Origin of the sequence: Zobellia barbeyronii, from assembly GCF_018603515.1 — a bacterium.
Lineage (GTDB): Bacteria > Bacteroidota > Bacteroidia > Flavobacteriales > Flavobacteriaceae > Zobellia > Zobellia barbeyronii.
The window spans coordinates 346,028-807,400 of sequence record NZ_JACATN010000001.1 but is presented as its reverse complement, the minus strand read 5'-3'; the positions used below and the strand labels follow the sequence as shown (position 1 = coordinate 807,400).

The 461,373-nt window shown below is 37.3% G+C and carries 366 protein-coding genes and 3 tRNA genes (2 of these 369 only partly in view); 195 read left to right on the top strand and 174 right to left on the bottom strand.

What is annotated here, in order from left to right; all coding sequences use genetic code 11:
* On the top strand, positions 1–617 hold the 3' portion of the coding sequence (gene dusB, locus HW347_RS03250; protein WP_214610500.1) for a tRNA dihydrouridine synthase DusB. Its footprint begins 388 nt before the window's first position; the window shows 617 of its 1,005 coding nt (coding positions 389–1,005); its start codon lies beyond the left edge, outside the window; the stop codon is at positions 615–617.
* A 3-nt stretch (positions 618–620) separates the two neighbouring features.
* Here dusB and HW347_RS03245 read toward each other — a convergent pair whose 3' ends face one another.
* Complete coding sequence (locus tag HW347_RS03245; protein ID WP_214610499.1) at positions 621–1,814, bottom strand: ABC transporter permease; 1,194 nt, start codon at positions 1,812–1,814, stop codon at positions 621–623.
* 2 nt (positions 1,815–1,816) lie between these two features.
* Positions 1,817–2,209 carry a 30S ribosome-binding factor RbfA gene (gene rbfA, locus HW347_RS03240; RefSeq protein WP_155595361.1) on the bottom strand — a complete coding sequence of 131 codons (393 nt, stop codon included), beginning with the start codon at positions 2,207–2,209 and terminating at the stop codon, positions 1,817–1,819.
* 71 nt (positions 2,210–2,280) lie between these two features.
* Between rbfA and mce the strand changes: the two genes are divergently transcribed.
* From mce to HW347_RS03220, 4 genes are all read left to right on the top strand, one after another.
* Positions 2,281–2,685 carry a methylmalonyl-CoA epimerase gene (mce, locus tag HW347_RS03235; protein ID WP_214610498.1) on the top strand — a complete coding sequence of 135 codons (405 nt, stop codon included), beginning with the start codon at positions 2,281–2,283 and terminating at the stop codon, positions 2,683–2,685.
* 243 nt (positions 2,686–2,928) lie between these two features.
* Positions 2,929–3,002 (top strand) — tRNA-Ile (locus HW347_RS03230).
* A 223-nt stretch (positions 3,003–3,225) separates the two neighbouring features.
* Positions 3,226–3,753, top strand: a complete 528-nt coding sequence (locus HW347_RS03225) for a leucine-rich repeat domain-containing protein (protein ID WP_214610497.1) — start codon at positions 3,226–3,228, stop codon at positions 3,751–3,753.
* A gap of 40 nt (positions 3,754–3,793) precedes the next feature.
* The gene (locus tag HW347_RS03220) at positions 3,794–4,390 is read left to right on the top strand and encodes a hypothetical protein (protein ID WP_214610496.1); all 597 of its coding nucleotides are present in this window, start codon (positions 3,794–3,796) and stop codon (positions 4,388–4,390) included.
* 207 nt (positions 4,391–4,597) lie between these two features.
* Here HW347_RS03220 and HW347_RS03215 read toward each other — a convergent pair whose 3' ends face one another.
* Together HW347_RS03215 and HW347_RS03210 are read right to left on the bottom strand one after the other, a co-directional pair.
* On the bottom strand, positions 4,598–5,167 hold the full coding sequence (locus tag HW347_RS03215) for a uracil-DNA glycosylase family protein (RefSeq protein ID WP_214610495.1): 570 nt from the start codon (positions 5,165–5,167) through the stop codon (positions 4,598–4,600).
* Positions 5,160–5,876, bottom strand: coding sequence for a hypothetical protein (locus HW347_RS03210; protein WP_214610494.1), 717 nt, complete (start codon positions 5,874–5,876; stop codon positions 5,160–5,162). Before HW347_RS03210 ends, HW347_RS03215 begins: the two co-directional genes overlap by 8 nt.
* Positions 5,877–6,181: 305 nt before the next feature.
* Here HW347_RS03210 and HW347_RS03205 point away from each other — a divergent pair, with 305 nt between their 5' ends.
* The 16 genes from HW347_RS03205 (at position 6,182) to HW347_RS03130 (ending at position 27,579) form a co-directional block, all read left to right on the top strand.
* Positions 6,182–6,322, top strand: a complete 141-nt coding sequence (locus HW347_RS03205) for a hypothetical protein (protein ID WP_214610493.1) — start codon at positions 6,182–6,184, stop codon at positions 6,320–6,322.
* Between the two features lie 128 nt (positions 6,323–6,450).
* A complete protein-coding gene (locus HW347_RS03200; protein WP_214610492.1) occupies positions 6,451–6,867 on the top strand; it encodes an HYC_CC_PP family protein in 417 nt (138 codons plus the stop codon).
* 122 nt (positions 6,868–6,989) lie between these two features.
* Positions 6,990–10,742 (top strand): efflux RND transporter permease subunit, encoded by a 3,753-nt coding sequence (locus HW347_RS03195; protein ID WP_214610491.1) that lies wholly within the window; start codon positions 6,990–6,992, stop codon positions 10,740–10,742.
* A complete protein-coding gene (locus tag HW347_RS03190; protein WP_214610490.1) occupies positions 10,739–11,980 on the top strand; it encodes a TolC family protein in 1,242 nt (413 codons plus the stop codon). Before HW347_RS03195 ends, HW347_RS03190 begins: the two co-directional genes overlap by 4 nt.
* Before the next feature lie 69 nt (positions 11,981–12,049).
* On the top strand, positions 12,050–14,377 hold the full coding sequence (locus HW347_RS03185) for a multicopper oxidase domain-containing protein (protein WP_214610489.1): 2,328 nt from the start codon (positions 12,050–12,052) through the stop codon (positions 14,375–14,377).
* A gap of 43 nt (positions 14,378–14,420) precedes the next feature.
* Positions 14,421–15,029, top strand: a complete 609-nt coding sequence (locus HW347_RS03180) for a DUF3347 domain-containing protein (RefSeq protein WP_214610488.1) — start codon at positions 14,421–14,423, stop codon at positions 15,027–15,029.
* 12 nt (positions 15,030–15,041) lie between these two features.
* Positions 15,042–15,599, top strand: a complete 558-nt coding sequence (locus HW347_RS03175) for a helix-turn-helix domain-containing protein (protein WP_214610487.1) — start codon at positions 15,042–15,044, stop codon at positions 15,597–15,599.
* Between the two features lie 70 nt (positions 15,600–15,669).
* Positions 15,670–18,171 (top strand): heavy metal translocating P-type ATPase, encoded by a 2,502-nt coding sequence (locus HW347_RS03170; RefSeq protein WP_214610486.1) that lies wholly within the window; start codon positions 15,670–15,672, stop codon positions 18,169–18,171.
* 48 nt (positions 18,172–18,219) lie between these two features.
* Positions 18,220–19,488: an efflux RND transporter periplasmic adaptor subunit gene (locus tag HW347_RS03165; protein WP_214610485.1), complete on the top strand. Its 1,269-nt coding sequence runs from the start codon at positions 18,220–18,222 to the stop codon at positions 19,486–19,488.
* 96 nt (positions 19,489–19,584) lie between these two features.
* Positions 19,585–20,607 (top strand): LacI family DNA-binding transcriptional regulator, encoded by a 1,023-nt coding sequence (locus HW347_RS03160; RefSeq protein WP_214610484.1) that lies wholly within the window; start codon positions 19,585–19,587, stop codon positions 20,605–20,607.
* 344 nt (positions 20,608–20,951) lie between these two features.
* Entirely contained in the window at positions 20,952–22,031 is a 1,080-nt protein-coding gene (locus HW347_RS03155) for an isocitrate/isopropylmalate dehydrogenase family protein (RefSeq protein ID WP_214610483.1), read from the top strand.
* A 6-nt stretch (positions 22,032–22,037) separates the two neighbouring features.
* Complete coding sequence (locus tag HW347_RS03150; protein WP_214610482.1) at positions 22,038–22,676, top strand: cyclase family protein; 639 nt, start codon at positions 22,038–22,040, stop codon at positions 22,674–22,676.
* 6 nt (positions 22,677–22,682) lie between these two features.
* Complete coding sequence (locus tag HW347_RS03145; protein ID WP_214610481.1) at positions 22,683–24,068, top strand: four-carbon acid sugar kinase family protein; 1,386 nt, start codon at positions 22,683–22,685, stop codon at positions 24,066–24,068.
* 6 nt (positions 24,069–24,074) lie between these two features.
* The gene (locus HW347_RS03140) at positions 24,075–25,343 is read left to right on the top strand and encodes an MFS transporter (protein WP_214610480.1); all 1,269 of its coding nucleotides are present in this window, start codon (positions 24,075–24,077) and stop codon (positions 25,341–25,343) included.
* 10 nt (positions 25,344–25,353) lie between these two features.
* The gene (locus tag HW347_RS03135) at positions 25,354–26,379 is read left to right on the top strand and encodes a Gfo/Idh/MocA family protein (RefSeq protein ID WP_214610479.1); all 1,026 of its coding nucleotides are present in this window, start codon (positions 25,354–25,356) and stop codon (positions 26,377–26,379) included.
* 189 nt (positions 26,380–26,568) lie between these two features.
* Complete coding sequence (locus HW347_RS03130; protein ID WP_214610478.1) at positions 26,569–27,579, top strand: LLM class flavin-dependent oxidoreductase; 1,011 nt, start codon at positions 26,569–26,571, stop codon at positions 27,577–27,579.
* Between the two features lie 33 nt (positions 27,580–27,612).
* Here HW347_RS03130 and HW347_RS03125 read toward each other — a convergent pair whose 3' ends face one another.
* The 5 genes from HW347_RS03125 to nirB all read right to left on the bottom strand — a co-directional run bounded on the left by HW347_RS03125 (position 27,613) and on the right by nirB (position 33,750).
* A complete protein-coding gene (locus tag HW347_RS03125) occupies positions 27,613–28,200 on the bottom strand; it encodes a precorrin-2 dehydrogenase/sirohydrochlorin ferrochelatase family protein (protein ID WP_214610477.1) in 588 nt (195 codons plus the stop codon).
* Entirely contained in the window at positions 28,187–30,040 is a 1,854-nt protein-coding gene (locus tag HW347_RS03120) for a PAS domain-containing sensor histidine kinase (RefSeq protein WP_214610476.1), read from the bottom strand. Before HW347_RS03120 ends, HW347_RS03125 begins: the two co-directional genes overlap by 14 nt.
* 29 nt (positions 30,041–30,069) lie before the next feature.
* The gene (locus HW347_RS03115; RefSeq protein ID WP_155595374.1) at positions 30,070–30,663 is read right to left on the bottom strand and encodes a DUF4202 domain-containing protein; all 594 of its coding nucleotides are present in this window, start codon (positions 30,661–30,663) and stop codon (positions 30,070–30,072) included.
* A gap of 101 nt (positions 30,664–30,764) precedes the next feature.
* Positions 30,765–31,142: a nitrite reductase small subunit NirD gene (gene nirD, locus HW347_RS03110; protein ID WP_214610475.1), complete on the bottom strand. Its 378-nt coding sequence runs from the start codon at positions 31,140–31,142 to the stop codon at positions 30,765–30,767.
* Between the two features lie 91 nt (positions 31,143–31,233).
* Positions 31,234–33,750, bottom strand: coding sequence for a nitrite reductase large subunit NirB (gene nirB / locus HW347_RS03105; RefSeq protein ID WP_214610474.1), 2,517 nt, complete (start codon positions 33,748–33,750; stop codon positions 31,234–31,236).
* A gap of 124 nt (positions 33,751–33,874) precedes the next feature.
* On the opposite strand from nirB, the gene cobA reads away from it, so the two are divergent.
* The 16 genes from cobA to HW347_RS03025 all read left to right on the top strand — a co-directional run bounded on the left by cobA (position 33,875) and on the right by HW347_RS03025 (position 54,721).
* Complete coding sequence (gene cobA, locus HW347_RS03100) at positions 33,875–34,648, top strand: uroporphyrinogen-III C-methyltransferase (protein WP_214610473.1); 774 nt, start codon at positions 33,875–33,877, stop codon at positions 34,646–34,648.
* A gap of 267 nt (positions 34,649–34,915) precedes the next feature.
* A complete protein-coding gene (locus tag HW347_RS03095; protein ID WP_214610472.1) occupies positions 34,916–36,331 on the top strand; it encodes an MFS transporter in 1,416 nt (471 codons plus the stop codon).
* 14 nt (positions 36,332–36,345) lie between these two features.
* Positions 36,346–37,101: a Crp/Fnr family transcriptional regulator gene (locus HW347_RS03090; RefSeq protein WP_225901797.1), complete on the top strand. Its 756-nt coding sequence runs from the start codon at positions 36,346–36,348 to the stop codon at positions 37,099–37,101.
* Between the two features lie 249 nt (positions 37,102–37,350).
* Positions 37,351–38,736, top strand: a complete 1,386-nt coding sequence (locus HW347_RS03085) for a CmpA/NrtA family ABC transporter substrate-binding protein (RefSeq protein ID WP_214610471.1) — start codon at positions 37,351–37,353, stop codon at positions 38,734–38,736.
* A 39-nt stretch (positions 38,737–38,775) separates the two neighbouring features.
* Positions 38,776–39,876, top strand: a complete 1,101-nt coding sequence (locus HW347_RS03080; protein ID WP_214610470.1) for an ABC transporter permease — start codon at positions 38,776–38,778, stop codon at positions 39,874–39,876.
* 21 nt (positions 39,877–39,897) lie between these two features.
* Complete coding sequence (locus tag HW347_RS03075; RefSeq protein WP_013992993.1) at positions 39,898–40,737, top strand: ABC transporter ATP-binding protein; 840 nt, start codon at positions 39,898–39,900, stop codon at positions 40,735–40,737.
* Positions 40,738–40,751: 14 nt separating this feature from the next.
* Positions 40,752–41,576: an ABC transporter ATP-binding protein gene (locus HW347_RS03070; protein WP_194533212.1), complete on the top strand. Its 825-nt coding sequence runs from the start codon at positions 40,752–40,754 to the stop codon at positions 41,574–41,576.
* Between the two features lie 35 nt (positions 41,577–41,611).
* Complete coding sequence (locus HW347_RS03065; RefSeq protein WP_214610469.1) at positions 41,612–42,916, top strand: alginate export family protein; 1,305 nt, start codon at positions 41,612–41,614, stop codon at positions 42,914–42,916.
* Positions 42,917–43,149: 233 nt separating this feature from the next.
* On the top strand, positions 43,150–43,821 hold the full coding sequence (locus tag HW347_RS03060) for a response regulator transcription factor (RefSeq protein ID WP_214610468.1): 672 nt from the start codon (positions 43,150–43,152) through the stop codon (positions 43,819–43,821).
* 55 nt (positions 43,822–43,876) lie between these two features.
* A complete protein-coding gene (locus tag HW347_RS03055; RefSeq protein WP_214610467.1) occupies positions 43,877–45,220 on the top strand; it encodes an alpha-amylase family glycosyl hydrolase in 1,344 nt (447 codons plus the stop codon).
* A 142-nt stretch (positions 45,221–45,362) separates the two neighbouring features.
* Complete coding sequence (locus HW347_RS03050) at positions 45,363–48,893, top strand: nitrate reductase (RefSeq protein ID WP_214610466.1); 3,531 nt, start codon at positions 45,363–45,365, stop codon at positions 48,891–48,893.
* 12 nt (positions 48,894–48,905) lie between these two features.
* Positions 48,906–50,345: a rubredoxin gene (locus tag HW347_RS03045; RefSeq protein WP_214610465.1), complete on the top strand. Its 1,440-nt coding sequence runs from the start codon at positions 48,906–48,908 to the stop codon at positions 50,343–50,345.
* 39 nt (positions 50,346–50,384) lie between these two features.
* Positions 50,385–51,425: a Kelch repeat-containing protein gene (locus tag HW347_RS03040; RefSeq protein ID WP_214610464.1), complete on the top strand. Its 1,041-nt coding sequence runs from the start codon at positions 50,385–50,387 to the stop codon at positions 51,423–51,425.
* Positions 51,426–51,517: 92 nt separating this feature from the next.
* The gene (locus HW347_RS03035; protein WP_214610463.1) at positions 51,518–52,579 is read left to right on the top strand and encodes a pyridoxal-phosphate dependent enzyme; all 1,062 of its coding nucleotides are present in this window, start codon (positions 51,518–51,520) and stop codon (positions 52,577–52,579) included.
* A 10-nt stretch (positions 52,580–52,589) separates the two neighbouring features.
* Positions 52,590–53,663, top strand: coding sequence for a DUF1611 domain-containing protein (locus HW347_RS03030; protein WP_214610462.1), 1,074 nt, complete (start codon positions 52,590–52,592; stop codon positions 53,661–53,663).
* On the top strand, positions 53,660–54,721 hold the full coding sequence (locus HW347_RS03025) for a mandelate racemase/muconate lactonizing enzyme family protein (protein ID WP_214610461.1): 1,062 nt from the start codon (positions 53,660–53,662) through the stop codon (positions 54,719–54,721). Before HW347_RS03030 ends, HW347_RS03025 begins: the two co-directional genes overlap by 4 nt.
* A gap of 4 nt (positions 54,722–54,725) precedes the next feature.
* On the opposite strand, the gene HW347_RS03020 is transcribed toward HW347_RS03025, so the two are convergent.
* Positions 54,726–57,290, bottom strand: coding sequence for a zinc-dependent metalloprotease (locus HW347_RS03020; RefSeq protein WP_214610460.1), 2,565 nt, complete (start codon positions 57,288–57,290; stop codon positions 54,726–54,728).
* Between the two features lie 330 nt (positions 57,291–57,620).
* Positions 57,621–58,376, bottom strand: coding sequence for a sulfite exporter TauE/SafE family protein (locus HW347_RS03015; protein ID WP_214610459.1), 756 nt, complete (start codon positions 58,374–58,376; stop codon positions 57,621–57,623).
* Positions 58,377–58,459: 83 nt separating this feature from the next.
* On the opposite strand from HW347_RS03015, the gene HW347_RS03010 reads away from it, so the two are divergent.
* Positions 58,460–60,271, top strand: coding sequence for a sodium:solute symporter family protein (locus tag HW347_RS03010; RefSeq protein WP_214610458.1), 1,812 nt, complete (start codon positions 58,460–58,462; stop codon positions 60,269–60,271).
* 24 nt (positions 60,272–60,295) lie between these two features.
* On the opposite strand, the gene HW347_RS03005 is transcribed toward HW347_RS03010, so the two are convergent.
* Entirely contained in the window at positions 60,296–60,712 is a 417-nt protein-coding gene (locus HW347_RS03005; RefSeq protein WP_214610457.1) for a hypothetical protein, read from the bottom strand.
* Positions 60,713–60,950: 238 nt separating this feature from the next.
* On the opposite strand from HW347_RS03005, the gene HW347_RS03000 reads away from it, so the two are divergent.
* A complete protein-coding gene (locus HW347_RS03000; protein WP_214610456.1) occupies positions 60,951–64,751 on the top strand; it encodes a transglutaminase domain-containing protein in 3,801 nt (1,266 codons plus the stop codon).
* A 1-nt stretch (position 64,752) separates the two neighbouring features.
* Here the strand turns inward: HW347_RS03000 and HW347_RS02995 are convergent, their stop codons facing one another.
* Positions 64,753–65,349: a riboflavin synthase gene (locus tag HW347_RS02995; RefSeq protein ID WP_214610455.1), complete on the bottom strand. Its 597-nt coding sequence runs from the start codon at positions 65,347–65,349 to the stop codon at positions 64,753–64,755.
* Between the two features lie 59 nt (positions 65,350–65,408).
* Between HW347_RS02995 and pdxA the strand changes: the two genes are divergently transcribed.
* The 8 genes from pdxA to HW347_RS02955 all read left to right on the top strand — a co-directional run bounded on the left by pdxA (position 65,409) and on the right by HW347_RS02955 (position 72,251).
* Positions 65,409–66,455, top strand: a complete 1,047-nt coding sequence (gene pdxA / locus HW347_RS02990; protein ID WP_214610454.1) for a 4-hydroxythreonine-4-phosphate dehydrogenase PdxA — start codon at positions 65,409–65,411, stop codon at positions 66,453–66,455.
* A 159-nt stretch (positions 66,456–66,614) separates the two neighbouring features.
* The gene (locus tag HW347_RS02985) at positions 66,615–67,139 is read left to right on the top strand and encodes a YceD family protein (RefSeq protein WP_201799394.1); all 525 of its coding nucleotides are present in this window, start codon (positions 66,615–66,617) and stop codon (positions 67,137–67,139) included.
* 7 nt (positions 67,140–67,146) lie between these two features.
* Positions 67,147–67,344, top strand: a complete 198-nt coding sequence (gene rpmF / locus HW347_RS02980) for a 50S ribosomal protein L32 (protein WP_155595399.1) — start codon at positions 67,147–67,149, stop codon at positions 67,342–67,344.
* Between the two features lie 180 nt (positions 67,345–67,524).
* Complete coding sequence (locus HW347_RS02975) at positions 67,525–68,517, top strand: beta-ketoacyl-ACP synthase III (protein ID WP_214610453.1); 993 nt, start codon at positions 67,525–67,527, stop codon at positions 68,515–68,517.
* Positions 68,518–68,550: 33 nt separating this feature from the next.
* Positions 68,551–69,042 carry an acetyl-CoA carboxylase biotin carboxyl carrier protein gene (accB, locus tag HW347_RS02970; RefSeq protein ID WP_214610452.1) on the top strand — a complete coding sequence of 164 codons (492 nt, stop codon included), beginning with the start codon at positions 68,551–68,553 and terminating at the stop codon, positions 69,040–69,042.
* A gap of 84 nt (positions 69,043–69,126) precedes the next feature.
* Positions 69,127–70,479, top strand: a complete 1,353-nt coding sequence (accC, locus tag HW347_RS02965) for an acetyl-CoA carboxylase biotin carboxylase subunit (protein ID WP_214610451.1) — start codon at positions 69,127–69,129, stop codon at positions 70,477–70,479.
* 45 nt (positions 70,480–70,524) lie between these two features.
* Positions 70,525–71,640 (top strand): NAD(P)/FAD-dependent oxidoreductase, encoded by a 1,116-nt coding sequence (locus HW347_RS02960; protein WP_214610450.1) that lies wholly within the window; start codon positions 70,525–70,527, stop codon positions 71,638–71,640.
* Positions 71,641–71,801: 161 nt separating this feature from the next.
* Positions 71,802–72,251, top strand: coding sequence for a GreA/GreB family elongation factor (locus HW347_RS02955; protein ID WP_214610449.1), 450 nt, complete (start codon positions 71,802–71,804; stop codon positions 72,249–72,251).
* A 15-nt stretch (positions 72,252–72,266) separates the two neighbouring features.
* On the opposite strand, the gene HW347_RS02950 is transcribed toward HW347_RS02955, so the two are convergent.
* A complete protein-coding gene (locus HW347_RS02950) occupies positions 72,267–72,725 on the bottom strand; it encodes a COG2426 family protein (RefSeq protein WP_194551758.1) in 459 nt (152 codons plus the stop codon).
* A 203-nt stretch (positions 72,726–72,928) separates the two neighbouring features.
* Between HW347_RS02950 and HW347_RS02945 the strand changes: the two genes are divergently transcribed.
* Complete coding sequence (locus HW347_RS02945) at positions 72,929–73,087, top strand: hypothetical protein (protein WP_194551757.1); 159 nt, start codon at positions 72,929–72,931, stop codon at positions 73,085–73,087.
* Positions 73,088–73,177: 90 nt separating this feature from the next.
* Here HW347_RS02945 and HW347_RS02940 read toward each other — a convergent pair whose 3' ends face one another.
* From HW347_RS02940 to HW347_RS02925, 4 genes are all read right to left on the bottom strand, one after another.
* Positions 73,178–73,567, bottom strand: a complete 390-nt coding sequence (locus HW347_RS02940) for a cupredoxin domain-containing protein (RefSeq protein WP_214610448.1) — start codon at positions 73,565–73,567, stop codon at positions 73,178–73,180.
* A 109-nt stretch (positions 73,568–73,676) separates the two neighbouring features.
* Entirely contained in the window at positions 73,677–74,225 is a 549-nt protein-coding gene (locus HW347_RS02935; protein ID WP_214610447.1) for a carboxymuconolactone decarboxylase family protein, read from the bottom strand.
* Between the two features lie 80 nt (positions 74,226–74,305).
* On the bottom strand, positions 74,306–74,458 hold the full coding sequence (locus tag HW347_RS02930) for a hypothetical protein (RefSeq protein ID WP_214610446.1): 153 nt from the start codon (positions 74,456–74,458) through the stop codon (positions 74,306–74,308).
* Positions 74,459–74,552: 94 nt separating this feature from the next.
* Positions 74,553–75,398, bottom strand: a complete 846-nt coding sequence (locus tag HW347_RS02925) for a helix-turn-helix domain-containing protein (protein ID WP_214610445.1) — start codon at positions 75,396–75,398, stop codon at positions 74,553–74,555.
* A 178-nt stretch (positions 75,399–75,576) separates the two neighbouring features.
* Between HW347_RS02925 and HW347_RS02920 the strand changes: the two genes are divergently transcribed.
* Entirely contained in the window at positions 75,577–76,089 is a 513-nt protein-coding gene (locus HW347_RS02920; RefSeq protein WP_214610444.1) for a PAS domain-containing protein, read from the top strand.
* 37 nt (positions 76,090–76,126) lie between these two features.
* On the opposite strand, the gene pyk is transcribed toward HW347_RS02920, so the two are convergent.
* From pyk to HW347_RS02895, 5 genes are all read right to left on the bottom strand, one after another.
* Positions 76,127–77,554: a pyruvate kinase gene (pyk, locus tag HW347_RS02915; protein WP_214610443.1), complete on the bottom strand. Its 1,428-nt coding sequence runs from the start codon at positions 77,552–77,554 to the stop codon at positions 76,127–76,129.
* Between the two features lie 3 nt (positions 77,555–77,557).
* On the bottom strand, positions 77,558–78,022 hold the full coding sequence (locus tag HW347_RS02910) for an IPExxxVDY family protein (RefSeq protein WP_155595412.1): 465 nt from the start codon (positions 78,020–78,022) through the stop codon (positions 77,558–77,560).
* A gap of 110 nt (positions 78,023–78,132) precedes the next feature.
* On the bottom strand, positions 78,133–78,870 hold the full coding sequence (gene rnc, locus HW347_RS02905; RefSeq protein WP_214610442.1) for a ribonuclease III: 738 nt from the start codon (positions 78,868–78,870) through the stop codon (positions 78,133–78,135).
* A 6-nt stretch (positions 78,871–78,876) separates the two neighbouring features.
* Positions 78,877–80,130 carry a beta-ketoacyl-ACP synthase II gene (gene fabF, locus HW347_RS02900; protein WP_155595414.1) on the bottom strand — a complete coding sequence of 418 codons (1,254 nt, stop codon included), beginning with the start codon at positions 80,128–80,130 and terminating at the stop codon, positions 78,877–78,879.
* A 113-nt stretch (positions 80,131–80,243) separates the two neighbouring features.
* Complete coding sequence (locus HW347_RS02895; protein WP_008269813.1) at positions 80,244–80,477, bottom strand: acyl carrier protein; 234 nt, start codon at positions 80,475–80,477, stop codon at positions 80,244–80,246.
* Positions 80,478–80,636: 159 nt separating this feature from the next.
* On the opposite strand from HW347_RS02895, the gene purN reads away from it, so the two are divergent.
* From purN to HW347_RS02875, 4 genes are all read left to right on the top strand, one after another.
* Complete coding sequence (gene purN, locus HW347_RS02890) at positions 80,637–81,206, top strand: phosphoribosylglycinamide formyltransferase (RefSeq protein WP_214610441.1); 570 nt, start codon at positions 80,637–80,639, stop codon at positions 81,204–81,206.
* Complete coding sequence (locus HW347_RS02885) at positions 81,206–81,841, top strand: ribonuclease H1 domain-containing protein (RefSeq protein ID WP_214610440.1); 636 nt, start codon at positions 81,206–81,208, stop codon at positions 81,839–81,841. Before purN ends, HW347_RS02885 begins: the two co-directional genes overlap by 1 nt.
* A 201-nt stretch (positions 81,842–82,042) precedes the next feature.
* The gene (locus tag HW347_RS02880) at positions 82,043–82,969 is read left to right on the top strand and encodes a PfkB family carbohydrate kinase (RefSeq protein WP_214610439.1); all 927 of its coding nucleotides are present in this window, start codon (positions 82,043–82,045) and stop codon (positions 82,967–82,969) included.
* 45 nt (positions 82,970–83,014) lie between these two features.
* Positions 83,015–84,913 (top strand): amidophosphoribosyltransferase, encoded by a 1,899-nt coding sequence (locus HW347_RS02875; RefSeq protein ID WP_214610438.1) that lies wholly within the window; start codon positions 83,015–83,017, stop codon positions 84,911–84,913.
* A 1,214-nt stretch (positions 84,914–86,127) separates the two neighbouring features.
* On the opposite strand, the gene HW347_RS02870 is transcribed toward HW347_RS02875, so the two are convergent.
* Entirely contained in the window at positions 86,128–86,736 is a 609-nt protein-coding gene (locus HW347_RS02870) for a superoxide dismutase (protein ID WP_214610437.1), read from the bottom strand.
* A gap of 119 nt (positions 86,737–86,855) precedes the next feature.
* Between HW347_RS02870 and HW347_RS02865 the strand changes: the two genes are divergently transcribed.
* The 4 genes from HW347_RS02865 to HW347_RS02850 all read left to right on the top strand — a co-directional run bounded on the left by HW347_RS02865 (position 86,856) and on the right by HW347_RS02850 (position 95,451).
* Positions 86,856–89,963 (top strand): UvrD-helicase domain-containing protein, encoded by a 3,108-nt coding sequence (locus HW347_RS02865; RefSeq protein ID WP_214610436.1) that lies wholly within the window; start codon positions 86,856–86,858, stop codon positions 89,961–89,963.
* Between the two features lie 4 nt (positions 89,964–89,967).
* Complete coding sequence (gene kbl, locus HW347_RS02860) at positions 89,968–91,161, top strand: glycine C-acetyltransferase (protein WP_214610435.1); 1,194 nt, start codon at positions 89,968–89,970, stop codon at positions 91,159–91,161.
* 113 nt (positions 91,162–91,274) lie between these two features.
* A complete protein-coding gene (locus tag HW347_RS02855) occupies positions 91,275–92,633 on the top strand; it encodes an OmpA family protein (RefSeq protein ID WP_214610434.1) in 1,359 nt (452 codons plus the stop codon).
* Positions 92,634–92,694: 61 nt separating this feature from the next.
* Complete coding sequence (locus tag HW347_RS02850) at positions 92,695–95,451, top strand: PD-(D/E)XK nuclease family protein (RefSeq protein WP_214610433.1); 2,757 nt, start codon at positions 92,695–92,697, stop codon at positions 95,449–95,451.
* Between the two features lie 20 nt (positions 95,452–95,471).
* On the opposite strand, the gene HW347_RS02845 is transcribed toward HW347_RS02850, so the two are convergent.
* Positions 95,472–96,182: an SDR family oxidoreductase gene (locus HW347_RS02845; protein WP_214610432.1), complete on the bottom strand. Its 711-nt coding sequence runs from the start codon at positions 96,180–96,182 to the stop codon at positions 95,472–95,474.
* 305 nt (positions 96,183–96,487) lie between these two features.
* Here HW347_RS02845 and uxaC point away from each other — a divergent pair, with 305 nt between their 5' ends.
* From uxaC to HW347_RS02825, 4 genes are read left to right on the top strand one after another with little or no spacing between them, the layout of a single operon-like run.
* Positions 96,488–97,885, top strand: coding sequence for a glucuronate isomerase (gene uxaC / locus HW347_RS02840; protein ID WP_214610431.1), 1,398 nt, complete (start codon positions 96,488–96,490; stop codon positions 97,883–97,885).
* A gap of 12 nt (positions 97,886–97,897) precedes the next feature.
* On the top strand, positions 97,898–98,878 hold the full coding sequence (locus tag HW347_RS02835) for a TRAP transporter substrate-binding protein (protein WP_214610430.1): 981 nt from the start codon (positions 97,898–97,900) through the stop codon (positions 98,876–98,878).
* 1 nt (position 98,879) lies between these two features.
* Positions 98,880–99,338: a TRAP transporter small permease gene (locus tag HW347_RS02830; RefSeq protein WP_214610429.1), complete on the top strand. Its 459-nt coding sequence runs from the start codon at positions 98,880–98,882 to the stop codon at positions 99,336–99,338.
* 5 nt (positions 99,339–99,343) lie between these two features.
* Positions 99,344–100,639 (top strand): TRAP transporter large permease, encoded by a 1,296-nt coding sequence (locus tag HW347_RS02825; protein WP_214610428.1) that lies wholly within the window; start codon positions 99,344–99,346, stop codon positions 100,637–100,639.
* A 216-nt stretch (positions 100,640–100,855) separates the two neighbouring features.
* Here the strand turns inward: HW347_RS02825 and HW347_RS02820 are convergent, their stop codons facing one another.
* The 4 genes from HW347_RS02820 to HW347_RS02805 form a co-directional block, all read right to left on the bottom strand.
* Complete coding sequence (locus tag HW347_RS02820; protein ID WP_214610427.1) at positions 100,856–102,271, bottom strand: GH1 family beta-glucosidase; 1,416 nt, start codon at positions 102,269–102,271, stop codon at positions 100,856–100,858.
* On the bottom strand, positions 102,272–103,285 hold the full coding sequence (locus HW347_RS02815) for a glycosyltransferase family protein (RefSeq protein ID WP_214610426.1): 1,014 nt from the start codon (positions 103,283–103,285) through the stop codon (positions 102,272–102,274).
* Positions 103,286–104,170, bottom strand: a complete 885-nt coding sequence (locus HW347_RS02810) for a UDP-2,3-diacylglucosamine diphosphatase (RefSeq protein ID WP_214610425.1) — start codon at positions 104,168–104,170, stop codon at positions 103,286–103,288. It lies immediately after the preceding gene.
* A 517-nt stretch (positions 104,171–104,687) separates the two neighbouring features.
* Entirely contained in the window at positions 104,688–105,917 is a 1,230-nt protein-coding gene (locus HW347_RS02805) for a hypothetical protein (protein WP_214610424.1), read from the bottom strand.
* Between the two features lie 119 nt (positions 105,918–106,036).
* Here HW347_RS02805 and HW347_RS02800 point away from each other — a divergent pair, with 119 nt between their 5' ends.
* The 6 genes from HW347_RS02800 to HW347_RS02775 all read left to right on the top strand — a co-directional run bounded on the left by HW347_RS02800 (position 106,037) and on the right by HW347_RS02775 (position 115,392).
* Entirely contained in the window at positions 106,037–108,394 is a 2,358-nt protein-coding gene (locus HW347_RS02800; RefSeq protein ID WP_214610423.1) for a TonB-dependent receptor, read from the top strand.
* 70 nt (positions 108,395–108,464) lie between these two features.
* A complete protein-coding gene (locus tag HW347_RS02795) occupies positions 108,465–109,517 on the top strand; it encodes a M29 family metallopeptidase (RefSeq protein ID WP_214610422.1) in 1,053 nt (350 codons plus the stop codon).
* A gap of 2 nt (positions 109,518–109,519) precedes the next feature.
* The gene (locus tag HW347_RS02790; RefSeq protein WP_214610421.1) at positions 109,520–110,788 is read left to right on the top strand and encodes a cytosine permease; all 1,269 of its coding nucleotides are present in this window, start codon (positions 109,520–109,522) and stop codon (positions 110,786–110,788) included.
* Positions 110,789–112,231: an aminoacyl-histidine dipeptidase gene (locus HW347_RS02785; RefSeq protein ID WP_214610420.1), complete on the top strand. Its 1,443-nt coding sequence runs from the start codon at positions 110,789–110,791 to the stop codon at positions 112,229–112,231.
* 22 nt (positions 112,232–112,253) lie between these two features.
* Positions 112,254–113,513 (top strand): purine-cytosine permease family protein, encoded by a 1,260-nt coding sequence (locus tag HW347_RS02780; protein WP_214610419.1) that lies wholly within the window; start codon positions 112,254–112,256, stop codon positions 113,511–113,513.
* A 532-nt stretch (positions 113,514–114,045) separates the two neighbouring features.
* Entirely contained in the window at positions 114,046–115,392 is a 1,347-nt protein-coding gene (locus HW347_RS02775; RefSeq protein ID WP_214610418.1) for an exopolysaccharide biosynthesis polyprenyl glycosylphosphotransferase, read from the top strand.
* Between the two features lie 51 nt (positions 115,393–115,443).
* Here HW347_RS02775 and HW347_RS02770 read toward each other — a convergent pair.
* Positions 115,444–115,520, bottom strand: a tRNA-Ala gene (locus HW347_RS02770).
* 74 nt (positions 115,521–115,594) lie between these two features.
* Positions 115,595–116,395, bottom strand: a complete 801-nt coding sequence (locus HW347_RS02765; RefSeq protein ID WP_214610417.1) for a universal stress protein — start codon at positions 116,393–116,395, stop codon at positions 115,595–115,597.
* A gap of 50 nt (positions 116,396–116,445) precedes the next feature.
* Between HW347_RS02765 and HW347_RS02760 the strand changes: the two genes are divergently transcribed.
* Genes HW347_RS02760 through HW347_RS02750 form a run of 3 tightly spaced genes read left to right on the top strand, consistent with a single transcriptional unit; the run spans position 116,446 to position 119,097 of the window.
* Positions 116,446–116,946: a GNAT family N-acetyltransferase gene (locus tag HW347_RS02760; RefSeq protein WP_214610416.1), complete on the top strand. Its 501-nt coding sequence runs from the start codon at positions 116,446–116,448 to the stop codon at positions 116,944–116,946.
* A 10-nt stretch (positions 116,947–116,956) separates the two neighbouring features.
* Positions 116,957–118,291 carry an MATE family efflux transporter gene (locus HW347_RS02755; RefSeq protein ID WP_214610415.1) on the top strand — a complete coding sequence of 445 codons (1,335 nt, stop codon included), beginning with the start codon at positions 116,957–116,959 and terminating at the stop codon, positions 118,289–118,291.
* Between the two features lie 38 nt (positions 118,292–118,329).
* Complete coding sequence (locus HW347_RS02750; RefSeq protein ID WP_214610414.1) at positions 118,330–119,097, top strand: enoyl-CoA hydratase/isomerase family protein; 768 nt, start codon at positions 118,330–118,332, stop codon at positions 119,095–119,097.
* Between the two features lie 179 nt (positions 119,098–119,276).
* On the opposite strand, the gene HW347_RS02745 is transcribed toward HW347_RS02750, so the two are convergent.
* Positions 119,277–119,918 carry a 2OG-Fe(II) oxygenase gene (locus HW347_RS02745; protein WP_214610413.1) on the bottom strand — a complete coding sequence of 214 codons (642 nt, stop codon included), beginning with the start codon at positions 119,916–119,918 and terminating at the stop codon, positions 119,277–119,279.
* A gap of 87 nt (positions 119,919–120,005) precedes the next feature.
* Here HW347_RS02745 and HW347_RS02740 point away from each other — a divergent pair, with 87 nt between their 5' ends.
* Positions 120,006–120,458, top strand: coding sequence for a 6-pyruvoyl trahydropterin synthase family protein (locus HW347_RS02740; RefSeq protein WP_214610412.1), 453 nt, complete (start codon positions 120,006–120,008; stop codon positions 120,456–120,458).
* Between the two features lie 39 nt (positions 120,459–120,497).
* Positions 120,498–121,271 carry a UDP-2,3-diacylglucosamine diphosphatase gene (locus HW347_RS02735; RefSeq protein WP_214610411.1) on the top strand — a complete coding sequence of 258 codons (774 nt, stop codon included), beginning with the start codon at positions 120,498–120,500 and terminating at the stop codon, positions 121,269–121,271.
* Here HW347_RS02735 and HW347_RS02730 read toward each other — a convergent pair.
* The 4 genes from HW347_RS02730 to HW347_RS02715 all read right to left on the bottom strand — a co-directional run bounded on the left by HW347_RS02730 (position 121,261) and on the right by HW347_RS02715 (position 125,424).
* Entirely contained in the window at positions 121,261–122,520 is a 1,260-nt protein-coding gene (locus HW347_RS02730; protein WP_155595453.1) for an MFS transporter, read from the bottom strand. The genes HW347_RS02735 and HW347_RS02730 overlap by 11 nt on opposite strands.
* A gap of 331 nt (positions 122,521–122,851) precedes the next feature.
* Entirely contained in the window at positions 122,852–123,238 is a 387-nt protein-coding gene (locus tag HW347_RS02725) for a VOC family protein (RefSeq protein ID WP_214610410.1), read from the bottom strand.
* Positions 123,235–124,923: a single-stranded-DNA-specific exonuclease RecJ gene (gene recJ / locus HW347_RS02720; protein ID WP_214610409.1), complete on the bottom strand. Its 1,689-nt coding sequence runs from the start codon at positions 124,921–124,923 to the stop codon at positions 123,235–123,237. Before recJ ends, HW347_RS02725 begins: the two co-directional genes overlap by 4 nt.
* Positions 124,924–124,995: 72 nt before the next feature.
* On the bottom strand, positions 124,996–125,424 hold the full coding sequence (locus HW347_RS02715; RefSeq protein ID WP_155595456.1) for an OsmC family protein: 429 nt from the start codon (positions 125,422–125,424) through the stop codon (positions 124,996–124,998).
* A 420-nt stretch (positions 125,425–125,844) separates the two neighbouring features.
* Here HW347_RS02715 and HW347_RS02710 point away from each other — a divergent pair, with 420 nt between their 5' ends.
* A complete protein-coding gene (locus tag HW347_RS02710) occupies positions 125,845–126,681 on the top strand; it encodes a class I SAM-dependent methyltransferase (RefSeq protein ID WP_214610408.1) in 837 nt (278 codons plus the stop codon).
* Position 126,682: 1 nt separating this feature from the next.
* Here the strand turns inward: HW347_RS02710 and HW347_RS02705 are convergent, their stop codons facing one another.
* The 5 genes from HW347_RS02705 to HW347_RS02685 form a co-directional block, all read right to left on the bottom strand.
* Positions 126,683–127,264, bottom strand: coding sequence for a uracil-DNA glycosylase family protein (locus tag HW347_RS02705; RefSeq protein ID WP_214610407.1), 582 nt, complete (start codon positions 127,262–127,264; stop codon positions 126,683–126,685).
* A 2-nt stretch (positions 127,265–127,266) separates the two neighbouring features.
* Positions 127,267–127,611, bottom strand: coding sequence for a HopJ type III effector protein (locus HW347_RS02700; protein WP_214610406.1), 345 nt, complete (start codon positions 127,609–127,611; stop codon positions 127,267–127,269).
* 5 nt (positions 127,612–127,616) lie between these two features.
* Positions 127,617–128,288, bottom strand: coding sequence for a 16S rRNA (cytidine(1402)-2'-O)-methyltransferase (gene rsmI, locus HW347_RS02695; RefSeq protein ID WP_214610405.1), 672 nt, complete (start codon positions 128,286–128,288; stop codon positions 127,617–127,619).
* A gap of 4 nt (positions 128,289–128,292) precedes the next feature.
* A complete protein-coding gene (locus HW347_RS02690) occupies positions 128,293–128,649 on the bottom strand; it encodes a DoxX family protein (RefSeq protein ID WP_155595460.1) in 357 nt (118 codons plus the stop codon).
* A gap of 118 nt (positions 128,650–128,767) precedes the next feature.
* On the bottom strand, positions 128,768–129,478 hold the full coding sequence (locus tag HW347_RS02685) for a hypothetical protein (protein ID WP_214610404.1): 711 nt from the start codon (positions 129,476–129,478) through the stop codon (positions 128,768–128,770).
* A gap of 167 nt (positions 129,479–129,645) precedes the next feature.
* On the opposite strand from HW347_RS02685, the gene HW347_RS02680 reads away from it, so the two are divergent.
* The 7 genes from HW347_RS02680 (at position 129,646) to arfB (ending at position 136,806) form a co-directional block, all read left to right on the top strand.
* Entirely contained in the window at positions 129,646–130,290 is a 645-nt protein-coding gene (locus HW347_RS02680; protein WP_194533294.1) for a thymidine kinase, read from the top strand.
* Complete coding sequence (alr, locus tag HW347_RS02675; protein ID WP_214610403.1) at positions 130,283–131,392, top strand: alanine racemase; 1,110 nt, start codon at positions 130,283–130,285, stop codon at positions 131,390–131,392. Before HW347_RS02680 ends, alr begins: the two co-directional genes overlap by 8 nt.
* A 98-nt stretch (positions 131,393–131,490) precedes the next feature.
* Positions 131,491–131,895: a large conductance mechanosensitive channel protein MscL gene (gene mscL / locus HW347_RS02670; protein ID WP_214610402.1), complete on the top strand. Its 405-nt coding sequence runs from the start codon at positions 131,491–131,493 to the stop codon at positions 131,893–131,895.
* A 210-nt stretch (positions 131,896–132,105) separates the two neighbouring features.
* Positions 132,106–133,095 (top strand): aspartate-semialdehyde dehydrogenase, encoded by a 990-nt coding sequence (locus HW347_RS02665; RefSeq protein ID WP_214610401.1) that lies wholly within the window; start codon positions 132,106–132,108, stop codon positions 133,093–133,095.
* Between the two features lie 98 nt (positions 133,096–133,193).
* The gene (locus tag HW347_RS02660) at positions 133,194–135,323 is read left to right on the top strand and encodes a prolyl oligopeptidase family serine peptidase (RefSeq protein WP_214610400.1); all 2,130 of its coding nucleotides are present in this window, start codon (positions 133,194–133,196) and stop codon (positions 135,321–135,323) included.
* Between the two features lie 94 nt (positions 135,324–135,417).
* Positions 135,418–136,398, top strand: coding sequence for an ABC transporter ATP-binding protein (locus tag HW347_RS02655; RefSeq protein WP_214610399.1), 981 nt, complete (start codon positions 135,418–135,420; stop codon positions 136,396–136,398).
* Between the two features lie 3 nt (positions 136,399–136,401).
* A complete protein-coding gene (gene arfB / locus HW347_RS02650; protein ID WP_214610398.1) occupies positions 136,402–136,806 on the top strand; it encodes an alternative ribosome rescue aminoacyl-tRNA hydrolase ArfB in 405 nt (134 codons plus the stop codon).
* A 63-nt stretch (positions 136,807–136,869) separates the two neighbouring features.
* On the opposite strand, the gene HW347_RS02645 is transcribed toward arfB, so the two are convergent.
* The 3 genes from HW347_RS02645 to dinB all read right to left on the bottom strand — a co-directional run bounded on the left by HW347_RS02645 (position 136,870) and on the right by dinB (position 141,576).
* Positions 136,870–139,344 carry a TonB-dependent receptor domain-containing protein gene (locus tag HW347_RS02645; RefSeq protein ID WP_214610397.1) on the bottom strand — a complete coding sequence of 825 codons (2,475 nt, stop codon included), beginning with the start codon at positions 139,342–139,344 and terminating at the stop codon, positions 136,870–136,872.
* A 75-nt stretch (positions 139,345–139,419) separates the two neighbouring features.
* Positions 139,420–140,319 (bottom strand): helix-turn-helix domain-containing protein, encoded by a 900-nt coding sequence (locus HW347_RS02640; protein WP_214610396.1) that lies wholly within the window; start codon positions 140,317–140,319, stop codon positions 139,420–139,422.
* A gap of 156 nt (positions 140,320–140,475) precedes the next feature.
* Positions 140,476–141,576, bottom strand: coding sequence for a DNA polymerase IV (gene dinB, locus HW347_RS02635; protein WP_214610395.1), 1,101 nt, complete (start codon positions 141,574–141,576; stop codon positions 140,476–140,478).
* Between the two features lie 28 nt (positions 141,577–141,604).
* On the opposite strand from dinB, the gene HW347_RS02630 reads away from it, so the two are divergent.
* Both HW347_RS02630 and HW347_RS02625 read left to right on the top strand, forming a co-directional pair.
* Entirely contained in the window at positions 141,605–142,279 is a 675-nt protein-coding gene (locus tag HW347_RS02630) for an NAD(P)H-binding protein (protein WP_214610394.1), read from the top strand.
* Entirely contained in the window at positions 142,272–142,739 is a 468-nt protein-coding gene (locus HW347_RS02625) for a CYTH domain-containing protein (RefSeq protein ID WP_214610393.1), read from the top strand. Before HW347_RS02630 ends, HW347_RS02625 begins: the two co-directional genes overlap by 8 nt.
* Positions 142,740–142,747: 8 nt before the next feature.
* On the opposite strand, the gene HW347_RS02620 is transcribed toward HW347_RS02625, so the two are convergent.
* The 21 genes from HW347_RS02620 to HW347_RS02520 all read right to left on the bottom strand — a co-directional run bounded on the left by HW347_RS02620 (position 142,748) and on the right by HW347_RS02520 (position 166,778).
* On the bottom strand, positions 142,748–143,353 hold the full coding sequence (locus tag HW347_RS02620) for a TetR/AcrR family transcriptional regulator (RefSeq protein ID WP_214610392.1): 606 nt from the start codon (positions 143,351–143,353) through the stop codon (positions 142,748–142,750).
* A gap of 18 nt (positions 143,354–143,371) precedes the next feature.
* Positions 143,372–144,775 (bottom strand): TolC family protein, encoded by a 1,404-nt coding sequence (locus HW347_RS02615; RefSeq protein ID WP_214610391.1) that lies wholly within the window; start codon positions 144,773–144,775, stop codon positions 143,372–143,374.
* A gap of 7 nt (positions 144,776–144,782) precedes the next feature.
* Entirely contained in the window at positions 144,783–147,929 is a 3,147-nt protein-coding gene (locus HW347_RS02610) for an efflux RND transporter permease subunit (protein ID WP_214610390.1), read from the bottom strand.
* Positions 147,930–147,966: 37 nt separating this feature from the next.
* Positions 147,967–149,052: an efflux RND transporter periplasmic adaptor subunit gene (locus tag HW347_RS02605; RefSeq protein ID WP_214610389.1), complete on the bottom strand. Its 1,086-nt coding sequence runs from the start codon at positions 149,050–149,052 to the stop codon at positions 147,967–147,969.
* A gap of 102 nt (positions 149,053–149,154) precedes the next feature.
* Positions 149,155–149,637, bottom strand: coding sequence for a GbsR/MarR family transcriptional regulator (locus tag HW347_RS02600; RefSeq protein WP_214610388.1), 483 nt, complete (start codon positions 149,635–149,637; stop codon positions 149,155–149,157).
* 254 nt (positions 149,638–149,891) lie between these two features.
* The gene (locus HW347_RS02595) at positions 149,892–150,287 is read right to left on the bottom strand and encodes a hypothetical protein (protein ID WP_214610387.1); all 396 of its coding nucleotides are present in this window, start codon (positions 150,285–150,287) and stop codon (positions 149,892–149,894) included.
* A 9-nt stretch (positions 150,288–150,296) separates the two neighbouring features.
* Positions 150,297–151,316, bottom strand: a complete 1,020-nt coding sequence (gene pheS / locus HW347_RS02590) for a phenylalanine--tRNA ligase subunit alpha (protein WP_214610386.1) — start codon at positions 151,314–151,316, stop codon at positions 150,297–150,299.
* Positions 151,317–151,394: 78 nt separating this feature from the next.
* Positions 151,395–153,275 (bottom strand): SulP family inorganic anion transporter, encoded by a 1,881-nt coding sequence (locus HW347_RS02585; RefSeq protein ID WP_214610385.1) that lies wholly within the window; start codon positions 153,273–153,275, stop codon positions 151,395–151,397.
* A 93-nt stretch (positions 153,276–153,368) separates the two neighbouring features.
* The gene (locus HW347_RS02580; protein WP_155595480.1) at positions 153,369–153,995 is read right to left on the bottom strand and encodes a carbonic anhydrase; all 627 of its coding nucleotides are present in this window, start codon (positions 153,993–153,995) and stop codon (positions 153,369–153,371) included.
* A 97-nt stretch (positions 153,996–154,092) separates the two neighbouring features.
* Entirely contained in the window at positions 154,093–154,719 is a 627-nt protein-coding gene (locus tag HW347_RS02575) for a carbonic anhydrase family protein (protein WP_214610384.1), read from the bottom strand.
* A 15-nt stretch (positions 154,720–154,734) separates the two neighbouring features.
* The gene (locus tag HW347_RS02570) at positions 154,735–155,580 is read right to left on the bottom strand and encodes a universal stress protein (RefSeq protein ID WP_214610383.1); all 846 of its coding nucleotides are present in this window, start codon (positions 155,578–155,580) and stop codon (positions 154,735–154,737) included.
* 5 nt (positions 155,581–155,585) lie between these two features.
* Positions 155,586–157,178, bottom strand: a complete 1,593-nt coding sequence (locus tag HW347_RS02565; protein WP_214610382.1) for a SulP family inorganic anion transporter — start codon at positions 157,176–157,178, stop codon at positions 155,586–155,588.
* Between the two features lie 74 nt (positions 157,179–157,252).
* A complete protein-coding gene (locus tag HW347_RS02560; protein WP_214610381.1) occupies positions 157,253–157,549 on the bottom strand; it encodes a hypothetical protein in 297 nt (98 codons plus the stop codon).
* Positions 157,550–157,608: 59 nt separating this feature from the next.
* Positions 157,609–158,367, bottom strand: coding sequence for a tetratricopeptide repeat protein (locus HW347_RS02555; protein ID WP_214610380.1), 759 nt, complete (start codon positions 158,365–158,367; stop codon positions 157,609–157,611).
* 38 nt (positions 158,368–158,405) lie between these two features.
* Positions 158,406–160,148: a BatD family protein gene (locus HW347_RS02550; protein WP_214610732.1), complete on the bottom strand. Its 1,743-nt coding sequence runs from the start codon at positions 160,146–160,148 to the stop codon at positions 158,406–158,408.
* A gap of 41 nt (positions 160,149–160,189) precedes the next feature.
* Entirely contained in the window at positions 160,190–161,047 is an 858-nt protein-coding gene (locus HW347_RS02545) for a tetratricopeptide repeat protein (RefSeq protein WP_155595485.1), read from the bottom strand.
* Positions 161,048–162,094: a VWA domain-containing protein gene (locus HW347_RS02540; RefSeq protein WP_214610379.1), complete on the bottom strand. Its 1,047-nt coding sequence runs from the start codon at positions 162,092–162,094 to the stop codon at positions 161,048–161,050. It lies immediately after the preceding gene.
* Positions 162,095–162,154: 60 nt separating this feature from the next.
* Complete coding sequence (locus HW347_RS02535) at positions 162,155–163,153, bottom strand: vWA domain-containing protein (protein WP_214610378.1); 999 nt, start codon at positions 163,151–163,153, stop codon at positions 162,155–162,157.
* Positions 163,154–164,821 carry a BatD family protein gene (locus HW347_RS02530; RefSeq protein WP_214610377.1) on the bottom strand — a complete coding sequence of 556 codons (1,668 nt, stop codon included), beginning with the start codon at positions 164,819–164,821 and terminating at the stop codon, positions 163,154–163,156.
* Positions 164,821–165,687 carry a DUF58 domain-containing protein gene (locus HW347_RS02525; protein WP_214610376.1) on the bottom strand — a complete coding sequence of 289 codons (867 nt, stop codon included), beginning with the start codon at positions 165,685–165,687 and terminating at the stop codon, positions 164,821–164,823. The genes HW347_RS02530 and HW347_RS02525 overlap by 1 nt, the downstream gene beginning before the upstream one ends.
* Before the next feature lie 89 nt (positions 165,688–165,776).
* Entirely contained in the window at positions 165,777–166,778 is a 1,002-nt protein-coding gene (locus HW347_RS02520; protein WP_194551693.1) for an AAA family ATPase, read from the bottom strand.
* Between the two features lie 157 nt (positions 166,779–166,935).
* On the opposite strand from HW347_RS02520, the gene HW347_RS02515 reads away from it, so the two are divergent.
* The 3 genes from HW347_RS02515 to HW347_RS02505 are packed head-to-tail and all read left to right on the top strand — an operon-like array spanning position 166,936 to position 169,710.
* Positions 166,936–167,811 carry an aldo/keto reductase gene (locus HW347_RS02515; RefSeq protein WP_214610375.1) on the top strand — a complete coding sequence of 292 codons (876 nt, stop codon included), beginning with the start codon at positions 166,936–166,938 and terminating at the stop codon, positions 167,809–167,811.
* A 10-nt stretch (positions 167,812–167,821) separates the two neighbouring features.
* On the top strand, positions 167,822–168,577 hold the full coding sequence (locus tag HW347_RS02510; protein WP_214610374.1) for an SDR family NAD(P)-dependent oxidoreductase: 756 nt from the start codon (positions 167,822–167,824) through the stop codon (positions 168,575–168,577).
* Positions 168,574–169,710: an ATP-binding protein gene (locus HW347_RS02505; RefSeq protein WP_214610373.1), complete on the top strand. Its 1,137-nt coding sequence runs from the start codon at positions 168,574–168,576 to the stop codon at positions 169,708–169,710. The genes HW347_RS02510 and HW347_RS02505 overlap by 4 nt, the downstream gene beginning before the upstream one ends.
* Positions 169,711–169,719: 9 nt before the next feature.
* Here the strand turns inward: HW347_RS02505 and HW347_RS02500 are convergent, their stop codons facing one another.
* Positions 169,720–170,667 (bottom strand): carbohydrate kinase family protein, encoded by a 948-nt coding sequence (locus HW347_RS02500; RefSeq protein ID WP_214610372.1) that lies wholly within the window; start codon positions 170,665–170,667, stop codon positions 169,720–169,722.
* A 173-nt stretch (positions 170,668–170,840) separates the two neighbouring features.
* Between HW347_RS02500 and HW347_RS02495 the strand changes: the two genes are divergently transcribed.
* From HW347_RS02495 to HW347_RS02480, 4 genes are all read left to right on the top strand, one after another.
* Positions 170,841–171,974, top strand: coding sequence for an SPFH domain-containing protein (locus tag HW347_RS02495; protein WP_214610371.1), 1,134 nt, complete (start codon positions 170,841–170,843; stop codon positions 171,972–171,974).
* A 63-nt stretch (positions 171,975–172,037) separates the two neighbouring features.
* Positions 172,038–173,123, top strand: coding sequence for a DNA helicase PriA (locus tag HW347_RS02490; protein ID WP_214610370.1), 1,086 nt, complete (start codon positions 172,038–172,040; stop codon positions 173,121–173,123).
* Complete coding sequence (locus HW347_RS02485) at positions 173,120–173,845, top strand: metallophosphoesterase family protein (RefSeq protein WP_214610369.1); 726 nt, start codon at positions 173,120–173,122, stop codon at positions 173,843–173,845. The genes HW347_RS02490 and HW347_RS02485 overlap by 4 nt, the downstream gene beginning before the upstream one ends.
* A gap of 63 nt (positions 173,846–173,908) precedes the next feature.
* Positions 173,909–174,907 (top strand): acyl-ACP desaturase, encoded by a 999-nt coding sequence (locus HW347_RS02480; protein ID WP_214610368.1) that lies wholly within the window; start codon positions 173,909–173,911, stop codon positions 174,905–174,907.
* A 343-nt stretch (positions 174,908–175,250) separates the two neighbouring features.
* On the opposite strand, the gene HW347_RS02475 is transcribed toward HW347_RS02480, so the two are convergent.
* Together HW347_RS02475 and HW347_RS02470 are read right to left on the bottom strand one after the other, a co-directional pair.
* Positions 175,251–175,838, bottom strand: coding sequence for a hypothetical protein (locus HW347_RS02475; protein ID WP_214610367.1), 588 nt, complete (start codon positions 175,836–175,838; stop codon positions 175,251–175,253).
* Positions 175,839–175,862: 24 nt separating this feature from the next.
* Entirely contained in the window at positions 175,863–176,780 is a 918-nt protein-coding gene (locus HW347_RS02470) for an OmpA family protein (RefSeq protein WP_214610366.1), read from the bottom strand.
* 423 nt (positions 176,781–177,203) lie between these two features.
* Here HW347_RS02470 and HW347_RS20735 point away from each other — a divergent pair, with 423 nt between their 5' ends.
* A complete protein-coding gene (locus tag HW347_RS20735; protein ID WP_262897676.1) occupies positions 177,204–177,332 on the top strand; it encodes a hypothetical protein in 129 nt (42 codons plus the stop codon).
* Positions 177,333–177,483: 151 nt separating this feature from the next.
* Here HW347_RS20735 and amaB read toward each other — a convergent pair whose 3' ends face one another.
* From amaB to HW347_RS02445, 5 genes are all read right to left on the bottom strand, one after another.
* Entirely contained in the window at positions 177,484–179,037 is a 1,554-nt protein-coding gene (gene amaB, locus HW347_RS02465; protein WP_214610365.1) for an L-piperidine-6-carboxylate dehydrogenase, read from the bottom strand.
* 133 nt (positions 179,038–179,170) lie between these two features.
* Positions 179,171–179,527, bottom strand: coding sequence for a DUF1304 domain-containing protein (locus HW347_RS02460; RefSeq protein WP_214610364.1), 357 nt, complete (start codon positions 179,525–179,527; stop codon positions 179,171–179,173).
* 47 nt (positions 179,528–179,574) lie between these two features.
* Complete coding sequence (locus HW347_RS02455) at positions 179,575–181,185, bottom strand: CHASE domain-containing protein (RefSeq protein ID WP_214610363.1); 1,611 nt, start codon at positions 181,183–181,185, stop codon at positions 179,575–179,577.
* A 91-nt stretch (positions 181,186–181,276) separates the two neighbouring features.
* The gene (locus tag HW347_RS02450; RefSeq protein ID WP_214610362.1) at positions 181,277–181,816 is read right to left on the bottom strand and encodes a 3-hydroxyanthranilate 3,4-dioxygenase; all 540 of its coding nucleotides are present in this window, start codon (positions 181,814–181,816) and stop codon (positions 181,277–181,279) included.
* 135 nt (positions 181,817–181,951) lie between these two features.
* The gene (locus tag HW347_RS02445) at positions 181,952–182,428 is read right to left on the bottom strand and encodes a CAP domain-containing protein (RefSeq protein ID WP_214610361.1); all 477 of its coding nucleotides are present in this window, start codon (positions 182,426–182,428) and stop codon (positions 181,952–181,954) included.
* A 341-nt stretch (positions 182,429–182,769) separates the two neighbouring features.
* Here HW347_RS02445 and HW347_RS02440 point away from each other — a divergent pair, with 341 nt between their 5' ends.
* A complete protein-coding gene (locus tag HW347_RS02440) occupies positions 182,770–188,289 on the top strand; it encodes an alpha-2-macroglobulin family protein (RefSeq protein ID WP_214610360.1) in 5,520 nt (1,839 codons plus the stop codon).
* A 73-nt stretch (positions 188,290–188,362) separates the two neighbouring features.
* Here the strand turns inward: HW347_RS02440 and HW347_RS02435 are convergent, their stop codons facing one another.
* From HW347_RS02435 to HW347_RS02425, 3 genes are all read right to left on the bottom strand, one after another.
* A complete protein-coding gene (locus HW347_RS02435) occupies positions 188,363–188,782 on the bottom strand; it encodes a lipocalin-like domain-containing protein (protein WP_214610359.1) in 420 nt (139 codons plus the stop codon).
* Between the two features lie 84 nt (positions 188,783–188,866).
* Positions 188,867–189,616 (bottom strand): glycosyltransferase domain-containing protein, encoded by a 750-nt coding sequence (locus tag HW347_RS02430; RefSeq protein WP_214610358.1) that lies wholly within the window; start codon positions 189,614–189,616, stop codon positions 188,867–188,869.
* 99 nt (positions 189,617–189,715) lie between these two features.
* Positions 189,716–190,249, bottom strand: coding sequence for a CvpA family protein (locus HW347_RS02425; RefSeq protein ID WP_214610357.1), 534 nt, complete (start codon positions 190,247–190,249; stop codon positions 189,716–189,718).
* Positions 190,250–190,333: 84 nt separating this feature from the next.
* On the opposite strand from HW347_RS02425, the gene HW347_RS02420 reads away from it, so the two are divergent.
* From HW347_RS02420 to HW347_RS02400, 5 genes are all read left to right on the top strand, one after another.
* A complete protein-coding gene (locus HW347_RS02420) occupies positions 190,334–190,687 on the top strand; it encodes a hypothetical protein (protein WP_155597820.1) in 354 nt (117 codons plus the stop codon).
* 40 nt (positions 190,688–190,727) lie between these two features.
* A complete protein-coding gene (locus tag HW347_RS02415) occupies positions 190,728–191,036 on the top strand; it encodes an antibiotic biosynthesis monooxygenase family protein (RefSeq protein WP_214610356.1) in 309 nt (102 codons plus the stop codon).
* Complete coding sequence (gene pbpC / locus HW347_RS02410) at positions 191,033–193,378, top strand: penicillin-binding protein 1C (protein ID WP_214610355.1); 2,346 nt, start codon at positions 191,033–191,035, stop codon at positions 193,376–193,378. The genes HW347_RS02415 and pbpC overlap by 4 nt, the downstream gene beginning before the upstream one ends.
* Positions 193,379–193,480: 102 nt before the next feature.
* The gene (glpK, locus tag HW347_RS02405) at positions 193,481–194,962 is read left to right on the top strand and encodes a glycerol kinase GlpK (protein ID WP_214610354.1); all 1,482 of its coding nucleotides are present in this window, start codon (positions 193,481–193,483) and stop codon (positions 194,960–194,962) included.
* Positions 194,963–195,002: 40 nt separating this feature from the next.
* Complete coding sequence (locus tag HW347_RS02400; protein WP_214610353.1) at positions 195,003–196,670, top strand: glycerol-3-phosphate dehydrogenase/oxidase; 1,668 nt, start codon at positions 195,003–195,005, stop codon at positions 196,668–196,670.
* 98 nt (positions 196,671–196,768) lie between these two features.
* On the opposite strand, the gene HW347_RS02395 is transcribed toward HW347_RS02400, so the two are convergent.
* Complete coding sequence (locus tag HW347_RS02395) at positions 196,769–197,764, bottom strand: NAD(P)H-dependent glycerol-3-phosphate dehydrogenase (protein ID WP_214610352.1); 996 nt, start codon at positions 197,762–197,764, stop codon at positions 196,769–196,771.
* Between the two features lie 180 nt (positions 197,765–197,944).
* Here HW347_RS02395 and HW347_RS02390 point away from each other — a divergent pair, with 180 nt between their 5' ends.
* Both HW347_RS02390 and HW347_RS02385 read left to right on the top strand, forming a co-directional pair.
* The gene (locus HW347_RS02390; protein WP_214610351.1) at positions 197,945–198,856 is read left to right on the top strand and encodes a nicotinic acid mononucleotide adenyltransferase; all 912 of its coding nucleotides are present in this window, start codon (positions 197,945–197,947) and stop codon (positions 198,854–198,856) included.
* Between the two features lie 260 nt (positions 198,857–199,116).
* Positions 199,117–200,694, top strand: coding sequence for a SulP family inorganic anion transporter (locus HW347_RS02385; RefSeq protein WP_214610350.1), 1,578 nt, complete (start codon positions 199,117–199,119; stop codon positions 200,692–200,694).
* Here the strand turns inward: HW347_RS02385 and HW347_RS02380 are convergent.
* The 4 genes from HW347_RS02380 to HW347_RS02365 form a co-directional block, all read right to left on the bottom strand.
* The gene (locus HW347_RS02380; RefSeq protein ID WP_214610349.1) at positions 200,691–201,404 is read right to left on the bottom strand and encodes an endonuclease/exonuclease/phosphatase family protein; all 714 of its coding nucleotides are present in this window, start codon (positions 201,402–201,404) and stop codon (positions 200,691–200,693) included. The two genes, HW347_RS02385 and HW347_RS02380, sit on opposite strands and share 4 nt — an antisense overlap.
* Before the next feature lie 27 nt (positions 201,405–201,431).
* The gene (locus HW347_RS02375) at positions 201,432–202,547 is read right to left on the bottom strand and encodes a glycoside hydrolase family 88/105 protein (protein ID WP_214610348.1); all 1,116 of its coding nucleotides are present in this window, start codon (positions 202,545–202,547) and stop codon (positions 201,432–201,434) included.
* 105 nt (positions 202,548–202,652) lie between these two features.
* Positions 202,653–203,138, bottom strand: a complete 486-nt coding sequence (locus HW347_RS02370; protein WP_214610347.1) for a c-type cytochrome — start codon at positions 203,136–203,138, stop codon at positions 202,653–202,655.
* Between the two features lie 75 nt (positions 203,139–203,213).
* Positions 203,214–204,176, bottom strand: a complete 963-nt coding sequence (locus HW347_RS02365) for a YheT family hydrolase (protein ID WP_214610346.1) — start codon at positions 204,174–204,176, stop codon at positions 203,214–203,216.
* A gap of 111 nt (positions 204,177–204,287) precedes the next feature.
* Here HW347_RS02365 and HW347_RS02360 point away from each other — a divergent pair, with 111 nt between their 5' ends.
* Both HW347_RS02360 and HW347_RS02355 read left to right on the top strand, forming a co-directional pair.
* Positions 204,288–204,563 carry a UBP-type zinc finger domain-containing protein gene (locus HW347_RS02360; RefSeq protein ID WP_214610345.1) on the top strand — a complete coding sequence of 92 codons (276 nt, stop codon included), beginning with the start codon at positions 204,288–204,290 and terminating at the stop codon, positions 204,561–204,563.
* Between the two features lie 3 nt (positions 204,564–204,566).
* Positions 204,567–206,225: an FAD-dependent oxidoreductase gene (locus tag HW347_RS02355; protein WP_214610344.1), complete on the top strand. Its 1,659-nt coding sequence runs from the start codon at positions 204,567–204,569 to the stop codon at positions 206,223–206,225.
* 81 nt (positions 206,226–206,306) lie between these two features.
* On the opposite strand, the gene HW347_RS02350 is transcribed toward HW347_RS02355, so the two are convergent.
* Positions 206,307–207,281 carry an NAD(P)H-dependent flavin oxidoreductase gene (locus tag HW347_RS02350; RefSeq protein ID WP_214610343.1) on the bottom strand — a complete coding sequence of 325 codons (975 nt, stop codon included), beginning with the start codon at positions 207,279–207,281 and terminating at the stop codon, positions 206,307–206,309.
* A 122-nt stretch (positions 207,282–207,403) separates the two neighbouring features.
* On the opposite strand from HW347_RS02350, the gene HW347_RS02345 reads away from it, so the two are divergent.
* Positions 207,404–207,880 (top strand): acyl-CoA thioesterase, encoded by a 477-nt coding sequence (locus HW347_RS02345; RefSeq protein ID WP_194533358.1) that lies wholly within the window; start codon positions 207,404–207,406, stop codon positions 207,878–207,880.
* Here HW347_RS02345 and HW347_RS02340 read toward each other — a convergent pair.
* Both HW347_RS02340 and HW347_RS02335 read right to left on the bottom strand, forming a co-directional pair.
* Positions 207,855–208,757: a DMT family transporter gene (locus HW347_RS02340; protein WP_214610342.1), complete on the bottom strand. Its 903-nt coding sequence runs from the start codon at positions 208,755–208,757 to the stop codon at positions 207,855–207,857. The genes HW347_RS02345 and HW347_RS02340 overlap by 26 nt on opposite strands.
* Complete coding sequence (locus tag HW347_RS02335) at positions 208,754–209,107, bottom strand: arsenate reductase family protein (RefSeq protein ID WP_214610341.1); 354 nt, start codon at positions 209,105–209,107, stop codon at positions 208,754–208,756. Before HW347_RS02335 ends, HW347_RS02340 begins: the two co-directional genes overlap by 4 nt.
* An 86-nt stretch (positions 209,108–209,193) precedes the next feature.
* Here HW347_RS02335 and HW347_RS02330 point away from each other — a divergent pair, with 86 nt between their 5' ends.
* Positions 209,194–209,655 (top strand): DinB family protein, encoded by a 462-nt coding sequence (locus tag HW347_RS02330; RefSeq protein ID WP_214610340.1) that lies wholly within the window; start codon positions 209,194–209,196, stop codon positions 209,653–209,655.
* Positions 209,656–209,658: 3 nt separating this feature from the next.
* Here the strand turns inward: HW347_RS02330 and HW347_RS02325 are convergent, their stop codons facing one another.
* Positions 209,659–210,399 carry a DUF3298 and DUF4163 domain-containing protein gene (locus tag HW347_RS02325; protein WP_214610339.1) on the bottom strand — a complete coding sequence of 247 codons (741 nt, stop codon included), beginning with the start codon at positions 210,397–210,399 and terminating at the stop codon, positions 209,659–209,661.
* Positions 210,400–210,485: 86 nt separating this feature from the next.
* On the opposite strand from HW347_RS02325, the gene HW347_RS02320 reads away from it, so the two are divergent.
* The 4 genes from HW347_RS02320 to HW347_RS02305 all read left to right on the top strand — a co-directional run bounded on the left by HW347_RS02320 (position 210,486) and on the right by HW347_RS02305 (position 216,352).
* Entirely contained in the window at positions 210,486–211,640 is a 1,155-nt protein-coding gene (locus HW347_RS02320; RefSeq protein WP_214610338.1) for a cystathionine gamma-synthase, read from the top strand.
* A gap of 89 nt (positions 211,641–211,729) precedes the next feature.
* Positions 211,730–213,073 carry an NADP-specific glutamate dehydrogenase gene (gene gdhA, locus HW347_RS02315; RefSeq protein WP_214610337.1) on the top strand — a complete coding sequence of 448 codons (1,344 nt, stop codon included), beginning with the start codon at positions 211,730–211,732 and terminating at the stop codon, positions 213,071–213,073.
* A gap of 146 nt (positions 213,074–213,219) precedes the next feature.
* On the top strand, positions 213,220–213,939 hold the full coding sequence (recO, locus tag HW347_RS02310) for a DNA repair protein RecO (protein ID WP_214610336.1): 720 nt from the start codon (positions 213,220–213,222) through the stop codon (positions 213,937–213,939).
* A gap of 1 nt (position 213,940) precedes the next feature.
* A complete protein-coding gene (locus tag HW347_RS02305) occupies positions 213,941–216,352 on the top strand; it encodes a TonB-dependent receptor plug domain-containing protein (protein WP_214610335.1) in 2,412 nt (803 codons plus the stop codon).
* A gap of 80 nt (positions 216,353–216,432) precedes the next feature.
* Here the strand turns inward: HW347_RS02305 and HW347_RS02300 are convergent, their stop codons facing one another.
* Positions 216,433–216,873 carry a hypothetical protein gene (locus tag HW347_RS02300; RefSeq protein ID WP_214610334.1) on the bottom strand — a complete coding sequence of 147 codons (441 nt, stop codon included), beginning with the start codon at positions 216,871–216,873 and terminating at the stop codon, positions 216,433–216,435.
* 190 nt (positions 216,874–217,063) lie between these two features.
* On the opposite strand from HW347_RS02300, the gene ileS reads away from it, so the two are divergent.
* From ileS to HW347_RS02280, 4 genes are all read left to right on the top strand, one after another.
* On the top strand, positions 217,064–220,462 hold the full coding sequence (ileS, locus tag HW347_RS02295; RefSeq protein WP_214610333.1) for an isoleucine--tRNA ligase: 3,399 nt from the start codon (positions 217,064–217,066) through the stop codon (positions 220,460–220,462).
* Positions 220,463–220,466: 4 nt separating this feature from the next.
* Positions 220,467–220,850 carry a TraR/DksA family transcriptional regulator gene (locus tag HW347_RS02290; RefSeq protein WP_038240120.1) on the top strand — a complete coding sequence of 128 codons (384 nt, stop codon included), beginning with the start codon at positions 220,467–220,469 and terminating at the stop codon, positions 220,848–220,850.
* 71 nt (positions 220,851–220,921) lie between these two features.
* A complete protein-coding gene (locus HW347_RS02285) occupies positions 220,922–221,536 on the top strand; it encodes a DUF4097 family beta strand repeat-containing protein (protein ID WP_214610332.1) in 615 nt (204 codons plus the stop codon).
* Between the two features lie 37 nt (positions 221,537–221,573).
* Positions 221,574–222,224 (top strand): lipoprotein signal peptidase, encoded by a 651-nt coding sequence (locus HW347_RS02280; RefSeq protein ID WP_214610331.1) that lies wholly within the window; start codon positions 221,574–221,576, stop codon positions 222,222–222,224.
* A gap of 4 nt (positions 222,225–222,228) precedes the next feature.
* Here the strand turns inward: HW347_RS02280 and HW347_RS02275 are convergent, their stop codons facing one another.
* Entirely contained in the window at positions 222,229–222,792 is a 564-nt protein-coding gene (locus HW347_RS02275; protein WP_214610330.1) for a 5-formyltetrahydrofolate cyclo-ligase, read from the bottom strand.
* Between the two features lie 430 nt (positions 222,793–223,222).
* On the opposite strand from HW347_RS02275, the gene uvrC reads away from it, so the two are divergent.
* The 10 genes from uvrC to HW347_RS02225 all read left to right on the top strand — a co-directional run bounded on the left by uvrC (position 223,223) and on the right by HW347_RS02225 (position 238,019).
* On the top strand, positions 223,223–225,010 hold the full coding sequence (gene uvrC / locus HW347_RS02270) for an excinuclease ABC subunit UvrC (RefSeq protein ID WP_214610329.1): 1,788 nt from the start codon (positions 223,223–223,225) through the stop codon (positions 225,008–225,010).
* Positions 224,994–227,300 carry a patatin-like phospholipase family protein gene (locus HW347_RS02265; RefSeq protein ID WP_394370267.1) on the top strand — a complete coding sequence of 769 codons (2,307 nt, stop codon included), beginning with the start codon at positions 224,994–224,996 and terminating at the stop codon, positions 227,298–227,300. Before uvrC ends, HW347_RS02265 begins: the two co-directional genes overlap by 17 nt.
* A 193-nt stretch (positions 227,301–227,493) precedes the next feature.
* Positions 227,494–228,636 (top strand): 4-hydroxyphenylpyruvate dioxygenase, encoded by a 1,143-nt coding sequence (hppD, locus tag HW347_RS02260; RefSeq protein ID WP_214610328.1) that lies wholly within the window; start codon positions 227,494–227,496, stop codon positions 228,634–228,636.
* Between the two features lie 479 nt (positions 228,637–229,115).
* On the top strand, positions 229,116–229,895 hold the full coding sequence (locus tag HW347_RS02255) for a DUF3108 domain-containing protein (RefSeq protein ID WP_214610327.1): 780 nt from the start codon (positions 229,116–229,118) through the stop codon (positions 229,893–229,895).
* Positions 229,896–229,902: 7 nt separating this feature from the next.
* Positions 229,903–230,874: a tryptophan 2,3-dioxygenase family protein gene (locus tag HW347_RS02250; RefSeq protein ID WP_214610326.1), complete on the top strand. Its 972-nt coding sequence runs from the start codon at positions 229,903–229,905 to the stop codon at positions 230,872–230,874.
* Position 230,875: 1 nt separating this feature from the next.
* The gene (locus HW347_RS02245) at positions 230,876–232,171 is read left to right on the top strand and encodes a M23 family metallopeptidase (protein ID WP_214610325.1); all 1,296 of its coding nucleotides are present in this window, start codon (positions 230,876–230,878) and stop codon (positions 232,169–232,171) included.
* A 78-nt stretch (positions 232,172–232,249) separates the two neighbouring features.
* Complete coding sequence (gene pgi, locus HW347_RS02240; RefSeq protein ID WP_214610324.1) at positions 232,250–233,887, top strand: glucose-6-phosphate isomerase; 1,638 nt, start codon at positions 232,250–232,252, stop codon at positions 233,885–233,887.
* A gap of 171 nt (positions 233,888–234,058) precedes the next feature.
* Positions 234,059–236,857, top strand: a complete 2,799-nt coding sequence (locus HW347_RS02235) for a TonB-dependent receptor (protein WP_214610323.1) — start codon at positions 234,059–234,061, stop codon at positions 236,855–236,857.
* A gap of 96 nt (positions 236,858–236,953) precedes the next feature.
* The gene (locus tag HW347_RS02230; protein ID WP_155597854.1) at positions 236,954–237,394 is read left to right on the top strand and encodes a hypothetical protein; all 441 of its coding nucleotides are present in this window, start codon (positions 236,954–236,956) and stop codon (positions 237,392–237,394) included.
* 22 nt (positions 237,395–237,416) lie between these two features.
* Complete coding sequence (locus tag HW347_RS02225; RefSeq protein WP_214610322.1) at positions 237,417–238,019, top strand: 3-keto-disaccharide hydrolase; 603 nt, start codon at positions 237,417–237,419, stop codon at positions 238,017–238,019.
* Positions 238,020–238,102: 83 nt separating this feature from the next.
* Here HW347_RS02225 and HW347_RS02220 read toward each other — a convergent pair whose 3' ends face one another.
* Positions 238,103–239,161, bottom strand: coding sequence for an endonuclease/exonuclease/phosphatase family protein (locus HW347_RS02220; protein ID WP_214610321.1), 1,059 nt, complete (start codon positions 239,159–239,161; stop codon positions 238,103–238,105).
* Positions 239,162–239,282: 121 nt separating this feature from the next.
* Between HW347_RS02220 and HW347_RS02215 the strand changes: the two genes are divergently transcribed.
* Together HW347_RS02215 and HW347_RS02210 are read left to right on the top strand one after the other, a co-directional pair.
* Complete coding sequence (locus tag HW347_RS02215) at positions 239,283–242,012, top strand: TonB-dependent receptor (RefSeq protein ID WP_214610320.1); 2,730 nt, start codon at positions 239,283–239,285, stop codon at positions 242,010–242,012.
* Between the two features lie 10 nt (positions 242,013–242,022).
* On the top strand, positions 242,023–243,402 hold the full coding sequence (locus HW347_RS02210; RefSeq protein WP_214610319.1) for a DUF5689 domain-containing protein: 1,380 nt from the start codon (positions 242,023–242,025) through the stop codon (positions 243,400–243,402).
* A gap of 9 nt (positions 243,403–243,411) precedes the next feature.
* Here the strand turns inward: HW347_RS02210 and HW347_RS02205 are convergent, their stop codons facing one another.
* The 3 genes from HW347_RS02205 to HW347_RS02195 all read right to left on the bottom strand — a co-directional run bounded on the left by HW347_RS02205 (position 243,412) and on the right by HW347_RS02195 (position 246,503).
* Positions 243,412–243,804 (bottom strand): response regulator, encoded by a 393-nt coding sequence (locus HW347_RS02205; protein ID WP_214610318.1) that lies wholly within the window; start codon positions 243,802–243,804, stop codon positions 243,412–243,414.
* 74 nt (positions 243,805–243,878) lie between these two features.
* Complete coding sequence (locus HW347_RS02200) at positions 243,879–244,289, bottom strand: response regulator (protein WP_214610317.1); 411 nt, start codon at positions 244,287–244,289, stop codon at positions 243,879–243,881.
* 9 nt (positions 244,290–244,298) lie between these two features.
* Positions 244,299–246,503, bottom strand: a complete 2,205-nt coding sequence (locus HW347_RS02195; protein WP_214610316.1) for a PAS domain-containing sensor histidine kinase — start codon at positions 246,501–246,503, stop codon at positions 244,299–244,301.
* Positions 246,504–246,902: 399 nt separating this feature from the next.
* Here HW347_RS02195 and HW347_RS02190 point away from each other — a divergent pair, with 399 nt between their 5' ends.
* Genes HW347_RS02190 through HW347_RS02180 form a run of 3 tightly spaced genes read left to right on the top strand, consistent with a single transcriptional unit; the run spans position 246,903 to position 248,786 of the window.
* The gene (locus tag HW347_RS02190) at positions 246,903–247,376 is read left to right on the top strand and encodes an ankyrin repeat domain-containing protein (RefSeq protein ID WP_214610315.1); all 474 of its coding nucleotides are present in this window, start codon (positions 246,903–246,905) and stop codon (positions 247,374–247,376) included.
* Between the two features lie 12 nt (positions 247,377–247,388).
* Positions 247,389–248,003, top strand: coding sequence for an NUDIX hydrolase N-terminal domain-containing protein (locus tag HW347_RS02185; protein ID WP_214610314.1), 615 nt, complete (start codon positions 247,389–247,391; stop codon positions 248,001–248,003).
* 9 nt (positions 248,004–248,012) lie between these two features.
* Positions 248,013–248,786: an amidohydrolase gene (locus HW347_RS02180; RefSeq protein ID WP_214610313.1), complete on the top strand. Its 774-nt coding sequence runs from the start codon at positions 248,013–248,015 to the stop codon at positions 248,784–248,786.
* Here the strand turns inward: HW347_RS02180 and HW347_RS02175 are convergent.
* Both HW347_RS02175 and HW347_RS02170 read right to left on the bottom strand, forming a co-directional pair.
* On the bottom strand, positions 248,773–250,347 hold the full coding sequence (locus tag HW347_RS02175) for an Ig-like domain-containing protein (protein ID WP_225901796.1): 1,575 nt from the start codon (positions 250,345–250,347) through the stop codon (positions 248,773–248,775). The genes HW347_RS02180 and HW347_RS02175 overlap by 14 nt on opposite strands.
* A gap of 86 nt (positions 250,348–250,433) precedes the next feature.
* Positions 250,434–251,129 (bottom strand): ComF family protein, encoded by a 696-nt coding sequence (locus HW347_RS02170; RefSeq protein ID WP_155597865.1) that lies wholly within the window; start codon positions 251,127–251,129, stop codon positions 250,434–250,436.
* Between the two features lie 57 nt (positions 251,130–251,186).
* On the opposite strand from HW347_RS02170, the gene HW347_RS02165 reads away from it, so the two are divergent.
* Together HW347_RS02165 and HW347_RS02160 are read left to right on the top strand one after the other, a co-directional pair.
* On the top strand, positions 251,187–252,083 hold the full coding sequence (locus HW347_RS02165; protein ID WP_155597866.1) for a hypothetical protein: 897 nt from the start codon (positions 251,187–251,189) through the stop codon (positions 252,081–252,083).
* A 37-nt stretch (positions 252,084–252,120) separates the two neighbouring features.
* Positions 252,121–253,671: a glycine--tRNA ligase gene (locus tag HW347_RS02160; protein WP_214610311.1), complete on the top strand. Its 1,551-nt coding sequence runs from the start codon at positions 252,121–252,123 to the stop codon at positions 253,669–253,671.
* Here the strand turns inward: HW347_RS02160 and HW347_RS02155 are convergent.
* Complete coding sequence (locus HW347_RS02155) at positions 253,668–255,749, bottom strand: TonB-dependent receptor family protein (RefSeq protein WP_214610310.1); 2,082 nt, start codon at positions 255,747–255,749, stop codon at positions 253,668–253,670. The two genes, HW347_RS02160 and HW347_RS02155, sit on opposite strands and share 4 nt — an antisense overlap.
* An 89-nt stretch (positions 255,750–255,838) precedes the next feature.
* On the opposite strand from HW347_RS02155, the gene HW347_RS02150 reads away from it, so the two are divergent.
* Positions 255,839–256,606, top strand: coding sequence for an exodeoxyribonuclease III (locus tag HW347_RS02150; protein WP_162524574.1), 768 nt, complete (start codon positions 255,839–255,841; stop codon positions 256,604–256,606).
* 146 nt (positions 256,607–256,752) lie between these two features.
* Entirely contained in the window at positions 256,753–257,793 is a 1,041-nt protein-coding gene (locus HW347_RS02145; protein WP_155597870.1) for an NADP(H)-dependent aldo-keto reductase, read from the top strand.
* A gap of 140 nt (positions 257,794–257,933) precedes the next feature.
* Here HW347_RS02145 and radA read toward each other — a convergent pair whose 3' ends face one another.
* The 5 genes from radA to panC all read right to left on the bottom strand — a co-directional run bounded on the left by radA (position 257,934) and on the right by panC (position 262,712).
* On the bottom strand, positions 257,934–259,295 hold the full coding sequence (gene radA, locus HW347_RS02140; protein ID WP_214610309.1) for a DNA repair protein RadA: 1,362 nt from the start codon (positions 259,293–259,295) through the stop codon (positions 257,934–257,936).
* 68 nt (positions 259,296–259,363) lie between these two features.
* Positions 259,364–260,506: an alpha/beta hydrolase gene (locus tag HW347_RS02135; protein ID WP_214610308.1), complete on the bottom strand. Its 1,143-nt coding sequence runs from the start codon at positions 260,504–260,506 to the stop codon at positions 259,364–259,366.
* A 27-nt stretch (positions 260,507–260,533) separates the two neighbouring features.
* Positions 260,534–261,499, bottom strand: a complete 966-nt coding sequence (locus tag HW347_RS02130; protein ID WP_214610307.1) for a lysylphosphatidylglycerol synthase transmembrane domain-containing protein — start codon at positions 261,497–261,499, stop codon at positions 260,534–260,536.
* Between the two features lie 2 nt (positions 261,500–261,501).
* Positions 261,502–261,852: an aspartate 1-decarboxylase gene (panD, locus tag HW347_RS02125; protein ID WP_194533401.1), complete on the bottom strand. Its 351-nt coding sequence runs from the start codon at positions 261,850–261,852 to the stop codon at positions 261,502–261,504.
* Positions 261,853–261,869: 17 nt separating this feature from the next.
* Positions 261,870–262,712, bottom strand: a complete 843-nt coding sequence (panC, locus tag HW347_RS02120) for a pantoate--beta-alanine ligase (protein ID WP_214610306.1) — start codon at positions 262,710–262,712, stop codon at positions 261,870–261,872.
* A gap of 107 nt (positions 262,713–262,819) precedes the next feature.
* Here panC and HW347_RS02115 point away from each other — a divergent pair, with 107 nt between their 5' ends.
* The 7 genes from HW347_RS02115 to HW347_RS02085 all read left to right on the top strand — a co-directional run bounded on the left by HW347_RS02115 (position 262,820) and on the right by HW347_RS02085 (position 274,132).
* Positions 262,820–263,629, top strand: a complete 810-nt coding sequence (locus HW347_RS02115; RefSeq protein ID WP_214610305.1) for a glycogen/starch synthase — start codon at positions 262,820–262,822, stop codon at positions 263,627–263,629.
* Positions 263,630–263,634: 5 nt separating this feature from the next.
* Positions 263,635–265,467 carry a DUF4270 family protein gene (locus tag HW347_RS02110; RefSeq protein ID WP_214610304.1) on the top strand — a complete coding sequence of 611 codons (1,833 nt, stop codon included), beginning with the start codon at positions 263,635–263,637 and terminating at the stop codon, positions 265,465–265,467.
* Positions 265,468–265,654: 187 nt separating this feature from the next.
* A complete protein-coding gene (glmS, locus tag HW347_RS02105) occupies positions 265,655–267,502 on the top strand; it encodes a glutamine--fructose-6-phosphate transaminase (isomerizing) (RefSeq protein ID WP_214610303.1) in 1,848 nt (615 codons plus the stop codon).
* Between the two features lie 199 nt (positions 267,503–267,701).
* Positions 267,702–270,467 carry a TonB-dependent receptor gene (locus HW347_RS02100; RefSeq protein ID WP_214610302.1) on the top strand — a complete coding sequence of 922 codons (2,766 nt, stop codon included), beginning with the start codon at positions 267,702–267,704 and terminating at the stop codon, positions 270,465–270,467.
* A 10-nt stretch (positions 270,468–270,477) separates the two neighbouring features.
* The gene (locus HW347_RS02095) at positions 270,478–272,094 is read left to right on the top strand and encodes a G-D-S-L family lipolytic protein (protein ID WP_214610301.1); all 1,617 of its coding nucleotides are present in this window, start codon (positions 270,478–270,480) and stop codon (positions 272,092–272,094) included.
* Positions 272,095–272,275: 181 nt separating this feature from the next.
* Positions 272,276–273,784, top strand: coding sequence for a F0F1 ATP synthase subunit beta (atpD, locus tag HW347_RS02090; protein ID WP_214610300.1), 1,509 nt, complete (start codon positions 272,276–272,278; stop codon positions 273,782–273,784).
* Between the two features lie 69 nt (positions 273,785–273,853).
* The gene (locus HW347_RS02085; protein WP_214610299.1) at positions 273,854–274,132 is read left to right on the top strand and encodes a F0F1 ATP synthase subunit epsilon; all 279 of its coding nucleotides are present in this window, start codon (positions 273,854–273,856) and stop codon (positions 274,130–274,132) included.
* A gap of 77 nt (positions 274,133–274,209) precedes the next feature.
* Here the strand turns inward: HW347_RS02085 and HW347_RS02080 are convergent, their stop codons facing one another.
* The 9 genes from HW347_RS02080 to HW347_RS02040 form a co-directional block, all read right to left on the bottom strand.
* On the bottom strand, positions 274,210–280,434 hold the full coding sequence (locus tag HW347_RS02080) for a T9SS type A sorting domain-containing protein (protein ID WP_214610298.1): 6,225 nt from the start codon (positions 280,432–280,434) through the stop codon (positions 274,210–274,212).
* A 9-nt stretch (positions 280,435–280,443) separates the two neighbouring features.
* Positions 280,444–282,528: a fibronectin type III domain-containing protein gene (locus tag HW347_RS02075; protein ID WP_214610297.1), complete on the bottom strand. Its 2,085-nt coding sequence runs from the start codon at positions 282,526–282,528 to the stop codon at positions 280,444–280,446.
* A complete protein-coding gene (locus HW347_RS02070; protein WP_214610296.1) occupies positions 282,529–287,388 on the bottom strand; it encodes a hypothetical protein in 4,860 nt (1,619 codons plus the stop codon).
* Positions 287,389–287,398: 10 nt separating this feature from the next.
* A complete protein-coding gene (locus HW347_RS02065) occupies positions 287,399–287,935 on the bottom strand; it encodes a hypothetical protein (RefSeq protein ID WP_214610295.1) in 537 nt (178 codons plus the stop codon).
* Entirely contained in the window at positions 287,932–288,438 is a 507-nt protein-coding gene (locus HW347_RS02060) for a hypothetical protein (protein ID WP_214610294.1), read from the bottom strand. The genes HW347_RS02065 and HW347_RS02060 overlap by 4 nt, the downstream gene beginning before the upstream one ends.
* Complete coding sequence (locus HW347_RS02055) at positions 288,439–294,075, bottom strand: fibronectin type III domain-containing protein (protein ID WP_214610293.1); 5,637 nt, start codon at positions 294,073–294,075, stop codon at positions 288,439–288,441.
* A gap of 102 nt (positions 294,076–294,177) precedes the next feature.
* Positions 294,178–296,613 carry an outer membrane beta-barrel family protein gene (locus HW347_RS02050; protein ID WP_214610292.1) on the bottom strand — a complete coding sequence of 812 codons (2,436 nt, stop codon included), beginning with the start codon at positions 296,611–296,613 and terminating at the stop codon, positions 294,178–294,180.
* Between the two features lie 243 nt (positions 296,614–296,856).
* Positions 296,857–297,384 (bottom strand): GNAT family N-acetyltransferase, encoded by a 528-nt coding sequence (locus HW347_RS02045; protein ID WP_214610291.1) that lies wholly within the window; start codon positions 297,382–297,384, stop codon positions 296,857–296,859.
* Positions 297,384–299,195 carry a M61 family metallopeptidase gene (locus HW347_RS02040; RefSeq protein WP_214610290.1) on the bottom strand — a complete coding sequence of 604 codons (1,812 nt, stop codon included), beginning with the start codon at positions 299,193–299,195 and terminating at the stop codon, positions 297,384–297,386. Before HW347_RS02040 ends, HW347_RS02045 begins: the two co-directional genes overlap by 1 nt.
* 139 nt (positions 299,196–299,334) lie before the next feature.
* On the opposite strand from HW347_RS02040, the gene HW347_RS02035 reads away from it, so the two are divergent.
* The 12 genes from HW347_RS02035 (at position 299,335) to HW347_RS01980 (ending at position 310,174) form a co-directional block, all read left to right on the top strand.
* Positions 299,335–299,922 carry a DUF3575 domain-containing protein gene (locus HW347_RS02035; protein ID WP_214610289.1) on the top strand — a complete coding sequence of 196 codons (588 nt, stop codon included), beginning with the start codon at positions 299,335–299,337 and terminating at the stop codon, positions 299,920–299,922.
* Between the two features lie 11 nt (positions 299,923–299,933).
* Positions 299,934–300,524: a hypothetical protein gene (locus tag HW347_RS02030; RefSeq protein ID WP_214610288.1), complete on the top strand. Its 591-nt coding sequence runs from the start codon at positions 299,934–299,936 to the stop codon at positions 300,522–300,524.
* Positions 300,525–300,584: 60 nt separating this feature from the next.
* The gene (locus tag HW347_RS02025; RefSeq protein WP_214610287.1) at positions 300,585–301,736 is read left to right on the top strand and encodes an aminotransferase class I/II-fold pyridoxal phosphate-dependent enzyme; all 1,152 of its coding nucleotides are present in this window, start codon (positions 300,585–300,587) and stop codon (positions 301,734–301,736) included.
* A gap of 1 nt (position 301,737) precedes the next feature.
* Entirely contained in the window at positions 301,738–302,121 is a 384-nt protein-coding gene (locus HW347_RS02020) for a putative signal transducing protein (RefSeq protein WP_194533422.1), read from the top strand.
* A gap of 1 nt (position 302,122) precedes the next feature.
* Entirely contained in the window at positions 302,123–302,746 is a 624-nt protein-coding gene (gene bioD, locus HW347_RS02015) for a dethiobiotin synthase (protein WP_214610286.1), read from the top strand.
* Between the two features lie 146 nt (positions 302,747–302,892).
* The gene (bioA, locus tag HW347_RS02010) at positions 302,893–304,194 is read left to right on the top strand and encodes an adenosylmethionine--8-amino-7-oxononanoate transaminase (RefSeq protein ID WP_214610285.1); all 1,302 of its coding nucleotides are present in this window, start codon (positions 302,893–302,895) and stop codon (positions 304,192–304,194) included.
* 9 nt (positions 304,195–304,203) lie between these two features.
* The gene (locus tag HW347_RS02005) at positions 304,204–305,388 is read left to right on the top strand and encodes a beta-ketoacyl synthase N-terminal-like domain-containing protein (protein WP_214610284.1); all 1,185 of its coding nucleotides are present in this window, start codon (positions 304,204–304,206) and stop codon (positions 305,386–305,388) included.
* A gap of 67 nt (positions 305,389–305,455) precedes the next feature.
* On the top strand, positions 305,456–306,034 hold the full coding sequence (locus HW347_RS02000; protein WP_214610283.1) for a hypothetical protein: 579 nt from the start codon (positions 305,456–305,458) through the stop codon (positions 306,032–306,034).
* A gap of 5 nt (positions 306,035–306,039) precedes the next feature.
* The gene (locus HW347_RS01995; protein WP_214610282.1) at positions 306,040–307,476 is read left to right on the top strand and encodes a flotillin family protein; all 1,437 of its coding nucleotides are present in this window, start codon (positions 306,040–306,042) and stop codon (positions 307,474–307,476) included.
* Between the two features lie 141 nt (positions 307,477–307,617).
* Entirely contained in the window at positions 307,618–308,712 is a 1,095-nt protein-coding gene (gene bioB, locus HW347_RS01990) for a biotin synthase BioB (RefSeq protein WP_194533426.1), read from the top strand.
* A 68-nt stretch (positions 308,713–308,780) separates the two neighbouring features.
* Complete coding sequence (locus HW347_RS01985) at positions 308,781–309,641, top strand: cupin-like domain-containing protein (RefSeq protein ID WP_214610281.1); 861 nt, start codon at positions 308,781–308,783, stop codon at positions 309,639–309,641.
* A gap of 35 nt (positions 309,642–309,676) precedes the next feature.
* Positions 309,677–310,174, top strand: coding sequence for a DUF6646 family protein (locus HW347_RS01980; protein WP_214610280.1), 498 nt, complete (start codon positions 309,677–309,679; stop codon positions 310,172–310,174).
* A gap of 13 nt (positions 310,175–310,187) precedes the next feature.
* Here the strand turns inward: HW347_RS01980 and HW347_RS01975 are convergent, their stop codons facing one another.
* From HW347_RS01975 to HW347_RS01965, 3 genes are all read right to left on the bottom strand, one after another.
* Complete coding sequence (locus HW347_RS01975) at positions 310,188–310,661, bottom strand: regulatory protein RecX (protein ID WP_214610279.1); 474 nt, start codon at positions 310,659–310,661, stop codon at positions 310,188–310,190.
* 125 nt (positions 310,662–310,786) lie between these two features.
* Positions 310,787–312,334: an Rne/Rng family ribonuclease gene (locus HW347_RS01970; RefSeq protein WP_214610278.1), complete on the bottom strand. Its 1,548-nt coding sequence runs from the start codon at positions 312,332–312,334 to the stop codon at positions 310,787–310,789.
* Between the two features lie 288 nt (positions 312,335–312,622).
* A complete protein-coding gene (locus HW347_RS01965; protein ID WP_038236075.1) occupies positions 312,623–312,913 on the bottom strand; it encodes an HU family DNA-binding protein in 291 nt (96 codons plus the stop codon).
* A 178-nt stretch (positions 312,914–313,091) separates the two neighbouring features.
* Between HW347_RS01965 and mutY the strand changes: the two genes are divergently transcribed.
* From mutY to HW347_RS01900, 13 genes are all read left to right on the top strand, one after another.
* Complete coding sequence (gene mutY / locus HW347_RS01960) at positions 313,092–314,138, top strand: A/G-specific adenine glycosylase (protein ID WP_214610277.1); 1,047 nt, start codon at positions 313,092–313,094, stop codon at positions 314,136–314,138.
* Between the two features lie 130 nt (positions 314,139–314,268).
* Positions 314,269–314,733: a single-stranded DNA-binding protein gene (locus HW347_RS01955; RefSeq protein ID WP_214610276.1), complete on the top strand. Its 465-nt coding sequence runs from the start codon at positions 314,269–314,271 to the stop codon at positions 314,731–314,733.
* Positions 314,734–314,909: 176 nt separating this feature from the next.
* The gene (locus tag HW347_RS01950) at positions 314,910–316,229 is read left to right on the top strand and encodes a gliding motility-associated protein GldE (RefSeq protein WP_214610275.1); all 1,320 of its coding nucleotides are present in this window, start codon (positions 314,910–314,912) and stop codon (positions 316,227–316,229) included.
* Positions 316,216–316,770 carry a gliding motility lipoprotein GldD gene (gene gldD / locus HW347_RS01945; protein WP_214610274.1) on the top strand — a complete coding sequence of 185 codons (555 nt, stop codon included), beginning with the start codon at positions 316,216–316,218 and terminating at the stop codon, positions 316,768–316,770. The genes HW347_RS01950 and gldD overlap by 14 nt, the downstream gene beginning before the upstream one ends.
* Before the next feature lie 267 nt (positions 316,771–317,037).
* On the top strand, positions 317,038–318,051 hold the full coding sequence (locus tag HW347_RS01940; protein WP_214610273.1) for a GntR family transcriptional regulator: 1,014 nt from the start codon (positions 317,038–317,040) through the stop codon (positions 318,049–318,051).
* Between the two features lie 380 nt (positions 318,052–318,431).
* The gene (locus HW347_RS01935) at positions 318,432–321,533 is read left to right on the top strand and encodes a SusC/RagA family TonB-linked outer membrane protein (protein ID WP_214610272.1); all 3,102 of its coding nucleotides are present in this window, start codon (positions 318,432–318,434) and stop codon (positions 321,531–321,533) included.
* A gap of 43 nt (positions 321,534–321,576) precedes the next feature.
* Entirely contained in the window at positions 321,577–323,115 is a 1,539-nt protein-coding gene (locus tag HW347_RS01930) for a RagB/SusD family nutrient uptake outer membrane protein (RefSeq protein WP_214610271.1), read from the top strand.
* 105 nt (positions 323,116–323,220) lie between these two features.
* Positions 323,221–326,733 carry a VCBS repeat-containing protein gene (locus HW347_RS01925; protein ID WP_214610270.1) on the top strand — a complete coding sequence of 1,171 codons (3,513 nt, stop codon included), beginning with the start codon at positions 323,221–323,223 and terminating at the stop codon, positions 326,731–326,733.
* On the top strand, positions 326,730–330,260 hold the full coding sequence (locus HW347_RS01920; protein WP_214610269.1) for a VCBS repeat-containing protein: 3,531 nt from the start codon (positions 326,730–326,732) through the stop codon (positions 330,258–330,260). Before HW347_RS01925 ends, HW347_RS01920 begins: the two co-directional genes overlap by 4 nt.
* The gene (locus tag HW347_RS01915; protein WP_214610268.1) at positions 330,247–331,569 is read left to right on the top strand and encodes a vanadium-dependent haloperoxidase; all 1,323 of its coding nucleotides are present in this window, start codon (positions 330,247–330,249) and stop codon (positions 331,567–331,569) included. Before HW347_RS01920 ends, HW347_RS01915 begins: the two co-directional genes overlap by 14 nt.
* Before the next feature lie 474 nt (positions 331,570–332,043).
* Positions 332,044–333,813 carry a glycoside hydrolase family 36 protein gene (locus tag HW347_RS01910; protein ID WP_214610267.1) on the top strand — a complete coding sequence of 590 codons (1,770 nt, stop codon included), beginning with the start codon at positions 332,044–332,046 and terminating at the stop codon, positions 333,811–333,813.
* Between the two features lie 10 nt (positions 333,814–333,823).
* A complete protein-coding gene (locus HW347_RS01905) occupies positions 333,824–334,381 on the top strand; it encodes a sugar O-acetyltransferase (protein WP_214610266.1) in 558 nt (185 codons plus the stop codon).
* Positions 334,382–334,429: 48 nt separating this feature from the next.
* Positions 334,430–336,079: a solute:sodium symporter family transporter gene (locus HW347_RS01900; RefSeq protein ID WP_214610265.1), complete on the top strand. Its 1,650-nt coding sequence runs from the start codon at positions 334,430–334,432 to the stop codon at positions 336,077–336,079.
* Between the two features lie 12 nt (positions 336,080–336,091).
* On the opposite strand, the gene HW347_RS01895 is transcribed toward HW347_RS01900, so the two are convergent.
* From HW347_RS01895 to metG, 4 genes are all read right to left on the bottom strand, one after another.
* Positions 336,092–336,925 carry a phosphatase PAP2 family protein gene (locus tag HW347_RS01895; protein WP_214610264.1) on the bottom strand — a complete coding sequence of 278 codons (834 nt, stop codon included), beginning with the start codon at positions 336,923–336,925 and terminating at the stop codon, positions 336,092–336,094.
* 168 nt (positions 336,926–337,093) lie between these two features.
* Positions 337,094–337,996, bottom strand: coding sequence for a histone deacetylase family protein (locus HW347_RS01890; protein WP_214610263.1), 903 nt, complete (start codon positions 337,994–337,996; stop codon positions 337,094–337,096).
* A gap of 474 nt (positions 337,997–338,470) precedes the next feature.
* On the bottom strand, positions 338,471–340,597 hold the full coding sequence (locus HW347_RS01885) for a Tex family protein (protein WP_214610262.1): 2,127 nt from the start codon (positions 340,595–340,597) through the stop codon (positions 338,471–338,473).
* A gap of 70 nt (positions 340,598–340,667) precedes the next feature.
* On the bottom strand, positions 340,668–342,746 hold the full coding sequence (gene metG / locus HW347_RS01880; protein WP_214610261.1) for a methionine--tRNA ligase: 2,079 nt from the start codon (positions 342,744–342,746) through the stop codon (positions 340,668–340,670).
* Between the two features lie 204 nt (positions 342,747–342,950).
* On the opposite strand from metG, the gene HW347_RS01875 reads away from it, so the two are divergent.
* On the top strand, positions 342,951–343,127 hold the full coding sequence (locus tag HW347_RS01875) for a hypothetical protein (protein WP_155597922.1): 177 nt from the start codon (positions 342,951–342,953) through the stop codon (positions 343,125–343,127).
* Positions 343,128–343,232: 105 nt separating this feature from the next.
* Here the strand turns inward: HW347_RS01875 and HW347_RS01870 are convergent, their stop codons facing one another.
* Together HW347_RS01870 and HW347_RS01865 are read right to left on the bottom strand one after the other, a co-directional pair.
* Positions 343,233–344,945: a DUF1501 domain-containing protein gene (locus HW347_RS01870; RefSeq protein ID WP_155597923.1), complete on the bottom strand. Its 1,713-nt coding sequence runs from the start codon at positions 344,943–344,945 to the stop codon at positions 343,233–343,235.
* Between the two features lie 10 nt (positions 344,946–344,955).
* Positions 344,956–346,449, bottom strand: a complete 1,494-nt coding sequence (locus tag HW347_RS01865; RefSeq protein ID WP_214610260.1) for a DUF1800 domain-containing protein — start codon at positions 346,447–346,449, stop codon at positions 344,956–344,958.
* A 195-nt stretch (positions 346,450–346,644) separates the two neighbouring features.
* Between HW347_RS01865 and HW347_RS01860 the strand changes: the two genes are divergently transcribed.
* Entirely contained in the window at positions 346,645–347,004 is a 360-nt protein-coding gene (locus HW347_RS01860) for a YraN family protein (RefSeq protein ID WP_214610259.1), read from the top strand.
* Positions 347,005–347,154: 150 nt separating this feature from the next.
* Positions 347,155–347,814, top strand: coding sequence for an aspartate kinase (locus HW347_RS01855; protein WP_214610258.1), 660 nt, complete (start codon positions 347,155–347,157; stop codon positions 347,812–347,814).
* A gap of 4 nt (positions 347,815–347,818) precedes the next feature.
* Here HW347_RS01855 and HW347_RS01850 read toward each other — a convergent pair whose 3' ends face one another.
* The 4 genes from HW347_RS01850 to mfd form a co-directional block, all read right to left on the bottom strand.
* Positions 347,819–349,138 carry a TlpA disulfide reductase family protein gene (locus HW347_RS01850; RefSeq protein WP_214610257.1) on the bottom strand — a complete coding sequence of 440 codons (1,320 nt, stop codon included), beginning with the start codon at positions 349,136–349,138 and terminating at the stop codon, positions 347,819–347,821.
* 54 nt (positions 349,139–349,192) lie between these two features.
* Positions 349,193–351,118 (bottom strand): CocE/NonD family hydrolase, encoded by a 1,926-nt coding sequence (locus tag HW347_RS01845; RefSeq protein WP_214610256.1) that lies wholly within the window; start codon positions 351,116–351,118, stop codon positions 349,193–349,195.
* A gap of 50 nt (positions 351,119–351,168) precedes the next feature.
* The gene (locus HW347_RS01840; protein ID WP_214610255.1) at positions 351,169–352,461 is read right to left on the bottom strand and encodes an acetylxylan esterase; all 1,293 of its coding nucleotides are present in this window, start codon (positions 352,459–352,461) and stop codon (positions 351,169–351,171) included.
* A gap of 88 nt (positions 352,462–352,549) precedes the next feature.
* Entirely contained in the window at positions 352,550–355,954 is a 3,405-nt protein-coding gene (mfd, locus tag HW347_RS01835; protein ID WP_214610254.1) for a transcription-repair coupling factor, read from the bottom strand.
* 301 nt (positions 355,955–356,255) lie between these two features.
* Between mfd and HW347_RS01830 the strand changes: the two genes are divergently transcribed.
* Positions 356,256–357,605 carry a dihydrolipoyl dehydrogenase family protein gene (locus HW347_RS01830; RefSeq protein ID WP_214610253.1) on the top strand — a complete coding sequence of 450 codons (1,350 nt, stop codon included), beginning with the start codon at positions 356,256–356,258 and terminating at the stop codon, positions 357,603–357,605.
* Between the two features lie 15 nt (positions 357,606–357,620).
* Here HW347_RS01830 and HW347_RS01825 read toward each other — a convergent pair whose 3' ends face one another.
* Both HW347_RS01825 and pdeM read right to left on the bottom strand, forming a co-directional pair.
* A complete protein-coding gene (locus tag HW347_RS01825) occupies positions 357,621–358,421 on the bottom strand; it encodes a tryptophan-rich sensory protein (protein ID WP_214610252.1) in 801 nt (266 codons plus the stop codon).
* 72 nt (positions 358,422–358,493) lie between these two features.
* Complete coding sequence (pdeM, locus tag HW347_RS01820) at positions 358,494–359,159, bottom strand: ligase-associated DNA damage response endonuclease PdeM (protein WP_214610251.1); 666 nt, start codon at positions 359,157–359,159, stop codon at positions 358,494–358,496.
* Between the two features lie 76 nt (positions 359,160–359,235).
* On the opposite strand from pdeM, the gene HW347_RS01815 reads away from it, so the two are divergent.
* Positions 359,236–359,670, top strand: a complete 435-nt coding sequence (locus tag HW347_RS01815; protein ID WP_214610250.1) for a lipocalin-like domain-containing protein — start codon at positions 359,236–359,238, stop codon at positions 359,668–359,670.
* Positions 359,671–359,746: 76 nt separating this feature from the next.
* Here HW347_RS01815 and HW347_RS01810 read toward each other — a convergent pair whose 3' ends face one another.
* The 3 genes from HW347_RS01810 to HW347_RS01800 form a co-directional block, all read right to left on the bottom strand.
* Positions 359,747–362,215, bottom strand: a complete 2,469-nt coding sequence (locus tag HW347_RS01810) for a ligase-associated DNA damage response DEXH box helicase (RefSeq protein ID WP_214610249.1) — start codon at positions 362,213–362,215, stop codon at positions 359,747–359,749.
* A 7-nt stretch (positions 362,216–362,222) separates the two neighbouring features.
* Positions 362,223–363,824 carry an ATP-dependent DNA ligase gene (locus tag HW347_RS01805; protein WP_214610730.1) on the bottom strand — a complete coding sequence of 534 codons (1,602 nt, stop codon included), beginning with the start codon at positions 363,822–363,824 and terminating at the stop codon, positions 362,223–362,225.
* Positions 363,825–363,886: 62 nt separating this feature from the next.
* A complete protein-coding gene (locus tag HW347_RS01800; protein ID WP_214610248.1) occupies positions 363,887–364,921 on the bottom strand; it encodes a ligase-associated DNA damage response exonuclease in 1,035 nt (344 codons plus the stop codon).
* A gap of 148 nt (positions 364,922–365,069) precedes the next feature.
* On the opposite strand from HW347_RS01800, the gene HW347_RS01795 reads away from it, so the two are divergent.
* Positions 365,070–365,492, top strand: coding sequence for a tellurite resistance TerB family protein (locus tag HW347_RS01795; protein ID WP_214610247.1), 423 nt, complete (start codon positions 365,070–365,072; stop codon positions 365,490–365,492).
* 141 nt (positions 365,493–365,633) lie between these two features.
* Here HW347_RS01795 and fbp read toward each other — a convergent pair whose 3' ends face one another.
* Positions 365,634–366,644, bottom strand: coding sequence for a class 1 fructose-bisphosphatase (gene fbp, locus HW347_RS01790; RefSeq protein WP_214610246.1), 1,011 nt, complete (start codon positions 366,642–366,644; stop codon positions 365,634–365,636).
* Positions 366,645–366,754: 110 nt separating this feature from the next.
* On the opposite strand from fbp, the gene HW347_RS01785 reads away from it, so the two are divergent.
* From HW347_RS01785 to HW347_RS01770, 4 genes are all read left to right on the top strand, one after another.
* Positions 366,755–367,231 carry a GNAT family N-acetyltransferase gene (locus HW347_RS01785; RefSeq protein WP_214610245.1) on the top strand — a complete coding sequence of 159 codons (477 nt, stop codon included), beginning with the start codon at positions 366,755–366,757 and terminating at the stop codon, positions 367,229–367,231.
* Between the two features lie 14 nt (positions 367,232–367,245).
* On the top strand, positions 367,246–367,581 hold the full coding sequence (locus HW347_RS01780) for a n-acetylglutamate synthase (RefSeq protein WP_214610244.1): 336 nt from the start codon (positions 367,246–367,248) through the stop codon (positions 367,579–367,581).
* Positions 367,582–367,656: 75 nt separating this feature from the next.
* On the top strand, positions 367,657–368,907 hold the full coding sequence (locus HW347_RS01775; protein ID WP_214610243.1) for an aspartate kinase: 1,251 nt from the start codon (positions 367,657–367,659) through the stop codon (positions 368,905–368,907).
* An 89-nt stretch (positions 368,908–368,996) separates the two neighbouring features.
* Positions 368,997–370,820, top strand: coding sequence for a GNAT family N-acyltransferase (locus tag HW347_RS01770; protein WP_214610242.1), 1,824 nt, complete (start codon positions 368,997–368,999; stop codon positions 370,818–370,820).
* Between the two features lies 1 nt (position 370,821).
* On the opposite strand, the gene HW347_RS01765 is transcribed toward HW347_RS01770, so the two are convergent.
* The 10 genes from HW347_RS01765 to serS all read right to left on the bottom strand — a co-directional run bounded on the left by HW347_RS01765 (position 370,822) and on the right by serS (position 379,736).
* A complete protein-coding gene (locus HW347_RS01765) occupies positions 370,822–371,322 on the bottom strand; it encodes a GNAT family N-acetyltransferase (RefSeq protein ID WP_214610241.1) in 501 nt (166 codons plus the stop codon).
* Positions 371,323–371,345: 23 nt separating this feature from the next.
* Positions 371,346–371,744, bottom strand: coding sequence for a YtxH domain-containing protein (locus HW347_RS01760; RefSeq protein WP_214610240.1), 399 nt, complete (start codon positions 371,742–371,744; stop codon positions 371,346–371,348).
* Positions 371,745–371,865: 121 nt separating this feature from the next.
* Positions 371,866–372,237: a VOC family protein gene (locus HW347_RS01755; protein ID WP_214610239.1), complete on the bottom strand. Its 372-nt coding sequence runs from the start codon at positions 372,235–372,237 to the stop codon at positions 371,866–371,868.
* A gap of 83 nt (positions 372,238–372,320) precedes the next feature.
* Entirely contained in the window at positions 372,321–373,283 is a 963-nt protein-coding gene (locus tag HW347_RS01750; RefSeq protein WP_214610729.1) for a 2-hydroxyacid dehydrogenase, read from the bottom strand.
* Positions 373,284–373,479: 196 nt separating this feature from the next.
* Positions 373,480–374,832, bottom strand: a complete 1,353-nt coding sequence (gene mgtE, locus HW347_RS01745) for a magnesium transporter (RefSeq protein WP_214610238.1) — start codon at positions 374,830–374,832, stop codon at positions 373,480–373,482.
* Positions 374,833–374,980: 148 nt separating this feature from the next.
* Positions 374,981–375,844, bottom strand: coding sequence for a 16S rRNA (adenine(1518)-N(6)/adenine(1519)-N(6))-dimethyltransferase RsmA (gene rsmA / locus HW347_RS01740; protein ID WP_214610237.1), 864 nt, complete (start codon positions 375,842–375,844; stop codon positions 374,981–374,983).
* A 9-nt stretch (positions 375,845–375,853) separates the two neighbouring features.
* Complete coding sequence (locus tag HW347_RS01735) at positions 375,854–376,033, bottom strand: gamma-glutamylcyclotransferase (RefSeq protein WP_394370266.1); 180 nt, start codon at positions 376,031–376,033, stop codon at positions 375,854–375,856.
* 128 nt (positions 376,034–376,161) lie between these two features.
* Positions 376,162–376,473, bottom strand: a complete 312-nt coding sequence (locus tag HW347_RS01730) for a DUF4286 family protein (RefSeq protein WP_214610235.1) — start codon at positions 376,471–376,473, stop codon at positions 376,162–376,164.
* Positions 376,474–376,499: 26 nt separating this feature from the next.
* Positions 376,500–378,284, bottom strand: coding sequence for a tetratricopeptide repeat protein (locus tag HW347_RS01725; RefSeq protein WP_214610234.1), 1,785 nt, complete (start codon positions 378,282–378,284; stop codon positions 376,500–376,502).
* Between the two features lie 180 nt (positions 378,285–378,464).
* Positions 378,465–379,736 carry a serine--tRNA ligase gene (gene serS, locus HW347_RS01720; RefSeq protein ID WP_214610233.1) on the bottom strand — a complete coding sequence of 424 codons (1,272 nt, stop codon included), beginning with the start codon at positions 379,734–379,736 and terminating at the stop codon, positions 378,465–378,467.
* Positions 379,737–379,815: 79 nt separating this feature from the next.
* Here serS and HW347_RS01715 point away from each other — a divergent pair, with 79 nt between their 5' ends.
* Positions 379,816–380,196, top strand: a complete 381-nt coding sequence (locus HW347_RS01715; protein WP_214610232.1) for a VOC family protein — start codon at positions 379,816–379,818, stop codon at positions 380,194–380,196.
* Here HW347_RS01715 and HW347_RS01710 read toward each other — a convergent pair.
* Together HW347_RS01710 and HW347_RS01705 are read right to left on the bottom strand one after the other, a co-directional pair.
* Positions 380,193–381,524, bottom strand: a complete 1,332-nt coding sequence (locus tag HW347_RS01710) for an HTTM domain-containing protein (protein WP_214610231.1) — start codon at positions 381,522–381,524, stop codon at positions 380,193–380,195. The genes HW347_RS01715 and HW347_RS01710 overlap by 4 nt on opposite strands.
* Positions 381,525–382,451 (bottom strand): bifunctional riboflavin kinase/FAD synthetase, encoded by a 927-nt coding sequence (locus HW347_RS01705; RefSeq protein ID WP_214610230.1) that lies wholly within the window; start codon positions 382,449–382,451, stop codon positions 381,525–381,527. It abuts the gene before it with no gap.
* Between the two features lie 54 nt (positions 382,452–382,505).
* Here HW347_RS01705 and HW347_RS01700 point away from each other — a divergent pair, with 54 nt between their 5' ends.
* Positions 382,506–386,315, top strand: coding sequence for a reprolysin-like metallopeptidase (locus HW347_RS01700; protein ID WP_214610229.1), 3,810 nt, complete (start codon positions 382,506–382,508; stop codon positions 386,313–386,315).
* Positions 386,312–386,992 (top strand): hypothetical protein, encoded by a 681-nt coding sequence (locus tag HW347_RS01695; protein WP_214610228.1) that lies wholly within the window; start codon positions 386,312–386,314, stop codon positions 386,990–386,992. The genes HW347_RS01700 and HW347_RS01695 overlap by 4 nt, the downstream gene beginning before the upstream one ends.
* Here the strand turns inward: HW347_RS01695 and pth are convergent.
* From pth to HW347_RS01680, 3 genes are all read right to left on the bottom strand, one after another.
* Positions 386,979–387,608 carry an aminoacyl-tRNA hydrolase gene (gene pth, locus HW347_RS01690; protein ID WP_214610227.1) on the bottom strand — a complete coding sequence of 210 codons (630 nt, stop codon included), beginning with the start codon at positions 387,606–387,608 and terminating at the stop codon, positions 386,979–386,981. The genes HW347_RS01695 and pth overlap by 14 nt on opposite strands.
* Before the next feature lie 134 nt (positions 387,609–387,742).
* Entirely contained in the window at positions 387,743–388,381 is a 639-nt protein-coding gene (locus tag HW347_RS01685) for a 50S ribosomal protein L25/general stress protein Ctc (RefSeq protein WP_214610226.1), read from the bottom strand.
* Between the two features lie 53 nt (positions 388,382–388,434).
* A complete protein-coding gene (locus HW347_RS01680; protein WP_214610225.1) occupies positions 388,435–389,376 on the bottom strand; it encodes a ribose-phosphate pyrophosphokinase in 942 nt (313 codons plus the stop codon).
* Positions 389,377–389,523: 147 nt separating this feature from the next.
* Here HW347_RS01680 and HW347_RS01675 point away from each other — a divergent pair.
* The 14 genes from HW347_RS01675 to HW347_RS01610 all read left to right on the top strand — a co-directional run bounded on the left by HW347_RS01675 (position 389,524) and on the right by HW347_RS01610 (position 402,454).
* Positions 389,524–389,604, top strand: a tRNA-Leu gene (locus tag HW347_RS01675).
* Between the two features lie 181 nt (positions 389,605–389,785).
* Complete coding sequence (locus HW347_RS01670; protein WP_214610224.1) at positions 389,786–390,349, top strand: TetR/AcrR family transcriptional regulator; 564 nt, start codon at positions 389,786–389,788, stop codon at positions 390,347–390,349.
* 52 nt (positions 390,350–390,401) lie between these two features.
* Positions 390,402–391,373: an alpha/beta fold hydrolase gene (locus HW347_RS01665; RefSeq protein WP_214610223.1), complete on the top strand. Its 972-nt coding sequence runs from the start codon at positions 390,402–390,404 to the stop codon at positions 391,371–391,373.
* Positions 391,374–391,498: 125 nt separating this feature from the next.
* Positions 391,499–392,278, top strand: a complete 780-nt coding sequence (locus HW347_RS01660) for a HipA family kinase (RefSeq protein WP_214610222.1) — start codon at positions 391,499–391,501, stop codon at positions 392,276–392,278.
* Positions 392,268–392,651, top strand: coding sequence for a DUF3037 domain-containing protein (locus HW347_RS01655; RefSeq protein WP_214610221.1), 384 nt, complete (start codon positions 392,268–392,270; stop codon positions 392,649–392,651). The genes HW347_RS01660 and HW347_RS01655 overlap by 11 nt, the downstream gene beginning before the upstream one ends.
* Before the next feature lie 286 nt (positions 392,652–392,937).
* The gene (locus HW347_RS01650) at positions 392,938–394,089 is read left to right on the top strand and encodes a PAS domain-containing sensor histidine kinase (protein WP_225901793.1); all 1,152 of its coding nucleotides are present in this window, start codon (positions 392,938–392,940) and stop codon (positions 394,087–394,089) included.
* A gap of 66 nt (positions 394,090–394,155) precedes the next feature.
* On the top strand, positions 394,156–394,749 hold the full coding sequence (locus HW347_RS01645) for a Crp/Fnr family transcriptional regulator (RefSeq protein ID WP_214610219.1): 594 nt from the start codon (positions 394,156–394,158) through the stop codon (positions 394,747–394,749).
* A 68-nt stretch (positions 394,750–394,817) separates the two neighbouring features.
* Complete coding sequence (locus HW347_RS01640) at positions 394,818–395,696, top strand: pirin family protein (RefSeq protein WP_214610218.1); 879 nt, start codon at positions 394,818–394,820, stop codon at positions 395,694–395,696.
* 213 nt (positions 395,697–395,909) lie between these two features.
* Positions 395,910–396,320 carry an ACT domain-containing protein gene (locus tag HW347_RS01635; protein WP_214610217.1) on the top strand — a complete coding sequence of 137 codons (411 nt, stop codon included), beginning with the start codon at positions 395,910–395,912 and terminating at the stop codon, positions 396,318–396,320.
* 233 nt (positions 396,321–396,553) lie between these two features.
* The gene (locus HW347_RS01630; protein WP_214610216.1) at positions 396,554–397,609 is read left to right on the top strand and encodes a toxin-antitoxin system YwqK family antitoxin; all 1,056 of its coding nucleotides are present in this window, start codon (positions 396,554–396,556) and stop codon (positions 397,607–397,609) included.
* Positions 397,610–397,793: 184 nt separating this feature from the next.
* The gene (locus HW347_RS01625; RefSeq protein WP_214610215.1) at positions 397,794–399,110 is read left to right on the top strand and encodes a gluconate:H+ symporter; all 1,317 of its coding nucleotides are present in this window, start codon (positions 397,794–397,796) and stop codon (positions 399,108–399,110) included.
* 18 nt (positions 399,111–399,128) lie between these two features.
* Positions 399,129–399,869, top strand: a complete 741-nt coding sequence (locus HW347_RS01620) for a GDSL-type esterase/lipase family protein (protein WP_214610214.1) — start codon at positions 399,129–399,131, stop codon at positions 399,867–399,869.
* A gap of 58 nt (positions 399,870–399,927) precedes the next feature.
* Positions 399,928–400,590 (top strand): hypothetical protein, encoded by a 663-nt coding sequence (locus HW347_RS01615; protein WP_214610213.1) that lies wholly within the window; start codon positions 399,928–399,930, stop codon positions 400,588–400,590.
* 127 nt (positions 400,591–400,717) lie between these two features.
* Positions 400,718–402,454, top strand: a complete 1,737-nt coding sequence (locus HW347_RS01610; protein ID WP_214610212.1) for an ABC transporter ATP-binding protein — start codon at positions 400,718–400,720, stop codon at positions 402,452–402,454.
* Here HW347_RS01610 and HW347_RS01605 read toward each other — a convergent pair.
* The 9 genes from HW347_RS01605 to HW347_RS01565 form a co-directional block, all read right to left on the bottom strand.
* Entirely contained in the window at positions 402,451–402,780 is a 330-nt protein-coding gene (locus HW347_RS01605; RefSeq protein ID WP_214610211.1) for a 2Fe-2S iron-sulfur cluster-binding protein, read from the bottom strand. The two genes, HW347_RS01610 and HW347_RS01605, sit on opposite strands and share 4 nt — an antisense overlap.
* A 36-nt stretch (positions 402,781–402,816) precedes the next feature.
* The gene (locus tag HW347_RS01600; protein ID WP_214610210.1) at positions 402,817–403,875 is read right to left on the bottom strand and encodes an NAD(P)/FAD-dependent oxidoreductase; all 1,059 of its coding nucleotides are present in this window, start codon (positions 403,873–403,875) and stop codon (positions 402,817–402,819) included.
* A 70-nt stretch (positions 403,876–403,945) separates the two neighbouring features.
* A complete protein-coding gene (locus HW347_RS01595; RefSeq protein WP_214610209.1) occupies positions 403,946–404,188 on the bottom strand; it encodes a NifU family protein in 243 nt (80 codons plus the stop codon).
* Between the two features lies 1 nt (position 404,189).
* Positions 404,190–405,329, bottom strand: coding sequence for an Mrp/NBP35 family ATP-binding protein (locus HW347_RS01590; RefSeq protein ID WP_214610208.1), 1,140 nt, complete (start codon positions 405,327–405,329; stop codon positions 404,190–404,192).
* Positions 405,330–405,497: 168 nt separating this feature from the next.
* Positions 405,498–405,833 carry an MGMT family protein gene (locus HW347_RS01585; protein ID WP_155597978.1) on the bottom strand — a complete coding sequence of 112 codons (336 nt, stop codon included), beginning with the start codon at positions 405,831–405,833 and terminating at the stop codon, positions 405,498–405,500.
* The gene (locus tag HW347_RS01580; RefSeq protein ID WP_214610207.1) at positions 405,833–406,462 is read right to left on the bottom strand and encodes a LysE family transporter; all 630 of its coding nucleotides are present in this window, start codon (positions 406,460–406,462) and stop codon (positions 405,833–405,835) included. The genes HW347_RS01585 and HW347_RS01580 overlap by 1 nt, the downstream gene beginning before the upstream one ends.
* Positions 406,463–406,465: 3 nt before the next feature.
* Positions 406,466–407,134: a tRNA (guanosine(46)-N7)-methyltransferase TrmB gene (trmB, locus tag HW347_RS01575; protein ID WP_214610206.1), complete on the bottom strand. Its 669-nt coding sequence runs from the start codon at positions 407,132–407,134 to the stop codon at positions 406,466–406,468.
* A 29-nt stretch (positions 407,135–407,163) separates the two neighbouring features.
* Positions 407,164–408,102 (bottom strand): sensor histidine kinase, encoded by a 939-nt coding sequence (locus HW347_RS01570; protein WP_394370271.1) that lies wholly within the window; start codon positions 408,100–408,102, stop codon positions 407,164–407,166.
* Between the two features lie 234 nt (positions 408,103–408,336).
* Positions 408,337–409,023, bottom strand: a complete 687-nt coding sequence (locus tag HW347_RS01565) for a response regulator transcription factor (RefSeq protein WP_214610204.1) — start codon at positions 409,021–409,023, stop codon at positions 408,337–408,339.
* Between the two features lie 178 nt (positions 409,024–409,201).
* On the opposite strand from HW347_RS01565, the gene HW347_RS01560 reads away from it, so the two are divergent.
* Together HW347_RS01560 and HW347_RS01555 are read left to right on the top strand one after the other, a co-directional pair.
* Complete coding sequence (locus HW347_RS01560; RefSeq protein ID WP_214610203.1) at positions 409,202–412,030, top strand: TonB-dependent receptor; 2,829 nt, start codon at positions 409,202–409,204, stop codon at positions 412,028–412,030.
* A 50-nt stretch (positions 412,031–412,080) separates the two neighbouring features.
* Positions 412,081–414,129 (top strand): hypothetical protein, encoded by a 2,049-nt coding sequence (locus tag HW347_RS01555; protein ID WP_214610202.1) that lies wholly within the window; start codon positions 412,081–412,083, stop codon positions 414,127–414,129.
* A 126-nt stretch (positions 414,130–414,255) separates the two neighbouring features.
* Here the strand turns inward: HW347_RS01555 and HW347_RS01550 are convergent, their stop codons facing one another.
* From HW347_RS01550 to HW347_RS01530, 5 genes are all read right to left on the bottom strand, one after another.
* Complete coding sequence (locus HW347_RS01550; RefSeq protein ID WP_214610201.1) at positions 414,256–415,359, bottom strand: acyltransferase family protein; 1,104 nt, start codon at positions 415,357–415,359, stop codon at positions 414,256–414,258.
* 13 nt (positions 415,360–415,372) lie between these two features.
* Positions 415,373–417,181 (bottom strand): alkaline phosphatase, encoded by a 1,809-nt coding sequence (locus HW347_RS01545; protein ID WP_225901792.1) that lies wholly within the window; start codon positions 417,179–417,181, stop codon positions 415,373–415,375.
* A gap of 75 nt (positions 417,182–417,256) precedes the next feature.
* A complete protein-coding gene (locus HW347_RS01540) occupies positions 417,257–418,846 on the bottom strand; it encodes a RagB/SusD family nutrient uptake outer membrane protein (RefSeq protein ID WP_214610200.1) in 1,590 nt (529 codons plus the stop codon).
* A 19-nt stretch (positions 418,847–418,865) separates the two neighbouring features.
* Positions 418,866–421,931 carry a SusC/RagA family TonB-linked outer membrane protein gene (locus tag HW347_RS01535; protein WP_214610199.1) on the bottom strand — a complete coding sequence of 1,022 codons (3,066 nt, stop codon included), beginning with the start codon at positions 421,929–421,931 and terminating at the stop codon, positions 418,866–418,868.
* 178 nt (positions 421,932–422,109) lie between these two features.
* Complete coding sequence (locus tag HW347_RS01530; protein WP_214610198.1) at positions 422,110–425,796, bottom strand: AraC family transcriptional regulator; 3,687 nt, start codon at positions 425,794–425,796, stop codon at positions 422,110–422,112.
* A 262-nt stretch (positions 425,797–426,058) separates the two neighbouring features.
* Between HW347_RS01530 and HW347_RS01525 the strand changes: the two genes are divergently transcribed.
* Positions 426,059–427,273 (top strand): DNA polymerase Y family protein, encoded by a 1,215-nt coding sequence (locus tag HW347_RS01525; RefSeq protein ID WP_214610197.1) that lies wholly within the window; start codon positions 426,059–426,061, stop codon positions 427,271–427,273.
* Between the two features lie 78 nt (positions 427,274–427,351).
* Positions 427,352–430,378, top strand: coding sequence for a DNA polymerase III subunit alpha (locus HW347_RS01520; protein ID WP_214610196.1), 3,027 nt, complete (start codon positions 427,352–427,354; stop codon positions 430,376–430,378).
* 33 nt (positions 430,379–430,411) lie between these two features.
* Here HW347_RS01520 and HW347_RS01515 read toward each other — a convergent pair whose 3' ends face one another.
* The 11 genes from HW347_RS01515 to HW347_RS01465 all read right to left on the bottom strand — a co-directional run bounded on the left by HW347_RS01515 (position 430,412) and on the right by HW347_RS01465 (position 440,543).
* Complete coding sequence (locus HW347_RS01515; protein ID WP_214610195.1) at positions 430,412–431,254, bottom strand: endo alpha-1,4 polygalactosaminidase; 843 nt, start codon at positions 431,252–431,254, stop codon at positions 430,412–430,414.
* A gap of 68 nt (positions 431,255–431,322) precedes the next feature.
* Positions 431,323–431,727 (bottom strand): OsmC family protein, encoded by a 405-nt coding sequence (locus HW347_RS01510; RefSeq protein ID WP_214610194.1) that lies wholly within the window; start codon positions 431,725–431,727, stop codon positions 431,323–431,325.
* A 16-nt stretch (positions 431,728–431,743) separates the two neighbouring features.
* Positions 431,744–432,250 carry a GNAT family N-acetyltransferase gene (locus HW347_RS01505; RefSeq protein WP_214610193.1) on the bottom strand — a complete coding sequence of 169 codons (507 nt, stop codon included), beginning with the start codon at positions 432,248–432,250 and terminating at the stop codon, positions 431,744–431,746.
* 34 nt (positions 432,251–432,284) lie between these two features.
* Entirely contained in the window at positions 432,285–433,862 is a 1,578-nt protein-coding gene (locus tag HW347_RS01500) for an amidase (RefSeq protein WP_214610192.1), read from the bottom strand.
* Positions 433,863–434,049: 187 nt separating this feature from the next.
* Complete coding sequence (locus HW347_RS01495; protein ID WP_214610191.1) at positions 434,050–434,784, bottom strand: SDR family oxidoreductase; 735 nt, start codon at positions 434,782–434,784, stop codon at positions 434,050–434,052.
* Positions 434,785–434,806: 22 nt separating this feature from the next.
* Complete coding sequence (locus HW347_RS01490) at positions 434,807–435,607, bottom strand: haloacid dehalogenase type II (RefSeq protein WP_214610190.1); 801 nt, start codon at positions 435,605–435,607, stop codon at positions 434,807–434,809.
* A gap of 52 nt (positions 435,608–435,659) precedes the next feature.
* Positions 435,660–436,262: a TetR/AcrR family transcriptional regulator gene (locus tag HW347_RS01485; protein ID WP_214610189.1), complete on the bottom strand. Its 603-nt coding sequence runs from the start codon at positions 436,260–436,262 to the stop codon at positions 435,660–435,662.
* A 314-nt stretch (positions 436,263–436,576) separates the two neighbouring features.
* Positions 436,577–437,179 (bottom strand): DUF1684 domain-containing protein, encoded by a 603-nt coding sequence (locus tag HW347_RS01480; RefSeq protein WP_214610188.1) that lies wholly within the window; start codon positions 437,177–437,179, stop codon positions 436,577–436,579.
* Between the two features lie 124 nt (positions 437,180–437,303).
* Positions 437,304–438,755 (bottom strand): ATP-binding protein, encoded by a 1,452-nt coding sequence (locus HW347_RS01475; protein WP_214610187.1) that lies wholly within the window; start codon positions 438,753–438,755, stop codon positions 437,304–437,306.
* A gap of 189 nt (positions 438,756–438,944) precedes the next feature.
* Positions 438,945–439,595, bottom strand: a complete 651-nt coding sequence (locus HW347_RS01470; protein WP_155598002.1) for a hypothetical protein — start codon at positions 439,593–439,595, stop codon at positions 438,945–438,947.
* Between the two features lie 45 nt (positions 439,596–439,640).
* Positions 439,641–440,543 (bottom strand): metallophosphoesterase, encoded by a 903-nt coding sequence (locus tag HW347_RS01465; protein WP_214610186.1) that lies wholly within the window; start codon positions 440,541–440,543, stop codon positions 439,641–439,643.
* 115 nt (positions 440,544–440,658) lie between these two features.
* Here HW347_RS01465 and HW347_RS01460 point away from each other — a divergent pair, with 115 nt between their 5' ends.
* Positions 440,659–443,037 (top strand): GAF domain-containing protein, encoded by a 2,379-nt coding sequence (locus HW347_RS01460; RefSeq protein WP_214610185.1) that lies wholly within the window; start codon positions 440,659–440,661, stop codon positions 443,035–443,037.
* Here HW347_RS01460 and HW347_RS01455 read toward each other — a convergent pair.
* Complete coding sequence (locus HW347_RS01455) at positions 443,034–444,236, bottom strand: Pycsar system effector family protein (protein ID WP_214610184.1); 1,203 nt, start codon at positions 444,234–444,236, stop codon at positions 443,034–443,036. The two genes, HW347_RS01460 and HW347_RS01455, sit on opposite strands and share 4 nt — an antisense overlap.
* 12 nt (positions 444,237–444,248) lie before the next feature.
* Here HW347_RS01455 and HW347_RS01450 point away from each other — a divergent pair, with 12 nt between their 5' ends.
* Positions 444,249–448,001 (top strand): metallophosphoesterase, encoded by a 3,753-nt coding sequence (locus HW347_RS01450; RefSeq protein ID WP_214610183.1) that lies wholly within the window; start codon positions 444,249–444,251, stop codon positions 447,999–448,001.
* Between the two features lie 16 nt (positions 448,002–448,017).
* On the opposite strand, the gene HW347_RS01445 is transcribed toward HW347_RS01450, so the two are convergent.
* The 6 genes from HW347_RS01445 to HW347_RS01420 are packed head-to-tail and all read right to left on the bottom strand — an operon-like array spanning position 448,018 to position 461,180.
* Complete coding sequence (locus tag HW347_RS01445; protein ID WP_214610182.1) at positions 448,018–448,875, bottom strand: hypothetical protein; 858 nt, start codon at positions 448,873–448,875, stop codon at positions 448,018–448,020.
* A 42-nt stretch (positions 448,876–448,917) separates the two neighbouring features.
* A complete protein-coding gene (locus HW347_RS01440) occupies positions 448,918–449,823 on the bottom strand; it encodes a GyrI-like domain-containing protein (RefSeq protein WP_214610181.1) in 906 nt (301 codons plus the stop codon).
* A 24-nt stretch (positions 449,824–449,847) separates the two neighbouring features.
* Entirely contained in the window at positions 449,848–451,182 is a 1,335-nt protein-coding gene (locus HW347_RS01435; protein ID WP_214610180.1) for a vanadium-dependent haloperoxidase, read from the bottom strand.
* Positions 451,183–451,189: 7 nt separating this feature from the next.
* Positions 451,190–454,450 carry a VCBS repeat-containing protein gene (locus tag HW347_RS01430; protein WP_317195298.1) on the bottom strand — a complete coding sequence of 1,087 codons (3,261 nt, stop codon included), beginning with the start codon at positions 454,448–454,450 and terminating at the stop codon, positions 451,190–451,192.
* Positions 454,451–454,495: 45 nt separating this feature from the next.
* Positions 454,496–457,855, bottom strand: coding sequence for a VCBS repeat-containing protein (locus HW347_RS01425; protein ID WP_214610179.1), 3,360 nt, complete (start codon positions 457,853–457,855; stop codon positions 454,496–454,498).
* Between the two features lies 1 nt (position 457,856).
* On the bottom strand, positions 457,857–461,180 hold the full coding sequence (locus HW347_RS01420) for a VCBS repeat-containing protein (RefSeq protein ID WP_214610178.1): 3,324 nt from the start codon (positions 461,178–461,180) through the stop codon (positions 457,857–457,859).
* Between the two features lie 171 nt (positions 461,181–461,351).
* Between HW347_RS01420 and HW347_RS01415 the strand changes: the two genes are divergently transcribed.
* Positions 461,352–461,373: the start of a solute:sodium symporter family transporter gene (locus HW347_RS01415; RefSeq protein ID WP_214610177.1), read on the top strand. Its footprint extends 1,631 nt past the window's final position; only the first 22 of its 1,653 coding nucleotides appear in the window; the start codon lies at positions 461,352–461,354; its stop codon lies off the right edge, out of view.

Sequence of the window (461,373 nt, the reverse complement as noted above, 5' to 3'; positions counted from 1 at the left end):
TGGTGGAGCATACCAACTTACCAATTACGGTAAAGACCCGTTTGGGTTGGGACCATGATTCTATTAAAATTGTTGAGGTAGCGGAACGTTTGCAAGATGTAGGCTGTAAGGCAATTGCTATTCACGGTAGAACCCGTGCACAAATGTATAAGGGCGATGCAGATTGGAAACCTATTGCAGATGTTAAGAACAACCAACGCATGCATATACCCGTTTTTGGTAATGGCGATGTAAATACACCGGAAGCCGCCATAAAAATGCGTGATGAATACGGGTTGGACGGCGCTATGATCGGCCGTGCCAGTATTGGTTACCCATGGTTTTTCAATGAGGTAAAGCATTATTTTAAAACAGGAACACATAAAGCACCGCCAACAATGCAAGAGCGTGTAGATGCCGCCAGACGTCATTTACAAATGTCTATTGATTGGAAAGGCGAAAAATTAGGTGTTTTTGAGACCAGAAGGCATTATACCAACTACTTCAAAGGGATACCAAATTTTAAGGAGCACCGAATGAAAATGGTAACTAGTGATGATTCTGTAGACGTATTTTCAGCTTTTGATGAGGTTCTTGAGAAGTTTGGCGATTACGATTTCGCATCTTCTATCGACTAGTCTTTAAATCGAAATCATTTTTTTGGTAATTCTACTACTTGCAATTTTAGAAGCAATTACTCCCAAAATGAATATCGTACCAAAAACAATCAAGACATTTATAAATTGATATTCTACAGGATAGGGTAGGCTTGGTATGATTTTCAACCACCCGAAAGCTATTTGAGACCATATTAAAAGCGATGCCAATCCTACCCCAATAAGTCCGCCTAGGCCTGTAACCAATATACCTTGAACAAAATAAATACTTCGCAACTCTTTTAGTGTAGTACCTAAACTATAGAGGGTTTTTAGGTTTTGAAGCTTGTCCAGAATCATCATAATAATCGCACCCACCACATTAAAAAGAGCAATAATCAAAACCAAGGTAAAGACAAGGTAGGTGGCTAAATTTTCCGTGTTAAGCATACGGTGTAATGTACTATTAAGCTCTTGCCGATCTTTTATGATTACTTCATTCCCAAGAACGGCAGCAATTTTATTCTTAACATCTGCCAATTGTTTCTTATTCTTCACCTTAAAATTCACACCAGATACTTGGTTGGGCAGCTTTTCCAATAACTGTTGTACCGATGGCAATTCAGCAAAAACGTATTTTTTATCCAAGTTCTCTTCCACGGAATATACACCGCTAAGGACAAGGGATTTTGTTTTAAGCGATTTCTGGGTAAGCGAACCCTTTCCTGGTTTTAGAGCAAGAACCACCAAAGGATTCTGATATTGGTTGATAGTGAGTCCCAGAATGTTCGTTATGCCAATACCAGCTACAGCTTCTTGGCTATTTATTCGCCAAGTACCGTACAAGAGCATACTATCCATACCCATAACGTGGGTATAATTGGTATCTATGCCTTTTATGAAAGCAATATGTCCTTTTTCACGATGTTTTAGGTATACTTTTTCTTCAAGTTCTTTAGAGTAAAAAGCAAGGTCTTCAATTTGGGCAAGTTGTTCTTCTTGGTTGGGCGTAATGGAAAAGAATTTACCAGAAGCAGGTAAAGCCTTTAAATCAGGATCAAAAGTATTACTAAAGGAAAGACTAAAGGTTTTTAGTCCTGCAAAACCGGAAAGCACTACAAATAATGCCGCAGAGCCTATAACCGTTACCAAAAAGGTAATAAAGTTGATGACGTTCACCGCATTTTGGCTGCTTTTAGAACGGACATAGCGTTTGGCGATGTAGAACGGAAAATTCAACCTTATATCTTTTTTCTTTTGTCCAAAAGGTCTCTGTTCTCAATAGGGTTGTCTTCGCCTTTAAGCGATTTTTCAATATTTTCAATATAATCCAATGAATCATCTAAAAAGAACAACAATTCAGGTACCCTCCGCAATTGGTTTTTGGTACGCTGAGATAGTTCGTGCTTTATGAGCGGTTGGTTAGATTTAATCCCTTCCATCAGCTCTTTGGCATCTTTGTTAGGAAAAATACTAATATATACTTTGGCAATAGAGAGGTCAGTAGTTACCGAAACTTTCGAAACCGAAATCAACGTACCCTTCAACCCACCTTCAATAGCGGCACGTTGCAGAATATCTACGATATCTCCTTGTATGACCCCTGAAATCTTTTTCTGTCGTTGTGTTTCCATACCGCAAAAATACGTAGAAATAGCGTAATTTAGGGGGATAAACACCGATACGAACAAAATTCACCCTTCATTTGGAAAAAATAGAGCACATAGGCATTGCCGTAAACGATTTAGAGGCTGCAAACGAACGCTTTGGTAAGCTTTTAGGGCAACCACATTATAAGATTGAAGACGTACTCTCAGAGGGTGTCCGCACTTCGTTTTTTAAAACGGGAGAAAGTAAGATTGAACTTTTGGAATCTACGGATACTAATGGTCCCATTGCCAAGTTCTTGAGCAAAAACGGGGAGGGTATGCACCATATCGCTTTTGCAGTAGATGATATTGAAAAAGAAATGAAACGATTAAAGGCCGAAGGTTTTGTCTTAATCAACGAGAAACCTAAAAAAGGCGCTGATAATAAGTTAGTTGCTTTTCTTCATCCCAAGAGTAGTAATGGGGTATTGATAGAGTTGTGTCAAGAAATTAGAGAGTAAGTATGCGGTTTTAGAACCCAGTGTAACATTTAGCATAGTTTAAGGACATTATAGGTTAGAAAGTTTCTTTTGGGTATGACCCAATGTATTCCACAACTATCCATAAAATTCTTGTGTCAGTTAAAAATAAGTAGTAATATTGCATCCGCAATTCGCGAGTTCTGTAATAGCTGGTTTGAGCACCAGTCTTTATCGGTTTTAATCGAAAAAAGGATTTACAAAGCTAAATTTTGAATTGTAACCGGTCCTATAGCTCAGCTGGTTAGAGCACCTGACTCATAATCAGGTGGTCCCTGGTTCGAGTCCAGGTGGGACCACAGAAAACCTCTCAGAACATCTGTTCTTGAGAGGTTTTTTCTTTTTGAGTGATAATTATAGGCTCTTCTATTGTTAACCTTGGGTTTGGGACTAAGATTCCTTCTTCTATAATTTCAAAGGATTCCGAAAATAACAGTTAAACTAATGTAGAAAATGTATCAAATTATGGTAGTATTTTACTACAAATACCGATATTTATGATGGTATCCCCAAAATCATTAAATGAAGAGCTTTAGTTTTCTTACACTTTTAATATTTACGGTTTCCTGTGAATCTGATCACAAATTTAAAAGTCTTGTTGATAAAGAAAAGGTGTTTATTGCATTGGATTTGTATGGGCTAGACAGTGTACCCAAAGAAATAGGAACCCTTAAAAATGCCAAAGAGTTAGAAATTACCCGAACCGATGATTGGACAATTTATCCACCCCTTAGTGCTGCTGATCAATGGGTAGATATGCCACCGTTCAGAACTATTCCATCTGAATTATTAAGCCTTAAGAAACTCCAAAAGCTAACATTGATTGGTCTAGATTTACAAACCCTTCCAGCAGATTTGGAGAAACTAGAGAACTTACAACATCTAGATTTATCTCATAACAAACTGACTATTTCTAATGAACTTCCTAAGCTAAAAAAATTAAAGAAACTTCAGTTTTTATACCTTTCCGGAAATCATATCAATAATAGCGATATAGAAGCGTGGAGAAAAGAAAACCCAAATATTGAAATTGGGTATTTAACAGAATAGCAAGTAAAAAACACCATCTGAATAATTAATCAAAAAGCATATGGTAATAGAATCATTTTTTAGAAAATCCTTAACCATTATATTACTATTCTCTGTGGTTTACGGGTATTCTCAGCAACCTGAGGAGGAAGAGCAAAATTTTAAATTTAAGCGCATTACGATAGGGACACGTTTTTTGGCATTTATTAGCAATTATGGAGAAAAATCAGAATTAGAGGTAGACAATCCTTATGATTTTACTGACGGCACCAAGCTTACCGGTCTAAACCTTTCCGTTAATTACAACATCATAAACGGTCTTTCGGTAGGTGTTGGAAGTGGCATCGAAAAATTTACACAACCCAATTTTAGCTATGTGCCATTATACACCAGAATTGCTATAAATGGAGGTGTAGAAAGAAGTAGTTTTCATACGGAGTTTCAAATAGGAGGGCATTTTACAAATAGTAGTAAAAGAGGTGGTTTTCATAGATTTTTGTTCGGGTATAGGTTTCGGGTATATAAGACAGTCTTTTCGGATGTTTCAATAATTTATACCTATCAGAATTTAGAACAATCTTTTGACAACTCACAAAGGTTATATGATAATTATAATTTTGAAAGCGTAGGGCTTTCGGTGGGGATTGACATAAATTGAAACTATTACGCCTGCCCAAAACACCTCATATTTTAATAATGTTCTTATTTAGATATTCTGTCCAACTCGGTCAATTTTTACTAGTAGTCGCCTATAAGTTTTTTTTCTGAGAATATATTTAGGAGGCTGTTGTACTTCGCACGTTTGCAACCTCCGTTGAACCTTTTTACAAAACATTTTGACTGTCAACAATTAATTTTTTTAGGTTTAAAGATTAGTTGGAGCTATTTTTTGAGACCAATCATCCAACATATATTTAAATTTTTCAGTTCCTAATGGCACTCTTGCAGCCATACTTGGAGACACAAGCGGAATAATTTTTTTTAGTTTTTTTATTTCATCTGTCCAATTTGCAATTTGAGGACCTGCTCCCCAAGTAGAATAAACTTTTATATTTTTATTTTGACTAATAATATTTAGAATATTCTGGGTGTTATAATCTCTTTGAATTGAATTATTTATTAGTTTGCTATCAGAGTATCCATTGCCATTTATTGAGGTGATTCTTTCCTCTGGAACATTTGCGGATTTAATCATATCCATACAAGCAATTTTGTTTTTTTTAAGTTTGGCTAAAAAAAATTCGAATTCCTCAGGATTAAAATCGTCCTTAAATACTTCACTTATTAGCTTCCATGTTTTATTTTTACTCCGTCCATAAAAGTAATTTACTTTATCGCCTCCTTCGGGGTTAAAAGTCCCTAAAAACAAATGTGAAATTTCCCAGTCTGGCGTATAAAAAGGCATGTTTAAAAACTGATGTTCTACTCTAATCATTATTCTTTATTTTAATTATTAAACTCTCTAAAACCTCCTGGAATTGTCCACTCCAAAAGAACTGTTCACCATCTTCTTTTCGGTAAAGTGAAAAACCAATTAAGAGGTGTTTTTTATAAAAAAGCTTAGTCACCGTGAAATCTTTCATAGAGACTATTGTATTCCATTTTTTAGAATACTTGTTTTTAATTTGTTTAAAATATCTTGTGTGACAGATATGATATAACCGTAGTTTAGAAAAGTCAGAGCTATCAATGCAATAGATGTTGTTTGTAAAAGACATGTTACCCTGTTGAGGAAAAACTTCTTGCAAAATTTTGAGCTCTTTGGGGGCAATTAAGGAATCCTTTTCTTTTATAATTCGATTAATAATGACGCTTAAAGCATTTTTTATACTTGAGTATGTAGTTTCAATAGGTAATACGGTCTGTACTAATTCTGAATAAAACGTATCTATTTTTAGGTTTAGTATATGACTGCCATATAAATATCCGATGGCCTTTTTTTGATAAAGAATAACAGAGATATTTGTATTTTCATTACATTTTTCTTTTACTAGATAGTCACAAATGTCACTTAGGATTTTTTGAACGCTATTATCATTTTTGTAGTCATGGATATTGATATCCTTGACTTCAAATTCTTTTAAAGAATTGTATAGGAGATTCCACATTGGAAAAGATTTATTTTTTAAAATTTTTAATTGCATAAATGATTATGACGGGCCAGAGTAAGATGTAAATAATTTTATCAGTGTTGGTCAGTGTGTTCTCTGTATCGTCTTCAACATCCAATTTGTCAATTTCCGATGCAATGATTGAGAATGTAAGTCCGAAAAAAAAGTAATAAAAGTATAAAGGCATAAGAGGTGTTTTTATTGTGTTTTTAATTAAAAATGTTTGGGTTTCAAATTAAATATATTGGAAGATTCTGTATAAACCGCTACATTATTTAAAGCTTTGGAACAAAAATTTTTTTTGTTAAAAGTTTAGGTAGGTTATCGATTAGCAATAGATGAACTTCACCTTTTTCTCTTTTGTAACTCAATCAAAAGGGTTTGAAAAGGATATAGAAGTGAAACCAACACTAGACGGTATAAGAAATAAAAAAGATGAGCTGTTGGAAAAAGCAATTGAAATAATCCAGAAACAGTAATTACTCCTTTCTGTATCGATATATTAAATTGAACTTATTAAAATAGGGTCATTCACTTAGCCGGTCATTCTCTAAAAAATTGTTAATTACAAAAGCAGCTAGTTAAACTTAACTACCTTTGTTTCAATATGAAAAAGGTATTCCATAAAATTAGTGCTGTCTGTATGGCGTTCGTGGTGATGTTCACTGCAATGTCATTTACATTAGATGCGCATTATTGTGGAGATACTTTAGTAGACTTTTCGATTTTCCAAGAAACCGAGACTTGCGGTATGGAAAAAATGCAAATGCCTGAGTCTGATAAAGATTCGCTTTCGGAAAAATCATGTTGTTCAGATGAGCAACTGGTTGTGGAAGGTCAAGATGATTTAAAAACTTCATTTGAACAACTAACGCTTGAGCAACAAACTTTTGTTGCCAGTTTTGTTTATTCATATATCAATCTTTTTGAAGGACTGGACGAGAACATCGTTCCTTTTAAAGATTACTCCCCTCCCTATCTCATACAGGACGTGCAGATTCTGCACGAGAGCTATTTAATCTGATTTTTTAAACAGTCCCGCTAATACGGGAACCACAGCCCAATGGAAAATTCCATCTTGGGTTGCATGTGTTGTATTCCATGTTTTTATAACTGGTATTTCTAACTGTTTAATTATCAATTTATATGCTGAATAAGGCTATTAAATTTCTCATAGAGAATAAGCTTGTCGCGGTACTTTTACTGGCCCTTTTTGTGGGTTGGGGAACGGTAAATGCCCCTTTTGGGTGGGATACCGGACTTCTGCCGTCCAACCCCGTTGCGGTAGATGCTATCCCAGATATTGGTGAAAACCAGCAAATTGTCTACACCAAATGGCAAGGTCGTTCGCCGCAAGATATTGAGGACCAGATTACCTATCCTTTAACCACATCGCTTTTGGGGGTTCCTGGAGTAAAGACGGTTCGTAGTTCTTCCATGTTCGGTTTTTCTAGTATCTATATCATTTTTGAAGAAGATGTAGAGTTCTATTGGTCGCGCAGCCGTATTCTTGAAAAACTGAATTCGCTCCCAGCCGGACTTTTACCTGAAGGGGTAAATCCTTCATTAGGGCCGGATGCTACAGGTTTGGGGCAGATTTTCTGGTATACGTTAGAAGGGCGGGACCCAGAAGGCAATGTTACTGGTGGATGGGATTTGCAAGAGCTTCGCAGTATTCAAGATTACTATGTTAAGTACGCGTTATCATCTGCAAGTGGCGTTTCTGAAGTAGCATCTATTGGTGGTTTTGTTCAGGAATATCAGGTGGATGTAAACCCGGAATTGATGCGGCAATACAATATTGGACTGAGCGATATTGCAAAGGCGGTTAAGGATAGCAATAAAGAGATCGGTGCACAGACTTTAGAAATGAACCAGGCGGAATATCTCGTACGTGGCTTGGGGTATGTGAAATCTGTTGCGGATATTGAAAATGCCGTGGTAAGCTCAGAGAATTTTACTGCTATCCGTATTAAAGATGTGGCAACGGTAAAACTGGGGCCAGAAGCGCGTCGTGGTATTTTGGATAAGGAAGGTGCGGAAGTTGTTGGTGGCGTAATCGTTGCCCGGCATGGTGCCAACCCTATGGAGGTCATAAATAATGTAAAAGAACAAATTAATGAACTAAGTGGCGGACTACCTTCAAAAGTATTGTCTGATGGCACTTCTTCTCAACTGACCATCGTTCCTTTTTATGACCGTACAGAACTTATAAAAGAAACATTGGATACCCTAAGTGAAGCGCTCACCATGGAGATACTGATTACTATTTTGGTGATTATTATCATGGTTTTTAACCTGCGTGCGTCTATTTTAATTTCCGGACTTTTACCTGTTGCTGTGTTAATGGTGTTTGTGGCCATGAAGCTGTTTAATGTAGATGCTAATATTGTGGCGCTATCTGGTATTGCTATTGCTATTGGTACCATGGTAGATGTAGGAGTCATACTGGCAGAAAACATGATTAGGCATTTGGAGGACCCAGAACGCGACCCTAATTTGTCCGTTAATGAAGTGATTTATAATGCAACTTCGGAAGTTTCGGGAGCTATTCTAACTGCTGTTTTGACTACGATTATCAGCTTTGTGCCTGTTTTTACTATGATTGGAGCAGAGGGCAAACTTTTTAGGCCTTTAGCATTCACAAAAACCATGGCACTTACGGCTTCGTTAATTATTGCGTTGTTTTTAATTCCACCTTTTGCAGCGTTCCTTTTCAAGAAAAATAGCATTCAAAAAGTAAGTAAGACTATCATAAATGCTGCTTTAATTGTCTTTGGGGTAGTGGTAATGTTTTACGGATATGGAACAGGTTTGGTACTTGTTGCTTTTGGATTAGTAGGTATTGCGGTTACACGGAGTTATGTAGATGCAAAGCAGGCCAATTACTTGAATATTATCATTTCTGCAATTGCCATTGTATTTCTTTTGGCAGAACATTGGCGACCACTAGGGTTTGATAGAAGCATTGTTATGAATGTTCTGTTTGTAAGTATTATTTGCTTTGGATTACTAGGTGTGTTTATCGTTTTCAGAAAATTTTACACAAGTATTCTAACTTGGGCGCTTCATAACCGATTGCTATTTCTTAGCATTCCCACTACTATCGTCATTTTAGGCGCTTCCATTATGATGAATACCGGAAAGGAATTTATGCCATCATTGAACGAAGGTTCCTTTTTATTGATGCCTACCTCTTTACCACATGCCGGTGTGGAAGAAAATAGGCGTGTGTTGCAGCAGTTAGATATGGCCGTGGCTAGTATTCCAGAGATTGAAACCGTAGTAGGTAAAGCTGGACGAACAGAATCTGCTTTGGATCCGGCACCTTTATCAATGTATGAAAACATGATTCAGTATAAACCTGAATTTATGCGAAATGCTGATGGAGAACGTCAGCGATATAAGGTAAATGAAGAAGGTCTTTTTGTTTTAGCCGATGGAAAATTGTTTCATAATAAAAATACAGAAGTCAGTTCTAGCACAGTTGATAATGCGCGTAACAACGGAAGCTTGTCAACCATAAGCAATGTATCGAGGAAAGACCTAATTACGGATGAAGACGGAGAGTATTACAGAATCTGGCGACCTGAAATTAAAAGCCCAGATGACATTTGGAACAAAATTGTTGAGGTCACCAAATTACCAGGGGTTACTTCTGCACCCAAATTACAACCTATAGAAACGCGATTGGTTATGTTGCAAACGGGTATGCGCGCTCCTATGGGAATAAAAATAAAAGGGCAGGATTTACATGAGATTGAAGCTTTTGGGTTAAAATTGGAAGCCCTACTAAAACAGGCGGAAGGCGTAAAAGAACAGGCCGTTTTTGCGGACCGCATTGTTGGTAAGCCCTACTTGTTGATCGATATTAAACGAGACCAGCTTGCCCGTTACGGAATCTCTGTTGTAGATGTTCAAGAAATTCTACAAATTGCTGTTGGGGGAGTTCCACTAACGCAGACAGTAGAAGGGCGTGAGCGTTATGCAGTTAGAGTTCGTTATCCTCGCGAATTACGAGCAACACCAGACGACCTAAAGAAAATTTACGTACCCGTAGAAAAAGGAAGCCCAGTGCCTTTAGGTGAGTTAGTAGACATCCGCTATGAACAAGGTCCGCAGGTTATTAAAAGTGAAGACACCTTTTTAGTGGGCTATGTACTTTTTGATAAGCTAGATGGTTTTGCGGAGGTGAATGTGGTGGAAAATGCCCAGAAGCTGATTCAGGAACATATAGATTCTGGCGAATTGGTTGTTCCCAAAGGTATTAGCTATATGTTCACAGGAACATATGAAAACCAACTTCGGGCAGAAAAAACACTATCTGTAGTAGTGCCCTTGGCACTACTAATTATCTTTTTAATTCTCTACTTCCAGTTTAGGTCGGTAGCTACCTCTTTAATGGTCTTTACAGGAATTACGGTGGCATTTGCCGGTGGTTTTATCATGATATGGCTATATGGTCAAGATTGGTTCTTCAATTTTAGCTTCTTTGGAGAGAACATGAGGGAGCTTTTCAATATGAAGACCATCAATCTTAGTGTAGCCGTATGGGTTGGATTTATAGCCCTTTTTGGTATTGCAACAGATGACGGTGTTGTTATGGCTACATATCTCACACAAAGTTTTGACCGGGAAAAACCAACAGATAAGAAAGGCATACGACAGGCTGCTTTGGTAGCCGCAGAAAAACGGATTCGCCCCTGTTTAATGACCACGGTGACTACCATTCTTGCATTGTTGCCCGTATTGACGTCTACAGGAAAAGGTAGTGATATTATGATGCCTATGGCCATCCCGATCTTTGGAGGAATGATCATAGACGTTACCTCTTATTTTATAGTGCCTGTACTTTACAGTTGGAGAAAAGAAGTTCAACTTAAAAAAGCCATCCGATGAAAAATAAAATACTAATGTCAGGTCTATTGACAATTTTCTTGGTGTCGTCTACCTTTTGCCAAACAGCCGAGAAAGCGCAAACACTTTTGGAGTACATTCAAGAAGCAGAGGCAAACAATCCGGAAATCCAAGCTTTTGAAGTGCGGTATAGCATTGCCGAGGAAAAAAAGAACGAAGCCAATTCCTTACCTAATACGGAGTTTAGTGCGGGTTATTTTGTGGTTCCTACGGAAACAAGGACTGGTACGCAAATAGGGAAGTTTTCGGCAAAGCAAATGATGCCTTGGTTCGGTACGATAACGGCTCGTGAAAATTATGCAAGTTCTTTGGCGGAAGCAGAATTCGTATCCATTGTTATTGCAAAACGGAAGTTGGCATTGTCAGTTTCTCAGTCGTACTATCAGTTGTATGAAATCCGTGCTCAACAGGCAGTTTTAGAGGAGAATATTCAATTATTGAACACCTATGAACAATTGGCTTTAACCTCTATAGAAGTTGGGAACGCTTCTGCAGTAGATGTGTTGCGGTTACAAATTCGGCAGAATGAGATACAACAAGACAAGGAAGTGTTAGAAGAGGCTTTTTTATCTGAGCGGACTGCATTTAACAAACTGCTTAACCGAAATGAAGATAGTCCAATAGCGGTGGTACAGTCACTGGAACTAATTGAGGATGAGGCGGCATTTATAAAAGAAAATATGCAGTTGCACCCAGAAATATTAAAGTATGATAAGTTGTATGAATCTGTTGAGCAATCAGAATTGTTGAACCAATCAGAAGGAAAACCTTCTATAGGTTTTGGTTTTGATTATATAGCGCTTTCCGAACGTACCGATATAGAAATTAGTAAAAATGGCAAGGATATTTTTATGCCCATGCTTTCGGTTTCGGTCCCCATTTTTAATAAGCGCTATAAATCCATTTCAAAACAGAATGATTTGCGCCAACAAGAGCTACAGCTTCAGAAAGATGAAAGATTAAATGTTTTGCAGACCGCTTTTGCAAAAGCAAAAGGACTACGAAACCAAGCAAGAATAAAATATACCACGCAGGTTAAAAATTTGAAACAGGCAAAGGATGCAGAAGAAATCCTAATTAGTAGTTATGAAACGGGTACCATAGATTTTAACGACGTACTGGACATTCAAGAATTACAATTAAAATTCGCAATGAACCAGATTGATGCAGTACAGGTGTACTACTCGCAATCTGCTGTCGTGAATTATCTAATGAATTAATATTGAGATTGATAGATGTAATGTCTATCGATTTTTATGGCTTCATTTAGGATATTTAAAAAATTTGACATGAACTATTTAAAATACGTACTAGTATTCATAACACTCCAATTATCTTTTGGACAATCACAAGAGGGTAATATTGATAACCTTCCTGTACATGAATACACGATTAGTATTAAAGAAATCCAAGTAAATAAAGCAGGGAAAGAGGTTATGGGAATGGCGGTAAACGGAACAATTCCTGGACCAACACTAGAATTTACAGAAGGAGAGTATGCGGTTATTCACGTAAAAAATGAAATGAACGTAGAGACTTCCGTGCATTGGCACGGTATTTTACTTCCCAATTTCTATGATGGTGTGCCGTATTTAAATACACCGCCTATTAAGCCTGGCGCTACTTTTAAATATGAATTTGCATTAAAGCAATCGGGTACCTACTGGTATCATTCTCATACCATGTTACAAGAGCAAAGTGGGGTTTTTGGTTCTCTGGTGATTAAGCCAAAGAAAAAAACTCTGGATTATGATAAAGATTTGGTGTTGATGTTATCTGACTGGACGAACGAAAAGCCCATGAATGTTCTACGAAACCTAAAACGTGGTAACGAGTGGTACGGTATTAAGAAAGGAACTTCTACCCCGTTAAATAAAGTTATTAGTCGGGGAGCTTTTGGGGCCCAACTTAATTTTTGGAAACAGCGTATGGAAGGCGCGGACATTGCAGATGTGTATTATCCGGCTTTTTTAATAAACGGAGAACAAAGTGTTGCATATCCAGATTTTACACCTGGTGAAAAAATACGCCTTCGCATTATAGATGGGGCTGCCTCAACTTCATTTTGGATGACTTTTGGGGGAGGTACTCCTCTTCTGGTTTCTGCAGATGGATTGGATGTGGTTCCAGTTGAAAAAAACAAAACATTTATAGGAGTTGCCGAAACGTACGATTTTATTGTAACCGTTCCTGAAACGGGTAAAATGGAGTTTCGTATTACCGCGCAAGATGGTTCTGGTCAAGCATCTGCGTTTATTGGTAATGGAGAGGTGCTTCCGGCCATGGATATTCCCAAGCCAGATAAGATTGGAATGATGCAGGTAATGGCCAAAATGGATATGAAAATGGGTGCTCATGCCCTTAAATATCGCCCTAAAAAAGACGACCGTTTTAAGATGAAAGAGGAATATGGGATGCAAATGGATGGAATGAAAGATATGCAAATGGGCAAAAACCATGATATAAAGGACATGGAAATGAATATGCCCAAAGACACCATGATGGTAGACCACTCTAAGATGGACCATTCCAAAATGTCAGCGATGGATATGAACAAGACAGATTCTATGAAAAGTAAGAATGATTCCGGTATGAAAGGCATGGGGTTGTTTGCGGAATACAATTATGAGTATCTAAAATCTCCAGAAAAAACCACCTATGTAGACGGCGCGCCAGTAAATAAGATATTGTTGAACCTTACTGGAAACATGAACCGTTATATCTGGAGCATGAATGGGGTGCCCCTTTCGGAAACGGATAAAATCAAGATAAAAAGTGGAGGGGTAACCCGGATTACTTTTAATAATTTAACCATGATGCATCACCCAATGCACTTGCATGGCCATTTCTTTAGAGTCATTAATAACAATGATGAATATTCTCCTTTAAAGCATACGGTAAATGTGCCGCCCATGCAGCAGGTAACCATTGAATTCTATGGCAATGAGTATGGAGACTGGTTTTTTCATTGTCATATTTTATATCATATGATGAGTGGAATGACCCGTATTTTTAGTTATGATACGCCAAGGGATGTTCGGTTAAAGGAATACCCAGTTTCAAAATTGGTTCACGAGACAAATCAATACTATACCTGGGGTATGGTAGATGTTGCTTCGCATATGACCGGCTTAAATTTGGTCAGCTCCAACATTAGAAACCAGTTCAATACTTCTTTTGAGTACGGTTGGAACAAAAATTTAGAAGCAGAGTTTACCTATGAACGCTATCTACATGATTACTTACGTGTTTTTGGAGGTGTAAATATCGAAAATGAGACGAGCAAAAGTCTTGGTGAATTTAAGACCACTGCTGTATTAGGCGTACGTTATTTAACACCGTATTTGTTCAATTTAGATGTGCGTATAGATAATGAACTACGGCCAAGAATAGGAATAGGAAGGAGCATCATGGTATTCCCAAAATTTTCAATATTTGGGTATTACGAATATCAAATTGATTTAGGTTGGGTAAATGACCTGCCAATAGATGAAAATTTCACATCAGAAACGGTCTGGAGTGCTGGAGCCGAATACATGCTATCCAGAAACTTTTCTCTAATGGGAAGTTATGACAATAGATATGGTGCTGGCGGTGGGTTATCCGTTCGGTTCTAATGAATAATTTATAAATGAGTACTAACAACTAAATATTTTAAAAATGAAAAAGGTAAGTATGGCAAAAGGTATTTTGGCTATTGTCTTGATAGCTTTGACTGTAGCATCGTGTAAGGATACGAAAAAGGAACATAATGATGAAGATGGCAATCACTCTGGTAAAATGGAACAGGATGCGATGGGAGACGACAAAACGGATAGCTCCAAAAAAACAATGACTAGTAATGGGTCGGATATGAAAGCGGAAGTTGTTTTTGCTGAGTATTTTGAATTAAAAGATGCTTTAGTGGCAGACAACACTAAAGAAGCTGCTGAATATGGAAGTAATTTAGTTATTACACTTAAAGATTTCAATATTTCTAAGTATTCAGAAGAAGACCAATCTATGTTAAAGGACATTATTGAAAATGCAAAAGCACATGCAGAAGAAATTTCTAATAGTACTATCAAGAAACAACGCCGCTATTTTAAATTGCTAACGGAAGAAGTAACGAAGATAATTGCTATTACAGGGTCTACAAACAAGGTATATGAACAATTTTGTCCCATGTATGAAGGTGGTAGTACTTGGTTAAGTATGAGCGATGAAATCCAAAATCCGTATTATGGCAGTACGATGTTGCAATGTGGCAAGGTTCAAAGAGAAATATAATTTAAGAAAATAATGAACGAAACTTTCTACATAAAAAATATGGTCTGTAACCGCTGTATAGCTTCGGTTTTAGAAATATTTAATATCGAAAATTATACGGTAGAGTCCATTGAATTAGGGAAAGTGGTCGCTGTGGAAGGACAAGAAAGCCGCAAGGAAAACTTAGCCAACGCTTTGACTAAAATAGGGTTTGAGCTCATTGAAAACGAAACGGATACGGTTGTTGAACAGATAAAAGTGAAGCTGATTCATAAAATTGAAACGGGTGAAACAGAACACCTATTTCAATCTTTAGCAGAAGAGTTTAGCAAGACGGAGACGGCTTTAAGCAAAATGTTCAGTAAGTCAGAAGGGATGACCTTGGAAAAGTACACCATCAACTTAAAAATTGAAAAAGTAAAAGAATTTATACAATTGGGACAGCTTAATTTTTCTGAAATAGCATACGCCCTTAACTATAAAACTAGCAGCCATTTGGCAAGGCAGTTTAAAACAGTTACCGGAATGTCTATGAGCGATTATAAAAGTTTTAAAAACTGGAACAGAAAGACGTTGGACCAAATTGTATAAATAAGAATCGGAATTGTGAAAAGGATTGGCACTAGCTCTTTTTAATTTTACCGAACAAAATAAATCTAAAATGACACATACCTATCATATACACGGAATGACTTGCAACGGATGTCGCGGTCATGTAGAACAAACGCTTTCTAAGGTAGCTGGTGTAACCAGTGCTTCGGTAAATTTAGAGAAGGCAGAGGCTACTATTGAGATGGAGTCTCACATTCCTATCGAAACTTTCCAAAAAACGCTGTTAGATGATGGAGGTTCATACAGTATTCATAATGTGGGAGAACATCAACAGCACCCAGTAGAAAAAGCCGAAAAGCCAAAAGGTAAGGGAACTGGCATTTTCTATTGCCCAATGCATTGTGAGGATGATAAAACCTATGATGAGGCAGGTGATTGCCCCGTTTGTGGCATGGATCTGGTAGAGGAACAAAATCTAAGCGCAACCACTGCAGAACAATGGACATGCCCTATGCACCCGGAAATTATTCGTGATGAACCGGGTAGTTGTCCTATTTGTGGTATGGACTTGGTGCCTTTACAACCGGACCTTTCTGCGGAAGAGAAAACGTATAAAAAACTTTCAAAAAAATTCTGGATTGCAGGGGCTTTAACCTTGCCTATTTTTCTCATTGCCATGAGTGAGATGATTCCTAATAATCCGCTGTACGATGTTATGGAGCAGAAATGGTGGAACTGGATTCAGTTTGCACTTTCTATTCCAGTTGTTTTCTACGCCACATGGATGTTTTTTGAACGTGCTTATCGCAGTATAAAAACTTGGAACCTAAATATGTTCACCCTCATTGGTATTGGTGCCGGTGTGGCTTGGTTATTCAGTGTTTTTGGAATGTTGTTTCCGGACTTTTTTCCGCCACAATTTAAAACGGAATCTGGCGCGGTACATGTCTATTTTGAGGCGGCAACCGTCATTCTAACGTTGGTTTTAATGGGGCAAGTACTTGAAGCACGAGCACATAGTAAGACCAATTCTGCAGTAAAGGAATTGTTGAAACTTGCCCCTAATAAAGCAGTCCGTGTTGTAGATGGAGTTGAAGAAGAAGTTTCGATTGAAAAAATTCAAAAAGGAGATACACTACGTGTGAAACCAGGTGAAAAAATTCCTGTGGATGGTGTTATTACTGAAGGGCAGACCACTGTTGATGAATCTATGATTTCGGGTGAACCTATTCCGGTTAATAAAATAATAGACGATAAAGTAAGTAGTGGTACTATAAACGGGAATCAGACTTTCTTAATGAAGGCTGAAAAAGTAGGGAATGATACCTTGCTGTCTCAAATTGTACAAATGGTGAACGACGCTAGTCGTAGTCGTGCACCTATTCAGAAGTTGGCAGATACCGTTTCTAGTTATTTTGTGCCCGTTGTGGTAATTATTTCGGTAATCACATTTGCAGTTTGGGCTGTTTGGGGTCCAGAACCTGCGTATGTATTTGCCCTAGTGAATGCTATTGCTGTTTTAATTATTGCGTGTCCTTGTGCTTTAGGTCTTGCAACACCTATGTCTATTATGGTTGGGGTTGGTAAAGGAGCTCAAAACGGTGTATTGGTGAAGAATGCCGAAGCTCTAGAGAAAATGTACAAAGTAGATACGCTGATTGTTGATAAAACAGGAACCATCACCGAAGGAAAACCAACTGTGGAAGCTATTGGTACTTCAAAAGGAGATTATTCCGAAAACGAAGTATTGCAATTCATAGCTTCTCTGAATAGTTCTAGTGAACACCCACTTGCGGAGGCAACGGTTAAATACGGAAAAGAACAAGGTGTTGAAGTGTTGAAAACCGAAAATTTTAATGCTGTAACAGGTAAAGGGGTAGAAGGAAAAATTGATGGTAAAAAAGTGGCGTTGGGTAACATCAAAATGATGGAACATGTTAATGCGGCTTTAAGCACTGACTTCCAAAACGAGGCCAACGAGCATCAAAAGAAAGGCAAAACGGTATCCTATTTAGCTATTGATGAAGCGGTTGTTGGCTTTGTTGTTATTGGCGATAAAATAAAAGAAACAAGTGCCAAAGCTATTAAAGCACTTCAAGAAAAAGGAATAGTCGTTATAATGCTTACAGGAGATAATCATGATACTGCGCAAGCAGTGGCCAAAGAGCTGAACCTTCAAGATTTTAAAGCAGGAATGCTTCCTGAAGACAAACTAGCTGAGGTCAAAAAACTGCAAGAAGAGGGTCATGTAGTGGCTATGGCAGGAGATGGTATTAATGATGCACCTGCTTTAGCAAAAAGTGATGTAGGTATTGCTATGGGAACAGGAACAGACGTAGCTATTGAAAGTGCTATGATAACCCTCGTAAAAGGCGATTTGCACGGTATTGTAAAAGCTAGGAACCTTAGTGATGCCGTAATGAAGAACATTAAGCAAAATCTGTTTTTCGCATTAATCTATAATACCATTGGTATTCCAATTGCAGCAGGCGTATTGTATCCTGTTTTTGGACTCTTGTTATCACCAATGATTGCGGCGCTTGCTATGAGTTTTAGCTCGGTATCTGTCATTGCAAACGCACTTAGATTGAGGACAGTTAAAATTGGATAACAATTCAAAAACGCTTAATGAGGTTTAAGGAAATTTAAAATAAAAGCCATGAATAAAAATATCTTGTACATAAGCATTGCCGCAGTGGTAGGCCTCTTAGCGGGTTGGTTAATCTTTGGAGAAACCTCTAATAATACAGTGTCTAAAGAAGCAATACAGGTTTCTACGGGAGAACATAATCATTCGGGAGAAAGTGCGGATGAAATGTGGACATGTTCCATGCATCCTCAGATTATGCTTCCTGAAGCTGGCGCTTGTCCTATTTGTGGTATGGACTTGATTCCTGCAGAAGTGGGTGCTAATGGTTTGTTGGCAGAACAGTTTAAACTAACCGAAAACGCTATGGCCTTGGCTAATATTCAAACCGTTTTGGTGGGAGAAAATAGCGTCGCTTCGGAAGGTGGGGTTATGCTCTCTGGTAGAATAGCAATAAATGGAGATGAAACAGCCATACAGCCAGCACATTTTGACGGACGGATAGAGAAGTTATATGTTACCTCCTTAGGCCAAAAAGTAAACAAAGGGCAGGCAGTGGCTAAAGTGTATTCACCAGGGTTAGTTGCTGCACAACAAGAGTTGATTACAGCTTATAAATTAAGGGAATCTCAACCTCAATTGTACAAAGCGGTACAAGCTAAATTTAAGAATTGGAAAGTCCATGGTCCAGAATTAGACGAGGTTGTAAAGACAGGAAAAACAAAAGAGAGTTTTACCATTTATTCTCATGTCTCTGGTATCGTAACGGAAATAGCTGTGAGCGATGGAGCTCATATTATGGACGGAAAACCAATTTTTAAAGTGTCTAACCTAAATACGGTATGGGCAGATTTTGATGTGTATGAAAATCAGATTTCCCAGTTTAAAAAAGGGGAGCAGATACGGGTAACCACTAATGCGTATCCTAATAAAGTTTTTAAAGCTAAAGTGTCTTATATAGACCCTATTCTAAACGTCCAGACCAGAACTGTAACGCTTAGGGCGGTATTAAATAATAAGGATGAGGTCTTTAAACCTGGCATGTTCGTTCAGGGTAAAGTAAATTCTAATACTACGGTTAATGAAAGTGTAATTACTGTGCCAACATCAGCCGTGATGTGGACAGGAAAACGCTCGTTGGTGTATGTAAAGTCGGACTTTGAAGAACCTGTTTTTGAAATGAGAGAAGTGACTATTGGGAATAGTACCGGAGAGAATGTAACTATAATAGATGGACTAGAAAATGGCGAAGAAATTGTGGTGAACGGAACTTTTACAGTTGATGCTGCTGCACAGTTACAGGGTAAAAAATCTATGATGAATCAAAAAAGCAAGCATTAATATCGTTTGAAGTGTGGGTAGAGGTTTGCGAATCTTAGGGTGTGGCAATGGTCCAGAGAAATTTAAGTTATATTTGCTGCACTCATTATTAGTGATTTGGACAAAAAACAAACGACATTAAAGGATATTGCCGCGAAACTTAATGTTTCTATTTCTACAGTTTCCAGAGCATTACAAGGCAATCCTCGTATTAGCGCACAAACCAGAGAGAAAGTACTTGAGTTAGCAAAAGAGTACAATTATTTTCAGACTAAACACATAAACCCTTTTGCTAAAAAGAAAATACAGGCGGTTGGTGTTATTGTGCCCAGCATAAAGTATCACCTGTATGCTATGGCTATTTCTGGTATAGAAGAAATACTAGAAAAACACCAGATGCAAATCATTATCTGCCAATCTAACGAGTCCTACGAGAGGGAGAAAATATTGGTAAAAGAGCTATTGGATATTGGTGTATCAGGACTGATTGTGTCTTTAGCTAGTGAGACAAAAGAATTCGACCATTTTTTAGAAGCTAAAAAAAGAAAGATTCCATTAGTGTTTTTCAATCGTCTTTGTGATGAGGTAGAATCGGATAAGGTTATTATTGATAATTTCAAAGCGGCTTACGACGCTACTCAGCATCTAATTTCCGTGGGATGTAAGCGCATTGCATATATAGGTGGACCAAAGATTTTACAAATTAGTTCAACCCGACTTTTGGGATATAAGAAAGCCTTAGTGGACGCTAACTTACCGGTGGAGGAGAAGCTTATTGAAAACACCAACTTTACGCGGGAAGGAAACCTCAGCACAGCAAGAAAATTATTGTATTCTCCAGAGCATCCAGATGGCGTATTGGCTTTTAGTGATCAGGTGGCCATAGGAGTAATGCTAGCAGCCAAAGAACGAGGTCTGAAAATGGCGGAAGATTTAGCAATTATCGGCTTTAATAATGAGCCTATTGATGAGCTTTTAGAGCCTTCACTAACAAGTATTGACCAGCCCAGCTACCAAATGGGTGTGGAGTCTGCAAAGTTGATTATAGATCGGATTGAAAATTACGAGAAAGATGTATCTCGGGTGGTCTTAAAATCAGAATTGGTGATTCGTAATTCTACTAATAAAAATAAGTCTTAGAGCAAGCTAAAATTTTAGCTGCGGAGCTTAAAATTCTTTCATATAAACGGAAAAACGATATGTTCAATATGTTTTTTCAATCTAACAATTCTTCTCGAGAAGCACTCATTACTCTAATTTATCTTTAGGTATTCAAATGTATTTTTTGGATTGTTGAAACACGTATAATATATTTTATTTTAATGCAAAATATTGCGCATTTATATTTTAAAATACAAACATGTTTACTCGTTGTGATACTTTTAATAGATATTTATACTATATTCGTTGATATTATCAACTTAATATTATTTTGCGCAAATATTGTGCAAAATATAGTATAACGACAATTAGAAAGAATTAAAATGGGAAAAACGTACAAAATCGCTGTAGTTAATGGCGACGGAATAGGAGCTGAAATTGTTCCTGCTGGAGTTTCCGTGCTAGACGCGGTAGCCAATAAATATGGATTTAAACTAGATAAACAAGAGTTTCCTTTTGGAGCGGGATATTTTAAAGAGCATGGCAAATTCATGTCAGATGACGCTTTAGAAACCCTTAAAGAATTTGATGCTATATTTTTTGGTGCAGTAGGTTTACCAGAGGTAGATGATACGTTGCCTGCAAGAGATTATACATTTCGAGTAAGAACTTCCTTTGAGCAGTATGTAAATTATAGACCTGTAAAATTATTTCCAGGTGTAGAAAGTCCGCTTCGATATAAAACTGAAAAAGATATAGACTTTGTGGTTGTTCGGGAGAATAATGAAGGCGAGTTCGTTCAGAGCGGAAAAATAATGCATGGAGACAAGCCGGGAGGTATGGCCATGGATACCAGCATCTTTACTAGATTTGGTATTGAGAGAATTGCTCATTATTCTTTTAAATTGGCACGTAAACGAAACAGCAAAGTTACCAATGTAACTAAATCCAACACACTTATTAATAGTTTGGCCTATTGGGATAGGGTTATTGCAGAGGTGGCACAAGAGTACCCAGATGTAGAATATAGCAAAATGTATATTGATAATGCTTCGGCAAGTTTTGTATTGCGCCCAGAGATTTTTGATGTTATTTTGACAACCAACCTTTTTGGAGATATTTTATCCGATCTTGGTGGTGCCATTATGGGTAGTTTAGGTCTTGGAGGTAGTGGAAATATTAATCCTGAGAAAGATTTTCCTTCTATGTTTGAGCCTATTCATGGTTCTGCACCGGATATTGCGGGGCAGAACATTGCAAATCCAATTGGGCAAATTTGGTCTGCAGCAATTATGTTAGACCATTTAGGAGAAACCGAAGCGGCAAAAGAGATTATGGCAGGTATAGGTGCAACCACTTCCAAAGGTAACTTAACAAAGGACCTTCGCGGTACGGCCTCAACTTCTGAAGTTGCGGAAAGTGTAGTTCAGTTTATCAACGTAACAAAATTATCAACCATATAAAATAGAATGGTAAATAGAAAAATTATTGACCTCACTTTGCCTATTGAAGCAGGCGTTAAAGGAGTAGCTATAGACCAGACCAAAACTTTGGAAAAAGATGGTTGGAATGCTACCACCTTACACTTGTATTCTCATAGTGGTACCCATATGGATGCTCCTGTACATTTTGAGGTCAATGATCAGACTATAGACCAACTTCCTGTTGACCGCTTTGTTTCTGAAGCATGGGTTGTTAACCTTACGAATATCAAACCTAAAGAATCTATTACGGTTGCTCATTTGGGAGCTATTGCAGAAAAAGTAGAACAAGGACAAAGTTTGCTTTTACACACGGGTTGGAGTAAAAAATTGGGCACGGATGAATATCGTAATGCTTTACCTAGAATTAGTCCAGAGCTAGCCCATTGGCTAGGAGAAAAAAAGGTGAATATCCTTGGTGTTGAACCGCCCTCTGTAGCTGATGTTAATGTTATTGAAGAAGTAACGGAAGTGCATACGATTTTAATGAAAAACGACATCATTATAGTTGAAGGCCTTACCAATCTAGAAGCGCTTTCGCAGCCAAAAGTAACCTTGGTGGCTTTGCCATTAAAAGTTAAAAATGGCGACGGAGCTCCTGCGCGTATCATTGCAATAGAAAACTAGCCTTTTATGTCTCACTCAGCACTTTTAAAATCTATTGAAGAAGGAGACAAGCTTTTAGGGCATGAAGCAGAAATCCGTGCAGAGCTGGCCAAAAATCCAAAGTCCATTGTTATTTTAGATGATGACCCAACAGGCACCCAAACTGTGTGTAATGTTCCGGTAATTACAGAGTGGACGGAAGAAATTTTAGAGAAAGAATTACTAGCAAGTCCGGTATTTTTTATACTCACTAATTCTAGAAGTTTACAGGCAGAAGAAGCGAATGCTTTGGGTCAGTTGCTAGGAGAGCGATTGCAGAAATTAGCTGATAAACATCAAAAAAAATTAATTGTCATTAGCCGAAGCGATTCTACTTTAAGAGGGCATTACCCTAACGAAGTTGACGCTTTAGCAAAAGGAATGAATATAAATGAAGCAAGGCAAATATTGGCCCCTGCTTTTTTTGAAGGGGGACGCTATACTTTTGATGATATCCATTACGTAAAGGAGGGGAATAATTTCGTTCCTGCGGCAGAGACTCCGTTCGCAAAAGACAACACCTTTGGGTATACTTCATCTAATTTGAAAGATTGGATTGTTGAGAAATCGGAAGGCAAGGTAGATAAAAATAGTATTTCAAGCATTTCCGTTCAAGCCCTTAGAAATAGAATATCCGAAGAAATAAAATCGATAATAGAACAACCGGAGACAACCCATATTATAACGAACGCTACATCATATCCCGATTTGCAGGCAATGGCGCTTGCAATTTTAAAGAGTGATAGTTCTTTTGTTTTTAGAACTGCGGCTTCTTTTATCAATGCCATTTCGGGCATTGCTATTAAACCATGTTTAACAAAAGATCAAATTCTAAAAATCCCATCGCTAAATGGAGCACTTTTAGTGATTGGTTCCTATGTTCCCAAAACCACTGCTCAACTGGCGTATTTAAAAGAGCGAAGCAATGCGGTTTTCTTAGAATTGGATGTAACTAATGTGTTCGATATTGGAGTTTTCTGCAAAGAACTGGTCTTACTTGTCGAGAAAGTTGAAAGCAGTCTTAAAACAGGTAAAGACGTAGTCATTTTTACCAGTAGAGAAGTTAAAAAAGGAACCACAAAAAACGAGAGTCTTGATATCGTAAATAGGGTTTCTAATGCACTCATATCTGTAATTAAAAAAATTAGGGTGCAGCCTAAATATATTCTTGCAAAAGGAGGTATTACTTCTAGTGACATTGCTACAAAAGGCCTTAATGTGCGCCGTGCAAATGTTCTGGGACAAGTGCTTAAGGGAGTACCCGTTTGGCAGCTGGATAAGGATGCTAAATTTCCTAATATGGCGTATATTGTATTTCCTGGTAACGTTGGAGATGATATGGCCTTATATGAACTGATTTCCTTATTGAAATAAAAAATTATGAAGGAACAGGGCTATTTTCCGAAGCGGTATTTTATGGTTTTAGGGACTTTTCTATTGGCCTTGCTGCTTTATGTGGATCGTGTTTGCATTTCTGTAGCAAAGGAGCCAATTTCAGCAGCTTTGGATTTAAGCGATAAACAGATGGGATGGGTCTTGGCGGCCTTTTCGTTGGGGTATGCTCTTTTTCAAACTCCGGCCGGTATGCTTTCTGATTCTTTAGGTCCGCGAAAAGTACTTTCGGCTATTGTAGCTATTTGGTCCGTTTTTACTGCTTTAACCGGTGCTGCGTTTAATTTTATATCGCTATTAGTAGTACGTTTTCTTTTTGGTGCAGGTGAAGCTGGTGCTTTTCCAGGAATGTCAAGGGCTATTTATACGTGGATTCCCTTGCAAGAAAGAGGGCTTGTTACTGGTATTAATTTTTCTGGCTCTAGATTGGGGGCGGCATTCGCCCTTCCTGTAGTAGCTTGGATGATAGATGATTTTGGATGGCGGTCTTCTTTTATGATTTTAGGGGTCGTTGGTGTAGCTTGGGCAGTCGCTTGGTTTGTGTTTTTTAGAGATATGCCGGAAGAGCATCCCCATATTTCAAACGAAGAAAAAGAATTCATACTTGCCACAAGGCAGCCACAAGATACAGGGGTAAAAGCCAAAAAAATAAACATGGGCGACCTGTTGAAGTCCAAAAATATATGGTTGGCTATGGGGCAATACTTCTGTAGTAATTTTACTTTTTTCTTTGCTCTTACCTGGCTCTTCCCACACGTAAAAAGCGAGTATGGTCTAAACACTATGGAAGCCGGTTTATATACTGCAATTCCCTTAATTTTCGGTGCTTTTGGAAATTGGACATCAGGAGCACTTAGTGACCGTATCTATAAAAAAGGCAATTGGGACAGGTCTCGTATTCTTCCTGCTTCAATTGGGTTTTTTCTAGCTGCAGTAGGACTTATTGGAAGTATTTATATGGATTCAGTGGAAGGTGCCATTCTGTTTTTAAGTCTTGCTATTTTTGGTGCGGATATGACGTTGCCATCCTCATGGGCTTTCTGTGTAGATATTGGTAAAGAACATTCAGGAGCAGTATCAGGAACAATGAATATGGCAGGAAATATTGGTGCGTTTTTAACGGCATTGGCTTTTCCGTATTTACAGTCTTGGACAGAATCTACCACCCCATTCTTTGTAGTAGGGGCAGTTTTGAATAGTATTGCAATTCTAATGTGGTACAACATGAAACCTCAAAGGCATTTCTCTACCTATTAATAAAGGCGGTATGGTAAAATTAAAAGGAGTTTGTATAGGAGCGGGTTATTTTAGTCAGTTTCATTTTGAAGCATGGAAAAGAATCGATGCTGTTGAGATTGTTGGTGTTTGTGACTCGGTTAAAGAACGAGTAGAGGGCATAGTTGATACCTACGGTTTTAAGAAGGCTTACACTAGTGTTGAAGAAATGTTTCTTAATGAGAAGCCAGATTTTGTAGATATCATAACTCCTCCGGAAAGCCATTTGGAGCTTTGTAAATTAGCGGTAGCACATAACATTCAGATTATTTGTCAAAAACCTTTAGCACCTACTTTAGAGGAGGCTCAGGAGATTGAATCGCTTATTTCCAATTCCAGTGTTAGAATGATGGTGCACGAAAATTTCCGATTTCAACCCTGGCACCGGGAACTTAAAAAGCTTTTGGATACTCAGGTAATTGGTTCCAAATTACACACCATCAATTTGCGTATGCGAATGGGCGATGGTTGGCAGACCGATGCATATATGAACAGACAACCTTATTTTAGGGAAATGGAACGGTTGCTTATTTATGAAACTGGAATTCATTTTATAGATGTATTTAGATATCTGGGAGGAGAAATCACGGAGGTATACGCTAAACTTAGAACACTCAATACAAATATTAAAGGGGAAGATTTTGCTTGGGTCAACTTTGATTTTGCCAATGGCGGTCTTGGTTTTTTAGATGCAAATAGATATAATGAAAACACTTCCGAAGACCCAAGGTTAACCTTTGGTACCGTACTTATTGAAGGAGACAAGGGTAGTTTACGTCTTTATGATGACGGAAAGATTACCATTCAACTTTTGGGAAAAGAAGAGCAAGAACACAAGTATAGCTTTAAAAAACAAAATTTTGCAGGAGACTGTGTTTTTGCCACGCAGCAACATTTTGTCTCTAACCTTAGAGCGGGAACTCCCTTTGAAACCGACGTTGCCAGTTACATTCCGAATATTTTGGTATTGGAAAAAATCTACGAATCCAGCGCTAAAAAAATGCCTCTAAAGGTTTAAATTTATCCTCTACCAATTAAGTCTTAATTTCTAATTTTGCTTGTATTCATATGACCCTTTTGGTTGTAAGGTTTTGGCTTTTAGAACGACTTATATTTCCCTTTTAAAATGAATTTTTTGCAACGCACTGAGCTACATTAATTTAGTTCAAAAAAGGGGTTATTCTATAATTTTGATGATAGATTGATTATGAAAGAAATAAAAACAAATAAAATACCGTATTCCATATTAGAATTAGCAACCGTAGGAGCTGGTTTTACGCCAAAAGAAGTTTTTGATAATAGTTTAGAATTGGCCCAAAAAGCCGAAGAATTTGGATATAACCGTTTTTGGTTGGCGGAACACCATAATATGTTGAGTATTGCTAGTTCTGCTACTTCTGTGCTTATGGGGCACATTGCTGGCGGAACAAAAAAAATACGTGTAGGTTCAGGTGGTATAATGCTGCCAAACCACTCATCTCTGCTCATAGCGGAACAGTTTGGTACCTTGGCTTCATTGTACCCGGGGCGTATAGATTTAGGTCTAGGAAGGGCTCCGGGAACGGACCAGGTAACAGCGAACGCTATTAGGCCGGATAGAATGGAAGCGGTCTACCGTTTTCCTGAAGAAATGCATAACATTCAGAAGTATTTTTCAAAAGATAATAAGGATGCAAAAGTTAGGGCGCCTATTGCAGAGGGTGTAGACGTGCCTATCTATATTTTGGGTTCTAGTACCGATAGTGCTTATTTAGCGGCAAAAGAGGGGCTTCCTTATGTTTTTGCCAGCCATTTTGCACCTACACATCTCTTAGAAGCTTTAAATATTTATTACAATAATTTTCAGCCTTCAAAATATTTGCAAGAACCGTATTCGGTTGCCGCTATAAATGTGGTTGCTGCAGAAACTGATGAGGAAGCAGATACGATATCTACTTCTATGTTGCGTTTAATGTTGGGCGTTATGACCGGAAAGATTGATTATATGCAGCCAGCAATAAAAATGACGCCAGAATTAAAACAGGTTTCCGTAGACCCAGCATTTCAGCGTATGCTTAAATATTCTTTTGTTGGAAGCAAGGCCACAGTTAAAGAAAAAACGGAAGCTTTTATCAAACAGACAGGAGTAAATGAAGTAATTGCAGTTTCACATATTTACGACCAAAAAGATAGAATTAATTCGTTCCGTCTTTTCTCTGAGGTAATGAATGAAATGTAAAATTGATGAAGATTAGGCTATGATTTACGTAGCCTAATCTTCATCTTTCTTGTTGACCAACCCTTTTGTAAATTCGTTCAGGGTTTCTACTTTTTCCTCAAAATCACCCTTTATCGTCTTTCTGAACTCGTTGAGGTTCTTTACCAAATCATCTATGTTGTCTGGAATGACATCTTCAAAAAACTGACGTAATCGTTTGGCTGTAGTGGGAGATTTTCCATTGGTAGAAATAGCCACTTTTACATTTCCTTTGGTAACGATGCCACCCATATAGAAATCACAAAAAGGAGGGTTATCTGCTACGTTTACCAATATACTTTGCGCTCTACAATCATGATATACTTGCTCGTTTACCTTAACTATATCCGTTGTAGCAACTACCATGTGTTTTCCTTTTAAGAAGGTTTCATTGTACTCGTTTAAATGCATGGTAATTCCAAACTTATTGGCCAATGCAATTGTTTCTTCCCTAAACATGGGGGATACCATTTCTACTTGAGCATTAGGGCTTGACTTCAATAAAAAAGTCAATTTTTCTAAAGCTACATTTCCGCCGCCTACAATTAAAATATTTAAATTCGATACTTTAAGAAATACCGGGTACAGTTCATTCCGCTCCATGCTCTTCTTCTTGTTTTTCTGTTCTATAATTGATGGTAACACGCGTTCCTTCGCCTAGAATAGAATTAATAAACAGCCTTCCGTTTATATAATCTATTCGCTCTTTCATAAAAAAGAGTCCCATTCCGCCTTCGCTATTATTTTTAGGCACTTGACCTAAAATGGAATCGTCAAAACCTTTTCCATCATCATCAATTACAACACTTAAGATATCGTTTTTGTAATTAATGGTTACTAGTATATAACTTGCTTCGGCATATTTGATGGCATTATTGACTGCTTCCTGTACAACCCTATAAACGTTGGTTTCTGCTAGTGAATCAAATCTAATGTGTTCATCAGTCTTATTGTCAAAAAGAATTGTTTTCCCTGTCAGTTTAGACAGCTCTACCGTCATTTTTTGAAGTGCAGGAAAAATGCCATGATCACTAAGTTCTGGGGGAGTAAGGTTAAATGTGGCCGTACGCACACCCTTAATCAAATCTGAGGTCAGGGTCTTCAAGTAGGCAATCTTTTCTATTGTCTTATCCTTGTTCTCAGGATCAATAGATTCAATATTAAATTTTAAAGCGGTCAGCATTTGGCCAATTCCATCATGGATATCTTTGGCAATACGCTTCCGCTCCTCTTCTTGCCCCTCTACGATTTGGCTTGCTTGAACTTTTTTCTGAAGCATTCGTTCTTCAAAATTCTGTTTGGTAAGCTGCTCTACTTTAAGACTGTTTTCTTTACGCTCCGTAATGTCCGAACACAGAATAAGAATGCTTTGTTGCCTGCTAGATTGATGCATAGGCACTATGGACATGTCCAGCCAAAAATCCTTTCCTTCTAAAGTGGTGATTTTAATTTCCTCTGTACGGATTACATTTTTTCTATTACCCTTAAGCACCTCTCTAAGGTACTCTTGTTGGCCAGAGTCTGTTGTGAGAATTTCTGCTAAGGGCTTATTTAATTGGTTTTCGGTAATACCCAGCAAGCCTAGAAATTTTTTACTGATAAAAACAATGCTGCCATCTTTCCGTGCACTTGCAAACAGGGCTGCATTATCTATTACAAAATTCAGCTCTTGTAATTCTTGGAGGGATTTTTCTTTCTCTGAATACAGTTGCTGTACTTCTTTGGCGCGAGCATCTGAATTTACTTGGTTTTGCATTAGATTGCCAATAGTCTTACGAATTTGTAATGAAAGGGGTTTAAAGATAAACACAATCTCAAGTAACAATATGAGCAAGGAAATGCAAAGAAGGATATACTCTTTTTGCTTTAAGTTTTTTAGTTTGGTCTTACTGCGTTCGTCATATTGATTTACGATGTCATCCATCAGTTGTAGAAAACGATTTTCGTTTTGCAGTACAACAGCAACATTTTGTTCTAAACTAGCTTCAGTTAGACTATTATTATGATAAGAGGTAATTATTGTTTCTGCAGCTTGTACCATTGCCGAATGATGTGGCTCTAGCGTATTGAACAACTCTAAAATTTCAGTATCATCCTCATTGGGAAGGCCTTTATCTTTATCACCATTTTGTAAGGCAATATGAGAGTGTTTCCAAATAGAAATGGTCTTAGAGAGCTCTTTTATTTTTGGAGCAATTTCAGTTTTGAGAAAGTCGCTTTTAATGAGTAATAATTCCTTCGTCAACTTTTGACTGTAAGCTCTTTGGAACCCCGCTACATTAATAACACGAGAATCACTCAATTGCGAATTCAGGTGTAATTGAATCAAAATCTGTGAGATAATAATGGTGACAGCAATGCCTGCCAAAGCCCATAGATACCATTTTCTGATACTTAGAAAAGTCTCAGAATCTAAAGGTAATTGGGTTTTGTCATTTGGCATAGTACACGTATCAGGTAACTGCCCTTAAGTTAACCGGCTATGGCTTTAGACACCAACGCCAGTGAATTTTTAGAAAGGGGTAATTTTAATGCGGCCTTATGCCCTTCTTCAGACATTTTACGCCAGGTTTTTTGAAGAATATCAATAACCTTGGCATCTTCGTGTTCAGAAGCAAAAGGCTCAAAATAATGTTCTAAAAACACCAAACAGATAACATCTTCTAGGGTCTGGGTGTCTTCATTTTTTTTCAGTTGTTTTTTCTCCAACAAAAAAGCCACTTTATCAATAGTTGCTTGGTCATAACCAACCTCTTCTAAAATTGAAGTTGCTTTTTTTGCATGAAACTTTTTCAAGTCCTGACGCCATTTTAGATATCCCGCACGGTTCATTTCATAAGACTCCCGTGGAATCTCCCATCGGCAAATATGCTGAGACCTAGCTGTTAGCTTTAAAGCTTCAGGTGCTTTGGGTGCAAAATCGTTCAGCTTCTCCGTCATCCGAAGTGCATATAGCAACTCTTTTGGATATGTTTTTCCTGAAGGAGTTGTTTCTGTATGTGGATCTTGCCCATTTGCCTCATCGAACAATGTAAAGGCTTGCTGTAATTTATCAGAAATTGACATAGGTCTAAAATTTTGGTCTAAGATACAAATACCTTCAGACCTGTACGGAATCTATTCTATACCTATTGATGTCTTTTTCTAAAGATTTAGCTAAAAAGCAACTATTCTGAAAATCCAACAAATACAAATCCGTCTTCTACCTTAATGGGATAGGTGGCAATGGCGTCTAGAGTTCCGTTTAGGTTTTCTCCCGTTTTTAGCGAAAACGTGTTTTTATGAAGGGGACAAGCAACTTTTGGTTGCATGTTTTCTTCTCCGATCATACCACGTGAGAGTACCATTTCCATTTTATGTGGACATAAATTCTGACATGCGTACCATGTAGCTTGACGTGTAAAGTTGAAGACAGCAATTTGTTTGTCTTTATATTTTATACAGGCCCCACCATTTTTAGGAAATTTACTAGCTGGACCGGCTTTGAACCAGACCTTTACACTATCGGTTTTTACGCTTTCGTATGTACTTAAGTTTGCAATCATAATGTAATTTTTTTAGGATTGAGGTTATACCAAATCGGAAGTAGTTTCGTCAAGATTAAGTATAACCGTCACTTCGGTTTTTTAACTTCGATTAAGCCCACTCTTTAGGCATTTTTTGCTCTCGAAGTGATACAAATTCTATGTTATCATCTGTTTCTTCCGAGTTGATAAAGTGTGTATAACGCTCTCTTATCTCTGGAGTCTCTACAGCCTCTTTCCATTCACATTTGTATGTATTCACGAAGTTTTGCATGCCTGCGTCCAATTCTTCTACGATACCCAATGAGTCATTAATAACTACGTTTTTAAGGTATGTAATGCCACCTTCTAGTTTTTCTAACCAAGCAGATGTTCTAGTAAGTGGTGGTGCAGTTTTTATGTAGAACATCATAAAACGATCTACATATTTTATGGCTGTTTCCTTATCTACTTTTTCAGCAAGTAATTCAGCATGTCTTGGGGTTGCACCGCCATTTCCGCCTACGTATACGTTCCATCCGCCTTCAACGGCAATGAAACCAAAATCTTTAGAACGGGCTTCGGCACATTCTCGAATACAACCGGAAACACCGCCTTTAAATTTGTGTGGAGAGCGTATACCTTTGTATCTGTTTTCTATCTCAATAGCAAAACTTACACTTTCATCCATACCGTAACGGCACCATGTAGAACCAACGCAACTTTTCACGGTCCGAAGGGATTTTCCATAGGCTTGACCCGTTTCAAAACCTTCCGCTATAAGTTCTTCCCAAATAAGAGGAAGTTCGTGCAGTTTGGCGCCGAACATATCAATTCGCTGTCCTCCTGTTATCTTCGTGTATAAATCATATTTCTTAGCAATTCTACCCATAGCCATTAATTGTTTTGGAGAGATTTCCCCACCGGCTACTCTAGGTACTACGGAGTATGTTCCGTTTCGTTGTATGTTGGCCAAATAACGGTCATTACTATCTTGAATAGTTTCTTGACGGTTAGCCGTTTCATTATAAATACTTGCGAAAATAGAAGCAGCAAGAGGCTTACAGACTTCGCAGCCATCCCCTTTTCCAACTTCATCTAGCAATTGATCGTAATCTTGAACACCCTTGAGTTTTACAATATCATAGAGCTCCTGTCTAGAGTGGTCAAAATGTTCGCAAATACTTTCCTTGACCGTTTTCCCTAATGTCTTCAGACTTTCCTTCACTAAATCAGCAACCATTGGCTTACAACCTCCACAACCTGTGGTAGCTTTTGTAGCCTTTGCAACCTCTTTTACTGTTTCGTTGCCATCGTCTATTACGGAACAACAAACAGCTCCTTTAGTTACAGCTTCACAAGAACAGATTACTGCGGTATCAGGTAGGTCCATAGCACTTCCAAATGCTGAGCCACCTTCACCTCTTGAGCCCACTATGAGTTCTTCGGCATTATCTGGTAAAGGAAGGTTATTGAGGTACATTTGGTGTAGAATGCTATAATCTTCAGCATCACCAACCATAATCCCTCCTAACAAGGTTTTTCCGTCAAGGCTTACGTTTATTCTTTTATATAGTCCTTTAGTTTTGTTTTCGTAAATAATAGAAAGCCCCTTATCCGCAGGCATATAAGGAACCCCAAAACTAGCAACATCTACTCCTATCAGTTTCAGTTTGGTAGACATGTCTATTTCTGCGCTCATTACAACCTCTAAGCTTTCCATAATCTGATTTACGGCCACTTCTGCCATTTCATATCCTGGAGCCACAAGCCCATATATCATCTGATTGTAAAGTGCTACCTCTCCAATAGCAAATATATTAGGGTCAGAAGTTTGCATTCTATCATTAACTACGATACCACCGCGAACTCCCATTGCCAAATTACAGGTTTTACCAAGTTCATCACGAGGACGAATACCTGCTGAAATAACCAACATATCTACTTCTAGGGAATCGTCTTCACCAAAGTCCATTCCGGTTATGGCGCCATTTCCTAAAATACGATTGGTAGCTTTTCCTAAATGAATATTTATTCCTATGTTTTCTAAGGTAAGTTGAAGCACATTACTACTTCTGGAATCTAGCTGCCTTGGCATTAGTTTAGGTGCAAACTCCACTACATGTGGCTCTAGACCCATGTCCATTACTGCTTTACCCGCTTCTAAACCTAGAAGACCACCACCTAATATAGCGGCACGACCATCTGATTTTTTAGCCTTTATCTTTTCGGCATAATCTAGCATGGCTTCTAAATCTTCTATAGTACGGTATACGAATACACCTTCTTTTTCTACCCCGTTTATAGGAGGAACAAAAGGACTGGACCCTGTTGCGAGTACCAAATAATCATACGAGTATTCTTTGTCACTTCCGGTAGTTATTGTCTTTGTTTTACGGTGAATGTCCGTAACACGTTCGTTAACCACTAATTCTATGTTGTTTTCTGTATACCAACTAGCGGGAGCAAGTTCTAATGACTTAGCATCCCTGTTTCCAAAGAACTCACTAAGGTGCACACGGTCATAGGCTGCTCGGGGTTCTTCACCGAAAACGATGATTTTAAAATTTTTAGATTCTTCTCGGGCTGCGAGTTTTTCACAGAACTTGTATCCGACCATGCCGTTTCCGACAACAATAATAGTTTTCATAGGCTTCGATTTTAAACTACTTAGCAATATTACGTATAAATACGTACATGACATCTGTTTTTATGGAAATAATTACGTAGTTTTGTTGAGGAATTACCAAAACAATCCTATAAAATCACTAGGTATGAAAACAGTTAAGGAGCCAAAGGTTACATTAATAGGAGCAGGTCCAGGAAGCGCAGACCTTATCACAGTTAGGGGTTTGAAGGCTTTAAAGGCTGCTGATGTAGTGTTGTATGATGCTTTGATAGACGAAGACCTATTAATGCAGATTGATGAAAGTATTCCAAAATTATACGTAGGAAAACGTTGTGGAGTGCATTCCTTTAATCAGGATGATATTAATATATTGATAGTGGAAAGAGCATTTGAACATGGCCATGTGGTTCGTTTAAAAGGTGGTGATCCATTTGTCTTTGGAAGAGCTCATGAAGAGATAGCTTATGTAGAATCTTTTGGTATTCCGGTAACCGTAGTTCCTGGGGTTTCTAGTGCTATTGCCGTTCCATCTAGTCAAGGTATACCAATGACACGTAGAGGAGTTAGTAGTAGTTTCTGGGTAATGACGGCAACAAAAAGAGACGGCTCATTTTCTGAAGATTTAAAATTTGCATCTCAATCTTCTGCAACGATGGTTATACTAATGGGAGTTAGGAAGCTAGCTGAAATATCCGCCGAGGTAAGTAAATATAGAGGCTCTTCAACACCAATGGCAGTTATTCAGAATGGCACAATGCAAAATGAATCTTGTATAGTGGGCAATTTGGGAGGCATTGGTTCTGGTGCTTCTGATATAGATATTTCTAAACCCGGCATCATTGTAATAGGAGATGTGGTTGCTGAGCATCCTTCCTTTTTTGAAGAGGAGGTACAGCGTGTGCTTCATTCTAGCTTTTAAAGCGCCTACATATTACGGATACGTATTTTTCTATATAATCGCTCTATATCATGCTTGTAATAAGTCTTGTATAGAGCGATTTACTTTGGTAAAAATTCCATTTATTCAAAATTGACTTCACTTTTTCTGTAATTCTATATTTTTTGTTTGTTCTCTCTTTTAATATCGTAAAAATACTTAGAAATACATCAGTTTTTTAATATATACGTACTACTACGTATATAAATACGTAGTTTTGATTATCCTTAAACTTAAAACATCAGTATTATGGAAACACAATCTAAAAAATCGACTACTTTAAAACTGACCGATTTAAAAAGTATGCCAATCCGAACATTTTGGATTACTTCAATAGCATTCTTCATTTGCTTTTTTGCATGGTTTGGTATTGTACCTTTCATGCCAGACGTAGTTAAAGACTTAGGTCTTACTCCAGAGCAAAAATGGAACTCCATTATATTAGCAGTTACAGGAACCGTATTTGCTAGACTACTAATAGGTAAATTATGTGATAAGTATGGTCCTAGGTTATGTTATACGTACCTATTAATTATTGGTGCTATACCTGTTATCCTTTTAGGATTTGTACAAACCCCAACGCAATTTCTAGTTTGCCGCTTATTTATCGGTTTTATTGGGGCGTCTTTTGTTATTACTCAATTTCACACCTCTATAATGTTCGCGCCTAATATTGTTGGTACGGCTAACGCCACATCTGCAGGTTGGGGAAATTTAGGTGGTGGCGCTAACCGTTTAGGAATGCCTTTAATTGCAGCAGCCGTTGTTAGTTTTGGTGTTGCTGATGAAATAGCATGGCGTTATTCTATGGTAATAGCTGGTGTTATTGCCATGTTAATGGGTGTGGTGTATTACTTTTTTACACAAGATACTCCTGAAGGTAATTTTGCACAGTTGAAGGAAGAAGGTAGAATGCCTACTATAAAGAAAGATGAAGAAGGCTTTATGAGCGTTCTGAAAGATTATAGGGTATGGATTCTTTTTGTTGTTTACGGTGCTTCTTTTGGTATAGAACTAACTGTTTATGGAACAATGGATGATTACCTTCAGAACACCTTTGGTGTTTCACGGTCAATGGCCGGTAATTTAGTGCTTTCATTTGCTTTAATGAATATTTTCGCTCGTACGTTAGGTGGCTTTTTCGGAGATAGGTTCGGAAAATTAAAAGGCCTTCGTGGTAGGGTTCTTTTTCTGACGATGATTCTGGCCGTAGAAGGTGTTATGTTAACGATTTTTTCAACCACCACAAGCATTGCTTTCGGTATGATTTTCTTGATATTGTTCAGCCTTTCCGTACAAATGGCAGAAGGAGCAACTTTCTCTGTGGTTCCTTTTATAAATAAAAAAGCGATTGGTTCTATTTCCGGTATCGTAGGTGCAGGAGGAAACGTTGGAGCATTCATGGCTGCTATGTTTTTAAAATCAAAATCTTCAGTTGCTGAGACTGCGGCATTGGCTACTAATTCTAATTTGGGAGAAGAAGCTATGAAAGCTGCACAAGCTGCTGCAGCTTCTGGTGCAGTATCCAGTGGTTATTTTGTAATTGGTGGTTTCGTTGCTGTGACGGCATTAACTACCCTAGCCATTAAGTTCTCTACTGCCGATGAAAAAGCGGTAAAGGAAGAGCTAAAAGTTGAATTGGCATTCGCTGCCGCGGATAAATAAAATAGTAGTGAACTATGATTTCAATCTCAAATAAAACAAGTGGATTAACCAATGATATGAATTTGGTGAATACGGTTTGTATGGCTTGTTCCAACGAATACTGCTTGATAAAGAGAAACATGAAATCTTCAGTAGGTTCTACTTTTGTCAAACAGCGAAAGGAGATACGTTGTAAAAAAGGACAACAATTTATTATGGAAGGTGCCGCAGTAACTGGCCTTTTCTTTGTATTAAAAGGAAAGGTTAAAGTACTGCGCACAGGACTTCATGGTAAAGAACAAATTGTCCGTTTTGCTAAAGAAGGCGAAATTATTGGTCATAGGGGTTTTGGAACAGAAGAATCTTATACTATAAGTGCTGTTGCCCTTGAAGATTGCACGCTATGTTATTTTTCCAAAGAAAATCTACAAGAAGTATTACGAACAGAACCTACGTTTACTTATGACCTCATGTTATTCTATGCAAACGAACTGAATAAAAGCGAGGCAAAAGTAAAGACACTTTCACAGATGAGTGTCCGGGAAAGAGTTATTGATACCTTGTTGTATGTTCATAGAAAGTTCGGTCAGCAACATAATTTTATATCCATATTGTTAAGCCGAAGGGAGTATGCCGATTATGCCGGCACTACTGAGGAGCAAGTAATTCGTGTTTTTTCGGCTCTGAAAAAAGAAGAACTTATCGTAACCAAAGGCAAGCACATAGGTATTACCGATACCTCACTTTTGCAGCAGGAAATATCCGAACACAACTTCTATCTAGATAGCTAAGTCTCATTCCGCCTTACGCTTTACCACATTTTTTTAATAAGTAACAATACGTATCTATAAGTATATAGGTGCGTGTATTTTAATGTGCAGTAATTGTTTGTGTTACCTGAATAACCTGTTTTATAGCAGGTATTGGTATGGTGTAAAAAGAGGAAACAACCTATCATATCCCATATGTGAAAAAACTAATTACGTATATATTTGCCAAAAGTAAGTACTAATACGTAGTAAATAATTAAACCATACATTATGAAATCAATCTTTAAAAAAACAGCACTCTTTCTATCAGCAGCGATGCTCCTAGTAGCCTGCGGTGGAAAAGATGCTAAAAAAGCAACAACGGAAGAAGCAACAGAAGCAGTTACTTCAAAAACAAAACAATTAGATATTGAAAAGCCACAACTTACGTTTGGTTTTATCAAATTAACCGATATGGCACCTTTAGCTATCGCTAAAGAAAAAGGATTCTTTGAAGATGAAGGGCTTTTTGTTTCTGTAGAAGCACAATCCAACTGGAAAAACGTTTTAGACCGAGTTATTGATGGCCAATTAGATGGTTCGCATATGTTGGCAGGACAGCCTATTGCTGCTGGTGCAGGATTTGGAAGACAAGCTGAATTGGTGACTCCCTTTTCAATGGATTTAAATGGAAATGGGATTACGGTTTCTAACGATGTTTGGTCTAAAATGAAACCTAATGTACCCGTCGGTGCAGATGGCAAACCTGTGCATCCTATTAAAGCAGATGCTTTAAAGCCTGTAATTACTGAATACAAAAATAGCGGTAAGCCTTTTAAAATGGGAATGGTTTTTCCTGTTTCCACGCACAATTATGAAATACGTTATTGGTTAGCAGCTGCTGGTATTCACCCAGGTATGTATACTGCTGATAATGTTCAAGGTCAAATAGATGCTGAGGTATTACTATCTGTTACACCTCCGCCACAAATGCCAGCCACTTTAGAGTCAGGTACTATTTATGGCTACTGTGTAGGTGAGCCTTGGAATCAGCAAGCTGTTTTTAAAGGTATTGGTGTACCTGTAGTAACCAACTATGATATCTGGAAAAACAACCCTGAAAAGGTATTTGTAATGACAAAGAAATTCGTTAATGATAATCCAAATACTGCAGTTGCAGTTACCAAAGCAATGATTCGCGCAGGAAAATGGTTAGATGAACCATCAAATAGAGCAGAAGCTGTAAAAATTCTTTCCATGTCTCAGTACGTTGGTGCACCAGAAGAGGTATTAGCCAATTCTATGACGGGTACTTTCGAATTTGAAAAAGGCGATAAAAGAGATATGCCAGATTTCAATGTGTTCTATAAGTATAATGCTACCTATCCTTTCTACTCAGATGGTATTTGGTTCTTGACACAAATGCGCAGATGGGGACAAATCCCAGAAACAAAAACTACGGAATGGTATAGCGAAACGATTAAAGATATTTATCGTCCTGACATTTGGAAAAAAGCAGCAGACTTACTAGTTGCCGAAGGACAAATTCCTGCAACAGATGTTCCTGAAACCGATGGCTTTAAAGCAGCAACAACAGATTTTATTGACGGTACCTCTTATGATGCGAAAGACCCTATTGGTTACATCAATAGTTTCTCTATCGGAAACAAAGATTAAGGTTTACAGTACAATTTATCGAAGCAAAAGCATACAATCATGGAACAAGACATCACATTAAATAAAGAAGGACAAGGCCTAGCGTTTCTAAAACCTTTGGTGGCCAAATTTACTCCTAAGTTTCAAAAGGGAGATTTGGTACCATGGCTCAAAAAATCGGGCATTACCTTACTATCCATCCTACTATTTTTGGGACTCTGGCACATGGGTTCTAAGGCACTATATAATATAGAAGCGAATTACAAGATTGAAAAAGCATTGACTGAACAAGGTCAGGTTGCTGCTGATGCCGAGCGTGATTGTATCGCTTCCGGGGAAAGTAGTTGCCAGCCTAACACTTTGCCATCTCCTACTCAGGTATGGGCGTCATTGCAAACTTTAATTGCAGACCATAAAGTAATCAATGCAGACAAAGCGGCTTTTAATCAAAAGATGGCTGCAACAAATGCCAAATTAGTAGCAAAAGGTAAAAATGCTATTGTTTATACCGGTCGTGCCTCGTTTGTTGATATTGTGCTTACGAGTATAAAAACGGTGTTTGCGGGCTTCTTATTGGCGCTGCTAATTGCTGTACCTATTGGTGTCGTTATTGGTTTGAGTCCCTCGTTGCGGAGCGCTTTTAACTGGTTCATTCAAATTTTTAAACCGGTTTCTCCTGTAGTTTGGTACTTGCTTGTTTTTATGATTGTAAAAACCTTGTATATCGGAGATAGTTCTGATAATGCCTTTGTAATCTCTTTTATAAGTGTAGGCTTGTGCGCTATGTGGGCTACGTTGGTTAACACAGCAATGGGCGTCTCCTCCGTAGATAAAGATTATATCAATGTAGCAAAGGTTTTAAAACTAGGAACTTTTCAAAAAATATTTAAAGTGATTTTACCATCATCATTACCATTAATATTTACAGGATTACGAATTACGCTTTCGGTGGCTTGGATGGTATTGATTGCTATTGAACTATTAGCACAAAGTCAAGGTTTAGGCTTATTCGTTTGGGAGGAATTCCAAAATGGAGCTAACGATTCCAACGCGAAGATTATCGTTGCCATGTTTGTCATTGGTATTATTGGTTTTCTATTGGACAGAATTATGTTGAGTGTGCAGAATATGGTGTCTTTCAACAAAAACGAAGGAGTATAACCTCACCTAAAAAAATAGAAGATGGCATACCTAGAACTAAATAATGTTTATAAATCCTACGGAGAAGGAGATAACCGAACGGATGTATTATCCAATATTAACCTTTCCATTGAAGAAGGAGAGTTTGTTGCCATTGTAGGTTTTACAGGCAGTGGAAAAACAACCTTAGTAAACTTAATTAACGGACTCTTAAAACCCACAAGTGGTGAGGTTTTATTTAAAGGAGAACCGGTAGTTGATACCAGTCATGAACGAGGGGTGATTTTTCAAAACTATTCTTTGTTACCGTGGTTAACTGTAGGGCAGAATGTATATATGGCGGTAAAAGAGGCTTTTCCAAAAGAAAAGAAAGCTTTTCTAATGAAACGTGTAAAGGATTATGTGGGGATGGTAAGTTTAACACCGGCCATTAATAAAAGACCTAAAGAATTATCTGGAGGAATGCGCCAACGTGTTGCGGTTGCAAGAGCCTTAGCGATGAATCCGGAAATGATAATAATGGATGAGCCTTTAGGTGCTTTAGATGCTTTGACTAGAGGAAATTTACAAGATGAAATATTGAATATCTGGAGTCAAGATAAGCGTACCGCTTTATTGATTACTAATGATGTTGATGAGGGTATTTATATGGCAGATAGAATTATCCCTTTAAAACCAGGCCCCAATGCAACTTTAGGTCCGGAATTTAAAATTGATATTGAACGACCTCGCGACAAAACAGCTATGAATGATAATCCTAATTTCAAAAAGACCAGAAATGCCATCATAGAATATTTGATGGATATTGGCGAGGCACGTAAATCAGTTTCTAACGAAATCTATGAGCTTCCTGATATAGCACCTAAAAGTTTTGTGGCCTAATAAAAAAATAACCAATGAGCACAGAAACCATACTTAACAAAGGCACAACGCAGAACGGAATTGTATTTCCTTCAAAAGTGATGCTGGATTTATCTAACCTAAAGAAAGTGTATCCCACACCTAAAGGGGATTATGTGGTATTAGAAAATCTAAACCTTCAGATTATGAAGGAAGAATTTGTAACTATCATCGGGCATTCTGGTTGTGGAAAAACTACGATGCTTTCTATGATTGCAGGCTTGAACCCTATTTCTGGGGGAAATATTGCCGTTTTAGGAAATCCTGTCAAAGGGCCAGGACCAGATCGTGGCGTTATTTTTCAATCTCCCAGTTTAATGCCGTGGATGACCGCTTTAGAAAATGTGCTTTTGGGCGTGAACCAGGTATTTCCTCATGCTACCAAAGCACAACGCAAAGATATTGCCAAATACTACTTACATAAGGTAGGTCTTGATGGCGCTTTTGATAAAAAAGCTATTGAATTGTCACAAGGTATGCAGCAACGTGTAGGTATTGCAAGAGCTTTTGCAATCAAGCCTAAAGTATTGTTGTTAGATGAACCTTTTGGAATGCTAGATTCTTTAACTCGTGGTGAATTGCAAGACATCTTAATTGAAATATGGAACAAAGAAAAAATTACCGCGGTCATGATTACTCATGATGTGGACGAGGCCATTTTCCTGGCAGATCGCGTCGTGATGATGACTAGCGGACCAAGTGCAAAAATTGGTGATATCCTAGATATAGAGTTTGAAAGACCTCGTACAAGAAAATCAGTTTTAGAACATGACGATTACTACACCTACAGAAAACATTTAATTGACTTTTTAGAACATTAAACCATAACAACAAACTTTTTTAATATACCTAGATTATGAAAAGACAGTACACATTAATAATCCTACTAGTCCTATCGATTCAGTTTGCTTCTGCACAATTTGAACTCGATGGTGAGTTTAAACCTCGTACCGAATACCGAAATGGTTTTGGTAGTATTATTCCGGATGCAGCTGATGCAGGCTTTGGAATTGCTACTCGGTTACGTTTGAACGCGGGCTATCAAACGGAAGCGTTTAAATTCTATATGAGCCTTCAAGATGTAATGGTTTGGGGAGAAAATAGACAATTAAAACCTGAGGACAGTAATAATTCGTTTTCTGTTTTTCAAGCTTGGGCAGATATTAAATTAGGTGAAGGATTCTCTACAAAAATAGGTCGCCAAATGCTCGTGTATGATGACCAAAGAATTCTTGGTGGAGTTGATTGGGCCATGCAAGCTCGTAATCATGATGCAGCTTTATTAAAGTATGGTAAAGGAAAGTTCATGATAGACCTAGGTCTAGCTTTTAATCAAGATTTTACAGCTACCACCGCAAACCCAGGTGGATTTCAGTCTGCAGGTACGGCTTATAATACCACGGGATTCTTCTCTTATAAAAGCATGCAATACTTATATGCGAAACATAAGGGGGAAGCCTTTTCTGTTAGTGGGCTCATCTTGAACAATGGTTTCCAGAATTTTACTGGCGAAGCAGATGCACTTGTAGCAGATGGTGTTAGCAATTTAATTACTTTGGGTACGCACTTAGATTATAAAAAAGGAAATTTTGGAGCTGCATTTAATGGGTATCTACAAACTGGGGAGCGCCAAAATAGTGTAGATGTAAGCGGGGCATATCTTTTAGGATTAGACCTGAGCTACAAAGTATCAAAAGGTGTTTCTTTAGGGCTTGGAGCTGAGATTATTAGCGGAAATGATGCAAGTACTACGGATAAGACAGAAGCGTTTTTTCCACTCTATGGAACGAACCATAAATTCAATGGGTTTATGGATTATTTCTACGTAGGGAATCATGCCAATTCAATAGGACTTACAGATATTCATGCTAGTGCCAAATTTGCATTAGGTGAAACTTCTAGTTTATTGGTGAAAGTTTTGAATTTTAGTGGAGAACAAGAATTGGGAAGTGGTGAAAAATCACTGGGTACCGAAGTTGACTTGGTTTTTGCTAAAAACTTCAAAGGATACGGTCTGGCAATTGGTTACTCACAAATGTTTGCTAGTGATGGTATGTACGAATTAAAGGGAATTACGGAAGATGCTGCCGGTAGCGTTCAAAACTGGGCATGGGTACAGTTAACCATGAAACCTAAGTTTTTGAACACGGCAAAAGAATAGTCCACATTTATAAAGATGCTTCGATAGGGCCGTTACAACCTTTTTGTTGTAGCGGTTCTTTTTTTATATGTAATTCTACTTAAATGGTGTGTATTTCACATCTATAGATTGTCCTGAGTATAAATGGAGACATAATAATCAGGTTTTTATTCTTAGCCTAAGGATAGTCATAGGTTATTGTAAATCTACCTTTGTAAAAATCCACTATATTTGTACGTATAAATACGCATATTTTGAACCAGACAACAAGTATCATTTTAGCGGACGACCATTCATTGGTTCGTGACGGCATAAGGGCTTTATTAGAAAGCGAATCTGACTTAAAAGTTATTGGAGAAGCTTCTGACGGTGTTGAAGCGATTGAAATGGTGAACAAAAACTCACCTGATCTATTAATTATCGATATCAGAATGCCGCGTATGACCGGTATAGAGGCTGTTGAAAAACTCAATGCCCAAAATTCACCAGTTAAATGTATTATTCTTTCCATGCACGATTCGGAAGAGTATATTTTAAAGTCTGTGAAGGCCGGAGCTCTTGGTTACCTTTTAAAAGATACAGGGAAAACGGAATTTATTAAGGCTATTCATACCGTTAGAGACGGCGGTAAGTATTACAGTGGTGATATTTCTAATGTTTTGGTTAATAATTTATTGAGTTCATCTGCGAAAATAACAGAAGCACCTGTAAAAGCTGTTCCCACAAGTAATGAGTTTGATTTGACCAATAAAGAACTTCAGGTGCTGGAATTGGTTCTGTCTGGTTTGACGAATAAGCAAATCTCTGAAAAACTTCAGAATAGTAAGCGTACGGTAGAAACACACCGTTTTAACCTTATGCGTAAAATGGAGGTCAAGAATTTAATAGACCTTTCAAAAAAAGCACAGCAGTTTAATTTGGTTTAGTTTTCTGCATTTCATCTTTACTTTGTGATTTACTAATTCGGTACTATTCCTGTACATGAAACATGCTATCTTTTATCATATTTATCCTTTAGGCCTTTTGGGTGCGGAGAAAACCAATGATTTGGCTTCTATTCCGGTTGATAGATTTTCAGAGCTTAATGGTTGGTTGGAGCATATGGTAGACTTAGGGTGCAACGCACTCTATATAGGTCCAGTGTTTGAATCATCAACCCATGGCTACGATACTGCAGACTATTATGAAGTAGACAGAAGATTAGGTGATGATGCTTCCTTAATCGCTTTCATAGAGAAAGCCCAGGAGTTCGGAATAAAAGTGGTTTTAGATGGGGTTTTCAATCATGTGGGCAGGGATTTCTTCGCTTTCAAAGACCTTCAAGAATTTGGGAAGAATTCAAAATATACTGATTGGTTTTCAAATGTAAATTTTAAGAAGAAAAGCCCCTTAAAGGATGCTTTTACCTATGATACTTGGGCAGGCTACTATCAACTAGTAAAACTTAATCTTAAAAATAAGGAGGTCCGTGATTACCTTTTTGGTGCGGTTAAAAAGTGGATTGAAATTTATAAAATTGATGGCCTGCGTTTGGATACTGCAGATGTGTTAGATTTTGATTTTATGAAAGAACTTAGGCTCTTTTGTAAAAAAGAAAATCCGGAGTTTTGGTTAATGGGGGAAGTAGTTCATGGCGATTATAATAAGTGGGTAAATCCTGTTATGTTAGATTCCGTTACCAATTATGATTACCACACTCCTATTTATGAAAGCTTTAATCTAAAGGATTTTAGTAAAATTTCCGAAATGGTGGAACTAGATTTTGGCCCTAAAGGAGTTTATAAAAATCTGGAACTCTATTCTTTTGTGGATAATCATGACGTTAACCGTGCCGCTAGTACTTTGAAGAAGCCAGAGCATTTATTTCCATTATACCTTCTACTGTTTACGCTACCAGGAATACCTGCTATTTACTACGGAAGTGAGTGGGGTTTTGAAGGAAAGAAAACTGCACATAGCGATTATTTGTTGCGCCCACGGGTAAAGCTAAATGACTTAGGGGCGCAGGCAAAACATCCGAAGCTGTTAGAAGCCATAAAACAATTTATACTAGTTCATAAGAATTGCGAAACCCTTGTAAATGGTTCTTATGAGACATTGTTGGTTACCAATCAACAATACGCTTTCTCTAGAAAAAGTACGTATAAGACCATTGTTATAATTGTAAATGCTTCAAACAAATCAGTTAAAGTAAATGTTGATTTTAAAGGGTTGTCCTCAGGAGTTTATACGGATCTTTTGAACACCGGATATACTTCAACATCCAATAAAACAGGTCTTTCTGTAGAAGTTCCACCATGCTGGGGACGCATCTTGAGTCATTGATCGAAAAGTAGTGAAAAGGCTCTTTTTTTGTTGATGTACGATTAAAACCTCAAACTATTACGAAAAAAACACTACGTATATATACGTAATTTTATAACTTGCTGTATCTAATTTTGGTGTCTTGCATCAAAAAGGAAATGCAATGTTGAAAAAAAAAACACATAAGACCGTTTGTTCCTACTGCGGCGTAGGATGCGGTATACTGGTAGATGTAGACAGCAAAGGTAAGATAGAGGTAGACGGTGATCCGGAATACCCTTCCAATAAAGGCATGTTATGCTCTAAAGGAAGAAATCTTAATTACGTTGCGCAAGACACTAGTGACAGAATTATGCATCCAGAAATGAGATGGAGTAGAAACCATCCATTGCAAAAAGTAAGCTGGGACACCGCTTTTGAACGTGCTGCGGCCGTTTTTAAAAGTATCATTGACAAACACGGGCCGGATAGCGTTGGTTTCTATGTATCAGGTCAATGTCTTACTGAAGAATATTATTTGGTAAATAAAATTACCAAAGGTTTTATTGGCACCAACAATGTGGACACTAATAGTCGCCTTTGTATGAGTTCTGCTGTTGTGGGCTATAAAAAAGCTTTGGGTGAAGATTCTGTGCCCATTTCATATGAGGATATTGAATTGGCAGATTGTTTTTTGATTGCAGGAGCTAACCCTGCTTGGTGTCATCCTATTCTATACAGACGTCTGGAACAACATAAAGAAGATAATCCCAATGTAAAAATAATAGTTGTAGACCCTAGAGTAACACAGACCTGTGCTTCGGCAGATTTACATTTACAAATTCTTCCTGGAACAGATGTTATTCTGTTTAATGCCATAGCTAGGTGGCTTATTGAAAAGAAGAAAATAGATAAGAGTTTTATTAAAAAACATACTTCTAATTTTGATGCTTGCAAAGAGAGTGCTTTTACACTTTCTCTACGCCAAGCAGCTGAAAAATGTGGCGTGCCTGTTGCTGATATCCGTAAAGCAGCGCAGTACATTGGTGATGCCAACAAATTTATCAGCATGTGGACCATGGGACTCAATCAAAGTGTGATTGGGGTTTCTAAAAACGTGTCTTTACTAAACCTTTCATTGCTAACTGGGCAAATAGGTAAACCTGGTTGCGGTCCGTTTTCATTAACGGGTCAACCCAATGCTATGGGTGGTCGTGAAGTAGGTGGTATGGCAAACCTTTTGGCAGCACATAAAGATTTGGGTAACCCCCAACATAGAAAAGAAGTCTCTGATTTTTGGGGAGGAAAAGAAATTAATTCTGAACCGGGCTATACCGCAACAGAAATGTTCAATGCCTTGGAAAGCGGAAAATTGAAAGCCATATGGATTATCTGTACCAATCCTGTGGTGAGTATGCCAAATGCCAATAAGATTGAAAAAGCTTTAAAGAAGGCTGCGTTTGTAGTGGTTCAAGATATTAGCCATAATTCCGAAACTACCAAGTTTGCAGATTTGGTGCTTCCGGCTGCAGGATGGTTAGAGAAAGAGGGCACTATGACCAATTCTGAAAGAAGAATTAGTTATTTACCTAAAGTTATTGATGCTCCAGGAGAGGCTTTGCCAGATGCAGAAATTCTTTGGCGTTTTGCTCAAGCTATGGGGTATGAAGGCTTTGATTATAAAAACGCAGCTGAAGTTTATGATGAACATTGCCTTTTAACAAAGGGCACGAATATAGATATTACAGGTCTGTCTCACGAACGCTTAAAAAACGAGGGAAGTTTCCAATGGCCGGTTCCCCATAAAACCCATCCGGGTACACCGCGTTTGTTCACAGATTTAAACTTTCACACGAACGATAAAAAGGCACATTTTAATGCGCCACGAAGTCTTTATAATAAATCAGAAGCCACAGATATAGAATATCCTTTAGTATTAAATACGGGAAGGGTAAGAGATCAATGGCATACGCGAACAAAAACCGGAAAAGTAAAGCGTTTGCTTACCCATGTTCCGCAACCGTACCTAGAAATGAACAAAGTAGATGCTTTTCTACGGAAGTTAAAAGAAGGGGATATTGCGGTTATTAAAAGTAGAAGAGGAGAAGTACAGGTTAAGGTGAAAATCAATTTTGATATTCGCGAACGTGTAGTTTTTCTTCCCATGCACTGGGGTAAAGTCTTAAATAATGATTTTGGTAGGGCCAATAATCTTACCAATGATTTAGTAGATCCTATTTCTAAGGAGCCGGATTTTAAATACTGTGCCGTTCAGGTAGAAAAGTTTGTAAAACCAGCTCAGAAAATTATTGTTATTGGAGCAGGTGCGGCTGCTTATCGCTTTATTCAATCTTATAGAGAGAAAAATAAAAAGGATGAGCTGCATGTTTTTTCTAAAGAGAAAGATCCATTTTATAACCGTGTTCTGTTGCCTGAATATGTAAGTGATGAACTTTCATGGGAAGCGCTAGAGAAACTAAAATCAGGAGAATTACAAAAGCTGAATGTGAACTTGCACTCCGGAATCGGTATCAGTGATGTAAATACATCTATGAAGCAGGTTACCGATAGTGACGGATTAATACATTCGTATGATTTGCTAATAATGGCTACGGGTAGCCGTGCTTTTGTACCTAGTGAGGTGCAGATAGATTTACCTGGTCGTTTTACGATGCGTGAACGTGGAGATGCGGATAAGTTGAAACAGTACCTGCAAAAAACAGGGCTACCGGCAAACGAACAACATGTGGTTATCGTTGGTGGTGGTTTGTTAGGGCTAGAGTTGGCGGCTGCGCTTAAAAAGATAGACATCAATATTAGTATCGTTCAAAGGGCACCACGCCTTATGGAACGTCAGTTAGATAGTGTTGCAAGTCGTCTTTTGGCAGAAGATGTTCTCGAAAGAAACATCAACCTTTATTTTGATAGTGAGGTAAGTACGGTTTTTGAGGAAAAAGAGAATCCGTTTAGATTATTGGTTAACCTAAAAACAGGAAGAACCATTCAATGTAATGCCATTGTTTACGCTATAGGAACAAGACCGAATATTGAATTGGCGAAAAAAGCCGATTTGAATACTAGACGTGGCGTAATTGTCAATTCATATTTACAAACCAATGACCCATCTGTTTTCGCCTTGGGCGAAATTGCTGAGTTCAATAACTCCCTTTTCGGAATAACATCGGCGGCGGAACAACAGGCAGATATTGCTGCTAACTACATTTTAGGCGATTATAGCAGTATTTATAACGGCTCTGTTCTCATGAATATTCTGAAGTTCGAAAATCTAGATTTGTGTAGTATTGGGATGGTGAATGCACCTTCAGGAGATAGTAGTTACGAAGAGATTATTTTGATGGATGTTAGTAAACGCTTCTATAAAAAATGTATCGTTAAAAATGATACTTTAAAAGGAGCGATATTAATGGGTGATAAGAATGAGTTCGCCGAGTTCAAGCGTTTGATAGAAGAAGAAATAGAACTATCAGAAAAGCGAAACGAGCTGCTTAGAGGAGCATCAACTACTGTTCCTTTAAAAGGAAAACTGGTCTGTTCTTGCAGCCAAGTGGGCGAAGGCAATGTTATTGATGCTATTGCCGGTGGCTGCTCGGAATTTAACACATTGTGCTCAGAAACAGGAGCAGGATTAGGATGTGGCAGCTGTAAACCAGAAGTCAAGGCCATATTGAACAAACAACTACAATTAGCAAATTAAAAAATCGGGATTATGAACGATGATCTGCACCGTATATTAATAAAAGGAGGAGTTACTTCACCAGGGGAACTCAAGGATATTATAGGTTTATTGGAAGCTGCGGGATTGAGCGAAGTTTACTTCGGTTCAAGACAAGATTTACTTTTTCCACTAAAAGGGGTTGAAGAAAATCAGCTAGAGCATATATCAAAGTTCAATACTAATATCATTAATGAAAGACAGTATCAGAATATTGTAAGCTCTTACGTTACTGCAGATATTTTTGATATGACCCACTGGCTTAAAGGATCTACCTATCTCTATATCCTAGAGGGATTTGATTTTCTTCCGGAGCTAAAAATAAATATCACAGATCCTAAGCAAAGGTTGGTTCCTCTCTTTAGTGGAAACCTAAATTTTATAGCTTCTGAGAATGAAGATTATTGGTACTTGAATATTAAGCTACCACATTGGGAGAAAGCAGCATTCTATCCCGTTTTGATTTACAGTTGGGATATTACCACTATTTCCAAGGCCATTGAAGAGATTCATGAAGATATTCAAGATGTAGAAGAACTGTTTTTTATCTTGAACAAGAATCTCGATACCAATAACAAGACCATAGAAAAAGAGCTAAAAGTGCCTTATCTAACTTTTCCTTATTATGAGGGTATGAACCGTATGGGGCTTGATCAATATTGGTTAGGTCTATATTGGCGGAACAATAGGTATGACCTATCGTTCTTAAAAGAATTCTGTGGTTTTTGTTTAGATAACAGTATTGGTAAAATTTGTATCACCCCTTGGAAATCGTTTGTTGTAAAAGGTATTCAGAAGCAGAGCAGGCAGGCATTAGAGCGGTTTTTAGGACAGTGGGGTATAAATGTCAGGCATTCGCAATTAGAAATGAATTGGCATCTACCAGTAGATGATAACGAGGCTTTAGAACTTAAGAAATTTTTGGTTCGCAGTTTTGACCAAAATGATATTAGTACCTACGGACTTACATTTGGCATAAGCAACGATGTGGGCAAGAGATCTCATTTTGCTTCGGTGGTTATAGAAAAAAATAGTTCGCCTACAATCGTAAAAGATTTTGATGTGCGCCCTACATATAACGTACTTCACTTTCAGAATTTTGACCCTAACACCCAAAAATATTTGGCTTATGCTCAAGACGTAGATAAAATTGAGTTACCGGGTCTATTAATGGAACTCAGTAAAAAGTACTTTGATCAATTGGGTAGAGAAGTTGAAAAAACTGAAGCACCTAAGAAGGCTATAGAGCAAGAGATGAAAACTATTCATCAATGTCAATCTTGTTTTACCGTCTATGATCCGTTATATGGCGATTTAGTAGCTGATATTCCTGTGGGCACAGCGTTTGAAGATTTGCCGGATACGTATGTCTGTGCCGTTTGTGAAGCAACAAAATCACAATTCGAAAAAACTGAATTGAATTATTCGTGCTGATTTTTATTACATTTGGATAGTACCTAAATACCATTCCAAATGAACAAAAAGTATATTGCTCTGTTAAGTTGTATTTTACTATTCACGGCTTGCAAAAACAATCCTGACAAAAACAAGGAAGTAGAAAACCCTGTAGACGAGATAACCATTCAAAAGCCGACAATGAAATGGGAGTCGGTTGCGTCCGCAGATGGCAGTAAACCTGTGGCCCGTCACGAAGCTGCATTTGTTCGTGTAGATGATAAATTTTATTTATTAGGGGGAAGAGACATCCGCCCTGTGAGTATTTATGACACGAATACTAAAGTTTGGTCTAAAGGTGCTAAGCCACCTATTGAAATGCATCATTTTCAACCTGTAATTTATCAGAACAAAATATACCTTATTTCGGCGTTGACGGGGAAATACCCTGCTGAAACTCCAACGGAGCATATTTATATTTATGACCCTGCCAATGATGAGTGGTCAAAGGGTGATGAAATCCCCAAAGAAAGAAGACGTGGTTCTACAGGAAATGTACTGTACGAAGGTAAAGTCTATATTTCTTGTGGAATAAAAAATGGTCATATAGGAGACCATAAAAAATGGATGGACAGTTACGATCCAAGTACAGGTGAGTGGGAGGTTTTAGCAGATGCACCTCGTGCAAGAGACCATTTTCAAGCGGTTTTGGCAGATGGAAAGATTTACGCCCCAGCGGGCAGAAACTCGGGTCTTGATCCTGATTCTGTTTTTGGAGGGACCATAGGAGAGGTTGATGTGTATGATATAAAAAGTAATACTTGGGAGACTTTACCAGAAAATATTCCAACCCAACGCGCCGGAAATGCAGCCACACTTTACAATAATGAAGTTATAGTGGTTGGCGGTGAATCTACAGCGCAGGAAAAAGCACATGCTGAAGTTGAGGTCTTGGATTTAAATACGCATAAATGGCATAAGCTACCAGCCATGATAGAGGGCAGACACGGTAGTGGTCTGGTGCTTTTTGAAGACGATTTATACATTGCTTCCGGATGTGGAAATAGAGGAGGGTCTCCTGAACTAACCACTATGGAAAAATTTGGTGTAGAAGATTGATTTTCAGTAGAATAATTTTAAAATTATTTTTTAAATCGTGCCAAAAAACATATTACATTTGATAGGGAATTTCCCCAAATCAAATTATATAAATGGATTTAAGAGACGGTGTTAAAACCGCAGAAAATAAAGTGTCTTCCGAGACTAAAAAACTAAGCGAATTTGTAAAGGACAAAAGTAAATCTTTGGTGGACCGCTTGGAGTCGTATGAAGACATTATAAATCTTGAGGTGGGAGATACGGGTTTACACCGTGCCAAAACCATGGAGCGTGAGTTTGATATTCGCCAGCTTTATATAAAGTACGAGGGCGATAACCCTACTGGTACGCAAAAGGATCGTATTGCTTTTGCACAAATCTACGATGCACTCCGAAGGGAATTTAAAGTGGTTTCTTTGGCTACTTGTGGTAATTATGGAGTTGCGGTTGCTTTGGCGGCGAACTTGGCTGGTATTGCCTGTAGAATTTATATTCCCGAGAGTTTTCATACAGACCGTGTTGTTGAGATGCAATTACTTGGAGCCGAGATTATTCGGATGCCCGGTAGTTATGAAGATGTCGTAAAAGAAAGTAGCGAACTCGCAAAAAATAACGATTGGTATGATGCTAATCCTGGAGGAGCGAATACACCTTTACAGATTAGTGCGTACTCCCAGATTGCAACAGAGATTTTCGAAGATTTAGGAGATGCACCTAAGTATTGCGCAGTTCCGGTTTCCAACGGTACGCTTTTCGCGGGAATTTATCGTGGGTTTGTTAGTCTGTACAAGAGAGGGAAAACCTCTAGAATACCAAAAATGATTGCAGCGTCATCCTCTAGAAAAAATCCTATTATTCAATCGTTCTTGCAAGGTCTAGACCATTGTAAAGATTTGAATCCGGATACAATCAAAGAAACCAAGTACAATGAACCACTTATAAACTGGCACAGTTTTGATGGAGAAGAGGCTTTGTATGCATTAAAAGAGTCTGGTGGTGAGGCATACAATATCAGTGATAAAAAACTGAAAGACATGACAGCCTTATTAGCAAAGAAAGAAGGCTTTCGTATTTTACCGGCATCTACTGCAGGACTTATAGCATTGCTAGAACTTGATGAAAAAATGAATTTTGAACCAGACCGTTTTGTTGCGGTACTGACAGCAAAAAATTAATATTAAGAGAATGAAAAAATCAATTGATGGAAATGCTCTAGTCTATTGCGATGGAGCTTTCAATACGCCGAATGGAAAAACTGCGCACGGTCTAGTTCGTTTTACAGAACGCTACGATGTTGTAGGAGTGATAGATATTAATTACGCAGGAAGGGATGCAGGTGAAGTTCTTGATGGGAAACCTAGCGGAATCCCGGTTTTTGCAACTATAGATCAAGCTGTTGAAACTTTAAAAGCTTCTGGTAACATACCTGAATCACTTGTTATTGGTTTAGCACCTGATGGTGGCCGGTTACCGCATGAAGCAAAAACTACTATTTCTAAAGCTTTGGAAATGGGTTGGAATGTAGATAGCGGACTGCACGACTTTTTGACCAACGATGCAGCATTGATGGCAATTGCTACCAAAAATAACTGTCGCATTCGTGATGTACGTAAAACACCGGACAGGGATAAACTCCATTTTTTTACAGGAGATATAGAAAAAGTAGATTGCCTTAAATTGGCTGTTTTGGGTACAGATTCTGCACTTGGCAAACGTACAACAGCATGGCTTTTAGTTCATGGTTTGAGAGATGCAGGTCAAAAAGCGGAGATGATCGGAACTGGCCAGACTGCTTGGATGCAAGGTGCAAAATATAGTATGGTAATGGATAGTTGCATCAACGATTTTGTTTCGGGTGAGATTGAGCATGCCGTTGTAAGTGCGTATAAAAATGAAAACCCTGATGTTATCGTTATTGAAGGTCAGGGCAGTCTTATGAACCCTGCTTACCCAGGGGGATTTGAGATTTTGGCAGCCGGAAGACCTGATTATGTCATATTGCAACATGCCCCAAAACGATTGGAATATGATGGGTTTCCAGGCTATAAAATGCATTCTCTAGCAGAGCAGATAAATGCTATTGAAGTTATTTCTGGTAAAAAGGTAATAGCCATTACTGTAAACCATGAAGATATGGAAGAAGATGAGATTCTAGAGGCGTGCAAACAAATTACCCTAGAAACAAAACTCCCTGCTTTTGATGTTTTAAAGTATGGAGCAAAAGAACTAGTGGCATTATTAAAGGAAAAAATTCAATGAAAATAACAAATGTGTCTTATGAGAGGCTTGATCTAAAACTCTCAGAACCTTATACTATCGCTTATGAAACGATAGATAATACGGTAAATTTTATACTTAAAATTGAGACAGATAGTGCTATTGTAGGATACGGTTGCGGGGCTCCTGATAAGAGTGTAACAGGAGAACACCCCAAAGAAGTAGAGATGGCTCTAAAAGAGCTTATCATTCCCTACCTAAAAGGCAAGGACCCTTTTACCTATGCCTTTCTCTTAATGGAGCTTAAAAAGCTTTTAGGAAGAAAATCATCTTCCTTGGCCATGGTAGATATGGCACTTTATGACTTAATGTCTAAAAAGGCAGATGTACCACTTTATAAGTTTTTAGGCGGTTACCGCCAGAGCATTGCCACAAGTATAACGATTGGTATTTTATCTTTAGATGACACTCTGGCGCAAGCAAAGGATTTTGTACAGCAGGGTTTTTCTATCCTGAAAGTTAAAGGGGGACATAGCCTTGCGGATGACATTGAAAAAATGACGTTGTTACATGAGAAATTTCCTGAGGTTACTTTCCGATTTGATGGAAATCAAGGATATACGGTGGTTGATTCTGTTGCATTCGTAAAGGCAACAAGTCAAATTGGAATCGAAATTTTTGAACAGCCTACGAAACAGGAAAAGGAAGAGCGCTTGGGCCAGGTTATGGATCAGATAGACATACCGTTAATGGCCGATGAAAGTTTAAAAACCCTTACTGATGTTTTCAGACTTGCCCAAAATGAACGGGTAGATATGGTGAATATTAAGCTGATGAAGGTTGGAGGCATTTTTGAGGGAATGCATATTAATTCCGTAGCAAAATCAGCTGGTATTGAAACCATGGTGGGTTGCAATGATGAATGTGCTTTAGGTATATCCGCAGGACTTCATTTTGCACTTTCCAGACCCAATATCCGGTATGCCGATTTAGATGGGCATTTAGATGTGGTGGATGACCCTTTTAAAGGTTTGTTCAGATTAGAAAAAGGCGTCCTATACCCATCGGATGCTCCAGGATTAGGAAAAATAAGTTTGTAATTGACTAGTTTTCTTTACTCTCCTGAATAGAGATATCCCTTCGGAATGGAATGAATAAAGGATCAACATCTTTTGTCTCACCCACAACCGATTCTATTTCTCTTTTCAAGTAATTTAAATGGGCAATGGTTAGCCTGTCCGTCATTACAGGAATGGTTCTCTTAATTTTACCTTGAAGATTTATAAGGTTATCTAATGCTAAAGAGCGAACATCCGTATTGGACGTATAGCCTTCAGAAAGTTTAGCTAAAATACCTTCTACCATCCCTTCTGCTTCATCGGGTTTGTAGAGGGTAATTAAGTTAGAGACATATGATTTCTGTAATTTTCTTCGGTAGGCGTTGGTTTGGTAGAAAACATTCATATCTCCCCAAACCAACTGGTTCAAATCATCCATATAATCTTGCGGAAGATAAGGGTCTTCGTCTTCGTAACGTTCGGCAATAAATGTCATTCTACTTAATCGACTTCCGCCTAAAAGATTGAGCATAATACTTTCCATAGTCTTCGTAACGGATTCTTTTGATTGCGGAGATTGTATGGCATTTAGTATATCGTTTCTTAACAACCATTTAGGCTCTTTGAAGATATAATTATTCAAGAAGACCAATGCCTGCTTTTGCTTTTGCTTTTCCACAGGACGGTACACTTCACCTTCTTCTCCCATGGTTTTTGGAGTAACATAAATACCCGCAATATTTTTGGATACATGAAAAATGTAATCGCTATACTGCCCAACAAGGTCCTTATAAATTTGATCTAGATTGGCATAGTCATCGCTACTTTTCTCTTGTGTCCATTTTTTCAAGAAAGGTGCAATACGTTGTAAGTTTAGAATACCGTACATACTAGCCTGCATGGCATCATCACCTAAATCTTCGGTCTGAGACCTAGGGTCAAAATCACGGCCTTCGCCACCAAACCAAAGCCTTGGATTGGATGAAACGCTATCCACTACCATTTGGCTTAAAAGGTCTTTCTCGTCTTTAATAGACAAGTCATCTGCGAATCTAGAATAGCCCCATTGAATGGCCCATTTGTCGTAATCGCCTATGCGAGGCATTAAATCTTCCGCAGGAATACTATCTTCTGGTTGCGCTACATAATTAAAACGAGCATAGTCCATTATTGAACTTGTGTGTCCGTTCTTTTTTAGAAATTCTGCATCACGTAATTTTTCCACAGGAGTTGCAGAGCTAGCCCCCATATTGTGTCTAAGTCCTAACGTATGACCAACTTCATGAGAGGCTACAAAACGGATGAGGTTCCCCATAAGTTCCGTATCATATTCCATTTTTCTAGCACGTTCATCAACAGCACCAGCTTGAACCATATACCAGCTATGCAATAGGCTCATAAGATTGTGATACCACCCAATATGACTTTCCAATATTTCGCCACTCCTAGGGTCTACAATATTGGGCCCGTATGCATTTTTTGAAGGCGAAGCAAAATAACGAAGAACTGAAAAACGAGAATCTTCAAGACTCATGCTTTTATCATTTTCTGGCCAAGGCTTTCCAACAATTGCATTTTTAAATCCGGCCTGTTCAAAAGCCACTTGCCAATCGTTTATTCCTTGTATAAGAAAAGGTCTCCACTTTTTAGGAGTAGCAGGATCAATATAATAGACAATAGGATTTTTTGGTTCTACCAACTCACCTTGCTTCCATTTTAAGGAATCTTCGGCTTTAGGTTCTAATCGCCATCTATGAATATAGGTGTTGCGATCTACCTGTTGTTGGTCATCGCCATATTCTAAATATGAGCTTGCAAAATAACCTACACGGTCATCGTACAGTCTTTTTCTCATAGGAACCTTTGGAAGCAGAATAAAGGAATTATTGATTTCTAAAGTAACTACTCCTGCAAGAATGGCTGCTGGAAGTTCTTTTCTTTTGTCTAACCCCGATTTGGCCTTATAGGTTTTAACGGTCTTTATTTCGGTATTTAATGGAAATGAATTTATTTCCTTTATATAGGATTTATCTTTTTCAAGGGAAGTCAGTTTGTAATCGTCCTTTTTGTCGCCACTAAGCGCTAAAAGGGGATTTTCGCCATTTATGAAATCCGTTACATCTATTATTTGAGATTGCTTGTCATCATTGGTAGCCTTAATAGTGAAAGCTTCAAGAATAGGGGTGATGTTAGAATTATTCACCGCTTTTGATATGGCATCGTCTTCGCTAGCTGCGCTAACCAATGTGGCAATGCGAAGAAAAATATTATTTGAAGGACCTTTTTCGAAGGTTATGGTGTTTTCTGAAATTTTCTCTCCACCGTAGTTTCCACCTCCAGAAGGTGTTTTTATAAATCTTGTTACCACAAGCATCTCACGATTGAAAAGGCTATCGGGTATTTCAAAATAATACTTATCTCCTACTTTGTGGACATCAAAGAGACCTGCTTTAGATACAGCTTCACTAGTAATTAAGCGGTCGTAAGCTTTAGCGCCCGTTGCCGCTAGGCTTTCTACTTTACCTTTTTTGTTTGATTTTCGAGCCACGCCAATGGTGCTGCAAGATACAGCCAACAGTAGCAACCCTATGTATGTAAAAAGTTGTTTCATTGATATAAAAATTCACCGCTCCTATAATTTAGGATTATAGGTTTTAGTCGGTATTTGCCCCTTAAAATGTGCCCGTGATGGGTCTTCGTATAAGTAGCGAACGTGTCAGTTTCTACTTTAGTATGGTTTTGGCTAAGTCTTATTCGCTTTTAACAGAAAATTGCATTGGCCTTAACAAGCTTGCCCCTGCAACCGTAGTTATATACGGCAATCCCAACAAAAAAGATGAGTTCAATATACAATTCTGTTAGGTGGATGTCAATTTTAAAATCGAAAAACAACAAAGCAAACGGTTTTGGTGATTGGGAGAAATGGCAATCTGTAAATTTTCTATCGTATTAGAATCATTACGGCACCCAGGGCCGTCAATACCAAAATCATTTTTCGATAAAAATCTTCTTTGATGATCTTCACTAGACGGATACCCAAGAAAACACCTAAAATAATGCCGGGTACCAACTTCAAGTCAAACAGAAGGGTTTCAACGGTTATGGTCTCCCAAACAAAAATGTGTAAGGGTAATTTGAGTACATTAATTATAAGGAATAACCAAGCGGCAGTACCTATAAATTCGTTTTTTGGAACGCGCATGGCCAAGAAGTAAATGTTACTGAATGCGCCACCTAAATTACCTATCATAGTAGTAATACCGGCAATAGTTCCTACTAAGCCTGCAAAAAGCCAATGCGTGGGTACGGCTTGTGATTTTCGTCTGTCCCACCAGTACATCATGACCACACTTACTAAGATTATAATGGCCATGGCAATTTTGAAAAGACCTTCATCCAAATCGTTTCCAATAAAGACACCACAGACAATACCTACCAAAATCCATGGTAGAAATTTCAAAATATGTGTCCAATTGGCGTGCCTATTATAATAGATTACTGCAAAAATATCGCCTACGACCAGTAGAGGAACTACTATGCCCGTGGAAGCTTTTGCAGTAAATGCAAGAGCCATTAGAGTCACATTAACAATTGCAATTCCTTTAATGCCAGCCTTTGAGAGTCCGATAACGGTTGCGGCTGTAAATGCAAGGGCCCAAGCGGTAAGTGTAATATCAAAAGTGGTAGTTAAAAGCACAAGAATAGGTTTGGTTTATAAAGGGCAAAAGTATCCTAAAAAAACAATATCTTTAACGATTCACCTAAAACCCTTTATTATTAATGGAGTTATCTACTTTAGACTACAGTTTCATCATTGTTTTTTTCTCTATTGTTTTAGGTATAGGGTTTTATGTTTCTAAAAAATCTGGGAAGAATTCATCTGAGTTTTTTCTTTCTGGCAGAACAATGCCTTGGTGGTTACTGGGGCTTTCAATGGTAGCTACTACGTTTTCTACGGATACACCCAATTTGGTTACGGATATTGTTAGAACAAACGGTGTATCCGGTAACTGGGTTTGGTGGGCTTTTTTAATTACGGGTCTTTTGACTGTTTTTGTATATGCTAAGCTTTGGCGTAAATCTAACGTAAATACGGATTTAGAGTTTTATGAAATGCGTTACGGAGGAGCTCCTGCAAGTTTCTTGAGAAAATTTCGCGCCATTTATTTAGGGGCGTTATTCAATATTATTACTATGGCTTCCGTAACCTTGGCAGCTATAAAGATTGGCGGTATCATGTTAGGTCTTGAGCCATGGGAAACTGTAGTTGGTGCCGGTTTAATTACCGTAACGTTTAGTGCTCTTGGAGGTTTTAAGGGTGTTGTTTATACTGATTTTGTTTTGTTCTTTGTTGCTATGGCAGGTGCTATTGGAGCTGCATATTATCTGGTGAATATTCCGGAAGTAGGAGGTATAGAGGCGTTGATGGCAAATGAAAATGTGACGGACAAATTGAATATTCTACCTGATTTTAGCAATAAGAAAGCGCTGATTACTCTCTTTATTATTCCGCTGGCAGTACAATGGTGGAGTTCTTGGTATCCAGGAGCGGAACCAGGTGGTGGAGGTTATATTGCACAAAGAATGTTGGCTGCAAAAGATGAAAACCATGCTATTGGCGCCACTTTCTTCTTTAATATTATGCACTACGCACTTAGACCTTGGCCATGGATTTTAGTGGCTTTGGCATCATTGGTAGTGTACCCAGATGTTGCAAGTATTCATGAAGCTTTTCCGCATATTGCTGAAGACAAATTAGGTCATGATTTGGCATATTCTGCCATGTTAACCAAATTACCAAGTGGGCTCTTAGGTGTAGTTCTTGCTTCTTTGATTGCTGCTTACATGAGTACCATTTCAACACAGTTAAACTGGGGGTCCTCATATATTGTTTTTGATTTTTATAAGCAGCAGGTAAATCCAAATGCTACAGAAAAACAAATGGTAGCCGTGGGTAGAATTTCTACGGTAGTGCTTATGATTTTAAGTGCGGGACTAGCTTTGGCGCTTGAAAATGCACTTCAGATATTTGATATATTACTAACCTTTGGAGCGGGTACTGGACTCATTTTTATATTGAGATGGTTTTGGTGGCGAATTAATGCGTGGAGTGAAATTACGGCCATGTTTGCATCAGGAATTATATCCATATTATTAAAAACAACCGATTTAGGCCCTTTTCTTTTTGCTGAAACAACAGGAGTTTTTCCAGATTGGATGGAGTATCCTTTTGTAGTATTGGTTACAACTGCCATATGGTTATCGGCTACATTTATGACGCAACCAGAATCTAAAGAGACCCTTCGCTCATTTTATACGCGAATTCAACCAGGTGGTCCAGGTTGGGCAAAAGTGGTAAAAGATGCTAATGCTGACGGAGAAAAAATAACCAAAGACAACGAAAAATGGAGTGTGCCGCAGGGTATAACCGCAATGCTTCTTGGGTGTGTTCTTATCTACACCATTATGTTCGCAACGGGTTATTGGATATACGGTAGAACCGAAGCTGCACTATTGCTTACGGGAGTAGCCGTAATATCTGGCTTCCTGCTAATAAGGGCATGGAATAAAATGAAAGAAAATATTCTATAGTACGGTCTGCAAAGAAGAGGTTAATTACTCTACATTTTCTAAAACAATTTGTAGAACTTCATTCGCTTTTATTTCGATAATTGAAGTTGATTTAACCTCATTTTTGCTGCCATCTTCATTGTAAGTAAACGATTTGAATGAAATTTGTTCACCGTCGTTAAATGCTTCTACTTGATAAATGGTGCGAGGTCCTTGTTCCAATAATGTTAAACTGTAGGTCTTTAGACTTTGACCGTATTCTTTTTCTGCTCCAGTACCGTGTCTAAGCTTAAAAGTTACGTAGTCTGCTGAAAATCCTGTTGAATTTGCAAAGGAAATTCCTGTGTCATTAGAAATTTTTGCTTCTCCGTTTACAAGACTAACTTCTTCGTTGTCTTTTGAACAGCTTGCTGATATTACCAGAACAACACTGCAAAGTAGGTATACAATGCGCTTTTTCATAATTCTATTTTTTTAGGAGGATTTGGGGTCTCCTGATTTAAGAAAGTGCTATTTACTAACACCTTATGAATCAACGCCTGTTGCTTTGGCTTATTGTATAAATTCGTTGTGTGGTATTTAATTTCAACAAAGGGAAGTATTGGATATACTTGATTTTTAATGTGACGTGAAATAAGGCATACCATTTGGAGAAAAGTTGCGTTATTATTTATCCAAACCTTAATTAACCTACCTACGCATGAGATTTTACCGTCTTCTACTAGTGGCCTTTGTCTTTTCGGCAACTTGTTCCCAAGCACAAGAAAGCAAGAAAATTGACTCTTATTGGCAACTACTCCTAAAGAATCAACGACAGGAAGCCCAAATCAAATTCCAGAAAAAGAATAAGGGTAGTTTATCAGATATATTAACCAATGAAATCATAGCCAACGAGAACGGTACATTTACCGCTGCAGATGGGTTTATAGAGAATGTAATTTCTCAACCAGATTTTGAATACTATCTGTATGCTTTATGGAACCAGAGTTTCTTTTTTGATTCTTATCTAAGTACGGGTTTCAATAGAAAAAATATTACTAATATAAATGGTATACCATTAGACCGTATTAAAAATGCGACCGTAAAGGAATCGCTTCGATATTTAAAATCTGCTGTAGCCCAGCATTCAGATGATTGGGGAACGTATGATCAACTGAATAATGCTATACCAGCTATTAAAGCATGGCAATTTTGTGGAAGTTTCGAGAATTTAAACGGTAGTGGTTTGGCTACGGAATATGCTCCTGAAAAGAATGTAACTTCTACAACGGACTTTAATGCCAACAGCAACGGATTCGTTAATTGGTATGACCAAAGAGGTCGTGAGAAAGATGCATATCAATATTATTCTAACCACTCGGAGTATGGTGGCGGCGTAAATTACGCCCAGACTTTTATTACAAACCCAACTGCTAAAAAAGCTGTAGTGCGCTTAGGAAGTTCATCTTTTGCCAGAGTGTGGTTAAATGATGTATTGATCTATGAAAATACTAATGATGGTATAACGGATATGGATGCCTATAATGTTTTGGTAAATCTTCCTTCTGGTAATAACCGTCTCTTGGTTAAAAGTGCCGATCAAAGTGGGATTGCTTATTTCATTGTTAGAATTACGGACGAAGAAGGTAATGCTTTCAACGATTTAAAATATAACGCAGCTCCAAGTGCCTATAAAAAAAGTTCAATAGAAGCTATTGCTCCCAAAGAACTTCCGCATTCGGTAGAAGAATTTTTTCAGAACAGGTTAAAGCAAGACCCGAACAATTTTTTCAATACGGTGTGTTTGGTAAGTGCCTATTTAAGGAATTCCAAATTTAATGAGGCCAAGGAAACATTGCAACCTTGGATAGATGCATATCCTGAAAGCTCGTTTTTAAGAAAATATCTTATTGAATGCTACACAAAAGAAAAGGACTATACTTCTGCTAAAGAACTTCAGAAAAATATAGAAAGCGATGACGAGCAATATTATTTGTCTTACATCTATCGCTTTGAAGATTCTAGAGAACTGTTTAAACTGCCTTTACCAGAATTTGAAGGTTTTGTAGAAGAATTTTCTGCTTCGACAGATATGGATATTTTGAAAAAATCTGCTCAATTATTACTGAATATCAGGCAAGAAGACAAGTCTGCGGTAAAAGAAACCTTAAAAAAAATTACTGAAAACTATAAGGATCAGCTTAGTATTTTAAAGGTTTATCTCAATATTTATTCGGCTTATTTGAATGAAGATGATAAGGCGATAAAAATACTTGAAGAGATTGATGATACCTATTTTGACTATGGCGCATTGCAGTCGCTTGCTGGTTTTTACAATAAACAAGATAGAAAAAAAGAAGCTTTGGCTCTTTTTGAAAAACGTTACAATTTGGTGGATCATGATAATATTTACTTATCAGATTACATAGCGTATCAGCATGAATACAAGAAGTATGAAGAGTCTCTGCCTTACATAGACCAGATGCTTAAAAACTTCCCGTACTCTTTTGTTGCCATGGAATTAAAAGGAACTGCTCTTGAGCAATCTGGAAAGAAAAAAGAAGCTTTGGGTTGGTATAAAAAGTCATTGAAACATAATGGGGCAAATACTTCGTTACGAAAGAAAATAGATGACCTCTCTAATGGTAAAAATTATTTTGAAGAAGTAGCGACGCCGGATATATATGAATTCATGGCCAAAAATAGAGATAAAGGTGTAATAGGTAACTATGGCTATAATTATTTGCTAGATGAAAGCTTGCTTCAGCTGTATCCAGAAGGTGGTGGAAAATCCCAGACGCGTTACGTGGTTGAAATTACTAGCGATAGTGGTATAGAATCTTTAAAGGAAGTAAATCTAGGTCTTAGTGGTAACTATCACATTACTAAATCTGAAATCGTTAAGCCGAACAAAAAAATAGTTCCGGCCTCAAAAAGTGGTTCTAGTATTGTTTTTAATAACTTAGAGATAGGAGATATCATTTATGTAGATTATGAAAGCAGCTATGCCAATAGCGGACGATTTTATAAAGACCATGTAGATTATTTTCAGTTTGATTCTTTTCACCCTATCCATAAAAATACTTTAAAGATTTTGGTGCCCAAGGATAAAAAGTTCACTACTAAAACCCTTAATGGTGAAGTAGCGTATCAAAAGCGAAATATAGATGATTATGTTTATCATGAGTGGGAAACCATTGACCAGAAAGAATTAACACCTGAGGAAAACTTCATGCCAAGTCTTAGTGATGTAGCTAGCTATGTACATGTAAGCACAATAGGCTCTTGGGATGATATTGCCAATTGGTATTCAGATTTAGTACGCCCCCAGATTGTTATGAATTCTGATGTTCAAGAAGCGTTTAAAACCATTTTCCCTTCAGGAAGCGATGGGTTATCAGAAGACGAAAAGGCTTCCAAGATCTACTATTATATTATGGAGAACTTTAGCTATAGCCATGTAGGTTTTAGACAAAGTGGTTTTGTTCCGCAAAGACCTTCAAAAACTATAAAATCTAAATTGGGTGATTGTAAAGATTTTTCAACGTTGTATGTTACGCTAGCTCAAATGGCGGGTTTAAAATCGCATTTAGTTTTAGTGCTTACTTCAGATTATGGAGAAAGTACAATGGTGTTGCCTAGTCAAGATTTTAATCACTGTATAGCTAAAGTGTTTATAGATGGTAAACCTCAGTATTTGGAGCTAACTGATAATAACATGCCTTATAAGTCAGTACCTACTAGTTTAGAAAGTGCTACGGCTTTGGATATCCCTAATAAATGGCTGAAAGATGTTAAGAAAGGTATTTATAAACTAAAGGATATTGATCATACGACTACAGTGCTGGAGAGTAATATGGAGTATGTTATAGGTGATGGTTCTCATCAGTTAAAAATAGAATCGGCTTTAAGAGGAAGCATCAATTCTCACTATGCCGCTATTTTTAAGGAAGACAATTACGAAGTGGTAAAAAAGAGTATTACGGATGATTTTAAAAGTAGAATAACAGAAGATTTTACTTTTGATAGCATACATCATATTAATTATGAGCTTAGGGCTCCTGTTCTGAAATATACATCAAATTTGACGGTAAACGAAAAGTTAGATGAAATTGGGAGTATGAAGGTGTTTCGTATTCCAGCGGTGAACAATGCTTATAATACTTCAATTATTCAAGATGATGAACGTGCTTTCCCTATTGACTATTTGCTTTACGAAAATGCAGATGTCTATAAGTCTAGCTATGTAATCAAACTAAAAGGTGATGAGCGTTTTGTTGAAATCCCTGAAAGTGCGGATTACAGTTTTCAAAAACATCATTTTAAAATCGATTATGAGTTAGCCAAAGAAAGCGAGCTGCATATTACTATTGAAGCTAAAACCTCAAAAGAGCGTATTGCCGCAAGTGATTACAAAGACTTTAAGGCCTACGTAAAGGCGGCTTTAGATGCTAAACAACAGCTTATTGGCTTTAAGAAAAACAAGAAGGAAACTAAAGTTAGTTTTTCAGGTAAAAAATAATTTAAGCGTTATTCTGATAAGACATCAACTTTGCTACATACTTACCAATAACATCAAACTCAAGGTTTACAACAGTACCTACCTTGTATGAGTTAAAGCGCGTGTGTTCGTAAGTGTAGGGGATGATGGCAACGCTAAAACTGTTCTTTCCTGAATTCACAACGGTAAGACTTGTGCCGTCAATAGTAATGGAGCCCTTCTCAATAGTAGGGTTCCCTGTTCCGGCATCATATTCAAAAGTAAAAAACCAACTGCCGTCTTTTTCTTCAACGGCTTTGCAGGTTCCAGTTTGGTCTACATGGCCTTGAACGATGTGGCCGTCTAGACGAGAACCAAGAATCATGGCGCGCTCCAAGTTTACCTTTTCACCTACTTTTAATTCATCTAGATTAGTTTTCTGCAAAGTTTCGTCAATAGCAGTTACGGTATAGGTGTTTTCATCTAAAGAAACAACGGTAAGGCATACACCATTGTGCGCAACGCTCTGATCAATTTTGAGTTCTGATGTCAGCGGAGACTTCACCGTAATATGAAGGTTACTGCCTTCTTTTTCTAATTGTTGTATTTCGCCTAAAGTTTCAATAATGCCCGTAAACATGTTCCGTTAAATTTAAGTAGTTTTGTACCCTATATTATTAGGCAAAGGTAAAGAATAAGATGCAGGAAGAAGGAAAAATTAAACTGGGTATTTCTATAGGTGATTTGAATGGAATAGGTTGTGAGGTAGTACTCAAGACTTTTGAAGATGCCCGTATGCTGGATTTTTGTACGCCGGTTATATTTGCATCAAACAAAACTATTTCTTTTCAGAAAAAAGAATTGAATCTTGATATTAATTATCACGGTATTGCTGATGCTTCAAAAGCAGTAGATGGTAAGATAAATGTGGTTAATGTATGGAAAGAAATTCCTAAAATCAATTTTGGCGAAGCTACCGAAGAAGGGGGTAAATATGCCATTCAGTCTTTACGAGCAGCAGTTGATGCATTAAAGAACGATACCATAGATGCGTTGGTTACAGCGCCTATTAATAAAAATAACATTCAAGCCGAGGATTTTAAATTTCCAGGGCATACAGATTTTTTAGCTCAAGAACTAGAAGGCGAAAGTTTGATGTTCATGGTAACGGACGAGCTTAAGGTAGGTTTGTTAACTGATCACGTTGCGGTGAAAGATGTTTCGGCAGCTATAAATGCAATATTGATTAGAGATAAAGTGCGCACCATAGAGAAGTCTTTACAGATGGATTTTGGCATACGCGCTCCAAAGGTGGCTATGTTAGGTATTAATCCACATAGCGGAGACAACGGTATTATCGGTAAAGAAGATGATGAGGTCTTAAAACCGGTCATTAAAGAGATGTCAGATGCAGGACATTTGGTTTTCGGTCCTTATTCTGCAGATAGTTTCTTTGGCTCTGATGCTTACAAAAACTTTGATGCCATTTTAGCGGCTTATCATGATCAAGGTCTTATACCGTTCAAAACATTGTCATTTGGTAAAGGAGTGAACTTTACGGCAGGTTTATCTAAAGTAAGAACATCTCCAGATCATGGAACAGCCTATGAAATTGCTGGTAAAGGCAAGGCAGATCCTAGCTCTTTTAAAGAGGCAGTTTTTACGGCATTGCAAATTTTTAAGAATAGAAAAGAGTATATGGAGCTTACTAAGAACCCTTTACAGAAGCAGCGAATTAGACGCTAAAGGCATGTTTTTCTATTAGCGAGCCCTTTTAATTTCAAGAAAAGGTCTATAAGATAGGCGAACTTATTGAATTCCAATTAAAAAAGGGTTGTAAGTTTATTAAATAATAGTATCTTTGCACCCGCCTTTAATCTGGCGGTGTATAAAAATAGTGTTGAAATGATGAAGCAAAAGGAGTTTAACATTCCTTTCTCTGGATTAGGACAAGGAAAACACGAATTTGAGTATACGATTGATAACCCGTTCTTTGAATCTTTTGGGTATGACGATTTTAATGCAGCAAGCATTAATTTAGTTGTAGTGTTGAATAAAACGAGCACAATGCTCGAGTTAGAGATGAAAGCCCAAGGCACGGTTAATGTAAATTGCGACCTGACCAACGAACCTTTTGATCAGCCTATTGAGGCAGATTTGGAACTCGTAGTCAAGTTTGGGGATGAGTTTAATGATGATGATGATGAGATTCTGATTATACCCCATAGAGAACATCAGGTCAATATTGCACAATACGTATACGAAATGTTAGTGTTGGCCGTACCGCAAAAAAGAATTCACCCAGGGGTATTAGATGGTACATTGCAATCGGAAGCATTAAAAAAGCTTGAAGAATTGCAGCCTAAGGAAAAGAAAAAAGAAAGTGATCCCAGATGGGACGAATTAAAGAAACTGTTAACGGATAAATAAGTTTTAAATGGCACATCCTAAGAGAAAAATATCGAGAACCAGAAGGGACAAAAGAAGAACACATTACAAAGCAGTAGCACCAACTTTGGCTACTGACCCAACTACTGGTGAAATCCACTTGTTCCACAGAGCACATTGGCATGAAGGAAAATTATATTATAAAGGTCAAATTTTGATCGATAAGACTGAGGAAGCCGAAGCATAAACGTTACGGTTATCTTATTAATGAATAAAACGACTCCCGTATTTAATGACGGGAGTTTTTTATTTCTAGTACTCAAATCTCAAAAACGCATAGTTTTACAGGAAAAATTGATGAAAATTGATTATTTTTCACCAATTTTGAGGCATTTTTGAGGCTTTCTGATATCAAATCGACTTTAAGATGAGTAAAACAACAGCAGCAATTACGGCTGTAGGAGGATATGTTCCGAAATTTGTCATGACCAACAATATGTTGGAAGAAATGGTGGATACCAATGATGAATGGATTGTTTCTAGAACAGGAATTAAAGAAAGAAGGGTATTAAAGCCCGAAGAAGGAGAAGGAACTTCATATTTGGCTATCAAGGCTGCAGAAGATCTTATTCAAAAGAAAAATATTGACCCAAAGGAAATTGATTTGGTAATCATTGCCACTGCAACTCCAGATAGCATGGTAGCGTCTACTGCTGCTTTTGTAGCATCGGAAATTGGAGCGGTAAATGCATTTGCCTATGATCTTTTAGCAGCGTGCTCCAGCTTTTTGTTCGGTATGTCTACTGCTGCGAGTTATATAGAATCTGGCAGGTATAAAAAAGTTTTATTGATAGGGGCAGATAAGATGTCCTCAATAATAGATTATACGGATCGTACTACATGTATTATATTTGGTGATGGTGCCGGTGCGGCATTGTTTGAGCCAAACGAAGAAGGTCTAGGATTGCAAGATGAATATCTAAGATCAGATGGTACAGGAAGACAATTCTTAGGTATGGATGCTGGAGGTTCATTAATGCCAGCCACAGAAGAAACGGTTAAAAATAGAAAACACTTTATTTACCAAGAAGGTAAAACAGTGTTCAAATTTGCAGTTTCTAATATGGCAGATGTAGCCGAAAGAATTATGCAGCGCAACAATCTAGAAGATACAGATGTTTCTTGGTTGGTTCCGCATCAAGCTAATAAAAGAATCATAGATGCGACTGCCAATAGAATGGGACTCGACAATTCTAAGGTTCTAATGAACATAGAAAGATACGGCAACACTACATCGGCTACCTTACCGTTGTTATTGGCCGATTTTGAAAGTAAATTTAAAAAAGGAGATAACCTTGTCTTTGCTGCTTTTGGCGGAGGTTTCACCTGGGGTTCCATTTACCTAAAATGGGCTTACTAAATAAATACCGATCACTTAAATAAACAACATTCCATGGATATTAAAGAAATTCAAAGCCTGATCAAGTTTGTAGCAAAATCAGGTGCCAGTGAAGTAAAGTTGGAAATGGAGGATTTAAAAATCACCATTAAAACAGGTACTGCAGATTCTGGAAACGAAACAACCTACGTGCAGCAAATCCCTATGCCGCAAGCTCAAATGATGCCTTCTCAACAAGCTCCCGTTCAAAATATTGAAGGAGCCTCAGGAGATGCAGCAAAAGCTGAAAAAGAAGAAGATTCCAAATATATTACTATCAAATCACCTATCATCGGTACTTTCTACAGAAAGCCATCACCGGATAAAAGCGTTTTTGTTGAGGTAGGTAGTACTATCGGAAAAGGAGATGTGCTTTGTGTTATTGAAGCTATGAAACTTTTTAATGATATTGAATCTGAAGTTTCTGGTAAAATCGTAAAGGTTTTGGTAGATGATTCTTCTCCTGTAGAGTTTGATCAGCCTTTATTTTTGGTAGATCCATCATAAATATAAATTCTGAATCCCAAATAAGTTTTCCCTAGCGGGAATAAATTGTTGGTACTTAGATTTTGGAATTTAAATTGAAAAAGTATGTTCAAGAAAATATTAATTGCAAATAGGGGAGAGATTGCGCTTCGTGTTATACGAACCTGTAAGGAAATGGGTATCAAAACCGTTGCGGTCTATTCTAAAGCAGATGAGGAGAGTTTGCATGTTCGTTTTGCTGACGAAGCTGTATGTATTGGTCCGGCTGCAAGTAGTGAGTCGTACCTAAAAATACCTAATATAATTGCAGCGGCAGAAATTACAAATGCTGACGCTATTCATCCAGGCTACGGATTTCTTTCAGAAAATTCTAAATTTTCTAAGATTTGTGCAGAGCACGATATTAAGTTTATTGGAGCTTCTGGCGAACATATAGATCGTATGGGGGATAAGTCTTCTGCTAAGAAAACTATGAAAGAGGCCGGTGTTCCTACGGTACCAGGTTCCGATGGTTTGTTGAAAGATGTTGCCGATGCTATTAAGGTTGCGAAGAAAATGGGTTATCCCGTTATGGTCAAAGCAACTGCAGGTGGTGGTGGTAAAGGTATGCGTGCTGTTTTTAAAGAAGAGGATATGCAAGATCTTTTCGAAAGCGCGGTTCAAGAAGCTACTGCTGCATTTGGAAATGGCGGCATGTACATGGAGAAATTAATTGAAGAGCCAAGACATATTGAGATTCAAATTGTTGGAGATCAATACGGCAAAGCTTGTCACCTTTCAGAAAGAGATTGCTCTATACAACGTAGACACCAAAAATTAACGGAAGAAACTCCATCACCGTTCATGACCGATAAACTTCGGGATGCAATGGGTGTAGCAGCGGTTAAAGCTGCTGAGTTTATAAAGTACGAAGGTGCAGGTACAATAGAATTTCTGGTAGATAAACACCGAAATTTCTATTTCATGGAAATGAACACCCGTATCCAAGTAGAGCACCCTATTACAGAACAAGTAATTGATTACGATTTAATTCGTGAGCAAATTCTAGTTGCTGCCGGTGTGCCTATTTCAGGTAAAAACTATTTACCTAAACTACATTCTATAGAGTGTAGAATTAATGCAGAAGACCCTTACAATAACTTTAGGCCTTCTCCGGGTAAAATAACGACTTTGCACATACCAGGTGGGCATGGTGTTCGTATGGATACTCACGTATACAGCGGTTACAGTATTCCCCCTAACTACGATTCTATGATAGCAAAATTGATAACCACTGCGCAGACGCGTGAAGAGGCTATCAATAAAATGAAAAGAGCATTAGATGAATTCGTTATAGAAGGTGTCAAAACAACTATTCCGTTTCACAGGCAGTTAATGGATCATCCAGATTATCTGGCAGGTAATTACACCACGGCATTTATGGATGACTTTAAAATGGATCCTCCGCCAGCGGACTAAGAATAAAACCTCAATATACATATTGAGGTTTTTTTATACAAAAAAATGAATTTAAGCTATTGGGAATATAAAACATGGTTGTCTAACATAGATTTCACTATCGTTGGTAGTGGTATCGTAGGACTTAATTGTGCTTTACAGCTTCATAAGCGTTTCCCTAAGGCGAAAATTCTGATTTTAGAAAAAGGCTTTCTGCCGCAAGGCGCGAGCACTAAAAATGCTGGTTTTGCTTGTTTTGGCAGTATTTCCGAGGTTTTATCAGACTTAGAGCGGCATAGTGAGGAAGAAATAGTCGCGTTGGTAGAGCAGCGTTGGAAGGGTATTCAATTACTTCGTAAGAATGTTGGTGATGACACTATGGATTTTCAGGTTCATGGTGGTCATGAATTATTTCTAAAATCATCAACTGAACTCTATCAGAAATGTGAAAATCGGCTTGCCGAAATCAACAGCCTTTTAAAATCGGTTTATGGTTCAGATGCATTTCATTTGGGGCCAAATGCCTTCGGTTTCAATAAGGTGAAAGAAAATTATATTACCAATATTTTTGAAGGACAATTGGATACGGGTAAAATGATGAACGCGTTATTACAATTGGTCCATCAGGCAGGTATCAAAATATTGAATTCAATTACAGTTGAAGGTTTTTCTGAAGAGGTAGCGGGAGTAGATGTTAAAACCAATCTATTTGAATTCAAAACCAAGAAATTACTGATTGCGACTAATGGCTTCGCAGCCAACTTGATAAATGAAGAAGTCAAACCAGCAAGAGCACAAGTGTTGATTACAGAGCCTATTGAAAACTTAGCTGTAAAAGGCACTTTCCATTTTGATGAAGGTTATTATTATTTTAGAAATGTAGGTAATCGTATTTTATTTGGAGGAGGAAGAAACCTAGACTTTAAAGGAGAAGAAACCGACCACTTTGGATGTTCTAAACAAATTCATGACCATTTAGATAAATTACTGAGAGAAGTCATTCTGCCAAACACCCCCCACCAAATAGACCGGAGATGGAGTGGTATAATGGGCACCGGTCATCAGAAGAAGCCTATTCTTAAACAAATTTCTAACCATGTGTATTGTGGAGTTCGCTTGGGAGGCATGGGTATCGCTATAGGAAGCGCCATAGGGAAAGATTTAGCAGATTTAACGGAATAGGTGGCGAAATGGAGGAAATACGCTTAGAGCTAAGCAAATGTCTTGTTGTTTGTCAAATGAACTATAATAGCTGCTTTAACTAATTTCCTTGTAATTTGTAAATCACAAGTAACGATGAATGCTTACTAGAAAAGATGAAATAGGTTTTGTATTAATTGAATATGACAGAAAAAGAGGAGCTACATCAATTTTGTGCCACTTTTGTGGCCGAACGAATTACTAGAATTCAAAAAAATATAGCGGATATCCAAACGTCTTTGACCTCAGAAACTAAAAGTAGTGCTGGAGACAAACATGAAACCGGACGTGCTATGTTGCAGTTGGAGCGCGAAAAGTTAGGTCAGCAATTGGCCGAAGCAGAAAAGATGAAACAAGTATTATCCAAAGTGCCCAAAGAGAGTAATACTGCCGTGGTTGGCTTGGGTAGTTGGGTGGTTACTTCAAAAACGGATTATTTTCTGGCCATTTCTGCAGGTGAGTATAAAGCACATAATAAAACCATGTATTGTATTTCTGCAGCTACCCCAATTGCTAAAATACTTTTTGGAAAACAAATAGGAGATACCGTGGTCTTCAACGGGCAAGAGATAAAAATTGTAGAAATAAAATAATATAAAAGAGATCTTCTAGCCCATGCCTTTCATAGAAGCCAAAGTAGCTGACCAAACAATTAGCGACGAAAGAAAAATACCAATAGTATTAGCCCAAAAAGCCTTTGTTTTTTCAATTTTGAAAAGATAAGAAGCTATACTGCCTGCATATACTCCTGTGCCAGGGAAAGGAATCATCACAAAAAAGATAAGGCCCCAAAATCCGTAACGTTTTATTTTATCGCCCGAGCCTACTTTTGCTTTTCGAGCAACATATATGGCAGATTTTTTATAAAAATCCCATTTCAAGAAATAACGATTTATCTTCTCAAGAAAGAACATCATTAAAGGAAAGACAAGTACGTTAGCTGCAAAACAAAAAATAAACACCAAATAGATATTAAGGCCATTGAGCAGACCATAAGGTATGCCTACCTTGGCTTCTCCGAAAGGAGAAATACTCCATAATATGGCAATAACAAAATCTATAATCACAACTATTTTTTTGAACGGGCAAAATTACTAATACGAGGGGTCTGAAGCACCATTTTAACTCACAAATAAATCCAAAAATTGTGCCGCGTAAAAGTAGACAACTCGTTTTAACAGTTTTTAACTTTTCGATGAGTGGTACAATATTCCCTATCTATCTGTGTTTTAGATTGTAGATATATTTAATAACCCAAACCTTTTGACCTATGAAACCTTTATTCGCTAAATTATTTTTACTTGCTTTTGTATCTATGACTGCCTTTTCATGTAGTGTAAAATCTGAATTGGAAGACATTGCCGATGAGCTAGAAGAGGAAAACAACGATGCACGAACTGAAGTGATCAAATTGGAAGATAACCAATAAGTTTGTTGCAACACAAATAGGAAAAAGGGAACCTGAAAAGGTTCCCTTTTTTTTATGCTCTAAAGTTTTCAGAATTTGGCTGTATGCCAATTACTGTACAAGAATAGTATTGTCAGTAGCAGTTGGGTTCATAGGACAGAAATATACATACTCTCCAGCTTCCAATACAGTAGGTTTAGACGATTGTGTTTTACCTGTTGCAACAACTTCTGTTACATAAGCAGTCTGAATATGGTTTTCAGGCTTGCTAATATCTTCACCCTTCTTTACAAGAACAAAACCAACATCGTGACCAACACCTTTGTTGGCAATTTCAAAAACATAAGTACCTGGAGTAACGGTAAGTTGCTTTTTGGTAAACTCACCTGGAGTTTGCTCTAAGGCAATTGTTTTGACATCTTTTTTGCTTATTTCGTTCTGGGCATTTGCTGAGAATGCTACTGTAAATACCAATACTACTGCTGCTATTATATTTTTCATAATTTTTAATTTTTGTCTTTTGTTTTGAAAAGACGGATTGTTAAATGGAATTCAATATTAAAATTTGATTAGTAACCCTGCGCAACTATATATTACACAGGATGTATATTTATGCTTCAACAACTTGTAATGGGGCTGCCTCTGGAAAATCTACGGGTACATCAGTAGTTTTGTGCAAATAGTTAGAGATAGTCTTGTCACCAACCAATACAATAGTATCTACTAGGTTTTCTTTTGTCCATCCTGCGCTTAAAAAGTTTTCAACCACTGCATCATCTGCTGCACCACGGTTTTCTGTTACATTTTTAGCAAAACTGGCAAGGGCGTCTAGTTTGTTGTCAAAAGAAGCTTTCCCTGCTCTAAGCTCAAGAATTTCTGAATCGCTAAAACCATTCATTTTACCAATTGCTGTGTGTGCTGCAAGACAGTAACTACATTCGTTCACCTGACTTACTGCTAGGTTAACTACTTCTTTTTGCTTGGCATTTAAAGATGTATTAGCATTGCTCAATGCTAAATAATTTGCCAATGCATTTTCTGAATAAGCGTAAGTAGCGTAAAGATTGGGTACAAATCCAACAGCTTTTTCTAAATTGTCAAAAATTGCTTGGTTGCTTTTACTTACTTCTTCTCTTGTGGGTACATTAAATTTGCTCATAATCTTTTAGATATTGCGTCATATACTAAGAGCGATTCCTTATCGCTTTGGTCAATGACAATTATTAGTTTGTTATTATTTTAAAATTTTGGGTGAGATTGTTGGGCATCACAATAAAAATCATGGTGATGTTTTTGTTCACAGTGCGTTTGCACGTCTACGGTTTGTAGTTGTCTAGTAGGACGTGAGAATATCTCAATAAGATTAAAAAGTGATATATGTTTTAGTTTCATCTTGCGTTGTTTTTAATTACACTGCAAAGATGAGAAGTAAGTGAAGTTGTTTGTTAGGCGGGATTGCCCGACCGCTTGTAGAAATTTCCCGTTACTAGGAAATTGGGGCTGTTTCTCTATATTGAGAAGGAGAAACACCCGTCATTTTCTTAAAGAACCTGCTAAAATGTGCCGGATCATTAAAACCCAGGTCATAGGCAATTTCTTGATTTTGCTTATCCGTAAAATTTATCAACCGTTTTGCCTCCAGAGCTAAACGGGTTAAAATAATCTGCTGTGGTGATTTTTGGTTGTAAATAGAAAAAAGGTTCGATAGCGTTTTTGGGCTTTTGAATAATAGCTCAGCATAATCGCTAACTTTTCTCTTGGTCTTATAGTGAGTATCTACAAGCACATTAAATTTTCGGATGATTTCAACTTGATCATTATCCAATTTTTTAACAATGAGTTGTTCTTTGGCTAAACGAGTGCAAATGATAATCAATCGTTTTAATAGCATTTGAAGCATATCTCCTTGAATACCGTCGGGAGTGGAAAATTCGTCCTGAAACACTTCGTATAATGTGTCAAACTTTCGTTTTTGTTCTTGAGGAATAGATATAATAGGAAGATCTTGGGTTCCGAAGAATAGGATGCCGTTACAAGATACTTCGTGATCATGATCATTAATGCAATAAAATTCTCTATTGAAATGAAAAGCGGTTAATGGCAATTCCGTTTTTTCATATGAAACGTGCTGCAGATAGGTGGTTGTGACCAATTGGTCTGGCAATAATTCTATAGCCATCCCATCAATATATAAATTAAGGGGTTGTTGGTTTCTATTCCATAACATGTAAATGTTTCCTGAGCTTACTGAAAATTGATTCTGGTACTTTTTAATATCATTGGTAAACCCTAAATGAGAGCCTAACTTAGTATCATTGAACTCAAATTTCATGTGCGGCAGGTTAGATTATTTAATCACTTTTGTCTCTTTTTTAAGAATAACCTTACCGAGCTTATCTTAATAATCAAAAAATTTTCGTGTTAAACAATTCCAAGTATTTGTTAAACAAAATCTCTTTTTGTACTATTGGGAAAGTAAATGAGCATAGTTAGTTAACTTAACTACCAACATGATGAAGGCGTACGATGAAGCAGCAGACAAGTTTTATAGTAAAATAAGTATTAGTCCCGTGCCATTGGCTTCATGGGATGTTCATAGTTTTAACTTTCATGAACTGTGTGAAAACGGAAAAGAGGCAATTTTCATACAGAATATAGCCGAGCGCAACAGATGGTCTTATCGCAAAATAGATAGCTTGTCTTTGCAAAGTGGAGAAGTGGTTGTTATTACAAATAGTAAACTAGCCATTGTACATGCCACAAGCAATATGGTTTCTATGTCAGGATACAAAACAGAAGAAATTATAGGCAAGACCCCTAAATTATTTCAGGGTAAAGAAACAAGCCAAGAAACTTTGGCTGAAATAAAAACGGCCATCGAAAGTAAATCACCTTTCGAGGCCGTTATTTTAAACTACAAAAAAGACGGAAGCACTTACAATTGTAGAATAAAGGCAGAGCCTATATTTAATAATCGCGGGAAGCTTGTCAACTATATTGCTTATGAAAGAGAAGTGGCTTAAAGACCACTTCTCTTTTATTTATAATAAATTACTTCTTTTATATCTCGGTAACACGTAAAGTGTTAACCATACCTTTTTCTTTCATAGGCATTGCCGCCAAACTAATTAACATATCTCCTGTTTCTAAAAGGCCTTTGTCACAAGCCATTTTATTAACGTCTTCTATAGTTTCATCAGTAGAAACATCTTTGTCATAAAAGAAAGCACGAACACCCCACAAAAGATTCAGTTGTGTAAGTATACGTTTATTAGATGTAAACACTAAAATGTGTGCGCTTGGTCTCCATGCAGAAATCTGAAAAGCAGTATATCCACTATTTGTTAAAGTAGAGATGGCTTTTGCTTTAATTTCATTAGCCATAATAGCAGCATGGTAACAAATAGATTTTGTAATATATCTTTTTGTACGAATGTGCGGTGGATCATGAGGAACTTGAATAAGATCAGAGTTTTCTACGCTTTGCAAAATACTTGTCATTTTTTCAATAACCTGAACAGGGTAGTTACCTACAGATGTTTCACCAGATAACATAACGGCATCAGCACCATCCATTACAGAGTTGGCAACATCGTTTACCTCTGCACGTGTTGGTGTAAGGCTAGTAATCATCGTTTCCATCATTTGAGTGGCGATAATTACAGGTATACGAGCTTTTTTAGCTCTAAGAACCAATTGTTTTTGAATTAATGGAACCTCTTGTGCAGGAACTTCAACACCTAAATCACCACGGGCAACCATTAGTCCGTCGCAATACGCAACAATCTTATCTATATTTTCAACAGCTTCCGGCTTCTCAATTTTAGCGATGATCGGAATTTTCTCGTCTGCATGTTCTTTAATAATCGCCTGTAGATCAATAAGATCTTGACTAAAACGTACGAATGAAAGTGCTATCCAGTCAACCTTTAATGAAATGGCAAAAATGGCATCTTTAATATCTTTTTCTGTCAAGGCAGGCAAAGAAATATTTGTGTTAGGTAGGTTAACTCCTTTTTTAGAGCGTAACGGACCACCTTGTATTACCTTAGTTTTTACTTCAGATTTTCCATCTGTAGTAACAACTTCAAACATTAGCTTTCCATCATCAAGTAAGATACGCTCACCAGGCTTAACATCTTGAGGAAAGGCGGCATAGTTCATGTATACCCTTTCGGCAGTACCTTCAAAAGGCTCACCGGTTACAAACGTAATTTCATCGCCAGGGGCAACTACAACTTCACTAGCCATAACACCTACCCTTAACTTAGGACCTTGTAAATCTCCAAGAATAGAGGTATTGCGACCAGTTTCTTCGTTTAGCTCACGAATCATTTTTACACGTTCGGTAACGTCATCATAATCGGCATGTGAAAAGTTGATGCGAAAGACATCCACACCAGCCTCCATCATATCTCTTAGTACTTCTTTTTTACTTGTGGCCGGCCCTAGGGTGGCTACAATTTTTGTCTTTTTGTTACTTGGCATTGATCAAAAAATTAAATTGTTCTTAGATTTGAGTTTGTCAGTTTCTATTGCGTAAGCCGTTATAATGTTGGGTATGTTTTGCAGTGTTCTTACAAGGTTTTCCATATTAATGAACCCATCTTGTTCTATTTTTAAAAAATAGTCTACATCTCGGTGTTCGGGTACCATGTGGAATGCTGTGAATGATGGTTCATCCTTAAACAACCCTTTTTGGTTTGCTGTGTCCTCTACTAAACCGTTATTGGTAAACAACGTCCAGTACCTATCGTTGATATCATCTTTCCATTCAAAAATTGGAACCGTAATATGACCGGAAAGATCAAGATCTTCATTAGACCTCTTAAAGCTCGATTTTAAATGAAGATTAAGAGCATAGGCTATGGAATAATCTTCAAGGCTACTATGCAATGCAACTAAATCGAATGAGTCTTCGTAAAAGTCGTTCGTAATTTTATGTACTGCTACCATAGGGGCACAAAGTGGTAAAGATAATATTAATACCGTACAACGCCTAGATTAGGCAAGGCTAATGCTATTTTTGAACAAAGTATAACATTTTGGTTACATAAAATTACGATTCAAGATTTATCCATCTTGTCTTGTAACGCATAATATGCTCTTTTTGATGCTCTTTCTTCTGCCTTCTTTTTAGAGGTGGCCCTTGCTTTTGCTACAACTGTATCTGCAATACTGAGTTTTACTGCAAAGTGTTTTAGGCTGTCATTTCCGGTATCATCATAAACGTCATAATCAAACGTTTTTTTCTGCTTTTGGCACCATTCTATAACAAGGCTCTTATAGCTTATTACCTTTCCTTCTAATTGCTCAATATCTACATAAGGTTCTATTACCTTTTGGCTAATAAATTTTTCGCAATACTTATAGCCTCGGTCTAGATAAATAGCACCAACTAGTGCTTCAAAAACATTACCGTGTATATTTTCTCCAAAGTGAGATTTTGGAATACGGCTTTTCACATGGTCAATAAGACCTAAATCTTTACCGAGTTCATTAAGATGTTTTCGGCTAACTATTTTTGAACGCATCTTAGTGAGATAGCCTTCATCTCCTTCAGGTACTTCGTCGTATAAATGTTTGGAAATTATAGTACCCAACATGGAGTCGCCTAAAAACTCAAGACGCTCATAGTTTAGTGGATTCCCTTCTTTGTCCTTTTCATTAGCTGAACGATGTACAAAGGCTTTTTTGTATATATCTAGATTTTTGGGTTTAAAACCCAAAATAGAAGAGATTCCTCCAAAAAAATCCCCATCCTCTTTAGGATGGGAATTGAATATATTGGAAGGAAAACCCATAATGTATTACTCGCTAAATTTTTTGAAAATAACGCAGGCATTATGACCACCAAAACCGAAAGTATTGCTTAAAGCGACTTTTACGTCACGTTTTTGAGCCTTGTTTAAGGTCAGGTTTAGTTTAGGATCTATATTTTCATCTACCGTAGTATGGTTTATAGTTGGCGGAACCAAACTATGTTGCATAGCTAAAATTGATGCAATAGCTTCAATAGCTCCGGCGGCACCCAATAGGTGACCGGTCATCGATTTTGTAGAATTTATATTGATGTTTGGGGCATGATCGCCAAAGACTTCACTAATGGCCTTTAGTTCTGCCACATCTCCAAGGGGTGTAGAGGTACCATGAGTGTTTATGGCGTCTACATCTTCCGGTTTTAGACCGGCATCCCTTAAGCAGTTTTTCATTACTTGTACCACTCCTATTCCGTCAGGATGTGGAGCAGTCATATGGTATGCATCGCTCGAAAGGCCACCACCGGCAACCTCGGCATATATTTTTGCACCACGCGCTTTGGCGTGTTCGTATTCTTCTAAAATTAAAGCACCAGCTCCTTCACCAAGAACAAATCCGTCTCTAGTAGCATCAAATGGTCTAGATGCTGTTTCGTAACTATCATTTCTCGTGGATAAAGCGTGCATGGCTCCAAAACCACCCATACCAGCTATAGTAACTGCAGCTTCACTACCTCCGGTAACTACTACGTCACAATGACCTAAACGAATATAGTTTAAGGCATCTATCATAGCATTTGCAGAAGAGGCACAGGCTGAAACAGTCGTATAATTTGGTCCCATAAAACCATGTTTAATAGAAATATGCCCAGGAGCAATATCTGCTATCATTTTAGGTATGAAAAAGGGGTTGAATCTTGGTGTACCATCGCCTTCGGCGAAGTTCATCACTTCGTTTTGGAAAGTTTCTAGGCCGCCAATACCGGCACCCCAAATAACTCCAACACGAAATTTGTCTACTACATCTAGGTTAAGCCCAGAATCTAGTATGGCCTCATCAGAAGAGACCAAGGCGTATTGCGCAAACTTATCTAATTTTCTTGCCTCTTTGCGATCAAAATGCTCAAGAGGGTCGAAATTTTTAAGCTCGCAAGCAAATTTCACCTTAAATTTTTCAGTATCGTAATAGGTCACGGGAGCAGAACCGCTCTTTCCGTTTTTAAGACCTTCCCAATATTCATCAATATTATTCCCGATGGGCGTCAACGCACCCAACCCGGTAACTACAACTCGCTTTAATTGCATTGAACCTAATTTTTGATTACTTAGTATAAGTCAAGCGTAAATTAAAAAAATTATCCATGCGATAATAGTTACCACATGGATAATTTTGAATCTTGTTCAAGAAATCATAAAGATTACTTCGCTTCCTCTATATAGCTAATGGCTTGGCCAACTGTTGCGATGTTCTCAGCTTGATCGTCTGGAATCTGGATGTCAAATTCTTTTTCGAATTCCATGATTAATTCCACGGTATCCAATGAATCTGCGCCTAAGTCGTTAGTAAAGCTAGCTTCCGTTACTACTTCGTTCTCATCCACACCTAATTTATCAACGATGATAGCTTTTACTCTTGATGCAATGTCTGACATAATAATATTGTTTTTAAAAAATTAAATTGGTTGCAAAAATAAAAAACTTTGGACTAAAATCACTATTTGTCGTTAAAATGTCTTGTAATTTATAAAATTTCAGGATAAGAGCGGTATTTTTGACCGAAATATTTTGCTATCAGTAACGTCAAAGGACACATGAAAAACATTGTATTATTTGCTTCCGGTTCAGGTTCTAACGTTGAAAATATTGTTCAATATTTTCAAGAAAATTCTGAAGTCAACATTTCTGTCGTGCTAACGAATAAAACACAAGCAAAAGTCTTGGACAGGTGTAATAGGCTTAATATTAATGGTTTATATTTCAACAGAAACTCTTTTTATAAGACAGATTGTGTACTTGATATTCTAAAAACCTTTAAGCCAGACTTAATAGTGTTGGCTGGTTTCCTCTGGAAAGTACCTGAAAATCTGATAGCTAATTTCCCAAATAAAATTGTAAATATACACCCAGCACTTTTGCCAAAATATGGAGGTAAGGGAATGTACGGAGATAATGTACATAAAGCCGTACGAGCCAATAATGAGACCGAAACTGGCATCACTATTCATTATGTAAACGAAAATTACGACGAGGGAGCGATAATTCGGCAGGTAAAAACGTCCGTTTCCGCAGATGATACTCCAGAAACTATCGCACATAAAGTTCATCAACTTGAATACGAATATTTTCCCAAGGTAATAGCCCAAATATTAGAGGTTGAATAATGGCGAAAAAAGGTAAATTCTATACGGTTTGGAGAGGTAAGAAACCTGGAATTTATGATTCTTGGTCAGCTTGTAAAGCCGCAATTAGTGGTTTCAAAGGAGCTCAATACAAATCTTTCGAGACATTTGATAAAGCAAAAAAAGCTTTCAATGGGAATTATGCGGACTTTACGGCAAAGAAAAAAGGAAAACCAGTAATAACGCCAGAGCAACTACAACGCTTTGGAACTCCCAATTATCATTCTATATCGGTAGATGCTGCCTCTAGTGGAAATCCTGGAATTATGGAGTACCAAGGAGTAGATACCAAAACAGGAAAAAAACTTTTTAGACAGGGGCCTTTTGCACAGGGTACTAATAATATAGGTGAGTTTTTAGCTATCGTACACGGTCTTGCTTTTTTGAAGAACAATAAAAGTGATCGAATAATCTATACAGATTCCCGCACCGCTATGAGTTGGGTACGTAAAAAAACCTGCAACACCAAATTACCTGAAACCCCAAAGAACAAAGAAGTTTTTGATTTAATTCGCAGAGCCATAGATTGGCTTAAGAACAATTCATACAGCACGCCAGTTGTAAAATGGGAAACAAAAGTTTGGGGTGAAATACCAGCAGATTTTGGCCGTAAGTAGCGGTAAACAGACTTCTCACTTTTTTTTAATATAAAAGCCTTTCTCTATTTTATTAGAGGATAGGTAACTTTATAAATAACTGTTTTTTAAAAGGGTGTAAAATCTAAAAAAGGTAATACTCGCAGGCTTTTTTTGTAAGGGTATATTTGCATGGAAAAAGCGTTACAAAAGCGTATATTTGCAGCTTAAACTTAAATTTACATGGGTAAACTTCTAATCGTAGGCACTGTTGCCTTTGACGAAATTGAAACTCCTTTCGGAAAAACCGATAAGATTTTGGGTGGCGCAGCTACCTTCATTGGTTTGGCGGCCTCTCAATACAATGTAGAATCTGGAATTGTTTCTGTTGTAGGCGAAGACTTTCCGCAGAGTTATATAAATATTTTAGAGGACAAGAATATTGACCTCAGTTCTTTGGAGGTTGTAAAAGGTGGAAAAACTTTTTACTGGAAAGGAAAGTATCATAACGACCTTAACTCTAGAGATACGTTAGTTACAGAGTTAAACACTTTAGCGGACTTTAACCCTGTAGTATCGGAAGCTTTTAAAGATGCAGATGTGGTTATGTTGGGCAATCTTCACCCAAGCACTCAGCTAAGTGTTATTAATCAGATGAAAAAACGACCAAAGTTAATAGTTTTAGATACTATGAACTTTTGGATGGATAATGCATTGCCAGAGTTAATGGAGGTTATTAAGCATATTGATGTTCTTACCATTAATGATGAAGAGGCTAGACAGTTAACCAATGAGTATTCTTTGGTTAAGGCTGCTAAAGCTATTCAGAAAATGGGTCCTAAATATTTGGTAATCAAAAAAGGGGAGCACGGGGCGCTTTTGTTTCATAAAGAAGAAATTTTCTTTGCACCCGCTTTACCATTAGAGGAAGTTTTTGATCCGACTGGCGCTGGAGATACATTTGCCGGAGGATTTACAGGGTATTTAGCCGCCACTGGCGATATTTCTTTTAATAACATGAAGAATGCTGTAATACATGGTTCAAATTTAGCATCGTTCTCTGTAGAACAATTTGGAACCGAACGTATGGAGAGCTTAAAAAAGGAAGAGGTCAATAAAAGGCTGCATCAGTTTAAGGCCTTGACCCAGTTTGATATAGAATTAAAATAATGACACGCCCCTATATTAGGGGCTTTTTTAATACATAGATTTACTATGAGTGACGCGATCAAACATGAATGTGGTATTTCGGTAATACGGTTACTTAAACCGTTAGAGTATTACAAAGAGAAGTACGGTACAGCCTTTTACGGGGTTAATAAAATGTACTTAATGATGGAAAAGCAGCACAATCGTGGTCAAGATGGTGCGGGCTTTGCTAGTATTAAATTAGATGTTGCTCCAGGTGAACGTTACATGAGCCGAGTGCGGTCAATCGCGCAGCAGCCTATACAGGATATCTTTGCGCAAATTAATGATCGCATAAACTCAACACTTCAGGAGCACCCAGAGTATGTTGATGATGTTGCTGCACAGAAAAAGAACATTCCTTATATAGGCGAGGTGCTTTTAGGACATGTGCGTTATGGTACTTTTGGAAAGAACAGTATTGAAAGTGTTCACCCATTTTTAAGACAGAACAATTGGATGCATCGTAACATTATTGTTGCAGGTAACTTTAACATGACCAATGTTCATGAGCTGTTTGATAATCTGATTCAAATAGGGCAGCACCCTAAAGAAATGGCGGATACAGTAACCGTAATGGAGAAAATAGGTCATTTTTTAGATGATGCTGTTGCTAAGCTGTACAAGCAAATCAAAAAAGAAGGATATACAAAACAAGAAGCTTCACCCATTATAGCAGAGCGTCTTAAACTTCATAAAATATTAAGAAGAGCTGCTAAAAACTGGGATGGTGGTTATGCTATGGCCGGTCTTTTAGGTCATGGAGATGCTTTTGTACTTAGAGATCCTGCTGGGATCAGACCAGCTTATTATTACCAAGATGATGAAGTGGTCGTTGTTGCTTCTGAACGTCCTGCTATACAGACTGTATTTAATGTGCCTTTTGAAGAGGTTAAAGAACTTGATCCAGGTCATGCCATTATTATTAAAAAGGATGGGTCTTCTGCTGTAACCGAAATATTAGAGCCTACCGAGCGTAAGGCATGTTCATTTGAACGAATCTATTTTTCTAGGGGAAGTGATAAAGAAATCTATGAAGAACGAAAGAAATTAGGAAGACTTCTCTTTCCACAAATATTGAAGTCTATTGATCACGATATAAAAAATACTGTCTTTTCATACATTCCTAATACTGCCGAAACCTCCTTTTTTGGAATGGTGAGGGAAGCGCAGAATTACATGAATAAAAGAAAGGAAGAACAAATACTTGCTATAGGTTCAAAAATTACAAGTGAAGAGCTTCATGAAATTTTAGAGGTTCGTCCGCGAATCGAAAAAGTAGCAATTAAAGATGCGAAGCTTCGTACTTTTATTACGCAAGATAGTAGCAGAGATGATCTTGTTGCACACGTATATGACATTTCTTACGGATCAGTAAAGAAAGGTGATAACCTAGTTATTATAGATGACAGTATCGTAAGAGGAACGACTTTAAAGAAAAGTATACTTCGGATTTTAGATAGGTTGTCTCCAAAAAAGATAATAGTTGTATCATCTGCTCCGCAGATTAGATACCCTGATTGCTACGGTATTGATATGGCCAAGTTGGAAGACTTTATTGCTTTTAAAGCGGCTCTAGCTTTACATGAAGAGCGACTCACTATGAATATAGTGGATGACATTTATGATAAGTGTTTAAAACAGGTTAATAATAAGGATACGGATGTAATTAATTACGTAAGAGAATTCTATGCGCCATTTACTGCGGAAGAAATATCAGCAAAAACAGGAGAGTTGTTAAGTCCAGAAGGTATTAACGCAGAAGTTGAGATTATCTACCAAACCGTAGAGGCACTGCATGAAGCTTGTCCAGACAATTTAGGAGATTGGTATTTTACCGGACACTACCCAACCCCGGGTGGTAACCGAGTAGTAAATAGAGCCTTTATTAACTTTTATGAAGGCAAGAGCGAACGCGCGTATTAATTAACCTTATCGATGAAATGCACTAATAAAGGTATTTCATCGATAATATTGGCTATTTGGCGTTTTTTTAGCCGCTTGGGCGGAGGTCAGATTACATTTGGTCTTGCCATAGCATAAGTAGGTTAAGTTCATGGTAAGATTTGGGGCAAAAAGGTGGAGATTTCTCCACCTTTTTATTTTCCGCTATTTTGTAAAGTTATTTCCACATTCGCTTTACGACCTCTCCATAAAATCTAGAATTCTCTTTGTTTATTTGTTTTTTGACCGTGTTGGTCATTCATCGTTCATTGATGAACTCTTTAACCGATTTTCGTACAGTTTGGCAAAGATGTTTTTGTATAGATCAATGCCACTGTATCTTTGGAGAACCATAGCATAAGTAGGTTAAGTTCATGGTAAGATTTGGGGAAAAAGGCGGAGTTTATACTCCGCCTTTTTATTTTCTATATTTTCCCTAAACAAGATTTCTCCACACAATATATTCCTCTTTTTCAACTTTCTATTTTTCTATTCAGAAAGCGTGTGATTTTAGTCGAAAATGTATTTCAACTAGAGTTTTGAACGTTTGTCCAAAACCTTTTTTAAATGACTTATGTAGCAGTACTTTTGGAGGACCATAGCATAAGTAGGTTAAGTTCATGGTAAGATTTGGGGAAAAGGCGGAGTTTATACTCCGCCTTTTTATTTTCTATACTTTCTTCAAACAAGCATTCTCCGCTTATATATTCCTCTTTTTTCAACTTTCATTTTTCTATACAAAAAGCGAGTGATTTTAGTCGAAAATGTATTTCAACTAGAGTTTTGAACGTTTGTCCAAAACCTTTTTTAAATGACTTATGTAGCAGTACTTTTGGAGGACCATAGCATAAGTAGGTTAAGTTCATGGTAAGATTTGGGGAAAAAGGTGGAGCTATGCTCCGCCTTTTTTATTGTCAAAATCCTCGTAAACATGCGGCCTTAAGGCATGTTCAATGTTTTTTATCAACAATTCAGTTGAAAAAAAACCCTGAATATTTCTTTTTTATTTCCCACAATACCAGTATTTTAGTATCGCCATAGCATAAGTAGGTTAAGTTTATGGTAAGATTTGGGACGAAAAGGGTGGAGTTTACTCCGCCCTTTTCTATTTTTAAAAGACAAAAAAACCCATCCTGAAGCAAATCAGGATGGGTTTTTTAATTCTTCTTTATTTAAAGAGAACGCTTACTCTGCTCTTATTTGTTGGCAGCGTATAGTTCAGCTACTTTATCCCAATTAATAACATTGAAAAAAGCATTGATGTAATCTGGTCTCTTATTTTGGTAGTTTAGGTAGTACGCATGTTCCCAAACATCAAGACCTAAAATAGGAAAACCGCTACAACCGGTTTCCGGCATTAATGGATTGTCTTGGTTAGGCGTAGAACATATTTCTAATTTACCTCCTTTGTGTACACAAAGCCAAGCCCAACCAGAACCAAAACGAGTACCTGCAGCACCGCTAAATTTTTCTTTAAAGCCTTCAAAAGAACCAAAAGCGCTGTCTATGGCAGAAGCAAGTTCGCCAGATGGGTTTCCACCTCCATTAGGAGACATAACTTCCCAGAAAAGAGAATGGTTGTAAAAACCACCACCATTGTTTCTAACTGCACCGTTAGACATATCTAAGTTCTCTAAGATATCTTCTATTGATTTGCCTTCTAACGGAGTACCTTCAATAGCACCGTTTAATTTGGTTGTGTAACCGTTGTGGTGTTTTGTATGGTGAATCTCCATTGTTCTAGCATCAATATGTGGTTCCAATGCATCATATGCATAAGGTAATTTAGGTAGTTCAAAAGCCATGTTATATATGTTTTTAGATTAAAATTTAGTGAATTCAAATTTACATTTTTTAACATACAAATTCACCAAATAATTTGTTAAGAACCTTTTTAGAATTAGTAATTTGCGTAAAAAAGCACTTGGAACACAGCACTTTTAAAATATACAATGCTTCCGCGGGCTCAGGAAAAACGCATACGTTAACCAAGGAGTACCTTAAAATCGTTCTTTCTACGGGTGATCGTTTTAGTAAAATCTTGGCAATTACGTTTACGAATAAAGCCGTGAACGAAATGAAACACCGAATATTAGACAGTTTGTTCAAATTTGGTAAAGTAGCCAGTGAAGCTGAAGCGCCTCCTCTTTTTTTAGATTTGATGAAAGAGTTGGGTGTGGATGCAGATACACTACATAAACGTTCCAAACAAACGCTAAAAGAGATTCTGCACAACTATGCTTTTTTTGATATTTCTACTATAGATAAGTTTACGCATAGGCTAATTAGAACCTTTGCAAAAGACTTGAAACTACCACAAAATTTTGAGGTTGTTTTAGATACAGATTTATTGTTGGACGAGGCAGTGGCCAAATTGGTTCATAGGGCCGGAACGGATAAGCAGCTGACAAAGGTTTTACTTGAGTTTGCCCTAGAAAAGATAGATGATGATAAAAGCTGGGATATTGCTTATGATCTTGGGAACATTGGCAAGTTGCTTTTTAGGGAAAACCATGCGGAGCACCTACAAAACCTAAAAGACAAGGATATTAAAGATTTTGTAGAGTTGAAAAAAACTTTACGTTCACGTATAAAGGCCGCTCAGGAAAGCCTTGTGGGTTTTGCTTCTCTAGCGTTGCAGCTAATGCATGAAAACGGCTTAGAGTACAAGGATTTTAAGGGAGCATATTTTCCAAAGTTTATGGACAAGATTGCTGCTGGGGATTTGACAATGGATTTTAATGCGGCTTGGAAACAAAATTTTGCTGATGCTGTTTTGTACAACAAGTCTACTGCAGACGCTACTAAAGCCACATTAGATGATTTGCATCCTCAATTTTCAGAAATTTTCAACAAGATAAAGCACACTTTTTATGAGCTTTCCTTTTTGAAAAATGCCTATTCCAATTTGGTACCCTTAACGGTTTTGAATGCTATACAAAAGGAAGTCAAAAATTTGCAGAATGAGCGTGACCAACTTTCTATTGCAGAATTCAATACTATAATATCAAAAGAGATAAAAAATCAGCCAGCGCCATTTATTTATGAACGTTTGGGCGAAAAATATCGCCATTATTTTGTTGACGAATTTCAAGATACATCAACATTACAATGGAATAACCTTATCCCTCTTATTGGTCATGCCTTAGAAGGTGAAGATTTGCAGGGAAACAAAGGCTCATTGTTTTTGGTGGGAGATGCTAAACAGGCAATATACCGCTGGCGTGGTGGCCGTGCCGAACAATTTTTGGATTTAGTGAATAAGACGGCGAGTCCTTTTGCAATACCTGCCCAAACGGAATCTCTACCAACAAACTGGCGGAGTTATGATGAGGTTATTAAGTTTAATAACGACTTTTTTACAGCTACCAGTCCTTTTTTGAACAACGGCATGTACAATACCATGTTTGTAGATGGAAACCAGCAAGGCTATAATTCTAAAAAAGGCGGAACGGTACAGCTTAATTTTATTGATAAGGACGAGGATAAAACTAAGGATGAGCAGTATTGCGAAGAGGTATTGAATACCATAGCAACTGTAATTGAAAAAAAATATGGATATGAAGACATTTGTATTCTAGTAAGGGGTAATCGGCAAGGCGTATTATTAGCAGATTTTCTTACGCAACAGCAAATTCCAACTATTTCGTCTGAAAGCCTACTGCTAAATAGCAGTGAAAAAGTACGTTTTCTGGCTGACCTTATAGCGTACATTGGTAATCCCAGTAATCTGGAGATAGCCTATAATCTACTGGCCTTTCTTTCAAAAAACGGGAAGAACAGACATCAATATATCTATGAAAACCTAAAAAACTTAGAATACCTTCTATTAAGTGAATATAGTCTTGATGTTAATGAACTAAAACAACTCTCAGTTTATGATGGCTTGGAGCGTGCTATACGCCAATGTAATTTGGTGGAAGGTTCAGATGCTTATATTACCTTTTTTATGGATTTTGTTCTTGAAACCGAACAAAAGGAAGGCACTGGTGTCCAGGTCTTTTTAAACCTTTGGGAAAAGAAGAAAGAGAAACTTAGTATTTCGGCACCGGATAATATTGATGCGGTACGGATTATGACCGTCCATAAATCTAAAGGATTAGAATTCCCAATTGTGATATTTCCTTTCGCCAATGAGCATATTTATAAGCGGATGGATAAAAAAATATGGCTTCCTCTTAATGCCGATGCTTTTGACGGGTTTGAAGAAATCCTTATAACTGAGAAAAAGGAAGTTGAAAATTACGGTGAAGAAGCTGCACGAATCTATTCTGAGGAAGAACATAAAATGGAGCTTGATGCCCTCAACCTATTATATGTGGCATTAACACGTGCAGAGAAAGCCCTTTATGTTATATCAGAAAAAGACCTGGCAAGAGGAGAACATAAAACTGATTATTATTCGGGCTTGTTTATTGATTACCTAAAAGGCAAGAACCTATGGTCCGATGAGGAATTGGTTTATTGCTTTGGTGATTTAGAGGAGGCTCCGGTTATTCATGAAACTAAGGAGCAACAGAAAATAGATTATAGTTATACTCATAAGGACAGGTCTAGCTTTAAAATATTGACACGTTCCGGAATGCTTTGGGATACGGATCGGGAGGCTGCGCTTTCAAAAGGTAATCTTATACATTATATACTAGGTTTTATAGAAACGGAAGATGATATTGAACCTGCATTACAGAAAGCGGTGCAACAGGGCGAAATAGAAAACCAAGAGGTAGATGAGGTTAGGAGCAAGCTACAACGTGTGGTAAAACATCCTGAGCTTAATACCTATTATAAAAAAGGAAGTATAATAAAGAATGAAAAAGATATTATTACTGCTGCTGGTCAGATGTTACGGCCAGATAGAATAGTAATAAAAGGAAAGCGGGCAACACTTATAGATTATAAAACGGGTAAATCAAATCCTAAATATAAAGAACAGCTATATTCTTATGCCGATGCCTTAGCAGATATGGGATATGTTGTAGAGAATAAAATTATTGTTTACATAAACGAAAAAGTAACACCAGAATTCATATAACAAGATGTACGGAAAAATAAAAGAACACCTAGAAAAAGAGCTTACCGGTATTAAGGAAGACGGCCTCTATAAAAGTGAAAGGATAATAACAACACCTCAAGGTGCTGTCATTAAAATTTCTACGGGAGAAGAGGTTATCAACTTTTGTGCAAATAACTATTTGGGTCTTTCATCTCACCCGGAAGTAATACAAGCAGCAAAAGATACATTGGACAGTCATGGTTTTGGTATGTCTTCAGTACGCTTTATTTGCGGCACTCAAGATATCCATAAGGAACTGGAAAAGAAAATAGCAGATTTCTATGGTACAGAAGATACCATATTATATGCAGCAGCCTTTGATGCCAATGGCGGAGTGTTTGAGCCATTACTATCTGCAGAAGATGCAATTATTTCAGATTCACTTAATCACGCCTCAATAATAGATGGGGTTAGATTATGTAAGGCGAAGCGCTACCGTTATGCGAATAGCGATATGCAGGATCTTGAAAAGCAATTGATACAAGCCAACGAAGATCAAGCACGATTTAAGATAATAGTAACTGACGGTGTGTTCTCTATGGATGGCCTTGTGGCTCCTTTGGATAAAATTTGCGATCTGGCAGATAAGTATGATGCCATGGTCATGATAGATGAATGTCATGCTACAGGCTTTATAGGGCCAACAGGAAAAGGTACGTTAGAAGAAAAAGACGTTATGGGCCGTATAGACATCATTACGGGAACTTTAGGTAAAGCCCTTGGTGGTGCTATGGGTGGTTATACTACAGGTAAAAAAGAAATCATTGAAATTTTACGCCAACGTTCAAGACCGTATTTATTCTCTAACTCTTTGGCCCCTGCTATCGTGGGAGCATCTATTAAGGTGTTTGAACTTCTAGAAAACGATACTTCATTACGTGATAAGGTTCAAGAAAATGCAGCCTATTTTAAGGCAGGAATGAAGAAAGCAGGCTTTGATATTATAGATGGTGAATCGGCAATTGTGCCCGTAATGCTATATGACGCTAAATTGGCGCAACAAATGGCTAGTCGTTTGTTGGAAAAAGGAATTTATGTAATAGGATTTTTCTTCCCAGTGGTGCCAAAAGGTAAGGCAAGAATACGTGTTCAGCTGTCTGCTGCCCATGATATCAAGCACTTAGACCTCGCAATAGAGGCTTTTATTGCCGTTGGTAAGGAGTTAAAAATCGTTTAAATGCATTATTTACGGTATTAAATGCGTTAAAAAAAATAAGAAATTGATTTTGTTAATAATATTTAACAACTTACATTTGCAGCTAATAAACACTTAAACTTAAAAATTAATACATGAAACATCTTAGCAAATTATTCGTTGTTGCTGTCCTTATTGTAGGCATCAACAACATGCAAGCGCAAGACGAGAATAATCCATGGCAAGTACAATTCGGAGTTAATGCCATAGATGTGTACCCGACTAGCGATGACAATTTCCCGACACAGACTAGTTCTTTCGGTAATGAGCTTTTCAACGCTACGGATCACTGGAACATTCTTCCTTCTATTTCCTATGTTGGTGTGTCTAGATCTGTAGGTGACGGTATTTCCGTTGGTGTAAGAGGATCTTTGAACAAAATCAGCAAATTAGGTGATATTGGTGTAGATGATCTTTCTCACTACGCTTTAGATGGTACAATCAAATATAACTTCCTTAAGGAAAAAGTTGTAGATCCATTCGTTGAAGTAGGTGGTGGTTACACTTGGGTTGATGAAATTGGTGCTGGTACTGTTAATGGTGGTGTTGGTGTAAACTTCTGGTTTACTGAAAACATTGGTCTTACTGTACAGACTACTTACAAGCACGCTTTTGAAGATTACGGTCGTAAGCACTGGCAACATTTAGCAGGTATCTCTGTTAAGTTTGGTGGTACTGATACTGACGGTGATGGTGTATATGACAAAGATGATGCTTGTCCAGAAGTTGCTGGTCTTGAAGCTTTCAACGGTTGTCCTGATGCTGATGGCGACGGAATCGAAGATAGCAAAGATGCTTGTCCTAACGAAGCTGGTTCTAAAGAAATGAACGGTTGTCCTGATGCTGATGGCGACGGAGTTGCTGATAAAGATGACAAATGTCCTAACGAAGCTGGATTGGCTAACCTAGCAGGTTGTCCTGATGCTGATGGTGACGGTGTTGCTGATGGTGACGATGAGTGTCCTAACGAAGCAGGTCCTGCTGAGAACAAGGGTTGTCCTTGGGCTGATGCTGACGGCGACGGTGTATTAGACAAAGATGATAAATGTCCTGAGGTTGCAGGTACAGTAGCTAACGCTGGTTGTCCTGAAGTAACTGAAGAAGTACAGAAGCAATTGAATGACTATGCTAGAACTATCTTGTTTGATACAGGAAAGTCTTCTATCAAAGCTGAGTCTACTTCTGTAATGGTTGACATCATCACTATCTTAAAAGAGTATCCTAATGCTAAATTTACAGTAGAAGGTCACACTGATAGCGTTGGTAGCTCTAAATTGAACCAAAGCCTTTCTGAGTCAAGAGCACTTTCTGTAAAAGAGTTCTTAGTAGAAAAAGGTATTGAAGAATTCAGATTGTCTGCTATCGGTTACGGTGAAGACAAGCCTATCGCTTCTAACAACACAAGAAGTGGAAGAAAAGAAAACAGAAGAGTTGAGATTAACTTAGTAAAGTAATTCTCTAACTAAATAAGTTTAAAAGCCCTGACATTTGTCAGGGCTTTTTTTATTTTTGACTATGGAGAGTTTTCTAGAAGAAGTAGTCAAAGAAGTATGGGAAAAATACAGTTCGCACGAGCATATCGTTTTTGTGCTTCCAAGTAAGCGGGCCGGTACTTTCCTTAAAAATGCCATTGCAAAATCTGCGGATAGTACTTTTTTTGCTCCTGAGATATATAGTATTGAAACCTTTATTGAACAGATTTCTGGTTTATCCTACGCTAGTAATACTCAGCAGCTTTTTATTCTCTACAACACTTACCTAAAAGAAACTTCACAAGAGAAGGACAGCTTTTACAGCTTTTCTAATTGGGCACAAACCCTTTTACAAGACTTTAATGAAATTGACCGTTACCTGGTTGATGCCAAAAAACTGTTTTCTAATTTAGCTGCAATACAGGAATTAACTCATTGGTCCCTGCAGAAGGAAAAGACCAAAATGATGGAGGACTACCTTCGTTTTTGGAATAATCTGGAATCATTGTATGGTAATTTCAATACAGCGTTATTGAGTGTAGGTCTAGGTCATCAAGGTTTGGTGTACCGTAAAGCCCATTCTGAGTTGGAAACTTACTTAGAAAAGAATCCAAATAAGTTTTTTGTATTCATAGGGTTCAATGCCTTGAATACAGCAGAAACCAAAATAATACAACATATTCTTGATCATGCCAATTCTGATATTTATTGGGATATAGATTCTTACTTTTTAGAGGATAAGGTTCATGATGCGGGTTTCTTTTTGAGACAACATTTAAAAACGTGGCCGTATCTTAAGGAGAATGCACTTAAAGGTGTAAGCTCATATTATCTAGGAGATAAGAAGATTAACGTGGTTGGAGTGCCTAAGAACGTCTCACAGGCAAAATATACAGCACATTTATTGGAGAGTATTCATAATGAAAAGGCTTCTGATTTAAAACGAACCGCCGTTGTATTGGGTGATGAATCTCTTTTAAACCCAATTTTAAATTCTATACCTGAATGTATTGAAAGGGTCAACGTAACCATGGGTTACCCCTTAAATAAGATTCCATTGGCCAGTTTGTTTGACCAGTTTTTAAACCTTTATATCAATAGGAACGAGCAAGGTTGGTTCTATCAGAACATATTATCCTTTTTAGCACACCCTTATGTGCATATACTTTTAGGACATGATGACGAAGATCACAAGGCAGAGTCTATTGAAGAAGTCATAAAAAATAAGAATTGGGTATATATTGGTACAGAGCAAATTAAACAAGTGGAAAAGTATGGTACCGTCGCTTCCACACTGCTATTTCATGAAAAGACTCCTAATCCAAAAGAAATTTTGGAACATTGCTTGCGTATAATCACAGCACTAAAAGATAAGCTGCACGATACAAAGGATGCACTGTCTTTAGAATATCTATATAGATATTTCAACTTGTTCAACCAATTGTCTGATTTGGTTGAGAAGTATGATTTTATAACCGACCTTAAATCTTTATTAGGCCTTTACCGAGAACTATTATCTTCTGAAACACTAGATTTCCAAGGGGAACCATTAGAGGGTCTACAGGTAATGGGAATGCTGGAAAGTCGTAACCTAGACTTTGAAACAGTTATTATTACTTCTGTGAACGAAGGGATACTACCTTCAGGTAAATCTAATAATTCCTTTATTCCATTCGATTTAAAAGTACAATTAGGACTTCCAACTTTTAAAGAAAAGGATGCTGTTTATACCTATCACTTTTACAGGTTATTGCAGCGCGCTAAAAATATCTATATTCTATATAACACGGAACCAGATGTATTAGAAGGAGGAGAGCGTAGCAGACTTATAAACCAATTGCTCACGGATGATAACAGAAGTTCTATTATTAATGAGAGTGTAGCATCGCCATCCATATCTCCTAAGCAATATGTTTTAGAATCCATTGAGAAAGATAGTAGCTTGCTAGAACTCATTAAGTCACATGCGTTAAAAGGTTTTTCGCCTACATCGCTTAGCAACTATGTTAGAAACCCTATTGATTTTTACAAAAGGAATTTACTTGGTATTGATGATGTGCTTGAGGTTGAGGAAACGATAGCGGCCAATACTTTTGGAACTATTGTTCATGATACTTTAGAAGATTTATATACTCCTTTTATTGGAAGTATTTTGACTGAAGAAAAACTGGTAGATGCCAAAACGAAAGTGGCAGAACTAGTAAAAAAACACTTTGCTAAGACCTATTTAGATGGTGATATCTCCAGAGGAAAAAATCTAATTGCCTTCAACGTAGTTTTGCGGTACATAGAGAACTTCATTAATTTAGAAATAGAAGATGTCAAAAAGCATCAAATAAAAATAGTAGGCTTAGAAGCTAATCTTAAGATATCGTTAGATATTCCTTCGGTAGACTTCCCTATTAACCTGAAGGGTAAATTAGATAGGATTGATGAAATAGATGGAACGTTACGGATTATAGATTATAAAACGGGAAGAGTTGAACGGAACCAATTGGAAATTGTAGATGGTACATCCATAACATCAGATTATAAATATAGTAAAGCTTTTCAACTGCTCTGTTATGCCACAATGTACGCTTCTGGAAATCCAGAAGTACTTATGGAAGCCGGTATTATATCCTTTAAAAAGTTGAGTTCTGGTGTAATGAATTTTGCTACAAAGGATAAGGCGGGCAATGGCGCAAAAAAAGAAACAAAAATAGGGAAAGAAACTCTTTCCCTATTTTATACAGAGCTCACCGCCCTAATTACTGAAATTTGTAATATTGAAGTTCCGTTTGAGGAGAAGGAAGTATAACTCCCAACCCGGTAGGAATTCTATTTTTTATCAGGCCTAGTAGGTCGCACCTCAATTTTACTTGGCAGGGTACGTGGGTTCATTTTTAATAAGTCTATTACAAGTTCGCCAATATCTTCAGGTTGTATTTTCCAAGCATCTTTTTCGTCTGGTTCGTTACCTGCAAAATGAGAGGAAACAGAACCTGGCATAATTGTAGAAACCTTAATGTCATACTTGCGCAAGTCTAACATGACCGCTTGCGTAAAACCTACTACTCCAAATTTAGTAGCATTGTAACCGGCTCCGGATGCGAAAAAGTTTGTGCCGGCCAAACTTGCTAGCGTAATATAATATCCCTTTGACTTTTTTAAAGCTTCAACCGAGGCTTTTAGCGTATGGAAAACACCACTAAGGTTAGTATCTATCATTTGGTGCCAAGCATCCTCTGTAAGCTCATCTACGGGAGCAAAATGACCTACACCTGCATTCGCAACGACAACATCTAACTGACCCCATTTGTCCAATATTTTTTGAACGGCAGCCTTTTCATCGCCGTGTTTTGAAACATCAGAAGCCAAAGCAAGAACGCGGTTCTCTGCGTTGAGTTGTTTTGCAGCTTCCTGAACTGTATTTAGGGTCCTTCCACTTATGGCCACTTTAGCTCCTTCTTCTAATAATTTTACAGCAACACCGTACCCTATCCCTTTTGAGCCTCCTGTTATATAAACTACTTTATCATTTAAATTCATATCGTTCTTTTTTATAAAATTAAATCTATAAAGATTGAAGAAGAAGTCTTGGACGTTATTCTTTTCTTAAATAAGAAGTTGTCCGTTCTAAAAAGGGGGTAAAATCATTCTATCGATACTATTTATGCAATTTTAACAACCAAAATTGTTAATATTTGCATCCACTTAGATGCCTGAGTGTTGATTCTATAATTTTTCTTGTCAATACCAGAATAGAAACCTATTTTAGAGGCTTGAGGTTGTTTGAAATATAATGCAGAATCGTATTTCAAAGAATAATATAACCCAAGTAAAAACTATAACAAGTGACGAAATTTTTAGACGATAATTTCTTACTAGAGAGTAAGCAAGCGCAGTCGCTCTATCATGAGTATGCTGTTAAAATGCCTATAATAGATTACCATAATCATCTTCCGCCAAAAGACTTAGCGGAGAATCGGGTTTTTGGAAATATTACCAAAGCTTGGATTGATGGGGATCATTATAAATGGAGGGCAATGAGAACTCTTGGTATTAATGAAAAGTATATTACAGGAGATGCTACCGATAAGGAAAAGTTTGTGAAGTGGGCGGAAGCTGTTCCGCATACCATGCGAAACCCGCTGTACCATTGGACGCACCTTGAGCTTTCAAGATATTTTGGGATAACTGATACATTAAGCGGAAAAAATGCATCTGCAGTTTACGATGCCACCACAGAAATGTTACAATCTTCAGAATTTACTTCTAGGGGGTTGATTAGTAAGATGAATGTAAATATGCTTTGTACTACTGAAGACCCAACGGATACCTTAGAGTATCACCAGCAGTTGGCAAAAAGCGACTTCACGACCAAAGTAAGTACGGCCTTTAGACCGGATAAAGCTATTCTAATTGAAAGTGAAACGTACAATGAATATATTGATAGCTTGGAGAAGGCTTCAAAGTCTGATATTACTACGTATGATCAGCTTTGTGATGCATTGCGGAATCGTATCGAATTTTTTAATTCTAACGGTTGTTTCGTGTGCGACCACGGACTTTCGCATCTATATGCAGAAGACTTTACGGAGTCAGAAGTAAAGTCAATTTTCAAGAAACGAAGAGATGGAGGCAAGATTACCCGAAAAGAAGCAACAAAGTTCCAGAGTGCCATCTTACTATATCTTTCGGAAACCTATCATGAATTTGGTTGGGTACAACAGTTCCACTTAGGTGCTTTGCGTAATAACAATTCAAGAATGTTATCTGAACTTGGTCCGGATACTGGCTGGGATTCTATTGGAGATTATACCCAAGCAGAAAGTCTATCTAAATTTCTTGATACGTTAGATAGCAAAGACAAACTTACTAAGACAATACTGTATAATTTGAATCCGCGTGATAATGCTCTAATGGCAACAATGGCGGGTAATTTTAATGATGGTAGTGTAAAAGGTAAAGTTCAATGGGGTTCCGGTTGGTGGTTTTTAGACCAAAAAGATGGTATGATAGAGCAAATCAATACCCTTTCTAACATGGGCCTAATAAGCAGTTTTGTGGGAATGTTGACGGATTCTAGAAGTTTCCTTTCCTTTCCTAGACATGAATATTTTAGACGTATTCTCTGTAATCTTTTTGGCAATGAAATGGCCAAAGGAGAATTGCCTAACGATATGGAATGGATTGGTAAAATGATACAGAATATCTGCTACAATAATGCTAAGGAGTACTTTGATCTCTAATTTGATTATTATATGAAATTGAATCTAAAATTTGTTTTTTTCTGTGTCGGCTTGCTTATGATGAACGGCTGTGGCCAGCTTGAAGGAAATCGTACTATTCGTTTGGCCCATGGGCTGGATGTTAATCATTCTGTGCATAAGGCCATGATGAAAATGGGTGAGGATCTAAAGGAACTTTCTGGCGGCAAAATGCTATTGGAAATTTATCCAAACCAACAATTGGGCACCGAGCGCCAATGTCTTGAATTGCTTCAAATAGGAAGTTTAGATATGACTAAAGTGTCCGTAGGTACACTTGAGAACTTTGCGCCAAAAATGAAAGTTTTAGGCTTGCCGTTCCTTTTCAGGGACAGACAACATTCGTTTGATGTGCTTGATGGACCTATTGGACAAGAGCTATTAAATGACGGAGAACAGTACTGGCTTAAAGGGCTAGGATATTATGATGCGGGAAGCCGTAGTTTTTACACCAAAGACAGACCCATTAACAACCCAGATGATCTTGCGGGATTAAAAATAAGGGTGATGGAGAGTGTTACTGCTATGGACATGGTTAAGGATCTTGGAGGTTCGCCAACACCTATTTCTTGGGGTGAATTGTACACCGCATTGCAACAGGGTGTGGTAGATGGAGCAGAAAATAATCCGCCTAGTTTCTATCTTTCTAGACACTACGAGGTTTGTAAATTTTACACTTTAGACGAACATACCGTACTACCAGATGTACTATTAGCAGGAACTCATTTATGGGATAGCCTTTCGGAAGAAGAACAAGGATGGTTAAAAAAAGCTGTTGATGGTTCAGTTGGTTACCAACGAAAATTATGGGGAGAAGCCGAAGATGAAGCTCTGGCCGAAGTGGAAAAAGCGGGTGTTGAAATTATCAGACCGGATAAAACGCTTTTTTCAGAAAAAATAAAAGACTCGTTTGACAAATACAAGGACGACGAAGTTATCTACAAATTGATTCAAGAAATACAAGCAACCAAATAATATGGAATTAAGGAAAAACATTGACAAAGTGTTGGCCTATTTTCTCGTTACTATAATGGGAATTATGGTCTTAAACGTACTGTGGCAGGTGTTCAGTCGGTTTTTATTGGGTTCACCAAGTTCATTTACAGATGAGCTGGCCAGATACCTAATGATTTGGGTTGGAATTTTAGGAGCCGCATACGTATCAGGTAAAAATTTACACGTAGCAATTGATGTATTGCCAAAACGTTTTAGCCAGGGTACACAAAAGAAATTACAGTTAATAGTGCATTGGTTAGTGATTCTATTTAGTCTTGGAGCTTTAGTTATTGGCGGTTCAAGATTGGTTTATATTACTCACGTATTGGACCAACACTCTCCTGCTTTACAAGTGCCATTATCTCTTGTTTACCTTGTGATTCCTATTAGCGGCGTGCTAATTATCTATTATAAAATTTCTGACCTTCTTAAAGACTAAGTATTATGGAGTATTTACCAATTATAGTTTTGGTCCTGAGTTTTGTAGTTCTATTGGCCATAGGAACTCCCGTTGCGTGGAGTATTGCCATATCATCTGTTCTTACCATGTTAGTAAGCATTCCTGTGTTACCAGCATTTACGACAGTTTCTCAACGAATAGGCACAGGTCTAGATAGTTTTGCCCTTTTAGCCATACCCTTGTTTATTCTTTCGGGTGAGCTGATGAATAAAGGAGGAATCGCACACCGTTTGATTGCTTTTGCAAAGACTTTGGTGGGCTCCTTACCCGGTGGTTTAGCACTAATTAATATTGTTTCCGCTATGCTAATGGGGGCCATTGCCGGCTCCGCTATGGCAGCTGCTTCCGCAATGGGAAGTATTTTGGGACCTGAAATGGAAAAAGAAGGATATTCTAGGGAATTTGGTGCGGCCGTGAACATCACTGCAGCTACTACAGGTCTTATTATTCCTCCTAGTAATGTACTTATCGTCTATTCTTTGGCAAGTGGTGGGGCTTCTATTGCTGCATTGTTCTTAGCAGGGTATATTCCGGGTATTCTTACAGGACTTTTCTTGATGATAATTGCTTCGTTTTGGGCTAAGAAAAAGGGCTATAAAGTAGGGAAACGTAGCACGTTAAAAGAGGTTTTTAAAACTTTTGTGGATGCATTACCAAGTCTTTTCATGCTGGTAGTAGTTATTGGGGGTATTGTAGCTGGTATTTTTACAGCAACAGAAGCATCAGCTATTGCGGTATTGTATAGTATGTTATTAGGGTTTTTCTACAGGGAAATATCACTTCCGAGACTTCCAAAAATTTTATTGGACTCTGCTTCTACCACTGCCATCGTAATGTTACTAATTGGGGCTTCTATGAGTATGTCTTGGGCGTTATCATATGAGAATATACCACAAGAGATTAGTTCAGGGCTTCTTGGTATCAGCGACAATAAAATTGTCATACTTCTGATTATCAACTTACTGTTGTTATTCGTGGGTATTTTTATGGATATGACGCCAGCAGTATTGATTTTCACACCTATCTTTTTACCTGTTGTGACCAAATTAGGATTAGATCCAGTACATTTTGGAATCATCATGGTTTTAAATCTTTGTATTGGTCTCTGTACACCACCTGTGGGCTCTGTACTCTTTGTTGGGGTTGGTATTGCCAATACAACCATAGAAAAGGTGATAAAACCGCTGTTACCGCTGTTTATAGCTATGGTAATAGCACTATTATTGGTAACGTATATACCGCAGCTTAGTTTATGGTTGCCAAGCTTATTTGATTTATAGAATAACGGGTTAGTAGATAAAAGGCCTATTTCTTGGAGATGTTTATAGTAACATAACCAAGAAATAGGTCTTTCTAGTTTTTGCTAAGTAGCAAGATTACTTTACATAAAAGTAATAAAGCCCTAATCTTATGATTACGACAAGGACATGAATAAGAGACATCTTTGTCTTGCGCTATCTGGCATACGTTCTTACTCGAATTAGCTTGAATACTATTTAGCCGATGGGGACATCGGTTTTTTTGGTTTTAAAAACTTCCTTTTGTTCTTTCTTTCTTAAAAAATCACGATACCATTTTCCAGAGGCCTTAATGGTCCGTTTTAAAGTTTTAAAATTGATATGTACCAAACCGAATCTAGGGTAATACCCTTCGGCCCATTCGAAATTATCGGTGAAGGTCCAAACAAAATATCCAGATACTTTCACTCCTTCTGAACTGGCTTTGTGCACTTGTTTTAGATAATTCTGGATATAGGAAGTTCGCTCTAAATCGTTAACTTTTCCATCTTTCAAACTGTCTTCAAAAGCAGCTCCATTTTCGGTAATCAGTATTTTTTTCACACCTTCGTAAGCGTTGAATTTTTTCAACATTTCATAGATGCTAGGTGGGTAAACTTCCCAGTCCATTAATGTGGTTTGGACATTTCTGTCGGAAGCTTTTACGATTTTGGCTCTTAGATAAGGCACGGTATAACTATGTCTAACGACCTCTCGGGTATAATTTTGTACACCTATGAAATCAAAATCAAAAATACTGTTTTGAGCATCTTCTGGTTTTTCATATTTCTTTATTTTTCGTAATACAGGAATACTTTCATCCGGGTAGCCAAGACCCAAACTAGGTTCAATAAAAAGTCGGTTTAAAAGGGTATCTGCCTTATCAGCTGCTTTAAGGTCTTTTTTACTATTTGATCGTGGCGTAATTTGAGAACATGAAAAAGTGGTTCCTATTATTGCACCAGGCACCATTTTACGCAGTAATCTTCCTCCTAAAGCTTGGCACAAAACTGCATGATGAATAGCAGGTATAAAATTTCTAAGCCCTTTTTTTCCTGGTGCGTGTACACCTAAAAAATATCCTGCTCCGGTGAATACCATGGGTTCGTTAAGTACCATCCAGTGCTTTACACGATCACCAAAATGCTTACTGCAAATTTTCACATAAGCTTCAAACCATTCTAAAACCTTTCTGTTGGTCCAGCCCCCCAAGTCTTCTAGGGTTTGAGGCAAGTCCCAATGGTATAAGGTTACCCAAGGGGTAACACCACATTCTAGACAAAAATTAATAACGTCGTTGTAGAATGCTATTCCTTGTGGATTAACCTTTCCTGTCCCATCTGGTAGTATTCTAGACCAGGACAATGAAAACCGAAAGTGATCAATATTCATCGATTTCATTAAAAGAATATCCTCTTTATACTTATTGTAGAAATCACAGGTTATTTGTCCATGCTGATTTTCAAAAATGGTTCCTTTCTTAGTTACAAACTCATCCCAAATAGATATTCCTTTTCCGTGAGCTTCGTGGGCTCCTTCAATCTGATAAGCAGCGGTAGAAACACCCCAAACAAAATCTTCTCCAAAATCTTCAGGTTGCAAATCAAAGTTTGATTGCTCACTTGTATGCGTCATTTAAAACTGTTTGTCTTTTTTGAACGTTAAAGATTCTTCTAGAACGGATTCAATTATCTCATCTGTAAGGTCAGGGTAGTTTACCTCTATCTTAGTATCCGTATAGACCCAATTTTTGATTTTGTCTAGATGTTTTATTTTTAGTGATTTGACTACGGGTACTCCCATATCCTTTAATGCTGCTGCGTTGCATTGCTGCTCATATTGGCCTTTCATAGGAATAACCAATAATTTCTTTTGCATATATAAAGCTTCGGCAGGGGTTTCAAACCCAGCACCACAGAGAACACCTTTACTTTCTGCCATACTATGAACAAAAGCTTCGTTGGTGATGGGGCTAATGGTTATGTCCTTTGAGATAAACTCTTTCTGGTTATGCTTTGAGAATACTTGCCATTTTACATCCTTAATATTCGAGAGCATTTTTAGGATTTTTTCATCGCTATAGGAAGGAAGGTAAACTGTGTAATGTTCTCCAGGGGTTGTTTTTATAGACCTTACATCTTGTCTAATGATGGGTGTAAATATGTTATCGTCATAATTCTTAAAGTGAAATCCATATTGGGAAGTAGAGGGCGCATACTTTTCTAGTATAATTTTTCCCAGATGGTCTTTTTGCTTCGGTTTAGGAGCATGGCGAGATAAAACGGCGGATTGATGACTAAGAGCAACACATGGCAAGTTCTTAGTTTTGCAGGCCCACGCAGATATAGGTTCAAAATCGTTTATGACCAAATCATATTCCGCCACAGGAATACTTTTAATTTCCTTGTTAATTCTAGCGGCATTTGTTTTTAAGTAGGTGCGCCACATATCAACACCGCCTTTCTTTCCAAAAATGAAACTCCAACCACTTAGTTGATATTTTATAGGGTAAGGCAGCTTAATGTCTGCTTGGGTACCGCTGACCAATATATCTAGCTCAACATTTTTTCTCTGTAAAGCGGGAATAATATCTCGGGCCCTACTTAGATGCCCATTTCCAGTGCCCTGTATAGCATAGAGTACTTTCATCTAATGTGTGTTTTGAGGTTGGTCTTTGCTCACTTTTGATGTTACCATGTCATTGAATTCCGCCATTAAACTTTGAAAAAGCTCTTTTTTCTCCAACATTTCAACGTGGTCATTACTGTCTGAATTATGAACTTGAATGTGCTTGTCATCCTCATATCTATATAATGTCCATTCGCCTTTAACGTATTCTAACGCGGTGAGGTTTTCAATCCAATCTCCAGAATTTAGATACATTACAGAACCGTTATCTGTTTCAATAGATTTGATTTCAGGCTGATGAATGTGCCCACAGATGACATAGTCAAATTCGTTCTCTATGGCAATATCAGCTGCAGTTTGTTCAAAATTATTAATGAACTTCACGGCAGATTTCACACTGTTCTTTATTTTTTTAGACATGGAAACAGGACCTTTTCCTAACTTCTTATAACAGAAGTTTACCCCACTGTTTATGAGTATGAGGGTGTCATATCCTATAGCTCCCAGTTTAGCCAGCCATTTGGAGTGTTGCATGGTAACATCAAAAACATCCCCATGAAAAATCCAGGCCTTTTTGCCATGAACCGGTAATACCAGTTTGTTAACAATGCTAAAAGAACCTAGATTAAATCCGGAAAACTTGCGCATCATTTCATCATGATTACCGGTAATGTAGTGCACTTTTACGCCCTTGGTAATCCACTCCATTATGAGCTTTACCACCTTCATATGAGATTTGGGCCAGTATCGTTTATTGAACTGCCAGATATCTACAATATCTCCGTTTAAGACTACTTGCTTTGGGTTTATTGATTTTAGATATTGGATGAGCTCTTTTGCGTGGCAACCGTAAGTGCCAAGGTGTATGTCTGAAATGACAACAATATCAACAGGTCTTTTTTTCATTGTATAAATTGCTGGCTGTGCTTTCTAATTTTCTTGAATTTTAAGGGCGAAAAGTAACTTCTAAGTTGTGAGATTAGAAGGTTTGCCACTAGGGTCGATAGGTAGATGATAACTATCTTCATAATTAGAAAACAAGTTTGGATAAAGGTTCTGCTTTTAGTTGAATAGACCGTAAACTGGAGATTAACAATTTGTTAGTTAATCTTTACATTTCAAAATTGGTGCTGTAGAGGTGTTCTGTCTTTTCTTTAAGCTACTATTGAAATTGTCCGTAGACAATGATTTGAACAGGAGTACTGTATTTTAAACAAGAAAAAACCGATGCATGAGACGTGCATCGGTTTACTAAACTAACTCAAACTAGATTAACTCAAATAATCACAGTGCAAAATTCGTTAAAAGCTGTCGTTAAAAAGTTAACTTAATATCAAGCTATCATTATGTAAACTATAGGCTGATGTAAACCGTAAAAGCAAGAAGTACGGTCTGATAATTTTTGTATGCAGCATCTAGCCTTCTAAGATTTATTAAAATTGATAGTTACTGATCCACTAACCAATCTGTTCTCATTATCTATTCCGCTAAAAACACCGTCTTGTTTTTCGCTATCATCTTTTAGAAAGTAGGTTTTGAAATATATATCTACGTGGTCAAAAGCAATAATGCCAGATAAATCCAAGTTAAAATGAACTACGGACCCTTTGTTAAGTAAATCCATATTGTCTTTCTCAAAGTAGACATTCTCTGTCTGAACTACCATTTTATAATTGGTAGGTAATATTTTGAAATGGAGCTTTTCTATAAAACCATCAGGAAAAAAGAAAGTTAACGTATATGAGCCAGCCAGACTTTCATAAATTGAAGCATACGGACTTTCATCTGAAATTTCTAGAAAATGTTTTGGAACAATACTTTTGTTTACAATACGCTTGTTTCTGACTTCCATAGCAATATAAGGAGGGATATGGGGGTCTTTAGATTTTTCCTCCATATCTTCCTTAGATTCACACCGTTCAAGAATACTTTGCCCTGCCACTGTGTTTGTATAGATGTCAAAAGTACAATAGGTGCCAATTAAGTATTTTACGTTTGAAGGCTCGCTATGACCTATATAGTATATCTCACTTGCCCCTTCTACCAATTTTCCGTCAAGTAGTGTTTTGGAAGATATATGAAGTGTATCTTCTCTTCTTATGATATTTCCAAAGTTGTAGTGTTCTTTTGTTGAACCATCTTCTTGGGGGTAGACATAGGTATGTTTAATTTTCTTCCAGTTGTTAGAAACGGTGGTTTCTCCTTTTAATATAATGTCATCTTCACCAGAATAGTAATTCAAATAGTAATAGGTTTTATTGGCAGTTTCATCGTAGAGTAGAGCATGCTGCTTTTTCTCCTTTAAACCCTCTAATCTGTTTTCGTCAAGAAAACTTTCTACGGAGTCGTATCCCAAATACAAAAGCAATACAGATTTGTAATATTGGTTGAGTTTAATAATCGGTTTTCCTTTTCTAAAGTCTCTAACCTTGTCATAAAGGTACTTTCCATTAATAAAATCACTTCCAATATGCTCTAGGTCTTCTTTAAGGTTTGGTCTCTCAGAATCGTAATTTCCGTACCCATAAAATTGCATAGATTTCGGTATCTCTTTTATTCCATGCTTTTTTTTAAAGGTTTCCTCTAATTCATCTAGGAAAATTTCAAAATATGCAGCCGTAAGGGGTAATCCAAAAAATTCCTGTTTTTTCATAAATTCCAATTTATTATTTAAAATTATGAAATAATGTTTTAATAACGATAAATAACTGATAAGAATGTGTGTCTCATACTTTTATAAAATAATCCAATGTTCATCTAAGCCAGTCACTTATGAAAAAACTACTATTTATTTTAATGTTGATTCCAATTATAAGTTGGAGTCAAGAACGTACCTTAAGTGGTACAGTAAACTTTGATGGTGAGCCTTTGCCAGGAGTTAATATTGTAGAAAAAGGCACTTCTAATGGTGTTACAACAGATTTTAACGGAAGTTTTGAAATAGCCGTAAATGGCCAATCTACGTTAGTGTTTTCTTATATAGGATTCAAAACCATAGAGATTCCATTAAAGGAGAGCAATGTACTTAATGTTGTTCTTGAGGAAGACGCCCAACAATTAGAGGGTGTACAAGTAACAGGTTTTGCCGGTGTGGTAGGACGTGCAAGAAAACGTACGGAATCTGTACAGTCTATTCCTGAGTCGGTTACCGCATTAAATGCAGAAGGCATCGAAAAAAACGGAATTAATAACGTTACCAACTTTGCTAAATTGGTTCCTAACTTAAAACTGAACAGCTCACAAGCTGCCGGTATTAATTTTTTAACGGTCAGAGGTATTCCTCAAATACGAAACGCAGATGCACCGGTTGCATTTGTAATAGATGGGGTTACCATTCCTGATCCTAGTTTGTTGAACCAAGAATTGTTCGATTTGGCATTGATTGAAATCGTAAAAGGACCACAAGGTGCACTTTACGGAAAGAATGCTATTGGTGGGGCCATTAATATTTACTCTAAAGAGCCTGTAAATACTACTAAGAACAATCTAACCTTAGGATATGGAAATGCCAATGCGCTATTAACGCAGTTTGTTTCTTCGGGTGCAATTAAAAAGGATAAGGTATTCTACCGTCTTTCTACACAGTTCAAGAACTTTGATGGTCTATTGACCAATGAATTTGATGATGAAAAAGTAGATTTTTCTAGAGAATTCAATGCTAGGGGACAAATTATTGCAAGAATAACAGATAATTTCAAGGCTAGCGCCACGATGCAATTTATAGATGTAAGTGGAGGAGCGGCTTACTATTCTGTAAATCCTACAAGCAATGTATTTGTTGACGGTGCTCCAGGTGGTCCTCTTTCTCCTGATCCTGAAAAAGGCAATAATGTTATAAATCATGATGAGCCAGGTAAATCGGATATTAGAAATGCATTTGGAAGCCTTTCTTTGGACTATACTCCCGGTAAGGTTAAGATTCAAAGTATTACCTCGTATAACTATGTTGATAGATCATTAAGTGGAGATTTAGATTTCACACCTTTTGATGATTTTACTCAGGGAGAAACTGCTGAAACAAGAACTTTTAATCAAGAACTACGATTAAGCAATGTAGCATCGGAAGGTAAAATTAACTGGAGCGCAGGTGGTTTTTATCAGGATATAGAAAAGCCTTTTTTCCAAGACGGACTTAATAGAGATTTTGATTTAAACCAACTTTTTTATGGTATTGCTGCAGACGTAGTAAATACAACAACGACTTATGCGGTATTTGGTTTTATTGATTATAAATTAACTGATAAGCTTACTGCTTCTGCAGGTTTCCGTTATGACAATGACACATTTAAACAAGAAGACGGTTTGTCTGGGGATACCTTTGACCGTTCTAACAATGTTATACAGCCAAAAGCTTCCTTATCATATCAAGCTACAGAAAATGCTTTAATATATGCTAACTACGGTAGAGGATACAGAACAGGTGGATTTAATCCCGCAGTAACCGATCGTTTTAATAGGGATTTTGAAGATGAACTGACCGATAATTTTGAACTCGGTTTTAAAACATCAATGTGGAACAACCGCTTTATTCTGAACGGATCTGCTTTTTACACTGATTTTTCTAATCAGCAGCAGTACATATTTGATCTAGATACATTTTACCCTGGTAACTATAACTATGATAAGAGTAGAATCATAGGTTTTGAGTTAGATGCAAAACTTAGATTGTCTAAGTATTTAGATTTATTAGCTAACTATGGTTTTGTAGATTCTGAAATTACGGAAGGCGGAACCACTGGTGGTGCAGATGGTACAGCTACAAATTTGAATGTTTTTAACGGAAAAAAGACTCCCTTTGTGCCTCAAAACAACTTTAACATAGGCTTAGAGTCTAGTTTTGCACTGACCGAAAAAGTAAACTTTGATGGTAGTATCAACTTAAATAGTACAGGTAAGACCTATTGGGATGAAAATAATTCTGATGCTTTTACTACAAGTGCTTATCAACTTTTGGATGCCAGAGCATCCATTTCTTTTGACAACGTAAAATTCACCATCTGGGGGAATAATATTTTAGACAAACAGTATTATACGGAGTATGTACCAAGCTCTTTATTTGGTGCCTTTGATGATCTTGGATGGAGAGGAAGACCGGCCACCTATGGTGCTTCGGTTTCAGTAAGCTTCTAATAACTTTTCAATAAATGGGAGTGTAGTTAGAATTTTCTGCACTCTTTTTTTCAACAAAATAAAAATACATATGAGCACCAATTACAATTTAGAACGTGCCTTGGTAGCCAAGGTAATCATGCAAGATATGTTTAAAGTAACAGCAGGGGAATCAGTTGCTATAACAGCAGATTCAGGTAACGACCCTTTACTTATGAACGCATTTGCCGAGGCGGTTTATGCCGTTGGAGGTAAACCTTTATTAATCTGGATGCCTAAAGCAGAAAAAGACGGGCAAGCAGGTATGAAAGATTGGCCAGCAGAGGCTTTAACTGGAGCTTTAAGTAATGTAGACGTTTGGTTGGAGTGTAATTCCACCATCCTTTTATATTCTGATATTTGGGAGAATGCTTTTAAAAATAACAAAAGGTTACGTTATTTAATTATTGCCGACTCTAGCGTGCAATCCCTTTTAAGAACTTTTACAGGATACAAAGTAGCAGATCTAGGTGAAATGCTTAATAAGGTCCGTGACATGGTTTTGAAGTGTAAAACAATTCGCATTACTAGCGATAATGGTACAGATGTATCTTATGACATTGACCTAAATTATACGTTTGATATTGACGATGGCGACTTCTCTATGCCTAAATTTGGTACCGCTCCGGGGTATGTAAACATGGTTCCTAAGATAGAAAGCATGAATGGCACCATTGTTTTTGATCTTTTAATGAATGCAAATGTTTACGGTACCGATAACCGAATAGAATTTGTAATGAAAGATAGTAAGATTGCTGATGTAAAGGGTACGCCCGCAGAGGCAGAGAAATTTAAGGAGTACCTTGCATCATTCAACGATCCTAATATGTACAAAATATCGCATAATATGTTTGGTCTTAACCCTAGTATTCGTAAAATGCGAGGAGAGGTTGTAGAAGACGAACGTGTGTGGGGTGGCGTAGATTTTGGCTTCGGTCATACAAGTCCGATGGATATGCCTCCGTTAGGTCAAGTAGCTAAATCTCATTTTGATGGTATTGTGGGTAAAGTAAGTATTTACCTTGATGATGTACAGATTGTTGAAGATGGCGTATATACGCATCCAGATTTAAAACCTTTAGCAGAGAAACTAATAGGCGCATAACTATGTCAATTGAAGCAGAACAGGGAAACGACGATTACTCCAGAACGAAAGTACCCGAAGAAAAGACCGTTCATGGTCTTCGTATCGCTGGTATTATCGTTGGTATTGGTATTACGCTTCCCGTACTGTTTTTAGGTGCAGAAGTAACCCAATCTGTAGGTATGAGTACCGCTATTTGGATTTTTGTAGGTGTCTGTCTTGTGCTTAGTGTGCTATGTGGTATTACCGCTGTAATTGGTAACCGTACACGCTTATCTACCTATATGCTGTTGCATTTTCCTTTTGGTAAAATGGGGGCAAAACTCATAAATGTCATTGTAGGTGTAACACTATTAGGCTGGTATGCAGTAACTATTGAAATCTTCGGAACCTCATTAAACGATGCCTTTACACAGTTATTAGGATGGAATTTTCCCGCCTGGATAAGTATTTTAATCGGCAGTGCTTTAATGACATTGACGGCACTTTACGGTATTAAGGCAATGGAAAAGTTATCTAATATCTCGGTACCGTTACTACTCATATTTATGGTGTTTGTACTGTTTACCTCTTTAGGAGGAAGCGAGTGGGATGTTATAATTGCATTTGAAGGTTCTGGCGGAATAGGAATTCGAGAAGCCATTTCTGCCGTGGTAGGTATGGCGATATTGACTCCCGTGCTTATGCCAGATTATTCTCGATTCGCAAGAACAGATAAAGATAGTTTATTGGCAGTTTTGGGTTTGGCCATTGGGTTCCCAATTGTATTATTGGCAGGTGGTATACCAAGTTTGACTACTGGTGAAATCGATATTATGAAAATTATGATAGGCTTAAGCTTAACGCTACCAGCCTTACTTATTTTAATATTCTCGACTTGGACAACCAATTCTGCAAATCTATATTCTACAGTACTTACCTTTTCCACAATTTTTACAAAACAGGGTAATTGGCGTATAGGGCTTGTTGCAAGTGCTATCGGTACTATTTTGGCAATTGCAGGAGTTACCGGCTATTTTATCGATTTCCTTAATATTTCGAGTATTTTCATTCCGCCAGTATCGGCTATTTTTATTGCGGATTTCTTTTTTGTGAAAAAGCAAAATTATGATTTAAAAGATTTTGACAGCCTTCCTAATTTTGACTTAGCAGCTGGTATTAGTTGGATCGTAGCCTGTATTGTGGCCTATTTAGGTGCATACGATTATATGACATTAACTACCATTTCATTTTTCGATTCCTTTTTAGTGGCTTTCATCTTATACCTTATCCTTAAAAAAATAATAAAGTAAATGGTTCTTAACGATTTAAAACCTAATGCCATTTGGCAACATTTCGAGTCAATTAACTCAATTCCTAGGGCATCCACCAAAGAAGAAGAAATCATTCAATTCATGATTGCCTTTGGGAACTCATTGGGTTTGGAAACCATAGTGGATGATATAGGCAACGTCATAATCAAAAAACCAGCATCCGCAGGAAAAGAAAATCATAAAACTGTTGTATTACAAGGTCACTTAGATATGGTACACCAAAAGGAAGCTGGATCTAAATTTGATTTTGCTACCCAAGGTATTGAAATGTACATAGATGGAGATTGGGTAAAGGCCAAAGAAACCACATTAGGTGCAGATAATGGTATAGGTTCTGCTGCAATAATGGCCGTATTATCTTCAAACGACTTGGTTCATCCGCCGATAGAAGCGCTTTTTACCATAGATGAAGAAATGGGAATGACAGGTGCCATGGCATTGACCAACAAACAATTAAAGGGTAAAATACTACTAAATCTTGATTCTGAAGAAGATGATGAAATAACCATAGGTTGCGCTGGCGGTGCCGATGTAGAAATTAAGGGAACTTACGCTACAGAAACTTTAAACGCTGCTGCCTATGAAATGCAAACCATAACTGTAGGTAATTTAATTGGGGGTCATTCGGGTGTAGATATTCACCTTAATCGCGCCAACGCTATTAAAGTAATGGCAGAATGCCTACAAGAACTCACTGCTAAGTTAGAATGTAGAATACAGTCTGTACACGGTGGTACGTTAACCAACGTAATACCTAGAGATTGTAACGCTGTAGTTGCGATACCAACCACAGAATTAGATGAATTTATAAGTGAACTGAAAGCCTTAGAAAGTAAGAGTAGACAGCAGTATGCTGCAACAGATTCGGCATTGACGATTACGACTACAAAAACGGCAACTACGCTATCTGTAATGAGCAAGGATGCACATGATTATTTGCTTTCCGGTTTACTATCGATACCGAACGGGGTATATAGAGTTACCCCTAAAATGCCAGATTTGGTACAGACCTCTAACAGTATTTCTATTATTAAATTAGAAGGAGGTAGGTATACGATTGCCTGTCATGCGAGAAGCTCGGTAGATAAAGAGCGTTTAGAAATTATAGAAACCATTACAGGTATTTTCAATGAAAGTGACGTACTTGAAATAGGACCTTACCCTGGTTGGGAACCTCGCCCTGATAGTGAGCTTTTACATGCGGCAGTAGCTATTTACGAAAAATTAAATGGAGTAAAACCCGCAGTGAAGTCTATACATGCAGGCTTAGAAACTGGTATATTATCTGGCACATATCCTGATATGGAAATGATATCTTTTGGCCCTAATATTCTAGGAGCCCATTCACCAGAAGAACGATTGCAAATTAGTTCAACACAAAAATTCTGGAAGTTTCTTACCGAAATATTAAAGAACTTATAATTCGTTTTAATACATAAATACAATGGCAGATAACCAATATACCAACACAAAAGTACAGTCGAAAGACTTTACATCTGGGTGGTTAATTGCTGTTATTATTGCAGGTACAGGGCTAACATTACCTATTTTATATTTAGGTTCTGAGGTAGCTTTGAGTGTGGGGTTTAAGAATGCTCTTTGGGCATTCGGACTTTCAACTTTGGTGCTGACCATTATGTGTTTAATTACCACCAAAATTGGTAATCGTTCGCGACTGTCTACATACATGATTCTCCATTTTAGTTTTGGAAAACAAGGAGCAAAAATCATAAATTTTATTTTCGGTATTACCCTTTTGGGTTGGTTTTCTGTAGCGCTAGAACTTTTATCTGTTGCCGTAGTAGATACTGCCCTCAATACCCTATCACTACAATTACCAAAATGGCCAATTGTAATTGTTATGGGTGCCTTAATTACGGTGACCACTTTCTTTGGTATTAAAAGTCTAGAAAAACTAGCGAATATAGCCGTGCCATTTTTGACGCTTTTTTTATGCTACGTGATTTACGTTTCATTTGAAAACGGAATGTCTTTTCAAGAGCTGTTAGATTGGGTACCAGAAAATCCGAAGATGACGCTGTTCGAAGCTATTTCTATATTGATAGGCTCTTCTATACTTTTTCCTGTAATGATGGCAGACTTTTCTAGATTTATCTATAATGACAAGCAAAGTATGATTGCTGTTTTAGGTATTACCATTGGGTTTCCGTTGGCTTTGACATTTAGTGCCATACCATCTATACAAACAGGGGAAGTTGATATTATTAAGGTGATGCAGGAATTCGGCTTAATTTTACCTGCATTCGCTCTTTTACTGGTATCTACTTGGGTCGGTAATGCTAGTAATCTGTACTCAACTGTATTGACATTCTCTACGATAAAGACAGAGTGGTCATTTAAAAAAATAGTAATTATTGCAAGTGTTTTGGGTATTGGCTTGGCATTGCTAGAATTCTCGCAATACCTTTTCGATTTTCTAAATTTGTTAGGTGTTCTCGCCCCATCGATTTCAGCAATTTATATCATCAATTTTTTCTGGGTAAAAAACCAACGGTATGAGCTGAACGAAATTACAGATTGGGAACCTGCAGCTCTAATTAGTTGGGTTGTAAGTTCTGGTATCACTTTTTTGACCTATTTAGAGATCTTTCAATTGACCCACGCCTATTTTATAGATTCATTTTTGTTAGGAGGGTTAATATACACCCTCTTAAATTGGAAGGAAATAAGAAAAGCAAACTAATAATTTCCTTGGCTATTACCTAAAAAAATAGGTTTTCATGTGTTCATCCCCAACGTAGCAACACCTCTCTTAATTTCTTAATGAAATGTTAATTATAGAATCTCTGATTTTGTAGGCTATTTTATGTCTCATATTAGAATACTGACTTCTTATTTTAATAATTCCTACGTTTTTCTGTGTTGTATTGATGAATATGCATTGATATCTCCATAACGTTAAAAACAACTCTTCAAATTGCTTCAATATCTGATAAATATGTACTTATTTTAAGTCATATAAGCACACCTACTTATGTTACGTATAGAAAAAAGTATTAAGCTTGCGATGGCTTGATATGGATTTTCTAAATTTATTTCCCCCATGTTTTTTTATTTGAACTCATTACGTATTCATTTTTTGCCAAAGTCTATTCAAGTGCAAAATAATATGATTGAGCTTTAACCGGGGCCAATATATTATCACGAGGTAGACGACAATTATTGTAGGTGATAGTGCAAACTATTTATTTTTTCAACTTGAAAAATTCATGCTTATGAAAAAGTCTTTGCTAGTTATTCCTTTCTCTGTTCTTGTACATCTTTTTATAATCAATAGTGTTCTTTACTTTATGACGCCGGCAACATATCTGGCAGGGAGTAATGTGCTTTATTATAATTTAGCTTGGCTCATCATTACCTTTAGTTTCAACTATTATCCTACAGAGCGAAGGGAACGGTTTGAAACCAATATTGCTAGATATTTTAAGTTGCTAGGCCTTTTTGGACTATCCTACTTCGCGCTTTATGGTTTTAAAAATAATGGTGTTTATACTTTTGAATATCGTGCTTCGGTCTTCCTTATTATTTGCTTTTTTTTAACAGCTTACAGGTCATTTTTCTATTGGATTAGAACAAAATATAGATTGTACGGTGGTAACTTCAGAAATGTGGTGGTCGTAGGAAGGGATAGAAATTTAAAAAAAATAAGAAAGGTTTTTGACCAGCCGGAACTTGGTTATAGATATAAAGGCTTTTTTGATGACCGTACTTCTGGGAGCCCTACTTATTTGGGGAAGATGAACGATTCTTTTAAATATATTCTTGAAAATGACATTGACTACATCTATTGTATTGCTTCAAAATTATCAAAAAAAGAGCTCGAGTATTTAGTAACCTTTGCAGATAACAATCTTAAGAAATTGATGATTATCCCAGACAACAAAGAAATTTTTTCTCGGTCTATGTCAATTCAACTGTACGATACAATACCTGTGCTAGCGATGAGGAAATCTCCTCTTGAGTTAGATTATGCACCAGTTATAAAAAGAGCTTTTGATATTGTTTTTTCATCGTTTGTTATTCTTACGGTCCTATCATGGCTTACTCCATTATTATTCGTTTTAATGAAATCTGAATCTAAAGGGCCGTTGTTATTCAAGCAAAAAAGAAATGGTGTAAACAGAAAGGCTTTTTGGTGCTATAAATTTAGATCCATGACGGTGAATAAAGAAGCTAATACGGCTATGGCGACTAAAAATGATATGCGGGTTACTCGTTTAGGCAAAATACTGCGTAAAACTAGCATTGATGAACTGCCACAATTTATTAATGTTTTTCTTGGAGAGATGAGTGTTGTTGGTCCAAGACCACATATGGAGTCGCATACAGAGAAGTACGAAACATCCATAGATAAATATTTGGTACGACATTTTGTAAAACCAGGTGTTACTGGTCTGGCACAGATTAAAGGGTATCGTGGAGAAATTATTAAAAAAGCAGATATCGTGAATCGTATTCGGTTAGATATATTTTATACAGAAAGCTGGTCTTTAGGCCTTGATTTAAGTATTATTTTCTCGACGGTAATCAATGCGGTACGAGGAGAGGAAAAGGCATATTAATACGATATCATATAAATAAAAAAACCATCAATAAAAAATTGATGGTTTTTTTGGTGGAGAATACCGGAGTCGAACCGGTGACCTCTTGCCTGCCAGGCAAGCGCTCTAGCCAGCTGAGCTAATCCCCCTTTTAGGCTGGCGTAAAGAAAATACTTTTATACTAAGTATCAAAATTGTGAGCCAAGTAATTACTGCTGCCTATTTAATCCTTTTTTACGCTCAGTACAAGTACAGGAACTCGGGATGAAAATTCAGATTTTTGTATGGTATTCTTTTCCCAAAGTTTTTTGAAGAACCCCCTTTTGTGTCTAAAAACACATAACATATCTGGTTGCTGAGATTCAAAACGCTCTAGTACGCCAAGATAGGTAGTAGGAGCTTCTGTCATTGTTATTTGCGAACTCGCATCCATCAATGCGGTATTTATTCGTAAATCATCATCGGAGTAACCTGGTGTTTTTACTAAAAGTAAGTTTACAGTAGAGCCAAACTTCTTTTTGATATCCAATAATGGGTTCAGAATACGGTTTCTTTTAAGAATACCTGATTTAAAAGCCGTTAAAATAGTTTTTGGCGGTGTCATTACGCTGCCTTTAGGAACTATTAAAGTTGGTATATCTGTCTGTTTAATAATTTTCCCAGAAGTGTTTCCTAGATATAATTCTTCGGTAACATCATTACTTCTTGGAGCCATAATAATAAGATCTATCCCTAGTTCTTTATCTATATCCTTTAAACCATCTACAATACTGCCGTTATATGTGGCAATAGTGATATTAACGCCTTTCGCATCAATTTTATCAATTACTTCTTTTAATCGTTCTTTTCCGCTTTCTGCTACTTTTTTAGTAACGTTGGCCAAACTTTTACCAGCTCCCACAGAAACATTAAAAACTTCCATTACATAAATTCGAGAACCAAATTGCTCAGCAAAATCAACAGCGTATTGTAAAGTTTGGTGTGCATCGGGAGAAATACCTATGGGTACTAGTATATGTTTCATATGTTATTGGATTTATCGTTTAAATTTACAATTAAAATAGTATTCTAAAAATGGTAAGGTCAGCAAAGTTATCGGAAATACCTGAAATTCTCAACATTACTAGAGCATGTGCCGCTGCAATGATTAAAAATGGTATTTACCAATGGAACGAAGATTACCCAAATAAAGAGGCTTTTCAGTTAGATATTGAACGAGGAGAGCTGTATGTTTTGGAAGAAGACGGACAAATAATTGGCACTATTGTCCTCTCCACACTAATGGACGAAGAATATGTGCCTATTGAGTGGTTAACGCCATCGGACAAGAATATTTACATACATAGAGTTTCGGTACATCCTGATTTACAAGGTAAGGGCTACGCCCAAGAACTGATGACCTTTGCGGAAGATTATGCGCGCAAAAATTCATTTGCTTCGGTACGGCTAGATACTTTTAGCCAAAATAAGCGAAACCAGAAATTTTATGAGACTAGAGGTTTTGAGCGTCTGGGCGATATTTTCTTTCCCAAACAGAGCGAGCATCCCTTTCATTGTTATGAATTAGTGTTGTAATTTTGGCCCCTTGAAGGCCGAAATCAATTTTAAGTCCATTAATAAATTAGCGATACCAGCAACGATTGCAGGTATTGCAGAACCGCTGTTGTCCATTACGGATACGGCTATTGTGGGTAATATTCCTGTAGATGGACTAGAATCGTTAGCTGCAGCGGGTATTGTTGGTTCTTTTCTTTCCATGTTAATATGGATTTTAGGTCAGACGCGTAGTGCTATATCGGCCATTATTTCTCAATATTTAGGTGCCGGACGTATAGAAGAGGTAAAAACGTTGCCGGCGCAAGCCATCTTTCTCAATATAGGGTTGAGTATTGTCGTTCTGTTGTCTACTATTTTTATCGTCAAAGATATTTTTGAACTGCTTAATGCCACAGGCAAGATTCTAGAGTATTGCGTTTCTTACTATTCTATAAGGGTTTGGGGCTTTCCGCTCACACTTTTTGTGTTTGCCGTTATGGGTATTTTTCGCGGGTTACAGAATACCTACTATCCCATGCTGATTGCTATTGTTGGGGCCGTTCTAAATGTTGGACTGGATTTTGCCTTTGTTTACGGAATAGAAGGGTTTATTAAACCCATGTATTTAGAAGGAGCGGCTTGGGCAAGTCTTTTGGCACAGGGAATCATGGCAGTTATGGCCTTTGTACTTCTGGTTACCAAGACAGATATTAGTCTTAAATTAAAATTACCGGTTCATGATGAGTTGGGTAGGTTGGTGGTCATGAGTCTTAATCTGTTCGTTCGTGCTTTGGCATTAAATACGGCATTGATATTGGCGGTTCGTGAGGCAACGCAACTGGGCCCTAAATTTATTGGTGCACATACTATTGCTATCAATATATGGCTGTTCTCCGCCTTTTTTATTGATGGGTATTCCGCTGCCGGAAATATTATGGGCGGTAGGCTTTTGGGGGAGAAAAATTACAAGGGTTTGTGGCAATTGGCAAAAAAGATAATGCTGTATGGCTTGCTAGTAAGTGTAATATTAATGGTGGCCGGCTTTCTATTTTATAAACCTATAGGTCTTATTTTTTCTAAGGAAACAGTAGTGCTTAACGCTTTTTATGCCATATTTTTTATTGTTATTCTAGGTTTGCCCATGAATACCGTTGCCTTTATTTTTGACGGAATTTTTAAAGGGATGGGCGAAATGAAATTCCTCCGAAACACGCTGTTGGCAGCTACCTTTTTAGGCTTTGTTCCTGTTCTTTTTATAGGAAAGTACATGAATTTAGGTTTATACGGAATCTGGATTGCCTTTACCGTGTGGATGGTCATCCGTGGGGGTGCTCTGGTCGTTAAGTTTATCAGAAAGTTTCGGCCTCTAGTGCAAAACAATTAATTTTGATGATACATTTGTTCAACATTTAAATCACAATTATGGGAACCACCCGAGAAAACGGAAGTCTTTACATCAAAATTGATAATAAGATAGCCACTATAGAGTTTGGTCATCCGGCCAGCAATTCTTTTACTGCTGAGCTATTGGGCCGTTTGACTGCGGAGGTTGATAAACTCTCTAATAATGATGATATTTCTGTTATTATATTGAAATCTGAAGGAGACCGCGCTTTCTGTGCAGGTGCATCTTTTGATGAACTTATGGCGGTTTCTAATTTAGAAGAGGGCAAGGTGTTTTTTAGTGGTTTTGCCAATGTAATCAATGCCATGCGCAAATGTAAAAAGGTCATTATTGGTCGTGTTCAAGGCAAAACAGTGGGTGGTGGTGTTGGTCTCGCAGCTGCATGCGACTATGTGTATGCATCTGAGGCGGCATCAATACGGTTGTCCGAGCTTACTATTGGTATTGCTCCGTTAGTCATTGCTCCAGCTGTGGAACGAAAAATAGGAACGGCCGCTATTTCTGAGCTTTCATTGGCACCTACCGAATGGAAGAGTGCCTATTGGGCACAAGAAAAGGGACTCTTTTCTAAAGTTTTTGATGATATAAAGGAATTGGATAAGGAGCTAGATTTTCATGTACAAAAACTAGCCGATTACAATCCAGAAGCCATTGAAGAATGGAAGAAAGCACTTTGGCAGGGTACGGACCATTGGAATAACCTTTTGGTAGAGCGCGCTGCTATTACGGGTAGGTTGGTACTTTCAGAGTTTACCCGTAATGCATTATCTAAATTCAAAAAATAACAATAACCGACTGCCGTTAACGTTTTACTTTTTTAAATCTCAGTTATGAATATTTTAGATTTCCTGAATGGCGACCTTGTTTTTCCACTTCTCGCTCTTTTTGTAGTAGTTATATACTTTGTAAATCGCGTTCGCACAAAAAGAAGGTATAGGAGGTAGTTTCCCTTTATTTAAATGGATTAGCGGGTTTTTAACCAGCCAGTAATGCTCAGCCGTTCGCGTTTTGCAGGCTTCACTTCGTGCTCTATATCTCGACTTTCAAAAATTACAGCTCTGCCAGGAAGCGGATAAATGGTTTTTGGTATTTCACCATTTTCTCCATTTAGATAAAGTACTAATTCGCCACCGTGTTCAGGTTGCCAGTCATCTTCGTTTAAATAGCAGACAATAGAAAGTTTTCGTCGGTCATCATTTTGGAAAGTGTCCAGATGTCTTGCGTAAAATTTGCCTTCAGGGTAAACGGCGTAATGAAATTCTTTTCTCATAATGCCAAGAAAACAGGTTCTATTAAGATAAGAGGCTAAATCATTAATGCGGTCAAAGAAAAATTTATGGCTGGTATTTATTACATTTTCATCCATCCAAAGAATAAAATCACCTCGTATACCGGTTTGGATTACCTCGTTTAGTCGGTTTCCAATGGCTGCTTTTTTAAACAAGTCATCTTCATATTTCTCTAAAAGGTCTGCACGCAGGGCGTTCACAGTGACAGGGGAAAGTAAATCATCAACTACACTGTAGCCGTTTTCTAGGATATCAGAAATTATTTTTTCGTAATGCGGTTTCACCGCAAAGTCTAATTGATTATACAGTTCTTCCACTTAGGACAAAATTTAAAAGCCGGCAAATGTAATCTTAAAACGAATTGGTTTTACAAATTGAATACCTTTGCAGAACAATCTTATTTCATGAGTAACATTAGAATCACCAAACAGTTCAATTTTGAGACCGGACATGCGCTTTACGGCTATGACGGAAAGTGTAGAAATGTGCATGGCCACAGCTATAAATTATCGGTAACGGTAATTGGTCGTCCAATTACAGATACAAGCCATGTAAAGCAGGGTATGGTTATCGATTTTGGTGATTTGAAAAAAATCGTTAAAGAAGAAATTGTGGACCAGTTTGACCATGCTACTGTTTTTAATAAAAACACGCCCCATGTAGAGTTGGCAAAAGAATTGACCGATAGAGGGCACAGCGTTATTTTGGCAGATTATCAGCCCACAAGTGAGAATATGGTCATCGATTTCTCAAAAAAAATAGGCGCTAGACTTCCAGAAAATATTAGTCTACATTCGCTAAAACTTCAAGAGACCGATACTTCGTTTGCCGAGTGGTATGCATCCGATAATCAATAACACCTTCCTAAAAAGGGTATTCGTTATATTTGACATCAGATGAAAACCATTACCGTTCCTCAAGGCAAAAAAGTCTATTTTTCCAGTGATAACCACCTAGGTGCGCCAACTATGGCGGAAAGCCGACCGCGTGAGAAGAAATTTGTTGCTTGGTTAGATGAAATCAAAGAAGATGCCGCTGCCATTTTTTTAATGGGCGATCTTTTTGATTTTTGGGCGGAATATAAAACCGTAGTACCCAAAGGTTTTACCCGTACAATGGGAAAACTAGCTGAAATATCCGATTCTGGAATTCCTATTTATTTCTTTGTTGGAAATCATGATTTGTGGATGGATGGTTATTTTGAAGAAGAACTTAATATTCCTGTTTTTCATAAACCACAGCAGTTTAATATAAACGGAGTTTCTTTTTTTGTTGGCCATGGAGATGGGCTAGGACCTAATGATGTTGGTTTTAAACGCATGAAGAAAGTGTTTACCAACCCTTTTGCTAAATGGCTGTTTAGATGGATGCATCCAGATATAGGTGTACGAGTTGCTAAATATCTATCTGTGAAGAATAAATTGATTTCAGGAGATGATGATGCCAAGTTTTTAGGGGAGGACAATGAATGGTTGGTACAGTATGCCAAGCGTAAGCTAGAAACAGAACATTATGACCATTTTATCTTTGGTCACCGTCACTTGCCTATGGAAATAGAGGTGGGTGAGAATTCAAAATACACCAATTTAGGCGATTGGATTCATTATTACACCTATGCTGTTTTTGATGGGGAAAAGCTAAGCCTTGAAAAATACGAACCTACTCATTAGCTTCGTGCTCATCAATATCTTTCTGTAAGTCTAGTTTTCTAAATGAAGGTGAAACAATAGCTGTGGCACCCACCGTAATTAAAGTCATAGCACCACCAAAGACCACTGCGGTTACCGTACCCATCAATTTTGCTGTTACCCCGCTCTCAAATGCCCCTAGTTCATTAGAAGACCCTACAAACATAGAATTAACGGAAGCTACACGCCCTCGCATGTTATCTGGAGTCTTGAGTTGCAATATCGTCTGACGAATAATCATAGAAACGCCATCTACGGCACCACTTAAGAATAAGGCGATTACTGAAAGCCAGAAGTAGGTAGATAGGCCAAAAACAATCATACAGAGGCCAAAACCAAATACGGCAAAAAGTAATTTCTTGCCAGCATTTTTATGTAGCGGAAATCGCGTAGACCCCAACATGGTAAGTGCTGCGCCAACTGCTGGTGCGGCTCTCAAAACACCAAAGCCTTCTGAGCCTACATGCAGAATATCTTGTGCAAAGATTGGTAAAAGCGCTACCGCACCACCAAAGAGTACGGCTATCATATCCAGAGTCAATGCTCCAAATACAGCTTTGGTGCTGAATACAAACCGAAGTCCTTCTCGTAAACTTTCAAAGACAGGTTCTCCTATCTTAGGGTTAAGAATGGGTTTTGTCGAAATCTGAAATAGAGATATCAATGCCATTATGGAAAAACCAAAAATGAGACACATAGACCAATGCACGCCAATCCAGCTAATAGAAAACCCAGCTAAAGCAGGTCCTAAAACGGAAGCCAATTGCCAAGTAGTACTGCTCCATGTGGCAGCATTGGGATATATTTTCTTAGGAACGATTAAGGCTATTAAAGAAAATATGGTTGGTCCAAGAAACGAGCGAACAATACCACCTAGGAAAACCAAAAAGTAAATACCGTATAAAATGGTTTTAGTTTCTAGCTTATCTTCCATAGAAGGCCAACTGAGCATAAAGAGCCCAAAACTGATTACAGAGAAACCTAAAATGCATTTTATTAAAAGATTGCGTTTCTCTTTTTGATCTACAATATGCCCTGCAAAAAGAGCCATGGATACGGCCGGAATCACTTCCATAAGTCCGATGATACCTAAAGAAAGAGGGTCTTTTGTCATGGAATATACTTGCCACTCTATAACAATAAACTGCATAGACCATGCAAATACCATAGCAAACCGTACCAACAAAAAGATGTTGAATTCTTTATAACGTAAGGCTGCATAAGGATCCATAGAAATACTTTTTCGCTAAAAATAAGCCGTAAAGGTATTATTATAATCCGATGAAGGGTACGCTTAAAATACAAAAAGCCGTTTAGGTTACTATTTCATAAAACCGACTGAGCAGTCAGTTTTTTAAAGTCTTGAATTCATTGTGAAAGGGCACTTCATCGACGAACGGGTCTTTTTTAAATGCGAAATGTGATAATTATATGCTTTCTAAAGACTGTAGAAATCAAAACCAACCAAGGAGTTTGTAATTTGATTTAGAGCAAACGATTAAAAACCCTTAGAAGCCTAATTTATAAAGGGATTATCGATGGACTACGTAGTAAGAAATCCGTTAAATGGTAATTTCAATTCGGTTGCCTTCTGGGTCTTGGATAACACTTTCATAATAACCGTCTCCCGTAGTTCTTGGTTCACCAGGAATCTGAAATCCGTCAGTTCTTAGTTGCTCGGTAATGGCATCTACTTTTTCTTTTGAACCTACGGAGAGGGCAAAATGAATAAAGCCCAAATGTTCTTCCGTAGAATCTGATGCTTTAGTAATTTCCGGTTTGTGCATGAGCTCTAATCGAGAGCCTTCATCAAAACTTAGAAAGTGAGAAGTGAAGTTTTTATTTGGATTGTGATAGCGTTCTCCGCAAACAGCACCAAAGTAATGTTCGTAAAAATGCCGCGTGGCTTCAAGGTCAGATACCCATATGGCTAGGTGTTCTATTTTCATTGTATGTCTTTTAGTTTCATTTGCAAGCTGATATTTCCTTGCCATTCATTTTCATCTAGAGAAAAGACAGCACTAAAAGGTTTCTTGTTGGCCACTATGGGGAGTTTATCGCCCATATTGAAACCGATACCACCTATTGGGCCAATGCCGTTTTGCGTAGCAGCTAATTTAAGATGTGCAGCATCTTCACCTACACCTTTTGCATAGCCTGTATCTATGAGATTTTCGGACATGAACGTTGGAGTCATGTTACCAGGTCCAAAAGGAGCGAACTGTTTTAGAATACGCATCAGTTTTGGTGAAATATCTTTGAAATCCAATTGAGCATCTATGGAGATTTCTGGAATCAATAATTTTGGGTCTATGGTTTCGGAGACTACTTTTTCGAATTGTGCTTTAAAGTTTTCGAACTGCTCTTCAAGTAATGTAAGTCCGGCTGCATATTTATGTCCTCCAAACTGTTCAATGCAATCTGCACAGCCCTGTAAGGCGTTATAAACATCAAAACCTTTTACGGAACGTGCGGAAGCTGCTAACTTATCGCCACTTTTAGTAAAGACCAATGTTGGACGGTAATAGGTTTCGGTAAGGCGAGAAGCCACAATACCAATTACCCCTTTGTGCCAAGAATCCCTGTAAACTACAGAAGTAAAACGTTCTTCTTCTTTATTATCAAGAATCTGTTCAAGAGCCTCTACAGTGATTTCTTTGTCGAGTCCACGTCTGTCCATGTTGAATTTTTCAATCTGGGCGGCAAAGGTTTCGGCTTGAGTGAAATTGGTTTCGGTCAACAGGTTTACAGCATGTTGCCCATGTTCCATTCGGCCAGCGGCATTTATCCGCGGAGCGATAATGAACACTACATCTGTAATAGTAAGTACCGATTTTTTTATTTGATTGATGATAGCCTTAAATCCAATTCTAGGATTGGTGTTAATTACCTGAAGTCCAAAATAGGCCAATACGCGGTTCTCACCTGTCATCGGCACAATATCTGCACCAATGGCCGTAGCAACCAAATCAAGATAAGGAATGAGGTCCTCAATAGTTTCTCCTTGCCTAGAGCCTAATGCTTGAATCAGTTTAAAACCAACGCCACAACCACAAAGTTCATCGTATGGATAGTTGCAATCATCACGTTTAGGGTCAAGAACCGCTACAGCATCTGGTAGCGAATTACCGGGTCTGTGGTGATCACAAATAATAAAATCTATTCCTTTTTCTTTCGCATAAGCCACCTTGTCAATAGCCTTTACACCACAATCTAGCGCTATAATAAGCGAGAAATCATTGTCTTCGGCAAAATCCACACCCTTAAAAGAAACTCCATACCCTTCGGTATATCTGTCTGGAATATAAGTGGCAACGTTGGGGTAATAGCTTAGTAAATAGGAAGAAACCAAAGCTACTGAGGTGGTGCCATCCACATCATAATCGCCATAAACAAGAATATTTTCGTTATTGGCAATGGCCTCTTCAATACGTTCTACCGCAATGTTCATGTCCTTCATTAAAAAAGGGTCATGCAAATGCGTTAACTCTGGACGAAAAAAGTTCTTAGCAGCCTCATAAGTAGTTATACCCCTTTGTAATAAAAGTTGAGCCACTAAATCATCAACCTTGAGCGCATTAGCCAATTGGTCAATAGCGTCCTGTTGAGGTTTGGGTTTAATAGTCCAGCGCATAGGGTGTGAAAGTTTAAGTATCGAGTTTAACTCTTGAACTTTAATTTTGAGCTTTAACTTTAGGTTTTAAACTTAGTCCTTATGAAAAATAGTCTTGATTTCTAATGTTGCAAATTGACGGAACATCTCCATTACACCACAATACTTTTCTACAGATAGGTCTACGGCTCTTTGCAATTTTTTCTCCGCTAAGTCTTTTCCGTGAAAATGGTACTCGATAGTAACGGCATCATAAAACTTTGGATGCTCATCAGTTAGGTTGGCAATGGTTTCAATATGAAAATCATCAACCTCTAGCTTCATTTTTTTAATAAGTGAAGCTACGTCAAGTCCTGAACAACCCGCTAAACCGGATAGCATTAAAGCTTTTGGTCGCAATCCTTTTCCTTCGCCACCGTCATCCGGACCTGCATCTATAGTTAAGTTTAGACCTGATGGGTTCGTACTTTCGAACTGCATGTTACCCAGCCATTTGGTAGTAATATGATTTGTAGTAGACATAATTTTATATTTCTTGTAAGTATCAAAAATACGATTAATAGATAGATTTTATTGGCTATTTCATCTTGTCTTTATGTTGGAAGAGCAAAAGAATGTAGTCGTAGCAAGCTTATAAAAATAACGAAAACTCATAGCGAACAATTTAGGACAAGCGCATTAATCTGAATTGATGATTGTGCGGTAAAAGCGCTCTGGGAATAGGATAAACATCACTAATTAAATAAATGTTTCAGAATTTTAAGGAACTAAATATTTAAAAACAATCATTTTGACGGAGATATTCGCACTTTACCCGATGGAACTAATAGAATAAATAAAAACGACTAATTTTCAACCATTCATTGGTTCTAAATCTCATCACTTTGATGACAGGCGCTGGTTATGTATTTAGTATAAATTTTATAATAGCATGGGTTCCATATGAATTGTCCTCTTTGTAGTTCACAATCAGAATTTGTTTTTGAAATTAAAGGTTTTGATATTTTAGATTGTGGGTCTTGTAATCACCGTTATGCCAAGGTTAAAGCAGATGAAAAGCATGTTGTTCAAACCTATGGCGATTCCTATTTTAATGAAGGCGAAGGAGGATACGCAGATTATTTGCAGAATTCAGAACTACTGTATGAACGGGGTAAACTGTATGCCAAAAAAGTTCAAAAAATCACCAATAAAAAAGGAAGGGTTTTAGATGTTGGAGCTGCAGCTGGATTTATTTTAAAAGGTTACTTAGATAATGGTTGGAGTGGAATGGGTATTGAGCCTAATCTCCAAATGACAAAATATGGGCAAAAGGAATACGGTCTAGATATTCAACAAGGTTCTTTTGAAAGTTTTAAGGCAGATGATAAGTTTGACCTAATTTCTATGATACAAGTAGTTGCCCATTTTTATGACCAACAAAAAGCATTTGAAAATGCTTCGAAATTATTAGAAGATGATGGGTTACTTCTTATTGAATCATGGGACAGGTCTAGTATTTCAGCTAAAATATTTGGAAAGAATTGGCATGAATATGCACCTCCAAGTGTTCTACATTGGTATTCTGTAGAAAGTTTGACCAATTTCCTAAAAACCTTTGGGTTTGAAAAAGTAGCTCATGGACGACCATCTAAAAAAATCTCTGGGAGACACATAAAATCTGTACTTAAATATCGTTTTGGGGAGAATTTTTTACTAAAAATGATTCCTGATAAAATTATTTTACCATATCCTTCCGAGGATTTGTTCTGGGCTTTATATCGTAAAAAAGCACTTTAAATTAAGTTTTGGTATTTAGGATTGATGAGACCAAGTTTTTCAATTCCGGTACCACGTCAATATCAAACCATGGATTTTTTGACATCCAAAAACGGTTTACAGGAGAAGGATGCGGTAAAGGAAAAAATTCAGGCAAAAACTCATGATAATTTGCCACGTTTTCGGTGAGGTTTTTTTTGGACAATTCTTTTAAATAATGGTCTTGTGCATATTTGCCAATTACAAGTGTTAACTGTACTTGCTCTAAATGGCTCCAGAAAACATCGTGCCATAAGGGAGCACATTCTTTACGTGGCGGTAAGTCTCCTGTTTTAGCTTTTCCGGGAAAGCAAAACCCCATGGGTAAAATTGCAAAATTATCCGGATTGTAAAATTGCTCATCCGTAACCCCTAGCCATTCTCTTAATTTTCTACCGCTAGGGTCATCCCATGCTTTGTTGTGTTCATGGGCCTTTCTGCCAGGAGCCTGACTTACTAAAACTATTTTAGCATTTTTTGTTCCAGCTACAATTGGTCTTGGTCCCAATGGTAAGTGTTCACTGCAAACTTCACACTTACGTATTTCAGAGAGCAGTTTTTTCATTTTTACTTCCTTTTTAATGGGTCTTGTGTAAAGCTTAAACCTGCAAATCCGGTATTCATGAAGTTTCTAATGTTCTGGTGTCCTTTTCCTTCTACATCTTTTAAAACATCGTTAAAATAAAACGCTCCAAAACAGGCTAAAGCTTCTTCTTTGTTAAGTTCTTGTTCTTTGGCAAAAGCAAAAAGTTTGCAAGAACCTGAATTTTGTCCTTCGGCATTTTCTAATGTACCGTTGGTAAAAGCAGTAGGAATAAAGTCATAATTAGCATCAATTACCGCCATAGTTTCTGAAAACTCAATGGTTTCAGGGTCTGTCTTTAGTTTTTGTATAAAAGTATCTAATGTCATCTTTATTATTTTTTTCCTGCAACAACTATTACAATCTCACCTTTTGGTGGTTTATCGGTAAAGTGCTGCACCATTTCTTCGGCTGTGCCTCTCAATGTTTCTTCGTAAAGTTTGGAAAGTTCCCTTGAAACGGAAACTTGTCTGTCCACTCCAAAATATTCTGCAAATTGCCCTAAGGTTTTTATCAACTTATAAGGCGATTCATAGAAAATAATAGTCCGTGTTTCTTCGGCTAGTAGTTTTAAGCGGGTTTGACGTCCTTTTTTAGGAGGAAGAAAACCTTCAAAAACAAATTTATCGTTTGGCAACCCACTATTCACTAGAGCAGGTACAAAAGCTGTAGCGCCAGGAAGGCAGTCAACTTCTATATTTTTTTCTACACAGGCTCTGGTCAATAGAAAACCAGGGTCTGATATGGCAGGAGTTCCTGCATCTGAAATTAAGGCAATAGTTTCACCGGCTTGTAAACGCCTAACAAGAGCTTCTACGGTCTTATGCTCGTTATGCATATGGTGACTTTGCATTTGAGTGGTTATTTCAAAATGCTGAAGCAATTTTCCGCTGGTTCTGGTGTCTTCCGCTAGAATACAATCCACTTCTTTTAAAATACGAATTGCACGCAAAGTCATGTCTTCAAGATTGCCGATAGGTGTCGGTACCAAATATAATTTTCCCATAAATTTAAGGTCGTAGCTCTCTACCAGTAAAATAGGCTATTAAGGTAGCTATAAGCGCAATAAAGGCGAATAGATAATCTTGGCCATCAGTTATATAATGTGCAAAGAACGCTAAAAGTGTATCAAAAAAGAAACCTGCATACGCCCATTCTCTAAGCCATGAGGAGAAATTGCCCCATATGGCTATCAAGCCTAGAATTTTAGCAATGGCCAATGGGTATATGAGATAGGTGGGATAACTTAAATGCTCAAAAAAACCGGCTATCATTTCGTATTTAGTGAAATAATTGAATGCGGAAAAGAGCATAATGGCCGTAAGCAAAACTAAAGCAGACCAATAAAGGGCTTTTTGGGTTTTCATGGTGGTAAGGTTTTGGCGATAAAATAAAGAAAACTGCTATCTGAAACTAATTTCCAACAAAAAACCCTTCGTTCAAAACAAAGGGTCTATATTTTTCAGATATCGGATAGCTATCTATCTAAGAAAATTTTCGTTCAATAAATTGCATAAATCGTTCTGCATATTCTTCTTTACCAGCCCAGTTATTATAGTCTGGCTTAACCATGTTATTAATAAAAGCAACGGAGCGTTCTTCACTATCTATAGTGTTTAACTGAGAGAGAACCCTATTGTAATCTTCCATACTACCGTTAAACAAGTGTTTAACAAAAGCCAGTCTATTGTTAAGATCTATTTTAAGCTCTTTGTTAGAAATTTTATCGTTCAGAGATTTTGTGTGTACCTCTTTTTTAGGAGCTGCACCGTTCTGCTGAGGTGCAACTGGTTTTTGAGGTTCAAAAAGTTCTTGATCGTTTTTCATGTAGTCCGGTTTGGACATGAATTCTTCTAATACTTCATCTACACGTTGATCGTGGCTAGGCATTTCAGAGATCATATCTTTTATGGTATCCATACCAGGTATCATTATATCTTCTTGGTGTGGATTGCTTTCGGGTACCGAAGCATTTTCGTTAAGCACGGCATTGGCCATTTTCTCGAATTTGGCAGCAATCACATTTTTTGAAACATCTATTTCTATGTCGTTTAGCTGCTCTTCTATGTATTTAAGAACCGCTAATTTTTCATATAAGTTTTTAGCGACATCATACATCTCGCTCATATCCATATCACGAGCCGTGATAATATCAGTAGATAATTTTCGTAGCTCTTCCTTCAATTTTTTCTTCATCGGTCAATTTTTTCTAATTCTACCGGGTTGGGGTAAAAAAGGTATCTCTATCTTTGCTAACATTAAATTCTGAACTTTAGCGGAATGTTTTAATAAAAACAATGTATCCACTAAGGTTCTACAATATTAAGAACGAAAAACCCTATATTTTCGTCTAAAATTACAAAATGTTTCTCGAAAATACTGTTAATCATAAAGAACAATTCGGGTGGATAGAAGTCATCTGTGGTTCTATGTTCTCCGGTAAGACCGAAGAGTTAATCCGTAGGTTAAAACGTGCTCAGTTCGCCAAGCAAAAGGTTGAAATTTTTAAACCAACGGTAGATAATCGTTATGATGAGAACATGGTTGTATCTCATGATGCTAATGAAATACGTTCTACAGCTGTACCTGCAGCTGCCAATATTCGTATTTTGGGAGATACCTGCGATGTTGTTGGTATTGACGAAGCCCAATTTTTTGATGATGAAATTGTTACTGTTTGTAACGATTTAGCCAATAAAGGAGTGCGGGTTGTAGTGGCCGGTTTGGATATGGATTTTAAAGGAAATCCGTTTGGTCCTATGCCAGCATTAATGGCTACTGCAGAGTATGTTACCAAAGTACATGCCATCTGCACACGTACTGGCAATTTAGCCAATTACAGTCATAGAAAGTCCAATAATGATAATTTGGTGTTATTAGGTGAAACGGAAGAGTACGAACCTTTGAGCCGTGGCGCATATTATAAGGCAAGATTACAAGAAAAAGTAAAGCATTTAGAGGTGAAGAGTGAAGAAATAAAATCTAACGATAAGAAAATCGATGGCTAAAGCAGGTGAAACCGTTTTAGAAATAGACCTTTTGGCTCTAGAACATAATTACAGGTTTTTGAAATCAAGATTAGACCCTAAAACTAAATTTTTAGGGGTAGTGAAGGCATTTGCCTACGGAAGTGATTCTGTAGCGATTGCAAAAAAGCTAGAAGCTTTAGGAGCAGATTACTTTGCTGTTGCCTATGTAAGTGAAGGAGTTACTTTGCGAGAAGCAGGAATAAAGACTCGCATTTTAGTATTACATCCGCTACCGGTAAGTTTTGACAATCTGGTGGCTTATAATCTTGAGCCTAATATCTATTCACCTAAAATCTTGAATAATTTTCTGCAGGTTGCAAAGAAAAAGGGATTAGAACAATATCCTATTCACTTAAAATTCAATACAGGCCTCAATAGGTTAGGTTTTGTAGAAAGTGAGATTGATGCCTTAACAGCTGTGTTAGACAATCAAGATCAAATTAAGGTTGTTTCTGTTTTTTCACATTTAGCAGCATCCGAAGATTTAAATGAGCAGGAGTTTACCGAAAACCAGATTGAGACTTTCGAACACCTTACTAAGGTGCTTCTTCCCAAATTGAAGCATAAACCTATGCTACATTTATTAAATACCTCAGGTGTTATCAATTATGCAAAGGCTCAATACGATATGGTACGATGTGGAATTGGACTTTATGGTTTTGGAAACGAAGCAGCTATAGATGCCCAACTTAAACCTACGGCAACATTAAAGACCGTCATTTCTCAGATTCATATAATTGATAAAGGTCAAAGTATTGGATATAACAGAGCGTACAAGGCAGAAGCAGCTGTTGTAACGGCTACTTTGCCAATTGGCCATGCAGATGGCATTGGAAGACAATATGGTAACGGAAACGCTCATGTAACCATCAATGGAAAAAAGGCGCCCATTGTAGGAAATGTTTGTATGGATATGATCATGATAAACGTTACTGGAATTGATTGTAAAGAGGGTGATGAGGTCATTGTTTTCGGGACTAGTCCAACTGCCGAAGAGTTTGCTAGCGGTGCTAAAACTATCTCGTATGAAATACTAACTGGTATATCCCAACGGGTCACTCGCGTGGTTGTTGATAATTAAAACCAGGGGCATCACGCCGTAATTAATCCTTTTTTTGTTAATTTGCAGTGCATTAAGTTGCGCCATTAATTAAATAACCATTATAAACACTAATTATCATGTTAAAAGAATTTAAGAATTTTATTATGACGGGCAACGTCATTGATTTCGCTGTTGCAGTTATTATGGCTACCGCTCTTGGACTAGTTATAAACGGTTTTGTAGGCGATATCATCATGCCAATCGTAGGACATTTTGCAGGAGGTCTTGATTTTGCATCAATGGCTATTACACTTGATCCAGCAGTTATCGCTGCAGATGGTTCAGTTACTACACCAGCAAACCAAATACGTTACGGTGCATGGGTTAACAGCATCATTAACCTTATCATCGTAGGGTTTGTAATGTTCATCATGGTAAAAGCTTACAACAAAACAAAAGCTCCAGCTCCAGAAGCTGCTCCAGCAGGTCCTTCTCAGGAAGACTTATTGGCTGAAATTAGAGATTTGCTTAAAAAGCAATAAGAATAAAGGTTTCCCTTGTTTTTAGGGAATACCACCGCTGCATTGCAGTTTAATCTTAAAACCGTCATTGAAGTTCGCAACTTCTTTGACGGTTCTTTTTTGATACAATGTTGTATTTATAACAATTTGTTAAATAATGATTATACAGGTTTAAAATGCTTGTCAGGTCAATAGGGTTGCATTACATTTGTGCTTCTAAATTATTTAAAGATGAAAGTAGCCGTTGTAGGTGCCACCGGTATGGTTGGCGAGGTGATGCTCAAAGTATTGAACGAACGTAATTTTCCAGTTACTGATTTATTATTGGTCGCTTCTGAGCGTTCAGTAGGTAAGAAACTCTCTTATAAAGATAAAGAATATACAATTATAGGTTTGGCCGATGCCGTAGCAGCAAAGCCAGACATTGCTATATTTTCTGCTGGAGGTGATACTTCATTGGAATGGGCTCCTAAATTTGCAGAAGCGGGTACTACTGTTGTAGATAATTCTTCTGCTTGGAGAATGGACCCGACCAAAAAATTGGTTGTTCCTGAAATTAACGCAGGTGAATTAACCAAAGAAGATAAAATTATAGCTAACCCTAACTGCTCTACTATTCAGTTGGTAATGGCACTTGCTCCATTACACAAGAAATATAAAATGAAGCGTGTAGTCATTTCTACATACCAATCGGTATCAGGAACAGGTGTTAAGGCCGTACGTCAGTTAGAGAACGAGATGGCAGGTATACAAGGTGAAATGGCCTATCCTTATCCTATTAACAGAAATGCATTGCCACATTGTGATGTTTTCTTAGAAAATGGATATACTAAAGAAGAAATGAAGTTGGCACGTGAGCCACAAAAAATATTTAATGACCGTAGTTTTTCTATAAGCGCAACGGCAGTTCGTATTCCTACTGCAGGTGGCCATTCAGAATCAGTAAACGTTGAGTTTGAAAACGACTTTGATTTAAACGATGTTCGCAGAATGTTGAATGATACCCCTGGTGTTACTGTTCAGGATAATCCAGATACGAACACGTATCCAATGCCAATCTATGCACATGACAAAGATGAGGTTTTCGTAGGACGTATTCGTAGAGATGAGTCGCAACGTAATACTTTAAACATGTGGATTGTTGCCGATAACCTTCGTAAAGGAGCTGCTACAAATGCGGTGCAAATTGCGGAATATTTATTAGAAAACCATTTGGTATAAAAAGTATATACTTTCTAAATTTTTAGTTAAAACCTATGCTGTGCAATGCCGGCATAGGTTTTTTTATGGTACTTTTAGCGGATTTCAATCTTCAAATCATGCAGAAATACGTTGTGTTGTTTTCATTGGCAGTAACTATTGTTGCTTGCAAATCTTTACCAAAAACTGAGACTACTATTGTGAAATATCCTAAGACCCGTAAATCAGAAACTGTTGACACTTATTTTGGAATTCCCGTAGCTGACCCATATCGTTGGTTAGAAGATGATATGAGCGAAGAAACCGGTGCATGGGTAAAAGCACAGAATGAGGTTACTTTTAATTATTTGGAAAAAATCCCGTTTCGCGAGGCACTTAAACAGAGGCTAGAGAAATTATGGAATTATGAAAAATTAGGTTCTCCTTTTAAAGAAGGGAATTACACCTATTTCTATAAAAATAATGGCTTACAAAACCAGTATGTCATCTATAGAAAGAAAGGAGAAGGTAAAGAAGAGGTTTTCTTGGACCCTAACACGTTTTCAGAGAATGGAACTACATCTCTTGCTGGATTAAGTTTTACAAAAGATGGTTCGCTTGCCGCGTATTTAATTTCGGAAGGTGGTAGCGATTGGAGAAAGGCTATTGTTATAAATGCCCAGACCAAGGAAGTAGTTGAAGATACGCTTACTGATATTAAGTTTAGTGGAATTTCATGGAAAGGAAACGAAGGTTTTTATTATTCTAGCTATGATAAACCAGAGGGAAGCGAGCTGTCTGCAAAGACTGATCAACACAAAGTGTATTACCACAAATTGGGTACCTATCAAAAAGAAGACCAATTGGTATATGGTGGGGTAGACGCTGAAAAACATAGATATATAGGTGCTTCGGTATCTGAAGACGAGCGTTATTTACAGATTTCGGCTGCTGTTTCAACTTCAGGAAACAAGTTGTTTATTAAAGACCTTTCAAATGAAGATAGTCCGCTAGTTCCTATTATTGAGGATACGGATTCGGACAATTATATTATTGAAAACGAAGGTTCAAAACTTTATATCGTTACCAACAGAAACGCTCCAAATAAAAGAATTGTTACGGTTAATGCTGATAATCCAGCTGAGGAAAATTGGGTAGATTTTATCTCAGAAACCGAAAACGTTTTAACTGTTGGTACAGGTGGTGGATATTTCTTTGCAGAATATATGGTAGACGCCATAAGTAAGGTGCTTCAATATGATTACGAAGGAAATCTAATTCGTGAAGTTGAACTTCCTGGTGTTGGGAGTGCTTCCGGTTTTGGAGGCAAGAAAGAAAATAAGGAGTTTTACTTTTCTTTTACCAATTATATCATTCCCGGGTCATCTTATAAATATGATGTAGAGACTGGTGAATATACATCCTATTGGAAACCTAATATAGATTTCAATTCCGATGATTATGAATCCAATCAGGTTTTTTATAATTCAAAGGATGGTACTAAGGTTCCTATGATTATTACCCACAAAAAGGGACTGGAACTCAACGGCAAAAACCCAACTATTTTATATGGTTATGGTGGTTTCAACATCAGTTTAACACCTGCATTTAGTATTGCCAATGCCGTTTGGTTAGAGCAAGGTGGTATATATGCCGTACCTAATTTAAGAGGTGGTGGCGAATACGGTAAAAAATGGCATGATGCCGGTACTAAAATGCAAAAACAGAATGTTTTTGATGATTTTATTGCCGCTGCGGAGTACTTGATTGATAACAAGTATACTTCTTCTGATTATCTAGCCGTTCGTGGTGGTAGTAATGGCGGACTTTTAGTTGGTGCTACTATGACGCAGAGACCAGACCTAATGAAGGTGGCTTTGCCTGCGGTTGGGGTTTTAGATATGTTACGCTACCATACATTCACGGCTGGTGCGGGATGGGCTTATGATTATGGCACCTCTGAAGAGAGCAAGGAGATGTTTGAATACTTAAAGGGGTATTCACCCGTTCATACTATCAAGGAAGGTGTGGAGTATCCGGCTACATTGTTGACTACAGGGGATCATGATGATCGTGTAGTTCCAGCGCATAGTTTTAAGTTTGCAGCAGAACTGCAAGACAAACAATCGGGAAAAAACCCTACCTTGATTCGAATAGAGACCAACGCAGGTCACGGAGCAGGTACACCGGTAAGTAAGACCATTGAACAGTACGCAGATATTTTTGCGTTTACACTGTATAATATGGGGTTTGAAACACTTCCGAATTAAACTCAGTTCAAAGCAATAGTGCTTTATTAAAAAAAATTAAATACCGATTTGACTTTTTTATGATAGAGTCTTCCGGTTTATAGAACACGAATATATGTTACAAGTAGATCATGTGTCTTTTAGCTATGAAGATGGTGCTTCCATATTGGAAAACATCAACTTAAAAGTGGCAAAGGGTGAACATGTATCCATTATAGGCGAAAGCGGTTGTGGAAAAAGTACGCTCTTAAAAATTATTTACGGACTCTTACATATTGAGGTTGGCGAAGTATATTGGAATGAAAACCAAGTGTTAGGCCCTCTTCATAATTTGGTGCCGGGCGAGCCGTACATGAAGTATCTCTCCCAAGATTTTGATTTGATGCCTTTTACTACGGTAGAGGAGAATATTAGCCAGTTTTTGTCCGTTTTTGAGCCCGAAGAACTCAAAGAACGTACGTTTGAGCTTTTGGAGATGATTGAGATGACCAAATTTGCCAAAACCAAGGTAAAGTTGTTGAGTCGCGGTCAACAACAGCGAGTAGCATTGGCAAGGGTATTGGCACAAGAGCCCAAAGTATTACTGTTAGATGAACCTTTTAGTAATATTGATAATTTTAGGAAGAACAGTTTGCGTCGGAATCTTTTTGGATATTTAAGGCGTCAAAAAATAACTGTGCTAACGGCTACACATGACCATATGGACATGCTCCCATTTGCAGATAGGGTAGTTGTACTTAAGGATAAGTTCGTTGTGGCTAAGGATAGTCCTAAAAACCTCTATGAGCACCCTAAAGACCTCTATGTAGCTTCTCTTTTCGGCGAAGCCAATAAAATACCTATAAATATTGTAAAATCATATGCAGATACCAAAAGACGTATCATCGTTTATGCACATGAGTTTAAGGTTTCGGGTAAATCCGGTTTAGAGGTTGTGGTGAAAGGTGCCTATTATATGGGAAGCCATTTTATGATTGTGGGTGTTTACGAAGGAGAAGATATTTATTTTCACCATGATAAGCCTTTAGAAGTAGGAAAGGTAATTTATCTGAACATTTCCATAGAGACCATCAACCAACGTATGGGAGATTCTTAAGTTATGAATAAATCCCAGCTGCTTCAAGAATTAAACTTTAAGGCTGTTAGAAGCAGTGGTGCCGGAGGACAGCATGTAAACAAAGTATCTACTAAAATAGACCTTAGCTTTTCGGTTGAAGATTCTAATGGACTTACTAATACGGAGAAAGAACGTATTCATAGAAAAATAGGACATAGGCTTACTAAAGAAGGCATTTTACAAATGCAGTGTGATGAAAGCCGAAGTCAGCACCGAAATAAGGATTTGGCTATTGCCCGTTTTTTGAACCTCATTGAAGATGCGCTAAAGGTTAAAAAGAAACGTCGCAAAACTAAACCGTCAAGATCTTCTATTGAGAAACGGTTGAAGCACAAAAAGAAGAACGCACAGAAAAAGACCAATAGAGGAAAGCCCCAAATAGATTAAAAATCATTGGGGCTTTCTTGTTCAGGATTTGAAACCCGATCCTCAACTAAACATCAACTTGCTTTAAAATTCTTGCTTACCGAATTCACTATCAATGAATTTGGATTTATTCTTGTTCTTATTGAAGTTATAAGACAGGTTCAGCAATACCATATCTACCTCATACACATAATTTGTGGTGGTGAAAAATTCACCTTCGCGGTAGGTAGTAATCCGTTGTTCATTCGTGTCCAATAACCCCATATCTATATTTTGCCATTGTAAAGTGGCCGTTAAGCGGTTATCTAAAAATGACTTCTTAAAGGTTAGGTTAGGCGAATAAAAACGCGAATCTTCCCCTTGTGCCGTAACTCTTTCGGATAGGTAATTAAAGGTAAATTGTAAAGAAGCGGTTTCTGAAAAAGTATAGGTACTGTTAGCATTTATAGAATACACAAAAGAACTGCTGTCTACATCACGACCATCATATTCACCATCAATAGAATAATTATAAAGATTTGCTCCAATAAAGTTAGACCAGTTTTCCGTAGCTTTAACCTGTGTACCTATCTCCATGCCTATTGATTTTGCTTTACCTACGTTAGAGTAGATTCTATTTAAAATAGTATCGTTGTAGATTGTGTTTACTCTGTTAACCAAGTTTTTGGTGTCACGGTAATAAGCCGTTGCAAAAACCGAATTTCCACCATCAAAATTTTTACTGATACCCACTTCAAGTAAGTCTATAAATTCAGGTTTTAGGGTTGGGTCTCCTTGTTCCAAGGTTTCTGAGTGCTCGCGCTCCGGGAACGGGTTCATTTTAAAAGTAGCGGTACGTTCTACTCTTTTGCTATAGGCCGCTTTTAACTTTGTATTATTCTCAAAAGTATATTGAACCGATGCCGATGGAAACGGTTTTACATAATCGTAAGCATAGGTAGTATCAATAAGACCTTGCTTATCACGAAGGTCAAGTTCTCGGTCCATAGCTTCAATACGTACGCCTGCTGCATATTCCCATTTATCCTTAGCACCTGTTAATTGTGCATAACCAGAATGAATACTTCTCTGAAGGTCTACTTCGCTGGAAAATTCTGGTACAAGTTCAAAAGCACCAGCGGTAGTGTCATCCTTTCTTTCGTATACAAAATCACCAGTATGGTCGAGGTTTCGGTATTGGTAGCCTGTTTCTAATTGACCAATTGCAAATGGTTTCCAAGCATAATCTAAGGACAGACGGATACCATTCAGCGGGTTGTCATTAGTGTTATATTCTTGTTGGTATATTATGCTTCTATCAGGTTCGCCTAGGTTGTCACTTTCCGTAGGGCCGCCCAATAATGTGTATTCGTATAAAAATGAAGTTGATAGTTGGGAAGTATTGTCAAAAACATGCGAATAGTCAAAGCTTCCCAATGCAAAATCGCTTTTTCTAGTTCTTAAGTTATGATTGTAATACTGAAAGGTATAAAATCGTTCACCCCCAACGGCTGGGGTAATCCCATGGTTATCGTAATACACGATATCGGCTAGACGGTCTTTTTTTCTTTTCCCTCCGTAAAACGCCAGCGAATAGGAGTTTTTATCATTTGGAGCATAATCAACAGTAAACCTTCCGCTATAATTAATTTCATCAAAACTACGCTCTCCGCTAGATGGAAATTGTGTAAGTGTATCGTTTATGATAGTAAAAACATCACCTTCACGTCTTCCTCCAAGGTCATTACGTTGGTAACTGGCACCCATAGAGATATTCCAATTGCCTTTACGAATATTATAAGTAGCATCTGCACCGTAACGTTGGTGTGCTTTGTCATTACCATAGGTTTCTATAGAAGGAAGGCCTCCTTTTATGTTTACTTGGGCAAATGAACCATCTGCAGCACCTTTTTTGGTAATTATGTTCATAATACCTGCTTTACCTTCTGGATCATATTTAGCGGAAGGAGCAGTAATGATTTCAACTCGCTCTATGGCATTTGCTGGAAGCTGATTCAGTAGGTTAGAAGCGTCTCCTTGAACTGGATTCCCGTTAAGTAAAACTACAAAACCGGTGCTACCGCGAACACTAATTTCTCCTTGACCATCAACGCTTACAGATGGTATGTTTTTAACCACGTCCGTGGCACTACCACCAAGACTGTTTTGGAATGTTTTTGTGTCAAATACCTGTCGGTCTATTTTATTGATAACGGTTGCACGTTGGCCTTTTATGACCACTTCCTCCAGCTGGTTTCCACCAATAGTAAGGTTTATAGTGCCTAGGTCTAGGGCTTTCTTATTTTGTACCGTTATGTCTTTTATGGTTTTGGTTGCGAAGCCAATGAAGGAGGCTTCTAAATAATACGTACCGTTTTTAATATCCTCAATAGTAAAGAAACCATTTAGATCTGTAATTACACCGGTAACCAGCTCACCATTCTCTTGGTTAAAGATAGCTGCAGTTGCGTACTCTAGCGGATATTCATTGTCTCCGTCCGTTATTTTGCCAGTTATTTGGGCAGATGCAGATAGCGGAGCCAAGAAAATTAGAAGGGCTAATAGATGGTAAAACTTCATAATCAATAGGTTTGTTCTTAATTAGGTGTCGAAATTACGCTTAATCCCTACTGCATTATGGTCTGTTTGAAAAAATTAAGGTACGATCGCTGCTTTTTTGAAATGTAAAGGGGTTTGACCTTCGTGGCGCTTAAAGTACTTAACAAAGTGAGAAACGTCTGTAAAGTCAAAAGCGTAGGCAATTTCAGTTACTGACAGATCAGTATATAACAGTAACCGCTTAGTTTCTTTTAAAATATGGTCTGCAATTACGGTTGAGGCTGTTTTCTCATGTTTTCTTTTGCAGAGTGCATTTAGATTTTGCGAAGTGGTGTTCAGCTTTTGGGCATAATAAGCTACATCATTTTTCAATTTAGTTTGCAGCAATTCCTCAAAACGTTCTTCTAAATTGTTTGCGGACACATTTTCATCAATCTCTACATAGGTCAATATTTTCGAGAATAAGGCTTTGAGAACACCTTCCACCAAAATATCCCTACTGGCGCAGTTTTCCTTAATTTCTTTAGATGCAATTTCAAAGAGTGATTGTATGGTTGGGTCAAAGTTAGGTTTGATTATTTTTTTATGCCCCAGTTGCCTTAGTTGTAAGTTAATATGTTTGTCCAAGGTCTTTTCTAAAAAACCTTCCTTTATAATAATAACAAAACCTTCAGGAACAGTATCTATTTCCCAGTGGTGTACTTCATCCTTTTTGATGATGAATATTACTGGAGGCTCTATGGCGTAACCAGTCTCATCCATATAATGCATACCACTACCTGCACTAAAATAAACCAGCTCCATATACTTGTTATGGCGGTGCGGTTTGGTGTAGCGTTTATTGACATCGAACGGCTCGATTTTGATATCCGCTAGGGCAGAAATTTTGGAATAGGTTCTAATTTTGGTTCTCGTCAATTGATATGGTTTATCAGGATTTCTTGTCAGAACTATTTGTGTCACCAATACATCATTTTGATGATAAAAGTCTGGCATAAGACTAGCTATAAAGATAACAGATTAAAGTGCAGCTTAGATGTTAACAACCCTTGGGAATGGCTGTGAATTCTAACACAAAGTGTTTAATTTGTAGCACTTTGGTGTAAATATTTAAAAGAATGTTAATTTTTTCGTTAAAAGCGAGGCCGAAGCTTAAAACTCGAATTTCAACTGTACCGTGACTATTTCCTTTTTTGAGTCTTTTTCTTCCTTTTGAGTATTGAGGTTGGCTAGCGAAATACCAAGTAAACGTACAGAATTTTGTAATTTTTCCTGATACAAAAGTTCTTTTGCTGTTTCTAAAATAAGGCTTTTGGCAGAGATAAAATAAGCCAAAGTCTTACTTCTGGTGTTCAACGTAAAATCGCTATACTTAATTTTTAAGGTTACTGTTTTGCCAGCGATATTCGCTTTCTTTAAGCGCTTCTCCAATTCCTCCGCAATATGGTCCAAACGTTCTAACATAAACACTTCACTGCTCAAATTTTCATTGAATGTTCGCTCTGCGCCCACAGATTTTGGAATACGATGTGGCTTAACCTCGCTGTTATGAATTCCGCGGACAACGTTATAATAGTAACTGCCGCTTTTTCCAAAATTTTCTTCTAAAAAGGGTTCTGTTTTTAGTTTTAGGTCTTTACCGGTAAAGATGCCTAGTTTGTACATTTTCTCCGCTGTGACCTTTCCTACGCCGTAGAATTTTCGGATTTCAAGGTCTTCTAAGAATTGCAATACTTCTTCTGGGTTAACCGTCTTTTGTCCGTTTGGTTTGTTGATGTCACTGGCAACTTTCGCAATGAATTTATTTATAGAAATTCCGGCAGATGCATTAAGACCTGTAGCATCAAAAATCTTTTCCCGTATCTCTTTCGCCAGTAAAGAAGCAGATGGATTTCCTTTTTTATTGACGGTAACATCAAGATAGGCCTCGTCCAAAGAAAGGGGTTCTACCAAATCGGTATACTGATAGAAAATACCGCGTATGATTTTAGAGATTTCTTTATATCTATCAAAGCGCGCATTAACAAATATCAGTTCAGGACAATTACGTTGGGCCATTACGCTGCTCATGGCACTGCGTACACCATATTTCCTTGCTTCGTAACTTGCCGCGGCTACTACACCTCTTTTTGAACTTCCGCCAACGGCAACGGGCTTTCCACGCAATTCTGGATTATCCAATTGCTCTACAGATGCATAAAAGGCATCCATATCAACATGAATAATTTTTCGCAATGGAAAATCGTTTGGCATACTGCAAAATTAAGTTATATTTAGTTGGATGGAAACACAAACAAAGACAGCAATAATACTGGGCGCAACGGGTCTTACGGGGGGCATTTTATTACAACTTTTGCTAGCCGATGACCGTTATGGGAAAATAAAGTTGTTCTCTCGCTCCAGTGTGGGTATATCGCACAAGAAAATAGAAGAGCATTTAGGCGATTTGCTGCACCTTGAACAGTTTAAAGAATACTTTAAAGGCGATGAGCTTTTTTGCTGCATTGGTACTACCAAGTCAAAAACACCTAATAAAGAAGTTTATAAAAATATAGATTACGGTATTCCCGTAACGGCAGCCAAGCTTTGTGCTCAAAATGGAATTTCTACTTTTTTGGTAGTTTCTGCAATGGGAGCGAACGCAAAGAGCAGTGTTTTTTATAATCAGGTAAAGGGTGAAATGGAAGATGCTGTCCTTAATGAAAAAATTAAGAACACCTATATCTTTAGACCTTCATTAATTGGTGGTAAGCGAGAAGAAAAACGTACAGGGGAGCTGTTGTTTAAACAAGTAATGAAAGTGGTTAATCTTGTTTTGGTTGGGCCACTGGCCAAATACCGCTCTATTGAACCTGACGCAATTGCAAGAGCTATGCTAAAAGTAGCTAATACAGGTTGCGAGGTAAATAAAATAGAGTCTGATCAAATTAATAAAATAGCAGCGTTAAGTGATTGAAATTGAACGTAAATTCTTGGTCACGTCTAAGGCGTATCAAGAGCAGGCCTCATCGAAGGAACGAATTGTTCAGGGTTTTTTAAATACTGATAAAAAGCGAACCGTAAGGGTTCGTATAAAAGACCAATCGGGATTTTTGACGGTAAAAGGAAAATCAAACGACGCAGGAACGATGCGATTTGAATGGGAAAAGGAAATTCCGGTTTCCGATGCAGAGCAGCTGTTGCTCATCTGTGAGCCTGGAATTATAGACAAAGTACGGTTTAGGGTTCCGTTAGGTTCACACGAATATGAAGTAGATGAATTTCACGGTGAAAATGAAGGGCTTATTGTTGCCGAAATAGAACTAGAATCTGAAAACCAAGTATTTAAAAAACCATCATGGTTAGGGGAAGAGGTAACGGGTAAGGTTGCTTACTACAACTCACAATTAAGTAAAAATCCTTTTAAAAATTGGTAGTTTAGTAGCTAATGTACTTCTAGCATGAAGTTGTTTTTCTTCAGATAATCTTGTGTAGCAATACCGCGTAGATTATTAATGACAATATGCTCTAGTAGCTCTTGAACAGAATATTCTTCAAAGAGGTTTTTTGAGGAGAAGAGAATGAGCTCAAGTCGGTTTAAATATAACTCGCAGATAAGTTCTACATCAATATCATCTCGCACTTGACCTTTCTCCTTGGCTTTTTGCAGAAGATTTTGAACCAAGGCATAAAGCTCTTTTGACCTGAAATCGCTTATAGAAACGTAAACATCTGGGTAGTATTTTTTTAAGCCGAATAAAAATGAAGGACTAAAGGATTTAAAAGAATCCAATCCTATTCTATACACATCAATGACGGCTAGAATAGGATTGGATTTTTGTTTTTCAACACTTTCATGAATTTTAGAACGAAGCTTATTTATAAATGCAACCAAGCTCTCTTGCACAACCTCTTCTTTGCTTTTGAAATTTTCGTAAATCGTTTTTTTCGAAATACTCATCTCATGTGCAAGGTTATCTAAAGTAAACCGCTTGCTTCCGAACCTTATAAATTTAGAAAGGGCAAATTCTAAAAACTTGTCTTTATCCATGATGCGTCCAGAAGGTGTTTAATGCCATCCACCACCAAGGGAACGGTACAACTCTACTGTTGCAGATAATTGTGAAAACTTGTTGTCTACTAAGTTAAGCTCTGCGTTCAAAGCATTTTCCCTTGCAGTTAACAAGTCCAAATAGGTTAAGTATCCACTGTTTAATAATTCTTCTGAATTGGTTTCCGCTCTTTTTAAGGCTACCACTTGTTTGGTAACATAACCTTCTTTTTCAACAGAAATATTATAGTCATATAAAGCGTTTGATACTTCTTGGCCAGCATTTAAAAGCGCTTTTTTAAACATCAACAATGCTTGTTCTTGTTGTGTTTTAGCAACTTCATAAGCAGTTCTTATTTTTCTACCGTTAAAGATAGGTTGAGTAAGACCACCTACAAGATTAGCAAAAATAGAACTACTGTCTATCCAATTATCCAATTCCAAACTTTGAAAACCACCTTGTGCCGATAATGTTATTGAAGGGTAAAAATTACTCTTCGCAACATTAGCAAGCTCAAAGTTGTTCATTAAGTTGTATTCTGCTTGCATGATATCAGGTCTGTTACGTAACAACAGGGCAGGTACACCAAGTGTCATTTCATTAACCAAAGATTGCTCATCTAAAGAACTTCGCTCATAGGATTGTGGCTTCTCTCCCAAAAGAATACTCATTGTATTTTCAGTTTGATAAAGCGAATTTTTAAGATCTAATAATTGACTCTGTGCACTATATAATTGCGCTGCAGTTTGATCAACACCAACTAGATTTGCTTGTCCCGCATCTTTTAAAGCCTTAATAGTCTCCAAGCTTTTTTGACGGTTATCAATAGTTTGTTCGGTAACCGAGATCTGCTTGTCTAGTGCTAATAACTGGTAGTATGTTGTAGCAATTTGGGCTACCAAATCCGTTTTCACGGCTTGGTGTGCTGCCACAGTCTGCAAGTAACTTGCATCGCTTGCGCGCTTACTACTTCTTATTTTTCCCCAAATATCAGCTTCCCACGATACTGTTCCTGAAGCTTCATATTGATTAAAAGGTTGCGTGAAAAAACTTCCGAATTGTCCGTTTTCACTGGTTCTTGCTGTTCTAGTTGCACTAGCAGCACCGTTCAAAGTAGGTAAATAACCTGCTTTTCCCTGCTTAACATAAGCCTGTGCAGCTGCTATACTTTGCAACGCGATGCGGATATCTAGGTTGTTGTCCAACCCCCTTTGGATATACGTTTTTAAATGTGAATCCGTAAAGACATCCTTGTAAGAGACCGATGCGAACGATACACTGTCTTGCGGTAGGTTATCTGTTCTGTACAGACTATCCGTCTGCACTTCGGGCCTATCATAATTCTTTGCTACAAAACAAGATTGTAACAAGAGCGGTAATGCAGCTACCAATAAGAATTTATTTATAGTTAATTTCTTCATGATTTCTCTAGTTCTTTGATTCTTCAATAGTTTCTTGTGGCGCACCGGTTATACGCTCTTGCATAGTTTGAAAAATAACGTACAACGCTGGTATCACAAACACACCAAATATGGTACCTACTAACATACCACCTACGGCACTCATACCAATAGACTTGTTTCCTACTGCTCCAATACCAGTTGACAATGCAAGTGGCATCAAACCGAAAATAAAGGCGAAAGAAGTCATTAAAATAGGTCTAAGTCGTGCCTTGGCACCATCTAAAGCCGATTCTACTATAGACATACCGTGCTTTCTACGCTGAAGTGCGAACTCTACAATAAGAATAGCATTCTTAGAGAGTAGACCAATCAACATAATAAGAGCAATTTGGAAGTAAATGTTATTCTCAAGTCCTGCCACGTTTATAAATCCAATAGCACCTGCAATACCTAATGGTAATGATAGCAATATGGCGAACGGCAAGATATAAGACTCATACTGTGCACTTAATAAGAAGTATACAAATACCAAACTTAAAATAAATATGATAATCGTTTGGCTACCTGCACTGTTCTCTTCTTTTGTAAGACCAGAGTACTCGTATGTATAATTAGAAGGCAATACTTGAGCGGATACCTCTTCAATAGCTTTAATAGCATCACCTGTAGAATAACCAGGATTCATGGCGCCGTTAATTTTAACGGAACTCAATAGGTTAAACCTACTTACGATTTCCGGACCATAAATTTTCTCCAAAGAAACGAACTGGGATACAGCAACTGATTCTCCGTTTGAATTGGTTACAAAAATGTGGTTAAGCGATTGTTCATCTGCTCTGTCTTCTGGTTTTGCTTGAATCATTACACGGTACTGCTTACCAAATTTATTAAAGTCGGTAGTGTACAGACCTCCATAGTAACCTTGCATAGCATTGAAGACATCCGTAACCGCTAAACCAGCTGTTTTAGTCTTTTCAACATCTACCTTTAACTCGTATTGAGGGAAATTAGGATTAAACTGTGTAATGGCATATTTAACCTCAGGCCTAGCATTCAATGCAGCTAAGAACTCATTTGTAGTTTTACCTACAGTTTGCCAGTCATCTGCATCTTTACTCTGTAAGTTCATTTCAAAACCTGTAGAGTTACCAAAACCTTGTACACTTGGAGGTGTAAAGAAAAATGCCTTAGCATCTTTTAGGCCAGCAGTTTTTCCGAAAAGACTACCAACTACGGCGTCAACAGATTGTGATGGGTCTGTTCTTTCGCTCCAATTTTTAAGACGAAGTACAGAGAAGGCATAAGAACCACCATTTACTCTGTTCAATAAACTAAAACCAGTAATATTCATTCTAGCCTCTATAATATCCATTGAAGCATAAATAGAATCTAATTTCTTAACGGTTTGTTGAGTCTGCTCTAAAGTAGTTCCCGGAGGTAAACTAATATCGGCAAAAACAAGACCTCTATCTTCATTTGGTATAAATCCTGCAGGCGTTGTTTTGAACAATACAACAGTTGCAGCGGTAAACAATACCAAGGCTAATACAGTAATCCATTTTCTTTTGGTAATGAATCTAACGGAACCTACATATTTGTTGGTAATAGCATCAAAACCAGTGTTGAAAGCACCAAAGAAACGCTTAGTTATCCCTTTTTTATGTTCTTCTGATGGATTATGCGGCTTTAAGAAAAGTGCTGCAAGTGCAGGGCTTAACGTTAGCGCATTTACTGCAGAAATAAGAATAGCGATAGCCAGTGTAATACCAAATTGTTGGTAGAAAACTCCCGAAGAACCAGAAATAAACGAAACCGGAATAAATACGGCCGACATTACCAAGGTAATAGATATAATAGCACCAGAAATCTCTGACATGGCAGATTTAGTGGCAACCTTAGCATCTTTGGCCCCTTCTTCCATCTTGGCATGAACCGCCTCTACTACCACAATGGCATCATCCACCACAATACCAATTGCAAGTATCATTGCAAAAAGCGTCAACATGTTTATGGAATACCCAAATAATGAGAGGAAGAAGAACGTACCTACTATAGCCACTGGTACTGCAATAGCGGGTATTAAGGTAGACCTGAAATCTTGAAGAAACAGGAATACCACAATAAACACTAATATAAATGCTTCAATAAGAGTCATGACAACATGATCTATAGATGCATCTAAGAAATCTTTAGTATTGTATGGTATTACATAATCAAGCCCTTTAGGAAAATCTTGTTTGCTTTCCTTTAAAATTGTTTGAATGGAATTAATAATATCATTTGCATTGGAACCAGATGTTTGGAATATACCAACAGCGGTACCGGGTTTACCCATACCTTCATTTTTGGTACCATAGTTAAAGGCACCCAATTCAACTTCAGCAACATCTTTAAGACGTAAAAATTGTCCGTTTTCCTGAGCTCTAATAATTATATCCTCATACTCGCCTTCTTCTGAAAGACGTCCTTTGTATTTTAATACATATTCATAAACACCATCAGCATTTTCACCTATTTTTCCGGTAGCAGCTTCAAGGTTTTGTTCATTAAGTGCACTTTGAATATCCGATGGCATAAGGTTGTAAGCAGCCATTTTTTCTGGATTCAACCAGATTCTCATGGAATAATCTTTGGCACCAAAAACAGTTACGTTACCAACCCCTTTTATACGTTGTAACTTAGGTACTAAGTTTATTCTTGCGTAGTTTTCAACAAAAGTGGCGTCGTAATTTTCATTGTCTGAAAACAATGAAAAGAACATAAGCGCACTAGTCTGAGATTTTTGAGTAATTACGCCCGTCTGTACTACAGCTTGTGGTAGAACACTGTTGGCACGTGCCACCCTGTTCTGTACGTTAACCGCAGCAATATCTGGGTCTGTACCAAGTTCAAAGAATACGTTTATGGTAGCGGCACCATCGTTACTAGCGTTTGAGGTCATGTATAACATACCTTCCACACCGTTAATTTGCTCTTCCAACGGAGTAACAACACTATTAAGTACCGTCTCTGCGTTTGCACCAGTATAGGTAGCCGTAACCTGTACGGTTGGCGGCGCTATTTCCGGATATTGTTCTATAGGCAGGGTTGTTAAACCCAAAACACCTAGAATAACTATAATGATCGATATAACCGTAGATAGTACGGGACGATCTATAAATTTTTGAAACATTGTTCTCTATTTATAAATTATGATGAATAACGGATTCTTACTTGGCCGGGCTTATGGCCATTCCGTCTTTAATTTTAGTTACACCTTCAAGAACAATTGTAGTTCCTTCGTCAATTCCATTTTCAACAATAAATCCTTTTTGCGTGTTCGCAACGATATCTATTGGCATCGTAGTAACAGTATTGTCATCCTTAACTACGTAAATAAGTTTCTTACCTTGAAGATCAACAGTGGCTGATTGTGGAATTTCGTATGCTTCTTTATAAATTGTAGGAATTTTTATTTTCCCGGTGCTACCGCTGCTTAGCAAGTTATTTTTATTATCAAAATCAGCTCTTGCGGTTACACTTCCGGTGGTACTATTAATGATAGTGTTGATCATAGCAATCTTACCTGTTTCAGGATATTCTTCACCATTAATCATAACAAGTGTTACTTTTGGAGCTTTTTCAAGATCCACTAAGTTTTTTTCATTTTTAGGCATAGACTCTTTTAACTTTAAAAGCTCTCTTTCGTTTAAAGAAAAATAAGCACGAACCTCGCTAACGTCAGAAACCGTAGTTAATGGTTGACTCATAGCAGAACTTACCAAGGCACCTATTTTAAAAGGAATTTCACCAATATAACCGTCTACGGGACTGGTAATACGGGAGTAACCAATGTTTGAAGCAACACTTTGGTAATTAGCTTGGGCCTGAACAAGCTGCGCTTTGGCAGTCTCTAGCTGAACTTCGCTAATTATGCCTTTTTCTACTAGTGGCTTAAGTTTGTCTACTTCTACTTGAGCTACGTTTACACTTGCCTTAGCAGCATTAGCATCTTGGTTCAAAGTTTGAGTTTCTAATTTAAAAAGAATTTGTCCTTTTTTAATTTTCTGACCCTCTTCAACATATACATTTTGAACAAAACCAGATACTTTTGGCCATATTTCAACATTTTGCTTACCTTCTAAAGTAGTAGCAAACTCATTATATACCGTTAGGTCTTGTTTTTTTAATTCACCAACTTTTAAACTTGGAGGAGGAGGCGTTGCGCCAGCCGCAGGCGCCGTTGGCGTTGTTCCAAAACAGGAGCTTAAAAGAAGTCCTGCGCTTAATAGTCCTATGATTGATAACTTTTTCATTTTTAAATGGATGTTTAATTGTATTAAATTGTTGACTGGGTCTTGTTAATGTTTTGTTAATTCAGAATGTTCGGTAAAAAACGAACTAGGCTGATAAAAAAATTATTTTTGCTGTTTTTTTAATTCTTCGATAGTTGTTTTGAGGCTTGTAGTCATGTCTGAAATACACTTACCATAAACTGTTATTTTGTTTTTATTTTCTTCATGCTTATCTGGACGGTACTGCTTATTATACGCTGTGATTTTGACAATCATTTCTTTTTCCCTTTCCAGTTGATTTAATGAGCGATTTAGCTTCTTGATGAAGAATGTATTTTTTTCAGCAACTTTAAAATACCTTTTTCTATCTCCTGATTTTGTGAAATAGTTTACAAAATCCATTTGCAACAAAAGGTTTAACGACGTTGATATTGAGCTTTTGCTAGCACCTCTTTTAAGAAGGCAATCTTCAAAAGTAAGACCGTCTTCCTCCGTAATAACTAAGTTCGCAAAGATTCTAGCAGCCAATGGTGGTAGGTCATACTCAGATTCAAAGTGAACGCCAAGCTCTTCGATTAACTTATTTTTTATCTCTTCTATTTTCATATTTGAAAAATTCAAGCGACAAAGATAATGTTAGTTCGGAACGAAACAAACTAAAAGAACTTAAATTTTATTAAAATGAGTTAAAGTTTTGTTACAGTGTGCAAGATAGGAGGGTAACTATTTGAAAATTAACTGAATAAATATAGTTTTTGACCGATAAAACTTTTGTAAGTAAATGCTTTTAGCAAAGAGAGAGGTTTGCTGGTCTTAAAAAGTAGTAAGTAGAATGTATGAAGATAAAATGGAGGTTCAGCTTACTCTGCGGAAATCCCATCCTTATCAATTAGCGGAATAGTGCTAAGGTTTTTTTCGGAGACCGTATTCCTTGGGAATGAAAAACGCTTTTCAAAAAGTTTGCCTTCAGCAAAGAAAGTAACAAAGAACTCATTGTCTAAGGCAAGAACATCTTCTTGTAGTAATTCTATCTTTTTAAATTCGTTGGGTAGTACTGTACCCATACTATGGCGCATTGTAGTGGTTTGACGTTCATCGTCAAAACCCTTTGATACCACCATCACCATTTCAATTTGGTCTGCTCTACTGTTTATTAAGTAGGCGTTCCAGTCTTTTGAAAGAAATTCTTCGTTCCATTCTCTAATAACGGCTACTTGAACATCTTTGGCAATTGGTATTTCTATATCTTTTTTCACTACACTTTATTATAACGCACTTTTAAATTGCTCTAAGAAACGTACATCGTTTTCGCTTAATAGGCGAATATCAGATATTTGGTGAAGTAATAAGGCAATCCTGTCAATACCCATTCCGAAAGCGAAACCGGAATACTCTTTGGAGTCAATACCACAATTGTCTAGTACGTTGGGGTCAACCATACCACAGCCCATGATTTCTAACCAACCGGTACCTTTTGTCATCTTATAATCGGTTTCAGTCTCAAGGCCCCAATACACATCTACTTCTGCACTAGGCTCTGTAAATGGAAAGTATGATGGTCGTAAACGAATCTTAGATTTACCAAAAAGTTCCGTTGTAAAGAACTGAAGTGTTTGCTTTAAATCGGCAAACGAAACATCCTTATCAATATATAAACCTTCAACTTGGTGAAAGAAACAATGTGAACGTGCCGAAATAGCCTCATTACGATATACTCTTCCTGGAGAAATAGTACGTATAGGCGGTTTATTATTTTCCATATAACGGACCTGTACCGACGAGGTATGGGTACGCAATAAGATATCTGGATCGGTTTGAACGAAAAATGTATCCTGCATGTCTCTGGCAGGGTGATATTCTGGTAGGTTCAAGGCAGTAAAGTTATGCCAATCATCTTCAATTTCCGGACCTTCCGATACATTGAAACCTATTCTGGAGAAAATCTCTATAATTTGGTTCTTAACTATAGAAATAGGGTGTCTTGCACCAAGTTCTAAAGGTTCACCTGGCCGTGTCAAATCACCATAAATACCTTTTTCTTCGGTTTTGCTCTCAAGAGCATCCCGTAAAGTATTCAGTTTATCGTTTGCGGCTTGCTTTAACCGATTTATTGTTTGGCCGAATTCCTTTTTCTGGTCATTAGGTACATTTTTGAACTCAGCGAAGAAATCGGTCAAAAGTCCCTTTTTACCTAAGTATTTAATACGGAAGCTTTCTAGCTCCTCTTTGGTGGTAGCGGTAAACTTTTCTACCTCAGTAATGTGCTTCTTAATAGTATCAATCATGATGTTCGGCTAATGCCGCAAATTTAGGACATTTGCGGCATTACCGAATACATAATTCATCATAAATTGGTCTAAATCCTATGCAGAAGCTTCAATGTTCTTTTTTGAAGTCTTACGTTCCAAGTACTGTAGACATTCAGCAAAGGTGTCAAAAATATGTTCTGTTGGGATTAAATCAGGAATAAGGTCTACACGTTCCATCATATATCTTGGCTGTTTAAGCACGTCTACAAACAAGACTTCAATATCAGAATTGTGCAAATCTATTAACACATCTTCCAATGTATACAGACCCGATTGATCCATATACTGCATACGGTCCATACGAATGATAACCGTAGAAGCTGTTCTTGGTATTTGGTCTGCTAATATTTGAAATTCGCTGGTAGAACCAAAAAATAACGGTCCTTTAAGGTGCTTAATAAAGACTTGATCTCTTAGGTTTTTCGGGAACCCAACTTCATCTGCCCAACCTTCTTCTTTTTCCAAAGATTTTACATCAGACCTTTCTGCTGTAAGATCACCCATTTTCTTCATGAACATTAAAGAAGCAATAACTAAACCAACACCTACAGCATATACCAAGTTCCATACGGAAGAAAGAACTAGTACAACTAACATTATAACTACTTCTGAGCTGAATTTTATTGGGCCTAAGCTCAGGTCTTTAGGTAAACTAGGTATGGCTTTTAACCCTTTGTAATCCATAACGCCAATACCTACGGTAACTAAAATACCGGCAAGTACAGCGGCTGGTATTTGAGAAGCAACAGGTCCTAAAGCTAAAAGAACGACTAGAAGTAAAACACCCGCTACCATACCGGATAACTTAGTTTTACCACCCGCGTTAATGTTAACAACGGTACGGATTGTAGCACCTGCTCCCGGTATACCTCCAAAAATAGCGGCAATACTGTTCCCAATTCCTTGACCTACTAATTCTTTGTTAGGTTGGTGCTTGGTTTTTGTCATGTTATCCGCAACCACAGAAGTTAAAAGTGAATCGATAGCACCTAATAATGCCAGCGTTAATGCTGTGAAAATATAGGGCGTTACCGAGCCAAGTTCAAAACTGGTGAATATACCCAAGTTAGGCATCGGGAAACCGCTTGGAATTTCTTCTATTGGTCTATAGTTTAATCCAAAACCATACGCTACCCCAGAGACCACAATTAAAGCAACTAATGCACTTGGTATAGCGGTAGTTATTTTTTTGAAGCCATAAATAATGGCAATGGTAGACAGTGCGAGAATAAATTCTAACCAATTAATATTTTGTAAAGCCCTGGGCATTACTTTAAGAGCACCCAATACCCCCGAAGCTTCAGATTTTGCCAAAGTGCTCGCTTCTTTAAGCATATCCTCTTCGGTAATGCCTTCTGCACGTTTAATGGTTTCTTCAAAGTTCTCTAAAACTAGAATACCTTCTCCCGCTTCTTCCTTCAGAATATTATCTAATATAATTTCTTCGGCCATTGGTTTGTATTGGTTTACGAATTCTGCATCTTCTTTAGGATAGTATCCTATTGCAGGTAATATTTGCGTAACCAAAATAATAACACCAATTGCTGTCATGAAACCGGAAACTACTGGATACGGGATGTAACGGATGTATTTACCTATACCTAGAAGTCCAAGACCTATTTGCATAAGGCCGGCCAATAAGAACACTACTAAAATAGCAGGTAATGCTTTTTCTAAGCTACCATCATTTAAAGCAATTATACCAGCTATGACAACCATACTTACCGCTGTCATTGGTGCGGTAGGGCCAGAAATTTGTGTGTTAGTGCCTCCAAAAAGAGCCGCAAAAAAACTGATAAATATGGCTCCGTATAGTCCCGCACTGGGCCCAAGGCCTGAGCTAACACCAAACGCTAATGCTAAGGGTAGGGCAACAATACCTGCCGTTATTCCTCCAAATAAGTCTCCTTTAAAGTTTGAGAAAAGATTTTTCATAGAGTTAAGTTTAATGCTGAGAGATTGTTTTAAGTTTTGTGTTGAAGTATATAGACCAAATTGAACGTTTGGTTTCTACAAATCAGTTCTGGATTAATCTAGGTGATAGATCTCCATTATGTTTTTTAGATAGCCTTCAAAATCTATTTTCAAGTCTATCAATTTTCCGGTATGGACATCAAATATCCATCCGTGTACTTTTAATCCGTGATCGCGATATGCTTTTTGAACCACTGCTGTTTTAATCAGGTTCACACATTGCTCCTTTACGTTCAGTTCTACTAACCTATCGTATTTTTTTGTTTCGTCCTCAATAGCGTTCAGCTCTTCTTTATGAAGACGGTAGACATCACGAATATTACGTAGCCATGGGTTTAAAACACCCAGATCTTTAGATTGCATGGCGGCTTTTACACCTCCACACGCGTAATGGCCACAAACTATGATATGTTTTACTTTCAAGTAATCTACCGCATACTTCAAAACAGAAAGTACGTTAAGATCTATACTGATTACCATGTTCGCAATGTTACGATGTACGAAAACCTCACCAGGTTTTGCGCCCATCACTTCTTCTGCGGTAACCCTACTGTCTGAACAACCAATATAAAGCAATTCAGGATTTTGCCCTTCTGCTAACTGCTCAAAATAGTCTGAACTTGTTTCTAGCTTTTCAGCTATCCACTTTTCATTGTTGTCAAAAACAGTATCTAGATTCATGGTATTATTTTTTACAAAATAAGACTAATTCTACGGCAATACTTGAAAAAAGGCCAATGCATTATTGGCCCATTCTATATAACTGAATATAAGCCTATTAGTAAAAAGTTACTTCGCCATTGGAAACGTCATACATGGCGCCTACAATTTTGATTTCTCCGTTGTCTTCCATTTCTGCTAAAACTGGACTATTCTTACGGATATTGTCTATTGTCAAAAGCACGTTCTTTTCAGAAACTTTATCCACAAAATCAAGATTTTTAGAATTTCTAAGGCTTTCATCCGCTGGTTCTTTCACTGCATCAACTGCTGGCTCTATCTTATTTATTAAAGCTGTTAGGTTGCCCAATCTGGCATGGTCACAAGCCCCTTTTATAGCACCGCAACTAGTGTGGCCTAAAACAACCACTAATTCAGTGCCAGCAAGCTTACATGCGAACTCCATACTTCCTAGGATATCTTCGTTAGAAAAGTTTCCTGCAATACGAATACTGAAGATATCGCCTAATCCTTGGTCAAAAACCAATTCTGCCGAAACTCTAGAATCTATACAGCTCAAAATAGTTGCGAAAGGAAACTGTCCTTCGCTGGTATCATTTACTTGTTCTAAAAGGTTTCTATTAGCTTTTAAATTATTTTGAAAACGCTGATTTCCCTCTTTTAGAAAATTAAGTGCTTTTTCTGGAGTCATCGTTGATTGTGTCTCCTTGGTATGTGCTTTCATATATATTTATTTTAATTATGCTATGTCTAGTTTACTTTGATAATTGCGAAGCAAGTTTTGTTCTCCTGCAATCATAAGGTTAATGTCTATTTTTTTTACCATGTCGTAAATGTTTGACGGTGTAGAAGTACTTTGTTTTTCCTTCTTCTTTCGCTCTACAAATAATAAATCCACTTTACTTTTAGATAAGTAGATAGGAAGCTTCTTCATTGTATTGTCGTTATAATCAAATATGTAATCTACAGTTTTCTTTCCTAGAAATTCATGGGATTGAGGCTGTGTTGTAGGCCCGTTAACAATACTGAAAGATTTTAAGGGGCTGTTCGTATGTGCAAAGAGGGCTTCTGGAAAAGAAGAACTCAATGATTCGTCAGAACAGTTTAGAGTACCAATCCCTATTTTCATATTAGGTTTTAGACCATTTTCTTCTGAAACAATCATTACGGACCCCTTAAAAATACTTAGAACAAAATTGATAATCCTATCATCTACAGTATTAAAAGGTTTTGTCTTTCTCCTGCCAAGAACTAAAATATCTGGAGTATTATCATCTAGATATCGGGCTATTTCAGTTTTTACATTACCAAAAGTGCTTGAATAACGAATGGGGACCCCGTAATCTTCTGAAAACGGTGCCAGTATGTTTTTCATTCGTTTATCGGTTACAATATACTCATGGTTTATTGTCCGAATAGCTGATAATTGATTGTCTTTTCCAATAATATCAGTAGGCTTTCTTACGTTGAAAACTTCAATTTCTGCATCAACCATTTTAGCTAGGCTAACCGAGCTTTTTAAAAGGTTGTGCATACCGTCTGCCAAATCTGAAAGTAAGGCTATTTTATATTTATTTTTTTCCATAGCGCTTAACTTAAACTTAGGTTAGATTTTGGCCTTGTTCTAAAAAACTCACTATAACTAGTTGGGTTTTCTATAACACCACGTTTTGATACCAATTGAATATCTATGTTACGTTCTTTGGCTTTTATTGAGAAATCATCTAAAATCTCAATAATATCAATATCAAGATACCTTGTTTTAAGTAGATTTAGCTCTAAATAGGTATCTCTTGGAAGACTATCTAGTTCTTTAAGAATCGCGCCTTTATTAAAAAATGTCACCTCTTCCGCAAGAGTCATTTTTATTTTATGCTTACCGTTGCTCACATCTTCAATATGAAGAAAGTGAGAATTCTGGTAGCTTTTTAATAGAATAACAACTATTCCAACAGCTAAGCCTAAGCTAATTCCAATAAGTAAATCTGTAAATACAATCCCTAAAACCGTTACCATAAAAGGAACGAACTGTTTCCAACCTAGTTTGTACATCGTTGCAAAAAGAGCAGGTTTTGCCAGTTTGTATCCAACGATGAAAAGGATGGCTGCCAATACGGACAACGGAATCATATTCAACAAAGTTGGAATAAGAATTACAGAGATTAATAAAAGAAAACCGTGTAAAATAGCAGATAGTTTAGACGTTCCACCAGATTGTATGTTGGCTGAGCTACGAACAATTACCTGTGTTATTGGTAGTCCTCCAATTAAACCGGACAGTATATTACCTGCACCTTGCGCAAGTAACTCTCGGTTTGTTGGTGTTACATTCTTATGTGGGTCTAGCTTATCCGTAGCTTCCACGCATAAAAGTGTTTCCAAGCTAGCTACCAAAGCTATAGTAAAAGCAGTAATCCAAACTTGAGGATTTGTAATAGCTCCAAAATTTGGGAAGCTAAATTGACCTAAGAATGAAGCGGCATCTTCAGGAACAGGCACACTTACCAAGTGTTCTGAAGAAATAGCCAATGCTGCGCTATCTTGAGTTACTATATAAAAAATAATACCAACGGCAACGGCAACTAAAGGACCTTGTACCAATTGAAAAATTCTCCCTTTTTTAGAAAGAACCTTATCCCATAGTAATAGAATAGAAAGGCCAATGATAGCCACTAATGTTGCACCGGGACTAATATTATTGACCGTATTTAGAATTTCTGAAAATGTATTTTCTCCATCTACTTGGAAAAAAGCCCAATCTCCTTCTGGGTCAGGGTCGTAACCAAAAAAGTGTGGAATTTGTTTTAGAATAATGATAATACCAATCCCAGTTAGCATTCCTTTTATCACGGAAGAAGGAAAATAATATCCAATAATACCCGCTTTTAGAAAACCGAATACCATTTGGATAACACCACCTAAAACTACGGCAACTAGAAAATTCTCAAAACCACCTAAGGTTCCAATAGCGGTTAGAACTATAGCAGCTAATCCGGCTGCAGGACCACTAACTCCAATTTTTGAACCACTAAGTGCTCCAACGAAAATACCACCAATTATACCGGCAATTAATCCTGAAAACAATGGCGCGCCACTGGCAAGTGCAATACCTAAACATAAAGGTAAGGCAACAAAGAATACTACGACACTTGCGGGAAGGTCGCTCTTTAGATTTTTGAACATATACAATAATAATTTAGCCCTCAATGGCAATTGAGGACAAGTTTTTAGCTAATCGAATAAATGTCTGAAAAAGATTAACTGATATGTTCGGGTGGGGGGAGTAGGATTTCAAGTGTGAAATCAATATAGCCCATAACATGGTAATGGCCCATAACAGACTGTTCTGATAGAGCTATCAGAGAGAAGTCAAAGTAACTATCGTTTACGAATTTTTCTTCTAGTGGAGACTTTTTACCTGCTTCTTGTTGTTCCTCTTCGTTGAGGTTCGTTATCATTACAGGATTATCAACGTCTAGTAAAGTTATGATGCTCGGAGCTGCTATGGCTAGTAGCCATAGGGAAAGCAAAAGAAAACGAGCGAAAACTTTCATAGCAGTTAGTAACAAACGCAAATATAGCACCAACTATTTTATTACGCGTTAAGGAAATACTAAAAATCCTTTAATGTTTTTATGTCTTCAGATGGGATCCAGCCTGTGGTTCCGTCAGAAATACGGATTTTTTTCCAGTCGTTTAGCTCCTCAAGAACTTGGACCTTAGTGCCCTCGTGAAGTGCAAACGTCTCAAGACCTTTTTTGTTGGGTTCAGCTTTTACACTAGCCTCTTTGGAAAAGACAATGGCCGGTTGGTCTGCTTTAAATTTGTTGTACTGAAGAAAAGCAAACACTACAGAAGTTATCATAATAAGTAGTGATATTACGCTAAAAATAAACGCAAGTCTTTTTCTGGAAGAATAGCGGAAGTAATAGAAAGCAATGTACAATAACACAAAGATTATCATAAAAATAATAGATGTATATGCCCATTGGTCAAAAGATAAGGTACCAATAATACTATCGTAAATTTTAGAAAGGCCTGTAGTTGGCATTTCATCAATTGCGTCAATAGTCATGTTCTTTGCGTATCCTAAGTTGTTCTTTATTTCGCTGTCATTAGGTTTAAGCAACAGTGCTTTTTCGTAATAATAAATACTTGGTGCAATCTCGTTAAGCTTATAGTAAGCATTGCCCAGGTTGTAATAGAGCTCTGCGGAATGTTTTCCGTTGTCCAAAATCTCCATATAGCTGTCTACTGCCTTTTGGTACTCACCTACGTTATATGCTTCTGTAGCCTTATCAAACAGAGCATTGTTCTGGGCGGTAACCGTGAAGGTTAAAAAAGAAATAAGGATGAAAAGTATGTTTTTCACTTTGTGATTTTCAAATTGAATTATTTATAACTTTTTTGCTATAGTTGTTTGTCTAAATATGTAATTACCTCACTTGCTTTATCGTAATCTTGTTGCATCTGAACCTCGGAAAAAGGACTGTAACGTGCCATTTCGCAATTCTTAAGTAGCGAAATAAAACCTTCATTGGTTGTGTTATCTACCTGTTTTTCGATTAAAAGAGATGCTATCTTGTCTTTACTGAATTCTGAGGTCTCTATTTTAAGTTTAGCCTTTAAATAATTATGCAAAGCCTTTTCTAAAGCAACGTAAAATGCCTCTTTATTACCCAATTCTTTTTTAGCTTTAGAGAGATATCTTTTTGCAAGTTTATTAGCTTTCCTAACCTTATTGCCCACCACGTCGCTAGCAATTGCTTCACGTTTTTTACCTAATAAAATAGCAAAAGGAATCAATATTAATGGTAGTAATAACCATAAATAATAACTTTTCGTTCCTAAGAAATAGCTAGAACCAATAGGTACTAAATTGGCATCTAGTTTTAGGAAATTGAATTGATTTCCTACTGCAACCGCCTGCTTGTTATTAGTTCCACCATCTACTGCGCTACCAATGCTTGAGTCTGTTGGACCTTCTTTTACATTGATAACAATTTCATCTGAAGTAACTGTTTTATACGTTTTAGCGTTAGGGTCAAAATATGTAAAGGATATACTAGGAATAGGATACTTACCCTTAAAGGAAGGTACAACAGTATAGCTGTTGCTTACTTTACCTTGTGATCCAGATAAGGTAGTGCGTACTTTCTCATCAAATTCAGGCTCGTATACCTCCAATGAAGCTGGTAAATTTAAATCGGGCAACTGAAACAGTTTTAAATTTCCTTTACCACTTACTTCAACTTTTGCCTGTAAAGATTCAGAAGCGTTCAAAGCCGTTTTGCTACTAGTTACAGAAAAATCGAAATTACCAACGGCTCCACTAAAATTAACGGGTTTCCCTTTTTCAGGTAAAGGTTTTACATTAATGGTTCGTTTCCCTGCTGAAACCGTTTTGTTAGTCTGAGAGTAAATCCGACCTCCAAAGAAATCTCGCTTGTTTGACGGCACATCTACGGTAACATCTAATGAAAGGGGTTCTATTTCTAATTTCCCAGATTTTTGAGGGTAGAGTACTACTCTCTTTAATATCACATACCTATAAGGCTTTCCTTTATAAGTTCCGTTTTCAGCAACTGGCCTGGAAACGGGAATATCTTGGCTCCAAAAATTATTGTATTTAGGATTATCTAACGGTTGATAGTTAGAAACGCTAATAGATGGACTCACATAAAGTTTGTAAACCACACTTAAACCTTCGTTTAGGTATGGGTCCGTTTTAGAAACCTCGGCAACAAGATGTAAGCTTTCATCAGCCACATCGTCTGCGGTCATTTGATCACTTGGCTTGTCTACCGCAGCTGTAATTTCTACCTTTTTTGGAAATGATTTAAAAGTTTTTCCATCAATTACAATAGATGCCTGTTTAATGGTAACATTGCCCCTAGTGGTAGGAGCTAAGGTGTATGAATAGGTTTTAGAATAACTACGCACGCCATTTATCCATGAAGAACTTATGGATTGTGATGGTCCCATTAATACCCGGAAGCCTTGAAAATCTGGTGGGTTAAAATTATCACCATCTTTATTCATGGTAAAATCTACCCGTAACCTCTCGTTCATACCCAGTTTTTCTTTACTGAGTTTCATTTCAAAGGTTATGGCTGCATCATCTTGCGCGTTCACCGAAAAAACAACGAGCATTATGGAAAATAATGCTAAAAGAATTCTATGTATACTGGTTTTTACCAATCTTTTTCGTTTTTAACCTTAACACCTTTTACTTTCTGGGCGTCTATTTTTTCTTGTACTTTTTTCTCTTCGTTCTGCATTGCTTCTAGAAGATTCTGTACCTGTTGTTTACTTAATTGATTTGGACGAGGCTGTTGCTGTTGTTCTTGAGGTTTGTCACCTTCTTCAGGCTGTTTTTTCTGCTCTTCCTTTTCATCGCCTTCACCCTCTTTGTTCTCGTCTTTTTGTTCTTCGTTTTTATCGCCTTCGTCTCCCTTGTCTCCTTCGTCTTTTTTATCTTGGTCTTGGTTCTCTTCTTTGTTGTCGCCGTCTTTTTTGTCCTCGTTTTCGTCTTTGTTATCCTCGTTTTTATCTTCTTGATCCTTGTTATCTTGGTTTTGGTCGTTCTGCTCTTGTTCTTTTTCGAGCATTTTTTTGGCTAAAGCTAGATTGTAACGGGTTTCCTCGTCTTTTGGGTCATTACGAAGGGCTTCTTTATAGGCTTCTACTGCTTTTTGATAGTCTTTTCTTTTCATGAACACGTTGCCCATGTTGTGATAGGCACGGTGCTTATCAGCTTTATCAGTTGCCAATTCACCAGCTTGTTTGTAACGCCCAAAAGCCTCGCTATAGGTTTCTTTCGCGTAATATGCATTAGCTAGATTATAGGGTGCCGCAGAATTTTCATCACTCTTGGCTATAGCCTTTCTATAATCTACCTCGGCATCTATAAAATTATCTTCGGAAAGTTCTTTATTAGCTTCCCAGGTTAGATTTTTTGATTCATTAAGCGCTTGTTCGCGCTCTTTTTCTTCTTCTTGCGCAAAAGAAACAAAACCGATAAAAAACAATATGAAAACAATATTTCTCATTTATTCTATTTCTTTTTCGTTGAATAAATTCAGCTTTTTAAGCCATTTTGTTCGCTTATCAAGAACAAAGATATCTAAAAGTAAAAACAACAAGCCAATACCTAGAAACCATTGAAATTGGTCTTTGAATTCGGCGAATTGCTTCGCTTCAAACTCTTTTTTGTCCATTTGCTGAAGCAGTTCTTTAATACGTTCTACAGCAGCTTCTGTATTGGATCCGTCTATATATTCACCATTGCCATCATCTGCAATGTCTATAAGTACATCTTCGTTCAGTTTGGTAATAACTACCTCACCTTGAGAATCCTTCTTAAGACTTTCTACAACACCATTTCTTTTAATTGGAATAGGAGCGCCTTTTGGTTTACCAACCCCAATAGTAAAAATCTGAATACCTTCTTCTAAGGCCTTCTCCACCGCATCCTTGGTGTCACCTTCTGAGTGATCTTCTCCATCTGAAATGATAAAAAGCACGCGATTGGTCTGCTCTTCGTCATTGTAATAAGTGGTAGCCAAATTAATAGCCTCGTTGATAGCTGTTCCTTGTGAGGTGAGCATATCTGTATTCATGCTTTGTAAGAACATTTTGGCAGCACCATAATCTGTGGTAATGGGCAATTGCGGAAATGCTTGTCCTGCATAAGCTATAATACCAATACGGTCACTTGCCAATTGGTTTATGATTTCTGAAACTAGACGTTTTGCCTTCTCCAAACGGTTTGGCGCAATATCTTCTGCCAACATACTCTTAGAAACATCTACCGCAAAAACAACATCTACACCTTCACGTTTTACCGTCTCTAATTTTGTTCCAATTTTTGGGTTTACCAATCCTAGGGTAAGAAAAGTAATTCCCAATAGAAAGAACAAGAGTTTTAGACTAGATTTAAAATTGGATTTGTCCGGTGACAGCCTTCTTAAAAGGGAAGTCTCGGCAAATTTCTTCTGTGTCCGCTTTTTCCAAATCTGCAAAAGTGCGAACAAGACGATGATGACCGGTATAATGGCCAGTAAATAGAAATATATTTTTTCGTCTAATTGAATCATTCTGCTTTGTTCGTAGTTTGAAGCTAATACAAGTTTATTAAATACTGCGCTAAAAGTTTCTTAAATAAAACTTCTGAAAATGGTATTTCTCAGGAGCCATTCCAATAAAAGTAAGGCACCGGCCAAAAGTACCCATGACCTAAACTTTTCTTCGTATTTATAATATTTAAATTCCTCTATTTCTGTTTTCTCTAGCTTGTTTATTTCGTCGTAAATAGCCTCTAACTTTTCATTATCAGTAGCTCTAAAAAATTTACCTCCCGTAGATTTTGCAATATCTTTTAAAAGGTCTTCGTCAATTTCAACTTGGCGCATACCGTATCTGAAAGACCCATCACTGTTATAAGCAACCGGAGAAAGCGCGTTACCATTGGTCCCTAGTCCTATAGTATATGTTTTAATGCCATATTCAATAGCTAAGTCTGCTGCAGTTTGTGGTTCTATAAATCCGGAATTGTTAACACCGTCCGTCAATAGAATAATAATTTTACTAGATGCTTTGCTCTCTTTTAGGCGGTTTACAGAAGTAGCCAAGCCCATTCCTATAGCGGTACCATCGTTTAATTGCCCATAGGTGATATCGCGCAGTGCCCGTAGAACAATTGCCTTGTCACTAGTTATAGGCGTTTTGGTATAAGCTTCGCCTGCATAAGCCACCAAACCAATCCGGTCATTGGGGCGTTCTTTAATAAATTCAGCAGCAACTTCTTTTAAGGCAGACAAACGATTAGGTTTTAAATCCCTTGCCAACATACTGGAAGAAACATCAATGGCCATAACAATGTCTATACCCTTGGTAGTTTTTGTTTTGGTTGAAATATCTTCAGTCTGAGGTCTCGCAATGGCAACTATAATAGCAGTAAGAGCCAATAAACGCAGCAAAAATAATAATGGCTTCAATTTTGGGAGAAAACCAGTATTCGTTAAGCCTTTAATCGTAGGTATCTTTAAAGAAGCTACCTGCTCTTTACGCTTGTAGAAGTACCATAGCACGGCCAGAGGAAGCAATAATAGCAACCAAAAAAATTCCGGATTTGCGAATGATATATTATCCAACATCTATAATTCTGTTTTTACTTCTACTGAACCTAATATTCTATCTGCTATTTCTTGTGCGTAGGTGTCGCCTTCTAGCCAATTTATAATGATTTGCTGTTGAAGCCCTTTTGCACCGAATAGTAAAATACTGTATTTGCCATCCACTAATTCCTTAGATCCTGGAACAGGAAAGTCGCCACTACCAAAAACTTTGATTCCTTTCACGCCTGTAACGGTAGTAAATTCTTCTTGTTTGGTTATAATATTCTTTGCCCCTTGTTTTTCTAAATTCTCAATGAAAGCTTCAATGGATTTGTTAAACTCGGGCTCTACTTCTTGTGTTAAGGTAGTTGAAGTGGTGCCTACACTGAAAAAACCTTTTTCGCTTCTGTACATAAACATCTGCAGGTCTTTAATGTTGGCTTTCATCTCTGGCGTAAGCTTTGTTTCTTGCCTTTTAAGAACATGTGGAGTTTCTAAGCTTATTGGCGGATAACCATAAGAGCTAGACACCCAGTCTCCTTCTAAAAGTTGTTTTGAAGGATGGCGCATAATAGTGTCTTTTACGTACGTAAAGCCATAATATGAAGTGGCTACTGCAGCGGCGATTAAAAGTGCCCCAAGAAAAGCAACACTTGCATAAATAATCTTTTTCTTTTGTTGTTTTTTTTCGAGCTCTTCTTTGTATTCCTCTTGCTCCATTAATTCTTCTACGGTAGGTTCCGGAAGGGCTTCGTGGGTTTTGTGAACGATTTGCTCAATGGATTGACGATCATTTTCGGCGACTGAAGTATCCGGTTTTGATTTTGCAAATTTGACTAAATCCGCTGTTTGAAGAATACGTTTGAACTGTTGCAGGGTCTCGTCGTCTATTTTTAACTCTCCGGCATCCCGCAGCAATTCTAACTTAGTGATTAATTCATCAGTTGTACTTTCTAAAGCCGATACATTTACGTCCTCTTCTAAATATGAGCGAACAATGTCTGTTAGTTCTGAATAATATTCCTTGTATTCGTCTTGAATAAGATATTTAGATTTTTCAAGATTTTTAAGTTCTAACAAGGCACGGTCATAAGGTGGTAAAAGCGCCACTTTTTCTTCTTCTGATAATGGTTTTTTCCTAAAGAAGAACCAATAGACTATTCCTCCTATAACAAGGATGCCAAGAAGTATGAATAAAATAATTTTCCACAGCCTGGAGTTACTTTTTTCTACCTCCATTAACGGTTTAATGTCGTACATTTTTTGCGCCAAGGTGTCTACGGCAATGTTCGCAACATTAATTACTCGGGTGGAATCGGTTAAAAACCCTTCTCCATTTATCTCTATACGCTGCGCTGGTAATTTGTACGAACCGGAATCAAATTGGGTAAGGGCGTAGATTTTCTGAAGGGTCATACGGTCGTTCTTGCGAGTCGTATCCGTAGCGAAAGCTTCTACCGTTTCTAATGGTGAAAAAGTTTGCCCCTCAGGAAAAATAACCTGTGCGGTAGTATCTGCCTCAACGGTTACCGTAAATTGTATCTGCTCTCCTATTTTTATAGAGGTAGTATCAACCTTGGTAATTACTTTGGGCGTGGTTTGTGAAAAACCGGAAAACCCTATAAATAAAACGCAAAGTAAAACACATCGCTTTAAAAGCGATGTTTCGTTGTTATTATAGTAGTTTGTAAAGTATATATTTAGCATTAACCTCGTCGCTTAAAATAGCCCAATAATTTTTTAACATAACTCTCATCTACCCTGCAGCTTAGTGTGCCACAGCCAGATTTGGTAAACGTTTCTTTAAAATAATCTACACGTTGTTGGTAGTATTTACTGTATGCCATTCGTACACTTTTTGACTGTGTATTTACTAGGCTTACTTTGCCGGTTTCCGCATCCTGCATCTGAACCATTCCTAGATTAGGAATGCTCTCTTCGCGTTCATCGTATATTCTAATTCCCGTAACATCATGCTTGTTGCCTGAAATCTTCAAAGTTTTCTCGTAGTCTTCGTCAATAAAATCGGATAGCACAAAAACTATTGCTTTCTTCTTCATTACGCTACTTAGAAACTTTAAGGCTTCACCAAGATTGGTTTTGTTACTTTTTGGTTTGTATTCCAGTAACTCTCGGATAATACGTAGAACATGACTTTTTCCTTTTTTAGGGGGAATGTAAAGCTCAATCTGATCAGAGAAAAGAATTAGGCCCGCTTTATCATTATTCTGTAAAGCAGAAAAGGCCAAAGTGGCCGATACTTCTGTAATTATATCTTTTTTAAACTGATTGGTGGTCCCAAAATGTTCTGAGCCACTCACGTCTACCATGAGCATCATGGTAAGCTCACGTTCTTCTTCAAAAACCTTTATATAGGGTTCATTGTAGCGTGCAGTAACGTTCCAATCTATAGTACGGACATCATCGCCAAATTGATATTGGCGTACCTCACTAAAGGTCATACCACGACCTTTAAAAGTGGAGTGGTATTCTCCGCCAAATATATGATCGGATAGACGGCGCGTCTTAATCTCGATCTTCCGTACTTTTTTAAGTAGTTCTTTAGTATCCATTTCTCAGCAAACAGTTTTTGGCAAGCAGTTTTCAATGGTAGTAAAGAAAAGTCTATTACTACCTAAAGCATCTGCCAACCGCTTACCTTTTAAGGTACCTCGATCTCGTTAACAATCTTATTAATGATTTCTTCGGAAGTAATATTTTCAGCTTCAGCCTCATATGTAATACCTATTCTATGGCGTAATACATCATGAACTATAGCTCTTACATCTTCAGGAACAACGTAACCTCGTCTCTTAATGAAGGCATAACATTTTGCTGCGATGCCTAGGTTAATACTACCCCTTGGCGACGCACCAAAGCTAATTAGTGGCTTTAACTCTTCAAGGTTATATTTCTCAGGGTAACGAGTGGCAAAAACGATGTCAAGAATGTATTTCTCTATCTTTTCGTCCATATATACCTCACGAACAGCCTTCTGTGCACTTAATATTTGCTCTATACTTACTACCGCATTCACAGTTTCGTAAGATCCTGCTAGATTTTGGCGCATTATTAATTGCTCTTCGTTCAATTTAGGATAGTCAATAACGGTCTTTAGCATAAAACGGTCAACCTGCGCTTCTGGTAACGGGTACGTTCCTTCTTGCTCAACTGGGTTTTGCGTTGCCATTACCAAAAACGGCTTATCTAGAACAAAAGTTTCATCACCAATGGTTACTTGCTTTTCCTGCATGGCCTCCAAAAGAGCTGATTGCACTTTGGCCGGAGCACGGTTAATCTCATCTGCAAGCACGAAATTGGCGAAAATTGGACCTTTCTTTATAGAAAAGTCATTCTCTTTCATGTTGTAGATTAAAGTACCGGTAACATCCGCAGGTAAAAGGTCAGGAGTAAACTGAATTCTACTAAAGCTTCCTTTTACGGCTTTAGACAGTGTGTTAATGGCCAATGTTTTTGCTAGACCAGGTACACCTTCTAGTAAAATGTGACCTTGACCAAGTAAACCAATGAGTAATCTTTCAACCATATGTCTTTGGCCGACGATTACTTTGTTCATTTCCAATATCAATAGGTCGATAAAAGCACTCTCTCGTGCAATTTTCTCGTTAACCGCATTAATATCTACCGTAGTATTTTCTTCCATATATCGTTACAAATTTTGGTTTGGGCCCACTCTTTTTTAACAGACATGCAAATTGAAAATTTATTAGCTGCTTCGCTGTTAACGATTGGTTAAAAAAAATAGAGAACCCCTCTTTTTATGAAGTTTTTAAGGGATTTCTTTTTAATTTAACGGCTCTATGCAAAAGAACACTTTTTATTCCAGAGTTATAGCAGGAACTATGACTTGGGGCAGTTGGGGAAAAGGTTTTTCCAAATCTAGTATAACTGAACTGATGAGCCACTGCGTGGATGAGGGCATTACTACCTTTGATCACGCTGATATTTATGGGGGTTACACCACGGAAGAAGATTTTGGGAATGCGTTTAAAGACAGTAATATTTCTCGTGAATCTGTTCAGTTTATTTCTAAATGTGGTATTCAAATGGCTGCCGAAGCTAGAAAAAACCATGTAAAACATTATAACTACGATACAGATTACATCATTTGGTCTGCTGAACAATCGCTCAAAAAACTCAAAACTGAATATTTAGATATGCTTTTGTTGCATAGGCCTAGCCCATTAATGAAGCCAGATGCTATAGCAGAGGCAATAACTAAGTTGAAAGATCAAGGTAAAATTAAAAGCTTTGGAGTTTCTAACTTTTTACCCTCCCAAATTGCGCTTATAGAGACTGTTATAGCCATTGAAGGTAATCAAGTGGAATTTTCCTTGACCCAGAATGGAGTAATGAACGATGGCACGTTAGACGATGCATTGGCAAACAAGAGAATGGCAATGTCCTATAGTCCGCTTGGATCTTATTTTAGGAAAGATGATGAGGTTTCACAACGTATAAAAAAAGCTATCAAGCCTATGTTAGAGAAATATGAAGCTACTGAAGATCAATTACTGTTAGCTTGGGCAATGAAGCACCCTTCTGGGATATTTCCGGTTGTAGGTACAGCTACCAAATCACGTTTGTCCGCAGCGATGGACGCAACAAAAATAGAAATAGAACAAACCGATTGGTTTATTTTATTAGAAGCAGCTAACGGCCAGGAGGTTGCGTAAATATAAAGTTATGAGTAAGACGGTTTTAATAACAGGAGCAACTAGTGGAATTGGTCGTGCAACGGCTATTCTTTTTGCTGTTCAGGGCTTTAAATTAGTGCTCTGTGGAAGAAGACAGGAGCGCCTTGATGCGCTTCAATCTGAGTTGAGTAAACAATGCGAAGTTCACACCCTAAATTTTGACGTGCGGGATAAAGATGCCGTATTTAAAGAGATAGGTTCTTTACCTGAAAATTTCGCTCAGATAGATGTTTTAATCAATAATGCCGGTAATGCACATGGTCTAGATCCTATTGATAAGGGTAGTGTAGATGATTGGGATGCTATGCTGGATATTAATGTGAAGGGTTTACTTTATGTTTCCAAAGCGATAATACCTAATATGGTTGAGAAAAAGTCCGGTCACATTATAAATATTGGGTCAACAGCCGGTAAAGAGGTTTATCCTAACGGAAATGTGTATTGCGCGAGTAAACATGCTGTTGATGCACTGACTAAAGGAATGCGAATGGACCTTAACCCTTATGGGATTAAGGTGGGCGGTATTAATCCTGGTGCTGTAGAAACCGAGTTTAGTAATGTACGGTTTAAAGGGGATGATAGTAAAGCTGATTCAGTCTACGATGGATTTGAACCGTTAAAGCCAGAAGATCTTGCCGAAATTATTCACTTTGTAGTAACGAGACCTTATCATGTAAATATTGCCGATTTAATAGTTATGCCAACTGCACAAGCCTCTGCAACATTATTGAATAGGTCGTTATGATTAATAAACGCCTTCTTGTAAAAAACCTGTTAGCTCATAATGACGAGAATAGTTTTTATGATAAGAAGCGTTTTATAACCATTGGAGAAAAAGAAGGTAAAGCCAAATTTCTAAAGCATGTTTGTGCCTTGGCCAATAGTAATCCTCAAAATAATTCTTTCATTGTTATTGGGGTAGAGGATGAGGACAATAAAATAGTAGGAGTAGATTTTTTTGATGATAGTAAGATTCAAAACTTGGTCAATGCCTATTTAGATAACCCACCTTTAATCTCATACGAAAACATACCATTTCCTAATTTGCGAGAAGGTAAAGTTGTAGGATTGGTTACTATAAGGTCTAGCGAAAAGGTGTGCGCCCTTCGTAAAAATATCTGGAAGTATTACGGCGGTATGGTTTTCTTTAGAGAAGGAAGTATTAGTATGCCAAAAGCTTACGGTGTAGAGCTTCAGGATATAAATTCTGAGACTGTTGCTACCATAGAACAACATGCTCGTAATAATATTGAACTTACATTAGACGGTGTAATCGATTTTATCAATAACCGACACAAAAACTTAAATAGCGATTATAAAGTTTTCAAAGAGCAATTTGTGGTCTGCTGGGCGGGAAACAAGAAAAAGGTTAAGGATAATATCTTTTTTTCTAGAGTAGATATTGAGTTGATTAATGAGCAGGTGAAGCTTTTTTATTCGGCTTTAGATGAAATCAGTATTTCTTATGATGAGCATTCTTTCACGATGATAGAATACGTTCAGTTGGGCCTAGGCTCTAAGCAAAGGTATTTTCAGTTGGAAAAAGTAGTCATTAATTTTTTTGATAATGGGACTTATAAAATAGAAAGTGACCTAATTTTTGAACCACCTAGGTACAGTAAGAAAAATCTATTACATATTTGGAATGCCAACAACGCTCTTTTGGATAAAATCCAGAAGGGTGTAGATATAAAATCGTCCGAAAAAGTAGATTTAAAATATTTACCCGACAGCTATTTAATTTGTTACCTAAACGGCTTTGAAGAAGCCAAAGAACAGATGGAAATGGCCCGCGGCGTATTAAGAGATAACTACCCAAAAATATATTTAGGCATAAAGGAATCCCTACGAATTATAAGAAAAGTAAGGTACAATTAACAAAGTTGCTTAATTGTTAAATACAGCATCATGATCTGGTAAGGAAGGAATTGCTCCGTAACCAGTAGTCGTAATTGCTCCTGCTCTATTAGCAATCGTAACCATATCAATCAATTGGTCATAATTTTTTAGAATAAGGTGTGGATCCCCAATGTTAGCTATTTGATATAATAAACAACCAATAAAAGCATCACCAGCTCCCGTAGTATCTACTGGAGCAACTTGTATACTCTTTACAGTCGTTTTTTTGTTTAATGTACTGACCAGCGTACCTTCGCTACCTAAGGTAACACAAATGATAGGGCAACCTAGTTCGTGCACAATATTACAGGCCTTTTCAATATCCTGTTCTCCTGTAATAAGTTGAATTTCCTCATTACTAAACTTGCATAAATGGGATTTTCCAATGAACTTCAAACTCTTTTTAATAAAGCATTCTTCCTCTCCTCTCCAAAGATCTTCTCTAAAGTTGGGGTCAAAGCTGATAAAAGCATCTTGTGTTATGGCATCAAATATATAACGGTCATAAGCTTCTTCTAATCCACCGCCTAAAAACCCTGTTGCAGCACCAAAATGTACGATGTTGCCTTTCAGCTGTTTTTTTAGTTTAGAATCATATTTCAATTTTTTATCCGCACCTCTACTGAATACAAAATCGCGTTCGCCATCTTCTGCCAATGACACAAATGCCATAGTGGTGAAGGTTTTGGAGCGTTGTGCAAGTGATATATCAACTCTGTTATCCTTAAGAACATTCAATAAAAATGTCCCGAAAGGATCATTTCCTACGGCACCTATAAACTGACCTTTACCGCCTAATTTGGAAATAGCACAAGCCACATTAGCAGGTGCGCCACCGGCCTTTTTAGTAAATTCTTTAGCTTTAGAAAGGTCGTTACCTTGCTTGATGGCAACAAAATCTATAAGTAACTCTCCTATGCAGTATATGGTTTTCATTGTTTGGATATAATTGTTAGCTCTAAAGTAATCAAAATTGAATGCTTCGCAAGTATATTAAAGTATACGCGAAATTATGTTATTTATTCCATCAATTATAAAATGCCTTCTCCCTTCTTTGCCCATTTTCCAGAAATCCACTACCTTATTAAAAAATTTAAACGCCTTTAGAAATGGACCTATTCAACGAAATAAAAAAGAAACTAAGTCATGAGTTTATTGACATTATTGAATGGCTAGACAATACCAATGGAACTATTGTGCATCGTTTTGAACGGTATCAAAATGAAATAAAGAATAATGCGAAGCTGATAGTACGAGAAGGGCAAACCGCGGTTTTTATTAATGAAGGTCAATTAGCGGATGTTTTTAAGGCAGGCACGTACACTTTAAATACACAAAACCTTCCTATCCTTACTACGTTAAAAGGATGGAAGTATGGATTTGATAGTCCATTCAAGGCTGAGGTTTATTTTGTGAACACCCATTTATTTACGGATGAGAAATGGGGAACTAAAAATCCTGTGATTTTAAGTGATGAGCGTTTTGGATTAGTAGAGATACGCGCTTTTGGTACCTATAGTTTTAGAATAAATGACCCAGGAAAGTTTGTTGTAGATGTAGTAGGTACCGATGGTAATTTTACTAATTATGAAGTAAACGAACATCTTAAAAGTTTAATAGTTACACGTTTTACGGATACGGTTGGTGAGGCAAATCTCCCAATTGAACTGTATGCTGCAAATACAAGTGAGCTTTCGGAAACGTGCACCGAGGTAATGCAACCAGAATTTGGAAGAGTAGGTATAGAGTTGGAGCGTTTTTATATCGAAAACGTATCAATGCCTGAAGAACTCAAAAAAGAAATTTTTGAATACAGTAGGCTGGACAAGTTGGATATGGTAAAACTTTCGCAATTTAAAGCGGCCAAAGCAATGGAAGCTGCCGCTAAAAATGAAGGAGGTACTGCAGGTGCTGGCATGGGCATGGGCATGGGTTTTGTGCTTGCGCAGCAAATGGGTAATATGATGAATCCCCAAGGCGGTCAACAGCCTTTTGGAGGTCAAGCGCCATCTGCTGGCGGGCCACCACCAATGCCGGTTCAAGTGCAATATTACTATTCGGCAAGCGGTAAACAGAACGGACCGGTTCCTTTCGATAAATTAAAAGAACTTTTTGCCAGCAGGACCATTAATCGCGATTCTTTAGTTTGGAAACAAGGAATGCAAAATTGGATAGCCTTAAAAGAGGTAGAAGAATTAAAATCCTTTTTAGGAGGAAACACACCACCACCATTACCAATCTAATTTTTAAATCGTTTTTGTCTCGTGATGAATACACTTTGTGTAGAAATTGAGATACGCTGATTAATGGAAGAAGAAACAAAACAATCTGAACATAAAAAGGCATGTGCTAATTGTGGTGCGGAGTTAAAATTCAAACCAGGTTCACATCAACTTAAATGTGAATATTGTGGTTACGAAGAATTTATAGAACAGGCCAAAAGCAGTTTTGAGGAGCTGGAGCTTCAGCACTATCTTAAAGTGGTGGGCGAGAATGTGTATACAGAAACTATTGACATTCTGCATTGCAAGAATTGTGGTGCGAACCAGCATGTGGGAGAAAATTATAAATCGCTGGATTGTATCTATTGTAGTGAGCCCTTAATTCTTGAAGATGTTGAAAGAGAGGGGTGGATCGTACCCGGGGCGCTCGTTCCCTTTCAAATTGATGCGCAAAAGGCCAAAGCCACTTTCAAAACATGGGTGGGTGGAATTTGGTTTGCACCTAATAAATTGAAAAGGGCTGCTCTTGATCCTGAGGGTTTGCACGGATTATACCTTCCCTATTGGACCTTTGATGCTAATTTAAATGCGAAGTATAAAGGGCAAAGAGGTGACTATTATTACGAAACAGAACGGGTACGCACAAAAAACGGTACACAGACGCGTCAAGTTAGGAAAACACGGTGGTCATCTACATCAGGTGTAGTAAATGGTTTTGTAGATGATATTCTTATTAATGCATCCGAAAAGAAACGCAGAGATATTCCTGCTAAGATTGCATTTTGGAATGTGAAGGAGTTGGTTCCTTTCAACTCAAAATATTTATCGGGCTTTGTAACTGAAAAATATACCGTTTCTTTAAAAGAGGGGCATCACTCTTCATTTCAAAAAGCCAAGCAAGTAGCCAATGGCTGGATTAGAAAGGATATTGGGGGAGATACCCAAAGAATTTCTCAGGCAGATATTAAACTAGCGGATGAAACTTTCAAGCATATTTTGCTTCCAGTATATATTAGTTCTTATCGGTATAATAATAAAGAATACAACTTCTACATTAATGGACAAACAGGTGAGTTGAGCGGTACAAGACCGTATTCTTTTTGGAAAATATTCTTTTTGGTACTTTTTATCATTGCTATCCTTGGGATAATTGCGATTTTTGCACAATGAGAACATTGGTAATAGGTGATATCCATTCTGGTTTAGAGGGATTGAAACAGGTACTTGAAAGAGGACAAGTAACCACAGAAGACCAGCTTATTTTTTTAGGCGATTATGTAGATGGTTGGAGTCAGGCAGTTGAAACCATTGACTTCTTGATTGCATTAAAGAGTAGACACAATTGCAGGTTTATTAGGGGAAACCATGATGAGCTTTGCTTAGAGTGGTTGCGAGACGGCAAAGATAATCCGCTTTGGTTGCAACACGGTGGTGGTGCTACATTGGCTTCTTATGAAAATGCAGACAAAAAAACAAAAGAGAATCATATCCACTTTTATGAAAGTCTTGAAAATTACTACTTAGATACTGAGAAAAGGTTGTTTTTACATGCCGGGTTTACCAATCTAAAAGGTGTGGAGCATGAATATTTTAAGCAAACTTTTTATTGGGACCGTACACTGTGGGAATTGGCAAGGTCTTTAAATCCAGACCTCGAAACAAATGATGCACATTACCCAAAGCGATTAACGCATTACAAGGAGGTTTTTATTGGTCATACGCCTATTTCAAAAACAGGTATTGCTGTACCTAAGTTAGCAGCCAATGTGTGGAATGTAGATACAGGAGCGGCATTTAAAGGGCCACTTTCTATGTTAGACGTTGATACAAAGAAGGTTTGGCAGAGTGACCCAGTAAACACATTGTACCCAAACGAACCGGGTAGAAATTGAAAAAAGCCATTTTATTTTTATATTTTCACTAGATAATTAACGATCTTTACAAAAAACAGGAATATGTCCCAAAAGAACATCAGATTAGAGGTAATGCAGGCTATTGAGCCGCAGGTGGATGGATTTATGGATTCTTTTTTAATTAAACCAGAGGACATCTGGCAACCAACTGATTTTTTACCTGATTCAGAAAGTGATGGTTTTTTAGAAGCGGTAAAAGAACTTAGGGGAGAAGCAAAAGAATTAGGTTACGATTTTTGGGTAACCATGGTAGCGGATACTATTACAGAAGAAGCTTTGCCAACTTACGAATCTTGGCTTATGGACGTTGAGGGAATTGACCAACACGGACCAAACAAGACAAACGGATGGTCTAAATGGGTTAGAGCATGGACTGCCGAGGAAAATCGTCATGGAGATGTACTAAATAAATATTTGTATTTATCTGGAAGGGTAAATATGCGTGAAATAGAAATTACTACTCAGCACTTAATATCAGATGGTTTTGATATTGGTACGGATAGAGATCCTTATAAAAACTTTGTATACACTTCATTTCAAGAATTGGCTACCAATATTTCTCATAAGAGAGTTGGCCAAATGGCAAAGAAGAAAGGAAATGTTTTATTGGGTAAAATGTGTACAATTATTGCTGGTGATGAAATGCGTCACCACCTGGCATATAGAGAATTTGTGAAAACAATTTTTGGTGAAGACCCATCTGGTATGATGTTGGCCTTTGCAGATATGATGAAGAAGAAAATTGTTATGCCAGCGCACTTTTTAAGAGAGTCTGGTGGAACTATTGGTACTGCTTTTGAGAACTTTTCTAACTGTGCACAACGCTTAGGTGTTTATACAGCACAGGATTATGTAGAAATTCTTAGAAAACTAAATGCTTATTGGGAATTGGACAACGTAAGAAGTCTTTCTGATGAAGCAGAAAAAGCACGTGATTATCTAATTAAGCTTCCTGCTAGATTAGAGCGTATTTCTGAGAGAATGAAATTCCCAGAAGATGACTATAAATTTAAATGGGTAGATGCCAACGGTATGGTGTAAGCTAAAATCCTTTTAAGCATTTAATAAAACTAAAAAAATCCGGTTCATTTATGAACCGGATTTTTTTTGCTTAAGTAGGTAAATTCTTTTTTATAGGTCAAGTAGCGGACTTGGGATTCGTTACTTGTTTCGGTTAAGTTCAAGAGTAGATTTGGGATCAAGACTATCACTTAATTACACTGTAAACTTACGGTGGTTTTATTGTTCATCTAAATTATTGTTGTGAACTCATCCAACTCTGTTGTGAAAAATATAAGGTGTTCAATTTAGTCGATGAACAGCATATGTCCACAAAAAAACCCTCCGTTGAGGGAGGGTTTGTAAGAATAGCAAAAGTTGAAAATTATAACTTTCCGTGGTCATGTTCATCTTGCCATTTGGCAAGTTCGGCCCATTTGCCTTCGTAGCACATTTTAGATTGCATTGGCCACGATGCAGGATCGTGAATTTTATAACGGTCGCCTCCGCCTTTTAGAACTTCTTGACATTTAGCTACTGAGGTTTCCGATAAAGCTTTCCAGGTTTTAACACCTGCTGCTTGAAAGAGACCTTCAATTTTAGGGCCTATACCTTCAACAACCTTTAGATCATTTTCTTTTACGGTCTTGCCAATCGCTAATTTCGCCGCCGCAGCGTCAAACGGAATAGCAACAGGCTCAGGAGCCATTGCTATAGGTGCCGCTACTGCTGCTGCCGTTGCTCCTAATGAGGAAGAAACACTTGGTGTTTCGGGCATTGTTAACAGTTTTTGATTGCAAGCCTCAAGATCGGCCTTCAATTTAGAATTCTTATCGTGGCAACGTTTTAAATCCTCTGAGTTGTCTATTACTTTAGTGCTTCCTTTGCCAATAAGATAGCCTAGAATACCACAAATTACACCTACAAGAAGAGGGATTAACCAGCACCAAATGTTTATATTTCCTGATTCCATTTTAATTCAATTTTAGTTTGTTGATTATTTAATAGTAATTACGGTCCTTCTATTCTTGGCCCTACCCTCATCAGTAGCATTACTGGCAATTGGGTCTTTGGGTCCTTTAGAGTCTGTTTTTATTTTTTTATCTGCAATACCGTTCTGCATCAGATATGCTTTTGCAAAATCGGCTCTTTCTTGTCCAAGTCTCATATTGGTTTTTCTGCTACCTTGACTATCGGTATAACCTACTACTTGACATTTTGCGTTTTCCAGTTTATCAAGATAATGAGTTATATCCGCTATTTTCTGACGTTGAGCTGCAGAAGGGTTTATAGAGGCTTCTGCAGTATCGAAGTATAGAATTAGAGGGTCTCCTGTAATTTTGTCGTAAAGAGCCTTTAATTGGTCTTCAGCATCAGCAGAAGCTTCTTCTATAGCATAGCCTACAGGGCCACGGTATATGTTTTTGTCCGGAACCATGTCATCAACCAATTTTCCGCTAGTATTAATTTGCGAAGATGGAATTTCCTGTGAAACAAAATAGTTCTTTACAGAATTTGCTCTAGCAAGACCTAAATTAGGAAAGGCTGAATTATTTTCTTCATCACTGGTATAATATCCGGTGATGTTAAAAACCTTGTTTTCGTTGTTGGTTAAATGATTTTTTAGACCAGGTAATATTCCTTTTCTAACGTTTTCTGAAACAGGTTCCAGATAATTAGATGAAGACGTGTTAAAGTTAAAATTGTCTTCTGTGGAATAGGCAAAATCACCGTCACCCAAAGCAAAAGGGTAGGATGTAATTTTAGGTGCAACCGGTGCCGGAGCAACCTGTTCTTTTGGATCTTCTTTTTGTGTAACTGCCGTTCCGCAATAACTACAACAAGAAAAATAAAAATAGGTTCCTACTATAATGGTAATGATAATACCAAGTAGGTAAAGGGTGGTGTTTTTCATTGTTAATGGGTTAAGTGTTTAGACTACAATGTATTAAAAAAAACATAACTAGTACTAAATCTACTAAATTAATAAGTAAAGTACTACAATTATATTTTTAGGTTTAAACGCTGTAATTATATTAAAGTTGTGTTAAAGGAGTATATCAATTTTCTAACCCTTATAAAGTAAAATTGTATAGTACTTGTAATGAGAGAGTTAGTTACTTGGGGCTGAAAATTAGTGGTTATTCCCTCTAGAAGTCTATTGGGTTGATATTTAGCTATTAAGGCTGAAAAAAATATTTTGGTGTAATGCCGATTATACATGAAAACGGACTAGTTATGTGAAAATACGATGGGCTTACACATAATCGTTTTTTGTCTTAACCGAAGTTGAATACATTTATAAAACTAAACTGAGAACCCTAAAAAGACATGAGTTATGAAAACTGAAATACTAAAGGTAGTCACCTTTTTATGCATGTTTATTGTCTTGGGCATGCAGACGCTACTTCAAGGAAGTTGGAGGGTTAATGAGACAGAATCTATAAGAGGAGATCATAGTAATTAATTTAATCTCCGTTACTAAAAGTAATAGTAATACGTTCTTTAAATAGTTATTTGAGTTAGTGTTTTAAAAACCCGCCAATTTTTCGTTTGTCTATTCGGGGGAAGGACAAGTGATTAAAGGCGGGTTTTCAAATTTAAAAAATTCTTAAGTCTTATAGGTCAAATTTTATACCTTGAGCTAAAGGAAGTTCTGTTGTGTAGTTTATGGTATTGGTTTGTCTGCGCATATATACTTTCCATGCATCTGAACCAGATTCACGACCGCCGCCGGTTTCTTTCTCACCACCAAAAGCTCCGCCAATTTCTGCGCCTGATGTTCCTATGTTTACATTGGCAATACCACAATCACTTCCTGCAACGGATAAAAAATGTTCTGCTTCTCTAAGGTTGTTGGTCATTATGGCCGAAGACAGTCCTTGTGCCACTCCATTTTGTGCTTCAATAGCATTTTCAACAGTTCCTGAATATTTTAAAAGATAAAGTACAGGTGCAAAAGTTTCATGCTGCACGATTTTATAATCTGCCTTAGCTTCTGCTATAGCAGGTTTTACGTAGCAACCACTTTCATAGCCTTCGCCTTCTAGAACACCTCCTTCTATAATTATTTTTCCGCCTTCATCCACAACTTTCGTAAGTGCGGTGTTATAAGAAGCTACGGCATCAGTATCTATTAAAGGACCAACATGATTGTTTTCATCTAAAGGATTACCAATTCTAAGTTGTTTGTACGCCTCCACTATGGCTGTTTTGACTTTATCATAAATGCTATCGTGAATAATTACCCTTCGGGTAGAAGTACAACGTTGCCCTGCTGTACCAACCGCACCAAAAACAGCGCCTATAACCGTCATTTTTATATCTGCATCTGGAGTTACAATAATGGCGTTGTTACCACCAAGTTCCAGTAAAGATTTACCTAACCTAGCAGCTACGGTCTGTGCTACATTTTTCCCCATACGTGTGGATCCAGTAGCTGATATCAAAGGAATACGACTATCTGAAGTCATTATTTCACCAATTTTGTAATCACCATTGATCAAACACGAAATACCTTCTGGTAAATTGTTGGCTTTAAAAACTTCCGCAGCAATGTTTTGGCAGGCAACACCACAAAGAGGTGTTTTTTCAGATGGTTTCCAAACACAGACATCGCCACAAATCCAAGCCAGCGCAGTATTCCATGCCCAAACGGCTACAGGAAAGTTAAAAGCAGATATAATACCAACTACTCCTAAAGAATGGTATTGTTCGTACATACGGTGACCAGGTCTTTCCGAATGCATAGTGAGACCGTGCAATTGTCTTGATAAACCTACTGCAAAATCGCAGATGTCTATCATTTCTTGAACCTCGCCCAAGCCTTCTTGGTAGCTTTTTCCCATTTCATAGGAAACCAGTTTGCCTAAAGCTTCTTTTTTCTCTCTTAATTTTTCTCCAAATTGGCGTACAATCTCACCACGTAGAGGGGCAGGCTTGGTTCGCCAAGTTTTGAAGGCCGCCGTTGCTGATTGCATTACCTTTTCATAATCCTCTTTTGTAGTAGCTTTTACTTTTGCAATTAATTCTCCGTCTACAGGTGAGTAGGATGAAATAATTTCACCAGAAATAAAATTTGAAGATCCTGTTGAGGTTCCGTTATTTATATCTTGAATCCCCAAATCTTTTAGAGCTTTATCAATACCGAATTGCGATGCTACTTTTGACATTTTATAACTTTTTTAGTGTGTATTGTTATATTTTTTATAAAGATACTTTTTCTAAACCAGAAAAAAGAGGTTTTGCCAGATGCATTAATTTGCAGTGGGTTCTTTAATATTGATATAATTTCTGTAATTGTGGTTAGCTAAATAAAATAAGGGCAATAGTAATTAATGCAGGCACTGTCTGTATGTAGAGTATTTTCTTTTCAACAGAAAAGGCACCGTATATTCCTGCTATTGAAACGCACCCTAGAAAGAAGAGGGCAACGTTGTCTTGCCATACAACATCAGTAATAAAGAGTGACCAGATAAGACCTGCCGCAAGAAAACCATTATAAAGTCCTTGGTTTGCTGCCATTGGTTTGGTAGGCTCAAAAAGTTCAGGAGGAAACTTGCTAAATACTTTTCTGCCCTTGGTAGTCCATGCGAACATCTCAAAATATAAAATATAAAGGTGTAAAAAAGCGATAAAACCAATCAGTATTTTTTGTAGCATGTTCTTTATAATTTAAGGTTCTGTAGAAGAGTAGGCTTAAGCCGCTATTATACTTTGTTATCGAAAGTTACGGTAAAATGTGTTCCACTTTCAGTTGAGTTATAAGTTAATTCAGCTGAAATTTGTCTACAGAGCGCTTTTACAATATCAAATCCTATTCCTTCTGCATTTTCAATGGCAAAACCTTCAGGCAGTCCTTTTCCGTTATCCTTAATTGAGAATGCCGCCATTCCATCATCCAGCACATCAACATCAATAATAAGCTCATTATACTTGGTAGTATCCGGGTAAGCGTGCTTTACGGCATTCGTTACCAGTTCTGAAATGATAAGGGCAAGAGGTACGGCGCGATCCAGGTCTATAGATATTTCTGGGCAGTTTATTTTATAACTAAAGGTTGGCGATATTTTATTTTGATACTCCATTAGATCCTTCAGGTATGCATGGAGATTTACCGCCTTTGAATCTTTGTCTTGATATATTTTTTGATGTGTAAGCGCTATGGCAGATATTCTTGCCTGGCTGTCCTGTAGTGCGGTAATAGCTTCTTTACTAACCAACTTCCGCTTCTGCATATTAATTAGGCTAGACGTAATCTGGAGGTTGTTCTTTACCCTATGATGTATTTCTCTTAAAAGATTTTCTTTCTGTTTGTTTGATTCCTCAAGTTCGGCCGTTCGCAGTAATACGCGAGCTTCAAGGCGGTCATTATGATTATCCCTTCTTCTGGCAAGCAAGATTAATAAACAGGTTGTGGCTAAACCTAAAATCAATACTACATAAGATTCAAAAATATGGGGAAAAGATAGATACTCGGATTTCGGCACAAAATGAACATCCCATTTCCGATCTACGGCATTAATGGTCCTTTCAATAGCAGTTTTATAGAATTTTTTATCGTTTATTTTACTTTCATCAACATTTGAAAAAAGAAGCGCATCATCCGTGGAATCATGAATACAAATGTCAAAGACCTTAACTTCTGATTTTAAGGTTTCTGATATGAGCTTATCCATACGATAGACTCCCACAACAATTCCTTTGCTCTCTGTGGATTTTAAATCACTTACTGACTTTATTGCTAGAATGCCCTTAGCATAATTATTGGCTGCCAGTAAGGTTATTGGTCCGGTAATAGCTGGTTTGTTTGTTTTAATAGACTGGAGAATTACATCTCTTTTAATGCTATCGGAGTATAAGTTATACCCTAATACGGTTCTGAAAGGCTCTAATGGATTTAGAACTCTTACTGGGTAATATATATCCCTTTTTTTCGAAGGAATAAGATTGTATTGAGAATTAGCCTCTTTAATTGAAGTAATTTTCTCAAACTTATCTTTTTCCGAGTCTTCAATTTTCGGTGCCCACGCAAGTACTTTTATGCCGTTAAGTTCTTTTAAAAAGGGGTCAGTAAACCGTTCAAATAGATGTTGGGGGATAAAATTTTTGTTTTCGTAAAAAAATGCCATTGACTCAACAACTAAATTTATTTTGTTGAGTTCATCTTCTAGTTTTATTACAGATTTATTAACTGCGTTGTCTATCGTCGCTTTATTTCTAAGGAGATATCTAGTGTTAATGGAAAAGAAGATAAACAAAGAAATACTGCTTCCTACAACTAGTATAGCTAAGTATTTTAGAATTTGTTGTTTGGTCATAAGTGGTTAATGTGGGGACATCTGTAGAAACCGGCTAGGTTGGGGCTATTTCCAAAGAACGGTAATTTTTGTTTTACTAATTAAATAATCTTTAATCACTGCTAACAAATCTTGGGTCTACGGGCATAACTGTGCCGCAATTATCACAGGTGCGCAGGTCTTTAGAACCATAAAAATGTTTGAAATGCTTTAAAAAGTCAATTTCAATATCATTTAGGGTAAAATAAGCTTCGTAAAGTTTATTATTGCAATTGTCACAAAACCAAAGTAGCCCATCATCTACGTTCATATCGGATCGTTTACGCTCAATAACTAAGCCTATACTGCCTTCATGACGAACGGGTGAGTGTGGTATTTTGGCTGGATGTAAATACATATCACCTGGACCAAGTGTCATTGTTTTTTTTTGCCCGTCTTCTTGTATATGAATTTCTATGTTCCCTTCTAGTTGATAGAAAAGTTCTTCGGTTTCATTATAGTGGTAATCCTTTCTGGCATTGGGCCCGGCAACTACCATAACAATATAGTCTCCGGCATCTTTGTAAAGGTTTTTATTGCCAACGGGAGGTTTAAGGGTGTGCCTGTTTTCTTCTATCCAGTTATTGAGATTAAAAGGAGCTTTAATGGACATATATTGACTTTAGAACCAAAACCTCTTGCTCATGTTTGTACATGTGCAAAAGGAGGTCATTTCATCTCAAAGCTATGAAAAAGTATGTTGTATTACTAGTATGTGTTGTATATAGTGGATTTCAACACCTAAAAATTAACGAAAAAATATTTGAGTAAAATACAATTTTCCGTTACTATCTTTCTTTACGCTTACCGCAGTATGGGTAAATTCACCCTCCATGGTTCTTTTATGACTGCTACTATTTAACCATCCAGAAAGGGCTTCAGAAACAGTAGAATAATCTTTTGCTACATTTTCGGCAACGAATTCAGCAGCTTCTACAGCAGATATTTCAGATGCACGTGAACTAAAATTATCGTGGTTCAATGCGCCTTTAGAAATCATGTAATCGGTGTGTTTATTGGCATGTAGATAAGCCACGGAGCTAAATTCCAGTGAATTTACTCCAATAGATAGCCGGTGTCCATTAACGGCTTCAAGAAGTTCTTTTTCTACAATTTCAGCATTTTCTTTCTCGATTATATCTGCAGCCTCAACGGACTCTTTACTACAAGAGGCCAAAGTGCATACAAATAAAACGAGTGCAATATAGTGCGTTCTCATTTTCATACAAAGTTCTATTTGTAAGTAGGCGTGTTCTTAAAAAGTAGGAGAGAAAAGTGGGGTGTTCTCGTGTTCAGCGAATTGATAAGGGGGTGTTATCGTGAGGCGAATATCTAAAATATATTGTTTACTCTGGTTGATTAGTTTCTGTTTTCGATGAAATACATCTTTCCAATAATTTAATATAAGTCTGTCCGTATCCTGATTTTTGGGATTTTAGAGTGAATAATACAATAATCAATTTATTTTTTTATACTGAAAACAGGGCTTTTATCTATCCATAATTCAAGGAAAACCGTGACGTACTCTACCTATTAACTGCTATTTTTGTGTAAAACAATCTTTTTATGAAGGTCAATTTTCTTTTTCGTTTTCTGATTCTTTTTGTTTTTTTATCGGCATGTACTTCCAAAAAAGAAGATGCTAGCCAGCAGGCAGATAACCTTAATCGTTTTCAAGATTACGTAGGTCAGGTTTCTCACGGAATTATTTCGGCCCAGAGTAGTGTAAGAGTGGTTCTGAATACGCCGGTTGAAGAATGGAATGCAGGCGATGAGCTAAATGAAGATTTCTTTAACGTATCTCCAAAAGTAGAGGGTAAAGTAGTAGCTCTTGATAACCGCACAATAGCTTTTGTTCCTTTAAATGGTTTTGAACAGAATACAGAATATCAATTCACTCTGAATCTAGATGATATTATAAGTGATTTGCCAGATGATTTAGGTGCATTGAACTTCAGTGTAAAAACTTTAGAACAGCAGTTCAATATTTATACAAATGCTCTGCAGTCGTATTCTAAGGAATTCCAGTACATCACCGGGCAGTTGCGCATGGCAGATGTTTTTCCTCTAGAAAAATCGGAGCAATTGGTTTCCGCAACCCAAAATGGGAAACCTATCCGGATTAAGTTCGATGCAGGAACAGAAAAAGGGACTCAGTTTTCTTTTAAAATAGATAGTATTCAGAGGTATGATGAAGATTCTAAACTAGAGGTTTCATGGGGCGGTAAGCAGTTTAATATTGAAAGTGAAGGTGCTGAAACCATTACCATACCTGGTAAAAATAACTTTACTGTATTGGATGCTACTGTAGAGACGGGAGAAAGTGCTGTTGTGTCCATTAATTTTTCAGACCCATTAAAGAAAGGTCAGAATTTTATGGGGCTGGTAGTATTGGAGCAAGACGATAACGTTAAGTATGCTGTAGACGGAAATACCTTAAAAGTATACCCTTCCAAAGATATTGATGGTACGGTAACACTAGAAGTTTATGAGGGTATAGAGAGTACGGACGGTAATAAATTGAAAACTAAGTTTATAGAGAGAATTGCTTTTGAAAAGCTTAAACCACAGGTGAGATTTCTTTCTAATGGTACAATTCTACCTTCTTCCAGTAATCTTAAAGTCAATTTTGAAACGGTAAGTTTAGCATCGGTAAAGATTTCTGTTTTTAAAATTTATGAGAATAATATTCTTCAGTTTTTACAAAACAGTAATTTAAACGGGCAAGGAGATTTACGGGCGGTAGCAAGACCTATTGCACGCAAGAAAATAACTTTAGATAATTTATCTAGTTCTAACGGAAAATGGGTGGCGCATGCGCTTGACCTTAAAACCCTTATTACGCCAGATGTTGGCGCTATTTATAGGGTTGAATTAGATTTTGGCCCTGAAGATAGCGCCTACGGTTGTGAAAGTTCCAATTTTGAGTCTGTAGCTGAAGATGAGGAAGATTTTGATGAAGAAAATGAGAATAGTTCTTGGGACAATGTAGAGAACTATTACTATGATGATTACTACTACGATTATAACTGGAACGAAAGAGAAAACCCTTGTGACAAATCCTATTACTATGATAAAAAAGTAGGGATGAATGTTCTGGCGTCAGATTTAGGTGTGACCGTCAAAAAGGGAGTTAATAAAAGTTACTTTGTTGCGGTAACGGATATTTTGAATACCAAGCCTGTTGCCGGAGCTAAGGTTACATTTTACAATTATCAACAACAGACGTTGGGGAGTGTGGTAACCGATATAGAGGGCATGGCTATATTTGATGCAGAAAAACCAGCTTATTTTGCAGTAGCAGAGAGCAATGGTCAAAAAACCTATGTAAAATTAAATGACGGTAACGCACTTTCCGTCAGTAAGTTCAAGGTATCTGGGGTAGAACTTCAAAAAGGACTTAAAGGCTTCATTTTTGGTGAAAGAGGAGTTTGGCGTCCCGGAGATGAAATTTTCCTTTCTTTTATGCTGAATGACAACGCACATAAACTACCGGAAAACCACCCCGTAAAATTAGAATTGTTGGACCCTTACAACAAAATTGTTCAACGTGAGATCAGAACAAACGGACTTAATAATTTTTATCAATTTAATCTAAAAACAGATGAAAATGCACCTACCGGAAATTGGTCGGCTAAAATTTCGGTTGGTGGAGCTACGTTTACAAAATCACTAAAAATTGAAACCATTAAGCCCAATCGTTTAAAAATCAAAACCGAGTTTGATGATGAAATTTTAAATGCAACTAAGCCCATTACCGGTATGATGGAAGTGAAGTGGTTGCATGGTGCAATTGCAAAAAATCTGAAAGCTGACATTACAGCAAAATTCAATGCATCTAATACTACATTCAGTAAATTTCCCGGTTATGTTTTTGATGACCCTACCAGAACTTTTTCGGTAGAGGACCAAGTAGTTTTTGATGGTAAAGTAGATGCAGAAGGCAAGACGCGCTTTAGCATGAACCCCCAGCTTATAAGCAAGGCGCCAGGAATACTAAAAGCAGCTTTTATAACCAAAGTATATGAAAATGGAGGTGATTTTAGTACGGATGTGTTTTCAAAAATATATTCGCCCTATAACACTTATGTAGGACTGACTGTTCCTAAAGGTGATAAAAATAGGGGAATGCTTTTAACGGACACACCTCATACTTTTGATGTGGTTACAGTAGATGAAAAGGGTAATCCTAAGGCCGCTAAAAATTTGAATGTAACTATTCATAAAGTAAGTTGGAGATGGTGGTGGGATACTTCTGCTGATAATTTATCTAATTATAGTAGTAGTCAATATCACGAGAAGGTCTTTGAAAAGATAATCAGCACCAATGCCAGCGGTAAAGCTAATTTTAAATTTGAATTAAAGTATCCTGAATGGGGTAGGTATTTAGTGCGTGTGGAAGACCCTAACGGAGGACATTCCACTGCAAAAACTATGTATATAGATTGGCCGGGCTGGGCAGGAAAATCTCGTAAAACGGACCCTTCTGCTGCTACTATGTTGGTGTTTTCAACAGATAAGGAAATCTATAATGTTGGTGAAAATGCTACAATAACTTTTCCTAGTTCTATAGGGAGCCGTGCTTTGGTTACCATAGAGAACGGTACGGAAGTTTTAAAAAGCCTTTGGGTAGATACGGCAAAAGATGAAACGAAATTTGAACTAGCTATGAGCGAGCTTTATGCGCCCAATATGTTTATTCACATTTCTTTGTTGCAGCCTCATGCCAATACTTTGAACGATAATCCCATTAGATTATATGGTGTTGTACCTGTTTCAGTAGAGAACCCAGCTACGAAAATCGAACCTATTATTACAATGCCCGAGGTATTACAGCCGGAAGAGACCATAACGGTTAAAGTTGGCGAGAAGACCAAGATGGCAATGACGTATAGCATTGCATTAGTAGACGAAGGTTTGTTGGACTTAACACGTTTTGTAACCCCAGACCCATGGGGTACTTTCTATGCTCACGAAGCGCTTGGTGTAAAAACTTGGGATGTGTTTGATGATGTTATTGGAGCTTTTGGCGGTAAGGTAAATCAAGTATTTGCTATTGGTGGTGATGGGGAATTAGCTGGAGCAAAAAATAAAAAGGCTAACCGTTTTGAGCCTATGGTAGTTCATTTGGGTCCATTTAGTCTGAAAGAAGGGGAAACCAAGTCACATGAAATTAAAATCCCCAAATACATTGGTTCTGTGCGAACCATGGTAGTAGCAGGCAATTCTCAAACCGAAGCTTATGGAATGGCAGAAAAGACCACTCCGGTACGCAAACCACTGATGGTTTTGGCTTCGTTGCCTAGAAAAATCACGCCTGGTGAAAAAGTGACTCTTCCGGTCACTGTATTTGCTATGGAAAAGAAAATAAAAAATGTCACTTTAAAATTGAAGTCGGACCCATCGTTTACTATTTCTGGAGACGCTACTCAAACGCTTATTTTTGACCAGCCTGATGAAAAAATGGCATATTTTGAATTGAAGGTAGCCGATTTTAAAGGAATAGGAAAAGTTATCGTTGAAGCTTCTGGTAATGGAGAAACGGCTTCTTTTGAAATTCCCATTGATGTGGTAAATCCTAATCCCGTTACATCAGAAATGCAAAAAGTAATCTTGGAGCCTAATTCCTCACAGACCATAAATTTGGAAACTTTTGGTATTATTGGAAGTAATTCAGCAGAAATTGAGTTGTCTACTTTACCGCCAATGAACTTTAATGGCCGCATGCAAAACCTGATTCGCTATCCGCACGGGTGTTTAGAACAGACTACGTCCGCAGCATTTCCGCAATTATATCTTTCGGATATTTTTGACTTAGACGGGAATAGGAAGAAAAGTATACAACAGAATGTGGTGCGTGCTATTAAACTTTTAGGCGGTTATCAAAATGCCACAGGAGGCTTTTCATATTGGCCGGGCCAAAACTATTCTAATGATTGGGGTACTTCGTATGCCGGACATTTTCTGTTAGAAGCCGAAAAGAAAGGATATGTGCTGCCAATTGGATTCAAGTCAAGTTGGTTGAAGTACCAGCAGAATAGTTCAAAACAATGGCGTTCGGATAATAATAGTTCGGATTTGGCGCAGGCATATCGGCTGTATACGTTGGCATTATCTGGTAATGCAGATGTGTCCAGTATGAACCGATTGAGAGAAACAAACGGTTTGTCTAATGAGGCGAAATTTCGTTTAGCTGCTTGTTATACCTTAATTGGTCAAAATAATGTGGCAAAGGATGTTCTGAGTACGGCTAAACTTGATTTTGAAAGCTCCAACTACGATTATTATACCTATGGTTCGTCAGATAGGAATAGGGCTATGGCTTTGGAATCCTATGTTTTATTGAAAGATAAAACTAAAGCCCAAGACTTGGCTAAAACCATTGCAGAACGTATTTCCGAATCTCGGTGGTTGAGCACTCAGACTACTGCTTATAGCTTAATAGCTATGGCCAAATTTGCTAATTTAGTTGGCGGTAAGGGTGTAAAAGCAACAGTAACGGTAAATGGCAGCTCCAAAAATGTAAGTACGCCAAAGACTTTGGTAACTCGTGAACTTGTAATAAAAAAAGGGGCCAATACTATAGAGTTGAAAAACAATGAAGCCAATACTTTGTTTGTTACTATTGTAAACCAAGGAATTTTGCCGGTAGGTGAAGAGAAAGCAATACAGCGAAATTTGGTTGCAAAAATAGGATTTAAAAGTCGCAATGGTTCTCAGTTAGATGTTTCGCAACTTGCACAAGGCACAGATTTCGTTGCTGAGGTTACTTTAACCAATACCACAAACAAAGAAATTAAGGATATAGCTCTCACCAAGATTTTTCCAAGTGGTTGGGAAATTGTAAACACCCGTTTTACGGATTTTGGAGAATTCTCAGACAATAAGGTAACGTATACAGATATTCGTGATGATCGAACTAGTTTTTATTTCGATATGAAGAAGAACGAAAGTAAAACGTTCAGAGTGCTAATGAATGCATCTTATTTAGGGCGTTATTATTTACCGGGCGTTCAGGCAGAAGCTATGTATGATAACGAATATATGGTGCGTACCAATGGCCAATGGGTAGAAGTGGTTCAGTAAAGTAGTTTTGATAGGTAAAATAAAAAAGACCCTTTTAAAGGGTCTTTTGGTGTTTAAAAATATGTGATATTTTTTATTCCTTTTTATATTTTTCATGGTATTCGCCATTACCTTCATCAAAGGTTAGTGTTAGAATATCTCCGGAAATTTTATATTTTGCAACTGTTACGTCCGATCTTCCCTCAGTTCCATAGTCCAGTTGAACTTTTCTATCAAATAGATAGGACCACGTACCAGAATCATGAATTCCTTCTATACAATCACCACTTGCGTTATCCGTGGTATGATATTGATAATCAAACACGTTTCCGTCTTTAAAGCGCACAATATTCTTGCTTTCACACTCATCGGCTGGTTCTTCACCTTCGTTATCAACATATGTAGTTAGGAACCATGTGCCTAGTAAATCACCATCACCACCGGAGTCATCTTGTTTACAAGAGGTGAAAGTACAGCCTATGGCTAAAATTAATAAAAGTATTGGTTTTTTCATTTTTATCTGATTTGGTGAACTATTGAAACGTTCTTGCATTTTAGAAAGTACATGAAAAGACATGTTTTAGAGCAAATGCAGCTTTTAAGGGTGAAGTTTATAGTTCAATAAATGCTTTATGCGATATTTTAATAGCCGCCAAAGATAGTTCTTTCTATTTGATGCTAAAAAATAGAAATAAGGGTTCCCAGTTCGTATATCTCCAGGAATGATTGTGTAGTTGAATTTGTTTTGCCAAGCAACGTAGTTGAAACTTAGTTGGTCACGAAGGCTTTGAGTAGAAACAAAACCCCACCAATCTTCCATAAGCTTTATAACCTGTGGGTCATTGTGTTTTCTAATGAGAACACCTCCACAGATAAGTCCATTTTCCGGGGGATAATTTTGGTCTTTAAAAAATTGAATCTGTTGCTCCATGACTTTAGGATTGTCTTTGTAAACTCCTCGTCGTTTACCTAATTCAAGTATAGCTTCATATTCTTGATAAACACAGTTTCTTATATCATCACTTTGATTATGGTCAAAAAGAGCCATTTGAAAACCATCCAATTTTTCTAATAGTTCTATTATATTTCCAACAATTAAAAAGTTGCTATCAATATAAATACTAACGTCGTAATCACTAAAATAAAGATGTGGTAATAACTTTGGGTGGCGAGACCTTAAACGTTCTTTGTCCTTTATGTCATCTTTTACCAGAATTGGTTTCCACGGTTTACAGACTTTTTTAGGGTCATCCGTAAAAGCAAAAAAGTCTACACCTTCAATGCTTTTTTGCGGAACAAAGCCGAAGTCGGGTCCGAGGGCTATAGTATAAATGACAAGCTTACGCATGTATATTTTTAGATTATTTAGATCACAATTATTTACTAAGTATAATAAGAAGTGCTGTTAATTGCCAGTAAGCCCATGTTCCATAATAGGAATCGGGTATTAGATACTTGCCTGGAGTGTTTCTTTTTCTATTTCGCCTTTAGGGTTTGTTTCTTCTTTAAGTACTTTGCTGAATATAAATGCTCCAATCTCTTTAATAGGTCCATAAAGTACGGATTCCTTCATCGTTTCATCTTTTACAACATCTGCGGAATCGTTTATACGCTCAAAGAAGATAAGTAGTGCGCCTAAAATTACAGCAACTTTAAGGGCGCCAAAAATACCACCTGCAAGTTTATTGAGTAAGCCAAGCATTGCAAAATTGGCAATTTTAGTTAAAAACCGTCCTGCTAGTTGTACAGCAAGAACAATGACAACAAACGTTATAACAAAGGCAGCAATATTAATATACCGTTCGTTCCATTCCATGTTTTCTGAAAGGTAATCGCCAGCGTAATATGAAAAATGAATAGCCCCATAAATTCCAGCAATTAAAGCAACAATGGAAGCAAGCTCTACGAAAAGTCCGTTTTTTAAACCTTTCCAAAGTCCGTATAAAAGAAGTAATCCTAAAATAATATCTAAGAAGCTCATGGTAAATGTGTTTACGCAAAAGTAGTATTTTGATTTGTACCTTTGCGACTTATATCCATTCAACGGATAAATGCAAAAGGATTAATGGCAAGAGACGAAGAGTTAAAAGAAAGATGGAATGTGTTAGTGGAGAAATTATCTGCCCAATTTGCAGATGGAGATACTTTAGAGCTTGACGCAATTATATATTTGGTAGGGATTCAGGAATTGGGTCAGTATCATAAAAAGTACAAAAAGGACGATAAACTAGACTTAATGCACATTGCAATTTGTCGTTTACTGGAACCTTATGGTTATTATGAGTTTGAGTTTTTTGATGAAGAAGGTTGGCCCCATTATATTACTAAGGAAGAATTACCTGCATTGAAGGCAGGTGAGCAATCCGTTTTAATGAAAGAAGCTATTGTAGGCTACTTCGTAGAACGGGAATATATCTAATTTTTTCAAAAGTCAATTTTGGAACTTGTACCCATTCAAAATGAAAAACAAACTTCCATATTATGCAGTAATCTTCACCTCTCTACTTACGGAGGAAGATAAAGGCTATGCGGAAATGGCCAACCAAATGGAAAACTTGGCCAAATCACAGCCCGGTTATCTGGGTATTGAGAGTGCTCGCGAGCAAGTGGGTATTACTGTAAGCTATTGGAAAAGCATGGAGTCTATAGCCAATTGGAAGGCGAATACAGATCATCTTTTTGCGCAGCAAAAGGGAGTTAAGGATTGGTATTCATGGTATAAGGTGCGCATTTGTGCTGTAGAGCGGGAGTATGATTTTGTAAAATGAAAAGAATTGGCTCATTTGGTAGAAGGCACCCAAAGAAGCTAATTTTATTAGCGGTTTTACTAATTGCATATTATTTCTGCCTCCCTAAGAATTTATTCAAATCCCCAACAGCAACTGTAGTAGAAAGTAAGCAAGGCTCTTTATTGGGAGCAATGATTGCGGATGACGGACAGTGGCGGTTTTCTGAAGTGGATAGTGTTCCGTCTAAGTTTAAGGCTTGTATTCTTCAATTTGAGGATGCCCATTTTTATCAGCATCCTGGTTTCAACCCAATTGCAATAGTCAAGGCTATAAAGGCCAATATATCTGCAGGTAGAACGGTTAGGGGTGGTAGTACCCTCACGCAACAGGTAATCAGACTAGCTAGAAATGGGAAAAGTCGTTCTTATTTTGAGAAATTTATTGAATTGATATGGGCTACCCGGCTAGAATTAAATCGATCTAAAGAAGATATTCTTAAACTTTATGCCAGTCATGCTCCTTTTGGAGGAAATGTAGTTGGTATTGACGTTGCTTCGTGGCGTTATTTTGGGTTGCGCCCACATCAATTATCTTGGGCGGAATCTGCTACATTGGCGGTCTTGCCAAATGCACCAAGTCTTATTTATCCCGGTAAGAACCAGATTAAACTTCTGGATAAACGAAATCGTCTGTTAAAAAAGCTTTTTGAAAAGCAGGTTATTGACCAAACAACTTATGAGCTCTCGTTATTAGAAGAGCTTCCGCAGAAACCCTATCCTCTGCCCAAAACAGCTTCGCATTTAGTGCAATACTTGGCGAAAAAGAATAAGGCCGAACGCATTAAGACTACGGTAGATGAAAATTTACAACGCAATGTAAATGCCATAGTGCAAAAACATTATCAAAACCTAAAACAGAATCAAGTTCACAATGCTGCTGTTTTGGTGCTAGATGTAAATACGCGTGAGGTGTTATCTTATGTAGGAAATACAGCTACAACAAAAGAACATCAGAAAGATGTGGACATGGTTCAAGCCAATAGAAGTACGGGAAGCATCATTAAACCCCTGCTTTATACGGCAATGTTAGATGCAGGTGAATTATTGCCAGATATGTTAGTGCCCGATGTCCCGACTCAAATTGCAGGATACGCGCCGGAAAATTTCAACGAAAGTTATAGCGGTGCCGTAGAGGCAAAAAAAGCTTTGGCGCGTTCATTAAATATTCCTGCGATTCGTTTGTTGCAACAATACGAACTAGAAAAATTCCGTGACCAATTGAATTTTTTTGAATTAGGTGGAATTAATAAACCGGCTGATCATTATGGTCTTACTCTAATTTTGGGTGGTGCAGAAAGTAACTTATGGGATCTTTGTAAAACCTATGCGAACTTAGCTTCTACTTTGAATCATTTTAATACAAGTTCTAGTGAATATTTTAAGAATGAGTTCACGGATTTGATTTTAAAAACAGACCAGACGGTCGATTTTGGAAAATTATCGACTGAAAAAACTGTTTTTGATGCAGGTAGCATTTACCTCACATTCCAGGCTATGAAGGAGGTAAACAGACCAGAAGGCGATGAATCTTGGCAGTTCTTCGATAGCAGTAAAGAGATTGCTTGGAAAACTGGAACTAGTTTTGGGAATAAAGATGCATGGGCTATTGGAGTAACTACAGACCATGTAGTCGGTATTTGGGTTGGGAACGCAGATGGGGAGGGAAGACCAAATGTAACAGGAGTATCGTCTGCTGCACCGCTATTATTTGATGTTTTTGATGTGCTTCCAAGGAGTAAATGGTTTCAAAAACCATTGGATGAGTTTACGGATATAGAAGTGTGTTCTCAAAGTGGATATCTGGCCACAGATATTTGTCCCACCAAGACAATATCTATTCCTAATAAACAAAATTATGTTTCTGAATGTAAATATCATCAGATGGTTTATTTAGATCAAGCGAAACAATTTAGGGTTAATTCTTCTTGTGCCGAATTGGCTTCGGCGGTGTCTGAATCTTGGTTTGTCCTACCTCCTTTAATGCAATTTTATTATCGAACTAAACACCCATCATATAAAGTACTACCACCCTTTCAAAAAGGATGTAGTAACAATAGTGCGTCCCCTATGGATTTTATATATCCTAAAAACGGAAGTAGCATTACATTAACAAAAGGTTTTAATGGTAAAACAAATGAGCTCATCTTAAAATTAGCTCATACCAAACCCGAGACGGAAGTTTATTGGTACATAGACGAAACATTTGTAGGCCAGACTAAGAACTTTCATGAAATGGCAGTGCTTCCCTCAAAAGGGAAACATAGGATAATGGTTTTGGATGCGTATGGCAATGAGATTGTTGTATCAATATCGATTCAATAAAATTTGCTCCTTTCCTCTGTGAATTATTGCGTATATTTATTTATATTTGCTGTGCTACACTATGCTACTTTGTGTGGAATTCTAGCTTTAAACAATTATCATATGAAATATATAATATCGTTAGACCAAGGTACTACTAGTTCTCGTGCACTGCTTGTTGACCAAGATGGACAAATACAGGGCATGGTTCAAAAGGAGTTTAAACAAATTTTCCCTAAATCTGGTTGGGTAGAACATGACCCAAAAGAGATTCTTGAATCTCAAATAGGAGTTTTAAACGAATTGCTGAAAAAAGAGAAGGTTGATGTTAATGATATTCAAGCTATAGGGATTACCAACCAAAGGGAAACCACTATGGTCTGGGACAAAACTACCGGTGAGCCAGTCTACAATGCTATTGTTTGGCAAGATAAACGTACGGCAGATATCTGTGAACACTTAAAAAAGAGCGGTTTGTCCGAGCACGTTGGACAAACTACCGGACTAGTGATTGATTCTTATTTTTCTGGAACCAAGGTAAAGTGGATTTTAGATAATGTGGAAGGTGCACGTGCCAAGGCTGAAAATGGTGATTTGCTAATGGGTACTGTAGATACCTGGTTGGTATGGAACATGACCAATGGTGCAAACCATGTTACTGATTATACCAATGCATCGCGTACCATGATTTATGATATCGTAAACCTAAAATGGGACGATAGGATGCTGAAAGCATTGGGCATACCAAAATTAATGTTGCCAGAGGTTAAACCATCTGCGCACCACTTTGGCGATTACGTAATAGACGGAAAGAAAATACCTATTGCGGGTATAGCAGGAGATCAACAAGCAGCACTTTTTGGTCAAGGTTGTTTTAAAAAGGGAACAGCAAAGAATACGTACGGTACAGGTTGTTTTATGTTGATGAATACAGGCGAAAAACCTCAGTTTTCCAAAAATGGACTCCTTACCACCATTGCTTACGGATTGGATGGAAAAGTGAACTATGCACTTGAAGGAAGCATATTTATTGCAGGCGCAGCTATTCAGTGGCTTCGTGATGGATTGGAATTGATTACAGACGCAAAGGAAACCGAGGCTTTGGCAGATTCTGTTGAAGGTGAAAACCCGGTTTATGTGGTTCCCGCTTTTGCAGGTTTGGGAGCACCTTATTGGGATATGTATGCCAGAGGTGCGGTATTTGGATTGACAAGAGATACGGGTAAAGCACATTTGGCGAAGGCTACTTTAGAGTCATTGGCTTACCAGACGAAAGATATTTTAAAAGCAATGGAAGATGATTCTGGAATTCAGTTGAAAAACCTTCGTGTAGATGGTGGCGCTTGCGCTAATAATCATTTAATGCAGTTTCAGGCAGATATCTTAGATTCTGAGGTACACCGCCCAGAAGTAATAGAGTCTACAGCTATGGGTGCTGCGTTTTTGGCAGGTATTCAAGTGGGGTTATGGAAACAAGAAGATGTTGATCAAAATAGACCAATGAACAGAATCTTTAAGCCTACCTTTGACCGCGTAAAACGAAAACGTCTGTACAAAAAATGGAAACAGGCCGTTGAGCGTACCAAAGGATGGGATGATAAATAAGCGATAGTAAAAAACTGTACATAGAAATACATAATAAGCTATGAAAAACATAAGGTTCTCTAATTTAGACAGAGCAAAAACAATACAGGAGTTAACTAACGACACCTATGATTTAGTTGTCATTGGTGGAGGTATTACAGGTGGTGGAATTGCACTTGATGCGGCTTCTAGGGGGCTAAAGGTTGCTTTAGTTGAAAAAGGCGATTTTGCATCCGGTACTAGTAGTAAGTCTACTAAGTTAATTCACGGTGGATTACGATATTTAAAGCAGTTCGATTTTTGGTTGGTAAAAGAGGTAGGTTCTGAGCGGGCAATTGTCCATAAACTAGCACCACATTTGGTATTGCCAGAAAAAATGTTGCTACCACTTATAGAAAATGGATCTTATGGAAAATGGTTAACTTCCATTGGATTGAAGGTCTATGATATCTTGGCTCAGGTAACTGGTGAGGATAAGCGTAAGATGTTAGAGAAGAAGGAGGCAATGAAACTAGAGCCCTTACTTCCTAAGAAAATAGTAAAAGGTGCCGGTTATTATGCGGAGTACCGTACGGATGATGCGCGTTTGACTATAGAGAATATAAAGTCTAGTTTATTGTTTGGGGCTCAGGCCTTGAATTATGCGTCTGTAGAGGATTTTATTTACGTAGATGACCAAGTAGCTGGGGTAAAGGTAAAAGATGGCGTGAGCGGTGCTACTTTCAGTATTAAGTCTAAATATGTTATTAGTGCAGCTGGCCCATGGGTAGATGAGCTTAGAAGTACCAATAATTCCAAAAAAGGAAAGCAGTTGCACCTAACCAAAGGTGTACATTTAGTATTCCCAAAGAAAAAATTACCAATAAAACAATCGGTATATTTTGATGTTCCGGATGGTAGGATGATGTTTGCCATTCCACGTGGTAAGGTAACATACGTAGGTACTACAGATACCAATTTTAATAAGGATAAAGATAATGTCCGTACAGATTTGGCCGATGCAATCTATTTGATTTCTGCGGTAAACAATATGTTTCCGAGTATAAACCTGGAAATGGAAGATATTGTTTCTTCATGGGCAGGTTTACGCCCTTTAATTCACGAAGAAGGAAAATCTGCTTCAGAATTATCTAGGAAGGATGAGATTTTCACTTCGGATACAGGTCTAATCAGTATTGCTGGAGGAAAGCTTACGGGTTATCGTAAAATGGCTGAGCGTGTGGTAGATCGCATAGCCAAGAAAATGCATGAAGAAGATGGTACTGAATTAAAGGAATGCTTTACCGAAAAGATATTCTTATGTGGTAATGTTGATTTCAAGAAATTTAAACACGTAGAAAAATACATTACTGAAATTTATGGCCGTATTAAGCCAGAAGGTTTTACCAAACATGATGCATGGTTCTTGGTAACCAATTATGGAAAGCAGACAGAAATGATACTAGAGAACTATGCCGGTATTAAGGATAGTGATAAGTATGTCCGTATGGCTAAAGCTGAGCTTCGTTTTGGTATTGATTATGAAATGGTGCAAAACCCAATGGATTTCTTCATTAGAAGAACCGGTAGGTTGTATTTTGATATTGATAGTGTTCGCCTTTTAATGGAACCTATTCTAGAGGAATTCAAATCTATCTATGCTGTTGAGGATGCACAGATTTCCGAATGGCGTGAAACTTTACTTGGTGAATTAGATGAGCATTCTAATTTTTCCTTAGATAGAGTATAAGGTTTACAATAGATTTTAAGAAATTATGTTGAGTGAGAAGTCGGTCCGTTTTCCAAAGAAACGGGCCGGTTTCATTTTAATACCATTTGGTTTAAAAATTAATCAAGCTTGTCTGTCAGTGCTTTAAACACCTTTTTGGCGCTTTTATCTTCGTAAAGAACAGCATATACAGCATCTATGATAGGTACTTTTACCTTCTTCTTAAACTTAGATTTAATCTCATATGCACTTTTGGCGGCGTAATAACCTTCGGCTACCATCCGCATTTCCATTTGGGCACTTTTTACGGTATACCCCTTTCCTATCATATTCCCGAACATACGGTTACGACTAAAAGTGGAATAACCTGTAACTAATAAATCTCCTAGATAAGCAGACTCATTAATGTTTCGGTCTATTTTATGTATGCGTTTAGTATAACGTTTCATCTCTCGGATGGCGTTGCTCATAAGTACGCTCTGAAAATTATCGCCATAACCTAAACCATGTGCTATACCCGCTGCAATAGCGTAAATATTTTTAAGCATTGCCGCATACTCAGTTCCAATAATATCCTTGGTAACTTTAGTCTTAATGTAGTCGCTACTTAAGTTTTTAGCTAGATACTCAGCCTTCTCCGTATCGGCGCATGCAATGGTCAAATAAGATAAACGCTCTAAGGCAACTTCTTCCGCATGACACGGACCGGTAATGACGCCTATGTTTTCAAAAGGAATACCGTACTTTTCATGAAAATGTTTCCCAACGATTAATCCTGTTTCCGGTACAATTCCTTTTATAGCGGAAAACACGATTTTATCTTTTAAAGAACAAGTTATTTTCTTCAGTTCCCCCTCAACAAAAGCAGAAGGAATAGCAAATATTAAAATGTCCGAATTATCAACGGCTTTGTTAATGTCGTCTGTCAACTCCAATTGGTCCGTGTCAAAAGTTACCGAAGTAAGGTAGTTAGGGTTATGCTTTTGAATGTTAATGAAGCCTACCGCATCTGAATTCCGCATGTACCAACCTACTTTTTCCTGGTTCACACAAAGCATTTTTACGATGGCTGTAGCCCAGCTTCCGCCGCCTAATACTGTAAATTTTTGGTTCATAGCACTATAATAAATGACTTAGTTACTGTTAATTGGTGGGTTATGGGTATTGGTATTGGGCTTTCACTCAATACAAAATTAGGTAATTTAAAAATTGAAACCTTAAGTACTGGTTAATAGTGTGTTATCAATAATGGCATGGTGCTTGTTTTATGTAGTAAGAATCTCAGTACTAAGATTATGAAGACAAAACTACTTTTATTAACCGTTTTTATAGCCACTTTAATGACCTCATGTTATACAGAGGTTATTGTAGAAGATGAATTTATAGATGAGCCAATTTACAATACCAGTCAGGTGTTGCAATCGTATGACCTTTGGTACGTAGATATAAATGCTACTAGAGGCAATGGCGAAGTTCCTTTTTTACAACGCGCATTTACCATTTCTTTTAACCGAGGTACATTATACGCTAACAATAATATAGTAGGTATAGGTAAGACCGGAAACGGTTTTGGGATAGATGTAGGATATTATGATACGGTGCGTGGTGCTGTAGAAATTGACCATGATATAGATGGACAATGGTTTTTAGATGTATTTGCGGTAAACGGAAATACTATAGAACTATATGATGCCCGTTCAGATACTTCATATTATTTAAAAGGATATCAAACAGGAAATTTTGATTATGATATGTTGTTCTATGACAACATCAATTATTTTTTACAAGAATACCATGCTTGGGAAAAAACATATACAAGTCTAGAAGGAGCCTTAAACGAGTTTGATAATGAGAACTTTTTACAGTTCAATCCTACCTTCTTTAGGTCGTCTATTGACCCAGTTGGAACACCCTTGGTAAACCTTCAATGGGATTTTGAAGGAGATTACTCGGTGTACGACATAGAAGCCGATGAAACGCTTAAAACTTTAACACTGGCCTACCGTTCATCGAGCAATGATTACTTTGAATTGTACGTTATTAATGAGAGCACAATTGAGCTTTATCACCCGAGTAGTAAAACGGTATATGAGTTTAGGGGAAAAGGATATCAAGAGTACTTAAAAGCCGGAAAAGGCACCGTAGAAAAAAAGAGAAAAAAGACTTCTAATCCCATAATGAAGGTGAAAAGAAGTAGAGATATATAAACGTTTTTTGGTTGGTTATTTAGTTAGAAATCGCCCTTAGCTGCAATGCTTAGGGCGGTTTTTTTATTTAATTATATTTTTCAATGGCCGTGTTCATTATGAACTCCTCATTAAATACTTATAGATTTTAATAATTTTTGATATTAACTTATTGATAATTAAGGATTTCGGTTTGTAATTTGTTCAATTGCATTTAGCCGCTAAGTCTATGGCTTATAGGGTATTTTGGTGTATTTTTGCCCGCTTAAAATCTTGATGTTGTGAAGAAGTATTTGAATTTGTTCGATTTCAAACAGAAAGTAGATTACAAAAATGAAATTTTAGCGGGATTAACAGTCGCAATGACAATGATTCCAGAATCATTGATGTTCGCAATTCTGGCAGGATTTTCACCATTAGTAGGTTTGTATGGAGCTTTTATTATGGGGCTGGTTACAGCAATATTTGGCGGTAGACCAGGGCTAATTTCTGGTGGAGCTGGTGCAACCGTGGTTGTACTAATGGCATTAATGAATTCTCACGGTTTAGAATATGTTTTTGGAGCAGTTGCTTTGGCAGGTGTTTTTCAATTGATTGTAGGCTTTTTAAAGCTGGGTAAATTTATTCGTTTAGTTCCTCAACCCGTTATGTTCGGGTTTGTTAATGGTTTGGCCATTATTATTTTTATGGCTCAAATGGACCAATTTAAAGTTGGGCAAGGAGATGCTGCGGTTTGGCTTACTGGTACTGCAATGTACACTATGGTGGGCTTGGTATTGTTTACCATTGCAATAATTGTTTTTGTTCCCAAAATAACCAAAGCAGTCCCAGCTTCATTAATAGGGATTATTGTGGTATTTGTAGTAGTGTATTTTTTAAACATAGATACCAAACAAGTAGTAGATATCATTAATCAAGATACTTTACCAGGAGAAGAACTTAAGTCGCTTAGTGGATCTTTACCTTCTTTTCATATACCAACTATTCCTTTTACATTAGAAGCCTTTAAAATTATTTTGCCTTACGGATTAATAATGGCAGCAGTTGGTCTTACTGAAGGATTGCTTACTTTGAACTTGGTAGACGAGATTACTGGTACAAAAGGAAGTAGTAACAGAGAGTGCTTGGCACAAGGAGGAGCAAATATCTTGAATGGTTTTTTTGGAGGAATGGGGGGCTGTCCAATGATTGCACAAACTTTAGTTAACCTATCAGCTGGTTCAAGAGCAAGATTGTCCGGAATAATTGCTGCATTAACTATACTAGTTATCATATTATTTGGAGCACCGGTAATAGAACTTGTTCCTATAGCCGCATTGGTTGGAGTTATGGTAATGGTTGCAGTTGGTACATTTGAATGGGCAAGTTTTAAGGCTTTGAGAAGAATGCCTAAACCAGATATTTTTGTAATGATATTGGTTACTTTAATTACTGTAGTTCTACATAATTTAGCGTTAGCTGTATTGATAGGCGTAATAATTTCTGCATTGGTATTTGCTTGGGAAAGTGCGAAGAGAATTAGAGCTCGGAAATACGTAGATGAAAGCGGAGTTAAGCATTATGAAATTTATGGGCCTTTATTCTTTGGCTCTGTAACTGCTTTTAATGAAAAGTTTGATGTGGCAAATGACCCAGACGAAGTAATAATAGATTTTGCAGAAAGTAAAGTTTCAGATATGTCGGCAATTGAAGCCTTAAATAGGTTAACCGAGAGATATGCCAACCAAGGCAAGAAAGTTCAATTAAGACACTTAAGTAAAGATTGTATTAATCTTTTAGGTAATGCGGAAGATATTATTGATGTTAATGTTCTAGAAGACCCTACTTACAAGGTAGTAGCTGACAGGGCAAATGCTTAGAGATTAAAATAACTGATAATTGGGAGGTGGTCGCTGACTTTTAACCACTTTTCAATTTCTCCGATTTCAATTTTATCTAGATTTTCCCTTAATGTATTACTTGCGAAAATGTAATCGATGTGATATTTTTTATCTCGATTCCGTTGAAGAAAAAAAGTGGGATGGGTTTCTTCTCCTTGTAATTCTTTATGAAAGTGATGGTAAAGGCTTTCAATTCCAAGTTCTTTAAGTTCATCAACAACATTGGAGTGATTCCACCATCTATCCCATTTGTCCCAAATTTTGTTGCTGTTGAAATCACCAAGTATAAGAAGGCTATTTTTTAGTTGTGATTTGTTAATTTGAAGATATTTCCAAAGTTGTCCTATATAACCAAAAGTCGGAGAGTTATTATGATGCGCCCAAACAGCTAAAAGGTCAAAATCTTTATTGACTTTACAAGCCAGAAAGTATTTTACATTATGGTCTCTATATTGGTTAGTCCAATTTAAAAGAGTTAAATCAATACTGTCTTTGGCAAATACCCCTATACCTTTGTTTTTGTTATCTCCAGTCCAAAGATAATTTTGAGCCCATTCAGAATATTCCTTATGCTTTGTCCTAGCAGGATCTTCACATTCTTGGACTACATAAATATCAGCGGAAAGCTCAGAAAGATTTTCAAACTTGTTTCTGAGCGCGCCGTTACAATTCCATGTTATAATCTTCAAGATTTTATTATTTCAATTTCGGACAAATTACTCACCGCCATATAGCTTATAAACTTCAGTACCGGCACTTAAATATGCGCCTGTTCCGTATACCTCTGTTTTATCTGGCCAAGCTTTTCCTGGTGCGGCTCCTATAGGTTGCACATAGCCTAACATACCATCTTTGGTAACGTGGCTTGCCATGGCGTTCCAGCCCTTTTTTACAGCGGGTTCATAGATTTCCTTATCCAAGATACCGTTGTTAACGCCCCAAGCCAGTCCATACACGTAAAAAGATGAACCGCTTGTTTCAGGTGTAGGATAAAATTCTTGACCTAATAGACTCATAGCCCAATGACCTTCAGGAGTTTGAATTTCAATTAGTTTTTCTGCCATCTTTTTATAGATATCCAAGAAGTACGCATACTCTTCACTTTTAGGGTCAAGCTCGTTCATGATGTTAACAAGCCCAGCAAATACCCAACCGTTACCTCTAGACCAAAAAACTTTTGTGCCATTATCTAGTTTATCAAAATAGCGTTCATCACGATAGTAGAGGTTTTCCTCTTTATCAAAAAGAAAATCGGTAGATGCCTTAAATTCAGACATCATGAAATCTAAGTATTTTTTTTCGCCTGTAACCTTGTACAATTTAGCTAAGACAGGAGGAGCCATGAAAAGGGCATCGCACCAATTCCATCTGTCTTGATGATAGGGTGTGTCCCAATTTAATGCGCTTTGCGAAGGGTGGAACATTAAAAAATTGAATTGCTCTTTGGTAGGTGCAATCATTTTTTCATCCTTATACTTCCGGAATAACTCAACATACATTTGACCAACAGCATGATCGTCTGCGTGATATTTTCGCTTGTGCAATTGCCACTCGTTTTCTTCACCTATATTTTTTAACCATTCATAATAGGTATCATCATCTGCCATGCTGGCCCATTTTGCCATGCCTACATAGAGTGCGGCATTTGTCCAATCTAATGGGTGGTGTGGTTTTTTGCGGTCGCTGTACAAGCCGTCAAAATTAGCAATTTGCCAATCGGCAACCTGTTGCATGGATTCCTTTACTTTCTTAGGTTTTATTTTTTGAGAAAAAGACGTGCCCGTACACGAAAAAATGATAATTACGATAAAAAAACGATGTAGTAGTTTCAATTTATTTTGGTTTAAGTGGATTGAGAGCTACTAATATATTGAAAAAAAATATGCCGTTACCCTAAATTAATAGGATAACGGCATACTAGTATTAAAATAATGCTATTAAAGCGTACGCAGGTACTCTGCAACAGCTCTTGTGTCCTCGTCAGAAAGATTCTGATTCAACATAATGGCATTGTTGTATTCTTTTAGAAGTGCTTTTGCAATTGGATCTTCTTGCAACATTTTATCAGGATTTGCAATCATGTTCATCACCCATGTTGGATTTCTTCTTTCATAAACACCTTTTAATGCAGGGCCAATTAAACGTTTATCTACCATATGGCAAGCTGTACAAACTGCTTTGAATTTTGCTTCACCGGCAGCAGCCATTTCAGCATTAATATCAGCATCAAAAGAAATGTCTTTGTATTTACCTACACCTTGGTTATCCATATCAACAGGTACACCTTCAGATTTGGCTTCCACTGCTTTAGTTTCGGTTTTAGTTCTGTTCATTTCAAAACCACCTTTTTTCTCTTCTTTTTTTTCTTCACCACAGCTGGCAAGTAGGGCACCAAGTGCCAATACGCTAAGTAATTTTTTCATCTTATGCTTTGTTTCAATATTCGAGTTGGCTTGAGGGCCATTTATTAACGATGCTAATATAATGATTCACTAAATTTAAACCATGTCTTGCACAAATTTAATTGCTGTTTTTTCTGAGTAATAGATGTTAGAAGGGGCTATAAAGCCTACATGTCCTCCAAATTCGGGAACCTTCAAATAAAGATTTGGGTTTTTTTCAGCTTCGGTATATGGGTAACATTCTTCGCCCAAAAAAGAATCGTTCTTAGCATTGATTATTAAAGAGGGTATTTTAATACCAGGTAAGAATTGCCGGCAGCTACATTTCTCGTAATAATCTATGGCATTTTCAAAACCGTGTGCTCGGCTCGTATAAATGTCGTCAAAATCTTTTAAGGTTTTAACGCTAGAGATATCACTCAATGATATACTATCAGGAAACATTTTTTGTTTAGGGTATAATTTTTCAACCAGATGTTTTTTAAAACGTTTGGCATAGAGGTAATTTTTTGCGGACATTAATTCCTTTAATGAACTATGAAGATTGCAAGGTACCGAAACACCTATAACGGCTTTTACTTCTGCAGGTAGCACGCGTTCTTCTCCAGCATATTTCATAGCCATATTACCACCTAAACTAACCCCTTTTATATAGATTTCAGTATACTTTTTTTGTTTTAAAATAGATTGCACAACAGCATCTAAATCTTCCGTTGCACCGGAATGGTACGAACGAAAAAGACGATTGGTTTCTCCACTGCATCCTCTAAAATTAACGGCACAGGCATCAATTCCAGATTTATTAAAAGCTTTTGCGCTTCCAGTTATGTAAGGACGTTGAGCATTGCCCTCCAGGCCATGCAGTAGTATGACCACTTTCTCTGATTTTTTTTTTGAATAACTCCAATCTAGGTCAATGAAATCACCGTCCGCTAACTCTAAACGTTCTCGCTGTTGCTCCAACCCTTCTATTCGCCTAAAAAGACCAGAATAAACGGTAGATAGATGTCCGTTTTTGAATATAAAAGTAGGGTTGTAATCTGAAGCTAGAACAGGCATGTAATATGAATTGTTTAGAAGCTGTGTAATTTAAATTGGCTGTTTATACGATGGGAAATGAATGACATTTTAGCATAATCTCGCATGTGAAACTTTATTGTAAATTTAGCCATGTCAAAAATAACACGAAATTGTGAGCATTTAGATGCGGTCACAGAAGTAAAAGAGGCAAAAGCACACAAGTGTACCGAATGTGTAAAAATAGGTGGCAATTGGTTGCACTTGCGTACGTGTCAAACCTGTGGTGAAACGCTTTGTTGTGACAGCTCTCCCAACCGGCATGCAAGTAAACACGCACAATCAAGCGGTCACCCTGTAATAAGTAGTGCAGAACCGGGTGAACGATGGCTTTGGTGTTATGAAGATGAACAAATTGCTAATTACTAAATTATGAACGACCCTAGATTTCCGGAATTACCACAAAGCCATATAAATACGTTAAAGGAATATGGTGAGATAGAATCTTTTCCTGAAGAAACCGTAGTTTTTGAACTGGGCCAACTTAGATATGATTTTTTCGTTGTCCTAGAGGGGGGAATTGCCATAATCAACCCTAATAATGATAAAAAGGTAGTTGTTACTCATGGTAAAAATGAGTTTTCGGGAGATAGTGGTATGTTATCTGATCGTGGAGCACAATTTAGGGCTATTGCCAAAGCAGGTTCTAAGCTTATACGGGTTAGCCCTACAAAACTAAAAGAAGCCATTGCTCAACATAGTAATTTAAGCGATATACTTCTGAATGCTTTTTTGCAACGTCAAGATGCAATTTTGAACGAATTTGTAGGCGGTATTAAGTTGGTGGGTTCAGGTAATTCTAAGGAAGCCTATGCTATTCGTGATTTTATGGATAAAAACTACATCTGGTATAATTTCTTGGATGTAGATAAGAGTAGTGAGGCCAATGACTTGCTCAAAGGTTTTGACCTTTCTAATAAAGATTTGCCTCTTATGATTTGTAACGGAGGTCAGCTACATATGAAACCTTCTTTGGATGAGGTTGCTCGTTTTTCAGGAGTGTTGATGGATTTTGAAGACAAGGTCTTTGATTTACTGGTTATTGGAGCAGGGCCATCTGGTTTAGCGGCCAGTGTATATGCAGCTTCAGAAGGATTGAGTGTTGTGACTATAGATAGTAACTCGCCTGGTGGCCAGGCAGGAAAGAGTTCTAAAATTGAAAATTACTTGGGTTTCCCTACGGGGATTTCTGGAAGAGATCTTGCTAACAGAGCCTATGTACAAGCTCAAAAGTTTGGGTGTAATATATCCATTCCACATAGGGCTGAAAAAATTGAACATACCGGAACTCATTTTGTGCTTTCCGCTACTAACGGAAAAGTAATCAAGGCAAAGTCTTTAATGGCCGCTACAGGGGCCAATTACCGCCAATTGCCTATTGATAATATCAATAAATATGAGGGTAGTGGCGTATATTATTCCGCTACGGGAATGAACGCCTCGGCTTGCAAAAGCGAGTTGGTAGGCGTTGTGGGTGGAGGAAACTCTGCAGGGCAAGCCGCATTATTTTTGGCAGATTACGCTAAAGAGGTACATGTTGTGCTTAGAGGGGGTGATTTGGGTTCTAAAATGAGCGACTACCTTGTGCAACGTATAGTGGCAGCGCCAAATATTCATGTGCAATTAAATTCTGAGGTAACCGAATTGCATGGGGACCATCATTTAGAATCCCTTGTTCTAGAAAATAGTGACGGTGAAAAAACAGAAATGAATATTACGAACCTATTTACTTTTATTGGTGCCAAACCTTGTACTGAATGGTTAGTAGGTATTGTTGCTACAGATGAAAAAGGTTTTGTTTGTACTGGCCCGGGCATTGATGAAGAAGAACTGTATATGTGTGATATTTATACCAAAAGGAAACCGCAATCTTTAGAAACTAGCATACCTGGCTTTTTTGCTGTGGGCGATGTACGTAAAGGTTCTGTAAAACGGGTTGCTTCTGCCGTGGGTGAAGGTTCTATGGCTGTTAGTCAAGTACATCAGTTCTTAGGAGAATTAAAGGCTATAGAAACGTCTTTAGAAGCTTAAAGACTAAAAAAAATGAAACGTGATTATTAGCTTAAAAAAACATAAAGCTAATAATCACGTTCCTCTTCTTCTAAATATTTTTTATTTTGGATATTTCTCTAAAAGCATGATTTGATCTTGAACGGCGGATTTAAATTCCGTTTTCAAATCCGAAATTAGGTCAGCTACGGGAAGGGTGTTTTCAATCAATGCAGAGCCTTGGCCTGCAGACCAGATAGTTTTCCATGCCTTTGCCTCGGTATCAAGCTCTTTTCCAAAGTCTACCTTAGTGTCTTTTTTCAGGTCTTCTTCAGTTATTCCTGCTGCTTTTAAACTAGCTCCCAAGAAATTGGCATGAACGCCAGAAATGGAAGCGGTATAAACCACATCATTTGCACCGGCATCAATAATCATCTTCTTGTATTCGGTTGATGCTTTGCTTTCATCGGTATTAATAAATCGGGTACCCATATAAGCTAAGTCAGCTCCCATTTGCAATGCCGATGCAATATCGCGACCGGTACTGATACATCCTGAAAGAATAATAGTCTTGTGAAAGAATTTCTTTATTTCCGCAACCAAAGTCATAGGATTAATAGTTCCCGCATGGCCGCCTGCGCCAGCTGCAACTAGAATTAATCCGTCTACTCCGGCTTCTTGAGCTTTTTCCGCATGACGTTTTTTGATGATATCGTGAAATACAAGTCCGCCGTAACTGTGAATAGCATCTACAACCATAGAAACTGCACCCAAAGAAGTAATAACAAGGGGTACTTTATGTTTTATGCAGAGCTTTACATCTGCTTCAAGTCTTGGGTTGGTAGGGTGAACAATGAGATTTACACCAAAAGGAGCCGCTTTTTTACCAGTCTCTTTTTCAAATGCATCAAGTTCTGTTTTTATTTCTATAAGCCATTCTTCAAAACCTTCGCTAGTACGTTGGTTCAATGCCGGAAAGGTTCCTACAATTCCATTTTTACAACATTCAACAACCAGTTTAGGCCCTGATATCAAAAACATAGGGGCGGCAATTACAGGTAGTGCCAATTCGTTTATAAAAGAAGGTTTTGCGCTCATATCATTAGTTTTAGAAACAATTAAAAATAGCTTTAAATTTTTAGGTTAGAAATTCCTCTCTTGTTCAAAACTATGCTATTTTTGTTATTCTTATGCATGCATAATAAATTAATTCATAAAATATGTACTTAAAAGACTTTGAAATACGCTGGAGCGATGTAGATGCGAATCGCCATTTGGCCAATTCTGCTTATTTGAACTTTATGAGCCACGTGCGAATGACTTATCTAACCGAAATAGGCTTTAGTCATAAAACGTTGTTGGAAAAGGAGATAGGTCCTGTGGTTTTTTATGAGCATATGTACTATTTCAAAGAAGCTTTTCCAGGAAAACCCGTGAAGGTTTCTATGGAAATTATGGGAATGAGCGAAGATGCGCAGTTCTTTGAATTTCATCATAATTTCTATGATTACAAGGGAAGAAATTTTGCCCATTGTGAAATGATGGGAGCATGGATAGATTTAAAAACTAGAAAGCTAACTGGTTTAACAGATGATTTGTTAGAAAAGTTCAGCACTGTTGAAAAAGCAGAAGGTTTTAGAGTACTTACCAAGGAAGATACCAGAAAGTTTGCTAGGACCCCAAAGGATTTGGTTTAGGTTTTTTACTGGCCAAATACACTCCTAAAAATACCAAACAGCCAGCTATTATTTTAAGTGTGGTTAGTTTGTCTTGCCCAGTGGCAACGGCAAAAAGGATGCCTATTAATGGCTGAATATATACAAAGGCGCTTAATGTAGATGCTTTGAGCTGGGTTAGAGCAAAAATATTAAACAAGTAAGTACAAAATGTAGTTCCTAAGACTACAAATACAATTTTCCATAAAGCTTCAAAAGGCAGGTTGGGCCAGTCTATGGCAATAAATTCGTGGTACCCGAACGGCAGGCAAATGAATATACCCATAGTAAACAACCACTTCATAAAAGTAAACGGATGGTATTTAGCTATTAGAGTTTTCGCCCCAATTAGGTAAGAGCCGTAAAATACAGAGTTCATTAGGATAAGAAAATTTCCCAAAGGAATATTAGGAGCGTCTTGTCTTGTTTCCGTTCCGAAAAAAATGAGGCCGAGTGCACCTAAAAGGCCAACAAGAATACCCACTATTTTTTTGGGAATTATTTTTTCTTTTATCAAAACTGCAGAAAGCAATACAACAATTATAGGTGTTGTCGTAATCAAGACAGCACTGTTAATTGGGGTAGAGAGAGAAAGACCTTTAAAGAAAACTAGCATGTTCAGGCCCATGCCCAATAGTGCGCAAATGAACATTCTTGGGTAATCTTTTTTTTCTATTTTTTCTTTTGGTCCAAAAAATGAAATAGCCCAAAATAATATGGATGCGCCAATAACCCTTAACATAATAAACCCAAAAGGCTGTACATAACCAGGCATTACACCTTTGGCTATGGTATGGTTTAAGGCGTAAATAATAGTTGCACCTACAGCGGCTAATATGGCGAGTGTGCGTTTATTCAATTGTGCAATACTTCTTTTGCCGCTTCAACTACTTTTTTGCTGTTGCCCACAAAAATTTGGTCATCTACTATTATAACCGGTCGTTTAAGAAAAGTATAATGCTCTAGAATCAAATCTTTCAATTCTGCTTCTGACGGTTGTTTCTCCTTAAGTCCCATTTCTTTGTATAGACGGGCTCTTTTGCTGAAAAGGGCCTCATAGCTTCCAGCAAGTTTCTGCATTTGTTCTACCTGTTCGGTAGTCATAGCTTCGGTTTTAATATCTTGAAGAACAACACCGTCTAAAGGCTGGAGTTCTTTAAGGATACGTTTGCAAGTGTCGCAGGTGCTGAGGTGGTAGATTTTTTTCATCTTTCTTAACATAATTTCACTTTACAAAGAAACCCAATTCAGTTCAATTGTACTATTTTTAACCCCCACTTTAAAACGAGAATGCTTTGAAAAAACTTTTTGATGTTACGTTACAGAATAGAAAACGTTTATATAAAATATTGACCGAAACTCCCAAGGAGCAATTACTTGAAATTCCAGCGGGCTTTAATAATAATATTTGGTGGAATATTGCTCATACGGTAATTACTACACAGGTATTGGTGTATAAGTTTAGCCATCTTAAAATGCGTGTTTCGGATGAACTTGTTCAAAAGTTCATGAAAGGAACAACGCCTGATGGAACAGCCACGGATGAAGAAATAATGATAATTGCAGACTTCTTGATTTCTACTTTAGAATGGATGGTAGAGGACTATGAAGCCGGTCTTTTTCAAGAATATAAGGAGTACACTACCAGTGCAGGAGTAACTTTAAGTTCAACAGACGATGCCCTTGCTTTTAACGCATACCACGAAGGGTTGCATTCAGGCGCCATCACTGCTTTACTTAAAGTAGTTGGAAAATAAAGATTACGATTTGCTGTTGACCAAGTAAGGTTTGAGGTCGGTAAAAGGCAGCGTTAAAACTATTGGGCCATCGGCATATGAAGCAACCTCATATGGGTTGTAGAGTAGTTTTATACCCTCCTCTGTAAACCCTATGTTTTCGGGGAGGTAAAACATATCACTTTCAAACATAAACCCGGTACTGTTAATTGGACCTTCTAGAGGTATTTGCTCTTGATTTCTGAATTTTTGCTCAGCGAATTGTTCAAAATCTTTTCGGTCTTTAAAAATTTCCCAGTTTTCTAATTCTTTCGCTTTGTTCTTATCAAAGTTCAAGAAGTGCTGAGAGCTATATCCATGTGCACCTCCGGTAAAAATATAGGAGTTAATCTCAACGGAGATGAAATCTGCGTTTTCATAAGAAACTTTGCCTTCTATTTTGGCTTCCCAGCTTGTAGCTTCTTCTGGATATAGTTTTTTGAGTTCCCAATAGCCGTTACTAAAGGATTGAACGGCGTCTTTAATAGAAGTAGCTTCTAATTCATCATCATAATTAAGCGTTTCTATGATTTCCTCTTCAATGGCAGTATTAATACTTTCTGCAATCTTTGAGTTCTCAAGAGCCTTGGGTATATTAATTTCTACATTGGGACATTCAGAACAACGGGTCTCATCAAGACTTAATGTCTCAAAGGTTAGTTTGTTCTCTTTTTGACATCCAACAAGGACTAAAAGCAAAATGATATAGGTAACTTGGGTTCTCATATAGGTAGTTCATTGGGGTGAAGCAAACGATAATGGGTTATCCAATATCAAATATAACGATAGATTTACACGAATAATTATAAAAAATGAGCGAAAAAACGTTAAAATTTAATAGTAAGGCAATTCATGGAGGTCAGAAACCGGATGCAGCTTATGGCGCGGTGATGCCTCCTATTTATCAAACGTCTACCTATGCGCAGACTACACCGGGTGGTCATAAGGGTTATGCGTATTCAAGAAGTGCTAATCCAACGAGATCGGCTTTGGAAAATTCTTTGGCTAGTATTGAAAATGGCACGTATGGTTTAGCCTTTGCTAGTGGCATTGCTGCTATGGATGCGGTAATTAAATTGCTCAGTCCTGGTGATGAAGTTGTTTCCACTAATGACCTGTACGGAGGTACTTATAGATTGTTCAAAAAGATATTTGAGAAATTTGGGATTAAATTCAATTTCGTAGACATGCAAAATGCCGCAACGATTGAATCTGCCATTAATGAGAATACCAAACTCATTTGGGTAGAAACGCCTACAAACCCAATGATGAATATCATAGATATTAAGGCGGTTGCTCAGCTGGCCAAAAAACATAAAGTGTTAATGGCGGTAGATAATACATTTGCAACGCCCTACTTACAGACTCCGTTAGATTTGGGTGCTGATATCGTTATGCATTCTGCTACTAAATATTTAGGCGGACATAGTGATGTGGTTGCGGGAGCATTAATTGTGAAAGATAAAAAACTTGCGGACGAGCTTTATTTTATTCAAAATGCAAGCGGTGCCATTTGTGGACCTATGGATAGTTTTTTGGTGTTACGGGGTATAAAAACACTACATGTGCGCATGCAACGCCATTGTGAGAACGGAGAAGCTATAGCTAACTATTTAGTGAATCACCCTAAGGTTGAAAGCGTATACTGGCCTGGTTTTAAAAGTCATCCAAACCATGATATTGCCAAAAGCCAAATGAGTGGTTTTGGAGGTATGATTTCTTTTGTAACCAAAGGAGGTAGTTATGAAGACGCTATTAAGATTGTGGAGAAATTAGAGGTATTTACTTTGGCCGAGTCATTAGGGGGAGTTGAAAGTTTAGCAGGACATCCGGCTAGTATGTCTCACGGTAGTATTCCTAAGGCAGAGAGAGAAAAAAGCGGAGTGGTAGATGCATTGATACGTTTGAGTGTTGGTATTGAAGATATTGAAGATCTCATCTCTGATCTAAAACAGGCAATTGATTAAATTTTAGCGGATTTTTAAAAAAAGGCCCTACGAGTTATATAAATAACATAATTTTGTCGTTATAATCAAAATTCAACAAAAATTTCGTTATGGACATTAAGATTAGAGACTTCATGGAAGAAGTCAAAACAAGAAACGGGCATGAGCCCGAGTTCATTCAAGCGGTACAAGAAGTTGCTGAAACGGTAATTCCATATATCGCTAAGAATAAAATATATAATGGTAAGAATATCTTGTTGCGAATGGTTGAGCCTGAAAGGCTTATTTCATTTAGAGTAGCTTGGGTAGATGATGAAGGAGAGATACATGTAAATAGAGGTTATCGTATTCAGATGAACTCTGCTATTGGGCCTTACAAGGGTGGTTTGCGGTTCCATCCCTCGGTTAATGCCAGTATTTTAAAGTTCTTGGCTTTTGAACAAGTTTTTAAAAACAGTCTAACTACTTTGCCTATGGGCGGAGGAAAAGGAGGTTCGGATTTTGACCCGAAAGGAAAGTCAGATGATGAGGTTATGCGTTTTTGTCACGCATTTATGTTGGAACTTTGTCGCCATATTGGTCCTAATACAGATGTACCTGCGGGAGATATAGGTGTAGGTGCTCGTGAGATTGGCTTCTTATTTGGAATGTACAAGAAAATTAGAAATGAGTTTACCGGTGTTCTTACAGGTAAAGGTCTTTCTTGGGGTGGTTCTAAAATTCGTCCCGAAGCAACAGGATACGGAACGGTATATTTTGCTCAAAGTATGCTTAAAACCAAGAACGAAACTTTTGAAGGGAAAACCGTTGTTATTTCTGGTTCTGGAAACGTAGCACAGTACGCTGCGGAGAAAGTTATTCAATTGGGAGGTAAAGTTGTTACACTATCTGATTCTGCTGGTTACATTTATGACCCAGAGGGTATTAATACAGAGAAGTTAGCCTTTGTAATGGATTTGAAGAACGAGAGACGTGGTAGAATATCTGAATATACTGATAAGTATAAAGGTTCTGAATACCATAAGGGTAAAACGCCTTGGGAAGTAAAATGTGATATAGCATTACCGTGTGCAACTCAGAATGAGCTGTTAGTTGGCGATGCCAAAAAGCTGATGGCTAATGGTTGTATGTGTGTCGTAGAAGGTGCGAATATGCCTTGTGATGCAGATGCTGTTCATGCATTCCACGAATCAAAAATTTTATTCGCTCCAGGTAAGGCCTCCAATGCTGGTGGTGTTGCCACTTCAGGTCTTGAAATGTCACAGAACTCCTTGCGTATAAGCTGGACAAGAGAAGAGGTAGATGAAAGACTTCGTGATATTATGGAAGACATTCATGATTCTTGTATCGAATACGGAAAAGAAGAGGATGGCTTTTGTAATTATGTAAAAGGTGCAAACATAGCTGGTTTCGTAAAAGTTGCCGATGCCATGTTAGCGCAAGGTGTTATATAAGAGAAACATTCTATTATAATTTTGGCCTGTAACTTCTAAAAGTTGCAGGCTTTTTTATTTCAGTATAAACTACTTCTTTTCCTTAAATCGATAAGTTCAATTTAGTACTATTTAAAGTTATCTTTGTTGTAAAGCCACTCTTGTAAATGCAGGTAACTACCAAAGCTATAGTTCTTACATCTCTTAAATATGGTGATACAAGTTTAATTGTAAAAGCCTTTACAAATTCCGGTGGTATAAAGTCTTATTTGTTAAGAGGAGTTTTATCTTCTAAAAAAGGCAAATTGAAAACTGCTTATTTTCAACCTTTGACTCAACTAGAAATTGTTGCTAACCATAGGAATAAAGGTTCTTTAGAAAGTATAAAGGAGGCTAAAATAAATTACCCTTACCAGACGTTACATTCCGATATTTCAAAAAATGCCATGACTTTATTTCTGGCCGAAATGTTGGCCAATAGTATTTATGAGGAAGAAGCAAACGAAGCTCTTTTTGAATTTATAGAAGTCTCTCTGCAATGGCTGGATGCACAAAACGGATTCTCTAATTTTCATATTTATTTTTTGGTTCGCTTAACTCGGTATTTGGGGTTTTATCCGGATACGAAAGAGATAGAGTCAAGTTATTTTGATTTGCTAGAAGGTGAGTTTACTAACACGCTTTCTTTGAACCCAATTTTAAACGGAGAGAATCTTACTTATTTTAAAACCTTCTTGGGCATAAATTTTGATGAGATACATCATATCAAAATGAACAAAAGTAACCGTCAAGAACTTTTGCAATCGCTTGTATTGTTCTATGAGTTGCATTTACAGGGATTTAGAAAACCAAAATCCCTTGCCATCTTAAACGAAGTCTTTAACTAGTATGAACAAAGTTCTGTTTTTACTTATTTTTTTATGTGTTCAAGTGGGGTTTGCGCAGCAGATCACGGTCTTGGATGTGGATACCCGTGAACCTATAGGAAACGTTGCTATTTACAATAATGACCATACAAAAACAGCACTTACTGATTTTGATGGAAAGGTAGACCTAAGTATTTTTAATCAAGAAGAACGTATTGCTTTCCGCCATCTCAGTTATCAGTTAAGAAAGAGTACCCGGGGTCAAATCCATAGGCATGGAAACCGATTTTTTATGGTCATGAAGGCAGAAGAGCTTGATGAAGTGGTCATGTCGGTTTCAAAATGGGAGCAGCAGAAAAAGGACATCCCTAATAAAATTACGGTTATAGATGCACGAGATATCGCTTTTTCAAGCCCACAGACTTCAGCGGATCTATTGCAGAACAGTGGTAAGGTGTTTGTTCAAAAAAGTCAGCTAGGAGGCGGTAGCCCAATGATTAGGGGTTTTGCTACGAACCGTTTATTATTGTCCGTAGATGGTGTGCGTATGAATAATGCCATTTTTAGGGGAGGCAACCTTCAGAATGTAATTTCAATAGACCCTTATTCAATAAAAAGTACGGAGATAATTTTTGGCCCAGGTTCCGTTATTTACGGTAGTGATGCTATTGGTGGCGTTATGAATTTTTACACCAAGAAAGCGGAGTTTTCAAATTCTGATAGTCTTTCTTTTTCCGGTAACGCGAGCTATCGTTTTGCTTCGGTTAATATAGAGAATACGGTTCATGTGGATTTTAATTTGGGTAAAAAGAAGTGGGCTTTTCTGACGAGCGCTTCATATAATAGTTTTGATGATATGAAAATGGGCTCTCACGGTCCTGACTCGTATTTGAGAAATCAATATGCATCAACAGTCAATGGAGCAGATGTTCTTGTGCTAAATGAAAACCCTAAAGAGCAGAATCCTACAGGTTATAATCAATTTAATTTGATGCAAAAAATAGCCTATAAACCTAACAATACTTGGCAATATGATTTAGGTCTTCATTATTCTGAAACATCGGATTATGCAAGATATGATCGTTTGATACGACCAGATAAGGCAGGAGATGGGCTTCGTTCTGCAGAATGGTATTACGGGCCTCAGAAGTGGTTCATGGGTAATTTACAAATGAATAAAAGAGGTAAGGGTATTTTTTACGATGGATTAAAGATAACCACCGCATATCAACATTTTGAGGAAAGCCGAAATGATAGGGGTTTTCAGGACGTAATTAGATATTCAACAGAAGAGAAAGTAGATGCGATATCTACTAATATCGATTTTGAAAATAAAAAAATAGGTAACCTGCGCCTGTATTATGGAGGTGAGTATATATTTAACAAAGTAGGTTCTGTGGGTAGTCAAGAAGATATAGAAACCAATATAGTTTCTGGTACAGCTTCTAGGTATCCTGATGGCTCTACTTGGCAAACTTTGGCGGGCTATGTAAATGGGGAGTATAAAGCCAAGCCTAATTTTACTTTACTATCTGGTCTTAGGTACAGTCATGTTTGGATTGATGCTGCTTTTGATAAGACCTATTATCCGTTTCCTTTTGATGATGCCAATCTTAATAATGGCGCATTAACCGGTAGTTTGGGATTCAGCTGGTTTCCGAAGGCAGATTTACAAATTACTTTAAACGGGTCAACAGGGTTCAGGGCACCAAACATAGATGACGTTGGCAAAATATTCGATTCTGAGCCTGGTGCCGTAGTAGTTCCAAATCCTGACTTAGAACCCGAGTATGCCTATAATATGGAATTAGGCATTCAAAAGAATTTTAATGATAAGCTGGTTTTCAAAAGTGCGGCGTTTTATACCTATTTGGTAGATGCTTTGGTGCGTAGAGATTATTTGTTTGATGGAGAAGATGAAATTATGTACAATGGCGAATTGAGCAGCGTACAGGCTATTCAAAATGCTGCGAAGGCTTTTGTTTATGGGTTTGAATTTGGGGTGGAAGCTTTCCTTACGGATAATATTTCAGTGGTTTCTAATCTAACTATCACCGAGGGTATTGAGGAAGAAGAGGATGGTACAGAGTCTCCAGGAAGGCATGTGTCACCTACTTTTGGTGATTTACACCTAGTTTATAAGAACCAAAGACTAAAAACAGATTTGTTCTTGAATTATAACGGAGAGATTCCGTTTTATGATTTAGCTACTTCTGAACGTAGTAAAGAGTACATCTATGCAACGGATGTAGATGGTAATCCGTATTCTCCGTCTTGGTATACCTTAAATATTCGCTCGCAGTATGAAGTTACTAGTGATCTTAAAGTTTCTTTAAACCTTGAGAATTTTACAGATCAACGGTATCGTTCGTATTCTTCGGGAATTTCTGCACCAGGTATAAATTTGGTTCTAGGTTTGGGATATCGGTTTTAGTAATACAAAAAAAAGGTCTAAAAATAAAGAACCCCGGCCATTGGCCAGGGTTCTTATGTTATAATAAGTATAACTTATAATTAGTTGATAGCAGCTTTTGCTTTATCAGCAGCGCTGTTAGCAGCAGCTTTAGCATCGTCACCAGCTTTATTAGCAGCGTCCGTTGCTTTATCAGCAGCACCACTAGCGGCATCTTTAACATCTGCAGCAGCTTCATTAGCTTTTGCTTTGATATCATCACCAGCTTCGTTAGCTTTAGCTTTCAAATCGTTAGCTGCATCTTCTGCACCAGCTTTGATGTCTTCACCTGCTTCAGCAGCTTTGTCCATAGCTTCGCTACCTGCTTCACCTGCTTTATCCATGGCATCAGATCCCATTTCTTTAGCATCTTCACCAGCCTGCTCCATAGCAGCACCAGCTTCGTCTGTAGCACTCTTTGCTTTATCAGCAGCTTCTCTACAAGAAACGAAAGACATACTCAAGGCAAGCATTAAAACGGAACCTAAAATTACTTTTTTCATGATTTTGTGTTTAAAGTTTTGTTTAATTGTTTTTGTGATATACGTATCAAACGACATTTTGGACGCTATATTTTAACATTTTCTTACAAAGTTGTTTTCCATGCCGTATTTCAATTCTTTCAAATCGACTTAATTCGGGTAAAAATCCCTAATTTTGCAGCCTTAAATTAATGCAGTAGAGCCACTTATTATGAAGTTTGCGGAATATAAAGGATTGGATTTGCCCAAAGTAGCTGAGGATATACTCGATTACTGGAAACAAAACCAAATATTTGAGAAAAGTGTTTCCTCTAGAGAGGGTAAACCTAGTTATGTATTTTACGAGGGTCCGCCATCGGCAAACGGTATGCCTGGTATTCACCACGTAATGGCGCGAACTATAAAGGATATTTTTCCTAGGTACAAGACCATGAAGGGTTTTCAGGTAAAACGAAAAGCTGGATGGGATACCCACGGACTACCTATTGAGTTGGGTGTTGAGAAAGAACTAGGTATCACAAAAGAAGATATTGGAAAAAAAATCTCCGTAGAAGAATATAACGCTGCTTGTAAAAAAGCGGTCATGCGTTATACTGATGTATGGAACCGTATGACGGAGCAAGTAGGGTATTGGGTAGATATGAAAGACCCGTACATTACCTACAAGCCAAAATATATGGAATCTGTTTGGTGGTTATTGAAGGAGATATATGATAAAGGCCTAATTTATAAAGGATATACAATTCAGCCTTACTCGCCAAAAGCGGGTACAGGTTTAAGTTCGCATGAATTAAACCAGCCAGGAACGTATCAAGATGTTACGGATACAACGGTTGTTGCACAATTTAAAGCTATAGAAGAATCATTGCCAGACTTTCTTCAGAACGAAGGTGATGTTTATTTCTTGGCTTGGACAACTACACCATGGACACTTCCTTCCAACACTGCATTGACTGTTGGGCCAAAGATTGATTATGTTTTGGTGGAAACGTACAATCAGTACACATTTAAACCAATGAACGTAGTGCTTGCCAAGAACTTGGTAGGTAAACAGTTTTCTGGGAAGTTTAAACAAGTTGAAACAAAACCAGAATTATTAGAATATACATCTGGTGATAAGAAAATTCCTTTCTATGTCGTAAAGGAGTTTGTGGGTAAGGATTTAGTAGGTGTAAAATATGAGCAATTACTAGATTACGCACTCCCATATCAAAACCCTGAAAACGCATTTCGTGTAATTTCGGGAGATTTTGTAACCATAGATGATGGTACCGGTATTGTGCACACTGCGCCTACTTTTGGTGCGGATGATGCTTTGGTGGCCAAACAGGCATCCCCAGAAATACCACCGTTATTAGTACTTGACGAAAATAATAATCCAGTCCCTTTGGTGGATCTGCAAGGTAGATTTCGTCCCGAAATGAAAGAGTTTGGCGGTAAATACGTCAAAAACGAATATTATGAAACAGGCGAAGAACCTGAAAGATCAATAGACGTAGAGCTTGCTATAAAATTAAAAGAAGAGAACAAGGCTTTTAAAGTAGAGAAGTATGTTCACAGTTATCCTAACTGCTGGCGTACGGACAAGCCTATTTTATATTACCCGTTAGATTCATGGTTCATTAAAATCAGCGATGTTAAGGATCGGATGTTCGAATTGAACAAGACAATTAACTGGAAACCAAAATCAACTGGCGAAGGCCGTTTTGGTAACTGGTTGGCTAATGCTAATGACTGGAACCTTTCTAGATCAAGGTATTGGGGTATTCCTCTTCCTATCTGGAGAACAGAAGACGGTAAAGAAGAAATAATGATTGGGTCGGTAGCTGAGCTGAAGTCAGAAATGGCAAAGGCAGTAGCTGCAGGAGTAATGAAAAAAGATATTTTCGATGATTTTATAGTCGGTGATCTATCCGAAGAGAATTACGATAAAATAGACCTGCATAAGAATATTGTAGATGATGTTGTTTTGGTTTCAGCATCAGGTAAACCCATGAAACGCGAAAGCGATCTTATTGATGTTTGGTTTGATAGTGGTTCCATGCCTTATGCGCAATGGCACTACCCATTCGAAAATAAAGATCTGATTGATGAAGGCAAGACTTTTCCAGCAGATTTTATCGCGGAAGGAGTAGATCAGACTAGAGGTTGGTTCTATACGCTACATGCTATTGGTACCATGGTTTTTGATTCTGTGGCCTATAAAAATGTAGTTTCTAACGGGCTTGTGTTGGATAAAGAGGGCAAGAAGATGTCAAAACGTTTGGGCAATGCCGCAGACCCTTTTGAAACTATGGATGCGCACGGTGCAGATGCAACGCGTTGGTATATGATTTCTAATGCAAACCCTTGGGATAATTTAAAATTTGACACAGAAGGTATAGTTGAGGTAAAACGAAAATTCTTCGGGACACTTTATAATACCTATTCTTTTTTCTGTCTGTATGCCAATATAGATGCTTTTGATTATTCAGAGGATGAAATTCCGTTGAACGAAAGACCAGAAATAGACCGATGGATTTTATCGGAACTTCATTCGTTGATTAAAACGGTTGATGAAGCTTATGCCGATTATGAGCCTACAAAGGCAACACGTGCTATTTCAGACTATGTACAGGAGAATTTAAGTAATTGGTATGTGCGTCTGTGTAGAAGACGTTTCTGGAAAGGTACGTATGAGAAAGATAAAATATCGGCCTATCAAACGCTGTATACTTGTCTTGAAACAGTAGCTAAATTATCAGCACCTGTTGCTCCGTTCTTTATGGATAGACTTTATAAAGATTTAACAAATACGACTCATACGGAGGATTTTGAAAGTGTACATTTGGCTAAATTTCCAGTATACAACGAAGCAATTGTAGATAGGGATTTGGAAAGTAAGATGGAGAAAGCGCAGACTATTTCGTCTTTGGTGCTTTCTATCCGTCAGAAAGAAAAGATAAAAGTGCGCCAACCATTACAGAAAGTAATGATTCCTATTTTAGATGAAAAGCAAAAGCATGAGATAGAAGCGGTGGCAGATCTTATAATGTCTGAAGTGAATGTTAAAGAAATAGAATTGCTAGATGACGCTTCTGGTATTTTGGTGAAACAGATTAAGCCCAACTTTAAGGTTTTAGGGCCTAAATTTGGGAAGGATATGAAAAAAATTGCTCAGGCCGTTGCTAAGTTGGGGCAAGATGATATCCAAAAAATTGAACAGGATGGCGAAATTTCGCTTGATATTATCGATAAAATTATTACATTACAATTGCAAGATGTAGAGATAGCCTCTCAAGATATTGAAGGTTGGTTAGTTGCTAGTTCAGGACCTATTACGGTAGCTTTGGACGTAACGATCAATGAAAATTTAAGAGAAGAGGGTATTGCTAGGGAGCTTGTAAACAGAATTCAGAACATAAGAAAAGATTCTGGATTTGAGGTGACGGATAGAATTGACGTTAAAATTCTTAAAGATGGGCTCGTGGAAAAAGCGGTATTTAATAATTTAGATTATATTAAGACCGAAACACTGACCGCCGAACTTGTTTTTGAGGAAAAATTGGATAAAGGAACTGAGGTTTCTTTTGATGAAATAACAACTAAATTATTTATTGAAAAACATTAAAATAATGGCAGAAGATTTAAAAGTTAGGTATTCGGACAAGGATCTTGCCGAATTTAGAGTGTTGATCGAGGACAAAATCGAAAAGGCTAAAAGTCATTTAGATTTATTGAAGAGTTCTTATATGAACGATGGTAATAACGGTACGGATGATACTTCGCCAACGTTTAAAGCCTTTGAAGAGGGGTCTGAAACGATGAGCAAAGAAGCAAATACGCAGTTGGCTATACGTCAGGAGAAATTTATCAGAGATTTGAAAAATGCCGTTTTGCGCATCGAGAATAAGACATACGGTATTTGCCGTGTTACTGGTAAATTAATCGCTAAAGAACGTCTTAAGCTTGTGCCACATGCCACATTGAGTATTGAGGCAAAGAATATGCAGAAGTAATTTCAGCAAGATTATAATTTTAGGGCCTACAAGAAATTAATTCTTGTAGGCCTTTTTTACACCCGAAAAAAATGAAGAGCTTTCTTGTTTTCTTTTTCGTATTTAATCTCTTGGCTGCGCAAAAGGTGGTAAAAAAGACATTGATAAATGATGCGGTTACGGCAATCAATATTGATGTAAACAGCTGTTATAAGTTAGTTCTAGAGACTTCGGAAAGTCATGAAATGTCTGTTGAAGCCGTTATTGATGGTGAGTATAAAAAAGACCTTTTGTTATCTATAAAAGAGCAGGGTACTTCTATAATGATAAGTAGTGGTTTTCAGCCCAATTTTAAGAACCCCAATGACAAACTTAGTGCGCATAAGGTCATTTCAATTTCCTTAAAAATCATGTTGCCACGTCATAAATATGTTACTGTATTTGGTAGAAGTTGTAATGTTATTGTGGAGGGAGATTACAATGGGCTTGATGTTTCGCTAAACGATGGTAATTGTGAGCTTTTTAATGTTTCCAAAAGTGTAAAGGTGCATACCCAAAGCGGTAGTATATTGGTATATGCCATAAATGCAGATATAGATGCTATTAGTAAATACGGGAAAATTACTAAGGAAGACATTCCAAAAGGGGGGTCTAAGTATACACTAACTTCCGTAACGGGAAATATCCGGATAAATAAAACCGAATAATATACTTATTTTTGCCCATTCAAGTTGTAGATGTACTATGAATTTAAAGAAGTCATTGCTCATTATCATAGCAGTATTGTTAATTGATCAGCTGAGCAAAATATATATAAAGACCCATTTTGTATTAGGGGATTCCGTTGAAGTTTTCAGTTGGTTCAAAATACTGTTCATTGAGAATTCTGGAGCAGCTTGGGGTGCTAAATTGAGTGACTTCCTTCCTATTTCAGAGCCTACAGGCAAATTGGTGTTAACGGTATTTAGACTATTTGCTGTTGCAGGAATAGGGTATTGGTTATATGATACCATACAGAAGAAATCCTCCAAAACTTTAATACTTGCTGTTTGTTTGATTTTTGCCGGAGCATTGGGTAATATTATTGATTCTGTGGTATACGGAGTTGTTTTTAGTGATAGCTATCAGCAATTGGCCACGGCATTTTCAGATGAGCCATACGGTAGTCTTTTCTACGGTAAAGTAGTAGATATGCTTTATTTTCCTATGGTAGATACTACATGGCCGGATTGGGTACCTTATTTTGGAGGGGCTACTTTCCGCTTTTTTGAACCGGTATTCAATATTGCCGATATGGCAATTAGCACAGGTGTAGGCGTTCTTTTAGTTTTTAATAAGAGAGCTTTTGGTAAAGAAGGTGAAGACGAAGAAACAACCGTAGAGGAAACAGCTTAATTTCTTAAAAGGAGTAAGTCTCAGAAGGAGTTACGCAGTAATCTAAAGGAACATCATTATCATAGATGTCCGTTATGAGCTCATCTTCAGCGGGAAAGAGGGATAAGCCTATTTTGATAACATCTTCTCTGCATTCTGCTAAAAATGTATCATAGAATCCTTTTCCATACCCCACACGATTTCCCTTTTTGTCAAAGGAAAGTAGCGGTATAAAAACAACATCAATTTTACTAGTGGGTACTTCTATACCATCAACTGGTTCAGGTATGTTCCATTTGTTCTTTTTTAGACGCGTAGAATCAGTAAGCAAATAATGCTGTAGTGTAGTATTGTCTCCTACTTTAGGTAGGACTACATTCTTATCCTTTCCTTGAAGTATGGACAAGATAAACGTAGTGTCAATTTCTTTATTTTCCGAAATCGGTAAAAAAATGTGGTAATAGTCATGTGACCATACCGGCAATTTAAGCAGTCCGTTGGCGATATTCAGACTAGAGTCTTCAAGCGACTCATTGTCTAATAAATGCCTACGGTTTTTGTAGAGAGATCTTAAATCTTTTTTAAGCATTGATTATGATCTCAGTACAATTGGGGAAACTGTATATATGCCTATTCTTTTGCTGAAACGGTGTAATATATCTTAAAAGAAATCATCAAGATGAGATACAATCCGAGGGTTATTATATATTTATCCATGTGGTATATTGATTTTGATTCTTAAAGCTAAATAAAAAAATCAATCGAAACACTGTCAACGGCAACTTTTTATCGGTGAAATGCATTTTTTAGTGTTTTTTTAACAAATTTGTGCATTTTTAAGTGCAAAATCTTGCAAATTCCCACTTTGATTAAGCCATTCCCTCAGTTCTTTCAAATTGTATTTAGGTATAGTATTCGTTAAAAAACACCAAAACACTAAGCCCTTTTAATAAAACATAGTAATTTAACGTGTTAGAAGCCAATGTGCCCACTACTTAATTTTTTAAACCATTTTTGTAATGCCCCAAGTGCCTATAGAAGTTCAATTACGTACATTACCCCAGAGTCCTGGAGTGTATCAATTTTATGACGTAGATGATAAAATTTTATATGTAGGAAAGGCCAAAAATTTAAAAAAGCGGGTATCCTCTTATTTTACCAAAAATCATGAGTATGGCAAGACACGTGTTCTTGTTAAAAAAATAAAGCTCATTAAGCATATTGTAGTTCCTACGGAGTCTGATGCTTTGCTTCTGGAAAACAACCTTATTAAAAAGTATAGACCAAGGTATAACGTTCTTTTAAAGGATGATAAATCCTATCCTTGGATCTGTATTAAGAATGAACGCTTTCCTAGGATTTTTCCTACCAGAAAATTAATTAAAGATGGTAGTGAGTATTTTGGTCCTTATACAAGTATGAAAACCGTGAGGATTCTGCTTGATCTTATAAAGGGAGTTTACCCATTGCGGACATGTAATTATGACCTTTCAAAAGAGAAGATAGAAGCGGATAAATACAAAGTATGCTTAGAATATCATTTAGGAAACTGTAATGGCCCTTGTGAAGGTTTCCAGAGTTTAGAGGAGTATGATGAGCAGATTCAAGATATTAGAAGAATAATTAAAGGGGATTTTAAGTCATCATTGAATTATTTCAGGTCTCAAATGAAAACCTTGGCATCAGAAATGAAGTTTGAGGAGGCTCAGCAAGTAAAAGAGAAGATAGAAGTATTAGAGAATTATCAGGTAAGGTCTACTGTCGTTAACCCAAAAATTAATAATGTAGATGTATTTTCGGTTATTTCAGATGAGGCATATGCGTATGTTAATTTTCTACAATTATCCCATGGTTCTATTACACGTTCGCATACACTTGAAATAAAAAAGAAACTTGATGAAACAGATGCTGATCTTTTGGCACTGTCCATAATAGAAATAAGACAACGATTCAAATCTCTGTCCAGAGAGCTCTACCTTCCTTTTGAGGTTCCGGTAGAAGCGCATTTAAAAGTTACAGTGCCCAAATTAGGTGATAAAAAGAAAATTCTTGAACTGTCTGAACGTAATGCCAAATTCTACAGGCAGGAGCGTTTCAAGCAAAGTATGATAATTGATCCGGATAGACATACCAACCGGATTATGGCGCAGATGAAGAAGGATTTACATCTTTCTGAAGAACCTAGGCACGTAGAATGTTTCGATAACAGTAACATTCAAGGGAGCAACCCAGTTGCAGCTTGCGTAGTTTTTAAAAATGGGAAACCTTCTAAAAAGGAATACCGTCATTACAATATTAAGACGGTTGAAGGACCTGATGATTTTGCGTCTATGGAAGAAGTGGTTTTTAGACGCTACAAACGTTTACTTGCCGAAGATGAACCCTTACCGCAATTAATAGTTATTGATGGGGGAAAAGGGCAGTTGTCTTCCGCTTTAAAAAGTCTGGATATTCTTGGGTTACGAGGAAAAATAGCTATTGTGGGAATAGCAAAACGTTTGGAAGAAATCTATTTTCCGGAAGATCCTATTCCGCTTTATTTAGATAAAAAGTCAGAAAGTTTAAAGATTATTCAGCAATTAAGAAATGAGGCGCATCGCTTCGGTATAACTTTTCATAGAAATAAAAGGAGTAAGGCTGCAATAAATTCTAAATTAGAGAGTATTGAAGGTATCGGCGAGAAAACTGCAGAAGAGCTTTTAAAGAAATTCAAGTCGGTAAAAAGAATAAAAGAAGCTTCCATAGAAAACCTGACAGAAACCGTTGGAATGTCTAGGGCTAAAAAAATTTATGAAGCGTTCCATTAAATATTACGACGAATACAATAGTATGCAAAAAGCCATTTTAGGTATTGGTTTACTTTTTTTCACCTTGTTTTCCGTAGCGCAAGATTCGGAGAAGAAGGATGTTAAGGTGGGCTTAGTGCTCAGTGGCGGTGGCGCTAAAGGAATGGCTCATATTGGTGCTATTAAGGTGTTGGAAGAGGCTGGTATTAGGGTTGATTATATTGGAGGAACAAGCATGGGGGCTATAGTAGGTTCTTTATATGCCGCGGGTTATACCGGAGATCAACTAGATTCGATTTTTAGGGCAACCGATTTTACTAATCTTATACAGGACAATTTACCTAGAAGTGCTAAAACTTTTTACGAAAAAGAGAATTCGGAAAAATATGCGATTACCCTTCCTTTTGACAATTTTAAAGTATCAGTTCCGCCAGCATATTCAGGTGGTCAGAATGTTTATAATGAGTTAGTCAAATTTTTGTATCCAGTCCGGAACATAAATGACTTTAATGACTTGCCTATACCATTTGTTTGTATTGCCACGGATGTAGAAACGGGTGAGGAAGTTATTTTAAAAGATGGATATCTGCCGGAAGCTGTTATGGCAAGTGGTACATTGCCTTCCCTTTTTGAGCCTGCACGAATTAATGGAAAAGTTTTAATAGATGGCGGAGTAGTAAATAATTACCCTATTGAAGAAGTCCGAAAAATGGGCGCTGATATTATAATTGGTGTTGATGTACAGCACGGTTTAAGAGATAGAGAATCTCTTTTAACCGCCACAGAGATTTTATTGCAAATCAATAATTACCAAACCGTTCTTGATATGGTAGAAAAGTCTAAAAAGACTGATATCTACATAAAACCGAATATGGATGATTATTCCATAATTGATTTTAATCTGGACGATGTAATTATTAAAAGTGGCGAAGACGCAGCACGGAAAAATTTTGATGCCTTAAAAGAAGTGGCATCCATGCAAAGCAAGAGAAATGAGGGAAGAGAGCGTATTGTTTCTACAGATACATTAAGTATTAGTCATTTGGTTATAAGGGAAAGTGAAAATTATTCTAGGGGTTACGTAAAAGGAAAATTGAGATTTGACGTAGATAAGCCAACCACATTTTCACGGGTTCATCAAGGTATTAGTAACCTTGCTGCAACGGGTAATTTCCATACAATTCATTATAAATTACAAGATAATGAGGATAACGATGAACAAGAGATGATTCTTGATTTAGATGAAAACAAGAGCAAATCATTTATACGATTGGGAGCTCATTATGATAACCTTTACAAGACCGCAGCAATTCTGAATTATACAAGAAAAAGTCTAATTACTAGAGATGACGTTTCTTCGTTCGACTTTATTATTGGAGATAATATTAGATATAAATTAAGGTATTATGTAGATAAAGGATTTTATTGGAGTTACGGATTTAATTCTAGTTTTAATGAGTTTGAAAAAGATGTAAGTTTTGATTTGGTACGCAGCAATTTTGATTTTCAGGCTGCAGCTAATTTAAATTCTATAAATCTAGACATAACTGACTTTACCAATCAGGTTTACGTGCAAACCGTTTTGCGGGAAGAGTTTTCTTTTAGAATGGGTATAGAGCATAAGTTCTTAAAGGTTAGTACTACTACCTTAGGGCAAAGTGCAGATACGCAGGCAAGCGCAACGGTAAGTAACTCTAGTGATAGAACGTTTCTTGAGAAAAGTAATTTCTACAGTGCTTTTGGACAGTTGACTTTTGATTCATATGACGATAAATATTTTCCTTCCAAAGGATTATATTTTGATGGAGATTTTCACTTTTATGTATTCTCCTCGGATTTTAATAACAACTTTAAAGAGTTTTCAATTGCAAAAGCCAAAATAGGAACGGCAATACCTTTTTTAAATAAATTTTCATTTAATGTGGAAGCAGAAGGTGGTTTTAAGTTGGGTACATCAAATGTTTCTACTTTCGATTTTGTTCTAGGAGGTTTTGGAACCAATCTTATAAATAATTTTACGCCCTTCTTTGGATACGATTTTTTGGCTCTGCCAGGGAATTCCTTTGTAAAGGCATATGGTAGGTTAGATTATGAGTTTACGCCAAAGAACCATTTAATGCTTACGGCAAATTATGCCAATGTAGATGATGACCTTTTTAGAACAGGAGAATGGTTTACTCTGCCAAACTATTCTGGTTATGGAATTGGCTATGGTTGGGAATCTTTTGTGGGGCCCATGCAAATGCATTATTCTTGGTCTCCTGAGGGTAAGAGTAATAGCTTCTTTTTTAGTTTAGGGTATTGGTTTTAATGTTCTTGGATTAAGGTTGAAGTTTTTTTCCGATATTTGTGTTGTATGCTACAATTTAGAGTTGATATTACCGCTCATCTTAGAGCCATGTGGTAACTAGCCATGTAAATAAAAGTTCATGCTTAGGTATGAGCTTAATTGTATTGTTTCTCAACTTATTTAAAATAATTACTTTACTAAAATACATTTACATATGTCAACTTTAGATAATACTTCATTGAATTTACCCAAGGAAAACCTAGAAGCAGAAGACTTTCTTCCTTTGTTAGGTACAGATTATATAGAACTTTATGTAGGTAACGCCAAGCAAGCAGCCCATTATTATATGACTGCTTGGGGGTTTCAGCCTTTGGCTTATGCAGGCCTTGAAACGGGTTTAAAAGACAGGGTGTCTTACGTACTTCAACAAAATAAAATTAAGTTGGTACTTACTTCTCCGTTAAATTCAGGAGGTGAAATCAATAAACATATAGATGCTCATGGAGACGGGGTAAAGGCTATTGCTTTATGGGTTGATGATGCTTCTAAGAGTTATGCCGAAACTACAAAAAGAGGAGCCGAAAGTTACTTGGAGCCTAAGACTGTTAAAGATGAAGGTGGTGAAGTTGTGCTTTCTGGTATTCACACATATGGGGAAACGGTTCATGTTTTTGTAGAAAGAAAAAACTACAAAGGTGTATTCATGCCAGGTTATAGAGCATGGAATCCTTATTATAAACCTACGGATGTAGGTCTAAAGTTTGTAGATCACATTGTAGGTAATGTAGGGTGGAACGAAATGAATAAATGGTGTGAATTCTATGCTAAGGTTATGGGCTTTGCCCAGTTAGTGTCTTTTGACGATAAAGATATTTCTACAGAATATACCGCACTCATGAGTAAAGTGATGAGCAATGGTAACGGCCGAATTAAATTTCCAATAAACGAACCTGCAGACGGTAGAAAGAAATCGCAGATAGAAGAGTATATAGATTTTTATAATGGATCAGGAGTTCAACATATGGCTCTTGCGACAGATAATATTATCGAAACGGTAACAGCTCTAAGAGAAAGGGGTATTGAGTTTTTAACGGTACCCTCTAGCTATTATGAAGATGTACTGGATCGCGTAGGTGAAATAGATGAAGATTTGGAGCCTCTTAGTGAACTAGGTATTCTTATTGATAGGGATGAAGAGGGGTATTTACTTCAGATATTTACGAAACCTATTTTGGATCGCCCAACAATGTTTATAGAAATCATTCAGAGAAAAGGAGCTAAATCTTTTGGAAAAGGAAACTTTAAAGCACTTTTTGAGGCAATAGAGAGAGAACAAGAATCAAGAGGTACGTTATAATTTGATTTTTGATGAGTTTTCTGGGCGTTCTAAAGGACAGCTCAGTCTCAAAAAAGTCAAATTTCAGACCTGAAAAGGGTGTAATTTCTTAATGAAATGCCAAATTTTGAGCCGTAAGTAAAAAGAACTGTTAATGTAATAGTTAAAGTAAGTTAAAACGATTTGAAGATTCAAAGTATGCCTTAAATTTGTACTCGTAAGGGGTGGTTCCCTTACAACTTTAAGTATTGGTTTTTCATAATTTAAAGTTTGGTTGGTTATTTAGGAAAAGCCCTGGCATGTAATGTCAGGGCTTTTTTTTAAGTTCATTTTTTCGGGTGTTTATTTCAATTGCACCAACTTTCGTATCCATGCTTAAAAGACCAAAATGATATGGTTGAGTTGTGCATACAATACTTTGGAATAAATTTTGTTTAAGTAATTGTAAGCCCTTAAAATAATATAAGAGCATTTTGTATTTTTATCGTAATACTACAGCTATGAAAAAAGCATTTACATTACTTTTTCTTCTCGTCATCTTTTCTTCTCACTCGCAAAATAGTGAGTCGGTTTTTGATCCCGGTGAATGGTTGAAATTTAGAATGCATTATGGTTTTCTAAATGCCAGTTATGCAACCTTACATGTAAAGTCTGCTGTGGTAGATGATGTTCCTGTATATCATGTGGTAGGTCGTGGTGAGACCACTGGTTTTGCTAGTGTCTTTTTTAAAGTAGATGATACTTATGAGAGCTATTTTGGAAAGGAAGATGGGAAGCCTTATAAATTTATAAGAAAGATAAATGAGGGTGGGTATACCAAAGATATTGAGATAAACTTTGATCATAAGGAAGAGAAAGCCGTCCTGAACGATAAAAAGCATAATAAAAAGTATAATTTTGAACTACAGGACAGCATCCAAGATTTAATATCTGCATTTTACTATTTACGAAACAATTATGAGCCAAGCGATTTAGTAATAGGTGAGGCTGTAAATTTGAAAATGTTGTATGATGATGACGGCATTTTTAACTTCAAACTTAAATATTTAGGAACAGAAGTACTTAAAACTAAGTTCGGTAAGGTAGAATGTTTTAAATTTAGGCCCTTGGTTCAGTCAGGGCGTGTTTTTAAAGAACAAGAAAGTCTTTCGCTATGGGTTTCAGCAGATGATAATAGAATACCTGTGCGTATACAAGCAAATTTAAGTGTAGGAGCTATCAAGGCAGACCTTGATGGATATAACGGACTGAAACACCAGTTCAAGATAATAATGGATTAACAACCCAATGAGAGATAAAGAGCGAATAGATTCACAAATTTCAAAATTAGAAGAGAAGTATAAAGATTCCGGTCAGGATTTAAGTTCTTATTTAGATGGGCTTCTTTATCAGCGTTACCTCACTTATTGGGATTATATTCATCTTGATACTCTTTTAAGCCTTCAGGTGCCTAGGACCTATTTCCCCGATGAGGAAATTTTTATCATGTACCATCAGATTACTGAGTTGTACTTTAAGCTTATTCTTCATGAGCAAAAGCAATTGGTTGATGATAAATCTCAAAACATCGATTTTTTTATAGAAAAAGCAAGACGAATCAACAGCTATTTTAAGGCATTGATATCTTCTTTTGGTATTATGATAAAAGGTATGGAGAGAGAACAGTTTCTTCAATACCGAATGGCGTTACTTCCAGCTAGTGGTTTTCAGTCGGCTCAATATAGAATGATTGAAATTTATGCTACTCCTTTGGAGAATTTGGTTCACCATACGGAGCGAGACGCTTTTTCATCAGAAAATAGCTTGGAAGAGCTTTATGAGCAAATCTATTGGAAGAAAGGTGCCACCGATTTGGCAACAGGAGAAAAGACATTAACCCTTAAGCAATTTGAGTACAGATACACCCCACGTTTGATACGAATTGCTAAGCAAGTAGAACAAAGTACTATTTATCAAAAGTACCAGCAATTATCAGCAGACAAGAAAGATAATAAAGAGCTGATAGAAGCGTTAAAGACTTTGGATATGAACGCCAATGTAAACTGGCCATTAATGCATATGGGATCTGCTCATAGGTATTTAGGAAAAGACAAGGAGCAGATAGATGCTACAGGAGGAACCAATTGGAAGGAGTATTTACCTCCCAGTTTTCAGAAAATCGTGTTTTTCCCGGGATTATATTCAAAACAAGAGTTAAATGATTGGGGAAAAGAATGGGTAGACCATATCTTTAACCCGGATAAGAAACAAACAGAGTAACATGAACAAATATTGGGGCCTTCTTTTCGTTATTTTAGTATCTATTTCATGTAAGCATGACAAGCCTGTTTTAAAAGAGCCGGTTGTTAAGCAAATGGCTTCCATTGTTCCTGATAAACCCGTTTTAAAACAGTTTGGTTTTAATTTAGATGAGTTTACCGTGCAGTTAGATACGGTTAAAAACGGAGATAGCTTTGGAGAGCTAATGCTTCAGAACAAGGTAGATTACCCAAAAATTGCCAAAATTACCCAAGAATTTAAAGATACTTTTGATGTTAGAAGAATTCGTGTGGGCAAACCATATATTATTTTAAAGTCCAAAGATACTACAGAGGCAGCCCAAGTTTTTATTTATGAGAATGACCCAATTAACTATACCGTAGTTGATTTGAGAGATACGGTTAAGGCGTATAGAGACAAGAAAGAAGTTACTTATGTTGAGCGGGAAGCTTCGGGAGTTATTGAAACTTCTTTGTCTCAGGCAATTTTAGATCAAGGAATAGATTATACCCTTACTAACAGTTTGTCTGAAGTATATGCTTGGACAATAGATTTCTTCCGTCTGCAAAAAGGGGACAAGTTCAAGATTATTTATAAAGAAAAGTTTATTAATGATTCTATCTACGCTGGAGCTGGTGAAATAGAAGCTGCTTATTTTGAGCATAGCGGAAGGCCTATTTATGCTTTTGCTTATGAGAATGATTCATTAAAAAATATAGTTGATTATTTTGATGAAGAAGCTAACAATCTTAGAAGAACATTTCTAAGAGCTCCGGTTCAGTTCAGTAGAATTTCTTCAAGATATAATCTAAAGCGAAAAATCCGTTATTACGGAAACAAAGTAAGACCTCACATGGGTACGGATTACGCGGCGCCAAGAGGTACGCCTATTTTGGCAACTGCAGATGGTACCGTAACAGAATCTACAAGAAGAGGTGGTAACGGTAAATATGTAAAAATTAGACATAACGGTACGTATTCTACGCAATACTTGCATATGAGCAAGCAGAATGTAAAAAGAGGCGCATATGTAAGACAGGGAGATGTAATTGGTTGGATAGGTATGACCGGTAACACGAGTGGCCCTCATGTTTGCTATCGTTTTTGGAGAAACGGAAGACAAGTAGATCCGTTAAAAGAAGAACTTCCTTTGGCAGAGCCTCTAGATGAGACTTTACAGCCAGATTACTTCAACTACGTTAATCCAATAAAAGATCAGTTAGACTGTATGGAATATCCTAAAAGTTCTATAGAAGAGGATATTCTAGCTGAAGATTTAGCATCCGCAGAAAAATAACGGTACATAGGGTTTTGGTTTAGAATGAATATGGCTTATTTTCGCCATAGACAATTGCTAACACTAAAACACCCGAAAATGTCATTACAGAGCACAAATCCTACTGAAACTTCTGCTTGGAAGAAACTTGCCCAGCACTTTGAAAATACTAAAGAAGAACAGTTAAAAGACCTTTTTGCGTCTGATGCATCTAGGGCTGAAAAATTCACTTTAAAGTGGAATGATTTCTTAGTAGATTTCTCTAAAAACAGAATTACCGACGAAACTTTACAATTGCTTCTTCAACTAGCGAAAGAAGTTAATTTGGCCGATGCAATTCAAAAACAATTTGGTGGAGACGAGATAAACCAGACAGAAGGTAGGGCAGTCTTGCATACAGCACTTCGTGCTAAAAAGTCTGATACCATTTTAGTGGATGGTGAAAACGTGGTAGAAGAGGTTTACGCGGTTAAAGACCATATAAAGAAGTTTACAGAGACTATTATTTCAGGAAGCGCTACTGGGTATACCGGCAAAGCTTTTACTGATGTAGTAAATATTGGTATTGGAGGATCGGATTTAGGTCCAGCTATGGTAACCGAAGCTCTAAAATTCTATAAAAACCATCTTAAGCTTCATTTTGTGAGCAATGTAGATGGGGATCATGTAAACGAAGTTCTGAAAGAACTTGATCCGGAAACAACGCTTTTCGTGGTCGTTTCAAAAACCTTTACTACACAAGAAACGCTAACAAATGCCACGACCATAAAAAAATGGTTTCTAAAGCATGGTACTCAGGCAGATATAGCCAAACACTTTGCAGCAGTATCTACAAATACAGAAGCTATTTCAGAATTTGGTATTGCTCAAGAAAATGTTTTCCCAATGTGGGATTGGGTAGGTGGTCGTTTTTCTTTATGGAGTGCGGTTGGTTTATCCATAGCATTGGCAGTAGGTTTTGAGAATTTTGATTTATTATTGGTAGGAGCCAATGAAATGGACGAACATTTCAAAAACACAGATTTTGAAGATAACCTTCCTGTAGTATTGGCACTTTTAAGCGTTTGGTATAATAACTTCTATGGAGCCGAAACTGAGGCTATCATTCCGTACGCACAATACTTGAGCAGATTTTCAGCTTACTTGCAACAAGGTATTATGGAGAGTAACGGTAAAAGCGTGGAGCGAAATGGTAAACGTGTAGGTTATGAAACAGGTACTATTATTTGGGGAGAGCCAGGTACTAACTCACAACATGCTTTCTTTCAGCTAATACATCAAGGAACAAAGCTTATACCTGTAGATTTTATTGGATTTAAAAAATCATTGCATGGAGATGTTGATCATCACAATAAGTTAATGGCCAACTATTTTGCCCAGACCGAAGCTTTAATGAACGGTAAGACTGCCGGGCAGGTTCGCGAAGAACTAGAAAGCAAAGGTATGGCGGCAAGTGAAATCGAAAAATTACTAGCATTCAAGGTTTTTGAAGGTAATAAGCCAACTAATACTATTCTAATAGATAAGTTGTCGCCAAAAAGCTTGGGTAGTTTAATCGCACTTTATGAACACAAAATATTTGTGCAAGGCATCATTTGGAACATTTTTAGCTATGACCAATGGGGTGTTGAACTTGGTAAGCAATTAGCAGGTACTATTTTGAAAGATATTCAAGGTTCAGAAATTGCCGATCATGATAGCTCTACTTTACAACTTTTAAAATATTTTAAGGGTTAAACTAGGGTATCCTCAGTTTTTTACAATTCTTGCGGAACTTCTTTTTTTTTAAGAGAAGTTTCGCTCTCATATAGTATATTTGCGAAAGTGTTATTTAACCTTTACTTAACATTCGCATGCCTAAAACGCCGCACTTTTGCAGCAAATTGAGAAAACGTAAAAACTGAACAAATGAAAAAGATGTACTTCGCTTTGGTCTTATTTTTAATGACGACCGTGGCATTTTCACAAGGAACTATTACCGGTACCGTAATAGATGGCGAGCTTAATGAGCCACTACCGGGAGCTAGTGTTGTTCTTCAAGGAACAACTAATGGAACTTCAACTGATTTTGATGGTAAGTTTCAAATTGAAATTACAGAAAATGCAGGAACGCTTTTAGTTTCTTACATTGGGTATACTCCCAAAAAAGTAGCTTACACTAGTGACGGTAATATTGGTAGAATTGTACTGGAGCCAAACGCACAAGAATTAGAAGGTGTAGTAGTAAGTGGTGTAATTGATATCGCAAAAGATAGAGAAACACCAGTAGCGGTTTCAACTATTAAAGCTGCTGAAATACAAGAAAAATTAGGTTCGCAAGAATTTCCTGAAATTTTAAAATCAACTCCATCAATCTATGTTACAAAGCAAGGTGGTGGTTTTGGTGATGCTCGTATTAGTATCCGCGGTTTTAATACAAATAATTCTGCAGTAATGGTTAACGGTGTGCCAGTAAATGATATGGAGAATGGTGCTGTATACTGGAGCAACTGGTCTGGTTTAAGTGATGTTGCTTCTGCTATTCAGGTACAAAGAGGTCTAGGGTCCTCAAAATTAGCGACTTCTTCTGTAGGTGGTACTATTAACGTGGTTACCAAAACTTCTGAGCAAAGAGAAGGTGGTGTAGTTTCTGGTTCTGTTGGTAATGCAGATTACTTGAAAACATTAGTTGCTTACAGCACTGGTTTAATGGAAAATGGTCTTTCTGCTTCTGTTTTATTAGGTAGAACTGCTGGTAGCGGTTATGTTGATGGAACTGAATTTGAAGCTTATAACTATTTTATCGGTATTGGATATAAGCCAAATGAGAAACATGACCTTCAGTTTATTGTAACTGGATCACCACAACAACACCACTCAAGAAGTTTTGCGCCAAGTTTAGGTAATTATTTAGAATATGGTAGCAACGGAGAAGATCCTAACATTAAATATAACAGTGACTGGGGCAATAGAAATGGTAAAGAAGATACTTTTGGAGGAAACTTTTATCATAAGCCTGTAGTGTCATTAAATTGGGAATGGGAACTTTCTGATACTTCTACATTTTCAGCTATTGCATACGCTTCTTTTGGTCGTGGTGGTTCAGTAGGTTCATTAGGTAGAATCAATGGAAACCAGTCTTTTTCATCTACTTTCAAAACGGCAGATGGTCTTATTCGTATGGATGATATCGTAAGATGGAATCAGGGAGCAAATGTACCTGATTTTGGTACACAAAGACAGACATATACATCGGGCGGGGCATTGTCTAACCAAGGACTTTATGTAAATGGTAACAACAGTTCTTTTGGTTTTGAAGATGACAATGATTTTGTAAGAGGAGGCGAGAACGGTATTTCTCAGAGATCCTCTGTAAACTCTCATAACTGGTATGGTACCATTATGAATTTTCATAATGAAGTAAATAACAATTGGAGTTTTGATGTTGGTGTTGATGCTAGAAGTTATAAAGGGTATCACTACAGAAGATTGGTAGATTTACTTGGAGCTGATGCTTATGTTGATAATGATAATATAAACGATACTTTTCGTACGGTAACAGAAACATATGCGCCTACTGCTGGTAACGCACTTAATGTTTTTAGTAGTATTGACGATGAAGAGAAAGTTGATTATTACAATATTGGTTACGTACGTTGGTTGGGTGCTTTTGGACAAGTAGAATATAAAAATGATAATGTATCTGCTTTCATGCAAGGGTCATTTTCTAACCAAGGATTCCAGAGAGAAGATTTATTTAATTATTTGGATTCCGATCCAGAGCAAAAAACGGATTGGGTAAACCAAGCAGGTGGAAACGTTAAAGGTGGATTGAACTATAACATTAACGAAAAACATAATGTTTTTGTAAACGCAGGATACTATTTAAAACAACCTTTGTTTGATGCTGTTTTCTTGAATTTTGTAAATGATATTAATCCAGACCTTGAAAATGAAAAAATTCTTGGTGTAGAATTGGGTTATGGATTTCGTTCGGCTGTATTTAGCGCCAATGTTAACTTATACAGAACAAGTTGGAAAGATAGATTTGAAAGTGACGGTATAACTGTTAGTGATCTTAATGGTGATGTATTATTTCAAGGAACAGCTAACTATTCAGGTGTAGAGCAATTGCATACGGGTGTTGAGGTAGATTTCACTGCACGAGCTACACCAATCTTGACATTCAATGGTATGGTATCTGTTGGTAACTGGGAGTATACAGGAAATCCTACCGGTACAGTATTGGATGATGGGCGTAATGTCCTTGGTACTGCGGAATTGATTCTTGACGGTGTTAAGGTTGGTGATGCTGCACAATTTACTGCAAGAATTGGAGCTACAATTGAACCGGTAGAAAGATTGAAATTTGATGCTAGCTATTACAGAGCAGATAATCTTTATGCAGATTTTGATGTACTTTCTTTTCAAGATAATGATTTAGATGGTGTTGCGGATAACGATGGTTTCCTTCTTGAATTGCCAGCATATGATTTGGTTGATGCAGGTGTATCATACAAAATGTTGGTAGGAAAAGAAGATAATAAGTCTATTACCTTAAGGCTTAACATAAATAACGTTTTAGATGATACGTATATTTCTGAATCAGAAACTAACGTTGCGCCAGATTCTGATCCTCTTAACAACTATGATGGTATAAATACTGGTAACAGAGTATATTTTGGTTTCGGAAGAACTTGGAACTTTACGCTCAACTACAGATTCTAATTTGTAGTAGAAGTATATAATTTAAAAACCCTGCCAGTCGGCAGGGTTTTTTTATGCGCAAAAATCAGTACATTTAAAGCTTAAAATAAAATTAATATGTACGAAATTATTCAGTCAGTTCACTCTTACTTGGCTTATGTTGTTCTTGTCCTTTTGTTCCTTGCAGTTGCTAACGCTATTATGGGTTGGGTAGGGAATAAAGTGTTTAATATGGGAAAGGATTTACGTTTAAGTCTTTTTACTTTGATTTTAGCTCACATTCAGCTATTGGTAGGGCTAATACTTTATTTTGTTTCTCCAAGCGGCCTTCAAGCTATTCAGGCTTTGGGTATGGGGGGTCTTAATTCAGCATCTAGATTATTAGCTGTGGAACATCCGTTCATTAATATTATTGCAATTGTTTTGATTACCATAGGCTGGTCGCGTCACAAAAAGTTTGTAGACGGTAAAAATAAATTCAAGAGCATTGCTATTTTTTATGGTCTTGGTCTTGTGTTGATACTTAGCCGTATTCCTTGGGGACAGTGGTTAGGTTAATGTCAAACAATTAATAATGCAAATGGATTTTATAAAAAGCGCAGTAACATCAGTATTAATTATTTTTACGTCATTTACGTTTGGTCAACAAACGGATCTTTTTAATGGTGAAAACTTAGAAGGTTGGACGGTATATGGTACCGAGAAATGGTACGTAGAAGATGGTCTGTTGGTATGCGAAAGCGGTCCGGATGAGCAATATGGTTACTTTGCTACAGATAAGCATTATAAAAACTTTGAGTTGACGGTAGATTTCAAACAGCTAGCCGATGGTAACAGTGGTGTTTTTATTAGATCAACTATAGATGGCACTACCGTTAGTGGTTGGCAGGTAGAGATTGCACCTCCCGGTCATTTTACAGGGGGTGTATATGAGTCTTATGGGCGTAATTGGTTGATAAAGCCTACTCCAGAAAAAGATAAAGCTCTTAAAATGGGGGAATGGAATACCATGAAAATACGTGTGAATGGCGATAAAATTACGTCATGGCTAAATGGTACCGAAATGATTACTCTTACCGATAAGATTATAGGTGCCGGTGAAGGTTCTATAGCACTCCAAATTCATGACGGCGGTGGTATTAAAGTACAGTGGAAAAATATTAAAGTTACTGAGTTAGATTAATACCTAATTACAGGAGATAAGAAAGCTGCCTATTGGTTTCCGAATCAATAGGCAGCTTTCTGTTTTAAAATAGTTTTAGATTTTTAATCGGTAGTTTTTTCTTCGGAAGAAGGTTTGATTAAATACATATAAACAGGAAAGTGATCAGAATATCCGCCGGTATAACTTCCGCCAGCATAGGTTCTTTGTGGGTACCCTTTATACTGCCCTTTTTTGGCAATTAAATAAGGCGCATTAAAAACTCTGGTTTTCCAAAACTTATACTTTCCTTCTTCAGGATGCAAAAGATTTTCTGTGAAGAAAATCTGATCAAATAAATTCCATTTATCTCGGTAAGCAAGAGAGCCTATTCCTTGTTTATATAACTTTTCCATTGGGTTGTATAGGCTTTGACCTTCCAATTGGTTGGGCTTGCCAATAGTCTTCAGAATTTTTTTGAAACTATCATTGTTAGGGTCGTCGTTAAAGTCGCCCATACTAATAATCTTGGCATCTGCACCTAAACGCTGAACAGAATCTATAATACGTCTACTGAGTTTTGCAGCTGCCATTCGGTTGGGTTTACTTCTGGCCTCGCCTCCGCTACGGGAAGGCCAATGGTTGACCATAAAGAATAGCTGTTCGTCATCTAATAGACCGCCTACTATGAGCTGGTCTCTTGTGTAGTTTCTTTCACCATCGTCATTAATCAGTAACAATCTATGGCTAGCGGAAGAGGTGGGCAGAAATACGGACTTCTTGTAAAGTAGCGCAACGTCTATACCTCGTTCATCTGGTGAATCATAATGCACAATGCCATAACCTTTAGAAATTAAGTTGGGGTGATTAATCAAGTCTTCAACTACTCTTCGGTTTTCAACTTCACAAATACCAATAATGTCAGGAGAAGTCTTGCTGGTGCTTGACCCAATTTCAGAGAGAACCTGAGAGAGGTGGTCTAATTTTGTGTTGTAACGTTCTAGTGTCCAGTGATCTTTTCCTTCTGGTGTTCGGTCGTCATCAAATATGAGGGTATCATTTTCAATATCGAATAAATTTTCCAGATTATAAAACGCAATAGTCCGAATTCTATATGATTTATTTTCCTGTGAATTTACCCCAAAAGCGAGCAAAAGAAAAAGCGGTATAAGTCTAAAATTCATATAATCAGATAGATATAAATACCAATTAACGAAAAAACGATGGACTTTGTAGGGGTTTGTTGCAAGTCATTTTAAGTTTTCGATATCTTGTTTGGGTTCACCGACCATTAAACCCCCGTTAATGCGATTTTCTCTTATTGCTATCCTTTTTCTTTTATGGCAAAGTACCATGTGCGCTCAAACGAGTTTTTCAGTTGAAGGTGAAATTCTTTCCCTTCGGTCAAAAACACCTATTACAAACGCAAAAATTAGTCTAGAAGGCTTTTTGATTTCTTCACAATCCGATAGTAACGGAAAATTCATTCTAACCATTCCTAAAAAGGGAGAGTACATTATATCTATTGAGGCTACTGACTATATAGTAAAGCGGTTACCTATTTCTGTAGAAAACGAAGGTTTAGATTTAGGAGCATTGTCCTTAGAACAGAATATTCAAATAGAACAAGCCGATAATCTCATTTCGTTAAGCGATTCAGAATTGTTGGATGATGAAGTGAGCTCAAATTCATCTGGCCTGCTAAGAGCTACTCGAGATTTATTTCTGAACAGAGCAGCTTTTGATTTCGGTCAAGCTTTTTTTCGTGTACGTGGTTACGATTCTCAAAACGGGACCGTTCTTTTAAACGGCATTTCTATGAACAAGTTTTATGACGGCAGGCCTCAATGGAATAACTGGGGAGGCATGAACGATGTAACTAGAAATCAACAATTCACGAATGGTTTGGAGGCATCAGATTATACTTTTGGTGGTATTTTGGGTAATACCAATATAGATACTAGACCTTCAGGTTTGCGTCCTGGTACTAGGTTGTCTACTTCATATTCTAATAGAACTTATGCAGGTAGGTTAATGGCTACCTATACATCCGGAGTTCAGAAAAGTGGTTTGGCCTATACCGTATCCGGTTCAAGAAGATGGGCGAAACAGGGTTATATAGACGGAACGTTGTATGATGCCTTTTCATTTTTCGGTGCTTTAGAATATCAAATTAATGAAAAGAACAGTGTAAATTTTACTGCGCTTTGGGCATCAAATAGGCGAGGGCGCTCATCTGCTATCACCGAAGAGGTTTTTGAATTGGTAGGTAAAAAATATAATCCTTATTGGGGAGAACAGGATGAAGAAGTCAGGAATTCTAGAGAACGAAAAATAGCTGAGCCTGTCTTTATGTTCAATCATTATTTTAATTCGGAGAAGTTTAGCTTAAATACAGGTATAGCATATCAGTTTGGTAAAAACTCTAGAAGTCGATTAGGGTATTATAATGCTCCTAACCCCGACCCAACTTATTATCGATATTTACCTAGCTTTTACATTAATAGTCCTGTAGGAGCCAATTTTATTAGTGCTAATACCGCAAAGGAGGGATTGTTGAATAATCCTCAAATGGACTGGAATCAAATTTATACCGCCAACTCAAACGGGCAGGCGGCCTATGTGCTGTATGATGATGTTGTGGACGATACTCAAATTAGCTTAAATACAGTTGGGAATCTGATTCTTACCGATAGGCTTTTAATGGATTTTGGTTTGACCTATAAGAACTTGAATTCTGAAAACTATGCGAGAATCAATGATTTACTTGGAGCTGATTTTCATGCTGATGTTGATCCCTTTTCGGATACGTTAAATGATAGCCAAGGCTCCGTTGAAAAAAGAGAAGATGATATTTTCAATTATAACTATCGAATGAATGCGGATCAGTTTGAATCGTTTATTCAATTTAAATATAACCATGAAAAGTGGAGTGCATTTATGTCTGCCAAATATGGGGCTACCTATTTCCAACGGACAGGTTTGTTTAAGAATGATCGTTATTCAGATAGTTCATTAGGTGAAGGTGAAGAAATTGGGTTCAAAACCTATGGTGTAAAATCCGGTATTACTTATAAACTAACAGAAAGACATTGGTTATCTGCTCACGGTTCGTTCATGAAGAGGCCGCCGGTGCTTCAAAATGTTTTTATTAATCCAAGGGAAAACAATAGTGTAGTACCTGATATTCAAAGTGAAACCAACTCAACGGTTGACCTTAACTATTTCTTGAGACTCCCAAAGTTGACGGGTAGACTTACGGGCTTTTATACCCGTTTTCAGAACACCACGGATGTGAATTTCTTTTTTGCCGATGCTGGTGTTGGCTCAGACTTTGTCCAAGAGGTGCTTACAGGGTTAGATAAGCTTCATATGGGCACAGAATTAGGTCTTGAGTATCAATTGTCGTCCGCAGTAAAACTAACGGCTGTGGCCGCTGTAGGGAAGTATGTTTATGCTAGTGATCCTAATGTGGCTATTAATTTTGATACCGCAGGAAGAGAAGAGGATCTTATAAATCTAGAGGGCACTGTTGATTTGGGCGTAGCCAAGATTAAAGATTATAAATTGGCGCAAGGTCCGCAACAAGCTTATGCGATTGGCATAGAGTATCGCGATCCTAAATATTGGTGGGTGAGTGCAACAACTAATTACTTGGCAAGCAACTATGCTAATATCTCTACTCTTACAAGAACGCAGAGTTTTTATCTAGACCCAGAAACAAATCTTCCTTTTGTAGATGCTACGGAAGAAAATGTCAACCAAGCATTGGCGCAAAAATCGTTGGAGAACTTTTATCTTCTAAATCTAGTAGGAGGCAAATCTTGGTTGAAAAAAGGAAAATATATCAGTGTTTTTGGGAGTATAAATAATCTTTTTGATGGGGTGTTCCGAACAGGAGGATACGAACAGAGCCGGAATGGCAATTATGGTCAGTTCAAGCAAGATAATTTAAGTGGAACCCCATCCTTTGCGCCTAAATATTGGTATGGTTATGGGCGTACTTATTTTTTGAATTTGGCATATAGTTTTTAAGAAATTACCTATGATAGGATATTTTAATTTGAGCAGATTACTTCTGAAGTTTACAGTCCTTTTGACCGTATGCTTCTGTAGTTGCGTAAAGAGCCGTAGTTATGATGTGCCGCCAGACAATTGTGTTTCGGGATTGGTCGTCAATAGCACATATTCGGAAGTGAAAGGCCTTTATAAAGGGGAAACACTTCAGATTCAAGATGATTTAATTATTGAGGGGTTTGTTGTTTCTTCAGATATTAAGGGTAATTTTTTTAGTGTGCTATATTTTCAGGATAGTCCAGTAAATCCAAAAGAAGGTTTTAGGATTGAAATAGATGTTCGTGATTCTCATTTGTTTTATCCCGTGGGAACAAAAATAGGAATTAAGCTTAAAGGACTATACCTAGGTAAAAGCAAGGATGTGCTTAAACTAGGAGCGACGTTTACTTCTTTTGGAAATGTTTCGGTAGGCAGGTTACCCGCCGCAATCGTAAATGAACATGTTTTTAGATTTTGTGATGGTGAAGTTGCTATTGAACCTACGGTAATTACAATTACAGACCTCAAAAAGGAATTAACGAATACCTTGGTAACCTTTAATGATGTAGAGTTTGAAGAAGCCGAGTTAGGACAACCTTTTGCAGAAGTAGGTGTGGAGACGGAACGCATTTTGACGGATTGTAACGATAACCAGATTGTGATGTCCAATAGTGGCTATTCCGATTTTCAGTCGGAGATACTTCCTGATGGAAGAGGAACTGTGACAGGTGTCTTGTTTCGGGAAAATGATAGTTATCAAATTAGTATCCGTAGTACTTCTGATATCAACTTTGACAAAGAGCGTTGTGCCGAATTAATAGATGAGTTTACTTCGGATAGTATCTTCATTTCAGAACTGGCCGATCCCGATAATAATGCTTCAGCCCGGTTTGTAGAGCTTTATAATTCTTCAAGTGAAGATATAAGCTTAAAAGGCTGGAAGTTGAAACGTTATACCAACGCAAATACAGAAGTGAGTTCAGAAATCGATTTATCAGCTTTAACAATTAATGCAAATGACTTCTTGGTAATCTCACCTAATGCGGAAGAGTTTGAAACGGTTTATGGGTTTGTTCCGGATTTAGGAGTAGGTACTAATAGCCCAGCAGATTCAAATGGAGATGACAATCTGCAATTGGTAGACCCTTTTGGAACGGTTGTAGATATTTTTGGTGTAGTAGGTGAAGACGGTACCGGTACCAACCACGAATTTGAAGATGGGAGTGCCGTTAGGCTCATAGAAATCCTAAAAGGTAATTCTATTTATAATATAGAAGAGTGGCTTGTGTCTAATGATAGTGGTGATGCCGGAACAGTCAATCAACCAAAAAATGCTCCTGATGATTTTACTCCAAAAAACAGGGAATAATAATGGTGCTTAAAGAAGGATGCTTCTTAGTTTCTCTGCGTAAATAGGCTTGGTCAAATAGTTGTTCTCTAAATTAAAGCTCTTGGCAATTTCAGTGTCTTTTGGGCTTATAGAAGAGGTCATCATATAAGTAGTAGGCTCTTCTTTTTCCTTAGGCCAAATTTCGCGCAATTCTGAAATAAAATCCCATCCACCCATTACAGGCATGTTAATATCAATTAAAATAAGAGATGGTAATTCTGTGTTTTCACTAATCATTTCTTGAAAACTTTCAATAGCATCAAGGCCATTTTCATAAATGAGCAACTCTGGTGTAAACTCCATAGTTTGCATAGCTCGTTTTAATCCAAAAACAACTATTGCATCATCATCTACAATACAAACTTTTTTAAAACTACTCATTCAATTTGTGGTGAGGGTTGCGGGGTTTTGCGGATAGTATATATACCCTAGTCCTCTAAAATAATCAAATCCCCTTAGTTACCAACGCTTTTAAGAATATTATGAAGGTCTTCTATTGAAATTGGTTTTAAAATGTAATTATTAACGATCTTATATTGTTGAATTCTTGCAATGTCTCTTGGGTCAACAGAAGAACTTATGATGTAAATAATAATGTTTTCACTGTTATTGTTAGGCATTTTAATGAACTCATCTAAAAACTCCCAACCGGTCATTATAGGCATGTTAATATCTAGAAAAATCATAGAAGGTAGTTCATCACCCTTTTCCGTGATAGCTTTTAATGCATCAAAGGCTTCCTGACCGTCATTGAAAACAAGGATTTCATCTGTAAAATCAGCCTCATTCATAATCCGCTTGGTGCCGTAGATAAAGATTGGGTCATCATCAATAATGCAGACGCTTCTAATTTTTGTTATGTTCATAATTACAATCTATGTTAATGGTTTTTCAAAATATAATTTAAAAGTACTACCTACGTCTACGGTGCTTTCCGCTTCTATCTTTCCGTTCATGGCCTCCATTTGGTTTTTTGTGATAAAAAGACCAATTCCTTTAGCATCTTTATTGCGATGAAAGGTTTTGTACATACCAAAGAGTTTATCGCTATTTCGTTTTAAATCTATGCCCAAACCATTGTCTTTAAATGAAACGGTGATGGCATTGGATTCTATTTTAGAGCTTATTTGAATTAAAGGAGCTCTTTTTGGAGAGCTATACTTTAGGCTGTTCGTTAATAAGTTCAAAATGATACTATCTAAATAAGCTGGTATTACTCTAACTTTAAGGTCTCTGGGTACATTTATTTCACAAACTGCATTTTTCTCTTGTATTAAGATGCTAAGGTTCTTTTGCACATCTGTAATGGCGTCATAAAGATTAATATTCTTCATCTTTTCGAAAGCACCTACTTTTACCTGAACCACTTCATTTAAATGTAAGATGGTGTCATTGAGGCTATCAGTCGCTCCGCGGAGCATAACTAAAAGATTTTCACGCTCTGAGTCACTCTTTTCTTTAATTAAAAAGTTAGTCAACATAGATAGGTTGCTGGAGTGAGAACGTAAATTATGAGATACAATATGAGCAAAATTTAAAAGGCTATCATTTTGTTCCGTAGTGATATCTACTAAATGGCTAAGTTTTTTTTCATTTTTAATACGGGGGGTTATATCCGTTACTTGGGAAACAAAATGAAGCAGCTCTCCACTGGTATCTTTTACGGCTGTAACAGTTAATATACCATGAATAACATGGCCGTCTTTATGAAAATACCTTTTTTCCAGTTTGTAACTAGATCTTTTTCTTTTTGTAATCTGTTTTAATAGACTGCGGTCGTCATTAAAATCCTCTGGATGAGTAACCTCTTTGAAATTCATAGTTAGCAGCTCTTTTTCTGCATAACCAAGGCTTGCGCATAGACTTTCGTTAACTTTCTCAAAGGAGCCATCCAAAGCTACTATTGCCATACCGGTATCTGAGTTTTCAAAAGCGCCATGAAATGATTCCTCGCTCTTTTGGAGCATCATTTGGGTGTTCTTCAGTTCGGTAATGTCGTAGTTGGTCCCTACTAGTTTTACTACTTTGCCTTGCGCATTTTTTTTTGTTACGCCTATGCCTCTTATATGTCTTATTTCTCCATTTGGCCAAATAATCCTAAACTGTGAATCAAAGTCTTTTATACCAGATATAGCAGCTTCTACTTCCTGATTGCTGCGTTCCATATCATCTGGGTGAACACTATTAAGCCAGGTATCATAGGTAGTTTGATTTGCAATTTTTTCAATTCCAAAAAGGTTGTACATAATGTCATCCCATACTAATGAATCTGAAATTAAATCATATTCCCAAATACCTACATTGGCGCCTTGTGTAGCTAATGCTAACCGATTACTTATTCTTTTAAAATCGAGTTCCGTTTTCTTTTTCTCATCAATGTCTTGGAAGGTGCCATAAATACGTATGCACTTGCCATTGATAAATTCTACCTCACCTTTGGCTCGCACCCAGAGTTCATTTCCTTTTGCGGTAATGAGTATTAATTCTGTATCCCAAGGGGTTCCGTCAGTAATGGCATTGGTTACTAGATTGGTGATTCTCTCTCTATGTTCTCCTTTTTTATAAAAGTTTAGGCCGCTCTCTAAATTGGGTTGAAAATCTTTGGAAACTTCGTGAATGTCTCTTGTTAAATCCGTCCAATATACATAGTTAGTATGCATGTCAACCTCCCAGCCACCTGTTCGGGCAACTCTTTCTGATTTTGCATAAAGCTCTTCACGACGTTTAACTCGGGTCACATCTTCTAAAAGAACAATGAGGCCCCCAATTTCACTATTGGCATCTGTCCAAGCATTTATTTTCCATTTTAACCATTGTATTTCGCCATTTGGATAAATGAATTTTTCGCCTTCACTAAGGTTTCTAACACCTTCATTAAGACAATTTTCCAATATAGCTTTTAGCTTTTTTGGGGTGCGGGGTATGACGTCAAAATAGTTCTTTCCAGTAAGTGACTCGCAGTTAGGACAAAATTCATCTGCCCATACTTTTGAATTTCCCGCAAAGCGAAGTTGAGTATCTAGGATAGCTACTGCGCTAGGGGAATCTTTAATTAGTGAGGTTATTGAAAGAGTTTGCAATTTCTAGTTGTTTATGTAAAAGTAGGGTTTAACAATGAGTTGTGAGATTTCGTAAATAATTTGACGCTTTTATCAAACATAACTCAATGATATATACGAGAATAATATACGAAAAATCTGTCATAAAAAATATTTGTGAATTTATAACGAAATAGTTGAACGTCCATAAATCTATTTTATGCTACCAATAAAACAAATAGAATCGTTTTGAAAAAGATGTTATTCACTTCAATTCTATCAATTAAGACAGAGAGATAGGGGGTTAGTTATGATTAGGAGATGAATCTTTTATAGAAAACAGAAGAGACACAACACATACTGGTGCTCTTTTGTTTAAATTTATAAAATGAAGCAATTCGGCCTGTGAAGACACCTAAAAAATCATGATAAAACATAAATATGAACGATAAGTTTTTTAACGAAATACGCTTGGGCAACTCAGAAGAGGTGGCCTTAATGTTAAGCGATAATCCGGAATTAGTTAATGTTGTAGATAAAAGAGGGTCTACACCACTTATTTTGGCAACTTACTATGGTCATATGGAAACAGCAGAATTATTGGTGAACAATGGCGCGAAAATAGATGCTGTTGATGAGTCTGGGAATACGGCTTTAATGGGCGTTTGTTTTAAAGGTTTTACCGCTATTGCTAATATGCTGATTGAAAAAGGAGCCAACGTAAATGAACGTAATTCTATGGGCGGAACATGCCTTATTTATGCAGCTACTTTTAATAGGCCAGAAATTGCAAAGCTATTACTGGAGAACGGCGCAGATACGACGGTCAAAGATGCTAGAGGAAATACAGCATTGGCTCATGCGGAGAACCAGGGAACGCCAGAATTAATTAGCTTATTGAGTACGGACAATTAATTTTAAATTGAGATGAAGGAGTTAGAGCAAATCAAGCGAATAAAAGCATTAGCAGAGACGGGGCTTGTGTATGCCGAAGACGAATATAATCGTGAACGTTATGAGGAACTTAAACAGATTGCTTTAGAGTTGATGGCTTCCGTGGCTAATCAGCCTTTATCTATTTTAGAAAATTTCTATATGCCTGTTACAGATTACCCTACACCCAAAGTTGATGTTCGGGGGCTTGTTCTTAACGAAAAAAATCAGATTTTAATGGCCAAGGAAAGTATTGATGGTAAATGGACAATACCTGGCGGATGGGCCGAAGTTGGTTACACTCCCTCAACTTGTGTCACAAAAGAAATAGAGGAAGAAACTGGGCTGAACACAACTGTAGTTAGGCTGTTAGCGGTGTATGATAAACAATCTCACCCGCATCCTCCGCAACCTTTTTATATCTATAAATTATGCTTTCTTTGTCAGCTTACTGGAGGTGAGCTTAATCATGGTTTTGATATGCAAGGCGCTGCTTTTTTTGATGTTGATGATTTGCCGGAACTTTCAACGGACCGCATTTTAGAATCACAAATAAAGCAATTGTATACCATGGCAGTTGAAAATAAAACGAATGTATATTTTGATTGATTTTTTTCTATGGATGAACTATTGAATGTAGCCTTAGTGCAAACCTCACTAGCGTGGGAAGACCCAAAGGCCAACAGGGAAGAATTGGATACAAAATTGGAAGCACTTACTTCTGATATAGATTTAATAGTGCTTCCGGAAATGTTTACGACAGGTTTTACCATGTCTCCCAGAAACATTGAAAAAGAAGAAGGGCAAAGGACCTTAGCTTGGATGCAGCAAAAAGCGAAAGAAAAAGATGTTGCCATGGTGGGAAGCATTGTTTTCTTTGAAAATGACGCTTATACAAACCGCCTTCTTTTTGTTGAACCAGATGGCAAAACCTCAATCTATGATAAACGCCATACGTTTACTCTCGCAGGAGAGGATAAAGTCTACCAAGCAGGTAAAGAACGCCTTATTGTAAATTATAAGGGCTTCAAAATTTGCCCTATGATCTGTTACGATTTACGTTTTCCGGTATGGGCAAGAAATACGGAAGATTATGATGTTTTGATTTATGTAGCCAATTGGCCGGAACCAAGAATTACCGCATGGGACACACTGCTAAAAGCACGGGCAATTGAAAATATGACCTATTGTATTGGAGTAAATAGAATAGGCTCTGATGAGGTTGGACATAAATATCCCGGGCATTCGGTAGTTTTTGATGGTTTGGGAAAAGAATTGGAATTTTCCGTAAAGGAAGAAATTGTGACTACGTCTTTATCAAAAAAGCATATTCATGAAGTTCGTAATAAACTAAAGTTCTTGAACGACAGAGATCGCTTTACTTTGGAATAACAAAGGTTTGTTCCATTTCCCAGTTGGCACGTACCTCAATAACATCTGGGTAGTAGCTTATTCTTTCTGGTTGTTGTTTTTTGAGGAAGTTTCCTGTATCCCACTTTTGATTGCCGTTGGTATCAAAAATTACCCGAATATAGTATTTTGAAGGTTCAATATTATTAAATTCAAACACTTTAGATTCTGTGGCTATAATTTCGCGTTTTATTTCTCCTTGTTCATCTGTTAACTGAACGATTAACGGGTATTCGCCTCCTGTGATATTAAATCTCAAATTACCATAATCTGCATAACTTCCGGTAGATAAATAGTAAGATATGGTATCGTTTGGTTGCTCAAAGAAATCTGTGATAGCACCAGGCAACATATCTAATTGATAACTTTGGTTGGGCTCAATTTCAAAATCGACATCAATCTTATTTTCAATAGTATCTAGTTTAGCGGTAAAGTCTACTGCTAGAGAATCTTGGTTCGTTATGAAAAATAGGGTAGAATCTATAGTACTTATTGGAGTACTAGCCGATATAAAAAATGGGTCGTTAAAATTAAGGGAGCCACTTTGGTTAGGACTCAGTCTAAGCGAATCAACATCTACTTTTCTGCTCTTTACCGTAAACGTGTCAATCTTTTCCAGTCTTTCATTAGTAGCCGTGAAGACTATGGAGTCCATCTCATAAGGCGTAAACCAAAAATTAAGTGTGTCCTTACCTTTTTCTTTTAATATTTTGGTCTTAACAGTATCCGGTATAACCGTTATTGGTTTTATAACAACATCTGCTGCGTCTCCATAATATCCAAAAATAATACGGTTTTTAGCAACTAAACTTGGTACGGACATGCTATAGTTGGGTACTTCTTTAAAAAGAGTAAGTACGTAAGTAGAGTCTGTTGGTAATGTGATTGTGTCGTTGAGAAAAGCAATTTTATCCACGTTCTGATCAAACATATTATTCTTTGCCTCGTCTTTTAAAGCAAAAAGTTTGTATTGCCCTTCTTTAAGATTCTTAAGTTTAAAAATCACCGCGCTATCAAGCGTATTTGTAATGTAATTAGGAGGTCTTTTAAAAATAGTAGAATCAGTATAAGCGGTATCAATTTTATATAGCATTACACTAATAAAATCATCGGCCTTTTTCTTGAACGCGTCTTTGACAGCTCCGGTAAGACCTAGTGAATCAATATAATCTCCTGTGGAAAAAACGTAGGTTAGAAAACTACTAGGATTACCCTCGTTGTTATCTTGAACACTTTGGCCAAAATTAAGCGTATAGGTTGTGTTTTCGTATAATGTATCCTTAAACTTGATCTCAACGTACTTGCTAGCAGCACCTTGGGGCTTAATATCTGGCTGATATTTTAAAGGAGGAGAAACGATGAGTTGCTCTTGGATATCTTTAAGTTTAATGAACTCATCAAAATAAAGTCGGATACGACTGGCCTTAAAATTAGTAGTCATACTATCCGGTTCAGTCTTTAGCAGAGTAGGAGGGGTAAGGTCTTTAGGCCCTCCAGTAGGGCTCCCTCTACGTGCGCATTGCCACAATACGGCAACAATCATAAATAAAAATAAAAAGGTTACAAACCGGCGGACCATATGACTAAACTATAGCACAAAGAAACAACTAATTTTCTTTAATTCCACACTTATGGCACTACGGCCATACTGGTAATGTACAGAGTGGTATTTGTTGCTTGGGCCAGTGTTCTTGCACAAATTTCCATAGTAGCACCAGTGGTAATTACATCATCTACAAGAAGAATGTGTTTGTCTTTTAAATAGTCTGGGTCTGATAGTGTATATAGATCCTTGGTGTTTTGCCATCTACCAATTCTTCCTTTTTTAGTCTGTGTTTTTGTATTGGCCGTTTTAATCAGAAGGTTATCTGCATATTCAGCTTCTAGATGGAAGGCCAGTCTTTGGGCAAAAGAGGCTACTTGGTTGTACCCGCGTTGTCTAAGTTTTTTCTTGTGCAAAGGAACGGGAATAATAAGGTCTATGGTATTTAGGAGTTCATTATTCTCTTTTAGGATTTGCCCATACCAATCTCCTAAAAATGTAGCTACTTCTTCTTGGTTTTTGTACTTTAAATGATGAATAAGCTCGCGAACAATACCCTTTTCAGAGAAAAAAAGCATCGAACTAGCCTTTTTTATGTTAATTCTACCATAAAATATACGGTCAACTGGGTTTTCATCGTTAAAAGTGTAATCGGTAAGCGGCAAATCGTTTCGGCAAATGGTACAGAGGAGTTTCTCTCCTCCGTTTAAATGAGCATTACATCCAAAACACACCCTTGGTGCTAAGACCGAATTAATATCATTTAGTATATTTGTTAACATTTCAAACACCAAACCTTTTGCCTTTGTGCAAGCTACTTAAAAGCCCCACACGCCCCAATGGACGTTCAAGATACTAAATTTAACTACAAAATAATACTTACTGCACTAGTTGCGGTCCTCATAGGTATCTTAATAGCATTTTACTATAGCTATGCCCAATCTAGAAGTCAAATCATGTATCTAGAACAGGAGAAAGAACTACTTGTTAAGGACCTTACTATAATGAGAACTGATGTTGATAGACTTTCAGCGCTCAACGAAGTAAATGAAATTGAACTGGAAAGCTCAAAATATAGGGTGCAACAATTGTTAGATTCTGTGGGCCGATTAAATTTCACTGTAGAAAAACTAAGAGAATATAAAACTGAGTTACGTAGGTTAGAGGCCAAGAATGATAGTTTGAAGCTTAAGAACAACTTCTTGCGGTACAATAACATGTTACTTTCCGATAAATACGAGGAAACAAAAAAACAGATAGAAGTTTTAAGGGGTAAAAGTAGTTCCCTTGCCGAGGCAGAAGCGCTTCAGAGAAAAAAAATAAGTGAGCTAAACAAAGAGCTCAAAGCAAAGAAATATTTGGCTTTACAAAATACCGAAGGCAGTGGTTTTAGATTGCGTTCTGGTAAGCCTATTAAAACAAATAAAGCATCGCTTATAGAAAAGCTTCGCGGTTGTGTTACCGTAGCAGCAGATGGTCATGAATTAAATGCCGAAAAGGTAGTTTATTTTCAATTCTTAGGCCCAAATATGCGAGTTATTGAAGATAATGCCAATACTATTGCAGTAAATGGTAATATTTATAGTAAACGAGTAGAGTTTACTTTTAGTGGAGAAGAGACCAATGTTTGCGACTTCATTACCCTGCCCCAAGGCTCTTTGGAGGAAGGTATCTATAGGCTTAACGTTTTTGAAAACCAAAAACTTCTATCCTCAAGTGAATTTGAACTAAAATAAATTTTCTGTCATTGCCCTAATATTCTATTTTTGCCGCATGGCAAAACAAGAAGACGATTTTAAGAGGGTAATTTCCCATGCAAAGGAATATGGTTATGTATTCCAATCTAGTGAAATTTATGACGGATTAAGTGCCGTTTACGATTACGCGCAGAACGGTTCTGAACTCAAAAAAAATATAAGGGAGTATTGGTGGATGGCTATGGTACAGCTAAATGAAAATATTGTGGGTATTGATTCCGCAATTTTCATGCACCCTACTACTTGGAAAGCTTCCGGTCATGTAGATGCCTTTAGTGATCCATTGATAGATAATAAGGATTCTAAAAAAAGATACCGTGCAGATGTGCTCGTTGAAGATCACGTAGCAAAAATTGAAGGTAAGATAGAAAAAGAAGTAGCCAAGGCAGCTAAACGTTTTGGTGATAAGTTTGATAAGGAGCAATTTCTAGCAACTAACCCAAGAGTTGTAGATTATCAAGAACAAGCAACGACCATTTTAAAAAGGTTGGGTCAATCTTTGGAAAAAGAAGATTTAGCAGATGTCAAAAGACTGATTGAGGAGTTGGATATTGCTTGTCCTATGTCAGGTTCTAAAAATTGGACGGATGTAAAACAGTTTAACCTTATGTTCGGGACTAAACTGGGAGCTACTACAGAGACCGCAATGGATTTGTATTTACGTCCTGAGACTGCTCAAGGTATTTTTGTAAACTTCTTGAACGTTCAGAAAACAGGTAGAATGAAAATTCCTTTTGGTATAGCCCAAACAGGAAAAGCATTCCGTAACGAAATTGTAGCACGACAGTTTATCTTTCGTATGCGCGAGTTTGAACAGATGGAAATGCAATACTTCATTAAACCGGGTACGCAGCAAGAATGGTATGAAAAATGGAAAGAGAAGCGCATGAAATGGCACCTCTCTTTAGGAATGGGACAAGATAGCTACCGTTTCCACGATCATGAGAAATTAGCTCATTATGCTGATGCTGCCTCAGATATAGAATTTCGCTTTCCTTTTGGATTTAAAGAGCTTGAAGGGATACACTCACGAACCGATTTTGATTTATCCAGTCACGAGAAATTTTCTGGTAGAAAACTACAATATTTTGATCCTGAAACTAGGGAAAGTTATGTGCCATATGTACTTGAGACTTCCATTGGTCTAGACCGTATGTTCTTGGCTGTTTTTTCTAATTCTTTAAAAGAAGAAGAATTAGAGAATGGAACAACTAGAACGGTTCTAAAATTACCTGCTGTTTTGGCACCTACTAAAGCTGCAATATTTCCGTTGGTTAAAAAAGATGGCTTACCTGAGATTGCACATGAGATTATTGAAGACCTTAAGTGGGATTTCAATGTCATATATGATGAAAAAGATGCTGTTGGGCGCCGTTATAGAAGACAAGATGCCAATGGTACTCCTTTCTGTATAACTGTTGATCACCAGACTAAAGAAGATAATACGGTAACTATTCGTCATCGTGATTCTATGGAGCAAGAACGTGTTGAAATATCGAAATTAAAATCGATTATTCATGCAGCTGTAGATATGAAAGGTTGGCTAATGAAGATGGAAGAATCTTAGATTCGTATACCTAATTTAAGGCCTCCGTACCAGTTACGTCCGTTTCCGGGGTAATAATAGCGTGGCTCACTGCCACCGAATCCTGTAGCGTTAATTAGAACCGATTGGGCATATTTCGTATCAAAAATATTATTGATACCGAGATTAAGCCCAATCGTGAAACGCGAGGATAATTCCTTTCTATATCCAATTTTTGTGTTTAGTACATTGAACGCATCACTGTATAACGTGTTAGCATCTGTCAGTGATATCTTGTCTACATATTGGTGAGTGGTATTCCAATAGAATCCGTTGTTCATTTGCATCTGAAGACCAGAATTTAATCGGTTTTTTGGCACACCTGTTAACGGGTTTCCAGAAAAATCATTTTCTCCATCAATAAATTCTACAAAGCTGAAATCGCTCAAAGTGTAATTTATAAACGGTCTTAGTTGAAGTTGAGGTGTGAGTGCAATAGTGTAGCTTAATTCTAAGTCTATTCCTTGGTGTTTGGTGCTTCCTGCATTTTTTCCAATATACTGGTCTTCACCAATTCTTTGGTCCACCAAAAGGTTTTCAATATCCATGCGATAGACGGCTAGGTCTAGGTGAAGTTTTTTCTTGAAAAAATTAAACTGACCTCCAAGTTCATAATTAATGCCTGTTTCTTGATCTATGTCCGGGTTGATGACACCTTCTGGAGTTAATGATCTTTCTAGACTTGGGTTGGAGAAGCCGCGGCTAATATTGGCGTATATAAAATGGTATTCATTCAGTTTGTAATTTAAATCAAGGCTCGGTAGTACTATCGCTTTAAAGTCGCGTTCAGCATTTTTGTTATCAGAACCTGAATTGAATTTGTCTCTAAAATCATAATGGGTCTTGTTGATATTTAGGCCTATTTGGGCAGTGAACTTATCTGTAAGGGGAAGCGTTAAGGAACCAAAACCATTAAATTTTCTGCGAAATTCTTTATTATCACTAATGCGCCCTCCCTTTAAGCTGCCATTACCGTTATTCTCTTCGTATAGATTATCAAACGTACCCCAATTATATTCATCTTTATAAAGTTCGGCTCCAAAAGTGTATTCTGCTTTTCTATGCAGAAAGTTGAAATTTCCTAAAAACCGTGTTCTAAAGCCATAACCATTAGTGGTTTCATCCAAAATATTGAATGGCCTAGGTTCATAATGGTCAAGATAGGTATAGAAAATACTTGTGGTGTTTTCTAATCTAGAGCTAAATTCATGTTGGTATGAGAATCCGGCTAAAGTATAATTATTGTCTTCAAAACCTTGTGCAGATTTCCAAGTAAAAGCTGCTTGTTTTGGGTCTTCATCAAATGCAGAACGACTTATGGAGCTAGGTATTTGAGCTGAATAATCAATATGGTTTAGTAAAAATGAAACCTTATTTTTTGAGTTAATTTTATACGATGTATTTACTAAAATCCCATCGCGTTCAAACCTGTTGTTCTCACGGTAACCATCGGTTTCCATATGTCCATAACGAACCATTAAAGAAAACTTGGTGTCAGAATGAGAAAAGCTAAGATTATTTTTCAAAAGCCCGTATGAACCTGTGGTGAAATTATTTTCAAGGCTAGTAGCTTCCTTTGTGTTTTCTTCTGAATGAAGAATAATGGCCCCACCAAGACCTGTGCCGTAAGCAGTGCCTTTTGGCCCTTTAATAACCTCTATAACGTCTAAATTTTCTAAATCGTAAGTCTCAATGGTAGATGATCCTGTTCCATTTGTCAAAGGGATGTCATTATAATAAAGCTGAAGTTTGTCCGTCCCATACTGGGAACGAGCGCCAATACCCCTAATTGTAATTTTGTTAGTGTTCAAAGCTCCGGAGAGAACGAACACTCCAGGAATTTGATTGATAGCCGAAACCATATCTATGGGACTATAATTTTGAAAGCTTTTTGTACCAATTACAGAAGACGGAACAATTCCAGTTGCATTTTTAGTTAGAACAGTATCGGTTAGAATTACTTCCTGTAACACAGTTACGCTATCATTTTGCGATGGGCTTTGAGCTTTTGTAATTTGTATAAAAAAAATAAGAAATAGAGCAAGAAAAGAGGACTTCATTTAGGGCTTTTATTAGAAGACCCCAAAAATAACAAACTTCAAGGGCTTCTTGGTTCACATTGCTTATTTTCGTAAAAAAAGTAAAAATCGTGAAGATAGTATCATATAACGTAAACGGCATACGTGCTGCATTGAACAAAGGTTTTATAGAGTGGTTACAAGCAGTTGATCCAGATGTAGTTTGTCTTCAAGAAATAAAGGCTATGGAGGAGCAGTTAGACCTTTCGCTTTTTGAAGAAGCAGGCTATAAATATAATTACTGGTTCAGTGCGCAAAAGAAGGGATATAGCGGTACCGCTATTTTATCTAAAACCCAACCAGATACTATTCAGAAAGGAACCGGTATAGATTATATGGATTTTGAAGGCCGTAATATTAGGGCAGATTTTGGTGATATATCAATCATGAGCATGTACTTGCCTTCAGGTACTAATTTGGCCCGTTTGGATCTCAAGTTACAGTATATGGCAGATTTTCAAGAGTATGCGGATGACCTGAGGAAAACACATCCCAACTTAATTGTTTTAGGTGATTATAATATTTGTCACGAAGCAATAGATATCCATGATCCTGTCCGTAACAAAAAAGTATCTGGTTTTCTACCTGTTGAACGTGAATGGATAGGAGATTTCATGAGTAGTGGATTCATTGACAGCTTCCGTCATTTTAACGAAGAGCCTGATAACTATACTTGGTGGAGTTACCGGGCCAATGCTAGAAATAATAATAAAGGATGGCGTTTGGATTATGCCATGGTGGCGGAGCCTTTAAGAGATCGATTAAAACGATCAGTAATACTTGCTGAAGCCAAGCACAGTGATCATTGTCCTATTTTAGTCGAAATTGATATGGTCTAATCTGGTTGATTTGATAGGTTTTTGTCTGTAGATATGCATTTTGGCGATTTTCAGACAACAATCGATAAGGGGTTTTTTGTAACCCTTCAAATTGCTTAGATTTGGTCTTTTTGAAAATAGTACCCCAATAATACCCCAAAGAATACATGAAGAATACAACCCTACCCTACACTGACATAGAAGTCAGTAAAATTTGCCTTGGTACAATGACATGGGGCAAACAGAATACGGAAGCGGAAGGCCATGAACAGATGGACTTTGCTCTAGAAAATGGAGTTAATTTTTTTGATACTGCAGAATTGTATCCTGTTCCTGCGCATCCAGACCGTCATTCAGCAACGGAGAAAATAATTGGAACGTGGTTCAAGAAAAATGGCAATCGTGATAAAGTAATTCTCGGAACCAAAATTGCTGGTAAGGCCGATTTTACAAAGTTTATCCGAACTACAGGTTTCTCTCCAGATGCTATTCGTAGCGCTGTTGAGGGAAGTTTAGAACGGCTTCAAACCGATTATATTGATCTTTATCAATTGCATTGGCCAGAAAGAAATACTAATTACTTCGGAAAAAGAGGCTATAAGCATGATATATCAGACCATTGGAAAGATAATATTCACCAAGTGTTGGAAACCATGCGCGATTTAATTCGTGAAGGGAAAATTAGACACGTAGGCATATCTAATGAGACTCCTTGGGGTGCAATGCGTTTTTTAACGGAAAGTAAAGTTCATGCTGGTTTGCCTCGAGCAATTACCATACAGAATCCGTACAGTCTTTTGAACCGTCAGTTTGAGGTTGGTCTTTCTGAAATTTCATTGCGTGAGAAGATTGGCCTTTTGGCATATTCCCCAATGGGTTTTGGAACATTATCCGGAAAGTATTTAGGAGGTATGAAGCCTGCAACAGGAAGAATTACTTTGTTTCCTAACTATAATAGATATAGTAATGACCCTGCAATACAGGCAACTGAGAAGTATCATGAGCTAGCACAGCAACACGGACTTTCTATGGCGCAAATGGCTTTGGCTTTTGTAAACACAAGACCGTTCGTTACCAGTACCATTATTGGGGCGACTTCAATGAAACAATTGCAGGAGAATATTGAAAGTATAGATTTGAAATTGAGCGAAGAGGTGCTTGAAGGCATTGAAGCGATACATAATTCTATTCCTAATCCAGCACCATAAATAGGCTATATGTTCTTTCTAAAGGTAGGCTTTGGCCAGTTGATAGTAATTGTGGTGGTAATCTTGATAATCATGGTTACCGCCCGGATACTTCGCGATAAGAGATAGGGGAATTCTGTTTTTTTTTTTCGATAAGTCGATTAACCAAAAAGAGCGTTGACCATATCTTCTATTCTTGAGATAAGATGCACTTCTATTTTTGTATTTTTTAAGGTGATTTTATTATTCTTAGAAACATAGATAGAAGTGAAACCTAGTTTTTCAGCTTCAGAAATACGTTGGTCCACTCGTTGTACTGGCCGTATTTCCCCCGCAAGACCAACCTCCGCAGAAAAACAGACGCCTTTTTCAATGGGAATATCCTCGTTACTAGATAATATGGCAGCAACTACGGCTAAATCAATAGCTGGGTCATCAACTGAAATTCCCCCAGTAATATTCAGAAAGACATCTTTAGCTCCTAATTTAAAACCAGCCCGTTTTTCAAGAACGGCCAATAGCATATTAAGGCGTTTAGCATTGTAGCCTGTAGTAGAGCGCTGTGGTGTGCCGTAAACGGCTGTACTTACCAAAGCTTGGATTTCTATCATTAATGGGCGCATACCTTCTATGGTAGACGCAATGGCGGTGCCGCTAAGTCCTTCATCGTTTTTTGAAATCAATATCTCAGAAGGGTTGTTCACTTGTCTTAGACCTCCACCTAACATTTCATAAATACCTAATTCTGCTGTTGAACCAAAACGGTTTTTTAAAGCTCTAAGAATACGGTATACGTAGTTCCTATCACCTTCGAACTGTAAAACGGTATCCACCATGTGCTCCAAAATCTTTGGTCCTGCAATAGAACCGTCTTTGGTAATATGGCCTATTAGAATAACTGGTGTGTTGGTTTCTTTGGCAAATTTTATGAGTTCCGCAGTACATTCACGTACTTGGGATATGCTGCCTGCGGCAGATTCTATATAATCTGAATGTAATGTTTGGATAGAGTCTATAACAACTATATCCGGCTCAGTGGTTTCTATCTGCTTAAAAATATTTTGGGTCTTGGTCTCTGTAAGTATAAAACAGGTTTCGCTGTTCGGGTGAATTCTATCTGCCCGCATCTTAATCTGTTTTTGACTTTCCTCTCCAGAAACGTAAAGAGTTTTATACGGGAGTTTTAATGCAATTTGTAGAAGTAAGGTGCTTTTTCCAACTCCTGGTTCCCCACCTAGTAAAACTAGCGCTCCAGGTACAAGTCCGCCGCCTAAAACACGGTTGAATTCCAAATCAAAAGTGTCTAGTCTTAGTTCCTTGTCTGTGCTAATTTCATTAACGCGTAAGGGTTTTGCTGTTTTCTTTACGGTTGTAGTACTTGCCTTCCAGCTTGTTTTTTCCTCCTTCTGAATGACTTCTTCAACTACAGTGTTCCATTCTTTACAAGCAGAACATTGTCCCACCCATTTGGCGTATTGAGTGCCACAGTTCTGGCAGAAAAAAGCTGTTTTTGTTTTGGCCATACCTTGTTTTGAGGATTGGCCTTAAAGGTAAAACTTTGTTTGATAATTAGCGCTGTGTAGTTTGTGATTTAGTAACCAAAATCAGCTTTTAAAGCATCTATTTTTTCTAAAGCCATCTCTTTGGTAAGGAAATCTATTTCATCCATAGCAAATGCTTTTTCAAAAGTTTTGAACGCTTTCTTTGGTTCGCCCATCTGCTCGTAATATTCACCTTCAAAGTAGAAACCCATCATAGTATCAGGGAATTCTTTTTTACAAAGTTCTGCAAGTGGTTTTAAAGATTCTGTATCCTCCTTTTTTCGGCACGCGGCATAGATGGCCATAATATCGTTGAGGTCAACTGTTTTTTTAACTCGGAATAAATCCTCTATATTTTGATATTTGTTTTCTAAATATTGAAAAACAGGTTCTTCAGAAGTTAATATTTGATTTTTGTATTCCTTAGGGCTGATTGGCTTGAACATGCCAAAAATATTATCAAAAACCTTTCCTAGGCCGTAAGTAGCTATAGAAACATGATCAGCACCATCATATTGTTGAAAGTTATAATGTAAGGATTCTTTGTCAATGGCCTTAATGGCCTTGTCCATCTGAAGAATTCGTGAAGTATTCTTATTTTTTTCGGTTTCGACTATTAATTCATAGAAAATCTGTTTGTCAAATGACGCTAAACGTGTTGGTACTCTTGTTTCCATTTCAGGAGCCAAATCAGGTGAGATGTTTACGTAAGCATTAAACAATGAATTTTCTTTAAAAAGCCAATAGTTGGTAAAGTTGGCTGTGATGTCATATCCAACAATCATTTTGAAAGGAGCAGTGCTGTAAGTAAGGTCTAGATAGGGTATAATTTCCATTCCTAGAAACTCAAAGAATTTTTTTGCTTTTTCAGAAGGAAGACCAGAATCTGGGTCATAAGCACAATCATCAAAACGAATGCTCTTTTTGCTTTGTTCTACGCCTACAACTATACTGGCGGGCATACCATGAAATTTATGATAAAACTTAGCATTGGCTACTACTTGATCAAAAAGGTACTCGCCATCTAGAACAACGATCAAAGGGTATTTTTTTTCTTTATCGTAATCTTCTGGAAAGTAGTATTTTACGTCTCGACGCTCTTGTAATTTAAAAGATTCAAAAATCTCTTGTGTAACTTGTGCGTTGAGGCTAGCGCATAGAAGGCATGCAAAAAAAGTAAGTTTCCGTAACATGGTGTAGTTTTTGGGTACAACGAAACCTTATCGGCTTCTGTTGAATAACGGTAATACCAGAAAAGATATTGCCCCAAAAACAACGATCATTAGAGTTTGTGCAATCCACATAATCCATCCGAAGGCATCACCGGATACCGCGCTAATGCCAAAAATGGTCAACGCACTGCTTACCGCAATAGGATAAAGACCAATGCCGCCATTGGTAGCCGTCATTGCAAAAGAGCCAGCTACAAAAGCAACCATAAGCTCGCTTAATGATAAATGTATGGTTTCTGGCACGGTAAATTTAATAACCCAAAGCATGCCAATGTAGCAACCCCAAATAAAAAGAGTATGTAGCACAAATGCCCATTTCTTTTTCATTTTAAAGATACTAAAAACACCTTCCATAAGGCCTTTAACGAAACCTTTAATCTTAATGGCTATTTTATGCGACGATTTTTTAATAAAAAGAAAAAAGAGAACCAGACCAACAAGTCCTGCTGCCATCAATAATAATAGTCCTTTAATATTGAACCCTTTGTCTTGTAGAAAGCCTAAAATAATATCTGTCTGTAAGAGCAAGGTGATGCCTATTAGCGATAAAAGCATAATTACATCAATAACACGCTCTGTTACAATAGTGCCAAACCCTTTTTCAAAAGGTACGCCTTCATAGGTTGTAAGCGCTGTGGCTCTAAGAATCTCACCTGTTCTTGGTATGCCTAGGTTTGCAAAATAGGCCATTAGAATAATAAAAATATTATTTATTATTTTGGGTTTGTACCCTAGTGGTTCCAATAAATAATTCCAACGAACGGCACGAGAGATGTGCCCAAGGATACCAAGGACTATAGAAATGCTAACCCAAAAAAGGTCAGCTTCCTTAATGTAAAATAATATTTGAGTTCGGTCCTCTGGTGAAGTCTTATAGTAAGAGTACCAAACTAAAAAAACTCCCAAGGCTATTGGGAGTAGTGTTTTTAGTATTTTTTTGAGTTTCTCGTTCAAGTCTACTTCAATAAATTGGTTTCTTCGTTAGGGAATACCAATGAAGGGTTAAACTTTTTAGCTTCTTCAATATCCATTCTGCCATAAGTAATTAGAATAAGAATATCCCCTACAGCTACTTTTCTGGATGCTGCGCCGTTCAAAGTAATTTCTCCACTTTTTCTTGGTCCTGGTATAGCGTAGGTTTCTAGCCTTTCGCCATTATTATTGTTTACAATCTGTACTTTTTCACCTCTTATAATGTTTGCTGCATCCATTAAATCTTCATCAATAGTGATGCTGCCGATATAATTTAAATCGGCCCCGGTAACTTTTACGCGGTGTATTTTAGATTTTACAACTTCTATTTGCATGGGATAAAGGTAATTAATTATAGGGCAATATTGTCTATTAGACGAACTCCGTCAGCATAAACGGCGATAAACGCCCTATATTTTAGTTTTTCGTTTTTTCTTGTAATTGGGCTTAGAGTATCTACATCGGTTATTTCAATATATTCCAACTCTAAATCTTCCTGTTCGTTAAATTGTTCTTTAACCCAATCTATTACATAATTAGCATTTTCCGTGCCAAATTTTTCTTTGGCACTCAGTAGTGTATGGTAGATGAACGAAGCTTTTTGTCGTAATTGTTTAGATAACCTTTCATTACGTGAACTCATGGCTAAACCATTGGTTTCTCTAACAATTGGGCAGCCAATGATTTCAACAGGAATGTTCTGTTGTTTTACTAATTTTCTTATGATCTGTAGTTGTTGAAAGTCTTTTTCTCCAAAGTAAGCCCTGTCTGGTTTTACGAGTAAAAGAAGCGCTTCAACAATAGTGCCTACCCCATTAAAATGGTCATCTCTAAACGCACCTTCCATGACTGTGTCTAAGCCTTCAAAATTGTATTTCTTAGCTTTAATTTCATGATTATAGACTTCATCCGCAGAAGGCGAAAAAATAAGGATATCTTCCGAAATACTAGAAAGTAAATTCAAATCGGCATCAAAAGTATCTGGATATTTAGCAAGATCTTCCTTGTTATCAAATTGCGTGGGGTTGACGAAAATACTCACCACAACGGTTTGATTTTCGTTAATTGCCTTTTGAACTAAAGAGGTGTGACCCGTGTGAAGCGCACCCATGGTGGGTACGAGCCCTAAATTATTGATTTTAGGCAGGGTTGAAATGTGATCTGAGAGTTCTTTTTTGGTTTTGAATACCAACATAGGTTTGGTTTAAAAGCGAGCAAACTTACTATAATTACTGCTAATCTGTAGAATTTTCGTAATTTTGCACGCACGTTGCACTAAATAAATAAAAAAACATTGCATATATGAATGGTAAAAAGATATTGTTCGTATCGTCGGAGTTAGTACCCTACCTTCCTCAGAACGAAGTTTCCCTAATGTCTTATGAAACTCCTAGGATGGTCAACAGTAATGGCGGTCAAATACGGATTTTTATGCCGAGATATGGCAATATAAACGAACGTAGACACCAACTTCACGAGGTGATTCGTTTGTCAGGCATGAATTTAGTTATCAACGACATGGATATGCCTCTTATTATCAAGGTGGCTTCCATACCTCGCGAGCGTATTCAGGTTTATTTTATTGACAATGATGAGTATTTTAAGCGTAAGGCTACATTTACTGATACGGATGGAAATTTATTTCCGGACAACGACCAAAGAGCCATCTTTTTTGCTAAAGGTGTTGTTGAAACGGTCAAGAAATTAAACTGGTCTCCAGATATAATTCATGTTCATGGGTGGTTAGCTTCTTTGTTGCCATTGTATCTTAAAAAATATTATGCAGACGAGCCATTGTTCAATGCTAGTAAAATAGTCACTTCGGTTTATGGTAAATCTTTTGAAGGTGAATTAGATTCCGATATGATCAAAAAGGTATCTTTTGATGGTATTCCAGAAGATAGCATTCAGGATCTTAAAGCTCCCAATTATAATAATTTGTTAAAGATTGCGGTAGATAACTCGGATGCTGTTATTTTAGCTGCGGAAGATATTCCGGAAGATTTACAGAGTCATATATCCAACCTTGAAAAACCTGTGTTGCCATATGTTACCTTACAAGAATTTGAGGAAGCCTATGCCAATTTTTATAACACTGAAGTTTTAAAATAGCCCGAATGATTTTTTTGAACAGATTAAAACTCCCTGCTCTTGCAGCAATAGCACTTGTCACCATCTTTGCATCTTGTGAAGAAGACTTAACAACCGTAGGCTCTGGTGTAGTTGGGGGAGAGCCGTTCAAAAACAATAAGGCTGTTTTTGATGTTTTTGCTTACAATAAGAAGATAAAGGCAGTGTCTACTAATAAGTTACCTATTTATCAGTTAGGTATCTATGACGATCCGCTTTACGGAAAAACTGAAGCTCGTGTAACTTCTCAAGTATTATTGCCTAGTGCAAGCCCTACTTTTGGAACGTATTCTCAGGTGTTAGAAGAAACTGAGAATACAAGCGTACCTGCTCAAATACCAGAAAACGAAACTGTAGAGTCAGTATATCTGTATATTCCATTTTTGACAAACCCAACGGGTGATGCGGATTTAGATGGTCTTATTGATGAGTTAGATGATGATCCATTAGATGCAAACAGTGATACTGATGGCGGTGGTCTTACAGATGCTCAAGAGAAAACAAAAGGTTCAGATCCATTAAATCCTGCCGATGATGTAGACACGGCAGATTTTGTAAAAGATCAGTTTCCTAAAACCTTTGATTTAGATAGTATTTATGTTGATAGTAGATTGTATAATCAAGATATTGATGTTGCAAGTTTTAACTTAAAGGTGGAGAGGTCTACTTTCTTTATGAGAGACTTGGATCCTTTAGCTAATTTTCAGGAAGCGCAAGAGTATTACTCTAATCAAGAATTTCCAGCTAGTTCATTTGGAGAGGTGCTTTACGACAGTTCGGTTGGAGAGCCATTAGTAATTAGTTCAGAGTCAATTCCGGTACCTAAATTAGATGATGCTACAACCGAGGATGTTAATGAGGAGACTCAATTCAACTATTTGGCTCCGGGAATTCGTGTAGAGCTAGATAAAGATTTTTTTCAGGAAAATATTTTGGATAAAGAAGGTTCTTCGGAGCTATCTAGTCAGGCTAATTTTAATGAGTACCTAAGGGGAATTCATTTAACGCTAGCAGCAGGAGATAAAGATGTGATGTTACTGTTTAATTTAAAAAACGCTAGCATTACGATTAGGTATAAATATGATAGCGCAGATACTGCTGGTGTGGTTTCAACACAAGAAAAGCGAAAAGATGTTGTGCTCAGCTTTATTCGTGATGTAACTAATACTCAAACCGGTCAGGTTACTACTGTGGGCAATGCGTCAAATACACTCGTTAATGAGGTATATCCTGTGGAAGTATCCGATAATTTAGATACTGAGACAAATGCATCAAAAATTTATTTAAAGGGAGGGGCTGGTTCTTTTGCTGAAATTAAATTGTTCGATGATGCAAACAGTAGAGAGACTATAAATGAAATAAAAGCAAATAATTGGATTATTAATAATGCCAATCTTGTTTTTTATGTGGCTGATGATAATCTAGGTGCGGCACCTCAAAAATTGTATTTATACAATAAAGAAACTAATGCAAGTTTGCCGTTATCAGCCAGCGATGCTACTAGTCAATTGGCTGAGTATGATGGGGAATTGGAGTCTTCTAGTACAGGTAACGGAGTAAAATATACTGTAGACGTTACAACCTATATTAATAGCCTTGTGTTGGATGATGCTGAAAATGTTACTTTAGGTTTAACAACAACACCTAATCTGTTTTTTACAGGTACGCTTAATGCTATGCTAGAGAACGATGTTGAAGAACAATTGCCGGTTGCAAATACCTTAACGCCTTTAGGTACTGCCCTTTATGGTAGTGATGTTAGTGGAGCTGATTCTGATAAGAAGCTACAGCTTGAAATTTTTTATACCGAAACCAACTAGTTTTTATACAAGACAACTACTCTAATTTTATTTACGCGAGTTTGCGCTTTAGGCAGTGAGATTAACCTTACTATACCAATTAACGATATTTGTCGTTTTATAGGTGTGTTTTAGGGAGATTTGACTAGCTTCTAGTACATTTGCGGCAAAGTATTTATTTTCCCCAACTTAAATTAACGTATACAGTATGTGTGGAATAGTAGGTTATATAGGGCATAGAGATGCCTATCCGATTGTAGTAAAAGGTTTACAACGTCTTGAATATAGAGGATACGATAGTGCCGGTGTTGCAATTTACGACGGCGAAAAAATAAACTTGGCAAAGACCAAGGGTAAGGTTGAAGATTTAAAGAAAAAGGCCGAAAGTACGATTTCCTTAGAAGGGAAGCTAGGTATTGGTCATACGCGTTGGGCTACCCATGGGGTACCAAATGATGTTAATTCTCACCCACATTATTCTAATTCCGGTGATTTAGTAATTATCCACAACGGAATTATTGAAAATTATGAGTCTATAAAGAAAGAGCTTACCAAAAGAGGGTATACTTTTAAATCAGATACAGATACTGAGGTTCTTATCAACTTAATAGAAGAGGTTCAAAAGACGGAAGACGTAAAGTTGGGCAAAGCTGTTCAGCTCGCTTTGAATGAAGTAGTAGGTGCTTACGCTATTGCTGTTTTTGATATAAAGAAGCCTGATGAGATAGTGGTTGCCAAATTAGGTAGTCCATTAGCAATCGGTGTTGGTGATAATGAATTTTTTATTGCCTCTGATGCTTCTCCTTTTATTGAATTCACCAATAATGCTATATACCTTCAAGATGAGGAAATGGCGATTATTAGAATCGGGAAGGAAATCAAACTTCGAAAAATTAAAAATGATGCTGTAGCATATCCGAATATTCTCGAATTGAAAATGAATATCGAGGAAATTGAAAAAGGTGGTTACGATCATTTTATGCTTAAAGAAATTTATGAGCAACCAAGGGCTATTTTGGATACCTATAGAGGTAGATTGCGAGCAGCTCAGGGTCTTATAAAGATGGCTGGTATTGATGAGAATTTAGAAAAGTTCATGAACGCGAACCGCATAATTATTGTGGCTTGTGGTACTTCATGGCATGCAGGCTTAGTGGCTGAATATATATTTGAAGATTTGGCAAGAATACCTGTAGAGGTAGAGTATGCTTCTGAGTTTAGATATAGAAACCCTGTTATTACCGATAAAGATGTGCTTATTGCTATTTCTCAATCTGGTGAAACTGCAGATACTTTAGCTGCTATAAAATTAGCGAAGGAAAAAGGAGCTTACGTATTTGGTGTATGTAATGTTGTAGGTTCTTCTATTGCTAGAGAATCAGATTCAGGTGCTTACACTCATGCTGGTCCTGAGATAGGAGTAGCGTCAACCAAGGCTTTTACGACACAGATTACTGTTCTAACATTGATTGCGTTAAAATTGGCAAAGGAAAAAGGTGTTTTCTCTCAATCTAGGTTTCATGAATTTTTAACTGAACTAGAAAATATTCCTGCTAAGGTAGAGAAGGTGTTAGAAAGTAATGCTCTTATAGAAAAGATTGCAGAGGTTTATAAGGATTCTACCAATTGTTTATATCTAGGTAGAGGATATAATTTCCCGGTAGCTTTAGAAGGAGCGCTTAAACTTAAAGAAATTAGTTACATACATGCAGAAGGATATCCTGCTGCAGAAATGAAGCATGGACCTATTGCTTTGATAGATGAACAAATGCCAGTATTCGTGATTGCCACTAAGAGAGGGCATTATGAAAAAGTGGTAAGTAATATTCAAGAAATCAAATCAAGAAAAGGAAAGATAATAGCTATTGTCACAGAGGGTGATACACAGGTTAAAGAATTGGCAGATCATGTAATTGAGGTGCCTGAGACTTTGGAAAGCCTTACGCCATTATTAACTACCATTCCTTTGCAACTGTTGTCGTACCATATTGCGGTAATGAGAAATTGTAATGTAGATCAGCCTAGAAACTTGGCAAAATCGGTTACAGTAGAATAAACTACTATTAAAATAATAGTATTAGCTTTTAATAGGCCTTGACATATGTCAAGGCCTATTTGTTTTAGGGTATTTGTAATTTTAAGAGGGTATTTTTATGAAAAAAGTACTATGCATGCATAATTTTTTCCATTTTATGATTATTGGTCGAAAAAAAAATGTAACTTCGATTTACTAACATTTTTAACTTAAACTTAACATGAGAGCAATACTATTTTTAGCCTTGCTGTTGGCGACTAGCTTTGGATTTTCGCAAACAACGGTAAACGGGAAAGTGGTAGATCAGAACAGTCAGCCCGTACCAGGGGCCAATATCGTTATTGAAGGAAAAGCGATTGGCACCACGACGGATTTTGACGGTAATTTTAATTTACAAACTTCTGAGGTACCCCCTTTTCAGTTAAGAATTACCAGTATCGGATATTCCGAGACTACAGAGGAAGTCACCTCGAACAATCAAACATTGACTATCGTCATTGAAGAGTCCCAAACGTTTTTGGACGAGGTAGTGATATCTGCTTCCAGAACTCCTGAACGGATTTTTGAATCGCCGGTAACGGTTGAGCGTTTTGGTCTAAAAGAAATAAAAAATACGGCTTCTGCTGATTTTTATGACGGACTAGAAAACTTGAAAGGTGTAGACATCAATACCAACAGTTTGACGTTTAAATCTATCAACACGAGAGGTTTTGCAAGTTTTGGAAATTCACGATTTATGCAGCTTGTGGATGGAATGGACAACTCAACACCTGCTCTTAACTTTCCTTTGGGGAATTTGGTAGGGATGATAGAAACCGATGTTCAAAGTGTTGAACTTCTTCCTGGAGCATCTTCGGCATTATATGGTGCTAATGCATTCAATGGTGTGCTTTTTATGCGTAGTAAAAGTCCATTTGATCATGAAGGGATTAGTGTTTCTATGAAAAGAGGTATTACATCACAGGTGGCCGCGGGAGATAATTCTTATACGGATTTTGGAATCCGTGCCGCACACAAATTCTCGGATAAATTCGCGGGTAAAGTCAATTTTGGATACTTAAAAGGTACAGATTGGGCTGCTACAAGTGAGATTGATAAGTTTGATCCAACAAGAACACGGGCCAATTATAATTATGATGGTATAAATGTTTATGGGGATGAGGTTTCCACGAATATAAGAGCTGCATCAGGTCTTGGTGTCATCCCAGATGTTGAAGTTAGTAGAACTGGATATAATGAAGGTGCTTTAACGAACAATAATGCAGAAAGCATTAAAGCAGATTGGGGTCTTTATTATCGTCCTATTGAAGATAGTAATCTGGAGTTATCTTATGTAGGTAAGGTAGGTACGGGGTCAACCATGTATCAAGGAACCAACAGATATAATATAGATGGCTTTTTTCAAGAACAGCATAAGTTTGAAGTTAAAAACGATAACTTCTTTCTAAGAGGATACATTGTTGCAGATAAGGCGGGAGATTCTTATGATATGGTTTTTGCAGGGATTAATATTAACCAAGCATGGAAATCTAATGAGGATTGGTTTGGTGATTATATTGCAACATATGCGGGAATAGAACTTAGTGGTAATCCTTCTGGTTTATCTGATGATCAGAAGCATGCTGCGGCACGTGCTGCAGCTGATACGGGAAGATACTTGCCTGGGTCTACAGAATTTCAGAGTGCGTTTGAGAGAGTTATAAAAGACCCTGATTTATCAACGGGTGCCCAATTTAAAGATGCATCTAAATATTATCATGCAGATGGTAACTATAACTTCAGTCATTTAACAGACTTTGCAGACATCCAAGTTGGTGGGTCTTACAGACAATATAGTTTGAATTCTTTTGGAACTATTTATACTGATTATGATAGTACTATAGACTATTCGGAATTCGGTGTTTATACTCAGATTCAAAAAACTTTTGATTTTAGTGAGGAAATGAATCTTAAGCTTACCGGTTCTGTGCGATATGATAAATCAGAATTTTTTGACGGTTTCTTTTCGCCAAGATTATCCGCAGGTTTAACCTTAAATAGAGACCATAATATTAGAGCTTCGGTTCAAACTGGTTTTAGAAATCCAACAACTCAGGATTTGTTTATTGGCCTTAATGCGGGTAGAGCCATATTGGTTGGTTCAGCTCCAGATAATTTAGATCGTTATTCTACAGATTTTGATGTAAGTGTAGTGGGTCAGGAAAACCTTCAGCAACCAGCTATGATAACTCAAACGGGTAGGGCTGCTTATGAAAATTCATATAAGGCAAGTTCTGTTGAGATGTTAGGAGAGACCGGTAACCCTGCAGATTTAATCGTTGCAAATCCTGATATTGTGAAGCCGGAAAAGGTTACGTCTTTTGAAATAGGATACCGTGGTAAAATTGAAAAGTTCGTGATAGACTTTAGTGCATACTATAACCAGTATAAAGACTTTATCTCTCAAGAGGTGGTTGTTGCGCCATATTACGGAACTGTTGGTGACGGAGCGTTATCTGTTGCTGCAGTAGCTAACGGAGACTATCAGGCATATAGTGCTTATACGAATTCTGATGTGAATATTAATTCCTATGGAGCTTCATTAGGCTTGACTGCAAAAGTATTTGATATTTTTGACCTTAGTGGTAGCTATACTTTTACAAAGCAAGATTTTGACCAAGCTGCTAATCCGGACTTCATGAGTAGTTTCAACACTCCAGAACATAAGTTTAAGGCGAGTATCGGAAGTACTGATTTGGTTGAAAACTTTGGTTTTAATATTGCCTATAGGTTTAGTGATGATTATTTATGGGAAGCTACTTTTGGAACTGGTGTTGTGCCGGAATTCCATACAATAGATGCTCAAATAAATTATACCGTACCAAGTATTAAATCTGTATTTAAAGTAGGTGCTTCCAATCTTTTGGGTGACGAGTACTTTACAGCATTTGGTACTGGGTTTATCGGTTCACAGTATTATGTCTCTTGGACAATCAATAATCTTTAATAGTTAGAAAATGAAAATAAGATATATAGCCTTATGGGCCGTGTTTTTCGGTTTTGTGGCATGTAATGATGAAGAGGATTTTGAAACGACTGAAGAAGTTGAGGCAAAACCGGAGCTTGTTACAGGTTCTGCAGATTTTTCCACTTATGTTTCTTTGGGTAATTCCTTAACAGCAGGTTTTACTGATAATGCTCTTTTTGTGGCAGGTCAAGAAAATTCAATACCTAATTTATTGTCTACCAAGTTTGCTTTGGTAGGAGGAGGAGCTTTTTCACAGCCTTTAATGAACGACAATATAGGAGGTCTTTTAGTTGGAGGAACTCAGTTGGAGGGTTTTAACCCTAGATTAGTTTTTAACGGTTCTGGACCAGCTGCTTTAGCCGATGTAATAGGTGAAGTTGCTCCAACTACAGATATAATTTTAAATAATCCAACAGGTCCTTTTAATAATTTAGGGGTTCCTGGTGCAAAGAGTTTTCATTTGTTGGCGCCAGGTTATGGTAATGCTGCAAATTTAGCTGCCATGCTTGCTAATCCGTATTATGTTAGAATGACGGGTACAACGCCAGATGCTAGAGTTTTAGAGTTGGCTATGGCGCAATCACCTTCATTTTTCAGTTTATGGATTGGAAATAATGATGTTTTAGGGCATGCGCTTTCAGGAGCTGATGGTACAAACCCTATGACGGAGCAGGCTACTTTTGATTTAGCAATAAATACATTGGTGACAACATTAACTTCGGCTGGAGCAAAAGGTGTAATAGGTAATATTCCATTTGTGACGGATATTCCACATTTTACAACTGTTCCTCATAATCCTATTAACCCGGCCGAGAATGGTTTTGCGGCACAAGTACCTACATTGAATACCGTTTATGGTGCTTTAAATCAAGTGTATACTGCACTTGGAGAAACAAACCGGATTGTTGTTTTTTCAGACTCTACAAATAACGCGGTAGTAATTAAAGATGAAGCGCTTATTGATATATCTGCCCAAATTACGGGTGCATTTAATGCAAACCCAGGTTTTCCTGTATTTGTTACACAGTTAGGTTTGCCTGAGGCGGCAGCACCTTTGGTTGCTAGTCTTTTAGGTACTGCGTATGGTCAATCAAGAGCTGCTACGGAAAATGATTTATTGGTATTACCTAGCAGTAATATAATTGGTAAGGTAAATGAAGCATCTTTTGCTGCATTTTCGGCAGCAAATCTTCCTCCTGAAGTTGCAGGTCAATTTTCTGTTGAAGGGGTTACTTTGCCTTTGGCCGACAAATGGGTGTTGACCCCAGAAGAACAAGAGGAAATTAATAATGTTACTATTAATTTTAATAGCACAATAGCTAGTGCTGCAGCTGCAGCGGGATTGGCAGAGGTAAATGCTAATCAGTTATTACAAAATTTGGCAAATGGCGGTGTTACGGACGGAGATTATATTCTTACGTCAAAATTAGTTACCGGCGGAGCCTTTTCATTAGACGGTGTTCACCTTACAGCAAGAGGGTATGCGTTAATGGCCAACGAATTTATGAAAGCTATAGATGCTACTTATGAAACTAATTTTGAAGCATCTGGGTCGTTTTTTGATATAGGAAAATATCCTACGAACTATTCGCCCACATTGCAATAAGCATTGTTTTTCTTATATTTAACAAGGCGCCATTAACTGGCGCCTTTTTTTGTAGTGAAAAAAGAATAAAAAGTATTTTCAATTCGAGTTGAAAAACATACCTTTGCAGCCTGAAAAACATAGGTGTATTAAGGTGTTTTTCAATACAGTAAGTAATTTGAATTCATAAACTAATAAAGTAATGTCAAAAGTTACAGGTAAAGTTTCCCAAATTATTGGGCCAGTAGTAGATGTGGAATTTCAATCAGGAGATACCCTTCCAAAAATATACGATTCTCTTGAAATCGCTGGTAAAGATGGTTCTAAACTAGTTTTAGAAGTACAATCTCACGTTGGTGAAAACACAGTGAGAACAATTTCCATGGATTCTACTGATGGTCTAAGTAGAGGAACAGATGTGCTTTCGACAGGTAGCGCAATTCAAATGCCAGTTGGTGATGACGTATATGGTCGTCTTTTCAATGTAATTGGTGATGCTATTGATGGTTTAGGTAATTTACCTAAAGCAGGTAAAGATGGTTTGCCTATACACAGAGACGCTCCAAGATTTGAAGACCTTTCTACTTCTACCGAAGTTCTTTTTACTGGTATTAAGGTAATTGACCTTATTGAGCCTTATGCAAAAGGTGGTAAAATTGGATTATTTGGTGGTGCAGGTGTTGGTAAGACCGTATTAATTCAGGAGTTGATTAACAACATTGCAAAAGGTCACGGTGGTCTTTCTGTATTTGCAGGTGTTGGTGAACGTACTCGTGAAGGGAACGATTTACTTCGTGAAATGTTAGAATCTGGTATTATTAAATACGGTGATGATTTCATGCACTCTATGGAAGATGGCGGATGGGACCTTAATAAGGTTGATAAAAAAGCCATGAAAGATTCAAAAGCAACTTTCGTTTTCGGTCAAATGAACGAACCACCAGGAGCACGTGCTCGTGTTGCATTGTCTGGTTTGACAATTGCAGAGTATTTCCGTGATGGTGCAGGAGAAGGTCAAGGTAAAGATGTACTTTTCTTTGTAGATAATATTTTCCGTTTTACGCAAGCAGGTTCTGAGGTATCGGCTCTTTTAGGTCGTATGCCTTCTGCGGTAGGTTACCAACCAACTTTGGCAACAGAGATGGGTGCTATGCAAGAGCGTATTACATCAACTAAAAGAGGTTCTATTACTTCTGTACAAGCGGTATACGTACCTGCGGATGATTTAACGGATCCAGCTCCAGCAACAACATTTGCTCACTTAGATGCAACAACTGTACTTTCTCGTAAGATTGCAGAGTTAGGTATATATCCAGCAGTGGATCCATTGGATTCTACTTCTCGAATCCTAACAGCAGATATTTTAGGAAAGGATCATTATAACTGTGCACAACGTGTAAAAGAGTTGTTACAGCGTTACAAAGAATTGCAAGATATTATTGCTATTCTAGGTATGGAAGAACTTTCAGAAGAAGATAAATCAGCGGTAGGTCGTGCAAGACGTGTTCAACGTTTCCTTTCACAGCCTTTCCATGTAGCAGAACAGTTTACAGGTCTTAAAGGTGTGTTGGTTGATATTAAAGAAACCATTAAAGGATTTAATATGATTATGGATGGAGAATTAGATCACCTTCCAGAATCTGCTTTTAACCTTAAAGGAACCATTGAAGAAGCAATGGAAGCAGGTGAAAAAATGTTAGCTGAAGCTTAATTAGTACTAAGTACGGAGTAACGAGTATTTGTACTTTTTACTTTGGACTAACTACTTAACACTAAGAATATGTATTTAGAAATTGTATCACCAGAAGCCACTTTATTTTCAGGCGAGGTAACATCGGTAACTGTACCGGGAGTGAATGGCGAGTTTCAGATTTTGAACGGTCACGCCGCTATAGTTTCTTTGCTTCAAGAAGGTAATGTTCGTGTTGAAGGCAATATAACAATAGAAGAAGCGAATGCTTCTAAATTCTCAAAAGATGCTAGTGGAAAGGTTACTCTTCCCATTGCTAGTGGAACTGTTGAGATGAGTGATAATCGTGTTATTATTTTGGCCGATTAACAATTCACTTTAAAATATAAAAGCCCAAAGATTTAAATCTTTGGGCTTTTTTTATGGGAAAATTTCAAGGAAATAATTTATTTAATAATGACCTTTCTTAAGGTTTGTCCGTATGGAGTTTCAAGTAAGACAGCATAAACACCTGCTGGAAGACTGGATAGGTCAAATGGGATACTATATGAGAGTGCGTCACGGTCTCGTTTAGAGGCCATTAAGGCATTATTTGCTAAACTGAATACTCTGATATTAATATCACCTATTTCAGTCAGTGTCACGTCTGCAGTGAACCTGCCATCGCTTGGGTTCGGATACACAAGAAAATCCTCAATTAGCTTTTTACCATTTTTAGTGTCTTCTTCTGTTATTAAACCATCTCTAACAACAACCACTATCTTTTTGGTTTTTTGTGCAACACAATCCCCTCGGGTAGTAATTATCGATACCTCATATTCACCAGCTTCTGCAAAAGAAAATTGTGCTTCATCTCTATTTTGAGTTTCAATCTTAGCTTGGACAGGAAGAATCCATTCAATTCCATCGGGAAGTGGATAGCTAATATCCACGGCGATAATGGATTCCCCAGTGAAAACTTGGCTTGATACGGCAAACTCTGCGTTAATTTCGTCCGAACTAATATCCACAAAGATATTACCTTCGGCAATACACCCTGTTTCAGATTGAACGGTAACGGTATAGTTTCCAGTGGCTGTGAGTTCTATGTTTGGTTCAGAACTTGAAAAACCGTTGTCTGAACTCCACGAGTAAGTGGCGGTCTCATCATCTACAGTTGCATCTAATTCTAATGTTTGACCAGCACATAGTATTCTATCACTTCCTAAATCGACTTCTAATGGAGCCGGATTTTCTAAAACGTATGTTCTATTTATTGGTCCACTTTCAAATCCTGTCACAGTTACGGAATAGGTTCCTGCAGCTAGATTGTTAATGTCACTTTCAGTAGCGCCTGTGTTCCATAAATAAGAGAAAGTACCATTTCCTTCATTTGCTAAAACAGAGATACTTCCATTAGAATCCCCAGAGCATGTTGGCTGTATAATGGTACCTACTACGATATCAGGTTGTGTTACTTCATAGATTTCTGTTACTGAACATCCATTTACATCAGAAACTGTAACTAGATATGAATCTGCTGCAAGGTTAGAAATTGTTCTTTGATTACCGGTAATTGAATTGTCGGAAATCCGTGTCCAGGCATATGAGTACGGGGCCGATCCTCCTGTAATATCTAGGGAAATACTACCGTCTATTCCTTGGTATTCGGTAACATTTATTATTGCCGCATCCACTATTTGAATAGCATCACCGGGCGGGGTTATGGTTATTGTTTCTTGGGCTATACAACCCGCTTCATCCTGAACTTCAATTATATATTCACCAGCATCCAAGCCGCTAATATCAGGTACTGTAGCGGAGTTGCTCCAAAAATATTGATAAGGAGGTGTTCCTCCTGTTACTGTAATGTTAATAGAACCTGTGGCTTCACCAGCGCAAATTACATTTGTAGAGTTGTCAATATTAATATTAAGCGGTGTAGGTGCACTAATTTCTATTGTGGAATCTAAAGTAATATTATTACTGTCCGTGACCTTTAGAAGGTAGATGCCAGCGGGTAGGTCGCCAATTATATTGGTAGTTTCCTCTAATTCTATAGTATTGGTATTTACTACTTCAAACCATTGGTAGGTAAAAGGTTGGTCACCTTGAACATTAGCAATTATTACCGCATCGCTATCTGATGAACAGGATAATGTTTCGTTTAGAAAAAGAGTTACAATCAACTCTCCAGGTTCTGTTATTTTAATTGGGTCAGAAGTATAACTACAACTTGCATTTTCGGCATCGGTAATTGTAACAACGTAGTCGCCCGCCTCACCATTTAAGACATCCTTATCTACGGAAGTATAACCATTAGGCCCCGACCAAGAATAGGTGTAGGTACCCAAGCCCCCTTCTACCGTAATAGAAATAGCTCCGTCACTTGCATTTGGCAGTGTAACTGGTTTTATATCTATAAAAGCAAGACCTAATTCTTGCGGCTCCAAGAGTATTTCAGGTGTAGGTTCGGTGAAGGTACAGTTGTTCGCATCCCTGACGCTTATCGTGTAATTGCCGGCGGAAAGGTCTTCGAATAGGTTGGATGTCTCGTAGTCACCGCCATTTATAGAATACGTATATGGTCCGGTGCCACCACCGGCCTCTACCTCCAATGTACCGTCGTTTCCTCCAAAACAGGATACGTCCGTAAGCGCAACATTGGTAACCGTAACACTGTTCGTAGGCTCGCCAACGGCTATGGCTTCAGTAAATCGGGTGGCGTTGTCATCCGTAACGGTCAAGATATAGTTCCCGGCCAAAATACCTGTTATATTAGGGCCATCAGTACCATTGGAAACCGGAACAGGAATTGGATTTCCATTTACATCGTTCCCTAAAGTCCATAAAAAAGTAATATCCCCTTCCCCTGTAACGGTTGTGGTAATACTACCGTTCGCTTCGCCTAGGCAAGAGGCATCGGTTACGTTGATATTCGAAATGGTCAAAGGGCCTATTTCCGTAACTTCAAAGTCTTGTGAGGCGGAACACCCGGCCGCATCGGTAACGGTAACGGAGTACGTTCCTTTACTAAGATCTGCAAATACATTGGTTAGTTGTGGAGTTCCGTTATTCAAAGAGTAGTTATAGGGTTCTGTACCTCCTGTAAAGGCAGCTATTATACTACCGTCATTAACTTCGGGCCCACTTGCTCTTACAATTGAGCTATTGTTTTCATCCCAATACATGCCGGGTGAAACTCCGATTCGGACACCGGATTGAACATAGTCACAATTGGGGCTTTCCGTAGCACGGACCTGAAGGTTATAAGTGATATCGGCCAAGTTCTCAAATACCGGTTCAGGTTGAAAAGTAGTACCTCCATCTATACTATAGAAATACGTAAGAGTTCCAGAAGGAATGAAGGTTATGGATCCGGTATTGGAACCTGAACAAGTGGGGACGGGAACGATTGTTGCCGAAACTTCCGGTAGTTCTACTATCTCAAAATTATTTGGACTTCTTACGGTCAATCCATTTTCATCCTCGATTTCCAGGTAGTAAATTCCAGCAGCTAGACCTTCCGTGGTCACAGTTCTTAAAGTGGTTGTTTCAGTAGCTGCAATAGTGCCGTCTTCCAATGTCCATTTAAAGGTAATGAGGCCAGTAGCTGCAATCGTAGCTGTTAAACTTCCCGTTGCTTGTCCAAAACAGGTGGGTGTACCTGTTATGGGTTGAACGGCTTGTTCCGTGACGTTATATGACTTACTAGTATTACAAGCTGTAAAAAATTCATCGTTGCTTACTGTTAATGTATACGTCCCCTCAGGCAAATTTTCAATTGTTGTTGTACTCGGAATTGTTTCTGTTGAAACTAATTGCCCAGAAGGGCCAAACCATCTATAATAATATGGTTGAACACCACCTTGAACGGTAACGGAAATAGACCCGTCGGAACCACCCGATGATGATACGGGAGTAACTGCATTTATATCATCAAAAGTTACTTCGGTCGGAGGGATTAAAACTATATTAAGGGGGACTGCTATACTACAACCGACAGCGTCAGTTACATTTACTACATACGTACCAGCCTCAAGGTTTATAAAATTGCCCGGTGATACCTGCGTTGCCGAGCCTCCACTAATTTCATATATCAATTGTCCACTACCTCCCGTACCATTTACGGTAATGGTTCCGTCATTACCTCCAAAACAGCTAACGTCCGCTTGTGTATGCGTTGCACTCAAGGTAGCTGTAGGTTGTGATATAGTGATAGCGTCACTAGTAATGGTAATGCCAGAAGCATCTACAACTGTATAGCTGTAATCGTTTCCAAAAGGTTGATTTTCAATAAAGTCTTCTATTCCTTCCTTTATTTTGTTTATGCCTTTGAACCATGCAAATGTAAATGGTGCCGTACCGGTATATTTTGCAACGATTTTACCCGTTGATTCCCCAAAACAGTTTATAGGCGCGGTCTCGAACTGAGGGTCTAAAAGATTAAGAGGTCCCGGTTCATCAATAGTAATAGCTTGAGGTAATGTAGTAGTACAGCCATTATTGTTAATATCCGTAACCACTACTTGATACGTTCCTGCGGTAAAGCCTATAAACTCATCTGGATTAGTGCTTAAATTTGGATTATAAACAGTATTGGTAGTTGTTTCAATCCATACATAAGTATAGTCGCTCCCACCATTAGATATGCTTAATGCTATGGTTCCGTCATTACCTCCATTCGTGGTTACATCTGTTGATGTTGCAGAAACGGTTATACCTGTTGGTGGTTCGGTAATCGTAATAGAACCTTCTAGTCTACAATTATTTTCATCAATGATTTCATAGGTATATGTGTCTGATAGTAAATCGGTTCTACTACTGCTTGATGGGGTAAAACTCCCGTCCCAATAAACCAGAGGGTTTACACCTCCCGTTACGGTTAAAACTATAGCGCCTGCACTTTCGCCTCTGCATAGGATCTGAGTTATATTTTCAGTAACGGTTAATAGCGGTTGTTCATAGTCTAATGTATAGGTTGCGGTTTGGGTGTCGCCTCCAGAATCTGTTACTTCTACAGTATAGGTACCTTGTTGTACACTAACCGCATTGGTAGTAGGAGTTAATAGTTCCCCAGTTGTGTCAGTTCCTTTATACCAACTGTAGAGGTAGCCCGTGCCAGAACCGTTAGTAGCTGTGGCAGTAAGTTGGGCTGTGTCATCTTCACAATTAATTTGTTCTATTGTAGAAATACTGACGTTTAATTCAGGTATTTCACCAATTGTAAAAGTTAATTCATCAGATGAACAACCGTTTCCATTTTGATCGGTTACTATTAATTTGTAAACAGCAGGGTTTAGACCCGTTAAATTTGCAGGGTCGTTGGAAGCATTGGGGTTGAAAGGTGAACCATCTTTAGTCCATGAAAATTGAAGAGTACCAGAGCCTCCCGTTACAAGAACACTTATCTTACCTTGACCATTTGCCGCTTCAGCTGTTGAAAGAGATAACACATCTATATCTGGCGGGTTTACACCATCACTTATTGCTATTGTAGAGGGATTGGTTGTACAATTGTTAGAATCTTTAACAACAACGTCAAAATCTCCAACCGCTAACCCACTAAATTCATTTAGATTTTGAAAGGTTCCGGAATTTAAGGAGTATTGAAAAGGTGGTGTACCACCTTGGGCATTAATGATGATTTTACCATCACTGCTTCCTTTGCATGTAATATCTGTAATCGTATGACTGAAAGATACATTTTCTTCAGGTTCATCTACCGAGAAAGTGATAGTATCTCCTGCATTCAATGCCCCGCCAGCAATTAATCCGGATTTTAAGATAATTTCATAATCTCCCGCATCAAGACCTAAAAAGGAATATGAATTTCCTATAAAATCCCCAGTATATATTTTAGGGGAATTATTAGGGAAATCCTCTCCATTTTTGTAATATTCTATTTGAAAAAACTCAGTGTCAGTTGGAATTGTTTCCACAGTAATTTTAACTCCTCCGTTTGCTTCTCCTTTGCATTTAGCATTTATAGGAACTGGAACTCCGGAAAATTTAGGAGGGCAGCCTGTGAAACTTAAATTTAAAATATTTGAGTCTACCAAAGAAGCACATGAAGTAAGTTTTAAAAGAACTATTTCTGAGCTTATTCCTAAATCTTCAGCTTTAAGTTTTATTTTAGGAATGTTTTGAAACTCGTTTGGGAGTGGTAGAAAACTTCTATTTTGAGTTTTATACTCAACAACATAATTTCCAAGTTCTATTTCAATATTAGGATTAATATTAACTTCAATTTCGCATCCATCTAGTGCCGGTGAAGAAAGTGACTGGAAAGAAGTTAATTCAAGAGTAGTATCAAATTTGTTTATTGTACCTGCATTAAAATTATCAGGTATAGTAAACTTAAATAAATCTCTAGAACTATTTTCGGTTGCACCACCATCTGAACATGGGGACCCATTACTACAGTATCTATAATTACAATAAAATTCAATGTCTACTGTTTTTGGTTTCACATTGTAATTGTTATTACAATCTGCAGTAATTATATTACCTGAAATATCTGTGACTTTAACTACTGTGGTCGTCCTTGTTCTCCACTCGTAGGATCCACTACCTGGAACTCCACAAAAAATATCAGATTTAACATTCAATTGATATTTATCTGGTTCTTGAGCATTTAGGCTGAAGAAAACAGAAAACAGAGGCAGTAGAATTAAAGCAATTTTTTTCATAATTTAATTTTAATACATCACTCTAATTTCTTCCCAATTACCAAGAGAACCATCGTTAAAAATTATCTTAATCCCATAGGTGTATATAGAGTTTGGTTCCAATCTGGTATCTGTATATTGTTTTTGTCTTTGGGAAAAAGTCTGATATAACGTAAATTTATTTTCCTTGCCTACTTTACGAAAAAGTTGTATCTCAGCAATGTTGTCTTCTATAACACGCCAGTTTAATTGAATAGATTTATTCTCTCTATCAACTAAACTCGTAAGACTTTTTATTACAGATTTTATTAGTTTGTTAATGGTATATATTGAAATAGGTGGTGAGGGGTTACTTTCTACATTAAAATTATTAACAGCAACAAGAGAGTATAGATATTTTGTGTTTGGTAACGTATTGGTGTCATTGTAGTCTAAAACATCTACATCATTAGTTTCAAAAACATTTTCCCATAAAGTATTTGTAAGCTCTTTTCTATAAAGAACATATTTTACAATATTTTCCGATGAGCTTTTTGTCCATTTAAGAAGAACAGTATCTTCTTTAACCTCATATGTCTTAAAAACAGGAACTGAAGGCTTTGCTGTATTTGGCCGAGTTAGTTCTAGGATTTTAGAGGGAGGAGATTCATTATATCTATTATCTGCAGCAACAATTTTGTAGTATACCTTTTTATTGAATGATTTTGTGTTTATGGTATCAATATAGTTGGGCTGTTGAAGTTCACTTTTGTTCAATTTGGTAAACTCTTGATTTGGTCTATTTGACCGGAAAATAGAATACCCTTTTAAATCCAATTCAGTATTTTTTCCCCAAGTTAATTGTACTATGCCTAAAGAATCTATTGTACCAATAAGTCCTTGAGGTACAATAGGAGGAATAGAATCTATAGGTTGAATCATGTATGGTGAAGAATCTTGAAAATCTCCACCTATACCATGAGCTCTTATTTTAAAATAATTGATATCCTGTACTTCATTGTACATATAGGACCTTACATCCGAGCTTAATTTTTCTTTTATAATGTCATATGGACCAATTGGTTTGTTTGCACGCAAAACATCAAAACGACTGACCTTCCATGCTTCCTCACTAGCGAAAGACCAGTTTAAAATTATTTCTTTATCTGAAATTATTTTATTGTTTTCGATTAGTGGGACAACTAACAATTCTTTATAAGCTATTACGGAAATCGTATCTGAGGGTTTACTTTTTTCATCAAAGAGGCTTCTTCCCAAAATGCGATACCAATATTTTTTACCATATTTAGGGATAGAATCTGTATACGAAATACCGGAAACACTGGTGCTTGCTAATTTTGTAATAGGAGATTTGTTTACTTTTGAGAAGTGTATTCCATCTTCAGATTTTTCTAAATCATACGAAGTATAGAAATTAACTAACGCGTCATATTCCCAAATCAAAACAAAGGCATTATTATAATAGTAACCAACAAAATCATAGGGTTGAGGCAGAATATTTTGTTCTGATGTTTCCATTAAAAAACCGGTTTCTTCTATTTTCAAAAGTTCTTCTGGAACTGCTGCTTTTACACTATACAAATAGCGCTCATTAGGTTTTACATTATAATCAATGAAACCTAAGCCGGCATATTGGGCGGCTTCAAAATCTTGATCTACGGCAAACATTGAAAAGCCAAAGCGCTGCTCAAGTTCTGAACTTAGGTTCATAACTTTCATTACAGGATTATCATCATCATCAGTAATGAAATCTTCTCCATAAATAGCCTGTGCAGTTACCGCTGCCATATTATTTCGACTAACAAATTCTCTCCATTCTTCAAGAGGCTTGGGTTTAATGGGGGCTCCTGTTAGAATTATTTTCTCAGGTTCTTTTAAAGGCTTTTTGTCTTTAAAGATTGTTGTTCTTTCTATAATGTAGCCATATTCATTGCCATATTTCCATGCAAAAGGGTCATTAACTCCCCATCTAAGGAGAATGGCATCTTTCTTTGCATAAGCTCTAAGTACTAAGAAGGGAGGCTTTTGGTTGTTCGTCTCTTTTTCTTGCCCAAAAATAGAGAAGCAAAACGTAAAAGCAAGAATAGCAATTATGTGGGTTTTTATTTTTTTCATTTAGAAAGTATTCTCATATTTTATAGTTTGACTGCTTCCACTAGTTTTTGAAGGCAAAATATATTTGAATTGGGCAGTATATTTTTCCCTTCTCAGAAACGGAAATCTTCCCCAAATTAAATACTCATATTTTTCATATTTGGCTTGATTTGATATGCCATTTTTCATATATCGATTAGTAATTTGATATTGTAAATCTTTATAATCGTAGTAATATACAATTGGTAGATTCCAACTGTAAGGAAAGTGCTTGGTCAAATACGTATTGTCTGGATTAACTTTTGCATAATTGCTGTAAGCAGTGCTTAATCGTATAGATTTAATTGGAGGTACTCCTAATTCGGTTGTATCTCTATTTATGCGAATATCTTTGTCTAATGGATATTCTTTATATATTAACGGATTAATGTCTTCTTTATAATATTTGTCTGTTAAAAGGGCTTCGTATTGTATTAATGGTTTGTTCTGAGTATAAAGCCCTCCATCAATATCATAAGTACCAAATGGTTCATAAGTGTCTAAAACAAGTGTCATTCGGCCCACATTGGCTATATGCTGGTCTGTGTCAACAAATTTATCCGAAGAAGTATTAGATTGGTTGATTTTCAGAGATTGCATTTTCTTTTTAAACGTGTCGTATTTACTTGTTTTAAAACTAAAATTCAAACGAGATATAAAGGCATTACTATTGCTAGAAGAACCAACAATGGTATTATTAGATATTTCTAAATCTTCTGATATTTTTTTAAACTCTATTGCTGTCATAACATCTTCCTCTTCTATGTCTCCTGGGTTGAGAGTTATTAATGCATAAGTATATTTCGTTTTATTATCTAAATCAGGAATTGTAAAATTTAGTTTCTTCTCAGACCCTTCATAGGAGAAATTAGTTTTTATTTTATTTCCTTGTTCATCTATAAAATAGAGTTCATCACTAAGACCATTTCCAAAAAGATATTCTTGTCCTTTATCTAATTGAACATAGCCTACTGTACTTTCTTTAGGTAACATATATTGTTGATTAACAATTGGGTACATGTATTCAATATTTTTTAAAGGAATCTTTCTTGGGGCATCTCCTGTAGTAAAAGTAACTGACTTTTCTTCATATACAGGCTTGCCTTCATCCGTAACTATGACCCAATTGCTTCCAATTTTTTCTTCAAATGCAACTTTGGCAAGAACATTTATTTTTTGCTCTGGCGGTAAAATTTCATGAGAATTAAAAGTCAATACATCTTTTTGATCATTAAATGTATGTTCTCCTTCTATTGGAACCCCATCAACGTCTACTATTAGGTCTTTTAATTTTACACGATATGCTTTTTTGCCCAAATCATCTTCAATATAAACCTCATTTCCAACAGGAACGTTAAATGCTACTTGTATAGCATCAAATACATCTACATCATTTAGTCCGTCTCTAGGAGTAATATCAGATATCATAACCAATTCCTGTAGACCGGTTTTCCCTATGATTTCACATTCTTCTCCAAAAATGACTTTTAGCCGTGTATGTATATTTATAATACCAAGAACCTTGATGTCAACTCCGGCATAGCCAACAACAAACCAAGGGTTGGGAAGTTGAGCTTGCGCTAATACTGCAACACCGGCTTCCAGAACGGGAACATCCTTCTTTATACCAAAGATTTTTATTTTTATTCCAATTTCTCCCTGTAGTAGAGCGTACATTTGACCAGTAGAGTACCATCCATCCATACCTATTGGCCCTTCTCTTCCCTTACAATGAGCATCGCCAAAATCTCGCACCATTAAGTCAAATCCAGCTTTGGCATAAATGCTGGCATAGACCATGCCCCAATCAAATTCTTTACCAAGTTTAAAACTGGCACCAAAGGCAAAGCCTACTCCTTGAGCGAGTTCTGAATTAAAGTTTCTGCCAAAAGCTAATTCTTCACCTTGTAGATGTAGAACATCTATTACGTCTTGTGGTGGTTGAGGGGCTTCAGGTAATTCTGTACCTGTTAAAAAATAAGCCTCAATTGTTGCGTCTATGGGACCAATTGGAATGTTTTCAAACCGTAATCTTCGAGCTGGGTTCGTATGTCCAAACCATATATACCAATCTGTAGGGGATGTATAAAAAGTTAATGAACCACCTCCTTTAATACTACCTCCCGCATTTATATAAGCGTCTAACGACGCAAAATATGATTTGTTTTTAAAGTCAAGATCTAATCCTATTTGGCAAGCGAATAATTCATCGCCAGTTAACAGCGTAGGGAACACATTATTCATGAAATAGGTGATGCCCTCTTTATCTATTGATAGTTCGTGAAAATTAGATAACGATTGTTCTTTAGAGGTGACTGTTTTTTGCATGTCATCAACACTCCCCATAGGAAATTGTGGGTCGCCACCTTCATTTTTACCTTTCATTAAGATTGCGGCACCATAAAACCCTAGTCTACTCACACCGCCGCCTGCTGATTTTGAATTGAAAGCAATCTCTATACCGGCTAGTGCTGTAAAAGTGGCTCCCTTTTTCACTTCAAATGCTCCTAAAGCTTTAAAACCAAGCTCGGTGTCAATGTCTGGTTGATATTTTATACCAGAGAGCGAGGTTGCTGTTTCATCCATACCTGCTTTTCGCATGTGATGATAAACCCCACCACCTATATCATAGATAGTAAGACTTTTATTATTGTTTTTAGTAGGTCTGCCATGACCATCCACAAACCAATACCTGTAGCCATCTACAGCCCCAAAAAGACCTCGTGCACCAACTTCTATGCCTAAATCTTCTGCATAAAGTTGTACCTCTCCAGAAAATCCTTTTCCATATATAGGATTTTCTTTGAAGAATACGAGTTTGCCGTAGAATTCAAAAGATTTTCGTTTTACATCTACTTCAATATCAGTTACATCAATACCTTTGTATCGCCATTTTAAGAGATTTCCTTCTTGTAGCTCTCCTGTTATGTTTAGGCCTACATCACCACTAATACCAGAATCATCAAGGTTCACAAAACAGTTTAGACCTAGTATTGCATTGTCATTTTCATCGGTTGTAATCTTAACATCATGAAAACCCAGTTCAAACCCTGCAAGTTTTGGAAGTTTTATGTCATCTTTAAAACCTGCACGACCTATTGATAAATAAGGGCGTTGTTTGGTTTGTATTTTGAGATTTTCAAAAGAGAGGCCTTCAAATTCTAATTCTACGCCATCTTCAGATTCGGAAGCATTCATTTGGTCTTCATGCTTGGCGTTAAAAGCCATAAGACCGTTTAGATTAGCTTCTGGGTAAAATTTGTTATTCTCTACTTCTAAATTTATATATGAACCTGTTTGAAGTTTAGCTGTTGCTTTAAAAATGCTAAAATCTATATCATCATCTATGGTGACGGTTGCCGTATAATTTTGGTCTGCAGATATAATTGCAGTATAACCCAATTGGCCTTTGCCTGTTTCGTCATTCTCACTGATCGGTAATACTATTTCTCCTTTAAAACCTGCTTTTATAAAACGGTTTACTTTTAAGTCTACTGCGATGGAATCAACCGAAAACTGCCATTTGCTTGCATCACCTTCATTGATATCTAGAACATTGGTGGCATAAAAATCTCCAGAAACCCCAAAATTGTCTATAAATAGATTTTTGGCACCTATGGATATCCGTTTTTCTGACCCTTTCTTTTTAAATTCAGGGGGAAGGGTAACTTTTACTTCATTGGCATGAAAGCCACGCCACAAGTTATCGTTACCTTGCAACAGCCCTTGCGTTCTATAAAGATCAGGAAATTCAATACCTTCTGCATTTTTTGTATCGCTAAGGTCTAGAACCGTTTTGTCTAATTTAAAGCCCCAGTTGGGTAGCGCTTTTAGCTCAAAATAGGGCAGGTCTACTTTTATAAGTAAATCCTCAAGACCAGCTGCTTTTATACTAAAATTGGCTCCCACATAACTATCATTGCCTGCTGGATTTTCACCAGTACCTGGTTCCGTTTTGTTGGGGTATTTTAAAGATCCATCGTCATTAAGCGGTACGGCTACAGTCTTTGCGATACGCACATCTGCATTTAAGGCCATTTCTTTAACCTTGCCCTCGCAGTTAATGGTAATGTAGGTTTCGGTATCTGCCTTACCACTACTATTCATTCCTCCTTTGAAAGTAATAAGCCATTGTCCCCCGTTTTGACCCACGGGAAAATCTGCCAATAGGTTGAGTCTAGCTTCTTCATAGATGCCGCCTTCTCTCGAAATTTTAACATCGTTGGCGCCAAAAAATAGCTCAGCATTTAACTCTGCCAAATACACTTTTGCAAACATATCTACCACTGTATAGTTTGTGTGATATTCCATGCTAACAATACCGAGCGTAATAGATGAATTATCTGAAATATTTTGCTTGATTCCCACAGGTAATTCTATTACCTCTTGGCCACTTATAATATCAATAAAACGTTGGTTCTGTTCAATAATAGAAAAGACCTCTTGCCCGGCATCTAAAACTTTTTGGGTTTTATTATCTACCTTAAATAAGCTTTTTACATATTCTGGACTGAATTCTGCTTTGCCGCCATTAGGTGGTATGTATAGGTTTTTGATATACTTATCTAATTCAGGAAAGCTCTTAAGTTTTTTATCGGTTACAACTTCAGGGGCTGCTATTTTTAGGATTTTTTCTTTTTTCCAGCGGGCCATTAGAGGGCTTTCAACGGCTATTTGCTGAGTTTTGGTGGTATCCGATTTTTTGGTTGTTAGGCTGTCTTTTGAAATTGAAGACAGCTCATTATTCGAGTGGCTTAGATTTTCAAAAGAAGCCATAGTTGGGGTTGCCCAGAGTAGGCTGCACCAAATTAATAGGATGATGTGTTTGTAGTTTTTTGTCATATTTAGTAACTCATTTCTTGAAAGACTTATCGTAAACTGACACCCCTTTCGTTGCTAACGTAACTATTACCCAAATCTGAAAACTTGTCCAAAATATACCTATAGTAAGGAAGAGGTATGCTAAGAATTTACTTTCTTTTTTATATTCAATAACGGTATTTCCATTTACTTTCAACTCATATAATTTATCGTTCCAATACAAGTACTCAAAAGAAATCTCACTTAACTCATTTCTTAGTACAGGAGAATCAATAATTGCGAAATTTTTTTTTCCGGTTAACCCTATCATTTTATCTATTTCACTTTCCTCTATTACCGATCCTATTTTTTTATTTTCAATAAAGAGCACTACAAATCTATTTTTGGTGCTTTCACTTTTTTCAATTAAAAATTTTAAGGGAACTGTATTTCCTTTGCTTAACTCTTCCTTGTCTCTATGGTAGCCGAACATTCCATATGCCATGTAAATTAGCCAGATGCCCGACAATAAAAATAGGATGGCTAAAAACCATCTTCGTTGATAATACTTTTCTTTAGATAAAATCATTCGATTGCGGACCTATTATCTATTCTAAGCTTGAGAAATTTACTATAGATAGTTTTTATGTCATATGATTGGTTCTTATTGTCAAATAGATTTTCTGTTATGAAGAGTAATACATTAAGTATTTCTTGTTCGTTGAAACAATTTTGTTCCATATTTATACCAGATTCTTTACCTGTAATCAAACTTGATAAATTATACCTTTTCTCTTTTTTATCTATCAAAAATTTAAAAACTACGGAGTAATTTTTTCTCGGTTGATATTCTTCAACAAAGAAGATTTCTAAGCCTTCTTTTATTAAGAATATTCTAGATAACTCTTTAAAGATATGTGTCAATTCAAATCCATGCCTTTTTGCAAAATCTTTAAAATGCGGTATGACCAAAGTTTCAAAATCATACTTTCTTTTTTCAAAAGATAATTTTCTAAATAGGAAGAATTCATTAGTAGACATTTTCTTCTTATTCTTTAATAGATGATATTTTTCTAAGTCTTCTTTTTTCAATTATTTCTTTTTTATTGACCAAAAGTCATCTTTAACTATAAAATCAAAATCCTTACTTAATTCAAGAATTTCCGACTTATAAGCCCCACCTCCAAGTTCATCTAACTCCTTTAAATAAGTTGGCTTTACAACATCTGTTAAGATTATCACATTGTATTTTGATGAGTTTTTCGCTATGTCCTCTATAAGTTGCTTATTGTATGAAGTCCACCAAGTATCATTATAGAAAATATCTTTAGGAAGATTAAGCATGTGAATTCTTTGACTACTTGGCAATAAATCTTTTGATAGCTCCCAATATTTTAAATGATTTAGTCCTAATTGTTTTAAAACTTCCTGAGTTGTAAAATAATTATTAGGATTATCTATAATTTGATATTTTCCTAATACAATAGTTATTTGGCCTTTAGGTAAGGCTATTCTTTTACCATTCAATAAGATTTCGTCAGTTTCATCTAATCCTTTAATAGTTTTCCATTTTGATAATAGATTTTCAAATTCACTTATTGAAGCATTCTTTATAAGATTTTCAGAATCATAAACCTCGTCTAATGCATATGCTATAAATTTTTTATTTTTTACATCAATTAATAATAGCTCACCTGTAATAGGATTGTGTTTAATATAATAATTACCCGATTTGTCAATAAAATGGTTAAAACTATTATCTGCTTTTTTTGCGAAATTGGCGGCTCTTAAATTTTTAACCTGATCCTCAACTTTTATTGCAAATTGCCGAAAAAGACCTGTAGGATTTGGAAGATCATCAATAATGAGCGATTTTGTACTTTTCGTAACTGTACCGGAGAAGGATGTTGATCCATCATCTAATAGTTTTTTAGCTTTAGCGATTTCATCATCCAATATTTCAGGAGATAACTCAGACTCAATCTTGTTCATTGCAGATTTTGCTTCATCCAAAATCTCTTGAACTCTATTGTCAGGTAAGTTTGGTTTATCTCTGCGAATACTTTCCTCGAGTATTCTATAAAATTCGTCGTCTCCAATAGCTTTCTTACTGGCCACAGCTATGGGGATATCTGGAGTGTTTACTTTTAATAAATCCGCTGCTCCTTTTGCAACAAAAATATACTGTACTGCGTCTAAACCTTTATATAGATGGTCAGAAAACTCCTTACCGTATTTTTGCTCTACATCTTCTCTAAACAGCTGCAATAATGGTGTCGAAAATGTGTATGTTAAGTCTGCCGCGGCCCACAGCCATACTGCTGAGCCAGCTTTTGCAGCTGCCATTTCTCCTCCAGTAAGTATTGTGCCTGCAACGGTAATCACATTGAACCCAAAATTCTCTAATTGTTTGCCTTCTGTTTTTGTCTGAAGATATTCAAGAAAAATAGCAGGTACAATAATGGCTTTTCCGCAAAATTGGGCATCCTCATTATTACAGGGAGAAGGTAAAATGCCTGCACTTTCAATTATTGTGAGTTGAACGAAATCAGTAAAAGGATTTAAAGGAACACCATCAATTAAACATTCTCTGCTGGATTCAACACCTCCAGTTCCGTTATCCACAGAGGAATTTGAGCATAAACCATATACTTTTACAACGTTATTATCATAGTAAAAGCTAAAATCATTCAAAGGTTTAACCCACTTAAGAATAAATTCAACATTTTCTATACCCCAAGTAATAGCAGGGATTTTGGAATTTAATGTTGTTTGTTCTCCATTACCATAAGCCAGTTTGGAAAGTTTTGAAATTTTTAAAATAAAATCGGTATAATTTTTAGCGTCTAGATTATCGTCTAAACCGCCTTGAAGTTGCAGGTAAAGTTCGTCAATATGGCTAAATTCATCCATAAATTCTTTAGCCTCTGATTTGTTCTCATTAACCGAATTAAGAACTTTAATTATTAGGGACTCGTCATCATTTGCAATTCCAAGCATTCCAGAAGTGATAAAAGCATCTTTCTCTAAAATATTAGCTAAAATCTTTACCTTTTGGTCAGATTCTAAAGATTTTAAAAACTCATCGTTTAAGTAATATAGAGATGCGTAATAGTCTTCTTTGGAAAAATTAACACCTAATCGTTCATTATATTCAGATATTTTGGAGTTGACAGTTTTTAAAGCATATAAATACAATTGAAATGCATCATCTCTCTGCCAAAACTTTTCAATGGCTAAATCGAAAAGATATCTGTCACGTCCGTTCCAGAAATTATTCCTTTTTTCATATGCATCTTTATCTAGTTGTGAAACTAAAATATCATAATCGACAGTATCAGAATCGGTAGAACAGATTAGTTGTGCTATACCTTTCAGTGAATCTTCTTCTAAAAGGTTTTCGTTTTTAATCAATTTCTTGTATGTGTCGTAAAATTTTTGCCCTTCTTCACATAATTCCTTATCGCAATTTGTAGTAATGTTAACAGGGGTGATATTGGTATTTGTGCTTGAGAAATTGAGACTATTTCTATTACCATCTACATAAACGTAGTTGGTCAAATAAGTATTTGCACATTCGTTCGGAACAGATTCAAATAGGTAAACACTTGAGTTGTTTTTGATGTCCGTAATCAATTTTATAACATAAGGGTTTGAATTTCCTTCTGTGAAATAACCGTCGAAACTCCCATCTGGTTTATATCTTGCGTCATATGCAATACCATTATTTAATCTAAAACCAGGCACTGTACCTTTTACTTTGTCGGATCCTGTTTTTGATCTGATTACACTGGAGTTTTGGATTGAAAAAGGCTTCCAATCAGGAGTGAACCATGTTCTATCAGCAATCTCACTATCCTCCTCATCCTGAAACAAGAACAATTGCAAACTCTCATCGCTCATAGCTGCCCAGTGCGCGTAGGGTAATTGGTCACCATTATTATAGTCCATTAACCAGTAGCTGCCACTACCGCTTTTATTTTCATCATTTTGAAAAGGGTGGGGCAGTTTAAATACGCCATGACCCAATTCATGGGCTGCGACTAGATTTTGAGACGATTTGTTTTCCAAAGCATCATCAGTATGCGCATTGAAAATATATCCCCATTGCCTTGTCTTTGGCATAAAACCACTTAATGGTTTCGTCAATGACATATTATCAGGCAATAAGAAAAGATGGTAGGCGGTAGCATCCCAACCAGCATTATCTTGCTTATATTTTTGTTGAATATTTTTTAGTTCTTGCGGGTAATCAGATAATAATCCACTACCGTCATAATCTAACACGCCATTATCGTTGTCATCCCAATCAGAAGAAACAAGACTTAAAGCACCCGATGATACTTTAAATCTTCCGCCAGCTTTTCCGTAAATGGAATTTAGTTCTTGCTCTAAATTAGCCAATGGTGCAGTACCATTAACTGATACTACCACCACCTTCACTAACTCTTGTTGCTTGATATGGTGAATAAAGAAACTAGCTGCTATTTTGTATTTGCCATCTTCATCTTTATAGGTAACAATGGCTTCTTCGCTTCTATAGCTGTTTACTCCTTTAAGACTAATAATGATATTAGAGGCGCCATCTTTACGCGTGTCTATTTTAGTGCCTGCAACGGTCTTGAATATCAGATCATCAATTGTGATGTTAGCATTTGAGATAGAAATTTCTGCTAGAAATTCCTCGGTTTGCCCATCAACAACAGCTTTATGAATTGGGTAATAGTCTGTGCCATTTGCAGTTTGTGCTTTTGGGTATCTCGCACGTTCAAAATCATTATCTGCACTATCAAGGTCATATTTGTTAGCAGAAGATTTTTTGAAAGTTACTGTTACGCCATTCGCTGTGATTTCATCTACTGAGGGGGCATCCGCAGTGCCGCTTCCGCCTGAAATTCCATCTGTATTCTGTGAAGTAACTTGCCCACCTTCTGCAGCTTCTGCACCTTTGGTGATTTTTTCATCTTCATCAATATTGTAGGTGTTGCCGCTACCATCTGTTATTTGATAGGTATCGCCGTCATCATGGTCTAAGGTCTTGGTTTCTCCGTTTGGACCTGTAATTTGAATTTTACCATCTTCAATTTTAATGTTTTCAACAGATGTGATTACAAAATCTACATCGTAATCTATATTATCTCCCCCAGAAAATACATCACCTAAATCATCTAGTTGGTCTGCTACATCTGCAGTATCTAATATATTTCCCCAAGAAGCATCATAAGCAGTTCGCACTGAACCTTCAGCCATTTCTTGATCCGTATTGATCAATATATTAGTAAACTCAACGGCAACTTTAATGTTTTTCAAATAAGGCAAGGTTACGTACCCCTTACCTGTAAAACGGCCATTACCACCGCTAACTTCCATTATTTTCACAGGAAAATCTCCTGCTTTGAAAGTGGCGCCAGTCCCAATATTGGCCAAAGGCTCCATATTAGTTAGGTTAATATCAGGAGACACGCCACAGTCTAATACGCTTTCTTCTTCAAACTCTAAAGTGGTGGTAAATTCTTTTAGAAGGCTCCAATCACTCTGGGTAATTGCACATTTTTTACTAAGCTGGTATTCGTAGGTGGTGCCGGGTTTGAGGTCCCAAAGTGTCAATTCGTTGGTTGTTGTTTTGGCTGGGAACCACTCACTCCCCCCTTCGGCTTCGCTCAGTGGGTCATTTTTCTGTCTGTATCTTAAGGTATATTCTGGGATATCCGTAGAGAAATCATCCCAAAAAATATTGGTATTGGTACTTCCCTTTACTTCATGGCTAATACCAATAGGCAAATCACAACTAGTGGCATAACTGAACGAATAGATTTCACTATACCCTTGGTTTTCGAATAGGCCTATTTCTTCAATACCTTGTTTGGCTTTCGCCTGAATACGCCACGCGTAATTTTTACCCGATAGGAAAAGTGGGTCTGCCGGTCCATATACGTAAGTAGTTGCAGAAGTGGTGGTTGAAAAAACGGGTGGGGAACTTAGAAATGCCTGTTGTGGGTCTACTTGGGTATCCCAAATTTCCACAATACTTAATTCGTATTCTACGTTACTGACGTTTATATGCCGTGGGGTCCATTGGAAGACAATATTCTGCGGATTTGTTTCTGCTATATTATCCTTGTTTCTTGGAGAGACGAGAAAAGGAGGGTCGTTTTGAAAAACAACACTGGTAGCGCAACTTCTTTGTGACAAGCGGTTGCCGGTAAGAACATCATACACTTCAAAACAAAACGTATAGGCACCTTCAGGAATAGCTTTGCCATATACGTTGGGTGAAATGCCTGTAATATTTTCAAACCTGAAATATGGGGCCAGCTGAACATTGGTGAGTACCAATGGAACGCCGCCTTCTAAAAAGAGTTGCTCTGCACCTACAACTAAATCATTACTCTGAAAATTAATACCCCCACCTGAAAAATACGTACGGAGTCTAATCTCACGGTTGGCAACCTCAAAATCATTCAAGATAATTTGCACTCGCAACGGACTGCTTATGGTACTGGCATCTGCATAGTCTGAAAAATAGATGGGTGAAGGAGGCGTCGCCTGCGGAATTACTTGAACAGGGAATGATTGAGCGCTTGCAGAGAAAAAATTGAGTAGTAATACTAATAGAAGTAGTGGACGAATTAAAAGAGTAAGTAGTGTAAAGTTTGCAGTTTGCAATTGCCCATAGTCGCTTACCAGCTCTTTTGTAAAATGCTGCAATCGTAACATGCTATTCTTCATATGTTTTACCGCTCTATTTAACATTCACTGCGCATTTTTTTAATTTTCACTAACTACTAACTACTAACTACTAACTACTAACTACTAACTACTAACTACTAACTACTGCTTATTAATATACTTTAGCTCAAACAAGTCAGGATTCACCAAGTTCAATGATTTTTTATAGTAGAAATCTATAATTTCATTTTCAAGGAAGTATTCCAATTTCTGTACATTACCTTCCGATTTTTCGAAAATCTCAAAACCTTTAAGGGCATTGGCTTCTTTAAATTCTTTTAGGAACCCACTTGGGTTAACGACGTCTTCTTTTGTAGTGTATTCAGCAAATTGCGTCTCCATCCATCGGTGGCCTACTAGTTTTTCTAAACGGGTTCCCCGTTCTTTTATCAAGGCTTTATATTTTACTGCTAAGGCTTTATCCCTATCCGAGTAATCTTCAATTGCTTTTCCGTTTAAGTGGTGTTTGTCGGCTTCCAGTTTTTTGACTACAAATAACTTTTCTAGAGCCATGTCTATTTTGGTCATATCATCTTTTATAGACATTATGATGTTGTAAAGGGCATCATCATAAATCGCTTGAAAATCACCATAAGCATAAAGTTCCTTTAGAAAAACGAGCGCATTTTCTTTATACTTTTCTTCGCGTTTTTGCTCTTTAACTATGGCTAAAAGAATTTTTAACTCGTCCTTTTTAAACTGTGGGATATCTTCAAATTGAGAGCTTCCAGATACATTGGTTAGCTGTTCGTTTAGTTCGGTAATGGTGCCGTTGTAGGATACATTTCGGTATCTGAAGCTAAGTGTATTTTCTCTGTTACGTGGTTCGCGTTCATTGATGGCGCGTCTTCCGCGCTCAAAATTGATTTTAAAATTATCAAACGCGTAACTGTACCCGAATGTAATAGTAAGGTCCCGACTAGTGTTCAGGTCGGAATTTCTAAAAAGCATCAAGAAATTCATGTTTAGGTTGTGTTTCTTATACAGCGTATAGTTACTGCCCAACCTGAAATTGTAAACATTGTTCTGTTGCTCTCCGTTGGTAAAGGCCGTATTATACGAACTGGAAAAACTAGTGCGTAGCTGCTTGTCAAAAAATTGCTTCCCAATGGACAGTGTGGGGCCTAGGGTCATATTATTGTCTTCGGCAACGGTGTTATATGAAACGTTACCTGCCAAAGAAATGTTCAGGGCTTGCTTAGGATATCCCAAGGTATAGCCCGCCATTCCGTTATAGAATGAATTTTCACCTCCTTCTATGGTTTCTCCTTCTTGTTCGTTGGTACTGTTTTGATAGACCAAGTTAAGATTGGTACTGTGTTGTTTGGTTTCAGTTTTTTTAAGCAAGAAATTAACACCCAAATTGGCATTTTGAGAAATTTGACGGTAGTTGAGGGTGTCTACATTGTCATAGGCACCTACTTGGTTGATGTAGTCAAATTGATCACGAATATTGGTGTAAGATTGAAAGTTGGAATAGGACGCATTAAAACCTAGACGGTCAGAAGCGGTATAATTAGCATTGACCGAACTTACAATACGTTGTTGGTTGGATGATTTTGCCTTGTCTAGATTATCGCGCTGTAAACCGGCATTTACACTCAAGTTCAGTTTATTTTCAAAAATGGACTGGCTGGCGTTAACTGTAATATTCTCTAAATCATTATTGAAATAGTAGGCACCCAAAGTTTTGTAATCTGGGTCTATACGTTCATAACCTACACCTAATGTTCCGTTACCCGCTGGGTAATCAAAAGAAGCATTTAGGGCATTGTAATACTGAGTACTTATATTTTCTTTTATGAGGAAAGATAAAAGGCCGGCGGAAGCAACATCTTCGGTTAGGCGTGTGTCTTCCGTAACTCCAGAAATAGCGTATTCTACGTGAATACTAGCTTTTTCAAATATCCGAAATTCTGATTCAAAAGATAGTACCGCGTTATCTTTTGGAGAAATTCCTAGCTCCAGTGGAAAGGGGTTTTCCAGCGAATTTTCTTCATCGTTTGCTTTGAAAAGAATTACACCCAATTTCATGAAATCAAAATCATAGGCAGTTTTTACTCCGTAACCCATACGCTTGTAGGCGGTGAGGGCTTGAGGCTGTTCTTCGTTGTATTCGGTAGCCTTTAAAAAGCGACCGTACATTCCACTTATTTGAAATTTTCCTTCGGGATTCAAATCAAATCCCGCTCCGCTAAATTGATGTCCTGCCAGCGTGTAAGGCGAAAAGGTCATGCTTACATCTCCTAAATGAGCAGTTGCCCATTTGTAAGAAGGGTGAAGACTGAGTCTGTTAAAATTAAACGGATTTGGAAAATCGAACTCTTGGTTGGAATAAGTGAACGATAGGGGGATGTTGTAAACACCGGCAATGTTAAAATTTAAACTACCCGTAAGATAGTAGGTAAGTGCTTGCCGGTTTGCAGTACCGTCGTAATATACAGCATTTGCAGCAACACCGCCGTTATAGCGTAGCCATTTCTCTTTGCCCAATTGGTCAAAGTTGATACTTTGCGAAAAGCCAAGCGTACAACACATAAGTAAGGGAACTAGTAGTCGATACAATGATTTGTGTTCTAAAAATGTTAAATGTAAGTTAAACAAGGAAAATTACTACAATATTTTCGATGAACCGCAAGTAGGTAGAAAGGATCTTGTAAAAAACTATAGGTTTTAGGAAGAGAAAAATAACCTTGAAATCCTATGGGTGTTGGCTCCGGTCGGAGTTTAAGTTGAAGATGTTAAAATTTAAAGATTTTTAACAATAAACAGAAAAACGTACTAAAAAACAACAATTTTCCATTCCTGCTCACCAGCTTGATAAGTTTTTAGCTCCTTAAAACCTATGGCATAATGTGCTTGAAGTGAACGGGCGTTCGTTGAATCAATTTCAGTGATAATACAGGTGAAATTTTCTCGTGTTGCTGCCTGCATCGTTTCATACAATTTTCTGAAAATTCCCTGTTTACGAAAAGTTTTGTCAATACAGATTTGGCCCATAACCAGATAATTTTCCTTTTTTGGAGTTGTGGAATCAACTTCGTTAAACATGGGTTTTAAAACCTCAATTTCATTAGCAAATTTTGGATGCATGCAGAGAGCATAGCCAACAACAATATTGTTAGATTTAGCAATGATATGCGGACAAGCTTCGTTCATTGCTTTTAAAATTTCAAAAGTATGCTCCACAGTTACAAAACCTTCTTTTTCCTTTTCTTGCAAAGAGACTATAGAGGGCAAGTTTCTTTGCTGAAGAGAAAGAATTTGCTTTAGTTCATCATCCGTTGACGCTGAGGTGTACCATATCATTAGGGAGCTAGGGTTTTAAGCCAATCGGCTCTTTTACGTAATTGTTTTTTTGATGGTTTATCACCTTCTTTTTCCATTAACAACAAGCTATAATCAGGATTTGCTTTTAAAAGCAACGTGGTTTTCTTTTCAGCCCCAAAGCGTTCAAAAGTAATTTTCAGTGTATCGCCAACTTTTAGCTTTTCTATATAGGCACTGAATTGTTGTCCGTCTGGGAATCCGCTACCATTAATATCGGTAATGACATCACCTTTGTCTAGTCCGGCATCATAAGCCGGTGTACCTATTTTCGGATTGGATTGGATTTCACCATGACCATCACCATCTAGTGATACGGCTGCCCCAAAATAAGGTACTTCCGAATCCTGTTTTAATATGACTCCAACAGAATTTAAAAGAGCACTGTAATCTGGCATCTCACTTTTATAAATGTATTTGTTGAAGAAAGTATTGGCAAAGTCGTTTCCAGCATATTCGGCTAGTACTTGCTGAAGGTTTTCTATTACATACGGTTTTTCCGTTTTGCCATACTGTCTCCATACGAGTTTCATAAAATCGTCAAGGTTTAGTTTTTCTTCGCGGAGTGAAAGGTCTAGTGCTAAACCAAGCACACTTCCATAAGAATAGTAAGAAATAAATGTATTCTCTCTATTTACCGGATCTACCGAAGTAGCTGCATCTACAAAAGGAGCTTGGTAGCTCATTTCAATCGGGTTAAAAAATTGACGGGCAGGCGAGTTCCAGACATAATTAAAAGTGCCCGAAATACCTTCTACATATTTTTCGGTCGAGATGATTCCTGCCCTGCAAAGAATAAGGTTGGTGTAATAACTGGTAAAACCTTCGGCAAACCATAGAGCTCCACTCATATTAGTTTCCTCAAAATTAAAAGGTTCCAAAGATTTTGGCCGGATACGTTCTACGTTCCAGGCATGAAAAAATTCATGTGAAACCGTACCAATATTACCTTCCATGCCGCCATTAGCGAGACTACGTGTACTGGTAAGAATAGTAGAGTTGCGGTGTTCCATTCCATCTCCTGAAGCATTAGGTATGTAACAGGCTAGAAAAGTGTAGGTGCCGTAATCAAAATCTGGTAGTTCCCCATAAACCTCTTTCTCGGCAAGAACGGTTTTCTTAACGTTCTCAAAATAGGAATCTAGTTCTTCTTCTGTGCCATTATGGTGCAATACAAAACGTATGGTTTGTGTTTTCCCATGATTATCAACCTGAAATTCACGAACGGAATGATTGCTTATTTCCGTTGGGCTATCCATAAAATAATAGAGGTTTGGCGCTGAATATGTAGTGCCCGAAACTAGGGGTAGTTGTGTAGCGACTTTCCAGCCTAAATCTTCTCGAATTTTAAAATCCACTGCTATTTCGCGGTCTTTTAAAGTTGGAGCGTACATAAATGTCGCAGGTATATTTAAATGTGCATGGGTTTCATCTACTTGAGAATAGGTCCCGCCGCCTCGGTTGGCGAACAAAGTGTAACTTATTTTAATAGTGCCATCATGGCCTATTACATTCCATGAATAAGGATCGGGACGTAGAACCTCTAGAATATTCCCTTTGCTATCCGTAGCTTTAAAACTATAAACGTTTTTAGCAAATTCATGAAGTGCATATCGTCCGGGAGAAGATCGGCTCATTCTAAAAGTAACCGTATCTATTTCTAGTTCTGGGAAGGTTCCTTTTACTACCGTTTCGTGATGAACAGCATTCTCAAAAGAAATTTCGTAGTTGTTGGTTTGGGCAAAAAGTATGCTCATGGTGATACAAAGAAAGAAGGAAAAGTAGAATTTCATTAATGTAAATTTAATGTGACTAATATACCATTTATAGGGGGTATTCGCTACATTTGATTTTTACTATTAAAAATGTAAGATTCGCATTACTAATGTTTTAAAAGCAACCTTTTGGAATATAAAGTATCTTCTAAATAATATGAAAAAAGAATACTGTATTTTGCTATGTGCACTAGGTATGGTTACATCTAGTTTGGCGCAAGAAAAAGAGAATATTCCTAAATACAAAAATCAGGTTTCTACCAATCTTCTGTTGCCACTTTTTCAGAGTTTTGATTTGAATTATGAGCGTACTGTAGTCAATAAATGGGCGATAGGTTTGTCTGGAGCAATCTATGGAGAGGGGTTTTCGGATTTTAGTACTGATTCTTCTGGCTATTACGACCGTATTACAAACTATGAGATAACACCCTTTGTGCGGTTTTATTTAAACGGAGCTCAAAAGAAGAGCCATTTTTTTGAATTTTTTGGTTCCATTGCTGAAGTTGATGAATCTGGCGGATATTTACGAAATGTCAATGAAGAAGGATATGGTGTTTATTCTATTGGTACCAAAACATATACCGTTGGAGGTCTTGGGGCTGGGTATGGATACAGATTTCTTTTATTGAAAAAGAAGATGGTATTAGAGGCGCAATTGGGAATACGAACTAATTTTAATGTAGATTTTTTTCTTCTGAACGGAGCTCTGGTCCGGACCGGAATAAAAGTAGGATATAGATTTTAAAAGTTGTGGTTATGGGTACAAAACACATATGTTTTTTACTGTTGAGTTTTTTGTTGATTGGTTGTTTTTCCGATGACGATAGCTATTCATCAGGTGATATAAGGGTAACTACAACTGATGCATTTAACATAGATAATCAGGTTAATTATATGGTGGGAGATACCCTTTTCTTTACCCAAAACTTCAGTAGATATTTAAAGGAGGACGGATATAATGAGCTGTTGGATGTTTATGAAACCACAAAAGATGAAGAATTTGGTTATGGATTTGATTTGCAGAAATATTCTGAATTTTCAAACTCGTATGGAACCGTTTATATAGATTCAGAATACCTAATTACTACAGGGGCAGATATTTCAGACTACTATTACTACAATAATTATGGTGTTGTTGCCCAATTGAACGAAGCAAAGGATGCATACGAATCAAAAGTGGGGGTTGTTTTGGCGGAAAGCGGGGATTTTAAACTTGATTTTTCTAATGTTTATTTTAGAAATCAATATGACTATTACACGAATGGAAAGATAAACCTAGATATAGAACACAGGTTTACTGATGAAACTAAAGCTGTATTAGAGTTTACGGTGTTAGAACAAGAATAGTCTTGCCTGAACTTTAAAGTGAATACATAGTATCTCACTCAAAGATGCTACATTTGGGTTATGGTTGAATTGCCCAATAAATTAGCGCAAAAGCTAAGTGATAGAACTAATGCTAACGCATTGCGAAGCTTGCCTACTCCTAATAATATAGTAGATTTTTCATCAAATGATTATTTAGGGTTTTCACGTAACCAAAGTATTTTAGGACAAGTGCCACATCTCTTAGAAGCGCATAATACTTTGCAAAATGGTGCAACGGGCTCGCGATTGCTTTCGGGAAATCACCCACTTTATCAAACGTTAGAAACTACTCTTTGCAAATTTCATCAAACGGAAGCTGCTTTGGTTTTTAACTCGGGTTACGATGCTAATATTGGTTTTTTTAGCTCGGTGCCTCAAAGAGGTGATATTGTTTTGTTTGATGAGTATATTCATGCTAGTATTCGTGATGGTATACGAATGGGTAATGCTAAAAGTTACAAGTTTAAACATAACAATCTGGAAGATCTACTTGCTAAATGTCAGGTTGAGCGAAGTCGAAACTTGACTGATGCACAAATTTATGTAGTCACGGAATCTGTTTTTTCCATGGATGGGGATACTCCTGATCTAAAAGGGTTTGCTAAAATAAGCGAAACTTATAATTGCCATTTAGTGGTAGATGAAGCTCATGCCATAGGTGTTTATGGAGAGCACGGGCAGGGAGTGGTCCAAGAATTGGATTTACAAGATAAGGTGTTTGCTCGTCTGACTACTTTTGGTAAAGGTATTGGTTGCCATGGTGCAGCAATTCTTGGTAACGAAGATTTAATATCTTATTTAATAAATTTTGCACGAAGTTTTATCTATACAACAGGGCTTCCGCCGCATTCCGTAGCTTCTGTTTTATCGACTTATAATTATCTAAAAAATCAGGTAAATGAAGTGGAAGAGCTGAAACATAACATTTCTTATTTCAACAATAAATTGTTAGACTTAGGATTACAAACCCAATTCATTTCTAGTAATTCTGCTATTCACTGTTGTTTGGTTTCGGGTAATGACAGCGTGCGTGAGATGGCAAAGGTTGTTCAGGAAAAAGGTTTTGATGTTCGCCCAATTCTTTCGCCTACCGTTCCAGAAGGTCAGGAACGATTGCGGATTTGCTTGCATAGTTTCAATACTGTAAAAGAGATGGATAATTTGCTAGATATAGTGAGTAGCGCAATATAATATGAAAGAGAAATTCTACACGATAGCATCTTTTGAATACCCTTCTGATGTTCAAATACTGAAAGGCAAATTAGAGTCTGAAGGCATTCCTGTTTTTCTTAAAGATGAGTTTACTTTGAATTCTGACCCTATGATAAGCAACGCAATAGGTGGGGTAAAAGTACAGGTATATACAGAAGATAAGGAAAAGGCTACTGAGATATATAATGAAATTAGGGCTTACGCCTTAGATGATAATGGTAAATTGATTGTCTGTCCCAATTGTAAAATGCAAAAATCGGAGGTGTATTATAACAGAAAAGGAATTTTATATAAACTTTTTCCTTTTTTTGAGGAAAAAAAATACAAATGCCTACATTGTAACATGATAACAAAACCTCAATAGCATGCAGCAAATTTTTGTGACAGGAATATCGACCGAAGTAGGGAAAACTATCGCTTCGGCCATAATAACGGAAGCTCTTGAGGCTGATTATTGGAAGCCCGTTCAAGCCGGTGATTTGGATAACACGGATAGTGACAAAGTAAGGTCGCTAATTTCAAATGATAAAACGGTTATCCATAAAAGTCGCTACGAGTTGAAGACTCCTATGAGTCCGCATGCCGCTGCAGAAAGAGATGGGGTTAAAATGGACCGACTAGAAATAGTGGAGCCTAAAACTGATAATTCTTTAGTGATTGAAGGTGCAGGCGGTATTTTGGTGCCCCTGAATGAAAATGATACCGTTTTGGATATCATTATGCCAACCTACCATGTTATAGTGGTGTCAAGACATTACTTGGGTAGTATAAATCATACTCTTCTAACCATTGGTTGGTTGCAACAGAAGGGTTACGATGTTTCAGTATTGTTTAGCGGTAAGGAAAATCCGGAGACTGAAAATATTATTCTTCATAAAACGGGTGTATCGTTAATCGGTCGTATTGATGAAGAGCTTGTTTTTGACAAGGCCGTGATCAAGAAATATGCTGATAAATTTGCTCCAATTTTAAAAACGCTTCAGGTATAATTAATTAAGTCTTACTAAGGTCAATTCATTTCACGTACTGTAAACCGGTATGGTTGTTTGCGACCTTCTAAGTTTTGTTGGTAGGTTGTGAAAATCCGGCATCAAAATACTTCAAAAAAAAAGTTTTAATTCCTCATCTTTGCATTATGAAGAAGGCAAACGCGTCAGAAACTTTAGTAACTGAAAGTTTATCTGTTAGAGATAAGAAACATCTTTGGCACCCGTTAACACAGCATAAATTGCATCCTGAAATGTTGGGAATTGTTAAGGCGAAAGGTGCTGTTTTGTATGACGAAAATGGAAAAGAATATATAGACGGTATCGCATCTTGGTATACAAGTGCTTATGGCCATTGTAACGAGTATATTACGGATAAGGTTTATGCGCAAATGCAAAAACTAGATCAAGTGGTGTTCAGTGGTTTTACCCATGAACCAGCCGTAAAACTTTCCGAAGAACTCATTAAGCTATTACCTGAGAATCAAGAAAAATTATTCTTTTCCGATAACGGTTCTACCGCAACGGAAATCGGTATAAAAATGGCTTTGCAGTATCATTTTAACCAAGGTAGAAAGCGCAAAACGATGCTTGCTTTTGAAGAAGGTTTTCATGGGGATACTTTTGGAGCTATGTCCGTTTCAGGGCTATCTGTCTATAATGGACCTTTTGAAGAGTTTTTTATTGATGTAGAGCGAATAGATGTGCCTACTGATGAAAATATAGAAGAGATTCTTTCAGATTTAGAAATTAGGTTACAACAGAATCATATTGCGGGATTTATTTATGAGCCTTTGGTACAAGGTGCTGCGGCAATGAAAATGCACAAGGCTGAAAACCTTAACCGCATTTTAAAACTATTGAAAAGGCATGGTGTACTGACCATTGCTGATGAGGTCATGACTGGTTTTGGTAAAACTGGGAAACCTTTTGCTTCAGACTATATAGATACTAAACCTGATATCATTTGCATGTCTAAGGCATTGACGGCAGGTTTAATTCCTATGGCTATCACGAGTTGCTCGGAAGAGGTTTATAATGCGTTTTATAGTGATGATTTAGCAAAAGGACTGTTTCACGGTCATACGTATACAGGAAACCCTTTAGCCTGTACTGCTGCTTTAGCTGGGTTGGAGTTATTGCAATCAGAAGAGATTCAAGATAGTATAGAAAGAATAATTTCCTCGCATCAAGAATTCGATTCCAGAATAAAGAATCATGAAAAAGTGGCCCGTACGCGGCAATGCGGAATTATTTACGCGTTAGACCTTAATGTGAAAATGGAACGGTATGGTAATTTACGCGACCAAATTTTCAAGCATTTCATGAATAATGGGGTATTTTTGCGGCCTTTGGGTAGTACAATCTATATTTCTGCGCCATACGTCATTACAGATGAGCAGTTGCAGAAAATATATACTACCATAGAAGATCTACTGAACAGTATTTAAATTTTCCGCTTGAAAGAACAAATATCCATTACCGCAATAGGCTCAATTTCTCCTTTAGGAAAAACATCTGAGGAGACTTGGGCAAGCTACCTCCAAGACAATCACTTTTTTGAACAGAAAGCTTTTGGTGAATCTACTGAATGGGCTGCCTCGTTGTCCAAAGATTCAAAACAAGAAATAGAAGAACTTAGGAATTCAGATAATAAATATAAAAGTCTTGATGATTCGGTCTTGTTTGCGCTTTATGCATCAAGGGACGCAATAGCTAAAGCAGGTTGGAAAGAAGGTGATGACTTTGGAGTTAATATTGGATCGTCTCGTGGTGCCACGGCACTTTTTGAAAAATATCATAAAGAGTTTCTTGAAAATAACCGAACGGCAACACTTTCATCACCCACCACTACGTTGGGAAATATCTCATCTTGGGTAGCTCACGATTTAAAAACAAAAGGACCGGAGATATCACATTCTATTACCTGTTCTACAGCGCTACACGCAGTTTTAAATGGAGTGGCGTGGCTAAGAAGTGGAATGGCAGATAAGTTTTTGGTAGGCGGTAGTGAAGCGCCCTTAACACCCTTTACTATTGCGCAGATGAAGGCGCTCAAAATATATTCTCAATATAAAACGGAGAATGCTTCTGAAGGTAATGCTGGATATCCTAGTCGTGCTTTAGATTTTGAAAAGGAAAAAAGTACCATGATTCTTGGAGAAGGTGCTTCTGTAATATGTTTAGAAAAAGGTGTAAATGAAAAAACGTTGGCTATTATTGAAGGTGTAGGTTATGCTACAGAACCCTTACGCCATAATATTTCTATTTCTACAGATGCGGAGTGTTTTCAAAGTTCGATGAAAATGGCGTTGGGAGAAATAAATCCTGATGAGATAGATGCTATTGTAATGCACGCACCTGGAACAATTAAGGGTGATATATCTGAATATAAGGCAATTGAAAAAGTATTTTGTAACAAACTGCCCTTTTTGACTACAAATAAATGGAAAGTAGGGCATACTTTTGGAGCTTCGGGAGCGTTAAGCATAGAATTGGCGGTCTTGATGTTGCAACACCAACAGGTGATAAAAGTACCATTTGTTGCAGATTCTTTAGCACCAAGAAAACTTAAGAGAGTACTGGTAAATGCAGTGGGATTTGGTGGTAATGCAGTTTCTATTTTATTGTCACACAACTTATAGTCCTCTTTCGAATTAGTTTAAGGTAAGATAATTCTTATCTTTAATCGCCAACCTAACTTTGTAGCTTATGGAACTAGGGTTCGAAATGATGACATTATTCGAGAAAATCTACTGGGTCACTGCTCTTATAGCATCCGTAATTCTTATTATTTTATTACTCCTCACTTTTATTGGAGGGGAGATGGATGAAATAGACGCGGACGTCGACACAGAAATAGATGGGGATACCGGTATTGACTTTCAATTTTTATCTTTTAAAAATCTTGTTGGCTTTTTCACCATTTTTGGATGGTCAGGTATTGCTTGCCTAGATGCAGGATTGTCAAAAGGCATTACGGTTATAATCTCGGTCATATGTGGGTTGTTGATGATGTTTGCCATGGCGGCCTTGTTCTACTATTTAAGCAAATTACAAAGCAGTGGAACCTTGAAGCTTAAAAATGCCCTCAACCAAGTAGGGGAAGTGTATTTGACAATAGGCGCTAATAGGTCCAATATAGGCAAGGTGAGTATTAATGTACAAGGTACATTGCGTGAACTTGAAGCGCTTACAGAAGAAGATAGAGACTTGCACCAAGGAGATGTAGTAAAGGTCAAAGAAGTTACTGAAAACGGAATATTAATTGTTCAACTCTTAAATAACTAACCAACATGTTCGTATTACCATTACAATTGGCGGGAAGCGCCTCTTTGCTTGCAATTGGGTTTGCAATTCTTTTCTTTTTTATCATAATAATAGCATTTATACGAAGGTATAAGCGTTGTCCTTCAGATCGTATTCTTGTGGTTTACGGTAAAGTTGGAGGCGGGAATTCCGCAAAATGTATTCACGGTGGCGCGGCTTTTATTGTGCCCGTAATTCAGGATTATCAATTTCTGGATTTAACTCCTATTTCAATAGAAGTTAATTTAGTGAACGCCTTGAGTAAACAGAACATTCGTGTGAATGTACCTTCTAGATTTACAATAGGGGTTTCTACTGAGCCGGGAATTATGCAAAATGCAGCAGAACGTCTTTTGGGTCTTGGTCAAAATGAAATTCAGGATTTAGCTCAAGAAATTATATTTGGTCAATTACGTTTAGTAGTTGCTTCTATGGATATTGAGGAAATTAATTCGGATAGAGATAAGTTCTTGACCAATATCTCACAGAGTGTAGAGTCGGAATTGAAAAAAGTAGGTCTTAAGCTCATCAACGTAAACATTACGGATATTGTTGATGAATCTGGGTATATAGAAGCTTTGGGTAAAGAAGCTGCAGCACATGCTATTAACGCAGCAAGAAAATCTGTTGCAGAGAAAACTAGAGATGGATCTATTGGTGAGGCCAATGCAGTCCAAGATGAACGTACCCAAGTAGCGGCCGCCAATGCGCAGGCAGTAGAAGGGGAGAATCTTGCAAAGATTAATGTGGCCAATTCAGATTCGTTGCGTCGTCAAAGAGAGGCAGAGGCAGAAAGAACGGCAATTGCGTCAGAAAAAGTACAAACGGCAAAAGCTTTAGAAGAATCATATGCTGCTGAAAAAGATGCGGAGGTTGCCAGAGCGGAACGTGTTCGTAGTTCGCAAATGGCAGATATAATTGTTCCAGCTGAAATTGATAAAAGGAAGGTTGAAATTGATGCTGAAGCCGAGGCTGAAATGATTCGTAGAAGAGCAAAAGGTGAAGCTGATGCAATTCTCTTTAAAGCACAAGCCGAGGCACAAGGTTTATTTGAAATATTGACCAAGCAGGCGCAAGGTTTTGATGAAATTGTTAAAGCTGCAGGAAATAGTCCTAAAGATGCTGTTCTTTTATTGGTAGCTGATAAACTTCCAGAATTGGTAAAAACACAAGCTGAAGCGATTAAGAATATCAAAATTGATAAAGTAACCGTTTGGGATTCTGGAGCCAAGACGGCTGACGGAAAAGGATCTACGGCTAATTTTATATCAGGAATGTACAAGTCCGTTCCGCCTTTACAGGAAATGTTCAATATGGCAGGAATGCAATTGCCTGAATATTTAAAAGGTAAAGATGTTACTGAGGAAGTTGCTAAAGAAGAGACAAAGTCAACTACATCTGAAAAGAAAAGCGATAAGAAATAATTCTTTTTTTCATCTTATAAAACAGAAGCCTGTCGATATATTTCGACAGGCTTTTTTTATGGTCTGAAGCATGATTATCTAGGCTAATTTGGAATTTCAATTTTAGAAAGGTTATTTTTACGCCGAGATTTCAAAAAGACTATGAGCGAAACAAGACATAACTGGACGAAAGAAGAAATTCTTGATATTTACAACAAACCTTTAATGGAGTTGCTTTACGATGCAGCTACTATTCATAGAGAACATCACGATCCAAATACGGTTCAGGTTTCTACTTTACTTTCTATAAAAACTGGTGGTTGTCCAGAAGACTGTGGTTATTGTCCACAAGCGGCACGTTATCATACAGATATTGAAGGTAACGACCTTATGAAGGTTTCTCATGTAAAAGCGCAGGCACTAAGAGCAAAGGCTTCTGGTAGTTCACGAGTTTGTATGGGCGCTGCATGGCGTAATGTAAAAGATGGTCCAGAGTTTGATCAAGTGTTGGAAATGGTGAGAACCATTAACAAGCTAGATATGGAAGTTTGCTGCACGTTGGGTATGCTAACTGAAAACCAAGCACACCGTTTGGCAGAAGCAGGTTTGTATGCTTACAATCACAATTTAGATACTTCAGAAGATTACTATAAAGATGTTATTTCTACCCGTGCTTTTGAAGACAGGTTAGATACTATAGATAACGTTCGTAAGAGTAATGTAACCGTTTGTAGCGGGGGTATTATTGGTATGGGCGAGGAAATAGAGGATCGCGCCGGAATGCTAGTTGCTTTAGCTAGTTTGAATCCGCAGCCAGAGTCAGTTCCAATAAATTCATTAGTTGCGGTAGAAGGTACGCCAATGGCAGATATGGATCCTGTTTCTATTTGGGATATGATTCGTATGGTAGCTACTACACGTATTGTTATGCCAGAAACGCAAGTGCGTTTATCTGCCGGCCGTACGGAAATGAGTAGAGAAGGACAGGCTATGTGCTTTTTTGCAGGTGCCAATTCTATTTTTGCTGGAGATAAGCTATTGACTACGCCAAACCCAGATGTAAATGAAGATATGGAGATGTTCAAACTTCTTGGTTTGAATCCTCAAAAGGCATTTACTAAAGTTTCTCAGCCTAAAACGGTAGAAGCTTCAGAGTCTAAGTTGCAACCTTTAGGCGAGAAGCCAAAATGGAGCCGACCAGGACACAAAATTGAGCGTAACGAAGAGGCTAAGGCAAAAAGCAAAGTAGTAGATTAATTTAATTTTAAGTAATTCTTTACTTAAGGTTATTTAAATTTGTTGCCTAAATAGAAATTCTATTTCCATTGAAGCTAGCAGCCATTCCAAGGGTATCAACAATTACCAAGGAAGACTTTTTAGAACAATATTTTAAACCACAGAAACCTGTGGTGATAGAGCGCGCTATAGAAAATTGGCCCGCTTTTGAAAAATGGAATCTAGATTATATTAAGGAGGTTGCTGGTGATAAGGAGGTTCCGCTTTATGATGATCGGCCCGTTAATCATGAAGATGGTTTTAATGAGCCTCATGCTAAAATGAAGATGTCCGAGTATGTAGACCTTCTAAAGGCTAAGCCTACCAAATACCGTATTTTTCTTTGGAATGTGCTAAAAGAAGTTCCTCAGCTTCAGAAAGATTATAATTTTCCTGATTTTGGATTAAGGCTAAAAAAGAAACTTCCCATGCTCTTTTTTGGTGGAACCGATTCCTATACTTTTATGCATTATGATATAGATATGTCCAATATCTTTCATTTTCATTTTGAGGGAAAAAAGGAGTGTATTCTATTTGCTCCTTCCGAAACCAAGCATCTTTACAAAGTACCCCATTCACTTATAACGCACGAGAGCATAGATTTTACGAATCCGGATTATGGGAAATGGCCTGCATTGAAAAAAGCCAATGGTTTTAAAACAGAGCTTAATCATGGTGAAGTTCTTTATATGCCTGAAGGATATTGGCATTATATGGAGTATAAAACTCCTGGTTTTTCAATGAGTTTAAGGTCGTGGCCAAAGAATCCTATAAATTTTGCGGAGGGTGTCTATAATGTTTTCATAATGCGTAATTTTGATATATTAATGCGAAAATTACAAGGTCAGAAATGGATAGATAAAAAGAATAAAAAGGCAATTGAGCGAACGGCTAAACTTTTGTCCCGATAATTTTTTGAAATCCTTTTCTTAAAAAAAATACTATAATGAAATTCTACATTCTATCTGTTTGCTTACTTCTTTCAACAACTTATCTTTCTGCACAAGCTTATGATGGCAGAGATGATCAAAAATTTCAAGTAGGTGCTAATTTACAGAGTAATGGTACAGGAATAATGACTTCTTATGATTATGGTCTTGGCGAAAACATATCAATAGGGGCAACTGCTACCTATCTTTTAGGTGTAAATGAAAGTGTGTCTGCCAGTACTTGGGAACGTTTTGATGCAAAGGCACGTTTCAGTGCGCATTTAGGTAATATAATAGGTTTGGGCGATCAGGTTGATATCTATCCTGGATTAGATTTAGGTCTTAAGAATTTTGGCTTTCATATGGGTGCACGTTTTTTCTTTTCTGACGGGCTTGGTGTTTTTACGGAATTAGGTTTTCCTATAGCCAAGTATAAAACAGAAAATCTAGAACCTTCTGAAAAACTGCACAATCAGTTTATGGTCAATATTGGGGCTGTATTTAATTTCCTTTAGTAAAAAGTTGGTGCTACGGCACTAGTTCCTTTAATTTTTCATAGACCAAATGGCTTTCCCATCCTCTGTAAAGAAGGTAGTCGGCCAATTTTTTCTTTCGCTTCATTGGGTTACGCTCTGTAATTTGGGAGATTCTCTTCTCTGCTAGAGCGTCTAGTGTACTTAGGTAGTCCTCAGCGTCTATTTCTTTGAGTGCGGTGGTAATGTTATACTTTGAGATGTTACGTTGCTTCAGCTCGTTTACAATACGTCTTTTCCCCCATTTTTTTATAGAAAATTTGCCTCTGGCATAGCTCTGGGCAAAGCGTTCTTCGTTAAGAAAATTTTCATTTATCAAATGAACTACAATTTGATCTATGGCTTCTGGAATCATGCGCATTTCGCGAAGTTTAGTAACCACCTCTTTATGACAACGGTCTTGGTAGGCGCAATAACCTTCCAGTTTTCTTTTCGCTTCCTCTACGGAATAAGCTCGTTGTTCCTTCATATTAATTTTGCTTGGCGCTTTATAACTCAAAAGTACAATTTGATGCATAAAGAATGGTGACTGTTTACATCTAAATATAAGGCATAAAAAAAGCGACCATCGTTGCTGAAGGTCGCTTTAATATTTTAATATATGGTCTTACCGTCTTTATCTTTAAAACGATATTCAAGATACGTATACGCATCCCTAGGTTGTATTTTAATCCATTTCTTGTGTTCTAAGAACCATTTAGAACGCATGGAAGGAAAGCCTTTAGTAATATAGGCTGCGATAAACGGATGAATGTTAAGTGTAATCCCGTTATCTTTCTTAGGTCCTTTCAACAACTTTTCAAGGTCGGCGTTAATTTTGTCTATTAAGACTATTGGGGCTTCTATTTCTTTCCCACTACCATTCGGATTCTCCTCGGTTGTCTTAATGTTCATTTCGGGCCGGACCCGTTGTCTAGTAATCTGTATAAGTCCAAACTTGCTCGGAGGCAATATTTTGTGCTTTGCACGGTCATCTTTCATTTCATCGCGAAGATGATCAAAAAGCTTTTTCCTGTGTGGTGCTTTTACCATGTCAATAAAATCGACTACGATAATACCACCCATATCGCGCAAGCGCAATTGTCTGGCTATTTCTGAAGCTGCCAATAGATTGACCTCTAAAGCAGTATCTTCTTGATTTTTGGCCTTGTTAGAACGGTTACCACTGTTTACATCTACAACGTGTAGTGCTTCGGTATGTTCAATAATAAGGTACGCGCCTTTACTCATGCTGGCGGTACGGCCAAAAGAAGTTTTAATCTGTCGCTCAATTCCGTATTTTTCAAAAATAGGAACAGGCGAATCATACAGTTTTACTATGGATTCCTTTCCTGGTGCTATTTCTAGCACGTAATCTTTGATTTGATCATAAAGGGTCTCGTTATCAACTTCAATTCCTGTAAAAGAATCATTGAATATATCCCTAAGGATAGAAGATGCCCTGTTAAGTTCAACCAACACTTTTGAAGGCGTGTGAGCCTTGTACAATTTTTTACACATTGTTGACCATTTGGCCAACAAATTTTCTAGGTCTTTGTCTAGTTCCGCTACTTTTTTGCCTTCGGCCACTGTTCTTATAATGACCCCGAATCCTTTAGGTTTGATACTTCTAACGAGTATTTTTAACCTTTCTTTTTCTTCGCTGCTTCCAATTTTTTGAGATACGGAAACACGATCAGAAAAAGGTACCATTACCAAATAACGCCCCGCTATAGAAAGTTCGGAGCTAATTCTTGGTCCTTTGGTTGAAATAGGTTCTTTTACGATTTGAACCAATAAAGACTGGTTTGCTTTGATGACGTCTGTAATTACGCCATTCTTGTCAATGTCTTTTTCGAATGGAAAGTTGGCTAGTGAGTAATCCGTAATCTTATTGGAACTCACGCCCTTAATGAATTTTAGCATAGTGGCCAATTGAGGGCCAAGGTCATGATAATGCAGAAAAGCATCTTTTTCATAACCAACATTTACAAAAGCTGCGTTTAGACCGGTTACGGGCTTGCGAACTTTTGCTAAGAATATATCACCAACGGAAAAATCGTTGTTGTCTTCTTCTTTATGCAATTCAGTGAGCTTTCCATCTTTTAAGAGGGCAAAATCGACGGCATCAGAACTTGATCTTACGATTAATTCTCTATTCACCTGAATGTATTTGTATTTGTCAACACTTACTAGTAAAAATAAGTGGACAAATCGATTAAACAATATTTGAAACGAACCACAATAATTCGCCGAGATTTTCTGAAATCTCTATGTCAATGAACGTTTGGGTGAAAAAACAAGCAAAGGGGTTGAAAATTTTCAACCCCTAGCAATTATTTCTTCTTGTGTCTGTTAGCTCTCCTACGCTTTTTGCGTTTGTGGGTAGCTACCTTATGTCTCTTTCTCTTCTTACCACTCGGCATAAAATTCTACTTTAAGTTAGTATATTTATTTTACTTGTACGTTGCTTTTGACACCTTCTACAAAAACCTTTGCAGGTTTAAATGCAGGAATATTATGTGCCGGTATTTTAATTGTTGTGTTCTTGCTAATGTTCCTTCCAGTTTTCTCGGCTCTAGTTTTAATAATAAAACTACCGAAACCGCGAAGATACACATTGTCTCCACTTTCCAAAGAAGATTTCACTTCTTCCATAAAACTCTCAACTGTAGCCTGTACGTCTCCTTTTTCAATTCCCAGCTTGTCTGAGATTTTCGATACAATTTCTGCTTTCGTCATCTTTCGTGTTAAATTTTCAGTATAATTTTTTTGGGATGCAAATATATAAATTAAAATCAATCTTTCGTGCTAAAGGGTTAATTTTAAGTCGTTCACCATCACTTTTCAATTTATGCCCGTTCTGGAAGGCTTATATCGTTTTATAAACCGTTAGTTTTGTCGCATAGCAGTTATAAAAATGACTTTTTCAGAGAGAATTCTTGTTTGGTACGACGAAAATAAAAGAAGCCTACCGTGGAGGGGTACACGAGACCCGTATAAGATTTGGCTTTCGGAGATTATGTTGCAACAAACACGGGTGGTGCAGGGTACTCCGTACTACCTGAAATTCATAGGTAATTACCCTAAAGTTCATGACTTGGCAAACGCTTCAGAAGAGGAGGTTTTAAAGCTTTGGCAAGGTTTAGGCTACTATTCTAGGGCAAGGAATTTACATGCTACAGCTAAGATGGTAGTAAGGGAATATGGGGGTGATTTTCCTGATACTTATAAGGAACTATTGAAACTTAAAGGGGTTGGAGACTACACCGCAAGTGCTATAGCCTCTATCTGTTTTGATAGGCCTGAACCCGTTGTGGACGGTAATGTTTATAGGGTTTTGGCACGTTATTTTGGAGTTGATTTAGCTATCAATAGTACTGAGGGTGTTAAATATTTCAAAAAGTTAGCACGAGAGGTGATGAATGCAGAAAACATTCGTGATTATAACCAAGGTATCATGGAATTTGGTGCAATTCAATGTTCGCCAAAAAAACCAAATTGTGAAGAATGTCCGTTCAATAAAAGTTGTATTGCGCTTCAAACTAACAAAGTAGGTGAGCTCCCAGTAAAGCTAAAAAAGACTAAAGTTCGTAATAGATATTTCAATTACGTTGTTTTTATGTCCGAAGAGAACAAAATGATACTTGAGCAGCGAAAAGGGAAAGGAATTTGGCAGAATCTATGGCAATTCCCACTTTTAGAGTCTCAAGAAAGCCTTTTAGAAGAAACTTTTACTCAGCAACTAATCAGTTTTGATTATCAGCCAGAAATTATATCCGTTGATAAATTCAACACGGACGCCATTGTACATAAATTATCTCATCAACACTTGTATACTACATTTTGGATAGTGCGTACAAAAGGAAGCATAATAGATAGTATTTCCTTGGAGGAAGTGGAGAAATATCCCGTTCCCGTGCTTATTGCCGACTTTTTAGAGGGTTTTAAAAAACAGTATTTCTGATAGCGACCTCTTATACAGTATTAATTTCTGTTAATGTATAGGTTAAATTTGAATATCGTTGATGAAACAGGTAGTAATCAAGGCTAAAAAACGAGTATATTTGTAGATTCAAATTGCAAAAAAGGAGATTATGAGCGGTACGTTAAATAAAGTAATGTTGATTGGCCACTTAGGTGATGAAGTCAAAATGCATTATTTTGAAGGAGGAGGGGCCATTGGTCGCTTTCCTATTGCTACTAATGAAACCTATACCAATAAACAAACCGGAGAGCGTGTTACCAATACAGATTGGCATAATGTTGTTGTTAGAAATAAGGCAGCTGAAATATGCGAAAAGTATTTGAGTAAAGGCGATAAGGTTTATGTGGAGGGCCGTTTGAAAAACCGCCAATGGCAAGGTGAAGATGGTAATACACGTTACAGTACCGAAGTTCATGTGCAGGATTTTACATTTCTTTCTACAAAGAAAGAAAGTATGGCAAACCAGCAATCTGGAGCGCAAAAGCCGCAACAAAATGCAGCTTCAAATACACCAAGTAGCCCTAAAGCGGCTCCTTTAGTTCGTCCTGATCAAGAAGATGATCTTCCTTTCTAAGAAAAATTATGTATTTTTAGTAAACCCCTAGAAATACAATCAATACGTATGACAAAAGCATATTCAGACAATTGTAGTTTTACAGCATTTTCGAACTTTGCTTGGCCATATACCAAGCAGAGCTTTGCGCTGAAGTTATGTTCACAAACCACAGTTTACTACTAAATTTCTGACCGTTGGACCCTGACCCCCTTAGCTTAGTACCGTACTTTTTTACTTTTGCAGGTGCGTTTGCATTTGAAATATCAATTCTTGTTGTATTGTTAATGTTGTCTGCCTTAATATCGGGTGCGGAGGTGGCTTTCTTTGGTCTTTCACAAACAGAGGTCAATGAGATTGCAGAAAATAAAAGTGTACGAGGTAATATAATCATTAAGCTTCTAGAGAGGCCTAAAAAACTACTGGCCACCATTCTTATAGCAAATAATGCTATTAATATAGGTGTTGTATTACTTTTTAGTAATATAGGTAATTCACTATTTGCCAACGTAGAATTGGAATGGGTTAGGTTTCTTTTGGAAGTAGTGGTAGCGACTTTTTTAATATTGATGTTCGGAGAGATTTTGCCCAAAGTATACGCAAACCGAAATAGAATTGCGTTTGCTCACTTAATGTCTTATCCTCTTAATGTATTGGATTTTCTGTTCAGCCCATTGAGTCTTCCTATGAGAGCGGGTACTCTTTTTATGTATAATAAATTGGGTAAACAAAAATCTGGTTTAAGCATAGATCAACTTTCCCAAGCTTTAGAGTTAACGGCAGATGGCGATACTACTAAAGAAGAACAAAAAATTCTGCAGGGTATAGTTACGTTTGGTAATACGGACACAAAACAGGTCATGCGTCCTCGTATAGACATATTTGCGATTAGTGAAGACATGAAGTTTCTTGAGGTGGTAGGTGAAATTAAAAAGCACGGCTATTCTAGAATCCCCGTTTTTTCAGAGCATATGGACAATGTTCTTGGAGTGCTCTACGTTAAAGATTTGTTGCCCTATATAGACAGGAAGACCTTTAATTGGATGACACTTATTCGTGAGCCATATTTTGTTCCCGAGAATAAAAAGCTTGATGATTTGTTGCTGGAATTTCAGGAAAAGAAGAACCATTTAGCAGTAGTAGTAGATGAATATGGTGGTACTTCAGGTATTGTTACCTTAGAAGATATTATAGAGGAAATAGTTGGCGATATAAGTGATGAGTTTGATGATGAAGACCTTATATTCTCAAAATTAGATGATTTTAATTATGTTTTTGACGGTAAGACCGCATTGAAGGATTTTTATCGAGTCGCAAAAATTGAGAACGAAACCGAATTTGAGGAACAGAAAGGAGAATCCGAGACCATTGCTGGTTTTGTTCTTGAGATAGCAGGAAGTTTCCCTAAGAGAGGTGAAGTAATTGTATTTAACGAATATCAGTTCATAGTAGAAAGCTTAGACAAAAAGAGGTTAAAGCAAATAAAAATAACGTTGCCCCAAGATGTACAGATATAGTTTGTTCCTTTTAATGATATTTATATTGGCTGTTGGCTGTAATGAGCAAGTTCTGCCCAAGCCTAAAGCCCAACTTAGACTAGAGTATGGGGCGCCAAAACAGGGAGAGTTAGAAACAGATTACTTCTCTTTTAAATATAATACCCAAGCTAATATAAAAAGTAAAACAAAGACTTCACTAGTCTTAGGATATCCGGAGATGAAAGGAGAAATCTATATCAACTATAAGAAAGTAGAGAACAATGTTCAAAAACTACTTTCTGATGCTCAAAGGTTAAGTTATGAGCATGCTGCAAAGGCAGATGGTATAGCGGAACAGCCCTTTGTGAACGAAGAAAACGGAGTTTATGGTATGTTCTTCGAAGTTAGCGGTAATGCAGCTTCACAAGCACAGTTTTATGTTACTGACAGTACTAATAATTTTGTAACAGGCTCATTGTATTTCTATACAAGGCCTAACTATGATTCCATTTATCCGGCAGCAGCTTATCTTCAGAATGACATTCGTGGGGTTATGGAGAGCTTAAGATGGAAAAAGTAATATAGAAATAGCTTAGTTTTTGGTGTATAAGACCTTTGGCCTGCTCGTAAAATCATTCTCTTATTTGACTTTAGGTGTTAAGTTGATTTAAATTTATTTATAATCGATTAGACATTTTTCTTAAAATGAAATTGATATTTGTTTTCTTGTGAAACATTTATTTTTTTATTTGTATCGCAAAAATCATGATATTAGAAGTTTATTATGATAGATTTGTATTATTATACTTACAAATTCGCCGCAGTTTTTAATTTTTAACATTACCTAATGTCGTTACTCCACATAATCCATCGACTAAAAGAAGTAAATAGCTTAACAAAGCACGAACAATTGGTTCATGGCGTAATTGAAGCTTTGGATTCCGGGGAGCTTTCTGTGGGAGATAAATTACCATCAATAAATAAAATGGTAAGCGATATAGGTTATGCAAGAAAGACCATCGTTAAAGCATACGAAGAGTTAAAGGAGAGGGGTCTAGTAGAGTCTAAAAAATTAAAAGGATACTTTATCATTAGTGACGAAACGAAAGTAACACTAAGGATAGCATTGCTTTTATTCTCTTTTCAGCGTTTTCAAGAAGATTTTTATAATACGTTTAGAAAAGAATTAGGAGACCGCTATCAAATAGATGTCTTTTTTCATCATAATAATGTTGCCATTTTTGAAACTATTTTCAATAACATCCGTGGCAAGTACGGAATGTACGTAGTGGCACCAATCCCTAACTCGGTAATAAGACCGCTTCTAGAATCTATTGAGCCCCAAAAGCTTTTAATTGTTGACCGGTATTTACCTATGCCTGAAGAATATTCCTACATCGCTCAAGAATTTGAGGCTACTACTTTTGATAAGCTAATAGAGTTACTTCCGCAGATACAAAAGTATAAGAAGATAGTGCTTTTCTATGCAGAGAATAAAGATTATCCAAGGGGGATTTTAATGGCATTTCATAGGTTCGTGGCGGATTACGGTTTAAATGGCATTGTATTGGAAGATTACGTAGAAGGCTCACTAGAAAAAGGGTCAATCTACTTTTTTATAAATGATGCTTCTCTCTGGGAATTACTTAAAGATTGCCATAATTCTGGTTTGGTAGTTGGGGAAGATGTTGGTGTACTATCGCATAATGACCATATTATTAAGGAAATTGCCTTTGGTGGTATCACGACAATTTCTACAGATTTTAAGGATATGGCCACAATAGCAGCGCAGCATATCAAAAATAACATGGTTTCTCAGATTATTGTTACTTCAAAACTATTCAAGCGCAATTCTTTATAACGCGCTGCGATAAGCCGTATTTGTTGACAAGATCACACTTCAAAATTATATAATAGTTAATTTTTCGCACTTAAATCAGGTATTTCTCATTTATGATGGTAGATTTTTGTCTATCGTGTCAAAAAAATTATTATTTTTGATTTATAGCATAGAGTAGCATAGTTTGCCTTTGAATTGTTAATTATTATGTCATTTACACCTTTGAAATTCTGATTTTTTCAAAAAAAAGAAGGTAACTTGTATAAAATTATCGTTAAAGTGCAATTATGCGATAGTATGCTCAATAGTGTTTTATGTCTTTCTTAACACTCTCCAAGATTGAGAGGTAGGCCTAAAACAAGATTACTAACTCAATTTATTACTAACTTAAACTACTCATTATGAACCAGAACTTTAAGAGATTAAATAGGGTTCGATCACATGGTTTTGTGCTCGCAGCCTTATTTTTCTTCAGTGTTGCATCTTTGTGCGCACAAACCACAATTTCAGGTACTACTTCTGACGACCAAGGTGTTCTACCTGGTGTAAATGTCTTGGTGAAAGGCACAACCGTAGGAAGTGTTTCCGATTTTGATGGAAATTATAGTATAGAGGTGCCGGAAGGTAGCTCTGCTTTGGTGTTTTCCTATGTAGGATTCTCCAGACAAGAAGTGGCTATCGATGGCCGAACCACGATTAATGTTGTCTTATCTGAAGATGCGCAGGCTCTAACCGAGGTTGTTGTTGTAGGTTATGGAACGCAGAAAAAAGGAAATCTAACTGGCGCTGTAGGTTCAATTGGAGCCGATGAAATTGGCACAAAACCGTTGACTAGTCCTGACCAAGCATTGGCGGGAACTATTGCTGGTGTGAACATCGCCAATCGTAGTGGTGATCCAGCAGCTCCAATAAACGTTCGTATTCGTGGTGTTGGCTCTCCAGGGAATAATGATCCGTTATGGGTAATTGATGGTATTCCATTAGTTCAAACAACCAACATTACAGTAAATACTTCTTCAACTACAGATTCTAACCCTTTGGCTAGCTTAAACCCAAATGATATTGAGTCTATAACAGTGCTTAAAGATGCAGCTTCTGCAGCTATTTATGGAGCAAGAGGTGCCAATGGTGTTATAATTGTAACCACAAAACGTGGTAAAAGTGGTATTGGTAAAATGACCTATAGTGGGTATACCGCTTTTAGTGAGTTAAGAGAAAAAATTGATGTATTAAATGTTTCTGAATACATTGATATTCAAAGTCAACTTGGACGTGATTACTCAGGTTTTGCTAATAATGCAGATGTTGACTGGCAAAACGAGTTTTTTAAAACCGGTTTTGTTCAAAGTCACAACTTAAGTGCTAGTGGAGGTAATGATAATGCAAACTATTATATTTCTGGTGGGTATTTAGATCAAGAAGGTATTGAACAATCTCAGGCTTTCGAACGATATTCTCTAAAGGCAAATTCTGATTTTAAAGTAGGTAAACGTTTAAAATTTGGACAATCATTGGCTATTAGTCATTCTGACAGACAAGTTCAACCTGAAGGTGGTGGGGTTAACTCTGCCGGTATATCATTACGAAATGCTCCGTATTATGCTCCATTTGATGCATCAGGCCCATTTGGTTATAACATTGAGTCCGTTGAAAATATAGGCGCAGGTAATGGTTCTCAAAATACGTTATGGAGAAATGATGCCAGAGTGAACTATACAACTATTGAGGTGCGCCAAGTACTTGGTAACTTTTATGGAGAATTAGAAATAGCCAAAGGTTTAAAAGCAAGAGCTTCTGTAGGTGTTGACCATATTACAGGTGAGGGTCTTTTTAATCAAACACCTGCCGATTTTAATGGGACAGGCGGTAGACAATCATTAAGAGTGCAAAACCTTACGAAACAATTTACACTTACAACAGGTGCAACCTTAAGTTATGATAAAACTTTTGGAGAGTCACATAACCTTTCTGCCTTAGTTGGTTTTGAGCAGACAAAATTTACGTTTGATAAAATTAGAGTTCAGGGTACAGATTTATTCAACCCTAATTTTGCAACTACAAGTCTTAATTCGACAGGAACTCAAGAAGCTGACCTTTGGACAATTCAAGGTTTACTAGGTCGTGTTAATTATGACTTTGAAGGTAAATATCTTGCTACCATAAACTTTAGAAGAGACGCAAGTTCTCGTTTTGCCGAAGATAACAGATCAGGTGTTTTTCCTTCTGCTTCATTAGGTTGGAGAATTTCATCTGAAGAATTCTTTAATGCAGACGGCGTGGTAAATGATTTAAAAATACGTGCAGGTTGGGGACAATTAGGAAACCAACAAACACCAGACAGTTTTCCATATTTACCAGCGCTTGAAGGCAACATATTTTATGTAATTGGCGATGATCAAAATGTGGTTAGAGCTCCTGCTCCTACAAGGTTTGCTAATGCAGCTCTTGGCTGGGAAACAAGTACTCAATTTGACATTGGTATAGATGCAAGTCTGTTACAAGGTAGAATGTCTATAACTGCAGATTATTACAATAAAGAGAGTGATGATGTTTTACTTGCCGTTCCATTGCCATCTGTTTCTGGTATATTTTATGGTGCTGATTCTAACCTAGGATCCATTAAAAATTCTGGTATTGAATTCGCTATTGACTACCGAGGAGAAGTAGGAGACAATTTCACATATAGTATAGGAGCAAACATAACTACTGTTAAAAATGAAGTGACGGATTTAGGTGATGTAACTTCTATTAATTCTGGTATTGGTGGGGCTCAAACGCACCGTACTGTTGTTGGTGAAAGCCTTGGACATTTTTATGGTTATAAGACCAATGGTCTTTATCAAAATGCTAACGAAGCTGCAGGTGCACTAACAGATGCTGGATCAATTGGAGCAGAGGCGGGAGATATTCGTTTTGTTGATGTAAATGGAGATGGTGAGATTTCACCAGATGACAGAACAATTTTGGGTAGTCCGATACCTGGTTATTTTTATGGGATGAATTTTAATGCCAATTATAAAGACTTCGATTTTTCATTAGTGCTTAGAGGTGTTGGGGATTATCAAGTTTATAATTCAGCTCGTAGTGCAAGAGAAGACCTTAGTAGTACTAATAACTTTAGTGCTCGTGTTTTAGACCGATGGACAGGTGAAGGAACAAGTAACGATATTCCTAGATTAACCCTTGATGATCCTAACGGAAATAATCGTTATTCAGATCGTTGGATTGAGGATGCGGATTATTTACGTATTCAAAATCTCCAAATTGGATATAGCCTGCCAGGCGATAAGCTAGAAACTTGGTCAGGTGGTTTTGTTAACGGACTTCGAGTATATGTTGGAGCTCAAAACCTTGCAACTTTCACAAGCTATCTAGGTTGGGATCCTGAAGTTACACGAGCTCAGAGTTTCCAAAAAGGAGCTAATGCACTTGCAACCGGTCAAGACGGAGGAACTGGCCCAGCGCCAAGGACTTTCCAACTTGGTTTAACAGTAAACTTTTAAATAAAAGATTATTAAATTTTATTTAATCAAAAAATACTTGATCATGAAAAAAACAAATTTTTATATTTTTTTAGTGGCTATTTTTGGCTTCTATTCATGTGCGGACGAGCTTGACTTAGCTCCCCTTGACAGGGTGACCCCCAACACATTTTACAAAACTAGGGCCGATTTTGATGGAGCAATATTTTCGTCTTATTCTTCACTCCAAGATTTTTACGGTACAAGTACCGAGACTCTTGGGGAAACAGGAGAATATTGGAAAATCTCAATGATTATTACCGATGATGCTGAAGTAGATGCCAACTCTGGAGATACAAGAACTCGAGCTGCAGATAATCTCCAGGTGACCTCTGTTGATGTAGCTTTTCAAGCTGTGTTCGGTGAAATTTATGAAGGTATTTACAGAGCTAATATTGTACTTGAAAATTTAGATGCTGAGAACGAGTTAACAGCAGAAGACAAAACTGTTCTATCTGCTGAAGCCAAGTTTTTAAGAGCATTTTACCATTTTCAAGCCTTAAAGCTTTTTGGTGAAACCTCTCCCATTGCTATTGCTGTAGGTAAAGATTTAAATAATTTAGCACTTCCAAATGCGGGTGCTGGGGAGTTATATGCTCAAATTCTTGCTGATTTTTCTGATGCTGCAGCTGGTTTACCGGAAGTATGGGATGGAGGTAATACAGGAAGAGCTACCGCATGGGCAGCTAAGTCTTTTATTGGTAAGGTAAATGTATTTAAAGAAGATTGGCCAGCGGCAATAACTGCAATAGGTGATGTTGTTGATAACGGACCTTATAGCCTTGTGACATCTTCTTACGATGATGTTTTTGCTTATAACAACGAAAATAATTCAGAATCTATTTTTGAAATCCAGTATGGTGGACCATTCTCTGATGATAATATTTGGGTTTTTGATGACAATCACAGTGAAAATTTCAAGGGGTCACAAGGTTCAGGTAGAGCATGGTATTGGGATCCGGCAAATGGTGCTCCTGCACAAGCGCAAGGTTGGTTTATTCCAACACAAGATTTAGTTGATGCTTTTGAGCCAGGAGATACAAGATTGGAAGCCAGTATTTACCAACCAGGGGAAACTTATTATAAATTGAGTCCTGGTGGAGTTCTAAATGTATTAGACTATGATCCTATTTGGTCGTCTAATAGTCTTTCAATTAAGAAGTATCGTGGTGAAACTAATATGGTTGCGGCTAATTATTCGCCAAATGGTGTTGGCGATTTCAATAACGAGCGTTGGTTTAGATTTGCTGAATTGAAATTACTATATGCTGAAGCCTTGATTAGAGGAGGTGGTGATGTTAGTATCGCGGTTCAACAGATTCAGGATATTAGAGATAGAGCGGGTTTAACTGCTCCCATGAATTCAGACCCTTTAGCAGCAATGATGCAAGAAAAGAGAGTTGAAATGGCGTTTGAACCACACCGTTGGTTTGATATTGTAAGATGGGATTTAGGTCCAACTATCTTTGGTTCTTCTTGGGATCCAAAACTTGAGGTATTTCCTTTTCCTCTTTCTGAAATAGATCGTTCAGGAGGTCTTATGACCCAGAATGCAGGTTACTAAAATGCATTAAAATATTTTATGATTTAATTGATATAAAGAATCCAATCTCTTAGATTGGATTCTTTTATTTGCAATACAAACATATTGTTTATATTTTGTTAGAACATGCACTATAAATTCAAAGGGAAGCTCCCGTATTTCTTGTTTTCAATCATTGTATTATTCGTTTCATGCAATAACAACAATAGTTTGTTCGAAGCATTGAACCCTGATAACACAGGTGTTACTTTTTCAAACAATTTAACATACTCGGAAAGCCTAAGTGTATTAGACTTTGAATACATGTATAACGGTGCTGGAGTTGCAACTGCTGATTTTGACAACGACGGTTTACAAGACATCTATTTCATCGGCAATATGAACAGTAATCGATTGTATAAAAATTTAGGTGATTTTAAATTTGATGACATTACTGAATCTTCTAAATCCGGATCATCTTATTGGTCTAACGGAGTTGCAATAGTAGACATTAACCAAGATGGCTACAAGGATATTTATATTAGTAAAGGTGGACCAAGAAGCTCGAAAGCGAACGAAAGACAAAACCTATTGTTTATTAATAAAACAAAGGAGACGGGAAAGATAGAGTTTGAAGAAAAAGCAGCAATTTGGGGTATAGCAGATACTGGCTATTCAGTACAATCTGCTTTCTTTGATTATGATTCTGACGGTGATTTAGACTTGTATGTCTTAAGTAATGACTTAGTAGATTATAACCGTAACGTATCACGACCAAAAGATAGATCTGGTAAATCACCTTCGGTAGATAAACTATATCGCAATAACGGTGACCAAACTTTTACAGATGTTTCAGCCGATTCAGGAATTTTAATAGAAGGCTTTGGTCTAGGTGTTGAAATCTGTGATATTAATACCGATGGATGGCCTGATGTATATGTATCCAATGATTTTCTTACGGATGACCTATTATATATCAATCAACAAAATGGAACTTTTAAAAATGAAAACAAGAAATATTTCAAACATCTAACCTATAATGGAATGGGTCATGATATCGGGGATATTAATAACGATGGAAATATGGACGTTATAGTTTTAGATATGCTGCCTCCGGATAACGAGCGATGGAAACTTACTATGGCAGGAAATCGCTATGATGTATTTGAAAAAAGTATTAAAGACGGGTATCAACCCCAATATATTCGGAATACGCTACAGCTAAATAATGGAAATGGATCCTTTAGCGAGGTAGGCCAGATTGCTGGTATCTCTGGAACAGAATGGAGTTGGAGTGCCTTACTATTCGATTATGACCATGACGGCTTAAAGGATTTGTGCATTACCAATGGCTACAGACAAGATATTACCAATTTGGATTTTATGGTATATGGTAACCGAATTTTAACCATGGGTACCGAAGAGGCCAATAGAAAAGAACGTATAAAAGCACTAGGCAAATTACCTGGCATTAAGAAGCAAAATTACCTCTACAAAAACAAAGGTGATTTTACTTTTGACGACATGTCTGAAGAGGCAGGCTTTAATACGCCTACTTATTCAAGTGGCATGGCTTATGCCGACTTAGACAATGATGGTGATTTAGATTTGGTGATAAATAATATTGACGAGCACGCTAGCATTTTAAAAAACAATACCAACATTGGCGAAAATAAACATTATATAAAATTTAAATTCCAAGGAGAAGCACCCAACCTTGAAGGCTTAGGAAGTCAAGTTGAGCTATTTTACGACGGACAATTACAAAAACAATACTTTACCCCATATAGAGGATACTTATCAACTGTTGAGCAATCTGTTCACTTTGGTATAGGCAATATAAATGTAATAGATAGTGTACAGGTAACTTGGCCTAATGGTCTTCAGCAAATTTTGAAAGATGTACCTGTAAATCAAGAAATCACTTTACATCAAAAGGATGCATCTGAATTAATAAAACGTGTAAAAGATAGTAGTCCGACATTATTTCAAGAAATCGACAGTATTGGTCTAGATTTCAAACATCAAGAAAATGAGTTTGTAGATTATAAAGTTCAACCCCTATTACCCCATATGCACTCAAAAAACGGACCTGGAATGGCTGTTGCTGATGTTAATGGAGATGAGTTGGAAGATGTTTTCATAGGAGGTGCAGCTGGACAAGTAGGAGTGCTAAAAATTCAACAAAATGACGGGACTTTTAAAGAAACTCCCCTCCAAGATAAATTATACGAAGACATGGGAGCATTATTTTTTGATGCTGATTCAGATGGTGACCAAGATTTGTATATAGTAAGCGGTGGTTCATCGCATGAAACTGGAGACACCTTATACCAAGACCGTTTCTATAAAAATGATGGTTCTGGGTCATTTACTAAAACCAATGTACTTCCTGAATTAAATATTAGTGGCGCTACCGTAAACGCCGCAGACTATGATAAGGATGGTGACTTAGACCTTTTCGTTGGTGGCAGATTACGTCCTTGGGAATACCCTATGGCTCCTGAAAGTGTATTATTAAAAAATGAAAGCACTCCCAGCAATATTAAATTTGAAAAAGATAATCAACCTATTTCCAAAACATTTTCCAATCTTGGCATGGTGACGGCTTCGTTGTGGACTGATTTTAATAACGATTCTTGGCTTGATCTTATCGTTGTAGGTGAGTTTATGGCAATCCGCTTCTTTCAAAACGATTTAGGTAAATTAAAAGAAGTGACCAGTGAAACAGGGTTAAAAAACACCCATGGCTGGTGGAACAGTATCAATGCAGGTGATTTTGATAATGACGGTGACACTGACTATATCCTAGGTAATTTAGGACTTAATAGTCGGTATAAAGCAAATGCTAAAGAACCTTTATGCATTTATGCAAGCGATTATGACAAAAATGGAAGAATTGACCCTGTAATGTGTTATTACAACAACGGTAAAAACTACGTAGCTCACTCAAGAAGTGACCTCATCGACCAAATCAATGCTATGCGTGGGCGATTCAGAACATTTGAAGATTATTCAAAAGCTACATTTGAAGAATCATTCACTAAAGAAGAAATAGAGAATGCGTATGTAGTTAAAAGCGAAACTTTTGCGAATGCTTACTTAGAAAATACAGGCGGAGGCAAATTTAAAATTAGCAATCTCCCAAGAACATCTCAAATTGCTCCTATATACAGTACCACAATTAGTGATTTTAATGACGATGGCAATTTGGACGTTTTGGCTATTGGTAATTTTTATAGTGGCGAAACTTTCGCGGGTCGGTATGACGCTTCCATAGGAACATTACTTGAAGGTAACGGTACGGGTCACTTCAATTCAGTTAATGTTGATAAAAGTGGCTTCTTTGTTCAGGCAGATGCAAAAGGACAAGTTAACTTGTTTACAGCAAACGATGAGTTGATTATTTCTAGTGTAAATGATGGCAACCTTAAAGTTCATAAAAAGCTAAGCAAGGCGCAAAAGGTATATTCGCCTAAAAACAAAGATGCCTATGCACTCATTGAATACGCAAACGGTAAAAAACAAAAGATAGAATTTTATTATGGAACCGGGTATTTATCGCAGGGTAGTCGTAAACTAGTTATCCCACAGAACGTTATTTCCGTTAGAATACTAGATTCTGAAGGTAACGCTACCGAAATCCTTACCGTTCAATGAGAAATCTAATACTTCTATTGGCAAGTGTAGTTCTTTTGACCTCTTGTGAAACCGAAAAGCCGAAGCGTTTTAAATTATTGAATCCGTCTGATACAGGAATAGATTTCAATAACCTTATTACAGAAAATGACAGTATTAATGTATTTAAATACATGAATATTTATACGGGAGCTGGAGTTGCTGTAGGTGATGTGAACAATGATGGCTTAACTGATGTCTATTTTAGTGGTAACATGGTTTCAGGGCGATTATATCTAAATAAAGGCGATTTAAAATTTGAAGATTTTTCTGAAAAGGCCGGTCTTTTGAATAATAGTTGGGGCACTGGAGCATCAATGATTGATATCAATCAAGATGGTTTTCTAGATATTTATATAGCAGTTTCTGGCGGAGCCGAAGAATCAAAACGTGCCAACCTACTTTACATCAATAATGGCCCTTCGTCAAATTCAGGTGAAATTACTTTTACTGAAAAAGCAAAAGAATACGGTCTTGCAGACACAAGGCAATCCATGCATTCAGCATTTTTTGATTATGACAAGGATGGTGATTTAGACTTGTACTTATTGGTTAACCCTGCTGCTTATGAACATCAAGTGAATTCCAGTAATCCTAGAAAACTAGATGGAAAATCAATAAGTAATGACCGACTTTATCGAAACGAAGGCAATGGAAAATTTACAGATGTATCTCTAGAAGCTGGGATTTTAGTAGAAGGTTACGGCTTAGGTGTTGCTATATCAGATATCAATAATGATTCTTGGCCAGATATTTATATTTCAAATGATTTTGTTGGTAATGATATCCTATACATAAATAAAGGCGACGGCACTTTTAAAGATGAGATTACAGAAAACATGAACCATACATCTTACGCCGGTATGGGTAACGGTATTTCAGACATTGATAATAACGGTAAACCTGATATAATGGTTCTCGACATGAGACCAGAAGATAATGAACGACAAAAACTGATTATTTCATCTACCGGTTATGACCGCTTTCAAATGATGCTCAATGCTGGTTATCAGGCACAGTACAGCAGAAATACCATGCAGCTAAATATGGGTGAAGGTGAGTTTAGTGAAATTGGAAATATGGCTGGTATAAGCAGTACTGATTGGAGCTGGAGTACGCTTCTTGCTGACTATGACAACGATGGGTATAAAGATATTTATATTACAAATGGATTTTTGAGGGATTTAGGAAACCTTGACTACATTCACTATCAAAACATATACGACAATCCACTTGGTGAGCGAGAAGCGAAAATCAATCAAAAATTAAAATCTATTCAAGAATTACCTCCAGCTAAACTGGTGAATTATTCATATCGTAATTCTGGCAATACAACTTTTGAAGACACTTCCGAAGATTGGGGAATAGTAGATGCAAGCTGCTCAAATGGTGCTGCATATGCTGATTTAGACAATGATGGTGATTTAGACTTGGTAGTTAATAATGTTAATCAACCTGCTTTTGTTTATGAAAATAGAACTCTGAACGATACCATAAATCATTATCTTAGAATACAGTTAGTAGGAAAACAAGGAAATCTTCAAGGTATTGGAGCCAAGGTTAAAATAACCACAAAAACCAGTACACAGTTTGAGGAAAATTTCTTGAGTAGGGGCTATGAATCTAGTACAGATCCTATACTTCATTTCGGATTAGGGAAAGAAGATGTCGTTGAGCGAATTGAAATTTGGTGGCCAGACAATAGTTATCAAAACTTAACAGGTATTAAAGCGGATCAACAGTTACTTATAAAACAAACTGATCAAGTTACTTTAGAAAGCAAAGAGACAATCAGCCAAGATAAAGCTTGGTTTACGTCAACAACTGAAAAGTCAAAAATTGACTTTAGTCATATCGAAGATGGTATGATTGATTTCAAAATTCAGCCCATTTTACCACATATGACATCAAGAAATGGCCCCGGTATAGCTGTTGGGGATTATAATGCTGATGGTCTAGAAGATTTTTATGTGGGTGGTGGTTCTGGTCAATTTGGAGAATTTTTCGTTCAAAATAAAGATGCTACTTTTAGTAAATCCACTATTCCCTTTGATGTAAGTAAAGAGGATTTGGGTAGCCTTTTCTTTGATGCCAATAATGATGGCTATCTTGATCTTTATATTGTAAGTGGCGGAGTACTTTTAACTGAGGATTTTATTTATCAAGACAGACTTTACCTCAATGACGGTTCTGGAAAATTTTCCAAATCAGATGCCTTGCCACAAATCAAAATAAGTGGATCAACGGTAAACGCGGTTGATTTTGACCATGACGGTGATTTAGATTTGTTCGTAGGTGGTCGTGTAAATCCTGGTAAATATCCTATGCCTGTTAAAAGTTATCTCTTGGAGAATTTATCCAATGAAGATGCAGAGAATCTTAAGTTTAGAGATATCAGTAATCAAATTAGTGATTGGGATAAACTAACTATGGTAACCTCAGCACTTTGGACCGATTATGATTCCGATGGATGGAGTGACTTAATTGTTGTGGGTGAATTCATGCAAGTGGAATTTTTTCATAATGAGAATGGCAAGTTAATACGTGCTACAAATACAATAGGACTCCAGAAAACAGAAGGTTGGTGGAATAGTATTAACGGAGGTGATTTTGATGGCGATGGAGACATTGACTATATTATTGGTAATCAAGGGTTAAACAATAAATTCAAGGCTTCAGAAAATGAACCGCTATCCATTTATGCTAACGACTATGACAAAGATGGTCGCATAGATCCAATAATGTGTTATTATAATGATGGCGAAAACTATATTGCTCATTCTCGAGATGAGCTTATTAGTCAAATAAGTGCTATGCGATCCCGTTTTAAAACCTATAAATCATACGCAGAAACTCCTTTTGAGAAATCATTTCTTCCAGAAGAATTAGAAAATGCGTACGTTGTGAAAAGTCATAACTTCGCTAGTAGCTATGTAGAAAACTTAGGAAATGGTAGCTTTAAGATAAGTGATTTACCAATAGCTGCTCAAATGGCTCCTATTGAAGGAATTGTTATTGAAGATTTTAATCAAGATGGTAATGAAGATGTGATTTTAACTGGCAACTCCTACTCAACTGATGTAGCTACAGGAAGATATGATGCTTTAAAAGGATTAGTTCTAAAGGGAAAGGGTGATGGTAGTTTTGAAACACTCTCTCTCAAAGAAAGTGGTTTCATAAATGATTTTGATGGAAGTGGCTTAGCTAGCATCCGTAATGGCAAAGGAGAATTACAAATAATTGTTGCCAATAATAATGGACCTTTAAAGATTTTCACTACAAATACTCCTGAAGAAAGCATTGAAATTATTAATGCAGAAAAAGAAACGCTATTTGCAGAAATCTTTTACGAAAATGGAAAAAAAGTAAGAAAGGAATTCTATTATGGTTCAGGCTATCTGTCAAATAGTTCTAGAAGTATTCAAATACAAAATAAAATAAAAGAAATAATATTTACTGATGCATCGGGAAAAACAAAAACAGTTTTTAATAAAAATGAAGTTAAGTAGTCTTCTACTTTTTGTTCTAATAGTAATATCAGCTTGTGGGCCGAATCATAATCAAGAAGGCCTTGACGCTTATTTTGAAGGAAGTATTTCGACCTACAATCGAAAACTTACTGATGTAATAGTTGCTGACATATTCACTCCACCTGTGGCTAGTAGAATCTATGCTTATGCCAATATCGCAGCATACGAAGGAATACGTTTTCAAGATGACTCAAAACAATCTTTAGGCGGTCAATTAAACGATTTAGATAATTTAAGTAAGCCGGAAGCCAACAAAGCCTATTATTACCCATTAACCTCTTTGGTTGCTTTTACTGATGTAGCCAAATCACTTGTTTTTGATTTAGAGCTGATTGACAACATGCAGAAAGAATTGCTTAGTGACGTTCAGGAAATTGGCATTGATAAGAAGACCTATGAAAACTCGGTTTCTTTAGGTGAAAAATTAGGGAAAGAAATTTTAGCTCGTGCCAGCAAGGATGGATATTTGAGAAGAACAGCTTTACCAAGGTTCAGTATTTCAGATGACCCCGGTCGATGGAAACCCACTCCGCCTGACTACATGGAAGCTATTGAACCGCACTGGAGAACAATAAAACCGTTCGTACTAGACTCAGCTGGGCAATTCGACCCTGGTTTGCCAACTCAATTTGATAGTACCGAATCTTCAAAATTCTATAAAGAAGCAAATGAAGTATACGAAACGGTTAAAAATATCGATTCTGCAAAATTAGAAGTTGCCAAATTTTGGGATTGCAATCCTAATATTTCAACTACTAATGGTCATGTCATGTATTTTCAACAACAAATTTCACCTGGGGGGCATTGGATGCATATTGCTGCACAAATATTAGATGAACAAAAGGCTGGTGTATTAGAGTCAGCTGAAACCATGTCATTGTTAGGAGTTACTATTGCAGATGCCTTTATAAGTTGTTGGGATCAAAAGTATAAGAGTAGTCTAACCAGGCCTGAAACCTATATAAACCAGTATATAGACCAGGATTGGCAACCTATTCTTCAAACACCTGCTTTTCCAGAACATACTTCTGGTCATAGTGTTGCTTCTAGCGCTGCGGCAACTGTACTTACACATCTCTTTGGTGAGAACTATTCTTTTGTAGATGCTACAGAAGTGCCATACGGTCTTCCTCCAAGAAGCTTTCAGTCCTTTTGGGGAGCCGCTGAAGAAGCTGCCATTAGCCGTTTATATGGGGGGATTCATTACAGGCCGGCTATTGAACTTGGGATTCAGCAAGGTAAGGCAGTAGGTAGCTATATTATTAAGAAAATTAAATCTGATAAATAGTAATTAGTTTTACAGCAGTGGATATAAATTATACTTATGCAATGTTAGCATAAATTCTTTCGGACAGCTTATTCTTACCATTATCTATAGTTATAATAGGGTTTACTTGTAATGAAGGATTTTTCTTAGCTATGAACTGAATTATATGTATATTTCAATAAAATTTTGTCAAAATATTATTTTTTACTAAAAATAAAGGGTTTGGATAAGTTGCGAAAAAATAATTCCTCTTCTTAATGTTATATCATTTTGCTCTGTAAATCAAGTCTATATACACTTTTGGGGTTATTTTTTTTGAGATATTTAGAATACACTGTATATTTGAATAGTAGCATAGAATATCATAGTATAATAAATAATAGTTGTTTCTTGTTTTCCTACAGTAAATGTTAGGTGAAATATAATTTTTTGCTTCAAGAGAAATATCAGAAAACCACCAATTGCTAGTTAATTGCCGGCCATAATAAAATTAAGATGATTGTAAATAAGACCACTAAAGCAAATCCCGAGATAACTATAACAGGAGCAAAGCAAAATTTACGAACCTCCCTTAAAAAAGTACATGACCATGATGGTACGGTTATCTACAATTTTGAAGTAACAAGTGACGAACAAATAATTCCTAAGCCAATTACATTACAATGGAAGGTTCCGGCAGTAAATGTAAAGGGTGTTTGGAAACCTACTACGGACTTCAATAAACGTATTCAGGCAGACTGGGAATTAGATAATATGGAGTCAAGAATTTCTATTGATTCTCCCGTAATTTCTCTGTTTGGTAATAGCGATGAGAATGTTTTAACTTTTGCTTGTTCCAATGCTATCAATAAATTGGAAATGAACGCTCGTTTACGTGAAGAGGACAATTGTTTTTATTGCCATATTACATTTTTTACGGAACAGCATTATCCACTAAAAAATTTCAAAGTCCAATTACGACTGGATAACCAAAACAGGCATTTTTCAGATAGCCTAAGGGCTGTGTCTTCTTGGTGGGAAACCTTTGAGGAACTAAAGCCGGCATATGTTCCTGCTATTGCAAAAAAGCCATTGTACTCTACTTGGTATCAATTTCATCAAAATCTTGATGTATCGTTACTTTTAAAAGAGTGTAGATTGGCGAAAAATTTAGGTTACGAAGCTATCATCATTGATGATGGTTGGCAAACGTTTGATACAAATAGAGGATATGATTTTACGGGCGATTGGCAGCCGGATCGTATTCCTAAAATGGCAGAATTCGTAAAAAGTGTTCACGAAACGGGTATGAAAGTAGCCCTTTGGTATTCAGTTCCTTTCTGTGGTGAAAAATCAAAGGCCTTCAAGCGTTTTAAGGGTAAATACTTAACAGAAGACCACAGATGGGCACCTGTTTTTGACCCACGGTATCCAGATGTAAGACAATACCTTATCGATATTTATACAAATGCAGCTAAAGACTGGAATTTAGACGGTTTTAAATTAGATTTTATAGACGACTTTAGATTCTATAAAGACACACCTATTAAGTTAGGGGCAGATGCGGATTACGCTTCAATAAACGGAGCTGTTGACAGATTGTTGACCGATGTAAAAAATGCTTTAACAGAAATTAACCCCGAAATTTTTATCGAGTTCAGACAGAAATATACTGGACCGGCAATGCGTAAATATGGAAACATGTTCCGGGCTTTTGATTGCCCGGGAGATGCTACCATGAACCGATTGCGAATAGCAGATATCCGTATGCTTGCGGGTAATACGGCTGTACATTCAGATATGGTGACTTGGCATGCAGATGAACCATTGGAAATTGCGGCACTTCAAGTCATTAATACGCTTTTTGGTGTTCCTCAACTTTCGGTAATGTTAAGTGATACACCTAAGGAATATTTAAATATGATCGGGTTTTACACCAAGTACTGGAATGAAAATGCAGATGTTCTTATGAACGGCGATTTTCTTCCTTCTAAACCTCTTGCCAACTATCCCACAGAAAGGGTATCTAAGAATGGGCAGGTAATTATTGGTGTTTATGATGCTTGGGTTACTGAGCTTAATGAAGCGCATAAACTTATAGATATCTTAAATGGTCAAATTGCGGATCAAATTATCGTCCGAAGCACCAAAGATTTAGGAGCTTACCGCTGTAAAATCTATGATTGCCAAGGAAGTTTGATAAGGGAGGATAATGTAGTATTTTCGAAAGGTGTACTCGAGATAGAGGTTCCTGCTTGTGGAATTATAAGAGCCGAGAAAATATAGTAGACATCAAATGACCGAAAAAGAAAAAATGATTAGCGGGGAACCCTATAATCCCAATGATAAAGAATTGGTTAGGGTAAGGTTAAATGCAAGAAGATTGATGCGTGAAATTGAGTCTATACCTATGGACAAAGAACGGCAACGCAAACATTTTTTTAAAGAACTATTTGCCGAGACTGGTAAGAATTTTTACATCGAAAATCGTTTTACGTGTGATTATGGCTTCAATATTTATTGGGGTGAAAACTCGTATGCTAATTTTGATTGTATTATTTTGGATGCCGCACCAGTATATATCGGTAAGAATGTGATGATGGCACCAGGTGTAAAACTGCTAACGGCCACGCATCCTCTAGAATTTGAAGCAAGAAACTCAGGTATTGAATATGCAAAACCTATCCGGATAGGAGATAACGTTTGGATTGGTGGTGGGGTAATCGTTAACCCTGGAGTTACTATCGGAAACAACAGCGTTATCGGTTCCGGTAGTGTCGTTGTTAAGGATATTCCTGAAAATGTAGTCGCTGTAGGCAATCCGTGCCGCGTATTAAAGAAAATTGATAACTGATAATCCAGTTATATCTATTACTCAATACCAACTTAAAACACCAAAAACATGCTCTCAATAGTTTCTTTTGTAGGTTTTACACTTTTAGTAGCCGTTATCGCTTGGTATGCTACAAGAAGTACCAATGAAAATTCTGCTGACGGTTATTTTCTAGCCGGGAGAAGCCTAGGGGCAATTACAATTGCTGGTTCGTTGCTTTTGACCAACCTTTCTGCAGAGCAGATTGTGGGGTTGAACGGACAAGCGTTTACCGAAGGTGTTTTGGTAATGGCTTGGGAAACATTGGCGGCTATAGCAATGATTATAACTGCTGTATTCCTTCTTCCTAGATACATGAGAGGTGGTATAACAACGATTCCGCAATTTGTGGAAGATAGATTCGATCATGGTACAAAAGCTATTCTTACGGCTTTATTCTTGTCCGGTTATGTAATTGTGGTGATTCCTTCGGTATTGTATTCAGGATCCCTGGCGTTTAGTACAATGTTTGATTTACCTAGCCTCCTTGGACTTTCCGATACAGCTACGTTGTGGCTCTGTGTTTGGAGTATTGGTACAATCGGTATAATCTATGCAATCTTTGGCGGATTAAAGGCTGTTGCGGTTTCTGACCTTATCAATTCAATCGGTCTTTTAATTGGTGGGCTTCTTATTCCTGTTTTTGGGCTAATGGCTATAGGTGATGGGAGTATTTCAGATGGAATATCTATTCTATGGGAAACTCATCCTGAGAAATTTAATGTAAAAGGAGATGTAGATGCTTCTATACCTTTTGGAACTATTTTTACGGGAATGATGCTTGTACAGATGTTCTATTGGGGTACGAACCAAGTTATTTTACAGCGTGTTTTTGGAGCAAAAAATTTAAAGGAGGGTCAAAAAGGGGTAATCCTAGCAGCTTTAGTGAAATTTTTGATACCAATAATTGTAGTATTACCAGGTATTATTGCTTGGCATATTTTTGAAGGTAAATTAGATAATCCTGATCAAGCTTATCCTAAATTGGTGGCCACAGTGCTTCCTGCTGCATTTACAGGTCTTTTTGCCGCGGTACTTTTTGGTGCCATTCTAAGCTCGTTCAATAGTTTGTTGAATAGTAGTGCTACTTTATTCGGATTTGACCTTTACAGACAATATTTTAAAAAGACAGCTACTGAATTAGAAACTGTGAAGGCAGGTAAGGTATTTGGTCTTGTGCTTGGTATTTTAGGGATGTGCGTAGCACCTTTGATTGCTAATGCTCCACAAGGTCTTTTTGCTTGGTTGCAAGAAGCAAATGGTTGTTATAGTATTCCTATTCTAACTGTAATTGTTATTGGCTTCTTTACGAAACGTGTGCCAGCAATAGCCGCTAAGATTGGCGTAATTTCAGGGGTTGTCCTGTATTCTATAAGTCAGTTTATTATCAAGCCTTATTATGTGGACAATGCGCTTGCTGAGGCTGCCCAGAACGGAATAACTGAAGCTAAAGCTTTGAGTGTGATACAGGCAGAAGCCTATCCACACTTTTTACATGTAATGGCTATCTTGTTTGTTTTGAACATTATCATTATGTTGGTAATCGGAAAACTTTATCCAAGGGATACAGATTACGAGCCGATGACTACAGATGCTGTAAGTGTTGAGCCATGGAAATATGCTTTTATAGCAGGAGCAGCCATCACAGCTTTGGTACTGAGTACTTATTTGATATTCTAAATAAGGAAGAATTTAAAACTGAATAACCACACCAAGTGTTCCGGGTCCAAAGTTGAGGTTCCAACTGGTCTTTTTAGTTTGGTCGTTGTATTTTTGGTCGTATTTTTTATCAAGATACCTGTCTATAGATTCTACGGTAGCTATGCTGATTGCAACAGCAAAAACAAAGTCACTTAAATAATGCTGACCGTCCCAAATACGGGAAATTCCGGGGATAGCTCCCAAAGTGTAAACACCTGCTTTTATCCACGGGCTTTTAAATTGCTTACCAATAGCATAGGCGTTGGTAAATGCCAACAATGCGTGCCCGGATGGAAAAGAATGATAGTTTCGGTTTGAATTGAATGGGTCAAAGGTATCTTTTCCTTTTTCCGCTACCGGTCTTGCACGACCTACAACAGATTTTAAAACTTGCTGTAAAAAACCTGAAGAAGTTGCAGATGCAATTAGAAGAACACCCGTACGGCGAAGTTTTTCATTCTTGGTGATTAGTCCAGCCAAGTAAACTCCTGATGTTGCTAAATAATTATTTTCTGGGCTACCATAAAGTTCGCCATATTCACGAATAACATGTGGTACACTTTCTTTTTGTCTTTGTATAAACTCAGAGCTTTCTTCATCAAAAAGATAAACTGCTCCCGTACCAGCTACCACACCGCCCAGTTGTGCCCACTGTTGGCCCTTCCAATGAAGTGGTCTAGCATAGGAATATCCTACACCTTTAAACATATTTACAAAGTCGTATTTAAACATATCCCACCTTTTTTCAGTAGGTGCTACAATAGAATCTTGAGCGTATGTCCCAATTGTAAGGAAAATAAAGAGTAAGGCTATGGTCTTTTTCATAATGACTGCAAAACTAGATGTATTTTGAAAACCTTCCATACTTAAAGTCGAAAAAAATAGACTCTATCGGTTGTAATTGTGTTCGTGAAGTTCGGGTCTTTTGTTAAGATACGGAATAAATGGATAGAATTATCAATTGTGCAGTTGATGAAAAAGAAGGGTTTTACGCTAGAAATAGATTTCTTGCGCAAGACGAAAGGTATTGGCATGAGCGTCAACAATAGTTTTAATGTCTGGTGAGTACCCGCCGCCCATACTACATTGAACAGGTATTTGAAGCTGGTTGCAAGTTTCTAGTACGAACGCATCCCGTTCTTTACAACCTTCAATACTAAGCCCTAAAGTACCAAGTTTGTCCGAAGCAATTACGTCTACACCGCAAAGATAAAAGATGAAATCTGGTTTTTCTTCAGAAATCAGTTTCGGTAAAGTTTCTTTTAATAAAGACAAATAATCGCTATCACCAGTATCTTTTGGGAGGGCAATGTCTAAATCCGATTGTTCTTTCTTAAAGGGATAGTTGCTGGCCCCGTGCATGGAAAATGTAAATACGGAAGCATCGTTCTGAAAAATTTCTGCAGTACCGTTTCCTTGGTGCACATCTAAATCAACAATAAGTATTTTTTTAGCCAAGCTTTTTGCCTGTAAATATCTTGCTCCAATAGCCTGGTCGTTCAACATACAAAAAGCTTCACCATGATCAGAGTAGGCGTGGTGCGTTCCACCGGCAATATTCATGGCTATACCGTTTTCTAAAGCATATAGGCAACCTTTCATTGTGCCATCTGCTATCATCCGTTCGCGCTCAACTAAATCTTCGGTCAGTGGAAACCCTATTTTTCTGGCTTCACGAGATGGAATTTTTATATTTAAAAGATCATAGAAGTATTCTGGGTCGTGAACAGCAACAATGTATTTATCGTTTGGTATTTCTGGCTCAAAGAAGTTTTCAAGCGTACACGTGCCTTCATGTAAAAGCTGTTTGGGTAACAACTCGTACTTAAGCATTGGAAACCTATGCCCTTCGGGTAAGGAATGTTTGTAAATAGGGTGATACGCAATCTTGAGCATACTGCAAATATAGGAGGTCTATCTCCTTTTTGAAATCAAGAAATTGTAAAAGTAGACGGGTAAGTTTTTGAAGAGAGAAATTGCCTAAGCTACTTTCTTTAAAAGGTCAAAACAAGGACAGCGCCCACACCTTTTGCTTTCGTTTTTTTTATACTTTTTACAACACTTGCTTTTCAGCTTAGTGTTATCTGCAAGTGCATTTTCAACTTTACGTTGTAGAAGTTCGGATTTTGCTCCTTTTTTATCCTTCTTTTTGGACGATTTCTTCTTTTTTGACACGGGTCTTAGCTCTAGATATTGAACAAATGTAGTTATTTTAAATAAATCTAAATAAGCTTTAAAAGTTAAAATTGATGTTTAGCTTCAATGAGATTTTAATGCAGGGTAGTTTTAGCGTGTTGGTTTTGAGTACTTTATTCTGATGTAGAACCTCTTCTATCCTTTAATAGAAGGGATATTGGAAAAATTTATAACCTATTTTTTATGCAAGGCCAACTGAATTCGTTTTCTTGGAATATCAATGGACAAAACCTTTACAATGATTTGTTGATTAAGATGTACATGCTCGTTCACGTCTTTCACGAATGTATCTGATAAATTGGATACATGAATAAGACCACTTTCTTTAATGCCTATATCTACAAAACATCCAAAGTTGGTAATGTTGTTCACAATACCCGGCAATAGTTGACCTTCTTCTAAATCTGTAATAGATTTGATGTTTTGATTGAAAGCGAAAACTTTGGCTTTCTCACGACGGTCAAGACCTGGCTTTTCAAGTTCTTCTACAATATCTTTTAGAGTGGGTAAGCCTATGGTTTCAGTACAATACGCCTTCAAGTTTACACTTTTTAAAGTGCTGCTATTTCCTATCAGTTCTGTGAGCGGAATTCCTTTGTCCTTGGCTATTTTCTGAACTATGGAATAGCTTTCTGGGTGTACGGCAGAATCGTCCAATGGATTCTTGGCATTTTTTATCCTTAGAAAAGCTGCTCCTTGTTCAAACGCTTTACCGCCAAGACGGGCTACTTTTTTAATTTCAGTCCGGCTTTTGAAAGCTCCATTTTCGTTTCGGTAGGTGACGATATTTTCTGCCAATTTAGGTCCAATACCAGAAACGTAGCTCAACAAAGGTACGCTAGCAGTATTGATATTCACGCCAACAGAATTCACACAACTCTCTACCACGCTATCTAAAGAAGTCTGAAGTTTACTTTGGTCTACATCATGTTGGTACTGTCCAACACCAATAGATTTGGCATCTATTTTAACAAGCTCCGCTAAAGGGTCGGCTAGTCTTCTTCCTATGGAAACAGAACCTCTTACCGTTACATCATAATTCGGAAATTCATCACGAGCTATTTTCGAAGCAGAATAAATTGAAGCTCCAGCCTCACTAACGACAAAAACTTCAATAGGATTTTTAAAGTGAATGCGCTTTACCAGCTGCTCGGTTTCACGGGATGCCGTTCCATTACCAATGGCAATAGCCTCTATTTTATAAGCATCACACAGCGAGCTTATTTTTTTTATGGCTTCCGTGTCCTTGTTCTGCGGGGCATGCGGATAAATGTTTTCATTGTGTTCTAAATCTCCTTGTGCGCTCAAGCAAACTACTTTACAGCCTGACCGGAAGCCAGGGTCTATTGCTAAAATCCGCTTTTCACCTAAAGGAGCTCCCAATAGGAGTTGTTTCAAGTTTTTAGAAAATACCATAATGGCATCATCATCTGCTTTTTCTTTTGCGTTTTTGAGGATTTCATTCGATAATGAAGGATAAAGCAAACGCTTATATGCATCCGCTATAGCCAATTCAATATGAGGCGTACAGGAATTGTTGGATTTTATAACTCGGTCTTCAATACGCCGAAGCATCTCATCAGAATCGATTTCTATTTTTACGCGGATAAAACCTTCGTTTTCGGCACGTAAAATAGCCAATAATCGGTGAGAAGGGCATCGTTTTAACGCTTCGCTCCAATCAAAATAATCACGAAATTTTTGCGCTTTCTCATCTGCCTTCTTGGTTGCGATAACTTTTGTTACAATTAGTGCGCTTCGCTCTAATTGATTTCGTACTTGGTTTCTTATAGATATACGCTCGTTAATCCATTCTGCAATAATATGCCTAGCACCTTCTAAAGCTTCATCCGTATTGGCAACTTCACCATTGGTATATTGGTTGGCAGCCGCTTCAATATCGTTATGGTTTTGAGCCATAATCATTTTAGCTAAAGGCTCTAATCCATTTTTACGAGCGGTTTCGGCCTTGGTCTTTCGTTTTTTCTTGAAGGGTAGATATAAATCTTCAAGCGTAACAAGGTCGTCAGTCTGTTCAATTTTAAGCCGAAGCTCATCAGTTAATCCGTCTTGCTCTTCTATAGCTTTTAAAACTGCAGTCTTTCGCTTTTCAAGTGCTTCAAATTGAGTTTTAAATTGTACAATGGCTCCAATCTGAACCTCGTCTAAATTGCCTGTTATTTCTTTTCTATAACGCGAAATAAAAGGTACGGTACAATCTTGGTTAAGAAGTTCTACTGTATTCTCAATACTCTTTTGAAGGAGTTGAGTATTTTTAGTGATGAAGGAAATGAGTTGCATAGGACTTTATTAACGACCGTTGAAAATAGTTGACACAATTGAGGGAATCTTAGGCAAGCCTTTAAGGAATTTAGCTTATCCCTTCCCCATTGCCAACACTGTCTTCATCTGGGTTTACAAAAACCAGTTTTCCGTCTGCGTTTTCAGTCATTAAAATCATGCCTTCACTTTCTACACCACGCAATGCTCTTGGAGCAAGGTTGATAAGAACGGTAACTTTTTTGCCAATCACTTCTTCAGGGGTGAAACTCTCTGCAATACCAGATACAATAGTACGTGTGTCCAAGCCAGTATCAACTTTTAATACTAGTAATTTCTTGGTCTTAGGCATTTTTTCGGCTTCCAAAATGGTGCCTACACGCATGTCTAGTTTTGTAAAATCATCAAAATTGATAGTATCTTTCTGTGGCATAAGTTCTTTGTTCTCGTTTTCGTTTGCCTTTTTTGTGGCTTCAAGTTTGTCTAACTGAGCTTGTATTTCGCTGTCTTCTATTTTTCTAAAGAGTAGCTCGCCCTTGTTGATTTTATGATTAGCAGGAAGCAATGTTTCTTTGGTAGAAACTTCTGCCCATGAGGTATCAACTTCACCAGATTCAATAGCTAATATGTTTTTAAGTTTTTCAGCAGTAAACGGTAAGAACGGTTCACTTAATACGGATAATGCGGTTGCAATCTGAAGGGCAACAAACATAATTGTCTTAACACGTTCTTCATCTTGTTTGACTACTTTCCACGGTTCTTCATCTGCCAAATACTTATTACCCAGACGTGCTAAGCCCATAAGTTCTTGACCTGCTTCCCTAAAACGATACCGCTCTATAGAGCTAGAAATGGTTTCTGGGAATTTTTGAAGTGATTCTAAAGTTTCCTTATCTACCTGAGAAAATTCAGAAGGAGAGGGGACAATACCTTCATAGTATTTATTGGTCAAGACTACTACACGGTTTATAAAGTTTCCGAGTATAGCAACCAGTTCGTTGTTGTTTCTAGCTTGAAAATCTTTCCAAGTAAAATCGTTATCCTTGGTTTCAGGAGCATTCGCGGTTAAGGTATACCTAAGTACATCTTGCATATCCGGGAATTCCTCTAAATATTCGTGCAACCACACCGCCCAGTTCTTTGAAGTAGAAAGTTTGTTGCCTTCTAGGTTCAAGAACTCATTGGCAGGGACGTTTTCAGGTAGAATATAATCACCATGTGCTTTTAAAATAGCTGGAAAGATAATACAGTGAAAAACTATATTGTCCTTTCCTATAAAGTGTACAAGCTTGGTATTTTCATCTTTCCAGTAAGGCTCCCAGTCTTTACCTTCACGCGCTGCCCATTCTTTTGTAGATGAAATATAACCGATAGGTGCATCAAACCAAACATATAGCACTTTTCCTTCACCACCTTCTACAGGCACAGGAATACCCCAATCTAAATCTCTAGTTACAGCACGAGGTTTTAGTCCGTCGTCAATCCAGCTTTTACATTGACCGTAAACGTTGGGTTTCCAATCAGATTTATGTCCTTCTAATATCCATTCTTTTAGAAAATCTTCATATCTGTCCAAAGGTAAAAACCAATGTTTGGTTTCTTTGGTGGTAGGAACCGTACCGGTAATTGTAGATTTTGGGTTAATAAGATCCGTTGCGTTTAAGGTAGAACCACAATTTTCGCATTGATCGCCATATGCTTCTTCGTATCCACATTTTGGACAAGTACCAACTACAAAACGGTCGGCCAAAAATTGTTTCGCTTCGTCATCATACAATTGTGCCGTGGTTTCTTCAATAAAATCCCCTTGCTCATAAAGCTTCACAAAAAAGTCAGAAGCTGTTTTATGATGAATTTCCCTAGATGTTCTAGAATAATTGTTAAAAGTAATACCGAAATCCTCGAACGATTTACGAATGATTCCGTCATACTTATCAATGACCTCTTGAGGTGTAATACCCTCTTTTTTAGCTTTCATTGAGATAGCTACACCATGCTCGTCGCTTCCGCATACAAAAGCAACATCATTGCCAGTTAAGCGTAAGTAACGTGCGTAAATATCTGCAGGCACATAAACACCGGCCAAATGACCAATGTGTATTGGGCCATTGGTGTAAGGCAATGCGGCTGTAATGGTATATCTTTCTGGGTGTTTTAGCTTCTCGGCCATTGATTTCGAATTAGGGTGCAAAAGTACTGATTTTGCACTGCATTACACAAGAGGATTTGTTAGCTAACAAATGAAAGTTAAAAGAATGATTTTTAATTGAATAGGAAGCGGTCCTGCAGTTCAACGGAGATGTATACGAATTTGGTAATGGTACAGTTTTATATAAGAGTCCCTTATTTAACCATTAACTTAAACACATAAACCATGAGTACAGGAAACCCAAACAAATTTAAAATTTTAGAAGACATCAAAGAAGGCGTGGAAGCGGTAACAAATAGTCAAGAAAAAGAAGATGTAGCCCGACTTTATAAAAATAAAGGTTCCCGTGTCTCAAAAGAACTATCGTTCAAGACTAAAAATGATAAGTCTAAATGGAGTTAATAGTAGGCAAAGTATTTTCTTAAGATAAGACGAAAAGCAACTAAAAAACCTTCGCCAATGGTAATCCATTAGCGAAGGTTTTTTTATGAAGTGAATCTAGTAAGGTTATGCGACCATTACAGATTTACTCATTTTATGTTGTTGCACTTGAATGCGATAAATATATTTTCCCGCAGCCAAATGACCAGGAATGTTTTCCTTAATATTAATCTCGTTCACACCTTCGGACATTATAGCGTTACTGATTGTGCCTACTTTTTGTCCTATAATATTAAAAAGCTGAATATCTACATGGGCCGTTACCGGCATTTCTAAGTAGATATGTGGTGAGTTGTCCGTTGGGTAGAACGGTTTATGAACTATAGAGTTCAGTTGTTCGCTATTTGGTACTACAGGCTTATCGGTCAATCCGCCATTTTCTGACGTAGGTATTGTTGGTTCTCCATCGCTATAAACAACGTCAGGGAAATCAGTACCACTACAGTTAAACCCAAGATTTACAGGAGCATACGTATGTCCTAATAAATGTTGCTCTACTAGAGGTATGGGTACACAAAGCCATTCTGCCAAAACGGTGGCATATAAATCTCTAAAATCCATCGTGTATTCTAGGTTTCCTCTGCCGTCAGGATTATCAAGTGTAGGATGTTCGCCTACAAAAGCACTGCCCTGCAAACCAGGTCCGAAAAATAGAGTAGGAGCAGCTTTACCATGATCCGTACCGTTAGAACCATTCTCAAAAATACGTCTCCCGAACTCGGAAAACGTCATACTAAGTACATTGTCATCTTGTTCCGTATATGCTAAATCCTCATAGAAATTATCAATAGCAATAGAAAGGTTGCTCATTAAACGCTCATGCGCCAAAGGCTGGTTACCATGTGTGTCAAAACCACCCATAGAAATCATATAGACCTTAGTTCCTAAATTTCCTTTTATTAATCGGGCCAACAACGCCAATTGTTTAGCAAAACTATTTTCTTGGTATTCTACTTGATTTGACCCACGTGACCATGCCTCGTGAATTACTCCTGAATATTCATATGTGGTATTGGCAACTCCTCTTAAGAATTGCAATTGGTCACCATACATACAATCATTGAATAATTCTTGTTCAAGACCGTAACGCACACCAGACTCTGCTATTTCTTCTAGTTGTTCCACATTTGAGGTTACAAATGCGTAATTGGTTTCATCTCCTTGAAAAACCAAACTTCCAAACTGACCAATTTGAATGGCAGCCGGAGCAGGTGGGGGAGATACGAGATAATCTGGGTAACACTCTTCAAAATGCCTTCCCATCCAACCTGTGTTGAGACCGCTGAAACCAGTTGAGGTTAAATCGGTATTAGCAAAAACATCGGATCCTGTAAAATGCGAGAGACTTTGGCCTTCGTAACCTACACCATGAACAGCTTTAAATTGACCTTCGCCCCACATGGGTTGCAGAGACTTCATATAAGAAGGTATACCAAACTCATCGGTAAGTTTTAAAACTTTACTTTCTGGAATATATATATTAGGTCGGGCCTTGGCGTATGAATCGTATTGTTCAATAGGAATAACAGTACTAAGTCCGTCATTACCGCCCGAAAGTCGAATTAATATTAAAATTTTATCCGTTTCCGAATTGGCTATTGCCGCTGTTAAGGGAGATGGTGCAGAAGCGGTAAGCATATTACTGCCTAGCATCATTGAGCCAGAACCGGCAATTCCTAAAGCCTGTAAAAATGAGCGTCTGCTCCAAGATTTATGTTCTTGATCGTGGCCATCATGTTCTAGGCCTTTATGGGGATCTGTGTGGTGAGTATCGCACATAGTAGTAGGTTTACTTTAGTTGAAATTCGGGTTGTCTGGCTAAATATTGTAAGAGTAGATATACTTGGGTAGGGCCTTCCATGGAGGTTTGCAAGGACCAACTTGGTGTTGAGCCGCCTTCATAGTATTGTTCTTGAACGTCACTTCTAAAAATGACATATGCTTTAGTGTATTCTGAATCGTTAAGTAAACCTTTGGGTAAAATAAAATCAATGATTGCTCTTGCGATTACATCGGGATTACTTTCATTACCCTCATTCACGCTAACGAGGGATAGGCCAAAGGCTCTAAATTGTTCATCATCGGAATTAAAGAATTCTTCCATTATAGTTTCTATGGTCAACCATCGGCCAATCATAAAGTTGGTATTGATCCAAGAACGGTTTCGTTGCCAACCCGCCACATCAAATGGGTCAAACATACGCTGACTAAGAAGTCCGCTGTAATTTATAAGACTTGCTAAAACGGTATCGTCATAAGTAAAGCTACTTTCTTTGAGTATATTGAAATAGAAGTCATAAGGACTCTTGATGATTACACCAATAGCCTCGTCATCAAAGAAATGCTGACTTTTAAATAACTGTGAAAGTACAGGGGCAATCTCAAAATCGTTGGCAATAAACGTAGCTGCCATACCAGAAATTATAACCTGGGCGTTACCCGCATTGTCGTTAGAATCTGGGTGTACAAAAAACTCGTATAATTTTTGACAGATAAAACCTGCTATTTCCGCTGATCGTTGTTCAAATAGAATATTGATAACATCGTCATAACCCCAGTTTCCTGTTTGGCCTAGAATGGTCTTACTATCCGTATCATGCTTTTCAGGATCAAAAGTTACTTGCTCGCAACCTAATTCGCCACGCTCAACATAGCCGGAAAGGGCCCGTGCCGTTTCTACAATATCTTCTTCCGTATAATTATTACCCTCACCTAAGGTAAAAAGTTCATAAAGCTCTCTTGCATAGTTTTCGTTGGGGTTGTGTCCATTATTATAAACTCCATCTAGATAATATAACATGGCATCTGTAATCCCAATTTCACTTGTAAATGTTTTAAAATTGCCTAGCGAATTTCGCTGTAGACAATTAACGTAACTGTAAAGAAATGGAGTGCACTGGTATATATCCAGTTCTGTAACAAAATGATTGCTCCAGAAAAAGCTCATACGATCACGAAGGTTGTTGTTCAGCATACTTTTAGCGTATGCTAAACTAAAGTCGTCTTCTTGCTTTCGCTTTAACTGACCTCTTAAAGTACTATCTTCAGGGTAATTGCTGTTGTTCCAATCTGCCCATTCGGGCTTGGGTATAGTTGGAGCGCTAGCAGCTTGAGACATTATTGCATTTACAATAGTCTCTGCAGTAGAACCAACGGCTTGGTCAATAGTTTGAACCGAAGCGCTAAATCCAAGTCTTCTGTACAGATGAGCCGCCCTGTTTCTGTCTAAGGGAGTAGTATACGGTGCCAAAGGCGCCGTATTACAGTTAACAAAATATTCCATAATTTTCGTAGGCTTTAAAGAACAGTTTCATGTGTTTGGGGCTAGTTCTTAACGCACAAAGATTTTGGATAGTATGTGTTTTCTGGTATTTTCGACATACTGTAAAATGATTTACGGCTGCTATTCAATTATTGATGTCGTTTTACACGCTTTTTCGATGAATTACACGTTTTATTAAGACTTATATGTATTTATATGGGAAAACACAATGAATTTGGTAAAGAAGGGGAGAAGCTGGCAGCCGATTTTTTGCTTGAAAAGGGATATGAAATTCTCGATAAAAACTATCGCTATTTAAAAGCCGAAATAGATATCATAGCGCAAAAAGAAGATGTATTGGTTATTGTAGAAGTTCGTGCCCGTAGTAATGATCAGATTATACCTATTGCAGAAACGATAACAGCAAAAAAAATTAAGCTTTTAGTCATTGCTGCAGATTACTACATTACTGACAATGACCTAGATGTAGACGTCCGTTTTGATGTAATTACCATTTTGAAGAACCCTAAAATCTTTAAAATAGAGCATTTAGAAAGTGCTTTTTATCATTTTTAGTCTTTTTTGAAACTAGTGCCTCCTTGAATAATGCCCGTCTTTACGGTGATTATGGATGGTCCGAAAATTTTGGTAAAGAACATTACAACACAATTTGTTTTATTTATAACAATATGTTATTTTTGTCCAGCAACCAATACTTGTGAACCCATGAAAACGATTTCTTCCGTAGTCGAACAGTACATTAAAAAGAAGCCTTTCTTGCAAAGTGCACTAGCACAGGGCATTATTAACTTGACATCACTTTCTAGGATTGTAAAACCTGAAATTGAGAACGAATTAGGAAAAGACATTCGCAACGGAGCAATTGTAATGGCTTTAAAACGCCTTTCAGATGATTTAGAATTCAGGGCTACCCACAAAATTATTAAAGTTTTAAAGAATATTGGTGAGATTACGGTGCGCTCATCACTCACTGATTTTACGTTTTTGGTTTCTGAATCCATTCTTGAAAACCAGAGTCAATTATTGGAGGAAGTAAATAAGAACAAAGATGTTTTCTATACTTCTTCTCGTGGTGTAAATGAATTGAATATAGTAGTAAGTAATAGCTTAGATGGTACGGTAGAAGATCTTTTCAAGAATGAGAAGTGTACACAAAAGGCTATGAACTTATCATCTATTACTGTGAAACTTCCTGCGGAAAACGTGTCCGTTCCTGGAATTTATTATTTCATTTTTCAGCGCTTAGCTTGGGAAGGGATTGTTCTTTACGAGGTAATTTCTACAACCAACGAGTTTACCATCCTAGTTGATGATAAGCAAGTAGATGTAGCTTTCAAGACTATAAAAGATTTGAAAATGCTTTAAGAGGTTACTTTTTTAGTAACTCTATTACTCCCTTGTCGCTTTCTGGTTTAGCCATAATACGCTTATCAGAATCTAAAAGAAAATAAGTTGGCGTTGAACGAATATCGTATAATCTAGCATACTTACTTTCCCATCTTCCTAAAGCAATAGCATGCTCAAAGGCAGGTAGCTTGGCAGATTCCGGCACCCATGTGTCCGTATTGTCTTCTAGACCTACAGCAATGACCTTTACATTTGGATACTTTTTTAATTCTTTATGAAGCTCGGGAAGTTCCTTTAGGCAATGAGAACACGTACTGCTCCAGAAAACAAGGAGATAGTTCTCTGCACCTTCCATTGCACTCAATTTCTTCTGAACATCAGCAGCTGTCCATTCCAGTTCCGGTGCTTTTGCACCAATACGTAAACGATGTTGAGATGCTAATTCTTGAGCTTTGTTTGGGTCACTTGATGCTGTGGCAAGAGATTTTAAATAGGTATCGTAAATGAAATCTGTGGTTTCGTTTAGTCCACCGTTAGTACTCATTTTCCATAAGCTGTAAAATACATCAAATTTATAAGCATCTGCTACCGGTGCAAGTTTGGTGTTTACTTTCTTAATATTAGCTTGAATTGCTTTTTCCGTTTCGGTAGAGGATAGTTGCTCGGCTGGTAAAGCGGTAAAAACGTAATTCTTCAACTTATCGGTTAAAAAATCAGAAGCCTGCAAAACTTGGTTATCAACCTTTAAGTGGTCAAAATAATGTTCTTTTTTATTGGCGATGTATTCTTGAACCGATTCAAATTTTGCTGGAATATAAGGTCTGTTCGCTAAAATGAAGTTTTCGACCATCAAATCTTTCGCCTGCTCCTCATAGGCATCTTGGGTAGTTCTTAATTGGTCGGTACATTCTTTAAATTCCTTTTTGTCTGACTGCCCTTCTATATAAAAATTAACCAATTGCTCTACCGAAGAACCTATGCTCTGAAAATAGGACGACATGATTTTATTTTCCTTTGATGAGATAAAGGAAACACCTTGTGTGGCATCAAAAGCTAGTTCAATATCTTCTTTGCCATTGTAAATAACATCAAAATAGAATTCATCTTGAGGAACGGCATATACCAAACGGTACATACCTGTTTTAGCATTTTTAGGTATTTGCAGTGTAAACTTCCCGTCCTTAATGGTAGTGTTTGCAATGAAAGACTGCGAACCGGCCTTTAATCTATAGGCAAGTAAATACTTATAATCTTTGGCAGGTGTAAATGTTCCTGAAATGGTATGTTGGGCTTGTGCACAAAAAGCAAAAAGCAACGTGAATACAAAAAGATATTTCTTCATAATATAAATGCTCCAAAAATAATACCACAAAAGTATTAGTTTTGGAGCGATACCCTAGTCTTTTATTACTTTTTCATTTTTTGAGCTAAACGGTAGTGGCGCACAACAATCTTGTGTACCGCCTACTTCTACGGATGAAGATCCAAATACTTGAATCGTAGATTTAATAAAATCTTCTTCATTAGCCTTGTAAATATTGTCCACATATTTCTGCGGGTTACGGTCAATGTATGGGAACCAAGTACTATGAATCTGTATCATAATACGATGGCCTTTTTTGAACGTATGTAATATATCTTGCAGTCTAAAATTAACATCGCTTGGTTCACCGGGAACGAAAGGTTCTGGATTTTCAAAGCTATTTCTAAATCGGCCTCTAAAAACTTCGGCACGCACAAGCTGCTGGTAACCGCCCATTATAATATTGTCTGGGTTGTGCTCGTATTTTTCATGGTCATCTGGGTAAACATCTACTAATTTTACAATAAAATCACCATCTGTTCCTGTCATGGCTACTTTTAGTTTCGCCATAATTTCACCAGCCAAGACTCTGTCTTCTTCAAGAGCATCTGTTTCAAAAGTTAATACGTCTGGACGCCTTGATGCATGTCTTTGATCGTCTGACATATATCTACGTGGTGTAAAAGTCAATCCTTCTATCTGTGAAGTGTATGGCACTGGTTTATGTGGGTCACTAGTGTATTCAAAGATTGCCTTTTCATCAATTGGTTTATTGATGCTAAGTTTTCCGTTTTCGCCAAAATAAAGACTGATGGGTTCAATTTCTTTTGGAGGCCATGCATCAAAAGTTTCCCATTTCTTAGCTCCAGTATCAAACATATAGGCTTCAGGCAAGGTGTCCGGGCCGTCATCTTTTAAATGGTGTGCAAAGAATTTACTTTCAATATTTTTTAAAAAGAATGATGATATACTATCACCAAAATATATATGGTTATGGATAGTCTTCCCTTTCTCCCGCGCCCATGCACCATGGTCCCAAGGGCCCATAACAATACTGTTTTTTGCTTTTGGGCTGGTAGCTTCAACCGTTTTGTAAATGTTTAAAGGTCCATAAAGATCTTCGGCATCAAACCAACCGCCAACGGTCATAACCGCGTGGTCAATATTTTTTAAATGTGGAAGGATGTTTCTTTTTTGCCAGAATTCGTCATAGTTGGGGTGGTCTACAATCTGGTTCCAGAAAAAATTATCGTGATGATAATTTTTTGTAATATTCTTAAGTGGCCCAAGTTTCAAGAAGAAATCATAAGCGTCTGGAGCAGGGTCTCCATAAAGGCGCATCAATTTATCCATATACCATGAGTCTCTTGTTAAGCTGTCTTTCTGATAACCGAAAACAGCAAAAGCAGCGGTGTAGCTTTCTAAGTATGCACCTTGGTGGTGAAAATCGTCAAAGAAAAAATCAGCGATTGGTGCTTGCGGAGAGGATGCTTTTAGCGCTGGATGCGCATCTATCATACCTGCAGCAGTATAATGTCCTGGATATGAAATGCCATACATACCAACACGACCATTGTTTCCTTTGATTTTCTTTATCATCCAATCTATGGTATCGTAGGTATCCGAACTCTCGTCAATATCCTTCTTGTTTTTGCGATTGTTTCCAGGGATGTTGGGGCGCATGTTATCAAATTCACCATCGGACATGTATCTTCCGCGTACATCTTGAAAAGCCAATATATAACCGTCTTCTATTAGATATCTTGAAGGGTAGCTGCTGTAATTAAAGTTTGAATATTTACTTGCATTATAGCAGGTACGGTTTAGTAGAATAGGATAGTCTTTAGACTTGTCTTTTGGAGTGTAAATAGCGGTAAAAAGTTCCGCGCCATCTCGCATAGGTATACGGTATTCCTTTAAGTCATAATGTTGTCTGAAGTAAAGGGAATCTGCATTTTGGGCTTGAAGGGATAGTGCTCCCATGCTAACAAGGAAGACCAGTATAAACCTGAATTTCATAGTAGTGTTTTTTGTGTGTGTTTAAAGATAGGAATTTACAAGGTTTTGAGCTAGTTCCTCAACTTTGAAAAAAGCCACTTATTTTTAAGTTCTTGCTGCTCTGGAAATGTCCAATGCCTAGTTTCTTGAAAAACATGTAATTCTTTTTTGGCAGGAATTAAGTTAAAAGCGGAATATGTAGATGCAGGCGGGCAAACATTATCGTTGTAACCCCAGCTGTACCAACCCTCAGCTTTTACAAAACGGGAGAAATTAGCAACATCATAGTATTTTGAGACTTCAATTTTTTCGGGCTTGATGGTGAAATCATCAATGAATATTTGAGGCCATCCACCAGCACGGCCGTGTAAAAAACCTGTAAGGTCACTTAACGCTGGGTAAAATGCCGCTAGATAATCTATGCGGTCATCCATACCTGCGGTTACAATAGATAATGCTCCACCTTGGCTTCCTCCGGTAACAGCAATATCCTCGCCATTAAAGTTAGCTACGCTCTCCAAAAAATCTACTGCACGTATGCAACCAAGGTAAACTCTGTGGTAATACGTATTTTCTTTATCGTCTAAATTAATAGTATTATAACTGCTTAAAGGTCCTGCTTTTAAATCATCATAAACTTGCTGGTCAAGATTCACGGGAATACCGTGTATACCCATAGTGAAAGTGACAAAACCTTGAGCGGCTTCGTCTACTTCTCCATAATATGGGCGAATGCCCGCTCCAGGCACATGTAAAATAGCGGGATATTTACCCTCTTTTTTAGGGGTACAAAGTATGCCGTAGATTTTACCTTTTATATTGTCTAATCGTACATGATAGACATTTACCTTGTCCGTACATCTTTCTGGCATAAGGGTCAGTACTGCATTCATAGGTATTGCGGCAAGTTCTGCTTTGCCTTTATTCCAAAAAGCTTCAAAGTCTGACGGTAATGTGGTCGTTGCCTTTATTTTCTCAGGTGAGAAGCCAGCTGTTGCGTATGAACTATATTCTTTGCCATCTACCGTTACTTTGGCTGTACAGCGAAGAAAACCCGGCTCATTGAATTTGTTCGATTTAACTTTTACTACACCGTTTTTCAAAGTCAGTTCTCCTTCATCCCATATTTTCACGGAGCGATACCCTGGGTCGGTTTCAACGGTATAGTTTATGGTAATGTTTTCTAGAGGCACATTATTACGTAAAACCGTAATAGAGAACTCGGCGCGTTCGCCAACACTGTACGTCCAATCTGTGTGGTTGGGCGTTACGATAACATTTACAAGTTCTTTACTGGGTTGCGCACTAAGATTAAAGCACAAAAGGAGGATTGCCGCTAGGCTAAAGCAGATTTTAAGTTTCATAGAAATATAGGTTGTTTGGTCAACAAAAGAATTTTGGCCAAAACGCTATCTGTTTTAGCCATAACTAATATAGTTGATTAAAAACATTTTATGAAACTGCTACGACCGTTTCTTTAAAAGGTGCCATAGCTTTTAATGCTTTCTCTACCGAAGTTATTCGTTCAAATACTAAGATTAATCGAAGCCCATTTCTAGTTTGCTTTTCTTTGACCTTACAAAGCTGTGGATGGTTTTGCACAAATTGAAGGACCTTAGTGAAAATTGGACTTTGATAAAAACGTGACTCTTGATCTGAAATAAAATAACCTATCAATTTGCCTTTTTTCATGACCACTTTTTCAATACCAATGCTGTTTGCAATCCATTTTACACGAACAGAATTTAGTAAATCTTCGGCCTCAATAGGAATCTCTCCAAAGCGGTCAATTAATTGCGCTTCAAATTTTAGCAGGCTTTCTTCATCGGCAACATCATTCAAGTCAGTGTAGAGAGTAAGCCTTTCAGTAATGTTGTTGATGTAATCATCAGGGAAGAGTAGTTGAAAGTCGGAATCTAGCTGCGTTTCTTTTACAAAAGGTTTTTCTTGATGCCCTTCTACTTCTTCATAAAGATCCTTGAATTCGTTTTCTTTCAGCTCATCAATAGCTTCCGCTAATATTTTCTGATAGGTTTCAAAACCAATTTCGTTGATGAAACCACTTTGTTCTCCTCCTAATAAATCTCCTGCACCACGAATCTCTAAATCTTTCATGGCAATGTTAAACCCGCTACCCAGTTCTGTAAATTGAGATAATGCCTCAATACGTTTTCTGGCTTCAGCAGTCATTGATTCATAAGGTGGAGTTATAAAATAACAGAAAGCTTTTTTATTGCTACGTCCTACACGCCCACGCATCTGGTGCAAATCGCTCAGACCAAAATTGTTTGCGTTGTTAATGAAGATAGTATTCGCGTTAGTAACGTCTAGCCCACTTTCAATAATGGTTGTGGAAACCAGAACATCAAATTCACCGTTCATAAAGGAAAGCATAAGGTTTTCCAACTTTTTACCATCCATTTGGCCATGTCCAATACCTACTTTGGCATCTGGTACCAAGCGTTGAATCATACCCGCAACCTCTTTTATATTTTCAATTCGGTTATGAATAAAAAATACTTGTCCGCCACGTTGTATTTCATAGCTAATAGAATCACGGATAACTTCTTCTCCAAAACGAATTACTCTACTTTCAATAGGGTAACGGTTTGGTGGTGGCGTTTTAATGACCGAAAGATCCCGTGCTGCCATTAAGCTAAATTGCAATGTTCTAGGGATAGGCGTGGCAGTTAATGTTAGGACATCAACATTTTCTTTTATGGACTTTAATTTATCTTTTACAGCAACCCCAAATTTTTGCTCTTCATCAACAATGAGGAGCCCTAGGTCTTTAAACTTTACGTTTTTATTCACCAATTGGTGTGTGCCAATAATAATATCTACTTGGCCAGCTTCAAGTTTTGCTAAAGTTTCTTTACGCTCTTTTGCCGTTCTAAACCTGTTTAAGTAATCTACGTTTACCGGCATTTCTTTTAATCGTTCTGTAAAAGTACGATGGTGTTGAAAGGCGAGGATTGTAGTAGGTACAAGCACGGCTACCTGCTTGCCGTTATCAACAGCTTTAAAAGCAGCACGAATAGCGACCTCGGTTTTACCAAAACCTACATCACCACAAATAAGGCGATCCATAGGGCGTTCACTTTCCATATCCTTTTTAAAATCCTCCGTAGCAGTGCTCTGGTCTGGTGTGTCTTCGTAAATAAAGGAAGCTTCCAGTTCAGTTTGCAAGTAGCTATCAGGGTCATATTGAAAACCTTTTTCCAACCTTCGCTTGGCATAAACCTTTATTAGGTCAAAAGCAATTTTCTTGACTCTGGTCTTGGTTTTTTGCTTAAGTTTTTTCCAAGCAGCAGAACCTAGTTTATAAATTTTTGGTGCTGCACCGTCTTTACCATTAAACTTAGATATTTTGTGAAGCGAGTGAATGCTAACATATAGAATGTCTCGTTCGCCGTATACTAATTTAATGGCCTCTTGCTTTTTGCCCTCTACATCAATCTTTTGAAGTCCGCCAAATTTGCCAATACCGTGATCAATATGGGTGACGTAATCTCCAATTTCAAGCTTGTTGAGTTCTTTTAGTGTAATTGCCTGCTTTTTGGCGTATCCATTCTTAAGGTTGAATTTGTGGTAACGCTCAAATACTTGGTGGTCCGTATAACAAACTAATTTTTGGTCATCATCAATGAAACCTTGGTAAAGCGGTGTAACTATGGTCTTGTAATCTACGTGCTCGTTTACTTCTTCAAAAATAGCATGGAAGCGTTTTGCCTGTTGATCACTAGCGCAAAAAATGTAATTGGTATATCCTCTAGCCTTGTAAGCATTCAGGTTTTCAATTAATAAATCGAATTTTTTATTGAACGAAGGTTGAGGATGTGTATTAAACTGAACGGTTACAGCTTTATCAACCAATTCTGATGACGTAGAAGTCTCTGTAGTTAAAAGAGCAAAAGCCTTTAGTTGTTTTTTAAAACTCTTAGAATTCATAAAAAGAGCTTCAGGCTCTACGTGCTTAATATCTTCGGATAATTTTGTGAACGCCTCTATGGCCTTCGCGAAGAAATCATCTAAGCGGTCAAAAATGTAATCTGTGTTTTTAGCAAAAATTACGGTATCAGAAGAGACATATTCTAGGAAGTTCTGCCTGTTTTCTTCTAAGAATTTGCTTGCTACATTAGGTATAACGTTTATTTTGTTCACTTTACTTGTAGAGAGTTGTGTGTCTACATCAAACGTACGAATACTGTCTACTTCATCACCAAAAAATTCTATACGGTAGGGCTCATCGTTAGAAAATGAGAACACATCTACTATACCACCACGAACCGAGAATTCTCCTGGCTCGGTAACAAAATCTACTCGTTTAAATTTGTATTCAAAAAGCACCTCATTTAGAAAGTCCAGTGAGAGGGTATCATTTAATTTAACCTTAAGCGTGTTCTTTTCAAGTTCGCGGCGGGTAACCACTTTTTCAAAAAGAGCATCTGGGTAAGTAACTATTATAGCCGGCTTTTTACGTGAGTTGATACGGTTAAGAACTTCGGCGCGTAATAAAACATTGGCATTGTCCGTCTCCTCAATCTGGTAAGGCCTACGGTAACTTCCAGGATAGAAAAGTACATCTTTCTCTCCTATAATTTGTTCTAAATCGTTCAGATAATAAGCAGCTTCTTCTTTATCGTTGAAAATTAAAAGGAATGGCCTATCTGAATTTTGAAAAACATCAGAAAACACAAAGGATAAAGAAGAACCCGTAAGTCCTTTTAAAATAATTGCGTGATTTGTATTTTGATTTTTTTCTGCGTTTGCCGGAAATTTTTGGGCAATAGTATCCTGCAGTTTTCGCGTTTGCGAAGACTGAGAAAACAGTTGTTGAATAGAAGATTGCGTCAACCGTTAGTTTTTTAAGAACTCAAACAAAGTCAGCTTAACTGGCTCGTCCAAGATGATAATACCTTGACCTGAGAATAAAACAGGTCTCTAAATTTTGAAAAGCAAAGGTAGCGAACTCCCTTTAAGTTTTTATGCCCAATGAATTGCTTTTTGTGCGTTATTAAGTATTGATGGATTAAAGTTAGTCATGTTTGTTTTGTTGCGTCAATAATTAGACGGGAAGGATTCATTTAATTCGTGTTAAAAGAGGAGATTCAACCTTCTAGAAAAGAGGATTCCAGATTAAAATAATATTCAAAAGATGAAAGAACAAAAATATGATGTATTTGTTATAGGAAGTGGAGTTGCGGGACAAGCTGTTGCCAAGGCTTGTGTGGAGTCAGGACTTAAAGTTGGTATTTCTGATAAAAGAGAATATGGCGGTACTTGTGCCAATAGAGGTTGTGACCCTAAAAAAGTATTGTTGGGAGCAACAGAAGTTATAGAAGCAAGTAAAAATCTTCTAGGGAAAGGCATCAAAGATGTTCCTGAACTAAATTGGAAAAAGTTGATGAGTTTTAAAGAGAATTTTTCGCAAACTGTTCCGAAATCTACGGAGAAAAAATTGAGGGACTTGGGAATTGACATGTACCATCAATCTCCAAAATTTATAGATGAGAATACGCTTTCGGTAGAGGGAAAGATTATTCAGGCAGATAAAATTGTAATTGCTACAGGCTATGAGCCACGCGAATTGAATTTTAAGGGAAGCAAGTATTTAAAAACTAGCGATGATTTTTTAAGTCAGAAAAAGTTACCCAAAAGAATCACTTTCATTGGAGCTGGATATGTGGGAATGGAATTTGCACATATTGCAGCCAGGGCTGGGGCAGAAGTAACTGTAATAGATTCAGGTAAGAGGCCATTGAAAGCTTTTGACGCAGATTTGGTTAAAGAACTAACTGCCTATTCTAAGGAATTGGGAATCGAATTTATTTTTAACGCGAAAATTATTGGATTAAAGAAGGGGACTAAAAACTTGAAAGTATCTTTTGAGAAAAAAGGTAAGACAGAGATATTAAAAACAAAGGCAGTATTTAATTCCGCAGGAAGGGTTCCCGCAATTTCAAAATTACAGCTAGAAAAAGGAAATGTAACTTTTAATGAGAACGGAATTGAGACAAATGATTATTTGCAAAGCACGAGTAACGTAAATGTGTATGCTTGTGGCGATGTTTCGGACAAAGGGTTGCCGTTAACACCGCTTTCTAGTAAAGAGGGAAATGTAGTGGGCATCAATATTATTAAAGGAAATAAGAAAAAACTAGAGATTTCGGTTACTCCATCAGTGGTGTTCACGTTGCCAAACTTAGCGTCAGTAGGATATTCGGAAGAAGAAGCAAAGAGTCGATATAAAAATGTAGTGGTCAATTATAAGTCAATTTCCGATGGGTTCAATGCTAAGCGTATCAACGCACCAGTGTATGCCTATAAACTTTTACTAAACGAACGTACAAATGTAATTGTGGGAGCCCATTTGATAGGTCCTGCCGCAGGTGAAACAATTAATTTATTTGCACTTGCTATAAATCAGGGTATGACCGCTAAACAAATCAAGCAGACTATTTTTACTTACCCATCGTGGTCTAATGATATTAAATCTATGGTGTAAAGTAATCTTGATTGTTTAATGATTTTGTAATCGTTCTTTTAACTTTTTACCGGGACTGGTCTCTTTGTTTTTCATAGCATGAGCCATAGAAGAAATAAATAGGATAATAGCTGCTGTAAGTGCGGAGTACGCAACAATTTCATAGTTATCTTTATGTCGAACGAAAATAGCGACAAAGGCCCATACGGCAACTAGTGCAAATTCGCGCATATTACGTTTCCAAGTCATAGCAAGGTTAATTATTGTGGCAATACCAATTAGAATAATAGTCCATGATACTTCAGAAAGAGGTGCGCCTTCCCAACCTAATTTTGTGAGGTATGCAGAAATGTTGGCAATGGTTGCCACCGCAATCCATCCGCTATACAAACAGATAGGCCACCAAACAAAGGCAATAACTTCAACGGGAGCATCCCATCTTTCCATATTGGTATTTAATATAATTTTAATGAGCGAAAAAAGAATCCCCAGCATAATCAACACTGAAATTCCGGTGTAATCAAATGCAAAAGCTAAAACCCAAGAAGCATTTAGAATGTTGGCGATAAAAAACCAATATCCGGTTTGAGAAATAAAGTTGCTTTCTTTTTTACTGAAAAAGGCTCGTTTTACTTGGAAGATAGCATATGCTAGGAGGCTTAAGAAAATGATGCCCCAAATAGAAAATGCGTACGGTGCTGGAGTAAAGAGGTTGTCATATCTACGGCTTATTTCACCAATAGTAGTATCGTTTAGCCGGTACATCTGGGATACGTAGTTAACGGCAATGACAAATAAAACAGAAAACAAGTTGAGTAAGGCCAGACTCTTTTTCATAAAATTCATTTTTGTAAATGTACGTTAATGGCTGAAAGGCAATTGATTCAAACTGAAATAAAACGGACTGATTCAATAGCGCTTCTTACGGCGCGATTCCTTGAACTGTACTTGAAAAACTTCATCTTCGGTTAGAGCAAATATTTCGTTGTTGGGTTCGGGTTCTAAAACATAAGTTCCCGTAAAGGTCCCAAAAGCGGGCAAAATCATCTGATTGTCTGATTTAAAAAAGCAAGATAATCGTACGGATTGGCGTCCCAAGCCTTGCAAACGAACTGCAGGGTGAATATGTCCAGAGAAATTAAAAAAACCTTCTCGTTCTTCTGGGTGATGCGTCAACAAAAAACCGTCTAGTTGTATTTCCGAAATAACTCGTATTCCCAAATCTTCATATTTAAGAGGGGAAATGATATCGTGGTTGCCGGCAACTAAGATGATTTCAGAAATAACAGTGCTAACCCACTTTTCAAATAATTGCCATTCTTTGTTTAATGAAGAGTGAAAAAGGTCTCCCATAAAGACGATAATCTCTGGTTGAAAGAAATTGATGGCCCTATCCATCGCTTCAAAATTTTTCAACACTGCAGCTTGGGGTACAGCCGCTCCAAATTTTCTAAAGTGTGAAATCTTTCCTAGATGCACGTCACTAATCAGTAGCATTGATTTTTCCTTCCAAAAAAGAACTCCGGACGGATGCATAATAAAATGTTGAGAACGTATTTCTAAATCTTGCACCATGACGGATAAAGATAATAAATCGAGAAGTGAACCGTTTTGTAAAAAATCATAATTAAAAACCCAAATTTTTGACCTTATGAAAAAAGTATTTATTTTATTTAGTGCGCTGACGCTTGGTTTCTTTACCTCTTGTAGTGATGATGATAGTGAAGATAGCCCGGAAAACTCTCTAATGGGCTCTTGGCAACTTACGGCAGAGTTTGAAAACGGTGAAACTTACCAGCTTGATAATTGCGATTTAGAAGAAACAATTATTTTTAAATCTGATGGAATCTATGATTTGATAGATTACAATCCAGTTGAAGGAAATGAGAATGAATGTGCTATAGATGAAGATGGTTTAGAGTCAGGCGAATGGTCACTACCTTCTTCTGGTAAAATATTAATTGTTACTGATAGTGATGAGAACGTTCTTGAATATTCAATTTCAGGAAATGAACTTACTATTACAGCTGTAGATGAATACGAAGGAGAAACAGATGTTAACAAATATGTTTACGTTAAGAAATAGTCTGTAAAATTGAGCTTAGCTCAATCACTTAGATATTTGAAACCTGTTAGAACTTATATGTTTTAGCAGGTTTTTTTTATTTCTTCATCAATATGGCAGACATACGTTTAATACGGTCAGCTAATTTTTCACTAGATAGTTTCTCCCTACTCATACGGTCGGTAATTAATGGAAAGGCAAAAGGAGTAGCTTTTTCACATGGTTTCCAAACAATCTCCTGTTCAGCAATACGTTCTAGGGAAAGCCGCAAACGCCCTTCTTCCAGCTGGTGCTGAAAGGTTTCCGTAAAAGCTTGTTGAAAGAGTAGGTTTTCTGGTTCGTAATCTCGGAAAACTTCAAAAAGCAATTGGGAGTTACTTTGCAAATGTTTCATTTTAACGCCCTTGTTTGGATAGCCAGTAAATACCATACCACTTATAATTGCGATGTCCCGAAATTTACGACGGGCCATTTCTGTGGCGTTCAGGCTTTTTTGTAAATCGTCCAGTAAATATTCAGCTGTAAATAAATCATTGTCTAGGACTTGTTGTATGTCTATCTGTTGGTCAGAAAGCAACTCAAAACCATAGTCGTTAAATGCTAGTGAAAAGGTAATAGGAGATAATAAGCTGATGCGATAGCCCAAAAGACTGCCCATGGCCTCGTGAACAAAACGTCCTTCAAAAGGATAGAAAACATGGTGGTAACCTTCTCGGGTTTTAAAGGTTTCGATTAGGAATTCATTGGGTTTGGGAACAATACTTTCACGACGTTGACGCTCGAATATATGGGCTAACGAACGTATTTCAACCGATTGGTATTTTTTATCTTCACTGGAAGTATACAGTTCTTCTCGTAGTAATTTAGACATCTGGGCGGATAGGGTCATACGACTTCCGGACCAACTAGAAATTTTATTGGTCTTTTTGGTCGAGTTACGTACGTGTACCTGCATATCCTTTATTCTGATAAATTCTAGGTTTCTTCCCGCAAACGTAAAAACATCGCCTCTATTTAATTTCGAAATAAAGAACTCTTCTATGGAGCCAATATATCCTCCCTTTTGATAACGAACGGTAAGGTTAACATCGCCCACAATAGTACCAATCTGAAAACGGTGCCGCATGGCAACGCCACGGTTATTTACTTTAAATTTTCCGTCTTCTTCAACTTCCACTTTTTTGTATTCGTCATAGGACTGCAAACTCTGACTTCCCATAACCAAAAAGTTGAGCAACCATTGCCATTGGTCTAAGGTCAAAGTTTGATAACAGAATGTTTGGCGGACTTCTTCATAAATTTCATCAGGATAGAATCCGTCAGAAATAGCCAGCGTAGTCAAATATTGCAGCAGTACATCGTAGCAGTTGAGGTAGGGCATACGGTCTTCTACTGCATTTTTCTTTACAGCTTGCTGCAGGGCGGAAGCTTCAATAAGCTCAATGGCGTGGGTGGGTAAAAAGTAAATCACACTTTCCTCCCCAGGGCGATGTCCGCTACGGCCGGCCCGTTGTAGAAAACGAGCAACCCCTTTGGGGCCGCCTATCTGGACAACGGTCTCTACGGGGGCAAAATCAACCCCTAAGTCCAAACTAGAAGTGCAGACAACAGCTTTTAATTCTTCATTTCTGATGGCATTCTCTACCCAATTGCGGGTATCTTTATTAATACTGCCATGATGCATGGCAATATCGCCTGCATATTCAGGATGTTTTTCCAGAATTTTCTGGAACCATATTTCACATTGGCTACGTGTATTTGTGAAAAGTAGGGTAGTTCTGCTGTTGTTGATTATAGGAACAACATCTTCAAGCAAATGCAATCCTAAATGCCCACGCCACGGGAAGGTTTCCATCTTTTTTGGGATGATGCTCTTAACGGTGATTTTCTTTTTAATGTTCGCCCTAATCATCACCGAGTTTTCTAAGGCTTCCGTTTCGGGGCCGAGCAGTACATCTCGTGCCTGTTCCAGATTGCCTATGGTTGCGGAAATTCCCCAAATACGAAGGTCTTTTGAAATGGTTTTCAGTCGGGATAAGGCCAGTTCCATCTGAACTCCACGTTTGGTGCCTAACAGCTCGTGCCACTCGTCAACTACAATAGCAGAGCAGTCCTTGAAAATTTTATCGTAGCCCTTTGTGGCCAGTAAGAGTTGTAGGCTTTCGGGCGTAGTAATCAGCAAATCGGGCATTTGCTTTTTTTGACTCGCCCGTTCTTTAGTATTTGTATCCCCAGTGCGGATGCCAACGGTCATTTGCGTTTCCAAATCGGCAGTGACTCGTTCCGCGGATTGTCTAATTTCTTGGGAAAGGGCCCGTAATGGGGTAATCCATATCGCTTTTAATCCTTTTTTGTGCTTGGTCTTGTACTGTGGATTGTTTTTGATGTAGTTCAGAACAATAGGAAACCAAAGAGCATAGGTTTTGCCACTCCCTGTTGGAGCATTCAATAATCCGTTTTTACCCCGAAGGAAGGCTTTCCAAGTATCTTTTTGAAACTTGAAGGGCTTCCAGTTCTGTTGGTCGAACCAATTTTGGGCAATATGGTAAAGTTCTTCTCTATTCATGTATCGGTTAGGGAATCATCAACTTTAAATCTTCTAAGGAATTGGCTTCGTGAATGCTTTTATCTTTTCGCCATCTCAATATTCTTGGAAACCTTGTGGCAACCCCGCTTTTATGTCGCTTAGATAATGCAATACCTTCAAAGGCAATTTCGAAAACATGGTGGGGCGTAACCGAACGTACCGGTCCAAAGCGTTCCAGAGTATTTTTCTTGATCCAGGCATCTACCTTTCTAAACTCGGCATCTGTAAGGCCTGAATACGCTTTGGCAAAAGTAACCAGTTCTTTTTCACCTTCATCATTCTCGTTCCAGAGGGCAAAGGTGTAATCCGTAAATAAATTGCTACGCCTACCATGTCCTCGCATGGCATAGGTAAGCACGGCATCAATAGTCAACGGGTCTACTTTCCATTTCCACCAATCGCCTTTTTTTCGACCGACTAAATAAGGGGAGTCTTTATGTTTTAGCATAAGCCCTTCACTGAACATTTCACGGGAACGTTCCCTTTCTTTGGCGGCCTCTTCCCATGAATTAAAATGTATGGTTTCTGAAAGGTGAAAAGGTAAGTCTGTATGGTTTGTTTCCTTGAATAATCTTTCTAAGATAACCCTACGTTCGGTAAAAGGTTTGTTTCTAATATCTTTTCCTTCCCATTCTAAAATATCATAGGCCTTTAAAATAACAGGGACTTTCTTGAGTAAAGCCTTTGAAACCGTTTTGCGACCTATGCGTGTCTGTAAATCATTAAAGGTGCCTATTTGCCCATCTATATAGGGTAATATTTCTCCATCAATTACAGTACCGTTTGGTATTTTTTGAATGAATAGGTTGAATTCCGGGTACTTATCGGTTACTAATTCTTCACCACGGCTCCAGACAAAAAGCTCATCATTTCTAAGGATAACCTGTGAACGGATACCGTCCCACTTATGTTCTGCCGACCAATGGGTGACATCGCCTAAATCTTGTGGTTCATTTTCAATGGCGTAGGCTAGATAAAACGGATAGGGTTTGGATAGATAATCGCTTTCGTTTTCTTCTAAAATAAGTTCTTGAAAGGTGATTTTATTAGGGTCCCAATTCCCCATGAGTTTATATGCCAAGATATCCTCATCTATTTCAGTTGCCTTGGCTAAGGCTCGGGTCATTAATTTTTGACTGACGCCAATACGGAACCCTCCGGTAATCAATTTGGTAAAAACAAAACGTTCGTAGTAATCAAGAACTTTCCAGTTCTCAAAGAGGTAAGTTTTTTTATCGACATCTGATTTCTTCTTTAACGAAATCATCTCCTCTAGAAATTGGGTCAGTGTTTTTTCTGTAGATGTTTTGCTCGAAGGAACAATTAGGGCAATGGTTTCCGCCAAATCGCCCACAATATGATAGCTCTCTTCAAATAGCCAAAGGGGTATATTCGCCAATTCCGAAGCCCATTCGCGCAATAGCGTTGTGTTTACGGGTCTTGGTGGTCTGCGATGAGATAGAATAGCAATGGTCCATACCTTATCCGTATCATTAGCAACCTGAAAATAATCTGCTAAAGCCTGAACCTTTACATTGGTTTTATTTGTGCTGTCTAATGTTTTGATGAGTGCGGCAAAACCTCTCATGCCAAGTTCATTTGAAGCAATGGCTGTTGGGCTATCAATCTCCGATGTGTTTTGTGGTTGCTTCATGATGTTTGCTTCTCTAAAGTTGCTGTTTCATCAGTAGCGGTATTATCTTCCTCGTCTCCATACTGAGTTTCTTCGGTACGTGCATCATAACCCTGTTCGCGCAGGTATCTAGAAAATATTTCCGTATACCCGTGGGTGCAGATAATTTTTTCCGCTCCGGTGGCTTCAATGCTGGATAAAAGTCCTTGCCAATCGCAATGGTCGCTCAAAACGAAACCTTTATCAATAGCCCGACGCCGGCGGGCTCCGCGAAAGGTCATCCAACCACTTGCTGAAGCTGTTACATATGGCACCATTTTACGAATCCACGTGCTTCCGTGGGCACTGGGTGGTGCAAGAACAATGTTTCCCAATAGTTCTTCTTTTTTGGTTTCCTTAGTAATCAGGGTCGTTTCAGGGAAATCTACTAAAGGGCGCAATACTTGGGTCATGTTTTCAATGGCGCCATGCGTGTATATTTTTCCGATATCGGTGTTAAGATATTTTAGAAGCCGTTGTGCCTTGCCTAGACTGTACCCGAATAAAATCGAAGTTTTGCCTTCAGATTTGTTCTCTGCCCACCATTGGTTGATATTCTCGAAAACCTCTTGCTGAGGTGTCCACTTAAAAGCAGGCAGTCCAAAAGTACATTCGGTTATGAAAGTATCGCATTTAATGGATTCATAGGGAGTTGATATACCATCGTTTTCGGTTTTGTAATCGCCCGTAAACACCCATATTTCACCTTTGTGTTCTACCCTAATTTGGGAAGATCCAATAATATGTCCGGCCGGATATAAGGTGAATTTCACATTATTGACCAGAAAAGTCTCGCCCCATTCTTTTCCCGTCACACTAATTTCGCCCAAACGATGACTAATTATAGGAACATTTCTATGATGCGTAATATATTGTTTATGTCCCCATCTACTATGATCTGCATGACCGTGAGAAATTATAGCCTTATCTACAGGTTTCCATGGGTCTAAATAAACCTTGGCAGCACTGCAATAGATGCCTTTATCGGTGAATTCAAGAAGTGGATTTTTCATAGTTTTTGAAAGTTACGGAATGTTCTAAAATGACGTAGATCCTAATCTATATGCGGATAGTACCTAATTAAGGGACCAAAATAATCATTCAGTAAGAGGTGAATGACCTCTAAAAAAATTATATTTGCTGCCAATAAAATTGATATTTATGGCAATCGCAGATTTATATAGTAGTGGTGAGCACAGGAGAAACCTAGCTCATTTTGCAGCTATTGCAACTTTGGCTAGTGTAGATGGTGAAATAAGCTCAGAAGAAAAAAGTATGTTGGACCGCTTTGCGGCTAAGCTAGATATTACTGAAACTGAGTATAAGGAGGTGTTGAAAAAGGATAATAAATACCCTATTGACCCACCACATACTTCAGAAAATAGACTTGAGCGTGTTTATGATCTTTTTCGTATTATTTTTTCAGACCATCATATAGATAATGAAGAAATGGTGCTATTGAAGAAATACGCAATTGGTTTGGGCTTTTCAGGAGATCAAGCTGATAAGGTAATTGAGAAATCTGTCGCTATTTTTAGTGGTCGAATAGATTTTGATGATTATGTATATCTTTTGAAACACTAAGGAACTTAAAAAAAGCCCCGGAAAAATTTTAAATTTTTCCGGGGCTTTTTTTTGTTCTAAACTGCCATGAATTCTTTGGCTTTCTTAGCCATCAGGCGGCTGCTATATAAAAAGGTAGTAATTACCTTCGTATTTCATTTATTAATGGTATTTCTCCAAGAATTCTTGAAGTTTATTTACCATGTTTTTGCTCCCACAAAAGAAAGGTACGCGCTGGTGTAACTCCGTTGGATTAATATCCATAATACGCGTTTTACCACCTGTAGCCATTCCGTTAGCTTGTTCAGCTATAAATGCCATCGGATTACATTCGTATAGCAAACGTAATTTACCTTCTTGGGTTACACTACTTTTAGGATACATATAGATACCACCTTTAATCATATTTCTATGAAAATCAGATACTAAAGAACCAATATATCTAGAAGTATAAGGTCTGTCACCTTCTTCTTGTTGACAATACTTGATATAGTCTTTCACCCCCTGGTGAAAATGCATGTATTTTCCTTCGTTTACAGAATAAATGCTTCCATCTTCAGGAAACTGCATGTTAGGGTGTGATAGATAAAAAGTACCAATAGCAGGGTTTAATGTGAATCCGTTTACACCATCTCCTGTTGTGTAAACAAGCATGGTAGAAGTTCCGTAAACAACATATCCTGCTGCAACCTGTTGGTTTCCTGGTTGTAGAAAATCCTCTAAGGTAACAGGTGTACCTACAGGAGTAACTCTGCGGTAAATTGAGAAAATGGTACCCACAGAGACATTTACATCTACGTTAGACGAGCCATCTAATGGGTCAATTAGAACCACATATTTGTTCTGGTTACGCTCATCATTACTGTTTATAGATATAAAATCATCTTCCTCTTCAGAGGCTATTCCACAAACAATCTCTCGGTTGGCAAGTGTATTTATAAATTTTTCATTGGCGAATACATCCAATTTCTGTTGGTCTTCGCCTTGAATATTAGTCTCCCCAGCTTTACCAAGAATATCTACTAGGCCTGCTTTGTTAACCTCATGGTTGACCACTTTTGCTGCCAAACGAATGGCATTGATCAATTTAGAAAGCTCACCGGAGGAATATTGAAACGAATCTTGATTTTCAATAATAAATTCTCCTAGAGTTTGGTTTTTTTTAGTGTGCATGTATAGACTGTTTATTTGACCACAAATATCGGCAATTTTGTGAAACTATGACCCTTTGGTTTATATTTGAACTTTTAAATTTATAACTTTGTGTTTTATTTGTAACAATTATGAACTATTCAATTCGGGAAGCACAAGAGGGTGATATGTCACAAGTACTGACCCTTATTAAGGAACTGGCTATTTTTGAAAAAGAATCTAATGCGGTAGAAGTAACCGTAGAAGATTTGAAAAAAGACGGTTTTGGTGAGAAAAAACTTTTCCATTGTTTCATTGGTGAAACAAATGGTGAAATAGTAGGAATGGCATTGGTCTACCCAAGATACTCTACATGGAAAGGTCCAATCATTCACTTAGAAGACCTTATCGTTACGGAAAAAATGCGTGGTAGCGGATTAGGAAGTGCGCTTTTGAAGGAAGTGGTGAAATACGGAAATAACCTTGGAGTACGGAGGATTTGTTGGGAAGTATTGGACTGGAACGAACCTGCTATTGCTTTCTATGAAAAGAATGGTGCACGAGTTATGCGAGATTGGGATGTAGTTCAATTAGATGAAAACGGAATTAAAGCATTTTTGGACCTTTAATAAGAGTTGTTTTTATGAATTACGATGGTAAAAAGTTTCGACCCTTACAGAATTCCAATAATGGAGAGACTACCCAAGATACTATCTTTCATTACCAACAAACAGGAAATATACTTATTTCTGAATACGCTGGCGGAAAAATAGTAAAGGGACATCTTATTGGTTTGGTAGGTGATGATGGAAATATAGATATGCGTTATCATCAAGTTAATACAGATGGTGAGCTAATGACTGGTTTTTGTTCGTCAAAACCAGAGATTACCAAAGACGGAAAAATAAGATTGCATGAAAGCTGGCAGTGGACTTCTGGAGACAGGTCTAAAGGCAACTCTATACTAGAAGAGCTTTAGCCATTTTTCAACATAAAGAAATAAGAAAAAAATACTTTTTCCATTAAGCGGAAATAAGAATAAAGATTCAAGAATATGCGAGTATTTAAGTTTGGTGGTGCATCCGTAAAAGATGCTGATGGAGTAAAAAACGTAGTTAGTGTATTAGAGCAAACAGGCCATGATAATACTATCGTAATCGTATCCGCAATGGGTAAGACCACGAATGCTATGGAAGCTACGGTTAACGCTTATTTTAGTGATAAGTCTGCTTTGAAAGCTGCTTTTCAAGAAACTATAGCCTATCATGATGCAATACTTAAAGATCTTTTCCCAAATACAAATCATGAAGTTTTTGCTCAGGTAAAAGGCTTGTTTGATGAGGTGCAGGGGTTTCTGGCATGGAACAAATCGCCTAATTATAACTTTGTTTATGATCAGGTTGTGGGTTACGGAGAGTTGGTGTCTACAACTATATTAAATGCTTATTTAAACGAGGTAGGCATCAAAAGCAACTGGATAGATATTCGCGATTTTATCAAAACCAACGATATTTATCGTGATGTTTCTGTGAATTGGGAAAAGACCCAAGAAACGATATCTAAAGGTGTTGATAAATCTAAATTGAATATAACCCAAGGTTTTTTGGGTAGTGATGATAATAATTTTACAACTACATTGGGTAGGGAAGGTTCCGATTATACGGCAGCTATTCTGGCGTATTGCTTAAATGCAGATTCTGTTACTATATGGAAAGATGTGCCAGGTGTTTTAAATGCCGATCCACGTTATTTTACGGAAACGCAACTACTTAATAATATATCGTATCGTGAGGCAATTGAACTTGCTTTCTACGGAGCTTCGGTAATTCACCCAAAAACATTACAACCGTTACAGCAAAAGGAAATTCCGCTTCACGTAAAATCATTTATTAATCCAAAGGACCCAGGTACTACGGTAGGTAAAGGAGTAGGTATAGAACCAAAAGTACCATGTTTTATAGTTAAGAAAGACCAAGTACTGATGAAGTTGTCATCCTTAGATTTTTCGTTTATCGTAGAAGATAGTATTAGTGAGCTCTTTAAATTATTCCATGACCATAAGATGAAAGTTGGCCTGATTCAGAATTCGGCAATTAGTTTTTCAGTCTGTGTAGATAATCGTTTTGGTAGGTTGGAAGACCTTTTGAATCTTCTAAAAAGCAGATTCAAAGTTGCTCATCATGAAGGTGTATCTCTTTATACTATTAGACATTTTGATGAAAAGGCAATTGAGTCTTTGCAAAACGGACATGAAGTTCTGTTAGAACAAAGGGGTAAAGAGACTTTACAGTTAGTCGTAAAGTAATCTTGCCGCTGCAGGTCTAAATTTGTTAAAAAGGGGTTCTCCTCTTGCGTTTTTCCTATCTTAGCGGTCTCCTAATTGATAAATGAACTATGGGTTTAGTGACCGCGAAAGAAGTGGCCAAAGCTACCAAACTTGATAAATACGGAGTTTTTGGTACTTTTTCGGCTTGGGTATTGCTTAGGGTCACGAAGATTTCTAACATGAACAGGCGTTACGATAAGATGAGTCATCTAGATGGCCCTGATTTTTTAGATGCAGTTCTTGAGGAGTACGAGATTGATTATGAGATTCCCGAAGAAGATTTAAAACGCTTACCCAAAGAAGGTCCTTATATCACCGTAAGTAATCACCCTTTAGGTGGTATGGATGGTATTGTTCTGCTGAAGTTAATGCTTCGCCACAGACCCGATTACAAGGTGATGGCTAATTTTCTTTTACAACGTTTTAAGCCATTAGCACAATATATATTCCCAGTTAATCCGTTTGAAGACAGGAAGGAAGCTAAGAGCAGTATAGCAGGTTTCAAGAATGCTATGTTGCACTTAAGAGAAGGCCATCCTATTGGTATTTTTCCTGCAGGAGAAGTATCTACAAAAAAAGAAGGCAAGATTGCCGTAGACAAACCTTGGGAAGAAACTGCGATTAAACTTATTAGAAAGGCAGAAGTGCCTGTTGTACCCATATATTTTCATGCTAAAAACAGTAAGTTGTTTTATCGCCTTGCGAAAATCAGCGGAGTCTTTAGAACTGCAAAGCTGCCATCTGAAGTGTATTCTCAGAGAAATAGGCCTATTAAGATACGGATTGGGCAACCTATTTCTGTAGCAACTCAGAATGAGCAAAAGACCTTGGAAGAGTATACGGACCTACTACGCAAAAAAACGTATATACTTGCCAATGCTTACGAAAAGGAGAGGTTGATTGACCAAATACCTACTTCATTAAAATTGCCGAAACAACCACGAAAAATAGTTCAGCCAGTAGCATCTGAGGTTATTGAATCTGAAATAGAAAAGCTTGCTGAAAATGACAGGCGATTGCTGCAGAGTAAGAATTACGAGGTGTTTTTGGCGCCTGCTAATGAAATACCATTTACCCTTCAAGAAATTGGACGTCAGCGGGAGATTACCTTTCGTGAAATTGGGGAGGGTACCAATAACTCCATAGATATTGATGAGTTCGATGCTTATTATCACCATATGTTTTTATGGGACAATGAAGCAAAGGTAATTGCCGGAGCCTATCGTATGGGGCTTGGGTCAGAGATTTTTGCCAAACACGGGATTAATGGTTTCTACTTGCAGGACCTCTTTCGTTTTGAACCCGAACTTTTTGATATGATGAGCCATTCTATTGAAATGGGCAGGGCTTATATCGTAAAAGAGTATCAGCTAAAACCAATGCCTTTATTTTTACTATGGAAGGGAATTGTACATACCACATTAAGACATCCTGAGCATAAGTATTTGATTGGTGGCGTGAGTATCAGTAATCAGTTTTCTAATTTCTCTAAATCTTTAATGATCGAGTTCATGAAAAGTAACTATTGGGATCCCTATGTAGCCCAATATATCCGCCCTAAAAAGGAATTTAAGGTAAAACTAAAAGATGCAGATAAAGAGTTTGTTTTTGATGAAACTCAGGCTGATTTGAATAAGTTTGATAAGCTGATTGATGAAGTGGAGCCAGGAAGTCTTAGGCTACCAGTATTGATTAAGAAGTACATCAAACAAAATGCGAAAGTAGTAGCCTTCAACGTAGATCCATTGTTCAACAACGCAATAGATGGGTTAATGTATATTAAGATTGCAGATTTACCACAAAGTACTGTAAAACCTGTTATGGAAGAGTTTCAGGCAGAATTGGAGCGTAAATTTATGGAGTCTCAAGAAAACGTAGAAGGGCAGGACTAAGTTAATTAGTCCCAACTATTTTACTTCTTCTTTCAAATAATAAGTTGTCTTTCCAAATTCCATCTCTTTGGGCAATTCGTTCGCGTTTCCCTATATATCTAAAACCCATTTTTTCGTGAAGTTTAATGCTGCCATTATTTTCAGGAAATATCCCTGACTGCAATGTCCAAAGGCCGCTTTCTTCACTTTGCGTAATTAGAGCTTGCATTAATTTAGAACCTACGCCTTTTCCTTGGGCATGTGTTGATATGTATATGCTTACTTCTGCAACGCCACTATACACCGCTCTTTTTGATACAGGAGAAAGTGCTGCCCACCCCATACATTTATCGCCTAAAAAAGCAACTAGTCTGCACTTTTCAAGATGATTAGTAGACCAAGCTTCATAAGTTGGTGTTTGCTGTTCAAAAGTAGCATAGCCCGTGGATATCCCTTCAGAATATATTTTAGAAACGGATGGCCAATCTTCAGGTAACATGGCTCTTAGTTCTATTTCAATCATTTTCTGAGGGTGCAGATTTTGTTTTATAGACCTTTAAACCAATCTTGAAAATACTCACCTACTACAACAGTAAGATTCATTTTGTTGCTGGCTGCATTTATTAAGCTCATTATAATCAATACAAGTCCTATTACGGCGGCAAAACAACCTACAATAGGTATGATACCCAAAACAATGGTCAGTAGCCAAATTCCGAGTGTTTGACGAATATAGAAGCTCCCAAACTCAGTTCTGTTCTGAGAGTTCATTATAAGTGCTACAACCCACCCTATAATAGTAAGGTGAGCTATAATGGCCACAATTTTACCGTTGTCCGGACTATTGGGGTCAAAAGTTTTCTTTACCTCTTCTTTAAAATCATCTGCCGCTTTCTTGGCATCATCTGCAAAGTCTTTTCCAAAATCTTTATTCTCGTCTGCCATTGTATTGGTTTTGTTGATTATAAAATTTTAAGTGTAACTAGTTTATTCGAAAATAAAAAGGTAATGTATACTGGTTCACATAACTAATTTGTTCCTTGAAACTTATAGGCGAATTTTATTGCTAAATATGTTGGTCAATCAAGATGGGATTACCGTCCGGGTCCTTCAGTATAATATTTGCAGGTCCGCTAGATTTTTCATCTGCTTCTAGGTCTAGTTCAACATCTTTGTTCTTAAGTTGCTTTTGAATTTCCCGAATATCCATAAAAGAATCAAGAGCTTCAGCGTTGGAATTCCAACCTGGATTAAAAGTTAAGATATTCTGGTCGAACATTTCTTGAAAAAGGCCAATAGTAGCATTGCCGTTTTTCATGATTAACCAATTTTGAGAAATATCTCCTCCAAAAACAGAGAAGCCAAGAGTTTTGTAAAATTGTTTGGAAGCCTGAATGTTCTTGACATTCAGGCTTACTGAAAAGTTTCCTAATTGCATCGTTTTTGATTTTAGATGAATAAACTATACGCCTCATAATCCGATGGGGGAGGTATATGCAATTTGGACTATGGTCTTCTAAGTTAGCAAAATTTTGCCTTTACCTTATCTACTACAGTTTGAGCCAGTTTTTCAAGACTTTCTATCGTCCAACCAGCTACGTGAGGTGTAAGCAATACATTTTCTGCTTGAATCAGGTATTGAAAAGCTTCCGGCATTTTACTCAAGTCCGGAGTGCCACTAGCACTAATACCAAACATATTTTCAAAAGAGGCTTTTTCATATTCAAGTACATCTAGGCCAGCGCCTAAAACTTTACCTAATTTTAATCCCGACACTAAATCATCGCTGATAACAGCCTTGCCTCTTGCTGTGTTCAATATCCAAAAAGGGTTGTGAAACTTTTCTATAAACTCAGTGTTCACCATGCCAATAGTAAGTTCGGTTTGGGGAACATGTAGGCTTAGAACATCCGTACGTTGGTGCAGTTCCATAATGCCTACTTGGCGTGCATTTTCATCGCCTACACCACCTTGAATGTCATAACAGATAACTTCTACATCAAAACCACGGAGTTTTTTGGCAAAGGCTTTACCCATATTGCCATAACCAACAATGCCAACGGTTTTGCCATCTAATTCAATGCCACGGTTACCTTCGCGGTCCCATTTTCCCGTGCGAACTTCCCTATCGGCTTTTTGTAGTTTGTTGAAGAGTGATAGTAGCATGCCCAAAGTATGCTCTCCAACGGCATTTCTATTGCCTTCTGGAGCGGCGGCCAAGAATATATCATTGGCTTCGGCATGAAGAACATCAATATTTTCTAATCCAGCACCTAGTCTTCCTATAAATTTTAGTTTGGAAGCCTTGTTTAAAAATTCACTGTCAATGCTAAAACGGCTACGAATAATAAGTCCGTCGTATTCATGAATTTTAGCTTCAATTTCCGCTTTAGAAGAAGTGTAGTCCTCATCGTTCTGAAAACCTAATTCATTAAACTGTTCTATTAGTAGCGGATGGTTAACATCCACATGTAAAATTTTCATTTTTCCTTCCATAGTTCTTCTGGCGTTTTGCCTCTTTTCAAATTGTCAATATAGGTAGTATTCTTACGTTGGTAAGAAGCTTATATGTCGAAAAGGTTGTTGGTTCAGTTAAGGTGATTGTCTTTGATTAGAATGAAAATTTATATTTCATTATCTATTGAATAGTCACCAATGATGCTAAAGTAAATGTTTTGCGCTAGATGCCCAAGATAACCTTAGCAATCGAGAAATAAATAAGAATACCGAATATGTCATTACTAGTTGTAATAAAGGGCCCTGTAGCAATTGCAGGGTCAATACCACGTTTGTGTAAAAACAAGGGAATAAAAGTGCCAATGAAGCCGGCTACCAAAATAACGGCAATCAAAGACAAGCAAATAGATAATGAGGTAAGAAAATCACCTTTCCAGAGCCAAGTAAATATAAGTAAAATGGCTGCTAAGATAGAACCGTTGAGCAATGCTAGTAACATTTCTTTTATTAAACGATTCCCTACACTACCTTTTAAATCGTCATTGGCAAGGCCCTGAACGATAATGGCGCTAGATTGTACGCCTACGTTACCTGCCATAGCGGCAATTAACGGGGTAAAGAAGAACAATACGGCGTGTTGCTTTATCATTTCTTCAAACCCACCCATGATACCTGCTGCTCCAATACCACCTACTAGGCCTAAAAATAACCATGGAAGGCGCGCTCGGGTAAGGTCCCAAATGCTATCATCTGCTTCAACATCTTGCGAAATACCAGCTGCCATTTGATAATCTTTCTCCGCTTCCTCACGAATAACGTCTACAATATCATCAATAGTAATACGGCCAACCAAACGGCCAATTTCATCAACTACAGGAATGGCCTCTAAATCATATTTTGACATGATTTTAGCTACTTCCTCAGGTTTTTCGTTGACGTTTACATAATCAACTTTTGGTATATAAACTTCGCTAATATGGGTGCGCGTAGAGGTTGTCAGTAAATCTTTTAGAGACAGACGACCTTTTAATTTGTCATTATCATCTACTACGTAAATAGAGTGTACTCTAGTAACATTTTCTGCCTGGGCGCGCATTTCTTTTACGCATTTAAGTACATCCCAGTTTTCTCTAACCTTTACTAATTCTTTTGCCATAAGACCACCGGCAGAATTCTCATCATACCGCAAAAGGTCTACAATATGTTTGGCGTGATCACGATCTTCAAGTTCAGAAATAACCTCTTGGATAATTTCATTGGGAAGTTCTCCAATAATATCTGCGGCATCATCCGTATCTAGCTCGTCTAGTTCTTCCGCAATCTCTTTGGCAGATAGATTGTTTAAAATAGATTCACGCACATCTTCATCAAGTTCCGTAAGAACGTCAGAAGTTTTGTCGCTTTCAAGAAGCTTAATAATGTAGGTGGCTTCTTCTTCATTTAGCTCATCAATGATATCGGCAATATCAGCGTAATGAATATCATCCATAAGGTTTACCAAATTGGCATCCCCTCGGGATTCAATAAGCTGTTCTATTTCAGCTAGAAGTTCATCTGTGAGTTTAAACGGTGTCATTTTATGCTATCATATAAAACGGTTATGACGAAACTGCGGCAAAGCTAAAGAAAAACGCTTAAAGCTTTGTGCTCTTTACGATTTCTTAGCATGCTTTATTCATAAAATCTACTTTACTGGATGGTGTAGGTGGTTTTGGTAGAAATTTTTAGCCCAAATCTGATGCTATTTTTTTAGTCAATTCAATAAAATCAGCTACACTAAGTTGTTCTGGACGTTTATTAAAAATGATTTCTTCTCTAAGTTCCGGTGAAAGTTCAAATGTTTTTAAGCTGTTACGGATGGTCTTTCTACGTTGGTTGAAAGCAGCTTTTACAACTCTGAAGAATAATTTTTCATCGCAGTCTAGTGTAAACTCTTTTTTACGAACCAAGCGTAGTACGCCAGATTGTACTTTTGGTGGTGGGTCAAATACTTCGGGAGACACTGTAAATAGGTATTCTGCGTCATAATAGGCTTGAACTAATACCGATAAAATACCGTACGTTTTATTTCCTTCTCCTTCACAAATACGTTTGGCTACCTCCATTTGGAACATACCTGAAAACTCGGGTACTTGTTCCTTTATTTCCAACATTTTGAAAACAATTTGGGTAGATATATTGTATGGAAAGTTCCCGGTTATAGCAAATTGCTCATCACCAAAAAGAGTGGATATGTCATATTTTAAAAAATCTCCTTCTATTACCTGAAGGGTGCTTTTGCCCGACATCACTTCTGCGTGTTCTAGGGGAAAATTGTTGTTGAGGTAAACTATGGAGTCCGTATCAAGATCCATAGCTACGAGTTTCATGTCTTGTTTAAGTAGGTATTTTGTAAGCACACCGGTACCAGGGCCTATTTCTACAACATTTCTGTAACCATCTAAAGAAAGGGTATTTGCAATTTTTTCAGCAATCTCCTCATCTTTTAAAAAGTGCTGTCCTAGATGCTTTTTGGCTTTTACAGGACTATTTTCTTTCCAAGGTCTTGCAAATTTATTATCGTAGCTTTTCTTCTTTTTCTTGACCATATATTTCTTTTAAGCCTTTACATAAACCCAAGCGCTTTTGCCTGATTTTAAAACGACTTTTATTTTCTTGTATGCTTCACCTTCGTACAAATCTACTTTTAAAAACTCATTATCTTGCAGTTCGTAGACAATGCCTTCAATTTTACTTTCCTTATTAATGGCTTTTTCAATAACGAGGTATCTACCCATTATTTTTTCTAAGGAAATATAATATCCATTTAGAACATCTTGAATTCCAACCAACGTGCGTCCAAAAACTTATTTTTGGATAGAAAGGTCTTGAAGGGTGCCGTACGTAAAAAGATAGTGCATCTTGTTTAATGCTCGCTTATAATTTCCATTTCTGTTCTGAAGGATACAAATTTATTCGGAAACCGTTGGTGAGCATCTTCCCGTAATCTTGGTGCGTCTTCCGCATAATAGCTTTCTAGGATCTCTTTGCTTAAAGTTGTGAACTGCACCGAATAACTTACGCCGCCCATATCTTCTTCTACTAAGATTTTGCTCATTTTGGCATTCAAGAATTTTCCAGTTGCAAGTATGTCTGGAATATGAACTTCACGCATCCATACCAGCCATTGATCATGAGCGGATTCTTCAATATTTGTTGTTACGTTGTATATGTACATGTAAGTAGTTTTATGGTTCAATCTAATTAATTCAAGGCATCACCTCGTAAAATTCTAAAATTCTTTCGGGCCTGAGGAAAATAATAACTGTCTTGATAATTGTAAATTATTTTCTCGTAGTGAGACTTGGCTTTTTCGGGCTGGTTCATTTTGTTTCTATAGAGCTCGGCGAGTGCAAAATGAGCATCATCAGCCAATATTCCATTGGCATAAAACTCAGTTATTTTTTGATAGTTGTATTCTGCAGCTTCGTAATCATTGGAGAGTTCTAAAAGCTGACCTTGTTTTAAGAGGGCCTCGTCTTCTATTTTTTCGCCTTTATGATTTTGAAGAATATCATCAAGTTCTGTTATGGACTCTTTTGTTTTATTTTGATAGGCAAGAAGGTCTGCTCTGGCGTACTTTTTTAGTGCTGTCTGGGTAGAATCTTCTAATGAATTGTCTGATATCAATAAGCTTAATTGCATAGCGTCATTGGCAATAAGCTGGGAGGTTGAGCTACGCAAAACTTTTAATTGGGTGAGCGCCCAATCAAAATCGCCTTTGTAAAAACTGGTCTGCGCTACTTTATACCGTGCATTTTGCCCTAGGACATCATTTTTTAAATTTTGCTGTATCTGGGAGAAATAGATGAGTGCTTCATTGAACCGTTTATCATAGACTAAAATGTCTCCTAATGCCAATTTTACAAAAGCTTTGCCGCGTTCATTCAACGGAAGTTCTAAGCTTTGCTTTAAAATTTGAATGGCCTTTTCAGGATTTTCTTTTTTAAACGTTAAGAAATTGGAGTACGCCACTTGCAACTGCAATGTTTGTGACTTGAATCCATGAATATCAATGAGTCCTTCAAATTGCTTTTGTACCTCCTCCAAGTCTTTTTCCGTAGGATCCAAAAGCTGAATATCTATTAGGTTCAATTGAGCATTTAGCTTAGTTACCAGATCACCACTATTGTCTGCTATGTATTGATAAATATCTTGAGCAGTTTCGGGCTCTTTTTCAACAAAAGCTAAATTCCCAAGTGTGTTCAGCCGTTGTGTATTGGCTCCGTCCACACGCTTGTAGATAGCTTTTTCTTGTCTAAAAGCACTGCCGTATTGTTTCTGTTGTACAAAGAGCCAACTTAAAAGTTCGTTCCAAAGAATTTCGGGATTCTTTTGTGCATTTTGTAATAGTATTTTTTTTAGTTTGATGTTATTCTCGTTCTCTGGATCGGCAGTAATGAACTCATCAATATTCCGGAGTACTTTAGATTTTGATGTTTTGCCTTCGCTAATAAGAGTCAAATATGAAACATACATCTTCTTAATATCACCTTGCTCCCCATAAATTCGGGCCATTTGGTAATTAAAATCTAGTTGAGGATTCAGTTTCATTGCTTTAGTGTAAGCTGTTAAAGCTTCGTCTAATAAGGCATAATTTTGAAAACGAGAACCAATACCATATCCATAATTAGGATTTTTTTCGATTTGAGAAATCGCTTTTTGGTAATATTCTTGTGCTTTTTCTAGTTGGTTCTGTAACCTGTAATTATATCCCATTTCTATGAGAAGTGTAGGATAAACGTTGGTATCCTTAATTTTTTCCAGCAGTAAATTTTCTGCATCTGTATAACGCTCCAATTGCTGATAAGTAGCTGTGAGGGCTTCTGTATAATCTGTTCTACGAGGATTTTTTTCAACTAATTTTTCATAGTAAACTACGGCTTTTTCAAAATCGCCGTCGTTGAAGTACTGTTTTGCCAAGAAGTCGTCCTGGGCCACAGTGGAAAATGTAATTAGAAGAATGGCGATATTAAGGAGAACCTTCATACTTGAAATTTAACAAATTTACGCCAGCCCCCGAAAAGAATCTGTTAAGGGATAGATAATTTGGGTGCGCAACCCTTTAGTTAAAGTTGTGAAATCGTAAATAGAGAGCCATGTAGGGTTATAACGAAAACGGCCAGAGCACTTCTGCTTCCGGCCGATTATATTCTCTATTTCTCTAATTTAATCTATGCGGTCAAATCCACAATAAGGCCTCAATACCTCGGGAATCTCAATACCATCGGCAGTTTGGTAATTTTCTAAAATCCCTGCTAAAACTCGCGGTAAAGCTAAAGAGCTTCCGTTTAGCGTGTGTGCCAATTGACTTTTTCCGTTTTCATCTTTGTAGCGGAGTTTTAATCTGTTGGCTTGGTATGTTTCAAAATTTGATACAGAACTTATTTCCAACCAACGGTCTTGTGCCGTAGAAAACACTTCAAAATCAAAAGTGATTGCTGCAGTAAAACCTAAGTCGCCTCCACAAAGCCTAAGAATACGGTAAGGCAATTTTAGCTCTCTAAGGATGTTTTTTACGTGTTCTACCATCCCATCTAAAGCTTTGTATGAATTAGCAGGGTTTTCCACACGTACTATTTCAACTTTATCAAACTGGTGCAGACGGTTTAGGCCACGTACATGTGCTCCATAGCTACCAGCTTCTCTTCTAAAACAAGGTGTGTAGGCGGTGTAGCGAATAGGGAAATCACTTTCGGTAACTATTACGTCACGAAAAATGTTGGTTACAGGTACTTCTGCCGTAGGGATGAGATATAAATCGTCTTCGCCTACGTGGTACATTTGCCCTTCTTTGTCAGGCAATTGACCTGTTCCAAAACCAGACGCTTCATTTACCAAATGCGGAACTTGTATTTCTGTATAACCGGCTTCTGTGTTTTTATCCAAAAAATAAGAAATTAGGGCACGTTGCAAACGAGCACCTTTTCCCTTATAAACAGGAAAACCGGCACCGGCAATCTTTACGCCTAATTCAAAATCTATGATGTCGTATTTTTTTGCCAACTCCCAGTGGGGAAGGGCGTCTGTAATTAAAGTAGGGATTTCACCTTCTTTAAATATTTCTTCATTATCCTCATCAGTGTTACCTGCAGGTACCGATTCGTGCGGTACGTTAGGTATCTGGTAAAGTGCTTTTTGCAGGTCTTCAGAAATAGTGTTGAGCTCTTCGCCTAGCTTTTTGGAATCTTCTTTTAAAGTTCCGGTTTTCTCTTTGAGTACATTGGCTTCTTGAGCTTTTCCACTTTTATAGAGCATTCCTATTTCTTTGGAAAGCTTATTGCTTTCCGCTAAGATTTCGTCCAAGGAAGTTTGGGTTGAACGCCTTTTTTCATCCAATTCCAATACTTCATTAATTAAGGGTGCGGCATCTATATTTCGCTTTTTTAGTGCGTTTATGATGTCGTCTTTTTTGTCTCGAACGACCTGTAGCTGTAACATTGCTCTTAAATTTAGTCTGCAAATTTAAACTAATGATTAAAAACCAATACATTTACTGCCGTTATAATCTTATTATTTTATGGTTTTTGAACATTTTGCACTGAACGTTACGGATATAAAGAAAAGAGTAGACTGGTTTGTGACTCATTTGGGTCTTAAAGTAGTAGTTGCCAAAGAAAAGGCGCCTTTCATGACTTTTTTGGCAGATTCTACGGGTAGGGTAATAATTGAGTTGTATCAAAAAGAGGAAGAGCCTTTAAATAATTTTAAAGAACGCCAGCCTTCAACTTTTCACCTTGCTTTTGTTTCTGATCATGCTGAGGCCGATAAACAAAGACTTATGGCTGAAGGGGCTACTTTTGTGGAAGAGGTGATACGAGAAGGTGGCACACATTTAGTGATGCTTCGCGACCCATGGGGAATGCCACTGCAACTCTGTGAACGACCAATAAAATTTTAAGGATTTTTTTCTTCTGTAGGGGAAGGGAATATCCATTCATTATGCCAAAAGTAATTCCATTTAGCACTGGCTAAATCTACTTTTGGGTCTATAAATGGGCGATATGGTTTTCCGTTTATACTCACTTTAGAGTTTTGGGCATATACCTCTATATGTTCTCCTTTTTCAGCATATTCCTTTTTTAACCTTTGTGCAAATTGCCAAATAAAATCTGGGTAACCTGCTATTCTCCTTCGTTGCTTTCCAGACAGGTAGTCCTCGGTTTTAATTATAGTCGTTTTTCCATTTTCTGTATTCACTACCTGGAATTTTAGTTTTCCCGTACGGCTACGTAACATCATGCGCCAACTAAGTCTGTGGCCTTCTTCCGTCCATAAAACATCATCTTTAATAAAATGATGCCTGATTGGTAAACTAAGTTGTATTAGAAAATAGATGCCTCCTAAAACGTAAAAAAGATTTTTGTATGATGGAAGTTCCACCTTTTGTAAAATGAAGGGCTTCTTCTTTTTGAAAAAGATATTACGGATAGTTTCGGGTTCAAAAAAGAATACGGTGAATGCCAATGATAAATAAGGAAATATCCCAATTTGAAAAACAATGGAGTTGAACAGGTGAAAGAATATCGATGCAAAAAAAGCAATTTTCCGAGTGGGTTTCCAGAGTAGGGCAGGTACAATCAATAAGTCAAACAGGATACCGGATATACTTATAATTTTATGAATAAATGGCTCTTGTAAAAGATCTCCAATAATAGGGTAACCAGCTTTGCTGAGCATAAGAATACGAATAATACCTAAGTCAAACCAATCTCCATAGAGCTTTGCAATGGATGCGTAGGTATAAACAATAAGAAGCTGAAAAATTATAATCCATTTTACATAAGCGAACATATTGTCGCTTTTTAAACTTGGATTGCTCTTTACATCTAAAGAGTGGCTTCTTTGTGCGGGTAAAAAGCACATGATAAGTGAAATAAGTACTAGAAGGTAGTAGTGATTGTTGTATGATGTTTTTTGCATTAGGTACACACCTGTCCACATTAAAGTGAATGAAATTATAGCAAAGCGGTATTTGTACCCAAGAGCTATAAGTAATCCTAGCGTACCCATTACAAAGAAATAATAATACATACCAAAACCTGGTAATGGCTGCAGCCAATCAAAACCAATGAAATTGAAAGTAAACTTGGGTTCAACGAGTGTTCTTCTGACCCATCCGGTCAAAATGGCGCCATAGCATTCTAGGGAAACAAGGATGCCAAAAAAAATACGGAAAATAATCAGTTGTGAATTATCGATTTTCGAAAAGAGAAAACGATTCAGCATTTATTCTGAGATTAGAGCGAGCGAGGTTTGTTTGTCTTTTTCTAACTGTTTTTTTAGTGCCTCTACAGATTCAAATTTATGCTCGTCGCGTATGCGGTGCAGGATGTCTATCTGTAGTTCTTGACCATAAAGGTCTTGGTTAAAATCAAAAAAGTTGATTTCAATGGTTTTTTCTTTTCCGGCAACGGTAGGGTTATAGCCAATATTCATCATGCCGTAAACAGTTTTTCCTGATAACTTACTTTTAACAACGTACACACCGTTTTTAGGAATCAACTTATAGGACTCCGCAATATGTAGGTTTGCTGTAGGAAAACCAATCTGTCTGCCTAGACCTTTTCCTTTTTGAATAGTGCCTGTAAGCATGTAATTATAACCGAGGTAAGCATTTGCTGTGGTAATATCACCTTCTTGAAGTGCTTTACGGATTTTGGTAGAACTGACTGATACTTCGTTTATTTCTTGAGCAGATATTTCTTCGACTTCAAAATTGAAGGTGCTGCCAAAGGTCCTTAGGTCTGTAATGTTGGCATTCCGGTTTCTACCAAAACGATGGTCATAGCCAATGATTATTTTTTTTGTATGCAACTGGTTCACTAAGTTGTCCCTAACGAATTCAGTGGCTGAAAGTCGAGAAAATTCTTGCGTAAAAGGGTGAATGATTAATTGGTCTAATCCTAAACTTTCTAGAATTTTTGTCTTTTCTTCAATGGTATTGAGCATTTTTATGTCCGCATCTTTTTGCAAAACCATACGCGGATGTGGAAAAAAGGTCAATACAGTAGATTTGAGATTTAGAGAAGTGGCATTATTAATCAAATGCTCCAGTATTTTGCGATGACCAATGTGAACACCATCAAAAGTGCCTATGGTAATGGCAGTCGGATGCCGTTTATCGTATTTGGAAATGCTTTGGACTGTTACCACCTGTTAAAAATAATAAAAAGACTTATATTTGATTTTTGTTTCTAAACCCCCTTGATGGTTACAAAATTACGTCTTGTTTTTTCAATTACCATAGCATTTCTTTCCTTTTACGCCTCGGCACAGAGTGAATACTGGGAAAGTTCTTCTATGAATAAATCTTCTTACAAGAGAGTTTCGCAGGAATTGAACACACAAGGCGGAAAAGTTTTTGCCTTACAGGAAAAACTTTTTAAGGAAGATTTAAAATCCTCTTCTACTTCTAAAAGTACTTCAAAAATTGTCTATTTTCCAAATTCAAGTGGAAAAATGGTCGCATATAGCGTGAAAGAAACTCCTGTTTTGTCTGAAGCTCTTTCAAAAAAATACCCTGAAATAAAATCTTTTTCTGGTCAAGCTGTAAATAATAGACAAAATCGTATAAGATTTAGTATTTCCCAGAAAGATGTGCAGGCCATGATTGTGTCTGCTGAGAAAAGTGAAAGTAGTTTTATAGAAAAGGTAGATAACGATAAGTATATCGTGTATTCCAGAAGTGCTAAAACTGAAGATGAGCTAGATTTTATTTGTAGCACTCAAGACAAGGTGTTATCTGCTGGAGCTAATTTAACTGCAAAACCTTCTGATGGTCGCGTGCTTAGAAAATATAGGTTGGCTGTTTCTGCAACTGCGGAATATACTGCTTACCATGGTGGTACTGTAGCTGATGCGTTAGCGGGAATCAATGCTACAATAACTAGGATAAATGAAGTTTTTGAAACTGATTTAGCCGTTCGTTTGGAACTAGTGGCCGGTACCGATAAAATTATTTATACCAATGCGGCTACAGATCCATATAAATCTTCAGGTTCATCTACAAGTACAGTGAGTTTAAGTACGTTGGGCGAGCAGGCTCAAGCAGCAATGACAAGCGAAATAGGAGAAGCCAATTATGATATTGGCCATGTTTTTCATGAAGGAGAGAATGGCGGTAACGCGGGCTTTATAGGTGCTATTTGTGTGACCAATAGAAAGGGGAGCGCTTATTCTTCCAGTAAAGTTCCAAAGGGAGATAAGTTCGATTTAGATTTTGTGGCACATGAGATGGGGCATCAGTTAGGTGCAAATCATACATGGTCTCATGAGTTTGAAGGTACTTTGGTTCAGGTAGAACCCGGTAGCGGGTCTACTATTATGGGCTACGCAGGTATCACAGATGTAAATGATGTGGCTGCTAGAGGAGATGATTATTTTCATTATATCAGTATAAAACAAATTATAGAAAACTTAGAGAATAAGACTTGTGGGGACGTAATAAGTATTGCTAATAACCCACCAGTAGTTACTGATTTAGAAGATTACGTCATTCCAAAATCTACTGCTTTTGTGTTGGATGGTACTGCTACGGACCCTGATGTGGGAGATGTTTTGACCTATACTTGGGAGCAGATAGATAATGGTGTTGTTACTCAGGCCTCTTTTGGTCCTAATAATGCTAGCGGTGCAAATTTCCGATCCAGGCTACCAAGTTTAGCTCCAATAAGATATTTTCCAATGCTTTCACAAGTGGTTAAGGGTAATCTAACCCAGACCTATCCTACCAGAGGTTCAGCTTGGGAAACCGTGTCAGATGTTGAAAGAGAAATGAATTTTGCTTTCTCAGTACGGGACAATGCACCAGGAGGAGGACAAGTAGTGTCGGAACTAACGAATATTGCTGTTGTAAATAGTGCAGGTCCTTTTCAGGTTACCTCACAAGCAGCTGCTGAAACTTATGTTGCCGGAGAAGTGTTACAAGTAGATTGGGATGTTGCAGGTACCGATATATTACCTATTGCAACTAAAAGTGTAGATATTATGCTTTCTGTTGATGGAGGGGTTACGTTTACAGTTCCTTTAGCTATGGGAGTAGTGAATGATGGGTCTCATAAAGTTGTGGTTCCAGGCGTTTCTGCCGAGAAAGCGCGCATTATGGTTAAAGCATCAGATAATATCTATTATGCGGTAAATTCAACAGACTTTAGTATTGAAGCTTCACAATTTGTAATGAATTTTTCAGAGCTAGAATTTGAAGCATGTCATTTTGATGACCTTATTATTCCTTTTATGTACGAAACCTATTTAGGTTTTGATGAAGAGGTTGTTTTTACCGTGACAGATGCACCGGAAAATTTGGGAGTTACTTTTACGCCAGATACGGTATCTGTGGATGGAACAAGAGTGGATATGTTGTTGGAGAATACGGAAAATGTTCTAGAAGGTGCTTATTCATTAACAGTTATGGCAGTTTCGGCAAGCGTGTCTAAGGAGGTTGCCATAGATATAAAAATATATGATACCGATTTCCCAGCGGTTGCGTTGATAGCGCCGGCGGATAATTTAGTTGATGCAGCAACAACGGAGCTTTTGGAATGGGAAGACGATGTTTCTTATACTTCTTATGAAGTACATATTGCTACTGATGATGCTTTTGCCAATTTAGTGGAATTAGTTACGGTTACTACAAATAGTTACGTGCCTACTGAACTGGATAACCAGTCAGACTATTACTGGCGTGTGAAACCTCTAAACGTATGTGGAGAAGGCGAATTTAGTGTTGTCCGGAAGTTTTCTACAATCCAAGTAGATTGTACTAATAAGCGAGCTCGAGACCTTCCTTTGGAAATTAGCGCAATAGAAAGAGCTACGGTAATTTCAAAAATAACCTTCTTTGAAGATTTGAAGGTAGACGATATTAATGTGAAATTAAATATTGATCATGAGTATCTAGAAGATTTGGTAATTACTCTTACATCGCCCAATAATACGGTAGTTCCGCTAATTTCTAGTTCATGTGGAAACCTTAAAAATATAGATGCAACTTTTGACGATGATGCCGCCAATTTTACGTGTGGAGCAACAGCTACCACAGCAATAAGTGGAACTGTAAAGCCACTTGGTTCGCTAAGCTCGTTTAACGGAGAGTCTGTACTGGGTGAATGGACTTTAACCGTTATTGATAATGCAGCTAGGGATGGTGGTATTATAAACGGGTTCTCTTTGGATATTTGTGTAGAAGGTGAATTTAGACCAGATGTTGATAATGATGGTGTTTTTGATGATGGTGATGACCAATGTCTTAATACCCCTGAGGGTGCCGAGGTAGATTCATCCGGTTGTGAGGTATACCGCTTTGCTCCTGATAATTTTGAGATTACTGTACAGAGTGAATCTTGTAGGAACAATGATGATGGTGTCATAACTATAAGTACTTTGTTGCCTTTGGATTATTCAATCTCTATATCTGGGAATAATACGGATGTTACCAATACATTTACTAATGTTTTCTCTCTTTCAAGTTTAACCTCGGGAGTATATACTTTGTGTGTAAATGCTTCTGGCGCCGATGCTGATTATGAAGAATTCTGTGCGCAAGTAATCGTATCTCAGCCTGATCCATTGGGCGTTACTTCGTCTATTTCTCCAGATGGAAAACAAATTATTCTTTCTATGGAGGGCGCAGATGCGTATACAGTAGAACTAAATGGGAAAACCGTACTTACAGATAAGTCGGAGATAACGTTAGATCTTCAGTCAGGAGGTAATACGTTACGTGTGTCTACTGGGCTTTCGTGCCAAGGAATTCATGAAGATAGTTTCTTTGTGGGTAGTGATCCAATAGTTTTTCCTAATCCATTTGATTCCAATACAAGGCTTGTGTTAGGTGCATCTACCGAAAAAGTGAGAATTGATATCTTTAGTATAAGTGGAGCTTTGGTGAAAACGGAAGAGGGTACGCCTAGAAGCGGGGGAATAGATTTAGATTTTACGTCATTACATTCAGGTATTTATATTGTGAAAGTTAAAGGGGAAACCATTGAAGGAACGGTTAAAGTAATAAAACGATGAGAATACTAACTTTTATAGTATTGAGTTTGGTGCTCTTTTCGGGTTGTAAAAAAGACTCGTCAAATACGCCAGGAAAGGTGAGTTTGGTGGCTCCTGCTAAAAATTCGGAATGCACGCCGGTTCAAAGTGATGGAGATAATAGTAGCATTGTTCGGTTTAATTGGAATGCTGCAGACCATACCGAAGTTTATGAGCTACAGGTTACCAATTTAAATACAGGAACGGTTCAGTATAGAAATACGTCTAGTACGGTAGAAACGTTGTCATTAACCAAAGGCACGCCGTTTTCATGGGTAGTGGTATCTGAAAATTCAGAAACAACAGCCTCTGTTAGTAGCGATTCTTGGTTGTTCTATAATCCGGGATCCGAAATTACTCATGTACCTTTTCCTGCAGAATTATCTTTTCCGGTACAGGGTTCCACAGCTTTTAGAGACGTAAATAACGAAATAAGTTTAAAGTGGGTTGGTAAGGATTTAGATAATGATATAGAAAGTTATGGGATATATCTTTCTAATGAAAATCCGCCTACAACATTATTGAAAACTACAGATGCAGGGGTAAGCGAGCTAATAGTGGAAGTGGCTGCTGATGAGGTTTACTTTTGGAAAGTAGTAACTACTGATGAGGAAGGGAATGTCTCTACTAGTACAGTTTCAGAATTTAAGACCCGTTAAATTCGTTCATCGTTAGTGCAACACCGGCCAAAACAAAAGATTGAACCAGTTCAGTAGTTTTCTCAAAACGCTCTTTTAATGCATCTTTTTCAGTTTCACTCCATTTACCTAGTACATATTCAACCTGTCTCCCTTTACCAAAGTCAGCTCCTACGCCAAATCTAAGTCGGTTGTAATTTGTGGTCTGTAGAACGTTCTGAATGTCTTTAAGACCATTATGGCCTCCATTGCTTCCTTTTGTTTTTAAACGTAGTGATCCAAATTCCAAGTTAATGTCATCTGTAATTACTAGAACGTTTTCTAAAGGAATATTCTCTTTATCCATCCAATACTTTAATGCCTTGCCACTAAGGTTCATATAAGTAGACGGTTTTAGGCAAAGTACACTTCGGCCTTTAATTTTGAATGTACCTACATCACCTAATTTAACAGTCTCAAAAGAAAAATCTAATGCTTTCGCTAGGGCATCTAAAACTTTGAATCCAATATTATGGCGAGTCTCTGAATACTCACTACCTATGTTTCCTAGACCAATGATTAGGTATTTTTTCATGTTATCTGTTTCTTCTAGAACACTTTTGCTCTTGTTGAAAATTGATTTTAGAAATTGTAACATAATGCGTCGTTTTTAGAATGTTTGTGTTCTTGCGCACGATTATGTTTTAAAGTAAATGCAAGCCGCAATTTAAAGTTATAAAAATACAAAAGCGCCCTAAATTAGGGCGCTTTTTATAAAACTTCAATAGAAATTTATTCTTGGCTTTCTGCACCTTCAGTAGCTGCACCTTCAGTAGCTTCTGCACCTTCTGCACCTTCACCTTCTTCGTCTTCATCAACGACCACTGCTGTACGCTGAGTTTTAACTTGAACAACAACGGTTGTGTCAGGGTGTAAGATTGTGAATTCATCTTTCAATAAAGATTCAACAGTAATGTTGTCAGCAATTTTTAATTTTGATATATCAACATCAAAATAATCTGGCAAATTGTCTGGAAGTGCTTTAATGGCAAGTTTTCTCTTTCTGAAAAGTAAACGACCACCGGCTTTAACACCAGGAGCATTACCTTCTAAACGAACAGGAATGTTCATTGTAACTTCTTTGTCATCAAAAAGTTGATAGAAATCGATATGCAAAATTTTGTCAGTCACTGGGTGAAACTGAATGTCTTGCATAATCGCTCTTACCTTACCATGACCTAAGTCAACCTCTACGGTGTGTGCGGCTGGGGTGTAAACTAAATCTCTGAACGCTAACTCTTCTGCTGAAAAGTGTAATGGTTTCTCCCCTCCGTATACAACGCAAGGAACCTGTCCAGCATTACGTAGGGCTTTAGTTGCCTTTTTGCCCACGCTTTCTCTTTCTGATCCTTTAATTTTAATTGACTTCATTATATGATTTAAAAAATTAATACTCTTAACTGATGTAGCCTATTTACGGGCGGCTACATTAAAAATTTTGATGCAATAGAAGTATTATGGTGTACTCTGTGCATTACGTCTGCAAAAAGCTCTGCACAGCTCAATACTTTTACTTTGTTTGAATCTCTCTTGGAAGGAATAGAATCTGTAACAATCAATTCCAACAATTGTGATTTTTCTATTTTCTCGTAAGCGTCACCGGATAAAAGGGCGTGTGTTGTAATGGCCCTTACACTCAATGCACCTCTTTCCATCATTAAATCGGCAGCTTTTGTCAATGTTCCAGCGGTATCTACCATGTCATCTACTAAGACCACATTTTTACCCTGTACATCGCCAATTAACTCCATATGCGATATTATGTTTGCCTTTGCCCGCTGTTTGTAGCAGATAACCACATCGCATCCTAATGCTTTTGAATAGGCATAGGCTCTTTTAGAACCACCCATATCAGGTGATGCAATGGTAAGATTATCTAAATTTAATTTCTTTAGATAAGGCAAGAACATGGTAGATGCGAACAAATGATCCACAGGTTTTTCGAAAAAACCTTGAATCTGATCTGCATGCAAATCCATTGTAATTATTCTAGTTGCACCAGCCGCTTCAAGCATTTTTGCAATTAGCTTTGCTGCAATTGGTACTCTAGGTTTATCTTTTCTATCTTGTCTAGCCCAGCCAAAATAAGGCATTACGGCCGTTATATGCCTTGCAGATGCGCGTTTGGCTGCATCTAGCATCAACAACATTTCCATTAAATGTTCTGAACTTGGGTTCGTAGAACCTATGATAAAAATACGAGCTCCACGTACTGATTCTTCAAACGATGGTTGGAATTCACCATCACTGTATCTAGAGAAGAGTACGTTGCCTAATTCGGCGCCGTAAAATTTGGCAATCTTTTTTGCCAACTCAGTACTCTGGGTACAGGCGAAAATTTTAGGTTCGGGAACTTGGTAAGCCATGGGTAACGTATTGTTAATTAGTTTATTGACAAGTCGTTTTGTTAGCGAGGTGCAAATTTAGAAATTTATTTGTGTTGCTAAAGGATAAATGTTGTTATTTTTTGTGTTTGGAACAAAAAAAATTTTACTTTTGCAGTCGAAATTAATGCTCGAGTGGCGGAACTGGTAGACGCGCTGGATTCAAAATCCAGTTCCTTTGGAGTGCGGGTTCGATTCCCGCCTCGAGTACAGAGTTAAAAATAAAAAAGCTGAGATGTATTCTCAGCTTTTTTTATGCCCAAAAATCTCGTATTAAAAAAATAATGGGTGTTAATCATAATGCAGGAAAATAGGATATAGCTGTAGTTGATAGAATAAAAATATTTTACCGAACGTTAGGTAATTAAAAATAATAGTTTAGATTTGTCCTATGAGACCACAGAAAGTATTGGATAAAGATATTGTAGCAAACCTAGTTGACGTTTTTAGGTCTAAGGGTTATGACGGCGCAAGTCTTTCTGATTTGGCAGAAAAAACAGGTTTAAAGAAGGCTAGTCTGTATCATCGTTTTCCAGATGGGAAGCAAGGTATGGCAGTGGCTGTTATGAATCACCTTGGTGAAAGGGCGGAAGAAAAGGTTTTTAGTGCTTTGCGGGATGAAAGTGTTTCTGCTGTTCAAAGATTAGCTAACGGATTGGATAACATTAGGTCTATATATACAGGAGGGAAAGACGCATGTATTCTGAGGGCGTTTTCATTAGGCTCTGGTTTGGAATTGTTCGGTGAGCAAATTGAGAGTGGAATGAAAGAATGGGTAAAGGCTTTCAAAAGTTTAGGTCTGGCTTTTGGATTGTCGGATACACTGGCTCAGCAATATGCTATACAAACTTTATTGGAAATTCAAGGTAGTCTTGTGGTCACTAAAGGATTGAATGATTTGAGCATATTTGAACAAACATTAAAGGATATTGAACTAAGATATTTAAACAAATAAAAAATTTATTAAATGATTTTACCGAACATTCGGTAATAAACAATTTTGAACTATGAAAAATTTAATTCTTTACGCTTTGGCTATTGTACCTCTATTCATGTCTGGAGCAACACCCCCTGATATAGAAATATCAAATAAAAATTTTAAAAACAAAGAAAATATGAACACTATTAAATATCGGACTCTTGAAGTTAACGGAGTAAACATAGCATATAGGGAAGCAGGTGATCCTCAAAACCAGACAATAGTTTTGCTTCATGGTTTTCCAACTTCTTCACATCAATATAGAAAGGTTTTAAATCAATTATCAGACGAGTTTCATTTAATAGCACCAGATTATCCAGGATTTGGTAATAGTGATTTCCCCGATGCCAGTGCCTTTGCATATACTTTTGATAATCTTGCAGCAACAATAGATGCTTTTCTAGAGAAGAAGGAAATTAAGTCTTATGCATTAATGATGCAGGATTATGGGGCTCCTATTGGCTTTAGAATAGCCACGGCCCACCCGGAAAGGATTACCGCCATTATTAATCAAAATGGTAATGCTTACGAAGAAGGATTGGGAGCTGCATGGAAAGATACTAAGGCATTTTGGGCAAATAGAAACAAACAGAGTGAGGAAGCCCTGTTGCCCTCTTTTACGTTAGAGGGTCTTGAGTGGCAATATACGCACGGAACCCGAAATCCGGAAAATATTAATCCTGATACTTGGCATCTGGATTATTTAAGAATGTCAAGACCTAATGCCCATGCGGTCCAATTAGATTTGTTTTATGACTATCAGAATAATGTAAAACTATATTCAAAATGGCAGCAATATTTAAGAGACAATCAGCCCCCTTTACTAATCGTTTGGGGAAAAAACGATGCCTTCTTTCCTGAGAGTGGTGCGGTTGCCTTTAAAAAAGACGTAAAAAATATTGACTATAATATTTATGATACCGGTCATTTTGCTTTAGAGGAAGATGGGGATAAGATTATCCCTAAAATAAGAAGTTTTATGAGGAAGGTTGGGAAATAATTAAACATTCAATTTGAATTGCAAGAGCCTCTGAAAAGAGGCTCTTGCTTTTTGTATGATTACTAGATAAATTTATCTAGAATAGTACTTGATAGTAAAATACAACTTTCACTACCTTAGCAATCATGAATGCAATTGAAATTCGAACGGTAGACGTGGTTCAATATATCAAACCTTTGCGCGAAGGAGGTTCGCTTCCCGGTCTGGTAAAGGCAGATGATGAATTTTTGTACGTTATAAAGTTTAGAGGGGCAGGGCAAGGTAAAAAAGCTTTGATTGCAGAACTTATGGGCGCAGAACTTGCCCGTGCAATAGGTCTTAATGTGCCCGAAATCGTTTTTATGAATTTAGACGATAGTTTTAGTAAGACGGAACCTGACGAAGAAATTCAAGATTTACTGAAATTTAGTGTTGGTCTGAACCTAGGGTTACATTTTCTGTCAGGATCTATTATTTATGATCCGTTGGTTTCTATCGCAGACCCTTTATCAGCTTCAAAAGTGGTTCTTCTAGATAGTATGATTAGTAATATAGACCGCACAGCAAAGAATACCAATCTACTTAATTGGCATAAAGAACTTTGGCTAATTGATCATGGGTCTAGTTTCTATTTTCATCATAATTGGGAAACTTGGCAAACTCATTTAGAAAGAACTTTTCCGGCTATTAAAGACCATGTGCTTTTGGAACGTGCTACTGAGTTGCCAAAGGCTGAAGAAGAAATTAGAGCTCAAATAGATAAAAATACCATTGCAGAAATCGTATCTAAAATACCTGAAGATTGGCTTTTGAGTGATTCTGATCCATTATCGCCAGAAGAGATGCGTGCAGCCTATAAAGAATTTTTAAATACCCGGTTGGAAAAATTAGAGGTATTGGTTAAAGAGGCGCAGGATGCAAGATAGAGTTACTTATGAATTTGCCATTATTAGGCTGGTGCCAAGAGTTGAGCGCGAAGAGTTTATAAACGTAGGTGCTATCGTATTCTCAAAAAGGAAAAAATTTCTGAAAATGAGATTCACAATAGACCGGGCACGTATTAAGGCATTTGCATCTGAGGTAGATGCAGAAGCTATTGAGGCGTATTTAAAAGCTTGGGAATTGGTTTGTGAAGGTGAATCAAAAAGTGGAGCTATTGGAAAACTAGATTTACCATCAAGGTTTCGTTGGCTTACAGCGTCTAGAAGTACAATTATACAAAGCTCAAAACCGCATCCAGGTCTATGTCTTGACCCTCAGAAAGAATTGGATAGCCTCTTTAAAAAACATGTGCTTTAGAGTAGGTGGTGTTTTAATATTTTCTTCTTTAAACGCTAAAAGCAAGTAGTCCTTTACTTCGGTTTATATAAATAGTATTGTTAAATTTTAAAACCTCTGTAGTACGAAAATGTAAGCCTTTTACATCCTTTGTCCAAAATAAAGACTAAATTTAAGGAGTGCTATATATCGATTTGTAGATTTCTATTCCCCCATAGAAATAGATGATATAGACTTAGAGCTGTTTTTGAAGTAGTGTATAATGGCTTTGTCCCCGATTTTAATTTTTACAACCATAAAACCTAAAATGAGCCTACAAACTAGCCCGAATAATCATTTAGACAAAGATAATTTTTACACCCAAACTGTTCTTAATAACATGGGCGATTCTGTGTTTGTAAAGGATGCAGAAAGCAAAATGGTATTGGTTAACGATGCTTTTTGTAAAATGATGGGGCTCCCGCGTGAAGAGATGTTAGGTAAAACCCTTGCGGAGGAAGTTACGCCAGAAGAAAGGGAATCTTTTCTTAAGATAGATTGGCAAGTCTTAGCAGATGGTGTAGAAAAAATCAACGAAGAAGAGATGACAGTAAGAGGAGGTGAGACACATATTTTATCGACTCGGAAATCACGTTTTATTGATGAAAACGGAAATAAATTTCTTATCTGTGTGGTACGTGACATTACGGATAAGAAAAAAGCGGAAGAAGCTTTACATGAAAGTGAGACTAAATTAAAAGAAGTGCTTGCTACTAAAGACAGGTTACTGTCCATAATTGCTCATGACCTAAGAAGTCCGTTTAATAATGTCACCCTATTATCAGATTTGTTAAGCGATTCGGTTAAAAGAAATGATGTTGAGCAATCTGAGGAATATTTAGAATTGATTAATAGAACCACTCAAAACACCCTTACTTTACTCGATAATCTTTTGAATTGGTCAAAATCTCAAACAGGTCAAATAGATTTTAAGTCGGAAATTGTGGATATTAATAAGGTGGTGAGCCAAACGTTAGAATTGTCAAAAGCAATTGCAAGCACTAAAAACATAGAGCTGAACTATGTAGAAAGCGATGCTATTCAAGTACGTTCTGACCATAAAATTATAAAAACGATAATCCGTAATCTTGTCTCAAACTCTATTAAGTTTACTAAGCCGGGAGGAAATATCAATGTTTCAACAACGCAGAATGAAACTCATTTGGAAATAACTGTTTCCGATAATGGTGTGGGTATGAGTCCGGATATCTGCGACAAATTATTTTGTGTAAACACCAATATGGCCCGTGTTGGTACGGCAAGTGAAAAGGGTTCTGGTTTTGGGTTGGTGCTCTGCAAAGAGTTTGTAGAGAAACTAGGAGGAGACATTTGGGCAGAAAGCACTTTGGATAAGGGTAGTGATTTTAAGTTTACTATCCCTCTGGGAAATCCCCAAAAAGCTAATCTTAGCTTGGCATAAAATTAAATTTGAGCCATAATTTGTTCATATTCCTTTAGCTTTAAAGATTAGAAGTAAATAAAGAGGATGAACAGTACTACCTTTAAAAGATTTTTGACAACAAATCTTAATGTTAATGAGAACGAAGTTGTTGCAATACTGGATAATTGCACGACTAAAACGGTCAAAAAAGACACATTTCTGTTACGTAAAGACGAACGTTGTAAGCATACTTTTTTTGTAGAGAAAGGTTTGCTCAGGCAATATTCAATAGATACTAAAGGAAAAGAGCACGTAATTGCTTTTGCTCCGGAAAACTGGTTCGTAACAGACCGTGAAAGCAGCTATTTCAATGAACCTTCAGTATATTATATACAAACTTTAGAAGATAGTGAGGTAGTTTTAATGGATGAAAATTTTATTCAACTACTGTCTAAGAAAGTTCCCTCATTCACAGACTTCAATACTAGATTGCTGCACAACCATATTAGACATTTGCAGAAACGGGTAAACTGGCTCCTGAGTGCATCTGCAGAAGAACGGTATTTGCAGTTTGTGGAGATGTATCCAGATATTCTTTTGCGTGTACCACAAACTATGGTAGCATCTTATTTGGGCATTACCCCAGAAAGTTTGAGTAGGGTCAGGAAGGCTCTTGCACAGAAAAACTTCAAGAAATAGGTTCTTATCATACATCAATGCACGGGTTGGGTCATCACAATATATTTGTGGTATAAAATCTTAAAGACATGAAAACAAGAACAGTAGAATTAGTGGCAAGACCTAGAGAACCACATTTTGTTGGTGATGGTTTTAGAGTACATAATTTCATTCCTAGCGGTTTCAGATTAGAAATGGAGCGCATGAATCCATTTATCATGATGGATTATAATTCAAAATTTCACTTTTCGGCAACGGATAATCCTAGAGGGGTAGATGTGCATCCGCATAGAGGTTTTGAAACCGTTACTATAGCATACAAGGGTAAAGTCGCACACCATGATAGCAGTGGCGGTGGAGGTGTAATTGGCGAAGGCGATGTCCAATGGATGACGGCCGCAATCGGGGTGTTACATAAAGAATATCACGAGGAAGAATGGGCAAAAACTGGAGGTGATTTTCAAATGGTGCAGCTTTGGGTAAACTTGCCTAAAAAAGACAAAATGAGCACGCCAAAATACCAGGCAATCAAAAAAGAAGATTTAAGCCGATATGAGCTTTCTGATAACAGTGGAGAGGTTGAAGTAATAGCCGGTGAATATAAGGGAGTGAAAGGAGCGGCAACTACTTTCACTAGAATAAACATGCTGAATGCCAGATTGAAAAAAGGAGGTAAAGCAGATTTTTCGTTTCCTAAAAATTACAATACTGTGGTATTGGTGATTGAAGGCAGTATTACGGTAAACGGAAATGACAATGTACCTACGGATCATTTGGTTTTGATGGCAAATGATGGAGAAAACTTTACCGTAGAAGCTTCGGAAGATGCTTTGGTGCTGGTTTTAAGTGGTGAACCTCTAAATGAGCCTATTGCCGCTCACGGTCCATTTGTTATGAATACTAAAGAAGAGTTGATGAAAGCTTTTCAAGATTTTAATAATGGCAAATTTGGATATTTAGAGAACTAATAATTTGTACTAGTTGTAATTTAAAAAGAGAAGACTCGCTAGAGTCTTCTCTTTTTTGATTCTATCTAGGATATTTCTTTTATGACCATCTAGTTAGAGGTTTTTAATCTTGTTCAAGAGTTTAAAGCACCGTATTTTTAGAGTTCATTTTATAGGAAGATAATTTCGTGAGAAAGGATTTTTAAATAGTGGATGGTATTAAATTAAAGCAAAATGGCAGGAGAGAAGAACTTAGCGGAAATGATAAAGGGTATGACCCCCAAATTAAATGAAGGTGAATATGTATTTATAACCTTGACGGATGCAAACCAAATTTCTAGAGCTGATACCCTTTGTGAGTTCAAAGAACAGGAGGGAACAACTGTTATAATAGCAAAACAAAAAGCTGATGCTTTACGCCTTCCATATGAATATGTTGCTTCTTGGATAACCTTAGAAATACATTCTTCTTTAGAAGGAGTGGGGCTCACTGCACTATTTTCTTCAGAGTTGGCAAAAAATAATATTAGTTGTAACGTAGTTGCTGCCTATTATCATGACCATATTTTTGTTGATCATAAAGATGCTCAAAAAGCGGTAACCGTTTTAAGGCAATTGTCTAAAAATTATTCAGAAAATGGATAATGTGTTACCCTTAGAATGTTTCATCTAAAATTATAATCACGGCTTTTTGTTGCCGAGCTACTTTTACAATAATCTAGAAACAATAATCTAATATTTCGGAATTTTTTAGTGGAGCCAATTTGATTCAGAATATGTAATTTGCTAAAAAATTAAAAAACAACCAACGTTTATATATTTTCGCTATTTGTCTGGTACAAAAGCTAGCTTAGTAAAACATCAATAACAATCAAGCCATGAAAAATACTATCAAAAAATTCTCTAAAAGTATCTTGACCTTATTTTTGGTAACGACCGTGACCGTTTCGTCCATCGCACAGAAAAGCGTGCCCACCATAGAATACGTACGCACGGCTAGATTTGGTAAAGAAATCGTTTATTATGGCCAAGATGATAAGGTGCTCAATGGTACATTTAAGATTTCCGAAAGTTCGGGAGCTTATAGCGAGGCTACCTTTATAGATGGAAAACCCGATGGCAAATGGGAAGGTTATGATAGCTCTGGCAAGCTTGAGTATTACTCAACTTTTGCTAAAGGCATTGGTAACGGAAAAGGGGAGACTTATTCCCAAGATGGTAGCGTACTGAATACTTATGCCTATAAAAATGGTGAACCGGACGGGGAATGGCTATATAGGAATAAGCACGGAGTTTATCAAATGGAAAACTACAACGAGGGTTTAAAGGAAGGGAAATGGGTGCAAACCTCACGGAATTCTAATGGAGCTGTAACTTCCATAACCACCGAAAATTATAAAAACAATGAACCTACGGGGACTTGGGAAAAAACGAAGGGCGACCAGAAAATATCTGTAAAAGTCTATTCCGGACCCAAATCGTATTCCCTCACTGAATATTTCGAAAACGGTTTTAAAAAAAATGAAGAAGTCTTCGAGAACGGTGTCAAGGTAATGGAAAAGAAATACCATGACAACGGAAAATTGGCGCTTTCAGTAACCTACAACGCCAAAGGTCCTATTGGAGCAAGAGAGAACTTCAATGAAAAAGGCATGAAAATTAGACATACGCCTTATGTTGATGGTCATCTACAGGGTGTTGATATTACTTATAACTACTCCAACGGTAACAAATATGTCGAGCAGGAATATAAGAACGATATTCTCGATGGAATCTACAAGGAATACTATCCTAGTGGAAAGCTGGCATTGGAAGGGCAACGCATAAAGGGTCAACGAGAAGGCACTTGGAAATATTATCACGAGAGCGGAAAGCTAAAGCAGGAACGCGTGTATGAAAACGATAATCAAGTTTCCGACAAGAGATATGACTAACCCCACCATTTAAAATGTTTGGGAAGTCATTTCTTGAGCCGACTTTGGTTAAAGTACTAGCCCAGGTATAGAAGTCATTTAAACTTTTTTCTTGTTTTTGTTTTTGAGGGTTTTGAAGGTGTCTTCATAACTTTTAATTATCATCAATTTTAGTATCTTAGAAGTCTCAACACCAACCTAGCCCATGCCACTTGCCATTGTTATTGCCGGAATTTTTATTCTTTTTATTTTAATAGCTCGTTTTAAACTTAATGCTTTCATCGCTTTTATCATTGTCTCCCTATTGGTAGGCGTTGCGGAAGGAATGGATTTTGAAACCGTTACAAAGTCCATACAGTCGGGTATAGGTAATACTTTGGGTTATTTGATTCTAATTCTTGGTCTTGGAGCAATGCTGGGTAAGCTTGTAGCAGATAGTGGAGCAGCACAGCGTATTACTACGCAAATGATTGAAAAATTCGGGAAGAAATATATTCAATGGGCAGTAGTTCTTACGGGTTTCATTGTGGGTATACCTATGTTCTATACGGTAGGTTTTGTTATTTTAATTCCATTGGTATTTACGGTTGCCGCAGCTACTAGGCTTCCTTTAATTTATGTAGGTTTACCTATGTTGGCATCCCTTTCGGTAACACATGGTTACCTTCCTCCGCATCCGGCTCCTACGGGTATCGCTGTTATTTTTAATGCTGATATTGGAAAAACATTATTATATGGTATTCTTGTTGCTATACCCGCCATCATTGTTGCGGGGCCTCTTTTGTCGCGTTCCATTAAAAATGTAGAAGCAACACCATTAAAGGAGTTTTTGAACCCAAAAATTTTAACTGATGATGAAATGCCAAGTACGGCTACTAGTATTCTTACGGCCTTACTTCCGGTTATTCTTATTGCTCTTGCATCTGTAATTGCATTGGTGCTTCCTGAAGAAAATGTTATTAGAAAAGCAACGGATATTTTAGGGAATCCTGTAATGGCTATGCTAATATCGGTTTTAGTGGCCATTTATACATTAGGATTGGCAAGGGGAAAGAAAATGAAAGATGTAATGGACTCCGTAGCGAGTGCCGTTTCAGGTATTACTATGGTACTTCTTATTATAGCAGGGGCAGGCGCTTTAAAACAAGTGCTCATAGATAGCGGTGTAAGTGACTATATTGGAGATATGCTTAAAGGCTCTACAGTTTCACCTTTAATATTGGCTTGGCTTATTGCCACTGTCATTAGAGTGTGTGTAGGTTCTGCAACGGTTGCGGGTCTTACGGCCGCGGGTATAGTGCTGCCTTTAATTGCTAATACAGATGTTAGCCCGGAACTAATGGTTTTAGCTATTGGTTCTGGAAGTTTAATGCTGTCCCATGTTAATGATAGTGGATTCTGGCTTTATAAAGAATATTTTAATCTTTCGGTAAAGGATACTTTAAAAACATGGACGGTAATGGAAACAACCGTTGGTGTTATGGGACTTATTGGAGTTCTTGTTTTAGATATTTTCATATAAATTATTGATTGTTGCACGATGATGAAGAGAAGACAATTCATAAACCGAACGGCTCTTGCCATAGTAGGTACTAGTTTAATAGGGTGTTTTGACCACTCTAAATTCGAATTAAAGAAAAATCAAGTAGTTGGTTGTTTTGGAGATAGCATCACTTTTGCTGGTGGTACTGGTGGCTATGTTGAAATGCTTCAAGAGATATTCAACAAAGAAAAACCAGAGCTCAATATTAAGTTTATCAATTTTGGGAAAAGTAGTGAAACCGTAAGCGGACTCTCAGAAGAAGACCATCCTGGCCCAAGACCTTATCTTTTTGAACGCTTAGATGAAATTTTAGATAAAAACCCAATAGATGTGGCGCTTTTTTGCTACGGAATTAATGACGGAATTTACGGAAAACCTTCAGAGGAACTTTTTAGAAGCTTTAAAATAGGGGTTTATTCATTTCTTGAAAAAATGCGCCAGAGAGATATTAAGACCATTTTATTAACTCCACCACCATTGGCTGAGAGACACTCGGGTGACCAGAACATCACTTCGTATAGCTATAAACATCCCTACCCTAAATATGATAAGGAGGTACTGGAAAAGTTTACGGATATCATTTTAGAGATGCAGCATCCTTATGCAAGTGCCGAGATAAACATTCGGAAACCTCTTTTTGCAAGTCAAAAGGATTGCTATGATAAGGATCCTATTCATCCTAATAAGAAAGGTCATAGACTGATTGCCGATACGATTTTTGGTAATTTATCGTTTTAACATTGCCTTAAGTCCACGTGGCAGGGTATTTGTTATCTTTATCCTGATTTTTTATTCGATGACCAAAAACTATTCGGTAATGTTGTTCGCTGTAATGCTGTTTTCCTTTTCGGGGATGATGGCCCAGACCGATATTCCTCAAAAGAAAGAGTTGAAAATAGAAACGGCTAATAAGATTGATGATAATGCCGAGCCTAATCAAGGTACTTCTCTAAACATTCCATCCGTAGTAGAAGATCAACCTCAGGTAGATTTTGATATTGCCAAGCGTAATCCTGTAAAAATGATTGACGACCGCGAACTTGTACAAGCGGGTGCTGGTATGAAAATTGACCCAAAAGTGGGACCAAGACAACCCGAAGAAGGTTCCAAACAACACTTTGCTGATATGTACTTGGGTGATGTTAAAAACAACGGGAAGTTCGTTGGTATTATGTGTCGTGATCACGAAAATGTAGATGGTGACCGTGTAAAAATTTATGTAAATGGTGACGTGGTTGATACTAATATACTCTTAACAAGTTCTTTTAAAGGGATAAATGTAGATTTGAAAAAAGGATTCAACCGTATTGATTTTGAAGCTCTTAATGTTGGTGCTTATGCGCCTAATACCGCTCAGGTAAATGTCTATGATGACAAGGGTGAAGTTATTTATGCTACCAAATGGCTGCTTTCTGAAGGTTCAAAAGCAACGTTGATTATTACGAAAGAAGGTGACTAGCCTTGTTTTTTCTGTTTGCCTCAAACTATAATAAACCTTTCTCCAAAATGCTATCTATTTAGACAACTTCGCCATAAGGCAAAGTACTTGTTTTTACCGTAACTTTGCCATCTTCAAAACTTCATCCATGGCCGAGAAAAAAGTTAGTATGCTTACCGCGTTTAAGACCATTATATGGCCAAGAAGAAATCTGGTTTTTATAGGACTTCTCCTTATAGTAATTAGTAAAGCAGCAAGTTTTGTTGCGCCTTTATCCCTCAAATATTTGATGGATGACATTATACCAAATAAGGATATAGATTTTTTAAAATTACTTGTAGGTGCTGTGGCATTCGCTATATTGGTACAATCTGTCACCTCGTTTTTATTGACAAAAATACTTAGTGTTCAGGCACAATTTCTTATTTCTGAACTTAGGGCTCAAGTACAGAAAAAAGTACTATCGTTACCTATTAGCTTCTTTGATAATGCCAAGTCTGGAGCTTTGGTGTCTCGTATAATGAGTGATGTAGAAGGGGTACGTAATCTAATCGGCACAGGTCTGGTACAACTTGTGGGAGGTACTATTACGGCTGTAGTATCGCTTATATTGCTTTTGCGTATTAGTTGGACAATGACAATCTTCACATTAGTGCCTCTGGCCATTTTTGCATTAATTGCGCTTAAGGCGTTTAAAATCATTAGACCCATTTTTAGAAACCGTGGTAAAATAAATGCTGAGGTTACGGGTAGGCTTACCGAGACTTTAGGAGGTGTACGAGTAATTAAAGGCTTCAATGCCGAGGAACAAGAAAATAAAATATTTGAAAAAGGAGTTGATCGTCTTTTTCAAAATGTGAAAAAGAGTTTGACCGCTACTGCTTTTATGACCAGTTCATCTACTTTTCTTCTAGGGATTGCCACAACGGGAATCATGGGTATTGGTGGATATAAAATAATGATGGATGAGCTTACGATAGGTGAATTCTTAACCTTTACTTTTTTATTAGGTTTGATGGTTGCACCTATTGTTCAGATGAGTAATATAGGAAGTCAATTGACTGAAGCTTTAGCGGGATTAGATCGTACTGAAGAGCTAATGAATATGATACCGGAATCTGATGAAGAGAACCGGACTATAATTTTAGATGATATTCAAGGTGATATTGTTTTTGATGATGTTTCCTTTGCTTATGAGGAAGATAAGGAGGTATTACATAATATCAACTTTGAGGTGAAATCAGGTAACGTTGTTGCTTTGGTGGGGAGTTCTGGTTCTGGGAAATCTACTATAGCTGGTTTAGCAGCGACTTTCTTAAATCCACAGTCAGGTAAAATTACGATAGACGGTAAAGATGTGGCAAAAGTTAATTTGAATAGTTTCAGACAGCACCTTGGAGTTGTTTTACAGGACGATTTCCTTTTTGAGGGTACAATACGTGAGAATATTTTGTTCCCACGGCCTAATGCTTCGGAAGAGCAATTGCAACAAGCAGTACTAGCTGCTTATGTAAATGAATTCACAGATAGGTTCGAAGAAGGATTGGATACTTTAATAGGAGAGCGGGGCGTTAAACTTTCCGGTGGTCAACGCCAACGTATTGCTATTGCACGAGCTGTTTTGGCTGATCCTAAAATCCTAATACTAGATGAGGCTACATCCAACCTGGATACAGAAAGCGAAGCTTTGATTCAAAAGAGTTTGGCAGCCTTAACAGAAGGCCGTACCACTTTTGTAATAGCACACAGGTTAAGTACTATTCGCAAAGCCAATCAGATTTTGGTTATTGAAAATGGTAAAATTGCTGAAGAAGGTACCCACGATGAGCTAATTGCTAAAGAAGGTAGGTACTTTAATCTATTTACATATCAGGCAAGAATCTAACTCTCAGGAGCCAGTACCACTTCTAGTCCGTCTAAATCTGGAGTCATATGAATTTGACAACCCAAGCGGCTGTTGTCTTCTACGTTAAAAGCCTCTGCTAGCATGGCGTCTTCATCATCTGATTTCTCAGGAAGATTATGATCTGAAGTAACATAGCACTGGCAAGAAGCGCACATGGCCATACCGCCACAAATACCAATAGTACCTTCAGGAGCTAATTCGTACGAACGAACTACTTCCATAAGATTCATGTTCATATCAGTCGGGGCATCTACCTCATGGGCAACACCGTCTCGGTCGGTAATTTTTATTTTAATGTCGGTCATTAGGATACTTGATTATGATTTGGCCTTTAGTCACTATTAATCAATAGACTTTACAACTGCCTTTGGTGCTTCTTTCTTACTACCGTCAAAACCAGTTACACCGCCTACGGTAGTATATTTCATTACATATCTCTTATCAGGATAAATACGCTGATAAGCACTTTGGCACATTAACGTTGCTTCGTGAAAACCACAAAGAATCAACTTTAATTTTCCAGGATAGGTGTTTACATCACCAATAGCGTAAATTCCCGGTACGTTAGTTTGATAATCGAATGTGTCTACTTTAATAGCATTTTTCTCAATATCAAGACCCCAATCTGCAATGGGTCCTAATTTGGGAGAAAGTCCAAAAAGTGGAACAAAATTATCAACTTCTAGGATAACATCCTCATCAGGATTTGTTGTTTTTCTAATGGAAACAGCTTCAAGTGTGTCTTTACCTTGAAGACCAATAATTTCACCTGGAGTAATTAGGTTGATTTTTCCTTCGTTCTTAAGGTGTTGTACTTTCTCTACGGAGTCTAGTGCGCCTCTAAATTCACTTCTACGGTGAACCAAGGTAACCTGTGAAGCTATATCTGCTAAAAATATACTCCAATCCAAAGCAGAATCACCACCACCAGCTATAACCACTCTTTTATCACGGTAGACCTCAGGGTCTTTTATGATATAGGCAACGCCATTGTCTTCGTATTTCTTAAGATTTTCAAGTAATGGTTTACGGGGTTCAAAACTACCTAACCCACCAGCAATGGCCACAATAGGAGCATGGTGCTTGGTTCCTTTGTTGGTCGTTACTATAAATGTACCGTCTTCTAGTTTTTCTATGGTCTGCGCCCTTTCGCCTAAAGTAAATCCAGGTTCAAAAGGTTTTATTTGTTCTATTAGATTATTCACCAAATCGCCTGCCAATACCTCAGGGAAACCCGGTATATCGTAAATCGGTTTTTTAGGATAAATTTCGGAACATTGCCCACCAGATTGTGGTAGCGCGTCTATTAGATGACATTTGAGCTGTAGAAGGCCTGCCTCAAAAACGGCAAAAAGCCCTGTTGGGCCAGCTCCAATAATCAATATATCTGTTTTGATCATCGGGTTTACATTAAAATTCGGACAAAATTAGGATTAAAAAATTGATAAGAACATGATTAAAATCAGTGTATTATGCACCAATATTAATCACCTCTTCAATTTGTGGAGCGTATTTTTTTATAGTCATTTCAACACCACTTTTTAAAGTCATTTGATTAACGCTACATCCAACACATGCTCCTTCTAACTTCACCTTTACGGACTTCTCGTTATCTATGGAAACCAAAGAAATATCTCCTCCATCACTCTGTAAAAACGGGCGAATTTCTTCTAACGCTTTTTCTACATTCTGTTTTAATTCTTCAGATGTCATATTATTTTTTCTTAACGACAGAACAACCCGCCATAGTTGTTATCTTAATTGCTTCGGTAGGAGGAAGAGTTTTATTTCTACCCACAACTTCTCGCACTACATTTTTTGTAATTTCTTCAAACGCCAATTCTACTGGTGTAGCCGTTTGCATAGCAGCTGGTCTTCCAATATCACCAGCTTCTCGTATACTTTGTACTAAAGGAACCTCACCTAAGAAAGGTACTTTTAAATCTTCAGAAAGATTTTTTGCACCTTCTTTACCAAAAATATAATACTTGTTGTCTGGAAGCTCATCAGGAGTAAAATAAGCCATATTTTCCACGATTCCCAATACAGGAACATTTATGGATTCTTGCTGGAACATAGCAACACCTTTTCTAGCATCTGCCAAAGCAACATTCTGTGGGGTACTAACCACTACAGCACCAGTAATAGGCATAGCTTGCATGATACTTAAATGTATATCTCCAGTTCCTGGAGGAAGGTCAAGCAACATAAAATCTAATTCTCCCCAGTGTGCATCAAAAATCATCTGGTTAAGCGCTTTTGCAGCCATAGGGCCACGCCAGATAACCGCTTGATCCGGTTGGGTAAAGAACCCGATGGACAATAGCTTTACACCATAGTTTTCTACTGGTTTCATTTTAGATTTCCCATCAACGTTAATGGCCAATGGTTTTTCCATAGGAACATCAAACATAATAGGAATAGAAGGTCCGTAGATATCTGCATCTAAAATCCCGACTTTAAAGCCCATTTTGGCCAGGGTTACAGCTAAATTTGCAGTAACCGTAGATTTTCCAACACCACCTTTACCTGAAGCAACGGCAATAATGTTCTTGATACCCGGTAGGGGTTTTCCTTTTATTTCGTTGGTTTTTGGCTTTGCAGGAGCATCAACTTTAATGTTGATTTTTATTTTGGCCTTTTCATATACCTCTCGGTGTATGATTTTCAGAATTTCGACCTCGGTCTTTTTTCTAGCCTGTAAGCTTGGGTTGCTGATGGTAATATCAACCTCAACCTCATCACCAAAAATCTGTATATTCTTTACGGCACCACTTTCTACCATATTCTGTCCTTCGCCAGGTACGGTAATATTCTCTAGTGCTCTTAAAACTTCTTTTTTATCAATCTTCATTATATAAAATCATTCTAAAGAACAAAGATACGCCATAGCGTCGAGAGGGTAAAGAGATGACATTGAAAAATGGTATGTCTTAATAGGTATTGTTGATGAATATGAGAAAAATAGTATCCGGAAGAAGTGTTTTGAAGACGAAAATTATATTTTTTGGAATATAAAGGATTATCCTAGTTCTTTAAAAGGATCCCAAAAGTGCTTTTCTAAATCGATAATCTGATTTTCTATTACCGTAATCCCTTCATTTTCCAATAATTGCTGCATGAGATTAGTACCATCAAAATGATGTTTTCCGGTAAGTAGTCCAATTTTGTTAACTACTCTGTGAGCAGGTACATCTGGCATACTTCCTGCTCCGTTCATTGCCCAGCCTACCATACGAGCGCTTCGGGCGGCTCCTAAATATTTGGCTATAGCACCATAAGAGGTTACTCTGCCTTCAGGTATGAGCCTAGCCACTTCGTATACTTTTTGAAAGAAATTTTTGTTCTCAGGATTCATTAGCGATAGGCTATTCTAAAAACGGTTATAGTCAGCAATACTAGCATTAGTCCGCTAAGAATATAGTTGCTATTCTTAGAAAACCGATTGGATTTATTCTCTAATTTATTAAAATATACCGTGTACATATAAAGCACGGTAAAAGTTCCTGAGCCTGCAGCGAATATAAAAACTAGAATATCCCAGACCTCAAACTTGATCCAACCAGAGGCGTTCCACATAATATTGAGGCCGCTGTAATAGGGTATGGTCAAAAGGTTTAATGCCGCCAGAAGTATTCCTTTAAAAAAACTATTTTTTTTGCTGACTTTAACAATCTTTTTTACCTTCTTTTTATTTCGTCCTGCAGCTATAAAAAAATAGACCATAAAAAAGGTAAAAACAACGACTGCAATTTTGAGCAGCACATCAACTACTTCAGGGTTTTTATGAAGAAATTTCGAGATGTATACAGCAATTGTAGCCTGAAGAATAACCATAACAGCCACTCCTAAGCTAAAAATAATACCGTTTAACTTGCCTTTTTCTACACTAACCTTTGCGGCGTTCATGTTTAGAAGCCCCGGAGGTACCGTTGCCATGAAAGCAGCCGAGAAAGTAGCAAAAAAAAGAATCAAAAGATGTTGCATGGACTAGTTTACCTTGAATTGGATGTAGGTAATGGCCTTACCTCTTTCAAGATACTGTTTTTCGTAGAAAGTCTGAAGTTCTAATACCTCTTTTGGACTGCCTTCGTTTTTATACACATCGTGGTTGGCATAATTTATTTCCAAACCTAACCCTTGTAAAAGCCCTAAAGTATAGCCGTGCATGAACTCGCTATCTGTTTTTAGATGCATAAGACCATCAGGACGTAATATTTCTTTGTATTTGGCCAAGAAGTTTTCGTTAGTCATCCGGTGCTTGGTGCGTTGGTATTTTATTTGAGGATCAGGAAAGGTAATCCAGATTTCAGAAACCTCGCCTTTATCAAAAAGTTCGTCTACCAGTTCTATCTGAGTTCTTAGAAAAGCTACGTTTTTAAGGTTGTCTTCTAAGGCGGTTTTTGCACCTCTCCATAGACGAGCTCCCTTAATATCGATACCAATAAAATTTTTGTTGGGATTTTGCTTGGCTAAACCTATGGTATATTCTCCTTTTCCACACCCTAACTCAAGTACAATAGGGTTGTCGTTGCCAAAAAAGTCTTTCCACTTACCTTTCTGCTCAAACCCCTGTTTTACGTCTTCCCGATTTGGTTGGATGACATTTGAAAAAGTTTCGTTTTCTTTAAACCGTTTAAGTTTGTTTTTGCTTCCCAATGGTATAAAATTAAATTTTCAGTTAGTTTTTAATCGATTTTTTTACTCTCTGATTTTTCCAAAGTAAATGAAAATTCAGAACCTACGCCTATTTCACTTTCAACATATATCTTTTCTCCATGGGCTTCAACAATATGTTTTACAATAGCAAGGCCTAGACCAGAGCCGCCTTCGCTACGGCTACCACTTTTATCTACTCTATAAAAACGTTCAAACAATCGTGGTATATGCTGTTTGGGAATACCTTCGCCATTATCAGTTACCCTTACTATAACCTTATTTTTAATCAAGTTTTCTACGCTTACCTCGGTAGTACCGTTAGATTGTCCATATTTTATGGAATTTACGAGAAAGTTGGTCAGTACCTGTTCTATCTTTTCCTTATCGGCGTATACCATAACAGGTTTATCGTACTCCATGTCAAAAGTGAGAATGATTCTCTTTTTTGCCGATTTCATCTCTAGAAGATCAAATACATTTTGAATAAGTTCAATAATGTCAAAAGACTCTCTTTTTAGGTTGAGGTCTCCAACTTCTAGTTTGGTAATCATATCAAGGTCCTTAACAATATAGATAAGGCGATCTACCCCTTTGCTAGCACGTTGTAAGTACTTACGGCGTACATTTTTGTCCTCCAGAGCCCCGTCTAATAACGTCTCTATATAGCCTTGTACTGTAAAAAGCGGTGTTTTAAGTTCGTGAGATACATTACCTAGAAAGTCTTTTCGGTACTCTTCCCTAATCTTTAGGGTATCTATCTCTACGCGTTTATCTTTTGCAAATTTCTCTATTTCTTCGGTAAGGGTTTTCATGTCCGTAGTAATCGGACCCGTGGTAATGGATGATGTTTCTAACATGGCAACATCATCGTAAATTTTCTTTATACGGCGGTAAATGAATCTTTCTATGCGTATTTGCATTACTATAAATGCAATAGGGAAAAGCAACAGAGCGGATATAAGAATCATCGTCCAGTCTAATTTTCCAAAGAGATATAGGAATAATGCCAAAAGCGAAATAAACACTGCGGTAACCATTAAGGAAGACCTTAACGCAAAGCGATATGACTTTCTAAGCTTAGCAGCAGCCATAAGAAACTTGTTTTATTTTCGCCAAAGAGCAGTTATACATCATTATTGGGCAATTCCAGGCCCAAAATTACTATAAAAATGATGTATAACTGAATTAATGTGGAGACTTAATTAAAGAACGAACTTATAACCAACCCCTTTTACGGTTTTAAAATGGTCTTCGCCAATTTTTTCACGTAGTTTTCTTATGTGAACATCAATGGTACGACCACCAACAACTACCTCATTACCCCAGACTCTATCAAGAATAACTTCTCTCTTGAAAACTTTACTTGGTTTTGAAGTTAGTAGAGATAAAAGTTCAAATTCCTTTCTAGGCAGAACAATTTCTTTACCATCGTTTACTATTTTGTACTCTTCTCTATTGATAATGATATTACCAACCTGTACAATATCTTCTTGTTGGGCGTTTTCTTCTTTTAACCTTCTCAATAAGGCCTTTACCTTACTGACCAAAACTTTTGGTCTAATCGGTTTTGTAATATAATCATCTGCACCCGCGTCAAAACCGGCTACTTGGGAATAATCTTCGCCACGAGCGGTAAGAAAGGTAATGATAGAATTTTCAAGACCGGCTGTGCTACGAATAGTTTCGCAGGCTTCAATACCGTCCATTTCTGGCATCATTACATCCAAGATAATTAAATGTGGTTGCTTTTTCTTAGCCATGGCAACGCCTTCTACTCCGTTTTTGGCAGTAAAGACTTGGTAGCCCTCGTTAGTAAGATTGTATCCTACTATTTCTAGTATATCTGGCTCATCGTCAACAAGTAATATCTTAATGTCTTTCTTTTTCATAGGTCTTTAAGGATGGTTAATTCTGTCAAAAGTAAATATAATACCGACATACCAACGTCTCTTAACGTTGATTTAATATAGTAACATTAAGCTAACCTTATTGCAATAAAGGTTTAACATACACGTAACTCGTCTTTTACTTCACGTGGCGTTATTTGCGGCGTTATAAAACTAGATAATGAGACTAATATATTCTATTGCACTATTACTTTTTTCTTTTCAACTCAGCGCCCAAGATACGGGAAGCATAGTAGGTACACTTACTGATAAAGAACTTAATGATGATCCCCTTCCATTTGCCAACGTAGTTATTAAAGGTACAACAATTGGTACTACTTCTGACTTTGATGGACTTTATGAAATTTCAGGACTTGAGCCTGGTACTTATATAGTATCCTATAGTTATTTAGGATATGAGACAGTAGATATTGCAGATGTAATAATTGAAGCAGGAAAAGTAACAACAGTTAATGTGCCTATGAGCGCCTCGGAAGGTGTTTCGTTAGATGAGGTTGTTGTAATGACTACAGCACGTAAAGATTCTGAAACAGCACTTTTGCTTGATCAGAAAAAAGCGACAGAAATAAAAGAAAGTATTGGGGCTGTAGAGCTTGCTAAAATTGGGGTGTCCGATGCTGCTACTGCTACTACTAAAATTTCCGGTGTTACTAGTAGTGAAGCTTCTGGAGATGTATTTGTTAGAGGCTTGGGAGATAGATACTTGTCTACGACTTTAAATGGTCTGCCAATTCCTTCTGATGATATTGATAAAAAGAACATTAACCTTGGACTTTTTCCAACACGTGTTCTGCAAAATGTAAGTATTAGCAAGACTTTTGCTGTAGATGGTTCTGCGGATGAAGCTTCCGGAGCGGTTAATATTACTTCTAGAGAGCTTTCTGGTTCAAGCGAACTTTCAGTTGGTGTTTCAGGAGGGGTTAACTCTAATGTAGCAAAAAGCGGAGTCTACGATAACTTTAAGGTTTCACAGAATTCAAAAAATACGGATTTCGGTTTTTATGATCAAAACCTGAATACGCAGCAATTGATAACCAACCAAGGTTGGAATACACTTCAACAGGATAACCCAATGGATTATTCTATGTCTATCGCAGCTGGTAAAAAGTTTGCCGATAAACTTTCGGTTTTTCTTAGTGCATCTCATTCACGTTCTTTTGAACATAGAGAAGGTTTGTTTAGACAATATCGTTCAAATTTTATTGATGATACCATTACAGATGCAACCACATTTCGCAAGAAAATTGTAAACACAGGTCTTCTAGATATTACCTACTTGGCCAATGACAAGAACAAGATTAAGTCAAGCACATTCTTCGTAAATAAATTAGACGAATATGTTTTTGAAGGAGGCCGTAATGGTGAGGCTACTATTTTTGAAGAGACTGCGGCATCTGAAGGCTTGTTTCAATTCATAAGAGACCAGAACACCAAACAAACAAGGTTGTTAGTTACCCAATTAATAGGTAGACACCAACTTGGAGAAAAGAATACACTGCATTGGGCAGGTGGTTATAACTTTTTAAAAGCCGATGAACCTAACCGTATTCGTAACGAGGTAAACTTTGATCCAGACGGTAATTTTGTGCAACTTGGTAGAAACGGTGGTTTTCAACAGCGTAAATCTAGCCAGAATATTGAGGATATAGAGTATAGTGGTTATATCAAAGATGAGCTAAAAATTATAGATGAGGAGACCAGAACCTTTAAGATGAATTTTGGGGTTTCTTATAGAAATAAAGAAAGAGATTTTAGTTCAGAGTTTGTTGGTGTGGAAGAGCAAAGTACCAACGCCATAAACCCACCTTCTATTGATAACTTAGGTAGTATTTTCCGTCAATCTAATTTTGATGCAGGTCTTTTAGAGATTAACCTTTTGGGGTCTAATGCCAATGGAGAGCGAAAAGATTTGTACTTAGGTACTTTGGATTCTAAGGCTGCATTTTTTGCCTTTAATGTTGGACTTGATAAATGGAATTTTGACGCTGGTATCCGGTACCAAAGTGATGAGATAAAAGTAACCTACGATATTGGTAACCTTTCACCAAGAACGGGCGAAAGCAATCAAGACTACAGTAATTTCTATCCTAGTTTAAATATTAAGTACACGGTAAACGAACTTCACGCATTACGTTTGGCAGTAAGCCGCACAATAACATTACCGGAGTTTAAAGAAATAGCCCCTTTTAGTTATGTGTCTCCAACAGGGCAAATTAGCCGTGGTAATCCAGATTTGGTTGCTTCTAAAGATATTAACCTAGATCTTAAATGGGAGTATTTTCCTTCTGCTGGCCAATTGGTTTCTGTTGCTGCTTTCTATAAAGATATTTCTGACCCAATAAACAGAGTAAGAGAAACAGGTTCTGCAGGTATATTTTCTTATTTCAACTCTGGTGAGAAAGCTGAAATTTTTGGTCTTGAAGCCGAAACAAAACTAGACTTAGTAAAGCCAATACTTAATGATGATGACGGTTCAGAATCTGGATATGATTTAAATATGGTTCTTAATGTAACACGCATGTGGCACCAACAAGATCTTAAAGAAATATATAACGAAAACGGTACACTGGTAAGAAGTTTTCAATACAAGGGAATTACAGAGTCTGACCTGCAAGGTGCATCGGATTGGATTTTTAATACAAGCCTAAATTTTGAGGCTGCTACAGAAAATCCTTTTGCAGCATCACTTTCTGCAAACTATGCTTCAGATAAAATTTACTCTTTAGGAGTTCCTACAGACCAGACAAACAGAGATATTTTTTATGACGATGCAGTTGTAGAAAAAGGATTTGTTGTCCTAAACGCACTTATCAGTAAAGAGATAGGTGAGCACATAAAAATAAGCCTAACAGGTTCAAATCTTCTGAATCCTGAAATTAAGCAAACACAGTTAGTTCGTAACCCGATAACTGAAATAGAAACAGAACAGACTGTGCTTTCATACACAACAGGTATGGACATTAGTTTAGGTCTTAGCTACAAATTTTAATCATTTACCTAATCAACAATAAATAATTTTAAATTTTTAAAGTCTTTATTATGAAATTGAAAACAACAAATTTTGTAAAAGTATTGGCAATGGTCGCTGCTATTACCCTTGCGAGCTGTAGTAGTGATGACAATGCTCCGGATGCAGGTCCTGACGGGGAAACACCTACGTGTACCGATGGTGTTAAAAACGGTGATGAAACTGGTGTAGATTGCGGTGGATCTTGTACTGCGTGTGATGCGTCAGAAGAAGGAACAAAATTAACGGGCGTTTTAACAGAAGAGAGAACACTTGACGCTACTAAAACTTATAGTTTAGAAAAAAGCTACAGTATAGAAGCTGGGGGTAAATTAATAATTCCTGCAGGTACAGTTATTAACGCAACAGTTGAGTCTGGTGATGAGACCGAAACTTTTATTGTTGTTCAAAAAGGTGGTGAAATTGATGTTCAAGGTACTGAAGCTGCACCTGTAACTATGCAATCTACTGGTGGTGAGCCAGGAGAATGGGGTGGTTTGGTTATTTTAGGAGATGCTACTACAACAGCTGGTGTAGATGCTACTGCTGAGGTAAGTAACTTCAAATATGGTGGTACTGCTGATGATGACAACTCAGGTTCTATTAAGTATTTAATCATTAAGCATGCTGGTGCTCAGATCAATGCAGAGTCTCAATATAACGGTCTTACACTTTATGCTGTAGGTTCTGGAACTACTATTGACAACGTTGCTATGATAGATGGTGAAGATGATGGTGTTGAGTTCTTCGGTGGAACTGTTTCTGCTTCTAACCTTTACTTTGAAAACAACCAAGATGATTCTATTGACTGGACAGAAGGTTGGAACGGTACGGTTACAAATGCATACGTATTACATACAGAAGAAGGATTCTCTACTGCTGTTGAAGCAGATAAGGATAACGGAAACCCTAAATTGATAAACTTTACAGCTGTTTCAACTGTTGGTGGTACTGCTTTGCAGTTCAAAGCTACTTCAGGTGCAACAATCACTGGTCTTTCTTTGAGCGGTTATGATACTTCTATAGATATGAAAGATGATGGTCCTTTGGCTAACGTTATTATTGAAGGTGAAGCTGGAAATCCAGAAAGTACTTACAACAACAATGCAAGTGTAGATGTTGCAATTTTTGACTGGGTGAATACTGATACTTCTGCAGGTGAAAGCAGTATTTTAACAGGAACTGTAACTAGCGATCGTACATTAGATGCTTCTATAAGCTACCTTTTGTCTACAAGCTTAAGTGTTGAGTCCGGAGCTACTTTAACTATTCCTGCTGGAACTAAAATCAGTGCTCAAGTTGAGTCTGGTGATGAAACTGAAACTTTTATAGTTGTTCAAAAAGGAGGTATGATTATGGTTGAAGGTACTGAAGCAAACCCAGTTGTAATGACATCTACCAACGGTAACGCTGGTGATTGGGGTGGCTTAGTTATTTTGGGAGATGCTACTACAACAGCTGGTGTAGATGCTACTGCTGAAGTAAGTAACTTTAAATACGGTGGTACTGCAGATGATGACAACTCTGGTTCTATTACCTACTTGATTATAGAGAATGCTGGAGCGCAGATTAATGCTGAGTCTCAATACAATGGTCTTACATTGTATGCTGTAGGTTCTGGAACTACTATTGACAACGTTGCTATGATAGATGGTGATGATGACGGTGTTGAGTTCTTTGGTGGAACTGTTTCTGCTTCTAACCTTTACTTTGAGAACAACCAAGATGATTCTATTGACTGGACAGAAGGTTGGAACGGTACAGTAACTACTTCTTATGTTGTTCATAGTAAAGAAGGATTCTCTACTGCTGTTGAAGCTGATAAAGCTAATGGTAATCCAAAATTGATTGACTTTACTGCTGTTTCTACTGTTGGTGGAACTGGTCTTCAATTTAAAGCTACTTCTGGTGCAACTTTAACTAACGTTAGTCTTACTGGTTACGATACTAACGTTGATATGAAGGATGCAGGACCTCTTGCAAACGTAATTGTTGATGAAACAGCTCTTACTACTGCTGAAGATGATGTTTTCAACGGTACAGCTGTTGATGTTGCCATCTTTGCTTGGGCAACTAAATAAGCTATCAAAATAGCAATCATATAATTTTAAAAGCCCGCTATTGCGGGCTTTGTTGTTTTCCTATTTGAAATAGAAGGTCAATTAAAACCACATATAAATGGGGTCTATTTAAGTATTTCTAGTAACCTACACCTTTATATAAATCTTCTTTCTATCTAGCCAAAGACCAATACTCCAGCAAAAGAGCATAAAAACTAGGGCAAAGGCAAAAGATCCAAAGTAAGGGCCTATCCAGCTAAATCCTTTTTGATATACATAGTTGAATAGACTTTGTTCTCCATCAACTCGAATGAAATGCATGCCAATGGCCACATATTCCGATAGCAGATAGATGAAAAGCGGATTCTTTCCGAATACTTCAAAAAAGTTATAGTTAACTGGTTTCTTCACAAAATCAATAGTATAGATAAGTATTGACAATACCACAATATCAAGACCTACGGTAAGTACCACGAACGAACTTGACCATAGTTTTTTATTTACAGGGAAGCCTAGGTCCCAGAGATAAGCTACAACCAATAAACCTGCGCCCATCAGCAGCATTTTTGCCAGCTTTTCGTAGTTCATACCACCGTCAATAATATACTTACCTATAAGATAGCCCACCAGCACATTACAAATGGAGGGCAGGGTGCTTAAAAGACCTTCAGGGTCAAACGGTATACCGTTGCCCATATATACGTGATTGTCTCCTAAAAAAAAGTGATCTACTGTCCTTGCAAAGTTTCCTTCTAAAGTATAATCGCCAAAAGCACTCAGTACACCCCAGTACCCTAGAAGTATCACTACCGAGGCTATAATCAGTTGCTTATTGGTTAGAAAGTATATCATCACGGCACCAATGAAGTAACAGAGGGCTATGCGTTGTAGAACCCCAAGTATTCTTGTTTCGCTAAAAGGAATAGCAGCAAGGTCTCCGGTTTCTGTCCAAGAAACAAAGGGAATCCAATACATGGTATATCCTAGCAGAAATATAATTAAAGTCCGCTTTGCTATTTTTTTGAAAACTTGGGATAAGGGTTTGTCTGCCCATTTGGTCTTTACAAAGGCAAAGGCGTTACCGACCGCGAACAGAAAAGAAGGAAAAACCAAATCGGTAGGGGTAAAGCCATGCCAGTTGGCATGTAGCAAGGGTGAAAAGGTCATGTTCCAGTCTCCAGGCGTATTTACAATGATCATTAAGCAAATGGTCAATCCCCGAAATACATCGAGTGCTTTGAATCTTTTCATGGTCGGTTACATTTTAGTTGCCCTCTAAGTTAAGCGCTCTTTTGATCTTTTCAAATAAATCGCTGTTTTCATAAATTCCTTGGAAAGACTGCGATTGTGGACCATAAGCAAATATGGGAACCATAGTGGCGGTGTGGTCGAAGGTAGTAAAAGTTCCTTCAATTATACTTTCTTTTAGATTGCCCTGTGGAATGCTAAAACCAGAGGTTTCGTGGTCTGCGGTAATAACTACCAAAGTGTTGCCTGATGCGTCTGAAAATTTCACTGCTTCGGTAATGGCCCTATCAAAGTCAATTCCTTCGGTAACAATACCGCCTACGTTATTGTAATGTCCATTACTATCAATTTGGGCTGCCTCAACCATTAAGAAAAAGGGTTTGTTCTTGGAATTCAAAAAGTCGATACCATTTTTTGTTGCAATGGCAAGCGCGTTGTCACGACCTTCAAGTACACTAGGTACACCACCTTCGGAAAGAAAATGACCTACTTTGTCGGATTGATTTTTACCTATTTCGCTAATATTGTTCAGCAGCGTGAAATCGGTTTTTTTCCAATCGAATGTAAAATCTTCAGCTCCTCCTCCTATAAAAAGTGAAATGTTACTTTTTAAAAGGTCGTTAGCAATAAGCTCCGTATCGGAACGGTCTTTTTGATGTGCGAAGAAAGATGCGGGGGTTGCTCCCGTAACATGATCGGTAGTTATGATGCCGGATACAAAATTATGTTTTGAAAAAAACTCTGGCATGTTCTCAATAGGTTGCCTTTCCGGATTGAGTCCAATAGCTCTGTTGTAGGTTTTAGTGCCTGTAGCCAATGCTGTACCAGCCGCGGCCGAATCCGTAGTAAAATCATCTGAAGATTGAGTTTTTAGAAAACCGATACTCTTTAATTGCGAAAGGGTAAGTTCACCTCCATTGGCCAAAATAGCTGATGAAATCTGGTTTAGACCATTACCATCACCAATTAGCAGAATGACATTTTTAATAAGCGTGTCTTTTTGGTCCGTGGCATAAGTAGGACGGTACACTTCTGAGTTTACTGTATTTTTATAGGTGCGTTTTTCAAGGGAGTTTAAGTAAGTGGCAGTCTTATGGGGCATATTTGTATTGATGATATCAACACCTAAATCTGAAAAGGCCTTCCAAGCAGTATTGGAATCTGGTGTGCCCCAAAAACGAAAAGGCTTGTTGAGGTCATGAGCTTTTTTTATAGTTTCGGATACATTTTTATAATCCTCTTGGGTGAGTCTACCTTTGCCGTTCCATTCCGAATAGTTTTTAAAATTAACGCTTATAAAAGCTACCTTTTTCCAATCATCAGGATCTAGGTTGCTTTCTAGCTTTTGATGATCAAAATAAACATAGTCAGGGTAGGAATCATAGGTTTCAGGGTTGGGTCTATGCCCAGAAATGACGATTTTTAAATCAGGTCTTGAGGTGATTTCAGGATATTTTTTGAGTACGGAAAGTATTTTTTTTAAAGTAGGCCCGGCATCGGACTTTATATCCAACATTATCATAAGGCCAGTTGGGTCTCCTATATGGTTTTCAATAGCATATTCTAAAGGTTCTAGGTAAAGCACTTGTAATGTGTTGCCCTCAATAATTTCGGCCTCTGTATGAGTGATGTTCAGTTTGCCATTTTTAAGAAAAACATCGGCTTCCATAATATCAAGTCCATTTGAATAAGCTTTCCAAAACGGTACATTTTGAAGATAATCGTTATGCGAATGAATTAATGTTTTTCTGTTTTGCTGTGCTTTAAGCATGGTGACGCAAAAAAGGAAGAATAAGAAAGAGAACTTTGTTTTAAATCTGTACATATCATAAAATTAAGAAAAGAGTGTCTCATCAAGAGACACTCTTTCATAAAAAAAACTAAACTAACGAACTAACTTCTACCATCCTTTATTTTGGGGGATTCCAGATGATTCAATAACTGTACTGGGTATGGGCCAAACATTCATGTAGGAAGCATCAAAATTTCTTGTGGGCCAAACAATTTCTGATGTGTAAGGCGAATCAGGGTTGGAGCGATCTGTGTAAATACGTCCGTAAATTGGCTCGGCATATGTTTCTGCGGCATCGCCCCAGCGGACTAAATCAAAATGTCTGTTGGCAAATTCACCGGCAAGCTCAACGCGTCGTTCATGTTTTAAATCTACCATGGTTGCATTGGTAATGGTAGGAAGCCCAGCTCTTTCGCGAACCATATTTAATGGAGCATCTCCATTTTTACCATCCATGATAAGTGCTTCAGCCTTCATGAGCAACACTTCCGCGTAGCGCATTAAAGGAACATTGTAAATAGTAGAAGGGTCATCGCCATTACTATTGAGATAAGTGCCAATAGGGTTTTCGAACTGAAACTCGTACATGTATTTGTTGAACTGAAAACCAGATAAAGAGTTTTCTGATTGGTATCTTCTAGCCTCACCAAAAAATGTGAAATCATCACCAAAATTCAAAATGGTTACAGCTTTTCGAGCATCACCATCTTCAAATTCATTGTACAGGCCTTCGGAAGGAGTGTAATAGCCCCAACCATTGTATTTACCCCAGCCTTTGTTTTCGAGCATAACCCCTGTAAGGATACTGCCTTTGTCTACTCCGGAATTTACGGACCAAATATACTCGCTGGTCCAATTGTTCAAGTTGCTGTGCAGTTCACGGTAATCTTGAGATGGATTGCCCGTATTGATCAATGCCCTTCCCGAACCACTATTGGTAACCGCATCCGCATATTTTACAACTTCGGCATATCTAGCGGCGTCATATTGTGCCCAATAAAGATTGGTTTTGGCCATATATGCCAATGCGGCATCTTTATGCGGACGCCCATAGTTCTCGGATGAATAGTCTGTGAACAATGGTAACAGTTCTGCGGCTTTCATTAAATCTGCTTCTATCTGTTTGTAGTTTTCAACTACACTGGCAGGTCTGGAGTAGCTACCAGGTTCATCGTTCATATTAGCTTCGGTGACAATAGGAACGCCTCCGTTGTTTCCGTCATCACCGTAGGTATGAGCTACCCAGAAATAACTGAAAGCACGCATAAAGTAAGCCTCGCCCAAATATTGATTTTTTAGTGTTTCGCTGATGTCCATATTTGGGATGTTCAAAATAACATCATTGGCCCTACGAATAACTTTGTAGCTATTGGGGTAGCATGTTGAGGTATAGCCACCTTCGCCTCCTGTTATGTTGAAATCTTTGATATTATCCGCGGAAGCTTTAATACGGCCCGTAATCATGTCATCGGAAGCATTAATGTACCAAAAGAATCCTCTGGAGAACATTTCCTGATCTGTCATATAGGCGTACATAGTGTTCACCGCTTCCGAAGCGTCTTGTTCAGAAGCCCAAAAGTTGGCGTATGAGGTGCTGCCTAAAGGGGTGACCTCTGTAAAATCGTCCGAGCATGTAATTAGGTTAAGGCCGGCGAAACCTATTAGCAAACTCATTGTTTTTATTCTATTGAATTTCATTTTTTTAGATGTTTTTTAGTTAAAGAGATAAAGACAATCCTGCTGTAATTGTTCGAGAAAGAGGGTACCGGGCGATATCTAATCCTTTACCGCCAACCTCTGGGTCAATACCAGTATAATCTGTTATTGTAAATAGGTTTTCCGCAGAAATGTAGAAACGTAAAGACGAGCCAGGCAATACAGTACGCATGATGCGGTCATCTATAGTGTAACCCAACGTAACGTTCTTCATTCTTAAATACGAAGCATCTTCAAGATACCAGCTAGAGGCCAGACCAAAGTTTTGATTATCGTCTTTAGTTGATAATCTAGGTGTAGTTGCACCTGTATTGGAAGAAGACCATGCATCTAATGCTCTGTTATCTAGGTTGTAACCTGATAGTGAGGCATTGTAAGTAGAGAACTTATAACCGTTAAAGACTTCAACACCGGAAACACCTTGGAACAACATGCCTAAATCAAAGTTCTTGTAGTTCAGATTCAAACCAAAGTTGTACGTGAAATCTGGTTGGTAGCTATCGTAGAAAACCTTGTCATTGTCATCTATTTTACCATCATCATTACTATCGGTAAATTTGAAATCTCCAGGTTGAGCATTGGGCTGTATTAGGCCCCCATCTTTTGCATAAGCATCAATCTCTGCCTGGTTTTGGAAAATACCTACTTGAGGCACTACGTATACCGAGTATAGGGCTCTGTTGACTTCTGAACGGTAGGGCCTTAATACGCCTCTAACATTGTCACTATGTGCAATAAAATCTATACCACTTTTGTTGTACCCGTCAAGGTTTACCAATTCATTGTCAAGAACACTTGTGTTGGCATTAACGGTAAAATCTAAATCCCCTATTTTGTTAGAATAGCTGGCGGAGATTTCAAAACCATTGTTTTTAACTTCTCCACCGTTTACATCGGCAGCACTGGTGCCTTGGTTAAGATCTTCAAGACCGGGAAGAATCATTCCTTTGGTACTTTTTTCAAAGTAATCAAAAGTAAGGCTTAAGCTGTTGTTGAAAAGAGCTGCGTCCAGACCAAAGTTGATTGATTCAGATACTTCCCAATTTAAATCTGGGTTAGATTGTTTTCCAACAAAAGCACCCTTATCATCAAATGATGCATCCTCGCCAATAGTCACTACGGTAGTGTTCAACGGAACATCAAAAGAATAGTAACCTACAGAGTTGATGTTTCCAATCTGCCCCCAAGATGCTCTAAATTTTAAATCATTGATTGCGCCAACATTAAAAAAAGATTCATCTGATAACCTCCAACCTACTGTAGCGGAAGGGAAGTTGTCCGCTTGGTTGTTTGCGGCCAAGCGAGAAGTCATATCTCTTCTAATACTGCCGGAAATAAAATAACGATTTTTGTAATTATACATTACCCTTCCTATAGCGGATGTCAATGCATCTTCATACACCTCCGTGCTAGGGTTCCGTATAACGGAAGCATTAGATAAATACTGATTAAAAGCTTGTTCGTTACTAAAACCTTCTCCTTTACTGGTTAGTTTTTCAAAATCAGTATGCTGAGAGGAATAGATGGCGGTAACATCAAGATTGTGGTCGCCAAATGACTTCTTGTAGCTTAGCTGATTGTCCCATACCCATCGGTTGGTGGTTGCGTTGCTTTGTTCAAGGTAGTTGTTGGGGTTAGAACGCCCAAGTTCTGGTACTCTGGGTTGAAACCTTTTGTATTCTGAATTCGTGTAACTATAGGAATAAGTTGTTTTGAAAGACAGACCGTTCACAATATTATACTCTAAAAAGACATTGGCATTCAAAAAGTTGGTAGGCGCAGAGGTTGTTGGTCTCAATAGCAAGGCCAATGGGTTATAAACATCTCCGTATGCCCCGGCAAATTGCGAAAGGCTTTCAGGAGCAACACCTGCAAAACTTCCGTCTGCATAACGTGTTGGAGAAGCAGAAGGCATATAAATTGCATTTATAATAGTACCGGAATATGGGTTGTCTGTGTTGGTACCTACAGCTTCAGTTCGTGAGAAATAAACGTTTTCGCCTATTTTAATTTTATCGGAAAGGTCAAAATCTGATTTCACTCTGAAATTATAGCGCTCAGAACTTGTTCCCTCTAAAAGGCCATCTCTTTTAGTATATCCAAAAGAGGTTAGGTAATTCATGCTTTCTCCTGCGCCACTAATATTTACGTTGGCATTGTTGATGCCTGCAGGTCTAAAAATAGCATCTACCCAATTGGTACGGTTTACTTGTCCGTAAGGATTCTGTTCTGCATCATGAGCAGACTGTCTTGGGGTTCCCGCATTATCAGCCGCCGTATTGTAAACTTGAGACTGTTGTAGGGCTGTTAGCGGAGTAGGTAGGTTTGTTGCTTCTTGCATACCACCGTAGTAATCTACTGTTATACGAGGTTTGCCTGTCTTTCCTTTTTTGGTCTGTATAACGATAACGCCCGAAGCAGCTTGAGCTCCATATATTGCTGCAGATGCCGCATCTTTAAGAACAGAAACGGATGCTATGTCATTAGGGTTGATTGCAGGGCCGTAATAAGGTACACCATCTACTACAGTAAGTGGACTTTCATTAGCAAAAGTTCCGAGTCCACGAATAACTACGTTACCGCTAGCGGTAGGGTCTCCTCCTTGAGACATTACGGTTACACCGGCAACATTACCCTGTAAAAACTCGGTAACATTGGATACGGGCCTAGAAGCAATACTTTCTACATTGTTTACTGTGGCAATGGCCGTGGTTAAATCCCCTTTTCTAGATGAACCGTAGCCTATAAGTACTACTTCATCTAAGAAACTGGCCTCTACGCTCATAGATATGTTTATAGTGTCATCTCCAGAATATGCTATTTCTTTGGTAGCAAAACCCAAAGAAGAAACTACGAGCGTTCCGTTTTCTTCGGAAAGGTTCAATGAGAAATTACCGTCAAAATCAGTAGAAGTGCCTACTTGGGTATTTCCCTTTAAAATAATTGATGCAGATGGAATGGGCATTCCGTCCGTTTCGGAAACTACCGTTCCCTTTACTGTTACTTGCGAATAAGAAAAGGAAATACATCCTAATGCTATTAGCAGAACTAAGTATACTTTTTTCATTTAGGTAAAATTTTAAAATTGGTTATCAACCAAAAGTAGTTGGAGACAATGCTTTACCAGATGAAAAAGGAATCATAAAGGTGCACTTATGGCTCAAAAAAGGGGGTGGATTGTTTCTTTTTAGTGCACTTTAGTTACAATAATTATAGCGTAACATTGTAATAATATGTAGGTAACATTAAACCTTCATTATTCTTGCACGATATTCTTTTGGGCTGCACTCAAAATTTTTCTTAAAAAGGCGGCTAAAGTATTTGGGGTCGTTAAAGCCACATTCCATACTAATTTCTGAAATGTTTAAGGTGTGGTTTTTGAGAAGATATTCCGCTTTTTGTAGACGTAGTTTTATAATCACGTCAGAAGGAGACTGTTGCAATACTTCTTTAAATGCTCGGTAGCATTTTATTTTTGATACGAACAGGGTTTCCTGTAGCTTTTGAACGTTAAATGAGGGATTGTTCAGGTTTTCGTTTATAAGGTTTAATGCTTTTTTTGCTAGTTTTTCATTTACGGATAGTCTTTTGTCGTCATCAAATGGTGTTTCAAAAAATACCTGTTTAGATGTATTGCTCGCATATTTTTTCCTTACGGATAAGAGTTTTGTTGTTTTACTTTGAATAAAAGATTTACTAACAGGCAATTGAATAAAGGCATCTACGCCAAGCTCAGTAGTCTGTACGCGTAAGGAGTGATCAATATCTTCCGATATATAAATAATTGGTAAGGTAGTTTGTGCGGTACTGTTCTTTATAAGATGAAAGAGTTGTACCAGCTGTTCGTCAACAGGAATGTTGTATAGGACTAAACAATGTATGTTTACATGTTTTATAGCTGAAGAAATAGCAGAGGTGGTTCGTTCAAAAACCAAATTGTTTTCTTGGTCGTCAAACAGTTGAAATGCGGGTAGGTAGTCATTGTCATTACAGAAGACGAGAATATTATTTTTGTCTGACGGTAGTTTTTGGTTAAGGTCAAGATGCTTCCATAGTACTTCTTCAATTTTGTTATTTTGGGTGTCAACTACTTTAATTGGTAGATACGCCAAAATTGTTAAGTTATTTTCATTGTTGACAGTGAGCGTTCCGTCCATAGCTGTTAATAAAGTATTTGCTGCTTTGTAATACGGGCTATAATGCTGTATGCTGAAAAAATTATCAGCAAGAACCTTGCTGTTAGATTCTATAAGAAGTTCTAGGGAGTCATCTTTTGTTCTCACGACTACTTTTAAGTAACTGCTTTTAGAAATATACTTTAGAATATCATTAAAAAGATACTTGAAAAATAACTTAAAGCGGAGGGAGTCCAACTCAATCCATTGATCTTGTATGTCTAGGGAATAATCTAGATTTACTTTAGATTTTTTAGCATGTATAGAGAGACCATCAATAAGTACTTTTATGGTTTGTTTTATTTTGGTGGCGGATTTTTTTAATTCGCCAATATCTTTTGAATTGGTTAGATAATCCCATTCAGAAAGTAACGTTATCAGCTTATTGGATTCGCTGTTTATATTTTGTTTTAGTCTTTCGTTTTCAATCAGTTCTTTGGAGCTCTCAATAATTTTAGAAACCGGTTCTTTAAATTCAGATAAGACAAAGGTTTTGAATTTTTCAATTTCAAAATCTTCATTTTTAAGTTGATGATACGAGTTTAAGAGTTCTTCCCTTTGGCGGTTAATCTCTTTGTTTTTTTCATCTAATGTATGGTTAACCTTTATTAGACGTTCTTTTTGGCGATTTATAGTATCAGTTCTTTCCTCTATTTTAAGTTCTAATTTTTTTTGATTTTTCGCAATATTTTGGTTTCTGACTAGTACCCAACTGGTAAAGGTTATAAAGGAAGTTACCAGTAGTAAAATAAAGAACCAGGTGGTTTTGTAAAACGGTTTGTTAATAATTATAGGTATGCTTTTAAAGGCAAGGTCTTTGGCTAAGGAATTTTTTACCTCAAAAATATATTCGCCATCGGGCAGATTTGTATAATGGATAGGAGAGTTGTTGAAATTTTGAAAGCTATCATCATATCCCAATAGCCTGTAAAGTATCTTATTATTAGGGTCTTTGGTGAAAACAACGGGTTCTATTGTAATATCTATTGAATTGTCTTTGTAGCTTTTTATGATACCCTCAGAAAAATCGCGGGTATCATCAATATGTACTTTAAGTTTGGGCAGTTCTTTTGTTATGTTCAGGGTAGCGGGAGAGAAATGGTTTAAACCGTTGATTCCTGCAAAGAACAAGGTTCCTTTTCGATCTTGGTAATAGGCTCCTTCGGAGAATTCCCTAGCTTGCCATCCTTCATCCATATTTAAAGACGTTACCGAAAAATTGTTCCGGTCTATTGTGGCAATACCTTTAGTGGTACTTATCCATACTTTGTCACTATCTAAAAGCAGGCCATAAACCATATGGCTCGGTAGTCCTTCCTTTTCGGAAATGTGATGAATAAGACCCTCGTTTTTATCGTAAATACTGATGCCGCCCAGGCTTGCAATCCAATAATAACCAGATTGTTTGTCCTTAATAGAAGAATAAACACTGTTGCCTGAAATACCGTTGTTTACGGTAATGTTTTTTAATGCTCCTGTAGAAATATCTAAAAGAATAAGACCCTCATTTTCCGTGCTGATTAAGAGTTCTCCATCTGCATATTCTATATTTCTGATGTTGTATGGACTTAGTGCTTCTTGCCCTTTGAAATATTGAAATTTATCCGTTTTAAAATCAAATTTAGCCACACCGCTCCAACAAGCTACCCATAGCTGACCTTCATTATCTTCTTTAAAAGAATAATTTCTGTCACTGGGGAGTTCGGCAATGTTTTTTGATTCGTATAGTTGATAACCATTATTTTTTATTCTAATGATACCTGCGTAGGTACCCACCCAGATTTCTCCGGAAGAGGTTGTGTATAGTGAGCGAATACGGTCCCAGTCAGAATTGTCATGAGCTTCGTTTAGGTTATACTTTACGAAGCACTTCTTTTTTTGGTCAAAATGGAAAATGCCTTTTGTATAATAGCCAAGCCAAATACGACTGTCAAAATCCGTAGTTATTGCGCGGATAGTTTCGTTGGGTAAATGTGGATATTTGTTTGGGTGCGGTACAATGGTCGTAATCTGTTCAGAACCACTATAGGCCATGCTTAGTCCGCCATCTTTGTGTCCAAGCCATATGTTGCCAAAAGCATCTTCGTATATTTTTTCTACTTCGTCACTGTTAAAACTATGAGGGTCGTATAGGTCATGAAAATAATGATCTACCTGTTCATTATTACGGTTATCGGTATTATTGGGAATGATATAAACACCATTTCTTCTTGTGGCGTACCAGATATGTCCAGACTTATCTTTAAGGACATCATTAATAATAACATCTGGGTATTTGTTCAGTAAAATGCCTTTTAAAATGCTTTCATCTTCCTTTTTTTCTTCAACAAATTGGGTCGTTTTGAACTCACCATCTATAAACTCATAGCTAGTTTTATCGGTTCTAACCCCAATAGTACCATTTTGGGTAACCATTAAATTTTGTGGAGTAGCATCGAAGACAAAATTTTGAAATTTATTGTTGCCAATGTATTTACTTATCTTTTTGTCATTAGTGAATACCCAAATATTACCTTTTCTGTCTTTTTTTAATTTACTAATGTTGTTTCCAGCTATTGATTTTGCTGTTTTTAAGTCATGTTTGTATACCGTAAAAGTGTTCCCGTTATAGCTGTTGAGCCCATCCCAAGTAGCAATCCATAACATACCATCATTGTCGCTTACTAAATCAGTTATAGAGTTGTTTGAAAGCCCGTCATTGGTGCTGAGGGTTTTAAACTTTATGTTCTGTCCGGAAGCAGATTTGCTGAAGAACATTATGAAAAAAGCGAAAAAAAGAAAACGTAGCGGTCTCATAATGGGTGGGTGTAGTACAATAGTAGTGGATGAGCTAAAATAGCAAAATAAAGCCATAAGTTTGGGTTGAACACTTTGTGTTTAGGTTATGAAACTCTCGTTAGAGTTGTAGTATTAGACAGGGGTGGGTTTCTTACCTCCAAAATTTAACACACTAGTTTTTGGATATAATCCAAATAACAGGAAATATTCCATAATTTAGCATTGTTGTTTCAACGCAGTTATGGAAAAAACCATTTTACATCTAGATTTGGATACATTTTATGTGTCCGTAGAGCGGCTCATCAATAGTGATTTGGTGAACAAGCCTCTACTTGTTGGCGGACTTAGCGATAGGGGCGTAGTGGCTGCCTGTAGCTATGAAACCCGAGGTTATGGTGTGCATTCTGGTATGCCCATGAAAATGGCAAAAGAACTTTGCCCGGAAGCTATTGCAATTAGAGGTAATGCGGGAACCTATAGTAAACATTCAGATGTTGTAACGGAAATCATACAAGAGCAAGTGCCTCTTTTTGAAAAATCTAGTATAGATGAATTTTATGCAGATCTTTCTGGAATGGACCGCTTTTTTGGTTCTTATAAATATGCTTCAGAGTTGCGGCAGCGCATTATTAGAGAAACGGGTTTGCCTATTTCCTTTGGGCTATCGGCAAATAAGGTGGTTTCTAAGGTGGCTACGGGCGAAGCAAAACCTAGTAATCAATTAAAAATAGATTACGGATTTGAGAAGCCTTTCCTGGCACCCTTATCCATAAAGAAGATACCAATGGTAGGCGATAAAACGTATCAGACCCTTCGGAACTTGGGGCTTCGTAAAATACATACTGTTCAAGAAATGCCCATAGAAGTTATGCGGAATGTACTAGGAAAAAACGGAGCGGTTATTTGGAAACGCGCCAACGGATTAGATAATACTCCGGTAATACCATTTTGTGAGCGGAAATCTATTTCTACGGAACGTACGTTCGATAAGGATACTATAGACGTAACCATGCTGCGGGGCATTCTCATTGCCATGACAGAAAATTTAGCGTATCAACTACGGCGTGGTGAAAAACTTACGGCTTGTATTGCGGTAAAGATTAGATATTCAGATTTTAATACCTACTCAAAACAGTTGCGCATACCCTATACCAGTGGAGACCATATTCTTATTCCTAAAATATTGGACCTGTTCAAAACACTATATAATCGCAGGTTATTGGTGCGTTTAATCGGTATTCGCTTTAGCCATTTGGTAGGCGGTAATTACCAGATTAATCTTTTTGATGATACGGAAGAGGCGCTAAACTTATATGATGCTATGGATAGAATTAGGAATAGATATGGCGATAAAAGTGTCATTCGAGCTTCGGCTATGGGGGCACGTAGTATTGGCCGAATGCAGAATCCGTTTGATGGCCGTCCTCCGGTTGTACTAGCCCATAGGAAACAATAATTATCTATTAGAATTCTAATAATTTTTCAGCTTAAAGAATCGAATACTATTTTTTTTAACCATTAACCACAAACCAATTTGTATTTAAACTGCCATACATATTACAGTCTGCGCTACGGTACTTTTTCAGAGACCGAACTCTTGCATTTGGCACAGGCCAATCATGTAACACAGGTGGTTTTGACTGATATTAATAATACTTCTGCTGCGCTCAATTTTGTAAGAAAGGCTCCAGAATATAATGTCAGACCTATATTGGGTCTCGATTTTAGAAATGGAGTTAACCAGTGCTTTGTTGGTATAGCTAGGAACAATGAAGGGTATCTGGAGCTCAATAATTTTCTGTCTAGGCATTTGCATGAAAAAAAGGAAATACCGGTGGCGGCTCCCAAGTTTGAACATGCCTATGTGGTATATCCTTTTGAAAAGGTAGTTGAGAACAACATGTCCATTTTCGCCGATAATGAATTTATTGGGATATCAATTTCTGATTTAAGACGATTACCCTTTTCAAAAATATTGAATTTAAAGGATAAGCTGGTGGTTCAACAACCGGTTACGTTTCGTAATAAAGCCGATTTTAATGCGCATAGGTTATTGCGTGCCATTGATAATAATTGCTTGTTGAGCAAATTAGATAAGACCGAAGAGGGTAACGAGGAAGAAAAAATGTTTCCGATTCAAAACCTAGCTATGGTCTTTTCTGAATATCCCTTTATTCTTGAGAATACAGAACGTTTAATGAACGCCTGTTCTATTTCTTTTGATTTTTCAGAAAAGAGACCTCCTCAAAATCAAGAAACTTATTTAGGCAGTAGTGAGGAAGATGAGGCCCTGTTGGAAAGACTATGTGAAGAAGGTTTGCCCTACCGTTATGAAACGGTTAATCAGGATATATTGGACCGTGTAAACAAAGAATTATCGCTTATCAAAAGCATGGATTTTGTATCCTACTTTCTACTTAATTGGGACATTGTTTCTCATGCGCGTAAACAAGGTTTTTTCTATGTAGGCCGTGGTAGTGGTGCTAATAGTATTGTAGCTTATCTGCTTCGCATAACGGATGTGGACCCTATGGAACTCGATTTGTATTTTGAGCGGTTCATCAATTTATATCGTGCCAATCCACCAGATTTTGATATCGATTTCTCCCATCGTGATCGGCCAGAAATGACCAAATATATTTTTGAACGATTTAAAAATGTGGCCTTGTTGGGTACCTATGTAACCTTTAAAGAAAGGGGTGTTATTCGCGAATTGGGTAAGGTGTTTGGTCTTCCGAAAAGTGAAATAGATTTGCTTTGTGAGGGCAGATGGGACCTTTCTAGGCTAGATGAGGTTTCGCGTTTGGTACTAAAGTATGGCCGCCTCATTAAAGATATGCCCAACTACTTGAGTATACATGCCGGAGGTATTTTAATCAGTGAAAAACCACTGCATTATTTCTCTGCTACGCATATGCCTCCCAAAGGGTTTCCGACCGTACAGTTTGATATGGTGATAGCTGAAGACGTAGGATTGTTCAAATTTGATATTCTTGGGCAGCGCGGGCTAGCCAAAATACGGGAGGCGCTAGATATTATAGCGTATAACCAACCTGAAAAAGTAGATACGTTCGATATTCATGATATCAAAAAAATAAAGACTGATGAGTCGGTTAATAACCTAGTGAAGACTGCCCAGTGTATGGGGTGCTTTTATGTGGAATCTCCTGCTATGCGTATGCTTTTAAAGAAATTAGAGGTCGATAATTATTTGGGTTTAGTGGCTGCCAGTTCTATTATTAGACCTGGGGTTGCCAAAAGCGGAATGATGCGCGAGTATATTTTACGGCATAGGAATCCGGGTAGGACAGAAGAAAAAGCACACCCTGTTTTGCTAAGCATTATGCCGGAGACTTATGGTGTTATGGTCTATCAAGAAGACGTTATAAAGGTGGCTCATCATTTTGCCGATTTAGATTTGGGCGAAGCCGATGTGCTGCGTCGCGGAATGAGCGGAAAATTTAGGTCGCGAGAAGAGTTTCAGAAAGTAAAAGATAAGTTTATAGACAACTGTAGAAGAAAGAGTGAGAGTGATGACGTTATTTTTGAGATATGGGAACAGATTGCAAGTTTTGCCGGCTATGCTTTTGCCAAAGGGCATTCTGCTTCGTATGCCGTAGAAAGTTATCAGACGCTTTTTTTACGGGCATATTTTCCATTGGAATATATGGTGGCCGTACTCAACAATGGCGGCGGATTTTATCGTCCTGAATTTTATGTGCACGAGGTGCGTATGTTGGGTGGTACCGTACATCCGCCGTGCGTTAATAGAAGCCATTATGCAAATGCTATCTATGGAACGGACGTTTTTATAGGCTTTGGTTTTTTACGGGAATTAGAAAGTAGGGTAGTGGAACGAATTTTAAAAGAACGCGCCAGCAACGGTTCTTTTTTATCGTTGGAAGATTTTTTGGATCGTGTGCTTATTTCTGTAGAACAGGTAGATGTCCTTATCCGTATAAATGCTTTTAGGTTTACGAATATCAATAAGCATGAACTGCTATGGAAAGCTTATTTCTTTCTCAGTAAAGGAAAGAAAATAGACCACCCCAAATTATTTGCTCCTAAGCATCAAGATTTTAAAATTCCGGAGTTGTATACCACCCATTTGGAAATGGCTTTTACGCAATTAGAGCTATTGGGTTTTTGTTTGTGTAGTCCTTTTGAATTATTGATAGAACCTCCTAAAAATAGTAGAGGCAGTAAAGACCTTGAAAAGTATCTTGGTCATCATATAGATATTTATGGGTACCTGGTAACGGTTAAGAATACCAGTACGCATAATGGGAAACGTATGTATTTTGCCACTTTGGTAGATCAGCACGGTCAAGTTTTTGATACCGTTCTTTTTCCACCGGTAGCCGCTAAATATAACTTTAGAGGCAAAGGTATTTATCGATTTTATGGTAAGGTGGTGAGCGAATTTGGTTTTTTAAGTATTGAAGTTATAAAAATGCAAAAGCAAGATTATGTCCAAGACCCAAGATATGCAGATATGAAAACCAGCACAAAAGTGTTTGAGAACAAGAAAGCAGAAGCTAAAGCAAACCGAATTTCATAAACTCTCGTAAAAAAAAAGTAAGTTGACTTTTAATCATTCATTGTAATGAACGTACTTTTTGAGGTTGGCATCTTCACATATAAAAGCGAGGTCTTTGGTGTAAATATCCATGTAATCAGAATAAACTTGGTCACAATTACTTTCGTTATAATGAACAATGATTACCAGTTTTCCAGCGGTCAAAAAGCTCTGAGCACCTGAGGTATCCCACCAATTTTTTTCGGTATTGTAAGATTCATAGGTTACACCATCAAAATTTTCTGCATCCTCTACAAAGTTCTTCGCCATGCATTTCATACCTTTTTCATGTACGTAATCGCAAAGTTCTTGAAAGTAGGCAATGCCTTCGGCTTTGGTAACTTCCAGCTCATAGGTTTCCCTAACATCATCATATAAGGCCCAATCCATATTATCAAATTCTACCCAATCAAAACCCCAATCGGCTATTTTGTCTATACGGGCTTTCATGACATCTACGATTCCCGTTGTAGTAGCGTTTACAAAATATTCCCCGGGCCATTCGCCCCATTGTTTGGTAATTAGATAAGGCTGTAAATCGGCAAAATCATCTCTCCAGTCTTCGCCGGTACCAATACTTATATATGCCGCCAATTGATTTCCGTTGGCCTTTATTTTAGCAACAGACGCTACTACGTCATCTTGAAAAGGGTCTAGCAATACGTAAGCATTGCTCGCATTCAAAGCAATATAATCTACTTGGTCGGGCTCATAATTTTCATTATAAGCATGATTGTAAACTGGTATGGCATCACTGGTTACTATTGGATTAATAGTCTCTTCTTTTGTAACAGTATCATCTTCATCGTTACACGACACTTGTAAAAACGCAACTAGAAAGACTAATAAAATTCTCATAATTATGTATTGAAATTGATGTACCGTAACGGGTGAATTGTATAAAGGTGAATAAACAGCTTTACTATTTATTCCGATATTTTTTGTACTTCACCGTGTATAGTGCAAGATTGTTTAACCGTATTATATATGGTTCCGAACTTTTCAATGTTCTTTTTTAGTAAGTCAATATTTAAACTTTCGTCTTGACTATATACTTTTAGAACGTAATTGATATTGTCCATTCTTGGAGGTTTCTCTAAACGCGTGGCTTTTACCAAAATTTCAGCATTGGTATATTCAAAATTCATCAAAATAGAAAAACGCTCCACGTTTTTAAGAATACAAGAAGAGAATGATCCTAAATATAATTCGGCAGGGTTTGGTAGACTATCTGCCGTTTCTGGAGTGATTCCAAAACTAATTTCAGATTGTTTAATGTCTATTAAAGCACTAGCTTTTGAAGATGAACGTGATGCTATCGAATATTCCATAACTTGAATATTAATGTTATTTAACTCCTTTCTTCAACTTAACCCAAAGGTAATCATCTATTATTTTATCATTTTTGAATGCTGCATTTTTTTTAATGCTTTCTAAAGTGAAATTATTCTTTTCCAGTACGCGCATAGAAGGCTTGTTGAACTCAAAAACGCCAGCTTCTATTCTTACAATATCAAAAGTACTGAAAGCATAATCGGTCATTAATGCTATGGCCTTGGTGGCAATTCCATTTCCCCAGAAAGGCTCACCTATAAAATATCCCATTTCGGCACTTAATCTAAAAACATCTTTTTTGATGTCTATTCCTATTTCGCCAACAAAAATGCCTTTCCAGTAAATTAATTTTCTTTCCGCAGGAGTTTTTTTAAGTTGAATAGCTATAAACTCTTCGGCATCCTTTAAAGTAAAAGGATTGGGAACTTTATCATAACCATTATCAAAAATAATGGGGTTGTTTCTGAATTCAGTAAACTGTTCGGTAATATCCGTTTGATAGTTTTTTAATTCTACCATAAACATTGAATGTTTAAACTGACTTGCATTTCAACTAATCTAGTTTTCCATTAGTAGGTGCCTTTTGCAAGTTAGGTGTTTTTCTGTGTTTTGTTCCTTGTTCGTAAGAATATGCTAAGCCTATTAATATGGGTTCATCATACATTCTGCCCAAAAACTGAAGTCCGGCAGGTAAGTTTTTAGCGGTAAAACCCATAGGAACTGTAAAGGCAGGTTGACCGGTATGCGGACTAATAACCTGATTGTTGTCTCCTAAATATTCTTCTTGGAAGTGGTCAATTCTTGCAGGAGGATTATTCCAAGAAGGATAAACGATTGCATCTAGTTCTAAAGAATCCATAACATTTTCTATGGCTTCGCGAAAAGCAATTCTACGGGTATCTGTGTAGGCATCTAAACAAGGAATTTCTGAATCTTCCCATCTGCCGGTATGCTCGGCATTTCTTAGTAATCTTTCTTTTGCAAATTCAGAAGTACTTCCTGCTTTAATAATATCTTCTATGGTTTTTATAGAATCATTTTTTACGTAGTTGGCCAAAAAGCCCTCAACATCTTCCCGAAATGGAGCGCACCACTGGTTTTCTTTCAAACTAGCGAAACCGGGTACAACTACAGAATCCACAACAGTAGCGCCAAGAGAATCCAGTTCGGAAAGTGACTGTTCAAACAACGTTTTAATTTCGGGGTCAGGGTCATTGTCACTTAATTCTCTCAGGATGCCAATTCTAGCACCAACAAGTGCATCTTTCTTAAGAAATTGAGTATAACTAGTAGGTATTTTGCCTTCTGAGTTTTTGGTAAGCGGGTCATCTGAGTCATACCCAGCAATAATTTCTAATACTTTGGTAGCGTCTTCAACAGTTCTCCCCATAGGGCCAACCACATCATTTCTTAAATAAAGAGGAACAATGGCACTTCTACTGACTAGTCCCAATGTAGTTCGGAATCCTACTAACGCATTATGGGAAGAAGGGCCTCTTATAGAGTTCCCCGTATCTGTCCCTAAACCAATAGTTCCAAAATTAGAAGCAATGGATGCACCTGTTCCACCACTTGATCCCGCGGGAACGTAATCTGTATCATATGGGTTTCTTGTAGTTCCGGCTGTTGAACTTTCCGTATGCATGGGACTAAAGGCCCATTCTGCCATGTTAGACTTGGCAATAACTATAGCCCCGGCTTCAACAAGTTTTTTAATAATAAATGCATCTTCCTCAGGTATAAAATCCTTTAAGGCCAATGAACCGGCTGTTGTTGGTAGACCAGCGGTATTAATATTGTCTTTTACAATTATTGGAATTCCATGTAAGGGGCGTAAAATGCCAGTTTCTTTATATTCCTTATCAAGGGCTTTAGCAATCTCAAGCGCCTTTGGATTTAGTGTGGTGATTGCATTTATAGTGCCGTCAAAATCCTTGATTCTTTCTACATATGCCTGAACCAATTGTTCACTATTAAAAGAACCTTCTTCATATGCCTTGTGAATATCTGAAACAGTTAATTCAGATAGCTCTATGGCCTTATTATCTGTTTGTGCCGTCTTTTGTTCTTTACAACTATAAAAACCTAACGTTAATACTACCAGTAAACAGAAAACTTTAGTTTTTATCATATTCGGGTTTTGTATAAATAGTTTTGGATGCTCTGCGCATAAAAAAAGGTCATCTCGTTACAGACTAACGAGATGACCCTAAGTTAAATAATAAACCAGAAGTTCCTTTATGAATTTTAGAATAGCATGCTAAAATTATTAGGTTGATTTATTTTTGGACAGATTTTTACTTAATACATACTATCATTTAAACCAATGCCCCATTTGCACCTATAACTTGGCCTGAAATCCACTTAGAATCATCGCTAGCTAGAAACAATGCAACGCGGGCAATATCTATTGGTTTTGCCAGTCTATTAAAAGCGTTCATAGAACTTAGCTTATCAATAGTTTCTTGCGATTTTCCTTTCATGAATAAATCTGTTTCAGTTGCACCCGGTGCAAGAGCGTTTACAGAAATACCTCTGCCTATTTCTTTTGAGAAAACACGGGTCATTTGCTCTACTGCTGCTTTTGATGCAGAGTATAAGGAATAGGTTGGAAACATTAATTTAACGGTACTGGATGATATATTAATAATATTACCATTATCGGCCAGCTTGGCATCTGCTTCTTTTAGTGTGTTGAAAACGCCTTTTACATTAATATCAAATTGTCTACTAAAATCTTCTTGCGTATTGTCTTTTAGTTTTTTTGAAACCATAACTCCCGCGTTATTGATTAACACGTCTACCTTGCCATAGGTTTTAATGGCTTGGTCAAACAATTCGGTCACTTGAATTTCGTCACTAACATCAGCTTTTACTGCAATGGCCTTACCACCGTTGCTAAGTATAGTTTCTACTGTGTTTTTGGCTTCATCTTCACTGTTTGAGTGGTTTACAATTACTGAAGCTCCGTTTTTGGCCAACAAAATTGCAATTTCTTTTCCTATGCCTCTTGAGGCTCCCGTTACGATGATTACTTTGCTTTCTAGTTTCATAATATTCAATATGTTATTTTGTTTATTTGAGGGCTATTAACTTTTGTGCTATTGGAGTTAGGTTTGACCCAATAATTTCAGGATTAGGAGCTAATGGATATAATTGTGCGCCGGGTCTACTGACAAATGCGCCTCTCCATTTTGCCCAAATTGCTCCAGCAATATCCCAGCCATGCGCAGCAACTATCATACATTCATGGGATTGAATCCCCATTTTTCTGGCAGCCCAATCATAAGCATCTGCATCTGGTTTAAATTTACCCATATCTTCAATGCTTAAGCGTTCATCAAAATAATCAAGCAAACCGGCATTGGTAAATTGAGTCTCTACACCCTTGTTTGAAGAATTGGTAAAGGATACCAATTTATACCCAGCATCTTTTAATTGTTGTAGTGCTGGTTTTACATCTGGGTGCGCGGGTAATGACCTTATAGGACCTAGAATAGCTTCTCTTGCTTCTTCTTCGGTCAATGTTATACCATTATTGGCGGCTACCATTTGTAAAGCTGCTGCGCCAATAATTCCAAAATCATTGTATTGTCTTCCTACGGTGGTAACTAAAGAGTATTGAAGCATAGTAGTAAACCATAAAGGTAAAAGATCACTTTGGTTTCCCAGTACGGCTCCAACACTCTCTTTCATAGCTGTTAGGTCAAGTAGGGTTTCGTTTACATCAAAGAATAACACCTTAGGTCTAATTTCGCTACCTGTTATAAGTGGCTCTGCAGGCTTATTTGCTGCATTGCCGAACTGAGGTATTGTTGCTCCAGCTAAACCAAGTACAGTTGTTTTTTTGATAAAATCTCTTCTGTTGTTTTTCATGAATTAGTAGTGTTTAAAAACATTCTTATAGGTATGTTTTGGGATAAAAAAATTAAACTGCTATTTGTTTTAAGTATAAGGTGAGTCCTGATAAGTATTCGTCTAGGATAGAATCATCATTGTAAAGTTTTCTTATACCACGTATGCCTTCAAATGCACTAATTAAATACACTGCTACGGCTTGGCTAGAGATATTTTTGTTGATGGTGTTTTCTTCTTGACCTCTTTTGATTAATAGAATTAAGGCCGCTTTCCATTTTTCAACAATACTTTTTAAAGCTATTTGATAGGTTGCTTCAAAATCACCTATTTCATTGATGAAATTATTCATAGGACAACCATGTTGTTTATCATAAATTGAAAATGATTTTAAGCGGTGTATGAAAGTTTTTTCTAAAATGTCAAGTGGATTCCCATCACCATACAGAGGTAGAATCATACTGTCACAAACCCGTCTTTCAACTTTTAAAGCAATAACGGCTAAGCCTAATTCTTTCTTATTTTTATAATGATGGTAGAATGCACCTTTGGTAAGCGAGGTAGCTTTCATTACTTTGTCAATACTTGTAGTCTTAAAACCATTCTCATAAAACATTTTAAATGCCTTATCAACAATGATTTGTTTCGTAAGTTCAGACTTTAACTCTTGTTGCATTTAGTAAAGGTATTCAAAAAAATACCATATTGAATGTTTTTAACTTAATGCCAACATTTTCTATACTTATTATGATGCGGAATCTATCTGATTTTTTTTAAGTCGATTTCGAATAAACAAGCAGGTACATTTTTGTCTTTTCGGCTAATTCCTGAAGTGTAGGTTGTTCTCTGAAGTTGTCTTTAATAAACCCAATTACCTCTGCAATCCTGTAATAGTTGTGCTGTTTTGAGTCAACCCTTTTATTAACAACACAAATTTGTGTAGCATTTAGACCTTAATAAATTTGTTTCTCGCTATAGTTGAAATAGGGACTATTTTTTAACAGCTTTCACTCCAGCTTCAATTTTTATATCAAGGTTGTTTTCCTTTGGCGGAATAGGGCATGAGCTATAATTGTTATAAGCGCAGTAGGGGTTGTAAGCTTTGTTGAAATCGATTTCAATACTGTCCGAGTCAGGAATTCTTAAATCAATATATCTTCCGCCGCCATAAGTTTCTTCTCCGTTGGTCAGGTCAGTAAATGGAAGAAATAAATAATCTCTATACTTTTCGGTTTGACGTAGGCTATGACTTTGGTAAATAGTTAATTTGTGCTGTTGGCCTTCTATTTCAAATACAACCTCTCCATATTTTTCATAGGTAGGAGCTCTGTTGGTTGTTGTTTTCATTTTAAACGGCAGCGGGTCTAAAACTCTGGTGAATTTAGCTTTTACACGGTAGGCTTCATTAATTTCATAGAAGTCATGACCAGTAAATTTTTTCTGTTCTTTTTTACTTAAAGGCGACTTCTCCGGATTTTTGAACTCGGCATTCAGCTCCTCTTGAAATGCTTTAATTTTTTCTGCATGACTTTGGTCTTGTGCAAATACTATGGTATTTGTGAGCACCAGGAACATTGCTAATATTGTTTTCATGTTATTTCGTGCAATGATTACTATTATTAGTGATAAGTTTTGTTATGTCAAATAACAAAACTTTGATTATCAGTTGGTTTGATTTAATTCTGTATACTATTGTCAAATAACCATCAAATAAGAATTATGCCCAAAAAGGAATATACTTTTTATATTTCCTAGAATTACTTTCAGGGTCATCTTCCTTTATAACATTATCTTTTAATGCTTCTTTGATAATTCTGGAAGCAATTGCCGCATTTTTACTTTCTATGTTAAATCTTTCTCTCAAAGATTGATTTGTCATTTTATCATTAGAGACATATTTTAAACAGCAATGTTGATAGCAAGCTCTTATTTTATCCTTCTTGTCCATTTGATTTAAAGTCTTGTACGAATACATAATGACTTTTGTATGTTTTTCTTGAATAAGAATGTCAGGTGCAGGTAATTGATACATCTCATTGTAGAAAATTACTTTATCAATTCCGCTTCCTTTTTCTTCGCAAATACCTAATCTTCTCATTAAATCAGCTAATATGTCATTTCTGGATTGATATTCATCAATAAAACGTTCAGGAGTAATAAGTGGTGTTCCAGGATTGGTAATTTCAATTCTATCAGAAAAAACTTCAACCATAGGAAAGCCTTTCTCTTCAAAATCTTGATGAATTATTGCATTAGCCAGTAACTCTCTTACAGCAATTTCAGGATACATTCTTTTGTCATCTCTAAAGGCTTTTCCTATTTCTTCATTAGCAGGTAATTGACTATTTACCCAATCTATTAATCCTTGATAGCCTGAAACATATCCTTTTCTTCCAATTTGTTCGCGTACTGTTTCAATTTTGTTATTGTGTTTATAAACAATAACTCTAATAGCCTTTCTTTTTAAATCAGGAAATTCTTCAAGGTCTTTTGCAAATAGAATCGCACCTAAATTAGTGATTGCGTATTTAGTTGTTTTTTTTATTATTAAACTTTCTGATATGAATTTGTCAATAACTCCTTGTCTGTTTGAAGGATATGGTAGTTTTAGTAAGTCAAAATAGGTTTGTGTATCTAAAAGAGAAACAATTGAATCGCCATCTAAATTTTCTTTTGCTAATTGAAGTTCAAATTTTATGTTATCTTTTTTATTCCAAATTTTTGATTCTTTCTCAGGGAATTCTTTTAGTAATCTAGTGTAACTTCCAATTCTAATATATGCTTGGTTAATAAACTTAACAGGTCTGTTTATTGCAGAAGGAATAACATACATGCTAATATTTATTCCTTTTGAATATTCAAATTCGTAGGTCTTAAAGTCAATCTTTGGGTCTAATCTTTGAATTAACCAATTTTCTAATTCTTCATTTCCTTTAGTGGCTGTTTTTACTTTAAAAGTGGTCCCTTTTATATTGTGGGTTTTATCTTCAACACCAAAAATTAGAAATCCATATTGCTTTTTACTTAGACAAGCACCATTGGCTAAAGCGGATATTCTTTCTCCAATTTCCTCATTAGAATGGAAGTTTAGTTTGAATTCTAGCCATTCAGTTTCTTGCGAATAACTTACTAGGTCTTTTAGAAGTGATTTTAGTTCGGATTCTGTCATTTGTCAAATAACTATCAAATAAAAACCCCTTAGTAATGAGGGGTTTAGTGAGTTGTTGTCGTAAATATACAGTATTCTATCAAATAAGATTTAAGTCGTCGATTTTAGTTACACCATTTTGTTTAGGCTGGCGTGAAACACATCGCTATATATCCATTAAAGATTATAAACGATATATTTTAATACCTTCTACTCTCCAAGCTCAGTAATCTTCTGTTCGTAAAGCTTCTTACTCTCTACGACGGCAACATTCAATTCTTGCATAATACCTTCAACACGACCTTCTATGCTTTTCATTTGGTCATTAATATTATCAAAAGAATTAAGGGCAGCAGCTACTTCTAGGGCTTTTACCACTTCTACGGCATCACCATGTAAGAGTTTTAATTTGTCTATAGCTTTTGATGTATTGGTCAATGTGCCATTATATTTCGTGCGCGCTTTTTGAATGGCACTCAAAAGAGTTTTTTTACTGGTTTCGTCGCTTAGGCTATTGGTCTGCTTTTCCATGGCAGTAAAAAGATTAGTAGCCTTCTCTTTTAAATCTTCGTATTCTTTGTTTAGATTATTTACACGGCGGTCTACTTTCTCCCAATCACCATATACCTTGGCAAATTCCTTATCTTCATTTTTAGTGTCTTCTAAAGCAGCTTTTAGTGCACTTAGAGATTCTAAGCCTCTGTTTACATTTTTATTGGCAGTTTCTTTTTTGCTTTCAAAAGTAGATACTTGACTTTTAAATTTGTCTTTTAAACGAATAAGGTCTTCAGGGCTTTTGTCTTTCCAACATGAAGTTAATACAAGCGCAGTTAGGGCAATAAATAGTGTTTTCTTAAACATGTAATGTAATTATTAGTTAATGGTGGGGTAAAGATACGTATTCTTCTAACTTTTCGTTTTTTGGTAGTCCGTTAGCTTTTGAGGACCTTCCAGCAAAACACGTACTACACGAAGCGTGCCATCATCTGTGGTAGATATTTGCCATTTTATAAGTGAGATACTGCCTTTCTCAATTTCAATACCCGTAATACTACGTGGATGTACACAACTACCGTCATTAAAAAACGGAATGTCTCCAGGTTCTGGAAAGCGTGGGCGGTGGGTATGACCAACAATAGTGATCAAAAGATTGTTCTTTAGTATCCACTTTTTAATACGGCGCTCTACTTTTATAAGTTCTTTATAGTTTTTTGCGGGACTTGTAGGGTCTGCAATACCCCATACCTGTAGTGGTTTCCATAATGCGCGTACCAAGAACCGGCTCCAGCGCCAAAAGGTGTAATTCCACCAGTCTGCCTGATGCCCGTGTGTTAAGAAAATTTCTTGTTCAGTGTCTTTATGCTGCAGTATAATGCCCTCATGATAGGTAATGCCTTCAAAAAGTTCTTTAGATTCCCCATCTATAGGTTCAAAATAGCTGCTTAGGTTCTTCTTTACATATTCTGGGTCTTTATAGACCATATCATGGTTTCCCCAGATCATATGAAGTCTACGGCCTAGATGAAATTTTCGCAAAAGTTCATAAACATTCTTGTGGGCCTGAAAAATAGATTCAAAAAATCGGTTTTCCCAAAGCTCATCACCATCGCCTATTTCGCAATAATCAAACCCTTCTTTGAAATAGAAATTAAGGGCGTGAAAGTAGATATTCCGGTTGTTTGCGAAGTCATCTGCAAAGCTGTTGTCACCCCTGTGGCAGTCACTAAAGAGAATAAATTTCGATTCATCGTCAAAAGGCACCGTTTTGGCAGTTTGGTATGCATTGGATAACCTTGTATTGGACGACATATCGTAAATTTGCATAAATATCTAAAAAAAGCGGTGAAGGGCATAAAGATTGCCTTAACAATACAATATTTTATTTTGTAACTTTAAGAGGGTATTTACGACTGATGAGATGAGAATGGAGAAAAACTACGAAGCAGATTTACCAATTACCCAGCTAATAAGCTTTAACAGGCTTATGGAGCAATATGATGTCATGGCTAAAAGTGATAATATCACCGAGGCCAAAAAGGCACAGCGTATCTTAAAAGCTGCAGCACCGTACCCTGAGCTTCGTGATGGTTTTAATGATGTTTCTTTGCTTAAAAAACATAAGGACATTATTAATATTATTTTACAGGATATTTTTCCGAAAGTTGTTACTAACAATGAGATAAAGACTGCCTCCTTACCGTATAACGATGTAATCTTTAATTCTTCTAAGCGGTTTAAAAAAATATTGAAAGATGCAGGTGGAGATGATTTCATTCCACAAATGCGGAATCTACCAGAACACCAGATGTATATTGTGGCGTGTACGGTTATTCTTAATTTTCACTACGGCTTCAATTTTGATTTTAAAAGACCATTTTTCTACGATATTCCTGATAAAAATGGCGTAATGCGCCACTATAGAATTTTGTACAATGCAGATTTTATGGAAATTTTGCCTACGGATAAGGCAAAAAAACTTACTCAAAAAGATGTTGATGATCTTTTGGATAATTTTGATAATATAGAACTTTGGAAGGAAAAAATTCCGCCGCATAGTTTTATTTCAAAAGGTTTTGTCATTTCCAATATGTTTGACGTAACTGCAGAACATTCTATCTCTGAAATAAAATCTAGCCTGATTGCGAATGACAAGCGCAGCAGTGATAATTTCATGAGCGATTTACAGGAAACTTTTAGATCTTTCTTTAATTCACCAGATATTAAGGTGGGTTTTGTGGAGTATAATGCTAAGGAGAATCGTTTTGAAAAAGTTTTTGCTAATGGCATGGAGAGTTTTCTTTTGGGAGATAAAGATGCGCTACATTGTACAAGTGCTTTATGTAAAAGTTCCTACAGTAGATTATTAGAGCAGAACAGTTATTTTGCTATTTCAGATGTAGATCGTCATTATAAAATTTCTGGAGGTATGGCTCTTTATGAAGGCCTCAAAGAAAAAGGTATAAAAAGTGCTATTCTGGCACCTATTGCAGATGATGGTAATCTTTTGGGTGTATTGGAGCTTGTAGCTTACGAGCCAAATGTATTGAACAGTGTAAATGCTAATAAATTAGAAGATGTAATGCCCTTTATTGTATCGGCAGTACTTCGTTCTAAAGCAGAGGAAAGTAACCTTATTGATGCCGTTATTCAAAATGAATGTACATCGGTTCACGATTCTGTATACTGGCGTTTTGAAGAAGAAGCCAAACGTTTTGTAAAGGATAATTCAGAAGGTAGGAGTGCTACTTTTAAAGAAATTGTCTTTAAAAATGTATACCCATTATATGGTCAAATAGATATTAAAGATTCATCTCAGGCACGCAACACTGCAATTCAGCGCGATTTGATGATTCAACTTTCTACTATAAATAAAGTACTTGAAACTGCATGGCAGAATAGTAAGTTACCTATTTATGAAGAGTTGATGTTTAGGGTGAATAATCATATGGACAGTATTAAAGAAAGCCTGCACACCAACAGTGAGCAAGCTATTTTTAATTTTGTGATGGATGAAATAAATCCTGTGTTCTCTCATTTGAAAAAATCTGATAATGAGTTGAATAATTTGATTCTTTCCTATGAGTCTTCGGTTGATATGGGAACAGATTCCTATTATGATCACAGACGTAATTATGACGAAAGTGTTACGCGAATCAATATGAGATTGGCATCGTTGTTAGATAAGAAGCAAAAGAGTGCCCAAGCCATGTTCCCGCATTACTTTGAGCGGTATAAGACTGATGGTGTTGAACACAACATGTACATTGGTAACGAGATTGTTGGTGATCAAGAATTTGATATGCTGTACTTAAACAATCTTAGATTATGGCAGCTACAGGTTATGTGTGAGATGGAAAATGCGCATTATACTTTAAAGCCTAAACTTGCTGTGCCTTTAGACGTGGCTTCATTGGTTTTAGTTTATAGTACATCACTTTCAATCCGTTTTAGAATGGATGAAAAGCGCTTTGATGTAGATGGTACGTACAATGCCCGATACGAAATTATCAAAAAACGTATTGATAAATCTTACATTAAAGGAACCAATGAACGTTTGACCCAAGCGGGTAAAATGGTTATTGTCTATTCTCAGAAAAAGGATGAGCTAGAATACTTACGTTACATAAAATTCTTGCGCTCTAAAGGTTACTTTACCGGTAAGGTAGAGATTGTGGAATTAGAGGGTCTACAAGGCGTAAGCGGACTTAAAGCTATACGGGCAGATATTCTTTACAAGACCAAAGACAACGACATGGAAAGGACGTATACGTACGAAGATCTTATGAATGAATTGAAGGCCTAGGTAGGTAATTCAATAATTCTTTCTGGACCGTAGAATTTTAGGGCTACAAAAAATGCAATTACAGATAATACCATTCCTACCATAAAGATGGTATACGTCCATCGTAATAGTTTGTATTTTCTATTTAACACAAGACCTAAGAAGTAAAGGTCTTTAGTTAAGGAGTCATATACATATTTCTGGTCTTTAATTAATTCTTGAATGGCCCACTCGTAATCTTCAAGCTTCATCTTATGAAAGTTTCCAAAGAACAATAGGTTTACTTTCTTTTGATTTACGTCTTCCTTGTTAAACTCACCGCTAGTTACATTCGGTCGGGTTGCCAAAACAGACATAATCATAGATATAACACTAAACATGACAAAGATACCAGCAGGAATTACCAAGTAATCATTAGATGGATTATCTAGTTTAGGTATAAGGTTGGTAAGCATCAAAGAAATAATAATTGCATTTACAGATAGAAGAATGTTAGCTTTGGTATCTGCAATATCACTTAATTTTAAATGGTTCCGCATGGTAACGCGGAACATGGTCTGTATACCTCTTTCTGGACTTTTGTTTTTTAATTGAACTTTAAGTTCTTCCTTTTTTCGTGCTTTTTTCTGTTTTTTATCACGTTTCACCAACTTTTTAAGGTTCTCATCTTTACCTTCTTGCCAGTTTTTTATGGCATAGTCCGTGTAGAAACGATGCTCGGTCTGGAACATTTTAATATTGGTACGGCGCCATTCTTTAGTTGAGATTTCGGCAATGCCCAACAGCTGTAATTCTTCCCGCAACATCTCGCAAGTTTCAGTATAACTAGATTGTGCTAAATGAGAAGAATCGGCATCTCTCATAATCTCTTCCATCAAGTTTTGCGGCTCATGGCCTCGCTTGGTAGCCATAATTAGATTGCAGACCGTTTCTATAGTCAGTGGTTCGCAATTTTGCTCGGTCAGAAATTTCTTTGCTATTGCACAGCTATTTTCTTCATGGTTTTCTGAACCTTTTGTGTAACCTGTGTCATGAAGCCACGCAGCAAGCGTTATTGCGTCACTATCAGTAGCGTTTAAGTTATAATAATCAAGCAATTCTTTAGTACTTTTGACAACACGCTGGGTATGCCTAAGATTGTGATACAAATAGTTGGTATCTAATTCTTTGACTAACAGGTTAATTGCAAATTCTTCGGTTTTCGATAGTAAATCCGGCATGAAAAATTATTTATGGTTCCAAATTACAAAATATTGAGAGTGAATAGTGTTCTATTCGGTAAACATTTTGCGCTAATTGCATTGTTAACTCTGTTTTCAGGTTGTGCAACCCTTAAAACAAAGTACGCAAATGAAGAGGGTAAAACAGATGTTCCTACTACAAAGGAGATTTCACATACGTTTTATCTTATTGGGGATGCAGGTCTATCTCCTATGGATGGAATGAACGACGCGCTTAAGATTTTTAAGGACAAATTAGACAAGGCAGATAAGAATAGTACGGCACTCTTTTTAGGCGATAATATTTATCCTGCAGGTCTACCTGACCCTATAGATTCTACCGCTGCCTATATTCTGGCAAAAAATGATTTGGATGCCCAATTAAAAACTCTGAAAGATTTTAAAGGGAAACCCATTTTTATACCTGGTAACCATGATTGGTATACGGAAGGTTTGGTAGGTCTAGAGCGCGAACAGGATTACATTCAAGAAAAATTAGATAGTAAAGACGTTTTTTTTCCGGAAGACGGTTGCCCTATAGAAACTATAGAGGTAAATGATGATGTAACTATTATAGCAATAGATACAGAGTGGTACTTGACCAATTGGAACAAGCGTCCAGATATGAATGACAAGTGTGATATCAAAACCAGAGATTCTTTCTGGTTGGAGCTTGAGGATAAGATTAAAGATAATAGACAAAAGACTACGGTCATAGCTATGCACCACCCAATGTTCAGTTATGGAACGCATGGTGGTCAATATACGTTTAAGTCGCATTTCTACCCGAAAGGGAAAATAGGGCCGTTGCCCATTCTTGGAAGCTTTATAAATGTTTTGAGGAGAACAACTGGTGCATCTATAGAAGACATGACCAACACGAGGTATACTGAGCTAAAAAAGCGTTTGTTGACTTTGGCACAGTATTCAGAAAAAGTGGTATTGGCTTCAGGACATGAGCATACGCTTCAATATATAGTAGAAGAGAATACACCGCAAATTGTAAGCGGTGCCGGTGCTAAGACAGGAGCAACAAATCTATTGAATGGTAGTAAATTTTCAACAGGAGAAAGAGGTTACGCCACTTTAGAGGTGTATACAGACGGCTCATCACAAGTACGTTTCTTTGGAGTTGATGCTAATAAAGACGAAGAGTTTTTATTTACGTCTCAGGTTTTACCTCCAGACAGGACATTTTCTGAGGAAAAGTATTCTGATAAATTTCCGGCTACGGTAAAAGCTTCAATATATACGGAGGATGAAGTAGATAAAAGTGGATTTTTTAATTTTGTTTGGGGAGACCGTTATCGTAAATATTATGCAACAAAAGTAGAGGCTCCAACCGTAAATCTAGACACCCTTATGGGAGGTTTGGTTCCTGTTCATAAGGGAGGAGGACATCAATCTAAATCATTACGATTAAGGGATAAGGATGGCAAAGAGTTTGTTATGCGAGCTCTTCGTAAAGATGCGGAACTGTATTTACAGGCTATGGCTTTTCAAGATCAATATGTAATGGGCGATTTTGAAAACACTTATACTGAAAATCTTCTTCTTGATTTCTATACGGGCTCTAATCCTTATGGGCCTTTTACAACCGGAGAATTGTCAGATGCGGTAGGTCTATTCCACACTAATCCTGTTTTATATTATGTACCCAAACAGTCGGCATTAAAAGAGTACAATCAATCTTTTGGTGATGAACTTTATATGATAGAAGAGCATGCTGGAGATGGCCACGGAGACTTAGAGAGTTTTGGGTATTCTAATGAACTAAAGAGTACGGATAGCATGCTTGAAGATTTACGTGATGACGAGAAATACTCCGTAGATTCTGAATTATATTTAAGAGCAAGACTTTTTGATATGGTCATGGGAGATTGGGATCGTCATGTAGATCAATGGAGATGGGCAGAGTTTGAGGATAAAGAAAATGATAAGATACTTTATAAACCCGTGCCAAGGGATCGTGATATGGTCTATTCAAAACATGGTGATGGCTTTTTTATGAGCTTGGCCACGAGAATTATACCCGGTTTACGTTTAATGGAGGGTTTTAATGAAGAAATACGAAACGTAAAAGGTTTTAACTCTTCGCCAAAAACCTATGTGTTGGATATGGCTCTTTTAACGCAGACCACTCCGGAGGAATGGCAAGAGCAAGCAAAATTTATACGAGAGAACCTTACTTCTGAAGTAATTGATAAAGCGTTTATGCATTTTCCGAAAGAAGTCAGGGATGAGACGGTAGATGAAATTAAAGGTATACTATTGGCTAGAGCAGCCAATATTGAAGAAACTGCCCGTATTTATTACGGAGTTTTAAATAAGTATGCGGTAGTTATAGGTACTGATAAAGACGATTGGTTTGAAGTGAATATCTTAAATGATATGGAAACCGAAGTTAAAGTTTATAGAAACATCAAAGGCAAAAGGAAGAAGCTGTTCTTTGAGAAGGTTTTCAATAAAAAAAGCACCAAAGAAGTATGGGTGTATGGCTTAGATGATGATGATATTTTTGAAGTAAACGGAGACGAAAGAAGTGCCATTAAGATGCGCTTGATAGGTGGGCAAAATAATGATATTTATAGGGTGAATGAAGGCGGTAATATTGCCATTTATGACTACAAAACTAAAAAGAATACTATAGAGGAACGTAGTGGTGCTAAGTTAAAACTGACGGACGATTATAATACCAATAACTACTTGCCTTTGCAAATACGGAATTCGGTGAATCAAATTATCCCAACTATTGGTTACAACCCAGATGATGGGGTTAAAATAGGTTTCAGTGATACGTATACGTTTAACGGTTTTAGACAAAACCCTTTTACGCAACAGCATAAGTTAGATGCTTCCTATTATTTTGCAACCAGTGGTTTTGAATTAGGGTATAGCGGCGAGTTTGCTCATATTTTTGAAAACTGGAACTTACATTTAGGAGCACGTTTTACGAGTCCGAATTTCGCTATTAACTTCTTTGATTTTGGGAACAACACAGATAATTTTGATGACGACTTAGGTTTGGATTATAACCGAGTGCGTTTACAGACGCTTAAGTTTGCACCGGCTTTGGTTTGGAGAGGTGATTTAGGAGCGAAATTTAAAGCAGGGGTTTCTTATGAGTCTATTGAAGTAGAAGAAAGCGATGATAGATTTATTAATACCTATTACCAAGCCAACGGAGAGGAAACTGTAAATAGGTTTGTAGGCGTTGATGCGGAATATTCGTATGCCAATACGGATAATGCGGCATTCCCAACAATGGGTATGTCTACTTCTATCTTAACAGGGTATAAAAGAAGTACAGAAAACGGCAACGCTTTTGGGTACATCATACCAAGTTTAGGTTTTGATTATAAATTAATTCCTAGTGGTAGATTGGTTTTGGCAACAAAATGGAAAGCACATTTTAATATTGGCGATGACTATGAATTTTATCAGGCTGCCAGTATAGGTGGTTTAGATGGGTTAAGAGGTTTTAGAAACCAAAGGTTCACTGGTAAAAAATCTTATTATCAGAATACGGACATCCGCTATAGTCTTAGAAAAATAAAAACGCAATTACTACCATTGTCTATGGGGCTTTATGGAGGTTTTGATTATGGTAGGGTTTGGTTGCCTAAAGAAGATTCCAAAGACTGGCATACTTCTTACGGAGGTGGTTTTTTCCTAAATGGAGCGGATATTGTTACAGCACGTTTAGCACTGTTTAATAGTGATGACGGACTTCGCTTTTCTTTTGGACTAGGTTTTGGGTTTTAACGGCTAGGAAAAAGGCCTATTTAAGGACATATTTGTAAAGGTCTCTACCTTCCCTTTTTGTTTCCTCATCAGAGAGTAGAAGGGTGGTGTTGTCTAAAAAACTTATGGATTCTAATTGAGTGCGTACCAATAAGTCAATCTCTGTTAGGTTGCTACTTGGTAAATTCTCCAAATCTACATTATTAATAGTCCAAATTTTTCCAGTGCTCAATAGAACTACGGTTTTTCCATCAGGAGAAATGTCAGCGGAAGAAATTCTACAGGTATCCCAATCATCACACATAGTTAACTTGCCTAGGTACTCTGCATCGTAATCTCCTTTGGTATCAGGAACTCTATAAATAAGAGAAACACCAGTAAAAGGGTTTGCTCTGTTTTTGGTGAAAATATAGAGGTAATTATTGTAGTGAAAAAAGGCCTCAGCGTCGTAAAGTCGCTCGCTCTTTTTAGGAGGAAAATGTTTTTGCTCTGGGTATTTAAAAGTTATCTTTTCTGCAGTGATGTGGTCTCCGCTTTCTAATTCTGGGTTGGGAAGTTTATAAATAACAAGATTTTTTCGATCACTTTCATTATTGCCAAAATCACCAATATATAAGTTACCTTTCTTGTCTTCCGTTAGATCTTCCCAATCGTGGTTTTTGGCGTTTTTTACTTTTAGTTCCCTTAGTATATTTCCTTCATAATCTACTTGGGTAATGACATCATCATTACCACTGTCTTCTATAAACCAAGCGGAATCCTTCGTGAAAGTGGCTATGCCGGAATTCTCTTTAAGGCTTTTTGGTAGTTCAGTCACATAAGTTAGTTGACCGTGATTTGCACAGCTGTAGAAAAGAAATAGGACTACAACTTTAAGCGAAATTTTTTTTGCCATTGATTTCATTAGAATGCGTTTTAATGAATACAAAGGTAAGTTCTATTCCGATTTTTGTGCTTGTATCGGCATAAAAATTTCGGCTTCCCACTCTAATTCATTTCCACCCATATTTGGGTTGGTGTGAAAGATTTCTAAGGGCTCTTTTGTAACTCTAATTCCGTTTTTATCGGCGTAATCAAGCAATGCGTACCACGCACGGTCAGAAGTCAAATAGTTACCATTATATACCGCTTTAATGGCTTTTCTTTCTTTAATTTCTTTGTAGACAAATCCTTCGGCTTTAGGAAGGCTATCTGTTTTAATTATAGGAAAACAAAAATTATAGGCAATACTATCATTTTGTGTGTTCCATTGTTCTACTTCTACTAAAGGACGTCCATCAAGTTCAATACTATTTTTGGCCATGAAACCACTTAATTGCGAGTAATGATTCATCATTCCTTTTACCTTTTCTAATTGCGTATTCTTTAAAGGAACACATGCGCAGTACTTTTTAGGAATAATAGCTTCGCCAATAATTGTTGTTTTGAAATTAGAAAGATGGCTTTTTAGAAGCGTGTAAACCTCCTTTACCGTACTTTTTGAGCGTTTTTCAAAATCAGTGTCTGAAAAAGGGAGGAGAATTCTGTTCTTTAAGCTGTTCTCGCTATCTGTAACGTACACTTTTACTTGCGAAATAGAATCGTTCAATGGTGCAATCTTCCAATTAAAAGAAAGGGTTGTGTCGTTTAGAACAATTGTACTAGTAAAATCAGATAGGCTCTTTTGCTCTTGAAAATTAGCATGACCTTTTTGGCTCGACCAAAACTTGACAATTTGATTTACCGTACCTGATGATGCCTTTGTTCGGAACCGAACTATATAATCTTGAGGCATGATAAAAAGATACCATATAAGCCCCACTACTAAAAGAGCGGATGCGACTAGCGCAATTTTTTTGGACATGAAGCTTAGTTTTGAACTGTTGCTTTATTTTTTTGCCATATTAAGGTTGTCAACTACAAACTTGCCGAGGTCCCTTCCTTGTTTTACACCTACTTCTATAGCAGATCGGTAGTGAATGCCTCCGTACATACGGCTAATTGCTGCCTCATCTGCTGCTTGCTTAAACGAAGTAAAACTACGAATGGGTAATCCATAAGGTGTTTCCGTATCGTCATCAAAAGCAAAGTCATCACCAAACACATCTGTTAGCGCTACGGATGCAGCTCCTGAAACAACACTGTGTCCACTGGTATACTCTGGAAATGGTGGTGTTTGCAAAACAGGCTTCCAGCTATCATTTATATGTTGGTTGATTAATGTTTCTGGGCGAATAAGGTTACTTCTGTATTTCTCGTCCCAACAGCTGATAAAAGCGTCTGCCATAGCAACGGATGCTTTGGTATAAGCGTACAAAGCTTTGTGGAAATCACTATTGGTTTTACGTGCTGCAATTTTTGCTATTCCCATCCAGTGTGCACCTGGTGTAATTTTCTTGGTAGCGAACATCAAATGGCCGCGAGTAACCGAAACATAAGGATTGCAATCCCAAAATTGAGCGATTTGAATTTCTTCGGAAGTATCGCCTTCTTCGGTAATTCTATTACTGATGTCGTAAACTTCTTTAAGTTCTTTAAAGAAAGGCGAATCTTTCTCAAGTGAAAATGCTGGAGGTGGAATTGGTTTGAACTGAGCAGCAGAATCAATGACAAAAGTTCTAATTTTATTCCAATGGGGTTCAATACCATCCATATATGCGGGTGGTGTAGGCTGCCATCTTGTTTCATCATCTGCATCTACCGTAAATTTTGGCATCGTACGCGTTTGCGCATAGTTGTCCTCTTTCATCCAAGCAGCTATATGATCCGCTACTTGCAGGCCATATTCTTTTGAACTGGTAAATAAAACAGGGTTCTTGCCTTTCCAAATTGTATAAAGGCTATCACGCAACATTTCCATGCGGTCTTCCGAGAATATCAACCTCTTGCTAAGCTCCATATGAGCAACCATAGCGGCAAGGTCATAGTTTACGGTATCAATGGTGCTTGGCGAAGGAATGGCTGTAAGACCGTTAAGTTGTCCGGCCAAAGACGTATAATTCTCGTCTGCCATAGCAACTATTTCATAAGCAGCAATATTTGGATAAGCAAAAATTCTACTGGCTACAGGAGGGGAAAATATATCATGAATCATAATATCCGTTACCTGGTTTATAGAAGCATCAAGGTCTTCTGGGGTAATGGTTATAGGCTCTTCTTTTTGTGGAGCTTTACAGGAAATCGCAAAAATAAGCGATAGTAATGCGGTAATAATCTTGTTCATTTGTTCTTTATTTTCTATTCAGTCGGTAGACTTGTGTACTGGCATTGTTTAAAGTTACCAAGAGGTACTTTTCTCCTTTTAGATCCAAAATATTTAAATGTCTAACTGACTTTTGGCTTAGGTCTAGACCTATTTGAGCGCTTAAAATTACATTATTTTCACCTTTAATCAAGGCCCCTCCAAAAGAATCGAACCTCCCGTGATAAGGTTTAACACCAAAATAGTTTCCGGCTGCCAAAACTTCTTCTTTTCCATCGCTATCAAAATCGTATGAGAGCATGGTCATAATAGGCGAAACCTGTAGTTTGTTGTGAAAAGATACAAAATTGTAACTCCCATTTTCATTTTTTAAATACCCTGAACGTAGTTCCTGAACTTTTAGGATTTCAGCTTTTTCTAAGACATCCTTATCAAGAATTTGTTCTATTGAAGAACCAGCGAAGGAAGCGTAGGTGTTGAATTTCTTTTTAAGAAAAACCAGTTGAGATGTAAGTCCGTCTAAGCCTTCTATTGGATAGTATTTGCCTTCTTTCTCAATAGTAGTTATAGTTTCTGTCTGTCTGTTTTCATCAAAATCGCCGTAGTACATTTTCATAGGATGCTCCGCAGATGCTTTAAACTTGGTGTTGGTGCCCCAATTACCAAGCAGGTAATCTGTATCTCCATCATGATCTATATCAAAAGGAACGATGCTTTGCCAGAGTCCATTTAGGTCTTTCTGAACAACATCAACTTTGCTAAGTTGGCCATTAGTATTCTTGAAAAAAGTAGGTGACATCCATTCGCCAATAACAATTAGGTCTTTTGTGCCGTCGCTATCGAAATCATGCCAAATAGCATCGGTAACCATACCAAGGTCAATAAGTGCATCTTCGTTTTTATTTGAAAAGGTGCCATTGTCATTTGTAAGTAATACAGACTGCGGCATTTTTCCGAAATCATTTGAAATAGACTGACCACCAATGAACAAATCTAGGTCTCCATCTTCATCAAAATCAAAGGGAGCTATAACGGAAGTATTTTGAAAGCTCTCTGGTAAACTAGCAGTATCAAATTCGCTATTTTTTTGAATATAATAGGAATCTAGTAAGGCTGTCATTTTGTTGTAAAAGTCACCTCCGCCTGCGCCAATTATTAAGTCATTCTTTCCATCCGAATTAAAATCTGAAATTACTGCTGCCACATCCTCTTTGATAGAATCTTTAGCTATTTGAGGGATATGAAAAGGTGCGAATGCAGAATCATTTTGCACATAGATTTGTGAAGGAATGTATTTTGACCCTCCAAAGAAAATGTCATCCTTGCCGTCGTCATTTAAATCGCCAATGGCCGTGGCAGGTCCGCGGTCTGATATCTGATAAGGAATAAGTTTTTGACGATTGAAATCTGTGTAATTGTCCTCAATATGACTAAAGTTGATTCCTAAATTATTTTCAGTCTTTTCAAATATTGGTTTTTGATAGGGCAGCAAACTAGTATAGTCAAAATTTGCTGTATTCTCTGGCTTTACAATCACCGTTTGGTTAGTAGCGACATCTCTAAGTGTCTGATAAGAGCCATCGGGCCAAACCACTTTTATGGAGTCTACTTGAGTTATTTCTCCATATCCAAAATGAATCATTGGTTCCGAAGAAGCCTGAAAACCTCTAACCGTATACAGTTCTTTATATTGTAATTTGCCTTTTGCATAGGAGAAGGCCTTGGTTCCTAAGCCAAATGTGTTTTTGTCTTTGTATTGAATTTTTAATTTGAGATAGTTTGATTTACTATTTGTTTTGTTGATGTATAGCGCTGCCGTACCATTAAGGTTGTTAGTAACTAGGTCCAAGTCGCCATCATTATCAAGGTCGCCCATGGCCGTAGCTCCAGAAACCAAGGTGTCTTTTGATATCCATTGGCCAGATTCGTCTTTGAACATCAAATCTTCCGAACCTTTAAAAACATAATTATGGATATTTCCGGTAGGCATTTTGTCCAAAGCTTGCTGATCCATAAGCTTGGTGTTGTTCATCTTATTCTGAATCTGCTCACTACTCACAAAATTGATAAAATCAAGGTCGTTTGGCCTTTTAGGTATGCCGTTAGAGATAAATAGGTCTTGCTCACCATCTTGGTCATAATCGCCAAAAAGAGCGCTCCAGCTCCAATCTGTAGCAGCTACACCGCTCATAAATGCTGTTTCTAGATAAGTGCTGTTTTGCTGATTAATGTTCAGCATGTTTCTAGTAAACTGATATCCGTAGCCATACCGTTCTGTGCGTAATCTTTGGGTTTGCACATTATCATCCCCTTCAGACGATTTTAGTACGTTTTCATCCTGCGGTAGCATATCTAAAGAAATCAAATCTGGCCAACCGTCATGGTTAATGTCCGCAACATCATTACCCATAGAAAAGCGGGAAGTATGCCCAAAAAATTGCTTTGAACTCTCGGTGAAAGTACCGTCGCCATTGTTTAGATAATAATAATCATCTTCATGAAAATCATTGCCTACGTAAATATCAGGATAGCCATCTTGGTTAAAATCGGAAACTGCCAATCCTAATCCGTATCCGTTTACGCCACCATATATGCCAGCGGCTTCACTTACATCAGTAAACTTGTCTCCATCGTTACGAAGTAGTTTGTCTCCTGTTTGATAGTTACGTTTCAGGCGTAAATCTGCTTTACCAAAAGATTCTTGGGTATGTACGGCATGGTTCAGGAGGTACATGTCTAGATCCCCATCCATATCAAAATCCAGAAAGGCCGCATTAGAACTGTAGGAATCGAAGTCAAGTCCGTATTTGGCGGCACTTTCGGTAAAAGAGCCATCTCCATTATTTAAAAACAGTTCGTTATAACCGTTAAAACCATTAATGCCCACCACGGCACAAACATAGATATCCAAAAGCCCGTCTCCGTTTATGTCACCCATTACTGAGCCGGTGTTCCATGTGCTGTTACCTTCAATACCCGCAGTTTTACTAATATCTTCGAATTGAAGATTGCCTTTGTTGCGGTACAGTTTGTTCTTCACTTGATTACCTGAAAAGAAAATATCAGGTAGCCCGTCGTTATCTATATCTCCAATAGCCACACCACCGCCATTATAGAAATAGAGGTAGTCTAAAATATTTAGGTCGTTGGTTTCAGTAAGGGTATTCTTAAACGTGATACCTGTTTCTGAAGCAGGAGGATTGCTAAAAAGTGAGCCTTGTTGATCACCGCAAGCGGTAACGATTAGGAGCGCAAGGCATAAACAAATATTAGTGTAATTAAAATGCACAGGTAGTATATTTTTTCTTTGAAGTTGTTGCTTTTGAAATGGTATTTAGTCTAGTGCATAAATTTTTGGTATGCTATTATTTATGGCTGCAATAAGATAGATTTTGCCATTCTTGTCTTTAAATTGTTTCAGGTGTTTAACCTCATTTTTAATAAAAAATCCACTAGTATTATAATCTTGCCATTTAAAGTTGAGGTTTCCGTCACCTAAAAGAACATTTCCATAGCTACCATCCAAACGTGAGTATTGAGGCTTAAATTCAAAATTGTTCCCAGCCATAATTAAATCTAGGTTGCCATCTTTATTGACGTCTGCGCAACTAATACCACAAATGCAAGAAAGTTGAACGCGAGTAGGTAATTTTTTAATAGTGAATTTGCCGCCACCTTCATTTATGGCAATTACGGATGACATTGTATTGGCTACCTTAACTATACTACGATCAAATATTTCTTTAGGGAAGAGTTCGTTTATTGTCTTTTTAGCGTACTCGGAAGCTTTTAAACTTTGCTTCTTTAACGATACAATTTGCCCGGTCAATTCTTTTTTCTGATGTATGGGATAATCCTTTCCGTCAAACCCACGCGTAGTGATTTGTTCCAAGGTGCCATTGTTATCATAATCATTGATCCATAATTTCATAGGATGTTCTTCATCTGCTTCATAAGGTACATTTGTGCCTTGGTTACCCAATACCAAATCCATATCGCCATCATTATCTAAATCCACAGCTTCTACCGTATTCCACCAGCCATATAGGCTGTCAAGAGTAGTTGGTAGTCTGCCTAATCGTTTACCAAAATTTTTATAGATATTAGGTCGTCCCCATTCAGATACCGTGAGTAAGTCCTTTTTATTATCACCATCTATATCGGCCCAAATGGCATCAGTAATCATGCCTGCATCTTTAAGGTCGTATGCCAACCTTTCGGTAGCATTTATAAACTTACCGTTTCCTTGATTTTCTAAAAATAAGTGGTCAGGGTCAACACCGTAAGTACCCACAACACTTCTAGAACCCACAAATAGATCAATGTCTCCATCCTGATCAAAATCGCAAGGTGAAATAACCGAAATATTTTTAAAGGCGGAAGGCAGCTCTTCTTCAGATTTACTGAAATTACCTTTACCATCATTAAGATACAATCGCGGTTTATAAGTGTTTTCTTGGTTGATTCGATTACCGCCAGTACCAACAACTAAATCTTGGTCGCCATCACCATCTGCATCAAAAAATGCCGCTGCGGTATCTTCAAAGTCGATATCAAAGTTTAGTGGTTTTTTCGTCAGTTTCCCGTTTCCTGAATGAGTATATAATATGCCGGCTTGGCCATCTGCCCCTCCAAGGAAGATATCTTCATTGCCATCACCATTTATATCACCCACTGCTAAGGCTGGGCCTTCTTGTGATATGAGTTTAGAAATTAACCCCTCGTAATCAAAATCTTGATAGGTGTCTTCTTTATGCGAAGCCAATTTTTGACTAGTAATTTCGGTTAGTAATGTCTTCTTATTCGATTGCTTTTGTGGAACGTATTTTTCTGTGGCATCTGATCTTTTTAAAGTCAAAAGCTGATCAACGGAAACGTTCTCTAATTTCTGTGTATAATCATCAGGCCAAATAACCCGAAGAGAATCTACAGTTGTGGTCTCGCCCAAACCAATATCCATCACATAATCTACGGAAGATTGAAACCCTCGCGAGGGAATCAGTTCTTGCAAAACGATTTGGTCTTTGTAGTACATTTTAATACTGACTCCCACCGCAAATGGGTTCTGACCTTGACCTTCAAATTTTAATTTTATATAATGATTGTCGGTCAATTCATTAGTCTTGTTTTTATAGATGAATGACTGCATGTTTACATTATTCACTACTAAATCTAAATCACCGTCATTATCAAGGTCACCATAAGCCGCGCCGTTAGACAGACTGGGTATTTCAAAACCCCAGTCAACGGCGGCATTATCAAAAGTAATATCACCGTTGTTACGATAGGCATAGTTTGGCTGCGGAGCAATTGGCATTTTATTGATAATAGAATCTATGGATTCTTTTTTACCGGTTAAAGCCATTTTCTGAATGATTTCGTTAGCAAAGAAATCTACGAAATCAAGGTCGGTAAGGTCATGGTTTACACCATTAGTGATATAAATATCGCGTAGCCCGTCATTATCCATATCAAAAAGAAGTCCTGCCCAACTCCAGTCCGTTTTTGCAACACCACTATGAAATGCTATTTCGGAAAAAGAACCATTACCATTATTGAGTTGCAAGGTGTTTTGAATGTATTGCTGATAAAAATCTTTGCTCTGTTTTAACCTGAAAACATTGTAGCCTTCAAACTCCATTACAGATTTTACCCGTTGGTCTCCCTCTGGTAGCATATCAGTAATAAAGATATCTGCATTACCATCATTGTTAATGTCTGCCATATCTATCCCCATTGCAGAGAGTGATAGGTGAGAGGTCCACTCTTTTATCTCTTCTTTAAAAGTGCCATCCTTTTGATTGATGTAGAGGTAATCCCGCTCATAAAAATCGTTGGAAACGTAGATATCCGGCCAAAGATCTCCGTTAATGTCACTTACCATAACGCCAAGCCCAAATCCTATTAGGCTACCATAAATACCTGCCTTTTCGCTTACGTCAGTAAATTTACCGTTGTCATTACGTAAAAGCATATCGCCTACTCCTCTAAAGATATGAGGTACACCTTCCCAGTCTTGAGCACGAACGCTACGTTGTTCCGCATATCCCAAACTACTTACTGGTATGTTACTGTTATTTAAAATATAGGCATCCAGGTCACCATCTTTGTCATAATCAAAAAAGGATGCATGTGTTGAAAAACCCGTTTCCGCAAGATTGAATTCCTTTGCTTTTTCAGTAAAAGTTAGGTCTCCGTTATTTATATAAAGGTCGTTGTCATGGTTGTTGCCTTCCATGTTTCCGGCATTACTGACGTAGATATCTAAAAATCCGTCAGCATTAATATCAGCCATTACTACTCCTGTAGACCACGGCTTGTTACCTACAACACCGGCTTTTTCCGATATATCTTCAAATTTAAAATCACCTTTATTGAGATAAAGTTTGTTTGGGCCCATATTGGCCGAAAGGTAAATGTCTGCCAAGCCATCATTATTAATATCTCCAATGGCTACGCCACCACCGTTGTAAAAGTTACGGTATTTAAAAATGTTGAAATTCTTTTCATTCTTAACAGAATTGATAAAATCAATACCCGTTTCATCTGCAGAAAGCATGCTGAAAAGAGTTTCTTTTTTTGGGGCTACAGGAGTCTCTTCCTTGGTTTCAGAATTGCATGAAACCATAAGGGCCATCATAAAAACAAATGCCCAAACGGAGCCATTAAAAACCTTTTTGGTTATTGATTGCATACTATTCGTTACTTTTTTTTGATAAGAAAATGGGGACATCATTGTTCATTCCAATGACATAGAAATTTTTGTCTTTTACTTTGATTTTGGCAATGTTTCTTGCTGAACCTGGAACATCAAATTTTTGGTTGCTTAACCACTCAAAACCGCCCTCTTTGGTATTGCGTAAAATTAGACCATGTGAAGCATCTAATCTTCCCAATTGTGTGCTGATTTCAGTTGTATTACCTACGATTAAAAGGTCTTTAAATCCATCATTGTCAAAGTCTTCTACTGCAATATCATGAATTGTAGAAGCTTGTGCAATAGTTGGGAGAGGTTTTATAGTAAAATTACCAACTCCATCGTTTTCGTAAAATGAACTTCGCAATTCATAGATCTTTTTTTGGCTAGATTTTGTCAATTTCTCTTTTGAGAACAGTTGAAAAATAGACGCTTTAGCAAAGTCTTTGTACGATAAGAATTGTTTATTCAAATAGGGCAGTTGCTTAGCTAATTCGTCTTTTGAGGCAAACGGAGTTTCTTTATGTTGTTGAAAATGGGTGACAATAGGGTCTATGTCTCCGTTGTTGTCAAAATCGGCACTGTATAGTGTTATGGGTTCAGATATTGATGCGTTGAACTTGCTGTTCAGGCCCCAGTTTCCAGCAACAAAATCAATATCGCCATCATTGTCAAAATCATCTGCAACAATTGTATTCCACCATCCATTTGTATTTTTCAATGTAGGGTTATCTTGAAGTTGTAATGATTTTCCATCATTGTAAAAAATGGTTATAGGCATCCAATGGCCTACTACAATAAGGTCTTGAAAACCATTACTATTCAAATCTTTCCAGACGAAATCTTTTATATTGCCTATTTCTCGGAAAGCTTTCCCAAAAGTTTCGGAAATGTCTTTAAAATTTCCACGGCCATCATTTTCAAATATGTACTGCAATGGGGTCGTTCCAAATTGATGTGGGATTTGATCTGAAGAAATTACGATATCTTCATCACCATCACTATCAAAATCTATAGTGCCAACTTTTGAAGCATTTACAGTAATTGTAACAAACTGCTCTTTCTCTTTTTGTAAAGTACCAGTTTCATTTCGGTAAAAACGAGGTTGCAATGCTTTGCCTGATTTGAATTCATTTCCGCCACTAACAATAATTAAATCTTGATCACCGTCTCCATCCGCATCAAAAAAGACTTGAGAAACATCTTCATTAATTTTATCTTCTTCAAAAAGAGCCGTCTGTTTTGGTATAAAATTTCCTTCTTTTTGCTGAACGAATAAAGCGGAAGCTTGGCCTTTTGCTCCTCCAATTAAAATATCCTCTAAACCATCTGCATTAATATCGGTAATCAAAAGGTCAGGCCCTTCATTAGTATTCGCAAAAGGAACCAAAGGACTTCGGTTAAATTCAAGAGTCGGGCTATCTTTATGGAAAAAACCAAGAATATCTGGAGAGTTATTTAATATTGAAGGAGTAAATTCTTCTGAGTTTTGATAGAAATTACCACTCGCTTTAGAGATATTACAAGTTAGTTTTTGATTGGTATGAACGGTTCGTAAAGTTTGAAATCTTCCACCAGGCCAGATAACTTTTAAGGAATCCAGAACTGAGTCTCTACCAATACCTAAATGTAGTTGTGGAGGTACAGCTGATAAGTAACCCCTGGTTACAAAGTTTTCTGCACTTATATGTGTGTTTTTGCCATAGGCGATGACTTTAGCCCCAATTCCAATAGGATTGTTTTTACTTCCTTTAAAATCGATTTCCAGAAAATGGTTTTTAGTGGCCGAGTTACTAGTATTTTCTAGAACAAAAGCTTCTTGGTCAACGTTATTTACTACAATATCTAAGTCGCCATCGTTGTCAAGGTCCGCATAAATACTGCCGTTGCTATAACTGTTCTGTTGGTCAGACCATTTTTCCGAAACGTTTTCAAAAGTCAAATCACCCTTATTCTTAAAAAAATAATTGGAAACTTTTTTGTTGGGCATCTCAGCTATAAAGGTCATGTCTTCTTTGGTCATGCCTTGTTCAATACGTTTTTGAATATTGTCGTTAGCAATGAAATTTATGAAGTCCATGTCATTGGTAGCGCCTTTAATTCCGTTTGAAACAAAAAGGTCTTTCAATCCGTCATTGTCATAATCTGCCAGAAGTGCTCCCCAAGACCATTCCGTAGCCGAAATACCTGCTAGGTGAGCTATTTCCCCAAAGTTGTTGTTGCCCAGGTTTAGGTGCAGTGTGTTTTGCATGTATTGTGGTGCGTAGCCGTTACGCAAATAGTTTTGATACGTGGGATAAGGGAATTCTAATCCAGATGTTTTGTACGTTTCAAGATTTTCTGGAAGCATATCTAGGGAAACAATATCAGTCAGACCATCGTTATTGATATCTGCCAAATCGTTGCCCATTGAAAAATGGGAAGTATGCCCTAATTTATTTTGATTGGTTGAAATGATATCTTTAAAAGTTCCGTTTTTTTGATTGATGTAGAGGTAGTCATTTTCAAAAAAGTCATTGCCCACATAAATATCTGGGTAGCCATCATTATTAACGTCACTTACTCCTAGTCCAAGACCATACCCAATCTCCCCTTGAAAAATTTTAGCTTCAGTAGAAACGTCAATAAATTTCCCATTTTCATTTTTGTAAAGTCGGTCACCCGATAAGGTATTTACTATCTTTCTTTTATTTCCCTTACCATAGGTTCGGTTAGGGTAGACTGAATGATTAAGAAGAAATAGGTCCAAATCACCATCCAAGTCATAATCAAAAAATGCAGCCTGTGTAGAAAACCCTGAAAAGTCAAGACCGTATTTTTTTGATTCTTCCTTAAAAATGGGGTTTTCATCTTTGTCGTTCCCTTGGTTTACATAAAGTAAATTAGAACCTTTCAGATGCTTATAATTACTTACTTTGCAAATGTATAAATCTAGAAGGCCGTCATTGTTTATGTCTACGTGGGTTACGCCGGTAGTCCAACCTTCAGTATTATTCAAGCCTGATTTTAAACTTGTTTCCTTGAACTTTAAGTCGCCCTTATTTACATAAAAATGGTCTGCACCTTCATTGGCCGTAAAATAAAGATCTGCTAGTCCGTCATTATTAAAATCGGCTGAGGCAACCCCAGCTCCGTTATAGTAGTAGAGGTAGTTAAGAATGTTAAGTTCAGGAGTATTTTTAAGAGAATTTTTAAAGGATATTCCCGTGTCTGAGGCTTCAATTTTTTTAAATAAGGTAGGGGTTTCCTGCTTTTCTTCTGAGCAGGAATTCATTAAAAAGGACAGCGCCCAAACCCAAATAAAACCCAGTACTTTTTTCATGGTCAAAATCACCTGCAAGATAACCAAAGCTCAGAGGTATAGAAAATTACAGGGCTGTGAAATTTCACCTTATTTTGTTGTCATATGTGATATCGAATATATTGTCAGTAAATCCTTAAGTTTTTCGCAAATAATCCAATATATTTAGCCGAAATATCAAACCAACACATAATGATAGGAATTTTGTCTTTTG

Excerpts from the sequence above, each read along its gene's own strand:
- HW347_RS01955 (WP_214610276.1), top strand. The coding sequence starts at position 314,269 with ATGAGCGGTACGTTAAATAAAGTAATGTTGATTGGCCACTTAGGTGAT.
- HW347_RS01440 (WP_214610181.1), bottom strand. The coding sequence starts at position 449,823 with ATGTCCAAAAAAATTGCGCTAGTCGCATCCGCTCTTTTAGTAGTGGGG.
- HW347_RS02365 (WP_214610346.1), bottom strand. The coding sequence starts at position 204,176 with ATGCCTGTTCTAGCTTCAGATTACAACCCTACTTTTATATTCAAAAAC.
- HW347_RS01685 (WP_214610226.1), bottom strand. The coding sequence starts at position 388,381 with ATGAAGTCAATTAAAATTAAAGGATCAGAAAGAGAAAGCGTGGGCAAA.
- HW347_RS01875 (WP_155597922.1), top strand. The coding sequence starts at position 342,951 with ATGAGTACAGGAAACCCAAACAAATTTAAAATTTTAGAAGACATCAAA.
- HW347_RS03030 (WP_214610462.1), top strand. The coding sequence starts at position 52,590 with ATGAAAAAATCAATTGATGGAAATGCTCTAGTCTATTGCGATGGAGCT.
- HW347_RS03065 (WP_214610469.1), top strand. The coding sequence starts at position 41,612 with ATGAAAAGACAGTACACATTAATAATCCTACTAGTCCTATCGATTCAG.
- HW347_RS02435 (WP_214610359.1), bottom strand. The coding sequence starts at position 188,782 with ATGAAAAAACCAATACTTTTATTAATTTTAGCCATAGGCTGTACTTTC.
- pdeM (WP_214610251.1), bottom strand. The coding sequence starts at position 359,159 with ATGGTGCAAGATTTAGAAATACGTTCTCAACATTTTATTATGCATCCG.
- HW347_RS02815 (WP_214610426.1), bottom strand. The coding sequence starts at position 103,285 with ATGAAAGTACTCTATGCTATACAGGGCACTGGAAATGGGCATCTAAGT.
- HW347_RS01865 (WP_214610260.1), bottom strand. The coding sequence starts at position 346,449 with ATGGAATATTTTGTTAACTGTAATACGGCGCCTTTGGCACCGTATACT.
- pyk (WP_214610443.1), bottom strand. The coding sequence starts at position 77,554 with ATGCCAAGTAACAAAAAGACAAAAATTGTAGCCACCCTAGGGCCGGCC.
- HW347_RS02785 (WP_214610420.1), top strand. The coding sequence starts at position 110,789 with ATGGTTCTTAACGATTTAAAACCTAATGCCATTTGGCAACATTTCGAG.
- fbp (WP_214610246.1), bottom strand. The coding sequence starts at position 366,644 with ATGCACACTAAAAAAAACCAAACTCTAGGAGAATTTATTATTGAAAAT.
- HW347_RS03205 (WP_214610493.1), top strand. The coding sequence starts at position 6,182 with ATGAACTTCACCTTTTTCTCTTTTGTAACTCAATCAAAAGGGTTTGAA.
- HW347_RS02305 (WP_214610335.1), top strand. The coding sequence starts at position 213,941 with ATGAACAAAGTTCTGTTTTTACTTATTTTTTTATGTGTTCAAGTGGGG.
- HW347_RS01490 (WP_214610190.1), bottom strand. The coding sequence starts at position 435,607 with ATGAAAAACAACAGAAGAGATTTTATCAAAAAAACAACTGTACTTGGT.
- recJ (WP_214610409.1), bottom strand. The coding sequence starts at position 124,923 with ATGCGCTGGACTATTAAACCCAAACCTCAACAGGACGCTATTGACCAA.
- HW347_RS02100 (WP_214610302.1), top strand. The coding sequence starts at position 267,702 with ATGAGAGCAATACTATTTTTAGCCTTGCTGTTGGCGACTAGCTTTGGA.
- HW347_RS02040 (WP_214610290.1), bottom strand. The coding sequence starts at position 299,195 with ATGAAATTCTACTTTTCCTTCTTTCTTTGTATCACCATGAGCATACTT.
- HW347_RS01815 (WP_214610250.1), top strand. The coding sequence starts at position 359,236 with ATGAAAAAAGTATTTATTTTATTTAGTGCGCTGACGCTTGGTTTCTTT.
- HW347_RS02475 (WP_214610367.1), bottom strand. The coding sequence starts at position 175,838 with ATGGAATCAGGAAATATAAACATTTGGTGCTGGTTAATCCCTCTTCTT.
- HW347_RS02225 (WP_214610322.1), top strand. The coding sequence starts at position 237,417 with ATGGATTTTATAAAAAGCGCAGTAACATCAGTATTAATTATTTTTACG.
- HW347_RS03005 (WP_214610457.1), bottom strand. The coding sequence starts at position 60,712 with ATGAAAAAGCGCATTGTATACCTACTTTGCAGTGTTGTTCTGGTAATA.
- HW347_RS01560 (WP_214610203.1), top strand. The coding sequence starts at position 409,202 with ATGAGACTAATATATTCTATTGCACTATTACTTTTTTCTTTTCAACTC.
- HW347_RS01600 (WP_214610210.1), bottom strand. The coding sequence starts at position 403,875 with ATGATCAAAACAGATATATTGATTATTGGAGCTGGCCCAACAGGGCTT.
- nirD (WP_214610475.1), bottom strand. The coding sequence starts at position 31,142 with ATGATTGCAAACTTAAGTACATACGAAAGCGTAAAAACCGATAGTGTA.
- HW347_RS01915 (WP_214610268.1), top strand. The coding sequence starts at position 330,247 with ATGAAGTTAAGTAGTCTTCTACTTTTTGTTCTAATAGTAATATCAGCT.
- HW347_RS02615 (WP_214610391.1), bottom strand. The coding sequence starts at position 144,775 with ATGAAGAAATTAACTATAAATAAATTCTTATTGGTAGCTGCATTACCG.
- HW347_RS01710 (WP_214610231.1), bottom strand. The coding sequence starts at position 381,524 with ATGCTGAATCGTTTTCTCTTTTCGAAAATCGATAATTCACAACTGATT.
- HW347_RS02145 (WP_155597870.1), top strand. The coding sequence starts at position 256,753 with ATGAAGAATACAACCCTACCCTACACTGACATAGAAGTCAGTAAAATT.
- HW347_RS01780 (WP_214610244.1), top strand. The coding sequence starts at position 367,246 with ATGAATTACGATGGTAAAAAGTTTCGACCCTTACAGAATTCCAATAAT.
- kbl (WP_214610435.1), top strand. The coding sequence starts at position 89,968 with ATGTACGGAAAAATAAAAGAACACCTAGAAAAAGAGCTTACCGGTATT.
- HW347_RS01650 (WP_225901793.1), top strand. The coding sequence starts at position 392,938 with ATGAGCCTACAAACTAGCCCGAATAATCATTTAGACAAAGATAATTTT.
- HW347_RS02655 (WP_214610399.1), top strand. The coding sequence starts at position 135,418 with ATGTTACAAGTAGATCATGTGTCTTTTAGCTATGAAGATGGTGCTTCC.
- gdhA (WP_214610337.1), top strand. The coding sequence starts at position 211,730 with ATGGACATTAAGATTAGAGACTTCATGGAAGAAGTCAAAACAAGAAAC.
- HW347_RS02550 (WP_214610732.1), bottom strand. The coding sequence starts at position 160,148 with ATGCTCGTTGTTTTTTCGGTGAACGCGCAAGATGATGCAGCCATAACC.
- HW347_RS02190 (WP_214610315.1), top strand. The coding sequence starts at position 246,903 with ATGAACGATAAGTTTTTTAACGAAATACGCTTGGGCAACTCAGAAGAG.
- HW347_RS01925 (WP_214610270.1), top strand. The coding sequence starts at position 323,221 with ATGCACTATAAATTCAAAGGGAAGCTCCCGTATTTCTTGTTTTCAATC.
- mgtE (WP_214610238.1), bottom strand. The coding sequence starts at position 374,832 with ATGACACCGTTTAAACTCACAGATGAACTTCTAGCTGAAATAGAACAG.
- HW347_RS02870 (WP_214610437.1), bottom strand. The coding sequence starts at position 86,736 with ATGGCTTTTGAACTACCTAAATTACCTTATGCATATGATGCATTGGAA.
- panC (WP_214610306.1), bottom strand. The coding sequence starts at position 262,712 with ATGTTGGTATTCAAAACCAAAAAAGAACTCTCAGATCACATTTCAACC.
- HW347_RS03175 (WP_214610487.1), top strand. The coding sequence starts at position 15,042 with ATGAACGAAACTTTCTACATAAAAAATATGGTCTGTAACCGCTGTATA.
- HW347_RS02510 (WP_214610374.1), top strand. The coding sequence starts at position 167,822 with ATGAGTAAGACGGTTTTAATAACAGGAGCAACTAGTGGAATTGGTCGT.
- HW347_RS03150 (WP_214610482.1), top strand. The coding sequence starts at position 22,038 with ATGGTAAATAGAAAAATTATTGACCTCACTTTGCCTATTGAAGCAGGC.
- HW347_RS02355 (WP_214610344.1), top strand. The coding sequence starts at position 204,567 with ATGAACGACCCTAGATTTCCGGAATTACCACAAAGCCATATAAATACG.
- HW347_RS02070 (WP_214610296.1), bottom strand. The coding sequence starts at position 287,388 with ATGACAAAAAACTACAAACACATCATCCTATTAATTTGGTGCAGCCTA.
- HW347_RS03050 (WP_214610466.1), top strand. The coding sequence starts at position 45,363 with ATGTTGAAAAAAAAAACACATAAGACCGTTTGTTCCTACTGCGGCGTA.
- HW347_RS03055 (WP_214610467.1), top strand. The coding sequence starts at position 43,877 with ATGAAACATGCTATCTTTTATCATATTTATCCTTTAGGCCTTTTGGGT.
- HW347_RS02030 (WP_214610288.1), top strand. The coding sequence starts at position 299,934 with ATGGGTACAAAACACATATGTTTTTTACTGTTGAGTTTTTTGTTGATT.
- HW347_RS01655 (WP_214610221.1), top strand. The coding sequence starts at position 392,268 with ATGCAAGATAGAGTTACTTATGAATTTGCCATTATTAGGCTGGTGCCA.
- HW347_RS01940 (WP_214610273.1), top strand. The coding sequence starts at position 317,038 with ATGTCGTTACTCCACATAATCCATCGACTAAAAGAAGTAAATAGCTTA.
- HW347_RS01480 (WP_214610188.1), bottom strand. The coding sequence starts at position 437,179 with ATGAAAACAATATTAGCAATGTTCCTGGTGCTCACAAATACCATAGTA.
- HW347_RS03135 (WP_214610479.1), top strand. The coding sequence starts at position 25,354 with ATGGTAAAATTAAAAGGAGTTTGTATAGGAGCGGGTTATTTTAGTCAG.
- HW347_RS02535 (WP_214610378.1), bottom strand. The coding sequence starts at position 163,153 with ATGTTGGATAATATATCATTCGCAAATCCGGAATTTTTTTGGTTGCTA.
- HW347_RS02760 (WP_214610416.1), top strand. The coding sequence starts at position 116,446 with ATGGTAAGGTCAGCAAAGTTATCGGAAATACCTGAAATTCTCAACATT.
- HW347_RS02930 (WP_214610446.1), bottom strand. The coding sequence starts at position 74,458 with ATGAAACTAAAACATATATCACTTTTTAATCTTATTGAGATATTCTCA.
- HW347_RS01555 (WP_214610202.1), top strand. The coding sequence starts at position 412,081 with ATGAAATTGAAAACAACAAATTTTGTAAAAGTATTGGCAATGGTCGCT.
- HW347_RS02800 (WP_214610423.1), top strand. The coding sequence starts at position 106,037 with ATGAAAAAACTACTATTTATTTTAATGTTGATTCCAATTATAAGTTGG.
- HW347_RS02750 (WP_214610414.1), top strand. The coding sequence starts at position 118,330 with ATGGGAACCACCCGAGAAAACGGAAGTCTTTACATCAAAATTGATAAT.
- HW347_RS03195 (WP_214610491.1), top strand. The coding sequence starts at position 6,990 with ATGCTGAATAAGGCTATTAAATTTCTCATAGAGAATAAGCTTGTCGCG.
- HW347_RS02170 (WP_155597865.1), bottom strand. The coding sequence starts at position 251,129 with ATGTTAACAAATATACTAAATGATATTAATTCGGTCTTAGCACCAAGG.
- rbfA (WP_155595361.1), bottom strand. The coding sequence starts at position 2,209 with ATGGAAACACAACGACAGAAAAAGATTTCAGGGGTCATACAAGGAGAT.
- HW347_RS01615 (WP_214610213.1), top strand. The coding sequence starts at position 399,928 with ATGACCAAAAACTATTCGGTAATGTTGTTCGCTGTAATGCTGTTTTCC.
- HW347_RS02285 (WP_214610332.1), top strand. The coding sequence starts at position 220,922 with ATGAAGAGCTTTCTTGTTTTCTTTTTCGTATTTAATCTCTTGGCTGCG.
- HW347_RS02810 (WP_214610425.1), bottom strand. The coding sequence starts at position 104,170 with ATGAAAAAAAGACCTGTTGATATTGTTGTCATTTCAGACATACACCTT.
- HW347_RS02265 (WP_394370267.1), top strand. The coding sequence starts at position 224,994 with ATGAAGCGTTCCATTAAATATTACGACGAATACAATAGTATGCAAAAA.
- accB (WP_214610452.1), top strand. The coding sequence starts at position 68,551 with ATGGATATTAAAGAAATTCAAAGCCTGATCAAGTTTGTAGCAAAATCA.
- HW347_RS03090 (WP_225901797.1), top strand. The coding sequence starts at position 36,346 with ATGATTTCAATCTCAAATAAAACAAGTGGATTAACCAATGATATGAAT.
- HW347_RS03120 (WP_214610476.1), bottom strand. The coding sequence starts at position 30,040 with ATGCCAAATGACAAAACCCAATTACCTTTAGATTCTGAGACTTTTCTA.
- HW347_RS02350 (WP_214610343.1), bottom strand. The coding sequence starts at position 207,281 with ATGAGCGCAAAACCTTCTTTTATAAACGAATTGGCACTACCTGTAATT.
- HW347_RS01700 (WP_214610229.1), top strand. The coding sequence starts at position 382,506 with ATGGTTACAAAATTACGTCTTGTTTTTTCAATTACCATAGCATTTCTT.
- HW347_RS02545 (WP_155595485.1), bottom strand. The coding sequence starts at position 161,047 with ATGAGAAATATTGTTTTCATATTGTTTTTTATCGGTTTTGTTTCTTTT.
- HW347_RS01620 (WP_214610214.1), top strand. The coding sequence starts at position 399,129 with ATGATGAAGAGAAGACAATTCATAAACCGAACGGCTCTTGCCATAGTA.
- HW347_RS02835 (WP_214610430.1), top strand. The coding sequence starts at position 97,898 with ATGAAATTGAATCTAAAATTTGTTTTTTTCTGTGTCGGCTTGCTTATG.
- HW347_RS03140 (WP_214610480.1), top strand. The coding sequence starts at position 24,075 with ATGAAGGAACAGGGCTATTTTCCGAAGCGGTATTTTATGGTTTTAGGG.
- HW347_RS03130 (WP_214610478.1), top strand. The coding sequence starts at position 26,569 with ATGAAAGAAATAAAAACAAATAAAATACCGTATTCCATATTAGAATTA.
- HW347_RS01850 (WP_214610257.1), bottom strand. The coding sequence starts at position 349,138 with ATGAAGAAATATCTTTTTGTATTCACGTTGCTTTTTGCTTTTTGTGCA.
- HW347_RS02345 (WP_194533358.1), top strand. The coding sequence starts at position 207,404 with ATGTACTTAAAAGACTTTGAAATACGCTGGAGCGATGTAGATGCGAAT.
- HW347_RS02730 (WP_155595453.1), bottom strand. The coding sequence starts at position 122,520 with ATGGATCCTTATGCAGCCTTACGTTATAAAGAATTCAACATCTTTTTG.
- HW347_RS02530 (WP_214610377.1), bottom strand. The coding sequence starts at position 164,821 with ATGCTAAATATATACTTTACAAACTACTATAATAACAACGAAACATCG.
- HW347_RS02960 (WP_214610450.1), top strand. The coding sequence starts at position 70,525 with ATGAATTTAAGCTATTGGGAATATAAAACATGGTTGTCTAACATAGAT.
- HW347_RS02470 (WP_214610366.1), bottom strand. The coding sequence starts at position 176,780 with ATGAAAAACACCACCCTTTACCTACTTGGTATTATCATTACCATTATA.
- HW347_RS02685 (WP_214610404.1), bottom strand. The coding sequence starts at position 129,478 with ATGAAGAAAAAATTGAAGGAAGAGCTACGAAAATTATCTACTGATATT.
- nirB (WP_214610474.1), bottom strand. The coding sequence starts at position 33,750 with ATGAAAACTATTATTGTTGTCGGAAACGGCATGGTCGGATACAAGTTC.
- HW347_RS03155 (WP_214610483.1), top strand. The coding sequence starts at position 20,952 with ATGGGAAAAACGTACAAAATCGCTGTAGTTAATGGCGACGGAATAGGA.
- HW347_RS02215 (WP_214610320.1), top strand. The coding sequence starts at position 239,283 with ATGCGATTTTCTCTTATTGCTATCCTTTTTCTTTTATGGCAAAGTACC.
- HW347_RS03000 (WP_214610456.1), top strand. The coding sequence starts at position 60,951 with ATGAGATTTTACCGTCTTCTACTAGTGGCCTTTGTCTTTTCGGCAACT.
- HW347_RS01825 (WP_214610252.1), bottom strand. The coding sequence starts at position 358,421 with ATGAAAAAGAGTCTGGCCTTACTCAACTTGTTTTCTGTTTTATTTGTC.
- HW347_RS01830 (WP_214610253.1), top strand. The coding sequence starts at position 356,256 with ATGAAAGAACAAAAATATGATGTATTTGTTATAGGAAGTGGAGTTGCG.
- purN (WP_214610441.1), top strand. The coding sequence starts at position 80,637 with ATGAAAAACATTGTATTATTTGCTTCCGGTTCAGGTTCTAACGTTGAA.
- HW347_RS01680 (WP_214610225.1), bottom strand. The coding sequence starts at position 389,376 with ATGGCTTACCAAGTTCCCGAACCTAAAATTTTCGCCTGTACCCAGAGT.
- HW347_RS03085 (WP_214610471.1), top strand. The coding sequence starts at position 37,351 with ATGAAATCAATCTTTAAAAAAACAGCACTCTTTCTATCAGCAGCGATG.
- HW347_RS03035 (WP_214610463.1), top strand. The coding sequence starts at position 51,518 with ATGGATTTAAGAGACGGTGTTAAAACCGCAGAAAATAAAGTGTCTTCC.
- HW347_RS01805 (WP_214610730.1), bottom strand. The coding sequence starts at position 363,824 with ATGAGAGGTTTTGCCGCACTCATCAAAACATTAGACAGCACAAATAAA.
- HW347_RS01890 (WP_214610263.1), bottom strand. The coding sequence starts at position 337,996 with ATGCTCAAGATTGCGTATCACCCTATTTACAAACATTCCTTACCCGAA.
- HW347_RS02975 (WP_214610453.1), top strand. The coding sequence starts at position 67,525 with ATGAGTAAAACAACAGCAGCAATTACGGCTGTAGGAGGATATGTTCCG.
- glpK (WP_214610354.1), top strand. The coding sequence starts at position 193,481 with ATGAAATATATAATATCGTTAGACCAAGGTACTACTAGTTCTCGTGCA.
- HW347_RS01995 (WP_214610282.1), top strand. The coding sequence starts at position 306,040 with ATGTTCGTATTACCATTACAATTGGCGGGAAGCGCCTCTTTGCTTGCA.
- HW347_RS02955 (WP_214610449.1), top strand. The coding sequence starts at position 71,802 with ATGACAGAAAAAGAGGAGCTACATCAATTTTGTGCCACTTTTGTGGCC.
- bioB (WP_194533426.1), top strand. The coding sequence starts at position 307,618 with ATGAGCGAAACAAGACATAACTGGACGAAAGAAGAAATTCTTGATATT.
- HW347_RS01795 (WP_214610247.1), top strand. The coding sequence starts at position 365,070 with ATGGCAATCGCAGATTTATATAGTAGTGGTGAGCACAGGAGAAACCTA.
- HW347_RS02925 (WP_214610445.1), bottom strand. The coding sequence starts at position 75,398 with ATGAAATTTGAGTTCAATGATACTAAGTTAGGCTCTCATTTAGGGTTT.
- HW347_RS03215 (WP_214610495.1), bottom strand. The coding sequence starts at position 5,167 with ATGATTAGAGTAGAACATCAGTTTTTAAACATGCCTTTTTATACGCCA.
- rpmF (WP_155595399.1), top strand. The coding sequence starts at position 67,147 with ATGGCACATCCTAAGAGAAAAATATCGAGAACCAGAAGGGACAAAAGA.
- HW347_RS03020 (WP_214610460.1), bottom strand. The coding sequence starts at position 57,290 with ATGAAACAACTTTTTACATACATAGGGTTGCTACTGTTGGCTGTATCT.
- HW347_RS01665 (WP_214610223.1), top strand. The coding sequence starts at position 390,402 with ATGAAAAATTTAATTCTTTACGCTTTGGCTATTGTACCTCTATTCATG.
- HW347_RS01460 (WP_214610185.1), top strand. The coding sequence starts at position 440,659 with ATGGAGAAAAACTACGAAGCAGATTTACCAATTACCCAGCTAATAAGC.
- HW347_RS01455 (WP_214610184.1), bottom strand. The coding sequence starts at position 444,236 with ATGCCGGATTTACTATCGAAAACCGAAGAATTTGCAATTAACCTGTTA.
- HW347_RS02425 (WP_214610357.1), bottom strand. The coding sequence starts at position 190,249 with ATGAGCTTCTTAGATATTATTTTAGGATTACTTCTTTTATACGGACTT.
- HW347_RS02400 (WP_214610353.1), top strand. The coding sequence starts at position 195,003 with ATGAAAAACATAAGGTTCTCTAATTTAGACAGAGCAAAAACAATACAG.
- HW347_RS01500 (WP_214610192.1), bottom strand. The coding sequence starts at position 433,862 with ATGATAAAAACTAAAGTTTTCTGTTTACTGGTAGTATTAACGTTAGGT.
- HW347_RS01530 (WP_214610198.1), bottom strand. The coding sequence starts at position 425,796 with ATGTTCTTCAGCAAATCTGCTTCCGGACAGAACATAAAGTTTAAAACC.
- HW347_RS02620 (WP_214610392.1), bottom strand. The coding sequence starts at position 143,353 with ATGGATAAAGACAAGTTTTTAGAATTTGCCCTTTCTAAATTTATAAGG.
- metG (WP_214610261.1), bottom strand. The coding sequence starts at position 342,746 with ATGGCCGAGAAGCTAAAACACCCAGAAAGATATACCATTACAGCCGCA.
- HW347_RS01715 (WP_214610232.1), top strand. The coding sequence starts at position 379,816 with ATGGTTTTTGAACATTTTGCACTGAACGTTACGGATATAAAGAAAAGA.
- panD (WP_194533401.1), bottom strand. The coding sequence starts at position 261,852 with ATGCAAATAGAAGTTGTAAAATCTAAAATACACCGCGTAAAAGTTACC.
- HW347_RS02940 (WP_214610448.1), bottom strand. The coding sequence starts at position 73,567 with ATGAAAAATATAATAGCAGCAGTAGTATTGGTATTTACAGTAGCATTC.
- HW347_RS02335 (WP_214610341.1), bottom strand. The coding sequence starts at position 209,107 with ATGAAAAAAATCTACCACCTCAGCACCTGCGACACTTGCAAACGTATC.
- HW347_RS02115 (WP_214610305.1), top strand. The coding sequence starts at position 262,820 with ATGAATGGTAAAAAGATATTGTTCGTATCGTCGGAGTTAGTACCCTAC.
- HW347_RS03225 (WP_214610497.1), top strand. The coding sequence starts at position 3,226 with ATGAAGAGCTTTAGTTTTCTTACACTTTTAATATTTACGGTTTCCTGT.
- HW347_RS02920 (WP_214610444.1), top strand. The coding sequence starts at position 75,577 with ATGATGAAGGCGTACGATGAAGCAGCAGACAAGTTTTATAGTAAAATA.
- HW347_RS02520 (WP_194551693.1), bottom strand. The coding sequence starts at position 166,778 with ATGGAAGAAAATACTACGGTAGATATTAATGCGGTTAACGAGAAAATT.
- pth (WP_214610227.1), bottom strand. The coding sequence starts at position 387,608 with ATGTTACAATTTCTAAAATCAATTTTCAACAAGAGCAAAAGTGTTCTA.
- HW347_RS02850 (WP_214610433.1), top strand. The coding sequence starts at position 92,695 with ATGGAGAGTTTTCTAGAAGAAGTAGTCAAAGAAGTATGGGAAAAATAC.
- HW347_RS02255 (WP_214610327.1), top strand. The coding sequence starts at position 229,116 with ATGAAAAAAGCATTTACATTACTTTTTCTTCTCGTCATCTTTTCTTCT.
- HW347_RS02885 (WP_214610440.1), top strand. The coding sequence starts at position 81,206 with ATGGCGAAAAAAGGTAAATTCTATACGGTTTGGAGAGGTAAGAAACCT.
- HW347_RS02080 (WP_214610298.1), bottom strand. The coding sequence starts at position 280,434 with ATGAAAAAAATTGCTTTAATTCTACTGCCTCTGTTTTCTGTTTTCTTC.
- HW347_RS03165 (WP_214610485.1), top strand. The coding sequence starts at position 18,220 with ATGAATAAAAATATCTTGTACATAAGCATTGCCGCAGTGGTAGGCCTC.
- HW347_RS02875 (WP_214610438.1), top strand. The coding sequence starts at position 83,015 with ATGAGTGACGCGATCAAACATGAATGTGGTATTTCGGTAATACGGTTA.
- HW347_RS02485 (WP_214610369.1), top strand. The coding sequence starts at position 173,120 with ATGAGAACATTGGTAATAGGTGATATCCATTCTGGTTTAGAGGGATTG.
- HW347_RS02495 (WP_214610371.1), top strand. The coding sequence starts at position 170,841 with ATGGACCTATTCAACGAAATAAAAAAGAAACTAAGTCATGAGTTTATT.
- HW347_RS01765 (WP_214610241.1), bottom strand. The coding sequence starts at position 371,322 with ATGATTGAAATAGAACTAAGAGCCATGTTACCTGAAGATTGGCCATCC.
- HW347_RS01845 (WP_214610256.1), bottom strand. The coding sequence starts at position 351,118 with ATGAAATTCAGGTTTATACTGGTCTTCCTTGTTAGCATGGGAGCACTA.
- atpD (WP_214610300.1), top strand. The coding sequence starts at position 272,276 with ATGTCAAAAGTTACAGGTAAAGTTTCCCAAATTATTGGGCCAGTAGTA.
- HW347_RS03220 (WP_214610496.1), top strand. The coding sequence starts at position 3,794 with ATGGTAATAGAATCATTTTTTAGAAAATCCTTAACCATTATATTACTA.
- HW347_RS01840 (WP_214610255.1), bottom strand. The coding sequence starts at position 352,461 with ATGAAACTTAAAATCTGCTTTAGCCTAGCGGCAATCCTCCTTTTGTGC.
- HW347_RS02185 (WP_214610314.1), top strand. The coding sequence starts at position 247,389 with ATGAAGGAGTTAGAGCAAATCAAGCGAATAAAAGCATTAGCAGAGACG.
- HW347_RS01730 (WP_214610235.1), bottom strand. The coding sequence starts at position 376,473 with ATGTACATATACAACGTAACAACAAATATTGAAGAATCCGCTCATGAT.
- HW347_RS02175 (WP_225901796.1), bottom strand. The coding sequence starts at position 250,347 with ATGATTGTTGCCGTATTGTGGCAATGCGCACGTAGAGGGAGCCCTACT.
- HW347_RS02210 (WP_214610319.1), top strand. The coding sequence starts at position 242,023 with ATGATAGGATATTTTAATTTGAGCAGATTACTTCTGAAGTTTACAGTC.
- glmS (WP_214610303.1), top strand. The coding sequence starts at position 265,655 with ATGTGTGGAATAGTAGGTTATATAGGGCATAGAGATGCCTATCCGATT.
- serS (WP_214610233.1), bottom strand. The coding sequence starts at position 379,736 with ATGTTACAGCTACAGGTCGTTCGAGACAAAAAAGACGACATCATAAAC.
- HW347_RS02795 (WP_214610422.1), top strand. The coding sequence starts at position 108,465 with ATGAGCACCAATTACAATTTAGAACGTGCCTTGGTAGCCAAGGTAATC.
- HW347_RS02525 (WP_214610376.1), bottom strand. The coding sequence starts at position 165,687 with ATGGATACTAAAGAACTACTTAAAAAAGTACGGAAGATCGAGATTAAG.
- HW347_RS01495 (WP_214610191.1), bottom strand. The coding sequence starts at position 434,784 with ATGAAACTAGAAAGCAAAGTAATCATCGTAACGGGAGCCTCAAGAGGC.
- HW347_RS02280 (WP_214610331.1), top strand. The coding sequence starts at position 221,574 with ATGAATTTAAAGAAGTCATTGCTCATTATCATAGCAGTATTGTTAATT.
- HW347_RS02360 (WP_214610345.1), top strand. The coding sequence starts at position 204,288 with ATGTCAAAAATAACACGAAATTGTGAGCATTTAGATGCGGTCACAGAA.
- HW347_RS02020 (WP_194533422.1), top strand. The coding sequence starts at position 301,738 with ATGAAAGAGAAATTCTACACGATAGCATCTTTTGAATACCCTTCTGAT.
- HW347_RS01445 (WP_214610182.1), bottom strand. The coding sequence starts at position 448,875 with ATGGCAAAAAAAATTTCGCTTAAAGTTGTAGTCCTATTTCTTTTCTAC.
- HW347_RS02450 (WP_214610362.1), bottom strand. The coding sequence starts at position 181,816 with ATGTCCATTAAAGCTCCTTTTAATCTCAATAACTGGATAGAAGAAAAC.
- HW347_RS02935 (WP_214610447.1), bottom strand. The coding sequence starts at position 74,225 with ATGAGCAAATTTAATGTACCCACAAGAGAAGAAGTAAGTAAAAGCAAC.
- HW347_RS02230 (WP_155597854.1), top strand. The coding sequence starts at position 236,954 with ATGTACGAAATTATTCAGTCAGTTCACTCTTACTTGGCTTATGTTGTT.
- HW347_RS03180 (WP_214610488.1), top strand. The coding sequence starts at position 14,421 with ATGAAAAAGGTAAGTATGGCAAAAGGTATTTTGGCTATTGTCTTGATA.
- HW347_RS02660 (WP_214610400.1), top strand. The coding sequence starts at position 133,194 with ATGCAGAAATACGTTGTGTTGTTTTCATTGGCAGTAACTATTGTTGCT.
- HW347_RS01640 (WP_214610218.1), top strand. The coding sequence starts at position 394,818 with ATGAAAACAAGAACAGTAGAATTAGTGGCAAGACCTAGAGAACCACAT.
- HW347_RS01565 (WP_214610204.1), bottom strand. The coding sequence starts at position 409,023 with ATGAAAAAGAAAGACATTAAGATATTACTTGTTGACGATGAGCCAGAT.
- HW347_RS02820 (WP_214610427.1), bottom strand. The coding sequence starts at position 102,271 with ATGACGCATACAAGTGAGCAATCAAACTTTGATTTGCAACCTGAAGAT.
- pdxA (WP_214610454.1), top strand. The coding sequence starts at position 65,409 with ATGCAGGAAGAAGGAAAAATTAAACTGGGTATTTCTATAGGTGATTTG.
- HW347_RS01625 (WP_214610215.1), top strand. The coding sequence starts at position 397,794 with ATGCCACTTGCCATTGTTATTGCCGGAATTTTTATTCTTTTTATTTTA.
- HW347_RS01750 (WP_214610729.1), bottom strand. The coding sequence starts at position 373,283 with ATGAAAATTTTACATGTGGATGTTAACCATCCGCTACTAATAGAACAG.
- HW347_RS01975 (WP_214610279.1), bottom strand. The coding sequence starts at position 310,661 with ATGAAGGAACAACGAGCTTATTCCGTAGAGGAAGCGAAAAGAAAACTG.
- HW347_RS01570 (WP_394370271.1), bottom strand. The coding sequence starts at position 408,102 with ATGATTCTTATATCCGCTCTGTTGCTTTTCCCTATTGCATTTATAGTA.
- HW347_RS02895 (WP_008269813.1), bottom strand. The coding sequence starts at position 80,477 with ATGTCAGACATTGCATCAAGAGTAAAAGCTATCATCGTTGATAAATTA.
- HW347_RS01525 (WP_214610197.1), top strand. The coding sequence starts at position 426,059 with ATGGAAAAAACCATTTTACATCTAGATTTGGATACATTTTATGTGTCC.
- HW347_RS02825 (WP_214610428.1), top strand. The coding sequence starts at position 99,344 with ATGGAGTATTTACCAATTATAGTTTTGGTCCTGAGTTTTGTAGTTCTA.
- HW347_RS02480 (WP_214610368.1), top strand. The coding sequence starts at position 173,909 with ATGTCCCAAAAGAACATCAGATTAGAGGTAATGCAGGCTATTGAGCCG.
- HW347_RS02515 (WP_214610375.1), top strand. The coding sequence starts at position 166,936 with ATGCAAAAGAACACTTTTTATTCCAGAGTTATAGCAGGAACTATGACT.
- HW347_RS03040 (WP_214610464.1), top strand. The coding sequence starts at position 50,385 with ATGAACAAAAAGTATATTGCTCTGTTAAGTTGTATTTTACTATTCACG.
- HW347_RS02740 (WP_214610412.1), top strand. The coding sequence starts at position 120,006 with ATGAGTAACATTAGAATCACCAAACAGTTCAATTTTGAGACCGGACAT.
- HW347_RS02880 (WP_214610439.1), top strand. The coding sequence starts at position 82,043 with ATGGGTAAACTTCTAATCGTAGGCACTGTTGCCTTTGACGAAATTGAA.
- HW347_RS01475 (WP_214610187.1), bottom strand. The coding sequence starts at position 438,755 with ATGACAGAATCCGAACTAAAATCACTTCTAAAAGACCTAGTAAGTTAT.
- HW347_RS01450 (WP_214610183.1), top strand. The coding sequence starts at position 444,249 with ATGGTTCCAAATTACAAAATATTGAGAGTGAATAGTGTTCTATTCGGT.
- HW347_RS02580 (WP_155595480.1), bottom strand. The coding sequence starts at position 153,995 with ATGAATCTAGATACTGTTTTTGACAACAATGAAAAGTGGATAGCTGAA.
- HW347_RS02780 (WP_214610419.1), top strand. The coding sequence starts at position 112,254 with ATGGCAGATAACCAATATACCAACACAAAAGTACAGTCGAAAGACTTT.
- HW347_RS01610 (WP_214610212.1), top strand. The coding sequence starts at position 400,718 with ATGGCCGAGAAAAAAGTTAGTATGCTTACCGCGTTTAAGACCATTATA.
- HW347_RS02180 (WP_214610313.1), top strand. The coding sequence starts at position 248,013 with ATGGATGAACTATTGAATGTAGCCTTAGTGCAAACCTCACTAGCGTGG.
- HW347_RS01535 (WP_214610199.1), bottom strand. The coding sequence starts at position 421,931 with ATGAAAAAAGTATACTTAGTTCTGCTAATAGCATTAGGATGTATTTCC.
- HW347_RS03070 (WP_194533212.1), top strand. The coding sequence starts at position 40,752 with ATGAGCACAGAAACCATACTTAACAAAGGCACAACGCAGAACGGAATT.
- HW347_RS03095 (WP_214610472.1), top strand. The coding sequence starts at position 34,916 with ATGGAAACACAATCTAAAAAATCGACTACTTTAAAACTGACCGATTTA.
- HW347_RS03045 (WP_214610465.1), top strand. The coding sequence starts at position 48,906 with ATGAACGATGATCTGCACCGTATATTAATAAAAGGAGGAGTTACTTCA.
- HW347_RS01860 (WP_214610259.1), top strand. The coding sequence starts at position 346,645 with ATGGGAAAACACAATGAATTTGGTAAAGAAGGGGAGAAGCTGGCAGCC.
- HW347_RS02700 (WP_214610406.1), bottom strand. The coding sequence starts at position 127,611 with ATGACATTAGATACTTTTATACAAAAACTAAAGACAGACCCTGAAACC.
- HW347_RS02200 (WP_214610317.1), bottom strand. The coding sequence starts at position 244,289 with ATGAACATAACAAAAATTAGAAGCGTCTGCATTATTGATGATGACCCA.
- HW347_RS01550 (WP_214610201.1), bottom strand. The coding sequence starts at position 415,359 with ATGAAAAGATTCAAAGCACTCGATGTATTTCGGGGATTGACCATTTGC.
- HW347_RS02540 (WP_214610379.1), bottom strand. The coding sequence starts at position 162,094 with ATGATTCAATTAGACGAAAAAATATATTTCTATTTACTGGCCATTATA.
- HW347_RS01910 (WP_214610267.1), top strand. The coding sequence starts at position 332,044 with ATGATTGTAAATAAGACCACTAAAGCAAATCCCGAGATAACTATAACA.
- HW347_RS02050 (WP_214610292.1), bottom strand. The coding sequence starts at position 296,613 with ATGTGTTGTACGCTTGGCTTTTCGCAAAGTATCAACTTTGACCAATTG.
- HW347_RS01465 (WP_214610186.1), bottom strand. The coding sequence starts at position 440,543 with ATGTCGTCCAATACAAGGTTATCCAATGCATACCAAACTGCCAAAACG.
- HW347_RS01540 (WP_214610200.1), bottom strand. The coding sequence starts at position 418,846 with ATGAAATTCAATAGAATAAAAACAATGAGTTTGCTAATAGGTTTCGCC.
- HW347_RS02985 (WP_201799394.1), top strand. The coding sequence starts at position 66,615 with ATGATGAAGCAAAAGGAGTTTAACATTCCTTTCTCTGGATTAGGACAA.
- HW347_RS03025 (WP_214610461.1), top strand. The coding sequence starts at position 53,660 with ATGAAAATAACAAATGTGTCTTATGAGAGGCTTGATCTAAAACTCTCA.
- alr (WP_214610403.1), top strand. The coding sequence starts at position 130,283 with ATGGCTAAAGCAGGTGAAACCGTTTTAGAAATAGACCTTTTGGCTCTA.
- HW347_RS02165 (WP_155597866.1), top strand. The coding sequence starts at position 251,187 with ATGGACGTTCAAGATACTAAATTTAACTACAAAATAATACTTACTGCA.
- HW347_RS03125 (WP_214610477.1), bottom strand. The coding sequence starts at position 28,200 with ATGGAGCGGAATGAACTGTACCCGGTATTTCTTAAAGTATCGAATTTA.
- HW347_RS02710 (WP_214610408.1), top strand. The coding sequence starts at position 125,845 with ATGAATTGTCCTCTTTGTAGTTCACAATCAGAATTTGTTTTTGAAATT.
- pbpC (WP_214610355.1), top strand. The coding sequence starts at position 191,033 with ATGAAAAGAATTGGCTCATTTGGTAGAAGGCACCCAAAGAAGCTAATT.
- HW347_RS02110 (WP_214610304.1), top strand. The coding sequence starts at position 263,635 with ATGATTTTTTTGAACAGATTAAAACTCCCTGCTCTTGCAGCAATAGCA.
- HW347_RS02300 (WP_214610334.1), bottom strand. The coding sequence starts at position 216,873 with ATGAAAAAAGTAATTTTAGGTTCCGTTTTAATGCTTGCCTTGAGTATG.
- HW347_RS02570 (WP_214610383.1), bottom strand. The coding sequence starts at position 155,580 with ATGGAAAAAAATAAATATAAAATAGCCTTACTTTCAGATTTGGCAGAC.
- HW347_RS01900 (WP_214610265.1), top strand. The coding sequence starts at position 334,430 with ATGCTCTCAATAGTTTCTTTTGTAGGTTTTACACTTTTAGTAGCCGTT.
- HW347_RS02500 (WP_214610372.1), bottom strand. The coding sequence starts at position 170,667 with ATGAAAACCATATACTGCATAGGAGAGTTACTTATAGATTTTGTTGCC.
- cobA (WP_214610473.1), top strand. The coding sequence starts at position 33,875 with ATGAAAACAGTTAAGGAGCCAAAGGTTACATTAATAGGAGCAGGTCCA.
- HW347_RS01435 (WP_214610180.1), bottom strand. The coding sequence starts at position 451,182 with ATGAACAAGATTATTACCGCATTACTATCGCTTATTTTTGCGATTTCC.
- HW347_RS02455 (WP_214610363.1), bottom strand. The coding sequence starts at position 181,185 with ATGACCAAACAACAAATTCTAAAATACTTAGCTATACTAGTTGTAGGA.
- HW347_RS02690 (WP_155595460.1), bottom strand. The coding sequence starts at position 128,649 with ATGAAAACCCAAAAAGCCCTTTATTGGTCTGCTTTAGTTTTGCTTACG.
- recO (WP_214610336.1), top strand. The coding sequence starts at position 213,220 with ATGCAGGTAACTACCAAAGCTATAGTTCTTACATCTCTTAAATATGGT.
- HW347_RS02235 (WP_214610323.1), top strand. The coding sequence starts at position 234,059 with ATGAAAAAGATGTACTTCGCTTTGGTCTTATTTTTAATGACGACCGTG.
- HW347_RS02390 (WP_214610351.1), top strand. The coding sequence starts at position 197,945 with ATGAAGACAAAACTACTTTTATTAACCGTTTTTATAGCCACTTTAATG.
- HW347_RS01470 (WP_155598002.1), bottom strand. The coding sequence starts at position 439,595 with ATGTTTAAGAAAACACTATTTATTGCCCTAACTGCGCTTGTATTAACT.
- HW347_RS01980 (WP_214610280.1), top strand. The coding sequence starts at position 309,677 with ATGAAATTCTACATTCTATCTGTTTGCTTACTTCTTTCAACAACTTAT.
- HW347_RS01590 (WP_214610208.1), bottom strand. The coding sequence starts at position 405,329 with ATGAAGATTGATAAAAAAGAAGTTTTAAGAGCACTAGAGAATATTACC.
- amaB (WP_214610365.1), bottom strand. The coding sequence starts at position 179,037 with ATGTCAAAAGTAGCATCGCAATTCGGTATTGATAAAGCTCTAAAAGAT.
- HW347_RS03200 (WP_214610492.1), top strand. The coding sequence starts at position 6,451 with ATGAAAAAGGTATTCCATAAAATTAGTGCTGTCTGTATGGCGTTCGTG.
- HW347_RS01905 (WP_214610266.1), top strand. The coding sequence starts at position 333,824 with ATGACCGAAAAAGAAAAAATGATTAGCGGGGAACCCTATAATCCCAAT.
- mscL (WP_214610402.1), top strand. The coding sequence starts at position 131,491 with ATGTTAAAAGAATTTAAGAATTTTATTATGACGGGCAACGTCATTGAT.
- HW347_RS02765 (WP_214610417.1), bottom strand. The coding sequence starts at position 116,395 with ATGAAACATATACTAGTACCCATAGGTATTTCTCCCGATGCACACCAA.
- HW347_RS20735 (WP_262897676.1), top strand. The coding sequence starts at position 177,204 with ATGAAAACTGAAATACTAAAGGTAGTCACCTTTTTATGCATGTTTATT.
- HW347_RS02205 (WP_214610318.1), bottom strand. The coding sequence starts at position 243,804 with ATGAGTAGTTTTAAAAAAGTTTGTATTGTAGATGATGATGCAATAGTT.
- HW347_RS01605 (WP_214610211.1), bottom strand. The coding sequence starts at position 402,780 with ATGACCGACATTAAAATAAAAATTACCGACCGAGACGGTGTTGCCCAT.
- HW347_RS02075 (WP_214610297.1), bottom strand. The coding sequence starts at position 282,528 with ATGAAAAAAATAAAAACCCACATAATTGCTATTCTTGCTTTTACGTTT.
- HW347_RS02025 (WP_214610287.1), top strand. The coding sequence starts at position 300,585 with ATGGTTGAATTGCCCAATAAATTAGCGCAAAAGCTAAGTGATAGAACT.
- HW347_RS02735 (WP_214610411.1), top strand. The coding sequence starts at position 120,498 with ATGAAAACCATTACCGTTCCTCAAGGCAAAAAAGTCTATTTTTCCAGT.
- HW347_RS01810 (WP_214610249.1), bottom strand. The coding sequence starts at position 362,215 with ATGAATAGAGAAGAACTTTACCATATTGCCCAAAATTGGTTCGACCAA.
- HW347_RS01965 (WP_038236075.1), bottom strand. The coding sequence starts at position 312,913 with ATGACGAAAGCAGAAATTGTATCGAAAATCTCAGACAAGCTGGGAATT.
- HW347_RS03190 (WP_214610490.1), top strand. The coding sequence starts at position 10,739 with ATGAAAAATAAAATACTAATGTCAGGTCTATTGACAATTTTCTTGGTG.
- HW347_RS02575 (WP_214610384.1), bottom strand. The coding sequence starts at position 154,719 with ATGAAAGCACATACCAAGGAGACACAATCAACGATGACTCCAGAAAAA.
- HW347_RS02910 (WP_155595412.1), bottom strand. The coding sequence starts at position 78,022 with ATGGTAGCAGTACATAAAATTACGAACGACTTTTACGAAGACTCATTC.
- HW347_RS02160 (WP_214610311.1), top strand. The coding sequence starts at position 252,121 with ATGGCAAAACAAGAAGACGATTTTAAGAGGGTAATTTCCCATGCAAAG.
- HW347_RS02325 (WP_214610339.1), bottom strand. The coding sequence starts at position 210,399 with ATGAGAACCCAAGTTACCTATATCATTTTGCTTTTAGTCCTTGTTGGA.
- HW347_RS01420 (WP_214610178.1), bottom strand. The coding sequence starts at position 461,180 with ATGAAAAAAGTACTGGGTTTTATTTGGGTTTGGGCGCTGTCCTTTTTA.
- HW347_RS02155 (WP_214610310.1), bottom strand. The coding sequence starts at position 255,749 with ATGAAGTCCTCTTTTCTTGCTCTATTTCTTATTTTTTTTATACAAATT.
- HW347_RS01645 (WP_214610219.1), top strand. The coding sequence starts at position 394,156 with ATGAACAGTACTACCTTTAAAAGATTTTTGACAACAAATCTTAATGTT.
- HW347_RS02370 (WP_214610347.1), bottom strand. The coding sequence starts at position 203,138 with ATGAAAAAATTACTTAGCGTATTGGCACTTGGTGCCCTACTTGCCAGC.
- HW347_RS01725 (WP_214610234.1), bottom strand. The coding sequence starts at position 378,284 with ATGAAGGTTCTCCTTAATATCGCCATTCTTCTAATTACATTTTCCACT.
- HW347_RS02585 (WP_214610385.1), bottom strand. The coding sequence starts at position 153,275 with ATGAAAAATCTTTTCTCAAACTTTAAAGGAGACTTATTTGGAGGAATA.
- HW347_RS02415 (WP_214610356.1), top strand. The coding sequence starts at position 190,728 with ATGAAAAACAAACTTCCATATTATGCAGTAATCTTCACCTCTCTACTT.
- HW347_RS02095 (WP_214610301.1), top strand. The coding sequence starts at position 270,478 with ATGAAAATAAGATATATAGCCTTATGGGCCGTGTTTTTCGGTTTTGTG.
- HW347_RS02245 (WP_214610325.1), top strand. The coding sequence starts at position 230,876 with ATGAACAAATATTGGGGCCTTCTTTTCGTTATTTTAGTATCTATTTCA.
- HW347_RS02490 (WP_214610370.1), top strand. The coding sequence starts at position 172,038 with ATGGAAGAAGAAACAAAACAATCTGAACATAAAAAGGCATGTGCTAAT.
- HW347_RS03145 (WP_214610481.1), top strand. The coding sequence starts at position 22,683 with ATGTCTCACTCAGCACTTTTAAAATCTATTGAAGAAGGAGACAAGCTT.
- HW347_RS03080 (WP_214610470.1), top strand. The coding sequence starts at position 38,776 with ATGGAACAAGACATCACATTAAATAAAGAAGGACAAGGCCTAGCGTTT.
- HW347_RS02135 (WP_214610308.1), bottom strand. The coding sequence starts at position 260,506 with ATGTTACGGAAACTTACTTTTTTTGCATGCCTTCTATGCGCTAGCCTC.
- bioD (WP_214610286.1), top strand. The coding sequence starts at position 302,123 with ATGCAGCAAATTTTTGTGACAGGAATATCGACCGAAGTAGGGAAAACT.
- HW347_RS02845 (WP_214610432.1), bottom strand. The coding sequence starts at position 96,182 with ATGAATTTAAATGATAAAGTAGTTTATATAACAGGAGGCTCAAAAGGG.
- HW347_RS01930 (WP_214610271.1), top strand. The coding sequence starts at position 321,577 with ATGAAAAAAACAAATTTTTATATTTTTTTAGTGGCTATTTTTGGCTTC.
- HW347_RS02505 (WP_214610373.1), top strand. The coding sequence starts at position 168,574 with ATGATTAATAAACGCCTTCTTGTAAAAAACCTGTTAGCTCATAATGAC.
- HW347_RS01485 (WP_214610189.1), bottom strand. The coding sequence starts at position 436,262 with ATGCAACAAGAGTTAAAGTCTGAACTTACGAAACAAATCATTGTTGAT.
- gldD (WP_214610274.1), top strand. The coding sequence starts at position 316,216 with ATGTACAGATATAGTTTGTTCCTTTTAATGATATTTATATTGGCTGTT.
- HW347_RS02430 (WP_214610358.1), bottom strand. The coding sequence starts at position 189,616 with ATGCGTAAGCTTGTCATTTATACTATAGCCCTCGGACCCGACTTCGGC.
- HW347_RS02290 (WP_038240120.1), top strand. The coding sequence starts at position 220,467 with ATGGCAGAAGATTTAAAAGTTAGGTATTCGGACAAGGATCTTGCCGAA.
- bioA (WP_214610285.1), top strand. The coding sequence starts at position 302,893 with ATGAAGAAGGCAAACGCGTCAGAAACTTTAGTAACTGAAAGTTTATCT.
- HW347_RS02680 (WP_194533294.1), top strand. The coding sequence starts at position 129,646 with ATGTTTCTCGAAAATACTGTTAATCATAAAGAACAATTCGGGTGGATA.
- HW347_RS02420 (WP_155597820.1), top strand. The coding sequence starts at position 190,334 with ATGGCAAGAGACGAAGAGTTAAAAGAAAGATGGAATGTGTTAGTGGAG.
- arfB (WP_214610398.1), top strand. The coding sequence starts at position 136,402 with ATGAATAAATCCCAGCTGCTTCAAGAATTAAACTTTAAGGCTGTTAGA.
- HW347_RS02610 (WP_214610390.1), bottom strand. The coding sequence starts at position 147,929 with ATGTTTCAAAAATTTATAGATCGTCCCGTACTATCTACGGTTATATCG.
- HW347_RS01585 (WP_155597978.1), bottom strand. The coding sequence starts at position 405,833 with ATGAATCCTGAGAACAAAAATTTCTTTCAAAAAGTATACGAAGTGGCT.
- HW347_RS02775 (WP_214610418.1), top strand. The coding sequence starts at position 114,046 with ATGAAAAAGTCTTTGCTAGTTATTCCTTTCTCTGTTCTTGTACATCTT.
- pgi (WP_214610324.1), top strand. The coding sequence starts at position 232,250 with ATGTCATTACAGAGCACAAATCCTACTGAAACTTCTGCTTGGAAGAAA.
- HW347_RS02560 (WP_214610381.1), bottom strand. The coding sequence starts at position 157,549 with ATGAAAGTTTTCGCTCGTTTTCTTTTGCTTTCCCTATGGCTACTAGCC.
- HW347_RS01870 (WP_155597923.1), bottom strand. The coding sequence starts at position 344,945 with ATGTGCGATACTCACCACACAGATCCCCATAAAGGCCTAGAACATGAT.
- HW347_RS02995 (WP_214610455.1), bottom strand. The coding sequence starts at position 65,349 with ATGTTTACGGGCATTATTGAAACTTTAGGCGAAATACAACAATTAGAA.
- HW347_RS01595 (WP_214610209.1), bottom strand. The coding sequence starts at position 404,188 with ATGACATCTGAAGAATTAAAACAGAATGTAGAAAAAGCGTTAGAAGAA.
- HW347_RS02045 (WP_214610291.1), bottom strand. The coding sequence starts at position 297,384 with ATGATATGGTACACCTCAGCGTCAACGGATGATGAACTAAAGCAAATT.
- HW347_RS03170 (WP_214610486.1), top strand. The coding sequence starts at position 15,670 with ATGACACATACCTATCATATACACGGAATGACTTGCAACGGATGTCGC.
- HW347_RS01785 (WP_214610245.1), top strand. The coding sequence starts at position 366,755 with ATGAACTATTCAATTCGGGAAGCACAAGAGGGTGATATGTCACAAGTA.
- HW347_RS01920 (WP_214610269.1), top strand. The coding sequence starts at position 326,730 with ATGAGAAATCTAATACTTCTATTGGCAAGTGTAGTTCTTTTGACCTCT.
- HW347_RS02085 (WP_214610299.1), top strand. The coding sequence starts at position 273,854 with ATGTATTTAGAAATTGTATCACCAGAAGCCACTTTATTTTCAGGCGAG.
- HW347_RS01800 (WP_214610248.1), bottom strand. The coding sequence starts at position 364,921 with ATGAAAAATCCACTTCTTGAATTCACCGATAAAGGCATCTATTGCAGT.
- HW347_RS02565 (WP_214610382.1), bottom strand. The coding sequence starts at position 157,178 with ATGTTCAAAAATCTAAAGAGCGACCTTCCCGCAAGTGTCGTAGTATTC.
- HW347_RS02945 (WP_194551757.1), top strand. The coding sequence starts at position 72,929 with ATGAAACCTTTATTCGCTAAATTATTTTTACTTGCTTTTGTATCTATG.
- hppD (WP_214610328.1), top strand. The coding sequence starts at position 227,494 with ATGTCAACTTTAGATAATACTTCATTGAATTTACCCAAGGAAAACCTA.
- HW347_RS02645 (WP_214610397.1), bottom strand. The coding sequence starts at position 139,344 with ATGAAGTTTTACCATCTATTAGCCCTTCTAATTTTCTTGGCTCCGCTA.
- HW347_RS02855 (WP_214610434.1), top strand. The coding sequence starts at position 91,275 with ATGAAACATCTTAGCAAATTATTCGTTGTTGCTGTCCTTATTGTAGGC.
- HW347_RS01695 (WP_214610228.1), top strand. The coding sequence starts at position 386,312 with ATGAGAATACTAACTTTTATAGTATTGAGTTTGGTGCTCTTTTCGGGT.
- rsmA (WP_214610237.1), bottom strand. The coding sequence starts at position 375,844 with ATGGTCAAGAAAAAGAAGAAAAGCTACGATAATAAATTTGCAAGACCT.
- HW347_RS01935 (WP_214610272.1), top strand. The coding sequence starts at position 318,432 with ATGAACCAGAACTTTAAGAGATTAAATAGGGTTCGATCACATGGTTTT.
- HW347_RS02665 (WP_214610401.1), top strand. The coding sequence starts at position 132,106 with ATGAAAGTAGCCGTTGTAGGTGCCACCGGTATGGTTGGCGAGGTGATG.
- HW347_RS01510 (WP_214610194.1), bottom strand. The coding sequence starts at position 431,727 with ATGGAATATTCGATAGCATCACGTTCATCTTCAAAAGCTAGTGCTTTA.
- HW347_RS02275 (WP_214610330.1), bottom strand. The coding sequence starts at position 222,792 with ATGCTTAAAAAAGATTTAAGATCTCTCTACAAAAACCGTAGGCATTTA.
- HW347_RS01770 (WP_214610242.1), top strand. The coding sequence starts at position 368,997 with ATGGGTTTAGTGACCGCGAAAGAAGTGGCCAAAGCTACCAAACTTGAT.
- HW347_RS01760 (WP_214610240.1), bottom strand. The coding sequence starts at position 371,744 with ATGGCAGACGAGAATAAAGATTTTGGAAAAGACTTTGCAGATGATGCC.
- fabF (WP_155595414.1), bottom strand. The coding sequence starts at position 80,130 with ATGCAATTAAAGCGAGTTGTAGTTACCGGGTTGGGTGCGTTGACGCCC.
- ileS (WP_214610333.1), top strand. The coding sequence starts at position 217,064 with ATGAAGTTTGCGGAATATAAAGGATTGGATTTGCCCAAAGTAGCTGAG.
- HW347_RS02605 (WP_214610389.1), bottom strand. The coding sequence starts at position 149,052 with ATGAAAAAGTTATCAATCATAGGACTATTAAGCGCAGGACTTCTTTTA.
- HW347_RS03185 (WP_214610489.1), top strand. The coding sequence starts at position 12,050 with ATGAACTATTTAAAATACGTACTAGTATTCATAACACTCCAATTATCT.
- pheS (WP_214610386.1), bottom strand. The coding sequence starts at position 151,316 with ATGATTGATACTATTAAGAAGCACATTACTGAGGTAGAAAAGTTTACC.
- rnc (WP_214610442.1), bottom strand. The coding sequence starts at position 78,870 with ATGGGTTTTCCTTCCAATATATTCAATTCCCATCCTAAAGAGGATGGG.
- HW347_RS01755 (WP_214610239.1), bottom strand. The coding sequence starts at position 372,237 with ATGCAATTAGGAAACTTTTCAGTAAGCCTGAATGTCAAGAACATTCAG.
- HW347_RS01515 (WP_214610195.1), bottom strand. The coding sequence starts at position 431,254 with ATGAGAATTTTATTAGTCTTTCTAGTTGCGTTTTTACAAGTGTCGTGT.
- HW347_RS02790 (WP_214610421.1), top strand. The coding sequence starts at position 109,520 with ATGTCAATTGAAGCAGAACAGGGAAACGACGATTACTCCAGAACGAAA.
- HW347_RS02055 (WP_214610293.1), bottom strand. The coding sequence starts at position 294,075 with ATGAAGAATAGCATGTTACGATTGCAGCATTTTACAAAAGAGCTGGTA.
- HW347_RS02715 (WP_155595456.1), bottom strand. The coding sequence starts at position 125,424 with ATGTCTACTACAAATCATATTACTACCAAATGGCTGGGTAACATGCAG.
- HW347_RS03115 (WP_155595374.1), bottom strand. The coding sequence starts at position 30,663 with ATGTCAATTTCTGATAAATTACAGCAAGCCTTTACATTGTTCGATGAG.
- HW347_RS02600 (WP_214610388.1), bottom strand. The coding sequence starts at position 149,637 with ATGAAAATAGAAGAGATAAAAAATAAGTTAATCGAAGAGCTTGGCGTT.
- HW347_RS01580 (WP_214610207.1), bottom strand. The coding sequence starts at position 406,462 with ATGCAACATCTTTTGATTCTTTTTTTTGCTACTTTCTCGGCTGCTTTC.
- HW347_RS01855 (WP_214610258.1), top strand. The coding sequence starts at position 347,155 with ATGAAAACGATTTCTTCCGTAGTCGAACAGTACATTAAAAAGAAGCCT.
- uvrC (WP_214610329.1), top strand. The coding sequence starts at position 223,223 with ATGCCCCAAGTGCCTATAGAAGTTCAATTACGTACATTACCCCAGAGT.
- HW347_RS02445 (WP_214610361.1), bottom strand. The coding sequence starts at position 182,428 with ATGAAAATGAGAACGCACTATATTGCACTCGTTTTATTTGTATGCACT.
- HW347_RS02630 (WP_214610394.1), top strand. The coding sequence starts at position 141,605 with ATGGAAACACAAACAAAGACAGCAATAATACTGGGCGCAACGGGTCTT.
- HW347_RS01660 (WP_214610222.1), top strand. The coding sequence starts at position 391,499 with ATGAATGCAATTGAAATTCGAACGGTAGACGTGGTTCAATATATCAAA.
- HW347_RS03010 (WP_214610458.1), top strand. The coding sequence starts at position 58,460 with ATGGAGTTATCTACTTTAGACTACAGTTTCATCATTGTTTTTTTCTCT.
- HW347_RS02640 (WP_214610396.1), bottom strand. The coding sequence starts at position 140,319 with ATGCCAGACTTTTATCATCAAAATGATGTATTGGTGACACAAATAGTT.
- HW347_RS02220 (WP_214610321.1), bottom strand. The coding sequence starts at position 239,161 with ATGAATTTTAGACTTATACCGCTTTTTCTTTTGCTCGCTTTTGGGGTA.
- rsmI (WP_214610405.1), bottom strand. The coding sequence starts at position 128,288 with ATGGGAAAATTATATTTGGTACCGACACCTATCGGCAATCTTGAAGAC.
- HW347_RS02805 (WP_214610424.1), bottom strand. The coding sequence starts at position 105,917 with ATGAAAAAACAGGAATTTTTTGGATTACCCCTTACGGCTGCATATTTT.
- HW347_RS02830 (WP_214610429.1), top strand. The coding sequence starts at position 98,880 with ATGGAATTAAGGAAAAACATTGACAAAGTGTTGGCCTATTTTCTCGTT.
- HW347_RS03210 (WP_214610494.1), bottom strand. The coding sequence starts at position 5,876 with ATGCAATTAAAAATTTTAAAAAATAAATCTTTTCCAATGTGGAATCTC.
- HW347_RS01735 (WP_394370266.1), bottom strand. The coding sequence starts at position 376,033 with ATGGGTAGATACCTCGTTATTGAAAAAGCCATTAATAAGGAAAGTAAA.
- HW347_RS02250 (WP_214610326.1), top strand. The coding sequence starts at position 229,903 with ATGAGAGATAAAGAGCGAATAGATTCACAAATTTCAAAATTAGAAGAG.
- HW347_RS01885 (WP_214610262.1), bottom strand. The coding sequence starts at position 340,597 with ATGCAACTCATTTCCTTCATCACTAAAAATACTCAACTCCTTCAAAAG.
- HW347_RS01425 (WP_214610179.1), bottom strand. The coding sequence starts at position 457,855 with ATGCAATCAATAACCAAAAAGGTTTTTAATGGCTCCGTTTGGGCATTT.
- HW347_RS02440 (WP_214610360.1), top strand. The coding sequence starts at position 182,770 with ATGAAGGTCAATTTTCTTTTTCGTTTTCTGATTCTTTTTGTTTTTTTA.
- HW347_RS02065 (WP_214610295.1), bottom strand. The coding sequence starts at position 287,935 with ATGATTTTATCTAAAGAAAAGTATTATCAACGAAGATGGTTTTTAGCC.
- HW347_RS01635 (WP_214610217.1), top strand. The coding sequence starts at position 395,910 with ATGGCAGGAGAGAAGAACTTAGCGGAAATGATAAAGGGTATGACCCCC.
- HW347_RS01670 (WP_214610224.1), top strand. The coding sequence starts at position 389,786 with ATGAGACCACAGAAAGTATTGGATAAAGATATTGTAGCAAACCTAGTT.
- HW347_RS02035 (WP_214610289.1), top strand. The coding sequence starts at position 299,335 with ATGAAAAAAGAATACTGTATTTTGCTATGTGCACTAGGTATGGTTACA.
- HW347_RS01630 (WP_214610216.1), top strand. The coding sequence starts at position 396,554 with ATGAAAAATACTATCAAAAAATTCTCTAAAAGTATCTTGACCTTATTT.
- HW347_RS01505 (WP_214610193.1), bottom strand. The coding sequence starts at position 432,250 with ATGGTAGAATTAAAAAACTATCAAACGGATATTACCGAACAGTTTACT.
- HW347_RS01895 (WP_214610264.1), bottom strand. The coding sequence starts at position 336,925 with ATGAAAAAGACCATAGCCTTACTCTTTATTTTCCTTACAATTGGGACA.
- HW347_RS02000 (WP_214610283.1), top strand. The coding sequence starts at position 305,456 with ATGGAACTAGGGTTCGAAATGATGACATTATTCGAGAAAATCTACTGG.
- HW347_RS02460 (WP_214610364.1), bottom strand. The coding sequence starts at position 179,527 with ATGCTACAAAAAATACTGATTGGTTTTATCGCTTTTTTACACCTTTAT.
- mutY (WP_214610277.1), top strand. The coding sequence starts at position 313,092 with ATGACTTTTTCAGAGAGAATTCTTGTTTGGTACGACGAAAATAAAAGA.
- HW347_RS02705 (WP_214610407.1), bottom strand. The coding sequence starts at position 127,264 with ATGAAAAAACTGCTCTCTGAAATACGTAAGTGTGAAGTTTGCAGTGAA.
- HW347_RS02725 (WP_214610410.1), bottom strand. The coding sequence starts at position 123,238 with ATGAAAATAGAACACCTAGCCATATGGGTATCTGACCTTGAAGCCACG.
- radA (WP_214610309.1), bottom strand. The coding sequence starts at position 259,295 with ATGGCCAAAACAAAAACAGCTTTTTTCTGCCAGAACTGTGGCACTCAA.
- accC (WP_214610451.1), top strand. The coding sequence starts at position 69,127 with ATGTTCAAGAAAATATTAATTGCAAATAGGGGAGAGATTGCGCTTCGT.
- HW347_RS01545 (WP_225901792.1), bottom strand. The coding sequence starts at position 417,181 with ATGTACAGATTTAAAACAAAGTTCTCTTTCTTATTCTTCCTTTTTTGC.
- HW347_RS03075 (WP_013992993.1), top strand. The coding sequence starts at position 39,898 with ATGGCATACCTAGAACTAAATAATGTTTATAAATCCTACGGAGAAGGA.
- HW347_RS02320 (WP_214610338.1), top strand. The coding sequence starts at position 210,486 with ATGAGCGAAAAAACGTTAAAATTTAATAGTAAGGCAATTCATGGAGGT.
- dinB (WP_214610395.1), bottom strand. The coding sequence starts at position 141,576 with ATGCCAAACGATTTTCCATTGCGAAAAATTATTCATGTTGATATGGAT.
- HW347_RS02395 (WP_214610352.1), bottom strand. The coding sequence starts at position 197,764 with ATGAACCAAAAATTTACAGTATTAGGCGGCGGAAGCTGGGCTACAGCC.
- HW347_RS01775 (WP_214610243.1), top strand. The coding sequence starts at position 367,657 with ATGCGAGTATTTAAGTTTGGTGGTGCATCCGTAAAAGATGCTGATGGA.